Annotated in this window: 344 protein-coding genes, 5 tRNA genes, 3 pseudogenes and 2 riboswitches (1 of these 354 only partly in view); of the genes and pseudogenes, 225 read left to right on the top strand and 127 right to left on the bottom strand. The window is 72.5% G+C overall.

Annotated elements, in window-relative coordinates:
* The 5 genes from atpA to CG747_RS01810 all read left to right on the top strand — a co-directional run.
* Positions 1-1,083, top strand: the 3' portion of a protein-coding gene (atpA, locus tag CG747_RS01830) for a F0F1 ATP synthase subunit alpha (protein WP_100599790.1). 510 nt of this gene lie to the left of the window's left edge; the window shows 1,083 of its 1,593 coding nt (coding positions 511-1,593); its start codon lies beyond the left edge, outside the window; it ends in the stop codon at positions 1,081-1,083.
* Between the two features lie 20 nt (positions 1,084-1,103).
* Entirely contained in the window at positions 1,104-2,021 is a 918-nt protein-coding gene (locus tag CG747_RS01825) for a F0F1 ATP synthase subunit gamma (protein ID WP_100599789.1), read from the top strand.
* A 5-nt stretch (positions 2,022-2,026) separates the two neighbouring features.
* Positions 2,027-3,469 (top strand): F0F1 ATP synthase subunit beta, encoded by a 1,443-nt coding sequence (atpD, locus tag CG747_RS01820; RefSeq protein WP_100599788.1) that lies wholly within the window; start codon positions 2,027-2,029, stop codon positions 3,467-3,469.
* A gap of 106 nt (positions 3,470-3,575) precedes the next feature.
* Entirely contained in the window at positions 3,576-3,959 is a 384-nt protein-coding gene (locus CG747_RS01815) for a F0F1 ATP synthase subunit epsilon (RefSeq protein WP_100599787.1), read from the top strand.
* Between the two features lie 143 nt (positions 3,960-4,102).
* Entirely contained in the window at positions 4,103-4,546 is a 444-nt protein-coding gene (locus CG747_RS01810; RefSeq protein WP_100599786.1) for a DUF2550 domain-containing protein, read from the top strand.
* A gap of 105 nt (positions 4,547-4,651) precedes the next feature.
* On the opposite strand, the gene CG747_RS01805 is transcribed toward CG747_RS01810, so the two are convergent.
* From CG747_RS01805 to CG747_RS01780, 6 genes are read right to left on the bottom strand one after another with little or no spacing between them, the layout of a single operon-like run.
* The gene (locus CG747_RS01805) at positions 4,652-5,791 is read right to left on the bottom strand and encodes an HAD family hydrolase (RefSeq protein ID WP_100599785.1); all 1,140 of its coding nucleotides are present in this window, start codon (positions 5,789-5,791) and stop codon (positions 4,652-4,654) included.
* Entirely contained in the window at positions 5,788-6,753 is a 966-nt protein-coding gene (locus CG747_RS01800) for a 3-oxoacyl-[acyl-carrier-protein] synthase III C-terminal domain-containing protein (RefSeq protein ID WP_100599784.1), read from the bottom strand. Before CG747_RS01800 ends, CG747_RS01805 begins: the two co-directional genes overlap by 4 nt.
* Complete coding sequence (locus CG747_RS01795; RefSeq protein ID WP_100599783.1) at positions 6,750-7,850, bottom strand: acyl-CoA dehydrogenase family protein; 1,101 nt, start codon at positions 7,848-7,850, stop codon at positions 6,750-6,752. Before CG747_RS01795 ends, CG747_RS01800 begins: the two co-directional genes overlap by 4 nt.
* The gene (locus tag CG747_RS01790) at positions 7,843-8,124 is read right to left on the bottom strand and encodes an acyl carrier protein (RefSeq protein WP_100599782.1); all 282 of its coding nucleotides are present in this window, start codon (positions 8,122-8,124) and stop codon (positions 7,843-7,845) included. Before CG747_RS01790 ends, CG747_RS01795 begins: the two co-directional genes overlap by 8 nt.
* The gene (locus CG747_RS01785; RefSeq protein ID WP_100599781.1) at positions 8,121-8,801 is read right to left on the bottom strand and encodes an O-methyltransferase; all 681 of its coding nucleotides are present in this window, start codon (positions 8,799-8,801) and stop codon (positions 8,121-8,123) included. Before CG747_RS01785 ends, CG747_RS01790 begins: the two co-directional genes overlap by 4 nt.
* On the bottom strand, positions 8,801-9,658 hold the full coding sequence (locus tag CG747_RS01780; RefSeq protein ID WP_100599780.1) for a 3-hydroxyacyl-CoA dehydrogenase family protein: 858 nt from the start codon (positions 9,656-9,658) through the stop codon (positions 8,801-8,803). Before CG747_RS01780 ends, CG747_RS01785 begins: the two co-directional genes overlap by 1 nt.
* An 874-nt stretch (positions 9,659-10,532) precedes the next feature.
* On the opposite strand from CG747_RS01780, the gene CG747_RS01775 reads away from it, so the two are divergent.
* The 9 genes from CG747_RS01775 (at position 10,533) to CG747_RS01670 (ending at position 78,171) form a co-directional block, all read left to right on the top strand.
* Positions 10,533-33,848 carry a non-ribosomal peptide synthetase gene (locus tag CG747_RS01775; protein WP_100599779.1) on the top strand — a complete coding sequence of 7,772 codons (23,316 nt, stop codon included), beginning with the start codon at positions 10,533-10,535 and terminating at the stop codon, positions 33,846-33,848.
* Positions 33,845-42,670, top strand: coding sequence for an SDR family NAD(P)-dependent oxidoreductase (locus tag CG747_RS01770; protein WP_100599778.1), 8,826 nt, complete (start codon positions 33,845-33,847; stop codon positions 42,668-42,670). Before CG747_RS01775 ends, CG747_RS01770 begins: the two co-directional genes overlap by 4 nt.
* 16 nt (positions 42,671-42,686) lie before the next feature.
* Entirely contained in the window at positions 42,687-46,298 is a 3,612-nt protein-coding gene (locus tag CG747_RS01765) for a beta-ketoacyl synthase N-terminal-like domain-containing protein (RefSeq protein ID WP_100599777.1), read from the top strand.
* Between the two features lie 52 nt (positions 46,299-46,350).
* On the top strand, positions 46,351-52,290 hold the full coding sequence (locus tag CG747_RS01760; RefSeq protein ID WP_100599776.1) for a non-ribosomal peptide synthetase: 5,940 nt from the start codon (positions 46,351-46,353) through the stop codon (positions 52,288-52,290).
* Positions 52,287-55,562 (top strand): ACP S-malonyltransferase, encoded by a 3,276-nt coding sequence (gene fabD / locus CG747_RS01755; RefSeq protein WP_100599775.1) that lies wholly within the window; start codon positions 52,287-52,289, stop codon positions 55,560-55,562. The genes CG747_RS01760 and fabD overlap by 4 nt, the downstream gene beginning before the upstream one ends.
* Before the next feature lie 86 nt (positions 55,563-55,648).
* Entirely contained in the window at positions 55,649-70,804 is a 15,156-nt protein-coding gene (locus CG747_RS47755) for an SDR family NAD(P)-dependent oxidoreductase (RefSeq protein ID WP_180985343.1), read from the top strand.
* Positions 70,801-74,397, top strand: a complete 3,597-nt coding sequence (locus tag CG747_RS50640) for an amino acid adenylation domain-containing protein (RefSeq protein WP_100599774.1) — start codon at positions 70,801-70,803, stop codon at positions 74,395-74,397. Before CG747_RS47755 ends, CG747_RS50640 begins: the two co-directional genes overlap by 4 nt.
* A 49-nt stretch (positions 74,398-74,446) precedes the next feature.
* The gene (locus CG747_RS01675) at positions 74,447-75,595 is read left to right on the top strand and encodes an OzmP (protein ID WP_100599773.1); all 1,149 of its coding nucleotides are present in this window, start codon (positions 74,447-74,449) and stop codon (positions 75,593-75,595) included.
* A gap of 14 nt (positions 75,596-75,609) precedes the next feature.
* Complete coding sequence (locus tag CG747_RS01670) at positions 75,610-78,171, top strand: beta-ketoacyl synthase N-terminal-like domain-containing protein (RefSeq protein ID WP_100599772.1); 2,562 nt, start codon at positions 75,610-75,612, stop codon at positions 78,169-78,171.
* Between the two features lie 88 nt (positions 78,172-78,259).
* Here CG747_RS01670 and CG747_RS01665 read toward each other — a convergent pair whose 3' ends face one another.
* Entirely contained in the window at positions 78,260-78,949 is a 690-nt protein-coding gene (locus CG747_RS01665) for a response regulator transcription factor (protein ID WP_100599771.1), read from the bottom strand.
* The gene (locus CG747_RS01660) at positions 78,946-80,190 is read right to left on the bottom strand and encodes a sensor histidine kinase (protein WP_100599770.1); all 1,245 of its coding nucleotides are present in this window, start codon (positions 80,188-80,190) and stop codon (positions 78,946-78,948) included. The genes CG747_RS01665 and CG747_RS01660 overlap by 4 nt, the downstream gene beginning before the upstream one ends.
* A gap of 198 nt (positions 80,191-80,388) precedes the next feature.
* On the opposite strand from CG747_RS01660, the gene CG747_RS01655 reads away from it, so the two are divergent.
* Entirely contained in the window at positions 80,389-80,973 is a 585-nt protein-coding gene (locus CG747_RS01655; protein ID WP_100599769.1) for a hypothetical protein, read from the top strand.
* Between the two features lie 24 nt (positions 80,974-80,997).
* On the opposite strand, the gene CG747_RS01650 is transcribed toward CG747_RS01655, so the two are convergent.
* The 3 genes from CG747_RS01650 to CG747_RS01640 are packed head-to-tail and all read right to left on the bottom strand — an operon-like array spanning position 80,998 to position 83,181.
* Positions 80,998-81,570, bottom strand: coding sequence for a cob(I)yrinic acid a,c-diamide adenosyltransferase (locus CG747_RS01650; RefSeq protein WP_100599768.1), 573 nt, complete (start codon positions 81,568-81,570; stop codon positions 80,998-81,000).
* 10 nt (positions 81,571-81,580) lie between these two features.
* Positions 81,581-82,372, bottom strand: a complete 792-nt coding sequence (locus CG747_RS01645; protein ID WP_257980169.1) for an ABC transporter permease — start codon at positions 82,370-82,372, stop codon at positions 81,581-81,583.
* 26 nt (positions 82,373-82,398) lie between these two features.
* Positions 82,399-83,181 carry an ABC transporter ATP-binding protein gene (locus CG747_RS01640; protein WP_100599766.1) on the bottom strand — a complete coding sequence of 261 codons (783 nt, stop codon included), beginning with the start codon at positions 83,179-83,181 and terminating at the stop codon, positions 82,399-82,401.
* Between the two features lie 80 nt (positions 83,182-83,261).
* On the opposite strand from CG747_RS01640, the gene CG747_RS01635 reads away from it, so the two are divergent.
* The 4 genes from CG747_RS01635 (at position 83,262) to CG747_RS01620 (ending at position 88,344) form a co-directional block, all read left to right on the top strand.
* Entirely contained in the window at positions 83,262-83,903 is a 642-nt protein-coding gene (locus CG747_RS01635; RefSeq protein WP_100599765.1) for a TetR/AcrR family transcriptional regulator, read from the top strand.
* 200 nt (positions 83,904-84,103) lie between these two features.
* On the top strand, positions 84,104-84,952 hold the full coding sequence (locus CG747_RS01630) for a 3-hydroxyacyl-CoA dehydrogenase family protein (RefSeq protein WP_100599764.1): 849 nt from the start codon (positions 84,104-84,106) through the stop codon (positions 84,950-84,952).
* A 145-nt stretch (positions 84,953-85,097) separates the two neighbouring features.
* A complete protein-coding gene (locus CG747_RS01625; RefSeq protein ID WP_018536077.1) occupies positions 85,098-85,421 on the top strand; it encodes an STAS domain-containing protein in 324 nt (107 codons plus the stop codon).
* A 277-nt stretch (positions 85,422-85,698) separates the two neighbouring features.
* Complete coding sequence (locus tag CG747_RS01620; protein ID WP_100600055.1) at positions 85,699-88,344, top strand: AAA family ATPase; 2,646 nt, start codon at positions 85,699-85,701, stop codon at positions 88,342-88,344.
* 137 nt (positions 88,345-88,481) lie between these two features.
* Here CG747_RS01620 and nucS read toward each other — a convergent pair whose 3' ends face one another.
* The gene (nucS, locus tag CG747_RS01615; protein ID WP_100599763.1) at positions 88,482-89,144 is read right to left on the bottom strand and encodes an endonuclease NucS; all 663 of its coding nucleotides are present in this window, start codon (positions 89,142-89,144) and stop codon (positions 88,482-88,484) included.
* Between the two features lie 252 nt (positions 89,145-89,396).
* On the opposite strand from nucS, the gene CG747_RS01610 reads away from it, so the two are divergent.
* A complete protein-coding gene (locus CG747_RS01610; RefSeq protein ID WP_100599762.1) occupies positions 89,397-89,789 on the top strand; it encodes an SCO5389 family protein in 393 nt (130 codons plus the stop codon).
* 122 nt (positions 89,790-89,911) lie between these two features.
* Here CG747_RS01610 and CG747_RS01605 read toward each other — a convergent pair whose 3' ends face one another.
* A complete protein-coding gene (locus CG747_RS01605; protein WP_100599761.1) occupies positions 89,912-90,961 on the bottom strand; it encodes an LLM class flavin-dependent oxidoreductase in 1,050 nt (349 codons plus the stop codon).
* A gap of 219 nt (positions 90,962-91,180) precedes the next feature.
* Here CG747_RS01605 and CG747_RS01600 point away from each other — a divergent pair, with 219 nt between their 5' ends.
* Positions 91,181-91,504, top strand: coding sequence for an ATP/GTP-binding protein (locus CG747_RS01600; RefSeq protein WP_100599760.1), 324 nt, complete (start codon positions 91,181-91,183; stop codon positions 91,502-91,504).
* A gap of 4 nt (positions 91,505-91,508) precedes the next feature.
* Here CG747_RS01600 and CG747_RS01595 read toward each other — a convergent pair whose 3' ends face one another.
* From CG747_RS01595 to mce, 7 genes are all read right to left on the bottom strand, one after another.
* Positions 91,509-92,792, bottom strand: a complete 1,284-nt coding sequence (locus CG747_RS01595; RefSeq protein WP_180985342.1) for an ABC transporter permease subunit — start codon at positions 92,790-92,792, stop codon at positions 91,509-91,511.
* The gene (locus tag CG747_RS01590; RefSeq protein WP_100599758.1) at positions 92,789-94,111 is read right to left on the bottom strand and encodes an ABC transporter ATP-binding protein; all 1,323 of its coding nucleotides are present in this window, start codon (positions 94,109-94,111) and stop codon (positions 92,789-92,791) included. The genes CG747_RS01595 and CG747_RS01590 overlap by 4 nt, the downstream gene beginning before the upstream one ends.
* A gap of 125 nt (positions 94,112-94,236) precedes the next feature.
* Entirely contained in the window at positions 94,237-95,010 is a 774-nt protein-coding gene (locus tag CG747_RS01585; RefSeq protein WP_100599757.1) for an ABC transporter permease, read from the bottom strand.
* A 3-nt stretch (positions 95,011-95,013) separates the two neighbouring features.
* Positions 95,014-96,036 (bottom strand): ABC transporter ATP-binding protein, encoded by a 1,023-nt coding sequence (locus CG747_RS01580; protein WP_100600054.1) that lies wholly within the window; start codon positions 96,034-96,036, stop codon positions 95,014-95,016.
* A 154-nt stretch (positions 96,037-96,190) separates the two neighbouring features.
* Positions 96,191-97,129: a cellulose-binding protein gene (locus tag CG747_RS01575; RefSeq protein WP_100599756.1), complete on the bottom strand. Its 939-nt coding sequence runs from the start codon at positions 97,127-97,129 to the stop codon at positions 96,191-96,193.
* Between the two features lie 114 nt (positions 97,130-97,243).
* The gene (gene scy / locus CG747_RS01570) at positions 97,244-101,692 is read right to left on the bottom strand and encodes a polarized growth protein Scy (RefSeq protein WP_100599755.1); all 4,449 of its coding nucleotides are present in this window, start codon (positions 101,690-101,692) and stop codon (positions 97,244-97,246) included.
* 209 nt (positions 101,693-101,901) lie between these two features.
* Positions 101,902-102,342 (bottom strand): methylmalonyl-CoA epimerase, encoded by a 441-nt coding sequence (gene mce, locus CG747_RS01565; RefSeq protein ID WP_100599754.1) that lies wholly within the window; start codon positions 102,340-102,342, stop codon positions 101,902-101,904.
* A gap of 137 nt (positions 102,343-102,479) precedes the next feature.
* On the opposite strand from mce, the gene CG747_RS01560 reads away from it, so the two are divergent.
* Together CG747_RS01560 and meaB are read left to right on the top strand one after the other, a co-directional pair.
* The gene (locus CG747_RS01560; protein ID WP_100599753.1) at positions 102,480-103,682 is read left to right on the top strand and encodes an acetyl-CoA C-acetyltransferase; all 1,203 of its coding nucleotides are present in this window, start codon (positions 102,480-102,482) and stop codon (positions 103,680-103,682) included.
* 114 nt (positions 103,683-103,796) lie between these two features.
* The gene (meaB, locus tag CG747_RS01555; RefSeq protein ID WP_100599752.1) at positions 103,797-104,756 is read left to right on the top strand and encodes a methylmalonyl Co-A mutase-associated GTPase MeaB; all 960 of its coding nucleotides are present in this window, start codon (positions 103,797-103,799) and stop codon (positions 104,754-104,756) included.
* A gap of 176 nt (positions 104,757-104,932) precedes the next feature.
* Here the strand turns inward: meaB and CG747_RS01550 are convergent, their stop codons facing one another.
* From CG747_RS01550 to CG747_RS01535, 4 genes are all read right to left on the bottom strand, one after another.
* Positions 104,933-105,409: a MarR family winged helix-turn-helix transcriptional regulator gene (locus tag CG747_RS01550; protein ID WP_100599751.1), complete on the bottom strand. Its 477-nt coding sequence runs from the start codon at positions 105,407-105,409 to the stop codon at positions 104,933-104,935.
* A 123-nt stretch (positions 105,410-105,532) separates the two neighbouring features.
* Entirely contained in the window at positions 105,533-106,306 is a 774-nt protein-coding gene (locus tag CG747_RS01545; RefSeq protein ID WP_100599750.1) for an AIM24 family protein, read from the bottom strand.
* Positions 106,303-106,986 carry an AIM24 family protein gene (locus tag CG747_RS01540; protein WP_100599749.1) on the bottom strand — a complete coding sequence of 228 codons (684 nt, stop codon included), beginning with the start codon at positions 106,984-106,986 and terminating at the stop codon, positions 106,303-106,305. The genes CG747_RS01545 and CG747_RS01540 overlap by 4 nt, the downstream gene beginning before the upstream one ends.
* Positions 106,986-107,624, bottom strand: a complete 639-nt coding sequence (locus CG747_RS01535; protein WP_100599748.1) for an AIM24 family protein — start codon at positions 107,622-107,624, stop codon at positions 106,986-106,988. Before CG747_RS01535 ends, CG747_RS01540 begins: the two co-directional genes overlap by 1 nt.
* Before the next feature lie 247 nt (positions 107,625-107,871).
* Between CG747_RS01535 and CG747_RS01530 the strand changes: the two genes are divergently transcribed.
* Both CG747_RS01530 and CG747_RS01525 read left to right on the top strand, forming a co-directional pair.
* A complete protein-coding gene (locus CG747_RS01530) occupies positions 107,872-108,222 on the top strand; it encodes a DUF3817 domain-containing protein (protein ID WP_100599747.1) in 351 nt (116 codons plus the stop codon).
* A complete protein-coding gene (locus tag CG747_RS01525) occupies positions 108,219-108,527 on the top strand; it encodes an MTH1187 family thiamine-binding protein (RefSeq protein ID WP_100599746.1) in 309 nt (102 codons plus the stop codon). Before CG747_RS01530 ends, CG747_RS01525 begins: the two co-directional genes overlap by 4 nt.
* Before the next feature lie 19 nt (positions 108,528-108,546).
* Here CG747_RS01525 and CG747_RS01520 read toward each other — a convergent pair whose 3' ends face one another.
* Positions 108,547-109,536: a DUF5937 family protein gene (locus CG747_RS01520; protein ID WP_100599745.1), complete on the bottom strand. Its 990-nt coding sequence runs from the start codon at positions 109,534-109,536 to the stop codon at positions 108,547-108,549.
* 79 nt (positions 109,537-109,615) lie between these two features.
* Here CG747_RS01520 and CG747_RS01515 point away from each other — a divergent pair, with 79 nt between their 5' ends.
* The 4 genes from CG747_RS01515 (at position 109,616) to CG747_RS01500 (ending at position 114,067) form a co-directional block, all read left to right on the top strand.
* Complete coding sequence (locus CG747_RS01515) at positions 109,616-110,962, top strand: MFS transporter (RefSeq protein WP_100599744.1); 1,347 nt, start codon at positions 109,616-109,618, stop codon at positions 110,960-110,962.
* A 43-nt stretch (positions 110,963-111,005) separates the two neighbouring features.
* The gene (locus CG747_RS01510) at positions 111,006-111,515 is read left to right on the top strand and encodes a MarR family winged helix-turn-helix transcriptional regulator (RefSeq protein WP_100599743.1); all 510 of its coding nucleotides are present in this window, start codon (positions 111,006-111,008) and stop codon (positions 111,513-111,515) included.
* Between the two features lie 131 nt (positions 111,516-111,646).
* The gene (locus CG747_RS01505; RefSeq protein ID WP_100599742.1) at positions 111,647-111,979 is read left to right on the top strand and encodes a DUF3817 domain-containing protein; all 333 of its coding nucleotides are present in this window, start codon (positions 111,647-111,649) and stop codon (positions 111,977-111,979) included.
* A gap of 387 nt (positions 111,980-112,366) precedes the next feature.
* Positions 112,367-114,067, top strand: a complete 1,701-nt coding sequence (locus CG747_RS01500; RefSeq protein ID WP_100599741.1) for a methylmalonyl-CoA mutase — start codon at positions 112,367-112,369, stop codon at positions 114,065-114,067.
* A gap of 37 nt (positions 114,068-114,104) precedes the next feature.
* Here the strand turns inward: CG747_RS01500 and CG747_RS01495 are convergent, their stop codons facing one another.
* Together CG747_RS01495 and CG747_RS01490 are read right to left on the bottom strand one after the other, a co-directional pair.
* Entirely contained in the window at positions 114,105-115,526 is a 1,422-nt protein-coding gene (locus tag CG747_RS01495) for a cell wall metabolism sensor histidine kinase WalK (RefSeq protein WP_100599740.1), read from the bottom strand.
* 100 nt (positions 115,527-115,626) lie between these two features.
* A complete protein-coding gene (locus CG747_RS01490) occupies positions 115,627-116,385 on the bottom strand; it encodes a response regulator transcription factor (RefSeq protein ID WP_100599739.1) in 759 nt (252 codons plus the stop codon).
* A 62-nt stretch (positions 116,386-116,447) separates the two neighbouring features.
* On the opposite strand from CG747_RS01490, the gene CG747_RS01485 reads away from it, so the two are divergent.
* Both CG747_RS01485 and CG747_RS01480 read left to right on the top strand, forming a co-directional pair.
* Positions 116,448-117,614, top strand: a complete 1,167-nt coding sequence (locus CG747_RS01485) for a glycosyltransferase (RefSeq protein ID WP_100599738.1) — start codon at positions 116,448-116,450, stop codon at positions 117,612-117,614.
* Positions 117,611-118,624, top strand: coding sequence for a GDP-mannose 4,6-dehydratase (locus CG747_RS01480; protein ID WP_100599737.1), 1,014 nt, complete (start codon positions 117,611-117,613; stop codon positions 118,622-118,624). Before CG747_RS01485 ends, CG747_RS01480 begins: the two co-directional genes overlap by 4 nt.
* Before the next feature lie 30 nt (positions 118,625-118,654).
* Here CG747_RS01480 and CG747_RS01475 read toward each other — a convergent pair whose 3' ends face one another.
* Positions 118,655-119,293, bottom strand: a complete 639-nt coding sequence (locus CG747_RS01475) for a TetR/AcrR family transcriptional regulator (protein ID WP_100600053.1) — start codon at positions 119,291-119,293, stop codon at positions 118,655-118,657.
* 316 nt (positions 119,294-119,609) lie between these two features.
* Between CG747_RS01475 and CG747_RS01470 the strand changes: the two genes are divergently transcribed.
* From CG747_RS01470 to CG747_RS01450, 4 genes are all read left to right on the top strand, one after another.
* On the top strand, positions 119,610-120,578 hold the full coding sequence (locus tag CG747_RS01470; protein ID WP_100599736.1) for a tetratricopeptide repeat protein: 969 nt from the start codon (positions 119,610-119,612) through the stop codon (positions 120,576-120,578).
* Between the two features lie 701 nt (positions 120,579-121,279).
* On the top strand, positions 121,280-121,897 hold the full coding sequence (locus CG747_RS01460) for a DUF6230 family protein (protein WP_100599735.1): 618 nt from the start codon (positions 121,280-121,282) through the stop codon (positions 121,895-121,897).
* Positions 121,898-122,130: 233 nt separating this feature from the next.
* The gene (locus CG747_RS01455; protein WP_100599734.1) at positions 122,131-122,691 is read left to right on the top strand and encodes a DUF6114 domain-containing protein; all 561 of its coding nucleotides are present in this window, start codon (positions 122,131-122,133) and stop codon (positions 122,689-122,691) included.
* The gene (locus tag CG747_RS01450; protein ID WP_180985341.1) at positions 122,681-123,961 is read left to right on the top strand and encodes a hypothetical protein; all 1,281 of its coding nucleotides are present in this window, start codon (positions 122,681-122,683) and stop codon (positions 123,959-123,961) included. Before CG747_RS01455 ends, CG747_RS01450 begins: the two co-directional genes overlap by 11 nt.
* Before the next feature lie 92 nt (positions 123,962-124,053).
* On the opposite strand, the gene pyk is transcribed toward CG747_RS01450, so the two are convergent.
* The 3 genes from pyk to pta form a co-directional block, all read right to left on the bottom strand.
* Positions 124,054-125,481: a pyruvate kinase gene (gene pyk / locus CG747_RS01445; RefSeq protein ID WP_100599733.1), complete on the bottom strand. Its 1,428-nt coding sequence runs from the start codon at positions 125,479-125,481 to the stop codon at positions 124,054-124,056.
* A 151-nt stretch (positions 125,482-125,632) separates the two neighbouring features.
* Positions 125,633-126,868, bottom strand: coding sequence for an acetate kinase (locus tag CG747_RS01440; RefSeq protein ID WP_100599732.1), 1,236 nt, complete (start codon positions 126,866-126,868; stop codon positions 125,633-125,635).
* Between the two features lie 26 nt (positions 126,869-126,894).
* Positions 126,895-128,988, bottom strand: a complete 2,094-nt coding sequence (pta, locus tag CG747_RS01435; RefSeq protein ID WP_100599731.1) for a phosphate acetyltransferase — start codon at positions 128,986-128,988, stop codon at positions 126,895-126,897.
* A 275-nt stretch (positions 128,989-129,263) separates the two neighbouring features.
* Between pta and CG747_RS01430 the strand changes: the two genes are divergently transcribed.
* Entirely contained in the window at positions 129,264-130,289 is a 1,026-nt protein-coding gene (locus CG747_RS01430; protein ID WP_100599730.1) for an ATP-dependent 6-phosphofructokinase, read from the top strand.
* A gap of 110 nt (positions 130,290-130,399) precedes the next feature.
* Here the strand turns inward: CG747_RS01430 and CG747_RS01425 are convergent, their stop codons facing one another.
* The 8 genes from CG747_RS01425 to CG747_RS01390 all read right to left on the bottom strand — a co-directional run bounded on the left by CG747_RS01425 (position 130,400) and on the right by CG747_RS01390 (position 140,543).
* A complete protein-coding gene (locus CG747_RS01425) occupies positions 130,400-132,973 on the bottom strand; it encodes an ABC transporter permease (RefSeq protein WP_100599729.1) in 2,574 nt (857 codons plus the stop codon).
* 122 nt (positions 132,974-133,095) lie between these two features.
* A complete protein-coding gene (locus tag CG747_RS01420; protein ID WP_100599728.1) occupies positions 133,096-133,884 on the bottom strand; it encodes an ABC transporter ATP-binding protein in 789 nt (262 codons plus the stop codon).
* Positions 133,885-134,149: 265 nt separating this feature from the next.
* Complete coding sequence (locus CG747_RS01415; protein ID WP_100599727.1) at positions 134,150-134,860, bottom strand: helix-turn-helix transcriptional regulator; 711 nt, start codon at positions 134,858-134,860, stop codon at positions 134,150-134,152.
* Between the two features lie 159 nt (positions 134,861-135,019).
* Positions 135,020-135,874 (bottom strand): carbohydrate ABC transporter permease, encoded by an 855-nt coding sequence (locus CG747_RS01410; RefSeq protein WP_100599726.1) that lies wholly within the window; start codon positions 135,872-135,874, stop codon positions 135,020-135,022.
* Positions 135,874-136,725 carry a carbohydrate ABC transporter permease gene (locus tag CG747_RS01405; RefSeq protein ID WP_100599725.1) on the bottom strand — a complete coding sequence of 284 codons (852 nt, stop codon included), beginning with the start codon at positions 136,723-136,725 and terminating at the stop codon, positions 135,874-135,876. Before CG747_RS01405 ends, CG747_RS01410 begins: the two co-directional genes overlap by 1 nt.
* On the bottom strand, positions 136,725-138,101 hold the full coding sequence (locus CG747_RS01400) for an extracellular solute-binding protein (RefSeq protein ID WP_100599724.1): 1,377 nt from the start codon (positions 138,099-138,101) through the stop codon (positions 136,725-136,727). The genes CG747_RS01405 and CG747_RS01400 overlap by 1 nt, the downstream gene beginning before the upstream one ends.
* A 106-nt stretch (positions 138,102-138,207) precedes the next feature.
* Entirely contained in the window at positions 138,208-138,891 is a 684-nt protein-coding gene (locus CG747_RS01395) for a response regulator (RefSeq protein WP_100599723.1), read from the bottom strand.
* Positions 138,888-140,543, bottom strand: coding sequence for an ATP-binding protein (locus CG747_RS01390; RefSeq protein ID WP_100599722.1), 1,656 nt, complete (start codon positions 140,541-140,543; stop codon positions 138,888-138,890). The genes CG747_RS01395 and CG747_RS01390 overlap by 4 nt, the downstream gene beginning before the upstream one ends.
* A 156-nt stretch (positions 140,544-140,699) precedes the next feature.
* Here CG747_RS01390 and CG747_RS01385 point away from each other — a divergent pair, with 156 nt between their 5' ends.
* Positions 140,700-142,133 (top strand): cation:dicarboxylate symporter family transporter, encoded by a 1,434-nt coding sequence (locus CG747_RS01385; protein ID WP_257980168.1) that lies wholly within the window; start codon positions 140,700-140,702, stop codon positions 142,131-142,133.
* Between the two features lie 165 nt (positions 142,134-142,298).
* On the opposite strand, the gene glgB is transcribed toward CG747_RS01385, so the two are convergent.
* The 10 genes and pseudogenes from glgB to CG747_RS01335 all read right to left on the bottom strand — a co-directional run.
* A complete protein-coding gene (gene glgB, locus CG747_RS01380) occupies positions 142,299-144,518 on the bottom strand; it encodes a 1,4-alpha-glucan branching enzyme (protein WP_100600050.1) in 2,220 nt (739 codons plus the stop codon).
* Between the two features lie 192 nt (positions 144,519-144,710).
* A complete protein-coding gene (locus tag CG747_RS01375; protein ID WP_180985340.1) occupies positions 144,711-146,168 on the bottom strand; it encodes a maltokinase in 1,458 nt (485 codons plus the stop codon).
* A gap of 382 nt (positions 146,169-146,550) precedes the next feature.
* Positions 146,551-148,278: a maltose alpha-D-glucosyltransferase gene (gene treS / locus CG747_RS01370; protein ID WP_100599721.1), complete on the bottom strand. Its 1,728-nt coding sequence runs from the start codon at positions 148,276-148,278 to the stop codon at positions 146,551-146,553.
* Positions 148,275-150,278 (bottom strand): alpha-1,4-glucan--maltose-1-phosphate maltosyltransferase, encoded by a 2,004-nt coding sequence (locus tag CG747_RS01365; RefSeq protein ID WP_100599720.1) that lies wholly within the window; start codon positions 150,276-150,278, stop codon positions 148,275-148,277. Before CG747_RS01365 ends, treS begins: the two co-directional genes overlap by 4 nt.
* Before the next feature lie 753 nt (positions 150,279-151,031).
* Positions 151,032-152,663 carry a M4 family metallopeptidase gene (locus tag CG747_RS01360; RefSeq protein WP_100599719.1) on the bottom strand — a complete coding sequence of 544 codons (1,632 nt, stop codon included), beginning with the start codon at positions 152,661-152,663 and terminating at the stop codon, positions 151,032-151,034.
* 296 nt (positions 152,664-152,959) lie between these two features.
* Positions 152,960-155,266, bottom strand: coding sequence for a M4 family metallopeptidase (locus CG747_RS01355; protein ID WP_100599718.1), 2,307 nt, complete (start codon positions 155,264-155,266; stop codon positions 152,960-152,962).
* A 323-nt stretch (positions 155,267-155,589) separates the two neighbouring features.
* Entirely contained in the window at positions 155,590-157,488 is a 1,899-nt protein-coding gene (locus CG747_RS01350; RefSeq protein WP_100599717.1) for an ABC transporter ATP-binding protein, read from the bottom strand.
* Positions 157,485-159,272, bottom strand: coding sequence for an ABC transporter ATP-binding protein (locus CG747_RS01345; RefSeq protein ID WP_100599716.1), 1,788 nt, complete (start codon positions 159,270-159,272; stop codon positions 157,485-157,487). Before CG747_RS01345 ends, CG747_RS01350 begins: the two co-directional genes overlap by 4 nt.
* The gene (locus CG747_RS01340; protein WP_100599715.1) at positions 159,269-161,176 is read right to left on the bottom strand and encodes an ABC transporter ATP-binding protein; all 1,908 of its coding nucleotides are present in this window, start codon (positions 161,174-161,176) and stop codon (positions 159,269-159,271) included. Before CG747_RS01340 ends, CG747_RS01345 begins: the two co-directional genes overlap by 4 nt.
* A pseudogene (locus CG747_RS01335) lies at positions 161,173-162,051 on the bottom strand (ABC transporter ATP-binding protein); the annotation flags it as partial. The pseudogene CG747_RS01335 and the gene CG747_RS01340, both read right to left, overlap by 4 nt.
* A gap of 35 nt (positions 162,052-162,086) precedes the next feature.
* On the opposite strand from CG747_RS01335, the gene CG747_RS47750 reads away from it, so the two are divergent.
* A complete protein-coding gene (locus CG747_RS47750; protein ID WP_180985339.1) occupies positions 162,087-162,281 on the top strand; it encodes a hypothetical protein in 195 nt (64 codons plus the stop codon).
* Positions 162,282-162,400: 119 nt separating this feature from the next.
* On the opposite strand, the gene glgX is transcribed toward CG747_RS47750, so the two are convergent.
* Positions 162,401-164,692 carry a glycogen debranching protein GlgX gene (gene glgX / locus CG747_RS01330; RefSeq protein WP_100599714.1) on the bottom strand — a complete coding sequence of 764 codons (2,292 nt, stop codon included), beginning with the start codon at positions 164,690-164,692 and terminating at the stop codon, positions 162,401-162,403.
* Between the two features lie 324 nt (positions 164,693-165,016).
* Between glgX and CG747_RS01325 the strand changes: the two genes are divergently transcribed.
* The 7 genes from CG747_RS01325 to CG747_RS01290 all read left to right on the top strand — a co-directional run bounded on the left by CG747_RS01325 (position 165,017) and on the right by CG747_RS01290 (position 171,828).
* On the top strand, positions 165,017-166,339 hold the full coding sequence (locus tag CG747_RS01325) for an Ig-like domain-containing protein (protein WP_100599713.1): 1,323 nt from the start codon (positions 165,017-165,019) through the stop codon (positions 166,337-166,339).
* 199 nt (positions 166,340-166,538) lie between these two features.
* Positions 166,539-167,768 (top strand): Ig-like domain-containing protein, encoded by a 1,230-nt coding sequence (locus CG747_RS01315; RefSeq protein WP_100599711.1) that lies wholly within the window; start codon positions 166,539-166,541, stop codon positions 167,766-167,768.
* A 72-nt stretch (positions 167,769-167,840) separates the two neighbouring features.
* Positions 167,841-168,608 (top strand): enoyl-CoA hydratase/isomerase family protein, encoded by a 768-nt coding sequence (locus tag CG747_RS01310; protein WP_100599710.1) that lies wholly within the window; start codon positions 167,841-167,843, stop codon positions 168,606-168,608.
* Between the two features lie 266 nt (positions 168,609-168,874).
* A complete protein-coding gene (locus CG747_RS01305; RefSeq protein ID WP_374701727.1) occupies positions 168,875-169,411 on the top strand; it encodes an ATP-binding protein in 537 nt (178 codons plus the stop codon).
* A 269-nt stretch (positions 169,412-169,680) separates the two neighbouring features.
* Positions 169,681-170,103 carry a hypothetical protein gene (locus CG747_RS01300; RefSeq protein ID WP_100599709.1) on the top strand — a complete coding sequence of 141 codons (423 nt, stop codon included), beginning with the start codon at positions 169,681-169,683 and terminating at the stop codon, positions 170,101-170,103.
* Between the two features lie 67 nt (positions 170,104-170,170).
* The gene (locus tag CG747_RS01295) at positions 170,171-170,947 is read left to right on the top strand and encodes a DsbA family protein (RefSeq protein ID WP_100599708.1); all 777 of its coding nucleotides are present in this window, start codon (positions 170,171-170,173) and stop codon (positions 170,945-170,947) included.
* Positions 170,944-171,828 (top strand): cytochrome c biogenesis CcdA family protein, encoded by an 885-nt coding sequence (locus CG747_RS01290; protein WP_100599707.1) that lies wholly within the window; start codon positions 170,944-170,946, stop codon positions 171,826-171,828. The genes CG747_RS01295 and CG747_RS01290 overlap by 4 nt, the downstream gene beginning before the upstream one ends.
* A 6-nt stretch (positions 171,829-171,834) precedes the next feature.
* Here CG747_RS01290 and CG747_RS01285 read toward each other — a convergent pair whose 3' ends face one another.
* From CG747_RS01285 to CG747_RS01270, 4 genes are all read right to left on the bottom strand, one after another.
* Complete coding sequence (locus CG747_RS01285; RefSeq protein WP_100599706.1) at positions 171,835-172,203, bottom strand: hypothetical protein; 369 nt, start codon at positions 172,201-172,203, stop codon at positions 171,835-171,837.
* A gap of 182 nt (positions 172,204-172,385) precedes the next feature.
* Positions 172,386-173,216, bottom strand: a complete 831-nt coding sequence (gene nadE / locus CG747_RS01280) for an ammonia-dependent NAD(+) synthetase (RefSeq protein ID WP_100599705.1) — start codon at positions 173,214-173,216, stop codon at positions 172,386-172,388.
* Between the two features lie 98 nt (positions 173,217-173,314).
* Positions 173,315-173,869, bottom strand: a complete 555-nt coding sequence (locus CG747_RS01275) for a GH25 family lysozyme (protein WP_100599704.1) — start codon at positions 173,867-173,869, stop codon at positions 173,315-173,317.
* Positions 173,870-174,106: 237 nt separating this feature from the next.
* The gene (locus CG747_RS01270) at positions 174,107-175,411 is read right to left on the bottom strand and encodes a glycosyltransferase (protein ID WP_100599703.1); all 1,305 of its coding nucleotides are present in this window, start codon (positions 175,409-175,411) and stop codon (positions 174,107-174,109) included.
* A 236-nt stretch (positions 175,412-175,647) separates the two neighbouring features.
* On the opposite strand from CG747_RS01270, the gene CG747_RS01265 reads away from it, so the two are divergent.
* Together CG747_RS01265 and CG747_RS01260 are read left to right on the top strand one after the other, a co-directional pair.
* Positions 175,648-176,382, top strand: a complete 735-nt coding sequence (locus CG747_RS01265; protein ID WP_100599702.1) for a response regulator transcription factor — start codon at positions 175,648-175,650, stop codon at positions 176,380-176,382.
* Positions 176,383-177,882, top strand: coding sequence for a HAMP domain-containing sensor histidine kinase (locus CG747_RS01260; protein WP_100599701.1), 1,500 nt, complete (start codon positions 176,383-176,385; stop codon positions 177,880-177,882). It begins immediately after the preceding gene.
* Between the two features lie 145 nt (positions 177,883-178,027).
* Here the strand turns inward: CG747_RS01260 and CG747_RS50635 are convergent, their stop codons facing one another.
* Both CG747_RS50635 and CG747_RS01250 read right to left on the bottom strand, forming a co-directional pair.
* Positions 178,028-178,999, bottom strand: a complete 972-nt coding sequence (locus CG747_RS50635) for a M56 family metallopeptidase (RefSeq protein WP_100599700.1) — start codon at positions 178,997-178,999, stop codon at positions 178,028-178,030.
* A complete protein-coding gene (locus tag CG747_RS01250) occupies positions 178,996-179,424 on the bottom strand; it encodes a BlaI/MecI/CopY family transcriptional regulator (RefSeq protein ID WP_100599699.1) in 429 nt (142 codons plus the stop codon). The genes CG747_RS50635 and CG747_RS01250 overlap by 4 nt, the downstream gene beginning before the upstream one ends.
* Positions 179,425-179,538: 114 nt before the next feature.
* On the opposite strand from CG747_RS01250, the gene CG747_RS01245 reads away from it, so the two are divergent.
* From CG747_RS01245 to CG747_RS01230, 4 genes are all read left to right on the top strand, one after another.
* Positions 179,539-180,264 carry a DedA family protein gene (locus tag CG747_RS01245; RefSeq protein ID WP_257980167.1) on the top strand — a complete coding sequence of 242 codons (726 nt, stop codon included), beginning with the start codon at positions 179,539-179,541 and terminating at the stop codon, positions 180,262-180,264.
* 105 nt (positions 180,265-180,369) lie between these two features.
* Complete coding sequence (locus tag CG747_RS01240) at positions 180,370-181,026, top strand: phosphatase PAP2 family protein (RefSeq protein WP_100599697.1); 657 nt, start codon at positions 180,370-180,372, stop codon at positions 181,024-181,026.
* Positions 181,023-181,775: a phosphatase PAP2 family protein gene (locus CG747_RS01235; RefSeq protein ID WP_100599696.1), complete on the top strand. Its 753-nt coding sequence runs from the start codon at positions 181,023-181,025 to the stop codon at positions 181,773-181,775. Before CG747_RS01240 ends, CG747_RS01235 begins: the two co-directional genes overlap by 4 nt.
* Positions 181,776-181,913: 138 nt before the next feature.
* Positions 181,914-182,210 (top strand): hypothetical protein, encoded by a 297-nt coding sequence (locus CG747_RS01230; protein WP_100599695.1) that lies wholly within the window; start codon positions 181,914-181,916, stop codon positions 182,208-182,210.
* A gap of 76 nt (positions 182,211-182,286) precedes the next feature.
* On the opposite strand, the gene CG747_RS01225 is transcribed toward CG747_RS01230, so the two are convergent.
* The 4 genes from CG747_RS01225 to gcvT form a co-directional block, all read right to left on the bottom strand.
* A complete protein-coding gene (locus CG747_RS01225) occupies positions 182,287-183,669 on the bottom strand; it encodes an L-serine ammonia-lyase (protein WP_100599694.1) in 1,383 nt (460 codons plus the stop codon).
* Between the two features lie 304 nt (positions 183,670-183,973).
* Positions 183,974-185,233: a serine hydroxymethyltransferase gene (glyA, locus tag CG747_RS01220; RefSeq protein WP_100599693.1), complete on the bottom strand. Its 1,260-nt coding sequence runs from the start codon at positions 185,231-185,233 to the stop codon at positions 183,974-183,976.
* Positions 185,234-185,331: 98 nt separating this feature from the next.
* The gene (gene gcvH, locus CG747_RS01215; RefSeq protein WP_100599692.1) at positions 185,332-185,709 is read right to left on the bottom strand and encodes a glycine cleavage system protein GcvH; all 378 of its coding nucleotides are present in this window, start codon (positions 185,707-185,709) and stop codon (positions 185,332-185,334) included.
* A gap of 154 nt (positions 185,710-185,863) precedes the next feature.
* Entirely contained in the window at positions 185,864-186,982 is a 1,119-nt protein-coding gene (gene gcvT, locus CG747_RS01210) for a glycine cleavage system aminomethyltransferase GcvT (RefSeq protein ID WP_100599691.1), read from the bottom strand.
* 152 nt (positions 186,983-187,134) lie between these two features.
* A riboswitch (glycine riboswitch) is annotated at positions 187,135-187,230 on the bottom strand.
* A 296-nt stretch (positions 187,231-187,526) separates the two neighbouring features.
* On the opposite strand from gcvT, the gene CG747_RS01205 reads away from it, so the two are divergent.
* The 9 genes from CG747_RS01205 to CG747_RS01165 all read left to right on the top strand — a co-directional run bounded on the left by CG747_RS01205 (position 187,527) and on the right by CG747_RS01165 (position 198,349).
* A complete protein-coding gene (locus CG747_RS01205; protein WP_374701726.1) occupies positions 187,527-188,243 on the top strand; it encodes an AAA family ATPase in 717 nt (238 codons plus the stop codon).
* A gap of 157 nt (positions 188,244-188,400) precedes the next feature.
* Entirely contained in the window at positions 188,401-189,246 is an 846-nt protein-coding gene (locus CG747_RS01200; protein WP_100599689.1) for an enhanced serine sensitivity protein SseB, read from the top strand.
* A 53-nt stretch (positions 189,247-189,299) separates the two neighbouring features.
* On the top strand, positions 189,300-190,091 hold the full coding sequence (locus CG747_RS01195; RefSeq protein ID WP_100599688.1) for an enhanced serine sensitivity protein SseB C-terminal domain-containing protein: 792 nt from the start codon (positions 189,300-189,302) through the stop codon (positions 190,089-190,091).
* Positions 190,092-190,499: 408 nt separating this feature from the next.
* The gene (locus tag CG747_RS01190; protein WP_100599687.1) at positions 190,500-191,498 is read left to right on the top strand and encodes an ABC transporter permease; all 999 of its coding nucleotides are present in this window, start codon (positions 190,500-190,502) and stop codon (positions 191,496-191,498) included.
* A gap of 91 nt (positions 191,499-191,589) precedes the next feature.
* Positions 191,590-193,341: an ABC transporter substrate-binding protein gene (locus CG747_RS01185; protein WP_100599686.1), complete on the top strand. Its 1,752-nt coding sequence runs from the start codon at positions 191,590-191,592 to the stop codon at positions 193,339-193,341.
* Positions 193,342-193,419: 78 nt separating this feature from the next.
* The gene (locus CG747_RS01180) at positions 193,420-194,430 is read left to right on the top strand and encodes an ABC transporter permease (RefSeq protein WP_100599685.1); all 1,011 of its coding nucleotides are present in this window, start codon (positions 193,420-193,422) and stop codon (positions 194,428-194,430) included.
* A 164-nt stretch (positions 194,431-194,594) separates the two neighbouring features.
* Positions 194,595-195,686, top strand: a complete 1,092-nt coding sequence (locus CG747_RS01175; protein WP_100600048.1) for an ABC transporter ATP-binding protein — start codon at positions 194,595-194,597, stop codon at positions 195,684-195,686.
* Positions 195,683-196,840 (top strand): ABC transporter ATP-binding protein, encoded by a 1,158-nt coding sequence (locus CG747_RS01170; RefSeq protein ID WP_100599684.1) that lies wholly within the window; start codon positions 195,683-195,685, stop codon positions 196,838-196,840. Before CG747_RS01175 ends, CG747_RS01170 begins: the two co-directional genes overlap by 4 nt.
* 99 nt (positions 196,841-196,939) lie before the next feature.
* The gene (locus tag CG747_RS01165; protein WP_100599683.1) at positions 196,940-198,349 is read left to right on the top strand and encodes a M1 family metallopeptidase; all 1,410 of its coding nucleotides are present in this window, start codon (positions 196,940-196,942) and stop codon (positions 198,347-198,349) included.
* A gap of 4 nt (positions 198,350-198,353) precedes the next feature.
* Here CG747_RS01165 and CG747_RS01160 read toward each other — a convergent pair whose 3' ends face one another.
* Complete coding sequence (locus CG747_RS01160) at positions 198,354-198,992, bottom strand: trimeric intracellular cation channel family protein (RefSeq protein ID WP_100599682.1); 639 nt, start codon at positions 198,990-198,992, stop codon at positions 198,354-198,356.
* Between the two features lie 116 nt (positions 198,993-199,108).
* Between CG747_RS01160 and CG747_RS01155 the strand changes: the two genes are divergently transcribed.
* The gene (locus CG747_RS01155; protein ID WP_100599681.1) at positions 199,109-199,957 is read left to right on the top strand and encodes a thioesterase family protein; all 849 of its coding nucleotides are present in this window, start codon (positions 199,109-199,111) and stop codon (positions 199,955-199,957) included.
* Here the strand turns inward: CG747_RS01155 and CG747_RS50630 are convergent.
* Both CG747_RS50630 and CG747_RS01145 read right to left on the bottom strand, forming a co-directional pair.
* Entirely contained in the window at positions 199,842-200,240 is a 399-nt protein-coding gene (locus CG747_RS50630) for a type II toxin-antitoxin system RelE/ParE family toxin (protein ID WP_100599680.1), read from the bottom strand. The two genes, CG747_RS01155 and CG747_RS50630, sit on opposite strands and share 116 nt — an antisense overlap.
* Positions 200,237-200,491: a type II toxin-antitoxin system Phd/YefM family antitoxin gene (locus CG747_RS01145; protein ID WP_100599679.1), complete on the bottom strand. Its 255-nt coding sequence runs from the start codon at positions 200,489-200,491 to the stop codon at positions 200,237-200,239. Before CG747_RS01145 ends, CG747_RS50630 begins: the two co-directional genes overlap by 4 nt.
* A 108-nt stretch (positions 200,492-200,599) precedes the next feature.
* Between CG747_RS01145 and CG747_RS01140 the strand changes: the two genes are divergently transcribed.
* Positions 200,600-201,769, top strand: a complete 1,170-nt coding sequence (locus tag CG747_RS01140) for a cysteine desulfurase family protein (protein ID WP_100599678.1) — start codon at positions 200,600-200,602, stop codon at positions 201,767-201,769.
* Between the two features lie 15 nt (positions 201,770-201,784).
* Here CG747_RS01140 and CG747_RS01135 read toward each other — a convergent pair whose 3' ends face one another.
* Entirely contained in the window at positions 201,785-202,543 is a 759-nt protein-coding gene (locus CG747_RS01135; protein WP_257980166.1) for an N-acetylmuramoyl-L-alanine amidase, read from the bottom strand.
* 54 nt (positions 202,544-202,597) lie between these two features.
* Here CG747_RS01135 and mnmA point away from each other — a divergent pair, with 54 nt between their 5' ends.
* The 14 genes from mnmA to gatB all read left to right on the top strand — a co-directional run bounded on the left by mnmA (position 202,598) and on the right by gatB (position 219,540).
* Positions 202,598-203,740 carry a tRNA 2-thiouridine(34) synthase MnmA gene (gene mnmA / locus CG747_RS01130; protein ID WP_100599677.1) on the top strand — a complete coding sequence of 381 codons (1,143 nt, stop codon included), beginning with the start codon at positions 202,598-202,600 and terminating at the stop codon, positions 203,738-203,740.
* A gap of 200 nt (positions 203,741-203,940) precedes the next feature.
* Positions 203,941-204,663, top strand: coding sequence for a VC0807 family protein (locus CG747_RS01125; RefSeq protein ID WP_100599676.1), 723 nt, complete (start codon positions 203,941-203,943; stop codon positions 204,661-204,663).
* A gap of 191 nt (positions 204,664-204,854) precedes the next feature.
* Positions 204,855-206,231 carry an NADP-specific glutamate dehydrogenase gene (gdhA, locus tag CG747_RS01120; protein WP_100599675.1) on the top strand — a complete coding sequence of 459 codons (1,377 nt, stop codon included), beginning with the start codon at positions 204,855-204,857 and terminating at the stop codon, positions 206,229-206,231.
* 104 nt (positions 206,232-206,335) lie between these two features.
* Complete coding sequence (locus CG747_RS01115) at positions 206,336-206,878, top strand: TIGR00730 family Rossman fold protein (RefSeq protein WP_100599674.1); 543 nt, start codon at positions 206,336-206,338, stop codon at positions 206,876-206,878.
* Positions 206,879-206,913: 35 nt separating this feature from the next.
* Entirely contained in the window at positions 206,914-207,603 is a 690-nt protein-coding gene (locus CG747_RS01110; protein WP_100599673.1) for an SDR family oxidoreductase, read from the top strand.
* Positions 207,604-207,694: 91 nt separating this feature from the next.
* The gene (locus CG747_RS01105; protein WP_257980165.1) at positions 207,695-208,153 is read left to right on the top strand and encodes a MarR family winged helix-turn-helix transcriptional regulator; all 459 of its coding nucleotides are present in this window, start codon (positions 207,695-207,697) and stop codon (positions 208,151-208,153) included.
* Positions 208,154-208,268: 115 nt separating this feature from the next.
* Positions 208,269-209,669 carry an MFS transporter gene (locus tag CG747_RS01100; RefSeq protein ID WP_100599672.1) on the top strand — a complete coding sequence of 467 codons (1,401 nt, stop codon included), beginning with the start codon at positions 208,269-208,271 and terminating at the stop codon, positions 209,667-209,669.
* A gap of 148 nt (positions 209,670-209,817) precedes the next feature.
* On the top strand, positions 209,818-210,831 hold the full coding sequence (locus CG747_RS01095; RefSeq protein WP_100600045.1) for a methionine synthase: 1,014 nt from the start codon (positions 209,818-209,820) through the stop codon (positions 210,829-210,831).
* A 31-nt stretch (positions 210,832-210,862) separates the two neighbouring features.
* Complete coding sequence (ligA, locus tag CG747_RS01090) at positions 210,863-213,079, top strand: NAD-dependent DNA ligase LigA (protein WP_100599671.1); 2,217 nt, start codon at positions 210,863-210,865, stop codon at positions 213,077-213,079.
* Positions 213,080-213,235: 156 nt separating this feature from the next.
* Positions 213,236-215,344: a bifunctional diguanylate cyclase/phosphodiesterase gene (locus tag CG747_RS01085; protein ID WP_100599670.1), complete on the top strand. Its 2,109-nt coding sequence runs from the start codon at positions 213,236-213,238 to the stop codon at positions 215,342-215,344.
* A 580-nt stretch (positions 215,345-215,924) separates the two neighbouring features.
* Complete coding sequence (gene gatC / locus CG747_RS01080; RefSeq protein ID WP_016573597.1) at positions 215,925-216,221, top strand: Asp-tRNA(Asn)/Glu-tRNA(Gln) amidotransferase subunit GatC; 297 nt, start codon at positions 215,925-215,927, stop codon at positions 216,219-216,221.
* A gap of 5 nt (positions 216,222-216,226) precedes the next feature.
* Positions 216,227-217,720: an Asp-tRNA(Asn)/Glu-tRNA(Gln) amidotransferase subunit GatA gene (gene gatA, locus CG747_RS01075; protein WP_100599669.1), complete on the top strand. Its 1,494-nt coding sequence runs from the start codon at positions 216,227-216,229 to the stop codon at positions 217,718-217,720.
* 37 nt (positions 217,721-217,757) lie between these two features.
* On the top strand, positions 217,758-218,000 hold the full coding sequence (locus tag CG747_RS01070; RefSeq protein ID WP_100599668.1) for a hypothetical protein: 243 nt from the start codon (positions 217,758-217,760) through the stop codon (positions 217,998-218,000).
* A 31-nt stretch (positions 218,001-218,031) separates the two neighbouring features.
* On the top strand, positions 218,032-219,540 hold the full coding sequence (gatB, locus tag CG747_RS01065) for an Asp-tRNA(Asn)/Glu-tRNA(Gln) amidotransferase subunit GatB (protein ID WP_100599667.1): 1,509 nt from the start codon (positions 218,032-218,034) through the stop codon (positions 219,538-219,540).
* A gap of 126 nt (positions 219,541-219,666) precedes the next feature.
* Here gatB and CG747_RS01060 read toward each other — a convergent pair whose 3' ends face one another.
* From CG747_RS01060 to CG747_RS01050, 3 genes are read right to left on the bottom strand one after another with little or no spacing between them, the layout of a single operon-like run.
* The gene (locus tag CG747_RS01060; RefSeq protein WP_100599666.1) at positions 219,667-220,671 is read right to left on the bottom strand and encodes an aldo/keto reductase; all 1,005 of its coding nucleotides are present in this window, start codon (positions 220,669-220,671) and stop codon (positions 219,667-219,669) included.
* Positions 220,668-220,934, bottom strand: coding sequence for a DUF397 domain-containing protein (locus CG747_RS01055; RefSeq protein WP_100599665.1), 267 nt, complete (start codon positions 220,932-220,934; stop codon positions 220,668-220,670). Before CG747_RS01055 ends, CG747_RS01060 begins: the two co-directional genes overlap by 4 nt.
* On the bottom strand, positions 220,931-221,755 hold the full coding sequence (locus CG747_RS01050) for a helix-turn-helix transcriptional regulator (protein WP_100599664.1): 825 nt from the start codon (positions 221,753-221,755) through the stop codon (positions 220,931-220,933). Before CG747_RS01050 ends, CG747_RS01055 begins: the two co-directional genes overlap by 4 nt.
* A 112-nt stretch (positions 221,756-221,867) precedes the next feature.
* Between CG747_RS01050 and CG747_RS01045 the strand changes: the two genes are divergently transcribed.
* The 3 genes from CG747_RS01045 to CG747_RS01035 all read left to right on the top strand — a co-directional run bounded on the left by CG747_RS01045 (position 221,868) and on the right by CG747_RS01035 (position 227,098).
* Complete coding sequence (locus CG747_RS01045; RefSeq protein ID WP_100599663.1) at positions 221,868-222,299, top strand: ATP-binding protein; 432 nt, start codon at positions 221,868-221,870, stop codon at positions 222,297-222,299.
* Between the two features lie 137 nt (positions 222,300-222,436).
* Positions 222,437-224,554, top strand: a complete 2,118-nt coding sequence (locus tag CG747_RS01040) for a phosphocholine-specific phospholipase C (RefSeq protein WP_100599662.1) — start codon at positions 222,437-222,439, stop codon at positions 224,552-224,554.
* Between the two features lie 318 nt (positions 224,555-224,872).
* Positions 224,873-227,098, top strand: coding sequence for an MMPL family transporter (locus CG747_RS01035; protein ID WP_257980164.1), 2,226 nt, complete (start codon positions 224,873-224,875; stop codon positions 227,096-227,098).
* A gap of 73 nt (positions 227,099-227,171) precedes the next feature.
* Here the strand turns inward: CG747_RS01035 and CG747_RS01030 are convergent, their stop codons facing one another.
* Complete coding sequence (locus CG747_RS01030) at positions 227,172-227,435, bottom strand: hypothetical protein (RefSeq protein WP_100600044.1); 264 nt, start codon at positions 227,433-227,435, stop codon at positions 227,172-227,174.
* A gap of 170 nt (positions 227,436-227,605) precedes the next feature.
* Complete coding sequence (locus CG747_RS01025) at positions 227,606-227,839, bottom strand: hypothetical protein (RefSeq protein WP_100599661.1); 234 nt, start codon at positions 227,837-227,839, stop codon at positions 227,606-227,608.
* Positions 227,840-228,074: 235 nt separating this feature from the next.
* Between CG747_RS01025 and CG747_RS01020 the strand changes: the two genes are divergently transcribed.
* The 4 genes from CG747_RS01020 (at position 228,075) to CG747_RS01005 (ending at position 233,071) form a co-directional block, all read left to right on the top strand.
* Positions 228,075-228,602, top strand: a complete 528-nt coding sequence (locus tag CG747_RS01020; protein WP_100599660.1) for a DUF5994 family protein — start codon at positions 228,075-228,077, stop codon at positions 228,600-228,602.
* Between the two features lie 125 nt (positions 228,603-228,727).
* Positions 228,728-229,441 carry a hypothetical protein gene (locus CG747_RS01015; protein ID WP_100599659.1) on the top strand — a complete coding sequence of 238 codons (714 nt, stop codon included), beginning with the start codon at positions 228,728-228,730 and terminating at the stop codon, positions 229,439-229,441.
* 254 nt (positions 229,442-229,695) lie between these two features.
* On the top strand, positions 229,696-229,884 hold the full coding sequence (locus CG747_RS01010; protein ID WP_100599658.1) for a hypothetical protein: 189 nt from the start codon (positions 229,696-229,698) through the stop codon (positions 229,882-229,884).
* An 88-nt stretch (positions 229,885-229,972) separates the two neighbouring features.
* Entirely contained in the window at positions 229,973-233,071 is a 3,099-nt protein-coding gene (locus tag CG747_RS01005) for a helix-turn-helix transcriptional regulator (RefSeq protein ID WP_100599657.1), read from the top strand.
* Between the two features lie 13 nt (positions 233,072-233,084).
* Here CG747_RS01005 and CG747_RS01000 read toward each other — a convergent pair whose 3' ends face one another.
* The 3 genes from CG747_RS01000 to CG747_RS00990 form a co-directional block, all read right to left on the bottom strand.
* Entirely contained in the window at positions 233,085-233,282 is a 198-nt protein-coding gene (locus CG747_RS01000; protein ID WP_100599656.1) for a DUF6191 domain-containing protein, read from the bottom strand.
* 99 nt (positions 233,283-233,381) lie between these two features.
* A complete protein-coding gene (locus tag CG747_RS00995) occupies positions 233,382-234,539 on the bottom strand; it encodes a sorbosone dehydrogenase family protein (protein WP_180985363.1) in 1,158 nt (385 codons plus the stop codon).
* Between the two features lie 219 nt (positions 234,540-234,758).
* On the bottom strand, positions 234,759-235,799 hold the full coding sequence (locus CG747_RS00990; RefSeq protein ID WP_100599654.1) for an aldo/keto reductase: 1,041 nt from the start codon (positions 235,797-235,799) through the stop codon (positions 234,759-234,761).
* 88 nt (positions 235,800-235,887) lie between these two features.
* Between CG747_RS00990 and CG747_RS00985 the strand changes: the two genes are divergently transcribed.
* From CG747_RS00985 to CG747_RS00950, 8 genes are all read left to right on the top strand, one after another.
* Positions 235,888-236,880, top strand: a complete 993-nt coding sequence (locus CG747_RS00985; RefSeq protein ID WP_100599653.1) for a 2-hydroxyacid dehydrogenase — start codon at positions 235,888-235,890, stop codon at positions 236,878-236,880.
* A gap of 273 nt (positions 236,881-237,153) precedes the next feature.
* The gene (locus CG747_RS00980; RefSeq protein WP_374701725.1) at positions 237,154-240,072 is read left to right on the top strand and encodes a putative bifunctional diguanylate cyclase/phosphodiesterase; all 2,919 of its coding nucleotides are present in this window, start codon (positions 237,154-237,156) and stop codon (positions 240,070-240,072) included.
* Positions 240,073-240,279: 207 nt separating this feature from the next.
* On the top strand, positions 240,280-242,139 hold the full coding sequence (locus CG747_RS00975; protein ID WP_100599651.1) for an acetolactate synthase large subunit: 1,860 nt from the start codon (positions 240,280-240,282) through the stop codon (positions 242,137-242,139).
* Positions 242,140-242,180: 41 nt separating this feature from the next.
* Entirely contained in the window at positions 242,181-242,705 is a 525-nt protein-coding gene (gene ilvN, locus CG747_RS00970; protein WP_016575311.1) for an acetolactate synthase small subunit, read from the top strand.
* Positions 242,706-242,807: 102 nt separating this feature from the next.
* Complete coding sequence (ilvC, locus tag CG747_RS00965; RefSeq protein WP_100599650.1) at positions 242,808-243,806, top strand: ketol-acid reductoisomerase; 999 nt, start codon at positions 242,808-242,810, stop codon at positions 243,804-243,806.
* 295 nt (positions 243,807-244,101) lie between these two features.
* The gene (gene serA / locus CG747_RS00960) at positions 244,102-245,724 is read left to right on the top strand and encodes a phosphoglycerate dehydrogenase (protein ID WP_100599649.1); all 1,623 of its coding nucleotides are present in this window, start codon (positions 244,102-244,104) and stop codon (positions 245,722-245,724) included.
* Between the two features lie 295 nt (positions 245,725-246,019).
* Entirely contained in the window at positions 246,020-246,802 is a 783-nt protein-coding gene (locus tag CG747_RS49070) for a PRC-barrel domain-containing protein (protein ID WP_257980162.1), read from the top strand.
* 88 nt (positions 246,803-246,890) lie between these two features.
* On the top strand, positions 246,891-247,520 hold the full coding sequence (locus CG747_RS00950; protein WP_100599648.1) for a TetR/AcrR family transcriptional regulator: 630 nt from the start codon (positions 246,891-246,893) through the stop codon (positions 247,518-247,520).
* 55 nt (positions 247,521-247,575) lie between these two features.
* On the opposite strand, the gene CG747_RS00945 is transcribed toward CG747_RS00950, so the two are convergent.
* Complete coding sequence (locus CG747_RS00945) at positions 247,576-249,303, bottom strand: TIGR03767 family metallophosphoesterase (RefSeq protein ID WP_100599647.1); 1,728 nt, start codon at positions 249,301-249,303, stop codon at positions 247,576-247,578.
* A 311-nt stretch (positions 249,304-249,614) separates the two neighbouring features.
* Here CG747_RS00945 and CG747_RS00940 point away from each other — a divergent pair.
* Positions 249,615-249,860: pseudogene (locus CG747_RS00940) on the top strand (peptidase); the annotation flags it as partial.
* A 13-nt stretch (positions 249,861-249,873) separates the two neighbouring features.
* Here the strand turns inward: CG747_RS00940 and CG747_RS00935 are convergent.
* The gene (locus tag CG747_RS00935) at positions 249,874-251,151 is read right to left on the bottom strand and encodes a CdaR family transcriptional regulator (RefSeq protein WP_100599646.1); all 1,278 of its coding nucleotides are present in this window, start codon (positions 251,149-251,151) and stop codon (positions 249,874-249,876) included.
* A gap of 205 nt (positions 251,152-251,356) precedes the next feature.
* Between CG747_RS00935 and CG747_RS00930 the strand changes: the two genes are divergently transcribed.
* The 3 genes from CG747_RS00930 to CG747_RS49065 all read left to right on the top strand — a co-directional run bounded on the left by CG747_RS00930 (position 251,357) and on the right by CG747_RS49065 (position 254,676).
* Positions 251,357-252,283 carry a proline dehydrogenase family protein gene (locus tag CG747_RS00930; RefSeq protein WP_100599645.1) on the top strand — a complete coding sequence of 309 codons (927 nt, stop codon included), beginning with the start codon at positions 251,357-251,359 and terminating at the stop codon, positions 252,281-252,283.
* 263 nt (positions 252,284-252,546) lie between these two features.
* Positions 252,547-254,187: an L-glutamate gamma-semialdehyde dehydrogenase gene (gene pruA / locus CG747_RS00925; protein WP_100599644.1), complete on the top strand. Its 1,641-nt coding sequence runs from the start codon at positions 252,547-252,549 to the stop codon at positions 254,185-254,187.
* Positions 254,188-254,544: 357 nt separating this feature from the next.
* Positions 254,545-254,676 carry a hypothetical protein gene (locus tag CG747_RS49065; protein WP_257980161.1) on the top strand — a complete coding sequence of 44 codons (132 nt, stop codon included), beginning with the start codon at positions 254,545-254,547 and terminating at the stop codon, positions 254,674-254,676.
* 76 nt (positions 254,677-254,752) lie between these two features.
* Here CG747_RS49065 and CG747_RS00920 read toward each other — a convergent pair whose 3' ends face one another.
* Entirely contained in the window at positions 254,753-256,375 is a 1,623-nt protein-coding gene (locus CG747_RS00920) for a metallophosphoesterase family protein (protein WP_180985335.1), read from the bottom strand.
* 141 nt (positions 256,376-256,516) lie between these two features.
* Between CG747_RS00920 and CG747_RS00915 the strand changes: the two genes are divergently transcribed.
* On the top strand, positions 256,517-257,557 hold the full coding sequence (locus CG747_RS00915; protein WP_100599642.1) for a 3-isopropylmalate dehydrogenase: 1,041 nt from the start codon (positions 256,517-256,519) through the stop codon (positions 257,555-257,557).
* 383 nt (positions 257,558-257,940) lie between these two features.
* Positions 257,941-259,029 carry a branched-chain amino acid aminotransferase gene (locus CG747_RS00910; protein ID WP_100599641.1) on the top strand — a complete coding sequence of 363 codons (1,089 nt, stop codon included), beginning with the start codon at positions 257,941-257,943 and terminating at the stop codon, positions 259,027-259,029.
* 89 nt (positions 259,030-259,118) lie between these two features.
* On the opposite strand, the gene CG747_RS00905 is transcribed toward CG747_RS00910, so the two are convergent.
* Positions 259,119-260,570, bottom strand: coding sequence for a cytosine permease (locus CG747_RS00905; RefSeq protein WP_100599640.1), 1,452 nt, complete (start codon positions 260,568-260,570; stop codon positions 259,119-259,121).
* A gap of 268 nt (positions 260,571-260,838) precedes the next feature.
* Between CG747_RS00905 and ureA the strand changes: the two genes are divergently transcribed.
* The 6 genes from ureA (at position 260,839) to cimA (ending at position 268,477) form a co-directional block, all read left to right on the top strand.
* A complete protein-coding gene (gene ureA, locus CG747_RS00900; RefSeq protein ID WP_100599639.1) occupies positions 260,839-261,543 on the top strand; it encodes an urease subunit gamma in 705 nt (234 codons plus the stop codon).
* Complete coding sequence (locus CG747_RS00895) at positions 261,540-263,234, top strand: urease subunit alpha (protein ID WP_100599638.1); 1,695 nt, start codon at positions 261,540-261,542, stop codon at positions 263,232-263,234. The genes ureA and CG747_RS00895 overlap by 4 nt, the downstream gene beginning before the upstream one ends.
* A gap of 178 nt (positions 263,235-263,412) precedes the next feature.
* Entirely contained in the window at positions 263,413-264,453 is a 1,041-nt protein-coding gene (locus CG747_RS00890) for an agmatine/peptidylarginine deiminase (protein WP_100599637.1), read from the top strand.
* Positions 264,454-264,495: 42 nt separating this feature from the next.
* Positions 264,496-265,113: a TetR/AcrR family transcriptional regulator gene (locus CG747_RS00885; protein WP_100599636.1), complete on the top strand. Its 618-nt coding sequence runs from the start codon at positions 264,496-264,498 to the stop codon at positions 265,111-265,113.
* Positions 265,114-265,268: 155 nt separating this feature from the next.
* Positions 265,269-266,585: an MFS transporter gene (locus tag CG747_RS00880; protein ID WP_100599635.1), complete on the top strand. Its 1,317-nt coding sequence runs from the start codon at positions 265,269-265,271 to the stop codon at positions 266,583-266,585.
* 281 nt (positions 266,586-266,866) lie between these two features.
* Positions 266,867-268,477 carry a citramalate synthase gene (gene cimA, locus CG747_RS00875; protein ID WP_100599634.1) on the top strand — a complete coding sequence of 537 codons (1,611 nt, stop codon included), beginning with the start codon at positions 266,867-266,869 and terminating at the stop codon, positions 268,475-268,477.
* Between the two features lie 82 nt (positions 268,478-268,559).
* On the opposite strand, the gene CG747_RS00870 is transcribed toward cimA, so the two are convergent.
* Positions 268,560-269,168, bottom strand: coding sequence for a YceI family protein (locus CG747_RS00870; protein WP_100599633.1), 609 nt, complete (start codon positions 269,166-269,168; stop codon positions 268,560-268,562).
* A gap of 288 nt (positions 269,169-269,456) precedes the next feature.
* Between CG747_RS00870 and CG747_RS00865 the strand changes: the two genes are divergently transcribed.
* The 3 genes from CG747_RS00865 to CG747_RS00855 all read left to right on the top strand — a co-directional run bounded on the left by CG747_RS00865 (position 269,457) and on the right by CG747_RS00855 (position 273,985).
* Complete coding sequence (locus CG747_RS00865) at positions 269,457-271,922, top strand: polysaccharide lyase 8 family protein (RefSeq protein ID WP_100599632.1); 2,466 nt, start codon at positions 269,457-269,459, stop codon at positions 271,920-271,922.
* Between the two features lie 216 nt (positions 271,923-272,138).
* Entirely contained in the window at positions 272,139-273,722 is a 1,584-nt protein-coding gene (locus CG747_RS00860) for an acyl-CoA carboxylase subunit beta (RefSeq protein WP_100599631.1), read from the top strand.
* Positions 273,723-273,775: 53 nt separating this feature from the next.
* A complete protein-coding gene (locus tag CG747_RS00855) occupies positions 273,776-273,985 on the top strand; it encodes an acyl-CoA carboxylase epsilon subunit (RefSeq protein ID WP_100599630.1) in 210 nt (69 codons plus the stop codon).
* A gap of 153 nt (positions 273,986-274,138) precedes the next feature.
* On the opposite strand, the gene CG747_RS00850 is transcribed toward CG747_RS00855, so the two are convergent.
* From CG747_RS00850 to CG747_RS00830, 5 genes are all read right to left on the bottom strand, one after another.
* Positions 274,139-274,855: a hypothetical protein gene (locus tag CG747_RS00850; RefSeq protein WP_100599629.1), complete on the bottom strand. Its 717-nt coding sequence runs from the start codon at positions 274,853-274,855 to the stop codon at positions 274,139-274,141.
* Positions 274,856-274,925: 70 nt separating this feature from the next.
* Positions 274,926-275,303: a hypothetical protein gene (locus tag CG747_RS00845; protein WP_257980160.1), complete on the bottom strand. Its 378-nt coding sequence runs from the start codon at positions 275,301-275,303 to the stop codon at positions 274,926-274,928.
* Positions 275,300-276,277 (bottom strand): hypothetical protein, encoded by a 978-nt coding sequence (locus CG747_RS47050; protein ID WP_146022032.1) that lies wholly within the window; start codon positions 276,275-276,277, stop codon positions 275,300-275,302. The genes CG747_RS00845 and CG747_RS47050 overlap by 4 nt, the downstream gene beginning before the upstream one ends.
* A 29-nt stretch (positions 276,278-276,306) precedes the next feature.
* Positions 276,307-276,900, bottom strand: a complete 594-nt coding sequence (locus tag CG747_RS00835) for a hypothetical protein (protein ID WP_100599627.1) — start codon at positions 276,898-276,900, stop codon at positions 276,307-276,309.
* Positions 276,901-277,605: 705 nt separating this feature from the next.
* Positions 277,606-278,004 (bottom strand): hypothetical protein, encoded by a 399-nt coding sequence (locus CG747_RS00830; RefSeq protein ID WP_100599626.1) that lies wholly within the window; start codon positions 278,002-278,004, stop codon positions 277,606-277,608.
* Between the two features lie 99 nt (positions 278,005-278,103).
* On the opposite strand from CG747_RS00830, the gene CG747_RS00825 reads away from it, so the two are divergent.
* Entirely contained in the window at positions 278,104-279,969 is a 1,866-nt protein-coding gene (locus tag CG747_RS00825) for a dihydroxyacetone kinase family protein (protein WP_100599625.1), read from the top strand.
* Between the two features lie 35 nt (positions 279,970-280,004).
* Here the strand turns inward: CG747_RS00825 and CG747_RS00820 are convergent, their stop codons facing one another.
* Positions 280,005-280,352, bottom strand: a complete 348-nt coding sequence (locus CG747_RS00820) for a hypothetical protein (protein WP_100599624.1) — start codon at positions 280,350-280,352, stop codon at positions 280,005-280,007.
* Between the two features lie 144 nt (positions 280,353-280,496).
* Here CG747_RS00820 and CG747_RS00815 point away from each other — a divergent pair, with 144 nt between their 5' ends.
* A complete protein-coding gene (locus CG747_RS00815; protein WP_100599623.1) occupies positions 280,497-281,348 on the top strand; it encodes a helix-turn-helix transcriptional regulator in 852 nt (283 codons plus the stop codon).
* Between the two features lie 11 nt (positions 281,349-281,359).
* The gene (locus tag CG747_RS00810; protein WP_100599622.1) at positions 281,360-281,560 is read left to right on the top strand and encodes a DUF397 domain-containing protein; all 201 of its coding nucleotides are present in this window, start codon (positions 281,360-281,362) and stop codon (positions 281,558-281,560) included.
* Between the two features lie 95 nt (positions 281,561-281,655).
* Here CG747_RS00810 and CG747_RS00805 read toward each other — a convergent pair whose 3' ends face one another.
* The 8 genes from CG747_RS00805 to CG747_RS00770 all read right to left on the bottom strand — a co-directional run bounded on the left by CG747_RS00805 (position 281,656) and on the right by CG747_RS00770 (position 292,121).
* Entirely contained in the window at positions 281,656-282,234 is a 579-nt protein-coding gene (locus tag CG747_RS00805) for an ATP/GTP-binding protein (RefSeq protein WP_073760799.1), read from the bottom strand.
* On the bottom strand, positions 282,215-282,850 hold the full coding sequence (locus tag CG747_RS00800; protein WP_100599621.1) for a DUF742 domain-containing protein: 636 nt from the start codon (positions 282,848-282,850) through the stop codon (positions 282,215-282,217). Before CG747_RS00800 ends, CG747_RS00805 begins: the two co-directional genes overlap by 20 nt.
* Before the next feature lie 84 nt (positions 282,851-282,934).
* Positions 282,935-283,348 (bottom strand): roadblock/LC7 domain-containing protein, encoded by a 414-nt coding sequence (locus CG747_RS00795; RefSeq protein WP_018542541.1) that lies wholly within the window; start codon positions 283,346-283,348, stop codon positions 282,935-282,937.
* A 10-nt stretch (positions 283,349-283,358) separates the two neighbouring features.
* Positions 283,359-286,553, bottom strand: coding sequence for a nitrate- and nitrite sensing domain-containing protein (locus tag CG747_RS00790; protein ID WP_180985334.1), 3,195 nt, complete (start codon positions 286,551-286,553; stop codon positions 283,359-283,361).
* A gap of 402 nt (positions 286,554-286,955) precedes the next feature.
* Complete coding sequence (locus CG747_RS00785; protein WP_100599619.1) at positions 286,956-287,549, bottom strand: ATP/GTP-binding protein; 594 nt, start codon at positions 287,547-287,549, stop codon at positions 286,956-286,958.
* Entirely contained in the window at positions 287,530-287,940 is a 411-nt protein-coding gene (locus CG747_RS00780; RefSeq protein WP_018542538.1) for a DUF742 domain-containing protein, read from the bottom strand. Before CG747_RS00780 ends, CG747_RS00785 begins: the two co-directional genes overlap by 20 nt.
* Positions 287,941-288,053: 113 nt before the next feature.
* Positions 288,054-288,467: a roadblock/LC7 domain-containing protein gene (locus CG747_RS00775; RefSeq protein ID WP_100599618.1), complete on the bottom strand. Its 414-nt coding sequence runs from the start codon at positions 288,465-288,467 to the stop codon at positions 288,054-288,056.
* 9 nt (positions 288,468-288,476) lie between these two features.
* Positions 288,477-292,121, bottom strand: a complete 3,645-nt coding sequence (locus tag CG747_RS00770; RefSeq protein ID WP_100599617.1) for a nitrate- and nitrite sensing domain-containing protein — start codon at positions 292,119-292,121, stop codon at positions 288,477-288,479.
* A gap of 596 nt (positions 292,122-292,717) precedes the next feature.
* On the opposite strand from CG747_RS00770, the gene CG747_RS00765 reads away from it, so the two are divergent.
* The 9 genes from CG747_RS00765 to CG747_RS00725 all read left to right on the top strand — a co-directional run bounded on the left by CG747_RS00765 (position 292,718) and on the right by CG747_RS00725 (position 296,612).
* Positions 292,718-292,903: a hypothetical protein gene (locus tag CG747_RS00765; RefSeq protein ID WP_100599616.1), complete on the top strand. Its 186-nt coding sequence runs from the start codon at positions 292,718-292,720 to the stop codon at positions 292,901-292,903.
* An 81-nt stretch (positions 292,904-292,984) separates the two neighbouring features.
* Positions 292,985-293,746: a fumarylacetoacetate hydrolase family protein gene (locus CG747_RS00760; RefSeq protein ID WP_100599615.1), complete on the top strand. Its 762-nt coding sequence runs from the start codon at positions 292,985-292,987 to the stop codon at positions 293,744-293,746.
* Positions 293,739-295,220: a glutamate--tRNA ligase gene (gene gltX, locus CG747_RS00755; RefSeq protein ID WP_100599614.1), complete on the top strand. Its 1,482-nt coding sequence runs from the start codon at positions 293,739-293,741 to the stop codon at positions 295,218-295,220. The genes CG747_RS00760 and gltX overlap by 8 nt, the downstream gene beginning before the upstream one ends.
* A gap of 93 nt (positions 295,221-295,313) precedes the next feature.
* Positions 295,314-296,039 carry an HAD family hydrolase gene (locus tag CG747_RS00750; RefSeq protein ID WP_100599613.1) on the top strand — a complete coding sequence of 242 codons (726 nt, stop codon included), beginning with the start codon at positions 295,314-295,316 and terminating at the stop codon, positions 296,037-296,039.
* 90 nt (positions 296,040-296,129) lie between these two features.
* Positions 296,130-296,201 (top strand) — tRNA-Gln (locus CG747_RS00745).
* Positions 296,202-296,222: 21 nt separating this feature from the next.
* Positions 296,223-296,295 (top strand) — tRNA-Glu (locus CG747_RS00740).
* A 62-nt stretch (positions 296,296-296,357) separates the two neighbouring features.
* Positions 296,358-296,430 (top strand) — tRNA-Glu (locus tag CG747_RS00735).
* A 16-nt stretch (positions 296,431-296,446) separates the two neighbouring features.
* Positions 296,447-296,518: transfer RNA gene (locus CG747_RS00730), tRNA-Gln, on the top strand.
* A 21-nt stretch (positions 296,519-296,539) separates the two neighbouring features.
* A tRNA-Glu gene (locus tag CG747_RS00725) sits at positions 296,540-296,612 on the top strand.
* 212 nt (positions 296,613-296,824) lie between these two features.
* On the opposite strand, the gene ndgR is transcribed toward CG747_RS00725, so the two are convergent.
* Positions 296,825-297,544, bottom strand: a complete 720-nt coding sequence (gene ndgR / locus CG747_RS00720; RefSeq protein WP_100599612.1) for an IclR family transcriptional regulator NdgR — start codon at positions 297,542-297,544, stop codon at positions 296,825-296,827.
* A 174-nt stretch (positions 297,545-297,718) separates the two neighbouring features.
* On the opposite strand from ndgR, the gene leuC reads away from it, so the two are divergent.
* From leuC to CG747_RS00695, 5 genes are all read left to right on the top strand, one after another.
* Positions 297,719-299,149, top strand: coding sequence for a 3-isopropylmalate dehydratase large subunit (leuC, locus tag CG747_RS00715; protein WP_100599611.1), 1,431 nt, complete (start codon positions 297,719-297,721; stop codon positions 299,147-299,149).
* 5 nt (positions 299,150-299,154) lie between these two features.
* Positions 299,155-299,748 (top strand): 3-isopropylmalate dehydratase small subunit, encoded by a 594-nt coding sequence (gene leuD / locus CG747_RS00710; RefSeq protein WP_100599610.1) that lies wholly within the window; start codon positions 299,155-299,157, stop codon positions 299,746-299,748.
* A 136-nt stretch (positions 299,749-299,884) separates the two neighbouring features.
* Positions 299,885-300,130, top strand: coding sequence for a hypothetical protein (locus CG747_RS00705; RefSeq protein WP_100599609.1), 246 nt, complete (start codon positions 299,885-299,887; stop codon positions 300,128-300,130).
* A 125-nt stretch (positions 300,131-300,255) separates the two neighbouring features.
* Positions 300,256-300,915 carry an HU family DNA-binding protein gene (locus CG747_RS00700; protein WP_100599608.1) on the top strand — a complete coding sequence of 220 codons (660 nt, stop codon included), beginning with the start codon at positions 300,256-300,258 and terminating at the stop codon, positions 300,913-300,915.
* A gap of 100 nt (positions 300,916-301,015) precedes the next feature.
* On the top strand, positions 301,016-301,219 hold the full coding sequence (locus CG747_RS00695) for a hypothetical protein (RefSeq protein WP_100599607.1): 204 nt from the start codon (positions 301,016-301,018) through the stop codon (positions 301,217-301,219).
* Here the strand turns inward: CG747_RS00695 and cofC are convergent.
* The gene (cofC, locus tag CG747_RS00690) at positions 301,200-301,967 is read right to left on the bottom strand and encodes a 2-phospho-L-lactate guanylyltransferase (protein ID WP_257980159.1); all 768 of its coding nucleotides are present in this window, start codon (positions 301,965-301,967) and stop codon (positions 301,200-301,202) included. The genes CG747_RS00695 and cofC overlap by 20 nt on opposite strands.
* A 141-nt stretch (positions 301,968-302,108) precedes the next feature.
* Between cofC and CG747_RS00685 the strand changes: the two genes are divergently transcribed.
* The 3 genes from CG747_RS00685 (at position 302,109) to CG747_RS00675 (ending at position 305,238) form a co-directional block, all read left to right on the top strand.
* Positions 302,109-302,975, top strand: coding sequence for a 1-acyl-sn-glycerol-3-phosphate acyltransferase (locus CG747_RS00685; protein ID WP_100599605.1), 867 nt, complete (start codon positions 302,109-302,111; stop codon positions 302,973-302,975).
* Positions 302,972-303,973, top strand: coding sequence for an NAD(P)H-dependent glycerol-3-phosphate dehydrogenase (locus CG747_RS00680; protein ID WP_100599604.1), 1,002 nt, complete (start codon positions 302,972-302,974; stop codon positions 303,971-303,973). Before CG747_RS00685 ends, CG747_RS00680 begins: the two co-directional genes overlap by 4 nt.
* A 128-nt stretch (positions 303,974-304,101) precedes the next feature.
* Entirely contained in the window at positions 304,102-305,238 is a 1,137-nt protein-coding gene (locus CG747_RS00675) for a D-alanine--D-alanine ligase family protein (protein WP_100599603.1), read from the top strand.
* Positions 305,239-305,481: 243 nt separating this feature from the next.
* Here CG747_RS00675 and CG747_RS00670 read toward each other — a convergent pair whose 3' ends face one another.
* A complete protein-coding gene (locus CG747_RS00670) occupies positions 305,482-305,976 on the bottom strand; it encodes a DUF3515 domain-containing protein (protein ID WP_100599602.1) in 495 nt (164 codons plus the stop codon).
* 9 nt (positions 305,977-305,985) lie between these two features.
* Positions 305,986-306,219, bottom strand: a complete 234-nt coding sequence (locus CG747_RS00665; protein WP_100599601.1) for an Lrp/AsnC family transcriptional regulator — start codon at positions 306,217-306,219, stop codon at positions 305,986-305,988.
* 157 nt (positions 306,220-306,376) lie between these two features.
* On the opposite strand from CG747_RS00665, the gene CG747_RS00660 reads away from it, so the two are divergent.
* On the top strand, positions 306,377-307,345 hold the full coding sequence (locus CG747_RS00660) for a thiamine-phosphate kinase (RefSeq protein WP_100599600.1): 969 nt from the start codon (positions 306,377-306,379) through the stop codon (positions 307,343-307,345).
* Between the two features lie 9 nt (positions 307,346-307,354).
* Positions 307,355-308,173: a bifunctional hydroxymethylpyrimidine kinase/phosphomethylpyrimidine kinase gene (thiD, locus tag CG747_RS00655; protein ID WP_100599599.1), complete on the top strand. Its 819-nt coding sequence runs from the start codon at positions 307,355-307,357 to the stop codon at positions 308,171-308,173.
* 122 nt (positions 308,174-308,295) lie between these two features.
* Here thiD and rpmB read toward each other — a convergent pair whose 3' ends face one another.
* Positions 308,296-308,481 (bottom strand): 50S ribosomal protein L28, encoded by a 186-nt coding sequence (rpmB, locus tag CG747_RS00650; protein ID WP_043266286.1) that lies wholly within the window; start codon positions 308,479-308,481, stop codon positions 308,296-308,298.
* Between the two features lie 231 nt (positions 308,482-308,712).
* Between rpmB and CG747_RS00645 the strand changes: the two genes are divergently transcribed.
* From CG747_RS00645 to mutM, 9 genes are all read left to right on the top strand, one after another.
* Positions 308,713-310,365: a DAK2 domain-containing protein gene (locus CG747_RS00645; RefSeq protein ID WP_100599598.1), complete on the top strand. Its 1,653-nt coding sequence runs from the start codon at positions 308,713-308,715 to the stop codon at positions 310,363-310,365.
* A gap of 107 nt (positions 310,366-310,472) precedes the next feature.
* A complete protein-coding gene (locus CG747_RS00640; protein ID WP_100599597.1) occupies positions 310,473-313,451 on the top strand; it encodes a helicase-related protein in 2,979 nt (992 codons plus the stop codon).
* Between the two features lie 160 nt (positions 313,452-313,611).
* Positions 313,612-314,211 (top strand): 16S rRNA (guanine(966)-N(2))-methyltransferase RsmD, encoded by a 600-nt coding sequence (gene rsmD, locus CG747_RS00635; protein WP_100599596.1) that lies wholly within the window; start codon positions 313,612-313,614, stop codon positions 314,209-314,211.
* Between the two features lie 26 nt (positions 314,212-314,237).
* Positions 314,238-314,720 (top strand): pantetheine-phosphate adenylyltransferase, encoded by a 483-nt coding sequence (gene coaD, locus CG747_RS00630; protein WP_308303758.1) that lies wholly within the window; start codon positions 314,238-314,240, stop codon positions 314,718-314,720.
* Between the two features lie 128 nt (positions 314,721-314,848).
* On the top strand, positions 314,849-315,952 hold the full coding sequence (locus tag CG747_RS00625; RefSeq protein ID WP_100599594.1) for a cell division initiation protein: 1,104 nt from the start codon (positions 314,849-314,851) through the stop codon (positions 315,950-315,952).
* A 200-nt stretch (positions 315,953-316,152) separates the two neighbouring features.
* The gene (locus tag CG747_RS00620) at positions 316,153-316,740 is read left to right on the top strand and encodes a DUF177 domain-containing protein (protein WP_257980158.1); all 588 of its coding nucleotides are present in this window, start codon (positions 316,153-316,155) and stop codon (positions 316,738-316,740) included.
* 2 nt (positions 316,741-316,742) lie between these two features.
* Positions 316,743-316,916, top strand: coding sequence for a 50S ribosomal protein L32 (gene rpmF, locus CG747_RS00615; RefSeq protein ID WP_039632438.1), 174 nt, complete (start codon positions 316,743-316,745; stop codon positions 316,914-316,916).
* 7 nt (positions 316,917-316,923) lie between these two features.
* The gene (gene rnc / locus CG747_RS00610) at positions 316,924-317,772 is read left to right on the top strand and encodes a ribonuclease III (protein ID WP_180985333.1); all 849 of its coding nucleotides are present in this window, start codon (positions 316,924-316,926) and stop codon (positions 317,770-317,772) included.
* A 106-nt stretch (positions 317,773-317,878) separates the two neighbouring features.
* Positions 317,879-318,832, top strand: coding sequence for a bifunctional DNA-formamidopyrimidine glycosylase/DNA-(apurinic or apyrimidinic site) lyase (gene mutM / locus CG747_RS00605; protein WP_100599591.1), 954 nt, complete (start codon positions 317,879-317,881; stop codon positions 318,830-318,832).
* A gap of 30 nt (positions 318,833-318,862) precedes the next feature.
* On the opposite strand, the gene CG747_RS00600 is transcribed toward mutM, so the two are convergent.
* Positions 318,863-319,840: a CAP domain-containing protein gene (locus CG747_RS00600; protein WP_100599590.1), complete on the bottom strand. Its 978-nt coding sequence runs from the start codon at positions 319,838-319,840 to the stop codon at positions 318,863-318,865.
* Between the two features lie 133 nt (positions 319,841-319,973).
* Here CG747_RS00600 and CG747_RS00595 point away from each other — a divergent pair, with 133 nt between their 5' ends.
* The 4 genes from CG747_RS00595 (at position 319,974) to CG747_RS00580 (ending at position 326,585) form a co-directional block, all read left to right on the top strand.
* Entirely contained in the window at positions 319,974-320,255 is a 282-nt protein-coding gene (locus tag CG747_RS00595; RefSeq protein ID WP_100599589.1) for an acylphosphatase, read from the top strand.
* Between the two features lie 382 nt (positions 320,256-320,637).
* Positions 320,638-320,841, top strand: a complete 204-nt coding sequence (locus tag CG747_RS00590) for a hypothetical protein (RefSeq protein ID WP_100599588.1) — start codon at positions 320,638-320,640, stop codon at positions 320,839-320,841.
* Positions 320,842-321,236: 395 nt separating this feature from the next.
* Entirely contained in the window at positions 321,237-324,908 is a 3,672-nt protein-coding gene (locus tag CG747_RS00585) for a chromosome segregation SMC family protein (RefSeq protein WP_100599587.1), read from the top strand.
* A gap of 258 nt (positions 324,909-325,166) precedes the next feature.
* Positions 325,167-326,585, top strand: a complete 1,419-nt coding sequence (locus CG747_RS00580) for a sugar porter family MFS transporter (RefSeq protein ID WP_100599586.1) — start codon at positions 325,167-325,169, stop codon at positions 326,583-326,585.
* 96 nt (positions 326,586-326,681) lie between these two features.
* Here the strand turns inward: CG747_RS00580 and CG747_RS00575 are convergent, their stop codons facing one another.
* The 3 genes from CG747_RS00575 to CG747_RS00565 form a co-directional block, all read right to left on the bottom strand.
* On the bottom strand, positions 326,682-328,460 hold the full coding sequence (locus tag CG747_RS00575) for an ankyrin repeat domain-containing protein (RefSeq protein ID WP_100599585.1): 1,779 nt from the start codon (positions 328,458-328,460) through the stop codon (positions 326,682-326,684).
* Positions 328,461-328,520: 60 nt separating this feature from the next.
* Entirely contained in the window at positions 328,521-329,525 is a 1,005-nt protein-coding gene (locus CG747_RS00570) for an LLM class flavin-dependent oxidoreductase (protein ID WP_100599584.1), read from the bottom strand.
* Between the two features lie 92 nt (positions 329,526-329,617).
* Positions 329,618-331,117 (bottom strand): cytosine permease, encoded by a 1,500-nt coding sequence (locus CG747_RS00565; protein WP_100599583.1) that lies wholly within the window; start codon positions 331,115-331,117, stop codon positions 329,618-329,620.
* A gap of 424 nt (positions 331,118-331,541) precedes the next feature.
* Here CG747_RS00565 and CG747_RS00560 point away from each other — a divergent pair, with 424 nt between their 5' ends.
* Together CG747_RS00560 and ftsY are read left to right on the top strand one after the other, a co-directional pair.
* Positions 331,542-331,796 carry a hypothetical protein gene (locus CG747_RS00560; protein ID WP_100599582.1) on the top strand — a complete coding sequence of 85 codons (255 nt, stop codon included), beginning with the start codon at positions 331,542-331,544 and terminating at the stop codon, positions 331,794-331,796.
* Between the two features lie 111 nt (positions 331,797-331,907).
* Entirely contained in the window at positions 331,908-333,140 is a 1,233-nt protein-coding gene (gene ftsY, locus CG747_RS00555) for a signal recognition particle-docking protein FtsY (RefSeq protein ID WP_100599581.1), read from the top strand.
* Positions 333,141-333,443: 303 nt separating this feature from the next.
* On the opposite strand, the gene CG747_RS00550 is transcribed toward ftsY, so the two are convergent.
* Entirely contained in the window at positions 333,444-334,154 is a 711-nt protein-coding gene (locus CG747_RS00550) for a bifunctional DNA primase/polymerase (protein ID WP_100599580.1), read from the bottom strand.
* Between the two features lie 477 nt (positions 334,155-334,631).
* On the opposite strand from CG747_RS00550, the gene CG747_RS00545 reads away from it, so the two are divergent.
* The 5 genes from CG747_RS00545 to ffh all read left to right on the top strand — a co-directional run bounded on the left by CG747_RS00545 (position 334,632) and on the right by ffh (position 342,257).
* On the top strand, positions 334,632-336,134 hold the full coding sequence (locus CG747_RS00545; RefSeq protein WP_374701724.1) for a hypothetical protein: 1,503 nt from the start codon (positions 334,632-334,634) through the stop codon (positions 336,132-336,134).
* Positions 336,135-336,306: 172 nt separating this feature from the next.
* Entirely contained in the window at positions 336,307-337,653 is a 1,347-nt protein-coding gene (locus CG747_RS00540; RefSeq protein ID WP_100599579.1) for an ammonium transporter, read from the top strand.
* Positions 337,650-337,988 carry a P-II family nitrogen regulator gene (locus CG747_RS00535; RefSeq protein ID WP_039632407.1) on the top strand — a complete coding sequence of 113 codons (339 nt, stop codon included), beginning with the start codon at positions 337,650-337,652 and terminating at the stop codon, positions 337,986-337,988. Before CG747_RS00540 ends, CG747_RS00535 begins: the two co-directional genes overlap by 4 nt.
* Before the next feature lie 69 nt (positions 337,989-338,057).
* Positions 338,058-340,562 (top strand): [protein-PII] uridylyltransferase, encoded by a 2,505-nt coding sequence (locus CG747_RS00530; RefSeq protein WP_100599578.1) that lies wholly within the window; start codon positions 338,058-338,060, stop codon positions 340,560-340,562.
* A 144-nt stretch (positions 340,563-340,706) separates the two neighbouring features.
* Positions 340,707-342,257, top strand: a complete 1,551-nt coding sequence (ffh, locus tag CG747_RS00525; RefSeq protein WP_100599577.1) for a signal recognition particle protein — start codon at positions 340,707-340,709, stop codon at positions 342,255-342,257.
* Positions 342,258-342,339: 82 nt separating this feature from the next.
* Here ffh and CG747_RS00520 read toward each other — a convergent pair whose 3' ends face one another.
* Entirely contained in the window at positions 342,340-343,188 is an 849-nt protein-coding gene (locus CG747_RS00520; RefSeq protein WP_100599576.1) for a methyltransferase domain-containing protein, read from the bottom strand.
* Positions 343,189-343,744: 556 nt separating this feature from the next.
* Here CG747_RS00520 and CG747_RS00515 point away from each other — a divergent pair.
* The 17 genes and pseudogenes from CG747_RS00515 (at position 343,745) to CG747_RS00430 (ending at position 358,244) form a co-directional block, all read left to right on the top strand.
* On the top strand, positions 343,745-344,335 hold the full coding sequence (locus CG747_RS00515) for a hypothetical protein (RefSeq protein WP_039632402.1): 591 nt from the start codon (positions 343,745-343,747) through the stop codon (positions 344,333-344,335).
* A gap of 155 nt (positions 344,336-344,490) precedes the next feature.
* A complete protein-coding gene (gene rpsP, locus CG747_RS00510) occupies positions 344,491-344,931 on the top strand; it encodes a 30S ribosomal protein S16 (protein ID WP_100599575.1) in 441 nt (146 codons plus the stop codon).
* 2 nt (positions 344,932-344,933) lie between these two features.
* On the top strand, positions 344,934-345,173 hold the full coding sequence (locus CG747_RS00505) for an RNA-binding protein (protein ID WP_003980229.1): 240 nt from the start codon (positions 344,934-344,936) through the stop codon (positions 345,171-345,173).
* A gap of 193 nt (positions 345,174-345,366) precedes the next feature.
* Positions 345,367-345,912 carry a ribosome maturation factor RimM gene (rimM, locus tag CG747_RS00500; protein ID WP_100599574.1) on the top strand — a complete coding sequence of 182 codons (546 nt, stop codon included), beginning with the start codon at positions 345,367-345,369 and terminating at the stop codon, positions 345,910-345,912.
* Positions 345,912-346,721, top strand: coding sequence for a tRNA (guanosine(37)-N1)-methyltransferase TrmD (trmD, locus tag CG747_RS00495; protein ID WP_100599573.1), 810 nt, complete (start codon positions 345,912-345,914; stop codon positions 346,719-346,721). Before rimM ends, trmD begins: the two co-directional genes overlap by 1 nt.
* Before the next feature lie 134 nt (positions 346,722-346,855).
* The gene (gene rplS, locus CG747_RS00490) at positions 346,856-347,203 is read left to right on the top strand and encodes a 50S ribosomal protein L19 (protein WP_100599572.1); all 348 of its coding nucleotides are present in this window, start codon (positions 346,856-346,858) and stop codon (positions 347,201-347,203) included.
* Positions 347,204-347,299: 96 nt separating this feature from the next.
* On the top strand, positions 347,300-348,064 hold the full coding sequence (gene lepB / locus CG747_RS00485) for a signal peptidase I (RefSeq protein WP_100599571.1): 765 nt from the start codon (positions 347,300-347,302) through the stop codon (positions 348,062-348,064).
* Positions 348,057-349,112: a signal peptidase I gene (gene lepB, locus CG747_RS00480; protein ID WP_100599570.1), complete on the top strand. Its 1,056-nt coding sequence runs from the start codon at positions 348,057-348,059 to the stop codon at positions 349,110-349,112. The genes lepB (CG747_RS00485) and lepB (CG747_RS00480) overlap by 8 nt, the downstream gene beginning before the upstream one ends.
* 130 nt (positions 349,113-349,242) lie before the next feature.
* Complete coding sequence (gene lepB, locus CG747_RS00475) at positions 349,243-350,016, top strand: signal peptidase I (protein ID WP_374701723.1); 774 nt, start codon at positions 349,243-349,245, stop codon at positions 350,014-350,016.
* A gap of 54 nt (positions 350,017-350,070) precedes the next feature.
* Positions 350,071-350,799 (top strand): signal peptidase I, encoded by a 729-nt coding sequence (gene lepB, locus CG747_RS00470; protein ID WP_100599569.1) that lies wholly within the window; start codon positions 350,071-350,073, stop codon positions 350,797-350,799.
* Between the two features lie 118 nt (positions 350,800-350,917).
* The gene (locus tag CG747_RS00465) at positions 350,918-351,433 is read left to right on the top strand and encodes an NUDIX hydrolase (RefSeq protein ID WP_100600040.1); all 516 of its coding nucleotides are present in this window, start codon (positions 350,918-350,920) and stop codon (positions 351,431-351,433) included.
* A 38-nt stretch (positions 351,434-351,471) separates the two neighbouring features.
* Positions 351,472-351,780: a DUF2469 domain-containing protein gene (locus CG747_RS00460; protein ID WP_003980220.1), complete on the top strand. Its 309-nt coding sequence runs from the start codon at positions 351,472-351,474 to the stop codon at positions 351,778-351,780.
* 674 nt (positions 351,781-352,454) lie between these two features.
* Positions 352,455-352,775 carry a YraN family protein gene (locus CG747_RS00450; RefSeq protein ID WP_100600039.1) on the top strand — a complete coding sequence of 107 codons (321 nt, stop codon included), beginning with the start codon at positions 352,455-352,457 and terminating at the stop codon, positions 352,773-352,775.
* Positions 352,775-354,373, top strand: a pseudogene (locus tag CG747_RS00445) (YifB family Mg chelatase-like AAA ATPase); the annotation flags it as partial. The gene CG747_RS00450 and the pseudogene CG747_RS00445, both read left to right, overlap by 1 nt.
* Before the next feature lie 284 nt (positions 354,374-354,657).
* Entirely contained in the window at positions 354,658-356,100 is a 1,443-nt protein-coding gene (gene dprA, locus CG747_RS00440; protein WP_374701722.1) for a DNA-processing protein DprA, read from the top strand.
* A gap of 374 nt (positions 356,101-356,474) precedes the next feature.
* Positions 356,475-357,311, top strand: a complete 837-nt coding sequence (gene whiG, locus CG747_RS00435; protein ID WP_100599565.1) for an RNA polymerase sigma factor WhiG — start codon at positions 356,475-356,477, stop codon at positions 357,309-357,311.
* A gap of 393 nt (positions 357,312-357,704) precedes the next feature.
* Positions 357,705-358,244 (top strand): TetR/AcrR family transcriptional regulator, encoded by a 540-nt coding sequence (locus CG747_RS00430; protein WP_180985360.1) that lies wholly within the window; start codon positions 357,705-357,707, stop codon positions 358,242-358,244.
* Positions 358,245-358,279: 35 nt separating this feature from the next.
* Here the strand turns inward: CG747_RS00430 and CG747_RS00425 are convergent, their stop codons facing one another.
* Positions 358,280-359,374, bottom strand: coding sequence for a murein hydrolase activator EnvC (locus CG747_RS00425; RefSeq protein ID WP_100599563.1), 1,095 nt, complete (start codon positions 359,372-359,374; stop codon positions 358,280-358,282).
* 457 nt (positions 359,375-359,831) lie between these two features.
* Here CG747_RS00425 and rpsB point away from each other — a divergent pair, with 457 nt between their 5' ends.
* The 9 genes from rpsB (at position 359,832) to CG747_RS00380 (ending at position 369,871) form a co-directional block, all read left to right on the top strand.
* A complete protein-coding gene (gene rpsB / locus CG747_RS00420; RefSeq protein ID WP_100599562.1) occupies positions 359,832-360,722 on the top strand; it encodes a 30S ribosomal protein S2 in 891 nt (296 codons plus the stop codon).
* 109 nt (positions 360,723-360,831) lie between these two features.
* Complete coding sequence (gene tsf, locus CG747_RS00415) at positions 360,832-361,668, top strand: translation elongation factor Ts (RefSeq protein WP_100599561.1); 837 nt, start codon at positions 360,832-360,834, stop codon at positions 361,666-361,668.
* A 162-nt stretch (positions 361,669-361,830) separates the two neighbouring features.
* A complete protein-coding gene (gene pyrH, locus CG747_RS00410) occupies positions 361,831-362,601 on the top strand; it encodes a UMP kinase (RefSeq protein ID WP_180985332.1) in 771 nt (256 codons plus the stop codon).
* A gap of 175 nt (positions 362,602-362,776) precedes the next feature.
* A complete protein-coding gene (gene frr, locus CG747_RS00405) occupies positions 362,777-363,334 on the top strand; it encodes a ribosome recycling factor (RefSeq protein WP_100599559.1) in 558 nt (185 codons plus the stop codon).
* The gene (locus CG747_RS00400) at positions 363,334-364,476 is read left to right on the top strand and encodes a phosphatidate cytidylyltransferase (protein WP_100599558.1); all 1,143 of its coding nucleotides are present in this window, start codon (positions 363,334-363,336) and stop codon (positions 364,474-364,476) included. The genes frr and CG747_RS00400 overlap by 1 nt, the downstream gene beginning before the upstream one ends.
* A gap of 168 nt (positions 364,477-364,644) precedes the next feature.
* Positions 364,645-365,757, top strand: coding sequence for a 23S rRNA (adenine(2503)-C(2))-methyltransferase RlmN (gene rlmN / locus CG747_RS00395; protein ID WP_100599557.1), 1,113 nt, complete (start codon positions 364,645-364,647; stop codon positions 365,755-365,757).
* A 34-nt stretch (positions 365,758-365,791) separates the two neighbouring features.
* Positions 365,792-365,912, top strand: a riboswitch (TPP riboswitch).
* 102 nt (positions 365,913-366,014) lie between these two features.
* Positions 366,015-367,097, top strand: a complete 1,083-nt coding sequence (locus CG747_RS00390; protein ID WP_100600038.1) for a thiamine ABC transporter substrate binding subunit — start codon at positions 366,015-366,017, stop codon at positions 367,095-367,097.
* Entirely contained in the window at positions 367,073-368,800 is a 1,728-nt protein-coding gene (locus CG747_RS00385) for an iron ABC transporter permease (protein ID WP_180985359.1), read from the top strand. Before CG747_RS00390 ends, CG747_RS00385 begins: the two co-directional genes overlap by 25 nt.
* Positions 368,801-369,871, top strand: coding sequence for an ABC transporter ATP-binding protein (locus CG747_RS00380; protein WP_100599555.1), 1,071 nt, complete (start codon positions 368,801-368,803; stop codon positions 369,869-369,871). It begins immediately after the preceding gene.
* Between the two features lie 188 nt (positions 369,872-370,059).
* Here the strand turns inward: CG747_RS00380 and CG747_RS00375 are convergent, their stop codons facing one another.
* On the bottom strand, positions 370,060-370,875 hold the full coding sequence (locus CG747_RS00375; protein WP_257980156.1) for a hypothetical protein: 816 nt from the start codon (positions 370,873-370,875) through the stop codon (positions 370,060-370,062).
* Between CG747_RS00375 and CG747_RS49060 the strand changes: the two genes are divergently transcribed.
* Positions 370,859-370,984, top strand: a complete 126-nt coding sequence (locus CG747_RS49060; RefSeq protein WP_257980155.1) for a hypothetical protein — start codon at positions 370,859-370,861, stop codon at positions 370,982-370,984. The genes CG747_RS00375 and CG747_RS49060 overlap by 17 nt on opposite strands.
* 461 nt (positions 370,985-371,445) lie before the next feature.
* Here the strand turns inward: CG747_RS49060 and CG747_RS00370 are convergent, their stop codons facing one another.
* Entirely contained in the window at positions 371,446-371,853 is a 408-nt protein-coding gene (locus tag CG747_RS00370; RefSeq protein ID WP_100599553.1) for a MarR family winged helix-turn-helix transcriptional regulator, read from the bottom strand.
* A 164-nt stretch (positions 371,854-372,017) separates the two neighbouring features.
* Here CG747_RS00370 and CG747_RS00365 point away from each other — a divergent pair, with 164 nt between their 5' ends.
* Entirely contained in the window at positions 372,018-372,440 is a 423-nt protein-coding gene (locus CG747_RS00365) for a RidA family protein (protein WP_100599552.1), read from the top strand.
* 245 nt (positions 372,441-372,685) lie between these two features.
* On the opposite strand, the gene CG747_RS00360 is transcribed toward CG747_RS00365, so the two are convergent.
* The 4 genes from CG747_RS00360 to CG747_RS00345 form a co-directional block, all read right to left on the bottom strand.
* A complete protein-coding gene (locus CG747_RS00360) occupies positions 372,686-373,864 on the bottom strand; it encodes a hypothetical protein (RefSeq protein ID WP_100599551.1) in 1,179 nt (392 codons plus the stop codon).
* Positions 373,846-374,586, bottom strand: a complete 741-nt coding sequence (locus CG747_RS00355) for an ABC transporter ATP-binding protein (protein WP_100599550.1) — start codon at positions 374,584-374,586, stop codon at positions 373,846-373,848. Before CG747_RS00355 ends, CG747_RS00360 begins: the two co-directional genes overlap by 19 nt.
* Before the next feature lie 213 nt (positions 374,587-374,799).
* Positions 374,800-376,161: an aspartate aminotransferase family protein gene (locus tag CG747_RS00350; protein WP_100599549.1), complete on the bottom strand. Its 1,362-nt coding sequence runs from the start codon at positions 376,159-376,161 to the stop codon at positions 374,800-374,802.
* Between the two features lie 2 nt (positions 376,162-376,163).
* On the bottom strand, positions 376,164-376,643 hold the full coding sequence (locus CG747_RS00345) for an Lrp/AsnC family transcriptional regulator (RefSeq protein WP_100599548.1): 480 nt from the start codon (positions 376,641-376,643) through the stop codon (positions 376,164-376,166).
* Between the two features lie 174 nt (positions 376,644-376,817).
* On the opposite strand from CG747_RS00345, the gene CG747_RS00340 reads away from it, so the two are divergent.
* From CG747_RS00340 to CG747_RS00330, 3 genes are all read left to right on the top strand, one after another.
* Positions 376,818-378,272: a gamma-aminobutyraldehyde dehydrogenase gene (locus tag CG747_RS00340; RefSeq protein WP_100599547.1), complete on the top strand. Its 1,455-nt coding sequence runs from the start codon at positions 376,818-376,820 to the stop codon at positions 378,270-378,272.
* A gap of 134 nt (positions 378,273-378,406) precedes the next feature.
* Positions 378,407-379,588, top strand: coding sequence for a spermidine/putrescine ABC transporter substrate-binding protein (locus CG747_RS00335; RefSeq protein ID WP_100599546.1), 1,182 nt, complete (start codon positions 378,407-378,409; stop codon positions 379,586-379,588).
* Between the two features lie 72 nt (positions 379,589-379,660).
* Positions 379,661-380,233 carry an HXXEE domain-containing protein gene (locus tag CG747_RS00330; RefSeq protein WP_100599545.1) on the top strand — a complete coding sequence of 191 codons (573 nt, stop codon included), beginning with the start codon at positions 379,661-379,663 and terminating at the stop codon, positions 380,231-380,233.
* Positions 380,234-380,362: 129 nt separating this feature from the next.
* On the opposite strand, the gene CG747_RS00325 is transcribed toward CG747_RS00330, so the two are convergent.
* The gene (locus tag CG747_RS00325; RefSeq protein ID WP_100599544.1) at positions 380,363-381,385 is read right to left on the bottom strand and encodes an adenosine deaminase; all 1,023 of its coding nucleotides are present in this window, start codon (positions 381,383-381,385) and stop codon (positions 380,363-380,365) included.
* Positions 381,386-381,667: 282 nt separating this feature from the next.
* Positions 381,668-382,288 carry an NADAR family protein gene (locus CG747_RS00320; protein WP_100599543.1) on the bottom strand — a complete coding sequence of 207 codons (621 nt, stop codon included), beginning with the start codon at positions 382,286-382,288 and terminating at the stop codon, positions 381,668-381,670.
* Between the two features lie 202 nt (positions 382,289-382,490).
* Between CG747_RS00320 and CG747_RS00315 the strand changes: the two genes are divergently transcribed.
* The 8 genes from CG747_RS00315 (at position 382,491) to CG747_RS00280 (ending at position 391,219) form a co-directional block, all read left to right on the top strand.
* The gene (locus CG747_RS00315; protein ID WP_100599542.1) at positions 382,491-384,008 is read left to right on the top strand and encodes a gamma-aminobutyraldehyde dehydrogenase; all 1,518 of its coding nucleotides are present in this window, start codon (positions 382,491-382,493) and stop codon (positions 384,006-384,008) included.
* A gap of 123 nt (positions 384,009-384,131) precedes the next feature.
* On the top strand, positions 384,132-385,397 hold the full coding sequence (locus CG747_RS00310) for a spermidine/putrescine ABC transporter substrate-binding protein (RefSeq protein WP_100599541.1): 1,266 nt from the start codon (positions 384,132-384,134) through the stop codon (positions 385,395-385,397).
* Between the two features lie 79 nt (positions 385,398-385,476).
* On the top strand, positions 385,477-386,640 hold the full coding sequence (locus CG747_RS00305; protein ID WP_100599540.1) for an ABC transporter ATP-binding protein: 1,164 nt from the start codon (positions 385,477-385,479) through the stop codon (positions 386,638-386,640).
* The gene (locus CG747_RS00300) at positions 386,637-387,575 is read left to right on the top strand and encodes an ABC transporter permease (RefSeq protein ID WP_100599539.1); all 939 of its coding nucleotides are present in this window, start codon (positions 386,637-386,639) and stop codon (positions 387,573-387,575) included. The genes CG747_RS00305 and CG747_RS00300 overlap by 4 nt, the downstream gene beginning before the upstream one ends.
* A complete protein-coding gene (locus CG747_RS00295; protein WP_100599538.1) occupies positions 387,575-388,459 on the top strand; it encodes an ABC transporter permease in 885 nt (294 codons plus the stop codon). Before CG747_RS00300 ends, CG747_RS00295 begins: the two co-directional genes overlap by 1 nt.
* A gap of 14 nt (positions 388,460-388,473) precedes the next feature.
* Entirely contained in the window at positions 388,474-389,904 is a 1,431-nt protein-coding gene (locus CG747_RS00290; RefSeq protein WP_257980154.1) for an FAD-binding oxidoreductase, read from the top strand.
* A gap of 184 nt (positions 389,905-390,088) precedes the next feature.
* Positions 390,089-390,361: a hypothetical protein gene (locus CG747_RS00285; protein ID WP_100599536.1), complete on the top strand. Its 273-nt coding sequence runs from the start codon at positions 390,089-390,091 to the stop codon at positions 390,359-390,361.
* Between the two features lie 132 nt (positions 390,362-390,493).
* Positions 390,494-391,219 (top strand): DUF4232 domain-containing protein, encoded by a 726-nt coding sequence (locus CG747_RS00280; RefSeq protein ID WP_100599535.1) that lies wholly within the window; start codon positions 390,494-390,496, stop codon positions 391,217-391,219.
* A gap of 160 nt (positions 391,220-391,379) precedes the next feature.
* Here CG747_RS00280 and CG747_RS00275 read toward each other — a convergent pair whose 3' ends face one another.
* Together CG747_RS00275 and gabT are read right to left on the bottom strand one after the other, a co-directional pair.
* Positions 391,380-392,081: a phosphatase PAP2 family protein gene (locus tag CG747_RS00275; RefSeq protein WP_308303757.1), complete on the bottom strand. Its 702-nt coding sequence runs from the start codon at positions 392,079-392,081 to the stop codon at positions 391,380-391,382.
* Between the two features lie 768 nt (positions 392,082-392,849).
* Positions 392,850-394,199: a 4-aminobutyrate--2-oxoglutarate transaminase gene (gene gabT, locus CG747_RS00265; RefSeq protein ID WP_100599534.1), complete on the bottom strand. Its 1,350-nt coding sequence runs from the start codon at positions 394,197-394,199 to the stop codon at positions 392,850-392,852.
* 267 nt (positions 394,200-394,466) lie between these two features.
* On the opposite strand from gabT, the gene CG747_RS00260 reads away from it, so the two are divergent.
* From CG747_RS00260 to CG747_RS00215, 10 genes are all read left to right on the top strand, one after another.
* Positions 394,467-396,956, top strand: a complete 2,490-nt coding sequence (locus tag CG747_RS00260; RefSeq protein WP_100599533.1) for an ATP/GTP-binding protein — start codon at positions 394,467-394,469, stop codon at positions 396,954-396,956.
* A gap of 408 nt (positions 396,957-397,364) precedes the next feature.
* Complete coding sequence (locus tag CG747_RS00255) at positions 397,365-399,053, top strand: PucR family transcriptional regulator (protein ID WP_100599532.1); 1,689 nt, start codon at positions 397,365-397,367, stop codon at positions 399,051-399,053.
* A 286-nt stretch (positions 399,054-399,339) separates the two neighbouring features.
* Positions 399,340-400,797: an aldehyde dehydrogenase family protein gene (locus CG747_RS00250; RefSeq protein ID WP_100599531.1), complete on the top strand. Its 1,458-nt coding sequence runs from the start codon at positions 399,340-399,342 to the stop codon at positions 400,795-400,797.
* Positions 400,798-401,368: 571 nt separating this feature from the next.
* Positions 401,369-403,288, top strand: a complete 1,920-nt coding sequence (locus CG747_RS00245; protein ID WP_100599530.1) for an acyl-CoA dehydrogenase family protein — start codon at positions 401,369-401,371, stop codon at positions 403,286-403,288.
* Positions 403,289-403,387: 99 nt separating this feature from the next.
* The gene (gene dxr / locus CG747_RS00240) at positions 403,388-404,704 is read left to right on the top strand and encodes a 1-deoxy-D-xylulose-5-phosphate reductoisomerase (protein WP_100600036.1); all 1,317 of its coding nucleotides are present in this window, start codon (positions 403,388-403,390) and stop codon (positions 404,702-404,704) included.
* Positions 404,701-406,002, top strand: coding sequence for an RIP metalloprotease (locus tag CG747_RS00235; protein WP_100599529.1), 1,302 nt, complete (start codon positions 404,701-404,703; stop codon positions 406,000-406,002). Before dxr ends, CG747_RS00235 begins: the two co-directional genes overlap by 4 nt.
* A gap of 172 nt (positions 406,003-406,174) precedes the next feature.
* Positions 406,175-407,332, top strand: a complete 1,158-nt coding sequence (ispG, locus tag CG747_RS00230) for a flavodoxin-dependent (E)-4-hydroxy-3-methylbut-2-enyl-diphosphate synthase (protein WP_100599528.1) — start codon at positions 406,175-406,177, stop codon at positions 407,330-407,332.
* A gap of 161 nt (positions 407,333-407,493) precedes the next feature.
* Positions 407,494-408,339, top strand: coding sequence for a GNAT family N-acetyltransferase (locus CG747_RS00225; RefSeq protein ID WP_100599527.1), 846 nt, complete (start codon positions 407,494-407,496; stop codon positions 408,337-408,339).
* A gap of 24 nt (positions 408,340-408,363) precedes the next feature.
* Positions 408,364-408,900, top strand: a complete 537-nt coding sequence (locus tag CG747_RS00220) for a GNAT family N-acetyltransferase (protein ID WP_100599526.1) — start codon at positions 408,364-408,366, stop codon at positions 408,898-408,900.
* A 237-nt stretch (positions 408,901-409,137) separates the two neighbouring features.
* Entirely contained in the window at positions 409,138-410,841 is a 1,704-nt protein-coding gene (locus CG747_RS00215; protein ID WP_100599525.1) for a proline--tRNA ligase, read from the top strand.
* Between the two features lie 62 nt (positions 410,842-410,903).
* On the opposite strand, the gene CG747_RS00210 is transcribed toward CG747_RS00215, so the two are convergent.
* From CG747_RS00210 to CG747_RS00200, 3 genes are all read right to left on the bottom strand, one after another.
* Positions 410,904-411,812 carry an aminoglycoside phosphotransferase family protein gene (locus CG747_RS00210; protein WP_100599524.1) on the bottom strand — a complete coding sequence of 303 codons (909 nt, stop codon included), beginning with the start codon at positions 411,810-411,812 and terminating at the stop codon, positions 410,904-410,906.
* Between the two features lie 50 nt (positions 411,813-411,862).
* On the bottom strand, positions 411,863-412,366 hold the full coding sequence (locus CG747_RS00205; RefSeq protein ID WP_100599523.1) for a ferritin-like domain-containing protein: 504 nt from the start codon (positions 412,364-412,366) through the stop codon (positions 411,863-411,865).
* Positions 412,367-412,466: 100 nt separating this feature from the next.
* Positions 412,467-412,994, bottom strand: a complete 528-nt coding sequence (locus CG747_RS00200; protein ID WP_100600035.1) for a hypothetical protein — start codon at positions 412,992-412,994, stop codon at positions 412,467-412,469.
* A 160-nt stretch (positions 412,995-413,154) separates the two neighbouring features.
* On the opposite strand from CG747_RS00200, the gene rimP reads away from it, so the two are divergent.
* From rimP to CG747_RS00155, 9 genes are all read left to right on the top strand, one after another.
* Positions 413,155-413,715 carry a ribosome maturation factor RimP gene (gene rimP, locus CG747_RS00195; protein WP_100599522.1) on the top strand — a complete coding sequence of 187 codons (561 nt, stop codon included), beginning with the start codon at positions 413,155-413,157 and terminating at the stop codon, positions 413,713-413,715.
* 2 nt (positions 413,716-413,717) lie between these two features.
* Positions 413,718-414,710: a transcription termination factor NusA gene (nusA, locus tag CG747_RS00190; protein ID WP_100599521.1), complete on the top strand. Its 993-nt coding sequence runs from the start codon at positions 413,718-413,720 to the stop codon at positions 414,708-414,710.
* Positions 414,711-414,838: 128 nt separating this feature from the next.
* A complete protein-coding gene (locus CG747_RS00185) occupies positions 414,839-415,117 on the top strand; it encodes a YlxR family protein (RefSeq protein WP_100599520.1) in 279 nt (92 codons plus the stop codon).
* 178 nt (positions 415,118-415,295) lie between these two features.
* Complete coding sequence (gene infB / locus CG747_RS00180; protein ID WP_100599519.1) at positions 415,296-418,391, top strand: translation initiation factor IF-2; 3,096 nt, start codon at positions 415,296-415,298, stop codon at positions 418,389-418,391.
* Positions 418,392-418,585: 194 nt separating this feature from the next.
* Complete coding sequence (locus CG747_RS00175) at positions 418,586-418,879, top strand: DUF503 domain-containing protein (RefSeq protein ID WP_100599518.1); 294 nt, start codon at positions 418,586-418,588, stop codon at positions 418,877-418,879.
* Positions 418,880-418,946: 67 nt separating this feature from the next.
* Entirely contained in the window at positions 418,947-419,402 is a 456-nt protein-coding gene (gene rbfA / locus CG747_RS00170; RefSeq protein WP_067346533.1) for a 30S ribosome-binding factor RbfA, read from the top strand.
* The gene (gene truB / locus CG747_RS00165) at positions 419,399-420,325 is read left to right on the top strand and encodes a tRNA pseudouridine(55) synthase TruB (RefSeq protein ID WP_100599517.1); all 927 of its coding nucleotides are present in this window, start codon (positions 419,399-419,401) and stop codon (positions 420,323-420,325) included. The genes rbfA and truB overlap by 4 nt, the downstream gene beginning before the upstream one ends.
* A 261-nt stretch (positions 420,326-420,586) precedes the next feature.
* Entirely contained in the window at positions 420,587-421,711 is a 1,125-nt protein-coding gene (locus tag CG747_RS50880; RefSeq protein WP_146022031.1) for a hypothetical protein, read from the top strand.
* A 61-nt stretch (positions 421,712-421,772) separates the two neighbouring features.
* Positions 421,773-422,726 (top strand): bifunctional riboflavin kinase/FAD synthetase, encoded by a 954-nt coding sequence (locus CG747_RS00155; RefSeq protein WP_100599515.1) that lies wholly within the window; start codon positions 421,773-421,775, stop codon positions 422,724-422,726.
* An 84-nt stretch (positions 422,727-422,810) separates the two neighbouring features.
* On the opposite strand, the gene CG747_RS00150 is transcribed toward CG747_RS00155, so the two are convergent.
* From CG747_RS00150 to eccE, 3 genes are all read right to left on the bottom strand, one after another.
* Positions 422,811-425,480: an SCO5717 family growth-regulating ATPase gene (locus CG747_RS00150; RefSeq protein ID WP_100599514.1), complete on the bottom strand. Its 2,670-nt coding sequence runs from the start codon at positions 425,478-425,480 to the stop codon at positions 422,811-422,813.
* Between the two features lie 347 nt (positions 425,481-425,827).
* Positions 425,828-426,670 carry a hypothetical protein gene (locus CG747_RS00145; protein ID WP_100599513.1) on the bottom strand — a complete coding sequence of 281 codons (843 nt, stop codon included), beginning with the start codon at positions 426,668-426,670 and terminating at the stop codon, positions 425,828-425,830.
* Positions 426,670-427,896, bottom strand: coding sequence for a type VII secretion protein EccE (gene eccE / locus CG747_RS00140; protein WP_100599512.1), 1,227 nt, complete (start codon positions 427,894-427,896; stop codon positions 426,670-426,672). The genes CG747_RS00145 and eccE overlap by 1 nt, the downstream gene beginning before the upstream one ends.
* A 332-nt stretch (positions 427,897-428,228) precedes the next feature.
* Between eccE and CG747_RS00135 the strand changes: the two genes are divergently transcribed.
* From CG747_RS00135 to CG747_RS00105, 7 genes are all read left to right on the top strand, one after another.
* Positions 428,229-429,896: a type VII secretion protein EccB gene (locus tag CG747_RS00135; RefSeq protein ID WP_100599511.1), complete on the top strand. Its 1,668-nt coding sequence runs from the start codon at positions 428,229-428,231 to the stop codon at positions 429,894-429,896.
* A 408-nt stretch (positions 429,897-430,304) separates the two neighbouring features.
* Positions 430,305-430,625, top strand: a complete 321-nt coding sequence (locus CG747_RS00130) for a WXG100 family type VII secretion target (RefSeq protein WP_100599510.1) — start codon at positions 430,305-430,307, stop codon at positions 430,623-430,625.
* Between the two features lie 122 nt (positions 430,626-430,747).
* The gene (locus CG747_RS00125; protein ID WP_016572249.1) at positions 430,748-431,038 is read left to right on the top strand and encodes a WXG100 family type VII secretion target; all 291 of its coding nucleotides are present in this window, start codon (positions 430,748-430,750) and stop codon (positions 431,036-431,038) included.
* A 296-nt stretch (positions 431,039-431,334) separates the two neighbouring features.
* Complete coding sequence (gene mycP / locus CG747_RS00120; protein WP_100599509.1) at positions 431,335-432,612, top strand: type VII secretion-associated serine protease mycosin; 1,278 nt, start codon at positions 431,335-431,337, stop codon at positions 432,610-432,612.
* A complete protein-coding gene (locus CG747_RS00115; RefSeq protein ID WP_100599508.1) occupies positions 432,605-432,916 on the top strand; it encodes a hypothetical protein in 312 nt (103 codons plus the stop codon). Before mycP ends, CG747_RS00115 begins: the two co-directional genes overlap by 8 nt.
* A gap of 62 nt (positions 432,917-432,978) precedes the next feature.
* Complete coding sequence (locus CG747_RS47045) at positions 432,979-434,622, top strand: WXG100 family type VII secretion target (RefSeq protein WP_146022030.1); 1,644 nt, start codon at positions 432,979-432,981, stop codon at positions 434,620-434,622.
* 99 nt (positions 434,623-434,721) lie between these two features.
* Positions 434,722-436,056: a S8 family serine peptidase gene (locus CG747_RS00105; RefSeq protein WP_100599506.1), complete on the top strand. Its 1,335-nt coding sequence runs from the start codon at positions 434,722-434,724 to the stop codon at positions 436,054-436,056.
* Positions 436,057-436,334: 278 nt separating this feature from the next.
* Here CG747_RS00105 and CG747_RS00100 read toward each other — a convergent pair whose 3' ends face one another.
* On the bottom strand, positions 436,335-437,342 hold the full coding sequence (locus tag CG747_RS00100; RefSeq protein WP_100599505.1) for a PE-PGRS family protein: 1,008 nt from the start codon (positions 437,340-437,342) through the stop codon (positions 436,335-436,337).
* Positions 437,343-437,524: 182 nt separating this feature from the next.
* Complete coding sequence (locus tag CG747_RS00095; protein ID WP_100599504.1) at positions 437,525-437,857, bottom strand: WXG100 family type VII secretion target; 333 nt, start codon at positions 437,855-437,857, stop codon at positions 437,525-437,527.
* A gap of 384 nt (positions 437,858-438,241) precedes the next feature.
* On the opposite strand from CG747_RS00095, the gene CG747_RS00090 reads away from it, so the two are divergent.
* Complete coding sequence (locus CG747_RS00090; RefSeq protein WP_100599503.1) at positions 438,242-438,604, top strand: hypothetical protein; 363 nt, start codon at positions 438,242-438,244, stop codon at positions 438,602-438,604.
* Positions 438,605-438,786: 182 nt separating this feature from the next.
* Here CG747_RS00090 and CG747_RS00085 read toward each other — a convergent pair whose 3' ends face one another.
* The 3 genes from CG747_RS00085 to CG747_RS00075 form a co-directional block, all read right to left on the bottom strand.
* Positions 438,787-439,836 carry an SUKH-4 family immunity protein gene (locus CG747_RS00085; RefSeq protein ID WP_100599502.1) on the bottom strand — a complete coding sequence of 350 codons (1,050 nt, stop codon included), beginning with the start codon at positions 439,834-439,836 and terminating at the stop codon, positions 438,787-438,789.
* Positions 439,833-442,115, bottom strand: a complete 2,283-nt coding sequence (locus CG747_RS00080; RefSeq protein WP_257980153.1) for an ATP-binding protein — start codon at positions 442,113-442,115, stop codon at positions 439,833-439,835. Before CG747_RS00080 ends, CG747_RS00085 begins: the two co-directional genes overlap by 4 nt.
* 659 nt (positions 442,116-442,774) lie before the next feature.
* Complete coding sequence (locus tag CG747_RS00075) at positions 442,775-443,179, bottom strand: hypothetical protein (RefSeq protein ID WP_100599500.1); 405 nt, start codon at positions 443,177-443,179, stop codon at positions 442,775-442,777.
* Between the two features lie 238 nt (positions 443,180-443,417).
* On the opposite strand from CG747_RS00075, the gene CG747_RS00070 reads away from it, so the two are divergent.
* Together CG747_RS00070 and CG747_RS00065 are read left to right on the top strand one after the other, a co-directional pair.
* Positions 443,418-443,726 (top strand): hypothetical protein, encoded by a 309-nt coding sequence (locus tag CG747_RS00070; protein ID WP_100599499.1) that lies wholly within the window; start codon positions 443,418-443,420, stop codon positions 443,724-443,726.
* Positions 443,723-444,553 carry a WXG100 family type VII secretion target gene (locus tag CG747_RS00065; protein WP_100599498.1) on the top strand — a complete coding sequence of 277 codons (831 nt, stop codon included), beginning with the start codon at positions 443,723-443,725 and terminating at the stop codon, positions 444,551-444,553. Before CG747_RS00070 ends, CG747_RS00065 begins: the two co-directional genes overlap by 4 nt.
* A gap of 109 nt (positions 444,554-444,662) precedes the next feature.
* Here the strand turns inward: CG747_RS00065 and eccCa are convergent, their stop codons facing one another.
* A complete protein-coding gene (eccCa, locus tag CG747_RS00060) occupies positions 444,663-448,622 on the bottom strand; it encodes a type VII secretion protein EccCa (RefSeq protein ID WP_100599497.1) in 3,960 nt (1,319 codons plus the stop codon).
* A 253-nt stretch (positions 448,623-448,875) separates the two neighbouring features.
* On the opposite strand from eccCa, the gene eccD reads away from it, so the two are divergent.
* The 6 genes from eccD to CG747_RS00030 all read left to right on the top strand — a co-directional run bounded on the left by eccD (position 448,876) and on the right by CG747_RS00030 (position 455,947).
* Positions 448,876-450,339, top strand: a complete 1,464-nt coding sequence (eccD, locus tag CG747_RS00055; RefSeq protein ID WP_100599496.1) for a type VII secretion integral membrane protein EccD — start codon at positions 448,876-448,878, stop codon at positions 450,337-450,339.
* 154 nt (positions 450,340-450,493) lie between these two features.
* Entirely contained in the window at positions 450,494-450,781 is a 288-nt protein-coding gene (gene rpsO / locus CG747_RS00050; protein ID WP_100599495.1) for a 30S ribosomal protein S15, read from the top strand.
* 294 nt (positions 450,782-451,075) lie between these two features.
* Positions 451,076-453,295, top strand: a complete 2,220-nt coding sequence (locus CG747_RS00045) for a polyribonucleotide nucleotidyltransferase (RefSeq protein WP_100599494.1) — start codon at positions 451,076-451,078, stop codon at positions 453,293-453,295.
* Complete coding sequence (locus tag CG747_RS00040; protein ID WP_100599493.1) at positions 453,292-454,671, top strand: pitrilysin family protein; 1,380 nt, start codon at positions 453,292-453,294, stop codon at positions 454,669-454,671. Before CG747_RS00045 ends, CG747_RS00040 begins: the two co-directional genes overlap by 4 nt.
* Positions 454,672-454,718: 47 nt before the next feature.
* Positions 454,719-455,471 carry a 4-hydroxy-tetrahydrodipicolinate reductase gene (dapB, locus tag CG747_RS00035; protein WP_100599492.1) on the top strand — a complete coding sequence of 251 codons (753 nt, stop codon included), beginning with the start codon at positions 454,719-454,721 and terminating at the stop codon, positions 455,469-455,471.
* A gap of 5 nt (positions 455,472-455,476) precedes the next feature.
* The gene (locus CG747_RS00030) at positions 455,477-455,947 is read left to right on the top strand and encodes a tetratricopeptide repeat protein (RefSeq protein WP_100599491.1); all 471 of its coding nucleotides are present in this window, start codon (positions 455,477-455,479) and stop codon (positions 455,945-455,947) included.
* A 67-nt stretch (positions 455,948-456,014) separates the two neighbouring features.
* Here CG747_RS00030 and CG747_RS00025 read toward each other — a convergent pair whose 3' ends face one another.
* Positions 456,015-456,572: a PH domain-containing protein gene (locus CG747_RS00025; protein WP_100599490.1), complete on the bottom strand. Its 558-nt coding sequence runs from the start codon at positions 456,570-456,572 to the stop codon at positions 456,015-456,017.
* Positions 456,573-456,689: 117 nt separating this feature from the next.
* Entirely contained in the window at positions 456,690-456,929 is a 240-nt protein-coding gene (locus tag CG747_RS00020; RefSeq protein WP_100599489.1) for a hypothetical protein, read from the bottom strand.
* 242 nt (positions 456,930-457,171) lie between these two features.
* On the opposite strand from CG747_RS00020, the gene thyX reads away from it, so the two are divergent.
* From thyX to CG747_RS00005, 3 genes are all read left to right on the top strand, one after another.
* On the top strand, positions 457,172-457,918 hold the full coding sequence (gene thyX, locus CG747_RS00015) for an FAD-dependent thymidylate synthase (RefSeq protein WP_100599488.1): 747 nt from the start codon (positions 457,172-457,174) through the stop codon (positions 457,916-457,918).
* 219 nt (positions 457,919-458,137) lie between these two features.
* Positions 458,138-459,037, top strand: coding sequence for a 4-hydroxy-tetrahydrodipicolinate synthase (gene dapA / locus CG747_RS00010; RefSeq protein ID WP_100599487.1), 900 nt, complete (start codon positions 458,138-458,140; stop codon positions 459,035-459,037).
* A gap of 116 nt (positions 459,038-459,153) precedes the next feature.
* Positions 459,154-460,839 (top strand): ribonuclease J, encoded by a 1,686-nt coding sequence (locus tag CG747_RS00005; protein WP_100599486.1) that lies wholly within the window; start codon positions 459,154-459,156, stop codon positions 460,837-460,839.
* Positions 460,840-461,373: the final 534 nt, after the last annotated feature.

Below are 461,373 nucleotides of genomic sequence, written 5' to 3'. Positions count from 1 at the left end.
ATCATCGGCGACCGCCAGACCGGCAAGACCGCCCTGGCCGTCGACACGATCATCAACCAGCGCGACAACTGGCGTTCCGGCGACCCGAAGAAGCAGGTCCGCTGCATCTACGTCGCCATCGGCCAGAAGGGCTCCACCATCGCGTCGGTCCGCCGCGCGCTGGAGGAGAACGGTGCGCTGGAATACACGACCATCGTCGCCGCCCCGGCGTCCGACCCGGCGGGCTTCAAGTACCTGGCGCCCTACACCGGCTCGGCCATCGGCCAGCACTGGATGTACCAGGGCAAGCACGTCCTGATCGTCTTCGACGACCTCTCGAAGCAGGCCGACGCCTACCGCGCCGTGTCCCTGCTGCTGCGCCGCCCGCCGGGCCGTGAGGCCTACCCGGGTGACGTCTTCTACCTGCACTCGCGTCTGCTGGAGCGCTGCGCCAAGCTCTCCGACGAGATGGGCGCCGGCTCGATGACCGGTCTCCCGATCGTCGAGACCAAGGCGAACGACGTGTCGGCGTTCATCCCGACCAACGTCATCTCCATCACCGACGGCCAGTGCTTCCTGGAGTCGGACCTGTTCAACGCGAACCAGCGTCCGGCGCTCAACGTCGGCATCTCGGTCTCCCGCGTCGGTGGCTCCGCGCAGCACAAGGCCATGAAGCAGGTTTCCGGCCGGCTCCGCGTGGACCTCGCCCAGTACCGCGAGCTGGAGGCGTTCGCCGCCTTCGGTTCCGACCTGGACGCGGCCTCCAAGGCGCAGCTGGAGCGCGGTAAGCGCATGACCGAGCTGCTCAAGCAGGGCCAGTACGCCCCGTACCCGGTCGAGGACCAGGTCGTCTCCATCTGGGCCGGCACCAACGGCAAGATGGACGACGTCCCGGTCGAGGACATCCGCCGCTTCGAGCGGGAGCTCCTCGACTACCTCCACCGGGAGAAGAAGGACCTCCTGACCAGCATCCGCGAGGGCGGCAAGATGTCGGACGACACCATCGGTGCGATCTCCGAGGTCATCGACGGCTTCAAGCGGCAGTTCGAGACCTCGGACGGCAAGCTGCTCGGCGAGGACGCCCCGGCCGGCACCGGCAAGTGACGACGGAAGGGACCTGATCCATGGGAGCCAAGCTCCGGGTCTACAAGCGTCGCATCCGTTCCGTCACCGCGACCAAGAAGATCACCAAGGCGATGGAGATGATCGCCGCCTCGCGCGTCGTCAAGGCGCAGCGCCAGGTGGCGGCATCGACGCCGTACGCGAGTGAACTGACCCGCGCGGTGACGGCGGTTGCCACGGGCTCGAACACCCAGCACCCGCTGACGACCGAGGCGGCCAAGCCGGTCCGGGCCGCGCTGCTGCTCATCACGAGCGACCGCGGTCTGGCCGGTGGCTACTCCTCCAACGTCATCAAGGCCGCGGACCTGCTCACCGAGCGGCTCAAGGCCGAGGGCAAGGAGGTCGACGTCTACATCGTCGGCCGCAAGGGTGTGTCGTACTACAACTTCCGCGAGCGCAAGGTCGTGGAAGCGTGGACCGGCTTCACCGACAGCCCGACGTACGCGGATGCGAAGAAGATCGCCGAACCGCTCATCGCGGCCGTCCAGCAGGACACCGCCGAGGGCGGCGTGGACGAACTCCACATCGTCTTCACCGAGTTCATCTCGATGATGACGCAGACGGCGCTCGACGACCGTCTGCTGCCGCTCAGCCTCGACAAGACGGCGGAGTCGGAGGAGACGCCCACGGGCGAGATCCTCCCGCTGTTCGACTTCGAGCCGTCGGCCGAGGACGTCCTGGACGCCCTGCTGCCGCGGTACGTCGAGTCGCGGATCTACAACGCACTGCTGCAGGCCGCCGCCTCCAAGCACGCCGCCACCCGGCGCGCGATGAAGTCGGCGACCGACAACGCAGAAGAGATCATCAAGTCGCTCTCGCGGCTTGCCAACGCGGCCCGCCAGGCCGAAATCACCCAGGAAATCAGCGAGATCGTCGGCGGCAGTGCCGCACTGGCCGACGCGACCGCGGGGAGTGACTGACAACTATGACCACCACTGTTGAGACGGCCGCTGCCACGGGCCGCGTCGCCCGGGTCATCGGCCCGGTCGTCGACGTGGAGTTCCCCGTCGACGCGATGCCGGAGATCTACAACGCGCTGCACGTCCAGGTCGACGACCCGGCCAACCCGGGCGAGAAGCGGACGCTGACCCTTGAGGTCGCGCAGCACCTGGGCGAAGGCCAGGTCCGTGCGATCTCGATGCAGCCCACCGACGGCCTGGTCCGCCAGGCCCCGGTGGTCGACACCGGCGCGGGCATCACCGTCCCGGTCGGCGACATCACCCAGGGCAAGGTGTTCAACACCCTCGGCGAGATCCTGAACGAGCCGGAGGCGGCGTCGCAGGTCACCGAGCGTTGGGCGATCCACCGCAAGGCCCCCGCGTTCGACCAGCTCGAGTCGAAGACCGAGATGTTCGAGACCGGCCTGAAGGTCGTCGACCTGCTGACCCCGTACGTCAAGGGCGGCAAGATCGGTCTGTTCGGTGGCGCCGGTGTCGGCAAGACCGTTCTGATCCAGGAAATGATCATGCGTGTGGCCAAGCTGCACGAGGGCGTTTCCGTCTTCGCCGGCGTCGGTGAGCGCACCCGTGAGGGCAACGACCTCATGGACGAGATGGAGGAGGCCGGCGTTCTGGACAAGACCGCGCTGGTCTTCGGCCAGATGGACGAGCCCCCGGGCACCCGTCTGCGCGTGGCCCTGGCCGGTCTGACCATGGCGGAGTACTTCCGCGATGTGAAGAAGCAGGACGTGTTGTTCTTCATCGACAACATCTTCCGCTTCACCCAGGCCGGTTCCGAGGTCTCGACCCTGCTGGGTCGTATGCCCTCGGCCGTGGGTTACCAGCCGAACCTGGCCGACGAGATGGGCATCCTGCAGGAGCGCATCACGTCGACCCGTGGTCACTCGATCACCTCGATGCAGGCGATCTACGTCCCCGCGGACGACCTGACCGACCCCGCGCCGGCCACCACGTTCGCGCACCTCGACGCCACGACCGTGCTGTCGCGTCCGATCTCGGAGAAGGGCATCTACCCGGCGGTGGACCCGCTGGACTCGACGTCCCGCATCCTGGACCCGCGGTACATCGCGCAGGAGCACTACGACACCGCCTCGCGCGTGAAGTCGATCCTGCAGAAGTACAAGGATCTGCAGGACATCATCGCGATCCTGGGTATCGACGAGCTCGGCGAGGAGGACAAGCTCATCGTCCACCGCGCCCGTCGTATCGAGCGCTTCCTGTCGCAGAACACCCACGCTGCCAAGCAGTTCACCGGTGTCGACGGCTCGGACGTCTCGCTGGACGAGTCGATCACCGCGTTCAACGCGATCGCCGACGGTGAGTACGACCACTTCCCCGAGCAGGCCTTCTTCATGTGCGGCGGCATCGACGACCTGAAGAAGAACGCCAAGGAGCTGGGCGTCTCCTGACCCCCGCCGGTCCCGGGGGCGGCCCTGGCCGCCTCCGGGCCGGACGACCACTAGTATTTGACCCAACATCTGCCACACCAGGCAGGTGGAGACCCGAGGAGCCATCGTGGCTGAGCTGCACGTCGAGTTGGTCGCCGCGGACCGTCAGGTCTGGTCCGGCGAGGCCAGCCTGGTCGTCGCGCGCACCTCGTCGGGCGACATCGGCGTCATGCCTGGACACCAGCCGCTGCTCGGCGTGCTGCAGTCGGGCCCGGTGACGATTCGTACGACCGGTGAGAGCGGGGACGGCACCGTCGTCGCCGCGGTGCACGGCGGCTTCATCTCGTTCGCCGACAACAAGCTGTCTCTGCTCGCGGAGATCGCCGAGCTGTCGGACGAGATCGATGTCCAGCGCGCGGAGCGGGCCCTGGAGCGAGCGAAGTCGGCGGCCGACGCGGCCGCCGAGCGTCGCGCCGATGTCCGGCTGCGTGCGGTGGCGGGCGTTCACTGAGCCCCGTCACCGACGAGATCGATCCTCAGCCGCGGGCTGCCCGGAGTTCCGGAGCGGTCCGCGGCTGAGGCAATGCAGGTGCGTTTCCCTATCCCCGGACTCCACCCGGGGGTAACCCCAACGTAGCGAGGAGGTCGGTCGGGATGGTCCTCGCTCTGCTTGTGAGCGGCATCGTCGTGGTACTGGTGCTGCTGGGCCTGTTCGTCTTCGGGCTGCGGCGCAGGCTCATCCAGCGTTCCGGGGGGACGTTCGACTGCAGTCTCCGGTGGAACGTGCCGGAGGACGAGCCCAGCGGCAAGGGCTGGATCTACGGCGTGGCGCGGTACAACGGTGACCGGATCGAGTGGTTCCGGGTGTTCTCGTACGCGCCGCGGCCGCGCCGGCTGCTGGAGCGGTCCGCCATCGAGGTGCTGGAGCGCCGCACCCCGCAGGGGGAGGAGGAGCTCGCGCTGCTCTCCGACTCCATCGTGCTGGCCTGTGCGCTGGGCGGGACCCGCGTCGAGCTGGCGATGAGCGAGGACGCCCTCACCGGATTCCTGGCCTGGCTGGAGGCGGCGCCCCCCGGCCAGCGGGTCAACGTGGCCTGAGCCGACGGCCACCGCACCGGTCCCGGAGGGCGCGGCGCGGTGGCCGACGGCCGTTCGCGCCGCCGCCCGGCGGGCAGCGGCGCGAACGCGGTCCGTTCCGTGCGGTCAGTCCGTGCCGGGAACCCAGCGGGTCAGGTCGCGCGAGGGGCTGAACAGCCGCGGTGCGACGACCTTGAGGTGGGACGGCGGGTCCTGCCGGGTCGGCTCCAGGCACAGGACCTGGGTGCCCTCCTCGCCCGGCGCCGGCCCGGCGGCCGCGCCCTCGGCCTCCTGGAACCCGGCGAAGCGGTAGGCGACCTCCATCATCCGGTTGCGCTCGGTGCGCCGGAACGCGGCCGTCAGGGACTGGCCGGCCCGTGCGGCCTCGTCGGTGATCCAGCGCAGCAGCGCCGCCCCCACCCCGAAGGACACCACCCGGCACGAGGTGGCGAGCAGCTTGATGTGCCAGGTGTCCGGACGCCGGTCGAGCAGGATCACGCCGATCGCGCCGTGCGGTCCGAAGCGGTCGGTGAGCGAGGCGACCAGCACCTCGTGCTGCTCGTCCGCCAGCAGGGAGCGCAGGGTCTCCTCGGAGTAGTGCACCCCGGTGGCGTTCATCTGGCTGGTGCGCAGGGTCAGTTCGCCGACCCGGGAGATGTCCTCGGCGCCGGCCCGGCCGATGGTCAGCTCCAGGGCGAGCGAGCGCAGGAACTCCTCGTCGGTGCCGACGTGTTCGGCGCGCTCGGTCTCCCGGCGGAGGCCCGCCTGGTACATCTGCCGGCGGCGGCGGGCGTCGCTGGTGACCACGGCCGGGGTGAACTCCGGGCGGTCCGGCAGCGACGCCGCGTCCTCGGCCGGGTAGCAGCGGACCTCGGGGTGGTGGAACGCCACCTCCGCGCGCTCGGCGGGCTGGTCGTCGATGAAGGCGATGGTCGCCAGCGCGAAGTTCAGTTCGTCGGCGAGGGCCCGGACCGAGGCGGACTTCGCGCCCCAGCCGATCTGCGGCAGGACGAAGTACTCGGCCAGCCCGAGCTTCTCCAGGCGTTCCCATGCCTGGTCGTGGTCGTTGCGGCTGGCGATCGACTGGAGGATGCCGCGTGCGTCGAGCGTGGCGATCACCTCGCGCAGGGCGTCCGGGACCTCGACGGCGTCGTCCTCCAGCAGCGTGCCGCGCCACAGGGTGTTGTCCAGGTCCCAGACCAGGCACTTGACGGTGACAGGCGGTTCCGTCACTTGCTCGTTCTCCTTTGCCGGGGCGGGGTTCATACTTCCCACAGCGTCACGGTCCAGGCCGCGACGGGGCTGTTGCTGAGCACCAGGACGTGCCGGCCGGGGTCGACCTCGCCGGTGGCCAGCAGGCGGTCCAGGTTGAGGACGACGTCCATCGGGCCGAGGTGGCCGTACGCCGCCAGGTGCGTGGCGCACACGGGGTGGATCGGCAGGCCCAGGGAGATCCGGTAGAAGTCGTAGGCGCTGGCGGTGACGTTCTGCATCAGCGCGGCGGCCACGTCGTCCTTGCCCAGGCCCGCGTCGGCGAGGACCCGGTCGACCAGGTCGCCGAGCCGGTTGCGGCTGTGCATGGCGAGTTCGAAGGAGTAGCGGTCGTTGTCGGTGCACTCCTCGCGCCACTGCGACCACGGCCGGTGCTTGTAGTCCACCTTGAACAGGTCGTGGAAGGAGCTGTCGACCTCCATCCGGTGCGCCTTCAGCACCGGTCGGCCGCCCCGGACCAGGGTCATGGCGAAGGCGCCGTCCCCGATCACGGTGACCGGTCGGCGGACCCGGTCGGCGGCGGTCGGGCGGCTGCCGTAGGTGATCAGGACGCTCTTGCGGCCGGGGTCGCCCAGCAGCAGGTCCCGGCCCAGGCCCCAGGCGGCCGAGGAGCCGGCGCAGCCCAGGCCGTCGACGGTGAACGGGAACGTGCCGTCCAGCCCGGCGAGATGGGCGATCTTCCCGGCGTCCGAGCCGATCAGCACGTCCGGTGCCCGTGACCCGATGTGCAGCATGAGGTCGGGGACCTCCGACTGCGTGGCCATGAGCTCCCGGCAGGCCCGGGCGGCGAGTTCGGTCGGCTCGGTGTCCGGGAAGATCCCGACCGTGCCGACCCCCGCCTGTTCGGCGAACTTCAGCTCCTCGTCGCTCAGCCGGGCCAGCTCGGGCAGGTCCGCGACGGGTACCTGTTCGTCCGGCAGCAGACAGTGCACCGCCCCGATTCCGATGGCGTTCATACGGCCCCTTCCAGCGCTCGCTCGGCGAGGATGAGCTGGCAGATCTCCTCGCTGCCCTCGATGATCTGCATCAACTTGGCGTCCCGGTACGCCCGGGCCACCGGTTCGCCGTCCACCGAACCCGCGGAGGCCAGGACCTGCACCGCGGTGGCGGCGGAGCGGGCGGCATGGCCCGCGGAGACGTGCTTGGCGAGCACCGCGGCGGTGCTCAGCTCGGGGGACCGGTCGTCCCAGCAGCCGGCGGCGTGCTCGCACACCCTGGTCGCGGTTTGCTCCGCGACCAGCAGCTCGGCCAGGTGCCGGGCGACCAGCTGGTGCTCGGCCAGGGGCTTGCCGAACTGCTCCCGGTCGCGGGCGTGGGTGGCGGCGGCGCGCAGACAGCTGCGGATGATGCCGACACAGCCCCAGGCGACCGACATCCGCCCGTAGGTGAGCGCGAGGGTGGTGAGCAGCGGGAGGGACTGGCTGGTGCCGGAGAGCACCTGGGTGGCCGGCAGGCGTACGTCCTGGAGGAGTACGTCGGCGTGGCCGGCCGCGCGGCAGCCCAGCGGCTGGGGGACCGGGCGCACGGTGACGCCGGGGGTCGTGGTCGGTACCAGTACCGCGGCCGCGCCGTCCTGGTAGCGGCCGAACACCACTAACAGGTCGGCGTATCCGGCCGCGGTGGACCAGACCTTGTGCCCGTTCAGGATTACCGTGTCGCCGTCGTCCTTGACCGTGGTGGCGATGGCCGAGAGGTCGCTGCCGGCCTGCGGTTCGCTGAACGCCACGGCGGCGAGGTCGCCGCGGGTGAGGCGGGTCAGCGCCTCGGCGCGCTGCGGGCGGGTGCCGAACCGCTGGATGGTCCAGGCCGCCATGCCCTGGGAGGTCATCACGCTCCGCAGCGAACTGCACAGCGCCCCGGTGTGGGCGGTGAGTTCGCCGTTGCGGCGGCTCGACAGGCCGGGGCCGCCGTACTCGGCGGGGACCTCGGCGCACAGCGCGCCCGCCGCGCCGAGCCTGCGGAGCACCTCCACCGGTATGGTGCCGGCCAGGTCCCAGGCCGCGGCCCGGTCGCCGACCTCCGCGCTGATCAGGCCCGGGAGGTCGTCACTCACCGGCGTCGGACCCGGTGAGGCGGAGCACGAGAGCGGTCATGTCGTTCACCGTGCGGAAGTTGTCGATCCTGAGGTCCGGTCCTTCGATGGCGAGGCCGAAGGTCCGCTCGATGTGCACGACCAGTTCCATCGCGAACATCGAGGAGACGCCGCCGTCGGCGAACAGGTCGGTGTCCGACGCCCAGCTGGTCTTGGTGCTCTTCTCCAGGAACTGCTTCAGCTCGGTCTCGACGTCTTCCGCCACGAACCGGCGCTCTGTGGTCGACTCGCTCATCTCGGCTTCCTCTCGGGCTTCTTGTGGATGAGGGTGAGGCCGTCCGCCACGGCGAGCAGGGAGATGTCCACGCGTTCGTCGTCGCGCAGCCGGCTGTTGAGTTCGCGGATGGCCAGGGTGTCCGGGTCCTGCACGGTCGGGTCGACGACCCGGCCGAAGAACAGCGTGTTGTCCAGCACCAGCAGTCCGCCCGGCCGCACCAGCGCCAGGGACTGCTCGTAGTACCGGGAGTAGTTGGCCTTGTCGGCGTCGATGAAGGCCAGGTCGAAGCTGTCGGGGCCGCTCTGCGCGAGCAGGGCGTCGAGGGTTTCGGCCGCGTCGCCGAGCCGCAGGTCGATCCGGTCGGCGACCTCGGCGCGCTGCCAGTAGCGGGCCGCGATGCGGGTCCAGCGCTCGCTGTTGTCGCACGTGACCACCGTGCCGTGGGGCGGCAGGGCGCGCGCCATGCACAGGCTGCTGTAGCCGGTGAAGGTGCCCACCTCCAGCACCTTCGCGGCGCCGGTCAGCCGGACCAGGAGGGCGAGGAACTGCGCCTCCTCGGGCAGTACCAGCATCGCCTGGAGCATCGGCATGCCCGCCGTCTCGGCGCGCAGGTCGCGCAGGACGTCGTCGTCGCGCAGCGAGACCTGCCGGACGTAGTCCCGGAGCCGGTCGTCGAGGGTGAGTTGATCGGCCATCAGACCACCGCGCCCGGGTAGGTGTAGAAGCCGCGGCCGTTCTTGCGGCCGTGCTCGCCGTCGCGCACCTTCTGCAGCAGCAGGTCGCAGGGGCGGCACCCCTCGTCGCCGGTGCGCTGGTGCAGGACCCACAGGGAGTCCACGAGGTTGTCCAGGCCGATCAGGTCGGCGGTGCGCAGCGGCCCGGTGCGGTGCCCCAGGCAGTCCTGCATCAGGGTGTCCACGTCCTCGGCGGTGGCCCGGCCCTCCTGTACGACCCGCGCCGCGTCGTTGATCATGCGGTGCAGCACCCGGCTGGTGACGAAGCCGGGGCCGTCGCCGACGAAGACGCCGCGCCGGTCGAGCGCCGCGAGCACCCGCCGGACGGCCTCCACGGCCGGCTCGCCGGTGCGGGCGCCGCGGATGACCTCGACCGTCCGGATCAGGTACGAGGGGTTCATGAAGTGGACGCCGACCAGCCGCTCGGGATACGGCAGTTGGGTCGCCAGCTCGTCCACCGGGATGGAGGAGGTGTTGGTCACCAGCACGGTGCCGGGGCCGGTCATCGCACCGGCCTCGGTCAGTGCCTTGACCTTGAGCCCGGCGTCCTCGGTGACCGCTTCGATCACCGCGTCGGCGTCGCGGCAGTCGCCGAGCGAGTCGGTGATCTCCAACTGCCCCTGCGGAACGTCCGGACGGGCCCCCAGGAGGTGTGCCGTCCGCAGCTCGCGCTCGATCCTGGCGCGGGCCCCCGCCCGCTTCTGCGGGTCGGTCTCGACCAGGAGCACCGGGACGCCCTGGCCGAGGGCGAGCGTCGTGATGCTGACGCCCATGACACCGGCTCCCAGCACGGCCAGTCGCGCGGCCGGGTCTTCCATTGTCACCGCATACCTCCGTTACCTAGCGGTTGACAGCACAATTAATTGCATTGCTCAGGCAGTAGGTCGAGGTTTGTGATTTGTTGAAAGTTTGAAAGTGGCGGTCCGGGTGCGGACCGAATTCCTCAAGGGGCCGACAGGGGTGTGACCCGCGGCGGGCGCGGGTGAACGGGCCGGGGCGGGGGGCGCTGCCCCTTGCCCGGCCCGGGTGTCGAATCCGGTGTGCGGACGCGCCGGTCGAGGAATCCGGAGTGCTTCGTTCCGTGAATTACACCGGTGTAATGCGTGGGGGTCTGCGATGCGAAGTCATAACCCTCCACTTGGGTCCGCCGGAGTCTGGACCGTAGCATGATTGTTCTGAGTTGGTCTCGGAATCGTTCGTTCCGGAAAGCCCGCTCCGGTTCCGCTGGTGAACTTTCGGACTATGCCCGGGGGAGTTGCCGACGTACTGGCCGTGACCTGCGGCGTCCGGGTAATACTCCAGGTGAGACCCGGAGTCGGTCGAGATGTCCCTTGATCGAATCACTTGCCACCCCTTGAGAATCGATGTTACGTTCCCGTCTCAGAGGAGCAGGCGGGCGCCTTCCGCCTGAGCTGCTGACGACAGTGTGTCAACGGGGGTTGAGGATGCTGGGTTGCTGCAGTCCGCCTGTCTGGGCTCTGCCGGCCATGAAGCCCGAAGGTAGTTCTCCCCATACCAATGCAAGGGCCTTTTAGCAGGCCCGTACGTCGCCTTCCGCGACGCAAGTCCTGAAGTTTTCGTTGGTGTTCATTTGAATGTCTACCGAGCGCTGCCCTGCCTGACGGCACGGCGCGGTGCGGTGGCCGGTCGAGATATCCGTTCAGCTATGTCACCCGGGCGAGACGAAGGTCTATGGACGACAAGCGTGCTCTTCTCCTGAAATTGCTGGCTGCCGTACAGCAGCAGGGCTCTCCCACCGCTCCGGATACCGCGGCCGACGTGGATATCGCGGTCATCGGGCTGGCCGGGCGCTACCCTTCGGCCCGCACGCCGGACGAACTGTGGCGCAATATCGCCGACGGCCGGAACTGCATCAGCGAGGTGCCCGCCGACCGTTGGGACGTGGATTCGCACTTCCACCCCGAGGCGAAAGACGGCCGCAGTTACAGCAAGTGGGGCGGCTGGCTCTCCGACGTCGACAAGTTCGACCCGCTGCTCTTCCAGATCTCGCCCTCCGACGCCGAAGAGATGGACCCGCAGGAACGGCTGTTCCTGGAGACGGCATGGGCGACGGTCGAGGACGCGGGATACCGGCCGCGCGGATTGAGCGACGGAAATCCGGTGGGTGTCTTCGCGGGCGTGATGAACAACGACTACGAGCTGCTGGCCGGGGAGAGCAGCGCCTATGGCGTGCACACCCACGCGCGCTCCGCCCACTGGTCCCTCGCCAACCGCGTCTCCTACGTCCTGGACCTGCGCGGACCGAGCCTCACCGTGGACAGCGCCTGCTCGGCCTCGCTCACCGCCATCCACCTGGCCTGCGAGAGCCTGCGGCGCGGGGAGTGCCGGGTGGCGATCGCCGGCGGGGTCAACCTCATCCTGCACCCGCTCCACCTGGGCATGCTCGCCGACCGCCAGATGATCTCCCGCGGTGACCGGTGCCGCAGCTTCGGCGCCGGTGCCGACGGCTTCGTCGACGGCGAAGGCGTGGGCGCCGTCCTCCTCAAGCCGCTGCCCGAGGCGGAGGCCGACGGCGACCGCATCTACGCCGTGCTGAAGGGCTCCGCGCTCAACGCCGGCGGCCGGACCAGCGGTTACACGGTGCCGAACCCGGCGGCGCAGGCCGAGGTGATCGGCGCCGCGCTGCGCCGGGCCCGGATCGACCCCCGCACCGTCACCTACGTCGAGGCGCACGGCACCGGCACCCCGCTCGGCGACCCGATCGAGATCGCCGGGCTGCGCGAGGCGTTCCGCGCCGGCACCGGGGACGCCGCCGAACCGGGCAGCTGCGCCATCGGCTCGCTGAAGTCCAACATCGGCCACCTGGAGTCGGCCGCCGGCATCGCGGGCCTGACCAAGGTGCTGATGCAGCTCCGGCACGGCGTCCTGCCGCCCTCCCTGCACTCGGCCGAACTGAACCCGGACATCGACCTGTCCGGCACCCCGTTCCGGGTGCAGCAGGAAGCCGCGCCCTGGACCCGTCCGGTGGTGCGCGACGCCGACGGCCGGGAGCGGGAGCTGCCGCGCCGGGCCGGTATCAGCTCCTTCGGCGGCGGCGGGGCCAACGCGCACCTCGTCGTCGAGGAGTACCGCGGGAGCCGGGCGGCCACCCCGGACGGCACCGGCCCCGAGCTGATCGTGCTGTCCGCCCTCAGCGAGGAGCGGCTGCGCGCCCACGCGGGCGAGCTCGCCGACTTCCTGGACCGGCAGCCCGCCGACGCCGGTTCGCTCGACACCTGCCTCCGGGTGGCCGCCGAGGTCCTGCGGGTCCGGCCGGAGGACCTGGACCCGGACGGGGAACTCGCCGACCACGGCTGCTCGGCGGCCGAACTGACCGCGCTGAGCGAGCGGCTGGGCCGGGACACGACCGTGCCCGGCACGGCCTCGCTGCGCCAACTGGCCGGCGGCGGACCGGCGATCTCCCTCGCCGACCTCGCGCACACCCTGCGCGTCGGCCGGGAGCAGCTGGACGTCCGGCTCGCGTTCCCGGCGACCGGCCCGGACCGGGTGCGCGACGTGCTGCGGGCGGTGGCCTCGGGCACCGAGACCGGCATCGAGCTCAACGACAGCAGCCGCACCCGCCGCGGGCTCGGCGGCGACGCGCGGGACCGCCTCGCACGGGCCCTGGCCGACGGCGATCTGCACACCGCCGCCCGGCTGTGGACCGAGGGCGCCCAGGCGCACTGGCCCGACACCGGCGCCCGCCGGATCGGCCTGCCGACCTACCCGTTCGCCCGCAAGCGCTACTGGATCCCGCTGCCCGCACAGGCGGCGCTGCCCGCGCCGGGCGCTGCCCGAGCCGCCGGGCCCGAGGCGGCCGCCCGGCCGTCCGCCACCGCCCCGGCGCTGCCGGACGGCCGGGAACTCGGCTACTACCAGCCGGTCTGGTGCCCCGAGGAACTCACCGCCCCGCACCCCGCCCCACCGGAGACCGGCCGGGTGGCGGTGCTCACCGCCGGCGAACCCGACGCCCTGGCCCAGGCGCTGCTGCGCCACCACCCCGGGGCCGCACTGGTCCGCCTCGACCGGGACGACCCGGCGGCGGTGCTCACCGCCCCGGTGCGGCACCTCTACCACCTCGGCGGGCTGCGGCGGCCGGACGACGTGGCCGCCGGGCTGCGCGACGGCGTGCTGGCACTGTTCCGCACCCACGGCCTCGGCACCCGGCTCACCGTGGTGACCAGCGGCGCGTACGACGACAACCCGCACGCGGCGGGGATCCTGGGCTTAGCCCAGATCGTCGCCGCCGAGCGCCCCGACCTCGACGTCACCTGCGTCGACGTGGCCGACACCGAGCCGTCGGCGGCACTGGCCGCGGTGCTCGTGGAGCCCCCGGACCCGGGCGGGCGGGCGGTCCTGCTGAGGGCCGGCCGACGCCACGTCAGGCGCCTGGTCGAGACCCCGCTCCCGGCACCGGACCACTCGCCCTACCGCAGCGGCGGCACCTACCTCCTGGTCGGCGGGACCGGAGGCATCGGCCGCGCCCTCTCGGAGGAGCTGGCCCAGCGGTACCAGGCCAATCTGGTCTGGGTCAGCCGCGGCCCCCTCGGCCCCGAACAGCGCGCCACCGAAGAGCGGGTGCACGCGGCGGGCGGCCGACTGGTGCACCTGCGCGCCGACGCCGCGGACCCGGCCGCGCTGCGCGCGGCGCTGGCCGAGGCCCGGCAGCACTTCGGCGCGCTGCACGGCGTCTTCCACGCGGCCATGGCGTTCAACGCCAGCACCCTCGCCGAACTCACCGAGGCGGAACTGCGCACGGCGCTCGCCGCCAAGATCGACGGCTCGGTCGCGCTGACCGACGCGCTGGGGGACGAGCCCCTGGACTTCCTGGCCTTCTTCAGCTCGGTGGGCTCCTTCGTGAGCGCCGCGGGCAACGCCGCCTACGTGGCCGCCAGTTCCTTCCAGGACGCCTACGGCCGGGTGCTGGCCACCCGCCTCCCGTACCCGGTGCGGGTGGTCAACTGGGGCTACTGGGGCCAGGTCGGCTCCGGAGCGCAGCCTGGCCTTGCGCAGATCTTCCGGCGCAACGGCGTCGAGGCGTTCTCGGTGCGCGAAGGACTGGACGCCCTGGAGCGGGTGCTGGTCCACGGCCCCGTCCAGGTCATGCCGATCCGAGCCGACCGGCAGGCCCTGGAGGTGCTGGGCCACCGCGCCTCGGCACTGGCCGGCCGGATCGCCCGGCCGGCGCCCGCGGGCCCCGGCGCCGAAGCCGTCCTCGCCGGGTACGACCGGCTCTCCGCGCTCTGCGAATCCGCGCTGCTCGACGTCTACCGGCAGATGGGGGCCTTCACCCGGCCCGGCGAGCGGGAGAGCGTGACCGGCCTCGCGGACCGGCTCGGCATCGTGCCGAAGTACCACCGGCTGCACGCGGCCCTGCTGAACATCCTCGCCGGCGCCGGGCACCTGGCCGTGCGCGGGGACGCCGTCGAGGTCCTCGCGGCCGGGGACCGCACCCCCGCGGACACGCGGGAACGCGCACTGGACCGGATAGCCGCCGACCACCCGGACATCCGGGCCACGGTGGAGCTGACCCGGCTGTTCCTGCGCAGCTACCCGCAGGTGCTGCGCGGCGAGGTCGGCGCCACCGAGATCATGTTCCCGAACGCGTCGATGGAACTGGTCGAGGACTTCTACCGCGGCAACCCGCTGACCGACGCCTTCAACGCGCTGGTCGCCGAGACGGTGGCCGAGTACGCACGGCGGCGGGTGCCCGCACTCGGCGCCGGTGAGCGGCTGCGCGTCGTGGAGTTCGGGGCCGGCACCGGCGCCACCACGGACCGGGTGCTGCCCGCACTGGCCCCCTGGGCCGACCGCGCCGAGTACGTCTTCACCGACATCTCGCCGCAGTTCCTGGAGTCCGCGGAGGAGCGGTTCGGCGCCCGCCACCCGTTCACCCGGTTCCGCATGCTCAACCTCGAACGGCCCCTCGCCGACCAGGGCTTCACCCCCGGCGGCACGGACGTCGTGGTGGCCACCAACGTCGTGCACGCCACCGGCGACCTGCGCCGCACGCTGCGCACGGCCCGCGAACTGCTGCGCCCCGGCGGCTGGCTGGTGCTCAACGAACTGACCTCGATCCGCAGCAGCATCACCGTCACCGGCGGTGTGCTGGAGGGCTGGTGGGCCTTCACCGACCCGGAGCTGCGCATCAAGGACGCCCCGCTGGCCACCCCGCAGACCTGGCAGCGGCTCCTGATCGAGGAGGGCTTCACCGACGCCCTGGTCCTGGACCGCGGTCCGACCCTCGGCCAGCACGTGATCATCGGGGCGCACACCGCCCCCGCCGCGCAGGCCCCGGCGACCGCGCCGGCCGCCGCGGCGCCGCCGCCGGCCGACCGCGCCGCCGCGGCGGGCCAGGGGCTGCTGTCCCGGCTCGGCGACATCGTCGCGGCCACCCTGAAGCTCGACGAACCGGCCGACCCCGAGCGGCTGCTGTCCGACTACGGCTTCGACTCGCTCAGCGGCATGAAGATCGCGGCGGCGATCGAGGAGGAGCTGGGCCTCCGGGTCCGGTTGGGCGACCTGCTCCAGCACCCCACCCTGCGCGACGTCGCCGACCACCTCGCCGGACTGATCGGCGACGGGCCCGACGGTGGGCTCGACGACGTGCCCGGCGCCGGGCAGGCCCCGGCGCCGCAGCCCCGCGCCGAAGCCGTCGCCTTCCCGCTCTCGGCGGGCCAGCGGGCGCTGAGCGTGATCGAGCGGACCGCCCCCGGCAACTACGCCTACAACCTGCCGCTGGCCTTCTGGCTCGCACCCGACACCGACGAAGCCGCCCTGCGCGCGGCGCTCCGGTCGATGGTCGACCGGCACCCCCAGCTGCGCGCCCGGGTGACCGGCGACCAGCAGATCATCGAACCCGCCCGGGAAATCGTCCTCGACCGGCGGGAGCTGGCCACCGGCGACCCGGACGAGGTCCGCGAGGCGGCCCGGGCGGCCGTCCGGGAACCCTTCGACCTGGCGGGCGGGCCGCTGCTGCGGGCCACCCTGTTCGCCCTGGCGGACGGCCGGCGGGTCCTGCTGCTCACCTTCCACCACATCGTCTTCGACGGCCTGTCCATCGCCGTGTTCCTGCGCGAGCTGTCCGCGTTCTACCGGCAGCGCCCGCCGGCCACCGAGCCGTCCGCGACCTTCGCCGACTTCGTCGACTGGCAGACGGAGATGCTGGGTTCGGAGCACGGCGACCGGCTGCGTGCCTACTGGCTGCGGCAGCTCTCCGGCGACCTGCCCGCGCTCCAGCTCCCGCTGGACCGCCCCCGCCCGGCCGTGCCGAGCTACCGCGGCGCCTCGGTCGAAGGCCGGCTGACCGCACGGCAGATCCAGGCCGCCCGCCGGCTGGCCGCCGAGGAGCGGACCTCGCTCTTCGCCGTCCTGCTCGCGGTCTACGCCACCCTGCTGCACCGCTACTCCCAGCAGGACCGCGTCCTGATCGGCACCCCCGTCGCCGGGCGCCCGTCCCCGCAGTACGCCGAGGTGCTCGGCTACTTCATGAACATGGTCGTCCTCAAGCACGACATCGACCCGGAGCAGGACTTCCGGACCCTGCTGCGCGACGTGCGGGACACCGTCCTCGCGGCCCTGGAGCACAGCGACTACCCGCTCCTGACCCTCGCCCAGGAACTGCGCGCGTCCCGCCTCTTCGACACCGCCTTCTACTTCCAGAACTGGGTGGAGGACGACAACGACACCGCACCGGTGTCCGGGGTGTTCCCCGGCGTCCACCAGGAAGGCGAGTTCGACGTCACGCTGGAGGTCGTCGAGGAGCCCGAGGGCGCCCGGTACTGCCTCAAGTACAACCCGGACCTCTTCGACGAGGACACCGTGCGGCGGCTCGGCGCGCACTTCGGCGTGCTGCTCGACGCGGCCCTGACCGGACCGGACCGCGCCGTCGACCGGCTGCCCGTGCAGAGCGCCGACGAACTGGGCGCCGCCCAGGAGCGGCACCGGCGGGTCCGGCGCGACTACCCCGAGGACCGCGTCCTGCCCGCCCTGCTCGCCGAGCAGGCCCGCCGCACGCCCGAGGCGATCGCGGTGTCCGACCCGGACACCACGCTGACCTACCGGGAGCTGGTGGCCCGGACCGACGCGCTCGCCGACCGCCTCCGGCGCCGCGGAGTCGCGCCGGGACGCCGGGTCGGCGTGCTGGTCGACCGGTCCGCGGACATGCTCGTCGCGCTGCTCGGCGTGCTCGCGGCCGGTGGCGCCTACGTGCCGCTGGACCCCGGCTACCCGGCCGAGCGGCTGCGGTACATGGCCGAGGACGCCGGACTGCACCTGCTGCTGGTGCGCTCCTCCGCAACGCACCCCGACCTCGGCACCCCCGTCCTGCAGGTCGACGCGACCGACGACGGCATCGACGGCATCGAGGGCACCGCCGGCATCGAGGGCACCGCCGGCACCGGCGGGCCCGGGGCGACCGCCGGGCCGACCGCGCACGACGCCGCGTACGTGATCTACACCTCGGGATCGACCGGCCGCCCCAAGGGCGTCCAGGTGCCGCACCGGGCGCTGGCCAACCTCCTGCTGTCGATGGCCGAGGAACCCGGTCTGACGGCCGGCGACCACCTGCTGGCGCTCACCACCGTCTGCTTCGACATCGCCGCCCTGGAACTGTTCCTGCCGCTGATCACCGGCGGCCGGGTGGAGATCGTGCCCACCGAGGTCGCCCGGGACGGCGTCCTGCTGCGCCGCCTGCTCGACGCGAGCCCGGCCACGGTCGTCCAGGCCACCCCCGCCACCTGGAAGATGCTGCTCGCCGCCGGCTGGTCGGGCGACCCCGACCTGAAGGTGCTGTGCGGGGGAGAGGCCCTCGACCAGGACACCGCCGAGCAGCTGCTGGCCCGCGCCGGCCAGGTGTGGAACATGTTCGGGCCGACCGAGACCACCATCTGGTCGGCCGTGTGCCGCCTCGCGCCCGGTGAGCCGGTCACCATCGGCCACCCGATCGCCAACACCGAACTGCACGTGCTCGACACCCGGGGCCGACCGGTCCCGGCAGGCGTGCCCGGCGAGCTGTACATCGGGGGCGCGGGCCTGGCCACCGGCTATCTGGGCCGCCCGGAGCTGACCGCCGAACGGTTCGTCACCACCGACGGCGTCCGCCGCTACCGCACCGGCGACCTGGTGCGCGCCCTGCCCGACGGCCGGATCGCGTACCTGGGCCGGCTCGACGCCCAGGTGAAGGTCCGCGGCTTCCGGATCGAACCGGGCGAGATCGAGGCGGTGCTGCGCGCGCAGGCCGGGGTCCGCGAGGCCGCCGTGGTCGCGCGCCGCACCGGCGGTGAGAACGTCCTGCACGCCTTCCTGGAGCTCGACGGCGGCGCGCCGCCGCCCCGCGAGGCGCTGGCCCGGTGGCTGCCCGCGCACATGGTCCCCGAGGTCCTGGTCCCGGTGGCGTCGCTGCCGCAGACCCTCAACGGGAAGGTGGACCGCGGCCGGCTGACCGACGCGCCCCTGGCGGAGTTGACCGGGTCGGCAGGGCCGGGCGCACCGGCCGCCGCGGCCGCCCCGGAGATCCCGGCGCGCGCCGCGGGCTCCTCCGCGACCTCCGCGGTCCGTACCGCCGAGCTGACCGCGCTGATCGCGGACCTCCTGGGCACGGACCCCGCGCAGGTCCCCCCGGACGTCCCGCTCGGCCAACTCGGCATGAACTCGGTCAGCTTCACCGCGCTCAGCACCCGGATCAGCGAGCGGTACGGCACCGAGGTGCTGCCGACGCTGTTCTACCGCTACCCGACCGTCTCCGCGGTGGCCGCCCACCTCGCCGGGGCCGGCCGCGGCGACGGACCGCACGAGGAGGCACCGCCGGCCGGGACCGGTGGCCCGGTGCCCGTTGCGGACGCCGTGAACGCCGAGGGCACCGTGAACGCCGTCAACGCCGTCAACGCCGAGGGCACCGCGCCCACCGGCGCGGCGTTCGGCAGCGGCCCGGCCGTCGCCGACCGCACCGGGACCGGTGACGTCGCGATCGTCGGCATGGCCGGCCGGCTGCCCGGTTCCGCCGATCTCACGGAGTTCTGGGAGAACCTGGCACAGGGCCGGGACCTGGTCACCGAGATCCCCGCCGACCGCTGGGACTGGCGGGCGCACACCGAGAGCTCCCGCTCCCGCTGGGGCGGTTTCCTCTCCGGCGTGGACCGCTTCGACGCCGCCTTCTTCGCGATCTCGCCCCGCGAGGCCGAGCTGATGGACCCCCAGCAGCGCCTGCTCCTCGAAGTGGTGTGGTCGGCGATCGAGGACGCCGGTTACCGGGCCTCGGACCTCGCGGGCCGACGGGTCGGGGTCTTCATCGGCACCACCAACTCCGACTACACCGAGGTGCAGCGGGCCGCTGGACGGACGGCCGAGCCGCACACCCTCACGGGCGCCGCCCAGTCGATCATCCCGAACCGGATCTCGTACCTCCTCGACCTGCGCGGCCCCAGCGTCGCGGTGGACACCGCCTGCTCCAGCTCGCTGACGGCCGTGCAGCAGGCGGTCACCGCCCTGCGCGACGGCACCTGCGACCTGGCCATCGCGGGCGGGGTCAGCCTGATCCTCGACCCGGGGCTCTACACCGCCCTCAGCCGCAACGAGATGCTCAGCGAGGACGGCCGCTGCAAGGCGTTCGACGCCTCCGCCAACGGCTACGTTCGCGGCGAGGGCGTGGGCGTGGTCGTGCTCCGGGACCACGCGGCCGCCCGCCGGGACGGCGACCGGGTGGCCGCGGTGATCAAGGCGGCCGCGGTCAACCACGGCGGCCGCACCACCTCGCTCACCTCGCCCAACCCCGGCGCGCAGGCCGACCTGCTCGTCGACGCCTACCGGGCGGCGGGCATCGACCCCCGCACGGTCGGCTACATCGAGGCGCACGGCACCGGCACCGCGCTCGGCGACCCGATCGAGATCGCCGGTCTGACCGAGGCGTTCGGGCGGCTGCGCGGGGACGCCGAGGCGACCGGACCCGGCTGCGGCATCGGCTCGGTGAAGACCAACATCGGCCATCTGGAAGCCGCCGCCGGGATCGCCGGACTGCTCAAGGTCGTGCTCGCGCTCCAGCACCGCACCCTCCCGGCCAGCCTGCACTTCCGCGAGCGCAACCCCTACCTCGAACTGGACGGGAGCCCCTTCGAGATCGTCGACACCACCCGGCCGTGGTCCGCACCCGTGGCCGAGGACGGCTCCGCGCTGCCCCGCCGCGCGGGCGTCAGCTCCTTCGGCTTCGGCGGCGCCAACGCGCATGTGGTGATCGAGGAGGCGCCGGCCGTACCGCACGGTCCGGACCGCGCCGCGGAGGACCTGTTCGTGCTGTCCGCCCGGACCGAGCGCGGCCTGCGGGAACAGGCCCGGCGGCTGGCCGCCTTCGTCCGGCGGACCGAGCCCGCGCCCGCCGATGTCGCCTTCACCCTGCGCACCGGCCGGGACGCCATGGAGGAGCGGCTCGCCTTCGTCGCCCGCGACCGCGCCGAACTCCTGGCGCAGCTGGACGCGGGTGCCGAGGGCCGGGCCGGGGCGGGGGCGCTGCGCGCCCGGGTGAGCGGTGACCGGCGCCGTACCGCGGCCTCGCGCGGCGCGGCCTGGCAGGACTTCGTCCGCGCGCTGTCGGCCGAGCGGGACCTCGCGTCCCTGGCCCAGCTGTGGACCGACGGCGCGGACGTGGACTGGTCCGCACTGCCGCCGGCCCGCCGGATCGCGCTGCCCACCTACCCGTTCGAGCCGACCCGGCACTGGGTCGACGCCGCGGCCCCGGCCGACGGCGGGGCGCCGAGCGCCGCCCCGGCCCCGGCCGACCCGGCCGCGCTGCTGGACGAGAACGTCTCGACGTTCGTCGAGGCCGCCTTCGCCAAGCGGCTCACCGGGGCGGAGTTCTACCTCGCCGACCACCAGGTCGGCCAGGAGCTGGTGCTGCCCGGCGTGGTGTACCTGGAGATGGCGCGGCTCGCCGGGGAGCGGGCGCACGGCGCGGCCGCGGTCCGGCGGATCGACGACGTCGTGTGGGCCGCGCCCGTCGCCCTCCGGCCCGGCCACCCCAAGGACCTGCGGGTGGTGGTGGCGCCCTCCGGCGCGTTCGAGGTCGTCGGCGAACGCCCGCACGCCCGCGGTCGCGTGGTGCTCGACGCGCCCGGCGCGGACGCCGCGCCGGCCCCCGGCCGGATCGACCCGGCCGCGGTGCGCGCCCGGTGCCAACGGCACCGGACCCGGCAGGAGGCCTACGCCTACTTCCACACCCTGGGCTTCCGCTACGGCCCGGCCTTCCAGGTCATCGAGGAGCTGGCGCTCGGTGACGGCGAGGCCCTGGCGCGGCTGCGCCGCCCCGAGAACGGCGCGTACCGGTTCCACCCCTCGCTCCTGGACGGCGCGCTCCAGACGGCCGGCTGGCTGGTGGAGGGCTCGACACCGCACCTGCCCTACTCGATCGGGTCGGTGCAGCTCTTCGCCGAACTCCCCGCCGAGTGCCTGGTGCACGCCGAGGCGGTGGAGACCGGCGCGGACGCCCAGGTCTTCCGTATCGTCCTGGCCGCCCCCGACGGCACGGTGGTGGCGCGCATCGAGCGCTTCACCCTGCGCGCCGTACCGCAGGCCGAGCCCGCGGTGCACGCCTTCGAACCGGTGTGGCAGGAGGCGGACACCGCACCGGAGCCCGCCCCGCGGGCCGCGGCCGGTCCGCTCGCCGTCCTCGACACCGGGGACGGCCGCGCCCAGGCACTCCGCGACGAACTGGCGCTGCTGGCACCGGAGTTGACGGTGCGCGTCGGCGGCGTGGAGACGGCCTCGCAGGTCGTCCACCTCGCCACCGGGGACGGGCTCGACGCCGCGCTGCGCGACGGGTTCCACACGGCCCTCGACGTCTGCCGGAACCGGATCGCCGCAAGCGGCGGGCCGCTGCGCTACCTGTACGTCCACGACGACCGGGCCGGGGCCGCCGGGGCGGCGCACCGTGCGCTCGACGGCCTCGCCCGGTCGATCGGCCAGGAGTACCCCGCGATCCGGATGAGCGTGCTGGCCCGCACCGGCTCCGCCACCGCCTCCGTCCGGGAACTCGCCGAGCTGGTGCTCGCCGAACTCCCCGGCCGCGAGCCGGAGGTGCGGACCGGCACCGGCCGGCGCGCGGCCCGCGGCTGGCGTGAACTCGCCCTCCCCAGGACCGGCGCCTCGCCGCTGGCCCGGGACGGCGCGCACCTCATCACCGGCGGCTCCGGCAAGCTGGCGCGGCTGGTCGCCGAGCGGATCGCCGCGCACCCCGGCGCCCGCATCGTGCTGATCAGCCGGACCGCACCGGCCGAACCGCTGCCGGACGGCTGGCTGCACCTGGCGGCCGACGTCGCCGTGCGGGCCGATGTCGAGCGGGTGGTGGACGAGGCCCGGCGCCGCTTCGGGCGGATCGCCGGTGTGGTGCACGCGGCGGGCACGCTGCGGGACTCGCTGGCGCTGCACAAGAGCCGCGCGGACGCCGACGCGGTGCTCGCGCCCAAGGTGCGGGGCCTGGTCCACCTGGACGAGGCGACCCGGGCGGACGACCCCGACTACGTCGTCGCGTTCGGCTCGACCGCCGCGGTGTTCGGCAACGTCGGGCAGACCGACTACGCCGTCGCCAACAGCTTCCTGGACCACTATCTGGAGCGGCGCCCCGGCCGCAGCCTGACGGTCGACTGGTCGCTCTGGCGCGACGGCGGTATGACCCTCACCGCCGAGGCCCGGCAGGGCATGCGGCGCGAGTTCGGCATGGAGCCGCTGCCGACCGGGGCCGCACTCGACGCCCTGGAGGGCGCGCTGGCCACCGGCGCCTCCCGGGTCCTGCTCACCGCGGGCGACCGCGGGCGGATCGCCGAGGCCCTGCGCCGGCGCCCCGCCGAGCCGGAGCCGGTTCCCGCGGCGGCCGCCCCGGCCGGGCCGGCCCCGGACGACGGTGCGCTCCGCCCCGCCGCCGTCGCGTTCCTGCGCGAACTGCTGGCCGCCGAGCTGAAGATGCCGCTCGACGACGTCGCGGAGGACGAGCCGTTCGACCACTACGGAGTCGACTCGCTGCTGGTGCTGAGCCTCACCCGGGCACTGGAGGAGCGGTTCGGCCCGCTGTCCAAGACCCTGTTCTTCGAGTACCTGACGATCGGCGAGCTGGCGGCGTACCTGGCCGAGGGGCACCCCGCCGCGATGCGCGAACTGGCCGCCCCCCGGCGGGCGTCCGCACCGGGCGCCGAGGACGCGGCCGCCGAGGCGGCGGTGGGCACGCTCCCCGCCGCGGCCGAGGCGGCGGTGGTCCCCGCCGCGGCCGTCCCCGGCCCGGCCGTGCACGCCACCGTGCCCGACCCCGCGGCCGAACCCGACCCCGAGGACGAGATCGTGATCGTCGGGGTGGCCGGCCGCTACCCGCAGGCCGACGACCTGCGGGAGTTCTGGCGCAACCTGCGGGCCGGCAAGGACAGCATCGAGGAGGTGCCGGAGGACCGCTGGGACCACGGCCGGTTCTACGACCCGGACCGCGACGCCCCCGGCAAGACGTACGCCAAGTGGGGCGGCTGGCTCTCCGACGTGGCGTCGTTCGATCCGATGTTCTTCCGCATGTCCCAGGTGGAGGCGGAGCACATCGACCCGCAGGAGCGGATCTTCCTGCAGACGGTGTGGCACCTCCTGGAGGACGCGGGCACCTCGCGGGCGGCGCTGTCCACGGTCCGCACCGGCGTCTTCGTCGGCCTGATGTACGGCCACTACCAGCTGTACGGCGTCGACGAGGCCCTGCGCGGCGACGGCGCGGCCACCTCGTCGTCGTACGCCTCGGTGGCCAACCGGGTGTCCTACTTCTTCGACTTCGACGGCCCGAGCATCGCCCTCGACACCATGTGCTCGTCCTCGCTCACCGCCCTGCACCTGGCCTGCCGGGCGATCCGGGACGGGGACTGCGAGGTGGCGGTGGCCGGCGGCGTCAACGTCTCCAGCCACCCGCTGAAGTACCTGCAGCTCGCCAAGGGCGGCTTCCTGTCCACCGACGGCAGGTGCCGCAGCTTCGGCGAGGGCGGCGACGGCTACGTGCCCGCCGAGGGCGCCGGGGCGGTGCTGCTCAAGCGGCGCTCCGCGGCCGAGGCGGCCGGTGACCGCATCCTCGCCGTGGTCCGGTCCACGGCGGTCAACCACGGCGGGGCCGGAAAGGGCTTCAGCGTGCCCAACCCCCGGTCCCAGGGCGTGATGATCGGCGAGGCGCTGTCCCGGGCCGGTCTGACCCCCGCGGAACTGGACTACCTGGAGGCGCACGGCACCGGCACCTCGCTCGGCGACCCGGTGGAGATCAGCGGCCTGGCCCGCGCCTTCCAGGGACACGACCTGGACGGGGTGCGCATCCCGATCGGCTCGGTGAAGTCCAACATCGGCCACGCCGAGTCGGCCGCGGGCATGGCCGCACTGACCAAGGTCCTGCTCCAGCTGCGGCACCGGGAGCTGGTGCCCTCGCTGCACGCCGAACGCCTCAACCCCCACCTCGACCTGGACGCCACCCCCTTCCGGCTGCAGCGCGAACTCGCCCCCTGGGTGCCGCGCGTCGACGCCGCGGGCCGTCCGCTGCCCCGCACCGCCGGCATCAGCGCGTTCGGCGCGGGCGGCAGCAACGCCCATGTGATCCTGGAGGAGTTCGTGTCACCCACGCAGCCCCCCGTGCCGGAGCCGCCGTACGTCTGCGTGCTCTCCGCACGCGACGCGGAGCGGCTCACCGAACACACCGCGCGGATGGCGGAGTTCCTCCGCGGCGACGGACGGGACACCCACCCCGCCGCGCTCGCCGCGACGCTGCGCACCCGTGAGCCGATGGCCCACCGCCTCGCCGTGGTCTTCGACGGCGTGACCGACCTGGTGGCCGCGCTCGACCGGCACCTGGCGGGCGCGCCCGCACCGCAGGTCCTCACCGGCACCGCGGTCCGCTCCGCCGCCCCGGCCGCGGACCGCACCCCGCGCGAGCTGGCGGCCGCCTGGGTCCGCGGCGCGCAGGTCGACTGGCCCGGCGACGGCCCGCTGGTGCCGCTGCCCGGCTACCCGTTCGCCCGCGAACGCTGCTGGCTGCCCGCCGCCGACGCGGTGCGCACCCGCCCGGCCCCGCCCCCGGCACCCCAGGACGCCCCGCCGCGCGGCGAGGTGCCGCTCTCCACCGCGACCCCGGTCATCGCCGGGCACCAGGTGCAGGGCCGGTTCCTGCTGCCCGCACTGGCCTACCCCGACCTCATCGCCGGGGTGTTCCGCGACCACGGGCACCCGGTCGAGCAGTTGACGGTCCGCAACCTCACCGCGCTGCGGCCGCTGGACGTCACCGACCGGCCGGTGACCGCCGAGGTCCGCTGCGCCCCGGACGGGCCCGGCCGGTGGCAGGTCACGGTGACCGACGGCGAGCCCTACGCCACGGCCGAGGTCGAGGTGACCGGCCCGCCGGCCTTCCGGGAGCACCTGGTGAGCCACCCGCACGGCACTCCCAGGCCGCTGGCCGAGACCTACGACCGGGACGCCGGGAACGGCCAGCGGTACCGCGGCGCGGCGCGCGCCGACGGCCTGGTCCGCACCGACCAGGAGCAGCTGACCGCCGAACTCACCGCCGCACCAGGCGACTTCCTGGTGCACCCGGCCCTGCTGCTCGGCGGGACGGTCGCGGCCGGCGCGCTGCTCGACACCGACGGCCGGGCGTTCCTGCCGCTGCACCTGTCCTCGTTCCGCACGACCGGACCGCTGACCGAGCGCTGCACGGCCCGGGTACGCCGCTCCTCGGTGAGCCGCCGCGGCGAGATCGTCCGGCTCTCCGTGGACTTCTTCGACCAGGAGGGCCGGCAGGTGGCCGAGTTGTCCGAGCTGTCCAGCAAGGCCGTGGCGCCCGCCGCCGGCGCGGCGGGGCCGGAAGCCCCGGCCGCCGCCGGGGGAGCGCTGCCCGGCGCGACCGCCACCGCCCGCGCGCAGGAGTTCCTGCGGCGGCTGCTGGCCGAACACCTGGGCCGCGCGCCGCAGTCGATACCGGTGACCTCCGGCTACTACGAGCTGGGCATCGACTCGGTGCAGGTGCTGGGCCTGGTCGAGGCGGTGCAGGACGCCGTGGGCCAGGAACTGGCCCCCACGCTGCTCTTCGAGTACACCACCGTCCGCGACCTGGCGGCCCATCTGGCCGAGCGGTTCCCCGGCGCCTTCGACGACGCAGCCCCCGCCCCCGCCGCCGACGGCGACCCGGCGCGGCACCGCCCGCCGACCGCGCCCGCGGGCGGCCTGGCCCGGCTCAAGGAGGACACCCGCATCCCCGCCGCCCCGGCCCCGGCGGCCCTGTCCGCGGACGAACTCGACCGGCTGATCGCCGGCCGGCTGCTGGAACGGCTCCGTACCGCCGGCGCGTTCGCGCACGGGCGCACCGAGCCGGTGGCCGAGCTGGCCCGGCGGATGTCCGTCGTGGACAAGTACCGCCGCTGGCTGGACGAGGCCGCACGGCTGCTCACCGCCGCGGGCCTGACCCGGCTGGACGGCGGCGTCCTGGAGCTGGCGGCCGGGCCGTCCCCGGCGCCGGGCGCGCAATGGCCGGCGGTCCGGGCGCGCTTCGCCGCCGACCCGTACTGGAACGCGCAGCTCTCCCTGGTCGAGGAGTGCATCGACCAGTTGCCCGGGATCCTGTCCGGCACGGTGCCCGCGACCGACGTGCTGTTCCCCGGCGGCTCCATGGCCAAGCTCACCGCGGTGTACCAGGGCAACGCGGTCGCCGACCGGCTCAACGACGTGGTCGCCGAGGTGACCGCGGCGGCCGTGCGCGAGCGCCTCGCCGACGGCACCGGGGCCACCGTCCGCCTCGCCGAGGTCGGCGCCGGCACCGGCGGCACCACCGCCGTCGTCCTGCCCCGCCTCGACGCCCACGCGGACCGCGTCGAGTACTGGTACACCGACCTGTCCCCGGCCTTCCTGGACCAGGCCGAGCGCCGCTTCGGGCCCGGCCGCGGATACCTGCGCTACGGCCGGTGGAACGTCGAACAGCCCGGCGCGGGCGAGCAGCTCACCGGCGGCGACTGCGACGTGATCGTGGCGACCAACGTGCTGCACGCCACCCGGGACATCCGCCTCGTCCTGCGCAACCTGGCGGCCGCGCTGCGCCCCGGCGGCGTCCTCGTCATCAACGAGGTCACCCGCAAGTCCGCGGTGCTCACCCTGACCTTCGGCCTCCTGGACGGCTGGTGGCGCTACGACGACGAGGACGTCCGCATCCCCGGCGCGCCGATCCTCACCGCGGCCGGCTGGCGGCAGGTGCTCCAGGACTCCGGCTACGACGAGGTGTGGCGCCCGGTCGCCGAACCGGACGCGTTCGGCGAGGTGTTCGCCGCGCACCGGCGGCCGGCCGGCGTCCCGGCACCCGACGGGACCCGGCTGCTGACCCGCGCGTGGGAGCCCGCCGAGGCCACCCCCGGCCGCCCGCCGGCCGCGGTGGCCGTCCTCGGCGCCGGGCCGGCCGCCCGCCGCCTCGCCGACGCCCTGCCGGGCGCCGTACCCGTCGGATCCGCGGCGGAGCTCGACGACCGGTTCGAGGCGCTGGTCGACCTCGGCGGCGTCGAGCTCGCGGACTGGCTGCCGGTGCTCCAGCGGATGGCCGGACGCCCGGCGCTGCTGCTCGGCGTGGGCACGGGGGACGCTCGGGCCGGGCTCTACCGGATGCTGCAGAGCGAGTACGGCCGGGTGCGCTCCCGCTACCTGGAGGCGGACCCCGCCGACCCCGCCCTGCCCGGACTCCTCGCCCGGGAACTGGCCGACGGCGGCGACGACTGCGAGGTCGCCTACCGCGACGGGACGCGCCACCGCGCCGTGCTCACCGAGCTGCCGGCCGCCACCGGCGCCCCGGTCCGCTTCCCGGCCGACCAGCCCCTGCTGATCACCGGCGGCACCCGGGGGATCGGCCTGGCCCTCGCCCGGCACGCCGTCGACGCGTGGGGCGCCCGCACCCTGGTCCTGACCGGGCGCGAGCAGCTGCCGCCGCGCGAGACCTGGGACCGGTACGGCCCGGACACCGCACTCGGGCGGAAGCTCGGCGGACTGCGGGCGCTGGAGCGCGACGGGGTCCGGCTGCGGGTCCTCGCGCTGCCCCTGGGCGAGGACGCCGCGGCGGTCCGGGAGGCACTGGCCGGGATCCGGCGGGAGTACGGGCCGATCGGCGGTGTGCTGCACGCCGCGGGGCTCGTCGACCGGGACAACCTCGCCTTCGTCGGCAAACCGGCGGCGGCGGTGCGGGCGGTGCTCGCGCCGAAGGTGGCCGGACTCGACGCCCTGGTGGACGCGCTCGCCGGCGACCCGCTGCGGTTCTGCGTGCTGTTCTCCTCGGTCGCCTCGATGGTCCCCGCGGCCGCGGTCGGGCAGAGCGACTACGCGATGGCCAACGCGCACCTGGACGCCGTCGCCCGCCGCGCGCCGCACGGCCTGCCCCTGGTGAGCGTGGCCTGGCCCAGCTGGCGGGGCGTCGGCATGGGCAGCGAGCGGCCCGGCCCCGGCTACCAGGCCACCGGCCTCGGCGAACTCTCGGAGGCCGACGGCCTGGCCCTGCTCGACCACATCCTGTCCACCGGCGCCGGACCGGTGGTCCTGCCGGCGATCGTCGCTCCGGACTGGACGCCGCGCGCCCTGCGCCACCGCCGGCCCAAGGCCCCGGCGCCGGCCCGCCCCGCCGTCGCGGCGGCGGCCGGTGCGCGGGACGCCGGGGCACCGGCGGCCGGCACCGGGGAGGCGGCGAAGGAGGCGCAGGAGGTGGGGGACTGGCTGCTCGGCCTGCTCGCCGAGCAACTGGGCTTCGGCCGCGAGCGCCTCGCGGCCGACGTGCCGATCGCCGACTACGGCACCGACTCGATCATGATGGTGCAGATCCTGCGCAAGGTCGGCGGGGAACTGGGCGTCGAGCTCGACCCGTCGGTGCTCGTGGAGCACCCCACCGTGGAGTCCTTCACCGCCTATCTGGCCGACCACCACGGCCCGGCCCTGGCCCGGACCTTCGGCGCGGCACCGGCACCGGCCGCCTCAACTGCCGTCGTTCATACCGCGGTTGCCGCCGCCACTCCGGCTCCCGCCACCGTCACGGTGCCCGCCCCCGAGCCGGCCCCGCGGCCGGAGGCGTCCGACGGCGGACCGTTCGACGTCGCCGTCATCGGGATGTCCGGCCGCTTCCCCGGCGCCCCCGACCTGGACGCCTACTGGCAGCTGCTCAGTTCGGGACGCTCGGCGATCGCCCCGGTGCCCGCCCACCGCTGGGGCGGCGAGACCGGATACACCGCCGGCCTGATCGACCTGGACGGGTTCGACCCCGCCCACTTCCACCTCTCCGACGGCGACGCCGCCGCGATGGACCCGCAGGCGCTGCTGCTCCTGGAGGAGGCCCTGTTCGCGTTCTGCGACGCCGGCTACGCCCCCGCCGAGCTGAAGGGCCGGGAGATCGGCGTCTACGTGGGCGGCCGCACCCGGCACGCCCCCGACGACGTGACGCTGGGCCGCAGCCGCAACCCGATGGTCGCGATCGGCCAGAACTACCTGGCCGCCAACCTCTCCCACTACTTCGACCTGCAGGGCCCCAGCACGGTCGTGGACACCGCCTGCTCCTCGGCGCTCGTCGCCCTGCACCACGCCGTCCAGGCGATGCGCTCCGGCGACGTCGAGGCGGCCGTGGTCGCCGGGATCACCCTGCTCCCCAACGCCGACGGGCACCGGCTGTTCGACCGGCGCGGGCTGCTCAACACCGGCCCGGAGTTCCACGCGTTCGACCGGCGGGCCCAGGGCTTCACACCCGCCGAGGGCGTCGGCGTCCTCCTGCTCAAGCCGCTCGCCGCGGCCGAGGCCGACGGCGACCGGGTGCACGCGGTGATCAAGGGGGTGGCGGTCAACAACGACGGCCGCACCGCCGGACCCGCCACGCCCAACCCGGCCGCGCAGCAGCGGGTGATGGCCCGCGCGCTGGCCCGGGCCGGGGTCGCCCCGGACGACGTCGCCCACATCGAGACCCACGCGGCCGGATCCCAGGTCCCGGACCTGCTGGAGCTGAAGGCGATCGCGGCCGTCTACCGCGCCGGCTCCGCCACCCCCTGCTCGCTCGGCTCGGTCAAGCCCAACATCGGCCACCCGCAGTGCGCGGAAGGCATCGCCGGCGTCCTCAAGACCGTCCTGATGCTGCGCAACCGCCAGATCGTGCCGTTCCTCAGCGGCCAGGAGCCGCTCGCCCACTTCGACTTCGACGCGGTGCCGCTGCGGTTCGCCCGCACCCTCACGCCCTGGCCGGACGCGCCGCTGGTCGCCGCCGTCTCCAGCTTCGCCGACGGCGGCACCAACGCCCACGCGATCCTGGCCGGCCGGACCGGTGACGCGGGCGCGCGGCGGCAGCCGCTGGCCCGTCCGCGGTTGCAGCGGCGCCGGCTGCCGTCCGCGGGCACCGAGCGGTTCGCGATCGTCGGCATGGCCGGGCACTACCCCGGCGCCGCGGACCTCGCGGACTTCTGGGAGAACCTCAAGGCGGGCCGGGACAGCGTGTCCGAGGTCCCGGCCGGGCGCTGGACGCCCGGCGGGGGCAGCGAGTCCCGCTGGGGCGGATTCCTCGACGACGTCGACCGGTTCGACGCCGACTTCTTCCGGATCTCCCGCCCCGAGGCGGAGATCACCGACCCGCAGGAGCGCTGGTTCCTGCGCACCTGCTGGGAGGCGATCGAGGACGCCGGGTACACCCCGGCCACCCTCGCCGAGGCCAAGGGGCCGGACCGGCGCCGCGCGGTCGGCGTGTTCGCCGGGACCATGCACAAGGACTACACCCTGGTGGCGGCGGAGGCGGCCACGCCGGTTCCGCTGAGCCTCAACCAGGGCCAGATCGCCAACCGGGTCTCCTTCTTCGGCGACTTCCACGGCCCGAGCATGACGGTGGACACCCTCTGCTCCTCCTCGCTCACCGCGCTGCACCTGGCGGTGGAGAGCCTGCGCCGCGGGGAGTGCGAGGTGGCCCTCGCGGGCGGCGTCAACCTCTCGCTGCACCCCGGCAAGTACCGCACCTACGGCGCGGTCGGCATGCACTCCTCGGACGGCCGCTGCCGCTCCTTCGGGGAGGGCGGGGACGGCTACGTGTCCGCGGAAGGCGTCGGCGCGGTGGTCCTCAAGCCGCTCGCCGCCGCGGAGGCCGACGGCGACCACATCTACGCCGTCGTCGCCGGGTCCGCGGTCAACCACGCCGGCGCGGTCAGCGGGTTCAGCGTGCCCAGCCCGGTCGGCCAGGCCGCCGTGATCTCCGCGGCGCTCGCCGCGGCGGACGTCGACGCGCGGTCCATCGGCTACCTGGAGGCGCACGGCACCGGCACCTCGCTGGGCGACCCGATCGAGATCCGGGGCCTGGCCACCGCCTTCGGCCGGGACACCGGCGACACCGGGTTCTGCGCCCTGGGGTCGGTGAAGTCCAACATCGGGCACGCCGAGGCCGCCGCCGGGATCGCCGGCCTGACCAAGGTCGCCCTGCAACTGCACCACCGCACGCTGGTGCCCTCGCTGCACGCCCAGACCGTGAACCCGCTGCTGGGCCTTGCCGGCACACCGTTCCGGCTGCAGCGCGCGGCCGAGGCGTGGCCCGCGCCGGCCGACGGCCCGCGGCGCGCCGGACTGAGCTCCTTCGGCGCCACCGGGGCCAACGCCCACCTGGTCCTGGAGGAGTACCGGCCGGCCGCCCCGGCGCCCGCCGGGGCCGCCGGCCGCCCGGCGGAACCCGTCGTGGTGCCGCTCTCCGCCCGCAGCGAGGACCGGCTCCGGGCGATGGCCGCCCGCCTCCGCGACGCGCTCGGCGCCGACGGCGACCGGCCGCTGCGCGACGTCGCGCACACCCTCCAGAGCGGCCGCGCCGAGTTCGCCGTCCGGGTCGCCTTCGTGGCCCGCAGCACCGCCGAACTCCTCGGCCAGCTCGCGGAGTTCGCCCGGAACGGGGTGCGCCCGGCGCTGTCCGGGGCCGAGCCGGACGCCACGGCCCGGCGCTGGGCCGATGGCGCCCCGGTCGACTGGGCCGCCCGGTGGGGAGCGGACCGTCCGCGCCGGGTCAGCCTGCCGGCCTACCCGTTCACCGGCGACCGGCACTGGGTGCCCACCGACCGGGCGGACCGCCCGGCGGACGCGGCGACCACCCCGCCGACCACCGTGCCGGACCCGCTGCCCGCGGACCGGCTGCCCGCCACCCGGGCGGACCGCCCGGCGGAGGCGCCCGGCACCGCGCCGGCAGGCCCGCCGGTCGTCCCACCGGAGGGCCTGCTCACCGCCGTGCGCTGGGTGGCGTCGGAGGCGGTGCCCGCCGCCGGACCGGCGCCGCGCCGGGTGCTGATCGTCGCCGACGCGCCGGGCGCCGCGCTCGCCGCGGCACTGGCCGACCACTACCGGCGCGCCGGCGGCACCACCGAGGTGACCGAGCGCCCGCTCGACGACACCTTCGCCCGCACCGGACCGGCACCCGACCGGGTCCACCTCGTCGCGGGCCCGGGCCCCCTCGGCCCGGACACCGGAGCCGCGCCCGAACTCGCCCTGCTCCGGCTGGTCAAGGCCCTCCGGCACGGTGACCCCGCCGCGCGGACGGACCTGTCCGTCGTCACGCAGGACACCCAGTCGGTCGACGGGGAGCACAGTGCGGCGCGCGGTGCGGGACTGGCCGGACTGGCCTACTTCCTGGCCCGCGAATCCGGGCGGTTCGCGGTGCGGAACCTCGATGTGTCGGGCGCCGATCTGGCGACGCCCGACGGCCGCGCCGCGGTGGCCGCCGCGGTCGCCACCGAGCCCCCGGCCCCGGCCGGCGACCTCGTCGCGCTGCGCGCGGGGCGCCGGTACCGGCAGGAGGTCGTCCCGGTGGCACCGGCCGAGGCGGCGCAGCCGGGCCTGCCGGGCATCCGGCCGGGCGGCAACTACGTCCTGGTCGGCGGCAGCGGATTCGTGGGACGCATCGTCAGCCGCCATCTGATCGACCGGTACGACGCCAAGGTGGTCTGTGTCGGACGCCGGCCGCAGAGCGACCCCGCGGTGCGCGCGGCCCTGTACGACGACCGCATCGGCTACGTCCAGGGCGACGTCACCGACCCGCACCAGGCCCGGCAGGCGATCGCCGGGGCGAAGGCCCTGCTCGGGGAGGTCCACGGGGTGCTGTTCGCCGGCGCCACCCGGATCACCGGGGCGCCGGGCGCCCTCGCCGACCTCGGCGAGGACGAGTTCCGCGCGCACTACGAAGTGAAGGCGGCGGGCGCCCGGCACCTCTACGAGGCGGTGGCGGACGAGCCGCTGGACTTCCTCTGCTACTTCTCCTCGGCCCAGGCCTTCTCCTTCGGCGGCGCCGGCACCCACGCCGCCTACGCGGCCGGGATCACCTCCGCCGACGCGTTCGCCCGCTCGGTCGGCCGGACCGCGGCGTTCCCGGTCGGGATCGTCAACTGGGGCGCCTGGCGGGCCTCGTTCGGCGAGGCGGCACGCGACTACCCGACGCTGGGCTTCCTCGACGACGCCGAAGGGGCCGCCTGCTTCGACACCGCGGTGCGGCTGCTGCGCGCGGACCGGTACCGCCAGGTCGTCGGGATGCGCGCGCCGGCCGCCCGCCCCGCGGAACCGGCCCGCCCCGCGGAACCGGTCCACTCCGCGGCACCGGCCGCCGGGCGGCTCCCGGAGATCCGCCGGCTGCTGGTGGAACGGCTCGCCAGGACGCTGCGGGTGCCGAAGGAGGACCTGTCGCCCTCGACGGCCTTCGCCGATCTGGGCGTCGACTCGATCACCGGCTCGACGTTCGTCACGCAGATCGCCGAGGAACTGGGCGTCGAACTCAACGCCGCCGCCCTGTACGAGTTCTCCTCCGTCGACCGGCTGGCCGACCACCTGACCGGCCTGCTCGGCACGGCCGGCGCACCACCGGAGCCCACGGCGCCACCGGCACCGCAGGAGCCCGCAGCACCGCCGGAGCCATCGGCACCGGACGACTTGATCGTGACGTTGGAGGCACGTTTCGCGGCCGGAGAGCTCTCCGCCGCGGAGGTGCTCGACCTGCTCGACGCCGAACTGGCCACGAGGGAGCAACGATGAGCAGCGCGAACTTCCGGGACATCCTGGACGGCTACGCGCGGGGCGCGGTCGGCGCCGAGCAGGCACGCGGTCTGCTCGACGCGCACCGCCCGGCCCCGGAACCGACCCCCGCACCCCCGGCGGCCGGCGACCCGGACCGTCCGCAGATGCTGGACATCGCCGTGATCGGCATGTCCGGGCAGGTCCCGGGGGCGGCGGACGTCGGCGAGTTCTGGCACCGCCTCACCGAGGGCCGGGTCACCTACGGCGAACTGCCCGACGACTACCTCGCCCCGGACGACCCCGGCGGCTACCGCTGGGGCGGGGCACTGGCCGAACGGGACTGCTTCGACGCGGAGTTCTTCGGCATCCGTCCGCACGAGGCGGACCTGATGAGCCACCACCAGCGGCTGCTGCTCCAGGAGAGCTGGCACGCGCTGGAGGACGCCGCCCTCGACCCGAAGCGGCTGGCCGGTTCCCGCACCGGGCTGTTCATCGGCGCCGAACCCACCGGCTACCCGCACGAGTCGTTCACCGGCGCCTCCGACGCGCTGGTGGCCTCCCGCCTCTCGTACTTCCTCGACCTGCGCGGCGCCGCACTGGTGGTCAACACCGCCTGCTCGTCCGCGCTGGCCGCGGTCCACCTGGCCTGCCAGAGCCTGCAGTCGGGGGAGTCGTCCCTCGCGCTGGTCGGCGGCGTCAACGCGGGCCTGGACGCACGCGGCCTGGACCTGCTGGTCGAGAGCGGCGCGATGTCGCCCAGCGGGCAGTGCCGCACCTTCGACGCCGAGGCGAACGGCACCGTCTACTCCGAAGCGGTGGCCGTCGTCGTCCTCAAGCGGCTGTCCGACGCGCTCGCCGACGGCGACCACGTCCACGGCGTGATCCGGGCGACCGGCATGAACCAGGACGGCGCCAGCAACGGCATCACCGCCCCGAACGGTGCCGCCCAGGAGGAACTGGTCGTCGACGTCTACCGGCGCTTCGGGATCCCCGCCGAGCGCGTCGGCTACGTCGAGGCCCACGGCACCGGGACCGCGCTCGGCGACCCGGTGGAGGCCAACGCGCTGGTGCGGGCGTTCCGGCGGCTGACCGACGAGCGGGCGTTCTGCACCATCGGCAGTGCCAAGGCGCACATCGGCCACACCGGCGCCCCCGCGGGAGTCGTCGGACTGATCAAGGTCCTGCTGTCCATGCGGCACGGCCGGCTGGTCGGCATGCCGACCCTGCGCACCCTCAACCCGCTGATCGGCTTCGAGGGCTCCGCCTTCGTCCCGGACGAGGCGGCCCGGCCGTGGCGGAGCACCTCCGGCGCCCCGCTGATGGGCGCGGTGAACTCCTTCGGGCACAGCGGGACCAACGTCCACGTGGTGGTCGAGCAGTACGTGCCCGCCGACGCGGCGGACCGTACCGGCGGCGACGGCGGCCCGCAGATCGTCCCGCTGTCGGCGCGCACCACCGAGCGGCTCCGCGCCACCGCCAAGGCCCTCGCCGCGCATCTGGCGGCGCCCGCCGACGGCGCGCCGCCGCGGCCCGCCCCGCGGCCCGTGGCGCCCGCGCAGGTGTGCGCGGTGCTGGCGGACGTCCTGGGCGTCGCCGCCGACGAGATCGACCCGGACGAGCGGCTGGACGCCTACGGGGTGCGTCCGGAGCAGTTCGCCCGGTTCGGCGAGGCCCTGGAGGCCGCGTTCGGCCCGCGGCTGGACGCCGACGCGCTCCACGAGGGCCGGACCGCCGGCGACGTGGCGCGCCTGCTGGCCGCGGCGGACGCCGCCGGGGACGCCGACGGCGAGCGGCCCGGTGCCGTGGACGCGGGGCCGTCCGTCGCCGACGTGGCACGCACCCTCCAGCTCGGCCGGGCCGAGCTCGCGGCGCGCGCCGCGCTGGTCGTCCGCGACCGGGACGAACTCCTCGCCGGACTGCGGGCGCTGGCCGCCGGACAGGAGCTGCCGGAGAACTGCTGGCTGGGCGAGGCCGACGGACGGGGCGAGGTCGTCCGGCTCTTCGGCGACGACGACGAGCTGCGCGACGCCGTGGGCAAGTGGCTGAAGCGCGGTAAGTTCGCGCAGGTCGCGGAGTTGTGGGTGCGCGGCGGCCCCATCGAGTGGAGCCGGCTGCACCGGGGCGGAACGGGGCGCCGGGTGCCGCTGCCCGGCTACCCGTTCGCCAAGGACCGCCACGGCATCACGACCGCCGTCCCCGCCGCTTCCGCCGCCCCCACCGCACCGCAGCCGCTCCGGCCGGTGGCCGAGCGCCGCCCCGAGCCGCCGGCCGCGGCCCAGGCCGGGCCCTCGGCCGCGCCGCGGGGCGACCAGCGCCCCGAGCGGCTGGCCCCGGCGCTGGAGGAGCGGATCGCGCGGCTGGCCACCGAGCTGATCGGTGCCGCCGACGGCGATGTCGACCCCGCGGAGCAGCTGGACCGCTACGGCATCGACTCGATCACCCGGACCCGGCTGAACCAGCTGCTGAGCGAGGCGTTCCCGGCGGCCTCGCGGACGCTCTTCTTCGAGTTCGCGAAGGTCGAGGGCGTGGCCGGCCACCTGGTCGAGCGGTTCCCGGACGCCTGCCGGGCCTTCCTCGGCTGGGGCGACGCGGCCGCCGTCGCCTCCGACGGGCCCGCACCGGCCGCCGAGCCCGTGCCCGACACCGCTCCCGTCCCGGTCGCCGCGCCCACCCCGACTCCCGTTCACCCGGCGCCGGTCGACGAGGCCCCCGCGGACGCGGACGCCACCGGTACCGCGGACACCACGGACGACACCACGGACGACATCGCGGACGACGCCGGGGAGGACGTCGAGGACGGGATCGCGATCATCGGGATGAGCGGTTCCTTCCCGGACGCGCCCGACCAGCAGCGCTACTGGCAGCTGCTCATGGACGGACGCTCGGCCGTCACCGAGATCCCGCACCGCCGCTGGGACTGGCGGGAGCACTACGACCCGCGTCCCGAGGGCGCGGACGTGGTCCGCAAGAGCCCCTCCAAGTGGGGCGCCTTCCTGGACGGCTTCGACGAGTTCGACCCCGCGCTGTTCCAGTTCACCGACCAGGAGGCCCGCAACACCGACCCGCAGGTGCGGCTGTTCCTCCAGGAGTGCTGGAAGGCGCTGGAGGACGCCGGCTACGCCCCGTCCAAGCTCCCCGCCGACGTCCGCGGACGCATCGGGGTCTTCGCGGGCGGCGCGAAGCACGGCTTCACCCGGTTCGGCTCCGAAGGCCGGCTGGAGATGCCCCGCACCTCCTTCGGCGACATGGTCAACCGGGTCTCCTTCCAGTTCGACCTCGGCGGACCGAGCAAGGCCGTGGACACCGCCTGCTCCTCCGCGCACGTGGCGCTGCACGAGGCCGTCGAGAGCCTCCGCTCGGGCCGCTGCGACCTGGCCCTGGCCGGTGCCGTGAACCTCTACCTGCACCCGTCCACCTACGTCGAACTGTCCACCGTGGGGCTGCTCTCCGACCGCTCCGACTGCGCCTCGTTCGGCGCCGAGGCCAGCGGCATCGTCCCCGGCGAGGGCGTCGGCGCGGTGCTGCTCAAGCCGCTGCGGCAGGCGCTGCGCGACGGCGACCCGGTGCGCGCGGTGATCCGCGGCACCGCCGTGAACCACAACGGGCGGACCATCGGCTTCACCAGCCCCAGCGCCCAGCGGCAGGCCGAGGTGATCCGGGCCGCGCTGCGCGACGCGCGGATCGACCCGCGCACGGTCGGCTACGTGGAGGCCACCGCCAACGGCTCGGAGATCGGCGACGCCGTCGAGATGACCGCGCTCACCCAGGTCTTCGCGGACCGGCCGGACGCCGACGGGCAGTTCCGCGTCGGCTCGGTCAAGCCCAACATCGGCCACGGCGAGGCGTCCGCGGGCATGGCGCAGCTCTTCAAGGTCGTCCTGGCCATGAAGCACCGCACCCTGCCCCCGACCAGGCTCCCGGCGGAGTACAACCCGGCCATCGACCTCGACCGGCTGCCCTTCGCCCTGTCCGGCACCCCCGTGCCGTGGGACCGGGTCGTGGTGGACGGCGCACCGGTGCCGCGCCGGGCCGGGATCACCGGCATCGGCGGCGGCGGGACCAACGCGCACCTCGTGGTGGAGGAGGCGCCCGAGTCCCCGGCCCGCGCCCGCGCGGCCACCCGCGGACCGGTCCTCTTCACCCTGTCCGCGCACACCCAGGAGCGGCTCGGGGCCTACGTCGACAGCTGGCTGGACTTCCTCCTGGAGCAGCCCGCGGCCGACCTCGCCGACCTCGCGTACACCCTCCAGGTCGGCCGGGTGGACCTGACGCACCGTCTGGCGGTCGTGGTCTCCGGCGTCGAGGAGCTCCGCGGACACCTCACCCGCTGGCGCCGCGGCCGGCCGTCCGACGCGGTGTTCGCGGCCACCGCGGCACGGATCGACACCACCGGCCTGGACGCCGCCGTGCGCGAGCGCGACCTCGGCCGGGTGGCCGACCTGTGGGTGCGCGGCGCGGCGGTCGACTGGGCCGGACTGCACGGCGCCCGGACTCCCGCGCGGACGTCCGGACTGCCGACCTACCCGTTCGAGCGCCGGGCCTGCTGGGTCGACGACACCGCCCCGGCGGCCCGCGCCGCCGAGCCGGCGGGCCCGGCCACCGGCCGGGAGACGACCGGCCACCCGCTGCTGACCTCCGTGGTCCCGCTCGCCGACGGCGGGACGGTGTTCGGCGGCGAGGTCTCGCTCGCCACGCACCCCTGGATCGCCGACCACGCGGTCTCCGGCACGGTGCTGTTCCCCGGCACCGGCTTCGTGGAGATGGCGCTGCACGCCGGAGCGGGCCTGGGCTGCGGGAGGCTGGAGGAACTCACCCTCGAAGCACCGCTCACCCTGGCGGAGCAGGGCGGCGCGCGGCTCCAGCTCGTCGTCCAGGCACCCGACGCGACCGGGGCCCGGCCGGTCGAGGTCCACTCGCGGCCCGCGGACGGGCCCGACGGGACGGACCAGGCCCTGCCGTGGACCCGGCACGCCGCCGGACTGCTCGCCCCCGGCGAGCCCGACGCCGGCTTCGACCTCGCGGTCTGGCCGCCGACCGGCGCCGAACCCGTGCCGGTGGACGACTACTACCAGGTGATGGCCGACGCCGGTTACGCCTACGGCCCGGCGTTCCGCGGGCTGCGCGCGGTCTGGCGGCGCGGCGACGAGGTGTTCGCCGAGGCCGTGCTCGACGACGCGCCGGACGCGGCCCGCTACGGCCTGCACCCCGCGCTGCTCGACTCGGCCCTGCACGCCATGGGCTTCGGCGGATTCGTCCGCGACGGCGGCGGACTGCTCCCGTTCTCCTGGTCCGGTATGCAGCTGTTCGGCGGGGGAGCCGCCACCGTGCGGGTGCGGTTGACCGGCGCCGGCACCGACGCGGTCTCGGCCGCGGTCGCCGACGCCGCCGGCCGCCCCGTGGCCGTCCTCGACTCCCTGGTGCTGCGCCCGGTCTCCGGCCGCCGCCCGGGCCCGGTCCGCCAGGACCTGCCCGAGGACCTGCTCCACCTGGACTGGACCCCGCTGCCGGTGACCGCCACCGGCCCCGGGACGTGGAGCCCGGCCGGACCCGACGAACTGGGCCTGGTCGCGGAACTGCGCCGCGCCGGCCACGACGTGTCCGACGCCGGCGGGACGGCGCTGCTGTCCCTGTCCACCGGGCGGCCCGACGACCTGGCCGCCGGCATCCGGGCCGCCACCGCACGCGCCCTCGACCTGGTGCGGGACTGGCTGGCCGACGAGGGCCAGGCCGCGGCGCGCCTGGTGGTGGTGACCCGGCGGGCGGTGTCCACCCGCGTCGGCGAGGACGTCGACGACCTGGTGCACGCCCCGGTGTGGGGCCTGCTGCGGGCCGCGCAGGCGGAGAACCCCGAGCGGCTGCTGCTGGTCGACGTGGACGGTACGGAGGCGTCGACCGCCGCGCTGCCCGCGGCGGTCGCGGCCGCCCTCGCCGCCGGTGAGGCGCAGCTCGCCCTGCGCGAGGGAACGGCGACGGTGCCCCGGCTGGCCCGGCTCGGGGCGGACGGCGCGCTGGTCCCGCCGGGCGACGGCACCGCCTGGCGCCTGGACACCGCCGGCGCCGGCACCCTGGAGAACCTGGCGCTGCTGCCCTGGCCCGCGGCCGAGGCACCGCTGACGCCCGGTCAGGTGCGGGTCGAGGTGCGCGCCGCGGGGCTCAACTTCCGCGACGTGCTCGGCGCGCTCGGCATGTACCCCGGGGAGCTGACGCTCGGCGCCGAGGGGGCCGGAGTGGTCACCGAGGTCGGCGCCGAGGTGTCCCACCTCGCCGTCGGGGACCGGGTGATGGGCCTGTTCCCCAGCGGCCTCGGCCCGATCTGCGTGGCCGACGCGCACACCGTGGTCCGGATGCCGCGCGACTGGTCCTTCGAACGGGCCGCCGCGGTCCCGGTCGCCTTCGCCACCGCCTACTACGGCCTGGTGGACATGGGCGGCCTCACGTCCGGCGAGGCGGTCCTGGTGCACGCCGCGGCGGGCGGCGTGGGCATGGCCGCGGTACAGCTCGCCCGGCACCTGGGCGCGGAGGTCTTCGCCACCGCGAGCGAGGGCAAGTGGGACGCGGTGCGGGACCTCGGGGTGCCCGACGACCACCTGGCCTCCTCCCGCGACCTGGACTTCGAGGAGAAGTTCCGGACCGTCACCGGCGGCCGCGGCGTGGACGTGGTCCTCGACTCGCTGGCCCGCGAGTTCGTCGACGCGTCGCTGCGGCTGCTGCCGCGCGGCGGCCGGTTCGTGGAGATGGGCAAGACCGACATCCGCGACGCCGCACAGGTCGCGACCGCGCACTTCGCGGTCCGCTACCGGGCGTTCGACATCGTGGACGCCGGGCCCCGGCGGATCGGCGAGATCCTCGCCGAGATCGTGGACCTCTTCGAGCGGGGCGTCCTCGACCACCTGCCCCGGCGCACCTGGGACCTGCGGCGCGCCCCGGACGCCTTCCGGTTCATGAGCCAGGCCCGCCACGTCGGGAAGATCGTCCTGACGGTGCCGCGGCGGCCGGACCCGGCACACACCGTGCTGATCACCGGCGGCACCGGCACCCTCGGCGGCATGCTCGCCCGGCACCTGGTGACCGAACGCGGTGCCCGGCACCTGCTGCTGCTCAGCCGCCGCGGCCCGGAAGCCCCCGGAGCGGCCGAACTGACCGCCGAACTCACCGCGGCGGGCGCCCGGGTGACCGTGCTGGCCTGCGACGTCGCCGACCGCGACCGGCTCGCCGAGGTCCTCGGCTCGCTGCCCGCCGAGCACCCGCTCGGCACCGTCGTGCACACCGCCGGCGACCTCGACGACGGGGTGTTCGACGCGCTGACCCCGGACCGGCTCGCCCGGGTCCTGCGGCCCAAGGCCGAGGGCGCCTGGAACCTCCACGAGCTGACCCGCGGGACGGACCTCGCCGAGTTCGTGCTGTTCTCCGGCGCGGCCGGTGTGCTCGGCAACCCCGGCCAGTCCAACTACGCCGCGGCCAGCTCCTTCCTCGACGCCCTCGCCCAGCACCGCCGGGCGCAGGGGCTGCCGGGCACCTCCCTGGCATGGGGCTACTGGGAGCAGGCCACCGGCCTGACCAAGCACCTCAGCGACGGCGACACCGGGCGGATGGCCCGCGGCGGCCTGCTGCCGCTGCCGTCCGCGGACGGCCTCGCGCTGTTCGACCTGGCGCGCGGCGCCGACGCACCGCTCCAGGTGCCGATGCGCCTGGACCTGGCCGCGCTGCGCACCCAGGCCGACGCGGGCGCCGGCCACCCGCTGCACCGCGCACTGCTGGAGACGGTGCCCCGGGCGGCGTCCGCCGCCGCGCCGGACAGCGGCGCCGGTCCGGACGGTCTCGACGGCCTGGCCGACCTCCCGGAGGACGAGCAGTACGCCGTGCTCCTGGAGTTGGTCTGCGGGCAGGTCGGCTCGGTCCTGGTCATCGACCCGGCGACGGTCGGCGCCGACGCCGGCTTCGTCGAGCTGGGCCTGGACTCCCTGACGGCGGTGGAGCTCCGCAACCGCCTCAACCGGGCCACCGGCCTGCGCCTGCCGGTCACCCTGGTCTTCGACCAGCCCGCGCCCGGTGCGCTCGCCGCCTACCTGCGGCAGCGGCTCACCACGGGCCGCGGGGCCCGCAAGCCCGCCGCCCCGGCCGCCCCCGCCCCGGCCCCGGCCGCCGGATCCCCCGCCCCGGCCGCCGACCGGGCGGCGGCCCCGGCCCCGCACCGGCTGCTGCTCGCCGGTACGGACGCCGAACAGCTCGGTGCCGTACTGGAATTCGGCTGCCGCGACACGGACGCGCTGCTCGCCCTCGCCGCCGACCACCCGCACCTCGTCGTGCACGGCGTGACCGGCGACAAGGAACTGGTCGGCACCGCCGAGCGGGAGATCGACGCCCGCGGCCTGGCGGACCGGGCCGAGGTGTGCCACTCCGGCGGCCCGCTCGACCCCTTCCCGGGCACCTACGACCTGGCGTACGCGGTCGGCGGCTGCTACCGCGTCGAGGACAAGCAGGCGCTCTTCGCGAACCTGGACGCGGCGGTCGTGGACGGCGGCCAGGTGCTCCTCGCGGACGTCCTGTGCACGCTCAGCGGCGATCTGGTCGACGCCGCCGCCGGGATCAGCGTCCCGACGGCGCGCACCTGGGCCGAGGTGTTCGCCCGGAACCGGTTCGTCATCGAGCGGCTGCTCCCGCACGACCCCGCGGACCCCGACACCGACCCCGACCTCGCCGGGCCGCTGCGGCACGGCTGGATCGGACACCACCTGTTCCACCTGCGCAAGCAGACCTCCTCGACCGAGGAGGAGCGCCTGCGGACCAACCGGGCACACCTGGCCGAGACCACCGCGCAACCGCGCGCCGCGCGGAGCTGAAGGAGAAACAGAGTCAATGTCGCCCCACGTCAAGCAGGCGCTGGCGGACCTCGTGGCCCGCGTCCTCGATGCCGCCCCCGAGGCGGTCAACCGGACCTCCTTCCAGGACCTCGGGCTGGACCGGGCCGTCGCGCTGACCGAAGCGGTCAACGCGCACTTCGGCACGGACCTGCCGACCAGCGCGGTGACCGAGGCCGGTGACCTCGACCGGCTCGCCGAACACGTCCGGACCCGGCTCGACCGGCAGGCCCCGCCGGAGGCCGTCGCCGTCATCGGCATGCACTGCCGCACCGCCGGCGCGCAGAACCCCGACGAACTGTGGGAGGTGATCAGCCAGGGCGCCGACCGCACCACCGAGGTCGACGACCCGGTCGCTCTCGGCCTGCTGCGCGAGCACTTCCCGGACGCCGCCCCGCCGCGCTACGGCGCCATCTCCGGCAGCGAGCTCTTCGACCCGGCGTTCTTCCGGATCGCCCCGCGCGAGGCCGCGGCGATGGACGCGGCCCAGCGCATCCTGCTCGAATCCTGCTACCACGCCCTGGAGGACGCGGCGCTGGACGCCTCGGCGCTGCGCGGCCGCTCCGTCGCCACCCTCGTCGGCAGCACCGGACTCGCGCCCCAGGCCGAGTACTCCGCGCACGCCCTGATGGGCTCCGACACCAGCATCATGGCCGCCCGCCTCGCCTACCAACTGGACCTCAGCGGCCCGGCGATGACGGTGGACACCGCCTGCTCGTCCTCGCTGGTCGCGGTCGACCTGGCCCGCCGCCTGCTGCTGTCCGGCGAGTCGGACCTGGCGCTGGCCGCCGGGGTGTACGTGGCCAACCACCCCGGGACCTTCGTCACCATGGAGGCCCTCGGCACCGTCTCGCCCGGCCGGGCCTGCCGGCCCTTCGACGCCGACGCCGACGGGATGCTCGTCGGCGAGGGCGTCGGCGTCCTCGTCCTCAAGCGGCTCTCCGACGCGGTCCGGGACAACGACCGGATCCTCGGCGTCATCCGGGGCAGCGGGACCAACCAGGACGGCCGGACCTCCGGCATCACCTCGCCCAGCGCCCCCGCGCAGAGCGCCCTGCTGCGTGACGTCTACCGGCGCAACGGCATCGACATGGACCGGCTGCGCTACATCGAGGCGCACGGCACCGGCACCAGCCTCGGCGACCCGATCGAGGTGCACGGACTGACCGAGGCGTTCGCGGACTTCACCGACCGCAGGCAGTTCTGCGCGATCGGCTCGATCAAGGCCAACATCGGCCACACCATGGGCGCCGCCGGCGTCCTGGGCGCCATCAAGGTGCTGCTGTGCCTGCGGCACGGCCAACTCCCCCCGGCCACCAACTTCCGCGACGAGAACAAGCACGCCGACTTCGAGGACAGCCCGGTCTACGTCAGCCGCGAGCTGGCCGAGTGGCCCCCCGACGGCACGGCCTCCCGCCTGGCCGGGGTGAGCTCCTTCGGCTACAGCGGCACCAACGCCCACGTGATCATCGAGGAGTACACCGCCCCGGAGCGCCCCGCCCGGGCCGTGCCCCGGCGCCGGCAGCTCGTCCCGCTCTCCGCGAAGACCGAGGACCAGCTGCGCGAGAAGGCCGGTGCGCTCGCCGCCCACCTGCGGGCCGCCGGGCCAGGCGACGCGGCGCTCCTGGACGTGGCGTACACCCTCCAGGTGGGCCGCGAGGCGTTCCCCGAACGGTTCGCGGTGGCCGCCGGCACGGTGGACGAACTGACCACCGCCCTCGACGCGTTCGCGGGCGGCGCCACCGAGGTGCCCGGCGCGCACCGCGGGCAGGTCACCGACCGCCGCCCGGGAGCGCCGGCCCCGGCCGCCGCCGGCCGGGACGCCGACGCCCTCGCCGCCGCCTGGGTCACCGGCGCCACGGTGGACTGGCCGCGGCTGCACACCGGCAGCGCGCCCCGGCGCCTCGCACTGCCGGGACACCCCTTCGTCCGCGACGTCTTCCCGCACGTCTGGGCGGACGGCAACGCGCCCGGAGCGGCCGGCCAGGACCCCGCCCCGGCGCACCCGGAGGCCGGTGCCGTGCCGTCCGTCCTCGGCGCGCTCGACGCGGCGGCCGAGGAGCACCTGCGGTCCGACCCGACGGCCGGGGACCTCGAAGCCGCGCTGCGCTCCGACGTGATGGTGCGCGAGCTGACCCAGGTCTGCCGGCGGATGCTGTTCGCCTCGCTGCGCCGGATGGACGTCTTCGAGGCCGCCGGCGAGCGCCACAGCGAGGCGGAACTGGCCCGCCGGCTGGGCGTGGTGGACGAGCACGCGGCGCTGTTCCGCGGGCTGCTGGGCGTCCTCACCGACGGCGGCTACCTGCGCGCCGACGGCGCGGAACTGGTCACCACCGACCAGGTCGCCGACCCGTCGGCGCTGACCTGGGACGAGGACGAGCTGGCGGCCCTCAAGCGCGAGGTGACCGCCGACTACCCGGAGATGGACGGCTACTTCCACCTCCTGACGATCTGCCTGGAGGAGTTCCCCGAGGTCCTCACCGGCCGCCGGAAGGCGCACGAAGTGCTCTTCCCCGGCGGCTCGTTCGACGCCGTGGAGGCCGTGTACCACAGCGACGGCGACACCAACGGCCTGGTGGCCGGGCTCGTCGCGCGGTACGTCCGGGCGCGCCGCGAGCGCGACCCGGAGGCCACCGTCTCCGTCCTGGAGATCGGCGCGGGCACCGGCGGCACCACCGCCAAGGTGCTGCCCGCGCTGGACGGCACGGACGGGCGGCTGCGCTACGTGTACACCGACATCTCGCGCGGCTTCACGCAGTACGGGCGCAACCAGTACGGCAAGGACCACCCGTTCGTGACCTTCGCGCCGCTGGACATCGAGTCCGCGCCCACCGGGCAGGGCTTCGAGGCCGGCAGCCAGGACGTCGTCCTCGCCTGCAACGTGCTGCACGCGACCCGCAACATCGACGACACCCTGGCCCACGCCCGGCAGCTGCTCCGCCCCGGCGGCGTGCTGATCCTCCTGGAGACCACCCGCGCGCAGGACTTCTTCACCCTCACCTTCGGCCTGATGGGCGGCTGGTGGTCCTTCGAGGACGACTGCCGGCTGCCGGGCTCCCCGCTGCTCAGCGTCGCCCTGTGGCGGCAGGCCCTGGAGCGCGGCGGGTTCCGGGCGGTGCGCAGCCTGTCGCCGGCGCCGGTGCGCGAGGACCAGGCGTACCAGGCGGTCGTCCTGGCCGAGAAGGAAGGCGCGCTGGAGGGCCCCGCGCAGGCGGCGCGGACCGCCTCGGACCGGGTCGTCGGAGAGGCCCCGGAGACGTCCCCGGCCGCCGTCGCCCCCGTGGCGGAGCCGGTCGCCGAGCCCGCCCCCGACGCCGAACCCCGGGAGCCGGCCGGCGGCTCACTCCAGGAAGTGGTCGTCGACGCCTGGCGCGAGGTGCTGGGCGTCACCACCGCACGCCCGGAGGACGACTTCCAGGAGGTGGGCGGCGACTCGATCCTGGCCACTCAGATCATCTCCCGGCTGAAGAGCCGCTTCCCGTTCGAGCTCGACCTCGGTGAGCTGTTCCAGGCCCGCACCCTGGCCGACATGGTGCAGCTGCTGGAAGCCGAACTGATCGAGCGCATCGACGAGTTGCCCGAAGAGACCATCAGCACCCTGCTTGCGTGAACCGGCGAGAGAAGCCAGGACGCCGTCGATGACACAGAGGAGTTTGCCCGCCATGTCCAGCGAAGATCTCGACACCTCGCGCAAGGCGCAGCTGTCCCCGCAGAAGCGGGCGCTGCTGGAGAAGCTGAGCGGGGCCGCCCGCGCGTCGGGGAGCACCGGCATCCCGCGCCGCCCGGCCGGCGACCGCCCGCCGCTCTCCTTCGCCCAGCGGCGCCTGTGGTTCCTCGACCAGATGGTCCCCGGCAGCGCGGCGTACAACGTCCCGATGAGCTTCCGGCTCCGCGGGCCGCTGCGGCGTGAGGTGCTGCAGCGCGCCGTGGACGAGATCGTCCGCCGGCACGAGTCGCTGCGCACCCTCCTGCCCAGTGCGGACGGGGAACCCTGGCAGCGCGTCCTTCCGCAGCTGAGCGTGCCGGTCGAGCTGGTGGACCTCGCCGCGGACCCGGGGGCGCTGGACGGCCTGGTCGGCGAGGCGGCCCGACGGCCCTTCGACCTGGCGACCGGGCCCCTGGTGCGGGTGACCCTCTACCGGTTGGCGCCCGAACTGCACGTGGTGCTGCTCAACGTCCACCACATCGTCGTCGACGGATGGTCCCTCGGCCTGTTCTGGCAGGAACTGCTGACCCTGTACCGCGCCTTCGCGGCCGGCCGGCCCTCCCCGCTGCCGGAACTCCCCATCCAGTACGCGGACTTCGCCACCTGGCAGCGCGAGCACCTCAGCGGCGACCGGCTGGAGCAGCAGCTGGCGTACTGGCGCGAGCAGCTGGGCGAGGGCACCGAGCCGCTGGAGCTGCCCTTCGACCGGCCCCGCCCGCCCGTGCAGAGCTTCGAGGGCCGGGACCTCCGGATGGTCTTCCCGCCGGAGCTGCGCACCAGGCTGACCCGGATGGGCAAGGAGGAGGGCGTCAACCTCTTCACCGTGCTGCTCGGCGCGCTGAACGTGCTGCTGCACCGGTACACCGGGCAGGAGGACATCGCGGTCGGCTCGCCCGTCACCAACCGCACCCGGCTGGACATCGAGCAGCTCATCGGGCTGTTCGTCAACACGCTCGTCTACAAGACCCGGCTGTCCGGTCAGCCGGACTTCCGCGAGGTGCTGCGCCGGGTACAGGACGTGGTCAACGGGGCGCACCAGTACCAGGAGGTCCCCTTCGAGGCGGTGGTCGAGGCGCTCCAGCCGGAGCGCTACCTGAGCCAGAACCCGCTGTTCCAGGTGTCCTTCAGCTTCCTTCCGGCCCGCGAGCTCAGTTCCGGCGAGGAGCTGACGGTCGAGGAGATCGAGGGCATCCGCAACGACACCGCCAAGTTCGACCTGTGGATCAGCGTCGTCGACCGCGACCGGGACTTCCTGGTGGAGGTGGAGTACAACTCCGCCGTCTTCGACGAGGCGACCGTCCAGCGGCTGCTGGACGGCTACCGGGTGGTGCTGGAGGCGGTCGCCGCCGATCCGGCCCTCGGTGTCGGCGACGTGCCGATCATGCCGGCCGCCGACCGGGCGCGGCTGGAGGGGGACTGGAGCGGCTCGACGGCGCCCGTCCCGGCGGCGCCGCAGGACACGCTGCTGCACGAACTGGTCCGGGCCCGCGCCACCGAGGCACCGGGCTCGATCGCGGTCAGCCACGAGGGCGAGCACGTCACCTACCGGGAGCTGGACGGCCGGGCCAACGCCCTGGCGCACCGGCTGCGCCGGCTGGGCGCGGGTCCCGGCACCGTCATCGGGCTGTGCGCCGAGCGCTCCGTGGACCTGATCACCGGGGTCCTGGGCATCCTGAAGTCCGGCGCCGCCTATCTGCCCATCGACGCCGCCTATCCTCCCGAGCGCGTCTCCTACCTCCTGGCCGACAGCTCCGCGCCGATCCTGGTGACCCAGCGGCACCTGGTCGAGGGCCTGCCCGAGCACACCGCCGAAGTGGTGGTGCTGGACGGCACGACCGACGAGCGGGTCCCCGAGCGGGCGCCGGGTGCCGGCCCCGACGACCCGGCCTACGTCATCTACACCTCCGGCTCCACCGGAACGCCCAAGGGCGTGCTGGTCAGCCACGCCAACGTGCTGCGCCTCTTCTCCGCCACCCAGGACTGGTTCGGCTTCGGCCGGTCGGACACCTGGACCCTCTTCCACGCCTTCACCTTCGACTTCTCGGTGTGGGAGATCTGGGGCGCGCTCACCCACGGCGGGCGCCTGGTCGTGGTGCCGCACTGGGTGAGCCGTTCCCCCGAGAGCTTCTACGAACTGCTCCGGGACGAGCGGGTCACCGTGCTCAACCAGACGCCGCTGGCCTTCCGCCACCTGTCGGAGGTCGAGCGCGGCGCACTGTGCCTGCGGGTGGTCGTCTTCGGCGGCGAGGAACTGGACGTGCGCAGCCTGGGGCCCTGGTTCGACCGCCACGGGGACACCATGCCCCGGCTGGTGAACATGTACGGGATCACCGAGACGACCGTGCACGTCACCTACCGCCCGGTGACCCGCGCCGACGTGGACGCCGCCGTGGTGCACAGCCCGATCGGCCGGCCCATCCCCGACCTGCGGGTGCGGGTGCTGGACGGCCACGGCCAGCCGACCCCGGTCGGGGTGCGCGGCGAGCTGTACGTCGGCGGGGCCGGGGTGACCCTGGGCTACCTGAACCGCCCGGAGCTGACCGAGCAGCGCTTCCTGCGCGACCCGGACGGCTCCCGCTGGTACCGCAGCGGCGACCTGGTCCGCTGGACGGCCGACGGGGAGCTGGAGTACCTCGGGCGCGCCGACGACCAGGTGAAGATCCGCGGCCACCGGATCGAACTGGGCGAGATCGAGGCGGCACTGGCCGCCCATCCCCGGATCGGCGAGGCCGTCGTGCTCGCCCGGCGGGACGACGGGGACACCGGCCCCAAGCGGCTGGTCGCCTACGTCGTACCGGGTACGCGGCAGGACACCGAGGACGGTGCCGCCGACGCGGCCGACGCGGCCGAGGACGCGACCGACCCGGCGTCGGGCGAGGCGACGGAGTGGGAGTCCGTCTTCGACCGCGTATACGGGGAAGGCGACGAGGGCCCCGCCGATTTCAAGATCACCGGCTGGGACAGCAGCTACGACAGCGGTCAGCTGCCGGAGCAGGAGATGCGCGAGTGGGTGGACACCACGGTCGCCCGCATCCTGGAGCTGCGCCCCCGGCGGGTGCTGGAGATCGGCTGCGGCACCGGCCTGCTGCTCTCCCGGATCGCCCCGCACTGCGAGGTCTACCACGCCACCGACATCTCCCGGACCGCGCTGGACCACGTACGCAACCAGCTCGTGGACCGCCGATCCGAACTGTCCCACGTACAGCTGCACCACGGTGGCGCCGACGACCTCACCGCCTTCCAGGACCGGCAGTTCGACGTGGTGGTCGTCAACTCCGTGGTCCAGTACTTCCCCGACGCCGGGTACCTGCGCGACGTCCTGGGCGCGGTGCTGCCCCGGGTGGACGACGACGGCACCGTGTTCGTGGGCGACGTGCGCCACCTCGGCCTGCTGGAGGCGTTCCACACCGACGTCGAACTCCACCAGGCGGGGCCCGCGCCGAGCGAGGAGCAGCTGCGCGCCCGCGTGCGCCGGCGGGTGTCCCAGGACCAGGAGCTGGTGCTGCACCCGGACTTCTTCCGCGCCGTGCAGCAGGAGGAACCGCGCCTGGCGGACGTGCGGACGCAGTTGCGGCGGGGCACCCACGAGAACGAGATGACCCGCTACCGGTACGACGCCTACCTGCGCGTCGGCAGCCGCACGGCGGCCCCCGCCACCCCCGGCACCACGATCGAATGGGCCCCGGACGCGGACGTGCTCGCCGCGGCCGAGGAGCGGCTGCGCGCCGAACCGGACCGGGCCCTGGCCGTCCTGGGCGTGCCCAACGCCCGACTGGCCGCCGGCCGCGACGGGGGGATCCAGCCGGAGCGGTGGTGGCAGCTGGCCGAGCGCCTCGACTGCACCGCGACGGTGGACTGGATGCCGGACCGCAACGACGGAAGCTATGCGGTGCTGCTGCGCCCCGCGGGCGACCCGGACGACCGGGTGGCCGTCGAAACGCCGGCACCGACGGGCCGTTGGCCGGAATACGCCACCGACCCGGTGTTCAACCAGTGGGCGCGGGCGGTGGTGCCCGATCTCCGCGGGTACCTCAAGGACCGGCTGCCCGACTACATGCTCCCGACCGCGTACGTCCCCCTGAAGAAGTATCCGGTCAACGTCAACGGGAAGCTCGACCGGGCCGCGCTGCCGGAGCCGGTCGTCGAGACGCTCGACGAGTCCGCCGACACCACCGAGGCCCGGACCCCGGCCGAGCGGATCATCGCCGAGGTCTGGTCCGAGGTGCTCGGGGTGTCGCCGGTCGGCGCCGGCAGCAACTTCTTCCGGCTGGGCGGGGACTCCATCCACAGCATCCACGTGGTGTCCAAGGCCCGCGACCGGGGCCTGGAACTGACCCCGCAGATGATCTTCCAGCACGACACGCTCGCCGAACTCGCCGCGGCGGCCGAGGCGAACACACCGGTGGGAAGCCGCGCGGGGGCCGACGCGGAACCCGGCGACGGGGACGAAGCCGCCCGCCTGGCGGAGCTCCGTGCGGACCCCGACGTCGAGGACGTCTACCCGGTCGCCCCGTTCCAGGAGTGGGCCCTGCGCCAGCTCCGCACCCCGGAGCCCGGCATGTTCCAGGTCCACCGGCTCACCGCGGTACCGCTCGGGATGGCCGACAAGGACGACTTCCGCCGCTTCCTGGAGGAGCAGGCGCGGACCTACCCGGCGATGCGGACCTCCTTCCGCTGGATCGGGCCGGACCAGGCCGTCCAGGTGGTCCACCGCGAGCCCCGGGTCGAGCTGGACTTCACGGACTGGCGGGAACTCTCGCCCGTGGAGCAGGACCAGGCGCTCGAAGCGCACCTGAAGGCGGACCGGGAACGCGGCATCGCACCCGAGGAACCGGGCGCCATCCGCTACTTCGTGGCCGACGTCGACGACCACACCTGCATCATCGTGGTCAGCCTCAGCTACCTGTGCCTGGACGGCTGGAGCTTCGACATCATCGCCAACCAGCTCGACCGGGGCCTGCCCGAGCTCGCCGCGGGCAAGCCCCCGGTCCTCGAAGCGGGTCTGCCGTTCAAGGAGTTCGTGGCGGCGGTGCGCGGCGGCGACCAACGGGCGGCCGAGCGCTACTGGCAGCGGGCACTCGGCGACCTTCCGGGTCCCACACCGCTCTCCGCGCGGGTACCCGGCAACGACCGCGGCATCGAGAGCGGATTCGGACGGCAGTGGATCGCCCTGCCCGACCGGCTCACGGCCCGCTTGCGCGCGGTGGCGCGCGAGCACCGGATGACGCTGAACGTGCTGTTCCAGGCCGGCTGGGCGGCCACCGTCGCGGCGTTCGTCGGCGGGGCCGAGGAGCGCACCGACGTGACCCACGGTGTGCTGTTCACCGGCCGTTCCGGCGGCCCCCAGGGCGTCGGCGACATGGTCGCCCCCACCCTGAACATCCTGCCGCTGCGTACCCGGGCGGCCGGCACCGAGCCGGTGCCGGACTACCTCGTCCGGGTCCGGGACGCGCTGGTGGCGATGAGCGCGCACGAGAACACGCCGCTGCACCGGGCGATGGCCTGGGCCGGGCAACCGGACGACGTGCTGCCCACCGAGAGCTACCTGGTGTTCCAGAACGTGGGGCTGGACAACTCGGAGCGCTTCAGCGCCGCCTACTACATCTCCCGGATGGGCTTCCCGCTGCGCCTGGACGTCTTCCCCACCGAGACGATCAAGCTGCACATGTCGTACTACCGGCACCGCTTCACCGACGCCACCATCACCCGCCTGATCGGCGCCTTCACCTCCGTGCTGGAGGCGCTCGCGGCCGACCGGCCGCAGCGCGTCCAGGACCTGACGGCCGCGGCCCTGCGGGAGCGGCCCGCGCCGGAGGGGCTGCTGTCCTTCCGCGAGGGCGAGTTCGTGGTCCGGGACATCTGCGCGTTGCTGGGGGAGGTGAACGAACTCCGGTGACCGTTCCCACCGTCTTCATGTTCTCCGGGCAGGGCTCGCAGTACCACGGGATGGGCCAGGGCCTGTACCGGGCCGAGCCGGTCTTCCGGGAGGCGCTCGACCGCCTCGACGCGGTCGCCGGAGCGGAGATCGGCACCTCCGTCCTGGGACGGATGTACACCCCGGGCCGCAGCCGCGGCGAACCGTTCGACGACATCGAGTTCACCCACCCGGCGATCGTGATGGTCGAACTCGCCCTGGCCGAGACCCTCGTCGCGTACGGCATCGAGCCCGACCTGCTGCTCGGCGCGAGCCTCGGCGAGTTCACCGCGGCCGTCCTCGCGGGCGTGCTCGACGCCGACGCCTGCCTGCGGCTCCTGGTCCGCCAGGCCAGGGCGCTGCGCGACGCGCCGCGCGGCGGCATGCTCGCGGTCCTGGAGGACGTGGCACTCCACCAGGACCTCCCGGTGCTGCGCGAGCGGACCGAGATCGCCGCCCGGAACTACCCCGGCCACTTCGTGGTCTCGGGCGCCGAGGCGGACCTGGTCGCGGCCGAGGAGGCGCTGCGGGCCCGCCAGGTGGTGTGCCAGCGGGTCCCGGTCGGCTACGCCTTCCACTCGCGGCTGATGGACGCCGGTGAGCCGCTGTTCCGGTCCGTCATGGCGGGGACCGCGCTGCGGCCGCCGCGGATCCCCGTGGTGTCCTGCGCGAGCACGGGCGAGGTGCCCCGGGTGACGGTCGACCACCTGTGGCGGGCGACCCGGCAGCCCATCGAGTACGCCGAGACGCTGGCGGCGCTGGAGCGGCGCGGGCCGTTCCAGTACCTGGACCTCGGACCGGCCGGCACCCTGCACAACTTCGCCCGCAAGGGCCTGTCCGCCACCTCGCGCTCCCGGTCGCTGCCGCTGCTCGGCCCGCTGGGCGAGGACACCCGGTCGCTGGCCGCCGTGCGCGCCGCGGTGGCCCCGCGCGACCGCTCCCACCCCGTATCCCACCCCGTATCCAAGGACGGCGTCATGAAGGTGTACGGATTCCCGGGCCAGGGCAGCCAGGCCAAGGGGATGGGCAAGGACCTCTTCGAGGAGTTCCCCGAGGAGACCGCGCTCGCGGACGCGGTGCTCGGGTACTCGATCCGCGAACTGTGCGTCGAGGACCCCCGGCGGGAGCTGGCCCGGACGCAGTTCACCCAGCCCGCGCTCTTCGTGGTCAGCGCGCTGACCTGGCTCCGCGCCCGGCGCGAGGACCCCGAGCCGCCGGACTACCTCGTCGGCCACAGCCTCGGCGAGTACACCGCGCTGTTCGCCGCCGGCTCCTTCGACTTCGAGACCGGACTGCGGCTGGTCACCCGCCGCGGCGAGCTGATGAGCCGGGCCGGCGGCGGCCGGATGGCGGCCGTCATCGGCCGCGATCTGGACACGGTGGAACGGGCGTTGGCCGACCACGGGCTGACCGGCCTGGACATCGCCAACCACAACGCGCCCACCCAGTTCGTGGTGGCCGGGCCCGCCGACCAGATCGACCTGGCCAAGCCGGTGTTCCAGGAGCTCGGCGCGCACTACGTGCCGCTGAACGTCAGCGCCCCCTTCCACTCGCGCTATCTGCGCGACACCGCCGACGAGTTCGCCGCCTACCTCGACGGGTTCACGCTGCGCGACCCGGCGATCCCCGTCGTCGCCAACGTGCACGCCCGGCCGTACGGCCCCGGCGAGGCGAAGCGGCTCCTGGCCCGCCAGATCGCCTCGCCGGTGCGGTGGACCGACACGGTGCGGTACCTCATGGGCAAGGGCGACTTCGCGTTCGAGGAGCTCGGCCCCGGCGCGGTGCTGCGCAAGCTCGTCGCCAAGATCCGGACCGAGGCCGAGCCGCTGACCGTGGAAGAGCCCGTGGTCCAGGCGCCCGTGGTCCGGGCGCCCGCCGTCCACGAGGCGACGGTCCCCGCGGTGCCCGCCCCCGTGGTGCCCGCCCCCGAGGTCCAGGCGCCCGCCGTCGAGCCCGCACCGCAGGTCGCCGTCGCGGCGGCCGTCGCCGCGCCTGGGCCCGCCGCGCTCGGCGCCGACACCTTCCGCGAGCGCTACGGCCTGCGCCACGCCTACCTCGCCGGCTCGATGTACGGCGGGGTGTCCGGCGCGGACCTCCTGGTGCGCCTCGCGAAGGCGGGCGGCATGGGCTTCTTCGGCACCGGCGGACTGTCCCTGGACGAGGTCGCGGCGGGCCTGGACACGGTCCGCGCCGCCCTCGGCGGCGACGGGGCCTACGGCGCCAACCTGCTCCACCAGCACGCCGACCCGGCCCGGGAGATGGCGCTGGTCGACCTCTTCCTGCGCACCGGCGTGCGCACCGTCGAGGCGTCCGGCTTCCTGCGCATCACCCCCGCCCTCGTCAAGTACCGGCTCAGCGGCGGCCGGGTGCTCGCCAAGGTGTCCAGCACCGACATGGCGGCCGCGTTCCTCGCGCCCGCCCCCCGCGCCCTCGTCGCGGACCTCGTCGACGCGGGCGCCCTCAGCGGGCAGGACGCCGCGCGCTACGCGGACCTCCCGCTCGCCGACGACCTGTGCGTGGAGACCGGATCCGGCTGGTACGACGCCGCGGGCAGCCTCACCACCCTGCTGCCCACCGTGCTGCGGCTGCGCGACGCGGCGTCCGGCACCGGACCCCGGGTGCACGTGGGCGCGGCCGGCGGCATCGGCAGCCCGGAGGCCGCGGCCGCCGCGTTCCTGCTCGGCGCGGACTTCGTGCTCACCGGCTCGATCAACCAGTGCACCCCGGAGGCGGCCACCAGCCCGGCCGTCAAGGACCTGCTCCAGGAACTCGACGTCCACGACGTGGCCCTCGCGCCCGCCCCGGAGATGTTCGAACTGGGCGTGCGGGCACAGGTGGTCAAGCGCGGCGTGTTCCTGCCCGCCCGCGCCGGGAAACTGCACGAACTGTGGCGCCGCCACGACTCGCTGGCCGACCTCGACGCCCCGACCAGGGCCCAGATCGAGGAGAAGTTCCTGCGCGGACCGCTCCCCGCGGCCGCCACGGCGCCCGGCGGCGACCCCAAGCGGACGATGGCCGACGCCTTCCGGACCTACCTCGACCGCGGCTTCCACCTGGCGCGCAGCGGCGAACCGGGCCGGACCGTCGACTACTTGATCTACTGCGGGCCGGCCATGGGCGCCTTCAACTCCTGGGTGCGCGGCACCGTCCTCGCGCCCTGGCAGGCCCGTCACGCCGACACCGTCGCCGAGCACCTGATGGCCGAGACCGCCGCGCTGCTGCGGGAACGGGCAGCCCGGTTCACCGCCGTGTGAACCGCGCCCGACCGACAAGCTCCTCGTCTGCCGAATGACCCCGGCCTCCGTGCGGAGGCCGGGCAGCAAGGGAAGAGGGAACGACCGTGAGTTCGCAGGACGGCACTGAAGTGTCCGGGACCGACATCGCCATCGTGGGCATGGCCGGGCGCTTCCCGGGCGCCGACAGCGTGGGGGAATTCTGGGAGCTGCTGCGGGCCGGTCGCGAGGGCATCGCGCGGTTCAGCGACGACGAGCTCGCCGGGGCCGGCATACCGGCGGCGCTGCGCGCCGACCCGTCGTACGTGCCGGCGCACGGCATCCTGCCGGACGTCGACCTCTTCGACACCGGGTTCTTCGAGCTGACCCCCGCCGAGGCGGAGGTCATCGACCCGCAGCAGCGGCTCTTCCTCCAGAGCTGCCACACGGCACTGGAGGACGCCGGGTACGACCCGCGCCGCTACGACGGCCTGATCAGCGTCTACGGCGGCGCGGCGATCAACACCTACCTCCAGCAGAACGTGCTGCCGCGCATCGACCAGACCGCGACCTCCGACCACTTCAAGGTCATGGTCGGCAACGACAAGGACTTCCTGGCCACGCGGGTCAGCTACAAGCTGGACCTGCGCGGCCCCAGCTACAGCGTCCAGACCGCCTGCTCGACCTCCCTGGTGGCGATCCACCTGGCCTGCCAGGGGCTGGTCAACGGCGAGTGCGACATGGCGCTGGCCGGCGGTGTGACGGTCAAACTGCCGCAGACCCGCGGCTACCTGTACGAGGAAGGCGCGATCCTCTCCGCCGACGGCCGGGTGCGCACCTTCGACGCGGACGCCGGCGGCACCGTGCTCGGCAACGGCGTCGGCATCGTGGTCCTCAAGCTCCTGGAGGACGCCCTCGCCGACGGCGACACCGTGCACGCCGTGATCAAGGGCACCGCGACCAACAACGACGGTTCCCTGAAGGTCAGTTACGCCGCCCCGGGCAAGGAGGGCCAGGCCGCCGTCATCGCCGAGGCGCACGCCGTGTCCGGTACCGACCCGCGGAGCGTGACGTACGTCGAGGCGCACGGCACCGCCACCCGGCTCGGCGACCCGGTGGAGGTCTCCGCGCTCACCGACGCGTTCCGCCGCGGCACGCCGGACACCGGCTTCTGCGCGATCGGCTCGCTCAAGTCCAACGTCGGCCACCTCGACGCCGCCGCCGGCGTGGCCGGTGTGATCAAGACCGCGCTGATGCTGCGCCACCGGGTCCTGGTGCCGACGCTCAACTACGAGCGGCCCAACCCGGCCATCGACTTCCCCGCGACACCGTTCTACGTCAGCACGCAGACCGCGCCCTGGACCGCGGACGGCCCACTGCGGGCCGGTGTGAGCTCGTTCGGCATCGGCGGCACCAACGCGCACGCCGTCCTCCAGGAGCCCCCGCGGCAGGAGCCGTCCGGCCCCTCCGGGCACGGCGCGCACCTGCTGGTGCTGTCCGCCAAGACCGCCACGGCGCTGGAAACCCTCACCGACGCCCTCGCCGACCACCTCGACCGGCACCCCGACACCGACCTCGCCGACGCCGCCCACACCCTCGCCGTGGGCCGGCAGGCCCACCGGTACCGGCGGGCGGTCCTGTGCGCCGACCGCGCCGAGGCCGTACGGCTCCTGCGCGAGCGCTCCGGGCCCGGCTGTGTCACCGGCGACGGCGACGTCCGCGCCGGCCGCCCGGCGTTCACCCCCGGCGACGACGCGTCCGGACGGGAGCTCCTCGAAGCCGTGCGCACCGCCTGGCTCGACGGGGCGGAGGTGGACTGGGTCGCGCTCTACGCCGACGAGCGCCGCCGCCGCATCCCCCTGCCCACCTACCCGTTCGAGGGCCGGCGGGTCTGGCTCGACCCCGAGGACCCGGACGCCGCCGACGCCGCGGACCGCGCGCCCGCCCGCCTGCACCCGCTGATCGGCGCCAACGTCTCCACCCTCGCCGAGCACCGCTACGCCACCGCCCTGACCGGCCGCGAGTTCTACCTCGACGGGCACCGGGTCGGCGGCGAGGCCATCATGCCCGCCGTCGGCTACCTGGAGATGGCCCGCGCCGCCGGGGCGCTCGCCCTGCCCGCGGCCACGCCGGGCGGACTGTCCCTGCACCGCGTCGCCTTCGAGCGGCCGCTGTCCTTCGCCGGCGGACCGCGGACGGTGCACGTCCGGCTCACCCCGCACGGCGACGGTGCGCGGTTCACGATCACCGACGGCTCCGGCGGGACCGACGGCGACCCCGAGGTCTTCGCCCGCGGGGAACTCACCGTCCGGCCCCCGGCGGCCCCGCCCGCCCCCGTCGACCCGGCCGCCCTCACCGCGCACTGCCCGGACCGGCTCGCCGCGCCCGAGCTCTACACCCTGCTGCGGGACCGCGGGCTCGACTACGGCCCGGCCATGCGCTCCCTGCACGCACTGCACCGCGGCGACGGGCAGGCCCTGGGCGTCCTCGAACTCCCCGAACTGCCCGAACTGGCGGAAACGGCCGAAGAGTTCGGGGCGACCGGGGACGCGGCCGGGACCGCGCCCGGCGTCGCCGGCTTCGTACTGCACCCCTCGCTGCTGGACGGCGCCCTGCACGCCGTGGTCGGCCTGCTCGCCGCCGGTGAGGACGAGGGCACCAGCTACCTGCCGTTGGCCCTGGGCGGGCTGGAGGTGTTCGCGCCGCTGCCCCGGCACTGCCTCGCGCACGTCACCCTGCACGCGGCCGGCTCGGGGGAGAAGCAGACCAAGGCGCACGTCGACCTCCTCGACCCCGAGGGGCGGCTGCTGGCCCGGCTCCACGACCTGTCCGTGCGCACCGTGCGGGACGACCGGCGGCAGCCCGAGAGCGCCCTGTTCGGCAGCGCCTGGGAGCCCGCCGGGCAGCGCACGGCGGACCCGGCCGCGCCGGTCCCGACCGGTCCGCGGCTGCTGCTCGCCCACGACCCGGCCCGGCGCGCCGCGCTGGCCGACGCGCTGCGGGCGGCCGGCGACCCGGAACCCGACGTGGTCCTGGTGACCCCCGGCTCGGAGTTCGCCGCCGTGGACGCCGACCACTGCACCGTGGACCCGGGCAGCCAGGCCGACTTCGCCGCGCTCCTCGACCACCTGGCGGAGCACGGCCGGACCCCCACCGCCGTACTGCACACCTGGTGCGACGCCGACGACCCCGCGCAGCCGCTCACCCCCACCCTGCTCGACCACGGCCTGCCCAGCGTCTTCGCGCTCACCAAGGCGCTGCTGGAGCGCCGCGGCGGCGACCGCACCGCCGTGCTGGTCGCCCACCGCACCGACGCGGACGGCGCGAGCCCCGCGGCCGCCGCCCTCACCGGCCTGGCCCGGAGCGTCACGTTGGAGAACCCGCGCCTGCTCCACCGCCTGGTCGGCCTGGACGCCGACGCCCCCGTACTGCGCACACTCGTCGAGGAGTCGGCGCTCCTGGACGACGGCGAGGCCGAGACCCGGTACGCCGACGGCGTCCGGCAGGTACGCCGTCACCGGCGGCTCGACGCCGCTCCCGACGCCCCCGCGACCGCCGACGGCCCGGCGCTCAGGGACGGCGGGGTATACCTGCTCACCGGCGGCGCGGGCCGGCTCGGCCTGACCGTGGCCGAGCACCTCGCACGCGGGGTCGCCGCCACCCTGGTGCTGACCGGCCGGACCGCGCCGGGCCCGGAGGCCGAGCGGCGGATCGCGGACCTCCGGGCGACCGGCTGCGAGGTCGTCTTCCGGCGCGCCGACGTGGCCGACGAGGAGAGCCTGGGCGCGCTGCTCGCGGCCGTCCGCGCCGACCACGGCCCGCTGCGCGGCGTGGTGCACGCGGCCGGCACGCTGCACGACGGGTTCCTGCTCCGCAAGAGCTGGGAGGAGTTCACCGAGGTCGTGCGCCCCAAGGTGCACGGCACGGTGCACCTCGACCGGCTCACCGCCGAGGACCCGCTGGACTTCTTCGTCTGCTTCTCCTCCATCGCCGGCGTCTTCGGCAACCCGGGGCAGAGCGACTACGCCTACGCCAACGCGTTCCTCGACGCGTTCGCCGAGCGCCGCCGCGCCCAGGCGGCGGACGGCCGCCGCCCCGGCCGCACCGTCTCCCTGGCCTGGCCGCTCTGGCAGGACGGCGGTATGCGCCAGGACGAGGACGCCGCCCGGGCACTGCGCCACCGCCTCGGCCTGGTCCCGATGCCGACGGCCGACGGCCTGGCGGCCTTCGACGCGGCGCTGGGCCAGGACGGCGGTGCGGTCCTCGTCGGATACGGGGACCCGGTCCGGGTCGCGGCTGCGCTCGCGCCGACCCCCGTGCGGGCCGCGGCACGCCCGGCCGCGGTCCCGGGGACGGCCCGGACGGAGCTGTCCGAGGCGGACCTCACCGCGTGGGTGGGGACCTTCCTGCGCGGGCTGCTCGCCGAGCGGACCAAACTCGACCCGGCCGAGCTCGACCTGCGGGTCCCCTTCGACCGCTACGGCATCGACTCGCTCATCATCACCACGCTCAACACCGAACTCGACCGGCACTTCGACGACCTGCCCAAGACCCTGTTCTTCGAGTACGCCACCCTGGAGGAAATGGCGGGGTACTTCGTCGCCGAACACGCCGCCCGGCTGCGCGAACTGGCCGGTGCGGACGGGGCGTCGGAGAAGAGCGAGGCGGATGGGGCGGACTCCGCGGCGGCCACCGCAGGTGCCGTCGCCGCCCGGGAGGAGGCCGCGCCCGTCGCCGCCCGCACCGCTCCCGCGGCCCCGGCCCCGGCCCCGGACGCGCCGTACGACGACGACGCCGTCGCCGTCATCGGACTCACCGGCCGCTACCCCATGGCCGACGACCTGGACGCGTTCTGGCAGAACCTCTCCGACGGCCGCGACTGCATCACCGAGATCCCCGCCGACCGTTGGGACCACGCGCGCTACTTCGACCCGGACCCGTCCGCCCGCGGCCGCGCCTCCTCCAAGTGGGGCGGCTTCCTGCGCGACGTCGACCGCTTCGACCCGCTGTTCTTCGGCATCTCCCCCCGCGAGGCGGAGCTGATGGACCCGCAGGAGCGGCTGTTCCTGCAGACGTCGTGGCACGTCCTGGAGGACGCCGGATACCGCCGGGACGCCCTGTCCGGGCACAGCGTGGGCGTCTTCGTCGGCGTGATGTACGGCGAGTACCAGCTCTACGGGGCGGCCGACGCGGAGCGCGGCGGCATCAGGGTCACCGGCTCCTCGTTCGCCTCGATCGCCAACCGCGTCTCCTACACCCTGGGCCTGACCGGGCCCAGCATCGCCCTCGACACCATGTGCTCGTCGTCGCTGACCGCGATCCACCTGGCCTGCGAGAGCCTGCGCAGGGCGGAGAGCGAGGTGGCCATCGCGGGCGGGGTCAACCTCTCCCTGCACCCGTACAAGTACGTCTTCCTCAGCCAGGGCAGGTTCGTCTCCGCCGACGGCCGGTGCCGGGCCTTCGGCGCCGGCGGCAGCGGCTACGTCCCCGGCGAGGGCGTCGGCGCGGTGCTGCTCAAGCCGCTGGCCGCGGCCGTCCGGGACGGCGACCACATCTACGGGGTGATCCGCGGCCACGCCGTCAACCACGGCGGCCGCACCAACGGCTACACCGTGCCCAACCCGCACGCGCAGGCCGACGCGGTGCGCCGGGCGCTGCACGGGGCGGGACTCCGGCCGTCGGACCTCGGCTACGTCGAGGCGCACGGCACCGGCACCTCCCTGGGCGACCCGATCGAGATCGCCGGGCTCGCCAAGGTCTTCGGCACCGCGACCCCGGACGGGCCGCGGTGGCCCATCGGCTCGGTGAAGTCGAACATCGGCCACCTGGAGTCGGCGGCCGGTATCGCCGGGCTGACCAAGGTGCTGCTGCAGTTCCGGCACCGGCAGCTCGTCCCCTCGCTGCACTCCGAGGAGCTCAACCCGAACATCGACTTCGGGCGCGCGCCGTTCCGGGTGCAGCGGGAGGCCGCCGACTGGCCCGAGCCGGCCGCGGAATCCGGCCCGGCGCCCCGCCGGGCCGGGCTCAGCTCCTTCGGCGCGGGCGGCTCCAACGCCCACCTGGTCCTGGAGGAGTACCGGGACGGCCCCGCGCGCACCGACACCCCCGTGGCCGGGCAGAACTTCCCCCGACCGCTGGTCTTCCCGCTCTCCGCACGCGACCCCGAGCGGCTGGGCGCCTACGCCGACCGCCTCGCCGACTTCGCCGAGCGCGCCCACGTCCGCGCCGAGGACCTCGCCCACACCCTCCAGCACGGCCGCGAGGTGTGGGAGGAGCGCCTGGCGGTGGTCGCCGAGGACGGCGCCACCCTCGTCCGCGCGCTGCGCGCCCACCGCGACGGCACCCCGGACCCGGCACTGCTGCGGAGCGGCGCCACCGACCCCGCACCGGGGCACCAGGACGGCCCGGCCGCCGCGCTCGCCGCCCGCTGGACGCGGGACGGCACGGCCGACTGGGACGCGGAGCGCCCCGGCGACGAGGCGGCGCCGCGCCGCATCCCCGCCCCGCACTACCCGTTCGCCCGCGAACGCCACTGGGTCCCCGCCGCGGACCGGAGCCGGCCCGAGCCCGCCGCGGCGCCCGCCCGACCGCACCCGCTCCTCGACGCCAACGAGTCCACCCTCGACGAGGTCCGCTTCCGCCGGACCTTCCGCGCCGACGAACCCCTGGTGCGCGACCACCTCATCGACGGCCGGCCGCTGCTGGCCGGCGCCGCCTGCCTGGAGATGGCGCGGGCCGCGGCCGAACTGGCCGGACTCGCCGGCGCGCACTCCCTGCGGGACGTGCTGTGGGGGCGGCCGGTGGTCATCGAGGACGCGACGCGCGACGTCTTCGTCACCCTCGCCCGCCCGGCCGGCCGGAGCGCCGCCGACCGCGAACTGGCCTTCACCGTCTGGACCCCGGACGGCGACGCGGAGCGCACCGTCCACGTGCGCGGCACGGTTTGCGCACCGTCCCCCGCCGAGCGGCCCGCGCCCGCCGCGCCCGCCGACCTCGACGCGCTGCGCGCGGCCTGCCCGCAGCACCGGGACGCCGCCGCCGTGCAACGCACCTACCGGGCCGCACGGTTCGACTACGGAACCTCCTTCGACGTCATCGAGGACGTCCGCTTCGGGCCCGGCGGCGCGCTGGTCCGCCTCGCCCTGCCCGAGACGGACACCGCCCCGGCGGAGCCCCTGCCGCCGGCGCTGCTCGACGGCGCGCTCCGCGCCTGCCACTGGGCGGACCAGCCGCGACCGGAGGAGGACCGGCCGCTCGCCGTGCCGTTCAGCCTCGGCGCGCTGGAGGTCCGGGCGCCGCTGCCCCGCACCTGCTACGCGCACGCCGTCCCCGTCGGCGACGCGGACGCGGCCTCCGGCCTGCGCCAGTTCGACGTCCGCATCCTCGACGCCGACGGGACCGAACTGGTCCGCATCGGGAACTTCGGCGGCCGCCACCTCGGGGCCGGCGCGGACCGGCTCCCCGCGGACCCGGCCGGCACCCCCCGGCCTGCCGTGGCCGACGACCCGTTCTTCTACCAGCAGGTGTGGCAGGGCCAGGACCTCGCGCCGGCCACGCGCCCCGACGCCGACGCCGTTCTCGTCCTCGCGGACGGCGACGCCACCGCCCGGGAGCTGGCCGCGCTGGGCGGCGGACGGCGCGTCGTCGACGTCCGCGCGGCGACGGGCTTCGCCCGTACCGGCCCCGACCGGTACACCGTCGACCCCGCCAGTTCCGCCGACTTCGCCCGGCTGCTGACGGACCTGACGCGGGAGGGCGTCCGTTCGCTGGACGTCGTCCACCTGTGGGGCCTGACCACCGAACCGGTCGGCTACGGGACCGGCGGCGCCTCCGAGGAGGCGGGCGCGGCTCTCGACGCGGCCTTCGCCCGCGGACTGCACGCCCTGCGCGCCCTCGTCCGGGCGGTGGACACCGTCCGCCCGGCCGGGCGCGTGCGCTGCGCCTACGTGCTGGCCGAGGACGCGTCGGGGCCGCGCCCCGACCAGGAGGCCGCGGCCGGGTTCGCGCGGTCCGTCACCGCGGTGCTGCCGGGGTGCGAGATGTTCACCGTGACCTGCGCGGACGGCCTGGCCGACGGGCCCGCACTGGCGGGCCTGCTGGCCGCCGAACTCGCGCAGGGCGGCCGGCCGGCCGGTGCGGAGGTGCGGCACGGCGCGCAAGGGCGCCAGGTCCGCGTCCTGCGCAGGGTGCCGGAGGCCGTCCCGCCGACCGGGGACGGGCTGCCGCTCAAGCGGCACGGCCGCTACCTCGTCACCGGCGGCACCGGCGGCATCGGCCTGGAGCTGGTACGCCACCTGGCGTCGGCCCACCAGGCCCGGCTGGTCCTGGTCAGCCGCTCGGCCGACGGCCCCGCGGCGCGGGCCGCCGCCGACGAACTCGTCGAGCTGGGCGCCGAGGTGCTGCTCGTGGCCGCCGACACCGCCGACCCCGAGGGCATGCGGTCCGCGGTGGCGCGCGCCACCGAGCGCTTCGGGCACCTCGACGGGGTCTTCCACCTCGCCGGAGCCGCCGACACGGCCACCGTGCTCGAAGCCGACCGCGCCCGCTTCACCGAACTCCTGGCGACCAAGGCGCACGGCGTCCGGCTGCTGGACGCGCTCACCGCCGACCAGCCGCTCGACCTGTTCGTGGTGTTCTCCTCCATCGCCTCCGTCGTCGGCGACTTCGGCACCTGCGCGTACGCCGCGGCCAACCGCTTCCTGGACTCCTACGCGGCCCGGCGCGACGCGCGGGTCCGCGCCGGGCGGGCCGCGGGCCGCACCCTGGCGCCCGCCTGGCCCCTGTGGCGGATCGGCGGGGTGGACGCCCTGATGGGCGACGCGGAGCGCGCCGGATACCGGCTGCGCACCGGCATGCGGGAGTTCGGCGCCGAGGAGGGGCTGCGGGCCCTGGAGCTCGCCGCGCGCACCGGACTCGTCCGGCTGGTCCCGGCGCTCGGCGACCCCGGGGCCGTCGACGCGGCCCTGGCACCGCCCACCGGCGGCGCGGGCACCGGCACCCCGGCCGGCGGGCAGCCGCCCGCCACCGGCCCGGCCCCCGCCACCGGCCCGGCCGCGGCCGACCCCGCCCCGGCCCTGCGCGCACAGGTCGGCGACCACCTGCGGGCACTGCTGTCCGAGGTGCTCGGCCTGGCCGCGGAGCGGATCGATCCGCACACCCCGCTGGACGCCTACGGCCTCGACTCCGTCCTGGTCATGGAGACCAACGCGCAGCTCGACCGGGACTTCCCCGGCGCCCGCGCGACCCTGCTGTTCGAGTACCGGACGGTGCACGACCTCGCGGAGTACCTGCTGCGCGAACACGCCGACGCCGTCGGGAAGCTGTTCCCCGCCGCGCCGCAGGAGGCGGCGGCCCCGGCCGACCGCGCGGCAGCCGAGCAGCGACCGGCCCCGTCCCGGCCCGCGCCCGCGCCCGTGCCCACGCGCGAACCGGCCCCGGCCGGCGCCGCCGACGACGACATCGCCATCATCGGCATCAGCGGGCGCTACCCGCAGGCCCGCGACCTGGCGGAGTTCTGGGAGAACCTGCGCCAGGGCCGGGACGCGGTCACCGAGGTGCCCCGCGACCGCTGGGACGCCGACGCCCACTTCGACGCCGACCCCGCGACCCCGGGCACCAGCTACGGCAAGTGGGGCGGCTTCCTGTCCGACGTGGACGCCTTCGACTCGCTGTTCTTCCGCATCCCGCCGTCCCAGGCCAAGCTGATGGACCCGCAGGAACGCCTGTTCCTGGAGGCCGCCTGGTCGGCACTGGAGAACGCCGGCTACCCGCCGTCCCGCCTGCCGCGCCCCCGCTACGGGGGCCAGGGCCGCGACGTCGGCGTGTTCGCCGGCGTGATGTGGGGCGACTACGCCCAGCTCGCCGCCGACGAGTCCGCCCGCGGCAACCACCACACGGTGCTCGCCAACCGCTCCGCGATCGCCAACCAGGTGTCCTACGCCGGTGACTTCCGCGGCCCGAGCGTGGTGGTGGACACCGCGTGCTCGGCCTCGCTGGTCGCCCTGCACCAGGCGTGCGAGAGCGTGCGCCGGGGCGAGTGCCGCTACGCGCTCGCCGGCGGCGTCAACGTCTCCGCGCACCCGCTGAAGTACGCCCACCTCAGCCGGATGCGGATGCTCGCCACCGACGGGCGCTGCCGGTCCTTCGGCGCCGGCGGCGACGGCTACGTACCGGGCGAGGGCGTGGGCGCGGTGCTGCTCAAGCGGCTCTCGGAGGCGGTCGCCGACGGCGACCACATCCACGCCGTGATCAAGGCGACCGCGGTGAACCACGGCGGCCGCACCGGCGGCTACACCGTGCCCAACCCGCAGGCGCAGCAGGCACTCGTCGAAGAGGCCCTGGACCGGGCCGGCATCGACCCGCGCACCATCGGCTACGTCGAGGCGCACGGCACCGGGACCGCCCTGGGCGACCCGATCGAGCACACCGCGCTGGCGCTGGCCTTCGGCCGGTCCCCGCAGTCCGCGGGCGGCCAGGTGCTCGGCTCGGTGAAGTCGAACATCGGCCACCTGGAGGGCGCCGCCGGCATCGCCGGGGTGACCAAGGCCGTACTCCAGCTCGCGCACGGCGAGTTGGTCCCCTCGCTGCACTCCGAGGAGCTCAACCCGAACATCGACTTCGCCGGCTCCCCGTTCCGGGTGCAGCGCACCCTCGCCCCCTGGCCCCGGCCGGTCGTCGAGACGGACGGGGGACCGGAGGAGCAGCCGCGACGGGCGAGCGTCAGCTCCTTCGGCGCGGGCGGCACCAACGCGCACGTGATCCTGGAGGAGTACCGGGCCCCGGCGGACCGGCCCGCCGCCGCGTCCGACGGCCCCGAGCTGATGGTGCTCTCCGCGCGCAGCCCCGAACGGCTGCGGGCGTACGCCGCGGAGCTGGCCGCCTTCCTCCGCCGCGAACAGCCCGCCCTCGCCGACGCCGCGCACACCCTGCGGACCGGCCGGGAAGCCCTGCCCGAACGGCTGGCCTTCCTGGCGTCCGACCCCGCCGACGCCGCCGAGAAGTTCGCGGCGTGCGCCGACGGGACCCCGGGCGCCTGGGCGGTCCTCGGCAACGCCGAACAGCACGCCGCGCTCGCGGACGTGTTCACCGGCGGAGCGGGCCCCGACTTCCTCCAGACGCTGGCCGCCGGCGGCGACCGCACCCGGCTCGCCCGGCTCTGGGTTTCCGGAGCCTTCTCCGACTGGGCGGCGGTCGACGCGGCGGCACCGCACCCGCACCGCACCGTGCCGCTGCCCACGTACCCGTTCGAACGCGCCCGGCACTGGCTGCCGGCCACCCGCGGCGGGCGGCCCGCCGCCCCGGCCGGCCCCCGGCCGGACGCCCCGCACGAGGTGTCCCGCACCCTCGCACCGACCGATCCGGTCGTCCGCGACCACGTCGTCCACGGCACCCTGGTGCTGCCCGGCGTCGGCCATCTCGGCCTGGTCGCCGGAGCCCTGGGCGACGGTGCGGCGCGGGTCTTCCAGGACGTCCGCTGGCTCTCCCCGGTCCTGGTGCCGGAGTCCGGCACCGCGCTCACCCTGGCGTTCGGGCCCGGCCGGCCCACCGCGGAAGGCGACGGGACCGCGTACGACTACCGGATCTCCGCCGCCCCGGGCGGCGACCCCGTCCACTCGGTCGGCCAGGTCCTCGGCACCGCCCCGGACCGGCCCGAACCGCTGGCGATCGACCTGATCCAGGCGGACTGCCCGCACCGGGTGGGCGGCGAGGAGCTCTACGCCGGGCTGCGGCGGCGCGGTCTGCACTACGGGCCGTACTTCCGGCGGGTGGAGCAGGTCTGGACCGGTGAGCGGACCGTCCTCGCCCGGCTGCGCGCCCCCGAGCGGCAGCACGGCACCGGCACCCGCCCCGACCCGCTCGACCCGGGCGCCCTCGACGCGGCGCTGCACCCGCTGGCCCTGCTGCTCGGCGACGCGGCGGACGACGGCGGCCGGGCGCTGCTGCCGTTCGCCGCCGACCGGATCGAGCGGTACGCCCCGGTGCCCCGCGACGGCTGGTCCCGCATCCGCGCCCTGGGCGCGCACCGGTTCGACGTGACCGTCGCCGACGCCGCGGGCCGGGTCTGCGTGCGGATCCTGGGCCTCGTACTGCGCCCGTCGAAGGCGACGGCCGGGATCGACTACCGGCCCCGCTGGGCGGTCGCGCCCCGCACCGGCACCGGCGAGGACGCCCCCGCTCCCCGGACGGTCCTCACCGTCGCCGCGGCGCAGGACGCGCCCCTCGTCGACGCCCTGGAGCGCGCCCACCCGACCGCGGAGCACATACGGCTGACGCTCGGCGCCGACGGCCTCGGCGAGCGGGAGGTGGCCGACGCCCTGGCCCGCGCCCCGCGGACCGACCTGGTGTACTTCCTCGGCACCGACGCGGCGGACCGACTGCCCGACAGCGCCGCGGAGTCGCGGCGGGCACAGGACCGCGGTGTGGTCTCGCTCCACCGCCTGGTGCGGGGCCTGGACCGGGCCGGGCTGCTCGACCGCCCGCTCCGGCTCAAGGTGCTCACCGCCGACGCCCTCCCGCTCGGCGAGGCGGACCGGGTGCACCCGGCGGCCGCCGGACTCCTCGGCTACGGCGAGGTCGCGACCAAGGAGTTCCCGCAGCTGAGCACCGCGCTGCTGGACGTGCGCGGCACCGAACTCGCCGACGGAGTGCGCGCGTTGGTCGAGGAACCGGCCCTGGCCAAGGCCCGGCCGGTGTCCCTGCGCGGCCGGGTGCGCCGGGTGCGCCGGCTCGAAAGGGTGGAACTGCCCGCCGCGCCGCCGCGCTTCCGCGACCGCGGGGTGTACCTCGTCCTCGGCGGGCTCGGAGTGCTCGGCCGGGACACCGCCCGGTACCTGGCCCGCACCTACCGGGCCCGGCTCGTCCTGGTCGGGCGCGGCCCGCTGGACGCGGAGCGCGGCGCCTTCCTGGCGGAGCTGGAGCAGTTGGGCGCCGAGGTGCGCTACACGCCGTGCGACGCCACCGACGAGGCGGCGCTGCGGCAGGTGGTCGACGAGGCCAAGGCCCGGTTCGGCGCGCTGCACGGCGTGATCCACTCCGCGATGGTGCTGGTGGACCGGCCGGTCCGGGACCTCGACGAGGCGGAGCTGCGCAGCGCCCTGTCGGCCAAGGCGGACACCGTCCGGAGCATGTTCCACGCGCTTCGCGGCGAACCGCTGGACTTCACGCTGCTCTACTCCTCCGCGGTCACCCTGGAGGGCAACCACGGCCAGGCCGGATACGCGGCGGGCTGCCACATCGCCGACGCCTGGGCACTGGCCGCGGCGCAGACCGTGCCGTACCCGGTCCGCATCGTCAACTGGGGCTACTGGCACGCCGCGGGCGACGCCCACCGGGAGCGGGTGCTGCGCCGCTTCGCCGCCGCGGGCATCCGCCCGATCGGCGCCGACGAGGGCCTGGCCGCCGTCGAACGGGTGCTGTCCGGCGCCCTGCCGCAACTGCTGGTGGTCAACGCGGAGCCCGGCATCCTCGCCGGTCTCGGCGTCGACCCGGACACCGTGCTGCGGCCGCAGCCGGGCCCGGCACCGGCCCCCGACGCCGGCCCGGCCGCCGTCCTCGACGGCCCGGAGACCGCCACGGACGCCTCCGCCTCCGCCTCCGCCTCCGCCTCCGCGGAAGCCTCCGCGGAGACCGAGCGGCTCGCCCGGAACCTGCTGGTCGGCGCCCTGCGCACCATGGGGGTGCTGCACCGGCCCGGCGAGCGCCACACCCGCGCCGGTCTGTGCGCCGGCCTCGGCGTCGCCGCCGGCCAGGAGCGGCTGCTCGACCTGCTCGTCGACGTCCTGCTGCGCGGCGGCCACCTCCGCGCCGAGGACGACCGACTGGTCACCACCGAACGGCTCGACGACGCGGACCTGCGCGGCTGCCTGGACCGGCCCGACGCGGCGGCCGCCCACCTCACCGGGCGCCACCCCTCGACCGGCCCGGTGGTCACCCTGCTGCGGCGCTGCCTCGACGCGCTGCCCGCCGTCCTGACCGGAGCCCGCAGCCACCTGGAGGTGCTCTTCCCCGGCGGCTCGTTCGACCTGGTCGAGGCGGTCTACGCCGGGGACCCGGCCGCCGGCCGGTGCAACGACCAGGTCGCCGGCACCGTGCTGCGGTACGTGGCGGAGCGCCTGCGCAGGCAGCCCGGGGACCGCATCCGAGTGCTGGAGGTGGGCGCGGGCACCGGTGGCACCAGCGACCTGGTGCTGCGCCGCCTCGCCGAAGCGGGCCACGGCGCGCACGTCGAGTACGTCTACACCGACGTCTCCGACGGGTTCGTCCGGCACGGCCGCCGCCGCTTCGGCGCCGACCACCCCTTCGCCGCGTTCCGCGTCCTGGACATCGAACGGGACCCGGCCGCGCAGGGTTTCGAGGCCGGCGGCTACGACCTGGTGCTGGGCACCAACGTGTTCCACGCGACCGGCAGGATCGACCGCACCCTGGCGCACACCAAGCAGCTGCTGCGGACCGGCGGCCTGCTGGTCGTCAACGAGGGCGTCGAACTCCGCGACCAGATGTCGCTGATCTTCGGCCTGGCAACCGGCTGGTGGCTCTTCGAGGACGCGGAGTACCGGCTGCCGCGGTCCCCGCTGCTCGGACTGGCCGCCTGGCGCGACGTCCTCGCCCAGAACGGCTTCCGCGGCGTCACCGCCCGCCCCCGGCCGGGCGGTGACGGGGGCGCCACCTACCAGCGGGTGCTGGTCGCCGAGAGCGACGGCCTGGTGCCCGTGCCGGCCGCCGGGGCGCGCCCCGCGGCCGGGCCCGCCCCCGCCGCCGGACCGGAGCCCGCGGCCCGGCCCGAGCGGCACCCGGCGGCCGCCCCCGCGGCGGCCTCCGGGGAGCCGTCCGGCCCGGACCCGGTCCGCGCCGCGGAACTCCGGGTGCGGGCGGTCTTCGCCCGCGTCCTGGAGATGTCCGAGGACCTCCTCGACCCCACGTCCACCTTCGAGAACTACGGCGTCGACTCGCTCGTCGCCCTGACCCTCACCAAGGAGCTGGAACCGGACTTCGGGCCGCTCCCGACGACCCTGCTGTTCGAGCACATCACCATCGAGCGGCTGGCCCGCCACCTCGCCACCCTGGGGACCGGCCCGACCGGCCCGACCGGCCCCGCCATCGAGGCCGGGGCACCTGCCGGCGCCGATGCCGGTGCCGCCGAGCCGTCGCCCGGGGCCGGGGCAACGGCCCCCGCGGCGCCCGGAAAGGACCTCGCACAGATCGTCGGCGGCCTCTCCGACGCGGAGGTGGACCGCCTGCTCCACCAACTGAGCACCGTTCTCCAGGAACAGGAGGAGCAGCGATGACCGCACCCTTCACCGCCGTCCTGATCGGGGAGGAACCGCTCCTCGCCGAATGCGGCGAACACCTGCTGACCCGCGGCCACCAGGTGGTCGCCGTGGTCGCCGCCGACCCGGGGCTGCGCCGCTGGGCGGCCGAGCACGGCCTGACCGTCGTCGCCCCCGGCCGGGGCCTGCTGGAACGGCTGCGCCCGCTGCGCTTCGCGTACCTCTTCAGCATCACCAACCTGCGGATGCTGCCCGACGAGGTCCTGGCGCTGCCCGAGCGCATGCCCGTCAACTTCCACGACGCGCTGCTGCCCCGGCACGCCGGTCTCCACGCCACCAGCTGGGCCCTCCTGGAGGGCGCGACCGAACACGGCGTGACCTGGCACGTGATGGAGCGGGAGGCGGACACCGGCGACCTGCTCAAGCAGCGGACCGTCCCGGTCCGGCCGGACGACACCGCCCACACGCTCAACCTCGCCTGCTACGAGGCCGCCGCCGCCTCCTTCGGCGAACTGGTCGACGAACTGGCCGCCGGCACCGAGGTGCGCACCGCCCAGGACCTGAGCCGGCGCACCTACCACGGCCGCCACGACGGCCCGCCCCGCGAGGGCCTGTTCTCCTGGCAGCGGCCGGCCCGGGAACTCGACGCACTGGTCCGGGCCACCGCCTTCGGGCCGCACCACAACGCGTTCGGCCTGGCCCTCCTCGCCCTGGGCGAGCGGCTGTTCGCCGTCCGGGGCGCGGAGGTCACCGCACGCCCCTCGACGAGCCCGCCGGGCACCGTGCTGGCCGTCGAGGCCGCCGAGGCCGTCGAGGGGGCTGCCGTCGTCGTCGCGACCGCCGACCTCGACGTGCGGTTGACCGAACTGGTCGACCTGGCGGGGCCGATGGCCGGGGGAGCGGTCCCGCTCCGCCCCGGCGACCGGTTCAGCCGGCTCGACGGCGCCGCGCTGGAGCGCTGGACGGCCACCGCCGGCGCGGCTCGCCGCCACGAGAGCCACTGGCTGCGGCGGCTGGCCGAACCGGCGCCCCTCGACGTGCCCTGGGCGGACGGCGAACCGGGCGGGGAGACCACCGGCGGCACGGCGCCCGGGACCGGGACGGCGGCGCCGACCGCGGCGCTCGACGGCGTCCTCGGCCCCGCCGCGGACCAGTACGGCGCGGATGACCGGGACGGCACGGACGACGGGGACACGGCCCGGCTGCTCGCCGCGCTGCTGCTGTTCCTCGGCCGGATGTCCGGCGGCGCCGCCGGCGGCTTCGACGTCGGACTGCGGCTGCCCGCCGACGCCTCCGCCGCCGACGCGGGACCGAGCCCGCTGCGGGCCGACGTGCCGTTCCGCACCCCCGAGATACCCGTCGGGCAGAGCGTGGCCGCGTTCACCGGGGCGGTCGCCGCGCAGCTCGCCGAGGTGCGGCGGCGCCGGGCACCGCTGCGCGGGGTGGAACTGCGCGACCCCCGCCTCCGCGGCCCCGCGGCCCCGTCCGGCGCCGCGCTGCCCGTCACCGTGGACCTGACCGGCCGCCCCGCCCCCGCGGCCGACCCGGCCGGCCCCGCCCTCACCGTCCGCCTCGGACCGCCCGGCGCGGGCCCCCGGTACCTCGCCTTCGAACCGGCCGACCCCGCCCGCTCCGGCACCGCGCGCCGCCTCGCCGCCCGCTTCGGGCACTTCCTCCGCCTGGCCGCCGAGCAGCCCGACGAGGACGCCGGGCTGCTCCCGCTGCTGACCGAGGACGAGAGCCGCCGGGTGCTCGACACCTGGAACGACACGGTGGCCGACTACCCCGGCGACCGCTGCGTGCACCAGCTCTTCGCGGAGTGGAGCCGGCGCCAACCGGACGCGCCCGCCGTCCGGTTCGGCGACACCGTCGTCACCTACGGCGAGCTCGACCGCCGCTCGGACCGGCTCGCCCACCGCCTCGCCCGCCTCGGCGCCGGCCCCGGCACCCTGGCCGGAGTGTTCCTGCACCGCTCCGCCGACCTGCTCACCGGCCTGCTGGCGGTGCTCAAGACCGGGGCGGCGTACGTGCCGCTGGACCCGGTCTATCCGGCCGAGCGGATCCGGAACATGCTCACGGACTCCGGCGCCCTGCTGGTGCTCACCGAGTCCGCACTGTCCGCCGCGCTGCCGGCGGACTGCCCCTCCCGGGTCGTCGAGCTCGACGCGGCCGACGAACCGCCCGCGGACCCCACCGAGGACTTCCAGGACCGGGCGTCCGCGAAGGACCCGGCGTACGTCATCTACACCTCCGGATCCACCGGCCGCCCGAAGGGGGTGCGGGTCGGCCACCGCGCCCTGACCAACTTCCTGACCTCGATGGCCCGCGAGCCCGGCTTCGGCCGCACCGACACCCTGCTCGCCGTCACCACCGCCTGCTTCGACATCGCGGGCCTGGAGCTCTTCCTGCCGCTGGTGACGGGCGGCCAGGTCCAGGTGGCGCCGGCCGCGACGGCCGCCGACGGCTTCGCGCTGCGCGCACTGGTCGAGGAGTGCCGGCCGACCGTCATGCAGGCCACCCCGGTCACCTGGCGGATGCTGATCGGAGCGGGCTGGCAGGGCGACGACCGGCTGACCGTCCTGTGCGGGGGCGAGGCGCTCCCCGGCGACCTCGCCGACGACCTCGTCCGGCGCGCCCGCCGGGTCTGGAACATGTACGGGCCGACCGAGACCACCATCTGGTCCTCCCTGGACCGGGTGGTGGCCGGCGCACCGGTCACGATCGGCCGCCCCCTGGCCAACACGCGGATGTACGTGCTCGACGAGCGGCTCCGGCCGGTCCCCCCGGGCACCCCCGGAGAGCTGTACATCGGCGGGGACGGGGTGGCCGACGGCTACCACGGGCGGCCCGACCTCACCGCGCAGAAGTTCCTCGACGACCCCTTCGCCCCCGGCCGCGTCTACCGCACCGGCGACCTGGTGCGGCAACTCCCCGACGGCCGCCTGGCCTACCTGCGCCGGGTGGACAGCCAGGTGAAGGTGCACGGCTTCCGGATCGAGCTCGGCGAGGTGGAGACCGTACTGCGGGACCACCCCGCGGTCGCCCAGGCGGCGGTCGTCGTGCACGACGCCGGCCACGGCGAGGGCCGCCTGGTGGCCTACCTCGTCGCCGCGGGCGCGGCCGTCCCCACCCTCGCCGCCCTGCGCGACCACGTACAGGCGCGCCTGCCCGCTTACATGGCGCCCGCCGTCGTCGTCCCCCTGCCGGAGCTCCCGCTCACCCCGAACGGCAAGCTCGACCGCCGGGCGCTGCCCGCGCCCGGGGCCGCGGTCCTCGCCGCCCAGAGCGGCGGGACGAAGCCGGAAGGCCCGCTGGAACAGCGGATCGCCGGGATCTGGCAGGAGGCGCTCGGCGCCCCGGCGGTCGGCGTCGACGTCAACTTCTTCGACGCCGGCGGCGATTCGCTGCGGCTGACCCGCGTGGTGGCGCGGCTCCGGGCGGAGCTGGACCCGGCCGTGAGCCGCCTGGACATGTTCCGCCATCCGACGATCCGGGCGATGGCCCGGCACCTCGCCGGCGACCGGGCGGCGGCGCCCCCGCCGGGGCCCGTCCGCCCGGCGGGCCGGGACCGCGCCCTGCTCGGGGCACGCCGCCGCCGGACCGGCACCTGACACCGGCCCCGCACGGGACGGACAGCCGAACCCCTTCCAAGGAGAGCTCATGCAAACCACCGACGTGCGCTGCCGGATCTGCGCGCTCAAGGCCGGTCACCCCGGAGTGGTCCTCGACGACGACCAGGTGTGCAACCTGTGCAACCTCGACGTCGCGGGCGACCTGCTGGAGAACTACAAGTACACCAACGAGGTGTTCGCCGAGTTCCAGCAGGCGCCGCCCAACCCGCGCGGCGACTTCGACTGCCTCTTCATGTACAGCGGCGGCAAGGACAGCACCTACATGCTGGACAAGTTCGTCAACGAGTACGGCAAGCGGACCCTCGCCTACACCTTCGACGTGCCCTTCGAGAGCACGCACACGGCCCAGAACATCCGGCTCGCGCAGGAGAAGCTGCCGGCCACGTTCGTCCTCGACTCGGACGACGACAACATCAAGAAGATGATGCGGGACGTCTTCAACCGGCCGCGCCCCCAGGAGCCGGGCAAGTACCTCGACGAGAAGCTGCCGTGCGTCTCCTGCCGCACGTTCTTCGTCATCCGGGCGATCCTGCACGCCTTCCGGGAGCGCATCCCGTACATCGCGTTGTGCGCCGACCCGCAGCAGATCCTCACGATGGAGTCGAACGTCCGCGAGGTCGTGCGGGACTTCTACCGCACCTTCGGACCCGAACTCGTCGGCGAGCTGTTCAACGGCGAGATCGAGGACATCCTCTTCGCCGAGGACGACGAACTCCCCAAGATCGTCTTCCCGTTCATCGCCATGCGGCACGACTACGACCCGGACCGGATGGTGGCCGAACTCAAGGAGAAGGGCCTGTACCAGTCCTCTCCCCTGGAGACCCACTGCACCCTGTTCCCGCTGCTGAACTACTACTCGTTCAGCAACTGGGGCTGCATGTTCTACAAGCTCAACGCGTCGAGCTACGTCCGCTCGGTGCGCCGCAGCAAGGACTACGACCGGTCCACCTTCAGCATCAAGTTCCCCCGCTCCCTGGACCTGCCCGAGGTCGAGGACCGGCTGGGGCGGGTCGTCATGGAGATCGCCGCGGGCACCGGCGACCGGGAGGAGCACCGGGAGACCCTGGTGGAGCTCTTCCAGCAGATGGACGCCACCGAGGACGGTGCGCGGTTCGTCGCGGAGACCTTCCTGGACATGCGGAAGGTCGCCGCGGACCTCGGGATCAAGGTCGGTTGAGGGAGAGAGAACGAATGAACGAGCAGGCGACACAGGCCGAGCAGGACCACCGGCAGACCGAGGCCCGGGAATCGGACATCGCGATCATCGGCCTCGCGTGCCGGTTCCCCGGCGCGGACGGCCCGGACGCGTTCTGGGACGTGCTGAAGGAGGGCCGGGAGACCCTGACCCACTTCACCGAGGAGCAACTGCGCGCGGCCGGGGTGAGCGAGCGGACGCTCGACGATCCCCGCTACGTGCGCGCCGGCCAGGTCCTGCCGCACGCCGACCGGTTCGACGCCGGACTGTTCGGCGTCACCCGGGACGAGGCGGAACTGATCGACCCGCAGCAGCGGCAGTTCCTGGAATGCGCGCTCCAGGCCCTGGAGCAGTCGGGCTACGACCCCGAGCGCACCGACCAGCCGATCGGCGTCTACGCCGGCGTCGGGATGAACACCTACCTGCTGCACAACCTCGCCGAGCGCTACCGGACCGCGACGTCCGTGGACCGCTACCGGATGATGATCACCAACGACAAGGACTTCGCCGCCACCCGGACCTCCTACAAGCTGAACCTGCGCGGCCCGAGCGTCAGCGTCAACACCGCCTGCTCCACCTCGCTGGTCGCCGTCCACCAGGCATGCCTGGCCCTGCTGTCCGGCGACTGCACCATGGCCCTGGCCGGCGCGGCCCACGTCCAGGCCGAGCAGCAGGAGGGCTACCTCCATCAGGACGGCATGATCTTCTCGCCCGACGGCCACTGCCGGGCCTTCGACGCCAAGGCCCAGGGCACGGTGATCGGCAACGGCGTCGGCGTCGTCGTCCTCAAGCGGCTCACCGACGCGCTGGCCGACGGCGACACCGTGCACGCCGTGATCAAGGGCACCGCGGTGAACAACGACGGCGCGGCCAAGACCGGCTACACCGCCCCCAGCGTCGACGGCCAGGCCGCCGTCGTCGCGGAGGCCCAGCAGATCGCCGACTGCCCGCCGCGGACCATCTCCTACGTGGAGGCGCACGGCACCGCCACCCCGCTCGGCGACCCGATCGAAATCGCCGCGCTGAACCAGGCGTTCGGCCGCGACGGCGACCGGCTCGACCGCGAGTCCTGCGTGATCGGCTCGGTCAAGACCAACGTCGGCCACCTCGACACCGCTGCCGGCATGGCCGGTCTGATCAAGACGGTGCTGATGCTGCGCCACCGCACCCTGGTGCCCAGCCTCAACTTCGAGTCGCCCAACCCGGAGATCGACTTCGCGGCGGGGCCGTTCCACGTCGGTGCCGAGACCCGGGAGTGGCCCGCCGGGCCGACCCCGCGCCGGGCCGGGATCAGCTCGTTCGGCATCGGCGGCACCAACGCCCACGTGATCGTCGAGGAGGCCCCCGAACCCCTCGCGGCCGGCACCCCGGCGCCCGCCGCCGCCGGGCCCCGGCTCCTGGTCCTCTCGGCCCGCACCACCACGGCGCTGAACACCGCGACCGCCAACCTCGCCCGGTACCTGCGGCAGCACCGCGACCTCGACCTGGCCGCGGTGGCCCACACCCTGGCGACCGGACGCCGCCGGCACGTCCACCGGCGCGCCCTGGTCGCCACCGACGTCCGGGACGCCGCGCTGACCCTGGCGCTCGGCGACGGGGCCCGGGTGCTGACCGGGGCCCCGGGAGCCGACCGGCCGGTCCTGGTCCTCGGCGCCCCCGCGGGCGCCCCGGCCGGGCACGCCGCCGCACTGTACGAGCAGGTCCCCGCCTTCCGCGCGCACCTCGACCGGTGCGCCGGGGAACTCGGCGCCCCGGACGGCGCCGCCGGACTCCTGGACGGGGACGACCCGTTGTCCGCCTTCGCCGTCCAGTACGCGACCTGGCGGACCCTGGCCGGCTGGGGCGTCGGCGCGGAGGCCGTCGCCGCGGACCGCACGGCCCTGCCCGAAGCCGCCCGCCGGCTCCTGGACGCCGACGGCGCCGCCTCCGCCGTACCGGACGGGCGGCCCGCGCTCGCGCTGCTGCCCGACGGGACGACGGCGGGCGGCGGCACCACCGGCCGGGCGTTCCTGCTGGACCTGCTCGCGCGGCTGTGGACCGCCGGCGAGGACGTCGACTGGCCGGAGGTGCACGGAGACGACCCCGTCCGCCGGGTGCCGCTGCCCACGTACCCCTTCGACCACGAGCGGTACTGGATCGAGCCGCACGGCCGGGAGACCGGCCCGGCCCCGGCCGCGGGCACCCGGCTGCTGGACCGCTTCGAGGGCGCCACGGACGCCGAACGGACGGCCCTGATCACCGAGTTCATCCAGGGGGCGATCGCCGCGGTGGTCGGCAACCCGGATCCGCAGGCGGTGGACCTGGACACCAACCTCTTCGACATGGGTCTGGACTCGCTGATCCTGATCGAGGTCATCGCCAAGCTCAGCGACGAACTCGACCACCCGGTACGGACCTCGGCCTTCGTCGAGTTCCCCACGGTGCGCGCGTTCGTGGCCGATCTCGCCGGGGAGCTGGGCATCCACCCGGAGGACGCCGCACCCGGCGCGGCGGCCGGCGGCCAGGGCCGCGTCTCGCGGCGCGCCCAGCGGGCCGCCGCCCGCCGGTCCACGTCGTGAGGCGGCCCGTCCGGCCACCGGCCGGCGGCTGACCGGACCGCGGCCGCGGACCGCCCGGACCTCCGGAGCGGCCCGCGGCCGCGGCGGCCTACGGCCCCGCCACCCCCAACTCCTGCGCCAGCACCGCCGCCTGGAGCCGGCTGCGCAGCTCCAGCTTGGCCAGCAGCCGGCTGACGTGCGTCTTCACGGTGGCCTCCGCCATCGCCAGCCGCAGCGCGACGTCCGCGTTCGACAGCCCCTCGCCCAGGCACCCCAGCACCTCCCGCTCCCGCGGGGTCAGCACCTCCAGCACCGCCGGGTCCGGGGCCGGGCGGTCCCGCGGCGGCCGCGCGGCCGCCCCCGGCCGGGCGAACTCCGCGATCAGCCGCCGGGTCACCGCCGGTGCGATCAGCCCCTCACCGGCCGCCACCGTGCGCACCGCGGTCAGCAGCGTCGCCGCGTCGCTGTCCTTGAGCAGGAAGCCCGCGGCGCCCGCCCGCAGCGCGCCGAAGACGTAGGCGTCCAGGTCGAAGGTGGTCAGCACCAGGACGTCGGCCAGCCCTTCGGCGGTGATCCGGCGGGTGGCCGAGACCCCGTCCAGCCGGGGCATCTGGATGTCCATCAGCACCAGGTCGGGGCGGAGCGCGCCGGCCAGGCGGACCGCCTCCACGCCGTCCACCGCTTCCCCGACGACCTCGATGTCGGGCGCGGAGCCCAGGATGAGGACCAGCCCGGCCCGTACGGCGGACTGGTCCTCGGCGACCAGGACCCGGATCGGCTGTGCGGCGGCGCCCGTCATCGTCGTCCTTCCTCTCCGGCGGCGGGCAGCGCTGCCCGCACCAGCCAGACCGTGCCGTCCGACCCGTCCGTCGGTCCGGCGTCGAACTCCCCGCCCAGCAGGGCGATCCGCTCCCGCATGCCGACCAGCCCGGCCCCGGAACCGGGCGCGCGGGGGCCCGGCCCGTCGGCGTACGGACTGCGGACGGCGACGCTGAGCGTCCCGGCGGGGTCGTGGGCGATCCGCACCCGGACCTCGCCGGGCGCGGCGTGCTTGAGCGCGTTGGTCAGCGACTCCTGGACGATCCGGTACGCGGCCAGCTCGACCGGTGCCGGCGGCCGCCCGCCGTCCGGACCACCCGAACTGCCCGGACCCGCCGTCCGCCGCGCGTCGTCCAGGACGAACGCCAGGCCGCTGGCGGCGCCGTTCGTCCGGGCCTGTTCGACCAGGGCCTCCAGCCCGTCGAGGGTGGGGGTGGCGGCCGGCTCGTCCCCGGTGGCCTGCGCATCCCGCAACAGCCCGATGAGCCGGCGCATTTCGGCCAGCCCCTGGACGCTGTTCTCACGGATCACACCGAGCGCCGCACGGGTCGCGGCCGGGTCGTCGATGGTCTGTGCGGCGGTGGCGTGGATGGCGATCGCGGACAGGTGGTTGGCGACCAGGTCGTGCAGCTCCCGGGCCATCCGGGCGCGCTCCCCGGCCACCGCCTGGGTCCGGTCCATCTCGGCCAGCAGCGCGGTCTGTTCGGCCCGCAGCCGGGCGGACTGCGCGGCGTCCCGGTGGTTGCGGATCACCAGGCCGGTCCCGGCCGGCGCCACGGTGAGCAACGCGATCCCGATGCCGACCAGCACCACCTGCGGAACGTGCCACACCGCCGCCGTGGCGACCGTGGCCAGCACCGTCAGCACCTCCGAGCACAGCGGGATCCGGCGGACGGCGCCCGGCGGCCCGTACAGCACCGCGGCATAGACCACGTCGGTGAACATCAGGACGGTGGCGACCAGGGTGCCGGTGCAGAAGTCCAGCGCCAGCGCCGGCACCGCCAGGGCCAGCGCGGTCATCGGGGCGGTCCGGCGCAGGAGTTCGGCCGCCGCCATCACGGCCAGCGCGAGCAGCGTCGACGACGCGGGCAGGCCGATCAGCGGCGGGCCGCCCTGCAGGCCCAGCGCCCACAGCAGTACCCCGGTGGCCAGCCCGCCGCCCGCGAGCAGCACGTCGTGCGGATGCGGCCGTCCGAGCGCGGCGAGGGGTCTGGCAGTCACCCCTCCATCCAACACGGCGCCGGCGCCCGGTGCCGTCCCCCGGCGGACCGGGGCGACTACATCGAAAGATGCAGTGCCGGATCGTCACCGGCGACGACGTTCCGGACGCCGCCCGCTGCGAGCCTGAACAGGACCGTTCCGCCCGGTGGGAGCCCCGGAACCGCCCGGGGCGCGGAACGGCGGAAAAGGAGAACTGCTGTGGTCGTCACCCTGATCATCGTCTGCGAGGTCGGCTTCTGGGTGCTGCTCGCCGCCGGTCTGGCACTGCGCTACATGGCGCGGATGCCGAAGACCGGGGCGGCGGTGCTCCTGTTGGAGCCGATGCTGGAACTGGCGCTGCTGATCGTCACGGCGATCGACCTGAAGAACGGCGCCGCCGCGGACTGGAAGCACGGCCTGGCCGCCCTCTACATCGGCTACACCGTCGCCTACGGGCACTACACCCTCACCTGGGCCGACCGGCTCGTCGCGCACCGCTTCGCCGGCGGTCCGCCGCCGGTCAAGCGGTACGGCCTGGACCGCTTCCGGCACGAGGCGAAACTCTGGCTGCGCACGGTCCTGATGGCCGCGGTGGCCGCCGCCCTGCTGCAGGCCGCGATCTGGTACGTCGGCGGTGACGGGGACATCACGTCGCTGCGCAGCTGGCAGGCGATGACCCTGCGGATCGTGGCGATCCACGGCGTGATCGCGCTGACGTACCTCGTCTGGCAGAAGAAGGCCCCCGAGGCCGGGCCCGCGCCGGACGCGGCGCGGACCCGGCACCCGGAGAAGTCCCCGAGGTGAGGCCGTGGTGCGGGGCGGGCCGGCTCAGCGCTCCCCGCCCGGCACCCACAGCACGTCCCCGACCTCCTTGTTCGCCGTCCGGGCGAGGATGAACAGGAGGTCGGAGAGGCGGTTGAGGTAGGTGGCGGTCAGCGGGTTCATGGTGTCGCCGTGCTCCTCCATGGCCGCCCAGGTGGCGCGCTCGGCCCGCCGGACGACGGTGCACGCCTGGTGGAGCAGGGCGGCGCCGGGGGTGCCGCCCGGGAGGATGAAGCTGCGCAGCTTCTCCAGTTCCGCCAGGAAGCGGTCGCAGTCCGCCTCCAGCTTGTCGACGTAGGACTGCTCGACGCGCAGCGGCGGGAACTCCGGGTTCTCGACCACGGGCGTCGACAGGTCGGCACCGACGTCGAAGAGGTCGTTCTGCACCCGCAGCAGCACCGCGGCGACCTCTTCCGGCAGCGAGCCGAGCGCCAGCGCCACGCCGATCGCCGCATTGGCCTCGTTGGCGTCCGCGTACGCGGCGATCCGGGCGTCGGTCTTGGCGGTCCGGCTCATGTCGCCGAGCGCGGTGGTGCCCTTGTCTCCGGTACGGGTGTAGATGCGGGTCAGATTCACCATACGGGTGAGACTACGCCGCGGCCCGGCGGAAGGCCCGGGTGCACAGGGCCATCGCCAGCGCCGCGAACCCGGCCGCGACCAGCGCCCCGCGGAGCACCACCGGCGAGGCGTAGGCGCCGGTGTACGCCGCCCGCACCGCGTCCACGAGGTAGCGCAGCGGCATCAGGTGCGACAGCGCGTCGAGCCAGCCGGGGGCCAGCGCCATCGGCAGCATCAGCCCGGACAGCAGCATCGCCGGCATCGTGACGGCGTTGACCACCGGGCCGAACTCCTGCGGCATCCGCACCTTCATGGCCAGCGCGTACGACAGCGAGGCCAGCGAGACGGCCAGCACGGCGACGAACGCGAACCCCACGAGGATCCCGGCCAGCGGCGCGCGCAACCCCATGACCAGCGCGGCGAGCACCAGCAGCACGGACTGGAACAGCAGCAGCGCGGCGTCCCGGAGCACCCGACCCAGCAGCAGCGCGGCCCGGCTCACGGGCGTCACCCGCATCCGCTCCAGGATCCCGGCCTGCTTCTCCAGGATCAGTCCGAAGCCGCCGAACGAGCCGCCGAACAGGGCGAGTTGAAGCAGCAGTCCGGGCACCAGCACCTGCCAGGAGCTGCCCGCCGATGACAGGGGGAGCCCGGTCAGCAGCGGGCCGAAGAACAGCAGGTAGAGCAGCGGCATCAGTACGCCGAAGAGCATCTGCAGCCGCGAGCGCAGGGTCTGCCGGGCGTACCGCCCGAAGATCAGCGCGGTGTCGGCGAGGAACGCGGACCGGTCGGCGGCGCGGGGCACGGGGGAGGGGCTGGACAAGGGGGTTCTCCTCTACGGCGGTGGGGCTATACGGCGAGGGGGGCGGTGTCCTGGCGCGCGGCGCCCCGCCCGGTGACGGCGAGGAAGGCGTCCTGGAGGGAGGCGTCGGCGGAGCCGGCGTGGGCGCGCTTGAGGGCGTCGGGGGTGTCGTCGGCGACCACCCGCCCCTCGTCGACGATGACCAGCCGGTCGGCGAGCGCGTCGGCCTCGTCGAGGTAGTGGGTGGTCAGGAAGACGGTGGTGCCGTACGCGTCGCGCAGGTGCCGGACCAGGTCCCACAGGTCGGCGCGGCTGCCGGGGTCGAGGCCGGTGGTCGGCTCGTCGAGGAAGAGGACCTCGGGGCGGTGGGTGAGCCCCATCGCGATGTCCAGCCGGCGCCGCTGGCCGCCGGAGAGCGCGGCCGTCCGCCGGTCCAGGAGCCCGCTCAGGCCCAACGCGTCGGCCAACTCCTCGACCCGGTCCACGGCCTGGCGTTTCGTCAGGCGGTAGAGGCGGGCCTGGGTGACCAGTTCCTCGCGGACCGAGAGGTGGGGGTCGACGCCGCCGGACTGGGCGACGTAGCCGGTCGCCCGGCGCACCCCGGCCGGGTCGCGGACCAGGTCGCAGCCGGCGACGGTCGCGGTGCCGCCGGTGGGCGGGAGCAGCGTGGTGAGCATCCGCAGGGTGGTGGTCTTGCCGGCGCCGTTGGGGCCGAGGAAGCCGAGGATCTCGCCGCGTTCGACGGTGAGGTCGATGCCGCGGACGGCGTCGACGGGACCGTTCTTCGTCATGAAGGTCCGGGCCAGGCCGGATGTGCTGAGGACGGGCATGGCCCCAGAAAAACAGAGGCACTGAAAAATTGCAACGCCTCCAAAATTTAATGAAGCCCAGCAAAGGGTAGGGTGGGGCCATGGCAGAGGGACTCAGGGAGCGGAAGAAGCGGCAGACCCGCCAGTACATCTCGGACGTGGCCACCGGGCTGTTCCTGGAGCGCGGCTTCGACGCGGTGACCGTCGCGGAGATCGCCGCCGCGGCCGACGTCTCGGTCAACACGGTCTACAACTACTTCCCGGCGAAGGAAGACCTCTTCATGGACCGGAGCCAGGAGCTGGTCGACCGGCTCTCCCGGTACGTCCGGGGGCGCCCGGCGGGGGAGTCGGCCGCCGCCGCCGTACTGCGCGAGCTGCGCGTGGAGGTGGTGAGCATCTCGCCCAAGGTCGGCCTGATGGAGGGCTACCAGCACTTCATGCGGGTCATCTACGAGTCCGCCGCCCTCCAGGCCCGCATGTGGCACCTCCAACGCCGGCAGTACGAGCACCTGGAGGCCACCCTCCGCGAGGAGACCGACGCCGACGCCGACGACCCGATGCCCCGCCTGATGGCCGGCCAGATCAACTGGGTCCACCAGACCCTGATCGTCACCATCGCCCAGGAGATGATGGCCGGCCGCAACCCCGCGGAGGTCTCCCGCGAGGCGCTCGTCGTCCTGGACGAGATGGAAGAGGTGCTGAGCGAGAAGGTCCTCAACTACGCCGTGCGCGCGGCCCGCTGACGACCTCCCGGGCGCCCGCGGGGCCCGAGGGTGTGATGTCCGTCATGGAAACGGGGCGCCGCGGCCCGAAGGGCCTCGTTGCGGGGCGGCGGTCGGGTGACGGGTGGGAGTGACTCGCATCTCTTCGCCGCCAATCGATCGCCGGTGACCGCTAACGTCACTCACGACCGTCAAATGCACAGGGTGTGAGGGGACAAGCAGTGGCAAAGAAGCTTGCCGTCATCGGCGCCGGACTGATGGGTTCCGGTATCGCGCAGGTCTCGGCCCAGGCGGGCTGGGACGTCGTCCTCCGCGACGTGACGGACGAGGCGCTGGCCCGCGGCAAGGGCGGCATCGCGTCCTCCTTCGAGAAGTTCGTCGCGAAGGGCAAGCTGGAGGCGGCCGCCGCCGAGCAGGCGCTGGCCCGCATCACCACCACCACCGACCTGGAAGCCGTCGCCGACGCGGACGTCGTCGTCGAGGCGGTCTTCGAGAAGATCGAGGTCAAGCGGGAGATCTTCCAGGCGCTGGACAAGCTCGCCAAGGACGACGCGGTGCTGGCCTCCAACACCTCGGCGATCCCGATCACCAAGATCGCCGCGGCCACCTCCCGGCCCGAGCGGGTGGTCGGCACGCACTTCTTCTCGCCGGTGCCGATGATGCAGCTCTGCGAACTGGTGCGCGGCTACAAGACCAGCGACGAAACCCTCGCCACCGCGCGGGAGTTCGCCGAGTCGATCGGCAAGACCTGCGTCGTGGTCAACCGCGACGTCGCCGGCTTCGTCACCACCCGGCTGATCTCGGCGCTGGTCGTCGAGGCCGCCAAGCTCTACGAGTCCGGGGTCGCCAGCGCCGAGGACATCGACATCGCCTGCAAGCTGGGCTTCGGCCACGCCATGGGGCCGCTGGCCACCGCCGACCTGACCGGCGTCGACATCCTGCTGCACGCCACCGAGAACATCTACACCGAGTCCCAGGACGAGAAGTTCGCCCCGCCGGAGGTCATGCGCCGCATGGTGGACGCCGGCGACATCGGCCGCAAGAGCGGACAGGGCTTCTACTCGCACTGACACCGCGTCAGGCTGTACTCCGGCGGGGTCACCCCGCAGGGTGATTTCGGTATCGGTTCGCTTACAAACGGCAACTTCGCCGTACGAGAGGCAGTCAGATCGGTAGACGACAATGCACCACAACCCATGACATCGGGGAGCGCATATGCACATCAGGGGCGACCACGCCGAGCTGGTCGTCGGGGGCCGCCTCGACGTCCGCAGCGCGGCGGACGCCCGTACGGCCCTGCACGCCGCCGTGGACTCCGGCCGAGGTGATCTGGTGCTGGACCTGACCGAGCTGGACTCGTGGGACGCCACCGGCCTCGGCGTGATCATGGGCGTGCACCGCCGGGCCGGCCGCAACAACCGCCGCCTGGTGCTGCGCGGGGTGCCGCCGCAGATGCAGCGGCTCCTGGTCGCCACCCGGCTCCACCGCATCCTCGCGATCGAGGGCGGCATCGAAGCGGAATCGCTTCCCCGGGTGTGAGACGGGGCGCGGCGGGACGTGGCCGCCGCGCCCCGCCGCCGGGTCGGCAAAAACGCCGCAAACCGCACATACCACCTGATCTGCCGGCGTTTCCGTCAAGGTGCCACCCCGCCCGTGCCCCGTGCCGGGGATCGGTCTATGGTTCGGTTGCCCGCCGTGTGCCATCATCCGCGGCGGGGCACCGGACCAGACGCGACGGCTGAGGAGATCCGCCGGAGCCGGGGGAGTGCGGACGGCCGGAAGCACCGACGGCACGCACATCCTGGGAGCTTGCAGCATGGACCCGAACACCCACCCGGGGTCGGAGGAGTACGACCGGCAGGGCGGCCCGGCCGGCCCGCCGGCCCCCGATGCCACCGGCCGACAGAGCGGATCCGGCGGCCTCGCCCGCGTCGTCCGGCTCGTCTCCGGCAACTACCTCGTCACCGTCAACCCGGTCGACGGCTGCGAAATACAGCCCTGCCCGCCCGGTGAGCGCCCCGACCCGCCGACCAGGCTCGACCCGGAGGAACGGGCCGCCGCGGCCCGCGCCGCCCAGCCGCCGGCCCCGGCCGGACCGCTCTCCTTCGCCGGCCACGAGATCCTCCTCGAAGAGCGCTCCGAGGACATCGCCCGACTGATCCGGCTGCTCACCCGCGGCCGCTCGGTCCGCGTCACCGGGCCCGCCGGATCGGGCCGCACCCGGCTCCTGGACGCGGTCGCCGGCGGCGTCGCCGACCTCGCCCCGGACGGCGTGGTCCGGCTCTCCGGCTACCACCGCAGCGTCACCGACGTCCTCTACGCCCTGTTCGCGGCGGTCTACCGGGCCCCGCAGCACCGCCCGGAGCGCCCCGAGCTGCTGCGCCTCCTCGGCGGCATCGGCGCGGTCGTCGTCCTCGACGACCTGGAGTTCGGCGGCGCCGCGCTCGACGAGCTGCTGGAGGCCACCCCCGAGTGCGCCTTCCTCCTGGCCGCCACCCCCGACGTGCCCGCCCCCAGCGCCGACGCCCACGTCGAAGAGGTCTTCGTCGGCGGCATCAGCAAGGACGCCGGCCTGCGGCTGCTGGAGCGCGCCGTGGACCGCCCGCTCACCAAGGACGAGAAGACCTGGGCCGCCGACCTCTGGTTCGAGTCCGAGGGGCTGCCGCTGCGGTTCGTCCAGGCCGCCGCCCTGCTCCGGCAGCGCGACAAGGCCCGGACCGCACCGGGCGCCCTCGACGACGGCTACGGGCTCTTCCCCGAGGACGGCACGGCCGACCGGACGGACCCGGAGCAGCGCCCCGAGAGCCCGCTGCCGGCCCTCGGCGAGACGGCCGCGCCCGCCCCGCTGCTCGCCGAACGCCTCGGCCTCGCCGCCCAGGAGGCCCTCCGCTTCGCGGTCGCCCTGGGCGGCGAACTGCCGCACCAGGCACACCTGCCGGCCCTCACCCAGGACACCCACGCCGACGCCGCCCTCGGTGAACTGCTCGGCTGCGGCCTGATCAGCCCGGTCGGCGGCCACTACCGCCTCGCCGCCACCGTCCAGGACCAGCTGACCGCCGCCGGCTACGCCGAGGACGCCGCAGCCCGGGCGCACACCGCCGCCCAGCACTACGCCTGGTGGGCCGGACACCCCTCGGTCGCCCCCGAGCGGGCCGCCGCCGAGTCCGACGCGGTACTGGCCGCCATGGGCGTGCTGACCGGCAGCCGGGAGAGCGGCCACCCGGCCGCCGCGGTGCTGCTGGCCCGTACCGCCGCCCCCGCGTTCGCCGCGGCGCTGCACTGGAGCGCCTGGGAGCGCAGCCTGCGGCACGGCCAGGAGGCCGCCCGACTGGCCGGCGAGGTCGCCGAGGAGGCGTACTTCCACCACGACCTGGGCGTGCTGGCCCTGTGCAGCGGCAACGTCGACCGGGCGCGCGCCGAACTGGAGGCGTCCATCGGGTTGCGCGGGGTGCTCTCCGACCGCGACGGCGCGATCGCCGGACGGCGGGCCCTCGCCCTGGTCATCGACCGGTCGCGGGCCGCCGCGGCGGACGCGCCGACCACCCTGCTGGCATCCGTCGACCCGGCGGCCGCGGCCGGTGCCGCCGGGGACCCGGCCCACGGCCCGGCCGGCGAGGCGTCGCCCGACGCCGTGTCCACCGCCAAGCTCCAGGCCGTCGCCCGCCCGGAAGGCCCCGCCACCACGGTCACCGCCCGGCCCGCCGCGACCACCGCCGCCATCCCGGTGGCGAAGGCCGCGACGACCGCGAAGCACAGCGCCGGCCGGGCCGCGAAGGCCCCTGGTGGCCCCGCCGGGGGCCTGGGACGCGGCATCCGCCGCACCGGCCGCCGCAACCTCGTCGCCGCCGGCACCGGGGTGCTGCTGGCCGCCGTCCTCGGCACCGTCATCACCCTCGGCATGACCTCCGACAACTCCGACCCGCACGACAACAAGGTCACCACCGAGCAGTCCCCGGCCACCGGGGACGACACCCAGCAGCCGGCGCAGGAGCCCGGTACCGGCTCCGGCCTGCCGCCCACCGGCTCCGGCACCACCCGGCCCGGCACCCCCAGCCACCGGCCCACCACCGCGCCGTCCGCCCCCGGCACCACCGGCGCCCCCACCACCCCGACCGGCGGCCCGACCTCCGGCACCACCACCCCGACCGGCCGGCCCACCTCGCCCACCGGCCGCCCGACCCACCCCACCCACAGCCCGACCAGCAGCCCCACGGACTCCACGCCGCCCGGAAAGCCCACCGACACGCCGCCGAGCCCCACCCCGCCCCAGAAACCCACCGACACCCCGACCGGCCAGCCGCCGACGACGTCCGGAGGCTCCTCCTCCGGCAGCTCCTCGGGCGGCAGCCCGTCCGGCAGCAACTCCGCGGTGGCACCGTCCACCAGCAACGGAACCGCCTCGGACTCCGCACCCGCCTCGTCCGCGCAGTCGGCATCCGGCCAGGGCACCCCCACGGGCTGACGCCCCCGGCGTCCCGTGCGCCCCGCCCGGCACACCCGGCGCGCGCCGGAACACCACGACGGCCCGGTACGGACCACCCGCCGTAAAGGCGGGCGGATCGCGTACCGGGCCGTCGTCGTCCGGCCGGCGCGGCCGGGTCAGAACAGTCGCAGCTTGTCGTCCTCGATGCCGCGCAGCGCGTCGTAGTCCAGCACCACACAGCCGATCCCGCGGTCGGTGGCCAGCACCCGGGCCTGCGGCTTGATCTCCTGAGCTGCGAAGACGCCCTTCACCGGGGCCAGGTGGGGGTCGCGGTTGAGGAGTTCGAGGTAGCGGGTGAGCTGCTCGACGCCGTCGATCTCACCGCGCCGCTTGATCTCGACGGCGACGGTCTGGCCGTCGGCGTCCCGGCACAAGATATCCACCGGGCCAATGGCGGTGGGGTATTCACGCCGAATAAGCGAGTAGCCCTCGCCCAGTGTCTCGATCCGGTCGGCGAGCAGCTCCTGGAGGTGGGCCTCCACGCCGTCCTTGATGAGCCCGGGATCCACTCCGAGCTCGTGGGAGGAGTCGTGCATGATCTCCTCCAGGGTGATGATGAGCTTCTCGCCGCCCTTGTTCTCCACCGTCCAGACGTTGCCGTCGCCCTCCTTGAGGGAGCAGGGCGGGGACATCCAGTTGAGGGGTTTGTAGGCCCGGTCGTCCGCGTGAATGGAGACGGAGCCGTCCGCCTTCACCAGGATGAGGCGGGGGGCGGAGGGCAGATGGGCGGTGAGCCGACCCGCGTAGTCCACGGAGCAGCGGGCGATGACGAGACGCATGGTGCGTCACGCTACTCGAACCGGGGCCGCCGACGCGATTCGCCCCCGCCCCGAGGTCCCTTTACGGCGGAAACCCCCGCACCCCCGGCGCCCGCGCATGGCCGGTTGTATGTGCAATCTCCTGGTGCGGGCCCCTTGCGCGGCATACCGTTGAAGCGGGGGGTCGCGGGGCGAACACGCTCTGTCGCGAATTCCCCTTGTCCCACCCATGAGGCCCCGTCCGTCCCGGCGGGGCCGCGAGAGGAGAACCTCATGTCGCTCGACGTCTCACCGGCCCTCCTCGAACAGGCCGAGCGAGGCGAGGTCGACGAAGCCGCGTTTGTCGACTGCGTCCGGACTTCCCTGCCCTACGCGTGGGGGATGATCAGCTCTCTGGTGGACCGGCTGGTGGCGGACGGCGGAGAGTTCGCCGACAACCAGACCCCGCCGCCGGACGAGCAGGCGCGTGGCCAGCTGCTCCGCGCACTGGCGAGTAACGCCATCCGCGGCTCGCTGGAGCGTCACTTCGGAGTGCGCCTCGCCTTCCAGAACTGCCACCGGGTCGCGGTCTTCCCGCTCGACCCGGCCGTCGACCAGCGGCTGGCCCGCTTCACCTCCATCCGGGGCCAGTTGCTGAACCAGTCGCCCGAACTCCGCGACTGCTGATCGGAGTTGCTGCCGCTGAGCCGGCCGGAGCACCCTCCCCAGCCGCGCACCGGCGGCAGCACCACCGACCAGCCGTGCCCCAGGCCGGTGGGAGGTGACACCGCCGCCCACCCCGGGCGGGGTCACCCCAGCTGCGGCAGCACCTCCGCGCCCAGCCGCCGGACGTTCTCCTCGGTGACGGCGAGATCCCCGGAGCCCTCCACCAGCAACGCGAACCGCCGGATGCCGGTGCGCTCCGAGGTCGCCGCCAGCCGGTCCACGCACAACTCCGGCGGGCCGACCGGATGCAGTGCACACAGCAACTCCGTGTACGCCAGCGGATCGCGCATCGCGCGGTACCGGCCGTCGACCGTCACATGCGCGCCCAGCCCCTGCCGCATCCAGCCCGGCATCGCCTTGGTCAGCGTCTCCACCGCCGTCGGCCGGTCGTCCGCGATCTGCACCACCCCCGCCGAGACGTGCTCCGCCGCGGCCACCTCGCCCGGCTCCCGGCCGGCCGCCAGCGCCGCCGACCGCCACAGCGCGACCATCTCCGCCTTCTCCTCGTCGCCGCAGTGCATCCCCAGCAGCATCGGCAGCCCGCGGGCGGCGGCCAGCCGGACCGAGGCCGGGGAGGTGCAGGCCACCACCACCGGCGGACCACTCGTCAGCCCGCCCGGGTCGTCCGGATCGGCCACCGCCTCGGCCGCCCGCGGCACCACCGCCACCTCCCGGAACGCATAGCGCTCGCCCCGCGCGCCCACCCGCGGCTCGCGCAGCCAGCGCAGCAGCAGATCGAGCGACTCCGGGAACCCGTGGTCGTACGCGGCCAGGCCGGAGCCGAAGACCTCCAGATCCACCCAGGGGCCGCCCCGGCCGACGCCGAGCGTGAACCGGCCCTCCGACGTCAGGTGCAGCAGCGCCGCCTGCTCACCGAGGGCCACCGGATGCTGGGTCGGCAGCACGCTGACCGCCGTCCCGACCCCGATCCGCCGGGTCCGCCCCAGCAGCAGCGCGGCCAGCGTCGCGGCCTGCGGGCAGACCCCGTACGGGACGAAGTGGTGTTCGGCCAGCCAGACTTCATGGAGTCCGGCCTGCTCCGCGATCTCCACGGAACGCACCGCGCGGTGCAGTGCTTCCCCCTGCCCCTGACCGGGGAACTGGGCGGCCAGGATGAAAGCCCCTACGCGCATCGCTCTCTGCCTCCTTGCAGCCGACGCGACCCCCCTCGCCCGGCAACAACGTGCGACGCGTGCCCAGGGCACGGCCTGACGCGAAATTTCCAGATCATCGCAGAAACGTGACGGCGGACTTTTGGCCCTGACCGCGCCGCGTACGCTGGTGACAGCCCTCCCCCAAGCTCTCAGCTCCGTTCAGGGGGATCCCTCCCCGTCGACCTGCCGAGGTGTGCCGTGTCCCCGCGTCGAAACCGCCAATGCGGTGCGAATCCCCCCGACCGCGCGGACCACGCCGGCGTCGGCCGCTACGGCTTCGAGACGACCGAGGAGTGGCGCGGCGAGGACTGGGTGGTCCGCCCGGTCGGTGGCGGCGGCGCGACCAAGCACTACCGCTGCCCCGGCTGCGACCAGGAGATCCCGCCCGGCGTCCCGCACGTCGTCACCTGGCCCCGGGAGGGCGACGTCGACGACCGCCGGCACTGGCACAAAGCCTGCTGGAACGCACGGAACCGCCGGAGCGCGCGGCTCCAGCGGTCCCGTAACGCACCGCGGTACTGAAGCGCTACACGTCGCGCTGCCGCAGTGCCGCGTAGGCCCCGCCGAGGGCGAGGGCGGCGAGCCCCATGACGATCCACAGCGGCTGCCAGCCGGACGGACCGCCGTCCACGAACGGGAACTTGTTGCCGTACATCACCGTGAGCTGGTTGGGGATCGAGTAGCCCATCAGGAAGTTCCGCAGCCCCTCCAGGCTCTGGGCGAACATGAACATCGACAGGACGAACGGCAGCAGCACCACGCCGATCATGAGCGTGATCGCACCCGCGGAATGCCGGATCAGCGAACCGACGGCCAGCGCCAGCAGCCCCAGGAACGAGACGTACAGACCGATCCCCACGGTCGACCGGAGCCAGTCGGCGGCGCCGATCTCCGCCTTGCTGATGCCGCCGATCATGGCGTTGTCGGCGAGCGCCACGAGCCCGGTGACGACGGTGGTCACCACGAAGGTCAGCCCGAAGAAGACGATCGCCTTGGCCGCCAGCACCCGGCCCCGGGCCGGGCAGGCCGCCAGCGTCGTACGGATCATGCCGGTGCCGTACTCCGAGGAGGTCACCAGCACACCGAGCGGCAGCACGCACAGCACGCCCAGCAGCATCCCGAAGAGCCCGAAGAACAGCGGCGACGTCGTGCCGACGCTGTCCATCGACCCCACGGACGTGGCGACCAGCACACCGATGCCGAGGACGAGCACGGTCATCACGCCCAGCGTCCACACCGTCGAACGCACCGAACGGATCTTGGTCCACTCGGCGGCCAGCGCATGGCCGAGGTGGGTCGGGCGGACGGGGATGGGCGAGACGTAACCCGGCGCCGCCGCCTGCCAGTTGGCGCCGAAGGGCTGCGGATGCTGCTGCGGGAGCGGCGCCTGCGGCTGCTGCGGCTGCAGCGGCGGCTGCTGAGGATGCGGCTGCGGGTGCTGCTGCGGGGCCTGCGGCGGCGCGGAGGCGGTGAGCATCATCGTGCCGCCCTCCTTGCCCGGTCCGTGCGCCGCCAGCGGCTTCGGCTCGGGGTGGCCGCCGGCCGGCGGCTGCGCCTGCAGCATCATCGTGCCGGGCTCCTTGGCGGGGGCCGGCTGCGGCTGCGCCTGCAGCATCATCGTCCCCGGTTCCTGCGCGGGGGCCGGGGGAGCGGCGGGCGGCATCGGCCCGGGGGCCGGGACGGGCGACGGGGGTCCCCCCTGCTCGAACGGAGTCGAGAGCTCGGGGGAGGGCGGCATCGGCTGCGCACCGGTCTGCGGCGCACCGGTCTCCGGCTGCGGCTGGGGCTGCGGCTGCTGAGGGCTGGTCATCGGGCGTCCTGGGTGTGCGGCGTGGGCTGGGCGGCGGGGGCGGCGGCCGGCGGAACCGGCGGCTGGGCGGGCGGCACCGGCGCGGCGTGCGACGGCTGCTGCCCGTACGGGTGGGGCGCACCGTACACACCGGGTGCCCCGTACGGGTGACCCTGCTGCGGCGGGGGCACCGGTCCACCCGGCACCGGGGCGGCCCCGGCGTTGTGGACGGCGTAGGGACCCGCCGGCGCGTACGGACCCGGCTGGGCGTACGGGTGCGGCGGCGCGGGCACCCCCGGCGGCACCTGGCCCGGCACCACCGGCTGCCCCGGCACGCCCGGCTGCCCCGGCGCGTACCCCGGCACGGCGCCGCCCTGCGGCGGATACCCGGCGGGCGCCTGCTGGAGACCGGCCCGCGGGTCGGCCGTCGAGCGGTAGTCGACGACCCCCTGCGTCATCCGCATGTACGCCTCCTCCAGCGACGCCTGGTGCGGCGACAACTCCCACAGCCGGATGTCGGCCGCATGCGCCAGATCGCTGATCCGGGGCAGCGGCAGCCCGGTCACCCGCAGCGCGCCGTCCGCCTCGGGCACCGCCTGACCGCCGGCCTCGGCCAGCGCCGCGGTCAGCTTCTCCCGCTGCGCCGGCTCACCGTCCGGCGTCCGCACCCGGGCGAAGTCCGCCGAGTTGGCCGAAATGAAGTCCTGCACGGCCATGTCCGCGAGCAACTGGCCGCGGCCGATCACGATCAGATGCTCCGCGGTCAACGCCATCTCGCTCATCAGGTGCGAGGAGACGAAGACCGTACGGCCCTCGGCCGCCAACTGCTTCATCAGGTTCCGCACCCACAGGATGCCCTCCGGGTCCAACCCGTTGACCGGCTCGTCGAACAGCAGCACCTGCGGATCGCCGAGCAGCGCCGCCGCGATCCCCAACCGCTGCCCCATACCGAGCGAGAAGCCCTTCGACCGCCGGTGGGCCACGTCCTGGAGACCGACCACCCCCAGCACCTCGTCGACCCGCCGGGCCGGGATCCCGGACAGCTGCGCCAGCGACAGCAGATGCGCCCGCGCACTGCGGCCGCCGTGCACCGCCTTGGCGTCCAGCAGCGCACCCACCTGGCGCGCGGCATTGGGGGTCTGACGGAACGGGCGGCCACCGATCGTGGCGTGGCCGGACGTCGGGGCGTCGAGGCCCAGGATCATCCGCATGGTCGTCGACTTGCCGGAGCCGTTGGGCCCCAGGAAGCCGGTGACGGTGCCCGGACGCACCTGGAACGACAGGTTGTGCACGGCCGTCTTCGGCCCGTAGCGCTTGGTCAGGCCGACTGCCTCGATCATTCTCCGCCCCTCGCGAGATGGTCGGGGCAGAGGCGCCCTCGTGCCCCCGTGAGGGTTATGAGGCTATCGGCACGTTGACGGTTCCCGCCAAAACGGCGAAAGGGGACCGGCGGACCCGCCCGGCCTCAGGCGTCCCGCCGGTTCAACAGCAGATAGCCGGCGAGCAACGCGGCCATCGTCCACACCGCCATGATCGCGAAACCGCCCCACGGCCCGTACGGCGTCTCGTCGTTGACCGGCGCGACCACCTGCATGATCTTCGAACCGGCCTGATCCGGAAGATAACGGCCGATCTTCCGGGTCGCCGAGACGTTCCCCAGGATGCTGGAGATCAGGAAGAAGAACGGCATCAGGATGCCCAGCGACAACATCGGACTGCGCAGCATCGTGGCCACCGCCATCGAGAACAGCGCGATCATCGTCATGTAGAGCGCACCGCCGAGCACCGCCCGCAGCACCCCCGGATCACCCAGGTACGCCCGGTGCTCACCGAGCGCCGCCTGACCCGCGAAGAACGTCGTGAAACTGGTGACCAGCCCCACCACGAAGACCAACGCGGCGGCCACCAGCAGCTTGCAGAAGAGGAACACCCCGCGCTGCGGCACCGCCGCGAGCGACGTACGGATCATCCCGGTGCTGTACTCGTTCGACACCACCAGCACCCCGAACACGATCATCGCCAGCTGCCCCAGCCCCATCCCCGCGAAGCTGATGTTGGTGGGATCGAAGGCGAGCCGCTGCCGATCCGGCATCCCCTCGAAGTCCTTCCGCGCCAACGTGCAGATCAGCACGCCCAGCGCGACGGTGACCACCACCGCCGTACCCAGCGTCCACACCGTCGACCGCACCGACCGGATCTTGGTCCACTCCGACCGCAGGGCCTGCCCGACGACAGCCATCCGTCAGCTCCTCTTCCTCTGCCAGCCCGTACCCCAACTCCCCGGCGGCGGCCCGACCGACAACGCCCTCTCCGGAACCGCCGGCCGCGACGGCCCCCGGCGCCCCGCCGCCGGCCCGCCGCCGTTGCGCGCGTGGTACTCCACCACCCCCGCCGTCAACTGCATGAACGCCTCCTCCAAGGAAGCCTGCTGAGGGCTCAACTCATGCAGCACCACCCGCTGCGCGGCGGCCAGTTCACCCAGCCGCTCCGCCGGCACCCCGTCGACCTCCAGCGCACCGTCCGGCCCCGCCACCGCCCGCACACCCGCCCGGTGCAGCACGTCCAGCAGCCGCTCCCGCTCCGGCGACCGCAGCCGCACATACGACCGCGAATTCTCCTGGATGAACTCCGCCATCGACGTGTCCGCCAACAGCCGCCCCTTCCCGATCACCACCAGATGCTCCGCGGTCAACGCCATCTCACTCATCAGGTGCGAGGACACGAAGACCGTCCGCCCCTGGGCCGCGAGACGCTTCATCACATGCCGGATCCAGTGGATGCCCTCCGGATCCAGCCCGTTGACCGGCTCGTCGAACATCAGGATCCGCGGATTGCCGAGCAGCGCCGCCGCGATCCCCAACCGCTGCCCCATCCCGAGCGAAAAGCCCCTCGACCGCTTCTTCGCGACCGACGTCAACCCGACGAGATCCAGCACCTCGTCGACCCGGGCCCGCGGAATGCCGTTGCTCTGCGCCAGACACAGCAGGTGGTTGGCGGCACTACGGCCACCGTGCATCGCCTTGGCGTCCAGCAGCGCCCCGACATACGTCAGCGGGTCCTTCAACTGCCGGTAGTGCTTGCCGTCGATCCGGACCGAGCCGGCCGTCGGATTGTCCAGACCGAGCACCATCCGCATGGTGGTGGACTTCCCCGCACCATTGGGACCGAGGAAGCCGGTGACGATCCCAGGCCGTACGGTGAACGTCAACTGGTCCACCGCGACCTTGTCACCGTAATGCTTGGTCAGCCCCTTGAGCTCGATCATGTACAGCACGCTAGGTGCGCCCGGAGACCCCCGCCACCTGGGCGACGCCGCCCGGACGACCGCCCCGCCCCCCCACACGGCCGTGCCCCCGCACTGCCACACAGGCGGTACGAGGGCACGGAGAAGAACGACGCGAAACCTGCCGGCGTCAGCCTCAGCGGCTCTGCTGGGCGGGCACCCCGCGGGAGACGGACTCGTCGTCACCGGGCGCACCGGCGGCGGCCACCGCCGCACCCGTCAGCGTCGCCAGCATCTCGCGGACGTTGGTCAGCTGCGCGTTGATCGAGTCGCGGCGGTTGGTGAGCGCCGCCAGCTCGCGCTCCGATTCGCTGCGGATCCGGTCGGCCTTGGCATTGGCGTCCGCCACGATGTCCTCGGCCTGACGCTGCGCCGTCTCCACCGTCTGCCGGGCCCGACGCTCCGCGTCCGTCCGCAGCTTCTCCGCCTCCAGACGCAGCTGCTCCGCCCGGTGCTCGATCTCCGCCAGCCGCTTCTCGGCCTTCGCCTGCCGCGACGCCAGGTCACGCTCGGACTGCTCACGACGCTTGGCGAGGTTGGTCTCGAAGTCCGCGGCGGCCTGCGCGGCCTTGGCACGGGTCTCCTCGAAGAGGGCGTCCGCCTCCTCACGCTTGGACTGCGCGTCCTTCTGCGCCTCGGCGCGCATCGTGGCCGCCTCGCCCTTCGCCTTCTCGACGATCCGGGCGCCCTCGTCCTCGGCCTTGGACTTGCGCTCGACGGCGAACGACTCCGCGTCGTTGCGGACCTGCTGGGCGGCCGACTCGGCCAGCTCACGGTGCTGCTCGGCGGCCCGACGGGCCTCCTCACGCAGCTCCTTGGCCTCCTCCTCCGCGAGGCGGAGGATCTTCTCCACACGCGCGCCGAGGCCCGCGTAGGAGGGTTCGGCGTCGGTGACCTGAGCCTGGGCGTTCTGCGTCTCGAGGTGCAGCTCCTCGATGCGCTTCTCCAGCGAGGTGATACGGGCCAGCGCACTGTCGCGGTCCGCGACCAGTTTCGTAATGCGGTCATCCACCTGACCGCGGTCGTACCCACGCCGCACGAGCTCGAAGCCGAAGGGGGAGGAAGTGTCGCTCATGGGGTTCCTGTCGAAAGAGACCGGTGAGGTGATAAGGAGAATCCTAGGGGTCTTAACGGCGTGTCATCGAGTCATTGCGCGTTTGAAGTGGAGAATGACCCCTCATTTGAGTGGCTACCCTTCAGACTGCTTGCCACTCGAACGAGTTGTACCGGCCCCCGCGGCGGCCTTCGCCGACCCACCCTTGCCGTCCCCGCCCTGCGCAGGCACCTCGAACGACTCCAGCGCCTCCAGCACGTCCTGAACGCGGGAGATCTCGGTGTTGATGTCCTTCCGGCGGCGCGTCAGCACCTCCAGCTCGTGCTTGCCCTCCGCCACGACCCGCGCGGCCTCCTCCTTCGCCTCCGCGCGCATCTTGTCCGCGTCCCGCACCGCCGTGGCCTTCTTGTTCTCGGCCTCCTTGATCAGGCCCTCGGCCTTCTTCACCGCGGCGATCCGCACCTTGCTCGCCTCGCTGTTGGCATCCGCCAGCAACTTGTCGGCCTTCTCCTCGGCCTCCACCTGCTGCGCGGTGGCCTGCGCGATCAGCTTGTCCACCCGCTCACCGGCGTTCTTCATCGCCTCCGACGACTCCCGCCGGGCCCGCTCGTGCAGCTCCTCGACCTCGGACTCGATCCGGACCCGCAACTCCTCCGACCGGTCCCTTATGGCCGTCGCGTCCCGCCGCGCCTCACCGAGCAACGTGTCGGCGTCCGTACGCGCCTTCTCCACCCGCGCATTGCCCTCGGTGGTGGCCTCGCGCAGGATCCGCTCGGCCTCCTTGCGCGCCGCCCCGACCATCGTGTCGGCCTGCTCCTCCGCGCCGGTCGCCGTCTTCAGCGCCTCCTCCTGCGCCTTGGCCATCAACTGATCGGCCTGCTCGGCCGCATCGCCACGACGCTTCGCGGCACTCTTGCGCGCCTCGTCGACCAACCGGTCGGACTCCTCCTGCGCCGCCGCACGGGTCCGCTCGGCGGCCGCCTCGGCCTCCTCCCGGACCTTCGCGGCCTCCGCACGGGTCCGATTCGCATGCTCCTGCGCGGCAGTGACGGTCTCCGCCGCCTCCGCACGCAACCGGTCCGCCTCCGCGGTGGCCGTCGCGACCATCCGGTCCGCCTGCTCCCGCGCATCGGCCCGAGCCCGGTCGGCGTCACGCTCCGCCTCCGCGGACCGCTCCGCCGCCTCGGCCCGCAGCCGCTCCGCCTCGCCGGCCGCCTCCGCCACCAACTCGTCGGCCTGCGCCGCGGCATCCGCCCGGGACTTGTTGGCCGCCGTACGCGCCTCGTCGGCGGTCCGCCCGGCGTCCGTGCGGGCACCCTCCAGCACCTCGGCCGCCTCGGCCCGCAGCCGCTCGGCCGCCTCCGTGGCCTCCGCCACCAGCCGCCGCGCCTGCTGCTCGCCCTCGGCCCGCAGCCCCTCGGCGGCCTCCTGGCCCTCCCGGACCGTACGGTCCGCGTCGTCCTGCGCCGACGACGTCAGCTCGGTCGCCTCGGTGACGATCCGCTCCGCCTCCGCACGGGCCTCACCCAGCAGCCGATCGGTCTGCTCGGCCGCCTCCGACCGCATCCGGTTCGCATCGCCCCGCGCCTCGGCCCGCGCCCGCGCCGCATCCTGCTCCGCCGACGCCAGCGCATCCGACGCGTCGGTACGCAGCTGCTGCGCCTTCGCCGTGGCGTCCGCAACCGACTTCCCGGCCTTCGCCGTCGCCTCGGCGACCACCTTCTCCGCCTCGGCGGTGGCCTCGGAAACCAGCCGGTCGGCCTGCTCCGCCGCCTCCGACCGCGCGGCATCGGCGTCCCGACGCGCCGCGTCCAGGACCTCCGCCGCCTCGGCCCGCAACCCCTCGGCCTCCGCGGACGCCTCCGCGACCGCCTCCTCGGCCTCGGCGGTCGCCTCGGAAACCAGCCGGTCGGCCTGCTCCGCCGCCTCCGACCGCGCCGCATCGGCGTCCCGACGCGCCGCGTCGAGCACCCCGGCCGCCTCCGACCGCAGCCGCTCGCCCTCGTCGATCGCCTCCGCAACCGTCCGCTCGGCAAGCGACTTGGCGGCGTCCGTCGCCTCCTGGGCCTCCCGCCGCACCCGCGCCGCGTCCTCCGACGCGCGCTCACGCTCCGCGTAGGCATCCGAGCGGACCCGGTCCGCCTCCTCCTGCGCCTCCGACTTCGCCCGCTCCGCAGCGTGCTCCGCCGCCGAACGCAGCCCGGCGATCTCCTCGCCTGCCTGCTCGTGCAGCCCCGCCACCGCGTCCCGCACCTGCTGCGCGGTCTGCTCGGCCGTCGCCACCAACTCGGCCGCCCGCCGGTCCGCCTCCTCGACCAGCCGCTCGGCCTCCGCCTGCGCCTCACCGACCCGCGTACGGGCCGACGCCAGCAACTCCTCGCTCTGCTCCCGGGCCGCGGTCCGCTCCTGATGAGCCTCCTCGCGCGCCTCACCCAGCAGCTGCTCGGCCTCCCGGCGCCGCCGCCCGGCCTCCTCCTGCGCCTCGGCGAGCGCCTCCGCGGCCTCCGTGCCCGTACGCTCCGCGGCCGCCGCCGCCTCCGCACGCACCCGGTCCGCGGTCTCCTGCGCCTCCGACTTCAGCCGCTCGGCCTCCGCCGCCGCCTCACTGCGCAGCCGCGCCGCCGCCGCCTCGGCCTCCGACCGCGCCGCCGACGCGTCGTCGGACGCCTCCGACCGCAGCCGCTCGGCCTCCTCCTCGGCCTGCTGCTGCAGCGACCGCCGCCGCTCCGCGGCCTCCGCCTTGAGCCGGGCCGCCTCCTCCTGCGTCTCCCGCCGCAGCCGCTCGGCCTCGGAACGCGCCTCCCGCAACGACTCCTCGGCCGCCGCCAGCTTCTCCTCGGCCTCACCGCGCAGCCGGTCCAACTCCGCCTGCGCCTCGGCCCGCCGCTCCTGCGCGGCCTCCTCGGCCTCCGCACGCAGCTTCGCGGCGCTCTTCTCCGCCTCGCCCGTCAGCTCCTCGGCGGCCTGCGTGCCCTCCAACAGCAGCTGCTCGGCCTCGTCACGGGACCGCTCCAGCGCCTCCTCGGCCTGCCGCCGCAGCGCCGCCGCCCGCTCGATCGCCTCCGTCCGGACCCGCTCGCTCTCCGCGACCGCGCCCGAACGGGTCTCCTCCGCATCCGACTTGGCCTTCGACAGCAGCTCCTCGGCGGTCCCGGCCGCCTCCTCGATCTGCTGGACGGCCTCCCGGCGCGCCTCACCACGGATCCGCTCGCCCTCCGCGACCGCATCCGCCCGCAGCTGCTCCGCCTCACCGCGCAGCCGCCGCGCCTCCTCCTGGAGTTCGGCGGTCTTGGCGCGGTACTCCTTGGTGTCGTTCTTCGCCGCACCCTTCAGCTGCTCGGCGGTGTCGTGCGCCTCCTCGCGCAGCCGATCCGCCTCCGCCTCGGCCTCCCGGCGCAGCCGTTCGGCCTCCTCCGCGGCAGCCTTCGTGGTGGCCTTGGCATCCTCCGACGCCTTGGTCACCATCTCCTCGGCGGCCCGCGCCGCCTTCGCCAACTGCGCCGCGGAGTCCTCCGCCGCCTTCGACCGCGCCGCCTCCTGCGCCTCGGCCAGCAACCGGTCCGCCTCCGCCCGGGCGTCCGCCCGCAGCTGCTCGGCCTCCGCCGTCAGCGCCTCGGCCTCCTTGGTCGCCTCGGCGACCAGCCGCGCGATCTCCGCCTTGGCCGTACGGGTGCGCTGCTCGTTCTCCGACTCCGCCGCCGACAACCGCTTCCCGGCGGACTGCTGAGCCTCCTCGACCAGCTTCTCCGCCTCGGCCCGTGCCTCCCGCAGCGCCGCATCCGCCTCCTGCACCCGGGCCTCGGCGGTACGCGTCAACTCGGCCGCCTGACGGCGCGCCTCCTCCGACTCCGCACCCGCCGCCGACCGCAGCTGCTCGGCCTGGTCCGTGGCCTCCTGGGCCTGCCCGGACGCCGCGTTGAGCAACCGCTCGGCATCCGTACGCGCCCGCCGCAGGATGGATTCCGCCTCGGCCCGCGCCTCCTCGGCAGCCGTACCCAGACGCTCCCGCGCCCGATCGGCCAACCGCTGCGCCTCGGCCCGCGCCGCCGACAACGCCTGGTCGGACTCCGCCCGGGTCTCCTCCATCAGACGACGGGCCTGGGCCTCCGTACGGGCCCTCAGCTGCTCGGCCCACGCCACGTTCTCGTTGACGTGCGACTCGACCGTCTGACGACGCTCGTTCAGCTCCTCGTCCAACCGCTGCCGGCGACCCACCGCCTCGGCATGCAGCTCGGCCTCCATACGGGCCTGCCGCTCCGCGGCCTCCTGCAGCAACCGCTGGGTCTGCGCCCGCGCCTCACGCACCTCGCGCTCGGCGTCCGAACGCAGCTGATCCGCCTGGATCTGCGCGTTGCGCAACAGCTGTTCGGCCTGATGGCTGAGGTTGTCGTAGGCAGGCCGGGACGCGAGGTTGCGTCGCGCCTCGTGGAGCTTGGCACGCAACACCTCGACCTGGTAGCCGAGGTCGTCGGCGTGCTGGACGGCCTTGTCCCGCTCGCTCTTCAGCCGCTCCATCTCGGCTTCGAACTGCGAGAGGTGGTCGGCCTCAGCCCACTGACGCTCCTGGCGCTCGTTGCCCCGCACTGCGCGGTCCCATCCGTCCCCTGGTCATGGCGGCGGCCGGCTCCGGCCCTGCGACACGCATCCCGTACCCGTCACGGCGTACCGGAACCCGCGTCCCTCGGAGCTGACCCTTCCGAAGAAATGGTGTCAGATCATCGGCAGAGTATGGACCGAGCCCCATTCCCGCACCCCGGCCGAAGCTGCACTCTACCGGCCGGGGAAGGGGAAGGTCAGTGGTCAGTCGCGTCCGGAGGCGCGGTGGTGACGAGTTCGGTCAGCACACCGTGGCAATCCTTGGGGTGCAGGAAGGTGATCCGCGACCCCATCGAACCCCGCCGCGGCTCGTCGTACAGCACCCGGACACCCTTGCCCCGAACGGCCTCGGCGTCCCCGTCGACGTCCGCCGTACCGAACGCGATGTGGTGCACCCCCTCGCCGTTCTTGGCCAGCCACTTGCCCACCGCGGAGTCCTCCCGGATCGACTCCAGCAACTGCAGGTACGAGGCACCGCCGTCCGAGGTCTCGTTGATTTTCAACATGGCCTCGCGGACCCCCTGCTCCTCGTTGACCTCGGTGTGGAACACCTCGAAGCCATACGTGGCACGGTAGAAGTCGACGGTCTTGTCGAGGTCGAAACAGGCGATCCCGATGTGGTCGATTCGCGTCAGCATGGCTCCAGTGCACCGCTCGCACGGCTGGTTACGCAACGTGCGCGCGATCACACCCGCTTGCCGGTGACCCGGCGACTACCCCTCAGTACATTGACGGGAACCCTCGTTAACTTCCCGGCAAAGGAAGGCCGCATCGTATGTCTGCAACGAACGGCACCACCTCCGTCATCGTCGCCGGAGCGCGCACCCCCATGGGTCGCCTCCTCGGCTCGCTGCGCAGCTTCTCCGGCGCCGACCTGGGCGGAGTGGCCATCAAGGCGGCGCTGGACCGCGCGGGTATCGGCGGCGACCAGGTGCAGTACGTGATCATGGGCCAGGTGCTCCAGGCCGGGGCAGGGCAGCTCCCGGCGCGCCAGGCCGCGGTCAAGGCCGGCATCCCGATGAACGTCCCCGCGCTCACCGTCAACAAGGTCTGCCTCTCCGGCCTGGACGCCATCGCGCTGGCCGACCAGCTCATCCGCGCCGGCGAGTTCGACGTCATCGTGGCCGGCGGCCAGGAGTCCATGACCAACGCCCCGCACCTGCTGCCGAAGTCCCGGGAAGGCTTCAAGTACGGCGCGGTGGAGATGCTCGACGCGATGGCCCACGACGGCCTCACCGACGCCTTCGAGAACATCGCGATGGGCGAGTCGACCGAGAAGCACAACACCCGCCTGGGCCTCCGTCGGGCCGAACAGGACGAGGTCGCCGCGCTCTCCCACCAGCGGGCCGCCGCCGCCCAGAAGAACGGCCTGTTCGAGGCCGAGATCACCCCGGTGGAGATCCCGCAGCGCAAGGGTGAGCCGGTGATCTTCAGCAAGGACGAGGGCATCCGCGGCGAGACCACCACGGAGACCCTCGGCAAGCTCCGCCCGGCCTTCGCCAAGGACGGCACCATCACCGCCGGCAGCGCCTCCCAGATCTCCGACGGCGCCGCCGCCGTGGTCGTCATGAGCAAGGCCAAGGCCGAGGAACTGGGCCTGGAGTGGATCGCCGAGATCGGCGCGCACGGCAACGTCGCCGGCCCCGACAACTCCCTCCAGTCGCAGCCGTCCAACGCCATCAACCACGCGCTCGCCAAGGACGGCCTCAGCGTCGAGGATCTTGACCTGATCGAGATCAACGAGGCGTTCGCGGCGGTCGCCGTGCAGTCCATGAAGGACCTCGGGGTTTCCCCGGAAAAGGTGAATGTCAACGGCGGCGCCATCGCCCTGGGCCACCCGATCGGCATGTCCGGCGCCCGTATCGTGCTGCACCTCGCGCTGGAGCTGCGGCGGCGCGGCGGCGGCACCGGCGCGGCCGCGCTGTGCGGCGGCGGCGGTCAGGGCGATGCGCTGATCATCCGGGTACCGGGCAAGTAACGGGCCCGCGCGGCACCGCGCGCGTGCCGGGACCGCGCACCGAACCGGTGCCGGCACGCGGCGCGGGAGCAGCGCGTACCAGCCAGTGAGTCGAGGCCGAAGGAGCCGAGCGCGATGGTGGACGTCCCCCAACTGGTGGAACAGGCCCGGCAGGGCCGCCCGAGGGCGGTGGCCCGGCTGATCTCCCTCGTCGAGGGAGCGGCGCCGGAGCTGCGCGAGGTGATGGCGACGCTGGCGCCGCTCACCGGCGGCGCGTATGTGGTCGGGCTGACCGGGTCGCCCGGCGTCGGCAAGTCCACCACGACGTCCGCGCTGGTCACCGCGTACCGCAAGGCCGGCAAACGGGTCGGCGTGCTCGCCGTCGACCCGTCCTCGCCGTTCTCCGGCGGCGCGCTGCTCGGCGACCGGGTCCGGATGAGCGACCACGCCTCCGACCCCGGCGTCTACATCCGCTCGATGGCCACCCGCGGCCATCTGGGCGGCCTCGCCTGGGCCGCCCCGCAGGCGATCCGGGTGCTGGACGCCGCGGGCTGCGACGTGATCCTCGTCGAGACCGTCGGCGTCGGCCAGTCCGAGGTCGAGATCGCCTCCCAGGCCGACACCAGCGTGGTGCTGCTGGCCCCCGGGATGGGCGACGGCATCCAGGCCGCCAAGGCCGGAATCCTGGAGATCGGCGACGTCTACGTCGTCAACAAGGCCGACCGGGACGGCGCCGACGCCACCGCCCGCGAGCTGAACCACATGCTGGGCCTGGGGGAGGCCCGGGCGCCCGGCGACTGGCGCCCCCCGATCGTCAAGACCGTCGCGGCGCGCGGCGAGGGCGTCGACGAGGTCGTCGAGGCGCTGGAGAAGCACCGGGCCTGGATGGAGGAGCACGGCGTGCTGGCGCGGCGCCGGCTGGCCCGGGCCGCCCGCGAGGTCGAGACCATCGCCGTCACGGCCCTGCGCTCGCGGATCGGCGACCTGTCCGGCGACCGCCACCTGGACGCGCTGGCCGAGCGCATCGTCGCCGGCGAGACGGACCCCTACCGCGCCGCGGACGAACTGGTGGAGGGGCTGACGAACGGGGGATAGGCGTCGAGCGGGCGGTAGGCGTCGGACGGGGGACAGTCGTCGAGCGGGGGGCGGGCGTCGAGCGGGGGGTGCGCCCTGCGTGCCGCCCGCCTCCTCTTACTCCGGCAACGATTACGGAGCGTGAGGAGTTCCCGCTTCGTCACGGAGTGTGATCGCGGGGTGTGCCAGGAGTCGCGTCAGGGGTTGCCGCGGTGTTCGCGCAGGTGTTCCGCGACCGGGGCGAGGGAGGCGTGGAGGGATTCCAGGGACTCGGGGGCGAAGAGGTCGATGAAGTGCCGGCGCACCGAGGCGACGTGGTGCGGGGCGACCCGGCGCATCGTTTCCCAGCCCTCTTCGGTGAGGACGGCGTAGAGGCCGCGGCGGTCCGACTCGCAGCTTTCGCGGCGGACCAGGCCCGCGTTCTCCATGCGCGTGATCTGGTGCGAGAGGCGGCTCTTCGACTGCAGCGTGCTGGCGGCCAGGTCGCTCATCCGCAGCCGGTGGTCGTCGGCCTCGGAGAGGTTGACCAGGATCTCGTAGTCGTTGTTGGTCAGGCCGAACGGCTGGAGATCGCGCTCCAGTTGGTGCATCAGCAGTCTGCTGACGTCCAGGTGGGTGCGCCAGGCACGCTGCTCCTGGTTGGTCAGCCAGGGAGTGTCACTGTCGGTCGTCATGGATGAATTCTACCCGTGAAAGTTGAATAATGAATTAGTCATGGCGTGTGACATTTGCGGAGTTCGGTCGGCCGGGATCCGCGGTTGATCAGACGTTCGATGTCACCGTCCGCAGACTACCGTTCACAGCCCGAAGCGGCGCTGGAGCCCCCCTAGGCCGCCGGGCAGCTGCGGCACTTGTGAGCCACTTTCCTGCGCCGGGACACCGCCGCCCGGGACACCCTCCTCCGCAGGCAGCGCGCCCGTCGGCTGCTGCGGCATCAACTGCTCCGAGGACTGCAACAGGACCGTGCCGGCGCCGGTGAACTCGAACTGGTGCTCCTCGCCGGAGGCCCCGCCGATACCGGTGTGGGCGCGCAGACCGCCCAGGAATCCCCGCAGGTACTGGTGGTCGTAGTGGTGGCAGGGGGAGGGGCAGTCGGCCCAGCCGACGAGGGCCTGCGGGTCCACCCGGATCGGGGGTTCGACGAAGACCACGGGGCCGTTGGAGGCGGCCACGAACTTGCCCGTGCCGATGAGGGTGAGGAAGCCCGGGATGATCGACTGCTTCAGCGAGAGAGATGGCTGAAAGGCGAGCACGTTGCCGGAGCGAATAGTGAGGTTGCCCTCATCCAGATCGTAGGAATTGATGTCGAAGGACCGGTCGGCCAGCAGCATCTTCCCGCGGCCCTCGGCGACCACCCAGTCCGCGGCGTGCAGTGGCGAATGGAAACTGCCGGCGATGAGGCGGTCGAGGCGGCCGTGCCCGATGCCGTGGAAGTCGATCTGCCCGTAGTAGGCGATCATCTTCCCCTTCTGCAGGAACCACTGGCCGTCGAGGTCGACGCTGAAGGCGTAGGGGTTGACGTTGTCGTCGACGGGGAGGGTGTGGACGTCGTGGACTACGGGACCGTTCACAGCTTCTCCTCCGACGCCTGTACGTAGACGGTGCCCTGGCCGGACAGCTCCAGCTGGAACGCCTCTCCCGAGCCGCGGCCGATCATCTCGCGCCAGCCGATGGCGGTCGACAGGCGGTTGCGGACGTCGCCGCGGTGGGCGACGTAGGCCTGCGGGTCGACGTGGACCGGGCGCTGCGGGGTGATCGGCAGTGCGAAGACGCCGCCGTGGGCCATCACCGCGGCCGAACCGTGGCCCTGGAGGGTGGTGGTGAACAGGCCCTGGCCGGTGACCTGGCCGCGCACCATGCCCATCACGCCGCCCTGCGAGCCCATGAACATCGTGCCCTGGGCGAGCGAGCCGTCGAAGGCCAGCAGGCGGTCGGCCTCCACGTAGAGCGTGTCGTCGGTCAGATCGACGACCTGGACGTGATGGCCGCCGTGACCGAACATGACCGTGGCGGTGGGGGCACCTCCCTGGCCGTCAGGGCCTTGGGGGACCTCGATGGTCATCAACGGGGTCGCCTCGCCGGCGATCCGGCGGCCGATCATGGAGCCGAGGCCGCCCTGACCGCCCTGGATGTTCGGGGTGAAGGCGACCTCGCCGCGGTAGGCGAGCATCGCGCCGCGCTGGCTGAACATCCGCTGCCCGGGGGCGATGGTGGCTTCCACCATGCGGGAGTTGAGGGCGGTGAACGGCATCAGACCTCACCGCCCACGGTGTTGCGCTCGCTGGGCTGCACGTAGACCAGTCCCTCGCCCTCGAAACGGATCTGGAACGCCTCGCCGGAGCCCTCGCCGATGAACGTGCGGAAGTTCACTCCGGACTGGAAGTGCTGCTTCAACTGGCCGGTGTGCGCGATGTACGCGCCCGGGTCGACCTGGAGGGGGTACTGCTTGGTGACCCGCAGCACCACGGCCGGGCCGTCGGAGGTGAGCGCGGCCTGCCCGTGGCCCTCGACGGTGGTGGTGAACAGGCCGTTGCCCTGCGAGGCGCCGCGCAGCCCGGTGAACGTCGTGCCGGTGTGCAGCGCCGCCTCGGTGCACAGCAGGTTGCTGGCCTCCACGAACAGCTTCTCGCCCTGCAGCCGGACCAGGTTGATCTCGCTGGCGCGGTCGGCGAAGTAGCAGGTGCCCCGGCCCTTCACCTCCATCACGGTCATCTGCTCACCCGTCAGCCGCCGGGTGACCATGCCGCGCAGTCCCTCCCCGCCGCCGGTCATCTTCTTGAAGGACACCTCGCCGTCGTACGCGACCATCGCGCCGTTCTTCGCCTTGACGGCGTCACCCGACAGGTCGACGGCGAGCACTTTGCTTCCCTGGAGTCGAAACTGAGCCACGCGTCAGACGGTAGTCGGCGGCGACCGGCCGGGGCAGGGCTTTCGACCCGGATCCGTCCCCGACCTTTCCCCGAGTCCGCCCCGGTCCGCCGGGCCGTCCGCCTCCCCGGCCGTCCGATCGCCCGGTCCGTGCCGGGGCGGCGGCCCCCGGCGCAGTGATCGCCGGGGCGGCTGTAACAATGGGGCGGATGCTTGTGAACTCTTGCACAAGCATCGTGACGCCCCTCTCCGCCCGAACGAGGTTCCCGTGGACATCAAGACCGCCGCTGCCCTGCACCGACTGCGCCTGGCATCCATCCCGGAGGCGCTCTCCTTCCCGGCGCTGCTGATATTCGGCACGGGTTTCCGGATCTTCCTGGACTACGACAAGCTCGTCATGCCGCTCGGCCTGCTGCACGGCATCCTGTTCACGATCTTCGTGGTGCTGCTGCTGGACGCCTGGAACCGCACCAAGTGGCCCTTCAAGCGGGTCGCGTTCTTCTTCCTCCTCGCGGTCCTGCCGTTCGGCGGTCTGTACGCGGACAAGGTGCTCAAGCGCGAGGAGGAGGCCGGTGTGATGGCCGCCCGCGCCCGCCGCGAAGGCACGGTGAACGCATGATCGTCGCCTTCTCCGTGAGCCCGCTGGGCGTCGGCGAGGACGTCGGCGAGTACGTCGCCGACGCCGTCCGGGTCGTCCGCGAGTCCGGCCTGCCCAACCGCACCGACGCCATGTTCACCTCCATCGAGGGCGAATGGGACGAGGTCATGGACGTCGTCAAGCGCGCGGTGGCCGCCGTCGAGGCGCGCGCCGGGCGGGTCTCGCTGGTCCTGAAGGCCGACATCCGGCCGGGCGTCACCGACGGCCTCACCTCGAAGGTGGCGACCGTCGAGCGTCATCTGGCCGGGGGCGAGCCCGCTTCCTGACCGGTCCGGCCGTCGGCCGTCAGCCGCCGGCCTGCAGGGCGATGCCCAGCGGCGTCCGCTCGTAGAGCACTTGGTGTCCGTGCCGGCGCGACGTCAGCAGCCCGGCGTCGCGCAGCACGGACAGGTGCGCCGAGACCGACGAGGCGGCCAGCCCCAGCCGGTGGGCCAGCGCCGAGGTCGTCGCCGGCGTGTCCAGGGCCGTCAGCACCGCGGCCCGGTTGGCGCCCAGCAGCCGCGCCAGCGCCGGGCCGCCCGCCGGCTCCTGCCACAGTCCGCCGATCCCGCGCGCCGGGTAGATCACCGTCGGCTGCCACGGCGGATCGAAGCCGCTGATCACGTCCGGCCAGACGAACACGCTCGGCAGCAGCAGCACGCCCCGCCCGTCGAGGTCCTGGAGCTGCGTGAAGTCCGTACGGGTGCGGACGGTCAGCGTGCCGTCGTCCGACCAGGACAGCCGCGGATGCAGATCGGTGAACAGGCGGCGCAGTCCGCCGTCGGCCAACTGGTGCGACCGGTAGGCGATTTCCGCCTCCAGCAGGGCCCGCAGCCGGGGCCAGTCGGGCGCCAGCAGCGCCTCCCAAGCCCGTTCGGTGACGTCTGCCAGCTCCTGCACCGCCCGTGCCGGGTCCGCCAGCGCCGCCCGGCCGCGCGGCGACCGGGCCGCCCCCGGCGTACACGCCAGCGACTTGGCCATCTCGGCCCGGGCCAGCGCCGGATCGGTGGCCCGCAGGTACGCCAGTTCCGCCGCGAAGTCGGCCAGTGGTACGGCCGGCGGCCGGCCCAGGAAATCGGGGGTGTAGCCGGGCCGCGACGACGGCATGAACAGCCACAGCGCCGACAGGTCCAGCTCCGCCACCCGCTCCCGCATCCGCCGCAGCCACGGCAGGTGGTAGCCGTGCCGGTCGGTGCGCCGCAGGGTCCGCAGCGCCTCGTGGGTCTCGCACAGCGGCGAGATCGCGAACCGGATCCGCAGCAGGTCGTCCGCCCCGAAATGCAGCTCCAGCGGCACCGTCGGGCCTCCCCTCCCCAGGATTCGGCTGCTGCCGAAACACTACGGCCCACCAGGCGCGCCCCGTCAGCCTGACGCCATGCCGACGCCTTCCGGGCCCGCACAGCCGGGCCCCGCTCCCACCTGCCCCGCCGCCCCCGGTCCGGACGACCGGGACGGCCCGGACGACCGGGGCGACGCCGCCGGGCGGTCCGGTGCGGGCTACCGCGCCGTCTTCGCGGTCCCCGAATTCCGCTTCGTCTTCGCCGCCCACCTGCTCTCCTCCCTGGGCGTGGTGGTCTGCGAGATCGCGCTCTCCGTCCTGGTCTACCGGCTCACCGACTCACCGCTGCTCAGCGCGCTGACCTTCGCGCTCGGCCTGCTGCCGTACGTCATCGGCGGCACCCTGCTGTCGGCCGTCGCCGACCGCTACCCGGCCCGCCGGGTCCTGGTGCTGTGCGACGCGGTGTGCGCGGGGGCGGCCGCGGCGATGGTGCTGCCCGGGACGCCGGTGGCGGTCCTGCTCGGGCTGCGCTGCCTGATCGCGGCGGTCGCGCCGGTCTTCGCCGGCACCCGGGCCGGGACGCTCGGCGAGATCCTCGGCGAGGGCGAGCTGTTCGTCCTGGGGCGCTCGCTGGTCCGGATCGTCAACCAGGGGGCGCAGTTGGCCGGGTTCGCCGCCGGAGGGCTGCTGCTGGCCGCGGTCACGCCGGGCGCGGTGCTCGGCATCACCGCCGGGACGTTCACCGCCTCGGCGCTGCTGCTGCGGCTGGGGACCGCGGCCCGTCCGGCACGGGGGCGGGCGGCCGGCGCGCTGCTGGGCGCCTCGCTGGCCGGCGTCCGGCGGCTGCTGGCCGACCGGCGGATCCGGGCGCTGCTGCTGCTCAGCTGGGTACCGCCGGCGGTGGTGGTCGTCCCCGAGGCGCTGCTCGTCCCGTACGGGGGGCTGCTGGGGGTCGGGCCGACCGGGCAGGGGTTGCTGATGTGCGGGATGCCGGTCGGGGCGGTGGTCGCCGAAACCCTGGTGGGGACGTTCCTCGGGGCGCGGGCCCGGACCCGGCTGACGTTCCCCCTCGGGTTGTTCGCGGTGCTGCCCTCCCTGGGGTTCGCCGCCCGGCCGTCGTGGGGGTGGGCCCTGGTGCTGCTGGTCCTGACCGGCACCGGCATCGCGTACAACTTCGGGGTGGACCGGTGGTTCGTCGCCGCGGTACCCGAGGAGCTGCTGGGGCAGGCGATGACGGTGATGCAGGCGGGCCGGATGACGATCATGGGGTTGGCGATGGGGGCGGCCGGGGTGGCCGCCGAGTACGCGCCGCTGCCGGTGGTGATGCCGGCCGCGGGGGTGGTGGGCGCGGTCGCCGTCCTGGCGGTGATCGCCGCGGTCCGGCGCTCGGGGGCGCGGGGCGCGGCGGGCGGGCGCGGACCACTCCATGAGACCGAAAGTTGAGACAGGGCTGACCAGCATGTGACCGCCGGGTAGGGTCGGAAGCGTGCCGAAGCCGCTCAGCCTTGCCTTTGACCCGATCGCACGCGCCGACGAACTGTGGGAGCAGCGATGGGGCTCCGTGCCCTCCATGGCCGCGATCACCTCGATCATGCGGGCCCAGCAGATCCTGCTGTCCGAGGTGGACGCGGTGGTCAAGCCGTACGGACTGACCTTCGCGCGCTACGAGGCGCTGGTGCTGCTGACCTTCTCCAAGGCGGGCGAGCTGCCGATGTCGAAGATCGGCGAGCGTCTGATGGTGCACCCCACCTCGGTGACCAACACCGTCGACCGGCTGGTGAAGTCGGGGCTGGTCGCCAAGCGGCCCAACCCGAACGACGGCCGGGGCACCCTGGCGTCCATCACGGAGAAGGGGCGCGAGGTGTGCGACGCGGCCACCCGCGACCTGATGGCGATGGACTTCGGGCTCGGGGCGTACGACGCGGAGGAGTGCGCGGAGATCTTCGCGCTGCTGCGCCCGCTGCGGGTGGCGGCGGCGGACTTCAAGGACGAATGAGCGTGTCCATGACCGTGAGTTGACCGCGTTTTCGCAGGTCCGCGGGGTGGGCCACGGGGGTCTTCCGGCGGCGCGCCGTGGAACGGGGGGCGGCGAAGATCGCCCCGGAAGCGGCGGTTACGCTCGGGGGCATGAAGCGAAGCGTCCTGACCCGATACCGGGCGATGGCCTACATCACCGCTGTGATGCTGCTCGTGCTCTGCGCCTGCATGGTTTTGAAGTACGGCTTCGGGATGGGGAAGGACCTGACGCTCGTCGTCGCCCAGGTCCACGGCGTTCTCTACATCATCTACCTGGTCTTCGCCTTCGACCTGGGCTCCAAGGCGCGCTGGCCGTTCGGCAAGCTGCTGTGGGTGCTGGTCTCCGGGACGATCCCGACCGCCGCGTTCTTCGTGGAGCGCAAGGTGGTCCGCGAGGTCGAGCCGCTGCTGGCGGACGCCGCGCCGGAGCCGGTCAAGGTCTGACGGCGGTCCGGGCGCCGGCGTCGCCCGCCGCGGTGCCGCTCGGTGCCGGTCCCTGCCCCACGCGCCTCTCCCGTTGCGGACGTCCGTTGCGGGAGGGGCGCGTTTGTGTTGGGCGCCTGTGACCGTGCTCGTGCTTGCGCCCGTGCCGGCGCTTGCAGGTGCTGTCCGGGGAGCTGCGGTGGGGCCGGGTGGGGGCGGGATTTCGCCGGGCGGTTGCCGGGGGTTTCGCCGCGCGGGTACCGGGCAGCCCCCCCCGGTACGCGCGGGTATCGGGCAGCCGCCGGTGGGGAAAGCGCGACCCCTGGGGGAGGCCCCCACCGTGAATCCGGGACGTTTTCCGCCGATTCCCATCGACAGGTAGTAGGACGTCCTAGTAAATTCGAATGCATGGACGCTGACGCGATCGAAGAGGGCCGCCGCCGCTGGCAGGCCCGGTACGACTCCGCCCGTAAGCGCGATGCCGACTTCAGCACGCTCTCCGGCGACCCCGTCGAGCCGGTGTACGGACCGCGCCCCGGCGATGCGGTCGAGGGCTTCGAGCGGATCGGATGGCCGGGGGAGTACCCCTTCACGCGCGGCCTGTACCCGACCGGCTACCGCGGCCGGACCTGGACGATCCGCCAGTTCGCCGGCTTCGGCAACGCCGAGCAGACCAACGAGCGCTACAAGATGATCCTCAAGGCCGGCGGCGGCGGCCTGTCGGTGGCGTTCGACATGCCGACGCTGATGGGGCGGGACTCCGACGACCCGCGCTCCCTCGGCGAGGTCGGGCACTGCGGTGTCGCCATCGATTCGGCGGCCGACATGGAGGTCCTGTTCAAGGACATCCCGCTGGGCGACGTCACGACATCCATGACGATCAGCGGGCCCGCCGTGCCGGTCTTCTGCATGTACCTGGTCGCCGCCGAGCGCCAGGGCGTCGACCCCGGGGTGCTCAACGGCACCCTCCAGACCGACATCTTCAAGGAGTACATCGCGCAGAAGGAGTGGCTCTTCCAGCCCGAGCCGCACCTGCGGCTGATCGGCGACCTGATGGAGCACTGCGCGCACGGCATCCCCGCCTACAAGCCGCTGTCGGTCTCCGGCTACCACATCCGGGAGGCGGGCGCGACCGCCGCCCAGGAGCTGGCGTACACGCTCGCCGACGGCTTCGGCTACGTCGAGCTGGGGCTCTCCCGCGGGCTGGACGTCGACACCTTCGCGCCCGGCCTGTCGTTCTTCTTCGACGCCCACCTGGACTTCTTCGAGGAGATCGCCAAGTTCCGCGCCGCGCGCCGGATCTGGGCCCGCTGGATGCGCGACGTCTACGGTGCCCGCAGCGAGAAGGCGCAGTGGCTGCGGTTCCACACCCAGACCGCCGGCGTCTCGCTGACCGCCCAGCAGCCGTACAACAACGTCGTCCGCACCGCGGTGGAGGCGCTGGCGGCGGTGCTCGGCGGCACCAACTCGCTGCACACCAACGCCCTGGACGAGACCCTGGCGCTGCCCAGTGAGCAGGCGGCGGAGATCGCGCTCCGTACGCAGCAGGTGCTGATGGAGGAGACCGGGGTCGCCAACGTCGCCGACCCGCTGGGCGGTTCGTGGTTCGTCGAGGCGCTGACCGACCGCATCGAGGCGGACGCCGAGAAGATCTTCACGCAGATCAAGGAGCGCGGGGCGCGCGCCGTACCGGACGGGCAGCACCCGGTCGGCCCGATCACCTCCGGCATCCTGCGGGGGATCGAGGACGGCTGGTTCACCGGCGAGATCGCGGAGTCGGCGTTCCGCTACCAGCAGGCGCTGGAGAAGGGTGACAAGAGGGTCGTCGGCGTCAACTGCCACGACGGCTCGGTCACCGGCGACCTGGAGATCCTCCGGGTCAGCCACGAGGTCGAGCGGGAGCAGGTGCGGGTCCTCGCGGACCGCAAGGCGGCCCGCGACGACGCCCGGGTGCAGGCCGCGCTGAAGGACATGCTGACCGCCGCCCGCAGCGACCAGAACATGATCGAGCCGATGCTGGCCGCCGTCCGCGCGGAGGCGACCCTCGGCGAGATCTGCGGCGTGCTCCGCGACGAATGGGGGACGTACACCGAGCCGGCCGGCTTCTGACGCGGCCCGCCGCCCGCGGCCGGCCGTCCGCCGCCCGTCACTCCGCCCCCTCGGGACGCCGCGGAGTGACGGGCATCCGCAGTCGGAAGAGCGCGCCGCCGCCCGGGGCCCGTTCCGCGGTGAGTTCGGCGCCGTGCGCGCGGGCGATCTGCCGGGCCATCGCCAGGCCGAGGCCCGAGCCGGGGAGGGCGCGGGCGGCCTGGGCGCGGTAGAAGCGGTCGAAGACGTGCGGCAGGTCGTCGGGGGCGATGCCCGGACCGTGGTCGCGGACGGTGAGGTGCAACGTGCCCGCCACGGAGTCGAGTTCGGTCTCGACGGGGCCGCCGGGCGGGGAGAACTTCGCGGCGTTGTCCAGGAGGTTGGACAGCAGCCGGGTCAGCCGGGCCGGGACGCCGGGGAGCGTGACGTCCGTCGCCTCGGGGGCGATCCGGGCGGTGAAGGCGACCTCCGGCCAGTGCTCGCGGGCCGCGGCCACCGCGTGCTCCAGCAGGGCGGCCGGGCGGACCTGTTCCAGCAGGGGCCGGGGCTCCTCGTCGCGGGCGAGCTCGATGAGGTCGTTGACGAGTGTGGTGACCTCGCGGAGCTGGCGGGCCAGCGCCCCCGCCGCTCGGTCGCGCTGACTGTCCGTCAGGCGATCGGCGCGGGCGAGGAGTTCGGCGTTGGTGCGGAGCGCGGTCAGCGGGGTGCGCAGCTCGTGGGAGGCGTCGGCGACCAGGCGGCGCTGGGCGGTGACGGACTGCTCCAGCTCGCCGAGCATGGTGTTGAAGCTGGCGGCGAGCCGGGTGATCTCGTCCTCGTGGGCCGCGGGCCCGGCCGGCAGGTCGATGCGGTGCCGGGGGTCGCGGGTGGTGGCGATCCGCTCCGCGGTGGCGGTGAGCCGGGCGACCGGGGCCAGGCCCGTGCGGGAGACCCAGTAGCCGAGGCCGGCGGCGAGCAGGACGCCGGTGCCGCCGACCGCGGCCAGCGCCCAGGCGGCCTGCCGCACCCCGCGTTCGACGGTGTCGGACCGCAGGGCGACCTGGAGTGCCTCGTCCCTGGCGTGCAGGCGGGAGGTGTACATCCGCACCGGGTACCCGGCGACGGTGAGGTTGGTGTAGTAGGGCGCGTGGCGGCCGGCGGCCACCTCGCGGGTGGCCGGGGAGAGGGGCAGGGCGGTGCTGCCGCGGGCGTCCCGGGCCGGGTCGGCGGGGATGATCTGGACGCAGGGCACGGCCTGGTAGCGGCAGGAGGTGTCGCCCGCGGTCGGGCCCCAGTTCCGCATCCGCTGGGCGAGTTGGGTGGCGGTCTGCGCCAGGTTGAGGTCGAGCTGACGGGTCATCTGCACCCGCAGGACGAGGAACGCGGCCGCGCAGACGCCCACCGCGACCAGCGCCACCGCGGCGGACGCGGCCAGCGCCAGCCGGGTGCGCAGCGGGCGGCGGCGGACCCAGCGGCCGCCCAGGCGGCGCCGGCCGGTCATGTCGCGCACCCGCTTCGCCCGCCCGCGCCGGGCCGGATGCCGCGCACGAGGCGCCCGCGACATCCGCTGCGCGCGTGCCGTGCGTGCCGTGCGATCCCGCTCATGCGCCCTCCGGCCGGTCCAGGCGGTAGCCGACGCCGTGCACGGTGTGGACGAGCCGGGGCTCGCCGCCGGCCTCCAACTTGCGGCGCAGATAGCCGATGTAGACGGCCAGGGAGTTGGAGTCGGGGCCGAAGTCGCGGCCCCAGACCCGCTCCAGGATCGTCTCCCGCGGCAGCACCTGGCCGGGGTGCTGGAGGAGCAGTTCCAGCAGCGCGTACTCGGTGCGGCTGAACTCCAGCGGGCGCCCGCCGCGGTGGCCGCTGCGGGTGGCCGGGTCGACGATCAGGTCGGCGAAGGCCAGCCGGGAATCGGCGGTGGCGGCGGCCGCGGCCCGCCGGAGCAGGGCCCGGACCCGGGCGATCAACTCGTCCAGGGCGAACGGCTTGACGAGGTAGTCGTCGGCGCCGGCGTCCAGGCCGTCGACCCGGTCGCTGACCGAGTCCAGGGCGGTCAGCACCAGGATCGGGGTGCGGTCGTCGAGGGCGCGCAGCCGCCGGCAGACCGCCAGGCCGTCCAGTACCGGCATCATCACGTCGAGGACCAGCGCGTCCGGCTGCCAGGTGGCGACCTCGGAGAGCGCGGCCAGGCCGTCGGCGGCGCCGCGGACCGCGTAGCCCTCGACGGCGAGCCCGTCCGACACGGCGGCGCGGACCTCCGGTTCGTCGTCGACGACCAGGATCCGGGCTGCGACGGGCGGCGGGGTACCGGGAACGGGTGCGGGTGCGGGTGCGGGTGCGGGTGCGGGGCGTGCGGTCATGGACCAAGGCTCCCAAACGGCGTCTTAGAACGTTCTTAAGGCGGCGGACGAGCGTGGCGGCCATGCGCACACCACTCTCGGTCGTGATCGGTGCGGGCGGCACCGGCGGCCACATCTATCCCGGACTCGCCCTCGCCGACGCGCTGCGTCGGGCCGTACCGGACGCGGTGATCTCCTTCGTGGGGACCGACCGCGGACTGGAGACGCGGCTGATCCCGCAGGCCGGCTACCGGCTGCACACCGTCGACATGATCCCCTTCGACCCGGCGCTGGGCGCCCGGCGCTACCTGCTGCCGGCCGCGCTGCTGCGCTCGGGCGCCCAGTGCCGGGCGATCCTGCGGGACCAGGGCGCCCAGGTCGCCGTCGGAATGGGCGGCTACCCCAGCGCCCCGGTGATCGTCGGGGCCCGGATGGCCGGGCTGCCCAGCCTGATCCACGAATCCAACGCGGTGCCCGGCCGGGCCAACAAGTTCGCCGCCCGGCTCACCCCGCACATCGCCCTGGCCTTCGACCGCAGCCGCCCCCACCTGGCGGGCGGCGAGCGGGCCGAGACGGTGGGGATGCCGCTGTCCGGGCCGCTGGCCGCGCTGGACCGGGCGGCCCTGCGGACAGCCGCCCGCCGGGCCCTGGGGATCCCGGAGGAGGCGCGGCTGCTGCTGGTCAACGGAGGCAGCCTGGGCGCCGCCCGGCTCACCGAGGCCACCGTCGGCCTCGCGGGCCGCTACCTGACCCGGACCGGTCTGCGGCTGCTGATCAAAACCGGGCCGGCGGCACTGGACGCCACCCGGGCCGCCCTGGAGGCCAACGGCGGGGCCGCGGTCGCCACGGCGGTGCCGTACCTGGACCGGATGGACCTGGCGTACGCGGCGGCCGACCTGGTGCTGTGCCGGGCCGGCTCGGCGACCGTCGCCGAACTGGCCACCATCGGCATGCCGGCCGTCCTGGTCCCGTACCCGCACGCGCCCGGCGACCACCAGACGCACAACGCCCGGGTGCTCTCCGACGCCGGGGCGGCGCTGCTGCTGCCCGACGGGGAGGTCACCGCCGAACGGCTGGACGCGCTTCTCACCCCGCTGCTGGCCGATCCGGCCCGGCTGGCCGCGATGGGCGCGGCGGCCGACCCCGGGACGCACGACCGGGCCGCCGACCTGCTGGCCGCCCGGACCCTGGCGCTGGCCGGCCACCCTCACTCCCACCACCTCGTCACCACCCAGAAGGAGTCAGCATGAGCACGAGCAGCACCGCGTCCCGGTCGTGGGCCGGACGGAAGGTCCTGGTCACCGGGGCCGAGGGGTTCATCGGGTCGACCCTGGTGGACCTGCTGGTCGAGGCGGGCGCCGAGGTGCGCGCCTTCGTCCACTACAAGCCGTACGCGGAGAAGGGGAACCTGGCCCGCTACCTGGTGCCGGGCGGCCCGGTCGAGATGCTCGCCGGCGACGTCCGGGACGCCGGCCGGGTGATGGACGCCGTCGCCGGCTGCGACACCGTCTTCCACCTGGCCGCGCTGATCGGCATCCCGTACAGCTACGACTCGCCGGGCGCCTACGTGCAGACCAATGTGGTGGGCACCGAGAACGTGGCGGAGGCGTGCCGCCGGCACGGGGTGCGGCGGATGGTGCACACCTCCACCAGCGAGGTCTACGGGACCGCGCGGACCGCGCCGATCGGCGAGGACCACCCGCTCCAGCCGCAGTCGCCGTACTCCGCCTCGAAGATCGGCGCGGACATGATGGCGCTGTCGCACTGGCACGCCTTCGAACTGCCGGTGACGGTGGTGCGGCCCTTCAACACCTACGGTCCCCGGCAGTCGGCCCGCGCGGTGATCCCGACGATCCTGGCCCAACTGCACGCCGGCGCCCGGCAGATCAAGCTCGGTTCGCTCACCCCGACCCGGGACTTCACCTTCGTCACCGACACCGCGGCCGGGTTCCTGGCGCTGGCCGACTGCGACCGGGCGGTGGGGCAGGTCGTCAACCTCGGCAGCGGCCGGGAGATCACCATCGGGGCGCTGGCCGAGGCGCTGATCGCGGCCTCCGGGCGGGATGCGGAGGTGGTGGTGGACACCGAGCGGCTGCGGCCCTCCGGCAGCGAGGTGGAGCGGCTGCTGTCGGACAACTCCCGGGCCCGGGAGTGGGCTTCGTGGCAGCCGGAGGTCACCCTCAAGGAGGGGCTGGCGCGGACCTCCCAGTGGGTGGCCGACCACCTGCACCTGTTCCGGGCGGAGCGGTACCAGGTGTGAGGCGCGGGCCGGGGCCGGGCCGGTGCGGGGCTACTGCTCCAGCCCGGCCAGGCCCGCCAGCAGCAGGGTGGTGAACTGCCGGGCCCAGCCGGTGTCCACCGGCTCCGCGCTCACCAGCAGCCGGTGCACCACGGCCCCGGCGATCACGTCGAAGATCAGTCCCACGGTGCGCTCGGCGGCCCGTTCGCCCTCGGGTCCGCCGGCGTCCGGCGGGAGTTCGCCGCGCTCCTGCGCCCGCGACCGGCCCAGCAGCACCAGCCGCTTCTGCCGCTCGACGATCGCCGAGCGGATCCGCTCGCGCAGCGCGTCGTCGGTGGTGGACTCGGCGACCACCGCCATCAGCGCGGTCTTGGTCTCGGGCCGGGCCAGCAGCGCGCCGAACTGGAGCACCACGCCCTCGATGTCGGACTTCAGGCAGCCCCGGTCGGGGAGTTCCAACTCGTCGAAGAGGACCGCGACGGCGTCCACGACCAGTTCGCTCTTGCCGGCCCAGCGGCGGTAGAGGGTGGTCTTGGCGACCCCGGCGCGGGTGGCGACCTCGCCCATGGTGAGCCCGCCCCAGCCCACGTCGACCAGCGCGGCGCGGGTGGCGTCGAGGATCGCGTGATCGGTCTCGGCGCTGCGGGGGCGGCCCGGGCGGCCTTTCGGGGGGCGGGCGGAGTCGTGCATGCCGGCGACCATACCGGCCGGTAGGGGATCGAGCGCCGGTCGTGCGGCGCGGGCCGTGAGGGAGATCACCCGGCGACCGGCGGGAAGCGGTTGCCGGGCGGGGGCGGCCCCGAGTTACGCTACGACCCGTAGCGAAAGAGTGACAGCCACTGGCCGTGGGTGGGGACCCACGGCCGCGCACAAGGCCCTTCGGGGCCGCAGATCGGGCACCGGATCCCCGGGGCGCACCGCATTCCGGCGGGGTGTACCGGCGAGGAGCGGGCCCGCTTTCCGGATCGCTTTCCGGAACCGGCCGCTCAGGGGGGAGGATGGACCCATGCAGCCACGCAACATGTCCATGAGTGGAGTCGTCGACCTCGCCGCGGTGAAGGCGGCCGGGGAAGCGAAGCAGAAGGCCGAGCAGGCACGCGCCGAGGCCGCCCGCACGGGCGCGGCGCCGGCCGGCGCCACCCGCCTGGTGTTCGACGTCGACGAGGCGGGGTTCCAGGAGGACGTCCTCCAGCGGTCCACCGAGGTCCCGGTCGTCATCGACTTCTGGGCCGAGTGGTGCGAGCCGTGCAAGCAGCTCGGGCCGCTGCTGGAGAACCTCGCGGCGGAGTACGCCGGCAAGTTCGTCCTCGCCAAGATCGACGTCGACGGCAACCAGATGCTGTTCCAGCAGTTCGGGGTGCAGGGCATCCCGGCGGTGTTCGCGGTGGTCGCGGGCCAGCCGATCCCGCTCTTCCAGGGGGCCGTCCCCGAGGCGCAGCTCCGCCAGGTGCTCGACCAGCTGGTGCAGGTCGCCGAGCAGCAGTTCGGCATCGTGGGCGCGCCGGTCGACCCGGCGGCGGCCGAGTCGACCGAGGCCGCGGCGCCGGCGCCGGTCGGACCGTACGACGCGGCGCTGACCGCGGCGGCCGACGCGCTGGACGCCGGTGACCTCGGCGGCGCCATCCAGGCCTACCGGAACGTCCTCGCCGACGACCCGACCAACCCGGAGGCCAAGCTCGGGCTGGCCCAGGCCGAACTCCTCCAGCGGGTACAGGACCTGGACCCGCAGGTGGTGCGGCAGGAGGCCGCGGAGCGTCCGGCCGACGTCCCGGCGCAGATCAGGGCCGCGGACCTGGACCTGGTGGGCGGCCACGTCGAGGACGCCTTCGGCCGGCTGGTCGACGCCGTGCAGCGGACGGCCGGTGAGGACCGGGAGGCCGCGCGGGTGCGGCTGCTGGAGCTGTTCGACGTCATCGGCACGGACGACCCCCGGGTGACGAAGGCGCGCACCGCGCTGGCGCGCGTCCTGTTCTGAGGCGGCCGGCCCGCCGGTCACCCGACCTCCACGCGCCCCGCAGAAGGCGGCGCTACGCGCCGACTTGCCCTTCGCTCCGGCGCTTTCCCGGCAGATATCCCTCCTGCCCGGTTCTGCCCCGCGGCGACTCCCGCGGGCACGTCCGGCAAACGGAACAGCGGCCACGCTTTACCGAAACTTGGTAAAGGTGGCCGCTGTTACTTGGAGTAAGTCCGGACGGCCAACTTGCCGGATTCTGCACCGGATTGCCCGTTGTTTGGTCATCGTCAGTGACGACGCTGTGTGCCTAGTCGATCTCTGTGCGTCGCGGCGTGGTTATCGGCCCGTTACCCGCAAGTAACGAGGGCCTTGTGCGGCGGCCGGGAATGCACGACGATCGGCCACGCTCGGTCCATTCCCGCAGCCCGGCATCCGGTCGGCGCCGCGGGGTACTTGGGTCCCCACCGAGTGGGTCGGCGGCAGTGGCGCCGGCCCTGGACAGGGGGGTCTTTGCCGTTCGGCAGAGCCTGTCCGGTGAGGTTGCGCGGGAGCGTGGCCAGTGGTTGTCGCTCGGGGGTGAACGCCGGTATTCGGAAACGCACTGCGCCTCCGAGACGGGCGCTCTCCTTCCCGAGGACGTAGCACTTCTCCCATCCCAGGTACGACTGCCACCAACCGAGGCGGCGCGTACCGGAGATGTACGTCCGAGAAGGAGGAAAGTCATGGAGTCCCTGACTCGTGGCGGGACCAGATGGAAGCGGTTCGCCGTCGTCATGGTGCCGAGCGTCGCGGCCACCGCCGCGATCGGTGTCGCCCTTTCGCAGGGTGCCCTTGCGGCGTCGTTCAGCGTGTCCGGCCAGCAGTTCAAGGTCAGCACGGACCGGCTGGACGGCGAGGGCTTCGTCCAGTACGGCGCGGTCGACGCCCAGAAGAACGGCAAGAACGTCCCGGTGGCGGTCTCGGCGTTCTCCAACGCCAAGATCCGCAACCTGTGCCAGTCCGTCGTCGTGCCGGTCCCGGTCTTCGGCGACGTGTCGATGAAGCTCCAGGCCGGCGGTGGCGCCACGCCGGTGGAGGCCAAGAACCTCTACATCGACCTGGACCAGCTGAGCGCGGACGCGACCTTCAGCAACATCAACATCGGTGTTGCCGCGGGATCGACGTCCAAGGGCCCCGGCATCAAGAAGGGCGACAAGGCCGACCCCGGCTCCTTCGCCCAGGAGGCCGACACGGCCGTGCTGACCGGCGTCAAGCAGCGTGCCTGGGCCACCACGGCCGGCACCTTCAAGCTCAGTGGCCTCAAGATGAGCGTCACCAAGGGCAAGAGCGAGTGCTACTGACGCACTGAGCGTGCGGGTGCGGGGCTGGAGCTGTACGGCGTGAGCCGTTCCCCGTGCCCGTACGCCGGCTAGCGCTGGAAGTACCCGCAGAACCACCGATCTGCCAGTCCCGAGGAGCCGGACGACATGAGTGACTGGAGCACGGGGGACTCCCCGGCCGGAGGCTGGGGGAACGTCATCGACAGGTACGCGCGGCACGGATGCGGGCCCGGCGACCGTAGGGAGGCTGGCGCATGAGCGCAGAACGACCACAGCTGAACGAGACCCTCGGCCGGAAGCGGCACGCGTTCCGGGAATGGCGCGGGCAACGCCCCTTCTGGGGCGGCCTGCTGACCCTCCTGGCGGGCGTCCCGATCATGTACATCCCCTACGCGAACCTCACCATCGGTTCCCTCACCGTCCGCATGGCGACCACGGCCGGCGCCGGATCGCTGATCATCGGCGTCCTGCTGGTGGTGCTCGGCCTGACCATGTGGTTCCAACCGGTCTCGCGGGTCTTCGCCGGAGTCGCGGCGATCCTGCTCGCGCTGGTCTCCCTGGTCGTCTCGAACTTCGGCGCCTTCCTGGTCGGCTTCCTGCTGGGGCTGATCGGCGGTGCGCTGGGCGTCTCCTGGGCGCCGGGCAAGGCCGTGCGGAGCGAGGACGGGCCCGGCGAGCCGGACCGCATCGTCGGACCGGTGGTCGCCACCAACCCCGCTCCGGCGGCCGGTGGGCCCGGGTTGGGCAACGGACTGGACAACTTGTCAGGAACGAGCCCGACCAACGGAAGGAACGGGAGGCACCGTGCCGGGTGACGAGCTGCCGGACGAGACCGCAGCCGCCGGGGCGAGAAACGGGCCGAGGCACGCAGCACCCAGAAAGCCGCTGCTGACCCGCCTGCACGTGCCCGCGGGCAAGGCGATCGCCATCGCGGCGATGCCGTCCGCCGTCCTGATGGGCATGGGGCTGACGCCCCAGATGGCGATCGCCAAGCCGGCGCCGCCCGAGAGCCCCTTCAGGAACGGCCCCTGTGTCACCGTCCCGGACACGTCCGGCCAGGACGCCAAGGCCAAGGACCCCAAGGCCAAGGACACCAAGGACACCGGCGGCAAGGACACCGCCAAAGACGCCAAGGACACCGCCAAGGACGGCAAGCCGTCCGCGGATCCGTCCGCCTCGCCCTCGCCGTCGCCCTCGGCGGGTAAGGACGCGAGCGCCGCGAAGCCGTCCGCGGATCCGTCCGCCTCGGCGACCCCGTCGCCCTCCGCCTCGCCGGAGAAGAAGGACGACGGCGGTCTGCTCGGCGGGATCGGCGACGCGCTCGGCGGCCTCTTCGGCGTGCACAAGAAGTCCCCGGAGCCGACGGCCTCGCCGAGCCCCTCGCCGTCCGCGTCCGCGACGAAGACCCCGTCGCCGTCGCCGGACCCGTCGAGCTCGTCGTCGAAGGGCTCCGGGCCCGGTCTGGACGAGGTCACCAAGCCGGTCGGCGACGCGCTCAAGGACCCGTCGAAGGCGGTCAACGACACCGTGCACGGCGCCGTCGGCACGGTCGACAACGCCCTGCCGGGCGGCGGCCTGGACGGCAAGGACGCCGGCGGCAAGCCGGGGTACCCCTGCGTCGTCGAGAACAAGCAGGCGGGCAAGAACGAGCAGACGCCCGTCACCCTGCCGGACCTCCCGTGGCACCTGGAGTCCAGCGGGCTGACCCTGCGCGGCCTGAACTACGAGGGCGTCGTCAACGTCACGACGCAGAGCGGCCACACCAAGCAGGCCCTGAAGTTCACCGCGGACAGCATCGACATCGGCGACCTGCACCAGATCGTCGACGATGCGGCGACCGGCAAGCACTACCACGTGCGGTCGACGCCGGGCTCCACGTCCACCATCCGCGGCGGCAAGGTGACGCTGTACACCGAGCGGCTCCAGGGCAACCTCTTCGGGCTGATCCCGATCGTCTTCGACCCGGAGCACCCGCCGCCGCTCAACGTCCCGTACGCCTACTTCAGCAAGGTGAAGCTGGACCAGGCGGGTCAGTTCGGCGGAAACCTGCACGTCCCGGGCATGAACGTGTCCATCGAGGACTGAGCCCGGGTCCGCCGGGAGCCGTACAGAACGGCGGTGGGCCGCCCCCTTCAAGGGGGCGGCCCACCGCCGTTTCGTGCGTCCGGGGCGGCGCGTCAGGCGCGCTGGCCGCCGAGGTGGTGCACCCGGACCATGTTGGTGGTGCCGGGCACGCCGGGGGGCGAACCGGCGGTGATGATCATGGTGTCGGCCGGGTTGTACCGCTGGAGCTTGAGCAGCTCGGCGTCGACCAGGTCCACCATCGCGTCGGTGTTGTCGACGTGCGGGACGACGAAGGCGTCCACGCCCCAGCTCAGGGTGAGCTGGTTGCGGGTGGCGACGTCGGTGGTGAAGGCCAGGATCGGCTGGGCGGCGCGATAACGGGAGAGCCGGCGGGCGGTGTCACCGGACTTGGTGAACGCCACCAGCGCCTTGCCGTTGAGGAAGTCGGCCATCTCGCAGGCCGCGCGGGCCACCGCGCCGCCCTGCGTCCGCGGCTTCTTGCCGGGGACCAGCGGCTGGAGGCCCTTGGAGAGCAGCTCCTCCTCGGCCGCTTCGACGATCTTCGACATGGTCTTGACGGTCTCGATCGGGTACTGGCCGACCGAGGACTCGGCGGAGAGCATCACCGCGTCGGCACCGTCGAGGATGGCGTTGGCGACGTCGGACGCCTCGGCGCGGGTGGGCCGGGAGTTGGTGATCATCGACTCCATCATCTGGGTCGCGACGATCACCGGCTTGGCGTTCCGGCGGCACAGCTCGACCAGCCGCTTCTGCACCATCGGGACCTTCTCCAGCGGGTACTCCACCGCCAGGTCGCCACGGGCCACCATCACCGCGTCGAAGGCCATCACGACCTCCCGCATGTTGGCGACCGCCTGCGGCTTCTCGACCTTGGCGATGACCGGGACCCGGCGGCCCACCTCGTCCATGACGCGGTGCACGTCGTTGACGTCCTTGGCGTCCCGCACGAAGGACAGCGCGACCATGTCGCAGCCCATGTGCAGGGCGAACTTCAGGTCCTCGATGTCCTTCTCGGACAGCGCCGGGACGTTGACCGCGGCGCCGGGCAGGTTGATGCCCTTGTGGTCGGAGATGACCCCGCCCTCGATGACGATGGTGCGCACCCGCGGGCCGTCGATCTCGACGACCTGGAGGGCGACGTTGCCGTCGTTGATCAGGACCGGGTCGCCCTTGGAGACGTCGCCGGGCAGGCCCTTGTAGGTGGTGCCGCAGATGTGCTTGTCACCGGGGACGTCCTCGGTGGTGATGACGAACTCGTCACCGCGCACCAGCTCGACCGGGCCCTCGGCGAAGGTCTCCAGGCGGATCTTGGGGCCCTGGAGGTCGGCCAGCACGCCGACGGCGCGGCCGGTCTCCTCGGCGGCCTTGCGGAGACGGTGGTACCGCTCCTCGTGCTCCGAGTGGGTCCCGTGGCTCATGTTGAAACGGGCCACGTTCATACCGGCCTCGATCAGCGTCTTCAGCTTCTCGTAGGAGTCGACGGCGGGGCCCAGGGTGCAGACGATTTTGGAACGGCGCATGTCTCGATCCTATCGGTTTGTTTCGGAGCGGAATATTTCGCTCTGCTTCAAAGGCCCTTTAGCCGAGGAGAGGCGACGCGAGCGGAGCGAGCGGATCCCCGGACGGCCCCGCGGGCCGGGGCCTGTCCGGTGGATCAGGGTCGGCCAGGCCCTAGGCGGTGACCAGGGCGTATGTCTGCTGGGCGATCTCCAGTTCCTCGTCGGTGGGGACCACGGCGACCGCGACCCGGGCGTACTCGGGCGAGATCAGCCGCGGTTCGTCGGACCGTACGGCGTTGAGCGAGGCGTCCACCGCCATGCCCAGCTCCTCCAGGCCGGCGACGGCGGCGGCGCGGACCGGGGCGGCGTTCTCGCCGACGCCCGCGGTGAAGGCCACCGCGTCGACCTTGCCGAGGACGGCGGTGTAGGCGCCGATGTACTTCTTCAGCCGGTGGACGTAGATGTCGAAGGCGAGCGCGGCGCGCTCGTCGCCCTCGTCGATCCGGCGGCGGATCTCCCGCATGTCGTTGTCGCCGCACAGCCCGAGCAGGCCGCTCTTCTTGTTGAGCAGCTCGTCGATGTCGTCCGCGGACATCCCGGCCACCCGCTTGAGGTGGAAGGTCACCGCGGCGTCGATGTCGCCGGAGCGGGTGCCCATGACCAGGCCCTCCAGCGGCGTCAGGCCCATGGAGGTGTCCACGCACCGGCCGCCCCGGACGGCGGACGCGGAGGCGCCGTTGCCCAGGTGCAGCACGATCACGTTGACGTCCTCCGGCGCCTTGCCGAGCAGTTCGGCGGTCCTGCGGGAGACGTAGGCGTGCGAGGTGCCGTGGAAGCCGTAGCGGCGGATGCGGTGCGCGTCGGCGGTCGCCACGTCGATGGCGTAGCGGGCCGCGGACTCCGGCATCGTGGTGTGGAAGGCGGTGTCGAAGACAGCGACCTGCGGGAGGTCGGGGCGGAGCGCCCGCGCGGTGCGGATCCCGATGATGTTGGCCGGGTTGTGCAGCGGCGCCACCGGCACCAGCCGCTCGATCTCCTTGAGCACCGCCTCGTCGATGACGGTCGGCACGGTGAACTTCAGACCGCCGTGCACCACCCGGTGCCCGATCGCGGCCAGCTCCGGGGAGTCCAGCCCGAGCCCGTCGGCGGCCAGTTCGTCGGCCACCGCCTTCAGGGCGGCCTGGTGGTCGGCTATCGGGCCGGTGGTCTCGCGGGTGGCGCCGCCGGTGGCCAGCGGGGTGTGGGCCAGGCGCGAGGTCGCCTCACCGATCCGCTCGACCAGGCCGACGGCGAGCCGGGCCGCGCCGGAGCCGCTGTCCGACCGGGCGTCGCCCATGTCGAGGAGCTGGTACTTCAGCGACGAGGAGCCGGAGTTGAGGACGAGGACGCGGGTGGCGTTGGCAGTCATGAAGGGCTTTCCGGTGGGGGGCGGGGTCAGGCGGTGTGGCCGGCGCCGGGCTGGGCGCCCTGGGCCTGGATCGCGGTGATGGCGACGGTGTTGACGATGTCCTGGACGAGGGCGCCGCGGGAGAGGTCGTTGACCGGCTTGCGCAGACCCTGCAGGACCGGGCCGACCGCCACCGCGCCGGCGGAGCGCTGGACGGCCTTGTAGGTGTTGTTGCCGGTGTTGAGGTCCGGGAAGATCAGCACGGTGGCCTTGCCGGCGACCTCGGACTCCGGCAGCTTGGTCGCGGCGACCGCCGCGTCCACCGCCGCGTCGTACTGGATCGGGCCCTCGACCAGCAGGTCCGGGCGCCGCTCGCGGACCAGCTCGGTGGCCTTGCGGACCTTGTCGACGTCGGCGCCGGAGCCGGAGGTGCCGGTGGAGTACGACAGCATCGCGATCCGCGGCTCCACGCCGAAGCGGGCGGCGGTGGTGGCGGACTGGATGGCGATGTCGGCCAACTGCTCGGCGTTCGGGTCCGGGTTGACCGCGCAGTCGCCGTAGACCAGCACCCGGTCGGCCAGGCACATGAAGAACACCGACGAGACGATCTGGGCGCCCGGCCTGGTCTTGATGATCTCGAAGGCCGGCCGGATGGTGGCGGCGGTGGAGTGCACCGCGCCGGAGACCATGCCGTCGGCCAGGCCCTCCTGCACCATCAGCGTGCCGAAGTAGGAGACGTCGGCGACCACGTCGTAGGCCAGCTCGTAGCTGACGCCCTTGTGGGAGCGGAGCGTGGCGTACAGCTCGGCGAACCGCTCGCGCAGCGCGGAGGTCTGCGGGTCGATGATCTGGGCGTCCGCCAGGTCGATCGCCAGGTCGGCGGCGCGCTTGCGGATCGCCTCCTCCTCGCCCAGCAGCGTCAGGTCGCAGACGTCGCGGCGCAGCAGTACGTCGGCGGCGCGCAGCACCCGCTCCTCGGTGCCCTCGGGGAGGACGACCCGGCGGCGGCCGCTGCGGGACCGCTCGATCAGCTCGTGCTCGAACATCATCGGGGTGACCCGGCCGGAGCGGGCGACCGAGATCCGGTCGGTCAGCTCGGAGGTGTTCACATGCCGCTCGAAGAGGCCGAGCGCGGTCTCCGCCTTGCGCGGCGAGGCGGCGTTCAGCTTGCCCTCGACGGCGAACAGCTCGGCGGCGGTCGGGAAGGAGCCGCCGGGGACCGAGACGACCGGAGTGCCGGGCGCCAGGCGGGCGGCCAGCGCCATGATGTCGGGGCCGGGCCGCTCGTCGAGGGTGAGCACCACACCGGCGATCGGCGGGGCGCCGGCGCTGTGCGCGGCGAGCGAGCCGATCACCAGGTCGGCGCGGTCCCCGGGGGTGATCACCATGCAGCCGGGGGTGAGCGCCTTGAGGAAGGTCGGCAGCATCGCGCCGCCGAAGACGAAGTCCCGGGCGTCCCGGGCGAGCCCGGAGTCGTCGCCGAGCAGGATCTCGGCGCCCAGCGTCTGCACGATCTGGCCGACGGTCGGCGCGGAGAGCGCGCCGTCCTCGGGGAGCGCGTAGCAGGGCACCGGCAGCCGGGCGGCGAGCCGCTCCACGACGGCCGTGCGCTGCCCGGGCGCGACGCGGTTGACGACCAGCGCGACGACGTCGCAGCCCAGCGAGGTGTAGGCGCGGTGGGCGTTGCGGGCCTCGGCGCGGACCGACTCGGCGTCCTGGCCCTGGCCGCCGACGACGGGTATCACCGCGGCGCCGAACTCGTTGGCCAGCCGGGCGTTGAGCGCCAGCTCGTCCGGCAGGCTGGTGTCGGCGTAGTCCGAGCCGAGGACGAGGACGTACTCGTACTGCCGGGCGACCTCGTGGAAGCGGTCGACGAGCCGGGAGACCAGTTCGTCGGTGCCGCGCTCGGCCTGGAGGGCGGCGGCCTCCGCGTAGCCGATGCCGTAGACGGAGTCGGCGGGCTGGGTGAGGCGGTAGCGGGCCCGCAGCAACTCGAACAGCCGGTCGGGTCCGTCGTGGACCAGCGGGCGGAAGACCCCCACCCGGTCGACGTGGCGGGTCAGGAGCTCCATGACTCCCAGCTCGATGACCTGGCGTCCGTCGCCGCGGTCGATACCGGTCACGTACACGCTGCGCGTCACGCGTGCTCTCCGTCCATGTCGATGGCCGCGAGGGTCCGTGCTCGCGGGTTTTCCCTGCTCACAAGGTCAAAATTACCCGTTATTGTGGGCTTGCCCCTCTTGACAATACCTGCGTGGATCGATAGGTCGCTCTCCCAGTTTCCCTGTGGCGTCGGGCGCGGGGACAGTGGGGGTCGCCCCCTGCGCGCGGCCGGACCCGGGGGTGGACCGCGGAACACGTGAAACAATCGGACCGGCTCACACGAACCAACAGCGAGCACAGGAGACACAGCACGATGCGTATCGGAGTCCTCACCGCAGGCGGCGACTGTCCCGGCCTGAACGCTGTGATCCGGTCCGTCGTCCACCGTGCCCTCACCGGCCACGGTGACGAGGTCATCGGCTTCGAGGACGGCTTCAAGGGCCTGCTCGACGGCCGCTTCCGCAAACTCGACCTGGACGCGGTCAGCGGCATCCTCGCCCGCGGCGGCACCATCCTCGGCTCCGCCCGCCTGGAGCGCGCCCGGCTGCGCGAGGCGTGCGAGAGCGCCCAGGACTTCTCCCGCGAGTACGGGATAGACGTCCTGATCCCGATCGGCGGCGAGGGCACGCTGACCGCGGCGCGGATGCTCTCCGACGCGGGCATGCCGGTCGTCGGCGTCCCCAAGACCATCGACAACGACATCTCCTCCACCGACCGCACCTTCGGCTTCGACACCGCCGTCGGCGTGGCCACCGAGGCCATCGACCGCCTCAAGACCACCGCCGAATCGCACCAGCGAGTGATGGTCGTCGAGGTCATGGGCCGGCACGCGGGCTGGATCGCGCTGGAGTCCGGGATGGCCGGCGGCGCCCACGGCATCTGCCTGCCGGAGCGCGAGTTCGACGTCAACGACCTGGTGAAGATGGTCGAGGAGCGGTTCGCCCGGGGCAAGAAGTTCGCCGTGGTCTGCGTCGCCGAGGGAGCCCATCCGCTCGCCGGCACCATGGACTACAAGAAGGGCGCCATCGACCAGTTCGGCCACGAGCGGTTCTCCGGCATCGGCACCGCGCTCGCCCGCGAACTGGAGCGGCGCCTGGGCAAGGAGGCCCGCCCGGTCATCCTCGGCCACGTCCAGCGCGGCGGCACCCCCACCGCCTACGACCGGGTGCTGGCCACCCGCTTCGGCTGGCACGCCGTCGAGGCCGCCCACCGCGGCGACTTCGGCCGGATGACCGCCCTGCGCGGCACGGACATCGTCATGACCCCGCTGGCCGACGCGATCACCGAGCTCAAGCGGGTCCCGGAGGACCGCATGGACGAGGCCGAGTCGGTCTTCTGACGCCGATCGGCGTCGATCGACGCCGTCGACGCCGACAGACGCCGACAGAAGAAGCCGCCGGCGGCGCACCCGAGGTGCGCCGCCGGCGGCTTCTTCGTGGTCGTGGTGCCTCACTGGGCGCCGATGGCCTCCAGTACGTTCAGCCGGGCGGCCCGCCGGGCCGGCCACACCGCGGCCAGCACGCCGACGACCAGGGCGATCAGCAGGAACAGGCCGAGCCGGCCCCAGGGCAGCAGCAGCGTGTAGGTCGGGAAGGACGAGCCGACCAGGCTGCCGCCGGCCCAGGCCAGGAAGATGCCCAGGGCCATACCGAGGACCGCGCCGAAGAGCGAGATGACCACCGACTCCAGCCGGACCATCTGCTTGATGCCGCTGCGGGCCAGCCCGATGGCGCGCAGCATCCCGATCTCGCGGGTGCGCTCGAAGACGGACATGGCCAGGGTGTTGACCACGCCGACCACCGCGATGATCACGGCCATGCCGAGCAGCCCGTAGACCATGTTCACGATGGTGTCGATCTGCCCGGCGGTCTCCTTGCGCAGGTCGTCGCGGTTCTGGATCTTCACCAGCGGGCTGTCGCCGAGCGCCCGCCGGATCTCCGCGGCCAGGGCCGGAGACGGGCCGTTTGCCGTCTTGACCAGGAGTTCGTCGTTGCGGAACCGGTCCAGGTGCGGATCGACCAGGGCGGTGGACGCGAAGGAGGAACCGAGGGCCTCGTTGTCCGCGTAGACCGCGGCGACCTTCAGCGCGGTCTTCTTCTTGTCGTAGAACTCGACCCGCACGGTGTCGCCGGCGTGCCAGCCGTGCTCCTTGGCGCCGCTCTCCGAGACGGCGATACCGCCGGCCTTGACCGCGGCCAACGACCCCTGGGTGACGGTGAGCCGGGTGACCTTGCCGATCTGGTCGAGGTCGGTGCCGCGGAGGAAGCCGAAGCCGCTGTCCCGTCCGGGGCCGGCGTCGGTGGAGAAGCCCGTGCCGCGGAGCGGGGCCATCGCCTCGACGCCGGGGACCTCGGCCACCTTCGCCGACAGCTTCGGGTCCAGACCGACGTAGGTGGACGTCTTGACCTGGTAGTCGGCGGTCAGCGCGCTGCCCGCCATCTCGTCCATGGCCACCTGGGCGGAGTGCCCCACGACGGTCATCCCGGTGATCAGGGTCAGGCCGATCATCAGCGCCGAGCCGGTCGCCGCCGTCCGCCGCGGGTTGCGCAGCGCGTTCTCCTTGGCGAGCTTGCCGCTGACACCGAAGAGGCGGGTGGTGGCCGCGCCGGCCAGCGAGACCAGCGGCCGGGACAGCAGCGGAGCCAGGATGATCACGCCGGTCAGGGTCAGCATCGACCCCGCCATGGCGATCGGGAGATCGTCGCCGGAGTTCAGGGTGGAGACCCAGAGCATCACGGCGACACCGGCGCCGGCGACGAGCCCGCCGAGGATGTTGCGGACGACCAGGCTGCGCGCGGCCGGCGCCGCCTCGACGCTGCTCAGCGCCTCCACCGGAGCGATCCGCGCCGCCTTGCGGGACGGCAGCCAGGCGGCCAGGACGGTCACCAGCACACCGACGCCCAGCGAGGAGAGCACCGCGGCCGGGCTGACGACCACCGGGCCGTCCGGGAAGCCCGCGCCGTTGGCGTCCAGTACGGCCCGCAGGCCCACCGCGATCCCGGCGCCCAGCGCGAAGCCGACGACCGACGAGACCAGGCCCAGCAGCGCGGCCTCGACGAGCACCGAGCGCACGACCTGCCGGCGGGACGCGCCCACCGCGCGCAGCAGCGCGATCTCGCGGCTGCGCTGGGAGATCAGCATGGTGAAGGTGTTGGCGATGATGAAGACGCCGACGAACAGGGCGATCCCGGCGAAGGTCAGCAGGGTCTTGCTGAGCGCGCTGTTCTGCTGGGCGATCATCCGGGCCTGCTCGGCGGCCAGTTCACTTCCACTGGTCGCCACGGCGCGGTTCGCGGGCAGCAGGGCGCGGACCTTGGCGGTCAGCGCCTGCTGGTCGGTGCCGGGGGCGGCCGCCACCACCAGCTCGTCGAACTGGCCGGGGTGCAGATACAGCTTCTGCGCGGTGCCGGTGTCGAACAGCGCCAGACTGCCGCCCGCGGTCACCGCCGGGTCGTCGGTCGCCACGATGCCGACCAGCTTCTTCGTCAGCACCGGGCCGTCGGTGGCGAAGCGCACGGTGTCGCCGACCTTCGCACCCGCGGCCTTCGCGGTGGTCTCGGCCAGCGCCAGCTCACCGGCGGAGGCCGGGCCGCGGCCCTGGACCAGCCGGTAGCGGCCGTCCTTGCCGTCCTTGCCCGGCTGGTAGTTGACGGCGCGGTTCTGCCAGCCGTTGCCGATCGGCTCCCCGTCCCGGTCGGCCAGCGTCGCCTCGCCGGTGACGTCGGAACGCACGGACGCCACACCCGGCAGGGCGCGGATCCGGTCGGCCAGCCGCTCGTCGAGGGCGGTGGTCCGCTTGCCGTCCTTCCCGGGACCGGCACCGGTGTCGGGGTCCGAGACGGCCTGGACGGAGACGGCCACGTCCTTGAGGTTCTTGGCGGAGGCGTTCTTGACGGCCTCGCCGACGGTGTCGCTGAAGATCAGGGTGCCGGCGACGAAGGCGACGCCGAGCAGGACCGCGAGCGCGGTCATCAGCAGACGGGCTTTGTGCGCGAGGACGTTGCGCAGGGCGGTTTTGAGCATGGTGGTGTGTCAGTCCTGGGTACGGGGCCGGGGCTCGGGTGTGGGGCGGACGGCTCGGCGACGGGCTCGCTCGGCCTGCGGCCGCGCTGGTGCGGCCTGCGGTTGGCTGGTCCGGCCTGCGGCTAGTTGGTCCGGCCTGCGGCCTCGAAGCGCCGCATCCGGTCCAGTACGGCGTCCGCGGTCGGCTCGGGCAGTTCGTCGACGATCCGGCCGTCCGCGAGGAAGACCACCCGATCCGCGAAGGCCGCGGCGACCGGGTCGTGGGTGACCATCACCACGGTCTGGTCCATCGCCCGCACCGACTCCCGCAGGAAACCCAGCACTTCGGCGCCGGACCGGGAGTCGAGGTTGCCGGTCGGCTCGTCCGCGAAGATGATCTCCGGCTGGGCGGCCAGCGCCCGCGCCACCGCGACCCGCTGCTGCTGGCCGCCGGAGAGCTGGGCCGGCCGGTGCTTCAGCCGACCGGACAGCCCCACCGTCTCCACGACCCGGTCGACCCACTCCCGGTCCGGGCGGCGGCCGGCGATGTCCATCGGCAGCGTGATGTTCTCCAGCGCGGTCAGCGTCGGCAGCAGGTTGAACGCCTGGAAGATGAAGCCGATCTTGTCGCGGCGCAGCCGGGTCAGCTGCTTGTCGTTCAGCGCGGCCAGCTCCACGTCGCCGATCCGGGCCGAGCCGGAGGTGACCGAGTCCAGCCCGGCCATGCAGTGCATCAGGGTGGACTTGCCGGACCCGGACGGCCCCATGATCGCGGTGAACCGGGCCCGGCCGAACTCCACGTCGACGGAGTCCAGCGCGACCACCCGGGTCTCCCCCTGGCCGTAGACCTTGCTCAGATCGGTGGCCCGGGCGGCGACGGCCGTGGTGGTGCGGGTGGGGACGGCGGGACGAGGGACGGCGGTGTGCGGCACCACAACTCCTGGGAGGCGTACGAGGACGAGAAGGACGGCGGACGGCGTGAAAACGCCCTCCCCATCCTCGGCGCCGCAGGTCGGCTCGGGCTTCGGCCGGAAGGACCGAAAGCCGGACCGGCCGGAAGTGCCACACCCGGCGGCCGCGTCATCCTCTGGACGGACGGCCGTCCGCCCGCAGACCGACGCGGACACATCAGGGTCCGCGTCGGGGTCCGTCTCGGCACCGGGTCCGGGCGGGAGGCGGCTCCGGGTCCGGGCGGGGTCAGGGCGACGGCTCGCCGACCCGCCGCCAGAACTCCGCCACGATGCCGTCGAGGAAGACCCGGCCCGCCTTGCCGGCCTCGTCCGGCGCGTCCCCGCCGGTCCAGCTCAGCGAGGCGGTCATCGTCGCGTGGTACTCCTCGTGCAGCGCCTGCAGGGCCTCCTGCAGCCGCTCCTTGGGCACCGGCGCGAGCTTGCCGATCGGGCGGACGTACCCCTGCCAGCGGATGGTGGCGGCACTGGTCAGCAACTCGACCAGGCGCTCCTCCTGGCCGGTGAAGCGGATCAGCGAGGGCAGCGGCAGCCGCAGCACCTGCGCCAGCTCCGCGGCCTGCCGGTCGGTGCCGGTCCACCGCCCGCCGGCCTCCAGCCGCTCGTACGCCGCCTGGTCCATGCCGATCCGCAGCGCCAGGTCGGCCGGGGCGAGACCGAGCGCCAGCCGGAATTCGCGGAGCGTGCCGGGGGCGCCGATGAGTTCGGCGGGGGCGCACCACAAGGCGCCCGCCAGCGCGGTCAGTTCGGCCTCGGTGGGAGTGTTTTCCCCCAATTCCCAGGACGCCACCGCGGCGGGTTCCAGCCGAATTCCGTAGGCGGCCCAGATTCCGTAGGCGACATGCGCGTGGGTCATGCCCAGGGCCTCGCGCAGCCGACGGGCGGCGGCGGCGTTGAAGGGGGGCCTGCGTGCATCCCCGTCGTGCGTGTTCACCGGCACACGGTAAGTGACGGGATGGCTTCGCACCTATCGTGTGGATATCCAAGTTTGCAGGTTGGAGGAAGCTACGGGGCGCCCGGCGGACCCCGGCCAGCTTTCGGCGGTTTCCCGCCATTCTCGGCTGATCATGCCGCTGGCCAGGCACTTTGCTGCGGCGGCTCAGCCCTTCACGGCACCTCCGAGGGTGAAGCCGCCGCCGAGGCGCCTGGAGATAAGGATGTACAGCAGGACGACCGGTGTCGAGTACAGGATCGAGAATGCGGCGAGTTCCCCGAAGGCGACCGCACCGTAATTCCCGAAGAAAGCGAAAATACTGACCGACGCCGGAAGTTGCTCGGGCGAGAGCAGCAACATGAACGGGACGAAGAAATTCCCCCACATCATGATGAAGGTGTAGACCGCGACGACCGAGAGGCCGGGGCCCATCAGCGGCAGGATGACCCGCAGCAGGGTCTGCCACCAGGAGGCGCCGTCGGTCCACGCCGCCTCCTCCAGGACCGTCGGCACCCCGTCCATGAAGTTCTTCGTCAGCCAGATCGCGAACGGCAGCTGGGCCGCGGCCAGGAACAACGCGGTGCCGTAGCGGGTGTCGATCAGATCCACCCGGACGAACAGCGCGTAGACCGGGACCATCACCGCGGTCACCGGCAGACAGGCCGAGAACAGCACGGTCAGCAGGAACGGCCGGGCGAAGCGGGACCGGAAGCGGGACAGCGGATAGGCGGCCAGTGCCGCGCAGCCCACCGTCAGCAGCGTCGCCCCGCCGCAGATCAGCAGGCTGTTGAGCATCGGCGTGAAGGTGATCTCGTCGGTCAGTACCGCCGAGAAGTTGTGCAGCGTCGGGGCGGCGGGGAGCCGCACCCGCAGCGTCGCCCGGTCGTCCAGCGACGCCAGCACCAGCCACACCAGCGGCACCGCGAACGCCACCGCGACCACCGCCAGCGCGGCATCGGCGGCCAGCCGGCGCCGGACCGCCCGGCGCGGCAGCGGCCACCCCCGCCGTCCGGACCGCATCAGACCTCCTCCCGCAGCAGCCGCAGGTACACCGCGGAGAACAGCGCACCGACCACGAGCAGCAGCAGCGCCACCGCCGTGCCGTACCCGATCAGCGACTTCACGAACGCCTGGTCGTACATGAACACCGGCAGCGTCTCGCTGCGGTTGCCGGGGCCGCCCCGGGTGATCGACCAGATCAGCCCGAAGACCGACAGCGTCTGGAGGGTGTTGAGCATCAGGTTGGTGCCGATCGAACGCCGGATCATCGGCAGCGTGATGTGCCACAGCCGGCGCAGCCCGCCCGCGCCGTCCACCTCCGCCGACTCGGTGACCTCCTGCGGGATGCCGGCCAGCGCCGCCGAGTAGACCAGCATCGAGAACGCCGTGCCGCGCCACACGTTGGCGAACGACACCGCCAGGATCGGCAGGGTGAACAGCCAGTCCTGGGCGGGGAGATGGAGCCAGGCCAGCAGGGCGTTGAGGGTGCCGCGCCGCTCGAAGAAGGTGTAGAGCAGGAAGCCGGCGACGATCTCCGGGAGCACCCAGGCGGTGATCACCACCGCACCGGTCACCGCCCGCACCGGCCGCGAGGCCCGCCGCAGCAGCCCGGCCAGCGCCAGCCCCAGGGTGTTCTGCCCCAGCACCGCCGAGACCAGTGTGAACACCAGGGTCAGCAGTGCCGCGGTGCGGAACTCCGGATCGGCCAGCGCATGGCGGAAGTTGGCCAGCCCGACGAAGGACGCCGACGCCTGGCCGGTGAGCTGGGTGTCGGTGAACGCGAGGTAGCCGCAGTAGCCGATCGGACCGGCCAGGAAGAGCAGCAGCACGGTGGCCGGCGCCATCGGCGACCAGCGCAGCAGGCGGCGCATCACGGCTTGTCGACGACCGCGCCGCCCACCAGGGAGCGCACCGTGTCGTCGTAGCGGGCGGCGGCCTGCTCCGGGGTGGCGTCACCGGCGGTGACGGACTCCGTCGCCTCCCCGATCGCGGCCGCGACCCTGGGGTACTCCGGCAGGGCGGGGCGGTACCGGCTCACCTCGACCAGCCCGGTGAAGAAGCCGACCCCCGGCACCGCCTTCAGGTACCGCGGATCGGCCGCGACGTCCTTGCGGACGGCGATCTGGGCGCCCCGCAGGCACCAGTCCAGCGCATGCGCCCGGGTCTGGAAGGTCTTGATCAGCTGCCAGGCCAGCTCCGGCCGGGGCGCCCGGGCCGGGATCGACCAGGTCCAGCCGCCGGCCAGGCTGACCCGGCCCGGCGGGGCACCGGTCTGCGTGGGGAACGGCGCCTGGCCCAGCGTCCCCGCCCACTGCGGCCACGGGTTGCCGCCGCCGGTCGGCTGCCACTGCTGGCCGAGCCAGGAGCCGTCGAGGTCGATGGCGAGCTTCTGCTCGGGCAGCAGCTCGGCGGCCACATTGGTCTGGATGTTGGGGCTGAGCGCGTCGGAGACCTCCGGGCCCAGCTTCTCCTTGTAGACGGTGTCGAGGAAGCGGAGGCTGTCCTTGAAGCCCCGGGTGCCGATGACCCACTTCTTCGCCGCCGGGTCGTAGAGCTGGTCCGGCCCGGTGCCGTAGAGCAGCATCTCGAAGCCCTGCATCACCGCGGCCTCACCCGCGCCCTTGCCGGTGAAGACGTTCAGCGGGATCACCCCGGGCACCTTCCGCTTGATCGTGCGGGCCGCGTCCAGGACCTCGTCCCAGGTGCGCGGGTGCCAGTCGGCGGGCAGCCCGGCCTTGGCGAAGACCTTCCGGTTGAACCACAGTCCGCGGGTGTCCGTGCCGTCCGGGACGCCGTACGTCTTCCCGTCCTGCCCCCGGGCCGCGGCCTTCGCGGCCGGCTCGAACTGCCGCCAGTCGGCCCAGGACGCGAGCTGCGGATCCAGTGGCCGCAGCAGCCCCGCCGTGATGTCGGAGCTGATCAGGAAGGTGTCCTCGTAGACCACGTCGGGCGCGGTCTTCGGGGACCGCATCATCTGCTGGATCTTGGTGTAGTAGTCGTTCTCCGACGCCTGGACCGGGATCAGCTTGACCTTCTTGCCCGGGTACGCCTGCTCGAACTGCCGTGCCACCAGGGCGACATAGTCGTCCCGGACCGTCACCCGGCTGTTGGTGTCCTTGATGAAGGCGACCTTGACGGTGTTCGGATCGCCCCCGGACCCGCCGCCGCAGGCGGTGAGCACGCCGGCGGCCACCACGGCGGCGGTCAACAGGGCGAGGGGCTTTCCCGGCGGGCTGGTGGAGCGCACGGCACGACCTCCCACGAACCGCGGCCGGCCCGTCACGGACCGGCCGGTCACGGTCAACTAGCCACGGCCTACTGCCTGCTGAACGTAATTCACCGCTCACACCGGGTCAATGCCCCGACCAGCGGTAGCGCAACTCCGGGCGGCCCACCTGCCCGTACTGCGGGGCGCGGGCGGCCCGGCCGCCGGTCACCAGGTGCTCCAGATAGCGGCGGGCGGTGATCCGGGAGATCCCCACGTCCGCGGCGGCCTCGGTCGCCGTCAGGCCGTCGGCGGCGGCCCGCAGCACATCGGTCACCGCCCGCAGGGTGGCCGGGGTCAGCCCCTTGGGCAGCGCGGCCGGCTGGGGCGCGCGCAGCGCCGCCAGCGCCCGGTCCACCTCGTCCTGCCCGCTGGCCTCCCCGGTGGTGGCGCGGAACTCGGCGTAGCGCAGCAGCCGGTCCCGCAGGGTGGCGAAGGTGAACGGCTTCAGCACGTACTGGACGACGCCCAGCGAGACGCCCTCGCGGACCATCGCCAGATCGCGGGCCGAGGTCACCGCGATGATGTCCGCGGTGTGCCCGGCCGCGCGCAGCGTCCGCACCAACTGGAGCCCGTGGCCGTCCGGCAGGAACAGGTCCAGCAGCAGCAGATCGACCGGGTGCTGGTCGAGGTGGCGGCGGGCGCCGGTGCCCGAGTGCACGGTGCCGGACACCGCGAAGCCCGGCACCCGCCCCACGTACAGGGCGTGCGCGGCCGCGGCGACCGGATCGTCCTCGACGACCAGCACCCGGATGGCCTCGGCGGCGCTCATCGGACCGCCCCTTCCGACGTCCGCAGCGGCAGCCGCACGGTGAACCGCGCGCCGCCCTCCGGCTCCCGGTCGAGCAGCACCGTGCCGCCGTGGCGGTGCACCGCCTGCCGGACGAGCGCCAGGCCCAGCCCCCGGGCGCCGCCGCCGGTGCGCTCCTTGGTGGTCCAGCCGCGCCGGAAGACCTCCTCGGTGGTGCCGGCGGCGACCCCCGGACCGTTGTCCGTGACGCTCAGCAGCAGTTCGCCGCCGTCCGCCCGCGCGGTGACCCGCACCCGGGGCGGTGCGTCGTGCTCCTGCGGCGGGGCGGCGGCGTCCAGGGCGTTGTCGATGAGGTTGCCCAGCACCGTGACCAGGTCGCGGGCGGGCAGGTCCGGCGGGATCACCCCGTCGTCGATCCGGCTGTCCTCGGTCAGGACCAGCTCCACGCCGTGCTCGTTGGCCTGCGCGGCCTTGCCCAGCAGCAGCGCGGCCAGCACCGGTTCGGCGACCGCGGCCACCACCTGGTCGGTCAGCGCCTGCGCCAGCTCCAGCTCGGCGGTGGCGAACGTGACGGCCTCCTCGGCCCGGCCCAGTTCGATCAGCGAGACCACGGCGTGCAGCCGGTTGGCCGCCTCGTGGGCCTGCGAGCGCAGCGCCTCGGCGAAGCCCCGTACGGAGTCCAACTCGCCCGACAGCGCCTGGAGTTCGGTGTGGTCGCGGAGGGTGACGACGCTGCCGCGGTGCTGGCCGCCGGAGACCGGCGAGGAGTTGACGACCAGCACCCGGTCGCCGGTCAGGTGCAGCTCGTCGACCCGCGGGCCGGCCGCCAGCAGCGCCTCGGTCAGCGGCTCCGGCAGCCCCAGCCCGTCGACCGGCCGGCCCACCGCGTCCCCGGTCAGGCCCAGCAGCTCCCGCCCGCCGTCGTTGATCAGCGCGACCCGGCCCGTCCCGTCGAGCATCAGCAGCCCCTCGCGGACGGCGTGCAGCGCGGCCTCGTGGTAGTCGTGCATCCGGGCCAGCTCGGCGGCGTTCATCCCGTGGGTGTGCCGGCGCAGCCGGGCGTTGACCACGTACGTCCCCAGGCCGCCCAGCGCCAGCGCCGCCGCGGCCACCCCCACCAGCGCCAGGACCTGGTCCCGCAGCTGCTGGCTGATGGTGGCGATGGTGATCCCGGAGCTGACCAGCGCGGTGATCCTGCCGCCCCGCTCGGGGTCGCGGACCGGGGCGACGACCCGCACGGACGGGCCGAGCACCCCCAGGTGGGTCTCCGGGAAGATCTCGCCGCGGAGCGCGGGCCCGATGTGGCCGAGGTACTTCCCGCCGATCGCGGACGGCTCCGGGTGCGTCCAGCGCGTCCCGTCCGTCGCCATCACCACCACGAAGTCGACCCCGGCGTCCCGCCGCAGCCGCTCGCTGTACGGCTGGAGCGCGGCGGTCGGGTCCTTCGTACGGGCCGCGGCCACCACGGCCGGGGAGTCGGCGACGGCGGTGGCCGCCGCGGTCGCCTGCCGCCGCGCGGTCTCCTCCGCCTGGCGTCCGGCGTTCACGTACGCGAAAACCACGCAGCCCAGCACCACCACCGCCACCAGGACGACCTGCATGGCGAAGAGCTGTCCGGCGAGGCTGCGGGGGCCGCGCAGCCGCCGTGACGGGCGCGAACGGGGGAGGCGCATACAGAACAGTCTGCACGGTCACTTTTACGTGAACGAAATGTACGCAAGGGTGACGGGCGCCACAGCGACGTGCATAGTCGCCGGGACTTGTTGTGCGCCGCGAGTCGCTTCACCGGCGCAGAACCGAGGCCCCCTGTCAGAAAGGTAGGGCAGCACGTGGCTGCACAGACCCCGTCGTCCCGGGGCACCGCCGAGGACGCTCCGCCGGCCAAGCGGGACCGGACCCACTTCCTCTACCTCGCCGTGATCGGCGCCGTCCTGCTCGGCATCGCCGTGGGATTCGCCGCGCCCGGCGTCGCCGTCGAGCTCAAACCGCTCGGCACCGGGTTCGTCAACCTCATCAAGATGATGATCTCGCCGGTGATCTTCTGCACCATCGTGCTGGGCGTCGGCTCGGTCCGTAAGGCCGCCAAGGTCGGCGCGGTCGGCGGGCTGGCCCTCGGCTACTTCATGCTGATGTCCACCGTGGCACTGGCCATCGGCCTCCTCGTCGGCAACCTCCTGGACCCCGGCTCCGGCCTGCACCTGACCGACGCGCTCCGGCACGCCGGCCAGGCCCAGACCGCCGGCGGCCACGAGTCCACCACCGACTTCCTCCTCGGGATCATCCCGACCACCCTGGTCTCCGCCTTCACCCAGGGCGAGGTGCTCCAGACCCTGCTGGTGGCGCTGCTGGTGGGCTTCGGGCTGCAGGCGCTCGGCAAGGCCGGCGAGCCGGTGCTGCGCGGCATCGGCCACATCCAGAAGCTGGTCTTCCGGGTGCTCTCGATGATCATGTGGGCGGCGCCGGTGGGGGCCTTCGGCGCGATGGCCGCGGTCGTCGGCGCCACCGGGATCAGCGCCCTGAAGTCGCTGGCCGTCATCATGGTCGGCTTCTACCTGACCTGTCTGCTCTTCGTCGTCGTGGTGCTCGGCACGCTGCTCCGGCTGGTCGCCGGGGTGAACGTGCTGGCGCTGCTGAAGTACCTCGGCCGGGAGTTCCTGCTGATCCTGTCGACCTCCTCCTCGGAGTCGGCGCTGCCCCGGCTGATCGCGAAGATGGAGCACCTGGGCGTCAGCCGCCCGGTCGTCGGCATCACCGTCCCGACCGGCTACAGCTTCAACCTCGACGGCACCGCCATCTACCTGACCATGGCCTCGCTGTTCGTCGCCGAGGCGATGGACAAGCCGCTCTCCCTCGGCCAGCAGGTCTCGCTCCTGGTCTTCATGATCATCGCTTCGAAGGGTGCGGCCGGGGTCACCGGCGCGGGCCTGGCGACGCTGGCCGGCGGCCTCCAGTCGCACCGGCCCGAACTCGTCGACGGCGTCGGCCTGATCGTCGGCATCGACCGCTTCATGAGCGAGGCGCGGGCGATGACCAACTTCGCCGGCAACGCGGTGGCCACCGTCCTGATCGGCACCTGGACCAAGGAGATCGACAAGGCCCGGGTCGCCGAAGTGCTGGCCGGCCGGCTGCCGTTCGACGAACGGACGCTGACCGCGGACGGCCACGGCACACTGCCCGACGCCGACGCGGAAGTCGGCACCGACACCGGCACCGGCACCGACACCGTGCCGACCGGCGGCGGCAAGGCGTCCGCCACGGTCTGACGCTCGCCCGGGGCCGGCCCGGTGGGATCGGACCGGCCGCCGCACCGGGCGGTGCCTTGGGCGCGCAGGAGGGGAGAAGGGGCGGGTGCCGCGGGCGCCCGCCCCTTCCGCGCGCCGCCGGACCGGGCCGCCGCCGGGTCTGTGGCCGGCGGCGGCCCGGCGTCCTCAGGCGGGCGCCAGCCAGACCGTGGCCAGCGGGGGCAGCACCACGGCGACCGAGGTGCGGCGGCCGTTCCAGGGGACCGGCTCGGTCTTCAGCGGATCGGCGTTGGCGATCCCGCTGCCGCCGAAGCACGGGTCGTCGGTGTTGAGGACCTCGCGCCAGACGGGGACGTCGCCGGGGACGCCCAGCCGGTAGTCGTGCCGGACGACGGGGGAGAAGTTGCTGACCGCGATCAGCGGGCTGCCGTCGGCGGCGTGGCGGAGGAAGGAGAAGACGTTGTCCTCACCGGCGTCGCCGTCGATCCAGGAGAAGCCGGCCGGGTCGGTGTCGCGCTCCCACAGCGCGGGGGTGGCCGTGTAGCGGCGGTTCAGCTCCCGGACCAGGTCGCGCACGCCCCGGTGGTCCGACTCCGCCTCGTAGGACGGATCCAGCAGCCACCAGTCCGGGCCGTGCCGCTCGGCCCACTCCGCGCCCTGGGCGAACTCCTGCCCCATGAAGAGCAGTTGCTTGCCCGGGTGGGCCCACATGAAGCCCAGGTACGCCCGGTGGTTGGCGCGCTGCTGCCACCAGTCGCCGGGCATCTTCGACACCAGCGCGCGCTTGCCGTGCACCACCTCGTCGTGCGAGATCGGCAGCACGTAGTTCTCCGAGTAGGCGTAGACCATGGAGAACGTCATCTCGCCGTGGTGGTACTTGCGGTGCACCGGCTCCTTCTCGACGTAGCCGAGGGAGTCGTGCATCCAGCCCATGTTCCACTTCAGCCCGAAGCCCAGCCCGCCGAAGCCGCCCGGCCCCACATGGTGCGTGGCGCGGGTGACGCCGTCCCAGGCCGTGGACTCCTCGGCGACGGTGACGACACCGGGGCAGCGGCGGTAGACCGTCGCGTTCATCTCCTGGAGGAAGGCGACCGCGTCGAGGTTCTCCCGGCCGCCGTGGACGTTCGGCGTCCAGCCGCCCTCCTCCCGCGAGTAGTCGAGGTAGAGCATCGAGGCGACCGCGTCCACCCGCAGCCCGTCGATGTGGAACTCCTCGCACCAGTACACCGCGTTGGCGACCAGGAAGTTCCGCACCTCGGTGCGGCCGTAGTCGAACTCCAGCGTGCCCCAGTCGGGGTGGGCGGCCCGCGCCGGGTCCCCGGGCTCGTACAGCGGCCGCCCGTCGAACTCCGCCAGCGCCCAGTCGTCCCGCGGGAAGTGCGCCGGCACCCAGTCCATCAGCACCCCGATCCCGGCCCGGTGCAGGGCGTCGACGAGGAACTTGAAGTCGTCCGGGGTGCCCATCCGGGCGGTGGGCGCGTAGAAACCGGTCACCTGGTAGCCCCAGGAGCCGCCGAAGGGGTGCTCCGCCACCGGCATGAACTCGACGTGGGTGAAGCCCAGGTCCTTGACGTACGGGGGCAGCTGCGCGGCGAGTTGGCGGTACGTCAGGCCGGGTCGCCAGGAGGGGAGGTGCAGCTCGTAGACGGAGAAGGGGGAGGCGTGCACGGGGCGCTCGCCGCGCCGGGCCATCCAGTCGGCGTCCCGCCACCCGTAGTGCGAGGCGTGCACCACCGAGGCGGTGGCCGGCGGGCACTCGGTGCGGCGGGCCATCGGGTCGGCCCGGACCGTCTTCGACCCGTCCGGCCGGGTGATCTCGAACTTGTACAGCTCGCCCTCGCCGAGGCCCGGCAGGAACAGCTCCCACACCCCGGACGAGCCCAGCGACCGCATCGGGGCGCCGGTGCCGTCCCAGCGGTTGAAGTTCCCCACCACCCGGACCCCCCGGGCGTTGGGCGCCCACACGGTGAAGCGGGTGCCGGCCACCCCCTGGTGCGTCATGACGTGCGCCCCGAGCGCCTGCCACAGCTGCTCGTGCCGGCCCTCGGCGAACAGGTGCAGGTCCAGTTCGCCGAGGGCCGGCAGGAAGCGGTACGGGTCCGGCGCGGTCGAGGCGGTGTCGCCGTAGTCGACCAGCAGCGCGTAGTCGGGGATGTCCCGGAGCGGCAGCAGCCCCGAGAACAGGCCGTCCCCCTCGGAGTGCAGCGTCGCCCGCAGCCCCGGCGCCACCACCGTGACGGCCTCGGCGAACGGCCGCAGGGCCCGGACGGCCAGCCCGCCGGGCACCGGGTGCGCACCGAGCAGGGCGTGCGGGTCGTGGTGCGCCCCGGCGAGCAGCCGCCCGCGGTCCTCGGCGGAGAGCGGCGCGGCCCGGCGCACGCCGGAACCGCCGGCGGCCGGGCGCACCGAGGCCGGGCCGGTCGGGGCCGCACCGGCCGGGGCCGGGCGGGGTGCGGGATCGGGGGTGGCGGGGGGAGAGGGGCGGGCGGTCACGGGTGGGGCCTCCTCGGCGGGATCGGTCGGTCGGTTCCGGGCGGACGGCGGACGGCGGACGGCGTACGGGGCGGGGCCGGCACCGGCCGCCCCACGGGCGCGGACTCAGCCGGCCCCCGGGTCCCCGCAGGCCGCCAGCCGCCGGATCGCCGCCATCGGCACCGCCAGCCAGTCGGGCCGGTGCCGGGCCTCGTACAGCACCTCGTAGACGGCCTTGTCGGTCTCGTAGGCCCGCATCAGCTCCGGGGCGGAGCGCGGGTCCAGGCCGCCGGCCTCGGCATAGCCCAGGCAGTACGCGGCACGGGTGCGGTGGGCCCAGTCCAGCGCCCACGGGTCGCCGCCGGCCGGGCCGCTGCGGGCGGCGTAGTCGAACGAGCGGAGCATCGCGGCGACATCGCGGACGGCCGGCTGCGGGCGGCGCCGCTCGGTCAGCGGCCGGGCCGGTTCGCCCTCGAAGTCGATCAGCGCCCAGCGGCCCCCCTCGACGGAGCGCAGCGTCTGCCCCAGGTGCAGATCGCCGTGGATGCGCTGGGCGGCCCAACTGCGGCCGTCGTGCCCCATCGCGGCGAGCGCGTCGAACGCGGTCCGCAGCCGCGCCCGGTAGGGCTGGAGCACCGGCACCGCGCGGGCGGTGGCCTCCAGCCGCTCGTTCATCTGGGCGGCGATCGCGTCCAGCTGCGGGCGGCGAAGCTCGGTGGTGGGCAGCGCCTGGGCGAGCGCGGTGTGCACCTCGGCGGTGGCGTGGCCGAGGGCCCGCGCCGAGCGGGTGAAGTCGGCGCGGACCGCGAGTGCGTCGAGGGCCAGTTGCCAGCCGTCGGCGGAGCCGGCGAGGAAGGGCTGGAGGACGCCCAGGGTCGTCGCCTCACCGCCGTCCTCGGGGGTCGCCGACTCGAACCACGCGGCGGGCGCCGGCACCCGGGCGCACTGGGCGCCGGCCAGTGCCCGCGGCAGCTCCAGATCCGGGTTGATCCCCGGCTCGATCCGCCGGAAGACCTTCAGGATGAACGTATCGCCATAGACGATCGAGGAGTTGGACTGCTCCACCGCGATCGGCCGGGCGGTCAGCCCGGAGGGGATGTCGACGTCCGGTTCGCGGCAGAAGCGCAGCGCCCCGATCCGGCCCGGCACCCGCAGCCGCTCCAGCAGCAGCCCGCACAGCCGGTTGTCCAGCAGCGCGTCGTAGACGGTGCGGCCGCGCAGCGGGCCGCCGGTCGGGCGGCCGACCACCGCGGGCGCCAGGTGCGGCGGCGGCGCGGGGTGGGTGCCCAGCAGCAGCTGGTAGCAGTCGCCGACGGTCGGGGCGCGGCCGGGCGGGGCGCTCTGCTGGGCGCGGACCAGCAGCTGGAGCAGGCCCGGCGCGCCGCCTTCGCCGGTGCCCGGCAGCAGTTCGGTCGCGGCGACCAGCGTGAAGCCGGTGAGCAGCCGTCCCTTGCCGGCGAACCAGCGCTGTCGCGGCACCCACTCGGCCAGCAGCGGCACCAGTGAGGACAGCAGATCGGGTGCGGCGACCGGTGAGCGGTCAGGGGTGTGGCGGGTGGCGCGGGTCGAGGCGGTGTCCGACATGGCGTCGCGTCCTTTCCCCGGGCACACGACAGACAGGGCAAAGTGTCCCGGAATGCGGCCTTTACGATGCGGCCGTGCGGGACGTGTCGGGCTAGATCGTCCGTACGGCGTGGCGTTTTCGGCGTTTTCGACGTTCGCTTCGCTGCGCGGCGGTGCCCTCCCCGAGCTCTCACGAGCAGGGGCGCCCACCCGGGCCCGGGGACCGTCCATGGCCCACCCGGCCCGTGCGGTAGTAGGGAGGTTGCCCGAGCGAAAGGTCGAAAAACGCCCGTACGCGCCGGACGGTCGCGTACGGGCGAGGACTTCCCGGGGGCCGGATCCGGTGACGGCACGGTTCCGCCGGGCCCTGGGGCCGGTCCGACCCTGGTCCATCGGACGCGACCTAGCCCGCCTGGTGCGCGTTCCTGCGGAGTCGGAACCAGTAGAAGCCGTGGCCCGCCAGGGTCAGCAGGTACGGCAGCTTGCCGATCGCGGGGAAGCGGACGCCGCCGATGAGTTCCACCGGATGGCGGCCGCTGAACGCCTGGAGGTCCAGCTCGGTGGGTTGCGCGAAGCGGGAGAAGTTGTTCACGCACAGCACCAGGTCGTCGTCGGTGCCGTCCTTGCCCGGGGATTCCCGGAGGTAGGCCAGCACCGCGGGGTTGGACGACGGCAGCTCGGTGTAGCTGCCGAGCCCGAAGGCCGGGTTCTGCTTGCGGATCTCGATCATCCGGCGGGTCCAGTGCAGCAGCGACGAGGGCGAGCTCATCGCGGCCTCGACGTTGGTGACCTGGTAGCCGTAGACCGGGTCCATGATGGTCGGCAGGAACAGCCGGCCGGGGTCGCAGGAGGAGAACCCGGCGTTGCGGTCCGGGGTCCACTGCATCGGGGTGCGCACCGCGTCCCGGTCGCCGAGCCAGATGTTGTCGCCCATCCCGATCTCGTCGCCGTAGTAGAGGATCGGCGAGCCGGGCAGGGACAGCAGCAGCGCGGTGAACAGCTCGATCTGGTTGCGGTCGTTGTCCAGGAGGGAGGCCAGGCGGCGGCGGATGCCGATGTTGGCGCGCATCCGCGGGTCCTTGGCGTACTCCGCGTACATGTAGTCGCGTTCTTCGTCCGTGACCATTTCGAGGGTCAGCTCGTCGTGGTTGCGGAGGAAGATGCCCCACTGGCAGCCGGAGGGGATCTGCGGGGTCTTGGCGAGGATCTCCGAGACCGGGTAGCGGGATTCCCGGCGGACCGCCATGAAGATGCGTGGCATGACCGGGAAGTGGAAGGCCATGTGGCACTCGTCGCCGCCGACCGCGTAGTCGCCGAAGTAGTCGACCACGTCCTCCGGCCACTGGTTGGCCTCGGCGAGCAGCACGGTGTCCGGGTACTGCGCGTCGATCTCGGCGCGGACCCGCTTGAGGAAGGCGTGCGAGGCCGGCAGGTTCTCGCAGTTGGTGCCCTCCTCGGCGTAGAGGTAGGGCACCGCGTCCAGCCGGAAGCCGTCGATGCCCAGGTCGAGCCAGAAGCGCAGGGCCGAGATCATCTCCTCCTGGACCGCCGGGTTCTCGTAGTTGAGGTCCGGCTGGTGGGAGAAGAAGCGGTGCCAGTAGTACTGCTTGCGGACCGGGTCGAAGGTCCAGTTGGAGACCTCGGTGTCGACGAAGATGATCCGAGCGTCGGCGTACTGCTTGTCGTCGTCCGCCCAGACGTAGTAGTCGCCGTACGGGCCGTCCGGATCGGTGCGGGACTCCTGGAACCACGGGTGCTGGTCGCTGGTGTGGTTCATCACCATGTCGATGATGACCCGCATGCCGCGCTGGTGGGCGGCGTCCACGAACTCCACGAAGTCGGCCAGGTCGCCGAATTCGGGGAGCACCGCGGTGTAGTCCGCGACGTCGTAGCCGCCGTCCCGCAGCGGGGATTTGAAGAACGGCGGCAGCCAGAGGCAGTCCACCCCCAGCCACTGCAGGTAGTCGAGCTTGGCCGTGATGCCTTTGAGGTCCCCGACTCCGTCGCCGTTGCTGTCCTGGAAGGAGCGGACCAGCACCTCGTAGAAGACCGCCCGTTTGAACCAGTCGGGGTCGCGGTCCTTCGCCGGGGTGTCTTCGAACGTGTCGGGAACAGGCTCATTGACGATCAATTGGGTGACCCTCCGATCGGTGAGGACGGTCGCAGCGACAGCACGTGAGCCGGCGCGAGTGAGCTGCCCGGCTCCAGGCGCACATAGTTGTCCCTGCCCCAGTGGTAGGTGTCGCCGGTGAGCTCGTCGCGCACCGGGAAGGACTCGTGCCGGCCGAGGCCGAGTTCCGGCATGTCCAACGACACCGTCGCCTCGTGGGTGTGGTGCGGGTCGAGGTTGACCACCGTGAGCACCGTGTCGGCTTCCGCGCCGTTTCCCGCGCGCTTGGAGTACGCGAGGACGGCGTCGTTGTCGACCTGGTGGAAGTGCAGGTTGCGCAGCTGTTGCAGGGCGGGATGGCGGCGACGGATGCGGTTGAGGGCGGTGATCAGCGGGGCGATGGTCCGCCCCGTGCGGGCCGCGGTGTCCCAGTCGCGGGGCCTGAGCTGGTACTTCTCGGAGTCCAGGTACTCCTCGCTGCCGGGCCGCAGTGCGGTCGCCTCGCACAGTTCGTAGCCCGCGTAGACGCCCCAGGTGGGGGAGAGGGTGGCGGCCAGGACGGCGCGGGCCTCGAAGGCCGGGCGGCCGCCCTCCTGGAGGTGCGCGTGCAGGATGTCGGGGGTGTTCACGAAGAAGTTGGGCCGCAGGTAGCCGGCGCTCTCGCCGCTCAGCTCGGTGAGGTAGTCGGTCAGCTCCTGCTTGGTGTTGCGCCAGGTGAAGTAGGTGTACGACTGCTGGAAGCCGACCTGGGCGAGGGTGTGCAGCATCGCCGGGCGGGTGAACGCCTCGGCCAGGAAGAGCACGTCGGGGTCGGTGCGGTTGATGTCGCTGAGGACCTTCTCCCAGAAGGCCACCGGCTTGGTGTGCGGGTTGTCCACCCGGAAGATCCGGACGCCCTTGGCCATCCAGAAGCGCAGCAGCCGCTCGGTCTCCCGGACCAGCCCGCGGAAGTCGGCGTCGAAGGCGATCGGATAGATGTCCTGGTACTTCTTCGGCGGGTTCTCCGCGTAGGCGACGGAGCCGTCGGCGCGGTGGTGGAACCACTGCGGGTGCAGGGTGACCCAGGGGTGGTCCGGGGAGCACTGGAGGGCGAAGTCCAGTGCCACCTCCATCCGCAGGTCGCGGGCGGTCCGTACGAAGTGGTCGAAGTCCTCGAAGGTGCCCAGGTCCGGGTGGAGCGCGTCGTGGCCGCCGGCCGGCGACCCGATGGCCCAGGGGGAGCCGACGTCGTGCGGCCCCGCGGACAGCGCGTTGTTGGGGCCCTTGCGGTGGGTGGTGCCGATCGGGTGGACGGGCGGGAGGTAGACCACGTCGAAGCCCATCGCGGCGACCGCGGGCAGCCGCTCGGCGGCGGTGCGCAGGGTGCCGCCGACGGCCGTGCCGTCCGGGGCGGTCACGGCGCCCTCGGAGCGCGGGAAGAGCTCGTACCAGGAGCCGTACAGGGCTCTTCGGCGCTCGACGACCAGCGGCATCGGGCGGGAGACGGTGAGCAGTTCGCGCAGCGGGTGGCGGTCCAGCGCCTCGGTGACCTGCGGGGCGAGCGCGGCGGCCAGGCGGGTGGCGGCCGGCAGGGTGGCGTCGCGCAGCGCGTCGACGGCGGTCAGCACCGACTCCCGGCCGTCGCTCTTGGGGACCTCGCCGGCGGCCCGCTCGTGCAGTGCGGCGCCCTCGGCCAGGACCAGTTCGGTGTCGATACCGGCCGGGATCTTGACTGCGGCGTGCTTGCGCCAGGTGGAGACCGGGTCGGACCACGCCTCCACGGTGAACGTCCAGCGCCCCTCGACGTCGGGGGTGACCTCGCAGGTCCACCGGTCGGTGCCCGGTGCCTGCTCCCGCATCGGGGTCCACGGGCCGCAGCGGCCCGCCGGGTTGCGCAGCACCACGTTCGCGGCGACCGCGTCGTGGCCTTCTCGGAAGACCGTGGCGGAGACCTCGAAGGTTTCGTCCACCACGGCCTTGGCCGGGCGGCGGCCGCAATCGATCTGCGGGCGGATGTCCAGTACAGGGATGCGACCGATCATGGGCTCACCTGGGTTTGTGATGCTTTGAGGGGTTTTGTCCTTTCTATCCGCTCCACGGCAGGGGGGCGGGGTGCGGGCATGGGCGCTCCTGTCCGCTTTCACTCTGCTGGCGGATGGCACGGCGGGCCGGATCGGGCCCCGCCGGCCGGGGGTGCGGAGCGGTGTACCCGGTGAGCCTTCCCGTGTGCGGCGCGGGGGAAAGCCGCGGGAATGTGAACTACCGATACGTAACCGCTCACGCCGTGTGCTCCGGTGGGCGCGGGCCGCCGCCCTGGTGGGCGACTGCGGCTCGGTGCTGACACGGTCGGCGTTCGCCTCCTCAACTCGGTCTGATCACAGCGGAGTTGCGGTGTGCGGAAGTCCGTTGCCGCGCCGGGGCCCGTCGGCGCCACCCCCGCAGCCTCTCGCCGTGCGGGAGTCCGTACAAGACCGCCTGAGGGGGTGGAATTGGCCATATCGGCGGACCCGGCAGTACGGGGCGCCGGGGGGTCGCCCCTGGGCTGGGGCGGGCGGGGCGGAATGCCTGTCCGGGGGAGGGGCGTGCGTGGCCGATCGGCGAACGGGTGACCGTACGGGGCGGGGTCGGCGGGCCGGGGGCGCCGGTGGGCGCCGCCGCCCGGCGGGGATCGGCGGCGGAGAGCTGGCCGAAAAAAGCCGGCGTGGCCGGGGGATCGCTCCCCCGGCCACGCCGGTGCGGTGCGGTCAACCGGCCGCGGTGCGCGGCCGGTTGACGCTATGCGTTGTTGCCGGGTGTCACTTGACGTTGACGCCGGCCCAGGCCGACTCGACGCCCTTGACCTCGGCGCCACCCGCGCCGTAGAGGTCGGTGGCCGCCTTGACGGTCGCCTCGCGGGCCGCCTTGTAGTCGGTGGTCGACGTCATGTACGTGGTCAGCGCCTTGAACCAGATCTTCTCGGCCTTGTCCCGGCCGATGCCGGTGACCTTGGAGCCGTCCGCGGTCGGGCTGTCGTAGTGGTCGCCGTTGGCGTCCTTCGGGCCGCTGCCCTCGGACAGCAGGTAGAAGAAGTGGTTGGCGATGCCGGAGGAGTAGTGGACGTCGACGTTGCCGGCGTCGGCGCTCCAGTTGTCCAGGGACTGGCCGTCCTTGGAGGGCTTGTCCATGTAGCGCAGCGGCTTGCCGTCGCCGTTGATGTCGATCTTCTTGCCGATGAAGTAGCTGCCCGGCTCCTCGGGGTTCTTCGCGTAGAACGCGACGGAGGCGCCGAAGATGTCCGACGTCGCCTCGTTCAGGCCGCCGGACTCGCCGCTGTACTCCAGCTTCGCGGTGGCCGCGGTGACGCCGTGCGACATCTCGTGGCCCGCGACGTCGAGGGCGGTCAGCGGCTTGTTGTTGCCCTGGCCGTCGCCGTACGTCATGCAGAAGCAGCTGTCGTCCCAGAACGCGTTGACGTAGTTCTGGCCGTAGTGGACGCGGGAGGTGGCACCCTTGCCGTCGCCCTTGATGCCGCTGCGGCCGTGCACGTTCTTGTAGTAGTCCCAGGTCTCCTGGGCGCCGTAGGCGGCGTCGACGGCGGCGGTCTGCGGGTTGCTGGGCTTGCCGTCGCCCCACGTGTCGGTGGAGTTGGTGAACAGCTTGCCGTCGCCGCTCTCGCTGCCGCTCAGGTCGAACGTCGAGTGGCCGCCGCGGGTGTCGTCGGTCAGCTCGTAGCCGTTGGCGCCCTTCTTGGTCGTGAGGTCGACCTTGCCGGCGTACTCGCTGTTGCCGACGCCGTTCTCGATGCCCTGGTACTGGAAGAGCTTCTTGCCGGTGTTGGCGTCGGTGATGACGTGCAGCTGGTTGGGCGTGCCGTCCTTCTGGACGCCGCCGACCACGGTCTCGTAGGCCAGCACCGGGGTGCCCTTGGCGGCCCAGATCACCTTGCGGGGCGCCGGCGCGTCGACCTTCTTGGCGCCGATGGTCTTGGTCGCGGTCGACTCGGCGGCCAGCGCGGCGGCCTTCGGGGCGATCTTCGCGGTGGTCGAGGCGACGGTGACGTTCGCCTTGGTGGCCTTGCTGACGCCCTTGACGGCGCCGCCCTTGGCGGTGTGCACGACCAGGTCGCCGCCGAGCACCGGCAGGCCGGCGTAGGTGCGGTCGTAGCGGGTGTGCACGGTGCCGTCGGTGTCCTTGATGACGTCCCTGACGACCAGCTTCTCCTGCGCGCCCAGGCCCAGGGTCTTGGCGGTCTGCGCCGTGGCGGCCTGCGCGTCCTGCACCAGCTCCGCGCGGTGCGAGGTGCTGAGCGCGAGGGGCGCACCGCCGTGGGGGGCGGTGGCGGGGGCGGCGCCGGCGGTACCGGCGGCCGTGATGCCGGCGACGAGCAGGGCCGCGGCGGCGGCGACCGAACCGGTCACACGGGTCTTACGAGATATGTGGGGGGTCACGCGTGCTCCTTCAACTTTGCCAAGTGGTGGGGGTGCAAAGCGATGCGGGTGTGACATGCGTCGGGAACACTGCCATTTGAGCGCGTGCATGTCAGCGGGGTGATCGGAGGTTGGCCGAAAATCGTCCGTAGAGAGGTGATCGATGTCCGGATAACGGAGGAGGGCGCCGCCCCCGGGGATCCGGGAACGACGCCCAACTCGGCTGTGCAGTGGATCAGTTGTCGCGATCGGCGGGATTTGTCCGACGGACTGCCCGCTCTGTCACATCAGAGTGACGGGAGTATTACCGGTTGCTGTCAGAACGTCAGCTTCCAGCCGTTGAGGGTGCCCGAGTCGCCCGCGTAGACGTCCTGGACGCGCAGCTTCCAGGTGCCGCTCGCGGCCTTCGCCGAGGCGTTGACGGTGTACGTGGCCTTCACGTCGGCGGCCGAGTCCGAGAGGCTGGAGTTCTTCAGCCGGTACGCGGTGCCGTCGGGGGCCAGCAGGTCGATGACCAGGTCACCGCGCCAGCTGTGGGTGATGTCCACCGTCACCTTGAGGCCGCTGGGGGCGTTGCCGCTGCGGCTGACCGGAATCGGCGAGGTGACTGCCGCGCCGGCGTCCGGGATGGCCACCTTGGTGTTGTTCTCGAAGACGTTGCCGCCGCCGACCGGGTTGACGGTCCAGGTGAAGGACGCGGTCCCGGTCTTCTTCGCCGCGTCGGTGACCGTCACGGTGACCGTGGCGCTGCCGGCGGTGGTCGGCGTACCGGAGATCAGACCGGTGGAGGCGTCGAGGGACAGCCCGGCGGGCAGTCCGGTCGCCGCGTACGACAGCGCGCCGGCGGTGCCGCTGCTGGCCTTGATCTGGAGGCTGGCCGCCTGGCCGACGGTGCTGGTCTGGTTGCCCGGGTTGGTGACGGTGACGCCGCCGTCCGGGACGCGGGCGCCGACGTTCACCGCCGCCCAGGTGTTGGCGACCGTGTTGTACGAGGCGCTGCCCTGGCCGAAGAGGTCGGCCGCGGCCTGGAGGGTGGCGGTACGGGCGCCCGCGTAGTTGGTGTTGGCGCTCATGTACTGGCTGAGCGCCTTGAACCACACCTTCTCGGCGTTGGCCCGGCCTATGCCCGGCACCGGGAGGTTGTCGTAGGTCGGGCTGTCGTAGTGGACGCCGTTGATGTCCTTGGCGCCACTGCCCTCGGACAGCAGGTAGAAGAAGTGGTTGGCGACGCCGGAGGAGTAGTGCACGTCCTTGTTGCCGACGGTGCTCGACCAGTAGTCGGCCGAGGCGCCGTCCTTGGACGGCTTGTCCATGTAGCGCAGCGGGGTGCCGTCGCCGTTGATGTTGATCTTCTCGCCGATGAGGTAGTCACCGGGGTCGGCCGGGTTGTTGGCGTAGAACTCCACGGCGGTGCCGAAGATGTCCGAGGTGGCCTCGTTGAGGCCGCCGGACTCGCCGCTGTAGGTGAGGTTGGCGGTGGCGGCGGTGACGCCGTGCGACATCTCGTGGCCGGCCACGTCCAGCGCGGTCAGCGGGTCGGCGTTGTTGGCGCCGTCGCCGTACGTCATGCAGAAGCAGCTGTCGTCCCAGAAGGCGTTGACGTAGCTGTTGCCGTAGTGCACGCGGGAGTACGCGCCGACGCCGTCGCCGCGGATGCCCGTGCGGCCGTGCACGTTCTTGTAGTAGTCCCAGGTCTCCTGGGCGCCGTAGGCGGCGTCCACGGCGGCGGTCTGCGGGTTGGCGGCGGTGCCGTCGCCCCAGGTGTCGTCGGCGTCGGTGAACAGCGAACCGGTGCCGGACGAGCCGTGGTTGAGGTTGTAGGTCTTGTGGCCGCCGCGGGTGCCGTCGGTCATCGTGAAGTTCGGCGCCGAACCGGAGGTCCCGATGGTGACCTTGCCGCTGTACTCGCTGTTGCCGACGCCGTTCTCGATGCCCTGGTACTGGAAGATCTTCGCGCCGGTGGTGGCGTCGGTGATGACGTGCAGCTGGTTGGGCGTGCCGTCGTCCTGGAGCCCGCCGACCACCGTCTCCCAGGCCAGCCGCGGGGTGCCGTCGGCGGCCCAGACCACCTTGCGCGGGGCCTGGTCGGCCGCGGTCTTCGTCGAGCCGAGGGACTTGGCGGCGGAGACCGCCTTGGTCGCGGCGGCGGACGGGGCGACGGTGGCGGTGGTGGAGGCCACCGTGAGGGCCTTCTTGAGGGCCTTGGTGGTGCCCTTGACCGCACCGGTCTTCGCGGTGTGCACGACGAGGTCGCCGCCGAGCACCGGCAGCCCCTCGTAGGTGCGCTCGTACCGGGTGTGCACGGTGCCGTCGACGTCCTTCTCGACGTCCTTGACGACCAGCTTCTCCTTGGCGCCGAGCTGGAGCTGCCGGGCGGTGGCGGCGGTGGTGCCGTTCGCCGTGCGGATCAGTTCGGCCCGCTGGGACGGGGAGAGCTTGGCGGGCAGCGCACCGGCGGCGGGTGCCGCGTGCGGGCCCGGGCGGGCGGCGGGACCGCCCTGCGGGCTGGCGGCCGCGCCGGTACCGGCCTGGACGCCGACGGCCAGGAGAGCGGTGACCGCGACCAGCGCGCCGGTCGCCACGGCACGGCGCTGCGGGGTGGGTCTATGGGGGGTGCGTCTCACACTGACTCCTTCTGCGGGGCCGCGACATGCAGGGGCGGCCGAGGGGGACCGGGCGGCGGAGCGGCCGTCCGGGCAGAGCGAGGCAGAACCATGGAGCGTGTGGGGGGTTGCGGTGCTGGTGGAGCTGGTGTCGCGGCCGCCCGGGTGGTGCTGTGGGGATCCGGGTGGCGGCTGCCGGGAAGAGTGCCACCACTGGCGAGTGGTTGTCAGGTGCCCATCAACTAATTGGCCGGAAAACGTCCGTTGGGCGAAATCCGCGTCCGGAAACCGGACGGCCGGCCGGAAAACCCGGCCGGCCCGGTGGACCCGCGGACACCGCCGGATCAGGAGCGCCAGGAACGCCACAGCGCCGCGTAGACACCGTCGGCCGCCACCAACTCCTCGTGCGTGCCCAGCTCGGTCAGGCGGCCGGCCTCCAGCACCGCCACCCGGTCCGCGTCATGCGCGGTGTGCAGCCGGTGCGCGATGGCGATGACCGTACGGCCTTCGAGGACGGCGGCCAGCGCACGCTCCGCGCGGCGGGCGGTCCGCGGGTCCAGCAGCGCCGTCGCCTCGTCGAGGACGACCGTGTGGGGATCGGCCAGCACTACGCGGGCCAGCGCGAGTTGCTGGGCCTGCGAGCCGTCCGGGCGGTACCCGCCGGCGCCCAGCGCGGTGTCCAGGCCGTCCGGGAGTTCCCCCACCCAGTCGGCCCCCACCGCGGCCAGCGCGGCCCCCAGCGCGGCGTCCCCGGCGTCCGGCGCGGCGATCCGCAGGTTGTCCCGGACGGTGCCCAGGAACACATGGTGCTCCTGGGTGACCAGCACGACCTGCCGGCGCAGCACCGCGGGATCCAAACCGGCCACCGGCACCCCGCCGACCGTCACCGCACCCCGGCGCGGCGCGTCCACCCCCGCCAACAGCCGCCCCAGCGTGGACTTCCCGGCCCCCGACGGGCCGACCAGGGCCAGCCGCTCGCCGGGGCGGACGGTGAGCGTCACCCCGCGCAGCACATCGGCCGCGCCGGGCCCGGCGTCGTCCGCACCGTCCGCACCGGCGCCGTTCGCGCGGGCGGCCGTCCCGCCGCCCGTACTGCCGTCCGCACTGCCGCCCGGGTCCGCCGTCCCGTAGGCGAAATGCACATCGGTGACGTCGATGCGGTCGCCGTCGGGCGCGGCGAAGCGGCCCGGCTCGCGCGGCCCCGCGGGCGCCGCCGCCAGCCCCTCCACACGGGCGAACGCCGCCCCGCTGCTCTGGAGTTGCTCCACCCGCAGCAGGATCGAGTCCAACGGCCCCGACACCTGCCACAGGTACATCGCCGCGGAGACCACCGACCCCAGACCGACCGCGCCCCGCGCCTGCAGCGCCCCGCCCACCAGCAGCACCGCCACCACCGGCAGGATGTACGAGGCGTCCACCGCCGGGAAGAACACCGTGCGCAGCGCCAGGGTGCGGAGCCGGCTGCGGCGGAAGTCCGCGACCGCCGCCTCCGCCGCGGCGTGCCGGACCTCCTGGAGCCCCAGCGCCTCGACCGTCCGGGCACCCCCCGCGGTGGCCGCCAACTGCTCGGCCAGCGCCGAACTCGCCGCCCCCTCCGCCAGATACGCGTCCCGCGCCCGGCGCAGATACCAGCGCGTCGCCGCCAGCAGACCCAGCAGCCCCAACCCGCACAGCCCGAGCCGGACGTCCAGCACCAGCGCCGCGCCCAGCGAGAACGCCACCCGCACCGAGGCGATCAGCACCTCCGGCGCCACGTCCCGCAGCGTCCGCCCGACCGCGGCGGTGTCGGTCGTCCCGCGCGTCGTCAGATCGCCCGCCCCGGCCCGCTCCACCGCCGCCGGGGGCAGCGCCAGCACCCGCGCGACGAAGCCCCCGCGCACCCGCTCCACGGTCCGCTCACCGAACCGGTGCCCGGCGTACCGGGCGAACCGCGCCAGCAGCAGCTCCGCCAGCGCGCACACCAGGATCACCGGGGCCAGCCGGTCCACCGCGGCCACCCCGCCGCCCCCGCGCACCGCGTCCACGATCCGGCCGAGCAGCCACGGGGCGAACAGGCCGACACCGGCGGCCAGCGCGTTCAGCGCCAGCACCCGGGCGAAGGCCGGGCCGTCCCGGCGGATCAGCGCGAACGCGGCACGGCGGGTGCCGGCCCGGTCGGCCACCGGCAGCGCACCGGACGGGAGCGGGCCGCCACCGGACCGCCCGCTCCGGTCCGCCGCCGCCCGCTCCTCGGTCACCGTCATCCCGCCGCCTCCGCTTCCTCACCCGCACCGCGCGTCACCAGCCGCCGGTAACCCGGCTCCGCTGCGAGGAGCTCCCGATGGCTGCCGACCGCCGCCACCCGCCCCCCGGCCAGGTAGTACACCGTGTCCGCACGGTCCAACAGCAGCGGTGAGGTGGTGGTCAGCACCGTCGTCCGCCGGCCGGCGCGGGCCGCGTGCAGCCGCGCCGCCATCGCCGCCTCGGTGTGCGCGTCCACCGCCGAGGTCGGCTCGGCCGCCAGCAGGACCTCCGGATCGGCCAGCAGCGCCCGGACCAGCCGCAGCCGCTGCCGCTGGCCACCGGAGAGGTCCCGGCCCTGCGCCGCCACCGGGCTGTCCAGCCCCGCCGGCAGCCCGCGGACGATGTCCTCGGCCGCCGCGGTGTGCAGGGCCCCGTCGATCGCCTCCCGGCTCCGGTCCCGCCGCCCGCAGACCACCTCGCGCAGGGTGCCGGCGAACAGGTCCGCCTCGTTGTCCGCCACCAGCAGCCGGGCCCGGAGCCGCACCGGATCGATCGCGTCGAGGCGCACCGCGCCCCAGGTCGCCGCCGACTCCGCGAAGCCGCCGAGCCGGTCCAGCACCGCCGCCGACTCCTCCGGGCGCTCACCGGCCAGCGCGGTCAGCGACCCGGGCACCACCTCGACCCCGGACGCCGGATCGCGGAGCACCGCCGGCACCGGCGGCGGCTCCCGGAACACCGGACCGTCCGGCTGCTCGCCCCGGCCGTCCGACTGCCTGTCCTGGCCGTCCGGCTGCCCGCCCCGGCCGTCCGGCTGCTTGCCCCGGCCTGCCGGCCTCAGATTCAGGAACCGCACCACCCGTCGCGCCGCCACCCGGCCCCGGGTGAAGTCGTAGCCGGCCTCGATGAAGAACGAGACCGGTACCACCAGCGCCGCCGCATAGCCGTACACCGCCACCAACTGGCCCACGGTGAGCGTGCCCTGGGCCGCCATCCGGGCCGCGAGCCAGGTCACCGCGGCCACGAACAGCGTCGGCAGCCCGACCCCCAGCGCCTGCACCCAACTGGTCACCGCGCCGACCCGATAGCCCTCGTCGCGCAGCCCCCGCGCCTCCTGCCCGTACCGCTGCGCGAACACCTCCTTGCCGCCGAGCCCGTTGAGCACCCGCAGCCCGCCGGCGAGGTCCGTCAGCCGGGCCGCCAGGCCGCCCTCCCGCTCGCGGTACCGCGCCTCGACCCCCTCCAGCCGCCCCAGCAGCGGCCCGACCAGCACCGCCAGCACCGGCACCCCCAGCAGCAACACCGCCGCCAGCAGCGGGGAGACGTCCAGCAGCAACACCGCCACCACCCCGTAGGCCAGCACCGAGCCGACGCCCGGCCCGATCATCGTCAGCGTCTGGCTGATCACCGCGACGTCGCCGATCCCGATCGTGACGACCTCGCCGGCGCTCACCTGCCGGGGCAGCGCGGCGCCCAGCCGCAGGGTGTGCGCCACCAGGGCCCGCACCGTCCGGATGGTCGCGTCCATTCGGATCTTGGTCATCGTCCGGTGCCGCCACGTCCCCAGGACGGAGTTGGTCATGCCCAGACCGAACAGCACCGCCGACCACGCCACCAGCGCGGACCAGTGCCCGGGCGCCAGCCCGTCGTCGATCGCCCGGGACAGCACGTACGGCGGCAGCATCTGCCCCACCGTCGACAGGGTGCCCAGCACCGAGCCGGCCGCCGCCCGCCGCCGCTGGCTGACCACCAGCCACCACAGGTAGCGCACCGGACCGCGGTGCTCCGCAACGGTGTCGGCGGTCATGCCACACTCTCCCGCCAGGCCCGGTGCAGCGCCGCGTACCGGCCGCGGCCGGCGGTCAGTGCGGCCGGGGCGCCGTCCTCCACGATCCGGCCGTCGGCCATCACCAGCACCCGGTCGGCGGACTCCACCGTGGACAGCCGGTGCGCTATCACCAGCGCCGTACGGCCGCGCAGCACCGCTCCCATGGCCCGCTGCACCGCCCGCTCGCCGGGGATGTCCAGCGAGCTGGTCGCCTCGTCCAGGATGAGCACCGCCGGGTCGGCCAGCAACGCCCGGGCGAAGCCGACCAGTTGCCGCTGGCCCGCGGAGAGCCGGCCGCCGCGCTTGCGGACGTCGGTGTCGTAGCCGTCCGGGAGGGCGGTGATGAAGTCATGGGCGCCGATCGCCCGCGCGGCCTGCTCGATCTCCGCGCGGTCGGCGTCCGGGCGGCCCAGCGCGATGTTGTCGGCGACCGAGCCGGAGAACAGGAACGCCTCCTGGGTGACCATCACCACCGCGCGGCGCAGCTCGGCGCCGGACAGCTCGCGCAGCTCGACCCCGTCCAGCAGCACCCGGCCCTCCGTGGGGTCGTGGAACCGGGCCAGCAGCCGGGCCAGGGTGGACTTGCCGGCCCCGGTGGCGCCGACCACCGCGACGGTGGTGCCGGCAGACAGCGTGAGGTCGAAGCGCGGCAGCACCTCGCCGCCCGTGCGGTACCCGAAGCGGACGCCGCGGAACGCCACTTCGCGGCCCGGCCGGCCGGGGGCGGCGGGCGGCAGCGCCCGTGGCGCGGCGGGCTCGGCCACCGTCGGCCGCTGGGCCAGCAGCCCGGCGATCTTCTCCAGCGAGGCGGCCGCGGACTCGTAGGAGTTCAGGAACACGCCCAGCCGGTCGATGGGGTCGTACAGCCGGCGGAGGTAGAGGGTCGCGGCGGCCAGCACGCCCAGGGCGAGCGAGCCGGCGGCGACGCGGTAGGCGCCCCACAGGACGATGGCGGCCATCGCGACGTTGGCCGTCATACGGGAGCCGACGACATAGCGTGCCATCTCCAGGATCGCGTCGCCGTTGGCCTGCCGGTGCCGGGAGTTGAGCCCGGCGAAGGCCGCGTCGTTGGCCGGCTCGCGGCGGAACGCCTGCACCGGGCGGATGCCGCCCAGGGTCTCGGCGAACCGCACGATGACCGACGCGATGGCGGTGGACTTGGCGCGGTACGCCCGCTGCGAGCGGCGCCGGAAGGCCCGCACGAGCAGGGCCAGCGGCACCGCGGAGAGCAGCGCCGCGGCGCCCATGCCCGGGTCCAGCCAGAGCAGGGTCACCGTGATGTACAGCGTCGAGAGGACGACCGAGACCAGCTCCTGAAGGCCCTCGTCGAGGAGTTCGCGCAGCGCCTCCACGTCCGTGGTGGCCCGGGAGATCAACCGGCCGGAGGTGTAGCGCTCGTGGAAGTCCAGGCCGAGCGCCTGGGCGTGCCGGAAGATCCGGCCGCGCAGGTCCAGCAGCACGTCCTGGCCGGCCCGGGTGGACAGCCGGACGAAGACCCACTGGAGACCGCCGGCGGCCACCGCGCACAGCACGGCCGCCACCGCCAGGAGGAGCAGCGGCCCGCGGTCGCCCGCCCGCAGGGCCGGCACCACCCGGTCGAGGGCGTAGGCGACCAGCAGCGGGCTGGCCTGCGCGGCGGCCTGCTGGAGCAGCAGGGTGGCGGTGGCGGCCGCCACCCGGCCGCGGTGCGGGGCGAGCAGCGAGCCCAGCAGGGCGCGCGAGGCGCCCTTCGGGGTGGGCAGCAGATCCGCCTCGAAGGCGTCCGGGGCGGCGTCCGGCGGGGCCTGCCGCGCGTCCGCGGCGGGCGGCCCGGTGCGCGGTCCCGCGCCGGGGCCGTCACCCCCCGGGCGGTCGGCCGGCCGGCCGGTCTCCGTCGTCGTCATCGCGCGCCCTCCCCCTCGTGTCGCCCGGTGCCGCCGCGCTCCGGGCCGCCCGACATCAGCGCCGCGTACTCGGCGTTCTCCCGCAGGAGTTGGTGGTGGGTGCCGACGGCGGTGATCCGGCCGCCGGACAGCAGCGCCACCCGGTCGGCGAGCAGCACCGTGGACGGGCGGTGGGCGACCACCAGCGCGGTGGTGGTCGCCAGTACGTCCCGCAGCGCCGCCTCCACCCGGGCCTCGGTGTGCACGTCGAGCGCGGAGAGCGGGTCGTCGAGGATCAGGAAGGGGGGCCGGCCGACCACCGCGCGGGCCAGCGCCAGCCGCTGCCGCTGCCCGCCCGACAGGCTCATCCCCTGCTCACCGACCCCGGTGGCGGTGCCCTGCGGGAGGGCCTGCACGAACTCCTCGGCCTGCGCCACGCGCAGCGCCCGCCGCAGATCCGCCGCCCGGTCCGGTTCCGGCCCGTCCGCCGCGCCCATCAGGACGTTCTCCGCCACCGTCGTGGAGAACAGGGTCGGCTCCTCGAAGGCCACCGCGACCTGCGTCCGCGCCTGCGCGCGGGTGAGCGTGGCCAGATCCCGCCCGTCCAGGGTGATCCGGCCCGCGGTCGGGTCGTACAGCCGCGGCACCAGCGCCGTCAGGGTGGTCTTGCCGCTGCCGGTCGCGCCGACCAGCGCCATCGTCTCCCCGGGCCGTATGTGCAGATCGACGCCCCGGAGGGTCGGCGGGGAGCCGGGGGCCGCGTCGGGGTACCGGAACTCCACGCCCTCGAAGGCCAGTCCGCCGCCGGCCCCTGCACCGGCTCCTGTACCGTCCGCGGCGCTCGTGCGCGGTCCGGCGCCGTCCTCCGCCACCGGCGGCTCGTCCAGCACCTCGAACCGGCCCGTCCATCAGCCACTTGAGCACCAGCGGGATGACCACCGAGAGACAGGACGCCACCACCGCCACGGCGGCGGCGGTGAACAGCCGGGCCCGCACCGGCCGCACGAACGGCCACAGGCGGAGCAGCGAGCGGACCGCGGAGCGCCGTACCGCTCCGGTCCGCTCGTCGGGGGACGTCGAACGCTTGGTCGTGACCATCACCCGCGAGCGTACGGTGCGCCACTGACAATGCTCATGCGGTTTTCGTCCGGGCGTCCGGAACGGTGCCGGGCCGGGGCCGGTAACCACCCCTGCGCCCAAGTGACCGTGACACCGGGCCGGTTCACGGCACCGGCCCGGCGGCGGTCAGCCCGGCACGGCCCGGAAGAGCAGCACCGTCCGCCCCGGCACGGTGAGTTCGCCGCCCGCCGCGAACGGCCCGCGCTCCGGCGCCTGTTCGCCGTGCCCGCCGTGCCCGCCCGGCCCGTCAGGTCCGTCCGGTGGCGGCTCATCGGAGGTGTCCACCAGGAGCTCGTACGCACCGGCCCAGGGGAGGCCGGGCAGGACCACCGTCCGGGGCGCGGCGCCGGCGTGCAGGACGGCGAGGAAGCTGTCGTCGGTGACGCGGACGCCGCGGGCGTCGCGCTGCGGGATGTCGTTGCCCGAGAGGTACATGGCCAGGGTGGCGCCGGGCGCGTACCAGTCCTGTTCGGTCATCTCCGTGCCGTCCGCGCCGAACCACGCCAGGTCGCGCAGGCCGCCGCGGCGCTGCGGGCGGCCGGAGAAGAACGCCCGGCGGCGCAGCACGGGATGGGCGCGGCGCAGCGCGATCAGGCGGGCGGTGAGCGCGGCCAGGGCCCGCCAGTGGGGGTCGGCCAGCAGCGACCAGTCGAGCCAGCCGGTGGCGTTGTCCTGGCAGTAGGCGTTGTTGTTGCCGCCCTGGGTGCGGCCCATCTCGTCGCCGGCCACCAGCATCGGCACGCCGGTGGACAGCAGCAGGGTGGTCAGCAGGTTGCGGAGCTGGCGGCGGCGCAGCGCGGCGATGTCCGCGTCGTCGGTCTCGCCCTCGGCGCCGCAGTTCCAGGACCGGTTGTCGTGGGTGCCGTCCGCGTTGTCCTCGCCGTTGGCCTCGTTGTGCTTGTGCTCGTAGCTGACCAGGTCGCGCAGGGTGAAACCGTCGTGCGCGGTGACGAAGTTGACCGAGGCGTACGGGCGGCGGCCGCCCCAGGCGTAGAGGTCGCTCGACCCGGAGAGCCGGTAGCCCAGGTCGCGGACGTCCCCGGTGGCGCCGCGCCAGAAGTCCCGGACGGTGTCGCGGTAGCGGTCGTTCCACTCCGTCCACAGGGGCGGGAAGGCGCCGACCTGGTAGCCGCCGGAGCCGATGTCCCACGGCTCGGCGATGAGCTTGACCCGGCGCAGGACGGGGTCCTGGGCGATCACCGCGAGGAACGGGGAGAGCATGTCCACGTCGTGCATGGAGCGGGCCAGCGCGGCCGCCAGGTCGAAGCGGAAGCCGTCCACGCCCATTTCGGTGACCCAGTAGCGCAGCGAATCGGTGATCAGCCGCAGCACGTGGGGCTGGACGACGTGCAGGGTGTTGCCGCACCCGGTGTAGTCGGCGTAGCGGCGCGGGTCCCCTTGGAGGCGGTAGTAGCCGCGGTTGTCGATGCCGCGGAGGGAGAGCGTCGGGCCCCGCTCGCCGGCCTCCGCGGTGTGGTTGTAGACGACGTCCAGGATCACCTCGATGCCGGCGTCGTGCAGCGCCCGGACCATCCGTTTGAACTCGCCGACCTGCTGGCCGCGGGACCCGGTGGCGGCGTAGCCGGCGTGCGGCGCGAAGTAGCCGATGGAGTTGTAGCCCCAGTAGTTGCGCAGCCCCCGGCGCACCAGGTGGTCCTCGTGAGCGAACTGGTGGACCGGCAGCAGTTCGACGGCGGTCACCCCCAGCCGGGTCAGGTGCGCCAGCGCGGCCGGGTGGGCCAGCCCGGCGTAGGTGCCGCGCAGCCGCTCCGGGATGCCCGGATGGCGCATGGTGAACCCCCGGACGTGCAGCTCGTAGAGGACGGAATCCGGCCAGGGCGTCTTGGGCCGCCGGTCGTCCTGCCACTCGTCCTGCCCGTCGTCCTCCTCGCCGACCACGACCCCCTTGGGGACGTACGGCGCGGAGTCGCGGTCGTCCCGCACGGTGTCGGCGACGTGCTGTTCGGGCCAGTCCCGGACGTGGCCGTACAGCGGGGCGGGCAGCGCCGGACCGGCGGGCCCGGTCTCGGTACGGGTGCCGAAGTCGCCGTCCACGGCCCGGGCGTAGGGGTCCAGCAGCAGCTTCGCCGGGTTCCAGCGGGCGCCGGTCCAGGGGTCCCAGCGGCCGTACACCCGGTAGCCGTAGCGCTGCCCGGGGCGGACGCCGGGCAGGAAGCCGTGCCGGATCTCATGGGTCAGCTCGGTGAGGAGGTGGCGGGTCTCCTGCCCCTCGTCGTCGAAGAGGCACAGTTCGACGGCCTCGGCGCCGCCCGCCCACAGGGCGAAGTTGGTGCCTGCGTCACCGTCCGGCCCGGTGCGGTAGCGGGCTCCCAGGGGCGTCGGGCTGCCGGGGCGGACGTCCGCGGGCGGGGCGAGCGGTTCGTCCGCCACCGCCTCCTGCTCGGGTGCGCTGGACACGTGCCGGCCTCCTGCGGCTGAAGGGCGCGGTCGGGCGGCGGAGCCCCGGGGCCCGGGGGACTCCCAGCGTGGGCTGGGGGAGCGTCCCGGCCGGGTGCGGGGCCGTCGCCCGCGGTGCGGTGCACGAGGGTGCACCGTTGTTCTGCCCGCAACCGGGCGTTGCCTCACGCTTTCCGCCCCCGCGCACTCCCGTTGCCGGGCTCCGCGCGGCACGGCCCCGCCGGACGCCCCGCGCGCCCGCCCCGCCCACGGGTGGACGCGTCCATGACATCCCCTTTCGCGGCATACCGCCCAACTTGCGAATCATCCGTCACAATCCGGCATATGAGCGGCCATCACTCTCACCGACCAGGGGACGGCACCCGCGGCCGTGCCGCGGACCGCGCACCGGCGGACGGCCCGGCGCCCCGCCGCGCACCCCGCGCGCCCCGCGGGACGGCGACGCCCCGGCCGCCCCGCCTCCGCCGCGCCGCCCGCGTACTGCTGGTCGCGCTCACCGGCGCGGCGGCGCTGGCCGGCTGCGGCGACCGGGACGTCTTCCTCGGCGGCGCGCCGCCCGCCCCGGAGGAGGCGATCCGGATCCTCCCGGGCGACGGCGCCCGCGGCGTACGGTCCAACGGGCGGCTGGAGGTCCGCGTCCCGGAGGGCCGGCTGGAGCGGGTCGAGGTCAGCCGCACCGGCAGCGGCGGCAAGCAGCCGGTCGCCGGCCGGATCTCCCGGGACGGCACGATCTGGCGGCCGGTGACCGACTCCCTCGAACTCGCCGCCCGGTACACCGTCGACGCGACCGCGCTCGACGACTCCGGCCACCGCACCACCCGGCACACCACCTTCAGCACCTTCGCGCCCCCGCACCGCGTCATCGGCTCCTACTCGCCGGAGAGCGGCACCACGGTCGGCACCGGCCTGATCTTCTCGCTGGTCTTCAACCGGCCGATCCTGGACCGCGCCGCCGTGGAGCGCGCGGTCACCGTCAGCGCCCGGCCCGCCGTCGAGATCGCACCCCACTGGTTCGGCGGCCGCAGGCTGGACTTCCGGCCCCGCAACCGCTGGCGGTCGGGCACCCGCCTCACCGTCCAACTGCGGCTGCGCGAGGTGCGGACCGGCCCGGGCGCCTACGGGATCCAGCTCAAGACCCTCCACTACCAGGTGGGCCGCGACCAGATCAGCACCGTCGACGCCGCCGGGCACACGCTGACCGTCCGCCGCGACGGCCGGGTGTTGGCCACCCTCCCGGTCACCGCGGGCAACGCCGAGAACCCCACCTACAACGGCACGATGGTGATCCTGGAGCGGCACGCGGTGACCCGGATGGACGGCGACACCGTCGGCTTCGGCACCGAGTACGACATCCCGGACGTGCCGCACGCCATGCGGCTGACCCGGTCCGGGACCTTCCTGCACGGCAACTACTGGGCGCGGCCCGAGGTCTTCGGCGGCCTCAACACCAGCCACGGCTGCGTCGGGTTGAAGGACGTCCGGGGCGGCGGCCCGGACACCCCGGCCGGCTGGCTCTACCGGAACTCGATCGTCGGCGACACCGTGGAGGTCCGCAACTCCCCGGACCGCACCGTCGCCCCCGACAACGGCCTGGGCGGCTGGAACCTGCCGTGGGCGGCCTGGCGGGCGGGCGGCGCGCCGAGCTGACCGGCGCCCGCCCGCGCGCCCGCGGGGTGCCCCCGGGCGCTCGTACGCATGCCCGCGCCGCCACCCGCCGCTCGCGACTAAACGGTGACCTTCAGGGGGAGTTCACTGTCGGTGCGGTGTGGTTGTCTAGCGGCACGCACACGGCCGACGACGTCCGGGTGCGGGGACCGCGGGCCGTGCGAGGGGGAAGGGGCCAGTTGTGAACGTCCAGCCGATGGCAGGGGAGCCGGTGCACCGGAGGCGGGCGCGCCGCCCGGGCGCGCCACTCGCCCTGCTGCTCGCTCCGCTGCTGCTGTTGGTCTCCGCCTGCGGGGGCGACGAGGGCGGCAAGCCGTCCGGGCGGACGGGGGCGGACACCGCCGCCTCGCAGGCCGCCGTGGTGATAGCGCCCCAGGACGGCGCCCGGTCCGTGGCCACCAGCGGCGCGCTGAAGGTGACCGCCCGGAAGGGGAAGCTGCGGTCCGTCAAGGTCACCGACGCCAAGGGCAACGCGATCGACGGGAAGATATCCGGCGACGGCGCCCGGTGGCAGCCCAGCGGCCACCTCGGCGCCTCGACGCGGTACACCGTCGACGCGGTGGCGGTGGACGCCCGGGGCCGACAGGCCGCCGAGCACACCACGTTCACCACGCTCGTCCCGAAGAACACCTTCATCGGCCAGTACACCCCGGAGAGCGGCGAACGGGTCGGCGTCGGGATGCCGGTCTCGATCCGCTTCACCCGCGGCATCACCGACCCCCGGGCCGTCGAGAAGGCCATCAGCGTCACGGCGCGGCCCGCCGTCCCGATCGCCGGCCACTGGTTCGGCAACGACCGCCTCGACTTCCGCCCCGAGAAGTACTGGGCACCGGGCACCAAGGTCACCCTCCGGCTCGCCCTCGACGGCGTCGAGGGCCGCCCGGGCGTCTACGGCACCCAGGCCAAGGAGGTCTCGTTCACCGTCGGCCGCAGCCAGGTCAGCACCGTCGACGCCCGGTCGAAGCAGATGACGGTGGTCCGCGACGGAAAGACCCTGCGGACCGTGCCGATCACCGCGGGCGCCCCGGGCACCGAGACCTACAACGGCCAGATGGTGATCAGCGAGAAGCACCCGGTGACGCGGATGAACGGCCAGACCGTCGGCTACGGCGGCGAGTACGACATCAAGGACGTCCCGCACGCCATGCGGTTGAGCACCTCCGGCACCTTCATCCACGGCAACTACTGGTCGGGCCGGTCGACGTTCGGCACCCGCAACGCCAGCCACGGCTGCGTCGGCCTCTACGACCAGCGCGGCGGCGGCGACCCCGACACCCCGGCGGCCTGGTTCTACCGGAACTCGCTCATCGGCGACGTGGTCGTCGTCAAGAACTCCCACGACCACACCATCCAGTCCGACAACGGCTTCGGCGACTGGAACCTCTCCTGGGAGAAGTGGCGGGCCAGGTAGGGCCGCGGTCCGGGCGGAAGGGCGGCCGGGGGCGGGGCGGCGCGCGGCGTTAACGCGTACTAACCTGCCCGCATGACTGTGCATCTCGAGGTCGCCGACGGCGTCGGCACCATCCGCCTGGACCGCCCGCCGATGAACGCCCTGGACGTCGCCACCCAGGACCGGCTCCGCGAACTGGCCGAGGAGGCCGGCCGTCGGGACGATGTCCGCGCCGTCGTGCTCTGGGGCGGCGAGAAGGTGTTCGCGGCCGGTGCGGACATCAAGGAAATGCAGGCCATGGACCACGCCGCCATGGTCGTGCGGTCCAAGGCCCTCCAGGACTCGTTCACCGCGGTGGCCCGGATCCCCAAGCCGGTGGTCGCCGCGCTCACCGGCTACGCCCTCGGCGGCGGCTGCGAACTGGCGCTCTGCGCCGACTTCCGGATCGCCGCCGAGAACGCCAAGCTGGGCCAGCCCGAGATCCTGCTCGGCCTGATCCCGGGCGCCGGCGGCACCCAGCGGCTGGCCCGCCTGGTGGGCCCGTCCAAGGCCAAGGACCTGATCTTCACCGGCCGTCATGTGAAGGCCGAGGAGGCGCTGGCCATCGGTCTGGTGGACCGGGTGGTGCCTGCCGACGAGGTCTACGCGCAGGCGCACGCCTGGGCGGCGCGACTGGCGGCCGGGCCGGCACTGGCGCTGCGGGCCGCCAAGGAATCCGTCGACGCGGGCCTGGAGGCCGACATCGACACCGGGCTGACGATCGAACGCAACTGGTTCGCCGGGCTGTTCGCCACCGAGGACCGGGAGATCGGCATGCGCAGCTTCGTCGAGGACGGACCGGGCAAGGCCAAGTTCCTCTGAGGTCACTGGTGTTGAAGAGGCGTACGAGGTTTGGCCGGTACGTCATGCCTCGTGTGGGCGAATTGCGGAAAACTTAATTGCGCCTTAAAAAGGCCGGGTTGGCGACTCCCGGCGGTCCGCCGCCCGCACGAGGTCTTCCCAGGTCAACGCCGTACGGCCAACCCCCGACTGCCCTTGGCATATGTCGTGGAGGCGGCACGGAGCCGCCGATTCCGGACAACGGATTCCACAGGTTCCGCCCCCCGGGGCCGCGCCGAGCGGCCATTATGGGGGGCATGGCGGGCCTCGAAGGAATGGAGCAGCCGCGGCCGCGGGCCGGTACGGCTGCCACGGGCTGGGAGACCCCCGACGCGGACGGGGCGGCGCCCCCGGCTCCGGTCGGCCCGGTGCCCGTCGGGCTCGACCTGGTCGGCGACCCGCACCTGGGCGAGGTCAGACTCCCCTCGCGCCCCCAGTCCGCGCGGACCGCGCGCCGGCTGACCGCCGCCATCCTCCTCAAGCAGTGGTCCCTCTCGCCCCAACTCGCCGAGCACTCCGTGCTGCTGGTCTCCGAATTGGTCGGCAACGCCGTACGGCACACCGGGGCCCGCACGTTCGGGCTGCGGATACTGCGCCGCCGCGGCTGGATCCGGGTGGAGGTGCGCGACCCCTCGCGCGGACTGCCGTGCCTGATGCCGGTCCAGGCGATGGACGTCAGCGGCCGCGGGCTCTTCCTGGTCGACAAGCTCTCGGACCGCTGGGGCGTCGATCTGCTCCCGCGCGGCAAGACGACCTGGTTCGAGGTCCGGGTCAACGACCGCTGACCCCGCCGGCCCACCCCTTCCGCCCGCGGGCGGAAGGGGTGGGGCCCGCGCGGCCGGAAGCGACCGGCCCGCGCCGCGGGGGTCGCCGCGGACGACTATGGCAGGCCCGGCGCCGTCGGCCAAAGCCGACAAACAGGAAACATCAGGATGTCCCGCCATCAAAGGAGAGGTGCGCCGGGGTGAGCTGTGCCACCACGGGCGCCCGGTGCGGACGGTCCGTAGGATGGGAGGTTCCCGACGACACGGACCGCGAACGAGGGGGAGGGACCATGCACCGGCTGCGCCGCTCGGCGACGCTGACCCTGCTGCTCCTTCTCGCGGTCGCCTTCGGGCCGCTGCTGTGCCGGATCGGCGGCGACCAGGCATGGCTCGCCGGCCGTGCGGCCGCCGCCGCCGAGATCTGGCGGACCGGCCCCGCGGGCCCGGCCGCGGCGGACGCCGCGCACCCCGCCGCCACCGCCCCCACAGCGGTGGCCGACACCGTCAGGAACTGCTCCGGCCGCCATGCGCCGAGCCCGGGCGAGGCCGCACCGCTGCCCGCCCCGCACCGCGCCGAGCTGCTCGCCCCGGACGCCTCCGCGCCCGGGCCGCTCGCCGCCGACCTGCCCCACCGGTTCGGCCTGGCCCGCCCGCCCACCGGTGCCGCCCCCGCCACGGACCACACCGCGCTCCTGCCCGTACTGCGGATATAGGCCGCCCGGCCACCACCCCGGCTGTCCTCCCTTCCGCACACCTCTCCCGTACGACAGGAGCTTTCGCATGCCCACGTCCGCCTCACCCACCCGTAAGATCGCCGCCGTCGGCGCGGTCCTCGCGCTCGTCGTGGCGGTGATCGCCATCGCCGTCGCGGTCGGCAAGTCCGTCGAGAACGGCCGGGACACCTCGGCCTCGCCCGCCTCCCCCGGAACCGCCTCCGTCGAGCCCCAGGAGGACGCCGGACAGCAGAAGCTGTACGACGACCTCGCGGCGCGCACCAGCCGGCGCACCGCCGGCGACCCGCTCGCCGTCGGCAAGCCGGACGCCCCGGTCGTCCTCGTCGAGTACGCCGACTACCAGTGCTCGTTCTGCGGCCGCTTCACCCGCGAGACCCAGCCCGCGCTGGTCAAGAAGTTCGTCGACGCCGGCACCCTGCGCATCGAGTTCCGCAACTTCCCGGTCTTCGGCGCCGACTCCGAGCGGGCCGCCCGCGCCTCCTGGGCCGCCGGCCGGCAGGGGAAGTTCTGGCAGCTGCACGACGAGCTCTACGCCGAGACCCGCAAGGGCGACGCGCTCGCCGAGGACAAGCTGGTCGAGCTGGCCCGCGCCGCCGGTGTCCCGGACCTGGCGAAGTTCCGGACCGACCTGAACGGCCCGGCGGCCGCGGCCGCCCTGAAGAAGGACCAGGACGAGGGCTACCAGCTCGGCGTGCAGTCCACCCCGTCCTTCCTGGTCAACGGCCGGCCGATCGCCGGGGCGCAGGAGACCGCGGTCTTCGAGCAGGCGATCGAGCAGGCCGCGAAGGCCGGGAAGCACGGTGGTGCGGGGGCCGGGAAGTGACCACCGACATCGGCTACCTCGCCGCGTTCCTGGGCGGCACGCTGGCACTGGTCAGCCCGTGCAGCGCGCTGCTCCTGCCGGCGTTCTTCGCGTACTCGCTGGCCAGTCCCGGCCGGCTGCTGGCCCGCACCGGGGTGTTCTACCTGGGGCTCGCCACGACGCTGGTGCCGCTCGGCGCGGCCAGCACGGCCGCCAGCCGGCTCTTCAACGGCCACCGCGACCTGCTGATCGCCCTCGGCGGCTGGGTCGTCATCGCGCTCGGCGTGGCCCAGATCCTCGGCCTGGGCTTCGCCTCCCGGCGGGCCCAGGCCGCGGCCGCCCGGATCACCCCGCGCACCGCCCTGTCGACCTTCCTGCTCGGCTGCGTCTACGGCCTGGCCGGCTTCTGCGCCGGGCCGATCCTCGGCGCGGTGCTGACCGTGACGGCGGTCAGCGGCTCCCCGGTCTACGGCGCCTCGATGCTCGCGGTCTACGCGCTGGGCATGGCACTGCCGCTGTTCCTGCTGGCCCTGCTGTGGGACCGCTTCCGGCTCGGCACCCGGGGCTGGCTGCGCGGCCGCGAGCTCGCCCTCGGCCGGCTGCGGCTGCACACCACGTCGCTGGTCTCCGGGCTGTTCTTCATCGGCATCGGGGTGCTGTTCCTGAGCTTCAACGGGACCAGCGCGCTGCCCGGCATCCTGGACGCGGACACCGAGGCCGGCCTGGAGGGCCGGGCCGCCCGGCTGGGGAACGGCGTACCGGACGCGGTGCTGCTCGCGCTGGCCGCGCTGGCCGTCGCCGCGGTGCTGGGCCGGATCGCCCTGCGGCCGGAACGGAAGCGGGGCACCGCCGAGGACCGCGGCGCCGCCGAGCCCGAAGGCTCTGACCGGCCCTCGCGCTAGGCGCCCCTAAGCGGTCAGCCGCCGGTGCCAGCCCGGGTGCGGCCGGGGGCGCGGGCGGGTGTGCGGGCGGACGTGCGGATGCTGCGCGTCCGCCCGGCGGCGGCGGTCGTTGCACAGCAGGCATTTGCCGTAGCCCGCCGGAAGGGGGTCTTCCGGGTCGCCGTGGAGCGGGTCCACCGCGCCGTTGGGGTGCAGTGCGCAGCCCGTCGGGCCGGTGGTCGGGGCCCCCAGCGAGCTCGCGGCGGTCAGCGCCTGGCGGAGGACGTCGACGAGCTGGTCGGCGTCCCGCCGGGTCGGTGCCGAGCGGAGCGCGGAGGCGAGGTCGGCGGCAGTGGTCAGCGCGGTCTGGAGGTCGTGCAGGCGTGCGTCACCCATGCCCTGGAGAGTAAGCGGCCCCACTGACAGTTGATCTTCCGATCGCACTTCGTGGCTTCCCATGGCCGCATGCATGCCCGCTGCGGCCCACGGTTTAGCACCGGGCCGGTGACGGCTCCCTTGCCGGAGTATGACCGGACGGTGCGGCCGTCCGCGCCCGCGGACCGCCGCACCCACCCGGCTCAGGGCGCGATCGGCAGCGCCCGCTTGTGGGCGGTGAGGCGGTAGCGCCGGTCGATCGCCAGGAAGGCGGCGTCGTCGACCGGCCGGCCCTCCAGGAAGTCGTCGATCTGGTCGTAGGTGACGCCGAGCGCGTCCTCGTCGGGCTTGCCCGGGTCGAGGGTCTCCAGGTCGGCGGTCGGGACCTTGTGGACGAGTTCGTCAGGGGCGCCCAGCGCCTCGGCGACCGCCCGCACCCGGCGCTTGGTCAGCCCGGTCAGCGGGACCACGTCGGCCGCGCCGTCGCCGAACTTGGTGAAGAAGCCGGAGACCGCCTCGGCGGCGTGGTCGGTGCCCACGACCAGGCCGTTCTCCGCGCCGGCCACCGCGTACTGGGCGATCATGCGCTGCCGGGCCTTGATGTTGCCGTGCACGAAGTCCTGGTGGTGCGCGTCGCGGAAGACGACGCCGCCGGCCACGGCCGCGGCCAGCGCCGCGTCACTGGCCGGGCGGACGTCGACGGTCAGCAGCCGGTCGGCGCGGAGGAACTCCACCGCCCGCTGCGCGTCCTTCTCGTCCGCCTGCTCGCCGTAGGGCAGCCGCATCGCGTAGAACGTCGCGTCGTGGCCCTCGGCGCGGGCCCGCTCCACCGCGAGCTGGCAGAGCCGGCCCGCGGTGGTGGAGTCGACCCCGCCGCTGATGCCCAGCACCAGGGAGCGCAGGCCCGTGGAGGTCAGCCGCGCTGTGAGGAAGGACACCCGGCGCTCGATCTCCTGCGCGGCGTCGAACTCCGCGGGCACCTGGAGTTCGCGGGCTATCTCCTGCTGCCGGGCCTTGGCCGCCGGGTCCGTCACGGGTGCTCCTTACGCTTTTCGTCACGCACTGTTCGCCGGCCGCGCGGTCGTGTCACGCGGAGTGTCCGCCAGGCGTATCCGGATACTGCCGGAGAAGTTTATGCGGGGTGCGCCCACTTCTTGAGCTCGGCCTTGCTGGCGAAAGTCGCGACGTCCTTGTCCAGCGGCGAATCGGTGTACTGGTGGATACGCCACTTGGCCTTGATGCGGGGGTGTCCGGCGGCGACGTAGTCGGCGATCCACAGTCCGTCCGCGGCATACGACGTGCTGTCCCGGTTCAACCAGAAATCACGGTTGCAGTAGAGCAGCACGCGGTGGGTGGGACGGAGTTTCTTGACCTCCAGGAGGAACTGGTCCTTCTGGGCGTTGCTGGCGTGGCTGCCGTCGCCGGTGGTCTCCCAGTCGGCGGCCAGGAGATCGCCCTGGACCGATGCGCATTTCTCCACGAAATAGCGTGCCTGGGCGGCGATATTCCCCGGCCACAGGAAGTGGTAGAAACCGACCACGGCACCCGCTTCCCGGGCCCGGGCCGCCTGGGCCGACTGGTGCGGATTGACGTAGGAGCGGCCTTCGGTTGCCTTGATGAACACGAAGTCCAGCCCGTTGGCCGAATATCCGGTGTTGTAGGAGCTGACATCGACACCGTGCAGCATGAGCGGCCTCCTGCCCATCGGACCTGCGGAATGCGAAGCGTCATCTGCTCGAAGTGGCAGCCGCCCCCTGAGCAGTTCAGCATGTTCACGACCGGAGACGCCAGATTGCCGCGCCGAAGTTCCCTACAGGACAGGCGAGTTGGGTGACGCACGGCGCGGATGGGGCGGGTGGTGCAGGAGGGGTGCGCGTCCGGTGCGTCGGCATGGGTCCGGTGCGGCGCCGGGCGCCCGGCCGGTTCAGGCGCGCACGTTCCCCCGGGTCAGCGCCCGCGCCCGGAGCCGGGCTCCGCCGAGCGCGCGGCGTACGGCTCGGGACCGGCGAGTGGCCCGCAGTTCCTCGAAGAGCAGCCGATAGCGCTCGGCGACCGGCCCCGGGCCGTGCCGGCGGGCGCTCTCCAGCGCGGCCGCCCCCAGTGCCCGCCGGTGCGCCGGGTCCTCGACCAGGTCCAGCAGCGCCCCGGCCAGCGCCCGCCCGTCGTCGCACGGCCGCAGCATCCCGCCCCCGCCGGCGTGGATCAGCTCCGTGGGGCCCGGTGGGCGGCCGGTGCCGACGACCGGGACACCGCGCCGCATCGCCTCGACCAGGGCCGGGCCGGATGCCTCGGTGTCCGAGGCCGAGACGGCGATCGACGCCCCGGCGAACTCCGCCCCGTCCGGCGAGCGCGGCCCGGCCAGTTCGGCCCGGCCGGTCAGCCCCAGCCCGTCGATCAGGCTCCGCAGCCGGGCGCGTTCGGGGCCCTCGCCGTGGATCCGCAGCCGCCAGTCGGGGTGCTTGGCGCAGACCGCGGAGAACGCCTCGATCAGCAGGTCGAAGCGCTCGCCGGGGACCAGCCGGCCGGCCGCCACGATGACCGGCGGGTCGGCGTCGGCATTCGGGGCGTCGGCCGGGTCCGCGTCGACCCCCGGGTCCGCGGCGGTCGACGCGGCGGGGCCGGTGCCCGGTGCGGCGGCGGGAGCGCCGGGGGCGGGAACGGGGACGACGGCCGGCAGGGCCAGCACCCGCACCCCGGGCAGCGGCAGCCGCGCCCGCCAGCGGGCCGCCGTTCCCTCGGTGGTCGTGACCAGCGCGTCCAACGCCCGGTAGGGGTGGGCGAGTTCGGCGTGCAGGAGGGCGCCGTGCGTGTCGTACGGCAGTGGCTCCTGGGCGATCCGCAGGGTCCGGCGGGGGCCGAAGCGGGCCAGGTAGACGTTGACCCCGGACCGGGTCCCGATGAGGACGTCGGCGTCGGTGCCGCGCAGGAACTCCGCGGCCCGCAGGTCGACCAGCCGGCTGTACTGGTGGTGGTGCCGGTCGGCGGCCGGGAAGTCCCGCGCGGGCTCGCCGAACAGCGGGTGCGCCATGTCGTGGCTGCCCACCCGGGTGTCGACCAGCGGCACCAGGCGCAGCCGCGGGTCGACCGCGCACCGCGGGACCTCGCGGTGCCGCAGCATCGAGACCAGCTCGACGTCGTGGTGGTCGGCGAGCGCGGCGGCGAGTGCGAGCGTGCCGCGCAGGGCGGCACCGACGGCGTAGGCGTTGTGCAGCAGCAGCGTGATCTTCATGCGGTGTCTTCCGGGTGTCGCGCCCGACGGGCCCGTACCGTCCCCGGGCGCCGGGCCGTCCGTACAGCCGGCCGGGCCGGGCCCGCGGCCGGTCCCCGCGGGCGGCCCGTCCGGCTCCGGCCACCGTTGCGGGACCGGGTAAGCCGCGGACGTGGCCCGGGTGAGAGACCGGTAAGAAAGCACCGGCCGCCCGGCCGCCCGTCGGCTCGCCGAAGGGGCCTTGGCACACTGGCCGGGTGACCCACTCCGTGCTGCTCGCCGAGGACGACCGCCCCATCCGCACCGCGCTGGAACGCGCCCTGACCCTGGAGGGGTACCAGGTCACCGCCGTCGCCGACGGCATCCAGGCACTGGCCGCCGCCCACCGGGAGCGGCCGGACGTGATCCTGCTGGACGTGATGATGCCGGGGATCGACGGGCTCCAGGTCTGCCAGGTGCTGCGCGCCGAACGGGACCGCACCCCGATCCTGATGCTCACCGCCCGGGTCGAGACCGCGGACCGGATCGCCGGCCTGGATGCCGGGGCCGACGACTACGTGGTCAAGCCGTTCGAGGTCGAGGAGGTCTTCGCGCGGCTGCGGGCGCTGCTGCGGCGCACCGCACCGGCGGCCGCCGACGGCACCGGGCCCGGCGAGCCCGGTGCGGAGTACGACGCCCGGGCCGCGGAGAGCGGCATCGTCGAGGCGGCCGACCTGCGGATCGACGGTCCCTCGCGGCGCGCCTGGCGCGGGGCGCGCGAACTGGAGCTGACCCGCACCGAGTTCGAACTGCTGGAGCTGCTGGCCCGCAATGCCGGGATCGTCCTGGACCACTCCACGATCTACGACCGGATATGGGGCTACGACTTCGGGCCCGGCTCGAAGAACCTCGCCGTCTACGTCGGCTACCTCCGGCGGAAGGTCGACGTGCCGGGCAGCCGCCCGCTGATCCACACGGTGCGCGGCGTCGGCTACGTCCTCCGGGAGGACTGAGTGGCCGGGCGCCGCGGCCGGCTCGCCCGACTGCCGGCGGTCCGGTGGGCCGCGCGGTGGCTGCCGGTCCGGCTGCGCGCCCGCACACCGGCCAGCCTGCGCACCTCCTTCGCGCTGGCCTTCGCCGTCGGCGCCGCCGGGGTGACCGTCCTGGTCGGCTTCCTCAGCTACGACTCGGCCGCCCGGCTGGTGCGGCTGGACGAGAAGTCGGTCTTCACCGAGGTCGTCCGGGACCTGCGGGCCCAGGTACGGGAGCGGCCGCACGCCCCCGCCGACTACATCGCCGACCCCGGCGCGTACCCCGGCGGGCCGCGCGACGAACTGGCCGGCGCCACCCGCACCGACGTGCAGGTACTGGCCCCCGGCGGGCGGATCGCCGAGGCCGGGCACCCCGCGCTGCCGGCCGGGGACCGCGAACGGCAGGTCGCCGCCCAAGGGGAGGCCGGGCGCTACGAGGAACGGGTGGCCTTCCTCGGCGAGGACGAGTACCACGTCGCCACCGTGGCGCTCGGCGGCGGGCGCGGCGCCGTCCAGGTCGCCCAGAAGTTCAGCGGCACCGAGGACCTGATCTCCGCGCTCCAGCAGCGCACCGTGCTGCTGGCCGCCGGGGTGATCGCGCTGGCCGGGGCGGTCGGCTGGTGGCTGGCCCGCCGGATCACCGGGCGGCTGGTCCGGCTGACCGCGGTCGCCGAGAGCGTCGCCGCGCACAGCCGGATGGACGTGGCGGTGCCGGTCGCGGGCCGGGACGAGGTCGCACGGCTCGGGCGGGCCTTCGACGACATGCTCGGCCGGTTGACCAGCGCGGTCCGCGACCAGCAGCGGCTGGTCCAGGACGCCGGGCACGAACTGCGCACCCCGTTGACCTCGCTGCGGACCAACATCTCGCTGCTCAAGCGCTTCGACGAGCTGCCGCCGGACGCCCGCGAGGAGCTGCTCGCCGACCTGGCCGGCGAGGCCAGGGAACTGACCGACCTGGTCAACGAACTGGTCGACCTGGCGGCCGGGCAGCGCGACGACGACCCGCCGTCCGACGTCCACCTGGCCGAGGTCGCCGACCGCGCGGCCGCCGCGGCCCGCCGCCGCACCGGCCGCGAGATCACCCTCCGCGCCGACCGCCCGGCGGTCGTCGTGGGCCGCCCGGCCGCCCTGCACCGGGCGCTCGGCAACCTCCTGGAGAACGCCGCCAAGTTCGACGCCGACGGCACCGCCCCCATCGACATTGTGGTCACCGGGGCCCGCGTCGAGGTCCTGGACCGCGGCCCGGGCATCGCCGACTGCGACCTGCCCTACGTCTTCGACCGCTTCTACCGCGCCCCGGCCGCCCGCGGCCTGCCCGGCTCCGGGCTCGGCCTGGCCATCGTCCGGGAGATCGCGACGGCCCACGGCGGCCGGGCCTTCGCCGCCGCCCGCCCCGGCGGCGGTGCCCGACTGGGCTTCACGGTGGGCGACGACGCCCCGGACCCGCGGCCCGGACGGGCGGCCCCGGAGACCGGCGGGTGACGTGCGGGCTGCGGGAGGGGGCCGGGTGCCGCCTGCGGTGTGCCGTGCCGCCTGCGGCGACGAGTGCGGTCCGCCTGGTCCGGGAGCGGCGCGCCCTGCCGTCGGGAGCCGCCGCGCCCCCGATGCCGGGCCGGCGCGGCGCCCGCTAACGGCCCGGCTGCTCCCCCTGGGCCGATTCCACGGTCTGGTGGAGGTCGGCCGCCGCGTCCACCGCGCCCGCCGCGGAGAAGGCCACACAGGCCAGCAGGGCGGCCGCTATCAGCCGTCGGCCACCCGGCACCGCCCGGCCGCGGGGGCGGTCCGCCGGCCGGTCGGGGGTGAGCAGGGCGGCGACCCGGCGGGGAACCGGGCCGCTCGTCGCGGCCAGTGCGGTGCTCGGGCGGGGGACCGCCGCGGTGTGCGTCCGGGCGGCCAGCGCGGCGCGGCCGATGGCCCGCGCGGTGACCTGCCGGTCGCCCACCCGGGACGCGGCGGACTCGTCGGCCCAGCGCTCCAGCGCGTACGCCAGCGGGGCCTTGAGCCCGCGGAGCAGCGGGTGGCAGGCCGCGGCCAGCGCGACGGTCAGCAGGAAGAGGTGGTGGCGGCCCACGAGGTGGGCGCGCTCGTGGGCGAACAGGGCCTCCCGCTCGGCCGGCGGCAGCGCCCGCAGCATCCCGGCGGTGACCACCACCCGGCCCGGCCGGCCCGGTCGGCCCGGGAGGGCGTACGCGTCGGGCTCCGCGTCCGGCAGGACGCACAGGTCGCCGGCGAGGCCGTGGGCGTCGGCGGTGCGCCGGGCGGCGCGCAGCTCGGCGCGGTGCCGCAGCGCACGGCGGGCGACCGCGAGCGCGCAGCAGGCCAGCAGCGCCCCGGCGACCGGGGCGGCCGGGACGGTCACCGCCGCGTCGGCGCCCGGCAGCCCCCGCTCCAGATGGCCGAAGGCCGCCACCGGCGGCAGCCGCAGCGCCCCGGCGACCGTGAGCAGCCCCAGTGCGGCGGCCGTGCAGGCGGCCAGGGCGGCGGCGCAGCCGGCCAGCAGCCAGGCCGCGGCGCGCGGCGGCAGCGACTCGGCGAGCCGGCGGGCGGTCGGCACCGCCAGCAGCGGCATCAGCAGCGGGACCCAGACGGCGAAGATCATGGCGCGGTCCCGGACCCGGGCAGCCGGCCGCCGGCAGCGCCGTCGGGGGTCCCTGCTTCCGCCTCGTCCAGCAGGGTGCGGAGCAGCTGCTCGTCCTCGATGGTCAGCTCGGAGACGAAGCGGGCGAGCGCGGTGGTGCGGTCGTCCTGCTTGTCCAGCTCGCTGCGCATCCGCCGGGCGGTCAGGCCGGCGGAGTCGTGTATCGGCGAATAGGCGAAGCCGCGGCCGGCCCGGGAGCGGGACACCGCGCCCTTGTCGTGCAGCCGGCTGAGGATCGTGGTGACGGTCGTGCGGGCGAGCCGGCCGTCCAGTTCGCCCTGCACCTCGGCGGGCGTCAGCGGCCCGCCGGCCGCCCACAGGGCCGCCAACACGCTCGCCTCCAGCTCGCCGGCGGGGCGACGAGCCGAGGGTGATGTCTCCGACATGGAACGCCCTCCACCATCCCGTCGTCTACAGTTCCGTAGACCGTCTACTGGTCTGTAGACGGTGGGGTCGGCCGGTCGGCGGACCCGCAACCCATTATGGGAGGGGCCACCGACATGGCCGTAGCGGCCGCGGCACTGCATGCCGGCACCGTCACCCAGGCGGTCAACATCCTCGACGCCGGATCACTGCTCGCCGCCTTCGGCGCGCTCGGCGTCGCCGTCGTCCTGTTCGCCGAGACCGGCCTCCTGGTCGGCTTCTTCCTGCCCGGCGACTCCCTGCTCTTCACCGCCGGGCTGCTGTGCGCGCCCGGCGTCGGCGGAGCCGTCCACCTCTCCCTGCCGCAGGTGCTGGTCGCCGCGGCCGTCGGCACGCTCCTCGGCTCGCAGACCGGCTACTGGATCGGCCGGCGCGGCGGCCGCGCGCTGCTCGCCCGCGGCCGGTCCCGCAAGCTCCAGGAGGGCGCCGCCCGCGCCGAGGAGTACCTGACCCGCTACGGCCACGCCAAGGCGATCGTCCTGGCCCGCTTCGTGCCGATCGTCCGCACCGTGCTCAACCCGCTGGCCGGCGCCCTGAACGTGCCCGTCCGCACCTACACCCTGTGGCAGGTCACCGGTGGCCTGATCTGGACGCTCGGCCTCACCCTCGCCGGGTACGCCCTGGGCGCCTCGGTGCCCAACGTCGACCGGTACCTCCTCCCGGTCGTCGCCCTCGTGGTCCTGGTGTCGCTGGCCCCGATCGGCCTGGAACTCCTCCGCTCCCGCAAGCAGCGCCGGGCCGGCGGGCCGGCCGCCGGGCCCACCGATGAGCCGGATCACGCCACCGTGCCACCGGCATCCTGAACGACCCGGCACACTTGCTGGAGCACACCGGCGGCCGGCGCACCACCAGAGCCGCCCGGCACCCAGCCCACGCACCACGCACCGATCCGCCAAGGAGAAAGCCCAGTGACCGACCTCGCCTTCGGCGGAGCCTCGATCGACGGCGGCCTGTACACCTCTGTGACGGGCTTCGCCCAGCAGATGCCGCACTTCCTCAACTCCCTGGTCGCCTACTGGACCGACCTCGGGCTGGGGGTCTTCGCGCTGCTGATGCTGGCCGCCTGGTGGCGCGCCCGGCAGCGGCTCGGCGGCAGCTCCCGCCGCCGGCTCGGCCGCGGGGAGGGGCGGCACACGCCCGCCGTGACGATGGCGATGGCGCTGGCCGTCCCCGTCGTCGTGGTCCTCGCCTACGTGGCCAACGACGTGGTCAAGAGTTTCTTCCACGAGCAGCGCCCCTGCCAGACCCTGCACGTCATCACCGTCGAACCGTGCCCGGGACTCGGTGACTGGTCCTTCCCCAGCAACCACTCGGCGATCGCCGCCTCCGCGGCCATCGCCCTGCTCCTGCTGGACCGCCGGCTCGGCGCCATCGCCGTCCCGGCCGCGCTCCTGATGGGCGCCTCCCGCGTCTGGGTCGGCGCCCACTACCCGCACGACGTCCTGGTCGGCCTGGTCGTCGGCTCCTTGGTCGCCGCGGTCCTCATGCCGTTCGCCCGGCGCGCCGCGCCGCTGGTCGAACGGGTCCGGGACACCCCGCTGCGCCCGTTGGTCGCCGCCCGGTGACGGCCTCGGGGGCGCCGCCGGAACCACCCGCCGGCCCACCGCGTGCGGACACCCGCCGCGGCCCGCGCCTGGGCGCGCCCCCGAGCCGCCTCCTGATCGCCGCGGCCCTGGGCGCCGCCCTCTTCACCGCCGCGGCCGTCACCGTGGCCACCCGGCACGGCGCCCCGCTCGCCCCCGAGCGGGCCGCCCTCCACTGGTCCACCGCCCACCGCGGGGAGCCGCTGCGCTCCCTGGCCGGCGCCCTGACCGCCACCGGCACCGGCGTCGTCCCCTACCTGATGGCGCTCCTCGCCGGCCTCCTGGCCGGCCGCGACACCCGCGGCCGGATCCGCGCGGCGCTCTGCGCGGTGCTCGTCCTCGCCGCCTGCCAGGCCGTCCGCTACGGCCTGATGGAACTGTTCGCCCGGCCCCGCCCACCGGCCGCCGACTGGGCCGCCCGGGCCTCCGGCTTCTCCTTCCCCTCCGGCCACGCCACCACCTCCGCGCTGGCCGCCGGCCTCCTGGCCTGGGGCGTACTGCACCACACCCGCCCCGGCACCGGCCGCCCGTGGTGCGCCCTGCTCGCCCTCTGGGCCGTCGGCGTCGGCCTCACCCGCGTCTACCTGGGCGTCCACTGGGCCGGCGACGTACTGGCCGGCTGGCTCCTGGCCACCGCCCTGCTCGCCCTCGCCCTGCTCCTGGACCCGCTGGCCGTGCCGCCCACCGGCCGCTCCGGAACCTCCCCCCAGCGCTTGGCCATGAATCCCTGACGATCGCCCCAGGTCTTCGCCAAGGCCGCATGGACCCCCACCCCGCCGAGCACCACTGTCGTGGGCACCGGTGACCGCGCCCGACTGCCACCGGGCCCGCGCCCGCACCCGTACCTGCGCCGCACCAGGGGGACTGCCATGAACCAGTCGACGAGCGCCCCGCCCGCCGCCCGCCCGGCCGCTCCGGCCGCCGCCCGCAACCGCTGCCCCGCCGCCGCGGCCGCCGACCCCACCCCGTGCGACGGCCCGCCCGACACCGCCACCCTCGTCGACCGCGAAGGCCGCGAAGTGACCGGCTGCGTCCGGCACTGCGCCCGCCTCCTCCCCGGCCTCGACGGCGCCCGCGTCCACCCCTTCGCCCCCGCCCCGCTGGCCCTGGACATCTACTTCCGCGCCAGCGAACTCCCGCCGTTCGCGTGGGAGGTCGGGCGGTAGGGGACGCCGACGCGAACACCCCGGGCCCCGGCGAGGCATGTCCTCACCGGGGCCCGGGGTGTTCGTGTGCCGGGGCTCAGCACTCGATGATGTTCACCGCGAGGCCGCCGCGGGCGGTCTCCTTGTACTTGACGCTCATGTCGGCGCCGGTCTCCTTCATGGTCTTGATGACCTTGTCGAGGGAGACGTGGTGGCGGCCGTCGCCGCGCAGCGACATCCGGGCGGCGGTGACGGCCTTCACGGCGGCCATGCCGTTGCGCTCGATGCACGGGATCTGGACGAGGCCGCCGACCGGGTCGCAGGTCAGGCCGAGGTTGTGCTCCATGCCGATCTCGGCGGCGTTCTCGACCTGTTCGGGGCTGCCGCCGAGCACCTCGGCCAGGCCGCCGGCCGCCATCGAGCAGGCGGAGCCGACCTCGCCCTGGCAGCCGACCTCGGCGCCGGAGATCGAGGCGTTCTCCTTGAAGAGCATGCCGATGGCGCCGGCCGCGAGCAGGAAGCGGACCACCCCGTCCTCGTCGGCGCCGGGGACGAAGTTGACGTAGTAGTGCAGGACGGCGGGGATGATGCCGGCCGCGCCGTTGGTGGGGGCGGTCACCACCCGGCCGCCGGCGGCGTTCTCCTCGTTGACGGCCATGGCGTAGAGGGTGACCCATTCCATGGCGCGGGCGGCGGCGTCGCCCTCGGAGCGCAGCGCGCGGGCGGCGTTGGCGGCGCGGCGGCGGACCTTCAGGCCGCCGGGGAGGATGCCCTCGCGGTTCATGCCGCGGGTGACGCAGCCCTGCATGACCCGCCAGATCTCCAGCAGGCCGGCGCGGATCTCCTCCTCGGTGCGCCAGGCCTTCTCGTTCTCCAGCATCAGGGCGGAGATCGACAGGCCGGTCTCCCGGGAGAGCCGCAGCAGCTCGTCGCCGGTGCGGAAGGGGTGCGTCAGGACGGTGTCGTCGAGCTTGATCCGGTCCTCGCCGACCGCGTCCTCGTCGACGACGAAGCCGCCGCCGACCGAGTAGTAGGTCTTCTCCAGGAGGGGCGCGCCGGCCGCGTCGTAGGCGAAGAGCGTCATGCCGTTGGCGTGGTACGGCAGCGAGCGGCGGCGGTGCAGGATCAGCTGGGTGGACTCGTCGAAGTCGATCTCGTGCGCGGTGCCTATCTCGGCGCCCAGGAGGCGCAGCCGGCCGGCGGTGCGGATACGCGCCACCTCGTCGTCGGCGGACTCGACGTCGACGGTGCGCGGGGAGTGGCCCTCCAGGCCGAGGAGTACGGCCTTGGGGGTGCCGTGGCCGTGGCCGGTGGCGCCCAGCGAGCCGAACAGCTCGGCGCGCACGGAGACCGTCTGAGCGAGCAGACCGTCCTTCTTGAGCCGGCGGGCGAACATCCGGGCGGCCCGCATGGGGCCGACCGTGTGGGAGCTGGACGGGCCGATGCCGATGGAGAAGAGGTCGAAGACGGAGATGGCCACGGGGGCGGACTCCCTTGTCTGCTCGTGGTGGACGGTGGAGCACATCGGGGCAGGACGGGGTGTTTCCGGCCCGACTGTCGAGCGTAACCCGCTCGTGGGGTATTCCCGCCGGACGGGGAGCGGCGGGCGGGAGAAAGGGAGGTGAAGCCGGACGGCGGCGGCGCCGAGGGGCGCGAAGGGGGCGTCCGGGAAGGGGAGGGCGGGCCCGGGCCGGAGGTCCGGCCGGGGCCCGGTGCGGCGGCGGGCCCCGGGTGCGGCCCGCCGCCTGGTCACCGGGGGTGGTGGCGCCCCGGTGACCGGCCCGTCACAGCGACGGGTACAGCGGGAACTTCTCCGCCAGGGCGGTGACCCGGGCCTTGAGCGCCTCGCGCTCGTAGGTGGGCTTGAGCGCCTCGGCGATGATGTCGGCGACCTCGCGGAAGTCCTCGGCCTGGAAGCCGCGGGTGGCCAGGGCCGGGGTGCCGATCCGCAGGCCGGAGGTGACCATCGGGGGCCGCGGGTCGTTCGGGATGGCGTTGCGGTTGACGGTGATGCCGACCTCGTGGAGGCGGTCCTCGGCCTGCTGGCCGTCGAGGGCCGAGTCGCGCAGGTCGACCAGGACGAGGTGGACGTCGGTGCCGCCGGAGAGCACCGAGACGCCGTGCTCCTTGACGTCGTCCTGGATCAGGCGCTCGGCCAGGATCCTGGCGCCGTCGAGGGTGCGCTGCTGGCGCTCCTTGAACTCCTCGGACGCGGCGACCTTGAAGGACACGGCCTTGGCGGCGATCACGTGCTCCAGCGGGCCGCCCTGCTGGCCCGGGAAGACCGCGGAGTTGATCTTCTTGGCCAGCTCGGCGGTGGACAGGATCACACCGCCGCGGGGGCCGCCCAGCGTCTTGTGCGTGGTGGTGGTCACGACGTGGGCGTGCGGCACGGGGGAGGGGTGCAGGCCCGCGGCCACCAGGCCGGCGAAGTGGGCCATGTCGACCATCAGGTACGCGCCGACCTCGTCCGCGATCCGGCGGAAGGCGGCGAAGTCGAGCTGGCGCGGGTAGGCGGACCAGCCGGCGACGATCAGCTTGGGACGGTGCTCCTTGGCGAGGCGCTCGACCTCCTCCATGTCGACCAGGTTGGTCTTCTCGTCGACGTGGTAGGGCACCACGTTGTAGAGCTTGCCGGAGAAGTTGATCTTCATGCCGTGGGTGAGGTGCCCGCCGTGGGCGAGGTTCAGGCCCAGGATGGTGTCGCCCGGCTTGATCAGCGCGAACATCGCGGCGGCGTTGGCCTGCGCGCCGGAGTGCGGCTGGACGTTGGCGGCCTCGGCACCGAAGAGCGCCTTGATCCGGTCGATGGCGATCTGCTCGACGACGTCGACGTGCTCACAGCCGCCGTAGTAGCGGCGGCCCGGGTAGCCCTCGGCGTACTTGTTGGTGAGGACCGAGCCCTGGGCCTCCATGACGGCGACCGGGGCGAAGTTCTCCGACGCGATCATTTCGAGGGTGGACTGCTGACGGTGCAGCTCGGCGTCGACGGCGGCGGCGACGTCGGGGTCGAGCTCATGGAGGGAGCTGTTCAGAAGCGACATGGGACTTCCTGGGGAGAGGGGGCGGGCGGGGCGCCGCGGCCCCGCCCGTGCGGCGGCGGGGCCGGGGCCGAGGGCACTCCCAGCGTGGGCTGGGTGCGTCAGCCGGCGGTGAAGGCGGTGTACTCGTCGGCCGTGAGCAGGTCCTCCGGTTCACCGGTGATCTTCACCTTGAACAGCCAACCGCCCTCGAACGGGGCGGAGTTCGCCAGCGAGGGGTCGGCGACGACGTCCTCGTTGACCTCGGTGATCTCGCCGTCCACGGGCGAGTAGAGGTCGCTGACGGACTTGGTCGACTCCAGCTCACCGCAGGACTCGCCCGCGGTGACGGTGGCCCCGACCTCGGGGAGCTGCACGAAGACGACGTCGCCGAGGGCGTTGGCCGCGTGCTCGGTGATGCCGACCGTCGAGACGCCGTCCTCGGCGTCCGACAGCCACTCGTGCTCCTTGCTGTAGCGCAGCTGCTGGGGGTTGTCCATGGCTCGATTCTCCTGTACGCGGGGCTGTGATCGTGAATGGGGGCACCTCCCGGACCAAGTCCGGGGGGAGCGTCTTGCCCAGTGAGACAGCTGGCGCCGGAACGCAACAGCGCAGGTCCGCGGCAGGCACCCGCGGACTCGCCGGCGCCGCCTGCTACTTCTGCCGCTTGTAGAAGGGCAGCGCGACGACCTCGTAGGGCTCGTGCGTCCCGCGGATGTCCACCCGGACACCGGCCGTGCCCGGCGCGGCGTACGCGGCGTCGACGTAGGCGATGGCGATCGGCTTGCCGAGGGTCGGGGACGGCGCCCCCGAGGTGACCTCGCCGATCACCGTGCCGTCGGCGGCCACCACCGGGTAGCCGGCGCGCGGCACCCGGCGCCCCTCGGCGACCAGGCCGACCAGCTTGCGCGGCGGGTCCTGCTCGGCGCGCTCGGCGGCCGCCTGCAGTGCCGCGCGGCCGACGAAGTCGCCCTCCTTCTCGAACTTCACGACCCGGCCCAGGCCCGCGTCGAAGGGGGTGAGCGCGGTCGTCAGCTCGTGCCCGTACAGCGGCATCCCCGCCTCCAGGCGCAGGGTGTCGCGGCAGGACAGGCCGCACGGGACCAGGCCGGCGTCCCGGCCCGCCTCGGTCAGCGCCTCCCACAGGGCGACCGCGTCCGCCGGGCGGACGAACAGCTCGAAGCCGTCCTCGCCGGTGTAGCCGGTCCGGGCGATCAGCGCCTCGACGCCGGCGACCGTGCCGGGCAGCCCCGCGTAGTACTTCAGGCCGTCCAGGTCGGCGTCGGTGAGCTTCTTGAGGATGCCGGGGGACTCCGGGCCCTGCACCGCGATCAGCGCGTAGGCGTCCCGGTCGTCGCGGAGCGCGGCGTCGAAGCCCGCCTGCCGGGCGGTCAGCGCGTCCAGCACCACCTGGGCGTTGGAGGCGTTGGCGACCACCATGAACTCGCGCTCCGCGAGGCGGTAGACGATCAGGTCGTCGAGGATGCCGCCGTCGGGGCCGCAGATCATGGTGTAGCGGGCCCGGCCGACCTTGAGGGCGCCGATGTTGCCGACCAGTGCGTGGTCGAGGAGGGCTCCGGCCTCCGGACCGGTGACGGTGATCTCGCCCATGTGGGAGAGGTCGAACAGGCCGGCGCGGGTGCGGACCGCGACATGCTCCTCGCGTTCGCTGCTGTAGCGCAGCGGCATGTCCCAGCCGGCGAAGTCGGTCATGGTCGCGCCGAGCGCGCGGTGCGTGGCATCCAGCGCGGTACGGCGAGGGGCATCAGTCATCGTTCGGGACTCCCAGGCATGGGTGACAAGACGGTCTCCCCATCTGTCATCGGAACCTGAGAGGTTCACCGGAAGCCCGCGGACGGACCCGGTTTGCACCTTGGGTGGAGCCGCCCCCTTCAGCCGGGCCGCGACTCGCTTTTCAGATCTGCCTCGCCCGCGCGGTATAGGGGCCTGAGAGATTCAAGGGAGGACTTGCTCCTTCGGCGCCCCGCCGTGGCGGCCGGGGACTCTCCCGCGCGGATTCAAGCGGCCGGTATGGAGTTGGCTGGCTGTGCACGAGTGACCAGTGGTGTGCCCGTGGCGGCCACATCATTACACGGGATCGCCGGATAAAGGAGCCCCGGCCGCCGCTCCGTGGCCGGTCGCCCGTACCGGCTCCGGCCGCCCCGACCCGGCGCCGCGCCGCCCGGCGCCCGCGCCGGCCCGTCGGATCCGCCGGCGGTGAAGCCCCTTTGCCTTGCTGGACATTACCTTTTCTTGACACTCTGCGGGCAGGCCGGGTCCCGAACCCGGCCTGAGCCGACGGGGAGGGGCGATCACGGTGCACAGCGAAGCGGCATACGCGACGACGGCGGAGGCGGCACCGCCGGAGCCCGCACCGGGACCGGCGCCGGCCGCGCCCCGGACGGAGTGCCGCCCCCGCCCCGCCGCCCGGTCCGACCGGCCCCGGATCATCGATCTGCGGGACGGCACCCGCGCCCCCCGCACCGCGCTCCGCTTCCCGCCCGGCGACCTGATCGTGGTCTCCGGGCTGCCCGGCAGCGGCAAGAGCACCCTGATGGGCCGGGTGGTGCCGCACCGCGACGGCCGCGGCACCCCGGTGCTCCGCATCGACTCCCAGGACGCCCGGGACCGCTGGGCGCGCGGCCGGCTGCGCCGCCTCCCGTACGCGCTCTACCGCCCGCTTGTCCGGGTGGCGCACTATCTGGCGCTGCGCCGGGCGGTGCGCTCCGGCGGCAGTGTGGTGGTGCACGACTGCGGGACGCTGGCGTGGGTGCGCCGCTGGCTCTCCCGGACGGCCCGGCGCGGCGGCCGGGGGCTGCACCTGGTGCTGCTCGACGTACCGCCCGAGGCGGCGCTGACCGGCCAACAGGCGCGCGGCCGGGGGGTGTCGAGGTACGCCTTCGCCCGGCACCGGCGGGCGGTCCGCCGGCTGGTCGCCCGGGCCGAGGAGGCCCGGCTGCCGCCGGGCTTCGGCTCCGCGGTGCTGCTGGACCGGACCGCCGCCGGGGCCCTGGAGCGCGTCACGTTCGACTGACCGGGCGGGGGCGGCCCGCGCCCGGCCCCGCCCGCCCGGCCGCCACCGGCTTCGGCGACCGGCGCTCCGCCCGTTAGGGTCTGACCCACCGGGTGGGCCCACGGGTCCGCCCCCAGGGTCAGGGGCCGGGCAGCGCGGCCAGTAATGGGTGGGTGAGATGAACTATCCGGACGATTACCCGCAGCACGGCGGTCCGGTGGCGGGGGACCTCTCGGGCGCGGGCATACCGCAGCTGGCCTGGCCGGCCAACGAGCTGGAGGAGGTGCTGGCCGCGTCGGTCGGGCACCCCGGGGCCGGCGGCCGGATCGTCGAGGTGCTGGGCCGCAGCCGGGTGTGGGTGCCGCTGCCCGAGGGCGGCGGCCCGGAGAGCGCCGGTTTCGGCGCGGCCGGTCTGGACCTGCCGACCGTCGAGATCGACGGCGCCGCGTACGTCCCGGTCTTCAGCTCCGAGCAGGAGTTCCTGAAGGTCGTCGGCGCGCACCTGTCGTACACCGTCGCGCCTGCGCAGGAGTTCGCCCGCGGACTGCCCCCGCTGCTGGGCGTCGCGGTCAATCCGGGCGGTACCGTCGGCGTCCCGCTGCCGCCGCCCGCAGTGGCCGAACTGTGCCGGTCCGGTTGGCAGGATCCGGCCGGTCAGCAGGCCGGCGGCGCCCGGGTGCGGCTCTTCGAACCGGACTGGCAGGAGGAGCCGGTGGACTTCCTGGCCGCCGCCGGTCTGGCGTTCTCCGGCGCCGGGTTGGTGCTGAGCGCCCGGCGTGCGCTGGCCAGTGTCGAGGGCGACACGCCGGCGCTCTTCGTCGGTGTGCAGATCGAGGCCGCCCCCGAGCGGCTGCACGACGGCAGCGCCCGCGACGAGGTGCTCGCGGCGCTGGGCCGGGCGCTGGGCCAGGTGCCGGTGCCCTGGCCGGTCCAGCTGGTCCTGCTCGACATCGCCCAGGGCGACCCGGTCGCCGACTGGATGCTGGAGCGCGTGCGGCCCTTCTACACGCGGGACCACTCGTAAGCTGGTGGAACGACGGGCGGGCGCAGGCCCTGCCGGGAGAAGGGACGGACCACGTGAGCGCGGGTGCGCATCAGGGGGCGGCGGCGGCCGACCAGGTCGAGCAGATGCTGCGGCAGGTCTCGCCCGGGCGCTATGACGCCTACGAGGCGCTGCTGGGTGCCCTCGCACACGGCCAGGTCTGGATGCTCCTGTGGCACGGCCGGGCCGGACAACCCGACGCGCAGTACGGCAACATGGAGGTCGACGGGCTGGGCTACGCCCCCTGTGTGACCTCCGCGGCCGAACTCGCCGCCTCCGGCTGGACCCGCGACCACGAACTCGTCAGCGGTCCCGAGATCGCCGCCTCCCTCTTCCCCGACCGCTGGGGGCTGTGGCTGAACCCGCACGCTCCCGGCGGCGGGGTCGGCATCCCCTGGCTCGACCTGCGCCGGATCGCCGCCGGTCTCGACCGGCTGCCCGCCGGGCCGCTGCGGATCTCCGAACCGGTCATCGACATTCCGCAGTTCTACGCCCTGCTCGCGCAGAACGCCCACCGGACACCCCCGGTGCGGTCGTTGCGCCGCGCCTGGGTGCAACCCGCCCTCGGCGCCCCCTATCTGGCCATCGGGCTGGACCTGTACGACACCGGGCAGCCGTCGGTGGACGCCGCACGGCTGATGATCCAGCAGTCGATGGGCGCCGTGCCGGACGGGCTGCCGGTCTCCACGGTCGCCATGAACGACGAGTACGACCCGGTCGGCATGTGGATGCGGGCCTGCACCCGCCCGTTCTTCGACCGCGACGGCTACGCCCAGCCGCCCGTGCCCGGTCCCACCTACGGTTACGGCTACCCCCGCCCGTACTGACGCCGGCGGGTGCCCGCGCGGCCCCGCACGCTGTCGATCTTGGGGTGGAATCCCCCCATCCGCCCGGCGGTTGACGGCCCTTCCGGCCGCCCGGCGCACCGCTCAGTCCGCCTTTCTGTTCGTATAACGGAAGGCCGTGGACCACATCACAGTTGCGCATCCATTCACCGCCAGGGCTGGTGAGTGATCGCGACTCGGATGAAGACTCCCGGCATCGAGGACCTCGGTCCTTTGTACGAGCGTCATCCCCGCCGGCGTCCTGCGCACCTTTGATTCGTCCGCAGTGCCAACTCCCGTGAGACCCGGAGGAGATGGCGGCAGGGGAACACCAGTGACGCAGATACCAGGCCGCTACCGCGGCGGGCACAGGCCGGCCACCCCGTCGGCCGGGAGGGGTTCTGAAGCACCGTGACCGCACCGATCGAGACCACAGGGGCGGCTGCGCAGGCGCAGCCGGAAGCGGTGCTGGAGGGCGTGGAGAGCAAGCGGATCGAGGGGCGTTCGCTCGGCCAGATCGCGTGGTTGCGCTTCCGCCGCGACAAGGTCGCCATGGCGGGTGCCATCGTTGTCATCCTGCTCATCCTGATCGCCGCGTTCTCCCGACCGCTCCAGGCGCTGTTCGGGTTGGACCCGAACCAGCCGTACCAAGACCTGATCGACCCCAACACCACCCTTCCCAAGGGCGACTTCGGCGGGATGAGCGTCGACCACCCCCTGGGCGTGGACCCCAAGTTCGGCCGCGACCTGCTCGCCCGGATCCTGGAGGGCTCCTGGGTGTCGCTGCTGGTGGCGTTCGGCGCGACGCTGCTGTCGGTGGCCATCGGCACCGTCCTCGGCGTGATCGCCGGCTTCTACCGCGGGCGGGTGGACGCCTTCATCAGCCGGCTGATGGACGTCTTCCTGGCCTTCCCGCTGCTGCTGTTCGCCATCGCGATCTCCGCATCGCTCCAGGGCGGCGCGTTCGGCCTGGACGGCCTGCCGCTGCACATCTCGGTCCTGATCTTCGTGATCGGCTTCTTCAACTGGCCCTACATGGGCCGGATCGTGCGGGCCCAGACCCTGTCGCTGCGGGAGCGGGAGTTCGTGTCCGCCGCCCGCGGCCTGGGCGCCCGCGGGCCGTTCATCCTCTTCCGGGAACTCCTGCCCAACCTCGTGGGACCGATCATCGTCTACTCGACGCTGCTGATCCCCTCCAACATCCTCTTCGAGGCGGCGCTGAGCTTCCTGGGCGTCGGAATCCAGCCACCCCAGTCGTCCTGGGGCGGCACGCTCACCCAGGCGGTCAAGTACTACGAGGTCGATCCCCAATACATGATCGTCCCCGGCCTCGCGATCTTCGTCACCGTGCTCGCGTTCAACCTGCTCGGTGACGGTCTGAGGGACGCGTTGGACCCGCGCAGCCGGTAAGCGGCTGCCGGGCCCCCGACCGGGCGCGCACCTTTTGTCACTGCCGTTTCGAATTGACGTTTCACGACGAACGAAGGGGACACCGAGCATCATGCGAAGGTCACTTCCGGTCGCGACTGTCGCGGCCATCACCAGTGCGGGCCTTTTGCTGGCCGGCTGCAGCGGAAAGGGGTCCTCCGACGACAGCTCGGCGGGGGCCAACGCCGCCACCAAGGGCGTCGTCAACGCCTCGGACGAGAAGGGGGGCACCGTCACCTACGCGATGAGCGACGCCCCCGAGTCCTTCGACCCGGGCAACACCTACTACGCCTTCGTGTACAACTTCAGCCGCCTGTACGCGCGCCCGCTCACGACCTTCAAGCCGGGTCCCGGCACCAAGGGCGAGCAACTGGTCCCGGACCTCGCCGAGTCGATGGGCAAGCCCAGCGACGGCGGCAAGACCTGGACGTACAAGCTGCGCTCGGGCGTGAAGTTCGAAGACGGGACCCCGGTCACGTCCCAGGACGTCAAGTACGCGGTGGAGCGCAGCAACTTCGCCCGCGACACCCTCTCCCTGGGCCCGAACTACTTCCAGCAGTTCCTCCAGGACAACGACGGCGGCTACAAGGGCCCCTACAAGGACAAGAGCAAGGACGGGCTCAAGTCCATAGAGACGCCCGACCCGCAGACGATCGTCTTCCACCTGAACAAGCCGTTCGCGGAGTTCGACTACCTGGTCAGCGCCCCGCAGACCGCCCCGGTCCCGCAGGCCAAGGACAAGGGCGCGGACTACACCAAGCAGGTCGTCTCCACGGGCTCGTACAAGTTCGAGAGCTACCAGGAGGGCAAGAAGCTCACCCTGGTCCGCAACCCGCAGTGGTCCGCCAAGACCGACCCGCTGCGCAAGCAGCTGCCGGACAAGATCGTCCTCAACCTGAAGGTCGCGCAGTCGACCATCGACAAGGACCTCCAGTCCGGCAACACCATGGTCGACATGGCCGGCCGCGGCGTCGACGGCCAGACCCAGGCCCAGCTGCTGACCGACCCCACGCAGAAGGGCCACACCGACAACGCGCTCGGCCAGCGCCTGGTCTACACGGCGCTCAACACCAAGGTCGCGCCGTTCGACAACGTCGAGTGCCGCAAGGCCGTCGAGTACGCCATCGACAAGAAGGCCGTGCAGACCGCGCTCGGCGGCCCGATCCGCGGTGACATCGCCTCCACGGTCCTGCCGACGGACATCGCCGGCTACCAGAAGTTCGACCTGTACCCGCAGAAGTACACCGGCGACAACCTGGACCTGACCGAGGCCAAGGCGCACTGGAAGAAGTGCGGCGCCGGCAACGTCAACACCACGATCCTGGCGCGCAACGACCGCCAGGACGAGGTCGACGCGGCCACCTCGATCATCGGCTCGCTGAAGAAGATCGGCGTCAACGCCAAGATCCAGTCGTACCCGACCAGCAAGTACTTCTCGGACTACGCCGGTGTGCCGGCGTTCAACAAGTCCAACAACGTCGGTCTGATCATGATGCAGTGGGGAGCCGACTTCCCGACCGGCTACGGCTACCTGCAGCAGATCCTCAACGGCAAGGCGATCAGCCAGTCCGGCAACACCAACCTGTCCCAGCTGGACGACCCGGACATCAACAACCTGCTCAACAGTGCCATCGCCAACACCGACCAGGCCGCCCGCGAGAAGGCGTACGGGGACATCGACCGGAAGGCGATGGAGCAGGCGGCGATCGTCCCGCTGACCTACTTCAAGGTCCTGATGTACCGCTCGCCCAAGGCCACCAACATGGTGTCCACCTCGGCCTTCAGCGGTGAGTACGACTACCTCAACATCGGCGTCAAGAAGTAGCAGCCCTGGAAGGCAGGTGAAGGCATTGGTGTCCGCGGGCCGGTCGCTCCCGGCCCGCGGCACCGGCGCCGCATTCCCGTGTTCTCGTACATCATCCGCAGGTTGATCAGCGCAGTGATCCTGCTGCTGATCGTCAGCGCGGTCACTTTCGGCATCTTCTTCCTGCTGCCGAAACTGGCCGGGCAGACCACCGACCAGCTTGCCCAGCAGTACATCGGAAAGGCCCCCACAGCCGCGGACATCGCCGCGGTCAAGCAGAACCTCGGCCTGGACAAGCCCGTGTACGAGCAGTACTGGGACTTCATCAAGGGCATCTTCGTCGGCGTCGACTACAAGTTCGGACCGGACGCGGCCACCTGCCACGTGCCGTGCTTCGGCTACTCCTTCAAGACCCACATCGAGGTCTGGCCGGAGATCCAGTCCCGGCTCCCGGTGACGCTGTCGCTGGCCGCCGGCGCCGCGGTGCTGTGGGTCGTCTCCGGTGTCGCCACCGGTGTGCTCTCCGCGCTCCGCCCCGGTTCGCTCTTCGACCGGCTGGCGATGGGTGTGGCGCTGGCCGGCGTCTCGCTCCCGATGTTCTTCACCGGCGCGCTGGCCCTGGCCCTGTTCACCTACCAGTGGCCGCTCTTCCAACGCAGTGACTACATACCGCTGCTGGACGACCCGCTGGGCTGGGCCCGGACCCTGGTCCTGCCCTGGGTCACGCTGGCCTTCCTCTACTCGGCGCTCTACGCCCGGCTCACCCGGGCCGGCATGCTGGAGACGCTGAGCGAGGACTACATCCGCACCGCCCGCGCCAAGGGCCTGCGGGAGCGCCGGGTGGTGGTGCGGCACGGTCTGCGGGCCGCGCTCACCCCGATCATGACCGTCTTCGGCATGGACCTGGGCCTGCTGCTCGGTGGTGCGCTCATCACCGAACAGGTCTTCTCGCTCAAGGGAGTCGGCGCCTTCGCGGTGGACTCCATCAACGCCAACGACCTGCCGAACGTGCTCGGCGTCACGCTGCTCGCCGCGTTCTTCGTCGTCCTTTGCAACCTGGTGGTGGACCTCCTGTACGCCGCCGTCGACCCGCGGGTGAGGCTCTCGTGACCGACTCTTCCGAGGACAAGACCACGGCGGCCGGGAAGCCCGCCGCCGAGGAGCCTGCGAAGGCTGCGGAGTCGGCGAAGGCTGAGGAGCCTGCGAAGGCCGAAGAGCCGGTTAAGGCCGAGGAGCCCGCGAAGGCTGCGGAGCTCACGAAGGCCGAAGAGCCGGTGAAGGCCGAGGCGACCGGGGTCGAGGTGACCGAGCCCGGCGCGGCCGGGAGCCCCTCCGCCTTCCTCGAAGTGCGGGACCTGAAGGTGCACTTCCCCACCGACGACGGCCTGGTGAAGTCCGTCGACGGGCTGACCTTCAGCCTGGAGAAGGGCCGGACGCTCGGCATCGTCGGCGAGTCCGGCTCCGGCAAGTCGGTGACCTCGCTGGCGATCATGGGCCTGCACCGGGCCTCCCGCCAGCAGCGCAGCAAGGTCCGGATGTCCGGCGAGATCTGGCTGGACGGCAAGGAGCTGGTCGCCGCCGAACCCGACGAGGTGCGTCGGCTGCGCGGCCGCGAGATGGCGATGATCTTCCAGGACCCGCTGTCCGCGCTGCACCCCTTCTACACGGTCGGCCAGCAGATCGTGGAGGCGTACCGCGTCCACCACGACGTCGACAAGAAGACCGCGCGCAAGCGGGCGGTCGAGATGCTCGACCGGGTCGGCATCCCGCAGCCCGACAAGCGGGTGGACGACCATCCGCACCAGTTCTCCGGCGGTATGCGCCAGCGCGCCATGATCGCGATGGCGCTGGTCAACAACCCCGAGCTGCTGATCGCGGACGAGCCCACCACCGCCCTGGACGTCACCGTCCAGGCGCAGATCCTGGACCTGATCCGCGATCTGCAGAAGGAGTTCGGCTCGGCGGTCATCATCATCACCCACGACCTGGGCGTGGTCGCCGAGATCGCCGACGACCTGCTGGTGATGTACGGCGGCCGGTGCGTGGAACGGGGCCCCTCGGACGAGGTGTTCGGCGCCCCGCAGCACCCCTACACCTGGGGTCTGCTCGGCTCCATGCCGCGGATCGACCGCGACCAGACCGAACGGCTGATCCCGGTCAAGGGCTCGCCGCCGAGCCTGATCAACGTGCCGTCCGGCTGTGCCTTCAACCCCCGTTGCCCGTACGCGGACGTCCCCAAGGACAACGTCACCCGCACGGTGCGCCCCGAACTGCAGCAGGTCGACGGCCGGCACTTCTCGGCCTGCCACCTGCCGCAGGAGGAGCGGCAGCGTATCTGGACCGAAGAGATTGCGCCGAAGCTGTGACCGAGACCAACGAGACGACCGAGACGACCGAGACGACCGAGTCCAACAAGACGACCGGGACGACCGGGACCCCCGAGACCACTGAGGCGACCCCGGCCACCGGGAGCCCGGAGCAGGACCGGACACCGCTGCTCACGGTCCGCGGCCTGGTCCGGCACTTCCCGATCACCAAGGGCCTGCTCAAGCGGAAGGTCGGCGCGGTCCAGGCGGTCGACGGGATCGACTTCGACGTCTTCCCCGGGGAGACCCTGGGCGTCGTCGGCGAGTCCGGCTGCGGCAAGTCGACGATGGGCCGGCTGATCACCCGGCTCGACGAGCCGACCGGCGGCTCCATCGAGTTCGAGGGCCAGGACATCACCCATCTGTCCCCGGGCAAGCTGCGCCCGCTGCGCCGCGACGTCCAGATGATCTTCCAGGACCCGTACGGTTCGCTGAACCCGCGGCACACCATCGGCGGGATCGTCTCCACCCCCTTCCGGCTCCAGGGCGTCGAGCCCGAGGGCGGGGTCAAGAAGGAGGTGCAGCGGCTGCTGGAGCTGGTGGGTCTGAGCCCGGAGCACTACAACCGCTATCCGCACGAGTTCTCCGGCGGCCAGCGCCAGCGCATCGGGATCGCCCGGGCGCTGGCCCTCAAGCCCAAGCTGGTGGTCGCCGACGAGCCGGTCTCCGCCCTCGACGTCTCCATTCAGGCCCAGGTCGTCAACCTCATGGACGACCTGCAGGAGGAGCTGGGGCTGACCTACGTCATCATCGCCCACGACCTCTCGGTCATCCGGCACGTCTCGGACCGGATCGCGGTGATGTACCTCGGCAAGATCGTCGAACTGGCCGACCGCGACGCGCTGTACGCGTCGCCGCGGCACCCGTACACCAAGGCGCTGCTCTCGGCGGTGCCGGTGCCGGACCCCAAGCGCCGCACCAAGCGCGACCGGATCCTGCTCAAGGGCGACGTCCCCTCGCCGATCAACCCGCCGTCCGGCTGCCGGTTCCGCACCCGCTGCTGGAAGGTGACGGAGGAGTGCGCCACCACCGAACCGCCGCTGGTCCGGCTGCGGACCGGGCACCAGGTGGCCTGCCACCACCCCGAGGGCGAGACCGACAACTCCGGTGCGGCGACCGAAAGTTCGGGCGGTAAGGCATCAAGTGGACAGTAACACCTGACGACTTGGCAAAGTCGCTGGTGAAGCAGGGCGGGAGAGTGCAGAGTCGGCGCGGTTGTTCTTCTCACATCCGCGTAACCGAAGGGACGGCTCATGGCACTCTCCCGTTCTGCGCGTCGCTCCTCCCGCTGGCTCGCCCTGGCCACCGCGGTGGCCTCGGCCGCCACCATCGCCGCGGCCCCGGCGGCCACACCGGGCGCCCCCGGCATCGGTGACCCCTACTTCCCCAACCTCGGCAACGGCGGCTACACGCCCCTCCACTACGACCTGGGCGTCAGCTACCACCCGGACTCCGGCCGGCTCGACGGCCGGACCACGCTGTCCGCCCGGGCCACCCAGAGCCTCTCCTCGTTCGACCTGGACCTCCAGAAGCTGACCGTCGACCAGGTCCGGGTCGACGGCCGACCCGCCCGCTTCTCCAGAACCGGCGACGAACTCGTCGTCCGCCCCGGCCGCCCGCTCTCCCGCGGCGAGCGCTTCACCGTCACGGTCGTCTACCACGGCGTCCCGCAGCCGCTCAGCGGCCCGATCGTCTTCGGTTCCCAGTACGGCTGGATGAAGACCAAGGACGGGGTGTTCGTGGCCTGCGAGCCCAACGCCGCCTCGACGTGGTTCCCCTCCAGCGACCATCCGGACGAGAAGGCCACCTACGACATCCGGATCGACGCCCCGAAGGGGCTGACCGGGGTCTCCAACGGGCGGCTGGTCGGCTCCGGCGAACACGGCGACCGGGCCTGGTTCCACTGGCGCGAGAGCCGCCCGATGGCGCCGTACCTGGCCACCGCCACCATCGGGAAGTTCGACGTCCGCACCGGCACCACCCCGGGCGGCACCCCGATCTACGTCTCCACCGACCCGACCCTCCCGACCGGCAAGGTCGACGTCTACGGCGTCACCGCGGAGGCCACCGACTACTGGTCGAAGCTCTTCGGGCCGTACCCCTTCGAGGAGACCGGCGCGATCGTGGACGACATGCCGCAGGCCGGCTTCTCCCTGGAGGTGCAGTCCAAGCCGGCCTACTCCGCGGTCCGCAGCGAGAGCACCATCGTCCACGAGCTGGCCCACCAGTGGTTCGGCGACTCGGTCTCGGTCCGGCAGTGGAAGGACATCTGGCTCAACGAGGGCTTCGCCACCTATGCCCAGTGGCTGTGGGCCGAGCACCGCGGCACCGCCTCCGCCCACGACGCCTTCCGCAAGGCGTACGCGGCCGCCCCGGCCGACGACGCCTTCTGGAAGATCAAGGTCTCCGACCCGCAGCGGGACACCATGTTCTCCGACGCGGTCTACGAGCGCGGCGCGATGACCCTCCAAGCGCTGCGCGAACGCATCGGCGACCGGGCCTTCTTCCGGCTGCTGCCGGCCTGGACCGCCCGGCACCGCTACGGCAACGCGGACACCGGCGACTTCATCGCGCTGGCCGAGAAGATCTCCGGGCAGCGGCTCGGGGACCTCTTCCACACCTGGCTGGACACCCAGAGCCGCCCCGCGCTGCCGGGGGCGTGACCGGCTAGCCGGCGTCGGCGCCCTTCTTGCCCCGGTCGCGCAGCTGCTGCGGCCGGGGCAGGTGCAGCCCCAGATAGAGCGCGCCCATCCGGAGTGCGAACACCAACCCCGCCGAGACCACCGCGGCGGGGTTGGCCCCGGCCCCGAGGCGGTCCAGCAGCAGGTAGCAGCAGGCGCCGGCCAGCGCCGCGATGGCGTAGACGTCCTCCCGCAGCAGCAGCGGCGGGAACTCCCCGCACAGCACGTCGCGGATGACCTCGCCGGCGACGCCGGTCAGCACCGCCAGGATGACGACCGCGAGCGGGGTGGCCCCCGCCGCGATGGCCGCCCGGGCCCCGATCACCGTGACCACGGAGAGCCCGATCGCGTCGACCACCAGCAGCGACTTCCGCGGCAGCGACCAGAAGCGCAGATAGACGATGGTGCCCACGCCGACGCAGATGATGACCGTCAGCAGTACCCAGTCGTGCGTCCAGTACAGCGGCCGGCGGTCCAGGATCACATCGCGCAGCGTGCCGCCGGAGATCGAGGCGGCGAACGCGAGGACCAGGCCGCCGAACGGATCCATGTTGGCGCGGTAGGCCGCCAGTACGCCGCTCGCGGCGAAGGCCGAGACCCCGATCAGGTAGAGCACGTGAAGCATGCGGTCATGATGACAGCAGCGGAGTGGATCGCTCCGGGCGCGTTCCCCACTCGACTCCGGACCGTTCCTCGAATTTGACACTACCGGTCGGTAATCAATCGGTGTAGCGTGCCGCCATGGCAACGGTGACCGCAGGAAATAGCGAGTTCGACCGCGACACCGCGGTCACCCGGCGCGCCCCGGGCGTCTACGACACCCACCTCTCCGCGGGCTGGACGATCATCAACGCCGTCAACGGCGGCTACCTCCTCGCCCTGATGGGCCGCGCCCTGGGCGAAGCGCTCCCGCACCCGGACCCGCTCACCATCACCGCGCACTACCTCACCGCCTCCGTGCCCGGCCCCGCCGTCGTCCGCACGGACGTGGTCCGCACCGGCCGCACCCTCTCCACCGGCACCGCCACCCTCGTCCAGTTCGCCGACGACGGCACCGAGGTCGAGCGGATGCGGGTGCTCGCCACCTACGGAGACCTCGCCGCCCTCCCCGACGACGTGCGCACCACCGCCAAGCCCCCGGCCCTCCCGCCCTACGAGCACTGCCTGGGCACGGACAGCGCGCCGGGCGACCGGCCGGCCATCCCCGGCAGCACCGCGATCGCCGAGCGCCTGGACATCCGGCTCGATCCGGAGACCGTGGGCTGGGCGGTGGGCGCCCCGTCCGGCAAGGGCGAGATGCGCGGCTGGTTCGGCCTGGCCGACGGCCGCGAGCCCGACCCGCTCTCCCTCCTGCTGACCGTCGACGCGCTGCCGCCCACCGCCTTCGAGATGGGCCTGCGCGGCTGGGTCCCCACCGTCGAGCTGACCTGCCACGTCCGGCAGCGCCCGGCGCCCGGCCCGCTCCGGGTGTCCATCACCACCCGCAATCTGGCCGGCGGCTTCCTGGAGGAGGACGCCGAGGTCTGGGACTCCGAGGACCGGCTGGTCGCCCAGTCCCGCCAGCTGGCCCGCACGATCCTGGCGAGGTAGCCGGGCCCGCCGCCGGGCCCCGGGTGCCGGGTCGGGCCGCCCGTCCCACGTGGATGACGACGACCGTCACCGTGGTGTCGCTGATCTCGTACAGGGCGCGATATCTGCCGCTGTGGATACGGCGCAGGTCCGGTGAGCCGTAGGGGATCGACCCTTCGGGGCGCGGGCATTCCGCCAGCAGGTCGATGGAGGCGAAGAGTTGGCGTAAGCCCTCGGGGTCGTCCTTGAGGAACAGGGCGGCCGCGTCCGGCGCGGGCTCGTCCCAGATGACGTCATAGCTCACTCGTGCTCCACGCCGAGGCGTGCGCGTGCTTCGTCGTGCGGCACGCCGCGGACGGCGCCGGCCGCCTGCCGGGCGCGGTATTCGGCGAGGGCGAGGGCGTCCTCGATGTCGGCCAGTTCCTGGGGGTTTATCAGCACCGCGGCGGGCTGCCCGTGATCGGTGATGGTGATGCGCTCGCGGGCGAGCGCGGTCCGGCGGACGAGCGAACCGAAGCAGGCCCGGGCCTCGGTCATCGCATAGGTGTCAGTCATGTACAGAACTGCACACTTCTGTCGCGGCCCTGGCTGGAGCGTGCGCCTTGGGGAATGCGCCCCCGCGCGGGTCGTGCGCCCCGGGGTGGCTCGTAGAATCAGCGGACCATGGTTTACCTCGACCACGCCGCCACCACCCCGATGCTCCCGGAGGCGGTGCAGGCGATGACCGCCCAGCTGACCGTCACCGGCAACGCGTCCTCCCTGCATGCCGCCGGCCGGCGGGCCCGGCGCACCGTCGAGGAGGCGCGGGAATCGCTCGCCGCCTCCCTGGGTGCGCGCCCCAGTGAAGTCGTCTTCACGGCGGGCGGCACCGAGGCCGACAACCTCGCGGTGAAGGGCCTGTACTGGTCCCGCCGGGCGGCCGATCCGGCGCGTACCCGGATCCTCGCCAGCCCCGTCGAGCACCACGCCGTCCTGGACACCGTCGAATGGCTCGCCGAGCACGAGGGCGCCACCGTCGACTGGCTGCCGGTCGACCGCTACGGCCGGGTGCATGCCGAGGCGCTGCGCGCGGCGATCGGCCGCAACCCCGCGGACGTCGCGCTGGCCACCGTGATGTGGGCCAACAACGAGATCGGCACCGTCCAGCCGGTCCGTGAACTCGCCGAGGTGGCAAGGGAGTTCGAGGTCCCGCTGCATGCCGACGCGGTGCAGGCGGTCGGCCAGCTGGACGTCGACTTCGCCGCTTCCGGGCTGGCCGCGATGACCGTCTCCGGTCACAAGATCGGCGGCCCGTACGGGATCGGCGCGCTGCTGCTGCGCCGCGAGTACGCCCCGGTGCCCGTGCTGCACGGCGGCGGCCAGGAGCGCCATGTCCGCTCCGGCACCCTCGACACCCCCGCCATCGCCGCGTTCGCCGCGGCCGGCCGGTACGCCGTCGCGCACCGGGAGGAGTTCGCCCGCGAGATCGGCGCGCTCCGCGACGACCTGATCAAGGCGGTGCGGGCCGCCGCCCCCGACGCCCTCCTCGGTGGCGACCCGGACCCGGCCGGCCGCCTCCCGGCCAACGCCCACTTCACCTTCCCCGGCTGCGAGGGCGACTCCCTGCTGCTCCTGCTGGACGCCCAGGGCATCGCCTGCTCCACCGGCTCCGCCTGCACCGCCGGTGTCGCCCAGCCCAGCCACGTCCTGCTGGCCACCGGGATGTCCCAGGACCTCGCCCGCGGCACCCTCCGCTTCTCGCTGGGCCACACCTCCACCGCCCAGGACGTGGCGGCACTGGCGGACGTCATCGGTCCGGTGGTGGAGCGGGCCCGGGGCGCGGGGCTGAGCTAGGGCGGGTCCGGTGCCTCACGCCCGGGGCGCGGGGCGGCGCAGTTCCGCCCGGACCAGCGTGAGGTAGCGGTCCCAGTCCCAGTGCGGCCCGGGGTCGGTGTGGTCGGTGCCCGGGACCTCGATGTGGCCGACGATGTGCTCCCGGTCGGCCGGGAAGCCGTACCGCCGGCAGATCCCGGCCGTCAGCCGGGCCGACGCGGCGTACATGTCCGGGGTGAAGGACTCCGGCCGGTCCACGAACCCCGCGTGCTCGATGCCCACGCTGCGCTCGTTGTAGCCGCGGTTCCCGGCGTGGAACGCCACGTCCAGCTCGCGGACGGCCTGCGCGACGTGCCCGTCACCGCGGACGACGTAGTGCGCCGACGCCTCGTGGAACGGGTCCCGGAACACCTTCAGCGCGGTGGCGAAGCTGCCCTGGACGACGTGGACCACCACCCGGTCGACGGTGTAGTCGTCCGGGCGGCCGGCCTGCCGGTAGTTCGCCGGGGACGCGGCCGACCACTGCGCGCCGGCGAAGTCGACCTCGCCCTCCTTGCGGGGCCGGCTGTTCCCCGGCAGCCGCCACCACCAGTACGCCAGCTCCTCGCGGGCCGCGACGGCCGTCGCCCCCGCGGCCACCACGGCCCCGCCGCCGAGCAGCAGCGCCCGGCGCCGGGTGAGCCGCTTCCCGGCGCGCTCCCCGGTCGCCGGCCGGTCCGTCGCGTGCCGTTCCCCGTCCCGCCCCCCGGCCGAGGGCAGCCGTTCCTCGTCCCGCGTCTCTTCCGTCGCCGCCATGCCCTCCACAACGCTTTCCGGGCGCGTTCCGGTTCCGTCTACTCTTGAGGGGCTATGACTGATGCCGCCGCCCCCCGCCTCCGCGTTCTCGCCGCCATGTCCGGTGGCGTGGACTCCGCCGTCGCCGCCGCCCGCGCCGCCGAGGCCGGCCACGACGTCACCGGGGTCCACCTCGCGCTGTCCGAGAACCCCAAGTCGTTCCGCACCGGCGCCCGCGGCTGTTGCACCATCGAGGACTCCCACGACGCCCGCCGCGCCGCCGACGTGATCGGCATCCCGTTCTACGTCTGGGACCTCGCCGAGCGCTTCCGCGAGGACGTCGTCGAGGACTTCATCGCGGAGTACGAGGCCGGGCGCACCCCGAACCCCTGCCTCCGCTGCAACGAGAAGATCAAGTTCGCCGCCCTCCTGGACAAGGCGCTCGCCCTGGGCTTCGACGCGGTGTGCACCGGCCACTACGCCAAGGTGATCCTCCGCGAGGACGGCGCCCGCGAGCTGCACCGCGCCGCCGACATGGCCAAGGACCAGTCCTACGTCCTCGGCGTGCTCGACGACCGGCAGCTGGCGCACGCCATGTTCCCGCTCGGCGACACCCCCACCACCAAGGCCGAGATCCGCGAAGAGGCTGCCCGCCGCGGCCTGTTCGTCGCCAAGAAGCCCGACAGCCACGACATCTGCTTCATCGCCGACGGCGACACCCAGGGCTTCCTCGCCAAGCGGCTGGGCACCGCCGAGGGCGCCATCGTCGACGAGTCCGGGGAGGTCCTGGGCAGCCACGACGGCGCCTACGGCTTCACCATCGGGCAGCGCAAGGGCCTGCGGCTGGGCCGCCCGGCCGCGGACGGCAAGCCCCGCTACGTCCTCGACATCTCCCCGGTGAACAACACCGTCACGGTCGGCCCGGCCGACTCCCTCGACGTGACGGCGCTCACCGCGATCCGCCCCCGCTGGTGCGGCCGCCCGCCGGCCTCCGGTCCGGCCGTCTACACCGCCCAGCTCCGTGCCCACGGCGGTGAGACCGAGGTCAGCGCGGAGGTCGTCGACGACTCCCTCCACGTGGCCTTCGCCGAGCCGGTCCGCGGGGTCGCCCCCGGCCAGGCGATCGTCCTCTACGACGGCACCCGGGTGGTCGGTTCGGCGACGATCGCCACCACGGTCCGCCGGCCGGCCGCCGCGCCGGCGCCGCAGGCCGGCTGACCCCACCCTCACCACGGGCCGCTCCACCTCGCTCCCGACCCGACCCGCCCGCACCACGGGCCCCGGCGTCACATCTGACAAATGTCACGGCCAAGTCGGGACAGGTGGAACTGCCGGCCGGCTCCCCCCGTACCCGAAGCTTGGGATGTCCGTCACGGCGCACCAGCCGCCGTGCACCGCCCAACTCGGGGGAGTCCGCAGTGAGTCAGCAGCAGTCCGCCGGCAGTCAGCTCGTCAAGGCCCTCGCCCCGCTGGTCGTCGACGCCGGCATTCCGATGGCCGCGTACTACGTCCTCAGCAGCGGCTTCGGGCTGACCGACGTGGCAGCCCTGGCCTGGAGCAGCGTCGTCCCGGCGCTGCGCACCGTCTGGGGCCTGGTCCGGGAGCGGACCGTCAACGGCCTCGCCCTGCTGATCCTCGTCGTCAACGCGGTGGGGCTGGCGACGAGCGCCCTGACCGGCGACGCCCGGCTGATGATGGCCAAGGACGGCGGCGTCAGCAGCGTCGTCGGGATCGCGGTGCTGCTGTCGGTGTGCGCCGGACGGCCCTTGATGACCGCCGCCCTCAAGCCCTGGGTGACGAAGGGCAGCCCGGAGGCGGACGCCGCATGGGACCGGCTGCGGGCGGACAGCGCGCGGTTCGGGCGGCTGGAGCGGCGGTTCTCGACGATCTGGGGGAGCGTGCTGCTGACCGAGTGCGTGGTCAAGGTCGCCGGTGCCTACCTCCTGCCGGTGCACACCATGGTCTGGCTGGGCACGGTGCTGACGGTGGTGGCGATCCTGCTGGCCATGGTGGCCGCCGGTGGCGCGGCCGCCGAGCCGATGGAGCGGATGGTCGAGGCCGAGGTCCGGGGGGCGGCCGGGACCTCGGGCGGCGCGGCCGACGGCGCCGAGCCGGCCCCGGCGGTGGCGGCCGGGGTGTGACGTACCCGCCGGGCGTGGGAGTTGGGGAAATCGCGTACAGGAACGGCTCGCCGGGCACCCCCGCTCTCGATCGGCCGGGCCTCGGCGCATAAGGTCTGCGATGCGACGGGACATCCAAGGCCCCGCGTCGACGGTTCAACGGCGATCCGGACGGCACGCGGCTTTCGTCGGCCACGAAGGGAACGGAAGTCATGTCGACTGTTCAATCTGAGGCCAAGCACGGCGGTCTGACCACCGAGCTGGCTTCCCTGCACGCCGAGCTGATCCGTCGGAATCCCGGTGAGGCGGAGTTCCACCAGGCGGCTCTGGAGGTCCTGGAGACGCTGGCCCCGGTGCTCACCGACCGGCCGGAGTTCGCGGACGCCAAGATCCTTGAGCGGCTCGTCGAGCCGGAGCGCCAGATCATGTTCCGCGTGCCCTGGCAGGACGACTCCGGGCAGATCCGCGTCAACCGCGGCTTCCGGGTGGAGTTCAACAGCGCGCTCGGCCCGTACAAGGGCGGCCTGCGGTTCCACTCGTCCGTCAACCTCGGCATCGTGAAGTTCCTCGGCTTCGAGCAGATCTTCAAGAACGCCCTGACCGGGCTGAACATCGGCGGCGGCAAGGGCGGCAGCAACTTCGACCCGCACGGCAAGTCGGACGCCGAAGTGATGCGCTTCTGCCAGTCCTTCATGACCGAGCTGCACCGCCACCTCGGCGAGCACACCGACGTGCCGGCCGGCGACATCGGCGTCGGCGGCCGGGAGATCGGCTACCTCTTCGGCCAGTACCGGCGGATCACCAACCGCTGGGAGGCCGGCGTCCTCACCGGCAAGGGCCTGGAATGGGGCGGTTCCAAGGCCCGCACGGAGGCCACCGGCTACGGCAACGTGCTCTTCACCGCGGAGATGCTCAAGCAGCGCGGTGAGGAGCTGGACGGCCAGCAGGTGGCGGTCTCCGGATCCGGCAACGTCGCGATCTACACCATCGAGAAGGCCCAGGCGCTCGGCGCGAACGTCCTGACCGTCTCGGACTCCGGCGGCTACGTCGTCGACGAGAAGGGCATCGACCTGGCGCTGCTCAAGCAGATCAAGGAGGTCGAGCGCGGCAGGGTCAGCGACTACGCGCAGCGGCGCGGCGGGTCGGCGAAGTACGTCGCCGGCGGGAACGTGTGGGACGTCGCCTGCGATGTGGCGCTGCCGTCGGCCACGCAGAACGAGCTCGACGCGGACGCCGCCCGGATCCTGGTCCGCAACGGCGTCAAGGCGGTCTCCGAGGGCGCCAACATGCCCACCACCCCGGAGGCGGTGGCGCTCCTGAAGGAGGCCGGTGTGGCCTTCGGCCCGGGCAAGGCGGCCAACGCCGGCGGCGTGGCGACCAGCGCGCTGGAGATGCGGCAGAACTCCGCCCGCGAGGCGTGGTCCTTCGAGCGCGCGGAGGGTGAACTCGCCTCGATCATGCGGGGGATCCACGACACCTGCTTCCAGACCGCCGAACGCTTCGGGCTGCCCGGCGACTACGTGGCGGGCGCCAACATCGCCGGCTTCGAGCGGGTCGCCGACGCGATGCTGGACCAGGGCCTGATCTGACGCCCGGCACCTGACGCCCGGCGTCCGACGCCCGGCCGGGCCCGCCCGCGGAACGCTCCGCGGCCGGGCCCGGCCTGCTTTACGCGACCCGTAGGGTGAACGGCATGAATATCTGCGTCTTCTGCTCCGCCGCCGACCTCGATGACCGTTATGTCCGGCCCGCCCGGAAGTTCGCGGAATCGATCGGCAAGGGCGGCCATGCTCTGGTGTGGGGCGGTTCGGACACCGGCCTGATGAAGGTCATGGCCGACGGCGTCCAGGAGGCGGGCGGCAAACTCCTCGGGGTCTCCGTGGAGTTCCTGGCGCACAAGGCGCGCGCCGACGCGGACGAGATGGTCGTCACCAAGGACCTCGCCGAGCGCAAGGCGCAGCTGCTGGCCCGCGCCGACGCCGTCGTCGTGATGGTGGGCGGTACCGGCACGCTGGACGAGGCGACCGAGATCCTGGAGCTGCGCAAGCACGGGATGCACGGCAAGCCGGTGGTGCTGCTGAACACCGCCGGTTTCTACGACGGGCTCAAGACCCAGTTCGAGCGGATGGACGCGGAGGGCTTCCTGCCGATCCCCCTGTCCGAGCTGGTGTTCTTCGCCGAGGACGGCGCGGCCGCGCTGGCCTACCTGGAGGAGCAGGTGCGCGCCCGGGGCTGACCCTCCGTCCGGGGGCACGCCGTAGGATCGTCCGCATGGGTACGCATTTGATCACGGGCGCCGGGTCGGGCATCGGCGCGGCGGTCGCGCGGCGGCTCGCCGAGCGCGGCGAGGAAGTCTGGCTGCTGGCGCGGGACCTCCGCCGGGCCAAGGACCTGACCGAGCAGTTCCCCGGGGCGCACGTCCTGGTCGGTGACCTCGCCACCCCCGAGAAGCTCGACTGGGCGCTCGGCCACCAGAAGCTGCCGACCCGGCTCGACTCGCTCCAGCACATCGCGGGCGTCATCGAGCTGGGCGCGGTCGGCGACCTGCCCGCCAAGGCGTGGCAGCGGCAGCTCGCCGTCAACCTCGTCGCGCCGGCCGAGCTGACCCGCCTGCTGCTGCCGCTGATCCGGATCGCCCGGGGCGACGTGGTCTTCGTCAACTCCGGCGCCGGGCTCGACGCGCACGCCAACTGGGGCGGGTACGCCGCGAGCAAGCACGGCCTGAAGGCGCTGGCCGACTCGCTGCGCGCGGAGGAGCACGCCAACGGCGTCCGGGTCACCTCGGTCTACCCGGGGCGCACCGCCACGCCCATGCAGGAGAGCACCCACCGCCAGGAGGGCAAGGAGTACGACCCGGCCCGGTGGATCGACCCGGAGTCGGTGGCCACCGCCATCCTCACCGCGGTCGACCTGCCGCGGGACGCGGAGATCAAGGACCTGGTGGTCCGGCCGGGCCGGTGACCGCTTCCGGCCCCGGGGCTCCCGGGGCCGCACCGGCGGCCCGGCCGCCCTCGCCCCCGTGCGCCGCGCGGGGGCGACGTACGCTTTCGGGGTGACCACGTCTAGGGCGACCACCGAAGCGAAGACCACCGCCGCGGCGGGGTGCGGGTTCCGGGAGATCCGGGGGCTCGTCACCGAGCTGAGCCGCCGCCTGGACGCCCACCAGCGCAGCCGGATCGCGGAGCTGGACCTGACGCCGACCCAGGCGAAGGCGCTGGAGGAGCTGGGCGAGCCCAGGACCGCGCGGGAGTTGGCCGCGGTGCTGTGCTGCGAGCCGCCGAACGTCACCTACGTCATCTCCAAGCTGGAGAAGCAGGGCATGGTGGTCCGCCGCCCGCATCCGGCGGACGGGCGGGCCAAGCAGCTGGTGCTGACCGAGGCCGGCCGGGAGCTGCGGCTGGACCTGCTGCGGCGGATGGGCACCGAGTCGCCGCTGGACCACCTCTCGCACGCCGAGCGCAGTGCGCTCCGCGACGAGCTGCTCAGGGCGCTGGGCCGGACCGCCGGCTAGCCCGCCCTCCTCGCAGGCCCCCGGGGCGTACCCCGGGGGCCTTTCGGTATGGCTTCGGCAAAGTTATAGCTGTAACTGTCACTGCTGACGGATGGATACAGCTATAACTAAATCTATGATCACTGAGACCGCGGCGCCGCGCAGTACGGCGAGTGCCCCGACCCGCCCCGCGCCCGCCCGCGGCGGCGCCCAACTCCTCGTCCTGGCCCTCGGGTTCGTGATGGCGAGCCTGGACACCGGCATCATGAACGTCGCCGCGCACGACCTGCGGGCCCGGCTCGGACTGACCATGTCCGGCCTCACCTGGGTCGTCGACGGCTACGTCCTCTCCTTCGCCGCGCTGCTGCTGCTCGCCGGCTCGCTCGCCAGGCGGTACGGCGCCCGCCGGATCTACCTCGTCGGACTGGCCGCCTTCACCGCCGCCTCCCTGCTGGGAGCCGCCGCGCCGGACGGCGCCGCCCTGGTGGCGGCCCGCCTCGCCCAGGGCGCGGGCGCCGCGCTCTTCATGCCCAGCTCGCTGTCGCTGCTGATGAAAGCCTTCCCGGAGCCGGCCCGCCGAGCGAAGGTGCTCGGCATCTGGTCCGCGATCGTCTCCACCTCCGTCGCCCTGGCGCCGACCCTCGGCGGCCTGCTCGTCGGCACCCTCGGCTGGCGCAGCATCTTCCTGGTCAACCTCCCCATCGGGATCGTCGGACTGCTGCTCACCCGCCGGGTGATCGCGGCGGTCCCGGGCAGCGGCGCACCGCTCGGCGGCAGCGGCCACGTCCTGGGCCTGCTCGCCCTCGGCGGCCTCAGCTACGCCCTCATCGAGGGGCCCGCCGCCGGCTGGTCCGCGCCCGGCGTGCTGGCGGCGTTCGCGGTGACGGTGCTCGCCGCCGCCGGGTTCGTGATCCGGGAACGGACCGCCCGCACCCCGGTCCTGCCCGTCGCGCTCTTTGCCGACAGCCGCTTCAGCGCCGCCAACGCGGTCGGCTTCCTCTTCAACTTCGCCTTCTACGGCGCCCTGTTCGTCCTCGGACTCTTCCTCCAGACCGGGCGCGGCGCCGGCGCGGTGACGGCGGGCCTGCAGATGCTCCCGGCCGTCCTGGTCCTCCCGCTCGGCAACGTGCTCTACACCAAGATCGCCCCGCGCACCGGCAACCGGGCCGCGCTCACCGCCTCCCTGGCGGTCTCCGCCGCCGGCTACCTCCTGCTCTTCCTCCTCCTGACGCCGTCCCTGCCCTACGGGGTGATCGCGGTGGTGCTGGCCGTCGCCAACCTCACCAGCGGCATCAGCTCCCCGGCGCTGACCGGCGTCCTGATGGAGGCCGCCGGCCGCGAGCACGCCGACATCGGCAGCGCGACCCTCAACGCCAACCGGCAGGTCGGCTCGCTGGTCGGCATCGCCGGCATGGGCGCCGTGCTGACCGGCGCGAGCGGCGCCTACCAGGGGACCGGGTACGCCTTCGCGCTGACCGCACTGGCCCTGGCGGCCGCGGCGGCAACGGGTTGGCTGGGCCTGCGCGGGAGGAACTGACCGGCCGGCAGACCGACTCACGGACCGGCCGGCTGACCGACCGGGGACGGGAGGCGCGGCGGGCGTGGGCGGCCGTGCCGGGCGCACGGCGGTGGGCCGGGCGGGGCTGGGGCAGCCCGCCGGGCCCACCGCCGCATACCCTTCCTGGGTGAGTGAGAACACCAGGCACAAGTGGGCCGCAGGCGCGGCGACCGGCATCGGATCGATGCCGGGCGGTGACGCACGCGAAGCGGCGAAGACCGTCACCGGGTCGCTGGAGGACTTCCCCCATCTGCCCGAGCTCCCCGCCCGGGGACCCGGCGCCGACATGATCGGGCGGACCCTGGGCCTGCTCGTCGAGGTCTACGCCCATGTGGAGCCCAGCGGCTGGCGGATCAGCGACCGGCCCGGCCGCGACACCCGGCGGTCCCGCTCCTGGCTCGGCGAGGACCTGGACGCCCTGGAGGAGTTCACCCAGGGGTACACCGGGCCGCTGAAGGTCTCCGCGGTCGGCCCGTGGACGCTGGCCGCCGCCCTGGAACTGCGCAACGGCGAGGCGGCGCTCGGCGACCCCGGGGCCTGCCGGGACCTCACCGCGTCCCTCGTCGAGGGGCTGCGCGGCCATCTCGCGGAGGTCCGGCGCCGGGTGCCGGGCGCCGAGGTGGTCCTCCAACTCGACGAGCCGTCGCTGACCGCGGTGCTCCAGGGACGGGTGCGGACCGCGAGCGGCTACCGCACCCACCGGGCCGTGGACCGCGCGGTCGTCGAGGACGCGCTGCGCGACCTCGTCGGGGCGGCGGACGGCGCACCGGTCGTGGTCCACTCCTGCGCGCCCGAGGTGCCGTTCGGACTGCTCCGGCGGGCCGGCGCCACGGGCATCTCGTTCGACGCCGCACTGCTCACCGAGCGTGAGGACGAGGCGCTCGGCGAGGCGGTCGAGGGCGGTACCGCGCTGTTCGCGGGCGTGGTGCCGGGCGTGGACGGCCGATTGTCAGACCCTGCCGGTAGCGTCATGGGTGTCCGGACGCTGTGGCGCAGGCTGGGGCTGGCGCCGGGGCTCCTCGCGGAGTCCGTGGTGGTCACCCCGTCGTGCGGTCTGGCGGGCGCCTCGCCCGCCTACGCCCGCGCGGCCCTCGCCCACTGCGTCCGGGCGGCGAGGTCGCTCGTGGACAACCCTGAGTGATCGCCCTGACAGGACACGGGAGGACAAGACGGTGGCTGGCGAACAGCACGCAGCGGCATCCGAGGTGCCCGCCGCGGCACGGGAGGAGCACGCGCAGCTCGCTGAGCAGATCGAGGAGCACCGCTTCCGGTACTACGTGAAGGACGCCCCGGTCGTCAGCGACGCGGAGTTCGACAGGCTGCTGCGCTCCCTTGCGGCCCTGGAGGAGACCCACCCCGAGTTGCGCACCCCGGACTCCCCGACGCAGAAGGTCGCCGGCTCCTACGCCACGGAGTTCACCGAGGTCGCGCACCGCGAGCGGATGCTCTCGCTGGACAACGCCTTCGACGACGAGGAACTGTCGGCCTGGGCCGAGCGGATCGCCACGGAACTGGGCGGCGACCCCAAGAGCGCCGGCTACCACTTCCTGTGCGAGCTGAAGGTCGACGGCCTCGCGGTCAACCTCACCTACGAGCACGGCCGGCTCACCCGCGCCGCGACCCGCGGCGACGGCCGCACCGGCGAGGACATCACGCCCAACGTCCGCACCATCGCCGAGATCCCGCACCGCCTCACCGGCGACCGGGTCCCGGCGCTGGTCGAGATCCGCGGCGAGGTCTACTTCCCGATGGAGAAGTTCCTGGAGCTCAACGAGCGCCTGGTGGCCGACGGCAAGCCCCCGTTCGCCAACCCCCGCAACGCCGCGGCCGGTTCGCTGCGCCAGAAGGACCCCAAGGTCACCGCCACCCGCCCGCTGCACATGGTGGTGCACGGCCTCGGTGCCCGCGACGGCCTGGAGATCGACCGCCTCTCCGGGGCGTACGACCTCCTCAAGGAGTGGGGCCTGCCCACCGCGTCGCACAACCGCGCCGTCGACTGCCTCGCCGCCGTACGGGAGTTCATCGCCCACTACGGCGACCCCGAGACCCGCCGCACGGCCGTCGAGCACGAGATCGACGGTGTCGTGGTCAAGCTCGACGAGATCCGGCTCCAGGGCCGGCTGGGCGCCACCTCGCGGGCACCGCGCTGGGCGATCGCCTGGAAGTACCCGCCGGAGGAGGTCAACACCAAGCTGGTGGACATCCGCGTCGGCGTCGGCCGCACCGGACGGGTCACGCCGTACGCGGTCGTCGAGCCGGTCACCGTCGCCGGGTCCGAGGTGGAGTTCGCCACCCTGCACAACCAGGACGTGGTCAAGGCCAAGGGCGTCCTGATCGGCGACACCATCGTCATCCGCAAGGCGGGCGACGTCATCCCGGAGATCCTGGGCCCGGTCGTCGACCTGCGGGACGGCACCGAGCGGGAGTTCGTGATGCCGGCCGAGTGCCCCGAGTGCGGCTCCCCGCTCCAGCCCGCCAAGGAAGGCGACATCGACCTGCGGTGTCCCAACGCCCGGTCCTGCCCCGCCCAGATCCGCGAGCGGCTGTTCTACCTCGCCGGCCGCAAGTGCCTGGACATCGAGAACTTCGGCTACGTCGCCGCCACCGCGCTCAGCCAGCCGCTGGAGCCCACCGAGCCGCCGCTCATGGACGAGGGCGGCCTCTTCGACCTCTCCGTCGAGCAGTTGCTGCCCATCAAGTCCCATGTCCTCGACCCGGACACCGGCCTGCCCAAGCGCGACCCGAAGACCGGCCAGGAGAAGGTCGTCACCTTCTTCGCCAACCAGAAGGGCGAGCCGAAGAAGAACACCCTCGCCATGCTGGAGAACATCCAGGCCGCCAAGGAGCGGCCGCTGGCCCGGATCCTCACCGGTCTGTCGATCCGCCACGTGGGCCCGGTCGCGGCGCAGGCGCTGGCGCGCGAGTTCCGCTCCATCGACCGGATCCGGGAGGCCGACGAGGAGGAACTCGCCGCCGTGGACGGCGTCGGCGGCACCATCGCGGCCTCGCTCAAGCAGTGGTTCGCGGTGGACTGGCACCAGGAAATCATCGAGCGCTGGCGGGCCGCCGGCGTCCGGATGGAGGAGGAGCAGGCGGGCGAGGCGGGCCCGCGTCCATTGGAAGGCGTCACCGTCGTGGTAACGGGCACACTTCAGTCACACACGAGAGATGGCGCGAAAGAAGCGCTGCAGGCTCTTGGAGCGAAGGTGACCGGATCCGTTTCCAAGAAGACCGGATTCGTAGTGGTGGGCGACAACCCCGGTTCGAAGTACGACAAAGCCATGCAGTTGAAGGTCCCCGTGTTGGACGATGATGGCTTCGCTGTGCTGCTGGAGCAGGGTCCCGAGGCAGCACGAGCGGTAGCTGTCACTCCGCCTGAGGAGGAGTGAGGTGTCACCCCATCGGCGCATACCAGATTGATCCGGGAGGCCGGGTCGCATTCGGGCAACCGCTGCGGATCGCTGCCCGCAACAGCCTTCCGCGGCCTACTGTTGACGTGTGCGCCTGCCGTGGCGCGGGCACAGCCGGCTGTGAGAGGGATCGGAATGAAACCGACCGACAGCGCCGCTCCGGCGTCGCGGCTCCGCCGGCTTGTGGTGCCTGCGTTGCCCGCGGCCATCGTCACCGCGGCGGGCGTGACGCTCGCCGCGGGAGTGCTGCACACCCTCGGCGGCGGTGCGCCGCTGTTCCCCGCAGGAGCCGTCGGCTGGTCGCTGGCGGTCCTGACCGGTGTCATCGTCGGCCACCTGGTCGCCCTCGGCCGGGACCGGTGGTGGGGCGGCACCGGCTCCGGGGCCGCGCTCGCCCTCGCCGTACTCCTCCTCTACGGCTGGGTGCCGGCCACCCTGGTCAGCCTCTCCGTGGTGGTCCTGGTCGGCGCCGCCAGACGGCAGCGCTGGCGACAGGCCCTGGTCCACGGGGCTGTTGACGTCCTCGGCATCGGCGCCGCGGCGCTCGGCCTGGCGGTCTGCGGGGTGCACCCCGCCGTCCGCCGGCCCTGGACGCCCGATGCCTGGGACATCTCGGTGCTGCCCGAAGTCCTTGTGATGGCGGGGAGTTACCTCCTCGTCAGCCGGGGACTGCTCTGGTTCAGCCGGCTGCCGGTCGGCGGCGGCCTGCCCGCCATCGCCCGCACCGCGGTGGTGCGGCAGGCACTGGTCGGCATCGCCCTGCTCGGCATCTCCCCGCTGATCGCGGTCTGCGCGGTGGGCGCCCCGCTGCTGCTCCCGCTGTTCGCGGTCCCGCTGATCGCGTTGGACTCCACCCTCTGGATAGCCCGGGCCCGCGCCGAGGAGCAACTGCGCGACCCGCTCACCGGTCTGCCCAACCGCCAGTGGCTGCTGGAGCGCACCTGGACGGCCCTGGACGAGGCCGAGCGGGCCGGCACCCGGGCCGCCCTCGTCCTCATCGACCTCGACCGCTTCCGCTCCGTCAACGACACCCTCGGACACCTCGCCGGCGACCGCCTGCTGCTCCAGATCGCCGACCGGTTGCGGCACGCCCTCCCGCGCGGCGCCGAGGCCGCCCGGCTCGGCGGCGACGAGTTCGCCGTCCTGCTGCCGGCCACCGACTCCCTCACCAGCTCCCAGCGGGTGGCCCGCAACCTCGTCGCGGCCCTCAGCTCCCCGCTGGACCTCGACGGACTGACCCTCGTGCTCGAAGCCAGCGCGGGGGTCGCGGTCTTTCCCGAGCACGCGCTGGACGCCGAAGGGCTGCTGCGCCGCGCCGACGTGGCGATGTACCAGGCCAAGCGGGACCGCAGCGGCGTCGAGCTCTACGAGGCCAAGCGGGACGGCAACACCCCCGACCGGCTCGGCCTGCTGGGCGATCTGCGGCGCGCCCTGGACGCCGGCGACGTGGAGTTGCACTACCAGCCCAAGGTCCGCTTCGACGGCCATGTCTCCGGACTGGAGGCGCTGGTCCGCTGGGTCCATCCGGACCGCGGCCGGGTCCCCCCGGACGAGTTCATCGCCATCGCCGAGTCCTCCGGCCTGATGCCCCGGCTCACCGAGTACGTCCTGGAGACCGCCCTCGCCCAGGTGGCGCGCTGGCGCGCGATGGGCCTGGAGGTGCCGGTCGCGGTGAACGTCTCACCGCGCGATGTGCACTCCCCGGGCTTCGCCGGCGCGGTCGCCGCCCGGCTCGCCCGACATCGCGTCCCACCAGGGGCACTCCAGCTGGAGATAACCGAACACGTCCTGTTGGAGGACCCGCAGCGGGCCGCCGACACCCTGGCCGGGCTCACCGCCCACGGCGTGAAGATGTCCCTGGACGACTTCGGCACCGGCTACAGCTCCCTGGTCCACCTGCGGCGCCTCCCGGTCAGCGAGCTGAAGATCGACCGGTCCTTCGTGGCCCGGCTGGCCGTCGACAACGAGGACGCCGAGATCGTCCGCTGCACCCTCGACCTCGCCCATTCGCTGGGCCTCCTGGTCGTGGCCGAGGGCGTCGAGGACGACGAGACCTGGGAGCGGCTGCGCGACCTGGGCTGCGACGCCGTCCAGGGCTGGCTGGTGGCCGCCGCGATGCCCCCGGACGAGACCACGGCCTGGCTGCGGGCCCGCGGTGAGCACGGGTGGCGCCGTGCGTCGGAGACGACCGCCCTGGCGGCGGAGAAGGCAGCCGAGCGCCCTTCGGGACAGGTCCTGAACTGACCCGGCCACCGGCCGTCCCAAGTCCCCGCTCCGACACCACCGCGCAACCCCCCGCACCTGACCGGCCGGCCCTCAGCCAAGGGGCACCGAACCGGCCCGCCACCGCCCGACCCGAAGCGAACGAACCGGAAGCCGACGAGCCGCAAGCCGACGACCCGGAAGACAACGAGCCCGAAGCCGACGAGCCGCAAGCCGACGACCCCGAAGCCGACGCCCCCGAAGCCGACGAGCCGGCAGTGCACGACCCGGCAGCGCACGACCCGGCACCGCGGGCGCCGGACGGCCCCGGCGCGCCGGACGACCCCAGGGCAAACGATCCGCCACCGGGCCCCCCGGCGGCGGACGGCGGCTGACCCCGGCCGCCGCCGGGACCCGTGGGGCGGCCCCCGGCGGACCGCCCGCGCCCCGCCGGGCGGCCCGCCGGACCGGCCCGCGAGGCGCTCCGGCGAAAGCGTTTCGCGGCAGCGTTCCCGTACGCCATAGGATTGGGCCGGAATACTCCGCCGGAGAATTCGCTCAGAAATCTCCTTCCGGACACTCCGCCCAGAACACTCCGCCGAAAACACCAGAGGATCTCTGCATGCCTGGCATCACGCGCGAGGAGGTCGCCCACCTCGCCCGGCTGGCACGTCTGGAGCTGAAGGACGAAGAGCTCGACCACTTCGCCGGACAGCTCGACGACATCATTGGCGCGGTCGCCCGCGTCTCCGAGGTCGCCGGCCAAGACGTCCCGCCGACGTCCCACCCGCTGCCCCTGACCAACGTGATGCGGCCGGACGAGGTCCGTCCGTCGCTCACCCCCGAGCAGGCGCTCTCCGGCGCCCCGGCCCAGGAGCAGCAGCGTTTCAAGGTGCCGCAGATCCTGGGGGAGGAGTGACCGACATGGCTGACCTGATCAAGCTCACCGCCGCCGAGATCGCGGCGAAGATCGCCGCCGGCGAGCTCACCGCCGTCGAGGTGACCGAGGCGCACCTGGCCCGCATCGAGGCCGTCGACGAGAAGGTGCACGCCTTCCTGCACGTGGACCGCGAGGGCGCGCTGGCCCAGGCCCGCGCCATCGACGAGAAGCGGGCCCGTGGCGAGAAGCTGGGCCCGCTGGCCGGTGTCCCGCTCGCCCTGAAGGACATCTTCACCACCCAGGACATGCCGACCACCGTCGGCTCGAAGATCCTCGAAGGGTGGATGGCGCCCTACGACGCCACGCTGACCAAGAGGCTCAAGGAAGCCGACGTCGTCATCCTCGGCAAGACCAACATGGACGAGTTCGCCATGGGGTCGTCGACGGAGAACAGCGCCTACGGGCCGACCGGCAACCCCTGGGACCTCACCAAGATCCCCGGCGGCTCCGGCGGCGGCTCCTCCGCCGCCCTGGCCTCCTTCCAGGCCCCGCTGGCCATCGGCACGGACACCGGCGGTTCGATCCGCCAGCCCGCCGCCGTCACCGGCACCGTCGGCGTCAAGCCCACCTACGGCGGGGTCTCCCGCTACGGCATGGTGGCCTTCTCCAGCTCCCTGGACCAGGGCGGCCCGTGCGCCCGCACGGTGCTGGACGCGGCGCTGCTGCACGAGGCCATCGCCGGCCACGACCCGCTGGACTCCACCTCCATCGACGCCCCGGTCCCGGCGGTCGTCGAGGCGGCCCGCAACGGCAGCGTGGACGGGATGCGGGTCGGCGTCGTCAAGCAGTTCCGCGGCGAGGGCTACCAGCCCGGCGTCCTGCAGCGCTTCGACGAGTCGGTCGCGCTGCTCAAGGAGCTCGGCGCCGAGATCGTCGAGCTGGACTGCCCGTCCTTCGACCTGGCGCTGGCCGCGTACTACCTGATCGCGCCCTCCGAGTGCTCCTCGAACCTCGCCCGCTTCGACGCCATGCGCTACGGCCTGCGGGTCGGCGACGACGGCACGAAGTCCGCCGAGGACGTCACCGCACTGACCCGCGAGGCCGGCTTCGGCCCCGAGGTCAAGCGCCGCATCATGCTCGGCACGTACGCGCTCAGCTCCGGCTACTACGACGCGTACTACGGCAGCGCCCAGAAGGTCCGCACGCTGATCACCCGCGACTTCGAGCGGTCCTTCGAGCAGGTCGACGTGATCATCTCGCCGACCACGCCGACCACCGCGTTCCCGATCGGCGAGCGCAGCGACGACCCGATGGCGATGTACCTCGCCGACGTGTGCACCATCCCCGCCAACCTGGCGGGCAACGCCGCCATGTCGCTGCCCTGCGGTCTGGCCCCCGAGGACGGGCTGCCGGTGGGGCTGCAGATCATCGCCCCGGCCATGGCCGACGACCGGCTCTACAAGGTCGGCGCCGCGGTCGAGTCCGCGCTCACCGAGAAGTGGGGCCACCCGCTCCTTGAGGAGGCACCGGCCCTGTGAGCGGAGCTGTCAACGAGGTCCTGCTGGAGGAGACGCTGTGAGTGGAAAGCTGGCCAAGGCCAAGAGCTTCAAGAAGTCCAAGCCCGGCACCTACCTGTCCATCGGCACCACGCTGTTCGGCGCGGTGAGCGTCGTCAAGCAGGCGAAGAAGGCCAAGGGGGAGCACGACACGCTCCAACTGATCGACGCCGTTGTCTCCGCCGCCGCCATCGTCACCGGTGTCGCCCTGCTCGTCCGCGAACTGCGCCGTCTCAACGACGACGACGTCCTCGCGGGCTGACCGGCGCCGGACCTGAGAGGTTAGTTTCACCGTGACTGTCACCGACCTGGTGCCGTACGAGGACGCGCTGGCCACCTACGACCCTGTGATGGGTCTTGAGGTGCACGTCGAGCTCGGTACCAAGACCAAGATGTTCTGCGGGTGCGCCACCACGCTGGGCGCCGAGCCCAACTCGCAGACCTGCCCCACCTGCCTGGGCCTGCCCGGCTCCCTCCCGGTCGTCAACGCGACCGGCGTGGAGTCCGCCATCAAGATCGGCCTGGCCCTGAACTGCACCATCGCCGAATGGTGCCGCTTCGCCCGGAAGAACTACTTCTATCCGGACATGCCGAAGAACTTCCAGACCTCCCAGTACGACGAGCCGATCGCCTTCGACGGCTACCTCGACGTGCAGCTGGAGGACGGCGAGATCTTCCGCGTCCACATCGAGCGCGCCCACATGGAGGAGGACACCGGCAAGTCCACCCACATCGGTGGGGCGACCGGCCGGATCCACGGCGCCCGGCACTCGCTGCTGGACTACAACCGCGCCGGCATCCCGCTCATCGAGATCGTCACCAAGCCGATCGAGGGCGCCGGCGAGCGGGCCCCCGAGGTCGCCAAGGCGTACGTCGCCGAGCTCCGCGAGCTGATCAAGGCGCTGGGCGTCTCCGAGGCCCGTATGGAGATGGGCCAGATGCGCTGCGATGTGAACCTCTCGCTGCGGCCCCACGGCACCGAGAAGTTCGGCACCCGCTCGGAGACCAAGAACGTCAACTCGCTGCGCTCCGTCGAGCGGGCCGCCCGTTTCGAGATCCAGCGTCACGCCGCGGTGCTCTCCTCCGGCGGCACGATCGTCCAGGAGACCCGGCACTTCCACGAGGAAGACGGTTCCACCACCGCGGGCCGGATCAAGGAGGAGGCGGAGGACTACCGCTACTTCCCCGAGCCGGACCTGGTGCCGGTGGCCCCGGCCCGCGACTGGGTCGAGGAGCTGCGGGCGACCCTGCCCGAGCTGCCGCGGGTCCGCCGCAACCGGCTCCGCGAGGAGTGGGGCGTCTCCGAGCTCGACATGCAGTCGATCCTCAACGCCGGTGCGGTCGACCTGATCGTCGCCACCACCGAGGCCGGTGCGGACGCCGCCGCGGCCCGCAAGTGGTGGATGGGCGAGCTGGCCCGCCGCGCCAACGAGGACGGGGTGGAGCTCGGCGCACTGCCGATCACCCCGGAGCAGGTCGCCCGGGTCGCCGCGCTGGTCTCCGAGGGCTCGCTCAACGACAAGCTGGCCCGCCAGGCCATCGAGGGCGTGCTGGCCGGCGAGGGCGACCCCGACGCGGTCGTCGAGAAGCGCGGCCTGAAGGTCGTCTCCGACGAGGGTGCGCTCGGCACCGCCGTGGACGAGGCGATCGCCGCCAACGCCGCGATCGCCGACAAGATCCGCGGCGGCAAGGTCGCCGCCGCCGGTGCCCTGGTCGGCGCGGTCATGAAGGCCACCCGCGGTCAGGCGGACGCCGCCCGCGTCCGCGAGCTGATCCTGGAGAAGCTGGGCGTCGAGGGCTGATCCCCCGCTGGTACGCGAAGCGGCCGTCCTTCTGCGGAAGGGCGGCCGTTTCGCGTGCGGGCGCGACGCGTGAACCGGGCCGGGGGCGAGGAATGCCGCGGCCGCTGCTGCTCGCCGCCAGCCCGGTCAGTGACCGAGGCGGGCCAGGGCGGCGAGCGGGTAGCGCTCCCCGGCCACCGCGCCGTCGGGCACGGCGGCGCGGAGCCGGTCCGCCTGCTCCGGGCTGAGCACGAGGTCGGCCGCGGCCGCGTTCTCCTCCAGATACGTCCGGCGCTTGGTGCCGGGGATCGGCACGAGGTCCTCGCCCTGGGCGAGCAGCCAGGCCAGGACGGCCTGCGCCGGGGTGCAGCCGAGGGACTCGGCGGTGGTGCGCAGGGCCCGTACGAGTGCGAGATTGTGCTCGATGTTCTCGTCCGCGAACCGCGGCCACCGGCGCCGGGCGTCGTCGGCGGTGAGGTCGCCGCGGGAGGAGAGGGCGCCCGTCAGCATGCCGCGCCCGAGCGGTGAGTACGCGACGACGCCGATGCCCAACTCCCGGCAGGTCGCCTGCATCTCGCCCTCCAGCACCTCGCGGGTGAAGAGGGAGTGCTCCAGCTGTACGGCGCTGATGGGGTGGATGGCGTGGGCCCGGCGCAGCGTCCGCGGGTTCACCTCGCTGAGGCCGAGGTGGCGTACGGAGCCCTCGGCGACCAGCTCCGCCATGGCGCCGACCGTCTCCTCGATGGGGACGGCCGGGTCGCGCCGGTGCATGTAGTACAGGTCGATCCGGTCCGTGCCGAGGCGGCGCAGGGAGGCGTGGCACGCGGTGCGCACCCAGGCGGCGGAGGTGTCGACCTCGTTCACCCGCCCGGTGGCCGCGTCGTGCCGCAACCCGAACTTGGTCGCGACGACCAGTCCGTCCCGCACGGCGGTCGGCCGACTGCTCAACCAACGCCCGAGGAACTCCTCGTTGGCGCCCCGCCCGTACGCGTCCGCGGTGTCGAGCAGGGTCACCCCGAGCTCGACCGCCCGGTCCAGGGTGCGGAGGGACTCGGCATCGTCCGGTACGCCGTACGACGTCGACATCCCCATGCAGCCCAGGCCGAGCGCGGAGACGGCCGGTCCGTGGGAGCCGAGCCGCCGCTGCCTCACAGCCGCACGACGTCCGCGACGAACGCGCCCCAGGCACCGGCCGGCAGGGTGAGCACCGGCCCGTCGGGGTTCTTGGAGTCGCGGATGTGGATGGTGGTGTGGGAGGCGGACACTTCGAGGCAGGCGCCGCCTTGGTCGCTGCTGTGGCTCGACTTGCGCCAGTCGGCGGCTACTTCGAGGCAGTTGCCACCCGCGCTGGCGCTGTAGCTGGACTTGAACCAGGCAAGACCGTCGGAGGACGTCTGGGCTGCTGTGCTGGTCATGACTCTCCTAGCAAGTCGTCCAGCAGACCCTTGGACTCCTCAGGGGTGAGGGCCTGCGACCGCAGCATCCCATACACCTGTTGGTACACGCTGACCTCACCGGGGTCGTCGACCAGGAAGCTGATGCGTTGCGCCTCGATGTATGCCAGGTGATCGTGGTCGGGCGTCTCCAGAAGGACGAGGGGGCCGTCGAGCGAGGCATGTGCGCCTCGGGAGGTAGGCATGATCTGGAGTCCCAGGAAGGGAAGTTCGGCGCATTGCCGAAGATGGCGGAGCTGTCCGCGTAGAGTGTCCGGCCCTCCTACGGGTCGATGGAGCAGCACCTCTTCCAGGATGAAGTTGAGCATCGGCCGAGGCTTCTTGCGTTCCAGGAGCCTTTGGCGATCGAGTCGCGCGGAGACCCATTCGTCCGCCTGGTCCTCATCAAGTGGCGGGTAGAGGCAGTCGAACACGGCTCGTGCGTAAGGCGCGGTCTGTAGAAGGCCCGGAACCACCTGGTTCTCGTACGAGAGCAATGTCAGTGCCTCCTCCTCGTGCTCCACGAGTGACTGGACGAAGGCGGGGAGTTTCTCGCGCTCCGGCACTTTTTTGACCGCAACCGCCAACGCCCCCTTCGTTCCCAGGATTTCGTCGAACGCCTCGGCCAGGTCGATCTTCAGGGCTCTGCGGCCCTGTTCGATCGAGCCGATGGTGTCCTCGTGTACGCCGACGGCCTCGGCCAGTGCCGGTTGCGTCAACCGGGCCGCCCTGCGGAAGTGGCTCAACTGGGCGCCGATCACATGCCATGACGTGATCCGCTTCGGTTTGTTCGCCTGGTGCATGCCGCTTGCCTTCCCCCCGCCGTGACCGTCTGATGCGGCGTGAAGTCGTACATCGCATCTGTACGACTTCACGCTGTGGTCCAGCGTAGTCACGGGCAGTGACATTGGTGGCATGCAAGAGGAGATTCAGGCCGTCCGGGTCCGTACGGCGTTCTACCGGCGCGAGCGCCGTTCCGTGCCGCTGGCCAGGGAGTTCGCGCGAAGTGCGCTCGCCGGGTGGGACCGGAAGGACAGGGCGGACGAGGTCGTGCTCTGTGTCAGCGAACTGGCCACCAACGCGGTGCTGCACGGTGTGCCGCCGGGGCGCGGCTACCGGCTGTGGCTGGCTCTGGGGGCGGAGGACGGCGTGTTGCGGGTCGAGGTGCACGACAGCGGGGGAGGGGAGCCGAGGGTGCCGGAGCGGGGTGGCGCGGCGGACGCGGAGTGGGGGCGCGGGCTGCTGCTGGTGTCGGCGCTGGCGGACGCGTGGGGCGTCGAGGGGCGGGTGCCGGGAAAAATCGTGTGGTGCGAGTGGCGGCCGGAGGGGGCCGGAGGGCTCTCGTGACGAGCGGCTGGTGGTCATCTGTTTCCAAAGTCGTCACTCGGATACCTATCGCCGGCCATGGGGGGGCACTACCGTCCCGCTCGCAACACCTCAATGGGCTGACCGAAGACCATTGACTGTCGACTGGGAGGTTGGGCGTGGCACCGGAGGTATCTCGTAGACGGGTACTGGGAGTTGGCGCGGCGGCGGCGGGCGCGGCGGTGGCCGGGTCGCTGCTGCCGCCGTCGCTCCAGCAGGCGCTGGCACAGGACGCGGCCCGGCCCGTGCCGCGCGGTGGGGGTGGACTCCGGGAGATCAAGCACGTCGTCGTCCTGATGCAGGAGAACCGTTCCTTCGACCACTACTTCGGGATGCTGCGCGGCGTCCGCGGTTTCGCCGACCGCAACGCCGTCGAACTGCCCGGCGGCGGCAGCGTCTTCGAGCAGCCGGGCCCGCCGGGCGCCCAGCACGTCCTGCCCTTCCCGGTGCGCGAGGCGGCCGCCGCCCAGAAGAAGGACCTCCAGTACATCGGCGCTCTGGACCACAGCTGGGAGGGCGGCCACCGGGCCTGGAACAACGGCTGGATGGACAACTGGACAGCCGCCAAGTCCTCCGCGACCATGGCGCACTACGACCGCCAGGACGTCCCGCTGCACTACGAACTCGCCGACACCTTCACGGTCTGCGACGCGTACCACTCCTCGATCCACTCCTCCACCAGCCCCAACCGGAACCACCTGGTCAGCGGCTGGACCGGCTTCGAACCGGGCAGCGGCAAGCGGGCGGTCGGCAACGACGCGTACGACGAGGACACGCACACCGGCTACACCTGGACCACCTACCCCGAGCGCCTGGAGAAGGCGGGCCGCACCTGGCGGGTCTACCAGGAGTGGGACAACTTCACCGACAACAACCTGGAGTTCTACGCCTCCTTCAAGGCGGTCGCGCACAAGGCCCTGGCCAAGGTGGACGGGGTGCACAACATGACCGCCTACTACGGGAAGCTGGCCGGTGCGAGCGACGCCGAGCGCACCCGGCTGGCGGGCCTCCTGGAGGACGGCGTCAAGGCGCTGAGCAAGGCCGAGCGGAGCCTGTTCGAGCGGGCGCTGCGGCGTGGCGATCCGCACTCCACGGTCGCCGCGTTCGCCGCCGACGTGGCGAGCGGGAAGCTGCCCGAGGTGTCGTACATCGTCCCGTCCGCGGCCGACTCCGAGCATCCCGGCGACTCCTCGCCCATCGAGAGCGCCACCCTCGTCTACAAGGTCCTGGACGCGCTGGGCAGCCACCCGGACGTCTGGCGGCACACCGCGCTGTTCCTGACGTACGACGAGAACGACGGGTTCTTCGACCATGTGCCGCCGCCGGTGCCGCCGGCCGGGACCGCGGGCGAGTTCTGGGAGGGGAAGCCGGTCGGGCTCGGGATGCGGGTCCCGATGCTGGTGATCTCGCCCTGGACGGTGGGCGGGTACGCCTGCTCGCAGGTCTTCGACCACACCTCGATCACCCGGTTCCTGGAGCGCTGGACCGGGATCGAGGAGCCCAACATCAGCGCCTGGCGGCGGACCGTCTGCGGAGACCTGACCACCGCCTTCGACTTCTCGCGCGGCCGCAGGCAGCCGACCGTCCACCAGCCCGGCCCGATCCCGCCGTTCAGCGGCCGCTGGAAGCCGCTGCCGCCGGTCCACCAGGCGCTGCCCCAGCAGGAGCACGGCACCCGCCCGGCCCGCGCGCTGCCCTACCAGCCGGACGCCGACGGCGGCTTCGACCCGGGCGCCGGCACCTTCCGCCTGGCGGTGCGGAACGGCGGCACCGCGTCGGCGCACCTGGCGCTCCATCCGTACGCCAAGGAGTTCGACACCCCGCAGCACCGGGACGTCCGCAAGCCGACGGAGTGGGCGGTGCCGGTCAAGGGCGGCGGCTACCGCTTCACGGTGACCGGGCCCAACGGCTTCCGGCGGGAGTTCGCCGGCACCGCGCAGGGGGCCGCCGCGGGCGTCCGGATCGGCTCCCGGATCGACGCCGCGCGCCGGGAACTGCACCTGACCCTGATCAACCCGGGCGGCACCGATCTCACCGTCACCCTGACCCCGCTGGCCTACGCGGACACCGCGCCGCGCACGCTGGTCGTACGGGCCGGCGGCACCCGCACCGTCGCGCACGCCGCCGGCGACGCGCACGGCTGGTACGACCTGGAGCTGAAGACCGCCGAGGACGGTTCCTTCCACCGCCGGCTGATGGGGCACGTGGAGAACGGCAAGGAGTCGGTCACCGGGTGATCACTGGGTGAGCGGGGCGGGGGTCGGATCCGGGGAGCGGGATAAAGGAGGGAAAGTCCGTTAAGGGGCTTTTGCGGGGAATAACCGCCCGATAAACAGGCCGGGTTGCCTCCGCTGTCGTCTCTGTGGGGAAGTCCACAAAGGGGACAAAGGATCTTTTCGGGCTGACACTCTGCACTCGGAAGCGGGGCCGCCGTACCGGCAACGGCCGCGGCAGCCCCCGCACCGGCCCCCGTCCCCCCACCCCCCCCGCCCCGTCCGTCCGCGTTCGGCACCACCCGCTCCCGGGAGATATCGGCGCACGACCGGAAGCAGCCCGTGACCGCTCTGGCCCGCTGGTGCCTCAGGCGCCGCCTCGTGGTGATCCTCCTCTGGCTCGCCGCCCTCACCGGGACGACCGTTGCCGCGGGCGTGATCGGAAGCGCCTACTCCACCGACTACGCGGTCCCCGGCACCGAATCCGGGCAGGCCGGCGCCCTGCTGGCCAAGGCGTTCCCGGACCGCGCCGGCGACAGCGACACCATCGTCTGGCACACCGCGGCCGGCACCGTCCGCTCCACCGCGGTCCGCACGACCATGACGCACACCCTCGCCGAGGTCGGCCGGCTGCCCGGCGTCGCCGACGTCCAGAGCCCCTACGGACCGGGCGGCGCCGGGCAGATCAGCCACGACGGACGCACCGCCTACGCCTCGGTGACCTTCCGCAGCTCGTCCGACGACCTGCCCGCGGCCCAGGCCCGCGCGGTCGTCAGCACCGCCCGCGCGGCGGCCGGCAACGGCCTCCAGGTCGAGCTGGGCGGCAGCGGTGTCGCCCTCACCCAGGCGCCGCACGAACGACTCCCGGAGATCATCGGGCTGGCCGCGGCGGCCGTGGTGCTCTTCCTCGCCTTCGGGTCGCTCGCCGCGACCCTGCTGCCGATCGTCACCGCGCTGGCCGCCGTCGGCACCGCCTCCGCCGGGATCAGCCTGCTCGGCCACGCCATGACGGTCGCCGACTTCGCCCCGATGCTGGGCATGCTGATCGGCCTCGGCGTGGGCATCGACTACGCGCTCTTCATCGTCACCCGGCACCGCAAGGGGCTGCGCGCCGGACTCACCGTGCAGGAGTCCGCCGAACGCGCGCTGGCGGTGTCCGGGCGCGCGGTGGTCTTCGCCGGTGCCACCGTCTGCATCGCCCTGCTCGGCATGCTCACCCTGCGGCTGGGCTTCCTCAACGGCGTCGCGCTGGCCGCCTCGCTCACCGTCGTCCTCACCGTCGCCGCCGCCGTCACCCTGCTGCCCGCCCTGCTCGGCGTGATCGGGACCCGTGCCCTGAGCCGCCGCGAGCGCCGCCGGCTGGCCGCAGAGGGGCCGCGGCCCGACCCGGGCACCGGCCCGGCCGCCCGCTGGGCCGGCTTCGTCGAACGCCACCCCAAGCTGCTCGGCGCCGCCGCGGCCGCCGTGATGCTCACCCTCGCGGTGCCCACCCTCGGACTCCACCTGGGCACCTCGGACCAGGGCAACGACCCGGCCACCGCCACCACCCGCAAGGCGTACGACCTGCTGGCGGACGGCTTCGGGCCCGGCTTCAACGGGCCGCTGACGCTGGTCGGTTCGCTCGACGGCGCCACCGACCGGCTCGCCTTCGACAAGCTCCCGCACACCCTCCGGGACACCCCCGGCGTCGCCGAGGTCAGCGGCCCGGAGTTCGACGGCGGCCACGCCACCGGCGTGATCACCGTCGTACCGGACAGCTCACCGCAGTCCCAGCGGACCTCCGACCTCGTCGACCGGCTGCGCACCGACGTACTGCCGGACGCGGCGGACGGCACCACGCTGAAGGTGCGGGTCGGCGGGGTCACCGCCGGCTACGACGACTTCGCCGACGTCATCATCGGCAAACTGCCGCTCTTCATGGGCGCCGTCATCGGCCTCGGCTCCGTCCTGCTGCTGCTCGCCTTCCGCAGCATCGGCATCCCCCTCAAGGCCGCGCTGATGAACCTCGCCGCGGTCGCCGCGTCCTTCGGGATCGTCGTCGCGGTCTTCCAGTGGGGGTGGGGGAGCGAGGCGCTGGGCCTGGGCAGCGCCGGCCCCATCGAGCCGTTCCTCCCGGTCATCATGGTCTCGGTGCTCTTCGGGCTCTCCATGGACTACCAGGTCTTCCTGGTCAGCCGGATGTACGAGGAGTGGCAGCGGACGGGCGACAACCGGCGGTCCGTACGGGTCGGGCTCGCCGAGACCAGCCGGGTGATCAACTCGGCCGCGGTGATCATGATCGCGGTCTTCGGGGCGTTCGTCCTCAGCGGCGACCGGATCATCGCGATGTTCGGCATCGGCCTCGCCGCGGCCGTCGCCCTGGACGCCTTCGTCCTCCGCACACTGCTGGTCCCGGCCCTGATGCACCTGCTGGGCGGCGCCAACTGGTGGCTGCCGGCCTGGCTGGAACGCCGGCTGCCGCGACTGAGCATCGAACCCCCGGCGGAACCCGGCACCCCGGCGGAGCGGACGGACGAGCGCGACGACGCGCGGGCACCGGCGGAGGTCCAGGGCACTGCCCGGCGCTGATCCGCCGGCCGAGCCCTTGCCCGGTGCTGATCCGCCGGACAGCCTGTGCCGGGCGGGAGCGGGCCCGGGCCGCTCAGAGTTCGTCCGTGTGCGGCCGGTCCTTCCCGGCCGACCGCCCGGACACCAGCCAGGACCGGGCGGGCTGGGCCGCGCGGGTGGTGTCCACGGTGAGATGGAGGCGGGTGCCGCCGTCGCTGCCCGCGGGGTAGCTGCGCTGTTCGGTGGTCGCGTAGCTGCGGCGCAGCTTCTCGGCGACCCGGCGCGCGGCCTCCGGGGTCGCGGCGACGATCCGCACCTCGGCCCGGCCGCTCAGGGGCGGGGCTTCGGCGGGCTCCATGGCGGCTTCCTGGCTGGGGAACGGTGAGTCGGCGCGGTCGGCCGGGGGCGCCGGCGCCCTGCCGCCGCGGAGCACCACGGTCCGGGCTTCGTGCCCGGCGTTGAGCAGCTGGATCAGGAAGCCGGCAGCGATGATCATGGTGATGATCGCGGCCACGGCGAGGGAGTTCGTCATGTCCTCACGCCCTTCGGGCGGCGTGCCGGCCCCCGGACCGGCGGCCCGTGCACGACCGGGGCCTCGGGAGCCGCCGCACCGCCCTCCGCGTCCCACGTCTCCTCCTCGCATCGCGTCTCCCGCGCGTCGCGGGCCGCCGCTTCCGCGTCGGCGCGGCGGCGGGCGGTGCGGAGGTTCTCGGCGTCGGCCGCGGGGGCCGGAGGTGTCGCACGTTCGGTGCTCGGAGTCATGATGCGATCCTGTCCCCAGGCCCGCCCCCGACCGCGGCCCGGTGTCGTCGCTCGCCGGAAACGACACCCGCTACGGAACTGGTGTGCGACGTGCCTCCGGTGCCTCCACGGTACTCCGGGGCGTCGTTACGGCCCCGGAGTACCGTGGAGGCACCGAGGCTTCCGTACGCCGGCGGCCGCGCCGGCGTCGGCACGGTAAACCGCGGGCACACGCACCGCAGGCGGGCGGAACACCATGGCCGGCACCGACACCCCGGACACTCCGAAACTCCTACCGGACGCGGTCCACGAGACCGTCCAGCCCGGCACGGCCCTCCTGAGGCTGGCGACGACCCAGTCCCGCGAAGGGATCCTCGACGGCGCCTGGTGGCCGCGCTCCCGCGACATCGGCGCCGAGCTGCCCGGACTGGTCACCGCACTCACCCGGCACCTCGGCCCCGTGCTGCGCGTCGGACTGGACGCGAGCGCCTGGGAGGCCCTGCCCACCCGGCTGACCATCGGCGACCGGATCGTCCACATCGACTCCTTCCCGATCGGCGACGACACCGTCCTCATCACCCGCGGCGACCGCGACTACTTCTCGCTGCTGGTGGTCCCACCGGAGACCTCGCCCGCCGCGGCCCGCGCGGCGATGGGCCGGGCCGTCCGGGCGGACAACGTCGCCAGGGCCCGGCAGATCCTGATCGACACCGCCACCGGAGGGGCCCGGCAGAGCCCCGTGCAGAGCCCGCGCACCGGCCGGGACCGCGGCCAGCCGGCCTGACGACCGGCCGGCCGCGCCGGGCGCGGTTCCCGTCGGTTCCCCGTGTCGCTCCGCCCTCCGTCGGTGTCCCCCCGGGCGGAGCGACTCTCATACGACTCTCAGACGCGGCACCTACGGTCGCGCCCATGGGAACGACGACCGACAAGCGAACCGACGACGAGACGACCGGCGCCGAGGACACGGGGACCGCGGCGGCGGGGAAGGCCACGGAGACGACGAAGGCCACGGAGACGACGAAGGCCACGGAGACGACGAAGGCCGGGGAGCCGACCAAGGCCGGGGAGAAGGCCGTAACGGAGGAGAAGTCGGAGACCGGCGGGGAGCCCGAAACCGCCGGGGCGACCGGGACCGGTGATGCGGCCGACGCGGCCGAGTCCGGGAGCGGCACCGACGAGGACGACCAGGAGGAGACCGGCGACGAGACCGCGGCCGACCCCGCCGGAGCCCCCGCCGCCGGTGCGGCCGCCGGCGCCGGAGCCGTGGTGGCCGCCGGCCTCGGCTTCGCCTCCGTCACCGGCACCTGGCTCGGCACCCTGCTCGCCGAACGGCAGACGCTGCTGGGCCAGATCAAGCTCCAGTCCGGCAAGGCCACCGACCAGATCGCCGCCGTCTACGGCGCCCCCTGGCACACCACCGCCCTGGTCAACGGGGTGTTCGCGGTGCTCGCCATGCTCGTCGCCGCGGTGGTGCTGACCGGCCGGCGCCCCACCTGGGTGCGGGCCGTCGCCTGGGGCGGACTGGTGCTCGGCCTGCTCGGGCTGATCATCTCGGCGGGGATGTACCTCGACCTGTTCGCCGCCATGCCCAGCATCCCTAAGGCACCCGGCGGCGGCGCCTGAGCCCTCCTGAGGACGGCGGCGGGCGCACCTAAGGCCCCTTGCGTGCGGTGGACCATTCCTAAGGCCCTCAGGTCCCGGGACGACTGTTTCTAAGCCCCCGGCCGCCCGCCGCCCCGGTTTCCGGGCCCCGAACCGGGCCCGGAGATCGGGAACTCTCCCGATGTGGCGGACCCCCCTGGGCGACGAGAGTGGTGGCCGAAGGCGCCCGGCAACCGACCGGGCGTCACCACCGCCTCACCCCAAGGGGAGACCTCATGTACGCCACCGAACTGGAGCTCCGGGTCCGCTACGAGGAGCTGCGCCGCCAGTCCGACCGCCGCCGCCTGGTGCGCGAGGCCGCCGAAGCGACGCGGGACGCCGCCCACTTTGCGAGCGACGATCCCGAAGGGCAGGTGAGGACGGCCAGGGCCCGGCGGGGGCGCGTACGGCGCGCCGCCGCCTGACCCACCGGAGAGGCCCACGGCCGTGCGGACCAGCGAAGACGCCCCCGGTGTGCCGGAAACCACTGCCGCATTGTCGGACCCCTGTGCGATGCTCGGCACTGTGGAAAGCAGACCCGTCAGTCCCGTTTTCGTCGGCCGCGCGGCCGAACTCACCGCGCTGGGCGACGCGCTGGCGCGGGTCGCCGCGTCCCGCGAGCCCCAGGCCCTGCTGATCGGGGGCGAGGCCGGGGTCGGCAAGACCCGCCTCATCGAGGAGTTCTGCGAGACGGCCCGCGGCAGCGGCGCGCAGGTCGCGCTCGGCGGCTGCATCGAAATCGGCTCCGAGGGCCTGCCGTTCGCCCCGTTCTCCTCGATCCTGCACACCCTCAACGCCCACCTACGGGACGAGCTGGCCGCCGCCGTCTCCGGCCAGGAAGGCGAATTGGCCCGCATCCTCCCGGAATTGGGCGAGCCCGCCGGGGAGACCCGGGGCGAGGAGGTCGGCCGGGCCCGCCTCTTCGAGCTGACCGCCCGCCTCCTGGAGCGGCTCGCCGCCCACCGCACCCTCGTCATCCTCGTAGAGGACCTGCACTGGGCCGACCGCTCCACCCGCGAGCTTTTCGCCTACCTCCTGCGCACCCTCCACGACGCCGGCATCCTCCTGGTCGCCACCTACCGCTCCGACGACATCCACCGCCGCCACCCGCTGCGCCCGTTCCTCGCCGAGATCGACCGGATGCGCACCGTCCGCCGCATCGAGCTGAACCGCTTCAACCGCGACGAGGTCCGCTCCCAGATCGCCGGCATCCGGGGCAGCGAGCCCGCGGAGGACACCGTCGACCGGGTCTTCAAGCGCTCCGAGGGCAATGCCTTCTTCGTCGAGGAGCTGGCCCGCGGCCTCGCCGACGGCTGCCTCCACGGCCTCAGCGACCCCCTGCGCGACCTGCTCCTGGTGCGCGTCGAAGCGCTCCCCGAGGACGCCCAGCGGGTGGTGCGGATCGCCGCCGAGGGCGGCTCCACCGTCGAGCACGAACTCCTCGCCGCCGTCTGCCAGATGCCCGAGGACGACCTCATCGAGGCGCTCCGGGCCGCCGTCGGCAGCAACGCCCTCGTCCCCACCCAGGACGGCACCGGCTACCGCTTCCGGCACGCCCTGGTCCGCGAGGCCGTCGTCGACGACCTGCTGCCCGGCGAACGCACCCGCCTCAACCGCCGCTACGCACAGGCCCTGGAGACCGACCCCGCGCTGGTCCGCTCCGAGGTCTGCGCCACCCGCCTCGCCAGCTACTGGTACAAGGCCCACGACGCCGCCAAGGCGCTGCCCGCCGTCCTCGCCGCCTCCGTACAGGCCCGCCGCCGCCACGCCTACGCCGAGCAACTGCGGCTGCTGGACCGCGCCCTGGAGCTGTGGGACGACGCCCCGCCGGAGGTCCGCCAGGGCGTGCGCCCGGTCGACTACGCCGAGGGGTACCCGGCCTGCGGCTGCGACGACGACGCCCTCCGCTTCCTCGACCTGCTCGCCGAGATCGCGGTCGCCGCCCGGCTGTCCGGCGACAGCGAGCGCGCCTTCATGATCACCAAGCGGGCGCTGCGCTATCTGCGCACCGAGAACGACCCCCTCCGCACCGCCTGGTTCCTGGCGCAGCGCTCCCGGCTCTGCCAGGGCACCGGCCGCGGCGACGGCTGGGAGGACCTGGGCAAGGCCCAGGAGCTGATGCGCGGACTGCCGCCGTCCTCCGTGCACGCCACCGTGACGGCCGCCGTCGCCAGCTGGCAGATGCTCCACGAACCGGGCCCCGGCACCTTCACCACCGCCGAACGGGCCGTGGAGCTCGCCAGGTTGGTGGGCGACGAGGAGGCCGAGCTCAACTCCCGGGTGACGCTGGCCGGGCTGCGGGTGGACGCCGGTGACGTCGAAGGGGGGCTCGACGAATTCCGCACCGTCCTCGACCGGGTCGTGGAGCGCGGCTACTTCGCCGTCATCGGCCGCGGCCACATCAACCTCCCGGGCACCCTCGAAGGCGTCGGCCGCTCCCGCGAAGCCGTGGCCGTCACCGACCAGGGCATCGAGCTCACCACCCGCTACGGCCTCAAGAACGCCGCCAGTTGGGTGCTGAGCAACCGCGCCGAATCCCTGCAGTCGCTCGGCCGCTGGGCGGAGGCCGGCCGGGCCGCCGCCGACGCCCGCCGCCTCGCCCAGAACTCCCTCGCCCTGGCCCTGGCCGCCAGCCGCCACACCGCCCTCGCCCTGGACGAGGGCGACCTCGCCGCCGCCGAGCGCGAACTGGCCGTCGCCCAGGAGTACTACGGCACCCACGACCCGCAGCAGCAGCACGCCCTCCCGATGGCCCGGCACGCCCTGCGGCTGGCCGCCCGCCAGGGCCGGATCCTGGACGTCCGCGCCATCCTCGTCCAGGTCGCCCTGGACACCGGCTTCGCCCCCGGCCTGCACCGCTACGCCTGGCCGCTCCTGTGGTCGGCGACCACCGCCGAGGCCGACGCCCGCGGGCTGCCCACCGCCGGTCCCGGCCGGCCCGAGATCCTCGCCCGCATCCGCCACGCCGCCAAGGGGCTGGCCCGGCTCTCCCCGGTGTGGGACGCCCACGGCGCGGCGGTCGAGGCCGAACTCCGCCGCGCCGAGGGCCGGGAGTCCCCCGACGCCTGGGCCGAGGCGGTCGCCGCCTTCGAGCCGCTGGAGCGGCCGCACGAGCTGGCCTGGTGCTGCCGCCGCTGGGCCGAGTCGCTGCTGCACGGCACCGAGCGCGCCACCCTCGGCCTCGACGGCCGCACCCCGCGCGAGGTCGCCGTGCTGCTGCTCGGCCAGGCGCACACCGCCGCGGTGGACATGGGCGCCCAGCCGCTGATCGGCGAACTCGAACTCCTCGCCCAGCGCGCCCGGATACCCCTCGCCGGCCGGCCGGCACCCGCGGCCGGCCCCGCGGCCGGCTCACCGCCGCCCGCCGCCCCCGCCGAGTCCCTGGGGCTGACGCCCCGCGAACGGGACGTGCTCCGCCTCGTCGCCGACGGCCGCAGCAACCGCCAGATCGCCGACACGCTGTTCATCTCGCCGAAGACCGCCAGCGTCCACGTCTCCAACATCCTCGCCAAGCTGGGCGTCTCCGGGCGCGGCGAGGCGGGCGCGGTCGCCCACCGGCTGCGGTTGTTCGCCGAGCCGGCACCGGACAAGGAGCCGGCGCCGGCCACGTAGCGCCGCCGGACGGTCAGCTGCCCGCGGCGGAGCCCTCCGGCGCGGGCGGCTCCGGCCGCGGCCGGACGACCACGACCCCGGACGCCAGGTCGATCGGCCCCTTCCCGCGGTCCCCGTCACCGACGTCGTCCAGCACCAGCGTCATCCGCCGGCGCTCCTCCTCGGTGTGCTTGCCACCGGGCGCGAACAGTTCCTCCACGACGTTGAACACGGTGCCCCCTTCGGCGCGATCACTCACAGATCCACCCGTCCCCGACGCCGAGTCTAGGCAGACCGGCCGCACCGGGGGACCGAACGGGGAGCGGCGGGATCAGCTCACCACCAGGCGGAGGATCCGGTCGTCCCCCTTGCGGGGCTCGCCCCGGCCGTCCGTGTTGCTGGTGACCAGCCACAACGCCCCGTCGTCGGCCGCCACCACGGTCCGCAGCCGCCCGTACTCACCGGTGAGGAACGCCTGCGGTGCGGCCACCGGCCTCGTTCCGTCCAGCGCGATCCGCCACAGCCGCTCGCCCCGCAGCGACGCCATCCACAACGAGCCCTTGGCGTACGCCAGCCCGCTGGGCGAGGCGTCCGCGGGCTTCCACACCAGCACCGGGTCGGCGTACCCCGGCGGCACCGCACCGCCCTTCCGCTTCCCCTCGACCTGCGGCCAGCCGTAGTTCCGGCCCGGCTCGATCAGATTGAGCTCGTCCCAGGCGTCCTGCCCGAACTCCGAGGCCCACAGCCGCTTGTCGGAGTCCCAGGCGAGCCCCTCGACGTTGCGGTGCCCGTAGTCGTACACCACCGAGTCCGGGTCCGGGTTGCCGTGCGCCGGCTCGCCGTCGGGGGTCATCCGCAGGATCTTCCCGGCCGGGGACTTCTTGTCCTGGGCCAGCGCCTTGTCACCGGTCTCCCCGGTGCTCGCGTAGAGCATCCGGTCCGGCCCGAAGGCGAGCCGCCCGCCGTTGTGGAACCGGCCCTTGGGGATGCCCTTGAAGATGGTGTTGGGAGCGCCCAACTGGTTGCCCGCGTCCCGCCGCTCGTCGTAGACCATGCGCGCGATGCGGTTGTCGGACGCGGTGGTGAAGTACGCGTACACCTGGTGGTCGGTGCCGAACGACGAGGAGACCGCCAGCCCCAGCAGCCCGCCCTCGCCCCCGGGCGCCACCCCCGGGACCGACCCCACGTCGGTGACCTTCCCGCCGTGTGCGGCGACCCGCACGATCCGCCCGGTGTCCCGCTCACCCACCAGCAGGTCCCCGCCCGGCAGCACCGCCACGCCCCACGGCGACTTCAGCCCCGTGGCGAGCGTCCCGGTCACCCGCACCGTCCCCTTGGCGGGCGGCACCGCAGCGGACGCCGACGGCCGCGGCGAGGGCGTCCCGGTCCGCTTCCCCGGCCCGGCGGCCCCCGCACCCCCCGCCGCCGTCCCCCCACCGGACGAACACCCCGCCACCAGGAGCAGCGATGCGGCAGCCAACACGGCCATCCGGGAACGACGTTGCACGGCAGGAGTCCTCTCGTCGACGGGCGGGACCAGAACACCACACCCACCTCCGCCAACCCACTCACCCAACCCCCACCCACCGGATTTCCACCCACTCACGGGAGGGGACGGGGCCGACCGCCCCCTCCGCGCCGCAGGCGCGGAAGGCGAACCCCGACGGCGGGAAGCCGACGACGTGGGAAACCGGCCCGGCGCGACGCCTCAGTACCAGGACTCCCGCGCCGGTGGCAGCGCGGCGATCTCCCGCAGGTCCTCGGGGCCGAGCACCAGTTCCGCCGCCTTGGCGTTCTGCGCCGCCCAGCGCTCCTTCTTCGTACCGGGGACGGGGACCACATGGCGCCCCTGGGCCAGCACCCAGGCCAGCGCCACCTGCCCGGGAGCGGCCCCGTGGCGGGCGCCGACCCGGCGCAGTCCGGCCACCACCGGCTGGTTGGCGGCCATCATCTCGGCGGTGAAACGCGGGTGCCGGGCCCGTATGTCCTCCGGCTCGAAGCCCTGCCCCGGGGTGAGGGTGCCGGTCAGGAAGCCGTTGCCCAGCGGCATCGCCGCCAGAAACCCCACCCCGCGCGACTCGCACCACGGCAGCAGCTCCGCCAGCGCCTCCGGCGACCACACCGACAGCTCCGCCTGCACACTGCTCACCGGGAACACCTGCTGGACGCGCTCCAGTTGGCGCAGCGTGCCGGTGTGCAGCCCCGCGCCGCGCAGCCCCCGGCCGCCGGGTACCAACCGCCCGTCCCGGAGGGCCCGCGGCGTCCGCGCGGCGCGCGCCCCCACCGCGGACAGCCCCAGCGCCCGCACCTTCCCGGCCGCCACCAGCTCCGCCATCGCCCCCCAGGTCTCCTCGATGGGCACCTCGGGGTCCGCCCGGTGCAGTTGGTAGAGGTCGATGTGGTCGGTCTGGAGCCGCCGCAGCGAGGCGTCGCAGGCACGCTTGATGTAGCCGGGCCGCCCGTTGGCGACGATGTGCTGGTCGCCGGCGAGCAGCCCGCACTTGGTCGCGACGAAGGCGTCCCGCCGCCGCTCCTTGAGCACCCGCCCCACCAGCAGCTCGTTGGTGAACGGGCCGTACATGTCGGCGGTGTCCAGCAGACTGCACCCCCGGTCGAGCGCGGCGTGCAGCGCCCGTTCCGACCCCTCCCTGCTGCGCTGCGAAGCGCTGTACCCCCAGCTCATCGGCATGCAGCCGAGGCCGATCGCGCCCACCTCCAGGGCCGCCGCGCCGATTGTCCTGCGCTCCACCTGGTCGTGCCTCCGTCCCCTCGCCCCCGATCAAGGGCCAGACCAAACTAACGTCTGAACCAAACGTCTCTTCGCATAGCCTCGGCCCATGGCAACAGCAGACCCGCACGCGACCCCCGGCGACGTATGGCTCCCGATCCCGCCAGACGAGATCGACGGTCTCCCCGACGGCCTCAACTACGTCCACTGGGACGCCGGTCCCGACTATCCGGCCGACCCCGCGCGGTGCGTCTTCTACGCCGTCCCGTACATGAAGTCCGCCGACGTCTGCCTGCGCGCGCTGTCGCTGATGACCCGGGTGCGCGTGGTGCAGGCCCTCACGGCCGGCATCGACCACATGCTCCCCGGGCTGGCCCACCTGCCGCCCGGTGCCCGGTTGTGCAACGCCCGCGGCCTGCACGACGCCAGCACCGCCGAGCTGGCGCTCACCCTGACGCTGGCGGCGCTGCGCGGCGTCCCGGGCTTCGTCCGAGCGCAGGACGCGGGCGAGTGGCGACCGGAGTTCCGCCCGGCGCTCGCCGACAAGTCGGTCCTCATTGTGGGCTATGGTTCGATCGGCAGTGCCATCGAGGACCGGCTCATGCCCTTCGAATGCGCGCGGGTGATGCGCATCGCGCGCACCGCACGTGACACCGTGCGCGGTCCGGTGCATCCACTGTCCGAGCTGACCGCCCTCGTGCCCGCCGCGGACGTCGTCATCCTCGCCACACCTCTCACCGAGCAGACACATGGCCTGGTCGGACGTGATTTCCTGGCCCGGATGAAGGACGGCGCACTCCTGGTGAACGTCGCCCGCGGGCCGATCGTCGACACCGCCGCGCTCCTCGCCGAACTGGAGTCGGGGCGACTCCGCGCCGCCCTCGACGTCACCGATCCGGAACCCCTGCCAACCGGCCATCCGCTGTGGCACGCTCCCGGCGTGCTCATCACTCCACACGTCGGCGGCCCCAGCTCTGCCTTCCTGCCCCGTGCGAAGCGGCTGCTGCGCGGTCAGTTGGCGCTTTTCGCGGCCGGCGAGCCCGTCCGGCACGTCGTCGCCACCGCACCGGAATCCGCAGTGGATCGCTCTACGAGGCCGTAGGGCTGCTCTCCGTATCCACAAATCCCTAGGTCGTTACGCTCCGTAGAGGCACTATGTCCCTGAGTGACGGATCTGGTGTATCGTCCCGAGCGGGGATGCGTCGGATCGTCACGGCGCGATACGAAAGATCCGGAACCGAGGGGGGCGACGGGCGATGTACTGCCGATGGATGATCCGCGAGACACGCGATCCACGACCGCCCGCAGCAAAGCCACCAGGGCCCCGCGCCCGCTGTTCCCGAAGCGGCCCGGCCCGGAAGAACGGGAGAGTACGGTGAGCGCCCCGGGGGCCATGCTCTCCAGGTCGCCCGCGCAGGCCGGCGGTGCCCCGAGTCCGGTGCCGCAGGTCGCACTGGCCGTCGTCTGCGGCGGCTACGCCGTCGGCTCCGTGGTGGGTTGGGGCTCACCGCGGATGGCCGTGATCATGGGGGACTTCGGGCTCAGCCTGGCCGCCCTCGTCGCCGCCGTCTCCTGCGGTCTCTACGCCCGCAGGTACGCCACCCCCTTCCGCCCGGCCTGGGTGCTGTTCGCCCTCTCCTCCGGGATGGCCGGACTCGGCAACGGCGTCTGGGGCTGGTACGAGGTCGTCCAGGGCGCCGCCGTACCCAGCCCGTCCCTGGCCGACTTCTGCTTCCTGATGTTCGCGCCGCCGGCCATCGTCGGCCTGCTGGTGCTCGCCAAGCGGCCGGTGACCAGGGCCGGTTGGGTCTGCCTCGGCCTCGACGCCTGGCTGATCGCCGGCTCCCTGCTGACCATCTCCTGGAGCCTGGCGCTCGCGCACACCGCGCACTTCCAGGGCCGCTCAGTCGCCCAGAGCGCCCTCTCGCTGGCCTACCCGCTGCTGGACATCGTGCTGGTCAGCATGGTCCTGGCGCTGCACTTCCGGCGCTCCTCCGTGCACCGCTCGGCGATCAACACCGCGATCGCCGCACTGGCGCTGACGGTGCTGTGCGACGCGCTGTTCAGCTCCCCGCTGCTGCACGACCACTACCGCTCCGGCCAGATCCTGGACGCCGGCTGGTTCGCCGGCTCGATGCTCTTCGCGTACGCCCCGTGGGTGGGCCGCCGGTCCGGCGCGGAGACCGCCGCCGAGGACCCCCGGCAGACGGTGCGCCGCCCGCAGCTGCCCGGCAGCCGCCCCATCGCGGGCTCGCTGGCCGCCCTGACCCCGTATCTGGCCGCGGCCGTCTGCACCCTGGGCATCCTCACCAACGTCCTGGACGGGCGCCGCATCGACCGCGTGGTGCTCTTCACCGGCTGCGCGGTCGTCCTGGCCCTGGTCGTCCGGCAGGGCATCATGCTCCTCGACAACATCACCCTCACCCAGGAACTCGCGCAGAAGGAGAACCACTTCCGCTCCCTGGTGCAGGGCTCCAGCGACGTCATCATGATCGCCGCACCGACCGGGGTGCTGCGGTACGTGAGCCCCGCCGCCGCCGGGGTCTACGGCCGCGACGCGGAGGAGCTGGTCGGCTCCGAGCTGGCCTCGCTGATCCACCCCGAGGACCTGGGCCGGGTGGTCCACGAGGTCCGCCGGTTCCTCGCCGCCTCGCCCGAGGCCGAGCCGACCACCCGGATCGAGTGCCGCTTCCGGGCCGGCGGGCAGCGCGTCGGCGGTGACGGCTGGCTCAACGTCGAGTCCACGGTCAACCGCCACCACGGCGGCCTGATCTTCAACTCCCGCGACGTCACCGAGCGCGTCCGGCTCCAGGCCCAGCTCCAGCACAACGCCTCGCACGACGCGCTCACCGACCTGCCCAACCGCGCGCTGTTCACCGAGCGCGTCACCAAGGCCGTCACCGGCCGCCGGTCCACCGACCACGACACCGCCGTGCTCTACATCGACCTCGACGGCTTCAAGCAGGTCAACGACACCATCGGCCACCAGGCGGGCGACGAGCTGCTGATCCAGGCGGCCCGCCGGCTCGCGGAATCGGTGCGGGCCGGCGACATAGCGGCCCGGCTCGGTGGCGACGAGTTCGCCGCCCTCATCACCGGCGACGGCACCCGCGACCGCGCGGCCCGGGAGTTCCGCATCCTGGAGATCGCCGACCGGCTGCGGGTGCGGCTCTCCGACCCGTACCGCATCGACGGCCGGGACGTCCGGGTCGCGGCCAGCATCGGCGTCGCCTTCGCCGAACCAGGCGTCAGCCCGGCGGGCCTGCTGCGCAACGCCGACCTGGCGATGTACCGCGCCAAGCAGGCTGGCAAGGGCCGGGTCGAGCTCTACGCCCCGCAGATGCAGGACGAGGTCGCGCACCGCGCCGAACTCGCCAGCAAGCTCCGCACCGCCCTCCAGGACGGCGAGTTCGCGCTGCTGCACCAGCCGGTGGTCGAGCTGGCCAGCGGCCGGATCACCGCGGTCGCCGCACACGCCCGCTGGCGGTCCGCCGAGGGCATCCTGTTCACCCCGGCCGAGTTCCTCCGGGTCGGCGACCGCGGGCGGCTCACCGACGAGGGCGGCGAGCGCGCCGCCGAGCTGGGCCGCTGGCAGCTGGAGGAGGCCGTGGAGCAGGCCGCCGCGCGACACCGCGCCGGCCACCAGGTGCCGGTCGCGGTCCGGCTCTCCGCCCGACGCCTGCTGGACCGCGCACTGACCCCCAAGGCCATCGAGGCGCTGCTCGCCCGGCACGGCCTCCCCTCCGGCGCACTCGTCCTGGAACTGTCCGAAAGTGACCCCCGGATCCCGCTCGACGACCTGGAGCGCCGACTGGTCGCACTGCGCCGACTGGGCGTACGGACCGCCCTGGACGGCTTCGGCAGCGGTTACGCCGCGATGAGCGCGCTGCGCCGGCTCCCCATCGACGTCCTGCGGCTGGACCGCGGGCTGATCGACGGCGTGGTGGAGTCCGCCCGGCTGAACAAGATCACTGCCGGGCTGCTGCGGATCACCTCCGACCTCGGCATGCAGTCGGTCGCGGAGGGTGTCGACCTGCCCGAACAGGTGCTGGCACTGCGCTCCATGGGGTGCACGCACGGCATGGGGCTGGCCTTCTCCGGGCCGCTGGACGAGGCCCGGCTGCGCCGGGCGCTGACCCGCGGCAGCTACCCGGTGCCGGACCTGACCGGCCAGGGTCGGGCGGTGGTGCTCAGCGGCAGCCGACCGGTCCGGCACGGTGCGGTGCCCGGCCCGGAGGCGTTGGCGCATCCCCCGTTGCGCCCAAATAGTGAGACCTCTGTCCCACCCACTTGACACTCGGTGCGCAGGAGGGGGAGGGTCAGTGCCATGCGCACCCGAATTCTCGTACTTGGAAAGCGCGTCGGCTGAAGCTGGGCCCTGACGAACCCAGCTGACCACACCGACGCGCTCCCCTCGCTTGCCTCACGGCACGAGGGGTTTTTTGTTGCATCGCAACCTCACAAATCCCGTCAAAACCCTCAGCTTCGAGAAGAGACGCAGATGACCGAGCAGGCCAACGGGGCCCACCATCCGCAGCCGCGGGCCCGTAACTCCGGCGGATCGCAGCAGCCCGCGATCGTCGAGCACGTCACGGGCGCGCAGTCCCTCATCCGTTCGCTGGAGGAGGTCGGGGCCGACACCGTGTTCGGCATTCCCGGCGGTGCGATCCTGCCGGCGTACGACCCGATGATGGACTCCTCGAAGGTCCGGCACGTGCTGGTGCGGCACGAGCAGGGCGCGGGACACGCCGCCACCGGATACGCCCAGGCCACCGGCAAGGTCGGGGTCTGCATGGCGACGTCCGGGCCGGGCGCCACCAACCTGGTCACCCCGATCGCCGACGCGCACATGGACTCCGTCCCGCTGGTCGCGATCACCGGCCAGGTGGCCTCCAAGGCGATCGGTACGGACGCCTTCCAGGAGGCGGACATCTGCGGCATCACGATGCCGATCACCAAGCACAACTGGCTGGTCACCGACCCGGCCGACATCCCCAAGACGATCGCCGAGGCGTTCCACGTCGCCTCCACCGGCCGCCCCGGCCCGGTCCTGGTCGACATCGCCAAGGACGCCCTCCAGGCGCAGACCACCTTCGTCTGGCCGCCGCACACCGACCTGCCCGGCTACCGCCCGGTCACCAAGCCGCACGCCAAGCAGATCCGCGAGGCGGCTCGGCTGATCGCCGAGTCCAAGCGTCCGGTGCTCTACGTCGGCGGCGGTGTCCTGAAGGCCGGCGCCACCGCCGAGCTCAAGGTGCTCGCCGAGCTGACCGGTGCCCCGGTCACCACCACCCTGATGGCGCTGGGCGCCTTCCCTGACAGCCACCCGCAGCACCTGGGCATGCCCGGCATGCACGGCGCGGTCACCGCCGTCGCCGCGCTCCAGAAGGCGGACCTGCTGATCACCCTCGGCGCCCGCTTCGACGACCGGGTCACCGGCAAGCTGGACTCCTTCGCCCCGTACGCCAAGGTCGTGCACGCCGACATCGACCCGGCGGAGATCGGCAAGAACCGCGCCGCGGACGTGCCGATCGTCGGGGACGCCCGCGAGGTCATCGCCGACCTGATCGTGGCGGTCCAGGCCGAGCACGCGGCCGGCCACAAGGGTGACTACAGCGCCTGGTGGAAGGACCTCAACCGCTGGCGCGAGACCTACCCGCTGGGCTACGACCTGCCGGACGACGGCAGCCTCTCCCCGCAGCAGGTCATCGAGCGGATCGGCAAGCTCGCCCCGGCGGACACGATCTTCGCCGCGGGCGTCGGCCAGCACCAGATGTGGGCCGCCCACTTCATCAACTACGAGCAGCCCGCGACCTGGCTGAACTCCGGCGGCGCCGGCACCATGGGCTACGCCGTGCCCGCCGCGATGGGCGCCAAGGCCGGCCAGCCGGACCGCACGGTCTGGGCGATCGACGGTGACGGCTGCTTCCAGATGACCAATCAGGAACTGGTCACCTGCGCGCTCAACAACATCCCGATCAAGGTCGCGATCATCAACAACGGCGCGCTGGGCATGGTCCGCCAGTGGCAGACCCTCTTCTACAACCAGCGCTACTCCAACACCGTGCTGCACAGCGGCCCCGAGGCGGACGGCAAGCAGCCGAGCAAGGGCACCCGGATCCCGGACTTCGTCAAGCTGTCCGAGGCCATGGGCTGCGTCGCGCTGCGCTGTGAGGACCCGGCGGAGCTGGACGCGGTCATCGCCAAGGCCAACGCGATCAACGACCGCCCGGTCGTGGTCGACTTCATCGTCCACGAGGACGCCCAGGTGTGGCCGATGGTCGCCGCCGGCACCTCCAACGACGAGGTCATGGCCGCCCGGGGCGTCCGTCCCGACTTCGGCGACAACGAAGACGACTGAGCCAGGACGACACGGACGCACGGAAGAAGAGAGAAGACGACATGTCCAAGCACACGCTCTCCGTCCTGGTGGAGAACACCCCCGGCATCCTCGCCCGGATCGCCGCGCTGTTCTCCCGCCGCGGCTTCAACATCGACTCGCTGGCGGTCGGGGTCACGGAGCACCCCGACATCTCCCGCATCACCATCGTGGTCAGCGTCGAGTCGCTGCCGCTGGAGCAGGTCACCAAGCAGCTCAACAAGCTCGTCAACGTGCTGAAGATCGTCGAGCTGGAGCCCGGCTCGGCCATCCAGCGCGAACTGGTCCTGGTGAAGGTCCGCGCCGACAACGAGACCCGCTCGCAGATCGTCGAGATCGTCCAGCTCTTCCGCGCCAAGACGGTGGACGTCTCGCCGGACGCCGTGACGATCGAGGCCACCGGGTCCAGCGACAAGCTGGAGGCGATGCTCCGGATGCTGGAGCCGTTCGGCATCAAGGAGCTGGTGCAGTCCGGCACCATCGCCATAGGCCGTGGCGCCCGGTCCATCACCGACCGCTCGCTGCGCGCACTGGACCGTACGGCCTGATTCCTGCGGTCCGTTCGGACCGTATGGCGAGACCCCCCGACTTTCCCTTCCCCGCCCGACATAGTGTGTGGGCACCCAGCTAGATCCAAGGAGATACCCGAAGTGGCCGAGCTGTTCTACGACGACGATGCCGACCTGTCCATCATCCAGAACCGCAAGGTGGCGGTCATCGGCTACGGGAGCCAGGGTCACGCCCACGCGCTGTCCCTGCGCGACTCGGGCGTCGACGTGCGCGTCGGTCTGCACGAGGGCTCCAAGTCCAAGGCCAAGGCCGAGGAGCAGGGCCTGCGCGTGGTGACCCCCGCCGAGGCGTCCGCCGAGGCCGACGTCATCATGATCCTGGTGCCGGACCCGATCCAGGCCAAGGTCTACGAGGAGTCCATCAAGGACAACCTCAAGGACGGCGACGCGCTGTTCTTCGGGCACGGCCTGAACATCCGTTTCGGCTTCATCAAGGCCCCGGCCGGCGTCGACGTCTGCATGGTCGCCCCCAAGGGCCCGGGCCACCTGGTCCGTCGTCAGTACGAAGAGGGCCGCGGCGTGCCGTGCATCGCGGCCGTCGAGCAGGACGCCTCCGGCAAGGCGTTCGACCTGGCGCTCTCCTACGCCAAGGGCATCGGCGGCACCCGCGCCGGCGTCATCAAGACCACCTTCACCGAGGAGACCGAGACCGACCTGTTCGGTGAGCAGGCGGTGCTCTGCGGTGGCGCCTCGGCGCTGGTCAAGGCCGGCTTCGAGACCCTGGTCGAGGCGGGCTACCAGCCCGAGATCGCCTACTTCGAGTGCCTCCACGAGCTGAAGCTGATCGTGGACCTCATGTACGAGGGCGGCCTGGAGAAGATGCGCTGGTCGGTCTCCGAGACCGCCGAGTGGGGCGACTACGTCACCGGCCCGCGGATCATCACCGACGCCACCAAGGCCGAGATGAAGAAGGTCCTCGCCGAGATCCAGGACGGCACCTTCGCCAACAACTGGATGGCGGAGTACAACGCCGGTCTGCCGAAGTACAACGAGTACAAGAAGGCCGACGAGGACCACCTGCTGGAGACCACCGGCAAGAAGCTGCGCAAGCTGATGAGCTGGGTGGACGACGAGGCGTAAGCCCCGGGACAGGGGGCCGCGAAACTGCTCGCGGCCCCCTGTCCGTATGTGGCGGCGCCGTGCAGGCGCGTACCGCCGCACCACCTTGTCCACCGCGTAGAACCACGCATGGGTGATCCTTCCGCTTCGGCACAGACGGTGCCGGGCGCCGCCACTACACTGCTCGTCACAAGCGCGTCAGGCTCACAGCGTCGTGCGTCTTCCACGCGGCTTTCCCCTACACCGCCTTCGGCCGTCGGGACGGCCGTCCTCCCCCACTGCCTCCAGGGCGTGGGAGGCACCCGCAGCGGACCAGATGAGGATTGAAGACCACGTGAGCACTGCCAACCCGGGTAAACCCGTTGTACTGATCGCCGAGGAACTGTCGCCGGCCACCGTCGACGCCCTCGGCCCGGACTTCGAGATCCGGCACTGCAACGGCGCCGACCGCGCCGAGCTGCTGCCCGCCATCGCCGATGTCGACGCCGTTCTCGTGCGCAGCGCGACGAAGATCGACGCCGAGGCGATCGCCGCCGCCAAGAAGCTGAAGGTCGTCGCCCGGGCCGGCGTGGGCCTGGACAACGTCGACGTCTCCGCCGCCACCAAGGCCGGCGTGATGGTCGTCAACGCCCCGACCTCCAACATCGTCACCGCCGCCGAGCTGGCCTGCGGTCTGCTGGTCGCCACCGCCCGCAACATCCCGCAGGCGAACACCGCGCTGAAGAACGGCGAGTGGAAGCGCAGCAAGTACACCGGTGTCGAGCTCAGCGAGAAGACCCTCGGTGTGGTGGGCCTGGGCCGGATCGGTGTCCTGGTCGCCCAGCGGATGTCCGCCTTCGGCATGAAGGTCGTGGCGTACGACCCCTACGTGCAGCCGGCCCGCGCCGCGCAGATGGGCGTCAAGCTGCTGACCCTGGACGAGCTGCTGGAGGTCGCGGACTTCATCACCGTCCACCTCCCCAAGACCCCCGAGACCCTCGGCCTGATCGGCGACGAGGCGCTGCACAAGGTCAAGCCGAGCGTCCGGATCGTCAACGCCGCCCGCGGTGGGATCGTCGACGAGGAGGCGCTGGCCAGCGCGCTCAAGGAGGGCCGGGTGGCCGGCGCGGGCCTCGACGTGTATGCCGTCGAGCCCTGCACCGACTCGCCGCTCTTCGCCTTCGACCAGGTCGTGTGCACGCCGCACCTGGGCGCCTCGACGGGTGAGGCGCAGGAGAAGGCCGGTATCGCGGTCGCCAAGTCGGTGCGGCTGGCGCTCGCCGGCGAGCTGGTGCCGGACGCGGTCAACGTCCAGGGCGGTGTGATCGCCGAGGACGTCAAGCCCGGGCTTCCGCTGGCCGAGCGGCTGGGCCGGATCTTCACCGCGCTGGCCGGCGAGGTCGCCCTGCGCCTCGACGTCGAGGTGTACGGCGAGATCACCCAGCACGACGTCAAGGTGCTCGAACTCTCCGCGCTCAAGGGCGTGTTCGAGGACGTCGTGGACGAGACGGTGTCCTACGTCAACGCCCCGCTGTTCGCGCAGGAGCGCGGCGTCGAGGTGCGGCTGACCACCAGCAGCGAGTCGCCCGAGCACCGCAACGTGGTCACCGTGCGCGGCACCCTCGCGGGCGGCGAGGAGGTGTCGATCTCCGGCACCCTCGCCGGGCACAAGAACGTCCAGAAGGTCGTGGCGGTCGGTGACCACTCCATCGACCTGGCGATCGCCGACCACATGGCCTTCCTGCGCTACACCGACCGCCCCGGCGTCGTCGGCACCGTCGGCCGGATCCTGGGCGAGGCGGGCATCAACATCGGCGGGATGCAGGTCTCCCGGGCCGACGTCGGCGGTGAGGCGCTGGTCGCGCTCACGGTCGACGACAGCATCCCGGCGAACGTGCTGGCGGAGATCTCCGAGGAGATCGGCGCGACCTCGGTGCGCGCGGTGAACCTCACCCACTGAGCCACCGGTTCTCGCAGGTCAACGGGCCCGGTCCCCGCTTCGGCGGGGGCCGGGCCCGCGGCCGTTCGGGCCGGGCGGGGAGGGGGCGGTCCCGGCGCCCGGGGTGGCTGACGCGTCAACGATTCACTCGGATGGCGTAGGGGGGTGCCGCTGGCGGGCGCGCCCGCAGTGCCGTCGAGGGGCCGCCGGGGTCCGGTGCCGCCGCGGCCGCCGAGTCGCTGGGGCGGCGTTCGCGACGCGCAATGGGAACTGCGCGTGCCGTGGAGCGGGTGCGCGCGGAAGGAGGCAGGACGCCATGAACGCACCCCTGGGTGGCACGCCGCAGAGCCTGACCGGACTGCACGTGGTGGACGCGGAGGGCGCGAAGGTGGGCCTCGTCCAGCAGGTGTACCGGGACGACGCCACCAACGAGCCCGAGTGGATCACCGTGCGGACCGGGCTGTTCGGGATGAAGGAGTCCTTCGTGCCGCTGGCCGGAGCCCGGCGGACCGGCGACGAGCTGCACGTCCCGCACACCAAGGCGACGATCAAGGAGGCGCCGAGGATCGACGCCGAAGGCCATCTCGACCCGTCCGAGGAGGAGCGGCTCTACCGCCACTACGGGATGGTCCGGCCGGGGACTACCGAGCCGCCCGGGACGAGCGGGACCACAGGCACTGCCGGGACGAGTGGGACGACCGGCACGGCTGGGCCGACGGGGCCGACGGGGCCGACGGGGAACGCCGGGCCGACGGAGCGGACGGCCGGCGGGGGTGCGGCGGGGAGCCGGGACCGGACGCCCGCGGAGCCCGCCGTGCGGCACCGCACCCGGGCCGGCGCCGAGCGCAACAAGCTGACCGACGCCCGGACCCGGGACGAGAGCCGCCCGATGGAGATGTCCCGCGGCGGCCCGGAGCAGGAGACCGCCCGCGGCCCCGAGGACACCCGCAAGACCGCGCAGCCCGAAGAGCGTGCGGAGGGCGGCGGCGAGCGGCGCGGGGGCGACGCAGAGGCCCCTGGGAAGAGGACGGAGTCCGACGACGGCCGGGCCAGCGGCCGGGACGAGCGCGGCGGGCCGGGAACGGGCCGGCCGCGCTGAGCGGGCCCGGCCGCGCGCCGGAGCCTCGGGTACGCCCGTGTAAGACGCTTGTCTGGTACGGGCGTATGGCCGGGGGTAGGGTGCCCGCATGGGACACCGCGAAGATCTGCTGGAGGGCGCCAAGCGGTGCCTCGTGGAGAAGGGGTACGCGCGCACCACCGCCCGCGACATCGTGGCCGCCTCCGGCGCCAACCTCGCCTCCATCGGCTACCACTACGGCTCCAAGGACGCCCTGATGCGCCAGGCGGTCGTCGCGTCCAGCGAGGAGTGGGGCTCGGGGATCGCAGCGCCGCCCCCGGCCGGCGAGGAGGCGGCCGAGGGCGCCGGGCCGCTGGAGCGCTTCGCCGCCACCTGGGACACCGTGCTGCACCGCATCGCCACCGAGCGGGAGTTCATCGCCGCCCAGGTCGAGGTGCTCGGGCTGCTGCCGCGCGACGAGGGGCTGCGGGAGGCGATCGGCGAGGTGCTGCCGGAGGGCGGCGAGGGACTGGTCGCGGTCTTCGAGGGGGTGCCGGACACCGAGGTGGACCCGGACGCCGCCCGCATCGTCGGCACCTTCTACCAGGCCCTGCTCACCGGCCTGATGGTGCAGTCGCTGGTCCGGCCGGACGGGATGCCGTCCGGCGCCGACCTGGCGGAGGCGCTGCGCCGGGTGACGGCGGGCGAGGTGCTGGGCCCGGACCGGACGCAGCCGGACCCGGCCGGGGCGGACGCGTAGCCGGGGCGGACGTGCGGCAGAGGCGGACACGGGCCGGGGCCCGCGTCCGCCTCGCTCACTTCCCGGGGCGGGTGAGCAGGAGCTCGGTGTTGTGGTCGGCGGGCGTGCCGAGCTTGGCGTCCGGGGTGGCGTACGGGTCGTTGTAGGACAGCTCGCGGTAGAGCGCGGCGAGCCCGGCGTCGGAGGTGTCGGTGACGTCGGTGGTGTACGGGGCGGCGGACTCTATGAGGGTGGTGAACAGGGACAGCGTGCCGTCGCCGTTGTCGGCCAGCTCGATGATCCGGGCGTGCTGCGGGAAGTCGACGTGCGAGGCGGTGTTGATCTCCCAGAAGGCGCGCTCGGGCACCGCGTGGCCGTGCGGGGTGATGCGGTTCTCGTGAGTGTGGCCGTTCACCCAGGCGACCACGTTCGGGTAGCGCTGGAGCAGGGCGACCAGGGCGTTGCCGTCGTGCCGCGCCTCGAAGGGGTGGTAGGGGTCGGGCAGCAGATTGCCCATGGTGGCGCTGGTGTGGTGGCTGAAGAGGACGATCAGGGAATCGCCGCCGCTGCCGCGCACCGGGCGGCCGTCGGCGTCGTACCAGCGGCTGCTGTGCGACTGGAGGACCGACTCCAGCCACCGCAGCTGGGCCGTGCCCAGCGAACCGTCCGCCCAGCCGGCCCGGTTGGTGGTGTCCAGGCTGATGCCCAGGACGCCTTCGGCGAGCGGGAAGGTGTAGTAGAGGCGACCGCTCGCCGCCGCGTCGGACGTGAAGCCGTGGCCCACCGGGCCCGCGCCGGTGTACGCCGGGTCCAGGTGGGCCTTGGCGAACTCGGCCGGGGTGAACGGGCGGCGCCGCTCGTCCGGGGTGATCTTGCGGATCGCGCCGCCGCCGGCCAGCAGCGAACCGAGCAGCGTCGCGGCGTGCGCCGGGTCGTTCTTGAGGGCGTCCGCGAGCCGGGCCGCGGCGGCGTCGTCGCAGCCCTCCAACTTCCGGTCGCCGGTGTACAGCTCGCCCAGCAGGCCGAGGTCGGGCAGGGTGCCCTCGATGCTGTCGTCGTGGTTGCCGACCGTGGTGTACCAGGGCATGGACAGGCCGGGTGCGGTGAACGGGCGGGTCGCGCCGGACAGGAAGCCCGGTATCTGCGGCAGCCCCTTGGCCTTGTAGGCGTCCTGGAGCGTGGACTCCGGGTTCCAGTACGCCGCGTTGCCGGAGTTCTGCACGCCTTCGTAGCGCCGGGGGTCGCCGCTGCTGGGGGTGATCCGGCCGCCGCTCATCACCGTGAGGTACCAGTCGAGTTCGATCTGCTCGTGGTTGTCGGTGTTGTCGCCGGTGGCCATCACCGAGCCGAACGGCAGGTCGGTGTACGGGCCCCGGCGCACCGCGTTGACCCGCTCGACCAGTGACGAGGCGCCGCGCACGGTCAGCGCCTCCTGGGGGCGGTACGCGCTGTCGTTGAACCGGGCGAGGTACTCGAACCGGACCGGCGACTCGACGTCCGCCAGGTGCAGGTCGGTGAACTGAACGAACGAGGCGAGCCCGGTCCGCCGGTCGTCCCGCCCCGCGCCGGCACCGGCCAGGTCGCCGCGCACCACCAGCGGCCAACCGGGCCCGGCCACCAGCCTCTTGTACGCCCCGGTGCCGACCGGGCGGGCGGCCTGCTCCAGCGTGGTGCCCCTGGTCCGCACGGCCCGCGCCGCGGTGACCGCCAGCGCCTGGTCGTAGGAGCCGGCCGACCACAGTGCGGCGCCCGCCGCCACGGCGGACATTCTCGTCATGAACTGTCGGCGGTTCATCCCGTGCATCAAATCCCCCTGGGGCGGCAGTACATGGCGGCAGGCAGCAGTGCCCGGAGGGCCGACCCGGCGGTCGGTTCCCTCGGTCGGCGGACACGCTACTTGCCGGTAGCGTCCGGCAACAGGCCCTGTGGACAACGGCTTCATGGACAACAGGTGCCGTCCCGGGGCACTCCGGGGCATCCGGTGGCGGCGACCCGTGCGGAACGAACGATCAACCCCCCGGCCCGCGTTCGGCGTCCTCCCCGCCGTACGGACGCACCCTGGACCGACGGCGACGGGAGTCCCCGCCCATGAAGCAGCACAGCACCCGCACGTCCGGGCTCGGGATCGACTCAGTCGACCTGTCCTGCGGGGTGACGGTGCTGGGCCACACCGGCCGGACCAACGGCTCCCTCTCCGCGATGTTCGGCACCCCGGACGGCAGACACCAGTTGACGCTCGACATCAACGGCGACTGGTTGCCGGATCCGGCGCTCTACGTCGACGTGGCCGAGGCGGATTTCTGCGGGGCTCCTCCGGCGCGGGCCGGGGGAGCCCGGTCCGTGGCGCTCCCCCTCGCCTGAGGGGGCGCTCCGTTCAGAGCCGCGCCGCCTTCAGCGCCATGTGGAGGAGGAGGCGGTCCGCGCCCTCGTCCAGGTCGAGGCCGGTGAGCTTCTCGACCCGGGCCAGGCGGTAGTAGAGCGTCTGGCGGTGGATGCCCAGCTGCTGGGCGGTGCGGCCGGCCTGGCCCGCGCAGTCCAGGAACGCCTCGGCGGTCCGGGCGAGTTCGGCGTGCGCGGGGGCCAGCAGCGGTTCGACCGCCGGGTCGGCCGGGGCGGCCGGGAGGGCGGTCAGCAGCCGGTAGGCGCCGAGCGCGTCCCATTCGGCGACGGGGCCGAGCCGCGGCTCGGCGCGGGCCGCGCGGGCCGCGTCCAGGGCCTGCCGCCAGGCGGTCGGCAGGTCGGTCAGCTCCCGGGTGGCGAGCCCGATCCCGGCGGCCCCCCGGGTGGGGAGGGTCCCTGCCCGTCCGGCCGCGGCCGGGGCACCTCCCGCCCGCGGGGAGCGCAGCAGGTGGTCGGCGGCCGTGTGGGCCGGGGCGGGCGAACCGGTCTGGCGCAGCCGGACGAGCGCGGCCAGCGCCGGCTCGGCGGCGCCGGGCCCGGGTCGGTCCGGATGGTCCGGCCGGTCCGGGGTGCCGCCGCCCACCGTGGGCAGCGGGCAGGCCGCGAGCAGTCCCGGCAGGCTGGGCAGCGGGGCCGTGTCGGTGGCCGTGGTGTCCCAGGGCAGGACCGCCACCAAGGTGAGCGGCGTGCCGGAGGTGAAGCGCAGGGTGTCCCGGAGGGCATCCCGCAGCGCGCCCGCCGCGGCGGTCCGGTCGGCGGCCCGGGAGGTCAGCAACTCCCGCAGCACTTCGGCGAGTTCGGAGCCGGCCCGGGACTCGGCGGCCAGCAGGGCGCCGATCCGCGCGGCGGTCTCCATCGCCTGGGCCATCCGGGGGTCGGCCGGGGTACCGCGGCCGCCCAGTTCCAGGTCGGTCAGATGGCCGTCGTCGAGCAGCCACACGTAGCCGTGTACCACTCCGCGGTGCCGTACCGGGAGGCAGATCCGGCCTTTGAAGACCCCGGCCGCCGGGTCCGGGGGGATGCGCAGCGGGGAGGTGGCGCGGGCGATCCCGAACGCCTCGAACCACGCGCGCACCGCCGCGGAGGACCGCCGCTGGAGGATCGAGCGGGTCCGCACCGGGTCCATGACCTCGTCGTCCTCGCTCTCGTGCGCTCCGAACGCGATCAGTCCGAAATCCCGGTCCTCCAGCGTCGCCGGCGCACCGAGCGCCGCCGAGATCTCGTCCACCAACTGCTGGTAGTCGCCGCGCACCGCCGCCCGACCCCTCTCCTGTCGCTGCCGTCACCTGCCTCCCATTCTCATACATCTGTCTGAGATGCCGGCCACGAAGGCGTGACAGCTGTCGATGGCCGGAAAGTGGCGAGATCCTTAAATTTCAGGTGGCTCATCTTGCCGCCGCGACCGCCCGATCGGCGCCCGCCCCGGCATTTGTCATCCTGAAACGTGGAGGTGCCCCATGCTGGGTCCCGTGCTTCTCGCCGCCGCGCGCAGCGACAGCATCCGCCGCGTCGTCGCGGCCGCTCCGGTCACCCGACCCGTGGTCGAGCGGTTCGTCGCGGGCGAGCGCCTGGACGAGTCGATGGCGGCCGTACGGAACCTCGCCGCCCGCGGCATGGAGGTCACCCTCGACCACCTCGGCGAGGACATCACCGACCCGGCCGAGGCGCTGCGCAACCGCGACGCCTACCTCCAGCTGGCCGGAGCCCTCAAGGAACTCGGGCTCGGCGCCAGGGCCGAGATGTCGGTCAAGCTCTCCGCCTTCGGGCAGGCGCTGCCCGGCGGGCACGACCTCGCGCTGCGCAACGTCACTCCGGTGGTCGAGGCCGCCGCCGAGGCCGGCACCACCGTGACGCTGGACATGGAGGACCACACCACGGTCGACTCCACCCTCGCGATCCTCGGTGCGCTGCGCGAGCGCTTCCCCCAGACGGGCGCGGTGCTCCAGGCGTACCTCTTCCGCACCGAGGACGACTGCCGGGCACTGGCCGGGGAAGGCTCCCGGGTGCGGCTGGTCAAGGGCGCGTACAAGGAGCCCGCGACGGTCGCGTTCCAGGACAAGCGGGAGGTCGACCGGGCCTACGTGCGCTGCCTGAAGATCCTGATGGCCGGGCAGGGCTACCCGATGATCGGGTCCCACGACCCGAGGATGGTCGCCATCGCCCAGGAGCTGGCGCACCGCAACGGCCGCAAGCCCGCCGACTACGAGTTCCAGATGCTGTTCGGCATCCGCGAGGCGGAGCAGCAGCGGCTGGTGGAGGAGGGCCACCGGATGCGGGTCTACATCCCCTACGGGACGGACTGGTACGGCTACTTCATGCGCCGCCTCGCCGAGCGCCCCGCCAACCTGGCGTTCTTCCTGCGGTCCCTGGCCACGCGCGGCTGAGGGAACGAGGAGTGTCCGCGGCGGACGCCCGCCGCGGACACCCCGCTGACCGGCTCATTTGGGACGGGGTTTACCGTCTCTTTTGATGCCATATGGGTAGATCCTGGACAAGGGATCCTTCCCGGACGGCGCCACCCGTGGCCGGCCACCCGCCGTGGCAGCGGCCTCGGCACGACCGACGTACACCGACGTACGACAACGAAACGATCGCATACCGACGATCACGAGCGTGACGATCGCAAGCGTAAGGAGACACGGCCACCATGGACGCTGTGACCCAGGTCCCCGTGCCGGTGAACGAGCCGGTGCACAGCTACGCCCCGGGCAGCCCGGAGCGCTTCCGCCTGGAGGCCAAGCTCAAGGAGCTGGCGGGCAACCCCATCGAGCTGCCGATGACCATCGGCGGCGCACGACGGATGGGCGGCGGCGAACGCTTCGACGTCGTGCAGCCGCACCACCACTCCGCCCGCCTCGGCACCTACGCCAACGCCACCGTCCAGGACGCCCAGGACGCGGTGGACGCCGCGCTGGCCGCCGCCCCCGCCTGGCGCGCGATGTCCTTCGACGACCGCGCCGCGATCGTCCTCAAGGCCGCCGACCTGCTGGCCGGCCCCTGGCGCGAGACGATGGCCGCCGCCACCATGCTCGGCCAGTCCAAGACCGCCCAGCAGGCCGAGATCGACACCCCCTGCGAACTGGTCGACTTCTGGCGCTTCAACGTCCACTTCGCGCGCCAGATCCTGGCCGAGCAGCCGCCGGTGAACTCCCCGGGCGTCTGGAACCGCTCCGACCACCGCCCCCTCGAGGGCTTCGTCTACGCGATCACGCCCTTCAACTTCACCGCGATCGCCGGCAACCTCCCCACCGCCCCCGCCCTCATGGGCAACGTGGTGGTCTGGAAGCCGTCCCCGACGCAGACCTTCGCCGCGGTGCTGCTGATGCGCCTGCTGGAGGAGGCCGGCCTGCCGCCCGGCGTCATCAACCTCGTCACCGGCGACGGCAAGGACGTCTCCGAGGTGGCCCTGACCCACCCCGACCTGGCGGGCATCCACTTCACCGGCTCGACCAGGACCTTCCAGCACCTGTGGAAGACGGTCGGCACCCACATCGAGAAGTACAAGACGTACCCCCGCCTGGTCGGCGAGACCGGCGGCAAGGACTTCATCGTCGCCCACCCCTCGGCCGACCGCGCCGTCCTGAAGACCGCCATGACCCGCGGCGCCTTCGAGTTCCAGGGCCAGAAGTGCTCCGCGGCCTCCCGCGCCTACGTCCCGGCGTCGCTGTGGAACGCCGGCTTCAAGGAGGAGTTCGCCGCCGAGGTCGACGCCCTGTCCATGGGCGACGTCACCGAGCTGGCGAACTTCATGGGTGCCGTCATCGACGAGCGCTCCTTCGCCAAGAACAAGGCGGCGATCGACCGCGCCAAGGCCGACCCGACCGTCGAGGTCGTGGCCGGCGGCAGCTACGACGACAGCGTGGGCTACTTCGTCCGCCCGACGGTCCTGGTCTCCACCGACCCGGAGAACGAGATCTTCAAGGACGAGTACTTCGGCCCCATCCTCGGCGTCCACGTCTACGACGACTCCACCGAGGGCGGCTACGAGGCCATGCTGGACCAGATGGAGTCCGCCTCGGCCTACGGCCTGACCGGCGCCGTGATCGCCCAGGACCGCGCCGCGGCCGCCGCCACCTGCGAGAGGCTTCGCTTCGCGGCCGGCAACTTCTACATCAACGACAAGCCCACCGGTGCCGTGGTCGGCCAGCAGCCGTTCGGCGGCGGCCGCGCCTCGGGCACCAACGACAAGGCCGGCGCCAAGCAGAACCTGATGCGCTGGACCTCCACCCGCTCCATCAAGGAGACCCTGGTCCCGCCGACCGACTACCGCTACCCGCACATGGGCTGACGCCCACCCGCCCGGCCGCGGCCCGGTACCCCTTCGGGGGTGCCGGGCCGCGGCCGTTCGCGCGCCTTCGGGCCGGGTCCGGGACGGTCCGCGCGTGATCACCGTCTCAAATAGTAGGAAGCCCAAGTAATTGTGCAGACATCACGGCTCGGCTGTCCTAGCTTTGTAGGAGCCGAACGTATCGCTGCATCCAGCGAATGCGGATGCGGCCCGGCGCGCCCACGCAGGTGACCCCTGCGGCGCCGTGGCCCCCGCCCTCCGGCCGCTCCCGAACCACCCCACCCCTCTTCACCCCTCTTCACCCCTCTTCGACGTATCCCTTCAGTACTCGGGGCTTTGGCATTGGAGACGCGCATCATGGCCGAGACCACCGTCCGCAGGACCCGTCACTCCTCCCGTCAGACCAACGAAGCCGACCGCCGCAACGCCGCGGCCGCCCTCCAGCGCGCACTCGACCGCCGCGACAACGGCGGCGCCACCGGTCACTGAGCACGCCGACCCCGCTCATGCGTCAGGGGCGCCCGGGAGGTGATCCCGGGCGCCCCTGGCGTGGTGGTGCGGGCGGTCAGCTCCGGCGGCGGGAGCGGGTGACCTCGAAGTGGTCGACGCGCTCACCGGACTCGGCGAGGGCGGTGACCTTCATCGAGGGACGGGCACCCGGGGTGACCTCGACGGCGATGAAGGAGTAGCCGGTGTAGCGGACCCGGGACCACTCGACGGTCTCCTCGGCCTTCGCCTGGCCCTTGACCCAGTGGTAGGTGTCCACGTGGTCCAGGTCCTTGACGTGGCCTTCGTAGCTGTCGGGCACGGGGAAGTCGTAGAGGGACTTCCCGGCGCCGCCGGCCGTCACGTAGACGATGCCCTCGTGCGCGGCGTCCACGGTCTCCCCGATGGGCACCCGCTTCGAGACCCGGCCGCCCTTGATGGCGTCGGTGCGCTCGTAGACGTGGTTGTGGCCGTTGACCACCAGGTCCACCTTGTGCTTCTCGAAGAGCGGCAGCCAGGCGTCGCGGACCCCGCCCTCGGAGGCGTGCGAGTTGGTGGTGGAGAACGCGCAGTGGTGGAAGAAGACCACGAGGAAGTCGATGTCCGCGGCGGCCCGGAGCTCGCCGAGCCGGCGGTCCAGCCAGCGGGTCTGCCGGCCCTCGGTGTAGCCCGCGTTGGCCGGGATCTCGTAGGAGACGTCGTTGGCGTCCAGGGCGACGACGGCGACGTTGCCGTAGGTGAACGAGTAGATGCCGGGGGCCTGCCGCGGGTCCGGGCCGTTGGCCGGCAGCGACCAGCGGGCGGACTGGCCGCCGTAGCCGTTGGGGGAGTACCACGCCTCCATGTCGTGGTTGCCGGTGGTCACCATCCACGGCACCGACTTCGCCACCGTCTCGGTCTGGGCGAGGAACTGGTCCCAGGCGCGGGCGTCGTAGGTGTCGTGCTCGGAGCCCTGGCCGTCCGGGTCGGCGTAGCAGATGTCGCCCGCGTGCAGGTGGAAGGACGGGTTCTGGCCGAGGATCAACTGGTCGTTGGCGAGCGCGTGGTAGCTGACGCCCTGGTCGCCGAAGGCGGTGAAGACGAACTTCTCGGCGCGCGCCGGCGCGGTGCGGAAGGTGCCGACGGTGGAGAAGTGGCGCGGGTCGGCCGGGTCGAAGCCGTCGTGGCCGACGCCGTAGTAGTACGTGGTCCCCGGGCGCAGGCCGTCGAGGGCCGCGTGCAGGTAGTACTGGTCGACCGCCGGGAGCTTGGCGGTCAGCGCCGGGGTGTGCAGGTGGCGCACCTCGGCCTGGACCTTGCGGCCCAGGTCCCAGGGCTTCAGACCGACCCGGAGGTACGGCCGCCGGACCGCGAACGGCACCTGCCAGCCGACCCGCATCTGGGTCCGGGGGTCGGCGCCGAAGGCGAGGTGGCGGCCGAACGGGGCGACCAGGTGCCCGTCGACGGCGGTGGTCGCGGGCGCGGACAGCAGCACCGGCCCGGCGGTCTGCGCGGCCTGTGCGGCCGGGGCGGTCAGCAGGCCGGCCCCGGCGACCATGCCGGCGGTGACCGCGGAGCTGCGCAGCAGCCCCCGGCGGGTCAGCTTGGTGCGGAGGTACTCGTGCTGCTCGGGCATGGTCATGCGGGCCGCGAGCTGCTCCGGTATGCCGACGCGGGGGGTGTGCGAGGGCAGGGGGCGCTCCCCCCGGGGATGTGCACTCATGTGGCCGAATCTCGCAGTACCCGCCGACGTGCCCGGGACGCCGGGGTGAACGCCGGATGGCCGGTGGTGGTGCGCCGGGCGACCGTGTCCGCATGCCGGACGTTACGTGTCAATCATTGGGACGAAGAGTAGGGTCCAGGCATGTCTCGCAGCATTCGCCTCGCAGTGATCCCCGGTGACGGTATCGGCCAGGAAGTCGTGGCGCAGGGCCTGAAGGTCCTGACCGCGGTCCTCCCGCAGGACGTCAAGCTGGAAACCAAGGAGTACGACCTCGGGGCCAAGCGCTGGCACCGGACCGGCGAGACCCTGCCGGACGCGGAACTGGCCGCCCTCAAGGACCATGACGCGATCCTGCTCGGCGCGATCGGCGACCCGACGGTGCCGTCCGGCGTCCTGGAGCGCGGACTGCTGCTCAAACTCCGCTTCGCCTTCGACCACTTCGTCAACCTGCGCCCCTCGAAGCTGTTCCCGAACACCGCGACCCCGCTGGCCGGCCGCCCCGACATCGACTTCGTCGTCGTCCGCGAGGGCACCGAGGGCCCGTACACCGGCAACGGCGGCAGCCTGCGCACCGGCACCCCGGCCGAGGTCGCCACCGAGGTCAGCGTGAACACCGCCTACGGCGTGGAGCGCGTGGTCCGGGACGCCTACGAGCGGGCCGACGCCCGCCCGCGCAAGAAGCTGACGCTGGTCCACAAGAACAACGTCCTGGTCTACGCCGGCCACATGTGGAAGAACATCTTCGACAAGGTCGGCCAGGAGTACCCCGAGGTCACCACCGACTACCTGCACGTCGACGCGGCGACGATCTTCTTCGTCACCCAGCCCGAGCGGTTCGACGTGATCGTCACCGACAACCTCTTCGGCGACATCCTCACCGACCTCGCCGCGGCCGTCACCGGCGGCATCGGCCTGGCCGCCTCCGGGAACATCAACCCCACCGGCGCCTTCCCTTCGATGTTCGAGCCGGTGCACGGCTCCGCGCCGGACATCGCGGGCACCGGCAAGGCCGACCCGACCGCCACGATCCTCTCCGTCGCGCTGCTGCTGCGCCACCTCGGCTACGAGGAGCAGGCCGCCCGCATCGAGGCGGAGGTCGCCGCCGACCTGGAGGCCCGGGACGGCGCGGCCCGCACCACCGACGAGATCGGTGACGCGATCGCCGCACGCGTAGCGGGCTGACGCCCGACGCACGAGCAGCACCCCAGCGCCGGGCCGGTCAACGGTCCGGCGCTGTCCGCATTGACCCCGCCCCGGCCGCCGGCGGGCGGAATGCCACCATCTGACGCAGGACGCGCACGCCGGTTCCGGCGGCGGACGCCCGCGAGCGATAATCGGACGAGGGACCGCCGTCCGGCGGGAAACTCGGACGTCCCAGTAACGACCGGTACGACTGAGTCCCCGCAGTGCGCGCGGCCGCTCCCCACCGCACCGGTGCCGCGAACGGGGACCCTCCCCGACCCCCGGCCGGAGGGCTGGGCCGGTGACCCTCCCCAGCGCACGCTGGGTGGGGAGCAGCCCGGGACCACCCCGGTATCGGACCACGCAGTGAAGGACACGGACACATGACGACGCCGACGATCGAGCTCAAGCCCTCCTCGAACCCGCTGCCCGCGGCGGAGCGGGAGCAGATCCTGGCCGCCCCCGGCTTCGGCCGCCACTTCACCGACCACATGGTGACGATCAAGTGGACCGAGGGCCGCGGCTGGCACGACGGGCAGCTCGTGCCGTACGGGCCGCTCTCCCTCGACCCGGCGACCAACGTCCTGCACTACGCGCAGGAGATCTTCGAGGGGCTGAAGGCGTACCGCCAGCCCGACGGCAGCGTCGCCACCTTCCGCCCGGACGCCAACGCCCGGCGCTTCCAGGCGTCCGCCCGCCGGCTGGCCATGCCGGAGCTGCCGGTCGAGACCTTCATCGAGGCGTGCGACCTGCTGGTCCAGCAGGACAAGGACTGGGTGCCCGCGCACGGCGGCGAGGAGTCGCTGTACCTCCGCCCGTTCATGATCGCCACCGAGGTGGGGCTGGGCGTCAAGCCCGCCGCCGAGTACCTCTTCGTCGTCATCGCCTCGCCCGCCGGCGCGTACTTCCCCGGTGGCGTCAAGCCGGTCTCCATCTGGCTCTCCGAGGACCGGGTGCGGGCCGTCCCCGGCGGCATGGGCGACGCCAAGACCGGCGGCAACTACGCCGCGTCGCTGCTCGCCCAGGCCGAGGCCGCGGCCCGCGGCTGCGACCAGGTCGCCTACCTCGACGCGGTGGAGCACACCTGGGTCGAGGAGCTCGGCGGGATGAACCTCTACTTCGTCTACGGAGACCGGATCGTCACCCCGAAGCTGACCGGCTCGCTGCTGGCCGGCGTCACCCGTGACTCGCTGCTCTCCGTCGCCCGCGACCTGGGCTACGCGTCGGAGGAGGGCCGGGTCTCCATCGACCAGTGGCAGAACGACTCCGCCGACGGCACGCTCACCGAGGTCTTCGCCTGCGGCACCGCCGCGGTGATCACCCCGGTCGGCACGGTCAAGCGGGCGAGCGCCGAGTGGCACCAGTCCGGCGGCGAGCCGGGCAAGGTCACGCTGAAGCTGCGCGAGGCGCTGCTGGACATCCAGCGCGGGGTGACCGCCGACGACCACGGCTGGATGCACCGCATCGGCTGACGCGTGGCCCCTGGCCCGTAGGCACGCGCGAGGCCGCCCCGGCAGGATGCCGGGGCGGCCTCGCGCGGTTCACCGTGCGGTGCCGGTGGTCAGCCGACCTTGGTGGGGCTCTTCGGCGCGGCGGTGGGCGCGCCGGCGCCGGCCGCGCGCAGCGGCGGGACCGGGCGCGGCTGCCGGGCGACCAGGAGCAGGTAGACGAGCGCGGCGGTGGCGGCGGCCAGCAGGAAGCTCATGTCGATCCCGCCGGTGTACTTCAGCAGCGGCCCCTCGTAGGGGGAGCCCACGGCCAGCAGGCCGACCGCGGAGCCGAGCGCCCAGGCGATGGCGGCCTGGACGTTCCAGCCGGCCTTGAACCAGTACACGCCGCCGACCGTGCCGCGGTTGTAGACCTGGAGCGAGTCCGGGTCGTAGACGCCGCGGCAGCGGACGAAGCCGATCACGGTGATGACCGCCCACGGGGTTCCGATGGCGGTCATGAGGAGGACGAAGGCGGTCATCGCGTTCTGCGCGTCCCACAGGAAGTGGCCGATGTAGACCAGCGCGGTGGAGAGCCCGGCGACGACGTAGGTGGCCTGGGTGCGGGTGGCGCGCGGCAGGATCGCGTCCAGGTCCAGGCCCATGCTGTAGAGCATCAGACCGGAGTTGCCCGCGGACCCGGCCGAGGCGTTGAGCAGCAGGAAGACCAGGTACCACAGGGGCGCGCCGGCGACCAGCGGCCCGGCGTAGTCGGAGCCGGCGCCGACCGCGAGCGCGCTGAACGTCCCGAACAGCTGCGGCACCAGCAGACCGAGGACCAGGCCCAGGTAGGTGGCGCCGAAGACCGCCTTGGAGCTGTGCCGGCGGGGGGAGATGTAGCGGCTGTAGTCGCCGAGCAGGGTGATGAAGGCGATCGGGCCGCTGAGGCCGGCCGAGACCGCGGAGAGCAGCCAGGTCTGCCAGTAGCCGCCCAGGGCGTAGTGGACGCCGGGGATCGGGCCGGTGGTGAAGTGGTGCGCGAAGGCGAAGACGCCGATCGCCAGCAGGATCGTCAGGCCGATCGAGAGCACCTTGCTGAGCCGCAGCAGCACCTTGTAGCCGTAGACCGCGCCGACGGCGGTGGCGGCGGCCAGCACCGCGTAGACGATCGTGTACGCCGCCCCGTCGGCCGGCAGGCCGATGAGGCGGTGGAGACAGTCGACCATGGCGTCCCCGCCGACCCAGAGGGTCAGCGCGGTGTAGCCGAGCGAGAGCAGCAGGCCGATCACCGAGCCGATGAGCCGCCCGCGGACGCCGAAGAAGGCGCCGCTGCTGGTGGAGAGGTTGGTCGCGCTGCGCAGCGAGACCAGGGCGAGCGGCGCGGTCAGCAGCGCGCCGACCAGGGTGCCGGCCGCGAGGGAGGTGACCGAGCCCCAGAAGCCGAGGCCGAAGGAGACGGGTAGCCAGCCGAAGATCACAACGCCGAGTGCGAGGTTCGAGCCGAGCAGGATGGAGACGAGGTCGCGAGGGCTGCTTGTGCGCTCCTCGTCCGGGATCGTGTCGACTCCGCGTTGTTCTATCGGCATGAGGGCTCCCCTGAGAGGCCGGAACAGGTGTGAGAAGCGGTGCTGGGCGCGGTGCTCCGTCGTGGACAAGGGCTTCGTTCGTCGGTGCGTACGAAGCGCGTGCTCGCTGCTGCGAGATCATTTGAGTGATGCTCTAAAAATGATCAGATCAAGCCATCTTCTAGAGCGACGCTCAATATGAAGCACAGTTGCTGCCTAGGTCAATGGTTTCGGAATGATGAATTCCGAGTTAGAGTGATGCTCAATTCAAGCGGGAGGAAGTGACAGGATGCGGCTCACCCCGACAGAACGCGACCGGCTGCTGCTGTTCGGTGCGGCCGAACTGGCGCGGGCGCGCCGGGCCCGCGGCCTGAAGCTGAACGTGCCCGAGGCGACCGCGTTGATCGCGGACACAGTCTGCGAGGCGGCGCGGGACGGGCGCCGCCTCGCTCAGGCCATCGAGGCGGCCCGCAGCGTGCTGGGCCCGGAGGATGTCCTGCCGGGGGTGGCCGACGTCGTCACCGAGGTGCACGTGGAGGCCGTCTTCGACGACGGCTCCCGGCTCGCGGTGGTCACCGACCCGATCGGCGCCGAACCCCTCGCGGAGCCCGGCGGGGCGACGCGGGCGCCCGGCGCCGTGCTGCCCGGCCCGGCCGACCCCGAGCCCGAGCCCGCCGTGGTGATCGCGGTGCGCAACACCGCGACCGTGCCGATCAGCGTCACCTCGCACTTCCACTTCTTCGAGGCCAACCCCCGGTTGGAGTTCGACCGCGCCGCCGCCTACGGCATGCGGCTGTGCGTCCCGGCCGGCTCGTCGGTGCGGTTCGACGTCGGCGGGTCCTCGGAGGTCGGCCTGGTGCCGATCGGCGGCGACCGGATCGCGATCGGCTTCGCCGGGCTGGTCGACGGCCCGCTCGACGCGCCGGGCGCCAAGAACGAAGCGCTGCGGCGGGCCGCCGCCTGTGGCTACCTGGGAGCGGAGGAGCAGGCATGAGCCCGAGCATCGATCCTTACGAGTACGCCTCGGTCCACGGCCCGCGGGCCGGTGACCGGGTGGTCCTCGGCGACTCCGGCCTGGTGGTCCGGGTGGAGTCCGACTCGCAGAAGTCGGGCGAGGAGTTCCTGGCCGGCTTCGGCAAGACCGCCCGCGACGGGATGCACCTCAAGGCCGCGTCGCTGCGCGAGACCTGCGACGTGGTGATCAGCAACGTCCTGGTCATCGACGCGGTCCAGGGCATCCGCAAGACCTCCATCGGCATCCGCGAGGGGCGCATCCACGCCATCGGGCGGGCCGGCAACCCCGACACCCTCGACGGCGTCGACGTCGTCGTCGGCACCGGCACCTCGATCGTCTCCGGTGAGGGCATGATCGCCACCGCCGGCGCCGTGGACACCCACGTCCACCTGCTCTCCCCGCGGGTGATGGAAGCCTCGCTGGCCTCCGGCGTGACCACGATCATCGGGCAGGAGTTCGGTCCGGTCTGGGGCGTCGGCGTCAACTCCCCCTGGGCGCTGCGCCACGCGTTCAACGCCTTCGACGCCTGGCCGGTCAACATCGGCTTCCTGGGCCGCGGTTCGTCCTCCGGCGAGGCGCCGCTGGTCGAGGCGCTGGCCGAGGGCGGCGCCCTGGGCTTCAAGGTGCACGAGGACATGGGTGCGCACGCCCGCGCGCTGGACACCGCCCTGCGGGTCGCCGAGGAGTACGACGTCCAGGTCGCGCTGCACAGCGACGGCCTCAACGAGTGCCTCACCGTCGAGGACACCCTGCGGGTCCTGGACGGCCGGACGATCCACGCCTTCCACATCGAGGGCTGCGGCGGCGGGCACGTCCCCAACGTGCTGAAGATGGCCGGTGTCCCCAACGTCATCGGCTCCTCGACCAACCCCACCCTGCCGTTCGGGCGGGACGCGGTCGCCGAGCACTACGGCATGATCGTCTCGGTCCACGACCTCAAGACGGACCTGCCCGGCGACGCCGCGATGGCCCGCGACCGCATCCGGGCCGGCACGATGGGCGCCGAGGACGTACTGCACGACCTCGGGGCGATCGGCATCACCTCCTCCGACGCCCAGGGCATGGGCCGGGCCGGCGAGACCGTCCGCCGCACCTTCGCCATGGCCGGCAAGATGAAGGCCGAACTCGGCCCGATGGACGGCGACGGCGCCCACGACGACAACGCCCGCGTACTGCGCTACATCGCCAAACTCACCATCAACCCCGCCATCGCCCACGGCCTCTCGCACGAGATCGGATCGATCGAGGTCGGCAAGATGGCGGACATCGTGCTGTGGAAGCCGCAGTTCTTCGGCGCCAAACCCCAACTGGTGCTCAAGTCCGGCTTCCCCGCCTACGGCGTCACCGGCGACCCCAACGCCGCCACCGACACCTGCGAACCCCTCGTGCTCGGCCCGCAGTTCGGCGCGCACGGCGCGACCCCGGCCGAGATCTCGGTGGCCTTCGTCGCCGGCGCCGCGGTCGAGCAGGGCGGCGACGGGATGCCCACCCGCCGGCGCCGGGTCGCGGTCCGCGGCACCCGCGGCATCGGCCCCCGCAACCTGATCCACAACGCCCGGGTCGGCGACGTCCAGGTCGACGAACGCAGCGGACTGGTCACCCTCGACGGCGACCCGATGCGCTCCGAACCGGCCGACACGGTCTCGCTGTCCAGGCTCTACTTCCTCTGACGAGACGTCCGCGGCCGCGCACTGCGCCGACCGGACACCTCCGACGACGCCCGGGGCCGCCGGGCCATCCGCTCCGTAACACCGTTACAGGGACACCCGGCAGGCGGCCCCGCCCCGTCCCGCCCCGCTCTCTTCCGCTCCGCGACCCCGCGCGCACCTCCGAGGACCGAGGACCCGTATGAACACGCCCGCCGCCGACGGCTTCCGCATGCCCCCCGAGTGGGCCCCGCACGAGCGCACCTGGATGGCCTGGCCCGGCCCCAACTTCACCTTCGGCACCGAGGGCGGCGAGACGCTCGCCGAGGCCCGCACCGCCTGGGCCGCGGTCGCCCGCGCGGTCCGGCAGTACGAGCCGGTCACCGTGGTGGCCGGCCCCGGCCAGCTGGAGGGCGCCCGCGCCCTGCTCGGCGACGGCATCGACCTGGTCGAGCGCCCCCTCGACGACGCCTGGATGCGCGACATCGGCCCCACCTTCCTCACCGACGACCAGGGCGAACTGGCCGCCGTGGACTGGGTGTTCAACGGCTGGGGCGCCCAGGAATGGGCCGCCTGGGACCGCGACGCGAAGATCGCCGAGCAGGTCGCCGGGCTCGCCGGGGCCCGCCGCTACGCCACCCCGCTGGTCAACGAGGGCGGCGGCATCCACGTCGACGGCGAGGGCACCGTGCTGCTCACCGAGACCGTGCAGCTCGACCCGGGCCGCAACCCCGGCCGCACCAAGGAGGAGGTCGAGGCCGAGATCCACGCCCACCTCGGCACCACCAAGGCGATCTGGCTGCCCCGCGGCCTGTACGCCGACTACGGCCAGTTCGGCACCCGCGGCCACGTGGACATCGTCGCCGCCTTCGCCCGCCCCGGCGTGGTGATGGTCCACACCCAGCCGAACCCCGACCACCCCGACCACGCGATCTGCAACGAGATCGTCAAGGTGCTGGGCGATGCCACCGACGCCCGGGGCCGCCGGCTGGAGGTCGTTCAGATCCCGGCGCCGACCGTCATCGAGGAGGACGGCGAGCTGGTCGACTACTCCTACATCAACCATCTTCAGTGCAACGACGGCATCGTGCTGTGCGCCTTCGACGACCCGCGGGACGAGGAGGCGGCCGCGATCTTCCGCCGGCTGTTCCCCGGGCGGACCGTCACCCTGGTGGACGCCCGTACGATCTTCGCAGCGGGTGGCGGTGTCCACTGCATCACCCAGCAGCAGCCGAAGGTCTGAGGCATCTCTGACCGACAGCCCGTCCCGACCCCGGAGGTCCCCGTGCCCGGTCCCGTACGCCGTCCCCGGCGGCGGCTCAGCCAGCCGCGCGAGCAGGTGCTGGCCGCGGCGATGGCCACCATCGCCGCCGAGGGGCTGGACCGGCTGACCATGGCGGGACTGGGCCGCGAGGTCGGCATGAGCAGCGGCCACATCCTCTACTACTTCGGTACCAAGGACGAGCTGCTGCTCCAGACCCTCCAGTGGAGCGAGGAGCAGCTCGGCGCCGAGCGCCGGGCCGCCCTCGCCGGCCGGGGCCCCGTCCGGGAGCGCCTGGACGCCCTGGTCGACCTCTACCTCCCCGAAGGCCACCGCGATCCGCGCTGGACCCTGTGGCTGGAGGTCTGGGTGCGCTCCCAGAACGCCGACGAGGAGACCCGGGAGCGCCAGCTCGACCTGGAGCTGGCCTGGCACCGCGACCTGGTCGCCCTCCTCGTCGAGGGCGCCTCCAAGGGCGAGTTCCGGGCCGTCGACGCGGAGCGCTTCGCCACCCGCACCCGGGCCCTCCTCGACGGCTTCGGCACCCACCTCGTCGTCGGCCTCCCCGGCACCGACCGGGAACAGGTGGGCCGCGAGGTCCGGCAGTTCCTCGACGAAGCGCTCACCCCGCCGGCGGACTGACCGCCGACGGGCCGACCGTCTCCGGACCGATCGCTTCCGCTCCGCCCCGCCGCCGCCCGCACCCCGCGCCCGTGACCACAACGCACGCAAGTACGCGTGATCGTTGCCGCCCGGGCCCTTGCCGACCGCCCGTCGGTCCGCGACCGTGATCGGCTATGGGACGAGAGCAATGGAAGAAGATCTGGGTCGGCTCGGCCGGCAACATGGTCGAGTGGTTCGACTGGTTCGTCTACGCCAGTTTCGCGGTGTACTTCGCCGACGCGTTCTTCCCCAAGGGGAACGACACCGCCAACCTCATGAACACCATGGGGATCTTCGCCGTCGGCTTCTTCATGCGCCCGGTCGGCGGCTGGCTGCTCGGCCGGGTCGGTGACCGCCGGGGCCGCAAGGCCGCGCTCACCCTGACCGTCACCCTGATGTCCGCCTCGGCCGTCCTGATCGCCGTCGCCCCCACCTACGCGGTCGCCGGCTACGGCGGTATCGCGGTGCTGCTGGTGGCCCGGATGCTCCAGGGGCTGTCGGTCGGCGGCGAGTACGCGGCCAGCGCCACCTACCTCACCGAGGCGTCCGCGCCGGACCGCCGCGGCTTCGCCTCCAGCTTCCAGTACGTGTCGATGACTGCCGGCCAGCTGGTGGGCCTGGGCCTCCAGATCGTCCTCCAGCGCAGCATGTCCGAGCAGGCGCTGCACAGCTGGGCCTGGCGGATCCCGTTCATCGTCGGCGCGCTCGGCGCGGGCATCGTCTTCTACCTGCGCCGCAGCATGCTGGAGACCGAGGTCTACGCCGAGGACGACGGGGCCCGGACCGACCCCGACCGCGGCACCATGAAGGCGCTGTGGGCCCACAAGCGCGAGGCGTTCCTGGTCATGGCGCTCACCATGGGCGGCACGGTGGCGTACTACACGTACACCACCTACCTCACCAAGTACCTCTCGGGCAGCGCCGGACTGTCCAAGCCGACCGCCTCCCTGGTGAGCTTCTGCGCGCTGTTCCTCTTCATGTGCCTGCAGCCGCTGGCCGGCAGGCTGTCGGACCGGATCGGCCGCCGTCCGCTGCTGATCACCTTCGCCGTCGGCTCGACCTTCCTGACCGTGCCGATCATGACGCTGCTCAAGCACGCCGGCTCCTTCTGGCCGGCCCTGGGCCTGTCGCTGCTGGCCCTGGTCGTGGTCACCGGCTACACCTCGATCAACGCCTGTGTGAAGGCCGAGCTGTTCCCGACCGGCATCCGCGCGCTGGGCGTCGCCCTGCCGTACGCCATCGCCAACGCCCTCTTCGGCGGCACCGCCGAGTACGTCGCCCTGTGGTTCAAGAACGGCGGCATCGAGTCCGGCTTCTACTGGTACGTCTCCGGCTGCGCGGCGGTCTCGCTGGTCGTCTACCTGACGATGCGGGAGACCCGCACCATCGATCTGCACCGGGTCGGCAAGGGGGCCGGCGACGGCACCGCCGAGCGCGTGCTCGCATCCTGAGACGGACGGGGTGGCGGGGGTGGTCGTGTGCCAGACTGCCCCCGTGCTCTCGTTCGCCATGATTATTGGCAGCAGGCGCGCCGGTCCGCAGTGACCGCCCGTACGACCCGAGTACGGTGCGGCCATCGTCGTCCCAGACCCGCGCGCAGACCTCTCGCACCCGCGAGGGGTTTTTTCGTTTCCGGGGCCACCCGCCTCCGGAGGCGCAGCGCGAGGGATCATGGAGGGACGGTGGAACCGGGCATTCCGGTAGACCGAGACCCGACAGGAGCCAGACCAGCATGACGGACGTACCAGAAGCCGCCGTCTCCGACGACTTCCACGTATTCGACACCACGCTGCGCGACGGCGCACAGCGCGAGGGCATCAACCTGACCGTCGCCGACAAGCTGACCATCGCCCGGCATCTGGACGACTACGGCGTCGGCTTCATCGAGGGCGGCTGGCCGGGCGCCAACCCACGGGACACCGAGTTCTTCCAACGCGCCCGCGAGGAGATCGACTTCCGGCACGCCCAGCTGGTCGCCTTCGGCGCCACCCGCAAGGCCGGCGTCCGGGTCGAGGACGACCCGCAGGTCGCCGCACTGCTGGCCTCGCAGGCCCCGGTCATCACACTGGTCGCCAAGTCCCACGTCCGCCATGTCGAACTGGCGCTGCGCACCACGCCCGAGGAGAACCTCGCGATGGTCCGCGACACCGTCGCGTACCTGCGCTCCCAGGGCCGCCGGGTCTTCCTCGACTGCGAGCACTTCTTCGACGGCTACGTGCTGGACCCGGTCTACGCCAAGGAGGTCGTGCGCACCGCCGGCGAGGCCGGCGCCGACGTCGTGGTGCTCTGCGACACCAACGGCGGGATGCTCCCGGCGCAGGTGACCGCGGTGGTCCGGACCGTCCTCGCGGACACCGGCGCCCGACTCGGCATCCACGCCCAGGACGACACCGGCTGCGCGGTCGCCAACACCCTGGCCGCGGTCGACGCCGGCGCCACGCACGTCCAGTGCACGGCCAACGGCTACGGCGAACGGGTCGGCAACTCCAACCTCTTCCCGGTCGTCGCCGCCCTGGAGCTGAAGTACGGGCGCCAGGCCCTGCCGCCCGGCAAGCTCGCCGAGACCACCCGGGTCTCGCACGCCATCGCCGAGGTCGTCAACCTCACCCCGTCCACCCACCAGCCCTACGTCGGGGTCTCCGCGTTCGCCCACAAGGCCGGGCTGCACGCCTCCGCGATCAAGGTGGACCCGGACCTCTACCAGCACATCGACCCCGCCCTGGTCGGCAACACCATGCGGATGCTGGTCTCCGACATGGCCGGCCGCGCCTCGATCGAGCTCAAGGGCAAGGAGCTCGGCATCGACCTCGGCGGCGACCGGGAGCTGGTCGGCCGGGTCGTCGAGCGGGTCAAGGAGCGGGAGCTGGCCGGCTACACCTACGAGGCCGCGGACGCGTCGTTCGAGCTGCTGCTCCGTCAGGAGGTGAGCGGCCGGCCGCTGCGCTACTTCACCGTCGAGTCCTGGCGCGCCATCGTCGAGGACCGGCCCGACGGCACCCACGCCAACGAGGCGACCGTGAAGCTCTGGGCCAAGGGCGAGCGGATCGTGGTCACCGCCGAGGGCAACGGCCCGGTCAACGCGCTGGACCGGGCGCTGCGGGTGGCCCTGGAGCGGATCTACCCCCAGCTGGCCACGATGGAGTTGGTGGACTACAAGGTCCGCATCCTGGAGGGCGCCCTGGGCACCGGCTCGATCACCCGGGTCCTGGTCTCCACCAGCGACGGCCGCGGCGAGTGGTCCACGGTCGGCGTCGCCGAGAACGTCATCGCGGCGTCCTGGCAGGCGCTGGACGACGCCTACGCCTACGGGCTGCTGCGCGCCGGGGTCGAGCCCCAGGAGTAGCCGCCGCGCGCCACGTGCGCGAGGGCCCCGGCAGCGTGTGCTGTCGGGGCCCTTCGCGTCGGTCGGTCGGTGCTGCCGCGGGTCAGGCGGCCTTCACCGCGGAGATGTCGAAGACCAGCTTGACCTTGTCGCTGACCATCACGCCGCCGGTCTCCAGCGCCGCGTTCCAGGTCAGGCCCCACTCGGAGCGCAGGATCTCGGCGCTGCCCTCGAAGCCGACGCGCTGGGCGCCGTAGACGTCGGTGGCCGCGCCGTTGAACTCCAGGTCGATGGCGAGGGGGCGGGTGACGTCCTTGATCGTCAGGTCGCCGGTGATGCGGTACGTCTCGCTGTCCAGCTGCTCGACGGCGTTGGAGCGGAAGGTCATCAGCGGGAACTGCTCGGCGTCGAAGAAGTCGGGGCTCTTGAGGTGGCCGTCGCGGTCGGTGATGCCGGTGTCGATGCTGCCGATCTTGACGTCGATGGTCGCGGAGGACGCGGCCGGGTTGCCGCCGTCCAGCTTCAGCACGCCCTCGTGTTCGGCGAAGGAACCGCGGACGTTGGTGACCATGGCGTGCCGGACGGTGAAACCGATGCTGCTGTGGGCCGGGTCGATGGTGTAGTCGCCGGTCAGGGCGGCCAGTGCGGGGTCCACGTCCAGGACGGCGGCGGGGGCGGTGGGGGCGGCGGGGCGCTTGCGGAACAGCGACATGACTTCTCCTCGGGGACGGAGTGGGGGGAGGGAGCGGGGTGCGGACGGGGGGCGTCCACGGGGCGTCGAGCGCGTCGGCGAAGCAATATCGTTTAACGTTCAACGAGTTTTACCGTACCCCCATCTCGTTCAACTTTCAACCTTTGGGTTCCGGGGTTCCGCCGAACGGGTGCCGCACCCCGCCCGCCGGCACGGTCATTGCCGCCCCGCGCACCCCCGTGCTAGACCATCGGGAACTCCCAAGTGCGCAGCGCCACACCCCAGTTGACGCAACGGAGAGGAGCGACCATGTCGCCCGCCGCCGCCCCGCCCGCCTGGTCGCGCCGGGGCTTCCTCACCGCCTCCGGCGCGAGCGCACTGGCCCTCGCGCTGAACGCCGAAGCCGGCCGGACACCCGCCGCGGCCGCACCCACTGGCGCCGCCCCCGCCGCCCCCGCCGACCCCTTCGCCGCCCTCCGCCGCCGCTGGTCCGACCTCACCCTCGGCACCGCCTACGACCCCGGCGCCGCCCCCTACGCCACCGCCCTGAAGGAGACCGGCGACCTGGCCGACACCTACCGCCGCACCCTGCGCCCCGCCGCCGGCTCCCTCTGGCCCGACAGCCCCTACGACCCGCCCTCCGGCATCACCCGCAGCTACGGCCGGCTCGCCACCATGGCCCTCGCCCACGCCCAACCCGGCACCGGCCGCACCGGCGACCCCGACCTCGCCACCGCCGTCCGCACCGGCCTCGACCACCTCGACCGCACCGTCTACCACCCCGCCACCACCCCCTACGGCAACTGGTGGGAATGGCAGATCGGCAGCCCCAAACTCCTCCTCGACACCCTCGCCGTCCTCGACGAGCACCTCCCCGGCGGCACCGGCGACGACCTCCGCGCCCGCTGCCTGGCCGCCGTCGACCACTTCGTCCCCGACGGCGCCCTCGGCCCGTACACCGGCACCAGCACCGGCGCCAACCGCGTCGACCTCTGCCGCGTCGTCGCCCTCCGCGGCGTCCTCGGCCGCGCCCCCGCCAAGATCGCACTGGCCCGCGACGCGCTCTCCCCGGTCTTCCCCTACGTCACCCGCGGCGACGGCCTCTACGCCGACGGCTCCTTCGTCCAGCACACCTGGGTCGCCTACTCCGGCACCTACGGAGCCGTCCTGCTCGACGGCCTCGGCCGCCTCTTCGCCCTGCTGCGCGGCTCCGCCTGGGACATCACCGACCCCAACCGGCAGATCGTCCTCGACAGCGTCGAGCACGCCTACGCCCCCCTGCTCCACGACGGCCTGATGATGGACAGCGTCAACGGCCGCGCCATCAGCCGCGGCCACCTCCGCGGCGACGAACGCCGGATCCTGCGCAGCGACCACCACCACGGCCACGCCCTGATCGCCGCGATCGCCCTGCTCGCCGAGGCCGCGAGCACCGCCGAACGGAACCGCTGGCACGCCATGGTCAAGGGCTGGATCGCCCGCGACCGCACCCTTCCCGTGCTCACCGACCGCCAGTACGCCGTCGCCGACCTCGCCCGCCTCGCCGCCATCGACGCCGGCCCCGCACCCGCCGCCCCCGAACCCGTCGGCCACCGCCTCTTCCCCGCCATGGACCGCGCCGTCCACCGCCGCCCCGGCTTCACCGCCGGACTCGCCATGGCCTCCGACCGCATCACCTACTACGAGAACGGCAACGGCGAGAACCGGCACGGCTGGCACACCGGCGCCGGCATGCTCTACTGGTGGCCCGCCGGCCGCGCCGGCGACCAGTACACCGACGCCTTCTGGCCCACCGTCGACCCCTACCGCCTCCCCGGCACCACCGTCTCCACCCGACGGCTCGCCGACAACGAAGGCGGCGGCTGGGGCGAACCCAAGCCCGCCGCCCGCTGGGTCGGCGGCACCACCGACGGCACCTACGCCGCCCTCGGCCAGGACCTGCGCGGACTCGCCTCCACCCTCACCGCCCGCAAGTCCTGGTTCGCCCTCGCCGACTGCGTGGTCTGCCTCGGCGCCGGCATCACCGCCCGCGACGGCGTCCCCGTCGAAACCGTCGTCGACAACCGCAACCTGGGGGAGAACGGCACCGCCGCCCTCACCGTCGACGGCACACCCCGGCCCCCCGCCCTCGGCCGCACCACCGTCCACCGCCGCGCCCACTGGGCCCACCTCGCCGGCCACGGCGGCTACGTCTTCCCCGGCGGCGCCGCCCTCCACGTGCGCCGCGAGGACCGCACCGGCCGCTGGTCCGACATCAACACCACCTCCACCGGCGACCCGTACACCCGCCGCTACCTCACCCTCTGGCACGACCACGGCACCGACCCCACCGACGCCGCCTACGCCTACCTCCTGATGCCGGGCGCCACCCGCAGCGCCCTCGCCGCCCGCGCCGCCGACCGGCACTGGCTGACCGTCCTCGCCAACGACACCGACCGGCAGGCGATCGCCGTGGACCCGCTCGGCGTAACCGCCGCCAACTTCTGGCGGGCCGGCACCGCGGGCCCGCTGACCGCCGACGGACCGGCCGCCGTACTGCTCCGCGAACGGCGCGCCCGCGGCCCGCACGGCCGGACCCGCCGGACCGCGACGGTGTGCGCCGCGGCCCCCGCCCGCACCGGCGACCCCCTGGAGCTGACCTGGTCCCGGCCGGTCCGCGCGGTCCTCCGCCACGACCCGGACATCGAGGTCCTGGCCGCCGAGGACACCCTCCGGCTCCGCCTGGCCCCCGGCACCGCCTGCGCCACCCACACCTGCACGGTGCTGCTGCGCTGACCGCCGCGCCCCGCCGCCAACCGTGGGACCGGCACAACATCACCCGGCTGGCGTTTGTCGGCACCGCACAGACGCTGGACACCGCGTCCACCCCGCCACAGCCCAGTAGGCGGGCCGCGGGCAGCACGGTTCTGTACCGCCTGCCCACGAAATCGCGCCCGACGTTGTACGAAACCGACATCGGTGTGGGGGCCCTCGCCCACGTACCGTCGATACATGACCACTGTCGAAGATGTGCCCGCCGGCGCCAACGATGCCCGCGGGCGCGTCGCCGAACTGCACGCGATCCGTGAGCAGGTGCGGCGAGGCCCCAGCGAGCGAGCCACCGAAGCGCAGCGTGCCAAGGGCAAGCTGACGGCCCGCGAGCGGATCGACCTGCTGCTGGACGAGGGTTCCTTCAACGAGGTCGAGCCACTGCGCCGGCACCGCGCCACCGGCTTCGGCCTGGAGGCCAAGAAGCCGTACACGGACGGTGTGATCACGGGCTGGGGCACGGTCCACGGCCGGACCGTCTTCGTCTACGCGCACGACTTCCGGATCTTCGGCGGCGCGCTGGGCGAGGCCCACGCCACCAAGATCCACAAGATCATGGACATGGCCATCCAGGCCGGTGCGCCCCTGGTGTCGCTCAACGACGGCGCCGGCGCCCGCATCCAGGAAGGCGTCTCCGCGCTCGCCGGCTACGGCGGCATCTTCCAGCGCAACACCAAGGCGTCGGGCGTCATCCCGCAGATAAGCGTCATGCTCGGCCCGTGCGCCGGCGGCGCCGCCTACTCGCCGGCCCTCACGGACTTCGTCTTCATGGTCCGTGAGACCTCGCAGATGTTCATCACCGGCCCCGACGTGGTCCGCGCCGTCACCGGCGAGGAGATCACCCAGAACGGCCTGGGCGGCGCCGACGTGCACGCCGAGACCTCCGGCGTGGCGCACTTCGCCTACGACGACGAGGTCACCTGCCTCGAAGAGGTCCGCTACCTCCTGTCGCTCCTCCCGGCCAACAACCGGGAGAACCCGCCGACGGTGGCCTGCGAGGACCCCGCCGACCGCAGCTGCGAGACGCTGCTCGACCTGGTCCCGGCGGACGGCAACCGCCCGTACGACATGCGCAAGGTCATCGAGGAGATCGTCGACGACGGCGAGTACCTGGAGGTCCACGAGCGCTGGGCCACCAACATCATCTGCGCGCTGACCCGCTTCGACGGCCGGGTGGTCGGCATCATCGCCAACCAGCCGCAGTCGCTGGCCGGCGTCCTGGACATCGAGGCGTCCGAGAAGGCCGCCCGCTTCGTCCAGATGTGCGACGCGTTCAACATCCCGATCGTCACGCTTCTGGACGTCCCCGGCTTCCTGCCCGGCGTCGACCAGGAACACGGCGGCATCATCCGGCACGGCGCCAAGCTGCTCTACGCGTACTGCAACGCCACCGTCCCGCGGATCTCCATCGTCCTGCGCAAGGCGTACGGCGGCGCCTACATCGTCATGGACTCCCAGTCCATCGGCGCCGACCTCACCTACGCCTGGCCCACCAACGAGATCGCCGTGATGGGCGCCGAGGGCGCCGCCAACGTCATCTTCCGCAAGCAGATCGCCGAGGCGGACGACTCCGAAGCCATGCGCACCCGCATGGTCAAGGAGTACAAGTCCGAGCTCATGCACCCGTACTACGCGGCCGAGCGCGGCCTGGTCGACGACGTCATCGACCCGACCGACACCCGTCACACGCTCGTCCGCGCCCTGGAGATGCTGCGCACCAAGCACGCGGACCTGCCGGCCCGCAAGCACGGCAACCCGCCGCAGTAGCCCCCGCCGCGCACGTACTTCCCCACACCCCGCCACGGAGAATCGAGACCGCCGTGAACCCTGCCCCTGCCGTCACCGCCGCTCCCATCCGCGTCGAGAAGGGCCAGGCCAGCGAGGAGGAGCTGGCCGCCCTGACCGCGGTCCTGCTCGCCCGCGCCGCGCACCGGCCGTCGGCCTCGACCGGCCCGCGCTCCACGGCCGCCCGCTGGCGCCGCCTGGAGCGCCAGGTGGGTTTCCACGGCGCGACCAGCTGGCAGCGGTGACGCCGCGCCGGCTCTGACGTCCGCACGACGGCCCCCACACGGAAGTGTGGGGGCCGTCGTGCGTCGTGGCCGGACCGACGGTGCCGTACCGATCAGGAGCAAGCCCATCAAAACGTAACTGCCTGTCGCCGGTGGCGATTACGCATATGGGACTCACCGCGGCGCGACCGGCATGGCGTCGAAGTTGTCAAAGAGGTATGCGTAGACCTGCGCAAGGTAGGCCGTCAGCTCCCGCTGGTCGGAGAACCGCACGTAGGTCAGCCCGTACCACTGCCCTACGGTTATCGGCTGGTTCGTCACGAGATGGAGGAGACCTGCACGGATCACGCCCTGATAGTCGGGCCAGGAAAGGTCGAACGTCTTGCGCAGGATGCCGAGGTCGTCGACCGCCTCGACGCCGAGAACGGCGGCACAGAAGTTGACGAAACGGCGGTCCACGCCGGGTACGTCCAAGCCGAGATCGGCCAGCGGGACGGCAACTGGATCGATTTCCTCATAGCCGCCTGGGTAGGGAAAAAGCGTCGTGTTCCATAGGTCGGCGTCGTTCTCCGGACCGTCCTCGGCTTCCATCTCCTCGGCCGGGCGGTACACCCCGTAGAGCAGACCACGCGTCGAGAAGTCCGCGTAGACATAATTCACCTCGCCGGAGGAGTCGTACGGGCGACGCGGGTCGATGGTGATCGCAGTGGCCTTCCCGATGCAATCCTCCGCCTCGCCGTAGACTTCCTCGAACGGCAGGATCGGTGAGAGGTCGTGATTCTTCAGCGCAGCCTCGCGCAGAGCGTCTTCCGCTTGGATCATTGCCTCCTCGGAGTCGAAACGGGTCGCCCATGGGCCCGTGCGAGGCGGGAGCTCGTCGCGAATCGGCATGGGGAGGGGGCTCCGTCCTTATTACGGCTGACAGGATGGGGGATTGGTGAAGTAACCGTCCGGGTCTTCATCACCAGAACTTCTCCGGCGGTGGCGCTTCGGGGTCCGGTGCCACCGGCGGCTCTTTCCGGTCGGCATAGAAGTAGTCGTAAAGATCCTGTAGGTAAGCGTACAGACGGTCTTCTTCGTAGAAGAACACATGGGTGAGCTGCCCCCATTGCTCTGCGGTGACTGGACGCTCCCGCAGGAGGTACTCCAATGCCTCGCGCACGTGCCGAGCGAGCGGGGTGTCACGGACCACGTCCCCCTTCCGCTTGTCCCTTCTCACTATATTGGGTCGAAATTTATCGATATCGTCGACAAACTCGACGCCGAGAAAGCACTCAAAGAAATTGCGAACGGATTCATCGGAGGAAAGGTGCGGGATGTCCGAGCCGTCGTACCTCACCTGTTCCTCACCTTCAGAGGCTCCGGGAACATCGTCACAAGCTTGTGACCACCGTTCCCATCGGGATCGTAGATTGCCTTTATTTTCGCTCCGATGAAGTCTACTTGTTTGTAGTTGACGGCGCCGGATGCTTTTTCTACGGGATTGTCTGGATCGATGTAGAAGCCGCGGAATCGCTCGTGATGATTACTTCCGGGCCCCCAGGCTTCCTCCGGGGAGAACGTCACTGCCTGTCTGCCCGCTTCGCCGTGGTTCAAGCGTCCTCTACCGTACAGGTCAGCGTGTACGAAGGCATCGTCCTGCCCTTCGCCGAACGATGTGGAGAAGGAATCACACTTGTGCTTCCGGCTCATATCCTCCGCATCCATGTGCGCGTTCTCGCCCAACCTTTCTCTGGCATTGGGACCATGTGCCGGGTCGATCTTGTCAGTGGTCTGTACGTAGCCGCCCTGCTGGTGGTACCGCGGCTTGCCGTCGGTGTCCTTGAGGTGATTGCCGTTTCCGTCCAGGACCGGGCTCGGCTTGCCCAGCCTCTCCTTCAACATGTCGTCCGTGGGGTCAAGGTGCCTCTGAGGGCCGTGGCCCTGTTTACGGAGACCGCCGACCCGCTGTCCAACGCGTTCGCGGTGCTTGTCGCGCAGGTCATCTTCGCCGAGTACCCGCTGTCCGAGTTTTAGTTGGACAGCATCCCGGTCATCCTGATGGCGCCGCAGGTTCCTGCGTATCGCTTCCTCGGCGTCGTCGACGTTCTTCCGTGTGATCTCAAGACCGTGCCCGATCGACCGGTGCCCTCTGGCCATGGCCTTGGACATGTCTGTGATCATGGAGTCGATGATTGGTCGGACCGCTTTTTCCACGATCCGTCCATACTTCCCCTTTCCGAGCAGTCGCCCACGCGTCTTCGCATTCAGCTTGCTGCTGTGGTGCTCCACCCGCTCCGCATGGCCGTGGGCCTCTTTGGCTGCCTTTGCCAAACGGTCGGTGTGCACCCGGAACCCATGGCTCACTTCGCGCCCCCCGCGACCAGAGCGGCATCAACACCTTTGAAGACAAGACCGGACACGGCTTTCTCGATCTCGGCCTGGAAGGGCTCGATCGCGGTGCTGACCAACTCGGCGATGAGGACGTCCTCGATCTCCTGGAGAACTGCCCTGATGAGGCGTTTGCCGATTTCGACCGCCGCCGCCTCTGTTGCTGCCGCGATACCTGCCGTCGCTACGGTGGCGGCTGCTGCCGCGGCCATCTCAACTGCGGTGATGACCAGCTGAGCGATCACCACTCCCTTGGCTACGACCACACCGATGGCGGCGGCCTCCAGCCCCGTGGCCAGCACTTCGCAGCCGTTCGTCAGCGCCGTCAAATGCTGACTGGACACCTGGCGCCAGCGACCGCGCAGAGCCTCGTACGATGCCCCCTCGTAGGCATCGGCAAGTCCGCTCAAGATCGCGTCCATGCCGTTGTGGGAATCTGAGAGGTCATGTCCGAATTCGCGGACATGACCGGCCCAGGCGCGTAGCTCGTCCTCGTCGATATCGGGCCACTCAAGGCCCATCAGGTCCATGATCCAGACGACTTCGGCAGGCAGCTCGATAGACAACGCCGGTTCCCCCCTAGAAGTGTCATGTGCCGAACGCTGAGGATATAGACCCTGGCTGACGGCTATTCGGTTCCGTGCTCTGGTGGGGGAGAGGCGAGAATCTCAGCAGAGGTTTTCGCGTACGAGGTGGACGTCGCGTAGGTCAGAGAGGTTCGGCTCGTCGCCCGGTCCGGCCGGACGGAAGCGGGCGCCGAGCGTGTCCCGGGCAGCGCAACTGAGACCGGCTACACCTCCTTCAGTGAGAACCCGCTTGCATCACCGTGCGTGGACCGGTCGACTGCCTTCCGACTGGCCCGCCCGCGGCCGCCTCGTCTTCTTCGGGGATGCGCCCACGTAGTCGATGAGACCGCCACCGGGACGGAGAGAGAGTCGCTCGTGGCGGCCGGGTGGATGACCCGGATCCCGCTCGCAGGATCTGGACCGAACGACGGGGTGTTCCTCATCTGACTGACCAGAAGGGCCCGCACTGGGGACGGGGCCCAGGGCAGCCCCTCCGCCCCCACCCGCCGGATAGCGGGCGAGGCCCCCTGCCCCGACGGCGCGGAAGTCGACAATGTGGGGCGGCTGCAAACAAGCCACCCGCTGCCATGGCGCGCAGCGCACAACCGCCATGCCCGGCGGAATCCTCAACTCTGCGCCGCCACGGCGGGGGAGAAGGCTTCCTCAAGCCGCCCCGCGGCGCTTCCGGCAGCTTCAGATACAGCGTCAGCACCGCCGCGGCGACGTACGGCCCGGCGAAGGCGAGGACGACCCCGGCGGGGCCCAGCGGGTCGGGGAAGACGCTGACGATGCGGTGCCGACGAACGCTGCGCCGCCCGCGTCGGACGGTGAGCAGGGTCGGCCGACGGCCCTCGCCGAAGCCCGGTTCCTTGCCGAAGAAGGTCGGCGGAAGCAGCCGACCGCGGTTCCCATCCCGGCCGCGGGCGCGGTGGCGGTGATGACGTAGGAGGCGCGGACCTCGGTGCCGGCGCTGTGGGCGGCCGTGAACGCCGCGACGAAGCCGCACCCCACCCCGCCGCCGACCTCGAACGGCAACACGCCGGGACGGCCGAAAGCCAGTGCCTCGGGAGTGCCGATCCGGTCGAGGGCGGTGGGTGGTGCCATGGCGCGCCTCCGGTGTTCTCGACCACCGGGGCGACTCGTCCGTGTTTTCTGTGATCTGGGTGTTAAATCCACCATGGGCGAAACGAAGGAGTGTGCCTGATGACCACCGAACCCGCCGGCCTCGGACACCGCCCCGAGACCTTCCGCGAGGACTGGCTGGAAGGGCTGGCCGCCGCCTACGCGCGCACGGTCCGCCGGGTCCCGGGCGCCTACGGAGTGGTCGGCCGGCACGTGCCCCGCCCCGGCAAGGTCGCACTCGTCATCGGCGGCGGCTCCGGTCACTACCCCGCCTTCGCCGGACTGGTCGGCACCGGCCTGGCCGACGCCGCCGCGGTCGGCGACGTGTTCGCCAGCCCCAGCGCCGAGCAGGTCTACCGCACCGCCCGGGCCGCGGACGGCGGCGCCGGCGTCCTGCTCTGCTACGGCAACTACGCGGGCGACGCCATGCACTTCGGGCTGGCCGCCCGCCGCCTCGCCGCCGAGGGCGTCGCGACCCGCACCGTGCTGGTCACCGACGACGTGGCCAGCGGGCCGCCGCCCGTCGAGGGACGGCCGGTCGACCCGTCCCGGGACCGCCGCGGCGTGGCCGGCGACTTCTTCGTCTTCAAGGTCGCGGGCGCGGCCGCCGAACGCGGCGACGACCTGGACACCGTCACCCGCATCGCGACCCGCGCCAACGCCCTGACCCGCACCTTCGGCGCCGCCTTCGCCGGCTGCACGCTCCCCGGCGCGGCCGAGCCGCTGTTCACCGTCCACGCCGGCACCACCGAACTCGGCATGGGCATCCACGGCGAACCGGGCCTGCGCACCACCCGCCACCTCACCGCCGCCGAACTGGCCGACGAACTCGTCGGCAACCTCCTGCCGGAGCTCCCCGCGCCCCCGGCCGGCGGCCGCGGCCGGGTCGCGGTCCTCCTCAACGGCCTGGGCCGCACCAAGTACGAGGAGATGTTCGTGGTCTACCGGCAGGTCGACCGCCGACTGCGGGAGGCCGGTCTGCGCCCGTTCCGGCCCGAGGTCGGCGAGTTCGTGACCTCCTTCGACATGGCGGGCGTCTCGCTGTCGCTGATGCTCCTCGACGACGAACTGGCCGCGCTCTACGACGCCCCGTGCGACACCCCGGCGTTCCGCAGGGTGCCGGGCAGGTACGCGGAAGGCGCCGACGACCGGACGGACCGGGGCGGCGAGCGGACGGCGGCGGGGGAGACCCGGACGGCCTGGGCGCCGAGCGCCTCGGCGGGGGCCGCCACGCGACCGTCGGCGGGCGGCGACGGGCCCCTACGGGACGGCGCCGCGCGGCCCCTACGGGACGGCATTCCCCCCGGCGGGGGTCTGCCCGTCACGGTCGCGCTGCATGCCGCGCTGGAGCTGGTCGCGGCCAACGAGGCCGAGTTGGGGCGGCTGGACGCGGTCGCCGGGGACGGGGACCACGGCATCGGCATCGTGCGGGGGCTGCGGGCGGCCGCCGCGGCGGCCCACGCGGCCGAGCCGGGACCGGCCGGGGATCCGCGGTCGGCCGGCACCGCCCTGCTGGCCGCCGGACTGGCCCTGGCCGACGCCTCCGGCGGCGCGTCCGGCGCGCTGTACGGCGCCCTGCTCGCCGAGATCGGCACCGTCCTCACCCGGGCCGCGGAGGGCGTCCGCGGCGCCGAACTGCTCGCGGACGCGGTCGACGCCGCCCAGCGGGCCGTCGGCGAACTCGGCGGCGCCCGGGTGGGGGAGAAGACCATGCTGGACGCCCTGGACCCGTTCCGCCGGGAACTGCGCGCCCGCGCCGCGGAGGGCCTGCCCAAGGCGTGGCAGGCCGCCGCGGAGGCCGCCACCCGGGCCGCCGCGGACACCGCCCGCCTCACCCCGGCCCGCGGCCGCGCCGCCCGCATGGGCATGCTCGGCCACGGCCACCCGGACGCCGGCGCAGTCTCGCTCGCGCTGCTCCTCACCGCGGTCGGCACCACGCTGAACTGACCGCTGACCGCCTGACGCTCGATGTACGCCGAGCGTCAGGCGGAGCGCTTTCCGGAGCTGCCCCCCGCGCCCGGCCAGATGAGCCACGCCTGCGTATCCGCCGGCCCCCCGAACCAACGCACCGCACTCTCCGGCGAACTGAGGCTGTAATACGCCCGGCCGCCGGCACTGATCACCTGCGCCCGCCCGTCCTCGTACGCCAGCCCCCAGGCGGCGATATGCCCGTCCATCTCCCCGCCCCCGACGGGGTACTGCTGCGCAACCGCGAACAGCCGCGGGGCCAACTCGTTCGCCATGTCGACAAGTTCGGGGTGAAGGCTGCCGACCGGGTGCGGGTTGCCGGTGTGCTCGGGGGCGTTGGCCTGTGACGCTACCGTTTGCATCTAGTCCTCCTGCTCAGGGAGTTGGGGGAGCCAGTGGAGTGGCCCCCGTCACACCGTAGCGAAGTCGATGTAAAATTTGTCATCGATCACGCGAGAAATTGTCAGACCCCTCGTGTGAGTGACGACGGGGGAAGAGAGGGTCAGATGTCGTCCAGCAAGGCATCCACCATGCGCCAGCAGCGACTCGGTGTTGAACTACGCAGACTTCGGGAGCGGGCTGGCCTCTCCTCGACGGAAGCGGCGAAGCGCCTTGGCGGCACCCCGGCTCAGATCAGTAACATCGAGGCGGGTCGATATGCGGTGAGTGCCGAGCGGGTGCGCACACTGGCGGCCAACTACAGCTGCGCCGATCGGGCTTACATCGATGCCCTGGCCGGCATGACCGGGGCGCGACCTCGGGGCTGGTGGGAGGAATACCGCGAAATCCTGCCCGCCGACCTGATCGATGTGGCGGAACTGGAGCATTCGGCAACGGCATTGCGCGCTTCAGTGATGATCCACATGCCCGGCCTGTTGCAGACCGCAGAGTACGTTCGAGCCACCGCCCGCGAGGATGTTCCGCGCCCGCCGGCGCACCTGGTGGAACACCGTGTGTCGTTCCGAATCAAGCGGCAGGCAGTTTTGTTCGGTGATCGGCCGACGCCGTTCACCGCAATCGTTCATGAGGCCGCGCTGCGGATGGGCTTCGGAGGACCGGAGACGGCGCGGGCACAACTCAACTACCTGGTCGAGATGAGCGAACATGACCATGTCTCGGTGCTGGTGATCCCGTTCGGCGAAGCATCGTTTCCCGCATCAGGCCAACCCATCAACTATGCGTCTGGGCCCGCACCGCAGCTCGACACGGTAGAACTCGACACTGAGTACGGGTGTGATTTCATGCACGCTGAGGCCCAGTTGGAGAAGTACCGGCAGGTGCTGGACCGCTTGGAATCTCGTGCACTCAAACCGGGCGAGTCGCGCGATCTGATCCGCCGGATCGCGCGGGACATTTGAGAGGAAGCACCGTGTACCCGTACGACTGGCAGAAGTCTTCATCCAGCAACAACGCGGCCCAGTGCCTCTACGTAGCCGCCCCCGACCGCGACACGATCAAAATCCGCGAGAGCGACGCCCCCGACGTCATCCTCACCACCACCCCCGCCAACTTGAAGGCGTTCATCCTGGGCGTCAAGGCCGGCGAGTTCGACCATTTCGTCGAGGACTGAGACGGCCGCCGCGTACGACGAAGGCCCCCGCACCGGAAGGTGTGCGGGGGCCTTTCGTCGTACCGCCGGGCGTCGGAGAACCGCGCCGCCAGGCGCTACCGCAGCCGGGCCATCAGCGCGTGCTCCACGAGCGTGATGAGCGCGCTCTTGGCCTCGCTGCGGTGCCGTGCGTCGGTGATGATGATCGGCGCGTCCGGGCCGATCTGCAGCGCCTCACGCACCTCGTCGGGCGTGTAGGGCTGGTGCCCGTCGAAGCCGTTGAGGGCGATGACGAAGGGCAGGCCGCTGTTTTCGAAGTAGTCGACGGCCGGGAAGCAGTCGGCGAGGCGGCGGGTGTCGACCAGGACGACGGCGCCGATGGCGCCGCGGACCAGGTCGTCCCACATGAACCAGAAGCGGTCCTGGCCCGGCGTACCGAACAGGTACAGGATCAGGTCCTGGTCCAGGGTGATCCGGCCGAAGTCCATCGCCACGGTCGTGGTCGTCTTGTCCGGTGCGTGCGTGAGGTCGTCGATGCCCGCCGACGCGGAGGTCATCACGGCTTCGGTGCGCAGCGGGTTGATCTCTGAGACGGCCCCGACGAACGTGGTCTTGCCCACGCCGAAGCCGCCCGCCACCACGATCTTCGCCGAGGTGGTGGAGCGGGCTGCACCGCTAGAGCTTGCGAAGTCCACTGAGCACCCTTTCGAGCAGTGTCACATCTGGCTGTCCGCCGGCGGTCTCGTCTCCGCCGGGCTGATGGATGGCGACGAGTCCGGCCTCCGCCAGGTCGGCGACGAGGATCCGGGCGACGCCGAGGGGGATGGAGAGGAGGGCCGAGATCTCGGCCACTGATTTGATCTCGCGGCAGAGGTGGCAGATGCGCTGGTGCTCCGGCAGCTGGCCCTGCAGCTTCGCGGGATCCGCGGTCGTGCTGACCAGTGCCTCGATGGCGAGCTGGTAGCGCGGCCGGGTCCGGCCTCCGGTCATCGCGTACGGCCGCACGAGCGGGTTGTTCATTCCGCCGGTGGGGGCGGGCTCGGGCGCCGGCCGCGGCGGCTGCACCGGCTGGATGCGCGGCGGCTGCGGCTGGTCGTACGGCGAGGGCTCGGACGGTCGGGGCCCGTAAGGCTGGGAGCGGTACGGGCCCTGCTGCTGAGCGGGGCGCTGCGGTGGCTGCGGCGGCTGCTGGGGCCGCTGCGGCCTGCGGCTGGGCGCAGACGGGAAGTTGAAGCGGTTGTTATGGGTGTCGCCCTGGGGGCCGGACTGCTGTCCGGATCCATACGGGTAGCCGCTCGGGGGCGTTGCCACGTCTCCTCCTCCAACTTGCCTGTCTGACGCCGGTCGCGCCACCGAACCCTATGGTGCGGTGGCGGGAAACGCACTGCCTGTCTGCTAGTTGAGAAGGCTCCCCTGCAGTTCTGCGCGCAGATCGGGCGTCAGGACGGTGCCCGCGCGGTCGACCAGCAGGGCCATCTCGTAACCGACGAGGCCGATGTCGCACTCCGGGTGCGCCAGCACGGCCAGCGACGATCCGTCGGAGACGGACATGATGAAGAGGAAGCCGCGCTCCATCTCCACCACGGTCTGGTTGACGCTCCCGCCCTCGAAGATGCGGGACGCGCCGGAAGTCAGCGACGTCAGACCGGAGGCCACCGCCGCCAGCTGATCGGCTCTGTCACGGGGGAAACCCTCGGACATCGCGAGGAGGAGACCGTCCGCGGAGACCACGACCGTGTGGGACACCCCGGGGGTGTTCTCCACGAAGTTGGTGATCAACCAGTTCAGATTCTGCGCCGCCTGGCTCATCGGGCTCACACTAACGCTCCTGATCGTAGGTGCTGCCGGGGCCGAAGCCCTGTTGGTCATTCTGGGGGACCCCCGAGGAGGGATCCGTGCCGGTGCCGGCGTTGCGCCCCTGCTGGACACCGCGGCGCAGATTGCTCAGCCTGCCGCGGACATCCTCCGGGGCGCGGGAGACCTGGGGGCCGCCCTGCGCGCTCTGCTCCGCGGTGCCTTCGACCAGGTTGGCCTTGGGCACCCGCCGGGGGAGGCCGGAAGCGGTGACCCCGCCCGCCGACGGCTGGCGCAGTCGCCCCGCCCGCTGCCAGCGCTCGTCGTTCTCGCTGCGCCAGGTGGAGTCGCTGTCCTGACCGGTCTCCGGTGCGGGTTCCTGCTGGCCGTGCGGCGAGCCGGCTCCGCGGCGCGGAAGACCGGCCTCGGTCAGCGAGTGGATCACGCTCGCGGCGGGGCCGGGACGCTCGAATGTTACGCGCTCAGACGCATCAGCGGGAGCGGCAGTTGCATTCCGGTCAGATTCCGCTTCGGTTCCGAAGTAGCCCTTGTGCGCGGGGGATTCGGCCCAGCCGTTCAGCTGGCCCGAATCCTCCGGGGCGTAGGCGTACTGACCGGTCTCCTCCGGGGCATAGGCGTACTGACCGGTGTCTTCCGGGGCGTAGGCGTACTGGCCGGTGTCCTCGGGGGCGTAGGGGTACTGGCCGGTGGTCTCGGCGGTGGTCGGCTCGCCGAACGCCTCGCCGCCGTAGGAGCGGTCGTCGTAGAGCGGCTGACCGGGCTCCGCATAGGCCGCGGAGTGCTCCTGATGCGGAGCGGGGCGCTCCTGGCTGCCGTCGAGCGGCAGCTCGTCGCGGAACAGCGGCCGGTTGTCCACCGGTTCGGGCGCTCCGGCGGTCGCCTGGGCCTCCAGGGCCGCACGGCGCTCCTCGCGCAGCCGCGAGCGGCCCACCGGGTCCAGCTCGGCCGGGGCCTCGGGCTGCCCGTGGAACCCGTCGTCGAAGCCCAGCTCGGCGGCGGTGCGGTGGTGGCCCTCGTAGGCCGACTGCTGGTGCTCGGGGACGATCCGGGAGACGGTGAAGGTGTCGTCGAACTGCTCGTCCTCGCCACCGCCGCCGTGGGTGATCGCCTCCGGCAGCATGACCAGCGACGTGGTGCCGGCCTGCTCGCCCGAGGGGCGCAGCTGGACCCGGATCCCGTGCCGGTCGGCCAGCCGACCGACCACGAACAGGCCCATCCGCTGGGAGATCGCGGCGTCCACGCTCGGCGGGTTGGCCAGCTTGTGGTTGATGTCCGCGAAGTCCTCGGGGGTCAGCCCGATGCCCTTGTCGTGGATCTCGATCATGACCCGGCCGTCCGGCAGTCGGGTCGCGGCCACCTTCACCTTGGTCTGCGGGGAGGAGAACGTGGTGGCGTTCTCCAGCAGCTCGGACAGCAGGTGGACGAGGTCGGTCACGGTGGTGCCGTGGATCTCGCTCTCGGGGACGCCGCTGAGCTCTATTCGCTCGTACGACTCCACCTCGGAGGTGGCCGCCCGCAGCACGTCGATCAGCGGCACCGGCTGGTTCCAGCGGCGGCCCGGCTCCTCGCCGGCGAGGATCAGGAGGTTCTCGCCGTTGCGGCGCATGCGCGTGGCGAGGTGGTCGAGCCGGAAGAGGTTCTCCAGCTGGTCCGGGTCGGCCTCGTTGTTCTCCAGGTGGGTGATCAGCTCCAACTGGCGCTCGATCAGGCCCTGGTTGCGGCTGGAGAGGTTGGTGAAGATCGCGTTGACGTTGCCCCGCAGCAGCGCCTGCTCGGCGGCCAGCCGGACCGCCTCGCGGTGCACCTGGTCGAAGGCGCGGGCGACCTCGCCGATCTCGTCGGTGGTGGAGATCGGGATCGGCGTCACGCGGGTGTCGACCCGGCCCGGGTCGGTGCGGGAGAGCTGGTCGACCAGCATCGGCAGCCGCTGCTCGGCGACGCCGAAGGCCGCGTTGCGCAGCTCCCGCATGTTGCGGCTCATCCGGCGGGCCATCAGCCCGGCCACCACGAAGGCGATGATCAGCGCGGCCAGCACGATGCCGGAGTCGACGAAGGTGGACTGCTTGGCGTCCGAGGAGATCTGCGCGGCCTCGTTCACCGCCTTGTCGGCCAGGTCCTTCTCGATGCCCCGGTACATGTCGAACTTGCCGGTGGCGGCCTGGAAGTACGAGTCCGGAGTGACGCCCTTGAGGGCCAGCTCGTCCGGTGCCGCGCCGGAGGCGATCAGGGTGGACATCTGGTCCATCGACGGCGGGGTGTGGAACGGCCGGCCGGCCGCCTCCGCCTGCGATTTCGCCCGGGCGATCTGCTGCTGCGCCGCCTGCTGGAGCTTGGCGCCGTCCGACTTCAGCCGCGCCACGTCCTCGGGCGTACCGCCGGAGGTGAACTCGCCGATGGCGATGCCCTCCAGGTAGCGGTACGACGCGAACGCGGTCAGCTGGAGCTTGTGCTCCTTGCCGCCCTGCGGGGACGCCGGGTCGACCAGGAGGTGGGTGCCGATCGAGCGCTCCAGCGACGCGGCGGCCTTCGCCAGTGCGACGGCGTAGACGGTGCGCCCGTAGGAGGTGATGTTGCCGGTGCCCAGACCGAGTTCGTTGGCGAACTCCATCAGCGGGTGCTGGATCGCGACGTAGCCCTCTTCGGTCTGCACACCGTGGAGCTTGGAGGTGAAGGCGGCCTGCCGCAGCTTCGCCAGATTGGGCTCGGTCTTCTGGAACAGCGCGAGCCGGCGGTTGAGGCCCGGCTTGTCCGGCATGTTCTTGGCGGCGTCGTGGAACGCCTGGGCGGCCGTGTCGGTGGCGTCCCGCGCCTCCTGGACGGCCGGGTCGCTCTTCCGGCCCTGCAGCAGCGGGGCGGCGGTGCGGTCCCGCTCGTCGATCAGGGCGTTGCTGTAGGAAAGCGCGGCGCGAACGAGTTTGGCGGTGTTCTCCGCGTCCTGCGCCTCCTGCCAGGTGGCGAAGGAGTTGTCGACCCGCAGCCCGCCGAAGACCAGGGCGACGAGCACCGGGATCAGCAGGATGGCGTTCAGGCGCGTGGCCACCCGCCAGTTGCGCGGGGAGTACTTGCTGCCGCTCGCCGGAGGCTTCGCGGCCGGGTTCTCGGGCGCGTCGGAAGCCGGAGCGCCACCATCGCGGGGTGGCGGCGTGAAGTTGCCCCGCCGCGGTTCCTGCGGCTCGGGGCTCGTCGTGCTTCGCCTCACTCGACCAACAACCTCTCGGCGACGGCACGGTCTTGCAGTGCCGTTTCTTCTGGGCGTTACTACTCCGGAGTTCAGCGAATTTCAGCACGTCAGGGCAGTGCGTTCCAAACACTGCGCAGAGCCGGAGCAGCTGATCAAGAGCGCCAGATAAAAGGGGCGTTAAGGGCGAGGCGCGGCAAAAGGCGGGAGAAATGTGAGCGCAGCGAAGCCGGGCATGCGCGTGCGGTGTCGAAGGCGGGCCGATTCACTGTCGAAACGTTATGAAGGCCCGCGCGGGCGTGTCGAAGGACACAGATCACCGTCCCCGGCAGGCGGAACCGGTCCAGGGCAGGCGTCAGGAACCCCCCGTGACGACTGCCGTACGGCCCGCACCGAACAGTGGGCGGGCCGCCCCGGCCGCCGCTACTGCAAACGAGCCATCAGCGCGTGCTCCACGAGCGTGATGAGCGCGCTCTTGGCCTCCCCGCGGTGCCGCGCGTCGGTGGTGATGATCGGGGTCGCCGGGCCGATCTGCAGCGCCTCCCGGACCTCGTCCGGGGTGTGCGCCTGCTGGCCGTCGAAGCCGTTGAGGGCGATGACGAAGGGCAGGCCGCTGTTCTCGAAGTAGTCGACGGCCGGGAAGCAGTCGGCCAGCCGGCGGGTGTCGACCAGGACGACGGCGCCGATGGCGCCGCGGACCAGGTCGTCCCACATGAACCAGAAGCGGTCCTGGCCCGGCGTACCGAACAGGTACAGGATCAGGTCCTCGTCCAGGGTGATCCGGCCGAAGTCCATCGCCACGGTCGTGGTCGTCTTGTCCTGGACGTGGCTGAGGTCGTCGATGCCCGCCGACGCGGAGGTCATCACGGCCTCCGTGCGCAGCGGGTTGATCTCCGAGACCGCGCCGACGAACGTGGTCTTGCCCACGCCGAAGCCGCCCGCCACCACGATCTTCGCGGACGTGGTGGAACGGGCCGGGCTCTGGCCGTGGCCGCCGTCAGAGCTTGCGAAGTCCACTGAGCACCCTCTCCAGCAGGGTCACGTCCGGCGTGCCGCCGGCCTCGCCGCTGCCGCCCGGCTGGTGGATGGCCACCATCCCGGCTTCCGCCAGGTCCGCCACCAGGATCCGCGCCACGCCGAGCGGGATGTGCAGCAGCGCGGAGACCTCCGCCACCGACTTCACCTCGCGGCACAGGTGGCAGATGCGCTGGTGCTCGGGCAGCAGGCCGGGCAGCTGGGAGGGGTCGGCCGTGGTGCTGACCAGCGCCTCTATGGCGAGCTGGTAGCGCGGCCGGGTCCGGCCTCCGGTCATGGCGTAGGGGCGCACCAGCGGTTGGTCACCTTCGCTCCCGTACGGCGCTGGGCTGTAGGCGCCGTACGGGCCGGAAGTGGCGGGTGGCGGGGTCATGGATCCTCCGGACGGGGACAACTGACTGTCGTCGGGTGGGGCCGGTGGGGAGTACGGCTCGGATGGATGAGGGGTTGCCGGGTGCGGTGCGGCGCTGCGGGCGCCGCGGGCACTCAGCTCAGCAGACTGCCCTGGAGTTCTGCGCGCAGATCGGGCGTCAGGACGGTGCCCGTGCGGTCGACGAGGAGGGCCATCTCGTATCCGACGAGGCCGATGTCGCACTCCGGGTGCGCCAGCACGGCCAGCGACGATCCGTCGGAGACGGACATGATGAAGAGGAAGCCGCGCTCCATCTCCACCACGGTCTGGTTGACCGTCCCGCCCTCGAAGATGCGGGACGCGCCGGAAGTCAGCGACGTCAGACCGGAGGCCACCGCCGCCAGCTGATCGGCGCGGTCGCGAGGGAAGCCCTCGGACATCGCGAGGAGCAGTCCGTCCGCGGAGACCACCACCGTGTGGGACACCCCGGGGGTGTTGTCCACGAAGTTGGTGATCAACCAGTTCAGATTCTGCGCCGCCTGGCTCATCGGACTCAACTAACGCTCCTGCTGGTGAGAGGGGTCGACAATGCCGTGGGTGCCGGTGGACGACGTCCCGGCCTGCCGGCCCTGCTGGATGCCCCGGCGGAGATTGGTCAGCCGGCCGCGCACGTCGCTCGGCGCGCGGGAGACCTGCGGACCGCCCTGCGGGGCCTGCTGCTGCGCGGTGCCGGCGACCAGGTTGGCGCGCGGCACCCGGCGGGGCAGCCCGGACGTGGTGATTCCACCCGAGGCCGGCTGGCGGATCTGCTCCGCCTGTCGCCACGTGTCGTCGTTGGGCGAGGTGCGCCACTGCGCGGCGGCGTCGGCCGGGGCGCCCTCGCGGGACCCGCCCGCCGGCGCCCGGCCGGTCGGCACGCCGCCGGCGGGCGTGTCACCGGGCGCGGCACCGTCCTGGCCGGCGTCGCGGCGCGGCAGCGGCGGCACACCGGCGGCCGCCGAGGCCGGGGTGTTGAACCAGTTGGACTCGATGGTGTCGAAGATCGGGGTACGGCCGTCACCGGCGCCGGAGTCCGCGGCACCGAGCGGACCGTTGCCGAGCGGGTCGGCGCCCAGCGGGTCCTGGCCCGCCGCGCCCCGACCGGCGGCCGACCGCCGCCCCTGCCCGGCCGGCTCCGCCCGCTCGCCCTCGGGCCGCGGGAACTGCCCGGTGGTCTCGAACGTGCCGGTGTCGAACTGCCCGGTGTCGCTGTCCGGCCGCGGGAACTGCCCGGTGTCGGCGCTCGGCCGCGGGAACTGCCCCGTGGTCTCCCGCTGTCCGGTCCCGAACGCCCCGGACTCGAACTGCCCGGTGTCGAACTGCCCGGCCTCGAACTGCCCGGTATCGGCGTCCGGCCGCGGGAACTGCCCGGTGGTCTCGAACCGCCCGCTGTCGAACTGCCCGGTGTCCGCGGGCCCGCCGACCGCCCGGGCCGGCCCGCGGCCGGCGGCGGGGGCATCGTTCCGTCCCGCGCCGGGCCGCGGCCCGCCGAAGTCGGGCCGGGGGAAGGCGGCGGTGTCGCCGGGGCCGGCGGCCGGCGCGGGCCGCTCGAAGGTGCCGGTGGTCTCCGGCTCCTCGTGGCCCCGCGGCCGGTCCTGCGCCTCGCGGGGCGCCAGCGGCCAGTCGTCCTGGGTACCGCGGTCCCGGCGCACGCCCAGGGGCGCGCCGCCCGACTGCCCGGTGTCCGCGGGAGCCGGTCCGGTTCCGCCGCCCGGCAGTTCGGCCGCCGGGCCGGAGTTGCGCGCCGGCAGCTGCGGGCGCTCCTCGCGCGGGGGCAGGCCGTTCGGCGGCGCCACGGTCGGGGTGCGGCCGTCGTCGGCGCCGCGGCCCGCCTCCGCGCCGCGGACCGGCAGCGCGGGCCGGGCACCGCCGGCGTTCGGGCCGGCGTCGCCGCGGGTCGGTGCCGCCGGTGCGGCCGGTGCGGTACGGCCGCCGGGAGCCGGCGAGCCGAAGGCGTTGGGGGCGCCGCCCTGGCCACCGCGGCCGGGCAGCGCGGGCCGCCCGCCGGGGCCGGAGCCGACCTGGCCGCGCGGCTGGAGCCCGGCGAGTCGGCTGGTGGGCGCGCCACTGCCCTCACCGGGGTTCTTGGCGGTGTTCGGCGCGGGCTTCTTGCCGCCCTGGGCGAGGTCGACCGGCAGCATGACCAGGGCGGTGGTGCCGCCGGAGTCGGACGGCCGCAGCTGGATGCGGATGCCGTGCCGCAGCGACAGCCGGCCGACCACGAACAGGCCCATCCGCCGGGACACCGAGACGTCCACGGTCGGCGGGCTGGCCAGCCGCTCGTTGATCGCCGAGAGGTCCTCGGGGGAGAGGCCGATGCCGGTGTCGTGGATCTCGACCAGGACGCGGCCGTCGGGCAGCGCGTGACCGGTCACCTTGACCTTGGTCTGCGGCGAGGAGAACGAGGTCGCATTCTCCAGCAGCTCGGCGAGGAGGTGCACGAGGTCGTTGACGACCCGGCCGGCGACCTCGGTCTGCGGGACCGCGTTCAGCTCGATCCGCTCGTACTGCTCCACCTCGGACGCGGCGGCCCGGAGCACGTCGACCAGCGGGACCGGACGGGTCCACCGGCGGCCCGGCTCCTCACCCGCGAGGACCAGGAGGTTCTCGCCGTTACGGCGCATACGGGTGGCGAGGTGGTCGAGCTTGAAGAGCGAGGAGAGCTGGTCCGGGTCGGCCTCACGGGACTCCAGTTCGGAGATCAGCGAGAGCTGACGCTGGATCAGGCCCTGGGAGCGGCGCGAGAGGTTGGTGAACATCGCGTTGACGTTGCCTCGCAGCAGCGCCTGCTCGGACGCCAGCCGGACCGCCTCGCGGTGGACCTCGTCGAACGCCGCGGCCACCCGGCCGATCTCGTCCCGGCTGTGCACACCGACCGACTCGACGGAGGTGTCGACGTCCTGCGGGTCCGACTCGGACAGCTGCTTGACCAGCTCGGGCAGCCGGTCCTGGGAGACCCGCTGCGCGGTGTCCTGGAGCCGGCGCAGCGAGCGCACCATGGACCGGGCCACGACGAACGCGCCGATCAGCGAGACGCCGAGGACGAGCAGGATCACCGCGCCGTTGATGATCGCGTCCTGGGTCGCGGCGTTGCGCAGCTCGCGGGACTTCTGGTCCATCTCGGAGAGCAACGAGGTCTCGATCCGCGACATCTCGTCGATCTTGACGGTGTCGGAGTCGTACCAGTCGAGGTACTTGTACTCCTGGCTGCGGATGCCGCCCGTGCTGGCGAAGGCGCGGTGCGCGAACGCGTACGCGGCCTTGATCTCGTCGTTGTTGCCGTCCAGGCCGCGGGTGAGCGACCCGGCGTTGCCGTTGTAGATCTGCGAGAAGCGGTCGCGGGCCGCCTTCTCGTTGTCCTCGGCGGTGCGGCCGGCCAGCCGGTCGTTGGCGGAGAGCTGCGGGCCGCCCGAGTGCGCCAGGCCGGCGCTGACCAGGGCGCGCTGCATCGACGCGTACTCCTTGGCGGACGAGAACGCCGCCAGGGCACGGGTGCTGCGGATCATCTCCGGGTTGCTGGTGGCCTGCGCCATGTCCTGCGAGAGGTCCAGCAGGGAGGTGATGAGCTGGTTGTAGGCGGTGACGGTCCGCGCGACGTTGTTGTCGTCCTGGTAGGCGCTGCCGCGGATCTCGTTGAGGGTGTTGAGCTGGCGGCCGATCTCCAGGATGGTCGCCCGGACGCCGGCCATGGTGGCGTCGTCCGGCTTGATGTCGCCGGTGGCCTGGTTGAAGGAGACCTTGGCCCGGTCGGTGGCCTCGCGCGGGGCGACCACGCTGGCGTCGTCCTTGACGTTGCCGGTGCCGGCCAGCGGACCGGCCGACTTGTCGCGCTCGACCTGGAGGGCGTCGGCCAGCTCGGTGGCCTGCCGGGTCATCTCCGTGAGCAGCTGCATCTTGTCGAGCTGGTCGATGTTGTCCAGCTCGGTGTTGACGCGCAGGGCGCCCAGGGTCGTCGCCGCGACCACGGGCAGCGCGAGCAGGGAGACCAGCCGGGTGCTGATGCGCCAGTTGCGCAGCGCTATTCGGTTGCCGGGCCCACTGGGGCCGTTCTTGGGCTTGCCGCCGTCCGCGGCGTCCTCGCCCGGCGTCTGGCCGCGGTCTGTACCGCCGCGCAGCTCCGGGTCCGCCGCAGCGTTGCCATCCCTCTTGAAACGTCCCTGCACTAGCGTCGCAACCTCTGGACCAGGCGTCCCACCGCGCCAACGGCGGAGACGGTGTCGAGTCGAAAGGGGACCGCGAAGCCCCCGGGGCGGTCGTGAGTGACCGGCGGGCCGTCCCCTCTGGCCGAGAGAGCGGCACCACCGCGCGGCGCTCCTTCGCACCCTGCGCGCCGGTGGAAACTTATGGCGGTCCGTGGAATTCCAGCACAGTGCAGGATCTCCAACAAGAGCGGAGCCGACCGCTGTGACATGGGTGACGCAATGTACGGAATACGTCACGACCGGTAGAAGACGCTGCCCCTGATTTCGGACTTTTGCCCGCGAGTCGACCACCCGCACCCGCTGTCCCAGGTGCGGTGATCAGGAGCGGAACGTGCGGTTCGATCCGTCAATGTCCGTTTCTGCCACGGATGTTGATCATGGAAAATGCGGCATATGTCACATCCGTCGTGAGGAAACTCACAAGGAGATCGCCGACTTTCCCGCTGATCCGCAGGGAATAGCGCGCTTAGCCTGACGCTTTACACAGTTGCGTAAAACGACAACGGCACAATGCAACGTTCGGCAACTCTTCCCGACCAGACGCGAGGCATACCGCAGTGAAGACGACGATGATGTTCCGCAACATAGCCAACCCGCGGCGCACCACCCTGGCCCACCTCCAGGACGCCGACGACCTCGGCACCCCCGAGGTCCAGGAACACACCGTCGACCTGCCCCGCCACACCGCCAACCCCCGCCGCACCGTCCTGAACGAGGTGCCGAAGCAGGACGTCACGGCGTAAATGGACGGCGGTGCGCCCGGTCCCCCGCGATAGCCTGGAGTGTCAACTCCGGCCAATGATCATGAGGGGCAGCGGCAACCCGTGCGCATCGCCAGATTCTCCATCGACGGCAACGTCGGCTTCGGCGTCCTCGAAGGAGACGAACTCGACGTCATCAAAGGGCATCCGTTCGCGGAATTCGAGCGCTCGGGCCAGAAGGTCCCCCTCGAAAAGGTGCGGCTGCTGCCACCGGTCCTGCCCAACAAGGTCGTGGCGATCGGCCGCAACTACGCCGAACACGCAGCCGAACTGGGCAACGAGGTCCCGGAGGCGCCGGTCACCTTCTTCAAGCCGTCCACGTCGGTGATCGGCCACGGCGACCCCATCGCCTACCCCTCCTTCTCCCAGGAGGTGCACCACGAAGCGGAGCTGGCCGTCGTCATCGGCCGGATGTGCCGCGAGGTGCCCCGCGAGCGGGTCAAGGACGTCATCCTCGGCTACACCTGCGCCAACGACATCACCGCGCGGGACGTCCAGCGCCGCGAGAAGCAGTGGGCCCGGGCCAAGGGCTTCGACAGCTCCTGCCCGCTGGGCCCCTGGATCGAAACGGACCTGGACCCCAGCGACCTCACCATCCAGTGCACGGTCAACGGCGTGCAGCGCCAGCTCGGCCGTACCAGCGACATGGTCCGCCCGATCGAGGACCTGATCGTCCACATCACCGAGGCGATGACGCTGCTCCCCGGCGACGTCGTCCTCACGGGCACCCCGGCCGGGGTCGGCCCGCTCAACGTCGGCGACACGGTCGCCGTCACCATCGAAGGCATCGGCACTCTCACCAACAAGGTGATCAAGCGTGGCTAACGCGACCCCCGTCCGCGTCCGTTTCTGTCCCTCCCCGACCGGCAACCCGCACGTCGGGCTGGTCCGCACCGCCCTGTTCAACTGGGCCTACGCGCGGCACACCGGCGGCCAGCTGGTCTTCCGCATCGAGGACACCGACGCGGCCCGCGACTCCGAGGAGTCCTACAACCAGCTGCTGGACTCGTTCCACTGGCTCGGCTTCGACTGGGACGAGGGCCCCGAGGTCGGCGGCCCGCACGAGCCCTACCGCCAGTCGCAGCGGATGGACCTCTACAAGGACGTCGCGGAGAAGCTGCTCGCCGCCGGCCACGCCTACCCCTGCTACTGCACCACCGAAGAGCTCGACGCCCGCCGCGAAGCCGCCCGCAAGGCCGGCAGGCCCTCCGGCTACGACGGCGCCTGCCGCGACCTGACCGCCGAGCAGAAGGCCGCCTACGAGGCCGAGGGCCGCTCCTCGATCGTCCGCTTCCGGATGCCCGACGAGCCGATCACCTTCACCGACCTGGTCCGCGGCGAACTGACCTTCACCCCGGAGAACGTCCCGGACTACGGCATCGTCCGCGCCAACGGGGCCCCGCTCTACACCCTCGTCAACCCGATCGACGACGCCCTGATGGGCATCACCCACGTCCTGCGCGGCGAGGACCTGCTCTCCTCCACCCCCCGCCAGATCGCCCTCTACCGGGCCCTGATCGAGCTGGGCCTGGCCTCTGCCGTCCCCGCCTTCGGCCACCTGCCCTACGTCATGGGCGAGGGCAACAAGAAGCTCTCCAAGCGCGACCCCCAGGCCAACCTCAACCTCTACCGGGAGCGCGGCTTCCTCCCCGAGGGCCTGCTGAACTACCTGTCCCTGCTGGGCTGGTCGTTCTCCGCGGACGAGGACATCTTCACCATCCCCGAGATGATCGAGAAGTTCGACATCGCGGACGTCAACGCCAACCCGGCCCGCTTCGACCTCAAGAAGGCCGAGGCGATCAACGCCGAGCACATCCGCCGCCTGGACCTCAAGGACTTCATCGCGGCCTGCGAGCCCTGGCTGACCGCCCCGTTCGCCAACTGGGAGCCCGAGGACTTCGACCGGGCCGCGTGGCAGGCCATCGCCCCGCACGCCCAGACCCGCCTCACCGTCCTCTCCGACATCACCGCCAACGTCGACTTCCTCTTCCGCAAGGAGCCGGTCGACGACGAGGCGTCCTGGACGAAGGCGATGAAGGGCGACCCGGCGGCCCTGCTCACCACCGCCCGCGCCAACCTCGCGGCCGCCGACTGGACCGCCGGCCCCGAGCCCCTCAAGCAGGCCGTCCTGGCCGCCGGCGAGGAGCACGGCCTCAAGCTCGGCAAGGCCCAGGCCCCGGTCCGGGTCGCCGTCACCGGCCGCACCGTCGGCCTCCCGCTCTTCGAGTCCCTGGAGATCCTCGGCAAGGACCGCACCCTCCAGCGCATCGACGCGGCCCTGGCCAAGCTCACCGCCTGACCCGACCGCACCCCACGGGACCCCGGGCCCGGAAGCCGCGAGCTTCCGGGCCCACTCCTTTTTCCGGCCGCTCCCTGCCGCTAGATTCCCGATATGCCCCTCCACGCCGTCCTCTGGGACATCGACGACACCCTCTTCGACTACACCGGCGCCGACCGCACCGGCGTACTGCGCCACCTGCGGACCGAGGGGCTGCTGGCCGCGTACGGCGGCGAGACGGCGGCACTCTCCCGCTGGCAGCACGCGATGGAGACCGAGTTCGCCCGTTTCCTCGCGGGCGAGCTGGGGTTCCTGGAACAGCGCAGGGCCCGTGCCCGGACGTTCCTGGGCACCCCGCTGACCGACGCCGAGGCGGACGCCTGGTTCGGCCGCTACATCGCCCACTACGAGGCGTCCTGGGTGCTTTTCCCGGACTCCGCGCCGGCCCTGGAGGCGCTGGCCCCCCTGGTGCGCCAGGCGGTGCTCTCCAACTCCTCCACCGCCAACCAGGAGCGCAAGCTGACCGCCCTGGGCATCCGCGAGCGCTTCGAGGCGGTGCTGTGCGCCGACGGCCTGGGACACGCCAAGCCCGCCCCGGAAGCCTTCCAAGGGGCCTGCGCGGCCCTCGGCCTGCCACCGTCCGAGGTGCTCTACGTCGGCGACCGGCTCGACATCGACGGCCTGGGCGCCAGGGACGCCGGCCTGGCGGCCGTGTGGCTGGATCGCACGGGCACCGACGAGCGGCCCCCACCCGGGATCCACCGCATCCGAGGGCTGGCCGAGCTTCCCGAGCTGGTGCGCGGGGTTATCGGTTTTGGAGCACCCTCCACGATCAGGTAATGTTCTTCCTGCGCCGCCCGAGAGGGCCGAAAGGCCCGGACCGGAAGGCGCAGATCAAGGCAAAGCCCCCGCCTGGGGGTTGCACTTTGATGGCCTATGGTGTAATTGGCAGCACGACTGATTCTGGTTCAGTTAGTCTTGGTTCGAGTCCAGGTAGGCCAGCTCGCAGAGCTCATCTGCAAAGCCCCCGTTGTGTAGCGGCCTAGCACGCCGCCCTCTCAAGGCGGTAGCGCCGGTTCGAATCCGGTCGGGGGTACAGATCCTTCCCGGGGAGGCAGTCTGGGTCGCACCCACTGCCACTCACGCAGGATCGCTAGGGCCCCCGTTGTGTAGCGGCCTAGCACGCCGCCCTCTCAAGGCGGTAGCGCCGGTTCGAATCCGGTCGGGGGTACTGGTCTACACCACCATGGCCTATGGTGTAATTGGCAGCACGACTGATTCTGGTTCAGTTAGTCTTGGTTCGAGTCCAGGTAGGCCAGCTCGCAGAGCTCATCTGCAAAGCCCCCGTTGTGTAGCGGCCTAGCACGCCGCCCTCTCAAGGCGGTAGCGCCGGTTCGAATCCGGTCGGGGGTACATCGAGGGAAGGCCCTCCGCATCATGCGGAGGGCCTTTTCGCGCTTCCGGGAAGCTCCGGTGGGCGTCCAACGGCTCTGTGCGGCCGGGGAGTTGGTCGTGGAGCGGCGGTAGTGGTCCGCGGTGGCGGGTAGTTGGGGCGGCAGGGGCCGGGGCGTCGGGAAATGGGCCGGCCGGCCGCCGCGGGGGAGCGGGGCCGGCCGGTGGGTTTCTCAGGAGCCGTTGCGGCGCAGGCCCTCGGAGAGGCGCGCGGCGGCGTCGATGACCGCCTGGGCGTGCATACGGCCCGGGTGGCGGGTCAGGCGCTCGATCGGGCCGGAGACCGACACGGCGGCCACCACGCGGTTGGAGGGGCCGCGTACGGGCGCGGAGACGGAGGCCACGCCGGGCTCCCGCTCGCCGATCGACTGGGCCCAGCCGCGGCGCCGTACGCCGGAGAGCGCGGTGGCGGTGAAGCGGGCGCCCTGGAGGCCGCGGTGCAGTCGCTCCGGCTCCTCCCAGGCCATCAGGATCTGGGCCGACGAGCCGGCCTTCATCGTCAGCGTGGAGCCGACCGGGACGGTGTCCCGCAGTCCGGACAGCCGTTCCGCCGCCGCCACGCAGATCCGCATGTCGCCCTGCCGGCGATAGAGCTGGGCGCTCTCGCCCGTCACGTCGCGCAAGTGTGTGAGCACCGGTCCTGCCGTGGCCAGGAGGCGGTCCTCGCCGGCCGCCGCGGCCAGCTCGGAGAGCCGGGGGCCGAGGATGAACCGGCCCTGCATGTCCCTCGCCACCATCCGGTGGTGTTCCAGAGCCACGGCCAGCCGGTGGGCCGTGGGTCGTGCAAGCCCGGTCGCCGCGACCAGCCCGGCGAGGGTGGCCGGACCGGACTCCAGAGCGCTCAAAACCAGAGCTGCCTTGTCGAGAACGCCGACGCCGCTAGAGTTGTCCATGAAACGATACTCGCGTCTCACAGTGTGAAACGCAAGTTCAATTTTCCATGGAAGTCGTCACTCTGTAGGTGCGGCCCTCGACCAGGGCCCGGCGTCACGCCCGCCAGGGGATATTCGCGGGTCACCGCGCACAGACGAGCAAGGCCGGCACAGCGGCCGGCCGGAGGGAACGCGATGGGACGGACACTTGCGGAGAAGGTCTGGGACGACCACGTCGTCCGGCGCGCGGAAGGCGAGCCCGACCTCCTCTTCATCGATCTCCACCTGCTGCACGAGGTCACCAGCCCGCAGGCGTTCGACGGCCTGCGCAAGGCCGGTCGCGGAGTGCGCCGCACGGACCTGACCATCGCCACCGAGGATCACAACACCCCGACCCTCGACATCGACAAGCCGATCGCCGACCCGGTCTCGCGTACCCAGCTGGAGACCCTGCGCAAGAACTGCGCGGAGTTCGGTGTCCGGCTGCACCCGCTGGGTGACGTCGAGCAGGGTGTCGTCCACGTCGTGGGCCCGCAGTTGGGACTGACCCAGCCCGGCACCACCGTGGTCTGCGGTGACAGCCACACCTCCACCCACGGCGCGTTCGGCGCGCTGGCGTTCGGCATCGGCACCAGCCAGGTCGAGCACGTCCTGGCGACCCAGACGCTGCCGATGGCGCCGTTCAAGACCATGGCGATCACCGTCGAGGGCGAACTGCCGCAGGGTGTCACCGCCAAGGACCTGATCCTGGCGATCATCGCCAAGATCGGCACCGGCGGCGGTCAGGGGTACGTGATCGAGTACCGCGGTTCGGCCATCGAGAAGCTGTCGATGGAAGCCCGGATGACCATCTGCAACATGTCGATCGAGGCGGGCGCCCGGGCCGGCATGATCGCCCCCGACCAGACCACCTTCGACTACCTCCAGGGCCGCGACCACGCCCCCGAGGACGAGGACTGGGACGCCGCCGTCGCGTACTGGAAGACGCTGCGCACCGACGACGACGCGGTCTTCGACGCCGAGGTCGTCATCGACGCCGCGACGCTGTCGCCGTTCGTCACCTGGGGCACCAACCCGGGCCAGGGTGCACCGCTTTCGGCGAACGTCCCCGACCCGGCTTCGTACGAGGACCCCTCGGAGCGGTTCGCCGCCGAAAAGGCCCTGGAATACATGGGGTTGACGGCGGGTCAGCCGCTGCGCGAGATCTCCGTGGACACCGTCTTCGTAGGTTCGTGCACCAACGGCCGGATCGAGGACCTGCGCTCCGCGGCGGCGGTCCTGGAAGGCCGTTCGGTCGCCGAGGGCGTGCGCATGCTGATCGTTCCCGGCTCCGTCCGGGTCTCCCTGGAGGCCGTCGCGGAGGGGCTGGACAAGGTCTTCACCGCGGCCGGCGCCGAATGGCGGCACGCGGGTTGCTCGATGTGCCTGGGCATGAACCCCGACCAGCTGGCGCCCGGTGAGCGCTCCGCGTCCACCTCCAACCGCAACTTCGAGGGCCGGCAGGGCAAGGGCGGTCGTACCCACCTCGTCTCGCCGCAGGTCGCCGCCGCAACGGCGGTTCTCGGCCACCTGGCCTCACCGGCCGACCTGTCCGACGCCGACGTCGCTACGCCCGCGGGAGTCTGAGAACCATGGAAGCTTTCACCACCCACACCGGCCGGGCCGTTCCGCTGCGCCGCAGCAACGTCGACACCGACCAGATCATCCCGGCCCACTGGCTGAAGAAGGTCACCCGGGACGGCTTCGAGGACGGGCTCTTCGAGGCGTGGCGCAAGGACCCGGAGTTCGTCCTCAACCAGGAGGCGTACAAGGGCGCCACCGTCCTGGTGGCCGGGCCCGACTTCGGCACCGGCTCCTCGCGCGAGCACGCCGTCTGGGCGCTGCAGAACTACGGTTTCAAGGCCGTCATCTCCTCGCGGTTCGCTGACATCTTCCGGGGCAACTCCCTCAAGAACGGCCTGCTGACGGTGGTCCTGCCGCAGGAGACCGTGGACCGGCTGCAGAAGCTGGTGGAGTCCGACCCCACCGCCGAGGTCACCGTCGACCTGGTGGACCGCGAGGTCCGCGCCGAGGGAATCACCGCCGGCTTCGAGCTGGACGAGAACGCTCGTTGGCGGCTCCTGGAGGGTCTGGACGACATCAGCCTCACCCTTCGGGAGGAGTCCGCCATCGCCGCCTACGAGGCGAACAGGCCCTCATTCAAGCCGCGTACCATCGAGGTCTGACCTCGGGTTTTATGGCTCAAAGGCTTATTGCGTACGATGCGCCCCCTGTGCAGTTGGCGGGGGGCGCTTCGGCTTGTCGGGGCCGGTGTTGAGGCCCCGTGAAGCGACAACTCGCCGCAGATGGCACAATTAGCGCATGGAACGCGACGACCAACTCAAGCTCTACGGTTTCGTCGCCGACCGACTCAAGGACGCACACGCAAGGGTGCGGACACTGCAAGTCCCGGAGGGCGTACGGATGGCGCTGACCCGGAAGCTGCTCGTCATCACGGCCGCGGCTAAACACGATCTTGCGGACGCGGCAAGGCGTCTGGAGTGGTTCATGCACGACCTTGACGAAGGTCGTTATCCCGAAGATGTGCATGCCGATGGAAGTCCGTGAAGGTCGAGTCCGTTGCGGCACAAGGGTGATTAGCCCGTTTCGTGTTTGATTTGCGGTATATATCTGCCTAACGTGCGAAAAAGCTTGGAATCTTTCGTTCCAGCAATGTCTCCGAAGGGGAAGACGTGAACAAGGCGCAGCTCGTAGAAGCCATTGCCGACAAGCTCGGCGGCCGTCAGAACGCCGCGGACGCGGTGGACGCCGTACTGGACGCAGTCGTCCGTGCAGTTGTCGCCGGCGACCGCGTTTCGGTCACCGGATTCGGCTCGTTCGAGAAGGTGGACCGCCCGGCCCGCTACGCGCGCAACCCGCAGACGGGTGAGCGGGTCCGGGTCAAGAAGACCTCGGTGCCCCGTTTCCGCGCCGGTCAGGGCTTCAAGGACCTGGTGAGCGGCTCGAAGAAGCTCCCCAAGGGTGGCGAGGTCGCCGTCAAGAAGGCGCCCAAGGGCAGCCTGACCGGCGGTGCCGCCATCAAGAAGGCCGCAGCGAAGAAGGCTGTCGCCAAGAAGGCCGCTGCCAAGAAGGCGGCCCCCGCGAAGAAGGCGGCGGCGAAGAAGGTCACCGCGAAGAAGGTCACCGCGAAGAAGGTCACGGCGAAGAAGGTCACCGCGAAGAAGGCGGCGCCCGCGAAGAAGGCGGCTGCGGCGAAGAAGGCCGCCCCCGCGAAGAAGACCACCGCGAAGAAGACCGCGCCCGCGAAGAAGACCACGGCGAAGAAGGCTCCCGCCAAGAAGGCCACGGCGCGCAAGACCACCGCCAAGAAGACCACCGCCCGCAAGCGGTAATTCCACGGCGGCGACACGACGCCAGGCGCCGGGCCGGTCTCCCTCCGGGGAGCCCGGCCCGCGGTGCGTACCGGCCCGGGGCGCCGTCTACGCTGGCCCCATGCAGGCCACGGCGTACACCTACGACGAGACGACCCGCTCCGGCAGCGTGCTGCTGGACGACGGGACCCCGCTGCCCTTCGACGCGGCGGCCTTCGACGCCGGCGGTCTGCTCCTGCTCCGGCCCGGTCAGCGGGTGCGGATCGAGGTCACCGGCGAGGACGACGCCCGCCGGATCGTCCTCGTCACGCTCCAGACGCTCTGACCTGCGGCGGCACCATACGGCCGGGAGCGCCCGGCCGGTCCGCGGTGCCGAAGCCCCCCGGGCGGCCGGCCGTGCTCAGCACGCCCGCCCACTCCGCCCAGCCCGGCACCCGCGGGGCCTGCCGCGCGGTGTGCGGCCCCACGCCCAGCGCCAGCGCGGCCCGCAGATCGTCCCCGGTGTCCACGTCCCGGCGCACCGACGGCACGTCCGGCGCGGTGATCTCGTGCGCCCCGGATGCCCGGTGCCGGGCCCGTGAGGCGCCCCCGAAAGCCGGTTCCAATTCCGTACCGGAAGTCGCGGTCAGAAGTGTTGTCCCGATATCCGCCGCATCCGCGAGAAATGCCCGGGGAAATAGCGTGGCGGAATGGAGCACCCGGGTCAGCTCGGCCGGGCGGAGCGCCGGCAGATCGGCGTTCAGCGCGGCGACCGGCGCACCGGGCCGCCGGGCCCGTACGACGGCCGCGCCATGGGCCAGTGCGGCATTCAGCCCGTTGGCCGGAGCGTCCGGCACGATGCGCGCCCCCAGCGCCGCCAAGTGCTCCCCGGCCACCGGATCGTCCGTGACAACCGCCACATCCCGCACGTCCGCGCAGGCCAGCGCCGCCGTCACGGTGTCCAGCGCGAATGCCAGCGCCAACTTCGGCCGGAACTCCTCACCTGCGGCCCCGGAGAGCCTGCTCTTGGCCCGCACCAGCGGTTTCAGGGGCACTATGAGGCTCCAGCCCACATCCGCTCCGTCTCTTCGCATCGGGATCATTCTCACCCGCCGCCGGAGCCTTTCCCGGAGTGGCGGGGTTACGGTGTTCTCGACATAGCGGGTACTCGGGGCGACACTTGTGCGGCTGCCGGCTCGCAGCAGCTTCGCAGGTCCCACAAGGAGGGTGTCCCAGTGTCCCGCCGCAGAATCGGCTTCTGGTACCGCTTGGCCGCGGTCATCTGCAAACCGCCGCTCTTGGTTCTGTTCAAGCGGGACTGGCGGGGAATGGAGCACATTCCGGTCGACGGCGGTTTTATTACCGCGGTCAACCACAACTCGTATCTTGATCCGCTCTCCTATGCGCACTATCAGTACAACACCGGGCGGGTCCCCCGATTCCTCGCCAAGGCCGGACTCTTCAAGAGCGGCTTTGTCGGCGTGATGATGCGCGGAACCGGACAGATCCCCGTCTACCGGGAAACCACCGACGCCGCCACCGCCTTCCGGGCCGCCGTGAACGCCATCGAGAAGGGCGAATGCGTCGCCTTCTACCCCGAGGGCACCCTCACCCGCGACCCGAAGATGTGGCCCATGCAGGGCAAGACCGGCGCCGCCCGGGTCGCGCTGCTGACGAAGGCGCCGGTCATTCCCGTCGCCCAGTGGGGCGCCAACGAGGCGATGCCGCCGTACGCCAAGGAGAAGAAGCTCCAGCTCTTCCCGCGCAAGACGCTGCGGGTCCAGGCCGGACCGCCGGTCGACCTCAGCGAGTTCTACGGCCAGGAGCCCACCGCCGAGGTGCTGCGCGCCGTCACCGAGAAGATCATGGCCGCCATCACCGCCGAGCTGGCCGGCATCCGCGGCGAGACCGCGCCGGCCGAACCGTTCGACTACCGCAAGCAGATCGCCCGCGAGCGGCGGGCCGCCCGCGAGGCCGCCCGGGCCGCCGCCGCGGCCGGCACCGGCGACGCCGTCCTGGAACCGGCCGAGTCGACCGCACCGGCCGCCCCCACGCAGCAGGCCCGAAGCAACCGACAGGCACAGGAGGATGAAGGCAAGTGACGCGCTGCGCCGTCTTCGGCACGGGGTCCTGGGGCACCGCATTCGCGATGGTGCTCGCCGACGCGGGCTGCGAGGTGACCCTGTGGGCGCGCAGAGCGGCCCTCGTCGACGCCATCAACACCGGCCGCACCAACCCGGACTACCTGCCGGGCGTCGAACTCCCCGAAGGCGTACGGGCCACCACCGACCCGGCCGAGGCCGCCCGCGGCGCGGACTTCACCGTCCTGACCGTGCCCTCCCAGACGCTGCGCGCCAACCTCGCCGAGTGGGCGCCCCTGCTGCCCTCCGACACGGTCCTGGTCTCCCTGATGAAGGGCGTCGAACTGGGCACCGCCAAGCGCATGAGCGAGGTCATCGAAGAGGTCGCCAAGGTCCCCGCGGAACGCGTCGCGGTGCTGACCGGCCCCAACCTCGCCAAGGAGGTCGCCGCCCGGCAGCCCGCCGCGGCCGTCGTGGCCTGCGTCGACGAGGACGTCGCCCGGCGCCTCCAGGCCGCCTGCCACACCGCGTACTTCCGCCCGTACACCAACACCGACGTGGTCGGCTGCGAACTGGGCGGCGCGGTCAAGAACGTCATCGCGCTCGCGGTCGGCATCGCCACCGGCATGGGCCTGGGCGACAACGCCAAGGCGTCCCTGATCACCCGCGGACTCGCCGAGACCACCCGGCTCGGCCTGGCCATGGGCGCCGACGCGCACACCTTCGCGGGCCTGGCCGGCATGGGCGACCTCGTCGCCACCTGCTCCTCGCCGCTCTCCCGCAACAACACCTTCGGCACCAACCTCGGCCGGGGCATGTCGCTGGCGGAGACCATCGCGGTCACCAAGCAGACCGCCGAGGGCGTCAAGTCCTGCGAGTCCGTACTCGATCTGGCCCGCCGGCACGGCGTCGACATGCCGCTCACCGAGACCGTGGTGGAGATCGTGCACGAGGGCAAGCCGCCCCTGGTGGCCCTCAAGCAGCTGATGTCCCGCAGCGCCAAGCCCGAGCGGCACTGACCGCCCGCCGCCCGGCCGCCGTCCCGCGACGGTGCCGCCGGGCGGCGGCACCTCTTCCGCGCCGCCACGCCACCGATGGCCGCCGAGGCACTGACGCACTCCCTACCAGCAGGTACCCTCAAGCCGATATGAGCAGCGAGACCTCCACCCACAAGCCCCGTGTCGCCGTCGTGTTCGGCGGCCGCAGCTCCGAGCACGCGATCTCCGTGGTCACTGCCGGAGCCGTGCTGGCCGCCATCGACCGCGACAAGTACGACGTGCTGCCCATCGGCATCACGACCGACGGCCGCTGGGCGCTGACCGCCGACGATCCCGGGCGGATGGCGATCACGGACCGGAAGCTGCCCAGCGTGGCCGAGCTCGCCGAGGGCGGTGACGGCGTCGTGGTGCTCTCCGCGGACCCGACCACCCGCGAGGTCGTCTACAGCGAGCCGGGTTCGGTCCCCAAGGCCCTCGGCGAGGTCGACGTCGTCTTCCCCGTGCTGCACGGCCCGTACGGCGAGGACGGCACGCTCCAGGGCCTGCTGGAGCTGTCCGGGGTGCCCTACGTCGGCTCCGGCGTGCTCGCCTCGGCCGTCGGCCAGGACAAGGACTACATGAAGCGGGTGTTCGCCTCCTTCGGGCTGCCGGTCGGCCCCTACGAGGTCATCCGCCCGCGCGAGTGGGAGGCGGACCCCGCGGCCGCCCGCAGGAAGATCGTGGACTTCGCCGGCGAGCACGGCTGGCCGCTGTTCGTGAAGCCCGCGCGGGCCGGCTCGTCCATGGGCATCAGCAAGGTCGACGACCTGGCCGGGCTGGACGAGGCCGTCGAGGAGGCGCGGCGCCACGACCCCAAGATCATCGTGGAGTCGCTGCTGCGCGGCCGCGAGATCGAGTGCGGGGTGCTGGAGTTCGAGGACGGCCCGCGGGCCAGCGTGCCGGCCGAGATCCCGCCGGTCACCGCCCACGACTTCTACGACTTCGAGGCCAAGTACATCGACTCGGCCGCCGGGATCGTGCCGGCACCGATGACCGAGGAGCAGACCGCCCGGGTCCAGGAGCTGGCGGTCGCGGCGTTCGAGGCGGCGTCCTGCGAGGGACTGGTCCGCGCGGACTTCTTCCTCCAGGACAACGGCGAGTTCGTGATCAACGAGATCAACACGCTGCCCGGTTTCACGCCCATCTCGATGTACCCGCGGATGTGGCAGGAGAGCGGCGTCAGCTACCCGGAACTCATCGACCGGCTCCTGGAGGCGGCCCTGAGCCGCTCCACGGGGCTGCGCTGAACGGACCGGACCTGCCCGGCGGGGGGTCGGCCTCGGGGGTGGGCGAACGGATCCCCTAGGGGGTGCGCACGCCCCCTGCGGGCCTCCAACGCGGCCGGGCCGGGCGGTATTCCGGTGGGGGCCGCCCACGGCCCGTCGTCGCACCCGGCTGCCGGTCGGTGTCCGGCCCGCCTTCCCGGCCGCACGACGGGAGCCCGACGGCCGTCCCCGGGGCCGGTGCGGTGGGCCAGGGGCGGACAGGCCCTAGACCCCGGCCGGAATGGCCTTCTGCACCGCGGCCGCGAGATCGGGCAGCACATCGACCTCCGGGGCGTACTTCCCCGGCACGGTCACCTCGACGTAGACCTTCCGCAGGACCGTCGTGAAGCGGTAGCCGTCGTCCTGCCGCTCGAAGAGCCACTGCACACCGTCGACTTCCGCCGAGTCGGGGTTGGGGTTGTAATGTTCACTCCCGTGCCTGAGCACCTCCGGCTTGGGTACCCCGCAGCGCAGCTCCACGGCAGGATCGCCCCATATGGCAGTGAAGTCCGAGACCGGCTCGGCGGTACCCCGTTGCAGCCCGTCCACGGTCTGCGGCAGGTCCCGGTGGAGCGCCCGGCAGTGGCGCGCGGCCTCGCCCGTGGGGGAGGGCGCCGCCACCTCGGGCGCCGACGAGCAGCTCGCGAACGCGGACACCGCGGCGAGCAGGGCAAAGGCGGCCAGGTACCGGCGTCTCGCGCGTATCACCCGGCCGAGCATACGGGGGAGCTAGAGATGGACCACCGGGCAGGTGAGCGTCCGCGTGATGCCTTCCACTTGCTGGACCTTCGCGACCACCATGCGGCCGAGCTCATCGACGGTTTCCGCCTGGGCGCGCACGATGACGTCATAGGGGCCGGTCACGTCCTCGGCCGTCAGCACGCCGGGGATCTTCGCGATCACCTCGGCCACCGCCGAGGCTCTGCCGACCTCGGTCTGGATCAGGATGTAAGCCTGTACCACGGAACCTCCAGGCGGCTACGAGGATCATGTGGGAAGAAGGGACGCCACGGTACCGCGTCACCGAGCGGAGCGGGGAGACCCGCGCGGTGAACACGGCCGGTGCGGCGCAGTCGTCAGCCACGTACGGACCGTCCGTACACATCGGAAGGGCAACAGCATGAAGGGCACCGTGGGCGAGCTGGGGGAATTCGGGCTTATCAGAGAGCTCACCTCCCGGCTCACCTCCACTCCCGCCGTACGGATCGGGCCGGGGGACGACGCCGCGGTGGTCACCGCGCCGGACCGCAGGGTCGTCGCCAGTACCGACATTCTCCTCGAAGGACGGCACTTCCGCCGCGACTGGTCCACCGCCTACGACGTCGGCCGCAAGGCCGCCGCGCAGAACCTCGCCGACATCGCGGCGATGGGCGCGGTGCCCACCGCGATCCTGCTCGGCCTGGTGGTCCCCGCGGAACTCCCCGCGACCTGGGCGACCGAGCTGATGGACGGGCTGCGCGACGAGTGCCAGGTGGCCGGTGCCGCGGTGGTCGGCGGGGACGTGGTCCGCGGCGACACCATCACCGTCGCCATCACCGCCCTCGGCGACCTGCGCAACCAGGAGCCGGTGACCCGGGCCGGCGCCCAGCCCGGCGACGTGGTCGCGGTGACCGGCTGGCTCGGCTGGTCCGCCGCCGGCCACGCGGTGCTCACCCGCGGCTTCCGCTCCCCGCGCGCCTTCGTGGAGGCGCACCGCCGCCCCGAACCGCCGTACCACGCGGGCCCGGCCGCCGCGGGGCTCGGTGCCACCGCCATGACCGACGTCAGCGACGGACTCGTCGCCGACCTCGGGCACATCGCCGAGGCCAGCAAGGTCCGCATCGACCTGCGCTCCGCCAACATCGACATCCCCTCGCAGATGTCCGACATCGGGACCGCGGTCGGCGTGGACCCGATGCAGTGGGTGCTCAACGGAGGCGAGGACCACGCCATCGTGGCCACCTTCCCGCCCGACGTGAAGCTGCCGGCCCGCTGGAAGGTGATCGGCGAGGTCCTCAACCCCTCGGCGCTGCCCCAGGTGACGGTGGACGGCGCCCCCTGGGCCAAGGCCGGCTGGGACCACTTCGGCGACAACGGGGACCCCGAGTAGATTCGCGGCATGCAGATACCTCCCCGCGTACTCACCGTCGCCGGCTCCGACTCCGGCGGCGGTGCCGGCATCCAGGCGGACCTGAAGACGATGCTGGCGCTGGGCACCCACGGCATGAGCGTGCTCACCGCCGTCACCGCGCAGAACTCCCTGGGCGTCCAGGGCGCCTGGGACCTTCCCGCCGAGGCGGTGCGCGCACAGTTCCGCAGCGTCGTCGACGACATCGGCGTCCAGGCCGTGAAGACCGGAATGCTCTCCTCGGCCGCACTCGTCGACACCGTCGCGGAGCTGCTCGCCGGCCTCACCGTGCCGGTCGTCGTCGACCCCGTGGGCGTCTCCAAGCACGGCGACGCGCTGCTGGCCGCCTCCGCGCTGGACGCGGTCCGCACCAAGCTGCTGCCGACCGCGACGGTCGCCACCCCCAACCTCGACGAGGTGGCGCAGCTCACCGGCGTACGGGTGCACACCGCGGGCGAGATGCGGCGGGCCGCCGACGCCGTCCTGGCCTTCGGGCCGCGCTGGGTGCTGATCAAGGGCGGCCACCTCCCGTCCGACGCTGCGGACGCGGCCGGCGACGCGGTCGACCTGGTCACCGACGGCGCGGCCGAGCACTGGCTGCGCGCCCCCCGGCACGACAACCGGCACACCCACGGCACCGGCTGCACCCTGGCCAGCGCCCTCGCCGCCCGGCTCGCGCAGGGCGACACCGTCCCGCAGGCGGCCGCGGCGGCGAAGGAGTACGTCACCGGCGCGATCGCGGCCGGCTTCCGACTGGGCGCGGGCATCGGACCGGTCGACCACGCCTGGCGGCTGCGCGCCGCGCACTGACCACGGGCGGCCGCGCACCGACCGCGGTGGGCGCGGCCCTGGAACAACGCCAAGAAGCCGGCCCACCTTCACGGTGGACCGGCTTCCCTGGCAACCGGCGGGGCTGCGCTGCTGCTAAGGCGTCAGCGCGAGACCTTGCCGGCCTTGATGCACGAGGTGCAGGCGTTCAGCTTCTTCGGCGTGCGCCCGACCACTGCACGAACCGTCTGGATGTTGGGGTTCCAACGACGGTTGGTACGGCGGTGCGAGTGCGAGACACTCTTGCCGAAGCCCGGCCCCTTGCCGCAGACGTCGCAGTTGGCAGCCACGGGTCACTCCAAAGACTTCAGATGCACTTACGGAAAGCCGGTCGGGTCGAGTGCATAGCCGTGCCGACGCCGACAGGAGAGGAATGGCCCGATTTTCATCGGGCAACCGGAGCAGCATACAACGGCCGCTCCTGCAGGACGAAACTACCACGGAGCCTTCGGCCCCGACCCGGCCGTCCCGGCGGAGCGCGACTACTGTGCGGGTGCATCCCGCGACCCCAGGAGGACGACGTGCCCCACCCGCTCGACGCCGCCGCCGTCCGTACCTGGTGCGGGCTGGCACTGGAGGCGCTCGGACGGGAACGCGAGCGGATCGACGCGATCAACGTCTATCCGGTCGCCGACGGCGACACCGGCACCAACTGCTACCTGACGCTGGAATCGGCGGCCCGCGCGGTCGAGGCCGCCTTCGACGGCCACGGTTCCGCCGGCACCGCACCCGACCTCGCCGACGCCGTCGGCGCCATGGCGCACGGCGCGCTCATCGGCGCCCGTGGCAACTCCGGCACCATCCTGGCGCAGCTGCTGCGCGGGATGGCCCAGGTGCTGGCGGCCGCCCCGGCCGGTGGGACGGGCGCCGCGGACGCCCTGCGCCAGGCCCTGCGGCGGGCCGCGACGGCCGCGTACGAGGCGGTCGCGCACCCCGTGGAGGGCACCGTGCTGACCGTGGCGACGGCCGCCGCCGGTGCTGCCGAGCAGACCGCCGGCGGGGCCGTCGAGGTCGCCCGGGCCGCCCACCGGGGCGCCGCGGAGGCGCTGCGGGCCACTCCCGGACAGCTCGCGGTGCTCGGGAAGGCCGGAGTGGTGGACGCCGGCGGTTGCGGGCTGGTGGCCCTGTTGGGCGCGCTCGCCGACGCCCTGTCCGGGGAGGTCACCGCTGCCCCCGTCGCCGTACGGGCCGGTGGACCGGTACCGGTGGCGGCCGGCTGCGCGGCGGTGGCACCGGGGGCGGAAGGCTGCGGCGATCCGCATGCCGGGGGCCCCGCCTTCGAGGTGATCTACCTGCTGGAGGCCGGCGACGCCGAGGTGGCCCGGTTGCGGACCCGGCTCGACCGGCTCGGCGACTCGCTGGTGGTGGTCGGCGGGGACGGCCTGTGGAACGTACACGTCCACGTCGACGACGCCGGGGCCGCGGTGGAGGCCGGCATCGAGGCCGGCCGGCCGTACCGGATCCGGATCACCCACTTCGGCGCGGGCCCGCGGGTCGAGGAGCCGGCGCTGGCGGCCCGGGCCGTGGTCGCGGTGGTGCCGGGCGCCGGGCTCGCCGCACTGTGCGCGCAGGCCGGCGCGACTCCGGTGACCGTCCGCCCCGGGGAGCCGCCGGCCAGCGGCGAACTGGTCCAGGCGATCCGGCAGGCCCACGCCCGCGAGGTGATGCTGCTGCCCAACGACCCGGAGCTGCGGCACACCGCGGCGGCCGCCGCCGAGCAGGCCCGGGCCGAGGGCGTACGGGTCGCGCTGATCCCCACCCGCTCCGCCGTCCAGGGCCTCGCCGCGCTGGCCGTGCACGAGCCGGACCGCAGCTTCGACCAGGACATGGTCGCGATGACCGCGGCGGCCGGCGCCACCCGCTACGCCGAACTGGCCGTCGCCGAGCACCGGTCCTGGACGATGGCCGGGATCTGCCAGGCCGGGGACGTGCTCGGCCTGATCGACGGCGATGTCGTGGTGATCGGGCCCGACCTCGCCCGGACCGCGACGACGGTGCTCGACCGGATGCTCTCCGCGGGCGGCGAACTGGTCACCCTGGTCCTCGGCGCGGACGTCCCCCCGTCCCTCGCCGAACGGCTGGAGCGGCACGTCCGGGAACGCCATCTCGCGGTGGACACGGTCGTCTACGAAGGCGGCGAATATGCGGCGCCGCTGCTGATCGGCGTGGAATAGCGCACCGTCCCCCGGGTATCCCGCCGGCCGCCGGAATAGCGCCGGTGCCGGAATTCCCGGCCGCGGAAAGCGGCGGTGGTGGCCCGTTGTCAGTGCCGTGGTGTGCAATGGAACGCGTGGCAGCGCTCGACGAACCCCTGAAGAAAACCCTCGGCGGCACCACCGCGAAGGTCCTGGCCGAGCATCTCGGCCTGGAGACGGTCGGCGATCTGCTGCACCACTATCCGCGGCGCTACGCCGAGCGCGGTGAGCTGACCCGGCTGGCCGACCTGCCGCTGGACGAACACGTCACGGTCGTCGCCCGGGTCGCCGACGCCCGCGTCCTCACGTTCAACCACGGCCGCGGACAGCGGCTGGAAGTGACCCTCACGGACGGCAGCGGCCGGCTCCAGCTGGTGTTCTTCGGCAAGGGCATCCACAAGCCGCACAAGGACCTGCTGCCCGGGAAGCGCGCGATGTTCGCGGGCAAGGTCTCGGTCTTCAACCGCAAACTCCAGCTGGCCCACCCGGAATACGAACTCCTCGACCAGGAAGCCGACAGCGGGGCCGTCGACGCCTTCGCCAACCAGCTCATGCCGATCTACCCGGCGTGCCAGCAGATGGCCTCCTGGAAGATCGCCAAGGCGGTCGACGCGGTCCTGCCCAGCGCCCAGGACGCCGTCGACCCCCTGCCCCCGGGGCTGCGCGAGGGCCGCGGGCTGGTCCCGCTCACCGAGGCGCTGCTGAAGGTCCACCGCCCCGGCAGCAAGGCCGACATCGCCGACGCACGGGCCCGGCTGAAGTGGGACGAGGCGTTCGTCCTCCAGGTCGCGCTCGCCCGCCGCCGCTTCGCCGACGCCCAACTCTCCGCCGTCCCGCGGAAGTCGACGCAAGGCGGCATCCTCGACGCGTTCGACGCCCGACTGCCCTTCACCCTCACCGAGGGCCAGACGAAGGTCAGCCGGGAGATCTTCGACGACCTCGCGACGGAACACCCGATGCACCGCCTCCTCCAGGGAGAGGTCGGCTCCGGCAAGGCCCAGCCGCTGGACGCCCTGGTGCTCACCCCGCGCGGCTTCCGCCCCATGGGAGAGCTGGCGGTGGGCACCGAAGTGGTGGTGCCCAGCGGAGAGATCGCCCCGGTGGACGGGGTGTTCCCGCAGGGCGAGCGGGAGGTGTGGCGGCTGGTGCTGTCCGACGGCAGCACCGTCGAGTGCGACGACGAGCACCTGTGGATCGTCTCCGCCCGCACCGAGGGGGAGCGGGTGCTCACCACCCGCGAGCTGCGGGCCGGGCTGCTGGACGCCGACGGCCGGCCCCGCTGGTCGATCGCCCCGGCCACCCCGGTGGACCTCGACGGCGGCGGGGAGCGCCCCCTCGACCCGTACGCACTGGGCCGGACGCTGGGCGCGGGCGGCACCGGCCCGGCCGGCCGCGGCGTCCCCGACGCCTACCGCAACGCCCCCGTCAAGGACCGCCGGGCGCTGCTGGCGGGCCTGCTGTCCGCCGGCGGTGAACACCGCGGCACCGGCGGCGTCTTCCGCACCGCCTGGGCCCCGCTGGCCGCCGACGCCGCCTGGCTGGCGCGCTCCCTCGGCGGCACGGCCCACACCGCCCCGGTGGGCGACGACGGTCACGACGTCACGGTGGCGCTCCCCGAAGAAGGCGGCGCGGGCGACGCGGCTTTCCGGCGCACCGTCCGCGCCGTCGAGCACGTCGGCCGCAAACCCGTCCAGTGCATCAGCGTCGGGCACCCCTCCCACGCCTACGTGACCGACCACTTCACGGTCACCCACAACACCATGGTCGCGCTGCGCGCCATGCTCGGCGTCGTCGACAGCGGCGGCCAGGCGGCGATGCTCGCGCCGACCGAGGTGCTGGCCCAGCAGCACCACCGCTCCGTCACGGAGATGATGGGCGACCTCGCCGAGGGAGGGATGCTGGGCGGCGCGGAGCGGGCCACGAAGGTGGTGCTGCTGACCGGTTCGATGGGCGCCGCGGCCCGCCGCCAGGCGCTGCTGCACCTGGTCACCGGCGAGGCCGGCATCGTCATCGGGACGCACGCGCTGATCGAGGACGTGGTGCAGTTCCACGACCTGGGCCTGGTCGTCGTCGACGAGCAGCACCGCTTCGGTGTCGAGCAGCGCGACGCCCTGCGCTCCAAGGGCAGACAACCCCCGCACCTGCTGGTGATGACCGCGACACCGATCCCGCGGACGGTCGCCATGACCGTCTTCGGCGACCTGGAGACCTCGGTCCTGGACCAGCTCCCCGCCGGCCGCTCGCCGATCGCCAGCCACGTGGTGCCCGCCAAGGACAAGCCGCACTTCCTCGCCCGCGCCTGGGAACGGGTCCGCGAGGAGGTGGCCGCCGGCCACCAGGCGTACGTGGTCTGCCCGCGGATCGGCGACGACGAGGAGGCCGCACCCAAGGGGAAGAAGGCCAAGGCCGCCCCGGCGGAGCCGAGTTCACCGGAGGACCTGGCCGAGAAGCGCCCCCCGCTGGCGGTCCTCGACATCGCCGAGCAGTTGCGGAAGGGCCCGCTCACCGGACTCCGGGTGGCGGTGCTGCACGGCCGGATGGCTCCGGACGACAAGGACGACGTGATGCGCCGGTTCGCCGCCGGCGAGCTGGACGTACTGGTCGCCACCACCGTCATCGAGGTCGGGGTCAACGTCCCCAACGCCACCGCCATGGTGATCATGGACGCGGACCGCTTCGGCGTCTCCCAGCTCCACCAGCTCCGCGGCCGGGTGGGCCGCGGCTCGGCGCCCGGCCTGTGCCTGCTGGTCAGCGAGATGCCCGAGGCCAGTCCGGCCCGCGCCCGGCTCACCGCGGTCGCCGCCACCCTCGACGGCTTCGAGCTCTCCCGCATCGACCTCGAACAGCGGCGCGAGGGCGACGTCCTCGGCCAGGCCCAGTCCGGCGCCCGCTCCTCGCTGCGGATGCTCGCGGTCATCGACGACGAGGAGGTGATCGCGGCGGCCCGCGAGGAGGCCACCGCCCTGGTCACCGCCGACCCCGAGCTGACCGGCTGCCCCGAACTGCGGACCGCGCTCTCGGCCCTGCTGGACGACGAACGGGAGCAGTATCTGGACAAGGGCTGAGCCGCGGACACGGACCGACCGCGACCCGTGGCCGTGAGAACGATCACGGCCGGGCGGTGCCGAGGGCGGGTCCGCCCCGCAGGGGACGGACATATCGTGGGAGAGCGGAGCCCGCCGGGCGCCCGCCCTCTTGGACCACGCGCAACGTAAGGACGGGCCCATGACCCGCGTGATCGCCGGTACGGCCGGCGGCCGCCGCCTCGCCGTACCACCGGGCAACGGCACCCGCCCCACCTCCGACCGGGCGCGCGAGGGCATGTTCTCCACCTGGGAGGCGCTCGACGGGCCGCTGACCGGCGCCCGGATGCTCGACCTCTACGGCGGTTCCGGCGCGGTCGGCCTGGAGGCGCTCTCCCGCGGCGCCGCGCACGTCCTGCTGGTCGAGGCCGACTCCCGCGCGGTCCGCACCATCCGGGAGAACGTCAAGGCGGTCGGCCTGCCCGGCGTCGAGGTCCGGGCCGGCAAGGCCGAGCAGATCGCCGCGACCCCGGCCCCCGGAGCGCCGTACGACATCGTCTTCCTGGACCCGCCGTACGCGGTCGACGACGACGAACTCCGGGAGATTCTGCTCACACTCCGTGGTCAGGGGTGGCTTGCCGCCGAGGCACTCGTCACCGTGGAGCGGAGCACCCGGGGTGGCACGTTCGGCTGGCCGGACGGATTCGAAGCGATCAAGGCCCGTCGCTACGGCGAGGGGACGCTTTGGTACGGTCGCGCCGCTTCGGCGTCCGCCGAACCGACGTCAGCAACCCTGTCATGAACGGACCGGAGAGCGAGGAGACGAAGTTGCGCCGCGCCGTCTGTCCGGGGTCCTTCGACCCCATCACCAACGGGCACCTGGACATCATCGCCCGGGCCTCCAGGCTGTACGACGTCGTCCACGTCGCCGTGATGATCAACCAGTCCAAGCAGGGCCTGTTCACGGTCGAGGAGCGGATCGACCTGATCCGGCGGGCCACCGCCGAGTACGGCAACGTCGAGGTCGAGTCCTTCCACGGCCTGCTCGTCGACTTCTGCAAGCAGCGCGACATCCCCGCCATCGTCAAGGGCCTGCGCGCGGTCAGCGACTTCGACTACGAACTCCAGATGGCCCAGATGAACAACGGCCTCTCCGGGGTGGAGACGCTCTTCGTGCCGACCAACCCCACCTACAGCTTCCTCTCCTCCAGCCTGGTCAAGGAGGTCGCGGCCTGGGGCGGCGACGTCTCCCACCTGGTCCCGCCGTTCGTCCTGGAGGCGCTGACCGAACGGCTCCGCAACAAGCCGTGACCCGGCACCCGGTGCGGTAGGAACGACGCCTGGCTGACGCATCGTCAGCAGGTGTCGGGGCGGGGGCTCCTGGCCGTACAGTCGTCCCGTTCCGTCCTTCCGATCCTGCAGAGAGTGGCGAGTCCAAGGTGGACGTCCAGAAGAAGCTCGACGACATCGTCGCAGCCGTCGGCAGCGCCCGGTCCGTGCCCATGTCGGCCTCGTGCGTGGTCAACCGCGCCGACCTGCTCGCCCTGCTGGAGGAAGTGCGCACCGCGCTGCCCGGCTCCCTCGCGCAGGCGCAGGAACTCCTCGGCGGGCGCGAGCAGGTGGTGGAGCAGGCGCGCGTCGAGGCCGAGCGGATCATCGAGTCCGCGCACAGCCAGCGCGGCTCGCTGATCTCGGACACCGAGGTGGTCCGGCAGGCCCAGGACGAGGCGGACCGCCTCCTGGCCGAGGCCCGCCAGGAGGCCGAGGAGATCCGCGTCCAGGCCGACGACTACGTCGACAGCAAACTCGCCAACTTCGAGGTCGTGCTCACCAAGACCATCGGCGCCGTCGACCGCGGCCGCGAGAAGCTGCTGGGCCGCGGCCCGGGCCTGGACGAGCAGGGCTACGAGGACACCGAGGCCCCTGAGCGCAGCGCCGACCCGGAGACTCTCAGGCAACGCGCCGACGCCTACGTGGACACCAAGTTCGGCGCCTTCCAGGCCGTCCTGACCAAGACCCTGGAGGCGGTCGGCCGCGGCCGCGACAAGCTCCAGGGCGCCCGCGCCATCGACGAGCTCGGCGCCCACCTCGCCGCCCAGAGCGACCCGCAGAACGCCGCCCCGCTGCAGGCCGACGCGGACTACCTCGCCGGCCTGGCGGGCGTCACCGGGATCCAGGGCACCGACCAGCCGGCACCCCAGGAGGCCCTCCAGGCCCCGCAGCCCGGCTACTACGACGGCCAGGCCGCCGCCTACCAGCAGCCGGACGGCTACTCGTACCAGCAGCCCGACCAGGTCGCGTACACCCCGCACCAGGACCCCTACGGCTACGACTGGCAGCAGACCCAGCAGCCGGTCGCCCAGGTCCCCCAGCAGGGCTACGACCAGGGCGTCAACTACCACGGGCAGCAGGTGCCCCCGCAGCCCCAGCACGCTCCCCAGGCCCACGCCGACCGCCCCGGCGCCCTGGACGAGACCAGCCTCTTCGACACCAGCCTGATCAACCTCGACCAGCTGCGGCAGTACGAAGAAGGCCGGCACTAGGCTCCGTCCGGCCCCGCGCCGGGTGGCCGACGGATGCGGATTGGGCCTATCGGGGACCGTCCAGTATCCTGGCTCTTCGGTCGTGTGTATGCCCGCGATCACTGCTGCCCGCACGCCGGACTCCGGCGGCGGAAGGCCGATACCGCAGTACAGAAAGCAGGAAAGCCATCAACGCCCGCCTCGACCACCGTTCCCCGCTCGTGTTCGACACACGCGAGCTGGGTCGTCGTCCCGGCACGCTCAAGCGGCTCTCCCGCTCCGTCGAGGCCCCCGCGGACCTCGGCAACGAGGTCATCGGAGTGCCCGAGGGCGGTCCGGTCGAGCTCGGACTCCGCCTGGAAGCGGTCATGGACGGGGTGCTTGTCACAGGCACCGCCCGTGCGACCGTGACGGGGGAGTGCGTAAGGTGTCTGGAGCCGCTGGAGCGAGTGCTCGAAGCGGACTTCCAGGAGTTGTTCTCCTACCCCGACGCCGACGTCCGGACCACCGAGTCCGGCGACGACGCCGAGGACGAGGAGGACAGCTTCCACATCGAGGACGACCTGTTCGACCTCGAACCCGTGCTGCGGGACGCGGTGGTGCTGGCACTGCCGCTGCAGCCGGTGTGCCGGGAGGACTGCCCGGGCCTGTGCCCCGACTGTGGGGCGCGGCTGGCGGACGACCCGGACCACCATCACGACGCCGTCGACATGCGCTGGGCGGCACTGCAGGAACTCGTCGAGTCCAACCAGGACCGAGAGACGGACATTGAACCCCGCGACGGCGGGGATGAACCTCAGGAGAAGTAGCCGTGGCTGTTCCGAAGCGGAAGATGTCGCGCAGCAACACGCGCCACCGCCGGTCGCAGTGGAAGGCTGCGGTCCCCACCCTGGTTGCGTGCGAGCGCTGCCAGGAGCCGAAGCTGCAGCACATCGCGTGCCCGAGCTGCGGCACCTACAACAAGCGCCAGGTCATCGCGGTCTGAGCGGCTGGTGACAGGCACTGTGTCTAGCCCGAAGAAGGCAGAAGACGGTCCTTCGGCGCCCCGCAAGCGTGGAGTCGAAACGGCACCGGCGGACACGGCCTCGTCCCTCTCGCTTCTGGAAGGGCGGCTCGGGTACACACTTGAGTCCGCCCTTCTGGTGCGTGCGCTGACGCATCGCTCGTACGCCTACGAGAACGGCGGTCTGCCCACCAACGAGCGGCTCGAATTCCTCGGGGATTCGGTGCTCGGCCTGGTGGTCACGGACACGCTGTACCGCATCCACCCCGACCTGCCGGAAGGCCAACTGGCCAAACTGCGGGCCGCGGTGGTCAACTCGCGGGCGCTCGCCGAGGTGGGCCGCGGCCTCGACCTCGGCGCTTTCATCCGCCTCGGACGGGGCGAAGAGGGCACGGGCGGCCGGGACAAAGCCTCCATCCTCGCCGACACCCTGGAAGCGGTGATCGGCGCGGTCTATCTCGACCAGGGCCTCGACGCGGCAGGCGAGCTGGTGCACCGGCTCTTCGACCCGCTCATCGAGAAGTCCTCCAGCCTGGGCGCCGGCCTGGACTGGAAGACGAGTCTCCAGGAGCTCACCGCGACCGAGGGCCTCGGTGTCCCGGAATACCTGGTCACCGAGACCGGACCGGACCACGAGAAGACCTTTACTGCTGCTGCCCGCGTCGGTGGTGTCTCGTACGGCACCGGCACCGGCCGCAGCAAGAAGGAAGCCGAGCAGCAGGCGGCCGAGTCCGCATGGCGCGCGATCCGCGCGGCGGCGGACGAGGCGGCCGGGAAGACGCCGGACGGCGACGACCCGGCTCAGGCTTCCGGCGACACCGCGTCGCCGGCACACTGAAACACCGCTTCTGACCCCTCCCGGGCGGCTCCATCGCCGCTCCGGGTGGGGTCAGAAGTCTTTTCCGGAGTCCTGTGACTCGCCCAGAGAAGCGTGAGGAGTGCCCGTGCCCGAGCTGCCCGAGGTCGAGGTCGTCCGCCGTGGCCTTGCGCGCTGGGTCAGCGGCCGCACCATCGACACCGTCGAGGTCCGCCATCCGCGCGCCATCCGCCGGCACACCGCGGGCGCGGACGACTTCGCCGCCCGGCTCAAGGGGCTGCGCGTCGGCCCGGCCCGCCGCCGCGGCAAGTACCTCTGGCTCCCGGTGACCGGCGGCGGCCCGGCCGCCCAGAGCGCCGCCGAGGGCATCGCCCCGGTCCTCACCCCGTCCGTCACCCACGGCCTGGCGATCCTCGCCCACCTCGGCATGAGCGGGCAGCTGCTGGTCCAGCCGCAGGACGCCCCCGACGAGAAGCACCTGCGGATCCGGATCCGCTTCACCGAAACCGGCGTCCCGGCCGGCGGCGAGGCCGCCGGCACCGAGCTGCGCTTCGTCGACCAGCGCACCTTCGGGGGCCTCTCGCTGCACGACACCGTGCCCGGCGACCCCGACCTGCTCCCCGACGTGATCGCGCACATCGCCCGGGACCCGCTCGACCCGGCCTTCGACGACGCCGCCTTCCACGACGCGCTGCGCCGCCGCCGGACCACGATCAAGCGCGCGCTCCTCGACCAGACCCTGATCAGCGGCGTCGGCAACATCTACGCCGACGAGGCGCTCTGGCGCTCCCGGCTCCACTACGACCGGCCGACCGCCACCTTCACCCGCCCCCGCACCGCCGAACTCCTCGGGCACGTCCGGGACGTGATGAACGCCGCGCTGGCCGTCGGCGGCACCAGCTTCGACAGCCTCTACGTCAACGTCAACGGCGAGTCCGGCTACTTCGAGCGCTCGCTGGACGCCTACGGCCGCGAGGACGAACCCTGCCGCCGCTGCGGCACGCCCATCCGCCGCCGCTCCTGGATGAACCGGTCGAGCTACTTCTGCCCGCGCTGCCAGCGCCCGCCGCGGCCGAGCTGACCGGGACCGGGCGGGCCGCCGGAGTCCGCCTCAGAAGCCGAAGTCCTGGGTCCACCACGGGCCGCCCGGACCGAAGTGGGCGCCGACACCGAGGGACTTGTACTCGCAGTTGAGGATGTTGGCGCGGTGCCCCGGGTCGTTCATCCATGAATCCATCACGGACCGGGCATCGGCCTGGCCCCGGGCGATGTTCTCCCCGCCGAGGTCCGCTATGCCCTGGGCGTGGGCCCGGTCCCAGGGCGTGTGGCCGTCCGGATCGGTGTGGCCGAAGAACCCGCGCCGCGCCATGTCGTCGCTGAACCGCTGGGCCAGACCGGCCAGGTCACGGCTGGTGGTGACCGGCGAGCAGCCCACCCGGGCGCGCTCCTGGTTGACCAGCGAGAGCACCTCGGCCTCGGCCGCGGACTCGGTGCTGCCGCCGGCGCCCGGGCCGGCGGTCGGGGAAGCCGACTGCGGGGGCGCCGTGGTGGTCGGCCGGGCGCTGGGCCGTGCGGTCGGCCGGTCGCCGGGCTCCTGGGACGGGGACGCGGAGGGCCGGGTCGCCGACGGGGAGGCGCTGGGCGAGACGGGCGGGACCACCGATCCCGAGGAGCCAGGGGAGTCCGGTGAGCCCGGGGACCCGGGGGACGCCGGGGTGGCGGCCCGTCCGGTACCCCGGGACGCGGTGTCCCCGCCGCCGCGGCCCGCCGCGTCCGTGCCCCCGGGCACCGGAGCCGCGGAGCTCTCCTGCGGCCGGGCGTCCGGCAGCGTGTCGGCGCGCACCCGGTCGGTGGGGCCGCCGCCCACCTCGAACCGCCCGCCACCGGGGATGAGGCCGGACGCCACCGCCACCGCTCCCATCGCCACCGCGGCGGAGGCGCCGAGCAGTCCCGTCCGCACCGGCGCGGTCCGGCGGGCCGCCCGGTGACCGCGGTGGCCGGCGGCCGCGCCGGTACCTGTCGGACCGTCAAGGGGCCCCGCATGCGGGCGTTCCGGGGCGTGGGGAGCAGAGCGTCGATGGCGGCCCATCCGCAGAACTTCCTTCCGTCCAGCGTCAAGAACGACTCACTCGAAAGGGTGAGTCCTCGCTGTCGGGGGACTGTACGCCATGACGCCAGGGACAGATGTGCTTGCTGAGCAATTGGCCGGTTAACGTGCACACATGGAAGACGAGGTGCGAATGACCGCGTGGGTACGCGGGTTGGTCCAGGAAGTCGGGTTCCGCTGGTTCACCCGAGCGAACGCTTTGCGCATCGGCGGGCTCGCCGGTTTCGCGGTCAATCTCGGCGACGGACGCGTCCAGGTCGTCGCGGAGGGGCCCAAGGAGCACTGCGAGCAGTTGCTGGAGTGGCTGCGGACCGGGGACACGCCCGGGGCCGTCGACGGCGTCACTGAGATTTGGGCCACGCCGCGGGGCGGTTACGACGGCTTCGAGATCCGCTGACCGGGCCGGGAGAAGCCCCCCGGACGGCCGCGCCAAGGGCGCCCGCGGGTGCACCATCGTGAGCTGCTTACGGGAGATAAGCCCTGGTGGTTGCCAACTCGGCCGACCCGTGCAAGGCTGCCGCTGTACGGATGATCTCTACGCCCCACGGGTCCTTTCTGGAGAGTCGGCGCCATGTCTTGGCGGCCGCGCACTCTCAGGTGCCCGAGGATACGGGGCGTGATCGTGTTGACCCCCCATCCGTTTGGTGAGACTCTGGAATCCCCGCGCACCTTAGCTGTTTGGCATTGAGTACACCTGGAGAATGACAAGCACCGCGGGTGCGAATCCCTCACGACCCACACCGCTTCGGTCGGTCACTCATTGTGGAGGACCATCCATCATGGCAAAGGCGCTTCTCGGTTACGTCGGCGGCTCCGACCCCCGAGTCCTCGCCGAGATGCGACGGCTTCAGCAGCGCGTCCAGGACCTCGAATCCGAACTCATTCGGATGCAGGCCGAAAATGACATGCTCTGCGCTGCCGCGCGTCGCGACGATTCGGTGCTCGACATCGACGTACCCCAGGCGGAGCCCGCGCTCACCTGACCCCGATCACCTCATTCCGATCAAGGTCGGACGGGCTGCACGCCAGCCGCTTGAGGCACCGCACTTCAAGATCTGCAAGGGACGCTTCGGCGTCCCTTCGTCGCTTCCCCGTTCCGTCTTCGGTAATTCCCCGGCCGTGCGCTGTGTCATTTCCGCGCCGTCCGGACACCTGGGTGCCCTCCGGTCACTTCCGTCCCGCGGTGTTTCCCCAGCCCCTCGGTGTCGTCCTTACCGCATGATGTGCCCCTCCCTTTACCCGGTGAAACCGTCCCCTTCTTTTCCTCGGTGAAACGGGGCGGGTAACGGCGGTGGACACCCGGGGGCGGTATGGGGTCGTGGCGGTCGACGGAATGTTGCGGAGGGGTGTCGCGGAGGGGCGGGTAGAGTTCAAAGGCGTGCATCTGAAGAGTCTGACCCTGCGAGGCTTCAAGTCCTTCGCCTCCGCCACGACACTGCGGTTCGAACCAGGTATCACCTGTGTCGTGGGCCCCAATGGTTCCGGCAAGTCCAACGTCGTGGACGCGTTGTCGTGGGTCATGGGGGAGCAGGGGGCCAAGTCGCTGCGCGGCGGCAAGATGGAGGACGTCATCTTCGCCGGGACGACCGGGCGGCCGCCGCTCGGCCGCGCCGAGGTCTCGTTGACGATCGACAATTCCGACGGTGCGCTGCCCATCGAATACGCCGAAGTCACGCTGACCCGGATCATGTTCCGGAACGGCGGCAGCGAGTACCAGATCAACGGTGACACCTGCCGGTTGTTGGATATCCAGGAACTCCTCTCCGATTCCGGTATCGGCCGCGAAATGCATGTGATCGTCGGCCAGGGCCAGCTCGATTCCGTCCTGCAGGCCGATCCGATGGGCCGTCGGGCGTTCATCGAGGAGGCGGCCGGCGTGCTCAAGCACCGCAAGCGCAAGGAGAAGGCGCTGCGGAAGCTGGAGGCGATGAAGGCCAATCTCGCCCGCGTCCAGGACCTGACCGACGAGCTGCGGCGGCAGCTCAAACCACTGGGGCGGCAGGCCGCGGTCGCCCGGCGGGCCGCCGTCATCCAGGCCGATCTGCGCGACGCCCGACTGCGGCTGCTCGCCGACGACCTCGTCGTGCTGCGCCGGGCGCTGGCCGCGGAGATCGCCGACGAGGCGGCGCTGAAGGAGCGCAAGGAAGCGGTGGAGGCCCGGCTGCGCACCGCCCAGCAGCGCGAGGCGGCCCTGGAGGCGGAGGTGCGGGCCCTCACGCCGCGGGTGCAGCGGGCCCAGCAGACCTGGTACGCGCTGTCCCAGCTCGCCGAGCGGGTGCGCGGCACGGTCTCGTTGGCCGAGGCCCGGATCCGGAGCGCCGCGGCGGCCCCGCCGGAGGAGCGGGGCGGCCGGGACCCCGAGGACCTGGAGCGGGAGGCCGGCCGGATCCGCGAGCAGGAGGCGGAGTTGACGGCGGCGCTGGAGGCGGCGAGCCGGGCGTTGGAGGACACCGCCGAGCACCGGGCCGCGCTGGAGCGGCAGTTGGCGGACGAGGAGCGGCGGCTGCGGGACGTCGCGCGGGCGCTGGCCGACCGGCGCGAGGGTCTGGCCCGGCTCGGCGGGCAGGTCACCGCCGCCCGCGGCCGGGCCGCCTCGGCGCAGGCGGAGATCGGCCGGCTGGTCGAGGCCCGGGAGGATGCCCGGAGTCGGGCGGTTGCGGCTCAGGAGGAGTACGAGCAGCTCAAGGCCGAGGTCGACGGGCTGGACGCGGACGACGCGGAGGCCGGTGGGCGGTACGAGGCGGCGCGGCGGGAGCTGGCGGCGGCCGAGTCCGCGCTGACCGCCGCGCGGGAGGCGCTGACCGCGGCCGAGCGGGAGCGGGCCGCGACCGCCGCCCGGCACGACGCGCTCGCCCTCGGGCTGCGTCGTAAGGACGGCACCGGCGCGCTGCTGGCCGCCGCGGACCGGATCGGCGGCCTGCTCGGACCGGCGGCCGAACTGCTCACCGTCGCGCCGGGCTTCGAGGTTCCGGTGGCGGCCGCGCTGGGCGCCGCGGCGGACGCGGTCGCGGTCACCGACCCGGCCGCCGCCGCGGAGGCACTGCGGCTGCTGCGCAAGGAGGACGCCGGGCGGGCGGCGATGGTGCTGGGCGGTACCCGTCCGGCCCGGGTGCCGGCGCCGGCCCGGGCGAGGGAGGCCGTGGCGGCGGTGGAGGTCGCCGAGCGGGCGGGCGGTGAGTCGTCCGGTCCGGCGGGCGGGAGCGGTGGGAGCGGCGCGGCCGGAGTGCCGGGGGCCGTCGGCGGTCCCGTGCCCGCCCATGAACTGGTCCACGGGCCAAGGGAGTTGACCGCCTCGGTGGCCCGGCTGCTGCGTGACGTGGTGGTGGTCGGGACGCTGGCGGAGGCCGAGGAGCTGGTGGTGGCGCGGCCGGAGCTGACCGCCGTCACCGCGGAGGGCGATCTGCTCGGGGCGCACTTCGCCCAGGGCGGTTCGGCGGGGGCGCCCAGCCTGCTGGAGGTCCAGGCGTCCGTCGATCAGGCGGCGGCGGAGCTCACGGAGCTGGCGGCCCGCTGCGACGCGCTGGCCGAGGCGCGGCGGGCCGCGGAGCTGCGGCGTACCGAGTGCGCCGCGCTGGTCGAGGAAGCGGACGCCCGGCGGCGGGCGGCCGATCGGGAGAAGTCGAAGGTCGCCGGGGACCTGGGGCGGCTCGCCGGGCAGGCGCGGGCCGCCGCGGGGGAGGCGGAGCGGTCCGCCGCGGCCGCCGCCCGGGCCGAGGAGGCGCTGGCGCGGGCCACCGAGGAGGCGGAGGAACTGGCCGGGCGGCTGGCCGCGGCAGAGGAGGCCCCGGGCGCGGACGACGAGGAGCCCGACACGTCGGTCCGTGACCGGCTGGCGGCCGACGGGGCCAACGCCCGGCAGACGGAGATGGAGGCCCGGCTCCAGGCGCGGACGCACGAGGAGCGGGTCAAGGCGCTCGCCGGGCGGGCGGACGGGCTGGACCGGGCGGCGCGGGCCGAGCGCGAGGCGCGGGCGCGGGCCGAGCGGCGGCGGGCCCGGCTGCGGCACGAGGCGGCGGTGGCCGGGGCGGTGGCCGCGGGCGCGCGGCAGTTGTTGGCGCACATCGAGGTGTCGGTCGTCCGGGCCGAGGAGGAGCGGGCCGCCGCGGAACGCGCCAAGGACGAGCGGGAGCGGGCGCTGGTCGCCGAGCGCGAGCAGGGCCGGGAGTTGGCGGCCGAGCTGGACAAGCTGACCGATTCGGTGCACCGCGGTGAGGTGCTGGGCGCGGAGAAGCGGTTGCGGATCGAGCAGTTGGAGGGTCGGGCGCTGGAGGAGCTGGGGGTGGAGCCGGCCGCGTTGGTGGCGGAGTACGGCCCCGACCAGCCGGTGCCGCCGTCCCCGCCGGCGCAGGGCGAGGAGCTGCCCGACGACCCGGAGCATCCGCGGAACCAGCCGGTGCGCTACGTCCGGGCCGAGCAGGAGAGGCGGTTGAAGGCAGCCGAGCGGGCGTATCAGCAGCTCGGGAAGGTGAACCCGCTCGCGCTGGAGGAATTCGCGGCGCTGGAGGAGCGGCACCGGTTCCTCAGCGAACAGCTTGAAGACTTGAAGAAGACCCGGGCGGACCTGCTGCGGGTGGTCAAGGAGGTCGACGAGCGGGTCGAGCAGGTCTTCACGGAGGCGTACCACGACACCGCGCGGGAGTTCGAGGGCGTCTTCGCGCGCCTCTTCCCGGGCGGTGAGGGGCGGCTGGTGCTGACGAACCCGGACGACATGCTGGCGACCGGGGTGGACGTGGAGGCGCGACCGCCGGGGAAGAAGGTCAAGCGACTGTCGCTGCTGTCGGGCGGCGAGCGGTCGCTGACCGCGGTGGCGCTGCTGGTGTCGATCTTCAAGGCGCGCCCCAGCCCGTTCTACGTGATGGACGAGGTCGAGGCGGCGCTGGACGACACCAATCTGCAGCGGCTGATCCGGATCATGGAGGAACTCCAGGAGAGTTCGCAGCTGATCGTGATCACGCACCAGAAGCGGACGATGGAGGTCGCCGACGCGCTCTACGGCGTGTCGATGCAAGGGGACGGCGTCTCGAAGGTGATCAGCCAGCGGCTGCGCTGAGCCGGGCGAGCGGGCCGGTCGCGCCGGAGGTTCGGGACCGCCCTTCTTCACTCCCTGAAGATCAATTCAGAACTTGAATGAAGGCTGTGTCAGTCGGGTGAGGAAGACGTCAGCTTGGGGGTATTGACTTCGAAACTTAAAGGAATAGTCTCTGCAACGTTGCTTTTACCTTCAAGTGGTGGGTACCCCCAACGTGTGCACCACTTGTAGGGCCAGCCCCCTACGCCCGGCAGCGCAGCCGGGCCACTGGAGTTCACGTTGACCAGCACCGCGCAGCCGACGGTCCCGGAAGGCCGTAAGGCCCAACCGGACCACCTCGGCCATGTCATCTTCATCACCGCGGCTGCCGCGATGGGCGGCTTCCTCTTCGGCTACGACAGCTCCGTGATCAACGGCGCGGTCGAGGCGATCCGCAGCCGCTACGACGTCGGGTCCGCCGTCCTTGCGCAGGTGATCGCCGTCGCGCTGATCGGCTGCGCCATCGGTGCCGCCACCGCCGGCCGGATCGCCGACCGGATCGGCCGGATCCGGGTCATGCAGATCGCCGCGGTGCTGTTCACCATCAGCGCCATCGGCTCCGCGCTGCCGTTCGCCCTGTGGGACCTGGCGATGTGGCGCATCCTGGGTGGCATCGCGATCGGTATGGCCTCGGTCATCGGCCCGGCCTACATCGCCGAGGTCTCGCCGCCCGCCTACCGCGGCCGGCTCGGCTCCTTCCAGCAGGCGGCCATCGTCGTCGGCATCGCCATCTCGCAGCTCGTCAACTGGGGCATCCTCAACCTCGCCGACGGCCAGCAGCGCGGCAAGATCGCCGGCCTGGAAGCCTGGCAGTGGATGCTCGGCGTGATGGTCGTCCCGGCCATCCTCTACGGTCTGCTCTCCTTCGCGATCCCCGAGTCGCCGCGCTTCCTGATCTCCGTCGGCAAGATCGGCCGCGCCAAGGAGGTGCTCTCCGAGGTCGAGGGCCGCACGGTCGACCTCGACGCCCGGGTCTCCGAGATCCAGGACGCGATGCGCAGCGAGCACAGGTCGACCTTCAAGGACCTGCTCGGCGGCAAGGGCGGCTTCCTGCCGATCGTCTGGGTCGGCATCGGACTCTCCGTCTTCCAGCAGCTGGTCGGCATCAACGTCGCCTTCTACTACTCCTCGACGCTGTGGCAGTCGGTCGGCATCAACCCGGAGGGCTCGTTCTTCTACAGCTTCACCACCTCGATCATCAACATCATCGGTACCGTGATCGCGATGATCTTCGTCGACCGGATCGGCCGCCGTCCGCTGGCGCTGATCGGCTCGGCCGGTATGGCCGTCGCGCTCGGCCTGGAGGCGTGGGCCTTCTCCGCCAAGACCGCGGCCGGCACCCTGCCGTCCACCGAAGGCACCGTGGCCCTGATCGCCGCGCACGGCTTCGTCCTCTTCTTCGCCCTCTCCTGGGGCGTCGTGGTCTGGGTCTTCCTCGGTGAGATGTTCCCCAACAAGATCCGGGCCGCCGCGCTGGGCGTCGCCGCCTCCGCGCAGTGGATCGCCAACTGGGCGATCACGGCCAGCTTCCCCAGCCTCTCCGACTGGAACCTGTCCGGCACCTACGTGATCTACATGGTCTTCGCTCTGCTCTCGATCCCCTTCGTGCTCAAGTTCGTGAAGGAGACCAAGGGCAAGGCGTTGGAGGAGATGGGCTAACCCCCCCGCCAGCCCTCTCCTCAGTTCTCGCTGCTGCCCCGGCTCACCCGAGCCGGGGCAGCGGTGGTTTCCGGGGCCGGGCGCGGCGGACCGGCCCTACCGGAGGAGCGGGCTGCCCTCGGGTATCTCCACCCAGCGGCGGGGCGGGCCGGACACCGGCCCCGGGTCCGTCAGCCGCATACCGGCCGCCGCGGACGCGTACCCCAACTCGCTCGCGCCGTACAGGTCCGCCGGCCGGGACCAGCTCCAGAAGCGGTAGTCCCAGTGCCCCTCGGGCTCGTCCCCGTGCGGCGGGAGGCCGATCTCCTCGGTCAGCTCGGTGCGGCCGTCGCGGGAGAGGGCGCCGAAGGTGCCGCCGCCGGGGTTGAAGTACAGGCCGTACGCGGCGGTGCCCACGGAGAGCGCGTCCAGCACCGGGTCGGTGCTCAGCAGATACGAGGCCGGCTGGAGCAGGACGCAGCCGCCGGGCACCCCCGTCACCCCCACCCGGCGGTGGGACTCCTCGGCGTCGTGCGCGGCGCGGTCGTACGCATCGGCGGCGTACCGCTCGGTGGCGTGCGCATCGGTGTCGTACGGCCCGGTGTCCCGCGGGCCGGTGCCGGAGCGGTCCGTACCGGCGTCCGGAGCGGGCACCGGGCAGTCGTCGGGGTCCCGGCCCAGGCGCCGGGCCGCCTCCGCCTCGTCGATCCCCGCCACGAACGCCACCGAGACGCCCTCGGTGTGCACTCCCCGGAACACCGCCGCCCGCTCGTCCGCGTCCTGCTGCGCGGCGCGCTCCTCGGGCGTCAGCGGCACCACTCCCGGCAGCCCGGCGAACAGCGGGGCCAGGGCGGTGGTCAGCGCCAGCCGGCCGGGGGAGCGGCCGCCGGCCTGCGGCCGCCAGGCATCGGCACCGGCCCGCAGCAGCAGCGCCGCGTTCTCCTCGGCGCCGTGGCAGACGGCGTGCCACAGGGGGGTGCAGCCCTGGTCGTCCGGCACGTCCACCGCCGAGCCCCGGTCCAGGAGTGCGGCGACGGCCGTGGGGGAACCGTGGGCGGCGGCCAGATGCAGCGGGGCTTCGCGGGCGCCGGGCGCGAGGGCACCGGGGTCGGCGCCGCCGGCCGGCCGGGCCAGCACCAAATCGGTGTCCCGCCAGTGGAACGGGGCTATCGGCTCCCAGTCGCCGCGCCCGGGATCCGGCGCGGGCGGGGACCACGGCTTTGGCTCGGGCGGCCGGGCCACGATCTCCGAAGGCCCCGGGCCGAGGCCGAGGAACCCCCGTGACTCCTCACCCGCCGTCCGAGGGGCCGGCGACGCGGCGTCCGGCCAGATCTCCCGGGCCTCGCCGGCCGCCGCCCGCAGCGGCCCGGCGTCGACGACGGTGACCGTCTCGGGCACCTGCTGGTCCGGCCACTCGACGACCAGCCGGGTGGCGCCGGCCGGCGGCAACTGCGAGAGGTGCAGCTCCAGTTCGTAGTGGAAGGCGCCGCCGCTGCCGCCGCTCAGCCGCAGCGTCGGCCGGGGCGGACCGGCCATCGGGCCGGGCGGGCCGTCGAGCGTGGTGACCTTCTGCCCGTCGGCCAGCAGCAGACCGCAGCGCAGCGCCCCGCCGCCGGGATGACCGTACGGCGACGTCCGGCCGCCGGGCCGGATCCGCCGCAGGAAGACCGACAGCCGCATCGTCACCGACCCCGGCCAGACCTGCCAGCCGGTGAGCACGATCCGCGCGTCCGGGCCCGCGCCGACCTCGGCGACCTGTGCGAGCTGCGCCGGGACGAACCAGTGGGAGGGCGCGAACTGCTCGTCCCCGCCGGGCACGTAGGCGCACAACTCCAGGGTCTCGTCGGGTGGTTCGGCCGGGGGAGCGGACGCGGGCAGACCGTCGAAGAAGCTCATGCCTCGATCGTGGCACCCGCCACTGACAACCGACCGTGCCGCAGGCGCCGCCCGCCCGCGTCAGCCCGTCAGCCGCGGCAGCACCCGCTCCGCGAACAGCCGCAGCGACCGCCAGCCCTCCTCGACCGGCATCCCGCCGCACAGCGGATGCAGGATCAACGCGCCCTGGGTGCCGTCCTCTTGGGCGAGCCGGACGGCGGCGTCCGGCGTGACGATCCGGTACACCCCCTCCGCGCGCAGCGCCGCGGTGTCCTGCGCGGCGGACCGTACCGCGGAGCGGGCCCCGGCCGACTGCCAGGCCGCGTACCGCTGCGCCTCGTACAGCAGGTGGCCGCCGTACTCGGCCCAACCCCGGTCCGGGTCCTCGGAGAGGTGCAGCAGGCAGGTGCGCCGCGGCGGCTGGAGCACCCAGCCGCCGGTCCCGGCCGCGGCGCACTGCTCGCGGTAGTAGCGCTCCAACTCCGGCAGGTGGGCGCTGGGGAAGAACGGCAGCCCCAGGCGGGCCGCGCGCCGGGCCGCCGGCCGCGAGCCGCCCCCGATGAGCAGCGGCGGATGCGGCCGGGAGTACGGGCGCGGGGTGACCCTGACCGTGCGCCCCTGGTAGCGGAACGGTTCACCGGTCCAGGCGTCCAGCAGAGTCCGGAGCACCTCGTCCTGGAGGGCGCCGCGGTTCCGCCACTCCTTGCCGTGGGCCGCGTACTCCTCGGGCCGGTAGCCGAGGCCGGCGACGGTGACCAGCCGGCCGGCGCCGAGCAGATCGAGCACGGCGATGTCCTCGGCCAGCCGCAGCGGGTCGTGCAGCGGGGTGATCAGGGCGGAGACGGTGACGCCGATCCGACGGGTGGCGCCGAGGACGGCGCCGGCGAAGGTGAGCGGTGAGGGCATCCAGCCGTTGTCGGTGGCGTGGTGCTCCTCGGTCTGGATCATGCCCACGCCGTGCGCGTCGGCGTACTCGGCCATCTCGACGGCGGCCCGGTAGCGGGCGGAGAGCTCGTCGGGCGCGGCCGGCGGGCCGGCGAGGTTGACGCGCACGACCGTGGTGGGTGCGGTGGTGCCGGCGGACATGACAGGTCCCCTTCGCCGGAGCAGGTGGCGAAGGGGACCGTAGCTGACGATACGTCAGTTCACCAGAGTGGTGGTCGAGAACCGGCCGACGGTCAGCCGACCTCGACGGCCGACCGCTGCTCCTCGCCCTCCGTCGCGGGAGCCGGCGCCGGGGCCTCGTTCTCCTTGGCGGCCGGCAGGACCGCGAAGACCACCGCGCCGATCAGGATGGTCGCCACCCAGCCCAGACCGTTCTGGCCGATCCAGGTGCCGGCCAGCGGACCGGTGAACCACTGCACCTTGGTGAAGCACAGGCCCGCGATCAGCGCGATTGCCCAGGCCGCCATGGCCTGCCAGCAGAAGCCGCCCTTGTACCAGTAGCGGCTGGTGCGGTCGATGGTCATCAGGCTCTCCGCGTGGTAGCGGACCGCCATCTTGCGGCGACGGGCCATGTCGATGCCGTAGACGCCGATCCAGGCGGAGAAGGAGACCGCGAGCAGCGTCAGGAAGGCGATGAACTGGCCCACGAAGTCCTTGGCCACCAGCATCATGAACAGCCCGCCGGCCAGGCTGATGACGGCGTTGATGCTGACCGCCAGGGCGCGCGGCAGCTTGACGCCCATGGTCTGCGCGGTGAAGCCCGCGGAGTACATCGACAGGCTGTTGATCAGCATCATGCCGATCAGCGCGGTGATCAGGTACGGGATCGCGATGGCCGACGGCAGCACCTGGCCCAGGAAGGACATCGGGTCGGTGTTCTGGTTGGCCAGCTCCGGGTTGGAGACGGCCATCACGCCGCCCATGACCACCATCGGGACCAGCACCAGGGCGGCACCCGAGACGGTGGTGCCGACGATCTTCTTGCCGGAGGCGGAGTGCGGGAGGTAGCGCGCGAAGTCCGGGCCGGTGGGCACCCAGCTGAGGCCGCCGGCCGCGATGGTGCCGATGCCCGCGATCATCATCGCGCCGCTGCCCGGGGACTTGGCGAAGATGGCGCCCCACGGCATCTCGACGATCAGGTACACGAGGACGACGAGGCTGATGAGGCTGAAGAGGTACGTGGAGTACTTGTTGCAGACGTTCAGTGCCTTGCGGCCCATCCCGCTCACCAGGAAGGTGCAGGCGACGAAGCCCAGCAGGGTCACCACGACCAGCACGTTGTTGGTCTGGATGCCGAACACCAGGCGGAGCACGGTCAGGATCGCGTAGGCGCCGCTGACCGCGTTGATCGTCTCCCAGCCGAAGCGGGCCACCCACAGGATCGCGCCCGGGAAGTAGTTGCCGCGCACGCCGAAGGCGGCCCGGGAGAGCATCGCGCCCGGCGCGCCGCCCCACTTCCCGGAGACCGACAGCAGGCCGACGATCCCGAAGGAGATCGCCGACGCGATCGCGGCGACCACCAGGACCTGCCAGAAGTTCAGACCGTTGTTGATCACCAGGGAGGCGCCCATGGTGAGCAGCAGCACGCTGATGTTGGCCGCCACCCAGGTCGGGAAGAGTTCGCGGACCCGACCCCGGCGTTCATGGTCCGGAACCGGCTCGATGCCGCGTGTCTCGACGGCGCCGTCGGCTTCGGAAAGGGACGTGGATGTGGACGCGGTGCTGGTGCCCATGGGTGCAGCTGTCTCCGTGCGGGGTCTGGGGGCACCCCCGGGGGGAAGGGGGTGCAGGCAGCGGCTGTGATGCCTGGCCAGAAAGTGGTTGCCAGGACTCTACGCGCGTTGCGCAGCCGCCCACCATCGTACTTTGATCCAACTTCTACCGGTCCGCCCCCTTGGACTCCCCGACGATGACACGGAACACGTCATCCTGTCGATGAATCCAGTCACACCCCCCTGATCAGGACATACAAGACGCAGTGGACCCCCAGAAGGTGAACCGGAGGGTCCGCTTCCGCGCTTTCGCCCCGCTCCGGAACCCCGCCGCGAGCCCGTCGGAGAGATGCATGTCTCGTTTGAGCACCGTCGGCGGACTGCCGACCGGCGAGATGGCGGCCTCCAGGGCATGACGCACCGGAATTGGTGCAAGGTGATCCCGATGAACGACAGCGAGCGCGCGCAGGAGGCCGATGTGTCCGGTGTGTCCGGCAAGACGACGTGTCAGTGGTGCCAGGGCACCGGCTATGTGTCCCAGGCCCTGGCCTACGCCCCCGGTGTCGACCCGTTCCGGGGCCCCTACGAGACCGTCCAGCGGGCCGGCGAGTGCCGGCACTGCCGGGGATCGGGAACGTACGACTCCCACCGCGACCCCACCCTGGAGCGCTGGCGCACCGAGGAGCACCGGGAGTCCTGACGCCCGGCGCCGAGCAGCCCCCGGGCCCCGTGCAGCCCCGCCGGGACCCGCGGCGGATCCCCGGGCGCGTGCGGCTGTCCGTGGCGGGGCGTGGCTGATACTGGAGGGGTTATGGAAACCGTCATCCTTGCTGTAGTCATCGCCGTGGTCGTGCTCGGCGCGATCAGCGGGCTCGTCGTCAGCGGCCGCAAGAAGAAGCAGCTGCCGCCCCCGCCGGCTGCCCCCAAGCCCTCCGTCACCGCGCCCCCCGCCGAACCGCAGGTCGGCGAGGAGGCCGAAACCCCCCGCGACGAAGAACGTCGCACCATCGAAGAAGTCGAGCTGCCCGCGGCCGAGGCCCCGGTGGCCGAGGCCGAGGCGCCGGTCGCCGAGCCGGAGGCGCCCGCGGCGCCCGCCGTCGAGGTCCCCGAGCCGACCGCCGGCCGCCTGGTGCGGCTGCGCGCCCGGCTCGCCCGCTCCCAGAACACCCTCGGCAAGGGCCTGCTGACCCTGCTGTCGCGGGAACACCTCGACGAGGACACCTGGGAGGAGATCGAGGACACCCTGCTGACCGCCGACGTCGGCGTCGCCCCCACCCAGGAACTGGTCGAGCGGCTCCGCGAGCGGGTCAAGGTGCTGGGCACCCGCACCCCCGAGGACCTGCGCCGGCTGCTCCGCGAGGAACTGCTCGCGCTCATCGGCACCGACGCCGACCGCACCGTGCACACCGCCAACGGCATCGGCAACGGCGGCGACGAGATCCCCGGCGTCGTGATGGTCGTCGGCGTCAACGGCACCGGCAAGACCACCACCACCGGCAAGCTGGCCCGGGTCCTGGTCGCCGACGGCAAGTCCGTGGTCCTCGGTGCGGCGGACACCTTCCGCGCCGCCGCCGCCGACCAGCTCCAGACCTGGGGCGAGCGGGTCGGCGCCCGCACGGTCCGCGGCCCGGAGGGCGGCGACCCGGCCTCCATCGCCTTCGACGCGGTCAAGGAGGGCATCGCCGAGTCCGCCGACGTCGTCCTGATCGACACCGCGGGCCGGCTGCACACCAAGACCGGCCTGATGGACGAGCTCGGCAAGGTCAAGCGGGTCGTCGAGAAGCACGGCCCGGTCGGCGAGGTGCTGCTCGTCCTCGACGCCACCACCGGCCAGAACGGCCTGGTGCAGGCGCGGGTCTTCGCCGAGGTCGTGGACATCACCGGTGTGGTGCTCACCAAGCTCGACGGCACCGCCAAGGGCGGCATCATCATCGCCGTCCAGCGCGAACTGGGTGTTCCGGTCAAGCTGGTCGGTCTGGGCGAGGGCCCGGACGACCTGGCGCCGTTCGAGCCCGAGGCGTTCGTGGACGCACTGATCGACTGATCTCGCGGCCCGGCATGACGGCGGCGGCCCCCGGTACCTGTGGATGACGGGTACGGGGGCCGCCGCCGTTTCTCCGTAGGGCGAGGGCGGCCCGTCGCCCTGGACGTCGGCTGCGGCGGGAGCGTTTGGATCAAGCCAAGACGCCGCACCGGTGCCGGGGGTGGACACATCGGACCCATGCGGACGGGTGGCGCGTAACGGCGGTGCGGCGGGCCGGGCGCGCGGCCGGTGCGGCAGGCGACGGCCGTGCGGGACCACCGCCCCGCACCCTCCCGGCCCGACGGCGAAACGATGTGCTTCGGCTCAGCACGCCGCCGGGCCGGACACCGCCGCGGCGGAGACCGCCCGGCCGCCCGCCGCCCTGTTGCACACGTACGCCAGCGTCCCCAGCAGTAACCGGGCCTGCGGCGGCCGGCCGGCGGTCTCCAGGGTCGGCGGGCGCAGCCAGCGCATCGGCCCGTGACCGCCGAGGTCGGACGGCGGCGCGGTGATGTGGTCGCCGCGCCCCAGCGGACGCAGGTCCAGATCCGCGTCGTCCCACCCCATGCGGTAGAGGAGGTCGGGGAGCGCGGCGGCCGCCCCCGGGGCGACGAGGAACAGCGCCCGCCCGGTCGGCGTGGCCGCCACCGGACCCAGTGGCAGGCCCATCCGCTCCAGCCGTGCCAGCGCGCCCCGGCCGGCGTCCTCCGGCACGTCGAGGACGTCGAAGGACCGGCCCACCGGGAGCAGCACCGCCGCGCCCGGCGTCTCCGCCCAGGCCGCCAGCGCCTTCTCCAGCGTCGCGCCGGCCGCCAGTTCCCGGCCGAAGGAGAGCGGATGGGCGCCCGGGGACGGGCAGTCCGCGGCCCCGCACGAGCAGTCCGTCCGGCCACCGGCCCGGACCGCACGGGCCCCCGGGACGACGTCCCAGCCCCACAGCCCCGTGTACTCGGCCACCGCGGTGCCCTCGGCCGAGCGGATGCGCCGGCGCGAACCGGAACGGAGGTCCCGGATGCCGCCGATCGTGAAACCCATGCCCCCTCCAACGGGTGGTGCGTACGAGTGGTTACGAGTCGGGGAGTTGACGAGGAGACGGTTCTTCACTCTGGTGCTCACGCTCCGTCGGCGGTCCGCGGTGCCGGTGGTGTGCCGTCGTACGCCGGGTGGTGCGAGGTGCCGCGCACGCCTCGGCGTGCTCCGCTCCGCCCGTCCCCGTACGACCTGTGTCAAGTCAATCGCGAGAGGCGGCCGGGGAGTTCATGCGAAGGGGTGGCGAATGGTGGCGTTTCCGCAATCGTCCTCCCGACGAGCGTGATCGTAGGATTACTTTCGGTGCGCGAACCTCGGAGAGGCGTTCTTCGCACGGGTATGCCGGTGGCAATGCGACCAGGCGGCGACCCGAGGTGTGGCCGGATTCCGCGGTCGGGTAGATGTAGCGCGGAACAGGCGCCGCAACAGGCGGCATCCTGTGGGGGATTCGCGGACAAGCGCTATCGGAACGGGGGCATTCCTGTGGGCGGCACTGGCGACACCGCCGGCTCCAACAGCACGGACGGCAGGGACGGCGCCGACGGTGCCAAACGCCCCAACGCGCAGTTGGGCTCGTGGTTCCTGCGCAGCGGCTGGTCGAAGGGCGAGCTGGCCCGGCAGGTCAACCGCCGGGCGCGCCAGATGGGCGCCCACCACATCAGCACCGACACCTCTCGGGTGCGCCGCTGGCTGGACGGCGAGCAGCCCCGGGAGCCCATCCCGCGGATCCTCTCCGAACTCTTCTCCGAACGCTTCGGCTGCGTGGTCGGCATCGAGGAGCTGGGACTGCGCTCGGCCCACCAGTCGCCGTCCGTCTCCGGCGTCGACCTCCCCTGGGCCGGCCCCCAAACGGTCGACCTCATCAGCGAGTTCACCCGCAGCGACCTGATGCTGGCCCGCCGCGGCTTCCTGGGCACCTCCCTCGCCCTCGCCGCCGGCCCCTCTCTCATCGAGCCGATGCAGCGCTGGCTGGTGCCGGTGTCCGCCGTCCGGGGCGAGGCCGCGACGCAGTCCGACCGGGCCCGGCGCCCGGCCCGCCTCTCCCGCCCCGAGCTGGAGCTGCTGGAGGCCACCACCGCGATGTTCCGGCAGTGGGACGCCCAGTGCGGCGGCGGCCTGCGGCGCAAGGCGGTGGTCGGCCAGCTCCACGAGGTCACCGACCTCCTCCAGGAACCCCAGTCGCCGGAGGTCGCCAGGCGGCTGTTCAAGGTCGCCGCCGAACTCGCCGAACTCGCCGGCTGGATGAGCTACGACGTCGGCCTCCAGCCGACCGCCCAGAAGTACTTCGTGCTCGCCCTGCACGCCTCCAAAGAGGCCGGCGACCGCCCCCTGGGCTCGTACATCCTCTCCAGCATGAGCCGGCAGATGATCCACCTCGGCCGGCCCGACGACGCGCTGGAGCTGATCCACCTCGCCCAGTACGGGAGCCGGGAGACCGCCACCCCGCGCACCCAGGCCATGTTGTATGCGATGGAGGCCCGCGCCTACGCCGGCATGGGCCAGCCCAGCAAGGTCAAGCGGGCGGTGCGGATGGCCGAGGACACCTTCTCCGACGTCACCCCCGGCGAACCCGAGCCGGACTGGATCCGCTTCTTCTCCGAGGCCGAGCTCAACGGCGAGAACGCCCACTCCTACCGCGACCTCGCCTATGTGGCCGGCCGCAGCCCCACCTACGCCTCGCTGGCGGAACCGGTCATGCAGCGCGCCGTCGAACTGTTCGGCAAGGACGCCGAGCACCAGCGCTCGTACGCGCTCAACCTGATCGGGATGGCCACCGTCCACCTGCTCCAGAAGGAGCCCGAGGCGTGCGCCGTGATGGCCCAGCAGGCGATACCGTACGCCCGGCAGGTCCGGTCCGAACGGGTCAACACCCGGTTGCGCAAAACGGTGGACACCGCGGTCCGGGAATTCGGCGGCGTCACCGAGGTGATCCAGCTCAGCGACGAGCTCTCCCGCCAGCTCCCGGAATCCGCCGTGGCGGGCTGACCGGACCGCCCGCGACGACGGCCCGAATTCACCGGCGCGTAACACGGAAGACGGCTTCGTCACCCCGGTGAAACACCGGCAAGGTTTGGCCGAAACGGCGCCGCGACACCCTCATCGCGAAGCCGGCCCACCCCACACCCGCACGGGCCGCATCGACGACGAGGAGACGCCGATGCCCCCAGGCATCCTTACGCTCGCAGACGGCCTCGCGGAAAAAGCCACGCTCAGTCCCGCCAACACCGGGTTCATGCTCATCTGCTCCGCGCTGGTGATGCTCATGACGCCCGGCCTGGCCTTCTTCTACGGCGGCATGGTCCGGGTCAAGAGTGTCCTGAACATGCTGATGATGAGCTTCATCAGCCTGGGCATCGTCACCCTCCTGTGGGTGCTCTACGGCTTCGGGCTCGCCTTCGGCACCGACACCGGCGGCGTCATCGGCTGGAACGGCGACTTCGCCGGCCTCGGCCACATCGGCCTGACCCAGCTGTGGGGCACCACCACCATCCCCGTCTACGTCTTCGCCGTGTTCCAGCTGATGTTCGCGGTGATCACCCCCGCGCTGATCAGCGGCGCCCTCGCCGACCGGGTGAAGTTCACCGCCTGGGCGCTGTTCACCGCGCTGTGGGTGACCGTCGTCTACTTCCCGGTCGCCCACTGGGTGTGGGCCGACGGCGGCTGGCTCTTCAAACTCGGCGTGATCGACTTCGCCGGCGGCACCGCCGTCCACATCAACGCCGGTGCCGCGGCGCTCGGAGTGATCCTCGTCGTCGGCAAGCGCATCGGCTTCAAGAAGGACCCGATGCGGCCGCACAGCCTGCCGCTGGTGATGCTCGGCGCCGGTCTGCTGTGGTTCGGCTGGTTCGGCTTCAACGCCGGCTCCTGGCTCAACAACGACGACGGCATCGCCGCGGTCGCCTTCGTCAACACCCAGGTCGCCACCGCCGCCGCGATGCTCGGCTGGCTCGCCTACGAGAAGCTCCGGCACGGCTCCTTCACCACCCTCGGCGCGGCCTCCGGCGCGGTCGCCGGACTGGTCGCCATCACCCCCGCCTGCGGCGCGGTCAGCCCGCTCGGCGCCATCGCGGTCGGCGTGATCGCCGGGGTGCTCTGCGCCATGGCCGTCGGCCTCAAGTACAAGTTCGGCTACGACGACTCCCTCGACGTCGTCGGCGTCCACCTCGTCGGCGGCATCGTCGGCTCGCTGCTGATCGGCCTGTTCGCCACCGGCGGCGTGCAGAGCGACGCCAAGGGCCTCTTCTACGGGGGCGGCTTCGCCCAGCTCGGCAAACAGGCCGTCGGAGTGGTCTGCGTCCTGCTGTACTCGCTGGTCGTCTCGTACGTCCTTGCCAAGGCCATCGACCTGGTGATGGGCTTCCGGGTCGGCGAGGACGAGGAGATCACCGGCGTCGACCAGGCCGCGCACGCCGAGACCGCGTACGACTTCGCCGGCGCGGGCGGCGGCACGGCCCGCAGGACCACGGCACTCGGCGATTCCCTGACCAAGAAGGTGGACGCGTGAAGCTCATCACGGCAGTAATCAAGCCGCACCGGCTCGACGAGGTGAAGGACGCCCTCCAGGCGTTCGGCGTGCACGGCCTCACCGTCACCGAGGCCAGCGGCTACGGGCGGCAACGCGGGCACACCGAGGTGTACCGGGGTGCCGAGTACACCGTCGACCTGGTGCCCAAGATCCGGATCGAGGTGCTCGTCGAGGACGCGGACGCCGAGGAGCTGGTGGAGGTCGTGGTCAAGGCCGCCCGCACCGGCAAGATCGGCGACGGGAAGGTGTGGAGCGTCCCCGTCGAGGAGGCGGTGCGCGTGCGGACCGGGGAGCGCGGACCCGACGCACTCTGAGCCGCCGGCCGAGGGCGGCGGGGACGGCAGGAGCGCGGTGGGGGACAACACGACCGAGGAGAGCTTGAGTTGACCGAGAGCCCCGAGCACACCGCAGACCCCGCCGCCGTCCCGGGAGACGCCCCGGGCGGCGGCTACCCCGCCGCCCGGCTGCGGCTCCTCCAGGCCCCCGGCGCCGAAGCCCCCACCGGCCCCGACCGCCGCGCCGCCCTCGCCGGGCTCACCGACGACTGGCTCGCCGCCCTGCTGGCCGGGGCGACCGCGGCCCGCGGCCGTGCCGCCCCCGGCACCGCACTGGTCGCCGTCGGCGGCTACGGCCGCGGCGAACTCTCCCCCCGCAGCGACCTCGACCTCGTCCTGCTGCACGACGGCCGCGCCGCCACCGCCGACCTCGCCGCCTTCGCCGACCGCCTCTGGTACCCCGTCTGGGACCTCGGCCTGGACCTCGACCACTCCGTCCGCACCCCCGCCGAAGCCCGCCGCGCCGCCCGCGACGACCTCAAGGTGCAGCTGGGCCTGCTGGACGCCCGCCACGTCGCCGGGGACCCCGAGCTGACCGCCGCGGTCCGCACCGCCGCCTACGCCGACTGGCGGGAGGGCGCCCCCAGGCGGCTGCCCGAACTCCGCGAACTCTGCCAGGAGCGCGCCGCCCGCCAGGGCGAACTCCAGTACCTCCTCGAACCCGACCTCAAGGAAGCGCACGGCGGCCTGCGGGACGCCACCGCACTCCGCGCCATCGCCGCCTCCTGGCTCGCCGACGCCCCCCGCGGCGGACTGGAGGCCGCCCGCACCCGGCTCCTCGACACCCGTGACGCCCTCCACCTCACCACCGGGCGCGCCACCGACCGGCTCTCCCTCCAGGAACAGGACCAGGTCGCCGACGCCCTCGGCCTGCTCGACGCGGACGCCCTGCTGCGCCGCACCTACGAATCCGCCCGCACCATCGCCTACGCCGCCGACGTCACCTGGCGCGAGGTCGGCCGGGTGCTGCGCGCCCGGTCCGTCAAACCGGTGCTGCGCGGACTGCTGCCCGGCCGCACCGCCGGCCGCGGCGAACGCTCACCGCTCGCCGACGGCGTCGTCGAACTCGACGGCGAGGCGGTACTGGCCCGCACCGCCCGCCCCGAACGGGATCCCGTCCTGCTGCTGCGCGCCGCGGCCGCCGCCGCCCAGGCCGGACTGCCGCTGGCCACCCACGCGATCCGCCGCTGCGCCGACGCACCGCTGCCGGTGCCCTGGCCGGCCGAGGCCCGCGAGGAACTGGTCACCCTCCTGGGCGCGGGCGCGCCCACCGTGCCCGTATGGGAGGCCCTGGAGGCCGAGGGCGTCATCGCCCGCCTCCTGCCCGACTGGGAACGCGTCCGCTGCCGCCCCCAGCGCAACCCCGTGCACACCTGGACCGTGGACCGCCACCTGGTCGAGACCGCGGTCCGCGCCGCCGCGCTGACCCGCCGCGTCCACCGGCCCGACCTGCTGCTGGTCGCCGCTCTGCTGCACGACATCGGCAAGGGCTGGCCCGGCGACCACGCGGTGGCCGGCGAGACCATCGCCCGCGACACGGCCGCCCGGCTCGGCTTCGGCCCCGGCGACACCGCGGTGATCGCCACCCTCGTCCGGCACCACCTCCTGCTCATCGAGACCGCCACCCGGCGCGACCTGGACGACCCGGAGACCGTCGGCGCGGTCGCCGACGCCGTCGGCAGCCCCGGCACCCTGGAACTGCTGCACGCCCTCACCGAGGCCGACGCGCTCGCCACCGGGCCCGCCGCCTGGAGCTCCTGGCGCGCCGGCCTCGTCGCCGCCCTCGTCCAGCGCGTCGCCGACCGGCTCGCCGGGCAGCCCGCGCCGGACCCCCGCGGCACCGACGCCCCCACCGCCGAACAGGAGCGCCTCGCCGTCGAGGCCGGCCGCACCGGCGGCCCGGTGCTGACGCTCCGCACCCGCCCCGAGGCCGGCCCGCCCGGCACTGCGGACGGCACCGCCGACGCCACCGGGGCCACCACCCTGGAACCGGTCGGCGTGGAGCTCCTCATCGCCGTCCCCGACCAGCCCGGCGTGCTGCCCGCCGCCGCCGGCGTACTGGCCCTGCACCGCCTCACCGTCCGCGCCGCCGACCTGCGCACCCTCGACCCCGTAGGCCAGGGCCCGGTGCTGCTGCTGAGCTGGCGGGTCGCCGCCGCATACGGCTCGCTGCCCGAGGCCGGCCGGCTCCGCGCCGACCTGATCCGCGCCCTGGACGGTTCCCTGGACGTCCCCGGTCGGCTCGCCGAACGCGAACGCGCCTACGCCCGCCGCTCCCGCACCGTCCCGGCCCCGCCGCCCCGCGTCACCGTCGCCGCCGGCAGCTCCCGCACCGCCACCGTCATCGAGGTCCGCGCCCAGGACGCGCACGGACTGCTGCACCGGATCGGGCGGGCCCTGGACGCGGCCGGGGTCCGCGTGCGCAGCGCCCACATCAGTACGCTGGGCGCAAATGCCGTGGACGCCTTCTACGTCACGGGACCGGACGGGGCACCGCTGCCCGACCCGGTGGCCCACAAGGTGGCCGAGACGGTCGAGACCGCGCTCCGGTAGTGCCGGGCGCGCCGCGCTCCGGGGCGCCCCCGGCGGCGCCCGTCGCACCCGGCGGGAGCGGGCCACGGCAGAGACGCTTGCGTGGCCGGATACCCTAGAAGCCGACTGGACCATAGCCCCCGACCCCGAGGATCGACGACCGCCGTGTTCGATACGCTTTCCGACCGCTTGGCGAGTACTTTCAAAAACCTCCGGGGCAAGGGCCGCCTGAGCGAGGCGGACATCGACGCCACCGCCCGCGAGATCCGGATCGCCCTGCTGGAAGCCGACGTCGCCCTGCCGGTCGTCCGTGCCTTCATCAAGCAGGTCAAGGAGCGCGGGCTCGGCTCCGAGGTCAGCCAGGCGCTGAACCCGGCCCAGCAGATCATCAAGATCGTCAACGAGGAGCTCATCGGCATCCTCGGCGGCGAGACCCGGCGCCTCCGCTTCGCCAAGCAGCCCCCGACGGTGATCATGCTCGCCGGCCTCCAGGGTGCCGGTAAGACCACCCTCGCCGGCAAGCTCGGCCGCTGGCTCAAGAGCCAGGGCCACGCCCCGCTGCTGGTCGCCTGCGACCTCCAGCGCCCCAACGCCGTCAACCAGCTCCAGGTCGTCTCCGAGCGCGCCGGCGTCGCGTTCTACGGCCCCGAGCCGGGCAACGGCGTCGGCGACCCGGTCCAGGTCGCCAAGGACTCGATCGAGTACGCCCGTGCCAAGCAGTTCGACGTCGTCGTCGTCGACACCGCCGGCCGCCTCGGCATCGACACCGAGATGATGCAGCAGGCCGCGGACATCCGGGACGCGGTCAGCCCGGACGAGGTCCTCTTCGTCGTCGACGCCATGATCGGCCAGGACGCGGTCAACACCGCCGAGGCGTTCCGCGACGGCGTGGGCTTCGACGGCGTGGTCCTCTCCAAGCTGGACGGCGACGCCCGCGGTGGTGCCGCGCTCTCCATCGCGCACGTCACCGGCAAGCAGATCATGTTCGCCTCCAACGGCGAGAAGCTGGACGACTTCGACGCGTTCCACCCGGACCGCATGGCGTCCCGCATCCTCGGCATGGGCGACATGCTCTCGCTCATCGAGAAGGCCGAGCAGACCTTCAGCCAGCAAGAGGCCGAGAAGATGGCGGCCAAGCTGGCGAAGGGCCCCAAGGAGTTCACGCTCGACGACTTCCTGGCCCAGATGGAGCAGGTCCGCAAGATGGGCTCCATCTCCAAGCTGCTCGGCATGCTGCCCGGCATGGCGCAGATGAAGGACCAGATCAACAACCTCGACGAGCGCGAGGTCGACCGCACGGCCGCCATCATCAAGTCGATGACGCCGGCCGAGCGCCAGGACCCGACGATCATCAACGGGTCGCGCCGGGCCCGTATCGCCCGGGGTTCCGGTGTCGACGTCAGCACCGTCAAGAACCTCGTCGAGCGGTTCTTCGACGCGCGCAAGATGATGTCGCGGATGGCGCAGGGCGGCGGCATGCCCGGTATGCCCGGCATCCCCGGCATGGGGGGCGGCGCCGGCCGGAAGAAGAAGCAGATCAAGCAGGCCAAGGGCAAGCGCAAGAGCGGCAACCCGATGAAGCGCAAGGCCGACGAGGAGGCCGCGGTGGCGCGCCGTGAGGCGGCCGCGGCCGGCAACCCGCTCGGCCTGCCGCAGGGCGGCCAGGAACCGCAGAACTTCGAACTCCCCGAGGAGTTCAAGAAGTTCATGAACTGAACGGCGCCCTCGCGGCACCGACGACCGAGCCCCCGACCGCCTCTGGGCGGTCGGGGGCTCGGCCGTTGCGCACCGGCTCCGGCTAGCGGGTCCGCGCGATCAGATAACGGAAGACGTTCGCCATCCAGACCGTTCCGTCCGCCCGCTGATACGGATGGAGCGCCTCGGCCAGCTCCTTCTCCACCTGCCGCGGCCCGGCCACCTCCAGCGCCGCGTCGAACAGCCCGGTCGACAGCATCCCGCGCACCGCGCTCGCCATGTCCGCGTACCCGAACGGGCAGGCCACCCGCCCCGACCCGTCGGGCCGCAGCCCCGCCCGGTCCGCCAACTCCTCCAGGTCGTCCCGCCCGGCCGGCCGCCAGCCCGCGCCGAAGCCCGCCGTCCGGGCGGCCAGCCGCTCCGCCACCCGCAGCACCCCGGCCGCCGCACACCGCTCCACCGGGCCCCAGCCGCCCAGCACCACCGCACTGCCGCGCTCGGCCAGCGCCGCCGCCGAGGCCAGCGCCCCGGTCACCTCCTCGGCGCCGCCGCAGCCCACCGGATGGAACGCCGTGATCACGGTGAACGCCGCGTCCTTGGGCGCCGCATCGGCCAGTCCGCCGCTGACCAGCCGGGTGACCTCCGGCATCCCGTCCGGCGTGAGCCGCTCGCGCGCCAGCTCCAGCCGGCACTCGTCCGCGTCCACACCGCTGACCTGCGCCCCGCGCGCCGCCGCGAGCAGCAGCGCCAGCCCGGACCCGCAGCCCAGACCCAGCAGCCGGGTGCCGGGGCCGACCCCCAGCCGGTCGTACGCGGCTTCGTAGAGGGGCACCAGCATCCGTTCCTGGATCTCCGCCCAGTCGCGGGCGCGGGTGCCGACCGGTGCGGCCGAGCCGTCGGCGTGCCCGGTCCCGGTGTTCGGAAGCTGGTGCCGCACGAGCGTGGGAGACATCGATAGCGCCCCTATTCGCCGAGAACCCGAAGCTAATCAGTACTGTCCGCCCCCGTGTTTCCGAGCGTTGTGCGCCCCCGCGATCCAGACAACTGCGCTTCCGACCGGCCGTCCAGAGGGTGCGCCGGGTTTGGCTCCCGCGCGCCCCTGTGTGCGCCGGCCCCTGTGCTCCCGGAGCGCCGTTCCAGGGTGCCTTGGGGAGTGCGGTCCCGCCACGGCAGTGCCCGCCGCCCGGCGCGCCGGCTGCGGGATCCCCGCCGACGGCCGCGTGTCGCCGCTGCCCTACGGTGGAGGGGCGGGGCCGACGTCCGCAGCATTTCGTACCGCCGGTAACATCGCGGCACGCCACGCACCCCGGTGTGCGGCGGTTTACGCCATGCGGTGTACGCGGGGGTATGCGCCCTACGTACCGGCTTGCCGCCCGCGGGCGTCTTCTCCGCAGATCGGCGCACCGCGTACGGGCCACGCCGCATGCCCAGAAACTGACCGGTACGTGCAAATTATTTGGGATGCCCCGGAATCGGAACACTGGGCGACTCCGGCTCGTTGTCACGACGTGAGCACGACACCGCCTGTTCTCGCCGCCGAGCTGGCGCTCGCGTGGGCCGACATTCAACGGCACCACCCCGAGCTGCCGGACCTGGCCGCGCCCGAGTCCCTGATCGGAGAGTCCTCGTCCGCCTGCGGCGCCGAACTCTCCTTCGAACGGCTGCTCCACGAGGCAGTCCACGGCATCGCCGCCGCCCGCGGCATCCGCGACACCTCCCGGGCAGGCCGCTACCACAACCGCCGGTTCCTGGCGATCGCCGAGGAGCTGGGCCTGGACCACACCGACGAGCCGCACCCCAGCAGCGGCTTCTCCCTGGTCACACTCAACCCCGAGGCGAGACGGCGCTACCGCCCCACCATCGAGCGGCTCACCAGAGCCCTCAAGGCCCACAGTGCCGCCACCGCCACCGACACCACCCGCAGCTTCCGCGGCCCGGCCGCCCGGCACGGCTCCTCCGGAGGCGGCGTCCGCGTCAAGGCCGTCTGCGACTGCGGGCGCAACGTCCGGGTGGTCCCGTCCGTACTGGCCCAGGCACCGATCGTCTGCGGCGGCTGCGGGAAGCCCTTCCGGATCCCCGAGGTGGCCGCGGTCGGCTGACCTCCGGGCGTGTGGCACAATTGCCAGCTGTACTCGACAGTCGCACAGGACCCCTCTCTCCTCCGGCTGACGCGTCCATCGGGGCCCCGAGTACCGCAACCCCACGTGGCATCTCGTTGTGCCCCACCACGTCAAGACCAGGAGACACCACTCCAGTGGCAGTCAAGATCAAGCTGAAGCGTCTGGGCAAGATCCGCTCGCCTCACTACCGCATCGTCGTCGCCGACTCCCGCACCCGCCGGGACGGTCGCGCCATCGAGGAGATCGGCCTGTACCACCCGGTGCAGAACCCCTCCCGCATCGAGGTCGACTCGGAGCGTGCGCAGTACTGGCTGAGCGTCGGCGCCCAGCCGACCGAGCCCGTTCTGGCCATCCTCAAGGTCACCGGCGACTGGCAGAAGTTCAAGGGTCTGCCGGCCCCGGCGCCGATGAAGGTCGCCGAGCCGAAGGCCGACAAGCGCGCCCTCTTCGAGGCCGCCGCCAAGGCTTCCGGTGACGAGCCGAAGGGTGAGGCCATCACCCCGAAGGCGAAGAAGGCCGACAAGAAGGCGGACGAGGCCGCGGCCGAGTCCACCTCTGAGTCCTCCGAGGACTGAGCGTGCTTGAGGAGGCCCTTGAGCACCTCGTCAAGGGCATCGTCGACAACCCCGATGACGTGCAGGTAGCCTCGCGCACCCTGCGTCGCGGGCGGGTGCTGGAGGTCCGGGTCCACCCCGACGACCTCGGCAAGGTGATCGGCCGCAACGGCCGGACCGCCCGCGCGCTGCGGACCGTCGTCGGCGCCATCGGCGGCCGGGGCATCCGCGTCGACCTCGTCGACGTCGACCAAGTTCGCTGATCAAGTTGAACACCGGCTCGGGCCGGGGAGGGCCTCACGGTCGTCCCCGGCCCGTGCTCGTATGCCACCGTGGAACCACGGCCCCGTCGGTTCCACACCCCATGGGACCCACCGCCGTCACCCTTGAGGAACCCCGGCGTTCCTCCACCCCGTCCGCGAAAGCGGCGGCGGTTTAGCCGCAAAGAGGAGCACAGTGCAGCTGGTAGTCGCCCGGATCGGCCGCGCCCACGGCATCAAGGGCGAGGTCACCGTAGAGGTGCGCACCGACGAACCGGAGCTCCGGCTCGCCCCGGGCGCCGTCCTCGCCACCGACCCGTCCTCCGTCGGGCCGCTGACCATCGCCACCGGCCGGGTGCACAGCGGCCGGCTGCTGCTGCGCTTCGAGGGCGTCGCCGACCGCACCGCCGCCGAGGCGCTCCGCAACACCCTGCTGATCGCCGAGGTCGACCCCGAGGAACTCCCCGAGGACCCCGAGGAGTTCTACGACCACCAGCTGATCGACCTCGACGTCGTCACCCGCGACGGCACCGCCGTCGGCCGGATCACCGAGGTCTCCCACCTGCCCTACCAGGACCTGCTGATCGTCGCCCGCCCCGAGGGCGGCGAGGTCATGATCCCGTTCGTCACGGAGATCGTGCCCGAGATCGACCTGGAAGAGCAGCGCGCGGTCATCGACCCGCCGCCCGGACTCCTTGACGAGGGCCAGGCCGAGATCGCCTCCAGCCGCGAGGACAACTGATGCGGCTCGACATCGTCACGATCTTCCCCGAATACCTCGAACCGCTGAACGTCTCGCTGGTCGGCAAGGCCCGCGCCCGCGGACAGCTCGACGTCCGCATCCACGATCTGCGGGAGTGGACCCACGACAAGCACAACACCGTCGACGACACCCCCTACGGCGGCGGCCCCGGCATGGTCATGAAGCCCGAGCCGTGGGGCGAGGCGCTCGACGAGGTCCTGGCGTCCGGCGAAGGCGCCCCCGTCCTCGTCGTCCCCACTCCCAGCGGCGTCCCCTTCACCCAGGAACTCGCCGTCGAACTCTCCGGCAAGCCCTGGCTGGTGTTCACCCCGGCCCGCTACGAAGGCATCGACCGCCGCGTCATCGAGGAGTACGGCGACCGCCTGGACGTCCGCGAGGTCTCCATCGGCGACTACGTGCTGGCCGGCGGCGAGGCCCCGGTCCTGGTCATGGTCGAGGCGGTGGCCCGGCTCCTGCCCGGCGTCCTCGGCAACGCCGCCTCCCACCAGGACGACTCCTTCGCCCCCGGGGCGATGGCCGACCTCCTGGAAGGCCCCGTCTACACCAAGCCCCCCGAGTGGCGCGACCGCACCATCCCCGACGTGCTGCTCAGCGGCCACCACGGCAAGATCGCCCGCTGGCGCCGCGACGAGGCGTTCCGCCGCACCGACCGCAACCGCCCCGATCTGATCGAGCGCGCGGACCCCGCCGCCTTCGACAAGAAGGACCGGGAAATCCTGGCCGCACTGGGCTGGGCGCGGCGCGAGGACGGCCGATTTGGGCGGACGAGTCAGTCCGTGGAAGAATGAGCCGCTGCTGACTGCGTCCGGCGTGCGCCCCTGCCACAGGGGGAACGACGTCCGCCCGGCGACTCCGACAGCGAACCAACTTTTCCGATGATTCCGCTGATGACCTGTGGCATCAGCGAAGAAAGCAGTGGGTCATGAACCTTCTCGACTCCGTCGACTCCGCAGCGCTGCGCAGCGACATCCCGGCCTTCCGCCCGGGTGACACCGTCAACGTCCACGTCCGCGTCATCGAGGGCAACCGCTCCCGTGTGCAGCAGTTCAAGGGCGTTGTCATCCGCCGCCAGGGCTCCGGCGTGCGCGAGACCTTCTCGGTCCGCAAGGTCAGCTTCTCGGTCGGCGTGGAGCGCACCTTCCCCGTGCACACCCCGATCGTCGAGAAGATCGAGGTCGTCACCCGCGGTGACGTCCGTCGCGCCAAGCTGTACTACCTCCGCGAGCTGCGCGGCAAGGCCGCCAAGATCAAGGAGAAGCGCGAGCGCTGAGCCGCGCCGCACCGGGCCGCGGGAAACCGCCCCGGTGCACCGCGAGGCCACGCTGGCGACCGGCGTCCGGGCCCGGCCGGATAGGCTCTGGGCCCCATGGACACCGACGCACAACTCACGGAGCGCGACCCCGCTTCCGACCCCGCACAGGGGTCGGAACGGCGGTCGCGCTCCGCGCGTTTCCGGGCTGTGGTGGCGCAGCTGCGGTACCGGCCGGTCACCCTCTTCGTGCTCTGTCTGGCCTTCCTGTTCCTGCTCAGCACCTTCGTGGCGCAGCCGTTCCTGATCCCCAGCACTTCCATGGAGAACACCCTGCGGGTCGGTGACCGGGTCCTGGTGAACAAGCTGGCGTACCGCTTCGGCGCCACCCCGCAGCGGGGCGACGTCGTCGTCTTCGACGGCACGGGATCTTTCGTTCACAGGGAGCAGGGGGAGAATCCCGTCACGGGACTGCTGCGCAAAGCCGGCGCGGCACTGGGCCTGGCCCGGTCCGACGACACCGACTACGTCAAGCGCGTCATCGGCGTCGGCGGGGACCATGTGACCTGCTGCGACAAACAGGGGCGGATCAACGTGAACGGAGTGCCGGTGACCGAGGGTTATCTCCATCCCGGGGACGCGCCCTCCGCCGTCCCCTTCGACATCGTGGTGCCGAAGGGCCGGCTCTGGGTCATGGGGGACCACCGCGCCCGGTCCAGCGACTCCCGCGACCACCTCGGTGAGCCCGGTGGTGGGACCGTCCCGGTCGACCGGGTCATCGGCCGCGCCGACCTGATCAGTTGGCCGTTCGACCGCTGGAGCACCATCAGCACCCCCGGAGCCCTCGCCCGTATACCGGCACCGGCAGGCCCCCGTGGGTAACCGTGGACGCCCCCGCCACGGGCGCGAGGACACTCCCGACGACGGGACGTACGCCGGCACCGGTGGGGCAGAAGAGGCAGAAGAGGCCGACGGTGCGCAGGGCTCCCGGCCGGCGACCGGTGGGCGGGCCGAGCGGCGCCGCCAGGCCCAGCGCATCAAGCGCCGCAGACGCCGCTCCTACCTCAAGGAAATCCCGATCCTCGTCGGGGTGGCGCTGGCCATCGCGCTGGTCCTGAAGACCTTCCTGGTCCAGGCGTTCGTGATCCCGTCCGGCTCCATGGAACAGACCATCAAGATCGGCGACCGGGTGCTGGTCGACAAGCTCACCCCGTGGTTCGGCGCCAAGCCGCACCGCGGTGACGTCGTCGTCTTCAAGGACCCCGGCGGCTGGCTCAAGGGCGAGCAGAACCAGTCCACCGGGGGCTCCGGCCCGATCAACGACGTCCTGACCTTCATCGGGCTGCTGCCGTCCGCCAACGAGCAGGACCTGATCAAGCGTGTGGTGGCGGTCGGCGGCGACACCGTCCGCTGCTGCGACACCAAGGGCCGGGTCACGGTCAACGGCACCCCGCTCACCGAGCCGTACGTGCACCCCGGAAACCCGCCCTCCGAGCTGAAGTTCACGGTGAACGTCCCCACCGGACGGATCTTCGTCATGGGCGACCACCGCTCCAACTCGGCGGACTCGCGCTACCACCTGGACGAGCCGTACCGCGGCACGGTCTCGGAGGACAACGTCGTGGGCCGGGCCGTGCTCATCGCCTGGCCGTTCAGCCACTGGCAGTTCCTCAAGGAGCCCGACACCTTCGCCACCGTGCGCGACGCGCCGGGCGCGAAGGCGTCGGCGGCGGGTGCAGCGCATAGGGTGTCATCCGAGAGTTTGACCGTACTCCCGACCCCTGCGGAACTCCCGCTCGTTATGGGAGTGGTGGGCCTGCACCGGTTGACGGGCGGGCGAGAGCGCGGAGTGAGGAGCAGATGTGGGGGACTTGGCGGTCGGCGCGCGGTCCGGAACCGAAGAGCCCGAAGAGCCCGCGGGGCGCGGTGAGTCCGCGCGGCAGGCGACGAGTTCCGTACACCAGCCACAGGCGCAGCCGGACGGGTCCGCACCCGGCCGGCCGCGCACCGATCTATCGAAGCCGTCGGACGCAGCAGCCGACGAGGAGGCGACCGGCAGCGTGACCAAAGGCAAGAAGCCGCGTGCCTTCTGGAAGGAACTGCCGATCCTCATCGGCATCGCCCTGCTCCTCGCCCTGCTGATCAAGACGTTCCTGGTGCAGGCGTTCTCCATCCCGTCCGACTCCATGCAGGACACCCTCCAGCGCGGGGACCGGGTGCTGGTCGACAAGCTGACGCCGTGGTTCGGCGCCAAGCCGCAGCGCGGCGAGGTCGTCGTCTTCCACGACCCGGGCGGCTGGCTCAACGAGACGCCCACCCCGCAGCCCAACCCCGTCCAGAAGGTCCTCAGCTTCATCGGCCTGATGCCCTCGGCCGAGGAGAAGGACCTGATCAAGCGGGTCATCGCGGTCGGCGGCGACACCGTCGAATGCCAGGGCACCGGCCCCGTCAAGGTCAACGGCAAGGCCCTCAAGGAAGATTCCTACGTCTTCCCCGGCGCCACCGCCTGCGGCGACCGCCCGTTCGGCCCGATCCACGTCCCCAAGGGGCGGATCTGGGTGATGGGCGACCACCGGGACGACTCCCTCGACTCCCGGTACCACCAGAACCTCCCGGGCAACGGCACGGTCTCCGAGGACGAGGTCGTCGGCCGCGCCTTCACCATCGCCTGGCCGATCAACCGCTGGTCGACCCTCCCCGTACCGGACACCTTCGACCAGCCCGGCATCAACAAGGCGATGGGGACGGCCCCGGCCGCACTGGGCCTGGTCGGCGCGGCCCCGCTCGTGATCTGGCGTCGCCGGAGGCTGACCGCAGCGCGTAACCCCAGGTAAGGTGCCGTCCCGGATCTTCGACGCGGGCCCGTCCCGCGGGGCGGGAGCGCTGGGATGAGCAGCAGTACGGAACGTATGACGGACGGCCGCGGCCGGACCACGGGCAGTGTTCTGTCCGGTCTGGCCGTGGCCGTCGGCTGTGTGCTGTTCCTCGGCGGATTCGTCTGGGGAGCGCTGCTCTACCGCCCGTACACGGTGCCGACCGACTCCATGTCGCCCACCATCGCCGCGGGCGCCCGGGTCATGGCGGAGAAGGTGAGCGGCTCCGAGATACGCCGCGGCGACATCGTCGTCTTCAAGGACGCCACCTGGGGCGACCTGCCGATGGTCAAGCGGGTCGTCGGCGTCGGCGGCGACACGGTCGCCTGCTGCACCAAGAAGGGCCTGCTGACGGTCAACGGAATCCCCATCGAGGAGCCGTACCTCCACAGCGAAGGCCCCGCCTCGCCCATCGGCTTCAAGGCCGCCGTCCCCACCGGCCAGCTCTTCCTCCTCGGCGATCACCGCAACGACTCCCTCGACTCCCGCGTCCACCTCACCGACGGCGACCACGGCTCCGTACCGCGCAACGCCGTCGCCGCCCGGGTCGACGCCCGCGCCTGGCCGCTCGACGGCGTCGGCATGCTCCAGCGCCCCGCGAGCTTCGCCGCGCTCCCCGGCGGTACCTCGCAGCCGGGACCGCTCCAGCCCCTCGTCCTCGCGGTCGTCGCCGGTGCTGTACTCATCCTGGGGGGCGCGGCCTACGGGCCGATCGCACGGCGGAAGGGGCGTGGACGTGGGTGAGCGGGAGCATCGGCAGGAGTCGTGGCAGGAAGGCGGGCGGGGACGGGGGCAGTCTGAGGGTGGCGGCGAGGTTGTGGGCCAGGGTGCCGGCGAGGCCGCTGCGGTCCAGGTGAGCGCTGTGACCGTGCCGGCCGCGGTGGCCGGGCAGACCACGGCGGTGCGCAAGGTGTCCCGGGTCGTGCTGCTCGACCCGGATGACCGGATCCTGCTGCTGCACGGCTTCGAACCGGACCGTCCGGCCGAAACCTGGTGGTTCACCCCCGGCGGCGGTTTGGAGGGCACCGAGACCCGAGAAGACGCCGCCCTGCGCGAACTCGCCGAGGAGACCGGCATCACCGGGGCCACCCTCGGTCCCCTCCTGTGGAAGCGCCGCTGCGCCTTCCCTTTCGACGGGCGACGCTGGGAGCAGGACGAGTGGTACTACCTGGCCCGGACGGACCGGACCGCCACCGACACCGCCGGTCACACGGACCTGGAACGACGCAGCGTCTCGGGACTGAAGTGGTGGACCTCGGAGGAACTGTCGGCGTCGCATGAGACGGTGTATCCGACCAGACTCGCCGAGCTGCTGCGCACACTGCTCGACGTAGGGCCCCCTAGTGCGCCGGTGCTCCTGGAGACCGAGAGGGTCTGACGCACAATAGGGGGACGCACGGCTGAAGGGGATCTGCCATGAGCGCCGAGGACCTCGAAAAGTACGAGACCGAGATGGAGCTGAAGCTCTACCGGGAGTACCGCGACGTCGTCGGGCTGTTCAAATACGTGATCGAGACCGAGCGTCGCTTCTACCTCACCAATGACTACGAGATGCAGGTGCACTCGGTCCAGGGTGAAGTGTTCTTCGAGGTCTCGATGGCCGACGCTTGGGTCTGGGACATGTACCGGCCAGCCCGGTTCGTCAAGCAGGTGAGAGTGCTCACGTTCAAGGACGTGAACATCGAAGAGCTGAACAAGAGCGATCTGGATCTTCCGGGTAGCTGAGGATCTTCTGCGGGCCGGTCGTCGGCGTCCGGGCCGCTGTCACTGGCGGCTGCCCGGACGGTGTTGTGCGTCGCCCTGACGGGTGACGGAGTTATCCACAACCAAGCGGTTATCCACCAAGATCCAATAGATCTGTGCGGGGGCGTCAGAGTCGGTGCCGGAGGTGGTACCGCATGAACGCCACACACACCAGCCGCCAGGCCGTGGACGCAGCACGCACCGGGAAGCACGCGCCGGACGACGGCGACCCCACCCGCACGAACCGCAAAGGCGGGGCAGGGGAGCGGAACCCCGGGTCAGGCAGGGGCGCCCGTGGGGCAGAGGCCCCGCACCGTGGACCGGAAGCCGAGAGCCGTGGCTCACGGGCCGAGAACCGTGAGCCGGGGGCGGAGAGCCTTGGGCCACGGGCCGAGAATCGTGAGCCGGGGACCGAGCGCCGTGGTCCACGGGCCGCGGGCGGTGATGTCGGGGCCATGAGCAGTGGGCCCGGGGCGGGGAACCGTAGGCGGGGAAGGCGGCCCGGGGACCGGCCCCCGACGGTGGCCGAGGGGCCTCCACGAGCCGCGCGCAGGGCGGGCGCGGCGCGGCCTACCCCAACAGCACAACCAGCGAAAACACGGCACCCCGCCCCACCCGCGACATCCCGCAACGCCCTCGGCCGCTACGGCGAGGACCTGGCCGTTCGACGGCTCACCGAAGCCGGGATGAGGATCCTCCACCGCAACTGGCGCTGCCGCGACGGAGAAATCGACATCGTCGCCGCCGACGGCGACACCCTGGTCGTCTGCGAGGTCAAGACCCGCCGAGCAGGCTGGTACGAACACCCCATGGCGGCAGTCCGAGCCGAGAAGACCGCCCGGCTGCGCCTCCTCGCCGAACGCTGGCTGGAACGGCACGGCGGGCCACCGCCCGGCGGCGTCCGCATCGACGTCATCGGCGTCCTGCTGCCCGCCCGCGGCGCCCCCGTGGTCGAACACGCAAAGGGGGTGGCGTGATGGGATTCGCCCGCACCTGCTCCGTCGCGCTCGTAGGCGTCGAAGGAGTCGTCGTCGAAGTCCAAGCCGACCTGGAACCCGGCGTGGCCGCGTTCACACTCGTCGGGCTCCCCGACAAGAGCCTGGTCGAGTCCAAGGACCGCGTCCGCGCGGCCCTGGTCAATTCCGGCGCCGAATGGCCGCAGAAGAAACTCACCGTCGGCCTCAGCCCCGCATCCGTCCCCAAGAGCGGCAGCGGCTTCGACCTCGCCGTGGCCTGCGCCGTCCTCGGCGCCGCCGAACGACTCGACCCCCGCGAGCTCACCGACCTGATGATGATCGGCGAACTCGGCCTCGACGGCCGCGTCCGCCCCGTCCGCGGCGTACTGCCCGCCGTACTCGCCGCCGCCGATGCCGGATACCGCCAGGTCGTCGTACCGGAACAGACCGTCGCCGAAGCCTCACTCGTCCCCAGCGTCTCCGTCCTCGGCGTCCGCAGCCTGCGGCAACTCATCGCCGTCCTCGCCGACGAACCGGTCCCCGAAGAGGAGAACCCCCTCGACGAAGGCCGCCCCGACCCGCTCCTGACCGGCCTCGCCATGCCCGGCACCGGCATCACCGCGGGCCTGCCACCGGGCGACCACACCCCCGACCTCGCCGACGTCGCGGGCCAGCACAACGCCCGGCGCGCCCTGGAAGTGGCCGCCGCCGGACGCCACCACATCTTTTTCAAGGGCCCACCCGGGGCCGGCAAGACCATGCTCGCCGAACGGCTCCCCGGACTGCTGCCGCCCTTGACGCCCAAGGAATCCCTGGAGGTCACCGCCGTCCACTCGGTCGCCGGTACCCTCCCACCAGGACAGCCCCTGGTCCACCGCCCGACCTACTGCTCCCCGCACCACTCGGCGACCATGGCCTCTCTGGTCGGCGGTGGAACCGGCCTGCCCCGCCCAGGAGCCGTCTCGCTCGCCCACCACGGCGTGCTCTTCCTCGACGAAGCCGCCGAATGCAGCCCACGCGTCCTGGATGCCCTACGCCAACCACTCGAATCCGGCCACGTCGTCGTGGCTCGCGCCGGCGGCATGATGCGGATGCCCGCCCGCTTTCTGCTCGCCCTCGCGGCCAACCCGTGCTCGTGCGGGCGGCACGGCACCACCGCAGGCGGCTGCGAATGCCGCCCCTCCTCGATCCGCCGCTATCGCGCCCGGCTCTCCGGGCCGTTGATGGACCGGGTGGACCTGCGGATCGCCGTGGAACCGGTCGCCCGCTCCGAACTCATCACACTCGGCCGCGGTGCCGAATCCACCGCCACCGTCGCCGAACGCGTCCGCGCCGCCCGCCAACGCGCCGCGGCCCGCCTCATCGACACGCCCTGGCAGACCAACAGCGAGGTACCGGGCCACGAACTGCGCACCCGCTGGCCTGTGCAACTCGGCGCCCTCGCCCAAGCCGAACGCGACCTGGAATGCGGGCTCCTGACAGCCCGCGGCCTCGACCGTGTCCTCCGCGTCGCCTGGACAGCCGCCGACCTCGCCGGTCGTGATCGCCCGACGAAGGAGGACGTCAACTGGGCCCTGGAACTCCGTACGGGGGTACGACGCGGCGCGGTGACGACCGGATCGACAGCGGGAGGAGGCCGAGGCACGGGGAGCGCAGCGGGCATCGTCGCGCCGATGGGGCCGAGCACACAAGCGAGAGCCGCCGCACGGGCGGGAGCAGGGCACGACGGGGCGCCGGAAGCGGGGACGGAAGAGGAATCCGAGGCAGGGACGGAGCGGACGGGGACGGCAGCGACCACGGCCGGAACACCGGCGGTGAGCGGACTGGGGGAGACGCTCCGGAAGACACCGGACCCCCGCCCACGCGTCGCGCTCGTCCACCCTGTGGAGAGCCGAGGCGAACGATGAACACCATCTACGAATGGGGCTTTGTCACGCACGGAGCGGGGCGCGAACCGGAGCCCTGGCCGGAGCACGGACCGGAGCCGGGATCCGAAGCGGAAGCCGGGACGGACCCGGGATCGGGAGAGGGGGTGAATCCGAGCACGGCATCGGGGGCGGAGCCCCGTGGCCACTGCCCTACCCACCGCGCCTTCACGGGGCCTCGCCGTCCCACCGGCACACCAACCACAACGTCCACCCCAGCCCGAAAACGCCCCGCCGCCCACCGGGCACACGCAGCGCACCCGGCACACGACACCTACGAACCGCAACGAGCAGCCCGCGCTGCACTCACCCGCATCCTCGAACCCGGCGACGAAACCGCCGGCCGTTGGCTACGTCAGATGGGCCCGGTGGCCCTCTGGCACGCACTGTCCCAAGACGATGCACCCCCGCCCGTCGGCGCCAGCCCGACCAAGATCGCGGGACTCCGGCTGCGCGCCGCGCGGGCCCGCCCCGCCGCCGACCTCGCCGCAGTGACCGCGCTCGGCGGCCGCTTCCTCTGCCCGGGCGACGACGAATGGCCCGGCCAACTGGACGACCTCGGCGACGCCCGCCCCATCGGCCTGTGGGTACGCGGCCGGGCCAACCTACGGATCTGGGCCCTGCGCTCAGTGGCTGTTGTCGGAGCACGCGCCTGCACCGACTACGGCGCCCACCTCGCCACCACCCTCGGCGCCGGACTCGCCGACCGCGGCTGGACCATCGTCTCCGGAGCCGCGTACGGCATCGACGGCGCAGCCCACCGCGGTGCACTCGCCGCGGACGGCCCCACCATCGCCGTACTCGCCTCCGGAGTCGACCACTCCTACCCGCGCGGACACACCGAGTTGATCGACCGCATCGCCGAACAGGGGCTGGTGGTGGCTGAGTTGCCGCCGGGTGATCATCCCACCCGCAGCCGGTTCGTCCAGCGCAACCGCGTCATCGCCGCCCTCACCCGCGGCACGGTGGTCGTGGAAGCCGAACTCCGCAGCGGTTCACTGGTCACCGCACGGCGCGCGCTGGCCCTCGGGCGCTACACGATGGGCATGCCAGGTCCGGTCACCAGCGGACTGTCCGCCGGAGTGCACCAACTCCTGCGCGGCGAGGCGACGGTGGTCACCGACGCCGACGAGGTCATCGAACTCGTCGGCAGCATCGGCGACCTCGCCCCCGAGCGTCGCGGCCCGACCCTCGCCCGCGACCTGCTGGACCCCGTCGCCCGCCGCGTACTCGAAGCGCTCCCCGCACGCGGCGGCGCGGATCCCGACCACCTGGCCCGGGAGTCGGGCACACCCCGCGATCTCACCCGCGGCAAGCTCTTTGAGCTCCAGGCCCTCGGATTCGTTCAAAGGTGCGGTGCGCGCTGGGAGTTGGTGCGACGGGTCAACTCGACCGGAGGTTCCCGGCGAGGCGGTACTTGACCTGGCGCGAACGGGTGAAAGGGTGAGGGGAATGACCGCAGAATCCAGATTTGCCGTGCTTCGGTGCGTGCGGCCGGCCTGTTGGGCGTCGACGACGCGGCCCAGCGCACGCGCGGGTTCCCGCCCGCCACGACACCACGACCGCCCGCGCCGCCCTCCAGGAATGCGGCGCCGGCGAACGCGTCTCCGGCACTCCTTCCGAGTGCCGTCGTGTCGCGCGAAGTAACCCTGGGGTGCGGGCAGCGGAACGTATCTGCGCACACCCAACCTGCCTTCCTCGCACACCGCGACGCCGCGGTCACGCTACGCTCACGACAGTTCAAGCCTCACACACCCACCCACCCCCGTCTCGGCAGAACGGCTCAAGGCGACGAATGCCCCAGCACACCTCCGGGTCTGACCGCGCGGCCGTACCACCCGCCGCGCGCGGCAGCGTGCGCCCCGCCCCGCCCACCTCGGTCGACGAGCTGTGGCGCTCCTACAAGGCGTCAGGTGACGGACGCCTGCGGGAACAGCTGATCCTGCACTACTCGCCGCTGGTCAAATACGTCGCCGGCCGTGTCAGCGTCGGACTGCCGCCCAACGTCGAGCAGGCCGACTTCGTCTCCTCCGGCGTCTTCGGACTCATCGACGCCATCGAGAAGTTCGAGCCCGAACGCTCCATCAAGTTCGAGACGTACGCCATCACCCGCATCCGCGGCGCAATGATCGACGAACTGCGCGCCCTGGACTGGATCCCCCGATCCGTACGGCAGAAGGCCCGGGCCGTGGAACGCGCCTACGCCACCCTCGAAGCGCAGCTGCGCCGCACGCCGACCGAGGCGGAGGTCGCCGGCGAGATGGGCATCCCACTGGAGGAGCTCCACGGCGTCTTCAGCCAGCTGTCCCTGGCGAACGTCGTGGCGCTGGAAGAACTCCTCCACGTCAGTGGCGAGGGCGGTGAACGCCTCAGCCTGATGGACACCCTGGAGGACACCGCCGCCGAGAACCCCGTCGAGATCGCCGAGGACCGCGAACTGCGGCGGCTGCTGGCACGCGCCATCAACACCCTGCCCGACCGCGAGAAGACCGTGGTCACCCTCTACTACTACGAGGGCCTCACCCTCGCCGAGATCGGCAATGTGCTCGGCGTGACCGAGAGCAGGGTCAGCCAGATCCACACCAAGTCCGTACTCCAGCTCCGCGCGAAACTGGCGGACGTGGGGCGCTGAGAGCCGGGGCCTGTGTGGCGCAGAGTTGGCCGGCGGTGGACGGGAGAGGTGCCGGGCCACGCGAGGGGTGATCGGGTTCCCGGGTCGCCGGGTTCCTGGATCGCCAGGTTCGCGGACGGTCGGGCCACCGGACCGGTGTGGGCCCTCAGGCTGATGGCGGCCGATTGGCCCGTGGCCCGTGGGCGGGAGAGATGGGGTGGTGGGGCGCAGGGGGGACCGCTGGTTGCCTGCCTATGCGGTCGGTTGCGGCCCGAGGCCGGCAGGTCAACCGGGCGCCGGCGGGCGCATCGGCGCCGATTCGTGTCGCGATGCGGCGTGCCACGGCGATGAGGCCATCCGTAGAGTGGTGGCGTGCCCAGGATTCGAGCGGCCTCGGTGGCCGAGCACCGGACGATGCAGCGCGGCGCCCTCTTGGACGCCGCCCGTACCTTGCTGTCCGAAGGCGGAACGGAGGCGCTGACCTTCCCTGCCCTCGCCGAACGGACGGGGCTTGCGCGTTCGTCCGTATACGAGTACTTCCGCTCCCGGGCGGCCGTCGTCGAAGAATTGTGCGTCGTCGACTTCCCCGTATGGGCCGCGGAGGTCGAGGCCGCCATGGACGGCGCCGAGTCGCCCGAGGCGAAGGTCGAAGCCTATGTGCGCCGGCAGCTGGCACTGGTCGGCGACCGCCGCCACCGCGCGGTCGTCGCGATCTCCGCCGGGGAACTGGACGCCGGCGCCCGGGAGAAGATCCGCGCCGCGCACGGCGGACTGATCGCCATGATCGTGGAGGCGTTGGCCGCCCTCGGCCACACCCAGCCCCGCCTCGCCGCGATGTTGCTCCAGGGGGTCGTGGACGCCGCGGTACGACGCATCGAACTCGGCGCCGCCGAAAACCCGGACGACATCACCGAGGCAGCAGTGGCGATGGCCCTCAACGGGGTGCGTGGCTGATCCGGTAGGGGGTCGGCCGAACCGGCCGTACTCGGTCACGTCGTTTGTGTAGGCATCGCCTCCCCCTCACACGTGTGCCGTTCTTCGTGGTTGCCGCCGCGCCATCTGCGGCCCAGCTGTCTCTTCCGGCTCGCAGCCCATGGGCCAGAGCTACGCCGCCTGGCTGTGCTCGGCTCCCCTGCCCCTTGGCGGAGGCGTCCGAATGCCCACAGTGCGGTGCTGGTGAGTGCTACCGCACCGAGCAGGGTTGTGGCCGTGGTGCCTGTCGATGCGTCCTTCGCTGTGTGAGTCGTTGGCACTGGTTGCTCGCGATGTGGACGGTCTGGTCCAAGTTCCGGGATTGGTGTCGTCTCGGGGATGCCGAATACCGGGAGCAGTCGTGAGTGGCCGATGCGGAGTGCGGTCGGCGGCAGCAGTGACAGGGGGTTCAGGTACGTCGTGCCGCGCCGCAGGCCCCAGTGGAGGCACGGGGCGCGGCAGTGATACGGCCCGTGCTCCAGTACGCCGACGGGTTGGCCGGCGGTGATGTGCTGGCCTTTGTGAGAGGTGGCGCGGACTGGTTCGTATGTCGTGCGTGAGGGCGGATGGCCCGAGTGGGCCACTTCGATAGTGAGGACGCCACGGCCGGCGACGGTGCCGGTGAACGTGACCTGTCCGGGGGTGGCGGCTTTGACGACGGAGCCGTCGGTCGCTGCGAGGTCTACGCCCCGGTGCCCCGCAGCCCAGGGTGCCGGCGGGGGTTCCCAACCGCGCAACACCGCGGGCCGTGTCCCGCCAGGGCCGTCGACGGGCCAGGTGCCCTCCGGTGCCGGAGTTGCTGCGCCGGTGGCCCGTGCCGCCCCGCCGTATGGGGATGAAGCCTCGGCGGGGCTTGCCGCGCCGATCACTCCCACTGTCGGCACGGTGGACAGGGCGCACACGGCGAGCAGGGCGAACGCGGGGAGTGGATGCCGCTTTCCTCGGCGGTCCCGCGCTACGGAAGGTGCCCGCTCCGGGACCGTCCGATTCGGTGTCGTTCGGTCCGTCGGGCTTGCCGGTGGTCCGTGGCGTCGGCCCAGGGGGTGTCGCGGACCTGCGCGCTGCACGTAGGGACGTCGGGTGACCGGTGCGGTCCGGTGGCCTTGCCGCATGTACTGCTGCCGCGTCGGGGCGGAACCTCGCGGGCCGATGGGGTGCTGTCGTGGGGACGGAGAGGGTGTGGGGAGGGGGTGCCGGGATCGCCGCTCGGTGCGGCCGGTGAGTCGTCGCATGTATTGACCATGGCGGATGCGGAACAGGGGCGGGGATCTTGGTCAAAAGCTGTGGATGACGGGCCGCTTGTGGATAACGGCGTCACCCGGCAGGGGCGCGAAATGGTGCGTGTCGCCCGGTGCATCGCCCGTCCCGTACACTTCTGATGGCGATCCGGGTCACCGGGTCGACTTCGCACGCCCCGCCACCAGTGCATCAGTCCCGTTCGGGCAGCACGTCGGCCGCGCTCTCGGTCCTCGGAAGGTTCCACCCGGTTCCTCCCCTGGCAGGCGCGTCGGGGCGTCAGGCACTGCGGCCGGCCGGTCGTAGTGGAACCGAGAAACAAGGAGTACGGCCATGGCCGTCGTTACGATGCGGGAGCTGCTTGAGAGCGGCGTCCACTTCGGGCACCAGACCCGCCGCTGGAACCCGAAGATGAAGCGCTTCATCTTCACCGAGCGCAACGGCATCTACATCATCGACCTGCTCCAGTCGCTGTCGTACATCGACCGCGCCTACGAGTTCGTCAAGGAGACCGTCGCCCACGGCGGCTCGGTGATGTTCGTCGGTACGAAGAAGCAGGCCCAGGAGGCCATTGCCGAGCAGGCGACCCGCGTGGGCATGCCCTACGTGAACCAGCGCTGGCTCGGCGGCATGCTGACCAACTTCTCGACCGTCTACAAGCGTCTGCAGCGCCTCAAGGAGCTCGAGCAGATCGACTTCGAGGACGTGGCCGCCTCCGGCCTCACCAAGAAGGAGCTCCTGGTCCTCTCCCGCGAGAAGGCCAAGCTGGAGAAGACCCTCGGTGGTATCCGCGAGATGCAGAAGGTGCCCAGCGCCGTCTGGATCGTGGACACCAAGAAGGAGCACATCGCCGTCGGTGAGGCGCGCAAGCTCAACATCCCGGTTGTCGCGATCCTCGACACCAACTGCGACCCGGACGAGGTCGACTACAAGATCCCGGGTAACGACGACGCGATCCGCTCCGTCACCCTGCTCACCCGCGTCATCGCCGACGCCGTCGCCGAGGGCCTGATCGCCCGTTCCGGTGCCGCCACCGGCGACCAGAAGCCGGGCGAGAAGGCCGGTGAGCCGCTGGCCGAGTGGGAGCGCGACCTGCTCGAGGGCGACAAGAAGTCCGACGACGAGGCCGCCAAGGCCGAGGCTCCGGCCGCCGAGGCCGAGAAGCCGGCTGCCGAGGCCGAGGCTCCGGCCGCTGAGGCCGAGAAGCCGGCCGAGCAGGGCTGACCTCTCAAGACCGGTTGATGACGGCGGGGGAGAGTGCCACAAGCGCCTCCCCCGCCGTCCACCCGTAGATCTTTCGACTTCCGCGATTCCGAGAAGAGATTCACAGACCATGGCGAACTACACCGCCGCTGACGTCAAGAAGCTCCGCGAGCTCACCGGCGCCGGCATGATGGACTGCAAGAAGGCCCTGGAAGAGGCCGAGGGCCACGTCGACAAGGCCGTCGAGGTCCTGCGCGTCAAGGGTCAGAAGGGCGTCGCCAAGCGCGAGGGCCGCTCCGCCGAGAACGGCGCTGTGGTCTCCCTGATCGCCGACGACAACACCTCCGGCATCATCCTCGAGCTGAAGTGCGAGACGGACTTCGTCGCCAAGGGCGAGAAGTTCCAGTCCGTCGCCAACGCCCTGGCCGCGCACGTCGCCAAGACCAGCCCCGCCGACATCGAGGCCCTGCTCGCCTCCGAGATCGAGGCCGGCAAGACCGTCCAGGCGTTCGTCGACGAGGCCAACGCGAACCTCGGCGAGAAGATCGTCCTGGACCGCTTCGCGCAGTTCTCCGGCGGTTACGTGACGGCGTACATGCACCGCACCATGCCTGACCTGCCGCCGCAGATCGGTGTCCTCGTCGAGCTCGACAAGGAGAACGCCGAGATCGCCAAGGGCATTGCGCAGCACATCGCCGCGTTCGCCCCGAAGTTCCTCTCCAAGGAGGACGTCCCGGCCGAGGTCGTCGAGGCCGAGCGTCGCGTCGCCGAGGAGACCACCCGCGCCGAGGGCAAGCCCGAGGCCGCACTGCCGAAGATCGTCGAGGGTCGCCTCAACGGCTTCTTCAAGGACGCGACGCTGCTCGGTCAGCCGTACGCGCTCGACAACAAGAAGTCCGTCGAGAAGGTCCTCCAGGAGGCCGGTGTCACCCTGAAGCGCTTCTCGCGCATCAAGGTCGGCATCTGAGCCTGCCGCGAAGGCAGCGAATGACTTACGGCCCCGCTAGGGTCGTACGCAGTCGGCCGCTCATCGGTCGGCCGCAGATGTGACGAGGAGGCCATTGCCGGACAGGGATCTGAACCAGACCCACGGCAATGGCCTTCTTCGTATGTGCACGAGGAGAGCTCAATGAATCACGGTGCCGACGGCGCGGACACACACAAAGCCGGGAACGGCGGTAGGCGGCGCTTCCTTCTGAAGCTGTCGGGCGAGGCGTTCGCCGGCGGCGGAGGACTGGGTGTCGACCCCGATGTCGTGCACGCCATCGCCCGCGAAATCGCCGCGGTGGTCCGTGACGGCTATGAGATCGCCATCGTGATCGGCGGCGGCAACTTCTTCCGCGGTGCCGAACTGCAGCAGCGCGGTATGGACCGGGCCCGCTCCGACTACATGGGCATGCTCGGTACGGTCATGAACTGCCTGGCCCTCCAGGACTTCCTGGAGAAGGAGGGCATCGACTCCCGCGTCCAGACGGCGATCACCATGGGCCAGGTCGCGGAGCCGTACATCCCGCTGCGCGCGGTGCGCCACCTGGAGAAGGGCCGGGTCGTCATCTTCGGCGCCGGCATGGGCATGCCGTACTTCTCCACCGACACCACCGCCGCCCAGCGCGCCCTGGAGATCGACGCCGAGGCCATGCTGATGGGCAAGAACGGTGTGGACGGGGTCTACGACTCCGACCCCAAGCAGAACCCTGACGCGGTCAAGTTCGACGCCCTCGAATACGGCGAGGTCATCACCCGCGACCTGAAGGTCGCCGATGCCACCGCCGTCACGCTGTGCCGGGACAACAAGCTCCCGATCCTCGTGTTCGAACTGCTCGCCGAGGGGAACATCGCGCGTGCGGTGAAGGGTGAGAAGATCGGCACGCTCGTCAGCGATCAGAACACCCGGGCCTGACGGCCTCAACTGCCGTGATTCCGTACGGGCGTCGGCCCGTGCGGGCGGCAACCCCCGGTCGTGGGAAGACCTCGGTACGGGGATGGACAACCGCCTGCCGGTCGGACACCGTGCAGGAGAAGACGCGCGGCAGGGGCGAGGCTCTGCTTCTTACCGAAAAGACCAGGAGCAAGTGGTGATCGAAGAGATCCTCCTCGAGGCCGAGGAGAAGATGGAGAAGGCCGTCGTGGTCGCCAAGGAGGACTTCGCCGCGATCCGCACCGGGCGTGCGCACCCGGCGATGTTCAACAAGATCGTGGCGGACTACTACGGTGCCATGACGCCCATCAACCAGCTGGCGTCGTTCTCGGTTCCGGAGCCGCGGATGGCCGTGGTCACGCCGTTCGACAAGAGCGCGCTGCGCAACATCGAGCAGGCGATCCGTGACTCGGACCTCGGCGTCAACCCGAGCAACGACGGCAACATCATCCGTGTGACGTTCCCCGAGCTCACCGAGGAGCGCCGTCGCGAGTTCATCAAGGTCGCCAAGAACAAGGCCGAGGACTCGAAGATCTCGATCCGCAGCGTGCGGCGCAAGGCCAAGGAAACGCTCGACAAGCTCGTCAAGGACAAGGAGTCGGGCGAGGACGAGGTGCGTCGCGCCGAGAAGGAGCTCGACGACATCACCGCGAAGTACGTCGCGCAGGTGGACGAGCTCCTCAAGCACAAGGAATCCGAGCTCCTAGAGGTCTGATGAACGAGTCATCCTGGGGGACCCCGCCCGGCGCCGGCCAGTGGGGACCGCCCGACCACGGACCGGCCGCCTCGCTGCGCGGGGCGGCGCCCCCCGTCCCGGCGGGTCCCCTGCACGACGTGGGCGGCGCGGCGCAGACTCGGCCCATGCCCATCGTGCCCGAGCCGGGCGGACACCAGGACGACCATCGGGACATCCGGGATAGCTCGGACAACCGGGGGGCTGCTCGCCTGAGCGGCCCCCTGTTCCGCGACGACAGGCCGCAGGAGCCCATGCCCACCTCGCCCCCCGGGTCCGACAGCGGCCCAGTGAAACCCCAGAAGAAGAGCGCGGGGCGCAATCTGCGCGCCGCCATAGGGGTCGGCGTCGGACTCGGCGCGGTCATCCTCGCTTCGCTCTTCGTCTACAAGCCGGTGTTCATCGGCGTCATAGCGATCGCCGTCGTCGTGGGCCTGTGGGAACTGACCTCGCGGCTGGCGGAGCGCAAGGACATCCGGGTGCCGCTGGTCCCGCTCGCGATCGGCGGCACCGCCATGGTGGTCGCCGGATACGTGCGCGGCGCCGAGGGCGCGTGGGTGGCGATGGCGCTCAGCACGCTCGCCGTCCTCGTCTGGCGGATGACCGAGGCGCCCCAGAACTACCTCCGGGACGTCACCGCAGCGGTCTTCGCGGCCTTCTACGTCCCGTTCCTGGCGACCTTCGTGGCCCTGATGCTGGCGGCCGCGGACGACGGGCCGGAGCGGGTGCTGACCTTCCTGCTGCTGACAGTCGTCAGCGACACCGGGGCCTACGCGGTCGGCTGGCGCTTCGGGAAGAAGAAGCTCGCGCCGCGGATCAGCCCCGGCAAGACCCGTGAGGGGCTCGTCGGCGCGGTGCTCTTCGCGATGGTGGCGGGTGCGCTGTGCATGCAGTTCCTGATCAAGGACGCCGCCTGGTGGCAGGGCCTGCTGCTCGGCCTCGCGGTCGCGGTCAGCGCCACCCTCGGCGACCTCGGCGAATCCATGATCAAGCGGGATCTGGGCATCAAGGACATGGGCACCCTGCTGCCCGGTCACGGCGGCATCATGGACCGGCTGGACTCCCTGCTGCCGACCGCCCCCGTGGTCTGGCTGCTGTTCGTGATCTTCGTGGGATCGGGCTGAGCGCCGCCGGTTACCCTTGGAGGGCGCGCCGCTCGTTCGCGGCGCGCCCTTTCCGCCTCCGCGACCGCGGGGGTGATCCGTGAGGTCTCCCGGTTCCGGCTCTGCCCGGTCCCCGGTTCCGCGTCGGCAGAAGCCGCCCGGCCTCGTCGCACAGAGGAGTTTCCGCCCATGGCACGCCCGGCCCCGGGAGAATTGACGTTTGTCGCCCCCCGAGGCGCCAAGAAGCCCCCTCGGCACCTCGCCGACCTCAGCCCGGCGGAGCGCCGCGAGGCGGTGGCCGCGATCGGCGAGAAGCCGTTCCGCGCCAAGCAGCTGTCGCAGCACTACTTCGCCCGCTACGCGCACGACCCCGCGGAGTGGACCGACATCCCCGCGGCGGCGCGCGAGAAGCTGGCGGCGGAGCTGCTCCCGGACCTGATGTCGGTGGTGCGGCACATCTCGTGCGACGACGACACCACCCGCAAGACCCTGTGGCGGTTGCACGACGGCACCCTCGTCGAGTCCGTCCTGATGCGCTACCCGGACCGGGTCACCATGTGCATCTCCTCACAGGCCGGCTGCGGTATGAACTGCCCGTTCTGCGCCACCGGCCAGGCCGGCCTCGACCGGAACCTCTCCACCGCCGAGATCGTGCACCAGATCGTCGACGGGATGCGCGCGCTGCGCGACGGCGACGTGCCCGGTGGGCCGGCGCGACTGTCCAACATCGTCTTCATGGGCATGGGCGAGCCGCTCGCCAACTACAAGCGGGTGGTCGGCGCCATCCGGCGGCTGACCGACCCCGAGCCGGACGGGCTGGGCCTCTCCCAGCGCGGCATCACCGTCTCCACGGTCGGGCTGGTCCCGGCGATGCTGCGGTTCGCCGACGAGGGCTTCAAGTGCCGGCTCGCGGTGTCGCTGCACGCGCCCGACGACGAGCTGCGGGACACCCTCGTGCCGGTCAACACCCGCTGGAAGGTCCGCGAGGTGCTGGACGCGGCGTGGGAGTACGCCGAGAAGTCCGGTCGCCGGGTCTCGATCGAGTACGCCTTGATCCGCGACATCAACGACCAGGGATGGCGCGGTGACCTGCTGGGACGGCTGCTCAAGGGCAAGCGGGTGCACGTCAACCTCATTCCGCTCAATCCGACGCCGGGCTCGAAGTGGACCGCCTCGCGGCCCGAGGACGAGCTGGCGTTCGTGCGGGCCATCGAGGCACACGGCGTGCCCGTGACCGTTCGGGACACCCGGGGCCAGGAGATCGACGGCGCCTGCGGTCAGCTCGCTGCCTCGGAGCGCTGAGCCACCCGCTGGTACGGTGTCGTCGAACAAATGCACATTCCGACAGGGGAGCGCCACAGCGCTGAGAGTGCGGACACGTCGTAGACCTACGGCGCCCGCAGACCCTTGAACCTCGCCCGGGTCATTCCGGGTAGGAAGTTCGGTCGTCACTCATGCTGTTGCGCCCCGCCCACCGTCCGTTGCCGAACGTCACCGACGTCGAACGCAACGGACACCGGGCGGGGCCGCGTCTCTTCCTGGCCAGCCAGGAGGAATCAGTGAGCACCACCAGCAGGATCACCGCGGCGGCGCTCGCCGCCGCGGCCGGGATGACCGCACTCGCCGGGTGCGGCAGCTCGGGCACCGGCAGCAGCAGCGCGGACGCCAAGACCGTCACGCTTGTCAGCCATGACTCGTTCAACGCCTCCAAGTCCGTGCTGGCCGCCTTCGAGAAGGAGAGCGGCTACAAGGTCAAGGTGCTCAGGGGCGGGGACGCCGGCAAGGCCGTCAACCAGGCGATCCTGTCCAAGGACAACCCGCAGGGCGACGTCTTCTTCGGCATCGACAACACCCTGCTCTCGCGCGGCCTGAACGCCGGCATCTTCACCCCCTACCAGGCCAAGGGCCTGGACAGCGTCCCGGCCGACCTGCAGCTCGACAAGGACGCCCACCGGGTCACGCCCCTCGACTACGGCGACATCTGCGTCAACTACGACCGCGCCTACTTCACCCAGCACAAGCTCGCGCCGCCGCAGACCTTCGACGACCTGCTCAAGCCGCAGTACAAGGGGCTGCTTGTCACGGAGAACTCCGCCACCTCCTCTCCGGGGCTCGCCTTCCAGCTCGGCACCATCGCCACCCACGGGGAAGCCGGCTGGCCGGACTACTGGAAGAAGCTCCAGGCCAACGGCGTCGAGGTCGTCGACGGCTGGGAGCAGGCGTACAACGAGCGCTTCTCGGGCTCGGCGGCCGGCAAGGGCAAGGGGGACAAGCCGCTGGTGGTCTCCTACGCCTCCAGCCCGCCCGCCGAGGTGATGGGCAAGAACCCCGCCCCCAAGGAGGCCCCGACCGGCGTCGCGACCGGTACCTGCTTCCGGCAGATCGAGTTCGGCGGTCTGCTCAAGGGCGCCAAGAACGAGAAGGGCGGCAAGGCGCTGCTCGACTTCCTCCTGTCGAAGAAGTTCCAGGAGGACATGCCGCTGCAGATGTTCGTCAACCCGGCCCGTACGGACGCCAAGGAGCCGGAGCTGTTCACCCGCTACGGCGCCAAGATCGACAAGCCGGCGGCGCTCGCACCGGAGACGATCGCCAAGAACCGTGACCAGTGGATCAAGCAGTGGTCCTCGCTCGTTCTGAAGTAGCCCGCGGCCGCCGCAGGGGGTCCGCGCGGGGAACGGCGGTGCGGCTCGGTCTGATGGCCGTGCCGCTCGCCTTCTTCGCGGTGTTCTTCGCCTACCCGGTCGCCGTGATCGTCGGCCGGGGGCTGAAGGACGGCGGGCAGTGGCAGCTCGGCCGGTTCGGTGCGGTCCTCGGCGATCCTGACGTGCTGCACGTGCTGTGGTTCACCCTGTGGCAAGCCGCCGCCTCGACCGCGTTGACGCTGCTGGTCGCCCTGCCCGGCGCCTACGTCTTCGCGCGTTTCGACTTCCCCGGCAAGCAACTGCTGCGGGCGGTGGTGGCGGTGCCGTTCGTCCTGCCCACCGTCGTCGTCGGCGCCGCCTTCCTCGCGCTGGTCGGGCGGGGCGGAGTGCTCGACGACCTGTGGGGCGTACGGCTGGACACCTCGGTGTGGGCGATCCTGCTGGCGCACGTCTTCTTCAACTACGCCGTCGTCGTCCGGACCGTCGGCGGACTCTGGTCCCAGCTCGACCCGCGCCAGGAAGAGGCGGCCCGGGTCCTGGGAGCCGGACGGTTCGCGGCCTGGCGGAAGGTGACGCTGCCCGCGCTCGGCCCGGCCGTGGCCGCCGCGGCGCTGATGGTCTTCCTCTTCACCTTCACCTCCTTCGGGGTCGTGCAGATCCTGGGCGGGCCCACCTTCTCCACGCTGGAGGTGGAGATCTACCGGCAGACCGCCGACTTCCTGGACCTGCCCACCGCCGCCGTCCTGACGTTGATCCAGTTCGCGGCCGTACTGGGCCTGTTGGCGCTGCACGCCTGGACCGTGCGGCGCCGCGAATCCACCCTGCGGCTCGTCGACGCCTCCCGGACCGCCCGCCGCCCGCACGGCCCCGGCCAGTGGGCGCTGCTGTGGAGCACGCTCGCCCTGATCGCCGTGCTGCTCGTCCTGCCCCTGGCCGTCCTCGTCGAGCGGTCCTTCGCCGGGCCGGACGGCTACGGACTGGTCTTCTACGAGACGCTGCGCGACGCGGCGTCCGCCGACAGCACCTTCGCCGTCGCCCCCCTCGACGCCCTCTGGAACTCCCTCGCCTACGGCGCGGCGGCCACCGCGATCGCCCTCGTGGTCGGCAGCCTGGCGGCGGCCGCACTCACCCGCACGCGGCCCGAGACCGGACCGTCCGGGCGGACACCGGTGATCACCCGGCTCCTGCGCGGCTTCGACGGACTGCTGATGCTGCCGCTGGGGGTCTCCGCCGTGACCGTCGGCTTCGGTTTCCTGATCACTCTCGACAAGCCGCCGCTGGACCTGCGCGCCTCCTGGTGGCTGGTGCCCCTCGCGCAGGCCCTGGTGGGTGTGCCGTTCGTCGTCCGCACGATGCTGCCCGTGCTGCGGGCGGTGGACAGCCGACTGCGGGAGGCGGCGGCCGTCCTCGGTGCCTCGCCCTGGCAGGTCTGGCGCGAAGTGGACCTGCCGATGGTCCGTCGGGCGCTGCTCATCGCGGCGGGCTTCGCGTTCGCCGTATCGCTCGGCGAGTTCGGCGCGACCGTCTTCATCGCACGGCCGGACCAGCCGACCCTGCCGGTGGCCGTCACGCGGCTGCTGAGCCGCGCGGGGGAGTTCAACTACGGCCAGGCGATGGCTCTGTCGACCATGTTGATGGTGGTGTGCGCGGGCGCCCTGCTGGCCCTGGAACGCCTCCGCACCGACCACTCCGGGGAGTTCTAGATGACGGCACAGGCCGGAACCACGGCACCGGAAATGCTGCGACTGGACGACGTCACCGTCCGCTTCGGCGCACCCGGCGCGCACCCCGCCCTCGACGGGGTGGACCTGGACGTCGCCGCGCACGAGATCGTCTGCGTCCTCGGCCCCAGCGGCAGCGGAAAGTCCACTCTGCTGCGGGTGGTGGCCGGACTGCAGCACCCCGACGAGGGCGCGGTGCTGCTGGAGGGGCGCGACCAGGTGGGCGTGCCCACGCACCGGCGCGGCGTCGGGCTGATGTTCCAGGACCACCAGCTGTTCCCCCAGCGCGACGTCGCCGGAAACATCGCGTTCGGGCTCCGGATGCGGCGGTCTCCGCGTGCCGAGCAGGAACGCGCGGTCACCGAACTGCTGGACCTCGTCGGGCTGCCGGGCGCCGGGCGGAGGGCCGTGGCGTCACTGTCCGGCGGCGAGCAGCAGCGCGTCGCGCTGGCCCGTGCGCTCGCCCCACGCCCGCGGCTGCTGATGCTGGACGAGCCCCTCGGGCAACTGGACCGGGGGCTGCGCGAGCGCCTCGTCGTCGAACTGCGGCGACTCTTCCGGGAGTTGGGGACGACGGTGCTCGCCGTCACCCACGACCAGGGGGAGGCGTTCGCGCTGGCCGACCGGGTCGTGGTGATGCGGGACGGCCGGATCGCGCAGAGCGGCACGCCGCTGGAGGTCTGGCAGCGGCCCGCCAACGCATTCGTCGCCCGCTTCCTCGGCTTCGACAACGTGGTCGAGGCGACCGTGCAGGGCGAGTCCGCCGCCACCCCGTGGGGCAAGGTGCCGGTGCCGGACGGCACTCCGGACGGTTCCTGCCGCCTGCTCGTCCGCCCGGCCGGTGTCCGGCTGACCTCCGCGAAGGAGGGCCTGCCCTGCACGGTCGCGGCCCGGACATTCCGCGGCACGCATGTCGCGTTGCTGCTCCAACCAGCCGGCGGGCCACAGGTGGAGGCGGCATGCCCACTCCGCGAGGCGCCGGAGACCGGGGACCGGGTGGGGATCTCCTTCGCCGCCGAGGACGTGGTGGTGCTGGACGACGCGGCGGGATAGCGGCGCGGCGTACCGGCGCCCGTCATGACCGCTCAGAACCGCTCATGACGGGGCGGGCCCACTAGGTGCGCGGGGGAGGGCCGGGACGATCAGTCCCGGCTCGTAGGCGAGGAGCACCGCGCGGTTGACCGATGCCACCGCGGGCGAGGCCGTGGCGCCGGCGCCACCCGCGGCATCAGCAGTGGCCCTCACACCACCGCGTTCCGTGGCCTCTCCGTAGGCGAGGCCCCAGTCTCACTGCCCTCATCCGGTCCAGCCGATCCGACCCCAGGCCCGGTGGCCGCCTCCCGATCCGCACCCGGTTCCGACTCCGGCTCGCCGAACCAGGCGACAGCGACGGCTCCGGCCACAGCGACCACGAAGCCGAGGATCGCCATCCAGGCGAAACCCGGACGAGAGGAGTCGCCCAGCCACAGCACTCCGAGGATGCCGGGCACCACGGTCTCGCCCACCACCAGCGCGGCCGTGGCGCCGTTCACCGAACCGATCTGCAGGGCGACGGTGTGCAGGTACATTCCGCCGATGCCCGCGACCAGGATCGCGTACAGCGCGGGATCGCCGAGAAGGGACGGCAGATGGAACGGGTCCACACCGTTCAGGACGCGTACGCCGACGCCGAGGGCGCCGAATCCCAGGCCGGACAGCAGGCCGGCGAGGATTGCGGCGCGTCCGCCGAGCAGCCGCACGATCAGGGTGCCGCCACCGATGAGCACAACCGAGGCGACCAGCAGCCACCAATGGGTGCCGATCGGCGTATGGCCGCTGCCCTCCGGACCGGCGGCGGTGGCCAGCAGTACCAGAGCCGAGCAGACGACACCGATGGATGCCCATTCCGGACGGGTGAGGCGAATGTTGAGGAGCTTGATACTCAGCACTGCCGTGATCACGAGGTTCGCGCTGATCACGGTCTGCGACAGGAACAGCGGCAGCATCCGCGCCGCGAGCGCGCCCAGTCCGAAGCCTATGAAGTCGAGCACCGTGCCGACCATGAACTGCCAGGTCACGGCGGCCTTGGCGGTCGACGAGAGGCTGGGGCCGCCGTGCTGGGTGACGCCGCTGCCGGATTCCTTCGCCGCCTCCTGGCGAGCGGACTTCCGCGATCCCACCGCCTGAAGGACCGAACCCGTGCCATAGCAGGCGGACGCCGCTATGGCCGTCAGAAGGCCGATGATCACCGAAAGCTCCGTTCGCGTGCCGCATTACCTGTTCATTACCTGGCATGGCAGACGCGCATTTCGGGATGTGAGTTGCCTCCGTGGGCAAAAAGATCTCTGGCGGTCAGGGCTCCGGGGGCCGCGTGTACTTGCGAGGTGGAGTCTCCTTCCTCCAGGCAGCCGCGGCAGACGAATTCCCCGGTGCCGTCCGTGTCGTCCGTAGCGGGGTGACGAGGTGGACGGGGCGGGTGGGGCGAGTCTGCGAACCGTCAGGTCAAGCTGCTGCTTGCGGTATCCGGCGGGGCCGCCGGTCGAGTCGACCCGGCCGAACTCCGTGAGCGATTCGATCGCGCGGTCGCCATTGTGGAGACGCCGGGGCGCCAGGGCTCTGGCTCTGTATTCGACTGCACGCCTGTCATGTCAGGGGCGCAGGGATTTCACGAGGGGCCCGAGCGTGCCGTCTTCGGCGGCGGAGTCGAGAGCGGTGCGCAATGCGCTGTCGTACGTCGGGCGCGCCTTGCTCTGCGCTTCGCGGCCCTCGTCGGTGATCACGCTGTAGACGCCGCGCCGGTCATCGGGGCACAGGTCGCGGCGGGTCAGGCCGGATGACTCCAGCCGTGAGGCCAGCCGACTGACGGAGCTCTGGTTGAGGCCGATCAGATCCGCGAGCTCCTGCATCCGCAGCTCGCCGTCCTCCGACTCCGCCAGTCGGGCCAGCGCACGGTACTCGGAGAGGCCGAGCCGGTGGTGCTGCTGCAGGGCCTTCCCCAACTCCTGCTCGACGCGTGTGTGCAGTGCTCCGAACCGGTCCCAGTGCTCCGCGTCCATCGATGCCGCTTTCTTCCCTCGTTCGCCGTCTCTGGCGCGTCCCGCCCCCGGGTGCCTTCCGAGGGGCTTTCCTCTGACGCTCTTGACATCAGCGTACATGCACCTGAAACTTATGTATGTGCATGCAAGATATGTGTGCGCATGGAGCTTTGAGGGGGAGCGTTATGTCGTCGACGGATGTCGCAGAGGTGGGAACTGCTCAGGAGATCCAGCAGATTGCGACCACACCGGACTGGTACGAGCCGTACAAGATTTCACAGGCCATCAAGGCCGGCGGGCTGATCCATGTATCCGGTCAGGCGGGGATCGATGAGCAGGGGCGGACCGTTTCGGGGGACTTCCTGGCCCAGGGGCGTCAGGCGTTCGCGAATGTCGAGCGGGTGCTCGCCGAGGCCGGTGCGTCGCTTGCCGACGTGGTGAAGGTCGGCATCTTCGTCACGGACATGGCCGCCGACCTCGACCATGTCATCACCTTGCGCGGGGAGTTCCTGTCCGAGCCCTATCCCGCGGACACCCTGCTCGAAGTCTCGTCGCTGGCCCAACCGGAGTGGCGAATAGAGGTCGAGGTCACCGCCCTCGCCCGCTGACGCCCACGCCCCCGACAGTCGCCGGACAATACCGCTCCACGGCACACCGCCGAAGACCTCGTGGCCCCAGAGCGCCCATGCGCCGGCGGCCGCCCAACCATGCTCAACGAGCCGGAGCCCACACAGGACCCCATCACACCGGCGCCCATCACACCGGACCCCCTGAGGCCGGAAATCCGACGCCCCGTTTCCAGGTGCCAGAGCGGTGCCAGAGCTCCCTGGCCTGGCTCTCCACGCGCCCCGACTCAGTGCACCAGCGGAAGTGTGGCCATCTCGGCGACGGTCCAGGTCAGGGGGCCGAGGACGAGCAACAGGGCCAGGGCGCGGAGGGCCGTGGCGCGGTGGAGGGCGGAGGCGGATGCGCCGAGTCGGCGCAGGGCGGCCGTGGTGCGGGCGCGGGCCGTCCGGGATTCCACGGCAGCGGAGAACGCGCTGACGGTGACACAGGCGAGGACGATCGCCGCGCCGATCGCAGTGAACGGACCGAGGGGACGGGAAGGAGCGGCTTGGTACACGGCGACGGCGGCGTACGTGCCGGAGGCAACCGCGCACATGACGCCGAGCGGGTGGCCCAGGCGAGAGGACTCCTCCTGGAGGACACGCCCGGACAGCAGCCGCAGGGCGCCGGGGCGGCCCGCGCACAGCAGCTGGCCGGACAGGTACACCAGGCCGGGGCCGGCCAGGACGAGGCCGAAGGCGGCCATGGCCCAACCGGCGAGGAGGCCCGGGGGGCTGCCGATCAGCCGGCCGGGGAGGGGCAGCAGGCCGCCGGGGGTGCCGGTGGCGGGGGTGGTGTAGGCCTCGATGGCCAGGCCGGCCGCGGTCAGGGCGACGCCCCAGGGGAGGCCGGAGGGCGCGGCCTCGACGGTCGAGCCGGGTTCGGTGTCGACGGCGCCCGCTTCGGCGCGGGGGCGGAGTGAGAAGGCGGTGGCCGCGGCGGCGGTGAGGGGGACGAGGGACAGCAGCATGAGGGCGCCGATCAGCGGCAGCGGGTGGCCGGCACCGAGCAGACCGGTGTCGATGGTGCGGGAGCCGGAGCTGCCGGCGGCGTTGCCGATGTCGCCGCGGAGGGCCAGGAAGACGACGAGGGAGAGGAGGACGCCGAGGGCGCAGGAGAGGGCGGTGGAGGCCGCGGCGAGCAGGGTGAGCCGGAACGGTCCCAGGCCGGCGGCGGTCATGCCGCGCTGGAGGCGGGCGGCCGGGTCCGTACGGGCCACGGATACGGCGAGCTGGGCGGTGGCCGCGAGCGGGGCGGCGCACCACAGGAGGCGGGCCAGGGAGTCGCCGGCCGCGGTGGGGTGGGCGGCGGCGTGGCCGAGGGCGGCCAGTACCAGGAAGCCCGTGCCGGCTGCGGCGGTGGCGACGAGGAGGCGGCGCAGCGCAACGAGGGGGTGGACTCGGAAGGCTAGACGGAGAGCGAGCACGCTGCCCTGCTTTCCTCGTCGGAGGCGTCGGCGTTCTCGGGGGCGGCGCCCGAGCGGCGGCCGTCGAGGAGGCTGATGGTCCGGTCGGCGAGGGCGGCGATCTGGGGGTCGTAGGTCGCCAGGACCACCGTGATGTGGTGGGAGCGGGCCGCGGTGGTCAGGGTGCGCAGGGCCTGGGTGCCGTCGGCGCTGTGCAGTGGGGCGGTCGGTTCGTCGGCGAAGAGCACCTGCGGGGTGGTGACCAGGGCGCGGGCGATGGCGACGCGCTGGCGCTGGGACTGGTCGAGCCGGGCGGGGCGGCGGCGGGCGCACATGCCCACGTCGAGGCGTTCCAGCCACTCGATGGCAGTGTGCTTGGCCGCGCGGTGGCCGGTGCCGCGCAGCAGGAGGGGGAGGGCGGCGTTCTCCCAGACGGTGAGTTCGGGGACGAGGTGGGGTTCGGTGTCGATCCAGCCGAACCGTTCGAGACGCAGCCGTTCGCGGCTGGGGGAGGAGAGGGTGTGTACGGGGGCGCGGTTGAAGAAGATCTCGCCCTCGGTCGGGACGAGCTGGCCGGACAGGCACTTGAGGAGTGTGGTCTTGCCGCTGCCGCGGGGGCCGGTGACGGCGAGGATCTCGCCCTCGCTCACACCGAGTGAGATCCCGGTGAGGGCGACGGTGGCGCCGTGCATGTGGTGCAGGCCGCGTGCCCAGAGAACGTCGTTGTCAGGCGGGGCCACCATCTGCACACCTCTCGCTTGTTCGCTGGTCGTTCCCCCGGTCGGGGGAACGACCACGGAGGGTATCGGTCACCAGCACGGTAAGGAATCGGGTCCCCGGTCATTTGTGGTTCGGTAGCCACAACGGCCCAGATTCACTCGTATGGATGGGAACGAGCGAATCCGGGCCGTTGGATGTTCAGTTGTGTACTAGCGCACCAGGAGGTGACGCGATGATCAGAGCTTGGTCCACGCCTCGGTGAGGACGGAGCGCAGGATCTGCTCGATCTCGTCGAAGACCGACTGGTCGGCGATCAGCGGCGGGGCCAGCTGGATGACCGGGTCGCCACGGTCGTCGGCGCGGCAGTAGAGACCGTTGTCGTACAGCGCCTTGGAGAGGAAGCCGTAGAGGACGCGCTCGGTCTCCTCGTCGTTGAAGGACTCCTTGGTGGCCTTGTCCTTCACGAGCTCGATGCCGTAGAAGAAGCCGTTGCCGCGGACGTCGCCGACGATCGGCAGGTCGTGCAGCTTCTGCAGCGTGCTGAGGAAGTTGCCCTCGTTGTCGAGCACGTGCTGGTTGAGGTTCTCGCGCTCGAAGATGTCGAAGTTCGACAGCGCCACGGCCGAGGAGACCGGGTGGCCACCGAAGGTGTAGCCGTGCAGGAAGGTGTTGTCACCCTTGTAGAACGGCTCGGCGAGGCGGTCGGAGATGATGCAGGCGCCGATCGGGGAGTAGCCCGAGGTCATGCCCTTGGCGCAGGTGATCATGTCCGGGACGTAGTCGAACTTGTCGCAGGCGAACATCGTGCCGAGACGGCCGAAGGCGCAGATGACCTCGTCGGAGACGAGCAGCACGTCGTACTGGTCGCAGATCTCGCGGACCCGCTGGAAGTAGCCGGGGGGCGGCGGGAAGCAGCCACCGGCGTTCTGCACCGGCTCCAGGAAGACCGCGGCGACGGTCTCCGGGCCCTCGAAGAGGATCTGCTGCTCGATCTGGTCGGCGGCCCAGCGGCCGAAGGCCTCGGGGTCGTCGCCGTGGATCGGGGCGCGGTAGATGTTGGTGTTCGGCACCTTGTGGGCGCCGGGGACCAGCGGCTCGAAGGGGGCCTTCAGGGCGGGCAGACCGGTGATCGACAGGGCGCCCTGCGGGGTGCCGTGGTAGGCGACCGCGCGGGATATCACCTTGTGCTTCATCGGCTTGCCGGTGAGCTTGAAGTACTGCTTGGCGAGCTTCCAGGCGGTCTCGACGGCCTCGCCGCCGCCGGTGGTGAAGAAGACCTTGTTGAGGTCGCCCGGGGCGTAGTTCGCCAGGCGCTCGGCCAGCTCCACGCCCTTGGGGTGCGCGTAGGACCACAGCGGGAAGAAGGACAGTTCCTGGGCCTGCTTGTAGGCGGCCTCGGCGAGCTCGACCCGGCCGTGGCCGGCGTTGACCACGAAGAGGCCGGCGAGGCCGTCGATGTAGCGCTTGCCCTTGTCGTCGTAGATGTTGGTGCCTTCGCCGCGCACGATGGTGGGCACGGGGGCGTTCTCGTACGACGACATGCGGGTGAAGTGCATCCACAGGTGGTCGTACGCCGTCTTGGAGAGGTCGGCGCTCATTGCTATCTCGTTCCCCAGGTGTAGGTCTGCTTCCGGAGCTTGAGGTACACGAAGCTCTCGGTGGATCGGACGCCGGGAAGCGTGCGGATCCGCTTGTTGATCATTTGCAGAAGGTGGTCGTCGTCCTCGCAGACGATCTCGATGATGAGATCGAAGGAACCTGCCGTCATGACGACGTACTCGACTTCTTCCATGGTCGTCAGGGCGTCGGCCACGGGATCGAGGTCACCCTCGACGTTGATGCCGACCATTGCCTGTCGACGGAAACCGACCGTGAGGGGGTCGGTGACCGCGACGATCTGCATCACGCCTTGGTCGAGCAGCTTCTGTACGCGCTGGCGTACCGCCGCCTCGGACAGGCCGACGGCCTTGCCGATCGCGGCGTACGGACGGCGCCCGTCTTCCTGGAGCTGCTCGATGATCGCCAGGGAGACGGAGTCGATCGACGGAGTGCCGTTTCTGTCACGAGTGGCCACGTCCATCACTGTGCACGAGGTCCGACGGTATGGCAACCCCAAACCGATGAAATCAGTTGTTGATCGAGGAGAATTTCACTGATTCCGTTGTTCGAAGCGTGTAGGTGTGTTGAAAACGTGGCTTGCGCGGCTAGTGTGGGATCCCAACCACCGGACATCTGACACTGAAGGGGGCGCACAGTGACCACCGCACTGCGTCGTCTGCGCAACTACATCGACGGGGAGTTCCGGGACGCCGCCGACGGCCGGACCACGGAGGTGGTCAACCCGGCCACGGGCGAGCCGTACGCCACTGCCCCTCTCTCCGGCTCCACGGACGTGGACGCGGCCATGGCGGCGGCCGAGGCCGCCTTCCCCGCCTGGCGCGACCTGATCCCGGCCGAGCGCCAGAAGGTCCTCCTGAAGATCGCCGACCGCTTCGAGGAGCGCGCCGAGGATCTGATCGCCGCCGAGTCCGAGAACTGCGGCAAGCCGATCGCCCTGGTCCGCTCCGAGGAGATCCCGCCGATGGTGGACCAGATCCGCTTCTTCGCGGGTGCCGCCCGGATGCTGGAAGGCCGCTCGGCCGGCGAGTACATGGACGGCTTCACGTCCATCATCCGCCGTGAGCCGGTGGGCGTCTGCGCCCAGGTCGCGCCGTGGAACTACCCGATGATGATGGCCGTATGGAAGTTCGCCCCGGCGCTCGCCGCGGGCAACACCGTGGTCATCAAGCCCTCCGACACCACCCCCGCCTCGACGGTGCTGATCGCCGACATCATCGGCAGCGTCCTGGACGAGCTGGGCCACCCCCGCGGCGTGTTCAACGTCGTCTGCGGCGACCGGGAGACCGGCCGCCTGATGGTCGAGCACAAGGTCCCGGCGATGGCGTCGATCACCGGCTCGGTGCGGGCCGGCATGCAGGTCGCCGAGTCCGCGTCCAAGGACCTCAAGCGGGTCCACCTGGAGCTCGGCGGCAAGGCGCCGGTCGTGGTCTTCGAGGACACCGACATCGCCAAGGCCGTCGAGGACATCGCCACCGCCGGCTACTTCAACGCCGGCCAGGACTGTACGGCCGCCACCCGCGTGCTCGTCCAGGAGTCCATCCACGACGAGTTCGTCGCCGCGCTGGCCAAGGCCGCCTCGGAGACCAAGACCGGTGCGGTCGACGACGAGGACGTGCTCTACGGCCCGCTGAACAACGCCAACCAGCTCAAGCAGGTCAAGGGCTTCATCGAGCGGCTGCCCGCGCACGCCAAGATCGAGGCCGGTGGCGAACAGGTCGGCGAGAAGGGCTACTTCTTCGCCCCGACCGTCGTCTCGGGCCTGAAGCAGGACGACGAGATCGTCCAGCACGAGGTCTTCGGCCCGGTCATCACCGTCCAGTCCTTCACCGACGAGAAGCAGGCGGTGGAGTGGGCCAACGGCGTCGAGTACGCCCTGGCCTCCTCGGTGTGGACCAAGGACCACGCCCGCGCCATGCGGATGTCCAAGGTCCTGGACTTCGGCTGTGTGTGGATCAACACCCACATCCCGCTGGTCGCCGAGATGCCGCACGGCGGCTTCAAGAAGTCCGGCTACGGCAAGGACCTGTCCGCCTACGGCTTCGAGGACTACACCCGGATCAAGCACGTGATGACCTCGCTGGACGGCTGAGCCGACCGGTCCTCACAGGGGGATCCCCACCGCCGAGCGACACGGAACGCTCGACACACCGTCGCGGGCGGAGGCCCGGCAATTGACGCTCTGTCTCTTGCCGCCTCCGCCCGCGGCACGTGAGAGTGCTCGCCATGGCTGATCTTTCGCGGCGTTCGCTGCTCAGGGGCATGGGCGGAATCGGTGTGACCGGGGCGCTGGCCGCCATGACGGGATGCGGGGTGCCGCCGGCGTACGTCGAGGCCGCCGACCGCGAGGCCCCGGACCGCTCCGCCCGGGACCGCAGGCTGGTCTTCGCCAACTGGCCGCTCTACATCGACGTCGACGACCACGACAAGCAGCGCCGCCCCACGCTGGACGCGTTCCAGAAGCGCACCGGGATCTCCGTGACGTACACCGAGGAGATCAACGACAACGACGAGTTCTTCGGCAAGATCAGCCCGGCGCTGATGAACCACCAGGCCACCGGGCGCGACCTGGTCGTCATCAGCGACTGGATGTGCGCCCGGTATGTCCGGCTCGGCTGGGTCGAGACGATGGACCGGAAGGCCCAGCCGAACGTCGCCAAGTACCTCGACCCGCTGCTGCGCACCCCGCACTTCGACCCCGGCCGCATGCACTCGGTGCCCTGGCAGTCCGGCATCACCGGCATCGCCTACAACCGCAAGAAGCTCGGTCGGGAGATCAAGCACACCTCCGACCTGTGGAAGGACGACCTGCGCGGCCGGGTCACCCTGCTGTCCGGACTCGACGAGGCGTTCGCGCTGCTGCTCCAGGGCAACGGCGTCGACATCACCCGCTGGACCGCCGACGACTTCCACCGGATGATCGACCAGGTGGGCGGCCTGGTCCGCAAGGGCCAGATCCGCCGGTTCACCGGCAACGACTACATCAAGGACCTGGACTCCGGCGATGTGCTCGCCGCGCAGGCGTACTCCGGCGACGTGATCCAGTTGCAGGCGGACAACCCGGACATCGAGTTCGTGGTCCCGGAGGAGGGCGCGGAGCTGTGGGCGGAGAGCATGATGATCCCCAACCTCGCGGCCCACAAGCGGAACGCCGAGCGGCTGATCGACTACTACTACCAGCCGGAGGTCGCGGCCGAACTGGCCGCGTGGGTCAACTACGTCTGCCCGGTGCCGGCCGCGCGTGAGGTGCTCGCCTCGTCCAAGGACAAGGAGCAGGCGCAGCTGGCCGAGGACCCGCTGATCTTCCCCGACGGGGCGATGCGCAAGCGGCTGTCCATCGCGCGGGACATCACGGCGAAGGAACGGACCGAATTCGCCAAGGCGTGGAACGGGATCGTGGGGCTGTAGGGGCTGTAGGGGGCCGTGTTGGGGGCGGGGCGGTGTCCGTGGTGGTCAACTGGACTGCCAGACTCGGCAGTTATGTCGATCTCTGTGGTGAAGCCGAAGGTTGCCGGGGCGTCCAGGTCGTCCGAGGACGGGATATCGCCGGCCGTCACCCTGGGGCTGTTCGCCGCCTGGGCGCTGCACGACGCCGAGGAGGTGGCGTTCGGGCCGCGCTGGGTGCGGGAGAACGTACCGGTGCTGCGGAAGCGGTTCCCCCAGGTGCCCGAGCGGGTCTGGCGGGCCCTGGAGGGCGTCACCGAGCGGGAGTTCGCGGCGGCGGTGGCGGTGATGGCGGCCATCGTGGCGACCGCGGCGGCCAGGGGGTACCGCACCGGCGGCCGGTCCGCGTTCTTCCAGGCCACGCTGGACGGCTTCGGGCTGCACGGTCTGCTGCACCTCGCCCAGGCGGCCACCGCCCGCGGCTACACGCCGGGCTCCGCCACCTCGCCCGTGCTCGTCATTCCGTTCACGCTCTGGGCCCGCGGGCGGCTGCGGCGGGCCGGACGGCTTCGGCCCACGACCCCGGGTAGCGCGGTACGGGGCATCGCCGCCGCGGCGGCCGCCACCGCCGTCTCGCACCTCGTGGCGCGGCGGCTGGTCAAGGGGTGAGACGCGGCCGGGCGGACCGGGCGGCCGGGCGGTGAACCGCCCGCGGGCCGCCCGGTGAATCCGCCCGGTGCCCGCCCGGACGCCGGTCGGCCAGGGCCTGTCCGGTGGACGCAGGAGCGGCGGGGCGTCTCAGCCGCGCCAGCCCGCCGCGTACGCGTCGATCTCGGCCGACAGCCGGGCCTTGGCCGTGTCGTCCATGAAGGAGGCGGTGACCGCGTTCTTGGCGAGGGCGGCCAGGCCGGTGGTGTCCAGCCCCAACAGGCGGGCGGCGATGGCGTATTCGGTGTTGAGGTCGGTGCCGAACATCGGCGGGTCGTCGCTGTTGATGGTGACCAGGACGCCGGCGTCGACCATCTCCTTCAACGGGTGCTCCTCCAGGGTCCGCACCGCCCGGGTGGCGATGTTGGAGGTCGGGCAGACCTCCAGCGGGATGCGGTGCTCGGCGAGGTGGGCCAGCAGCTCGGGGTCCTGGGTGGCGCTGGTGCCGTGGCCGATCCGCTCGGCGCGCAGGGAGGTCAGGGCGTCCCGGATGGTGCCGGGGCCGGTGGTCTCGCCGGCGTGCGGGACGGAGTGCAGCCCGGCGGCGATGGCCCGGTCGAAGTACGGCTTGAACTGGGGCCGCGGGACGCCGATCTCAGGGCCGCCCAGGCCGAACGAGACCAGGCCCTCGGGCTGGAGCTCGCAGGCGATCCGGGCGGTCTCCTCGGCGGCCGCCAGGCCCGCCTCGCCGGGGATGTCGAAGCACCAGCGCAGCACCACGCCCAGCTCGGACTCGGCGGCCTTCCGGGCGTCCTCGATGGCCTCGACGAAGGCGGCGTCCGGGATGCCGCGGCTGGTCGAGCTGAAGGGCGTGACGGTCAGCTCGGCGTAGCGGATCTGCTGCCGGGCCATGTCGCGGGCGACCTCGTACGTCAGCAGGCGCACGTCCTCGGCGTCGCGGATCAGGTCCACGACGGAGAGGTAGACCTCGATGAAGTGGGCGAAGTCGCGGAAGGTGAAGTAGTCGGCGAGCGCCTCGGGGTCGCTGGGCACAGCGGAGTCCCGGTGCCGGGCGGCCAGCTCGGAGACGATCCGCGGTGAGGCCGAGCCGACGTGGTGGACGTGCAGCTCCGCCTTGGGCAGGCCCGCGATGAAGGCGTCGAGGTCGGACAACGGTTCCTCCTGGGGGAGTGCGCCGGGGTGGGGTGCGCGCGGCGGACGGTGCGGTGCGGTCCGGTCATCGTATGGGGGAGGCGGGGCGGTCGCGGGGCCCGGTGGGGTATATCCCCCGGCGTCCCTGCCCGAAGGCGTCCCGGGGCGGGCAGCCGACTGTCGCCTCCCCCCGTTGGGGCGCGCCGCGTGTCACCTGATACTCACCACCGCCTACCCCCGTCGGACCCCGGCCGCGTCCGTGACGTGCCTCCGTCACTTCCGCCCGCCCGCCGCCGTCGTCCGTCACGCCCCGGCGGCCTCCGTGTGGTCCTCGTCGGACAGCTGCTGCCGGGCCGCCATGAGGGCGAAGCCCAGGAGGTTCAGCCCGCGCCAGCGGGCCGGGTCCGCGGTGCGGTCGTCGTCGGCGGTGAGGCCGATGCCCCATATCCGGTCCACGGGGCTGGCCTCCACCAGGACGCGGGAGCCGGTGCCCAGCAGGAACTCCCGCAGCTCCGGGTGCTGACCGAACTTGTGCCGACTGCCCTCGACGACCAGGTCGAAGCGGTGCCGCCGCCAGTGCTCCTCGGTGAAGCCGCGGACCGTCCGCCCGGCGTCCTTGGCCTGCTGGGGGTGCGCGGCGGCGGTCGCCCGCCGCTCGGCTTCCGGGTCCCCGAAGAGCCGGGCCTTGCCGGCCATCATCCAGTGCTCGGCGGTGGCGTACCGGACGCCGTCGACGGTGAAGGGGGCGGGCCACCACTGGCTGAAACAGCTCACCCCGACGCCGCCGCCGCGGGGTGGACGATGACCCCAGAAGTGGACGTACTTGACCCGCCGGCCGGTGGCGGTCAGCGCGAGCAGCTCCTCGACCGAGCGCGGTCCGTCCGCGGGGCGACCGGTGCCGGTCGCCGGGGTGTTGTGCATCATGCCGGGATTCTGTCAGCGGGCACTGACAACGTGTCGGGGTTATGGGCCACTGAATTCGCAGAATTCGTTGCGTAACCAAAAGGCAACAACGGAATCACTTGTTGGTCGCCTTCGGCTCTGTCAGGATCGGCCATCGATTCCGGAAATAGCTACGCCTGGCAGTGCCGCTGAGCGGCCCCGGCGCCCGGCGGAGGAGAGCACCATGGACCAGCGATTCGAAGTGACCGAGCGATTCGCCGAGGGCGCGCAATTCATCGCCGGGAGTCTGCGGGGCGGCACCTCCGGCCGCACTCAGGACCTCGTCGACCCGGCCACCGGTGAAACCTTCCTGCAGTACGAACTCGCAGGTACCGGTGACGTGGACGCGGCGGTGGCGGCGGCCGCGCAGGCCCTTCCGGGCTGGGCGCGGGCCACGCCCGGCGAGCGTTCCGACACGCTGCACCGCTTCGCCGCGGCGCTCGCCGAGGACGCCGACGACCTCGCCGCCGCGGAATCCCTGAACTGTGGAAAGCCCATCAAACTCAGCAAAGAGTTCGACGTTCCGGGGACGGTCGACAACGCCGCGTTCTTCGCCGGTGCCGCCCGCCACCTGGAGGGCAAGGCGGCCGGCGAATACAGCGGCGACCACACCTCCGTGATCCGCCGCGAACCGGTGGGCGTGGTCGGCTCCATCGCGCCCTGGAACTATCCGCTCCAGATGGCCGCCTGGAAGGTCCTGCCGGCCATCGCCGCGGGCAACACCATCGTCCTGAAGCCCGCCGAGATCACCCCGCTGACCTCGCTGCTGTTCGCGCAGGCCGCGCAGCGCGCCGGGCTCCCGGACGGCGTCCTCAACATCGTCTCCGGCGCCGGCCGGGACGCCGGTGAGCGCCTGGTCGGCCACCCGGACGTCGCCATGACCTCCTTCACCGGCTCCACCGCCGTCGGCAAGCGGGTCGCCGAGATCGCCACCGGGACCGTCAAGCGGCTCCACCTGGAGCTCGGCGGCAAGGCCCCGTTCGTGGTCTTCGACGACGCCGACCTGGCGGCCGCCGTGCACGGCGCGGTCGCCGGCGCCCTGATCAACACCGGCCAGGACTGCACCGCCGCCACCCGCGCCTACGTCCAGCGGCCGCTCTACGACGCGTTCGTCAGCGGCGTCGCGGACCTGATGGCGACCGTGCGGCTGGGCGACCCGTTCGACCCGTCCACCGACCTCGGACCGCTCATCTCGCACACCCAGCGGGACCGGGTGGCCGGGTTCGTCGACCGGGCCCGGGGCTACGCCACCGTCGTCACCGGCGGCGAGGCGCCCCAGGGGGCGCTGGCCAAGGGGGCGTACTACCGCCCGACCCTGATCACCGGGGCCGCACAGGACAGCGAGATCGTCCAGTCCGAGATCTTCGGCCCGGTGCTGGTCGTGCTGCCCTTCGACAGCGACGACGAGGGCCTCGCGCTCGCCAACGACACCCCCTACGGGCTGGCCGCGTCCGCCTGGAGCCGGGACGTCTACCGCACCGGCCGCGCCACCCGCGAGATCAACGCCGGCTGCGTCTGGATCAACGACCACATCCCGATCATCAGCGAGATGCCGCACGGCGGCGCCAAGGCGTCCGGTTTCGGCAAGGACATGTCGGCGTACTCCTTCGAGGAGTACACGCAGGTCAAGCACGTCATGTACGACATCACCGGGGTGGCCAGGAAAGACTGGCACCGGACGATCTTCGGCGACCGGGCCTGACCCCGTCCGACGGGACGCCCCGGCCGCTGGCTTCACCGCCCGCGGCCGGGACGGCGCAGGGCAGCGCCGCAGCATCGCCACACCGGCCGCACGCCGGGCACACCCCTTGAAAGGCCACCGCGCATGGAGCACCACGAGCAGCCCGTAACCCCGGCACCCCCGGACCCACCGGCCGCGGACGAGGTCGCCGCCATGCGCCGCAGCCTCGCCAACGGGCGGCTCGCCATGACCCGCCGCTCGCTGCTGCGCGCCGGCGGCGCCCTGGCGGCCGCGGTCGGCGGCACCGCGGCCCTGTCGGCCTGCGGGATCGCCCCCGCCGGCCGCACCGACGCCGCGCTCACCGTGGACCACTCCGCGGCGGAGAAGCGCCTGAACTTCTCCAACTGGACCGAGTACATGGACGTCAGCGACGACGGCCGGCGCCACCCCACGCTGGACGCCTTCCAGCGGCGCACCGGCATCGCCGTGACGTACACCGAGGACATCAACGACAACGACGAGTTCTTCGGCAAGATCCAGGCACAGCTCGCCAACGGGCAGGACACCGGGCGCGACCTGATCGTGCTCACCGACTGGATGTGCGCCCGGATGATCTCCCTGGGCTGGATCCAGCCGCTCGACGCGGACCGCCTGCCGCACGCCCGGGCCAACCTGTCGGCGCAGTTCCGCAACCCGACCTGGGACCCGGGCCGCAAGCACTCCTACGTCTGGCAGAGCATCCCCGCGCTCATCGCGTACAACATCAAGGCCACCGGCGGCCGGACCGTCGACTCCGTGGGCCAGCTGCTGGAGGACCCGCAGCTCAAGGGGCGGGTCGGCTTCCTGTCCGAGATGCGCGACACCGTCGGGCTGACCCTCCTCGACATGGGCAAGCGGCCCGAGGACGTCACCGCGGACGACTACGACGCCGCGCTGGCCCGGCTCCAGAGGGGCGTCGACACCAAGCAGATCCGCCGCTTCACCGGCAACGACTACACCAACGACCTGGACAAGGGCGACCTCGCCGCGTGCGTCGCCTGGGCCGGCGACGTCGTCCAACTGCAGAGCGACAACCCCGACATCCGCTACGTCGTCCCCAAGGCCGGCTACATGACGTCCACCGACAACCTGATGGTGCCCAGCAAAGCCCGCCACAAGGGCAACGCCGAACGGCTCATCGACTACTACTACGAGCCGAAGGTCGCGGCCCGGCTCGCCGCGTACATCAACTACGCCTGCCCCGTCGACGGGGTGCGCGAGGAACTCGCCAAGATCGACCGGAAGCTGGCGGAGAACCCGCTGATCCTGCCGGACGAGGAGATGACCGCCCGGTCCCACTCCTTCCGCGCCCTCACCCCCCAGGAGAACCGGGTGTTCAACCAGAAGTTCTCCGACCTCACCGGCGCCTGAGCCGGCCCCGACGGCGCCCGGCCGCACACCGGACCCGCACGAGCCGTTTGGCCCCCTTCCGACCCACGGGACGACCCATATGACCACTACCGCGACCCCCCAGAGCAGCGGCGGCGACGTCCGGCTGCACCGGATCAGCAAGACCTACGGCTCCTTCACCGCCGTCCACCCGCTCGACCTCACCATTCCCGCCGGGTCCTTCTTCGCGCTGCTGGGCGCCTCCGGCTGCGGCAAGACCACCACCCTGCGCATGATCGCCGGTCTGGAGGAGCCCACCACCGGGACGGTCGCCCTCTCCGGTCAGGACGTCACCGCCCTGCCGCCCTACAAGCGGCAGGTCAACACCGTCTTCCAGAACTACGCGCTCTTCCCCCACCTGGACATCTACGAGAACGTCGCCTTCGGCCTGCGCCGCCGCGGCATCAAGTCCGTCAAGAAGCAGGTCGAGGAGATGCTCGACCTGGTCCAGCTCGGCCCGATGGCGCGCCGCAAGCCGCAGCAGCTCTCCGGCGGCCAGCAGCAGCGGGTCGCGGTCGCCCGCGCCCTGATCAACCACCCCGAGGTACTGCTGCTGGACGAGCCGCTGGGCGCCCTCGACCTCAAGCTGCGCCGCCAGATGCAGCTGGAGCTCAAGCGCATCCAGACCGAGGTCGGCATCACCTTCGTGCACGTCACCCACGACCAGGAGGAGGCCATGACGATGGCCGACACCGTGGCCGTGATGAACGGCGGCCGGGTCGAACAGCTCGGCGCCCCCGCCGAGTTGTACGAGAACCCCGCCACCACCTTCGTCGCCAACTTCCTGGGCACCTCCAACCTCGTCACGGCCGAGGTCACCGAGGCGGGCGGCACGGAACTCGTCCTGGCGGTCGGCGACGCCGTGCTCCGGCTGCCCACCAGCCGATGTAGCACCCCGGCCCGCAAGGGCGACAAGGTGCTGGCCGGCTTCCGTCCCGAGAAGGTCGCCCTGGCGCACGCCGACGACGCCGGGTCGGTGCCCGAGGGCCACAACCGGATGGTCGGCCGCGTGAAGATCGCCAGCTTCATCGGCGTCTCCACCCAGTACGTCGTCGACGTCCCGGGCGTCGGTGAACTCTCCGTCTACGAGCAGAACATCGGCCGGGACGGCCGCCTGGTCCCCGGCGCCGAGATCGTCCTGCACTGGGAGCCGGAGCACACCTTCGGGCTCGACGCGGCGCAGGACATCCAAGCGGGCGCGGACCTCGACGAGGAGGCCGCATGACCGCCACCGCCGCCCCCGCGCCACCGGACGAGCAGACCGGCGACGAGGCGCTGCCGATACGGAAGACCCCGGCCCGCAAGCGCCTGGTCCCCTATTGGCTGCTGCTCCCCGGCATCCTCTGGCTGGTCGTCTTCTTCGCCGCCCCGCTCGTCTACCAGGCGTCGACCTCCCTCCAGACCGGCTCCCTCGAAGAGGGCTTCAAGGTCGCCTGGCACTTCGCCACCTACTGGGACGCGCTGGCCGAATACTGGCCGCAGTTCGTGCGCTCGGTCGGCTACGCGGCGGTCGCCACCGTGCTCTGCCTGGTACTCGGCTACCCCCTGGCGTACCTGATCGCCTTCAAGGCCGGCCGGTGGCGGAACATCGTGATGATCCTGGTCATCGCCCCGTTCTTCACCAGCTTCCTGATCCGCACCCTGGCCTGGAAGACGATCCTGGCCGACGGCGGCCCGGTGGTCGGCGCCCTCAACGCGCTGCACATCCTGGACGTCACCAGCGCCCTGGGCATCACCGAAGGGCACCGGGTGCTGGCCACCCCGCTGGCCGTGGTCTGCGGTCTGACCTACAACTTCCTGCCGTTCATGGTCCTGCCGCTGTACACCTCGCTGGAGCGGATCGACCCGCGGCTGCACGAGGCCGCCGGCGACCTCTACGCCCGCCCGGCCACCACCTTCCGCCGGGTCACCTTCCCGCTGTCCATGCCCGGCGTCGTCGCCGGCACCCTGCTGACCTTCATCCCGGCCGCCGGCGACTACATCAACGCCGAACTGCTGGGCTCCACCGACCAGAAGATGATCGGCAACGTCATCCAGTCGCAGTTCCTGCGGGTCCTGGACTACCCGACCGCCGCCGCGCTCTCCTTCATCCTCATGGCGGCCATCCTCGCCATGGTCACGTTCTACATCCGCAAGTCCGGGACGGAGGATCTGGTCTGATGGCGGCAACCGACACCCCCGTGCAGGACCCGACCGCGCGTACGGCTCCGGCAGCCGCCCCGGCGCCCCGGCGCAGCTCCGGCAAGGGCCTGCGCTGGCTGCGCCGCAACGTCATCACCCTGGCGGGACTGGCCACGCTGGCCTACCTGATCCTGCCGAACATCGTGGTGATGGTCTTCTCCTTCAACAAGCCCAACGGGCGCTTCAACTACCAGTGGACGCGGTTCTCCACCGACGCCTGGACCGATCCGTGCGGCGTCGCCGACATGTGCGGCTCGCTCGGGCTGAGCCTGGAGATCGCGGTCTGGGCCACCGTGGGCGCCACCGTCCTCGGCACCATGATCGCGTTCGCGCTGGCCCGCTACCGCTTTCGGGCCCGTGCGGCCGTCAACACCCTGATCTTCCTGCCGATGGCGATGCCCGAGGTCGTGATGGCCGCCTCGCTGGCCACCCTCTTCCTCAACATGGGCATCCAGTTCGGCTTCTGGACGATCCTCATCGCGCACATCATGTTCTGCCTGAGTTTCGTCGTCACCGCCGTCAAGGCCCGCGTGATGAGCATGGACCCGCGACTGGAACAGGCCGCCCAGGACCTCTACGCCTCCCCGGCGCAGACCTTCCTGCGGGTGACGCTGCCGATCGCCGCGCCCGGCATCGCGGCCGGCGCCCTGCTGTCCTTCGCGCTCTCCTTCGACGACTTCATCATCACCAACTTCAACGCCGGCTCCACCGTGACCTTCCCCATGTTCGTCTGGGGATCGGCACAGCGGGGCACACCCGTTCAAATCAATGTCATCGGTACGGCGATGTTCCTGGTCGCCGTCCTGTGCGTGCTTGCCGGCCAGGTGGCCGGGAAGCGACGCAATCGGAGCAAGCGCAGCTAGAGGAGCTGAGAACCATGGCACGAGCTGCCATGCCGAAGAGCTCGGGGGCCTCCCCCGTCCACGCGTTGGCCGACGCCGCCCTCACGCCGTACTGGCTGGAGGACCCGGCCCGGCCGGCCGCCGAACCGGCACTCGTCGGCGACGAGCACTGCGACCTGCTGGTCGTCGGCGGGGGGTACTCCGGACTGTGGACCGCGCTGCTCGCCAAGGAGCGCGACCCGCACCGCGATGTCGTCCTCATCGAGGGCCAGGAGATCGGCTGGGCCGCCTCCGGCCGCAACGGCGGCTTCTGCGCCGCCTCACTCACCCACGGCCTGGGCAACGGACTGTCCCGCTGGCCCGGCGAACTCGCCAAACTGGAGGAGCTGGGCGCCCGCAACCTCGACGCCATCGAGGACGCCGTAGCCCGCTACGCCATCGACTGCGACTTCGAGCGCACCGGCGAGATCGACGTCGCCACCGCCCCGCACCAGGTCGCCGAGCTCCGCGAGATGGCCGAGGAGGCCGAGCAACTCGGCGTGGCCGGGCAGGAGTTCCTCGACCGCGACGCGGTGCGCGCCGAGGTCGACTCGCCCACCTTCCTCGCCGGCCTCTGGGACCGCACCGGCGTCGCCATGGTGCACCCGGCCAAGCTCGCCTGGGGCCTGAAGCGGGCCTGCCGCTCCCTGGGCGTCCGCATCTACGAGCACACCCCCGGCACCGAGCTGTCCTCGCGCGGCGCGGGCATCGCGGTCCGCACCCCGTACGGCCGGGTCTTCGCCCAGCACGCGGCGCTGGCCACCAACGCCTTCCCGTCGCTGGTCAAGCGGATCCGCCCGTTCGTCGCGCCGGTCTACGACTACGCCCTGATGACGGAGCCGCTCAGCGCCGAGCAGCTCGCCGCCATCGGCTGGAAGAACCGGCCGGGCCTGAGCGACAGCGCCAACCACTTCCACTACTTCCGCATCACCGCCGACAACCGCATCCTGTGGGGCGGCTACGACATCATCTACCGCTACGGCGGCGGCGTCCGGGCCGAGTACGACCACCACCCGGACACCTACCGCAAGCTCGCCCAGCACTTCTTCACCTGCTTCCCGCAGTTGGAGGGCCTCCGCTTCACCCACACCTGGGGCGGCGCGATCGACACCTGCTCCCGTTTCTCGGCGTTCTTCGGCACCGCCCACGGCGGCCGGACGGCGTATGCGCTCGGCTACACCGGCCTCGGCGTCGGCGCCACCCGCTTCGGCGCGGAGGTGATGCTGGACCTGCTGTCGGGGGAGCGCACCGAGCGGACCGAACTGGAGATGGTGCGGAGCAAGCCGCTGCCGTTCCCGCCCGAGCCGGTGCGTTCGCTGGGCATCGGCATCACCCAGTGGTCGATGACCCGCGCCGACGAGAACGGCGGCCGGCGCAACCTGTGGCTCAAGGCCATGGACAAGGTCGGTCTGGGCTTCGACAGCTGACCGGCTGATCCTTCCGACGCCCGTCCGGGGCGGGCGGCCCGCGCGGCCGCCCGCCCCTCGCGCGTTCCCGGGCCTCGCGCCCGCGCGGGCAAATTCCTCCGCCGACCCGCGTAAGGATCACCGCGCGCCCCCTTCTCCCCTGAGTGACACGGCCCGCCCGGGCCGGGAAAGGGGAGCGGAAGAGATGACCACCACGGGGGCGAACGCCGCAGTGGACTGGCTGGTGTCGGCCGCACCGGACCCCGACGCCTGCCGCCGCGCATGGGAGCGCAATCCGCTCGGGGTGGCCCTGTTGGAGGCCGGCCGCTGCTGGGACGTCCTGGTGCCCCACCCCGGCCGGGCGACCGGCGGCGTCCGCTGGCTGGTCCCGCCGGACGGCTCCGGGACGCTCACCGACCCGGTCGCGCTGGAGCTGGCGCTGCACACGGCGGTCGCGGCCCCCGACCGGGGGCGGTGAGCGCGCGGGTCCGGACCCGATGATCCGGACCCGCACGGTGTTAGCCAGGTGTTAGCGGATCAACAGCGGCCACCGGCAGATTGACGGGTGCGAACGGACGACCGGACGCGCACCTGACCACGAGGGGACACCATGTCGCACCGCAGCACGCTCCGCCGGGGCCGCGCCGCCGTCGTCGCCGGCCTGATCGCCAGCGCCGGGCTCGGCCTCACCGCCTGCACCGGCGGCTCCGCCGGCGCCACCGGCGCCGGCCCGGCCAGCAGCGCCGCCGCCGACGCCCCGGACTCCGCCGCCCAGGGCGGCAGCGGCTCCCAGGGCTCCGGCGGCTCCACCGGCGGTACGGGCACCGCCGCCCGCGGCGCGCACACCGGCGGCGCGCACACCGGTGGCGCGCACACCGGCCAGAAGGACCAGGCCGGCGACCGCGTCGGCCGCTGCACCACCGACGGGCTGCAGGCGGGCTGGGGCTCGGAGGGCGGCGGCGTGCCGGACATGAAGAGCGACCAGCAGCAGATCGCCGCGGTGTGGCTGAAGAACATCGGCGGCGCCCCGTGCACCCTCTCCGGCTTCCCGGGCGTCCAGATCAAGGGCACCGACGGCTCCACCTGGGACCTGGCCCGCTCGTCGAAGAAGCCCGTGCCGACGGTGCTGAAGCCGAACGCGCACACCTCGTTCACGATCGCCCTGCTGCCCACCACCCGCGCGGACGACAAGAAGGTCGAGCCCGGCCAGCTGCTCATCACCCCGCCGAACGAGCAGAAGCACTTCCAGCTCCAGTGGCCCTACGGCGGCGCCATCCTGGACCAGTCCGGCGCCACCCACCCCGGCACCTTCGTCAACCCGATCAATGTGCAGTAACTGTCCTTGTGCGACAGTGAATTGACGAAGCGTCAGCCACCTGGGCCTGAGGCCGGGCCGCGCGACGGGGCAGTCGACCGCGACTGCGACCGCGGCCTCGGCATCAGCCCCGGCCTCGGCATCAGACCTGGCCCCGGCCCCGGCTTCGGCCCCGGTCGCGTCAGCCGGTTCCCGCCCCCGGGCCCCGGCCACCGGCCGACCCGCCCCACCGGTCGCACACCACGCACCACAGCGGCAGCAGCACCCCCGCCAGGCACCAGCCGCCCAGCACGTCCAACGGCCAGTGGTACCCCTGCCGCACCAGCCCCAGCCCGACCCCCGCATTGAGCAGTCCGGTCCCCGCCGCGACCGCCCACGCGCCGGGAGCCACGGCCGCCTTCCGGCCGCTCGACCGCCGCGCCGCCGTCCGGCCGCCCCTGCGCGCCGCGTACGCCTGGGTCAGCAGCAGCGCCACCAACCCGTACGCGACGGCCGCCGTCGCCCCGTGCCCCGACGGATAGAACCCCTCGTGCGACCCGGCCATCCGGGGCGGTCCCGGCCGGTCCAGCCAGACCTTGAACGGGACGACGAGCGCCGGCACGGCGGCCAGGGCCCCCAGCGCGGCGACCGACGGCAACCACGCCCGAACGGGCCTACCCGGCCCGCCCCGCCGCAGCCGCCACACCGCCCATCCCGCCGCCGCCATCAACACCGGCAGCGCCACCGCCGTATTGCCGAGATCGGCGAAGAACTGGGCGAGCGGCCCGGGAACGGCGCTCGCCGCCGCCCCGCGGCCCAGTCGCTCGTCGAGCCCGCGCACCGCGCCGCGGGCCGCCACCTGCCAGGTGACCAGCCCGAAGAGCACCGCACTGCACAGCGCCACGAGCCCGTACCGCCGAGCCGACCGCACACCATCGGAACGAGAGCCGCCAGAGCCGCCAGAGCCGCCAGTGGGGCCGGAGGAGCCACCGGCACCACCAGCACCACCGTCACCGTCGGCCCCACTGGCAGCCCCGTCACCAGACGACAGGCCGCCGCGCCACCACCCCATCAGATGAAACACCCCCGATACCCCCGATATCCCTGATACCCCCAGCGCCGCCGACAGCCCCAACGCCCCCGACATTCCCGACCCCCCGAACCCCGCAAAGAAAACCGGCGCAGCGAATGCGGCAAACGCCGCAAAACAAAAAAATGCGGCCGCTCCGGAACAGGGGGGGTGGTTCCGGAGCGGCCGCGAGGACCGGTGTCCCGCGCGCCCCGGGGGGTCTGGGGCGGGCGGACATCCGATCGGTGAGGATTCCCGGAGACCCTCGTGCCAGGGGTCCCGGTGGTGTGCGCGAGGGCACGGCCAGGTCGAAGCTGGGGGAGCGCCGACCGGGCATCGCCCGCAGTCCCCTGTGGGCGAGGTGTTTCTCTCATCTGCAGAAACCGTACGGCACCGGAAGCGCGCCCCGTAAGCCGCATCACGCGCCCGCCATTGCCCCCGCACATCTTCTTCACGCGCCCCCTTCACCGCCCCGGTCGGCGCCCCCGCCCCTCCACCGTGGCGGCGACGGCGAAACGGGGCGCGGCCCGGGACACGGTCCGCACCGTGCCCCGGGCCGCGCCCGGAAGGTTCCGCTCACCCGCGTCCGTGCGACGCGACCGCTCAGAGCGCGCCGAACGCCGCCTCGAGGATGTCCAGACCCTCGTTCAGCAGGTCCTCGCCGATGACCAGCGGCGGCAGGAAGCGCAGCACGTTGCCGAAGGTGCCGGTCGTCAGCACCAGCAGGCCCTCCTGGTGGCACGCCTTGGCGAGCGCGCCGGTGACCTCCGGGTTCGGGTCCTTGGAACCGGACTTGACCAGCTCGATCGCGATCATCGCGCCGCGGCCGCGGACCTCGCCGATGATGTCGAACTTCTCCTGCATCGCGGTGAGGCGGCCCTTCATGACCTCCTCGATGCGCTTGGCCTTGGCGTTCAGGTCCAGCTCGCGCATGGTCTCGATGGAGCCGAGCGCGGCGGCGCAGGCCACCGGGTTGCCGCCGTAGGTGCCGCCCAGGCCGCCCGCGTGCGCGGCGTCCATGATCTCGGCGCGGCCGGTGACGGCGGCCAGCGGCAGGCCGCCCGCGATGCCCTTGGCGGTCGTGATGAGGTCCGGGACGACGCCCTCGTCCTCACACGCGAACCACTGACCGGTACGGCAGAAGCCGGACTGGATCTCGTCCGCGACGAAGACGATGCCGTTTTCCTTCGCGAAGTTCGCGATGGCCGGGAGGAAGCCCTTGGCCGGCTCGATGAAGCCGCCCTCGCCGAGCACCGGCTCGATGATGATCGCCGCGACGTTCTCCGCGCCGATCTGCTTGGTGATCTGCGTGATGACCTGGTCGACGGCCTCCTGCGCGCAGTTCTCCGGGCCGGTCAGCCAGCGGTAGGGGTAGGCCAGCGGTACGCGGTAGACCTCGGGCGCGAACGGGCCGAAGCCGTGCTTGTACGGCATGTTCTTCGCGGTCAGCGCCATCGTCAGGTTCGTCCGGCCGTGGTAGCCGTGGTCGAACACGACGACCGCCTGGCGCTTGGTGTACGCACGCGCGATCTTGACGGCGTTCTCCACCGCCTCGGCACCCGAGTTGAACAGCGCCGACTTCTTCGCGTGGTCGCCCGGCGTCAGGTCGGCCAGCTGCTCACAGACCTCGACGTACGTCTCGTACGGCGTGACCATGGCACAGGTGTGGGTGAAGTCCGCGAGCTGCGCGGTGGCCCGGCGGACCACGGCCTCCGCGCTGTTGCCGACCGAGGTCACCGCGATACCGGAGCCGAAGTCGATCAGAGAGTTGCCGTCCACGTCCTCCAGGACACCGCCGCCCGCGCGCTTGACGAAGACGGGCAGCACCGCGCCGACGCCGGCGGCCACGGTCTCCTGCTTGCGGGCCCACAGCTCCTGGGACTTGGGGCCGGGGATCGCGGTGACGACGCGACGCTCCTGGGGGAGGGCGGGGCCTCCGGACAGTTCGGTCATGGCAGTCTCCTGGGGGTGGAACACGGACGTACAGAGGTACGTGCAGAGGTCTTGTTCTCGCAGGTTAGGGGCGTTGGGCCGGGTCTGGCATGTTCCGTTCGGGAGAAGTGCGCGTGTTGCGTTGTCCGCACCGGACATAGCCACGGGGCGGGGCCAGTAAATTGAGCGGCGGCACGCCCGGCGAGGGCGCGCCAGCGCGGGCATGACAACGACAGGCCGGCGAACCGACGCGGCAGGCCACGTCTCAAGGGGGACAAGGGGCACCGGATGGACACCGAGGGCACGCAGGACGCACGCAACATCCGCTCCGACCAGGTCCCCAGGCCGGCGCACCCCGCGGAGCCGCCGCCACGCCCGGCTGCGCCCCCGGCGTACGCCGCCCCGCCCGCAAGCGGCGGTACGGCCGGGCCCCGGGGTGGCTCGCGGACCGGCGAGGGGCCGCAATCCCCCCTCATGGCGTGGCTGGGCACACCGCGCGTGCCGGCCGGACCGGGCGTCTGGGCCTTCGGGCACCGGCCCAAACCGAAGGGCGAGCCGCACGAGATCGCGGTGCCGCAGCTGATCGCCGGGGCGGTCGTCTCGGCCCTGTGCGCCTGGCTGATCTGGTCGCTCCTGATGAACGACTACCTCGGCCCCTACTGGAAGTGGCCGCGAGAGGTGATGCTGCCCGACTCCTGGAAGACGGGGAACGCCAACGTCGTCTCTTCCTTCGTGTACATGGCGATCGTCCTCGGAGCGATCGCCATCGTCTTCGGCCGGATCGGACGGTGGCCGGAACTCCTCCGGCGGCTGGTCACCCCCGTGGTGGACCGGCTGTGGGCCAGGCTCCCCGAGTGGCTGGCCCCCAAGGATCCGAGTTCGCTGCCCAGCGGGCAGCTGATGGCCCGCACGGGCGCCACGCTGGTGATCGTCTGGCTTCTCTGGCAGTGGTGCACCGACAAGACCACCGACTCCTCCCTCCTGATGCTCCAACTGGAGAACCTGACGCCGGTGTCGGGGCAGCAGGCGTCGTTCTTCTACTACGCCACGAGCTTCGAACTCCTCGACCTCGGCGCGCTGTTGCTCCTCTTCAGCAGGTTCGCCTGCCTGGGCGAGTTGCGCCGCCGCTACCTCGCGTCGGGGAAGCGCGGCCCGCAGCAGGGCACCCGGAAGGCCGCCGCATCCGGCGTCCGCCCTCTGGAGGTCGATCAGGCCGAGTGGACGGATCTGCGTGCTGCCGGTGCGGCGACGGCGGCCGACCGGCTGGCGCAGGAAGCGCGTTCCGGACTCATGAACGACGTCGATCACGCCCGGATCGGCCGTGCCTGGCAAACCGTCCAGACGCAGCCGAGCCGCCTCCCCGCCTTCATCGACGGTGTGCACAAGTACGGGTCGGCTGCGTTCCCGCACCCGTCCGGTGCGCGCGATCTGCACCCCCGCACCGCGCGGCACGACCTCGTCACCGCACAGGTGCGCATCGGCACGGCATCCGAGGATGTACGCAACCCCTACAACCGACGGGGTGCGGGGGTCGCACTCGAACCCGACGTGCTCGGCACGTCGCTGCTCGCGGTCGGCCCGGCCGGGTCGGGGAAGACCACCCGGCTGGTGCGCCCGCTGGTGGAGGCGATGTGCCTGCAGGCGCTCTCCGGACGTGCCACCGTCGTCTCCGTCGGGCCTGCCAGCGCGGCGTCCGTGGCCGACGATGCCTTCGACGCCGTGGTGAGGGTCGGCCACCGGGACGCCGCCTGCAGCCTGGACCTGTACGGCGGAACCACCGATCCCGACGAGGCTGCCGCGATGCTGGCCGAGGCGTTGGTGGGAGACCTGGTGGCCACGGTGGCCGGTGACGGCCACCGGGCGGCGGCCGTGCTCGGCCAACTGCTCGGGCCGTTCCGCGCTGCGCACGGAAGGTTCCCCCGGATTCCGGAGCTTCGGGAACTGCTGGACGGCTCACCGCAGGCACTGACGGGACTGCGGGCGGCCCTCGAAGCGAACGGGGAGAACCACTCGCTGCGCGAACTGGACGTGCGGGCACGGCAGTCGGAGCGCCCGGGCGACCCCGGAGTGCTGCTCGCCGACCGGATCGCCCTGCTGGACAGGCCGGCCTTCGCGGGGCTGTTCGACCCCTCGGACGGCTCGCGTCAGGTGTCGCTGCGTTCCCTGGACCGCCCGATGCGGATCCGGATCGACCTCCCCGAGCGCGGACATGCCGATGCCTCGCGGATTCTGGCGCGCCTGGTCCTCGCGCAGTTCACCGAGTGCGCGGTGACGCGAGCGGACCGGTCCCTTTTTGCCTGCCTGGTAGTCGACGATGCATCACACGTCATCACGCAGGAGGCGCTGCGGGGGCTCCAGCGACTGCGGACGGCGAACGCGGGCGTAGCCCTGACGGTGCGGGCGCTGGACGATGTCCCGGAGTCGCTGCGCGGTGCGTTGCTGGGCGCGGTCGGCTGCCGGATGGCCTTCGCCGGTGTGACCACCTGGGACGGGGCGCGGTTCGCCGAGGTCTGGGGCAAGGCGTGGGTGGAGACCAGGGACGTCACGGACCGTCAGATCGTCTCGGACGAACCGTTCACCAAGGTCATGCACTCCATCCGGCGACTGGTCACCGGGAAGAACGTGACGGCCAAGGCGGTGACCGTGCGCACGGTGGAGCGGGAACGCTGGTCGGCGTCGGACCTCGCCAATTCGGTGCCACCGGGCCACGCGGTACTGTCCGTGACCTCCGTGACCGGGGAATCGGCCCCACCCGTCCTCATCGACCTCCGCCCCTGACACCCCACCCCCGACCTCCCGCACCCCCACCGCGACCGTGATCGTTCCAGGCGGGAGTGCGGGAGTGCGGGAGTGCGGGAGTGCGGGAGTGCGGGGGTGCGGGCGCGCGGAGGCGCGAGGGCGGGGTGTCCGGGGCGTCTTCCGGCAGACCATGCCGCGGCCTCGGCGCGGCGGTGGAGCGGTGGTGAAGCGGCCCGGATCCGGCTTCCGGTCCGAATGCCCGTGCCCGGGAGTGTTCGCGAAACCCTCCGCTGAGGCAGAATCGACACCAGCCGTTCATACAGGGCGGCGCACATGCCAGCCGTTCATACGGGCGGCGCAGGCGATCGGCGGGAGTCGGCAGGGGGCCGACAGGGGACTCGGCCGTCGGTCGTGGTCGTGCCGTCCGCCGGAGCCATCGAAGGTCTCATGCCGCACACCCTCGCCTCCCTGGTCAACCACACCGCGCTCAAGCTGACCGTGCTCGCGGGCGAGGACCGGCTGGACGTCCCGGTGCGGTGGGCGCACGCCAGTGAGCTGATCGACCCGGTGCCCTACATGGAGGGCGGCGAGCTGCTGCTGATCACCGCGCTCAAGCTGGACGCCGAGGACCCCGAGACCGCGGACCGGTACGTGCGGCGGGTCGCCGAGGCCGGTGTGGTCGGGCTGGGTTTCGCGGTCGGGGTGAACTACGAAGGGGTGCCCGAGGCGCTGGTCGACGCGGCCCGGCGGCAGCACCTGCCGCTGCTGGCGGTGCCGCGCCGGACGCCGTTCATCGCGATCAGCAAGGCGGTGTCGGCTGCCGTGGCGGCCGACCAGTACCGCGCGGTGACCGCCGGCTTCGAGGCGCAGCGCGAACTGACCCGGGCGGCGCTCGGCGCCGAGGGCCCGGCGGAGCTGCTGGCCCGGCTCGCGGCGCACCTGGACGGCTGGGCGGCGCTCTACGACGCCTCGGGCGCGGTGGTGGCGGCCGCCCCCGACTGGGCGGCGCGGCGGGCGGCCCGGCTCGCCGAGGACGTGGCGCGGCTGCGGGAGCGGCCGGCGCCGGCCAGTTCCGTCGTCAGCGACACCGACGGCGACGACCGGGTGGAGCTCCAGTCGCTGGGCACCGGCCGGCGGGCCCGCGGGGTGCTCGCCGTGGGGACCGCCGCGCCGCTCGGCACCGCGGAGCGGTACGCGGTGCACTCCGCGGTGGCGCTGCTGACCCTGACCACCGAGCGGTCCCGGGCGCTCCAGGACGCCGAGCAGCGACTGGGCGCCGCGGTCCTGAAGATGCTGCTGGCCGGCGAGCCGGACCACGCCCGGGCGGTGGCGGGGCGGCTCTACGGAGGGCTGCTGGACGCCCCGTTCCGGATGGTGGTGGCCGAGCCGGTGCCCGCCGACGACCAGTCGTCCGCCGCCAAGCACTCGGCGTCTTTCGAACAGGGCGGAGCCGCGTCGTCGACGGGCGCCGGCACCGCGGCCGTGCTGGACGCGCTCGCCGACGCCATGGAGTCCGCCGCCGCCCGCACCGGCGAGGCGGTGCTCGCCGTACCGGACGGCGGCCGGCTGATCGTGCTGGTCGCGGACGGCGGGGCGGCCGCGGACGCCGGCACCGCGTTCGCCGCCGCGACCGAGGCCCGCCTCGGCTCCCAGGCCCGTCCGCGCGGCCGGAACGGCCGGACCGGCGCCGGCCGGGAGAGCGAGGGGCTGGCCGCCGGCCTCTCCGCGCCCACCGGCCCGATGGGCGCCGCCAACGCCTACCGCCAGGCCGAGCAGGCGCTCTCCGTCGCCCGCCGCCGCGGCCGCGCCCTGGTGGAGCACGAGGACGTGGCGGCCGGCTCGGTCCTGCCGCTGCTCGCGGACGACGCGGTGCGGGCGTTCGCCGACGGGCTGCTGCGGGCGCTGCGCGAGCACGACGCGACCGGGCGCGGCGACCTGGTGGCGTCGCTGCGCGCCTGGCTGGCCCGGCACGGCCAGTGGGACGCGGCCGCCGCCGACCTGGGCGTCCACCGCCACACGCTGCGCTACCGGATGCGGCGGGTGGAGGAGATCCTGGGCCGCTCGCTGGACGATCCGGACGTCCGGATGGAGCTGTGGCTGGCGCTGAAGGCGACGGCGGCGCAGGTGGGGGAGTAGGGCGCGCGGAGCACCCGGGGCGGGCGGGTCCCGGGCGGAGACGTCCGGCCCGGCCGTGCCGCGCCCGGGGTGCCGGGGTGCGGATCCGGGTCCGTGGCGCGGGCGCCGCGCCGTCGGCGGCGGCCCCGTGGACTCCACCGCGGAGAGGCGACCTGGTGGATTACGCCGCTTCGGACAAGCGCCAGGAGGCCGTCGCACCCCTACGGTGGGCTTCAGAGTCCTACGCCAAGCCGCTCCCAGAGCTGCGCGTGCACCACCCACCATCACTGAAGGGCCGGGATCCACTGTGCCGAACACTGCTGCAGCCCCCACCGCCTTCTGGCTCGCCGGCCGTGAGGCCACCGGCGAGACCACCTTCGACGTCACCTCCCCCTGGGACGGACGTCTCGTCGGCACGGTGAGCGTTCCCACCGAGGCCCAGGTCGAGGAGGCCGTCGCCGCCTCCGTCGCGGTCCAGGACGAGCTGGCCGCGACCCCCGCCCACGTGCGGGCCGCCGCTCTGGACCACGTGGTGCGCGGGCTGGTGGAGCGCACCGAGGAGATCGCCCAGCTGATCTCCGCGGAGAACGGCAAGCCCATCAAGTGGGCCCGCGGCGAGGTCGGCCGCGCCATCTCGGTGTTCCGCTTCGCGGCCGAGGAGGCCCGCCGCTTCAACGGCGGCGAGGCGCAGCGCCTGGACACCGACGCGGGCGGCGCCGGCCGACTCGCGCTGACCCGCCGCTTCCCGCGCGGCACGGTCCTGGGCATCGCGCCGTTCAACTTCCCGCTGAACCTCTGCGCCCACAAGATCGCCCCGGCCATCGCCGCCGGCGTCCCGATCCTCCTCAAGCCGGCCCCGGCCACCCCGCTCTCCGGCCTGATCATCGGCGAGCTGCTGGCCGGCACCGACCTGCCCGCCGGCTCCTGGTCGATCCTCCCGGTCCCCAACGACCGCATGGAGGCGCTGGTCCAGGACGAGCGGCTGCCGGTCATCTCCTTCACCGGCTCCGACACGGTCGGCTACGCCATCCTCGACTCGGTGCCGCGCAAGCACTGCACCCTGGAGCTGGGCGGCAACGGCGCGGCCGTCGTCCTGTCCGACTGGTCCTCCGAGCAGGACCTGGACTGGGCGGCGCAGCGCATCGCCACCTTCTCCAACTACCAGGGCGGCCAGTCCTGCATCTCGGTGCAGCGGGTCATCGCCGACGCCTCGGTCTACGACCGGCTGGTCGCCAAGGTCGTGGAGCGCGTCGAGGCCCAGGTCACCGGCGACCCGACCGACCCGGAGACCGAGGTCGGCCCGCTGGTCAGCGAGGCCGCGGCCCAGCGCGTGGAGTCCTGGGTGAACGACGCCGTCGAGCGCGGCGCCAAGCTCCTCACCGGCGGCAAGCGCGACGGCGCCTCCTACGCGCCGACCGTGCTGGAGGACGTGCCGGCCGGCGCGACCCTCGCCACCGAGGAGGTCTTCGGCCCGGTGCTCACCCTCAAGAAGGTCGACGGCGTCGACGCGGCGTTCGCAGCCGTCAACGACTCCAAGTTCGGCCTCCAGGCCGGCGTGTTCACCCACGACGCCAGGACCGCCTTCCGCGCCCACCGCGCGCTGGAGGTCGGCGGCGTGGTGATCGGCGACGTGCCGTCCTACCGCGCCGACCAGATGCCCTACGGCGGCGTCAAGCAGTCCGGCGTCGGCCGCGAGGGCGTCCGCTACGCGATGGACGACTACACCTACGAGCGGGTCCTGGTCCTCACCGGACTGGACCTGTAAGCCCGGGAAATCCTGGAACCGGGCGGAGCGGGCCCGTCGGCCCGCCCCGCACCCCCTCCGGTCCGGCCTGGCTCGGTGGACAGCGACGGCCATCCCTGGGCCGTACCGCCCGCCAGGTCCGGCCGGCGCACCCCCCGGCGCCGGCCCCCTCCGCGCGGCGCGCTCCGGCACCCTGTTTCCGGAGCGCGCCGCGTCCCCCGTTTTCCGGCCCTGCCCCCCGACAGGCCGCACTTCCGACGCTACGGCCCCGTTCCGCCCCGGTTCCTCCTGACCGAGGCGGATACGGGGTCGTTCCGCAGGGGGGAAGACCGCCCCGCGCGTACAACCAGCGCGGTATGCCGCACCCCCCGAAGGGCCGGTCCGGCACCGTCCGCACCTCGCCGTACGGTGGCCGGATCCCGACGCGGCGGCGCCGTCGGGGCCGCTCGCCCGGCCGGTGCCGGGGACCCGCCCGCGGCCTCCGCTCCGCTGGTGCAATCCGCGCGGATCGGGTACTTGTCACAAGTAGCACTGCCCGGCGGCCGACCGGTCCGCCGGCAGAACTCCCGATCCGCGGCGAGGTGAGCTCCTGATGACCGCTCCGTCCATCCGCAACGTTTCCGAGCGCGAAGCCCGCCGGGTCGCCGAGGCGGCCCGTGAGCAGGACTGGCACAAGCCCAGCTTCGCCAAGGAGCTGTTCCTGGGGCGCTTCCGGCTCGACCTCATCCATCCGCACCCCACCCCCGCGGTGGACGACGTCCGGCGCGGTGAGAAGTTCCTCGCCACGCTGCGGGAGTTCTGCGAGACGCAGGTCGACGGCGCCCGGATCGAACGGGAGGGCCGGATCCCGGACGAGACCGTCCGCGGACTCAAGGAACTGGGCGCCCTGGGCATGAAGATCGACCCGAAGTACGGCGGTCTCGGACTCACCCAGGTCTACTACAACCGCGCCCTGGCCCTGGCCGGCTCGGCCAGCCCGGCGATCGGCGCGCTGCTCTCCGCGCATCAGTCGATCGGCGTACCGCAGCCGCTGAAGCTCTTCGGCACCCAGGAGCAGAAGGAGACGTTCCTGCCGCGGCTGGCCCGTACGGACATCTCGGCGTTCCTGCTCACCGAGCCCGACGTGGGCTCCGACCCGGCCCGGCTGGCGACCGCCGCGGTCCCCGACGGCGACGACTACGTCCTCGACGGCGTGAAGCTGTGGACCACCAACGGCGTCGTCGCCGACCTGCTGGTGGTGATGGCCCGGGTGCCCGCCTCCGAGGGCCACAAGGGCGGCATCACCGCCTTCGTCGTCGAGGCCGACTCGCCCGGCATCACCGTCGAGAACCGCAACGCCTTCATGGGCCTGCGCGGTCTGGAGAACGGCGTCACCCGCTTCCACGACGTGCGGGTCCCGGCCGCCAACCGCATCGGCCCCGAGGGCGCCGGCCTGAAGATCGCCCTGACCACGCTCAACACCGGCCGGCTCTCGCTGCCCGCGATGTGCGCCGGCACCGGCAAGTGGTGCCTGAAGATCGCCCGCGAGTGGTCCGGCGCCCGCGAGCAGTGGGGGCGCCCGATCGCCAAGCACGAGGCGGTCGGCGCCAAGGTCTCCTTCATCGCCGCGACCACCTTCGCCCTGGAGGCGGTCGTCGACCTCGCGTCCCAGATGGCCGACGAGAACCGCAACGACATCCGCATCGAGGCCGCCCTCGCCAAGCTCTACGGCTCCGAGATGGGCTGGCTTATGGCCGACGAACTGGTCCAGATCCGCGGCGGCCGCGGCTTCGAGACCGCCGACTCGCTCGCCGCCCGCGGCGAACGCGCGGTCCCCGCCGAGCAGATGCTGCGGGACATGCGGATCAACCGGATCTTCGAGGGCTCCACGGAGATCATGCACCTGCTGATCGCCCGCGAGGCGGTGGACGCCCACCTCTCCGTCGCCGGCGACCTGATCGACCCCGACAAGACCCTGGCCGACAAGGGCAGGGCGGCCGCCAAGGCCGGCGGCTTCTACGCCCGCTGGCTGCCCAAACTCGTCGCCGGCCCCGGCCAACTCCCGCGCACCTACCAGGAGTTCGGCGAACTCGCGGGCCATCTGCGGTACGTCGAGCGGACCTCGCGCAAGCTCGCCCGGTCCACGTTCTACGCGATGTCCCGCTGGCAGGGGAAGATGGAGACCAAGCAGGGCTTCCTCGGCCGGATCGTCGACATCGGCGCGGAGCTGTTCGCGATGAGCGCGGCCTGCGTCCGGGCCGAGCACCTGCGGCTCACCGGCGACCACGGCCAGGAGGCGCACCAGCTCGCCGACGCCTTCTGCCGGCAGGCCCGGATCCGCGTCGAGGAACTGTTCCACCGGCTGTGGACCAACACCGACGAACTGGACCGCAAGGTCGTCGCCGGGGTCCTCGGCGGCCGCTACACCTGGCTGGAGGAGGGCGTCGTCGACCCCAGCGGGGACGGCGCCTGGATCGCCGACGCCACCCCCGGCCGGAGCACCAAGGACAACGCCCGCCGCCCCTTCCGGTAGACCCCGGCCGCCTCGTACGGACGGCCCACGCGTCGCCCGTACGAGGCGCGGACGCCCTCGGTGGCCGGGGCACCGCACCGACCGGCCACAATGGACCACATGACGGACAGCCTCGCCCACCCGCACCTGCGCTTCGAGCCGGCCACCGGCGACCCGGGAAGCCCCCGGGAGATCGTGATCCTCGGCTCGACCGGTTCGATCGGCACCCAGGCCATCGACATCGTGCTGCGCAACCCCGGCCGGTTCAAGGTCACCGCGCTCGCCGCGTCCGGCGGCCGGGTCGAGCTGCTCGCCGAGCAGGCGCACCGGCTCCAGGTCGCCGCGGTGGCGGTGGCGCGCGAGGAGAAGGTGCCCGCGCTGCGCGAGGCGCTGGCCGCGCACTACGGCGCGGGGGAGCCGCTGCCGGAGATCCTGGCCGGCCCCGACGCGGCCACCGAGCTCGCCGCCTCGCCCTGCCACACCGTCCTCAACGGCATCACCGGCTCCATCGGCCTCGCCCCCACCCTCGCCGCCCTGAAGGCCGGCCGGGTGCTGGCCCTGGCCAACAAGGAGTCGCTGATCGTCGGCGGCCCCCTGGTCAAGGCCGTCGCCAAGCCCGGCCAGATCATCCCCGTCGACTCCGAGCACTCCGCGCTCTTCCAGGCGCTGACCGGCGGCACCCGCGCCGAGGTCCGCAAGCTGGTGGTCACCGCCTCCGGCGGCCCGTTCCGCGGCCGCACCCGGCGCGAACTGGCCGGCGTCACCCCCGAGCAGGCGCTGGCCCACCCCACCTGGTCCATGGGCCCGGTCGTCACCATCAACTCCGCGACCCTGGTCAACAAGGGCCTGGAGGTCATCGAGGCGCACCTGCTCTTCGACGTCCCCTTCGACCGCATCGAGGTCGTCGTCCACCCGCAGTCCTACGTCCACTCGATGGTGGAGTTCACCGACGGCTCCACCCTCGCCCAGGCCAGCCCGCCCGACATGCGGATGCCGATCGCGCTGGGCCTGGGCTGGCCCGACCGGGTCCCCGACGCGGCCCCCGGCGTCGACTGGAAGACCGCCACGACCTGGGAGTTCTTCCCGCTCGACCAGGACGCCTTCCCGTCCGTGCCGCTGGCCTGCCGGGTCGGCGAACTGGGCGGCACCGCCCCGGCCGTCTTCAACGCCGCGAACGAGGAGTGCGTGGCGGCGTTCCTCACCGGCGGGCTGCCGTTCACAGGGATTGTGGATACCGTCGCCGCAGTGGTCGACGAAGGGCTGGCATCCGGAGTGGTGAAGAAGCAGCACCGAAACGGAGCCCGCCCCGGCAGCACGCCCGGCGACGGAACCTCCCTGACCGTCGCGGACGTCCTGCAGGCCGAGACCTGGGCGCGCGCCCGCGCCCGCGAACTGGCCGCCGCGGCGGCACGCACACCCTCGGAGGCTCGCGCATGACGACCTGGATGACCATTCTCGGCATAGTCGTCTTCGTCGCCGGCCTGCTGTTCTCCATCGCCTGGCACGAGCTCGGCCACCTCAGCACGGCCAAGATGTTCGGCATCCGCGTGCCGCAGTACATGGTGGGCTTCGGGCCGACGATCTTCTCCCGCAAGAAGGGCGACACCGAGTACGGCATCAAGGCGATCCCGCTGGGCGGCTACATCCGGATGATCGGCATGTTCCCGCCCGGCGACGACGGGAAGCTCCAGGCCCGCTCCACCTCGCCGTTCCGCGGCATGATCGAGGACGCCCGCTCGGCGGCCTTCGAGGAGCTCCAGCCCGGCGACGAGCACCGGCTCTTCTACACGCGCAAGCCCTGGAAGCGCGTGATCGTGATGTTCGCCGGCCCGTTCATGAACCTGGTCCTGGCCGTGGTGATCTTCATGAGCGTGCTGATGGGCTTCGGCATCAACACCCAGACCACCCAGGTCAGCTCGGTCTCCGACTGCGTCATCGCGGCCTCCGCGCAGACCGACAAGTGCCCGTCCGGCGCCAAGGACTCCCCGGCCAAGGCCGCCGGCCTGCGCGCCGGCGACAAGATCGTCTCCTTCAACGGCCGCGCCGTCCCCGACTGGGGCACCCTCCAGGAGCAGATCCGCAGGACCACCGGACCGGCCACGCTCGTCGTCGAGCGGCACGGCGCCCGGCAGACGCTGCACGCCGACCTCATCGAGAACAAGGTCGCCAAGACCGACGGCCGCGGCGGCTACGTCCCCGGCCAGTACGTCACCGCCGGCTTCCTCGGCTTCACCCCGGCCAGCGGCATCGTCCAGCAGTCCTTCGGCCAGTCCGTCGACCGCATGGGCAACATGGTCCAGCAGGGCGCCGCGTCGCTGATAAGCCTCCCCGGCAAGATCCCGGACCTGTGGAACGCGGCCTTCAACGGCGCCGAGCGCAAGCAGGACTCCCCGATGGGCGTGGTCGGCGCGGCCCGCGTCGGCGGCGAGGTCTTCTCGCTCCACATCCCGCCGGAGCAGCGGGTGGCGACCATGCTCTTCCTGGTCGCCGGCTTCAACCTCTCGCTGTTCCTGTTCAACATGCTGCCGCTGCTGCCGCTGGACGGCGGCCACATCGCCGGCGCCCTGTGGGAGTCGCTGCGGCGCGCCTTCGCCAAGGTCGTCCGGCGCCCCGACCCCGGCCCCTTCGACGTGGCCAAGCTCATGCCGATCGCCTACGTCGTCGCCGGGATCTTCATCTGCTTCACCCTGCTGGTGCTGGTCGCCGACGTGGTGAACCCGGTGAAGCTGACATAGGCCGCGAAAACCCCCGGCCGGGCACGCTGCCACCGTATGGGCGTGCCCGGCCGCCCCCTTTCGTGGGGCCTCAGGGTTCGATGTGCCTCCGGCAACCCGGGTGCCGTAGGCTCGATGACCGGAAGCCCGCCGAATCCGGGCCTTGATCCAAAACCTTGGGGTTGCTCGCCAGATGACTGCCATCGCACTGGGAATGCCGGACGTCCCGACCAAGCTCGCCGACCGCCGGGTCAGCCGCAAGATCCAGGTCGGTACGGTCGCCGTGGGTGGGGACGCACCGGTCTCGGTGCAGTCGATGACGACCACCCGGACTTCCGACATCGGCGCCACGCTCCAGCAGATCGCCGAGCTCACCGCCTCCGGCTGCCAGATCGTCCGGGTCGCCTGCCCCACCCAGGACGACGCCGACGCGCTCTCGGTGATCGCGAGGAAGTCGCAGATCCCGGTGATCGCCGACATCCACTTCCAGCCGAAGTACGTCTTCGCCGCCATCGACGCCGGCTGCGCCGCGGTCCGGGTCAACCCCGGCAACATCAAGCAGTTCGACGACAAGGTCAAGGAGATCGCCAAGGCGGCCTCCGACGCCGGCACCCCGATCCGGATCGGCGTCAACGCCGGCTCCCTGGACCGGCGCCTGCTCCAGAAGTACGGCAAGGCCACCCCCGAGGCCCTGGTCGAGTCCGCCCTGTGGGAGGCGTCCCTCTTCGAGGAGCACGGCTTCCGCGACATCAAGATCTCGGTCAAGCACAACGACCCGGTCGTGATGGTCAACGCCTACCGCCAGCTCGCCGCCCAGAGCGACTACCCCCTCCACCTCGGCGTCACCGAGGCCGGCCCCGCCTTCCAGGGCACCATCAAGTCCGCGGTCGCCTTCGGCGCGCTGCTCAGCGAGGGCATCGGCGACACCATCCGGGTCTCGCTCTCCGCCCCGCCCGTGGAGGAGGTCAAGGTCGGCATCCAGATCCTGGAGTCCCTCAACCTCCGCCCCCGCCGCCTGGAGATCGTCTCCTGCCCGTCCTGCGGCCGCGCCCAGGTCGACGTCTACAAGCTCGCCGACGAGGTCACCGCGGGCCTGGAGGGCATGGAGGTCCCGCTCCGGGTCGCCGTCATGGGCTGCGTCGTCAACGGCCCCGGCGAGGCCCGCGAGGCCGACCTCGGCGTCGCCTCCGGCAACGGCAAGGGCCAGATCTTCGTCAAGGGCGAGGTCATCAAGACCGTCCCCGAGTCCAAGATCGTCGAGACCCTCATCGAAGAGGCCATGAAGATCGCCGCGCAGATGGAGGCCGACGGCATCGCCTCCGGCGAGCCGATCGTCACCGCCGCCGGCTGACCGCCGCCGCACCCCGTCCGAGCCCCGCCGCCCTCCCGGGCCGCGGGGCTCGCACCCGTCACCACCAGGAGCCCGGCGTGCTTCCGGGCCCGTGGAGGTACAGTGCCAGGACCTGCTCCGCCCGGCCTCCCAGGCCCCACAACGGTGAGGCTTCCCCACACGTGCTGACGACCACCACCATCAAGGTCCTCGAACCGGGAGAGCTCGACGCGGCCCTCGCGGTCCTGGACCGCGACCCGGTCGCCAACGCCTTCGTCGCCGCCCGGGTCCAGGTCGCCGGCCTCGACCCCTGGCGGCTGGGCGGCGAGATGTGGGGCTGGTACGTCGGCGGCCGACTGGAGTCCCTCTGCTACGCCGGGGCCAACCTCGTCCCCGTCTGCGCCACCCCCGAAGCCGTCCGCGGCTTCGCCGAACGCGCCCGCCGCCAGGGCCGCCGCTGCTCCTCCATCGTCGGCCCGGCCGGCCCCACCGCCGCCCTCTGGTCGCTGCTGGAGCCCCACTGGGGACCGGCCCGCGAGATCCGCGCCCACCAGCCGCTGATGGTCACCCGCACCTCGTCCACCGAGATCGCCCCCGACCCCTGCGTCCGGCGGATCCGCAAGGACGAACTCGACCTGATCATGCCGGCGTGCGTGGCCATGTTCACCGAAGAGGTCGGCATCTCCCCGCTCGCCGGCGACGGCGGACTGCTCTACCAGGCGCGGGTCGCCGAACTCGTCGGCGCCGGCCGCTCGTTCGCCCGCATCGAGGACGGCAAGGTCGTCTTCAAGGCCGAGATCGGCGCCGCCACCCCGCACGCCTGCCAGATCCAGGGCGTCTGGGTCGCCCCCGCACACCGCGGCAAGGGCCTGTCCGAGACCGGCATGGCCGCGGTCCTCCGCTACGCCCTCCACGACGTCGCCCCCGTAGTCAGCCTCTACGTCAACGACTTCAACACCGCCGCCCGCGCCGCCTACCGCCGCGTGGGCTTCGAGGAAGTCGGCGCGTTCATGAGCGTACTTTTCTGAGCCGCCGCCTTGTACGCTCCGACCATGGATGACGTCGCGGTCGGCCCCCTCGATCTCGCTGCCCGCGTGGACGACGCGCTCGCCGTACAAGCCCTCGCCTTCGGACTCGGCGACGACGAGATCGCCGTCCGCCGCCACATCGTGCTGCGCCACCTCGGCTGCCCCGGCGCCCGCGCCCTCGGCGCCACCACCCCCGCCGGCCGGCTCGTCGGCTTCGTCTACGGCATGCCCAACGACCGCGCCCACTGGTGGTCCACCGTCGTGGAGCCCTACCTGCGCAGCCAGGGCTTGGACCACTGGCTCGACGACTCCTTCGTCATCACCGAACTGCACGTCCACCCCGCCTATCAGAACCGCGGCATCGGCCGCGCCCTGATCACCCGCATCACCGACGGCGCCGCGGAACCCCGCAGCATCCTCTCCGCCATCGACACCGAAAGCCCGGCCCGCGGCCTGTACCGCTCCCTCGGCTACCAGGACATCGCCCGCCGCGTGCTCTTCCCGAGCGCACCCACGCCCTACGCGGTGATGGGCGCACCGCTGCCGCTGAAGCGCCCCTGACCAGCCTCCCTCGGACCACCGACGCGCACCCCCACGAACGTCTTCCACCCACCCACGGGAGGTGGGGAGCCTGCGGGGCGGGGTGCCCGGACGTAAAGCGCAGCAGTCCGGGCACCCCCTGCCCCAGAGCCCGGCCCCGCTGCCGACCAGCCCCGCGCAGCGGATACGCATTTCCGTGCGCCACACCCCTGCGGCTAACCTCCAGGGAGTCACCTTTCTTACGCAGGAGAAACTCCCATGGCCAACGCCGCACAGGTCCAGCGCATGTCCCGGTTGATGTTCAAGACACTGCGCGACGACCCGGCCGACGCCGAGGTGCTCAGCCACAAGCTCCTGGTGCGCGCCGGGTTCGTGCGCCGCACCGCCGCCGGTGTCTGGTCCTGGCTGCCGCTCGGCAAGAAGGTCCTCGCCAACATCGAGCGGATCGTGCGCGAGGAGATGGACGCCATCGGCGGCCAGGAGGTCCTGCTGCCCGCCCTTCTGCCGCGGGAGCCCTACGAGGCGACCGGCCGCTGGGAGGAGTACGGCGCCGAGCTGTTCCGCCTGAAGGACCGCAGGGGCGGCGACTACCTCCTCGGCCCCACCCACGAGGAGATCTTCACCCAGCTGGTGAAGGACCAGTGCACGTCCTACAAGGACCTGCCGGTGATCCTCTACCAGATCCAGACCAAGTACCGCGACGAGGCCCGCCCGCGCGCCGGCATCCTGCGCGGCCGCGAGTTCCAGATGAAGGACTCGTACTCCTTCGACACCGCCGACGAGGGCCTCGCCGAGTCCTACGCGCTGCACCGCGCCGCGTACCAGCGGATCTTCGAGCGCCTGGGCCTCGACTACCGCATCTGCGCCGCCACCGCCGGCGCCATGGGCGGCTCGAAGTCCGAGGAGTTCCTGGCCCCGGCCGCGGCCGGCGAGGACACCTTCGCCGACTGCCCGAACTGCGAGTACGCGGCCAACACCGAGGCGATCACCTACGCCCTGAAGCCGGTGGACGGCGCCGGCGTGCCCGCGCTGGAAGAGGTCCCGACGCCGGACACCCCGACCATCGAGACGCTCGCCGCGCACCTGGACGTGCCGGCCTCCGCCACCCTCAAGAACCTCCTGGTGAAGGTGGGCGGCGAGATCGTGGCCGTGGGCGTGCCCGGCGACCGCGAGGTCGACATGGACAAGGTCGAGGCGCACTTCGCCCCGGCCGCCGTCGAGCTGGTGACCGCCGAGGACTTCGTGGGCCGCGACGACCTCGTCCGCGGCTACGTCGGCCCGCAGGGCCTGGAGAAGGTGAAGTACCTCGCCGACCCCCGCATCGCCCCCGGCACCGCCTGGATCACCGGCGCCAACAAGGAAGGCGTGCACGCCAGGAACGTCGTCGCCGGCCGTGACTTCGAGGTCGACGAGTACGTCGACGCGGTCGTGGTGCAGGAGGGCGACCCCTGCCCGAACTGCGGCACCGGCCTGAAGCTGGACCGCGCCATCGAGATCGGCCACATCTTCCAGCTGGGCCGCAAGTACGCCGACGCCTTCCAGCTCGACGTGCTGGGCCAGAACGGCAAGCCGGTCCGCGTGACCATGGGCTCGTACGGCATCGGCGTCTCGCGGGCCGTCGCCGCGCTGGCCGAGCAGCACGCCGACGACAAGGGCCTGTGCTGGCCCCGCGAGGTGGCCCCCGCCGACATCCACGTCGTCGCGGCCGGCAAGGCCAAGCAGACCGAACTCGCCCTGGAGGTCGGCGACCAGCTCGCCGCCGCCGGCCTGCGGGTCCTGGTCGACGACCGGCCCGGCGTCTCGCCCGGCGTGAAGTTCACCGACGCGGAGCTGATCGGCGTGCCGACCATCGTCGTCGCCGGCCGCCGCGCCGCCGAGGGCGTCGTCGAGGTCAAGGACCGCCGCACCGGCGAGCGCGAGGAGCTGACGGTCGAGGAGGCCGTCGCCCGCCTCAGCGCCTGACCGCACACGGCAACGGGCCGGCCGGGGCACCCGCCCCGCCGGCCCGTTGCCGTACCCGCCCGCTACACGTACGCCGCGAACTCCAGCAGCGACTCGCCCCGCCGCCGGTCACCCGACACCGACTCCCGCACCCCTGCGCGCACCGCCCGGTACAGCGTCCAGCCGCGCAGCCGCTCCCGGTCCACGTCCAGCGAGTCGGCCAGCTTCGCCACCCGCCGCCGGGCCGCCGCGGCCGCACCCGACCCGGCCAGCAGATCCTCGAACCGGTCCAGCACCAGCCGCGCCAGGTCGTACGCCCGCTCGCCGACCAGCGGCGACGGCCCCACCGCCAGCCACGGCGCGCGCTCCCCGGCCAGCACCTTGCCCTGCCGGAACGCCCCGTGCAGCACGAACTCCTCCGCCGCCCCGGCCGGCAGCGACCGCCCCAGCTCCAGCACCTCGTCCAGCAGCGGCCCGGCACCCGCCGGCTCCCCGGCCGCCCGGAGCCGCTCCGCGTCCGCCGCGGTCCGCTCCGCCACCGTCGCGAACGGATGCCCCGCCGGCGGCGCCACCCACAGCCGGCGCACCGTGCCGGCCGCCTCCAGCAGCGCCTTGGCCTCCGGCAGCGAGCGCAGCGACACGGATCCCTGCAACCGCTCCAGCAGCAGCGCGCCGCTCGCCTCGTCGGCCCGCAGCAGCCGCACCGCACCCCAGCCGTCCCACACCCGCAGCGCCGCGGCCTCCTGCGCGGCGGCCCGACCCGGCACCGGGAACTTCAGCGCCGCCGGCGTCCCGTCCTGCTGCCGCACGAACGCCACGAGACTGCTGCGGCCACCCGGTGCGTGCACCCGATCCAGCATCAACTCCCAGGCTTCCAGCTGCTGTTGGACCAGCGCCGGCAGCTCCGCCAGCCAGGCCCGTACGGGACCCTCCTGATCGCCGCCGAGCGCGCTCAGCAATCGTTGCGGCGGTTCGATGGGTGCCGTTGCCATGCCTGAGCTGTCCTTTTCGTGGGGGAGTGGCCGCCGCGGCGGCCGGTCGATCACAGCGCGTCGGAGTCGGCGCCCGGGGTACCCGAAGGGGCGGGCGCCGCGGCCCGCTCCACGAGCCCAGGGAAGGCTACGCCGCTGCCCCGCCAGCGGACCGCCCGCACTGCCGCCTCGCGCAGCGCCGCCGCCGCCTCCTTGCGGTGCGCGCCGCCGGCGGCCCGGACGAGGTCCGCGTAGACGGCCGAAACCCGATCCTCCAACTCCGCGGCCAGCCGCACCGCGGCGCCCGCGTCCGGCACCGGGAACGGCAGCGCGTAGCCGGCGGCCGCGGCCTGCGGAGTGCCGCCGAGGTCCCGCACGGCGCGGCTCAGTGCGTCCCGCCGGGACCGATGCGCGTCGTACGCGGCCCGAGCCTCGGTGCGCCGACCGGCCCCGATCCGCCCGCCGACCACGCCGTACCCGTACACCGCGGCGTGCTCCGCCGCCAGCGCGGCCTGAGTCGCCGTCAACTCGTCGCGGTCCCGGCCCCCGTCACGCGGTGCGCCCGTCGTCGTCATACCCCGTTCCTTCTCCTTCTACTGAGGCGCCTCGCCGTTGGCTCCGCGCCGTACGTCATCACCCTGCGCGCCACGGAGCACGGGCTCGGCGGCGTCCGCCTCACCCGGTCTCCGTCAGGAGGTACGCATGGGCCGCTCCCGCCGCCGCGACCGAGGCGAGCAGCCGCGCCAGTTCGGGCGGTGCGGACACCAGGGCCGCCGTACGGGCGTCCGCGAGCGTGCGTTCCGCGTCGGCGAGCGCCGTACGGGCGCCCCGTTCGTCGGCCGGTACGCGGGGCGCACCGGCCCCCCGTGCCGCGCCGGCCGGCGGCGCGGAGGCGGAAGTGGAAGCGGAAGCGGAGGCGCCGGCGGACGGCCGGTCGGAGGCGAACGCCTCGGCGTGGCGGGCGACTTCGGCCCGGAGCGGCCGCAGCGGCGTCCCCAGTGCCGGATGCGCCGCGAGCGTCGCGTCGTACCGCGCGAGCAACGCCGTGCTGTCCCGGGCCGCCCGTGCCCGCAGCCGTTCCGCGGCCGCCGATTGCTCGGGCGCCTCCGCGGCGGGCCGGGCGTGGTCGGCGCACCCGGCGAGCAGCGCCGCACCCCCCAGGGCGGCGCCTGCCAGCAGGGTCGTTCTGCGTGTGAGCGCCACTTTCGGCACGTTGCACTTCCCGGGGTCTTCCGTCGTGATCACCGCAGGCGAGCGTATCCGTGACGACCCACCGAATCGTCAGTACCCCGCCGGAACCGATAGGCTTTGACCCGACACGCGACCTACCCACAACAGCACACGCGGCCGAGGAGTCACCCGGATGAGCACCACCCAGAGCGAGAGGCTGCGCGGACTGCTTGAACCGCTCGTCGCCGCGCGAGACCTGGATCTGGAAGAGATCGAGGTGACCCCGGCCGGCAAGAGTCGGGTGCTGAGGATCGTGGTCGATTCCGACGCGGGCGTCCAATTGGACGAATGCGCCGAGCTGAGCCGCGAGGCGTCCAAGATCCTGGACGACACCGACGCGATGGGCGGCGCCCCGTACACGCTTGAGGTGACCTCGCCCGGCGCCGACCGGCCGCTGACCGAGCCGCGGCACTACCGCCGCGCCGTCGGCCGCCTGATCAAGGCCCGCCTCCACGAGGGCGGCGACCTGGTGGCACGGATCATCGCCATCGACGACACCGGCCTGGACCTGGAGGTTCCGGGGGTCAAGGGGCGCAAGCCGACGGCCCGCCGGGTCGCGTTCGAGGAGATCGCGAAGGCGCGGGTCGAGCTGGAGTTCAACCCCAAGCCGGCCCAGGCCGCCAAGGGCGAAGCGTCGCAGGACGTAACCACAGACGAGCTCGACGAGCACGACGAGAACAAGGAGGAGGCGTAGCCGTGGACATCGACATGAGTGCCCTGCGGGGTCTGGTGCGGGAGAAGGAGATCTCGTTCGACCTGCTGGTCGAGGCGATCGAGTCGGCCCTCCTCATCGCGTACCACCGCACCGAGGGCAGCCGCCGCCGGGCGCGGGTGGAGCTGGACCGCAGCACCGGGCACGTGACGGTGTGGGCGAAGGAGGACCCGGAGGACCTGGAGGAGGGTGCCGAGCCGCGCGAGTTCGACGACACCCCGTCCGGGTTCGGGCGGATCGCGGCGACCACCGCCAAGCAGGTCATCCTGCAGCGGCTGCGGGACGCCGAGGAGGAGATCACGTTCGGCGAGTACGCCGGGCGGGAGGGCGATGTCGTCACCGGCGTCGTCCAGCAGGGCAAGGACCCCAAGAACGTCCTGGTCGACATCGGCAAGCTGGAGGCCATCCTGCCGGTGCAGGAGCAGGTCCCGGGCGAGGAGTACACGCACGGCACCCGCCTGCGGTCGTACGTCGTCCGTGTCGTCAAGGGCGTCCGCGGTCCCTCGGTCACCCTCTCGCGCACCCACCCCAATCTGGTGAAGAAGCTGTTCGCCATGGAGGTGCCGGAGATCGCCGACGGGTCGGTGGAGATCGCCGCCATCGCCCGCGAGGCCGGCCACCGGACGAAGATCGCGGTGCGGTCGACGCGGTCGGGACTGAACGCCAAGGGCGCGTGCATCGGCCCGATGGGCGGCCGGGTGCGGGCCGTGATGGCCGAGCTCAACGGCGAGAAGATCGACATCGTGGACTGGTCGGACGACCCGGCCGAGCTGGTGGCGAACGCGCTGTCCCCGGCCCGGGTCAGCAAGGTCGAGGTCGTGGACCTGTCGGCGCGCTCGGCCCGGGTGACCGTGCCCGACTACCAGCTGTCCCTGGCCATCGGCAAGGAAGGGCAGAACGCCCGGCTCGCGGCGCGGCTCACCGGCTGGCGGATCGACATCCGCCCGGACACCGAGCACGCGCCGGCGCAGGGCTGAGCCACCGGGACGCGGGGCCGCGGCGGACGAAAAAGAGTGGTGCCGCGGCGCCCCGCAGGGAATTCTGAGCAACGGATCGGGCTTTACCCCATCGGGGTGGAGCAGCTGTGGGGAGGTAGACTTAAGCAGTGTCTGGCCGGACGCATGCCCGCGCATGCCCTGAGCGCACTTGTCTGGGTTGCCGGGAGCGAGCGGCCAAGGGCGATTTGCTGCGCATCGTGGCGATCGAGGGCGAGTGCGTCCCCGATCCTCGCGGTACGCTGCCCGGCCGGGGTGCTTACGTGCACCGGACACTGGTCTGCCTCGACCTGGCGGTTCGCCGCCGGGCGTTCCCCCGGGCCTACCGGGGCCGCGGCCCGTTCGAGACGGCGGAGTTGCGCCGGTTCATCGAAGGGGGCGCGCGTTGAGCGGCAGCCATGGCGATAACGCACAGCAAGAAACGCACAGCGCACGGAAAACCGTGCGGTCAGGTACCTCGCGAGTCGGAAGTAGGTCGAGATTGCGATGAGCACTCGATGAGTACGCGATGAGTACGCCCATGAAGTAGCGACGGTCCGGTGGACACCCGGACCTAGAAGGAGCGAAGTGGCTAAGGTCCGGGTTTACGAACTCGCCAAGGAGTTCGGTGTTGAGAGCAAGGTCGTCATGGCCAAGCTCCAAGAACTTGGTGAATTCGTCCGTTCGGCGTCCTCGACGATCGAGGCGCCGGTTGTTCGCAAGCTGACCGACGCTTTCCAGGCGGGCAGCGGCGGTGGCCGTGCCGCCGGCAAGCCCGCGGCGCCGCGCAAGTCGGCCCCCGCGAAGCCGTCCGCGCCCACTCCGGCGCAGGCGGCGCGTCCGGCTGCCCCGAAGCCGGGCGCCCCCAAGCCGGGCCCCGCGGCCCCGGCCGCCCCGGAGGCACCCGTTGCCCCGGCGGCCCCCGCGGCTCCGGTGACCCCCGCGGCTCCGGCCGCCTCCAAGCCCGCCGCAGGCCCCACCCCGGGTCCGCGTCCGGCCCCGGCGCGCCCCGCGGCGCCCAAGCCCGCTCCGGCCGCGCCCGCGCAGCCGGAGTTCCAGGCCCCGCCGTCGCCGGCCGCCGCCGCACCGCAGGGCCCCCGCCCGGGTGCAGCCCCGGGCCCGCGTCCCGGTGGTCGTCCGTCGTCCGGCCAGGGCCAGCAGCGTGGGAACGCTCCGCGTCCCGGTGGGCAGGCCCCGCGTCCCGGCGGCGCCCGTCCGGCCGGTCCGCGTCCGGGCAACAACCCCTTCACCTCCGGTGGCTCCACGGGCATGGCCCGTCCGCAGACCCCGCGTCCCGGTGGTGCCCCGCGTCCCGGCCAGCCCGGTCCGCGCCCGCAGGGTGGCGGCCAGGGCGGTCCCCGGCCGCAGGGCCAGGGCGGTCCCCGTCCGACCCCCGGTGCGATGCCCCGTCCGCAGGGTGCCGCGCCCGGTGGCGCAGGTCCGCGTCCCGGCGGCGGTAACCGCCCGAACCCGGGCATGATGCCGCAGCGTCCGGCTGCCGGCCCGCGTCCGGGCCCCGGCGGCGGCGGCGGTCGTCCGGGCGGCGCCGGTCGCCCGGGTGGCGGCGGCGGTCGTCCCGGTGGCGGCGGCGGCTTCGCCGGTCGTCCCGGTGGCGGCGGCGGTGGCGGTCGTCCGGGTGGCGGCGGCGGTGGCTTCGCCGGTCGTCCCGGTGGCGGCGGTCCCGGTGGCGGTGGCGGTGGCTTCGCCGGTCGTCCCGGCTTCGGCGGTCGTCCCGGTGGTCCCGGTGGCCGTGGTGGCACGCAGGGTGCGTTCGGCCGTCCCGGCGGTCCGGCGCGTCGCGGTCGCAAGTCGAAGCGGCAGCGCCGTCAGGAGTACGAGGCCATGCAGGCCCCGTCGGTCGGCGGCATCATGCTGCCGCGCGGCAACGGTGCGACGGTTCGCCTGTCGCGCGGTGCCTCGCTGACGGACTTCGCGGAGAAGATCAACGCCAACCCGGCGTCGCTGGTCCAGGTCATGCTGAACCTGGGCGAGATGGTCACCGCGACGCAGTCCGTCTCCGACGAGACGCTGCAGCTCCTCGCCGACGAGATGAACTACGTCGTCGAGATCGTCAGCCCGGAGGAGGAGGACCGCGAGCTGCTCGAGTCCTTCGACATCGAGTTCGGCGAGAACGAGGGCGGCGAAGAGCTGCTGGTCTCCCGTCCGCCGGTGGTGACCGTCATGGGTCACGTCGACCACGGTAAGACCCGCCTGCTGGACGCGATCCGCAAGACCAACGTGGTCGCGGGCGAGGCCGGTGGCATCACCCAGCACATCGGTGCCTACCAGGTCGCGACCCAGGTCAACGAGGAAGATCGCCGCATCACCTTCATCGACACCCCGGGTCACGAGGCGTTCACCGCCATGCGTGCCCGTGGTGCCAAGTCGACCGACATCGCGATCCTCGTGGTGGCGGCCAACGACGGTGTCATGCCGCAGACGATCGAGGCCCTGAACCACGCCAAGGCGGCCGACGTGCCGATCGTGGTCGCGGTCAACAAGATCGACGTCGAGGGCGCCGACCCGACCAAGGTGCGCGGTCAGCTGACCGAGTACGGCCTGGTGGCCGAGGAGTACGGCGGCGACACCATGTTCGTCGACATCTCCGCCAAGCAGGGTCTGAACATCGACTCCCTGCTGGAGGCCGTGGTCCTCACCGCGGACGCCGCGCTGGACCTGCGGGCCAACGCCGAGCAGGACGCGCAGGGTATTGCGATCGAGGCCCACCTCGACCGCGGTCGCGGCGCCGTCGCCACCGTCCTCGTCCAGCGCGGTACCCTCCGCGTCGGCGACACGATGGTCGCCGGTGACGCGTACGGCCGTGTCCGTGCGATGTTCGACGACAGGGGCAACAACGTCGAGGAAGCGGGTCCGTCGACCCCCGTCCTGGTCCTGGGTCTCACCAACGTCCCGGGCGCCGGCGACAACTTCCTGGTCGTCGACGAGGACCGCACGGCGCGTCAGATCGCCGAGAAGCGTGCGGCGCGCGAGCGCAACGCCGCGTTCGCCAAGCGCACCCGCCGGGTGTCCCTCGAGGACCTCGACAAGGTGCTCAAGGCGGGCGAGGTCCAGCAGCTCAACCTCATCATCAAGGGCGACGCGTCCGGTTCGGTCGAGGCCCTGGAGTCCTCGCTGCTGCAGCTGGACGTCGGCGAAGAGGTCGACATCCGGGTGCTGCACCGCGGCGTCGGTGCGGTCACCGAGACCGACATCGACCTGGCGACCGGTTCCGACGCGATCGTCATCGGCTTCAACGTCCGCGCCGAAGGCCGTGCCACCCAGCGCGCCGAGCGCGAGGGCGTCGACGTCCGGTACTACTCGGTCATCTACCAGGCGATCGAGGAGATCGAGGCGGCCCTCAAGGGCATGCTCAAGCCGGAGTACGAGGAGGTCGAGCTCGGTACGGCCGAGATCCGCGAGATCTTCCGTTCGTCCAAGCTCGGCAACATCGCCGGTGTGCTCATCCGCTCCGGCGAGGTCAAGCGCAACACGAAGGCGCGCGTCATCCGCGACGGCAAGGTCATCGCGGAGGACCTCACCATCGTGGGCCTGCGTCGCTTCAAGGACGACGTCACCGAGATCCGCGAAGGCTTCGAGGGTGGTATCAACCTCGGGAACTTCAACGACATCAAGATCGACGACGTCATCGCGACGTACGAGATGCGGGAGAAGCCGCGCGGCTGACGCGCGTGTGAGAGCCCGCGCGTAGCGCGGTCCACCGATTGCGGTGGCCGGGCGACGGGTGTGAGGGGCCGGTCGGCGGAAATTTCCGTCGATCGGCCCCGGCCGTTCCGTGTACGGTTCGAATTGGCACGTACGCCCCCGGCCGACGCCGGGAGGTACCCCTAAGGCCCCACGGGTGGCTTGACCCGTCTTGCATGTACGTAGGGACGTTGTCCTTCGACCTGCTTCTCGGCGACGTACGGTCGCTGAAGGAGAAGCGCTCCGTCGTCCGCCCGATCGTCGCCGAGCTGCACCGCAAGTTCGCGGTGAGCGTCGCGGAGGTGGGGGACCAGGACCTGTACCGCAGGGCCCGTATCGGCCTGGCGGTGGTGTCCGGGGACGCCGGACACCTGGCGGATGTCATGGACCGTTGCGAGCGCCTGGTCGCCGCACGGCCCGAAGTAGAGCTGCTGTCCGTACGCCGGCGGCTGCACGGCGACGACGACTGACCCGAGCGACCGGGCAGGTCGTCGCCGGTGGAAGCACAATTGTGAAAGACAAGAAGGAGACGGACCAGTGGCCGACAATGCGCGGGCGAAGAAGCTGGCGGACCTCATCCGGGAGGTGGTCGCCCAGAAGTTGCAGCGCGGCGTCAAGGACCCGCGGCTCGGCACGCACGTGACCATCACCGACACCCGGGTCACCGGCGACCTGCGGGAGGCGACGGTCTTCTACACGGTCTACGGCGACGACGAGGACCGGGCCAGCGCCGCCGCCGGGCTGGAGAGCGCCAAGGGCGTGCTGCGGTCCGCGGTCGGTGCCGCGGCCGGCACCAAGTTCACACCGACGCTGACGTTCGTCGCGGACGCCCTGCCGGAGAACGCCCAGACGATCGAGGACCTGCTCGACCGGGCCCGGGCCTCGGACGCCAAGGTGCGCGAGGTCTCCTCGGGTGCCAAGTACGCCGGTGAAGCGGACCCGTACCGCAAGCCGGGTGCCGACGAGGACGACGAGGACGCAGCGGCAGAATGAAGCGGCAGAGCAACAAGCCGGGCGGCCTGGTCATCGTCGACAAGCCGTCCGGTTTCACTTCGCACGACGTCGTGGCGAAGATGCGCGGGATGGCCCGTACCCGCCGGGTCGGGCATGCCGGCACCCTCGACCCGATGGCGACCGGCGTCCTGGTCCTCGGCCTGGAGCGGGCCACGAAGCTGCTGGGCCACCTCGCGCTGACGGAGAAGGAGTACGTCGGCACGGTGCGGCTCGGGCAGACCACGCTCACCGATGACGCCGAGGGCGAGATCCTGGTGTCCAAGGCGGCGCACGGCATCGCCCGCGAGGACATCGATGCCGGGGTCGCCGAGCTCTCCGGCGCGATCATGCAGGTCCCGTCCAAGGTCAGCGCCATCAAGATCGACGGCAAGCGCTCCTACAAGCGGGTCCGGGACGGCGAGGACGTGGAGATCCCGGCCCGGCCGGTGACCGTCTCCTCGTTCGCGGTGCACTCCGCGCACGAGGCCGAGGCCGAGGACGGCACTCCGGTGACCGACCTGCTGGTCTCGGTGGTCTGCTCCTCCGGTACCTACATCCGCGCCCTCGCCCGTGACCTGGGCGCCGGGCTCGGTGTCGGCGGCCATCTGACGGCGCTGCGGCGCACCCGCGTCGGCCCGTACAAGCTCGACCAGGCGCGGACGCTGGAGCAGCTCCAGGCGGCGGTGGACGACCCCGAGGGCGGCGGCCTGCCGGTCATGCCGCTCGGGGACGCCGCGGCCGCCGCGTTCACCCGCTGGGACGTCACCGAGGCGCAGTCCCGGTTGCTGCTCAACGGCGCGCGGGTCCCGATGCCGCTCTTCGAGGGCGACGGCCCGGTGGCGGCCTTCGGGCCGGACGGGACGTTCCTGGCGCTGGTGGAGAACCAGGGCGGGCGGGCCAAGAGCCTGGCCGTCTTCGCCTAGGGCGTGTCGGACTCCCGGCCCCGCTGTCGACGGCGGGGCCGGAGTCGGCAGCCCGAGGGGGAGGTGGTGGAACGCGGGCCGTGCGGACGGGCGCGGAGCGTTCGGCCCGCGCTCCACCATCCCCCTCGCTGAGTCTCTGTCCCGTGCGCTGCGGTGATTCACCCCTCCGAGCAGGCGCTCGGAGTGAATCACGGCGTGGACGGGGGCGCGTTCGCCGTGCGCCCTGTCGCGAAGATCACTGTCTGTCTACCGTCGTCGCCGATGAGCACGGACGGTAACGGGCGGGGAGGTTCGCGGATGGTGGTGCTGGACGCCGACAGGGAGGCGTGCGGGGAGGTGTTCGGGACGGTCGACGGGGGCGTGTGCGGGGGCGCGCACCCGGGGCCGTACGGAAGTCCCGGTGAGGGTGTGGCCGGTGCGGTCGACGGGGGCGGTGGGGGCGATCAACTTCCGGTGGAATGGCGGGAGTTGGTGTGCGCCGCGACCGGTTCCGGAAGCGGCCTCGGCGGTGCGGCGGCCGGTCGGCTGAGCGGCGTCCTGCTGGGAGTGCCGGACGCCACGCCGTATCTGGGCGTGCTGCGGCTGCTCGCCGACCGGATCACCGAGCGGTCGGTGGCGGCCGGCGGCTTCGCGGACGCCGGGTTGGCGGCGTTCGGACCGGTGTTCTGGCGGTGCCTGGCGCTGGCGGCGGCGGACCGGCTGGAGCTGCTGCGCCGTCTGCTGCCGGCCGACGGGCCGCGGGCGACCGCACCGGGCGGGCCGCCGCCGCGGCCGTTCGCCCCGCCGCCGCGGGTCCGGGTGCACGCCGCCGACGGCGGTACGGGGGGCGCCGCGGCCGACAGGTGGGTGGACGCCCGGCCGTGGGCCGACGGTCCCGGAGGGGCGTGCGAAGGGGCCGCAGAAGCGTTCCGCCCGGGTGCCGCGGGCCTCCGCCCCGGGCGGTTCCTCGACCTCGTGGCGGAGCTGCTCAAGGCCGACCCCGAGCGGATCCAGCCGCTGCTGTGCGGCTGGTTCGACGACACCCGCCCGCTCCTGACGGCACCCGCCGCGCCCCGCGTGATCACCGTCGCGGACGCCGCGCAGGCCCTGCTCCACACCCACCGCGCCCGGGCGCTGGACGCCCTGGTCGAGACGCTGGCCGGCGTCCGGCACCCCCGGGCGGCGGAGCTGCTGGACGCGCTGGCCGAGGACGAGCCGGCGGCGCTGCGGCGGGCCGTGGCGCGCCGGGGGAGCGGTCGCCGGCGGTGGGGCCGGACGCCGGTGCCGGACCCGCAGGGCGCCGGGTCGGCGACCGGCCGGTGGCCGGACGGACCCGCGGGGTGGCCGATGCAACAGCGGCCAGGCGACCCTTCGCGCGAAGCCGAGCTCGCGGCATGGCAGTCTTAGACCTGCGTCATGCCGAAATGGCGCAGTGGACGGACAAGAGTTCGGGCGAGGAGCGGGCAGAGTGCAGCGCTGGCGTGGCTTGGAGGACATCCCCGAGGGTTGGGGACGCAGCGTCGTCACCATCGGCTCGTACGACGGAGTGCACCGCGGCCACCAATTGATCATCGGCCGGGCCGTGGCCCGCGCCCGTGAGCTGGGGATTCCGGCCGTGGTCGTCACCTTCGACCCGCACCCGAGCGAGGTGGTCCGCCCCGGCACCCATCCGCCGCTGCTGGCCCCGCACCACCGGCGGGCCGAGCTGATGGCCGAGCTGGGGGTGGACGCGGTGCTGATCCTCCCGTTCACCAAGGAGTTCTCCCAGCTGGCGCCCGCCGACTTCGTGGTGAAGGTGCTGGTCGACAAGTTGCACGCGCAGGTCGTCGTGGAGGGCCCCAACTTCCGCTTCGGCCACAAGGCCAAGGGCACCGTCGAGAGCCTCGCCGAGCTGGGCCGGACCTACGACTACACGGTGGAGGTCATCGACCTCTTCGAGCGGGGCACCGCGGGCGGCGGCGAGCCGTTCTCGTCCACGCTCGTCCGCCGGCTGGTCGCCGAGGGCGACGTGGCGGGCGCCCGGGAGGTCCTGGGACGCCCGCACCGGGTCGAGGGCGTGGTCGTCCGCGGCGCGCAGCGCGGCCGCGAAATGGGCTTCCCCACCGCCAACGTGGAGACCCTGCCGCACACCGCGATCCCGGCCGACGGGGTCTACGCGGGGCTGCTGCACGTCGAGGGCGAGGCGATGCCGGCGGCGATCTCGGTCGGCACCAACCCGCAGTTCGACGGCAAGCTGCGGACGGTGGAGGCGTACGCCATCGACCGGGTCGGGCTCGACCTGTACGGGCTGCACGTCGCGGTGGACTTCCTCGCGTACATCCGCGGCCAGGAGAAGTTCGCCACGCTCGACGCGCTGCTGGAGCGGATGGCGGTCGACGTGAAGCAGGCCCGCGGGCTGATCGCCGAAGCCGATCCGGCATAACGCGTTCCGCGCCCGCACGCGGCGCACGAAGGGGCGGGGCCCGGCAGCTGACTGCCGGGCCCCGCCCCTTTGCTCATGCCCCGCTCACTGCGGCGGCGGCTGCTGCGTCCAGCCGCCCTGCTCCGGCAACGGCGCGTCCGGAGCGGGCTGTTGCTGCCAGCCGGCGGGCGGCTGGGCGGCGGGCTGCTGCTGCCAGCCGCCCTGCTGCGGCGGATAGCCGGCCGGCGGCTGACCCTGCTGCTGCGGGGCCTGCTGCTGGGCCTGCTGGGCGTACTGCTGCTGCGCGTACGGGTCCTGCTGCTGCGCATACGGGTCCTGCTGCTGGGCGTACGGGTCGCCGCCCATCTGCTGCTGGCCCATCTGCGCCTGCGCGTACATCCCCTGGGCCTGCTGCTGCCGCGCGAAGTCCTCGGCGACCAGGGCGGAGAGGTTGAAGTACGCCTCGCGGGTCTTCGGCCGCATCATGTCGAGGTCGACCTCGGCGCCGGCGGCGAGGTGTTCGTCGAACGGCACCACGACGACGCCGCGGCAGCGGGTCTCGAAGTGCGACACGATGTCCTCGATCTTGATCATCTTGCCGGTCTCGCGGACCCCGGAGATGACCGTGATGCCGCGCTGCACCAGGTCGGCGTAACCGTGCGCGGAGAGCCAGTCCAAGGTGGTGCTGGCGCTGCTGGCACCGTCCACCGACGGGGTGGAGATGATGATCAACTGGTCGGCGAGGTCGAGCACACCGCGCATCGCGCTGTAGAGCAGACCGGTGCCCGAGTCGGTGAGGATGACCGGGTACTGCTTGCCGAGGATGTCGATCGCCCGCCGGTAGTCCTCGTCGTTGAAGGTCGTCGAGACGGCCGGGTCGACGTCGTTGGCGAGGATCTCCAGGCCCGAGGGGGCCTGCGAGGTGAACCGGCGGATGTCCATGTAGCTGTGCAGGTGCGGGATCGCCTGCACCAGGTCACGGATGGTCGCCCCGGTCTCGCGGCGGACCCGTCGACCGAGCGTGCCGGCGTCCGGGTTGGCGTCGATCGCCAGGATCTTGTCCTGCCGCTCGGAGGCCAGGGTGGCGCCCAGCGCGGTGGTCGTCGTGGTCTTGCCGACGCCGCCCTTGAGGCTGATCACCGCGATCCGGTAGCAGGACAGCACCGGGGTGCGGATCAGCTCCAGCTTGCGCTGGCGCTCCTCCAGCTCCTTCTTCGCGCCCAGCTTGAACTTGGACGGCTGGGCGTTGGCACCCGGCTTCCGCTTCTTGGGCTGGTTGCGCAGCAGGCGGTCGGAGGTCAGCTCGACCGCGGCGCTGTAGCCGAGCGGTGCGCCGGGGGTGGCGCGCTGCGGCTGCTGCTGGCCCGGCTGGGAGTACTGGGCGTAGTTGGCCGCCGCGTTGGGGTCGCCGAACTGCTGGCCGGGGAGCGGCTGCTGGCCCGGCTGGGCCTGCTGTTGTGCCTGCTGGGCTTGCTGCTGCGCCTGTTGCTGGGCCTGTTGGGCTTGCTGCGGCTGCTGCTGGGCCTGCTGCGGGTAACCGGGCTGGGCCTGCTGCTGCGGGTAGCCCTGCTGCGGATAGCCGTAAGCGGGCTGCTGCGGCTGGGCGTTGGGCTGCGGCTGGGCCGGCTGCTGCTGCGGCTGCTGACCCTGCTGCTGGACCTGCTGCGGGTAGCCGTAGGCGGGCTGGGGGTAGCCGTAGCCGCCCTGCTGCTGTGCCGGGGCGCCCTGCCGCGGGTAGCCCTGCTGGGGCTGCTGCGGTTGCTGGACCTGCTGCTGCGGGTAGCCCTGCTGAGGCGCCTGGGGTGCCTGCGGCTGGGGGTGCGCCTGAGGCTGCGGCTGGGCCTGCGGCTGCTGCGGCTGCTGAGGAGCGGCCGGCTGCTGCTGACCGGCCTGTGCCATGCGCGGGTCGGCGGGCTGGAACTCCGGCGGCAGCGGCGGGAGTCCGCCCTGTGCCGGGGCGCCCTGCGCGGGCATCCCCTGCTGCTGAACGTCCGCACCGGGCCACGGCGCGCCCGGCTGCGGCGCCCCCTGCTGCGGCGGCATGCCCTGCGGCGCGACGCCCTGCTGCGGCGGCATCCCCTGGACGGGTGCGCCCTGCGGCGGCTGCTGGGCCTGAGGCTGCCCCTGGGCGGGCTGTGCAACGGGCTGAGCGGCCGCTGCGGCGGCTGCCGCGGCCGCGGTGGAGGTCTCCGGCCCGGGAGCCGGCGCAGGCTGTCCCTGGGGCGCCACGGCGGCCTCCACCGGGGCGGGTGCGGCCGTCGGCTGCGGTGTCGCGGCGGCCTGCGGCTCGGGCGCCGCCTCCGCTACCGGCTCCGCGTCGTCCTCCTCGTCGTCCCAGAGGGAGGCCGAGGGGTCCGGACCGTCGCCGGCGCGGACGTTGGCGCCGCCGTCGGCCGCGCCGTCGCTGCCGACAGGAGCTGACGGACCGTCAGGTGCGGCGGCCGGGGCGTCGCCGCCCGCGTCGTGCGGCCGCAGCGTCGGGAATCCGGGAGCCGCGGCCGGACCGGGCTCGCCCTGCTGCGGAACGCCGGGGACGGGTGCGCCCTGGGTCGCCCCGGGCAGCGGCTGACCGGTAGGCGGCGGCGGACCCGTGGTCTGGGCACCGGCGGGCGGCGTCGCAGAGGAGGCCGCGGCGCCCGCGCCGCCACTGGTGTCGTTGCTGCCGTACCAGGCCGGAGCCGCGAAATCGATCTTGAACTCGCCGGTCAGGTCGAACTCGGACTGGTCGTCGTCAGGATCGTTCCCGTCCGGGCGGAAAGCCTCCTGGTCTTTCACTGTGCCTCCTGGTCTACTGCAACGCACCTGAACGGCAGGACCGGATACAGGCGGATCGATCGGATGTAACGGAAGTCGGAGCACGCCACCCGGGGTTGCGCCACCACTGCTATGTCTCCATCCCCGTAATCGACTGCCGTCGTGCACTGCCGACGTGAGGTGTGCTCCTGCGGCTCTCCCCACAGCCTAATCAACAGTCGGCCCATAACGGCAGTCGATGCCATGTCGTCTTCAAGCCCTCGGCACGCCTACGGGCGCACCCCGTGGATGCGCCCGTTGTCCGTGCCCGGCGGCCGGCCGTGCCGCGGGCGCACCCGCGCCCGCGGACAACCGGCCGGTGGGAACGGTCAGTCCATGCGGCGCGGCCCGCCCAGCAGGTTGGTCTCCGCCTCGGTGGGCTGGGTCATCACGAACTGGTGGTCGCCGTCCCGCCGGCACCACAGCATGGCGTTGTCGCTCAGCGTCGGCAGCACCGCACCGACGTTGTCCGGCAGGCGCATGATCCGCGTCACAACCTCCGCCTCCTCGGGCGACAGCCGCTGGAGGCCGACCAGGTCCGCCCGGCCGAGCATCTGCGGCGAGCGCGGCCCGAGGAACGGCAGCACCGTCAACACGGTCTGCCAGGGGCTCGGCGCGAGCTGGTTGCGCGGCGGGCGCGCACCCATGTCGCGGACGACCAGCACGGGGCTGGAAACCGACGGTCCCTGCGGCGCGATCTGGCGCACGTCGAAGACCGAGACGCACTGCTGACCGCCGCCGGCGGCCTGCGCCATCTGGCCCCAGGCCGGCGGCCGGGCGGTCTCCACCGCGACCCGGGCGCCGGTGGCGACCGTGCGCAGCGCCAGCACCTGCGCCATCCACATGCTGCCGACCAGCACGATCTCCATCGGCGCGGGGCGCAGCAGGCTCAGCACGGCCGGCTGGTTCTGCGGGTCGATGCCGATGATGACGCCGTCGTCGCCGACCGGCAGGGTCAGCGCGGCGAGCGCGTCGGCCGTCAGGACGTGCGGGTTGCGCCGCGGGCCGCGCAGTCCGAAACCGGGCCGCGGCTTCGGCCCCGTCGGCCCGGACTGCTCCTCGTCCGGACGCGGCTGGTGCGAGAGCCGGCCACCGGAGATGCCCTGGTTCGTCGGGGTGCGCCAGCCGTCGCTGCTGACGTTGACGCGGGGCTGATACGTGGGAGTGCCCATCAGCGGGTACCTCCGAGGGGAAGCGTGGCCAGCAGGCCGGGCAGCTGCTCGCGGTCGAGTCGGACCAGTCCGACCTTGGCGGAGCCGGAACGGCGCTCCAACTCGGTCTGCGCGGCGTCGAGTTCGTTGTCGCTACGGGTCGACAGTCGGATGTAGCCGGAAATGGCCGGCATGCGGCCGCCGCCGTGCGTCGCGGTCAGCGCGAAGGTGCTGGCCATCGCCCGGGTGCTGGTCAGCAGCTGGGTGATGGCGGCCAACGGGGCGCCACCGCGGCCGAGTTGGGGCCACCGGCCGATCCAGTACGTGGTGTGCCAGCGGTCGTCGCAGCGCATCGCCCGGGTGGTCTCCTGGATGCGGCGGGCAGCCCGGCCGTCCCGGCCCATCGCGCCGCTCGCGGCCCGCGGGCTGACGCACACCGCGGTGCCGACCGCGGCCACCACCTCGCGCTCGTCGAGGACCTTGGCGCGCACACCGTGCGAGGTGAGGCGGCTGACGAGCTGGTCGGCGGCGCGCAGCAGGGAGCGCTGGGCGCCGTCCATGCCGCCGCCGCGGGCCTCGATCGCCTCCGCGCACAGCTCCGGGTCGAGCTTCAGCGCGATCCAGGTCAGCTGCACCGCGGGGGTCTGCGACTGGGCCTGGAGCGGCGCGTAGGAGCGGGCCGCGACGGCCTGCTCGGGCAGGTGCGGCGCCGGGGCGGGCTGGGTGTACTGGACGAACTGCACGGACTCCAGGTGGATGTCCTCGATGTCCAGAGCGGTGTGCAGCAGCTCCAGCGGGACCATGTGGCTGCCGCGCTGCGGCCGCAGCGGTTCGTCGCGTGCGTCCACCTGGACGATCGCGGTCAGGAACGTGCCGTCGCCGACGAAGCCGATGGTGCGCTGCTCGGCGTCGGTGTACTCGTAGGTGCGCAGCGCCGGGTCGCACTCCACCACCGGGGCGAAGGCGGGGTCGACGCCCTGGGTGGCGGTGAGGTTGTCGTTGGCGGTCTTGCCGCGGCGGTTCATCGCGCGCACGGTGATGATCCACTCGGGGAGCGGGATCTTCCGGCGCCGGCCGAGCGCGAAGATGACCAGGACGACCGCCACCACCACGGCCACGGTCAGCGCCACCGGGTGATGCATCGACAGGCCCACCAGGACCAGCGCCGCGGCGAGTTCGATGATGGCCAGCTGTTGGACCCGGACGCCGCCGATGGTCCCGGCCTGTTGGCGCAGTCGGGGCGACACCGGTCCGGCCGCGCCCCGGCCGCCGTTTCCTCTGTCGCCCGCAGCTGTGCCGTTCTGCCCCCCATTTCCCGCGGATTGCGGTGCAGCGGAAGGCTGTTGCTGCTGTTGCCGCCCATTGCGGCGTCGAGCCCTGGTGGCGCTGGACATCCCCCGGCCTGCTCCTCTACTGGTGGTGGTGCCTGTAGGCGTATCGGCCGCCGTTACGACTGGTGCGTTGGAAGGTGGCACCCGTACCGTACGGCTCGATCGATACACGGCATAGTAGAGGGCGCTACGGCGTGAGTGCCGGGGGCGGTCGATGTGGATCCAACAGGCGGGGAGAGAAAGCAACAATGGCATCACGTCGGGACGAGCTGAATGCGTATTCGTTTGCTCGAAAGCGTACGAATGCGGCATTTCTGAAGCCGCTGCCGAACGGCTCCATCGAAAGCGCGCCCAAGCCGCTGAAGGCAGTGTTGCCCAGCGTGGTGATGGGGGTCGTGGTGCTCGTGGGTTTCGGGGCCTGCGGCATTCTCAAGCCGGTCGCCCCGGCGGGATGGGACACCGTGGGGGCAAATGTCCTCGTCGGCGATGAATCCACCACCCGCTATGTGGTTCTGGAAAGCAAGGACGCGAACGGGACAAAGCAGAAGCTGCTGCATCCCGTTCTGAATCTGGCCTCGGCCAAGCTTCTTCTCGACCCGAAGAAGTTCCAGGTCCTCAAGGTCAAGGAATCCGAGCTCGACAGCGGAAAGATCTCGCGCGGCGCGGCGATCGGCATTCCCTACGCCCCGGACCGGCTGCCCAACCCCTCGGACGTGGCCAAGCCCAAGACCTGGGCGGTGTGCGACCGCCCCGGCAGCGGTGTCAACAGCAAGACGCAGCAGGCGGTGTTCGTCCTCGCGGGCAAGGACCGGGACAAGATCGACGACACCAAGCAGGGCAAGCTCGACCTCCACCAGGCGCTGTACGTCGAGGACCCGGACGGCGTGAAGTGGCTGGTGGACCAGAACGGCTTCGCGTTCCAGATGATCGCCGACGAGGTGCAGGCCGCCACGGAGGCGCAGGCCAACACCAAGCACACCGACACCGAGGCCGACCGGGCCCTGCGCCGCATCATCTTCGGCTCCCAGGCCGAACCGCAGAAGGTCTCCGCGGACTTCATGGGCACGCTGATCAAGAGCCCCTACGCGATCAGCATGCCGAAGGTGACCGGTGCCGGCGCCCCGGTCTCCAACTCGGCGATTCCCGCCGAGGCGCGGAAGGTCGGCGCCATCCTCCAGGTCGGCGACGGCGTGAAGTACGTGGTCCGGCAGGACGGCGTAGAACAGGTGACGAACTTCGTGGCCAACCTCCTGGAGCAGGGTGACAACGCGGAGAAGGTGAACGGCGTCCCCGGCAAGGCGCTTGCGCCGGTGAACGTCGCCACCGGCAGCGTGAGCCCCAAGCTGGACGCCACCAACCACCCGGTCACGTTCTACGGCAAGGTCGGGAACACGGACGTGGACAACCCGTGGCCCAAGGAGATGGTCACCGCGGCCAACGACTTCGCGCACGGCTCGCAGACCGGCGGCCTGTCCACCCCCACCCCGAACGGCGTCTCCTGCAGCGTCTACAAGGGGACCGACAGCAAGTACCCGGGCACCGACAAGCTCGGCTACCCCAACGGCCTCCCGGACATGACCACCTGGGTCGGCAAGGACTACCCGGCCAAGATCGCCCCCGGTTCCAGCACCTACGTCACCCCCGGCAGCGGCCTGTTCTACCAGGAGGTCGCCACCCCCAAGGCGAACTCCGGCAGCCTCTTCCTGGTCACCGACACCGGCCTGCGCTACTCGATCCCGCGGAACAACGACTCCGCCACCAAGGCCGGCAACGACAAGCAGGAGCAGGACCAGGCGCAGATCCACCTCGGCTACGGCGACGCGCGCCCGCCGCTCATCCTGGCGTCGTGGTCCAAGCTGCTCTCCGCGGGCCCGCAGCTGGACGTGGCGAGCGCGTCCAAGCCGCAGGCTTCCTGACGCCCGGGGAGGCCGATCGCAGCGGCGCACGCACCGCATGAGGCCGCGCCGGTACCCGTCTCACGGGTCCCGGCGCGGCCTCCGTGCCGTCCGCCTCCGAACGCCCGCGCCGGACGCCGGGCTTCCCCTTCCGCCGCTCCTCCCGCGGGCTCCCGGAACCCTTTCCCCTCCCCGGAATCTTCACTACCGGTTGACCGAATCCGCCCCATCTGCCCGTTTCTGCTGAACGCCGGTTTCCCGAGGCCCAGTTGACATTGTTGTGATCCCGTCACAACCGCCGTCCCCCTGTTGGGAACAGGCGTGTGGAGTAGGTAATGTGGCAGGAGGCGTCAGCAGGAGATGCCATCCGCGCACCGCCCTTGCCGGCACCGCGCGGCCGACGTACGAGTCTCATGGGGGACGTTGACCATGGCTGGTCAGTTCACACTCACTCACGAGGAGATGGTCGCGTTCAGCGGCAAAATCGACTCGGTCAACCAGGCGATCCAGGGCGAACTCCAGCGTCTGAACACGGTCGTCGACACCATCACCTCGGGGTGGAAGGGCCAGGCGGCCTCCTCGTACCACCAGCTGCAGTCGCAGGTGAACGAGGACGGCAACCGGATCAACCAGCTGCTGGCTGAGATCAAGGAAGCGGTCGACCAGACCACGGGGAACTACCAGTCCTCCGAAGAAGAGCAGGCCCAGTCGATCTCGCACGTCACCGCCCAGGCTTCCCCGTTCGGATGATGGGGCCGCGCCACTGACCCGGCGCGCTCGCCCACCCGCCGCGGTCCGGTCAGCCGGACAGGTCCGGTCCGCCACCACGGCACGTGATTCGACTAGCCAGCATCAACTCCTGAGGAGACCCCATGTCCGGCCAGATCCTGGTCAATTTCCACACGATCAGCCAGGCGAGTTCCGACGTGCGTCAGACCGCCAACAACATCCGGCAGCAGCTGGACGACCTTGAGGCGGGCGTCAAGAAGGTCGCCGCGAGCTGGGAAGGCGCCGCGCAGGAGGGCTACCAGGCCCGCCAGCGCGAGTGGGACCAGCGTGCCGCGCACCTGCAGCAGACGCTTGAGGCCATCGCCAAGGCGCTGGACACCGCCGCCCAGAACTACCAGAGCACTGAGAGCAAGAACGCCAGCATCTGGCAGTAGGGCTGACCTCGCATCGCGCGAGTAGGCACGGCAAGGACGGCACACGGCTGAGCAGCCCCCGACGGCTCGCACAGTGGTCAATGAGGGCGAGCGCGCTGCATCAGTGCGCTCGCCCTTCTGCCGTCCGGTCACGCCCTCCCGGTGACGCCTTCACCATCTCTCCCCCCATCGTCACCACTTCCTCACCCGCGACGTTCCAAACCCGCCGCCACCGCCGTCTCGCGCCCAGCCTTCCTGCAACCCCTCGTCCCGCCCCAACCCGCCCCCTCCCAAACGCAATGGAGAGCAGAAAACCCGTGGGATCTCGCGCCATTGGTCTACGAACCGGGCACCGCCGCCGCGCGACGGGTGCTCTGGTCACGGCGGCCTGCATCGTCGGTCTGTCGAGTGCCGCCGCCGCGCCGGCGGTAGCGGACGAGAACACCCCGCTGCAGAGCGGTGAGTGCAAGTTCGGCACCGACGACATCAAAGAGACCCCCTGGTCCCTCCAGCGCCTGCTCACCAACCAGATGTGGGCGAGCGGAAAGGGACAGGGCATCCGGGTCGCCGTCATCGACACCGGCATAGACGCGGGCAACAAGCAGCTCCAGGGCGCCATCGAGGGCCCCGGCAAGACCTACGTCGGCGGCAAGCCCACCCAGGACAAGGTCGGTCACGGCACCAAGGTCGCCGGCATCATCGCGGCCCGCAGCAGCTCGACGTCCGGCTTCTACGGCATCGCCCCCGAGGCCAAGGTCATCCCGTTCCAGCAGACCAGCGACGAGAAGGCCGGCACCGCCGAAACCCTCGCCCAGGCGATCAACGACGCGGTCGCGGCCAACGTGGACATCATCAACATCTCGCAGGGCACGGCGGCCAACAAGCAACTGCTGCCGACACTCGAGCAGGCGGTCAAGAACGCCAAGGCCCACGACGTCCTGATCGTCGCCGCCGCCGGCAACAGCGGCGCCAGCGGCGAGGAGAAGAACATCTACCCCGCCGCGTTCAGCGAGAACTACGACAACGTCCTGGCCGTCGCCGCCTCGGACCGCAACGACGAGCGCGCGCCCTTCTCCCAGCCCGGATCCTTCGTCAACATCGCCGCACCCGGCGTCGACATGGTCTCGACCGTCCCGCTCGGCGGCAACTGCGTCGACCAGGGCACCAGCTTCGCCGCCCCGTACGCCGCCGGAGCCGCGGCCCTCCTGGTGGCCAAGCACAAGGACGGCAAGGACAAGTGGACGCCCCGCGAGGTCATCTGGCACCTGGAGCAGACCGCCGACCGCGTCCGCCGGGGCCGTGACGACAACATCGGTTGGGGTGTGATCGACCCGGTCGCCGCGCTCAAGGACGACACCCGTCCGACCGCCGAACCCACTCCGGATAAATTCTCCGGAGTGGCCGACGGCTCCAACATCCAGCCGGCCGTCCTCACCCTCGGCGAATCGTCCGAGGAACGACAGGCCCGCATCGCCATCTACATCGTCGGCGGCGGACTCCTCGCCGTCGGCACGGTCGTGGGCTCGTCGGTCGCTGTGCGCGACTGGCGCCGTAAGACCGGAATGACATCACACGGGGAGGCCAAGCATGGCTAGCAACGAATACGGCGTTGATCTCGACGCCCTCGATCAGGTCGTCAAGGAGCTGAACCAGGTCCTCAAGGACATGGGCGACTCCAAGAGCACCGCGAAGAACAGCACTTACCTGCCGAAGGGGTCCCTCGGGGACGGCTTCAAGGAAACAGGGGAGCTGTACGGGGCTCACGAGAAGATGAAGGCCGACATCGAGAAGCTGATGGACTTGGTCGAGGGCCTTGTCGACACGTTCGGGAAGAAGTCGGCGAAGGTCCGGGGTGCGTACCAGGACGCTGAAGCGGACAACAGCGTTGGCATGGCCTGAGCTAGGCCGGCAGATCGTGGCGATGAACAGAGATGTTCGATGGACGGAGTGGGGGACAGTAGATGGCATCACATGACAGCGAGTTCAAGCCGGCGAAGGTAAACGCTCCGCAGGCACCATCTGGGCCGGCCAGCGGGTCTGGAGAGGCACAGGAACAGGGTCCCGAGCTCATGGCGAGCCGCCCGCAGTTCACCGATCAGGGGCTTGAAGGCCTCAAGAAGATGGTGGCCAACGCCAATCCCGAGGAAGTCGGCAATGTCGCGGGAGGCTGGAAGAAGGTCCGCAACTCGCTCGTCGGCGAGGACTGGAACAGTGGGATCAAGAAGCACTTCGACGATGCGGTGACCAAGGTCCTGCAGACGTGGCACGGCTCCTCCGCGGACCAGTTCGCCAAGCAGGCCCAGAAGATCAGCGAGAACTTCGCGAAGCTGGCCCCGTATCCCCACAACACCGGCCACGTCCTGGAACAGATCGCTGAGCGGCTGGCGCAGGCCAAGGGATTCGTCGCGGGCGTGAAGGAGCCGAGTACGCTCGAGCGCGCGGCCGACCGCCTGCATGACTTCTCGGCATCCGGCACGGGGAAGCTGGCAATGATCCCTGGCGGAGCCGGGATCGCTGCGGCTGCCGACATGCTCGGGATGACGGGGGACGGCCGCGATGATTCGGGGCTGAACAAGGACCTGGCGAACCCCAAGATGAGCATCTGGGACGCCATGAACAAGAATCGCGACAACCTGTCGATCGACAGGGAGCGATCGCTTCAGGCTGCTCATTACATGGAGCAGTTGGCCACTACGTATCGGGCCGGGACGTCAGCTCTACAGGCCGGCCGTGTAGTTCAAGACGGCGACCGCATCAAGGATCCGGGCAGCGGGAACGACGGCACTCCCTATATTCCTCCCATCGGGGCATTTGGCCCAACGCCGACTGGCCCCAAGGGAGGCATGCCGGCAGCGAACATTCCCGACATGAAGGGGGGCGGTTACAAGACACCGCCCGTCTTGGATGCGCCGAAGCTGCATGGTGTCGATGGCGGCATTGGCAGCTTGCCGAAGCCACCTGCTACCCCCATCAAGACCGGACTTGAAGGTCTCTCAGGAGGAACAGGTCTTGGGACGGGCGGTGCCGGAGGTATCGGCGGTGGGCTCGGCGGCGGTATTGGTACCGGTGGTCTGGGCTCTGGTTCTGGTGTAGGAGCCGGTTCGGGGGCAGGCATCGGCGGTAGCGGAATGCCAGGCGCGATCGGCGGCATTGGTGGCGCTATGGGAGGCGCACGTGGCGGCGCTACGGGAGGCGCACGTGCCGGTGCTGGTGCTGGTGCTGGTGCTGGTGCCCGAGGCGGCCGCCCGGGTATGCCAGGCATGGGTGGTGCTGCTGCTGGGGGCAAGGGGGCTGGCGCTAAAGGCGGCGGTGCAGCCGGGAAGGGTTCTGCCCTTGCTCGCCAGAAGGGTGGTGTCGTTGGCGGTAAGGGGGGCAAAACCGGAGCCGGTGCACAAGGCGGCTCGGGGTTGCATCGAAGCCGTGGAGGTACCCAGAAGGGTGCGACTGGCGGTCGCCGTCCTGCGGGTATGGCGGGTGCCCATGGCGCCAACGGGGCCAAGGGCAAGGAGAAGGGTAACGAAAACGGACAGCGTCCAGATTACCTGGTGGAGGATGAGGAGACTTGGACGCCGGAGCGTAATGTGGCGCCTAAGGTCATCGAGTAGGGCCCAACCGGTCTAGTTCTGGCGCATGGCGGAAAACTGAACCGGGGCTCGCAGTCCTCCGGCTGCGGGCCCCAGCCTGTCAGGGAGAGGTGTAACAGCATGAGCTTCACGCGGACGCTGCGTGCGGTAGGCGGCGCGGTGGTGGCGGGAGCGCTGCTCTTCGGTGCCGCCCCTGCCGCTTCTGCAGATCAGATCAGGGGCTCTCAATGGCCACTTAGTAATTTTGAAGCGGAGAACGTCTGGAAAGAGGCCACCGGCAAGGGGGTCACTGTTGCAGTGATCGACCAGCCCGTGAACGGCAGTCACCCCGACCTGCAAGGCAATGTACTTCCGGGGAAAAGCTTCGTCGATGGTGGGCGCGCTGACCATGCGGATGCGTCGACAACCAACGATCACGGAACCGCGATGGCGGCATTGATCGCTGCGCACGGGCATGGTCCTGGAAACTCCGATGGAGTTAAGGGGCTAGCGCCGGATGCGAAAATCCTTCCGGTTGCGATGCCGGAGGTTGGCGATGGCGTGGAGCATGCCGGGCTCGGGGGGGCAATTAGGTACGCAGTCGATCACGGCGCCAATGTCATCAACATTTCAATGGTTGTTGATTTCCTCACCGACTCTGATAAGCGTGCACTGGCTTACGCAGCTCAGAAGAATGTCCTGGTTGTAGTCGGTTCGGGAAACGATGGCAAAAGTGAGCTGGGTTCCCTCGCTGCAGCGCCGGGAGTTGTGGCGGTAGGAGCTGTGGACAAGGCTGGGCAAGTCTGGGAAAAGTCCAACTCAGGCAGTCAGTTGATGCTCACGGCGCCAGGTGTATCGATCACATCGGCGACGTCGTCGAATGAGGAGCCGTACGAGCGTGGATCCGGCACTTCCGACTCGACAGCCTACGTCTCCGCAGCAGCAGCCCTCCTTCGTTCGAAGTTCCCCGACCTCACCGCCGGCCAAATCGTCAACCGCCTAGTCAAGACCGCTGGACTCCCGCCGTCCAAGGCTGGTTTGACGCTTCCGGATCCGCACTACGGCTACGGTTTCATCCGGCCGTTGCGTGCGTTGACCCAGGACATTCCGGCCGGTTCCAAGAACGGGCCGTTGAAGATGCCTCAGGCGGATCCGTCGGCGACCGCCAGTGGTGCGAGCAGCGCGGGTGCGTCGGGTGACCAGGCGAGTGGGCAGAAGAGCAGTGGAATCAAGCCCATGCTCCTTGTGGGTGTCGGCGTCGGTGTTCTCGTGGTCATCGGGATCATCGTGCTCGTCGTGGTCCGGCAGAAGAAGAACGGTCGTAACGGGCCGCCTCCGGGTGGGTTCGGTGGGCCCGGTGGTCCTGGCGGTCCCGCTGGACCCGGGTTCCCGCAGCAGCCGGCCAATCCGTATCAGCAGCAGCCGAACGGTCCGGGGGCGTTTCCGCCGCCGCCCAATCAGTACCCGGGTCAGTGAAGGTCGATAGGTCGGGCTGATGCCGTGATGTAGGCGAGCCGAGCCTGGCAGGAGTTGGGGCCCGCAGCATTGAGCTGCGGGCCCCTTCTTTGTGAGGGCAGTTGTAGTCGCGTGAGGTTCGTAGGGGGTGCTGCGGGTTCCCCCGGTCGGAGTTCGTTCGTCGGGGAGCGCCCTTGCCCCCGTTTCCGCGGAGTGGCGCGGAAACGGGGGCAAGGGCGGGGGCGAGGCGGTAGGCCGGTTCAGGTCGGAAGGGTGTTCCCCGGGGACGGCGACGCCTGTCAGCCGAAGACCGAGCGGACCTGTTCGCGGACGGTGTCCTTGGCGCCGTCGGTGACGCCCTGGTGGCGGGTGGCGGCGCCGCCGGTGCGTTGGTCGACGTGCTTCTGGGCCTGGTCCAGGCCGCGGTTGGTGAGGTCGTCGCGGGCGTGGTCGATGTACGTCTTGGGGTTGGTGAGGTCGCTGGCGCCCTCTTTGAGCCCGTCGACGTACTCGCCAGCCTTCTCCTTGGCGATGTCCGCGGTTTCGTCGAGTTTGATGCCGTCGCGTTCGCCGAAGTGGGTTTCGATGCTCTGTTCGGCGACGTTCTGGGCCATCTCCGTGGCGGCCTCGGTGGCCTTCTCCTTGGCCGCGTCGACGACCTTCTCCTTGACGGTGTCCTTGACCGTTTCCTTGATCTGCTGCTTGGCGTAGTCGGTCACCACCTTGCGGGCTTCCTTGGAGACCGCCTTCTTCGCCAGCTTCTTGATGGCGTCCATGGTGGCGTGCTCCATGGCCTTGGTGGCGGCCTGCATGACCTCCTGCCTGATCTTGGCGAGGATCTGGCGGACGATCACACGGGTCGCCTGGGTGGCTCCGGCCGCGCCGATCTCGGACAGGCCCAGGGTGAAGGGCGCGGCGGCCTGTGCCGCGATGATTTCGGCGGCCAGCATGACGAGTTGGACGATGACCGCGACCTTGCCGGCCAGTACGGCGATGGCGGCCGCGTCGAAGGCCACGGCGATGACCTCGGCCGCCGCGGCGGCGTCGCGGAGGTAGTTGTCGCCGCTGTCGCCGGAGCCGTTGAATCCGCCCCACTCGTGGGAGAAGCCCTCGACCGCCTCGCCGGAATTGGCGGAGAGGACCTGATTGGCCGCCGTCGAGCCCTGGGAATTCGTTTCGTTGACCGACTCGGCGAAGTTTCGCCAGGCCGAGGCGCATTCGTGGAGCTTGTCCTCGTCGGCATCGGGCCAGTCGTAGCCCAGGAGGTTCAGAATCCAGACGAGCTCGCCAGGCAGCTGCAAAGACACAGTGTTCGTCCCCCGTGCGGGTGTGGCTGAAATCGAAATGGTGGGAAGGCGAAGAAGTGGTGGGGTGGAAAGGAATGGAAGGGCGGCGGTGGAGGGGCTGGTGCAGGAATGGCGGACCGGGGTCGAGGGGTGGGCCCGGAATGGTGGTGCCCGGCCTCGACCGAGGGGTTGCCGGACCTGCGTCAGACCATCGGGCGGTTGACCGCGCTGATGACGTGGACGCCCTGCTCGTCGGAGTCGGCGTACGTACGGGCCATGCCCTGGAGCTTGTCGCCGATGCCCTCAAGGCGTTCGCCGAGGGAATCCATCGACTTGAACATGCCGTCCCTGATCGGGGTGTAGATCGTCTCGAAGGCGTCCCCGAAGTCGCAGTTCTCCCAGGGGCTGCCGAGCCCTTCAAGATCGTCCTGGAGTTTCTTCGACGCCTTGGAGAAATCGCCGCCGATGTGGACGAAAGCGTCGCCCTGCGACTTCAGTACATCAGGGTCGACGTCAAATGCCTTGCCAGCCACCATTGCCCCCGTATTGCCAGTGTGTTCCGCGCCTTGCTCGTCACGCCTAACGCTCCCACATTAGGTGATCTGAGTGCGGGCGTGTCAAGGCGAGTGGGGCGGGTGGATGTGGTACGGGGCGGTCAACGGCGTTGCGGTTTCCGGTAATTGGGGCGCCGTCTGTGATTGGTGAAATCTGGGGAATTGGGTGGGGTGTGGGGAGTTGGGGAAATTTGGGGGAGGCGGGGGGCGGAAGTGTGCGGGCCCCGGGGAAACGGTCCGGGGTGACGGCGGGATCGGCAACGGCGAATCGCGTCGCATTCCTGGTGGGGGGAGGGAGGAGGGGGGATGTGTGGGCGTGGGGGACGGGCGAGGGTGGTTGCTCGGACTCCCGTAGCATTTCCGCTCATGGACGCAGCGGGGAACGAGCAGGCCGAGGAGCCCTTTTCCGAAGGTGTGGGAGAGGAAGAGGGTGAGGGGAAGGGCGGCGGTGATGCTGCCGCTGAGGGGGACCGCGTCGGGTTGACGCCTCGTCAGGCGCGGCGGGTGCGGGTCGTGCTGGCCTCGGTGATGATGGCCGCGATGGCGGTGCTGCTCGTGGTCCGGCTGGCCGCCCGCACGTCGGTGCTGGTCGTCGGGGTGTACGGAGCCGCGCTCGTACTCTGCGGGATCGTCATCGAACTCGCCCGCAACGGGCGTACCCGGCTGGGTACTTGGCTGCTGGCGTTGGGGCTGGTGGCGGCGTTCGCCGCGGACTGGCTGCTGCCGTGAGGGGATGCCGCGGCGGAGATCCGTCGGGCTGAGAGAGCCCGGACGGAGGTCGCTCGGCGGGGTGCGGCCGGCTCGGGTGAGCCGGCCGCCGCGCCGTAGGGGAGACGTGGCGGCGGGCCGCCTCCTTGTCGCCTTCCTCTTCTTCCGCCTGGTGGCGGTCGGTTCCGTCTGGTGGCGGCCGGTCAGAACAGGCCGTGCCACATCTGCTCGGTCACCAGGGACCACCAGTTGTCGGCGTCGTCCAGAGACCACGGGTCGAGGGCCACGAGCTGTTCCTGGAAGCCGGCGACCGCGGCGCCCGAGGCGTAGGGGTCGAGACCGGCCAACTGCCGGCGCGTGGTGACCAGGAGGGCCAGGGAGCGCAGGTAGGCGCCGAGGGAGCGGTTGACGAAACGGGCGCCGCCGGTGCCGGGCTGGACGGCCCACAGGGTGCCGAGCTGGCTCGGGTCGTCCTCCGGGGCGGCGCACTGGACGGCGAGGGTGTACAGGCCGTCGGTGCCGACGCGGACGTATCCGGCGAGGATGTCGAGGACCTCCGGCCGGGCGTTCGTCCCCGATTCCCTGAGGTGGGTGGCGGCGTCGGTGAACAGGCCGCCGGCCGGCGGGGCGGCGGGGTCGTCGGCGGTGAAGAAGTACGGGACGAGGGCGGGGAGACCGGCCTCGGTCAGGGTGGCCCGGGTGTCCTCGGGGAGCTGGGTGGCGGCGAGCGCTCCGGCGTCGGGGCGGCGTACGCCGTCGGCGCCGAAGACCTCGGTGAGGTGGGCGCCGAGGTCCGCGTCGGGCAGCGGCGGCGCGGGGGCGACGGCCTGCGGAACGGGCGTGCGGTGCGGCTGGGGCGGCGCCTGGCGACCCGCGAGCCGGTGCATGGTCTCGATGTGCCGGAGCAGTCCGGCGATGGCCGCGGCGCGCTCCTCGGGGCGCACGCCGTACTCGGCGGTGCAGGAGAACGCGGCGTTCGGGAAGGCCCGCAGGACGAAGTCGCCGGTGTAGCCGCCGGGCAGCATCGCGGGCCCCAGGTCGGTGTGGACCGCGCGGACCGCGGCGCCGTCCACGCCCAGCCGTCGCAACTCGTCGAACAGCTGGTACTCGGCGGGCGGCAGGCCGGGGCGGGAGACCTGGGCGAGGTTGGTCTCCTCGCCGGTGGACGGGTCGAGGTAGGTCGCCACGGCGGTGTTGCCGGGGCCGGTGACCGGCGGCTGGGCGGTGGTGCCTGCCTGCGCCTGGGTGTTCACGAGTGGTCTCCTTCGGGGCCGTGGGGGCGGCCCTGGGCGGCGGCCGTGGTGGCGGCCTCGGTGGGCGCGGTGGCCTGGGCGGGGAGGGCGGGCGCGGCCTCGGCGGCCCCGGCGGCCTCGGCGGCCGGGGCCGGCGCGGGCGCCGGGGTGAGGATCCGACGTGCCGTCACGCCGCGTTCGGTGGCGACGACGAGGACGCCCTCCGGCGCGAGGTCGGCGTCGCGGAACGGGGAGTCGGAGATCAGTGCGGTCACCACCTCGCCGCTCTCCCGGGCCCACACCCGCAGGTAGTCGGCGCCGCGGCTGAACCCGTACGCGGCCGCGGCCCGCTCCTCCTCCGACGGGCGCAGCACCCGCGCGGGGTCGGCGTCGACGTACCCCGGGCGGAGCAGGTCGTGGAGGAGGAGGGCGGTGGAGGGCGGGGGCTCGGGAGCCGCCGGCGTCTCCGTGGGCGCCGAACCCGTGGGCGGCTCAGCGGGGTTGGGTGGCTCGGGGGAGGCCGGGGCCTCCGGGCGGTCCGCGGTCGGCAGGGGCTGGGCGCCGGGGGTTCCCGCGGGGACGACCAGCGCGGCGACGGGGCGGCGGGCGGTGCCGGGCGCCGCCGGGTCCGCCTCGGTGCCCGTCTCCGCTTCCGGAGCCGGGAGGACCCCGGTCGTCACCGAGACCACGCCCGGCAGCGGCAGGCTCCACAGGGTGCGCCACGGCAGCTCCAGGCCCAGCCCGTGCAGGGCCTCCGCGTACGGCTGGAGGCCGTCCTCGACGAACGCGGTCTCCAGGAGCGCGGCCCGCATGTCGGCTGGGGCCCCGGAGCGGGTGAGCAGCGGCGCGACGCGCAGGTACGTACGGGCCGGGGCGCCCAGCTGGTCGAGCGGGACGGCCTCGACGGCGGTGCGCAGCTTGATCGGGTCGGCGTGCGTGAACAGGCCCGGGTCGATGAGGAGTTGGGGGAGCAGACCGGCGTCGAGGGTGTGCCCGGCGAGGTGGTCGCGGACGTAGCGGTCGGCCCGGGACCAGTCCTGCTGGGGCACCGCCTCCAGCAGCGCCATGGCGATCCTGGTCTGGGCGCCGCGGGGGTCCGGCGTGCCGGAGCGGATCTCGGCGGCGAGGGCCGGGTGCGTCAGGCGGACCAGGGTGCGGACCGCCGATCCGGCGGCGTCCGCGTCGCCGGGGGCGTTCTCGGCACCGGCGGGGTCCGCGCTCCCGGGAGTCTCGTCGTCGTCGGCGTCCTCGTCCGCGGGGACTTCCACCGGCTCCACGAAGGGGGCGGCCAGCAGCATCCCGTCGGCGATGACCTGGCCCATGTCGCGCCCCGCGACGGCGTCCGCCAGCGGGCGCCACAGCTGGACCGGGAGCCCGTCGCCCTCGGCGAACGCCAGCGGCGCCAGCATCTGCCGGAGCGTCTGCGGATCGGCGCCCAGGCGGCGGGCGTGCAGATCGAGGGCCTCGCCCACGGAGGCGGGCAGCTGCGCCTCGTCGGCGGGATCGAACCCCTCGGAGTGCGTGAACAGCGACCGCACCGCCAGATGGACCGCCAGCCGGCTGCCGTTCGCGCGCCGGGCCAGCGCCTCGGCGAGCGCCCGCCGGGCGGCCGGGTCGGTGGTGAACGGGAGGTCGGGGGCGCCGGCCTCCGGGGCGAGCGCGGTCTCGGCCTGGAGGGCCAGGCCCTCGGGGTCGGCCCACTCGGGCTCGTCGAGGTCGACCACCTGCACCTGGCCGCGCGGCAGCGAACCGGCCAGCTCACCGGCGAGTTCACGGGGCACGTCGACCAGCAGGTGGACCGCCGGCGTCGCGGCGAGCGGCACCAGGACCTCGCGTACCAGGCGCGCCGGCTCGTCGACGGCGCGCACCGGACCGGCCAGGTCCACGTCCGGTACGACGACCGTCAGCGGCTCCTCGCGGGCGGCGAGTTCGGAGAAGACGTCCGCCGTCCGCCCGGCGGCCAGGTCGAGGTGATCGGCGAGGAGCCACGTCACCTGCGCGGAGGTCAGGCCCCGAGGGTTCGGCACGGCCGGGGCCGGCAGGTCCGGGGGGATCGTCGCCGGGTCCATGCCGTCCAGCGGGAGCTGCTTGCGGTAATCCGGGTCGCACAGCATCAGGAAGCCCGCCATCAGGCGGGAACGCCCGCTGCCGGGGCTGCCGGTGAGGATGACGACGCGTGGTGCGCCCGGCCAGCGCATGCGCCAGGCGGCGAGTGCGCGCAGAGCCGCGGTGCGGCCGCCGATGTACGGATGCGGCGCGTATCCGGCCGCCGCGCCGGCTGCTTCGCCTGAGGCGCTCATGACTTCCTCGTCCCCCATCGATCCTGCCCTCCACTTCCGTGGATCCGTGCCTGTACGGAAGAGATCCTATGATCCGGGCCGGATACGTGGGACGGCCGAGGGGGTGCTGTTCCGAAACCGGCACACAGGAGTGCCGCGCCTACGGGAGAAAAGGGAGCGGGAGGAGCGGAGTGAGGGGCGTACGGGGAGGCATGGTTCTCCCGGGACGACGGGGGCTCAAGGAGCGGAAAATCCGTTCCCTCTGATCCACCCGCGCTATCCGCCCTACCCTCCTCATCCTCTTCTTCCGGTTTTTGTAATTTCCGTGCGATGTCGGGTTCTTGTCCAGGGGGATCTTGTCCGGACTGTGCTTTTCCGGGTGTTCTCGCGCGGAGTGTTCTTCTCCGGTGCGCTGCCGTCCGGCGGATATTTCCCCGGATCTCCGTCGGCCGATGCCGAACGGAGATCAAAAACCGGATGATCCCGGACAGAGAACCCGGAAAAGCTTGTGGAGAGGGGCGCACGGCACCCCGGCGCGGAGCGGAGAGCGCGACGGTCCGCGCGGAGAACGCAGCGGTCCGCCCTCGCCGTGCCGCTCGCACCGGCCGTGAGGGCGGACCGTCCGCCGGCGTCCGACCCGGCCCGCGGGGGCGTGGCCGCCGCGGGCCCTGTCGGGAGGGTCAGGCGCGGCCGCGGCCGCTGCTGCCGCGGCGCGGGCCGGTGACGAGGTTGAGGCTCGGGCCGTCGCGCTCGGCGCGCTCCTGGTCCTCCTCCTCTTCCTGCTTCTTCTGCCACTCGGCGAACTTCGCGCGGGACTCCTCGCGCTCGGCCATCGTCTGATCCTCGGCCGCCCGCCGCATCTGGTTCAGCCGGTCGCCCAGCGCGTCCATGTAACCGGGCGTCTCGATGGCCTCCTTCATGCCCATCCGGCCGGAGAGCACCTCCTTGGCCATCTCCTGGAGCTTGCCGCCCACATTCGGGTTGTCGGCGAGCACCTTCAGCGCCTTCCGAAGGCGGTGTGCCTGCTCCTGGTCGTGGGCGACGTCCATCAGGTCCTCGTCCTGGATCTGCCGCTCATTGCTCATGTCTGCCCCCTCGTACGTGGTGGCACAGCAACCGCGCGTGCTGCACCGGCGTCCTGAGTGTAATGACGGGTATGAACGGGTCGTCAAGGCGGGGTTGTCGGTATTGCCGCATATTGCTCCGCATCCCTTCCCCGCTTCGTGCAGAAGCCACTCCGCGGGGGGCTTCGGGCCTATTGCGGGTGTGCTAGACCTGGAGCGATGTTCAGCAGGTTGCTGTCATTCAATTCGGGGAGAAATGATGTCCGATGAAGTCCGGCTCAGTACCGAGGCGTTGCACAAGCTCGGTACGACCTTCGAGATGCGTGCGGAAGAACTGAGCCGGCAGCTGAGCGCATTCAGGCGGCGGGCGGACGCCGATGCGCTCCGGGACGGTTTCGGCAGCGACGAGGCGGCCCGGCCCTACCGCGAGCTGTTCGACGAGGCCGAGCGCGCCCTGGCACAGCTCCAGCGGCGGCTCGCCGAGGTCGGCGGCGGCATCAAGGAGACCGTCGCGAACACCCAGGCGGCAGAGGACGAGCTGGTCGAGATCATGCGGAGCGTCAAGTGACCGAGCCACGACGCAATCCCCACGCGCTGCACGAGGCGGCGGCCGGCTGGCGGGACATGGGCAAGCACCTGGACGGGCTCGTCCGCGACCTGGACCGGCATGTCGGCACCGCCGCCTCGGCCGACTGGCACGGCCCGGCGGGCGAGGCGTTCGCCGCCGAGTGGCACCAGCTGAAGCGGTCCGTGGACGACTCCCTGCCGGCCTTCGAACTGGCCGCGGCCGACCTGGAGAGCGCCGCCGCCACGCACCAGACCGGCAGCACAGACGGGGACCACACCGCGGCCTCCGCGGGCGGCGGGCAGAACGCCACGCAGTCGTCCGGCAACGAGATGGCCTACGGCTTCATGGCGCTGGGCCAGCTCGCCAACGGCCTCGGCGGCGCCCTGGGCAAGCGCGGCCGGGGCGGCGGGGGCGGCCAGAGCCAGGTCCCGCAGCTGCGGCACCAGTGGGACTCCTCCACGGCCGCCCACGGGCCCGACCCGTTCGGGACGCCCCGGGACGGCGAGGCCGCGACGCGCGGCGGCGAGGGCATCGCCAAGGGCGTGCGGACGAACCCGGCCGAGGAGCAGCGCGCGGCGGAGGAGCGGGAGGCGAAGGCGGCCGCCCGGCAGCAGGCGGCCGAGCAGAAGGCGGCGGCCGGGAAGGGGCCGGAGCAGGGCTCCGAGAAGGCCGCGGCGAAAGCCGGGGAGAAGCCGGGGGCGAAGGCGGCCGGGACTGCCGACCGGAAGGCGGGGAAGGCCGCCGGCGGTGCCGCCGACGCCGCCCCGGCCGACGGCGCGTCCGCCCCGCCCGGCCCGGACGTCACCCAGCACGGCGCCTTCGGCTGACCCGAGGGGCACGGCGGGAACCGCGGGCCGGCCGGCCCGTACGAACGGAAAACGGCGGTGGGGCGCCCTCCTGGGAGGGGCGCCCCACCGCCGTTGTACGGACCGGTGGTTACTGGCTGCTGAGCGGCAGGAAGCCGGTCTGGACCAGCTGCGCACCGCGCTTGCGCGTGATGAACGTGCCACGTCCGGGCGTCAGCTGCTGACCCTTGACGTTGCCCATCAGCGGGCCCTCGGCCGGGTCGGCCGACAGGATCAGACCCTGCGCGCCGAGCTCCTTGGCACGCTGCATGACCGGCTCGAACGAGGACCGGCCGGCACCCGAGGAGCTGCGCGCCAGGATCAGGCGCAGACCCAGGTCACGGGCGAACGGCAGGTACTCCAGCAGCGGCTGCAGCGGGTTGCCGCTGCTGGTCGCCACCAGGTCGTAGTCGTCCACGATCACGAACGCGTCCGGCAGGTCGTACCAGCTGCGGTTGCGCAGCTGCTCCGGCGTGACGTCCGGACCCGGCATGCGCCGGCCCAGCGACCCGGCCAGACCGCCGATGACCTCCTGGAGCTGCGGCCCTGCGGCGCAGTACTTGTACAGGTGGCTGTCGGGGATCTCGCCGAGCAGCGCGCGCCGGTAGTCGGAGACCACCATCAGCGCCTTGTCGGTCGGGTACCGCTCGGCGATCTGCTTCGTCAGCAGGCGCAGCAGCGACGACTTGCCCGACTCGCTCTCGCCGTAGATGACCAGCAGCGGGTCGGTCTCGAAGTCGATGAACGCCGGGGACAGCGTGGTCTCGTCGACGCCGATCGCGATGCCGTGGTCCGGGTAGTCGCCACCCCGGGGCAGGTCGCTGGCGTGCAGCATCGTCGGCAGCATCCGCACCGCGGGGGCGGGCTCGCCCTGCCAGTGCTCGCTGACCGTCTGCACCAGGTTCGTGACGCCGTCGCTGAGCGTCTCCGGGTCGCTCATCCCGTCCAGCCGCGGCAGCGCCGCCAGGAAGTCGAGCTTGTCGGGGGACAGACCGCGACCGGGCTTGCCCATCGGGACGTTCTCCGCGCGCTTGCGGTCGAACTCCGACTCCATCGGGTCGCCCAGGCGCAGCTCCACGCGGTTGAGGAGCTGGTCGCGCAGTGCGGGCCGCACCTCGGTGTAGCGCGAGCCGGCGATGATGAGGTGGATGCCGAAACCGAGACCCCGGCCGGCGATGTCCAGGATCACCGGGTCCATCTGCTCGTAGTCGGTCTTGAACGTGCCCCAGCCATCGATGACCAGGAAGACGTCGCCCCACTTCTGGTCGGGGAAGGCGCCCGCGGCCCGCCGCTGGCGGTAGGTCGCGATCGAGTCGATGCTGTTCGCGCGGAAGAACTCCTCGCGCTCGTTGAGGATGCCGACGACCTCGGAGACCGTACGGCGCACCTTCTCGGCGTCCAGACGCGAGGCGACACCGCCGACGTGCGGCAGCCCCTCCAGGCTGAGCATGCCGCCACCGCCGAAGTCGAGGCAGTAGAACTGCACTTCGGCCGGCGTGTGGGTGAGCGCGAACGCGGCGATGGCGGACCGGATCAGCGTCGACTTACCGGACTGCGGACCACCCACGACCAGACCGTGACCGGCACCGGCGGAGAAGTCCAGGTACATCACGTCACGCCGCTGCTCGAACGGCTTGTCCACCAGCGCGACCGGCACCACGAGCTTGCCCAGCGCGGTGTACTCCGGCGCGTGCACACCCCGCTCGGGCGTGACCGCGAGGGCCGGCAGCAGCTGGTTGACCGTGGGCGCCTCCTCCAGCGGCGGCAGCCACACCTGGTGGGCCGGTGGGCCCTGGCCCTGCATCCGCTGGACCATGACGTCCAGGACGGTGTCGGCGAGCGCGTCGTCGATCTCCGGCTCCGTCGCCTCGACGGCGACCGGCTCCTCGATGATCTGCTCGATGACCGGGGCCGCCGTGAACGGCACCGGCATCCGCATCGACCGGCCACCGCCGGCGCTGCGACCGCCGCCGCCCGGGCCGCGGTAGGTACCGGAGACGTACGCGGCCTTGAACTGGACCATCGTCTCGGTGTCGTACTTCAGGATGCCGGAACCGGGAACGTTCGGCAGGTGGTAGGCGTCCGGCACACCGATCGCGGTCCGCGACTCGGCCGCGGAGAACGTCCGCAGGCCCAGCCGGTAGGACAGGAAGGTGTCCAGACCGCGCAGCTTGCCCTCTTCCAGCCGCTGCGAGGCGAGCAGCATGTGCACACCCATCGAACGGCCGATACGGCCGATCTGGATGAACATCTCGATGAAGTCGGGCTTGGCGGCGAGGAGTTCGGAGAACTCATCGATGATCATCACCAGCGAGGGCAGCGGGTCCAGCGGAGCGCCGGCGGCACGTGCCTTCTCGTAGTCGGTGATGTTGGCGTAGTTGCCCGCCGAGCGCAGCAGCTCCTGACGGCGCTGGAGCTCACCGGTGATCGAGTCGCGCATGCGGTCGATCAGGGTGACGTCCTCACCGAGGTTGGTGATGACCGCCGCGACGTGCGGCATCTCCGACATACCGGTGAAGGTGGCGCCACCCTTGAAGTCGGCGAGGATGAAGTTGAGGGTCTCCGAGGAGTGCGTGACCGCGAGCGCGAGCACCAGGGTGCGCAGCACCTCGGACTTACCGGAACCGGTTGCACCGACACACAGGCCGTGCGGGCCCATGCCCTGCTGCGACGCTTCCTTGATGTCCAGCATGACCGGCTGGCCGTCGCGGTCGACACCGATCGGCACCCGCAGGCGCTCGGCGAGCGTCCGGGGGCGCCAGGTGCGCGACACGTCCAGCGTGCCGGCGTCGCCGATGTTGAGCAGGTCGGTGAAGTCCATGGAGGACAGCAGCGGGTCCTCGCCGTCCGCACCCGAACCGGCCCGCAGCGGGGCCAGCTGGCGCGCCAGCGCCTCCGCCTCGGCGATCGACAGGGTGTCGCACGACCCGTGGTAGACCGCACCGCTGGCCGACTCCAGCACCAGCTTGCCCGGCGACACCTGGACGGCCAGACCGCCGCGGATCTCGTCCAGATCGCCCGGCACGACCTCCAGGATGGTGACGCCCTGGAGGCCCTCGGCCCCGGCGATCACCGAGTCCATCGGGACGTCGCCGCCGTCCAGCACGACGACGACGTGCGGGCTGTCGGTCACCGGCTGGCCCTGCGGGCTGAACCGCCCGCGGCCGTCCAGCTCGTCCGCCAGCAGCTCCTCGATCTCACCGAGGTCGCCGACGACCAGCCGGCGGGTACCGGCGCCGTCGGTGGTCACGTCCTGGACCTGCGGCAGCCACTTCGTCCACTCCCACTCGGCCTGCGCACCCGGCGCGGCGACGATGGCCACCACCAGGTCCTCGGGCGAGTGCAGCGTGCACAGCTGGGCGATGATGGCGCGCGAGGCGCCGTAGACGGTGTCCGGGTCACCGGAGACCGTCAGGTGGTAGAAGGCGCGCAGCGACACCGCCAGCGGGAGGCTGTCCAGATGGCCGTGCTTGTCGAGGAATTCCTTCATCGCGTGCGCGGTCAGCGGCTCCAGCTCGTCGACCGGAGCGGTCTCCGGCGCCCGCAGCGGAGTGGACAGCTGCTGGGGCCCCAGCCCCAGGCGCACCTGCGCGAAGTCCGGGTCGTTCGCCCGGCGTTCCCAGACCCGCTTGCCCTCGGCCACGACGGACCACAGCTGGCTCGGGTCGGGATGGGTGAACAGCTGCGCGTCGCGCTGCCTGCGCGCGGTGCGCCGCACCTCTTTCCGCTTCTGCGCAAGGTACTTGAGGTAGTCCTGGCGTTCCTGGACCATCTGTCCGGAAGGCCCCTGGCGGGCCTTGACGATCTGCATGATCGCCATCGCCAGTGTGGTGGCCACCATGAAACCGCCCATGATCTTCATGAACGGCTGGTTCCCCATGAACAAGAAGCCCGCCGAGGACGCCATGCCCATCATGGGCATGAAGGTCATCAGCAGGTTCTCCGGTTCTCCCTCGCGGGGAAGCTCCGGAGGCGCCTCAAGTACCACCTCCTCCGAGGGGACTTCAGGTGGAAGCGCGCGGGGCGGGCGCTTGACGATGACAACGCTCACCGAGGCATCAGTCCTTCATGCATCTCGCAGTCTCGGACCGCCCCCGTTGGTTCGACGGTCCCCCGAGCCAAGTCCTTGGCCCGACGCAGGCGTTGATCCTACTGTTAGGCGTCAAGTCAAGGGGTGGGTGGGGCAGGGCCCCGATCGGACGGTACGCTGACGCCCCGCGAGCGCGCCACAGCCCCGTACGGGTGGCCCTATATATAGGGCGCGCGACGCGACAAAACGCCCAACGGATAGGGGGAACCGCCAGGTGAGTACGAGCACTGGCACCGGCTTTTGCCGGGTCACGGTCGCCGCGCCGGACGCACGGATCGACGTGGCACTGCCGGAGGACGTGGCACTCGTCGATATCTATCCGGAGATCCTGCGGCTCTCCGGGCAGTCCCAGGCCGAGGGCGCCCCGACCGGATATCACCTCGTACGCCGCGACGGCACGGTGCTCGACGCCGGACAGTCGCTGGCCCAGCAGCAGATCCTCGACGGCGACCTGCTGCTGCTGAAGCCGTTCGCCGAGTCGTTGCCGCTGCCGGTCTTCGACGACGTCTCGGACGCCATCGCCTCCGCGGTCAAGCAGAACCGCAGCCGCTGGAGCGACGACCTGATGCGCGTCGTCGGCCTCAGCGCCGGTGTGCTGCTGCTGGTGATGATGGCGTTCGCGCTGTGGTTCTCGAACCCGGTCAACCGCGACATGCACCGGCTCCCCGGCATCATCGCCGGCGTGGTCGGCGTCGTCCTGGTGGCGCTGTCCGGCGTCCGCGCCCGGGTCTACGACGACCACGCCTCGTCGATCGCCCTGGGCCTGGCGTCGCTGCCGCACCTGCTCATCGCGGGCTCCGGCATCTTCCCCGTCGACCCCGGCGGCGGCCCCGGCCGGCTCCACCTGCTCGTCGGCTGCGTGACCGTCCTGATCGCCTCGGTCCTCCTGGTGGTCATGCTGCCGCGCGGTGACGCGCCCTTCGTCGCGGCCGCCTTCCTCTCCGCCATCGGCACCCTCGCGGTCTTCGCCGCGATCCTCACCGACGCCGCCCCGCGCGAGGTCGCCGCGGTCACCGCCGTGGTCTCCATCGCCATGGTCGCCTGGCTGCCGAGCCTCTCCGCCCGGTTCGCCCGGCTGCCGATCGGCTACCGCTCGCCCGACCAGATCGCCAAGGGCGCCCTGGAGACCGGTTCCGAGACCGAGACGGTCGACTTCGTGAAGATCGGCAACCAGGCCAAGCGCGGCCACGAGCTCCTGCTCGGCCTGGTCGCCGGCTGCTCCGCCCTGGTCGTCGGCTCCGCCGGTGTCGTCCTCGGCTTCTCCGACAACGTCTGGGCCCAGGTGCTGGCCATGGCCGCCGGCATCACGATCATGCTGCGCGCCCGGCTCTTCGACTACACCGCCCAGGTCGCCTGCCTGACCATCGCCGGCATCTTCACCATCGTGCTGCTCATCCTGGGCATCGCGCTGCACCCGCCGCTCGACATCTTCGTCACCCTGGAGCGCTTCCAGGACGCCGGGCCGCTGAACGTCCGCACCGTCTGGTTCTCCTGCAGCATCGCCGTGGGTGCCGCGCTCCTCGTCGGGGTCGGCCTGGTCGTCCCGAAGAAGGGCGTCACCCCCTTCTGGGGCCGGATCTTCGACATCTTCGACGGCCTGGTCCTGCTGTCCCTGGTGCCGCTGTGCCTGGCGGTGCTCGACGTGTACAACACCGTGCGCGGCCTCACCAGCAGTTAGCCGCACCGCACCACTGACGAGACGGCCCCCCGACCACCCGGTCGGGGGGCCGTCCCGCTGCTGGTACGCTGTCCGACGGTCCGATCGAGTCATCCAAGATTCCCTGTGCTGCATTTCCAGGGACGCTCGCGGACCGGAACCCCAAGGAGTACGCGTGTCGCTCGACGCCGCCACGAAGAAGCAGATCATGACCGAGTTCGGCACCAAGGAAGGTGACACCGGCTCCCCCGAGGTCCAGGTCGCGCTGCTTTCCCGCCGCATCTCGGACCTGACCGAGCACCTCAAGACGCACAAGCACGACCACCACTCCCGCCGTGGTCTGCTGCTGCTGGTCGGCCAGCGCCGCCGCCTGCTGCAGTACCTGGCGAAGAAGGACATCACGCGCTTCCGCGCGCTGGTCGAGCGCCTGGGCATCCGCCGCGGCGCGGCGGGCGCCAAGTAAGACGGCACAGAGGGAGCGGTTCCCACCGGGGGCCGCTCCCTTTGCCGTACGCACCGGACAGCCGTCCCGCCGCGCGGTGGGCGGAAGCTTTGTACTCTGGTGCCATATCGCAAAAGCGAACGCGGTAGGAGCGCCTCCTGGCCGCCGGTCCTCGGTAGTGGCCCCCGGGCCGTCCATGGCAGACCATGCGACACCACTCCGGGTGCTTCGATCGAAGACCGGCCCGCACCGGCGCTCCACCGAAGACGGTCCGCTGCCACACGGGCAGCGGACGCTGACGAGGAGACATTCCTGGTGGAGAACGAGACCCACTACGCCGAAGCCGTGATCGACAACGGTTCCTTCGGCACCCGCACCATCCGCTTTGAGACGGGCCGCCTGGCCAAGCAGGCCGCCGGCTCCGCCGTGGCGTACCTGGACGACGACACCATGGTGCTGTCGGCCACCACCGCTTCCAAGACCCCGAAGGACCAGCTGGACTTCTTCCCGCTGACCGTCGACGTCGAGGAGCGGATGTACGCAGCCGGGAAGATCCCCGGCTCCTTCTTCCGCCGCGAGGGCCGCCCCAGCGAGGACGCGATCCTCACCTGCCGCCTCATCGACCGGCCGCTGCGCCCCTCCTTCAAGAAGGGCCTGCGCAACGAGATCCAGATCGTCGAGACGGTCATGGCGCTCAACCCCGACCACCTCTACGACGTGGTCGCCATCAACGCCGCCTCCTGCTCCACGCAGCTGGCCGGCCTGCCCTTCTCCGGCCCGATCGGCGCGACCCGTGTCGCCCTGATCAACGGCCAGTGGGTGGCCTTCCCGACCCACACCGAGCTCGAGGACGCGGTCTTCGACATGGTCGTGGCCGGCCGGGTGCTGCCCGACGGCGACGTCGCGATCATGATGGTCGAGGCCGAGGCCACCGAGAAGACCATCGAGCTGGTCAAGGGTGGCGCCGAGGCCCCGACCGAGGAGGTCGTCGCCGCCGGTCTGGAGGCCGCCAAGCCCTTCATCAAGGTCCTGTGCAAGGCCCAGGCGGACCTCGCCTCGAAGGCCGCCAAGCCGACCGGCGAGTTCCCGGTCTTCCTCGACTACCAGGACGACGTCCTGGAGGCGCTGACCAAGGCCGTCAAGGACGAGCTCGGGCGGGCGCTCACCATCGCCGGCAAGCAGGACCGCGAGGCCGAGCTGGACCGCGTCAAGGGTCTGGCCGCCGAGAAGCTGCTCCCGGAGTTCGAGGGCCGCGAGAAGGAGATCTCCGCCGCGTACCGCTCGCTGACCAAGACCCTGGTCCGGGAGCGCGTCATCAAGGAGAAGAAGCGCATCGACGGCCGCGGGGTGACGGACATCCGTACGCTCGCCGCCGAGGTCGAGGCGATCCCGCGGGTGCACGGTTCCGCGCTGTTCGAGCGTGGCGAGACCCAGATCCTGGGCGTCACCACCCTCAACATGCTCCGCATGGAGCAGCAGCTGGACACCCTCTCCCCGGTGACCCGCAAGCGCTACATGCACAACTACAACTTCCCGCCGTTCTCCGTCGGCGAGACCGGCCGCGTGGGCTCCCCCAAGCGCCGCGAGATCGGCCACGGTGCGCTCGCCGAGCGCGCCATCGTGCCGGTGCTGCCCACGCGCGAGGAGTTCCCCTACGCGATCCGCCAGGTCTCCGAGGCGCTGGGCTCCAACGGCTCGACGTCCATGGGCTCGGTCTGCGCCTCGACCATGTCGCTGCTGAACGCCGGTGTGCCGCTCAAGGCCCCGGTCGCCGGCATCGCCATGGGCCTGATCTCCCAGGAGATCGACGGCCAGACCCACTACGTCGCCCTCACCGACATCCTCGGTGCGGAGGACGCCTTCGGCGACATGGACTTCAAGGTCGCCGGCACCAAGCAGTTCGTCACCGCGCTCCAGCTCGACACCAAGCTCGACGGCATCCCCGCCTCGGTCCTGGCCGCCGCGCTGAAGCAGGCCCGCGACGCCCGCCTCCACATCCTCGACGTGATGAACGAGGCCATCGACGTTCCGGACGAGATGTCCCCGAACGCGCCGCGGATCATCACCGTCAAGATCCCGGTGGACAAGATCGGTGAGGTCATCGGCCCCAAGGGCAAGATGATCAACCAGATCCAGGAGGACACCGGCGCCGACATCACGATCGAGGACGACGGCACCATCTACATCGGTGCCGCCGACGGCCCGGCCGCCGAGGCCGCCCGCGCCACGATCAACGGCATCGCCAACCCGACCATGCCGGAGGTCGGCGAGCGCTACCTGGGCACCGTCGTCAAGACGACCACCTTCGGTGCGTTCGTGTCCCTGCTCCCGGGCAAGGACGGCCTGCTGCACATCTCGCAGATCCGCAAGCTGGCCGGCGGCAAGCGCGTCGAGAACGTCGAGGACGTGCTCGGCGTGGGCGCCAAGGTCCAGGTCGAGATCGCCGAGATCGACCAGCGGGGCAAGCTCTCCCTGATCCCCGTGATCGAGGGCGAAGACACCGAGGCCGACACGAAGGACGACCAGGCCAAGTGACGTCCCGTACGTACACGACGACGGCCCGCACCTCCTCGGAGGGGCGGGCCGTCGCCCGTACCCAAACGCTTCTGAAGGGCGCCGCGGGCGCCGGCACGGTCCGCCGCACCACCCTCCCCGGCGGGCTGCGGGTGGTCACCGAGACGCTGCCCACCGTCCGCTCCGTCACCTTCGGGATCTGGGCGAACGTCGGCTCCCGCGACGAGACCCCGTCCCTGAACGGTGCCACCCACTACCTGGAGCACCTGCTCTTCAAGGGCACCGGGCGGCGCTCCGCCCTGGACATCTCCGCGGCCGTCGACGCGGTCGGCGGCGAGATGAACGCCTTCACGGCGAAGGAGTACACCTGCTACTACGCGCGGGTGCTCGACACCGATCTGCCGCTCGCCATAGACGTGGTCTGCGACATGCTCACCGGCTCGCTGATCGAGGCCGAGGACGTGGACGCCGAGCGCGGGGTGATCCTCGAAGAGATCGCGATGACCGAGGACGACCCGGGCGACTGCGTGCACGACCTGTTCGCGCACACCATGCTCGGCGACACCCCGCTGGGCCGCCCGGTCCTCGGCACCGTCGACACCGTCAACGCGCTGTCGGCCGATCGCATCCGGCGCTTCTACAAGAAGCACTACGACCCCACCCACCTGGTCGTCACCGCCGCCGGCAACGTCGACCACGCCAAGGTCGTCCGCCTGGTGCGGCGCGCCTTCGAGCAGGCCGGGGCACTGCACCGCGCGGACGCCACCCCGATCGCCCCGCGCACCGGCCACCGCACCCTGCGCACCGCCGGCCGGGTCGAACTGCTCGGCCGCAAGACCGAGCAGGCGCACGTGGTCCTCGGCATGCCCGGTATGGCCCGCAACGACGACCGGCGCTGGGCGATGGGCGTGCTGAACACCGCCCTGGGCGGCGGGATGAGCTCCCGCCTCTTCCAGGAGGTCCGCGAGAAGCGCGGCCTGGCGTACAGCGTGTACTCCTTCACCTCGGGCTTCGCCGACTGCGGCCTGTTCGGCGTCTACGCCGGCTGCCGGCCCAACCAGGTGCACGACGTCCTCAAGATCTGCCGCGACGAACTCGACACGGTGGCGACCGAGGGCCTCACCGACGACGAGATCCGCCGCGCGATCGGCCAGCTGCGCGGCTCCACGGTCCTCGGCCTGGAGGACACCGGCGCGCTGATGCACCGGCTCGGCAAGAGCGAACTGTGCTGGGGCGAGCACATGTCCGTCGACGAGGTGCTGGCCCGGATATCGGCAGTGACCCCGGACGAGGTCCGGGAGGTGGCCCGTGATGTCCTGGGCGCACGCCCCTCGCTGTCCGTCATCGGCCCCCTGAAGGACCGGCAGGCGGCCCGCCTGGAGGACGCCGTCGCCTAGGCGACGGCGTCAGTGTGCCGTCCCACCACGAGAGAGAGCGGAAAACGATGAGCAAGCTGCGCGTGGCCGTCCTGGGAGCCAAGGGGCGCATCGGCTCCGAGGCCGTCCGGGCCGTCGAGGCCGCCGACGACATGGAGCTGGTCGCCGCCCTCGGCCGCGGCGACAAGCTGGAGACGCTGGTGGAGACCGGCGCCCAGGTCGCGGTGGAACTCACCAACCCCGACGCCGTGATGGACAACCTCGGCTTCTGCCTGCGGCACGGCATCCACGGTGTGGTCGGCACGACCGGCTGGACCGACGAACGCCTCGCGCAGCTGCGCACCTGGCTCGCCGCCGCCCCCGGCACCGGTGTGCTGATCGCCCCGAACTTCTCCATCGGCGCGGTGCTCACCATGCGGTTCGCGCAGCAGGCGGCCCGTTTCTTCGAGTCCGCCGAGATCGTCGAGCTGCACCACCCCGACAAGGCGGACGCCCCGTCCGGCACGGCCGCCCGCACCGCGCAGCTGATCGCCCAGGCCCGCGCGGAGGCCGGCTGCCCGCCGCAGCCGGACGCCACCCAGACCGCGCTGGACGGCGCCCGCGGCGCGGACGTGGACGGCATCCCGGTGCACTCGGTGCGGCTGCGCGGTCTGCTGGCGCACCAGGAGGTACTGCTCGGCGGGGTGGGGGAGACCCTCACCATCCGCCACGACTCCCTGCACCACAGCAGCTTCATGCCGGGCATCCTGCTCGGCGCGCGGCGCGTGGTGGACGTTCCGGGCCTGACGGTGGGCCTGGAGAACTTCCTCGATCTGGGCTGACGACCATGGGTGGAAAGATCACGTACTTCTTCCTCGCCACCGTGCTGGTGCTGGTCTTCGGCGTGGTGGCGATGGAGGGCGTACTGCTCCTGCTGACCGGCGAACCGGCGGCGATGGGCATGGGCGCGGTGGCCTTCGTCCTGCCGTTCCTGGGCGGCTGGTTCCTGTGGGCCAACACCCGCTTCGCCCGCGACGCGAACCGGCTGGCCGGCGAGCTGGAGGCCGAAGGCGGCCTGCCGGTCGACGAGTTCGTGCGCACCCCCGGCGGCCGGATCGACCGGGACGCGGCCGACGCGGTCTTCGCCCGGCGGCAGGCCGAGACCGAGGAGGCGCCCGGCGACTGGCGCGCCTGGTTCCGGCTGGCCGTCGCGTACCGGGACGCCCGGGACACCCCGCGCGCCCGCAAGGCCATGCAGCGCGCGATCGCCCTGCACGACGGCAAACCGTTCCCCGGTGAGCCGGTCCGGACCGGCTGAGTCCCCGAAAACGACGACCGCCCGGGTCCGTACGGAACAGCCGTACGGACCCGGGCGGTCGTCGTTCTCAGGGGCGGTGGTACTGCGCCGCCCATGCCTCCAGTACGTCGGCGGCCTGCTCGAACCGCTCCGAGCGGCCCAGGAAGTCGCCGTTGCGGTCCGTCAGCAGGGCCCGCAGCGGTTCCCCCTGCACCCGCTCGACGCGCAGCGCCTGCCCCTGCACCGTCCGCGGCAGTCCCAGCCAGCGCACCGGCTGCTGGACCGTACGGACCGCGGCGACCGCGGACCACGGCAGCGTGCTGGTGCGCAGCAGGTTCACCTGCCGCAGTCCCTGGGCGCTCACCCAGACGCCCACCCGCACCAGCCGCAGTGCCAGTGCGATCACCAGCGCCGCCACCGCCGCGCAGACCGCCGCCCCGACCGGTGACCCGGCCAGCGCGATGATCAGCGCGGAGAGCAGGACGAACGAGGCGAGCAGCAGAAGCACCGCCGCCGCCCCCACCCGCCACGGTCCGGGGCGGTAGGGACGGCGCCAGTGGTCGGGGTCGTGGTCCGGCAGGGAGACGGGATCCGCGCGGCCGTCGGCCTGGAAGGCGCGATCGGCCGTCAGGAAGGGCAGGGGCACGGCTGGTCCTCACTCAGGGCTGGTCGGCACGGAACGGCATGCCGACGGAAGCTGTGAGCGGTGAGGCTATCGGGACTGGCGGAGCGGAACCACCCGGTGGTCCGCTCCGCCGCCGGCTCAGCGGTGCGCGGCCTCGGATTGGTGCACTCCGGTCGAACCGGAGGTGTCCTGCTGCAGGGCCGGCAGGCCGAACAGCAGGGCGCCCGTCAGGCCGCCCACCACGGTGAGTGTGATCAGGGACTGGCCGACGAGCTGCGCGCGCGAGGCGCGCGGGCGCGGCGGGGGAGTGATATTGCTGCGGAACCGGTCTGCCTCGGCAACGAAGGCGAACGGGACGGGCTCTCGCCGGCGGAACATGAGGGGGCTCTCCTAGGAACCTCGAAGTGGGCACTGTCACAGGGAAAGACGACGGTGGCGTCCGTTTGGTGCCCGTTTTCCGTTACTTCTGTGAAAAATATCAACCGCCGTCCACTGGCCTGCAGGCGGGGGGTACCTTTTTCCTCTTTGTCCGCTAACGCGGCATCAGACGGCATTTCCCGGGCTGTCAGTGGCGGGCCGTAGGCTGGACGCGCACGAGGATCGAACGGAAGGAACCGCCGGTGTCCCACACCCCCGACCGCGCCGAGAGCGCACCCGTCAGCTTCCGCAGTGAAGTGACGGTCGAGTTGGTCAAGCACAGCGCAGCGGACAGCGACGTGCTGTGGGCGGCCCGGGTCTCGACGGCCGGCGAGCAGTCCCTGGAGGAGCTGCAGAAGGACCCGGAGCGCTCCAAGGGCCTGATCAACTACCTGATGCGGGACCGGCACGGCAGCCCGTTCGAGCACAACTCCATGACGTTCTTCATCAGCGCGCCGATCTTCGTCTTCCGCGAGTTCATGCGGCACCGCGTCGGCTGGTCGTACAACGAGGAGTCCGGCCGCTACCGCCAGCTGGAGCCGGTCTTCTACGTCCCCGGTGAGTCCCGCAAGCTCGTCCAGCAGGGCCGCCCCGGCAAGTACGAGTTCGTCGAGGGCACCTCGGCGCAGTACGAGCTCACCGGCCGGGTCATGGAGGACAGCTACCGCCAGGCGTACGAGGCGTATCAGGAGATGCTCGCCGCCGGCGTCGCCCGCGAGGTCGCCCGCGCGGTGCTCCCCGTCGGCCTCTTCTCCTCGATGTACGCCACCTGCAACGCCCGCTCCCTGATGCACTTCCTCGGCCTGCGGACGCAGCACGAGCAGGCGAAGGTCCCCTCCTTCCCGCAGCGCGAGATCGAGATGGTCGGCGAGCAGATGGAGGCCCACTGGGCCAAGCTCATGCCCCTGACCTATGCCGCCTTCAATGCGAACGGCCGTATCGCCCCGTAGCGCTTCGACTGCGCACGGTGCCGCGACCCGATCGGCGGGCCGTGCGCGCATCCATCGGATACCCGTCCGAAGTGTCCGGATTGCGGCACTTTGAGAAGTTCATTTACGCTGAACAAACGGACCCGGCACTGCTTGAACCCCCGAGCAGGCAGTGCCGGAGTCCACATCCCTGCTCCCCAGAGGCACACCCTGCGGCGCCCTACGAGTAGCGTGGGACCCATGGCTCCGACTTCCACACCGCAGACCCCGTTCGGGCGGGTGCTGACCGCCATGGTCACGCCGTTCACGGCGGATGGCGCACTCGATCTCGACGGCGCGCAGCGGCTCGCCGCACACCTGGTGGACGCCGGCAACGACGGCCTTGTCGTCAACGGCACCACCGGAGAGTCCCCGACCACCAGTGATGCGGAGAAAGCCCAGCTGGTCCGCGCCGTGGTCGAAGCCGTCGGCGACCGCGCCTTCGTCGTCGCCGGAGCCGGCACCAACGACACCCGGCACAGCCTGGAGCTGGCCCGCGCCGCGCAGGACGCCGGCGCCCACGGCCTGCTCGCGGTGACGCCTTACTACAGCAAGCCCCCGCAGGAGGGCCTGCTGCGCCACTTCACCGCCATTGCGGATGCCACCGACCTGCCGGTGATGCTCTACGACATCCCCGGCCGCAGCGGCGTCCCGATCAACACCGAGACCATGGTCCGGCTCGCCGAGCACCCGCGGATCGTCGCCAACAAGGACGCCAAGGGCGACCTCGGGCGCGCCAGCTGGGCCATCGCCCGCTCCGGCCTGGCTTGGTACAGCGGCGACGACATGCTCAACCTTCCGCTGCTCTCGGTCGGCGCCGTCGGCTTCGTCTCCGTCGTGGGCCACGTCGTCACGCCCGAGCTGCGCGCCCTGCTGGACGCCCACCTCAACGGCGACGTCACCAAGGCCACGGAGATCCACCAGAAGCTGCTGCCCGTCTTCACCGGCATGTTCCGCACCCAGGGCGTGATCACGACCAAGGCCGCCCTCGACCTGCAGGGCCTGCCCGCCGGTCCGCTGCGGCTGCCGCTGGTCGACCTCTCGCCCGAGGAGACCGAACAGCTCAAGCGCGATCTCGCCGCCGGCGGGGTACAGCTCTGAACACAGACTTCACAACTGCATATGGACGAACGTCAACCGCCACATAGCAAGTGCACGAATGTCATGCGCGCCACGTGCCTCGACGGCAGCGTGGCGCGCATGGTGAGGAGAGTCTTTTGAGTCATCCGCATCCTGAGCTCGGCGCCCCGCCGAAGCTGCCCAAGGGCGGCCTGCGCATCACCCCCCTCGGTGGCCTGGGTGAGATCGGCCGCAACATGACGGTCTTCGAGTACGGCGGCCGGTTGCTGATCGTCGACTGCGGAGTGCTCTTCCCCGAGGAGGAGCAGCCCGGAATCGACCTGATCCTGCCGGACTTCACGTCCATCAGGGACCGCCTCGACGACATCGACGGCATCGTGCTCACGCACGGCCACGAGGACCACATCGGCGGTGTCCCCTACCTCCTGCGCGAGAAGCCGGACATCCCGCTGATCGGCTCCAAGCTGACCCTGGCCCTCATCGAGGCCAAGCTCCAGGAGCACCGGATCCGCCCCTACACGCTGGAGGTCGCCGAGGGCGACCGCGAGCGCCTGGGCCCCTTCGAGTGCCAGTTCGTCGCCGTCAACCACTCCATCCCCGACGCCCTCGCGGTCGCCATCCGCACCCCCGCGGGCATGGTCGTCCACACCGGCGACTTCAAGATGGACCAGCTCCCGCTGGACCGCCGGCTGACCGACCTCCCGGCCTTCGCCAAGCTCGGCGAGGAGGGCATCGACCTCCTCCTCTCCGACTCGACGAACGCCGAGGTCCCCGGCTTCGTCCCGCCGGAGCGCGACATCTCCAACGTGCTGCGCCAGGTGTTCGCCAACGCCGACAAGCGCATCATCGTCGCCAGCTTCGCCAGCCACGTGCACCGCATCCAGCAGATCCTCGACGCGGCCCACGAGTACGGCCGCCGGGTCGCCTTCGTCGGCCGCTCGATGGTCCGCAACATGGGCATCGCCCGTGAACTGGGCTATCTGAAGGTCCCCGCGGGCCTGGTCGTCGACGTCAAGACCCTCGACGACCTTCCGGACGACGAAGTGGTGCTGGTCTGCACGGGCTCCCAGGGCGAACCGATGGCCGCCCTCTCCCGGATGGCCAACCGCGACCACCAGATCCGCATCGTCCAGGGCGACACGGTCATCCTGGCCTCGTCGCTCATCCCCGGTAACGAGAACGCGGTCTACCGCGTGATCAACGGCCTCAGCCGCTGGGGCGCGAACGTGGTCCACAAGGGCAACGCCAAGGTCCACGTCTCGGGCCACGCCTCGGCCGGCGAGCTGCTGTACTTCTACAACATCTGCAAGCCGAAGAACCTCATGCCGGTGCACGGCGAATGGCGCCACCTCCGCGCCAACGCCGAACTGGGCGCACTGACGGGCATCCCCAAGGACCGCATCGTCATCGCCGAGGACGGCGTGGTCGTCGACATGGTCAACGGCAAGGCCAAGATCACCGGCAAGATCCAGGCCGGCTACGTCTACGTCGACGGCCTCTCGGTCGGCGATGTCACCGAGGCGCACCTCAAGGACCGCCGGATCCTGGGCGACGAGGGCATCATCTCGATCTACGTGGTCGTCGACAGCAGCACCGGAAAGACCGTCGGCGGCCCCAACGTCCACGGCCGCGGCTCGGGTATCGACGACGCAGCTTTCGAGGGCGTCATCCCCAAGATCGACGAGGCACTGTCCAAGGCGGCCCAGGACGGCATTGCCGAGCCCCACCAGCTCCAGCAGCTGATCCGCCGCGCGGTCGGCAAGTGGGTGTCGGACAACTACCGTCGCCGCCCGATGATCCTTCCCGTGGTCGTCGAGGTCTGACGGACGGACCGTCCGACGGTCCTCAAGTAGGAGCGGGGCGCCCCGATTTGCATCGGGCGCCCCGCTCCAGTACGTTTACGGCTCCGCCAGAACGGGAAGCACCGCGCGCTGCGCGTGCGGACTGCTCCCCGCAGACCGCGGAATTCCGACCCAGAGAAATCTGATAAAGTCGGATCAGCCGAAAGGCAAACCCCTCCGACAAGAATTCAGAACCGAATTCGAACCGGTAGCGCCTCATCGAGACGCAAACTGGAAGCGAAAAGGATCTGATAAAGTCGGAAAGGTCGAAAAGCGAAAGCGAAGCGGCCGGACCCCGCTCCAGCAGGGGGCCAGAGACGGAAACGGATCTGGTAAGGTTGGAACCGCGAGAAAGCCGAAAGGCCGGATCGCACCGGCGAAAATCAGGGCCGAAAGGATCTGATAGAGTCGGAGACGCAAGACCGAAGGGAAGCGCCCGGAGAGCCTGGTGAAACAGGCACAAAGGAAGCGTCCGTTCCTTGAGAACTCAACAGCGTGCCAAAAGTCAACGCCAGA

It is taken from the genome of Streptomyces sp. CB02959 (assembly GCF_002803155.1).
Lineage (GTDB): Bacteria > Actinomycetota > Actinomycetes > Streptomycetales > Streptomycetaceae > Streptomyces.
Note: the sequence above shows the minus strand (reverse complement) of the source record. Positions and strands in the feature narration are given on the sequence as shown.

Excerpts from the sequence above, each read along its gene's own strand:
- CG747_RS01825 (WP_100599789.1), top strand. The coding sequence starts at position 1,104 with ATGGGAGCCAAGCTCCGGGTCTACAAGCGTCGCATCCGTTCCGTCACC.
- atpD (WP_100599788.1), top strand. The coding sequence starts at position 2,027 with ATGACCACCACTGTTGAGACGGCCGCTGCCACGGGCCGCGTCGCCCGG.
- CG747_RS01810 (WP_100599786.1), top strand. The coding sequence starts at position 4,103 with ATGGTCCTCGCTCTGCTTGTGAGCGGCATCGTCGTGGTACTGGTGCTG.
- CG747_RS01805 (WP_100599785.1), bottom strand. The coding sequence starts at position 5,791 with ATGAACCCCGCCCCGGCAAAGGAGAACGAGCAAGTGACGGAACCGCCT.
- CG747_RS01800 (WP_100599784.1), bottom strand. The coding sequence starts at position 6,753 with ATGAACGCCATCGGAATCGGGGCGGTGCACTGTCTGCTGCCGGACGAA.
- CG747_RS01790 (WP_100599782.1), bottom strand. The coding sequence starts at position 8,124 with ATGAGCGAGTCGACCACAGAGCGCCGGTTCGTGGCGGAAGACGTCGAG.
- CG747_RS01785 (WP_100599781.1), bottom strand. The coding sequence starts at position 8,801 with ATGGCCGATCAACTCACCCTCGACGACCGGCTCCGGGACTACGTCCGG.
- CG747_RS01780 (WP_100599780.1), bottom strand. The coding sequence starts at position 9,658 with ATGGAAGACCCGGCCGCGCGACTGGCCGTGCTGGGAGCCGGTGTCATG.
- CG747_RS01775 (WP_100599779.1), top strand. The coding sequence starts at position 10,533 with ATGGACGACAAGCGTGCTCTTCTCCTGAAATTGCTGGCTGCCGTACAG.
- CG747_RS01770 (WP_100599778.1), top strand. The coding sequence starts at position 33,845 with ATGAGCAGCGCGAACTTCCGGGACATCCTGGACGGCTACGCGCGGGGC.
- CG747_RS01765 (WP_100599777.1), top strand. The coding sequence starts at position 42,687 with ATGTCGCCCCACGTCAAGCAGGCGCTGGCGGACCTCGTGGCCCGCGTC.
- CG747_RS01760 (WP_100599776.1), top strand. The coding sequence starts at position 46,351 with ATGTCCAGCGAAGATCTCGACACCTCGCGCAAGGCGCAGCTGTCCCCG.
- CG747_RS50640 (WP_100599774.1), top strand. The coding sequence starts at position 70,801 with ATGACCGCACCCTTCACCGCCGTCCTGATCGGGGAGGAACCGCTCCTC.
- CG747_RS01675 (WP_100599773.1), top strand. The coding sequence starts at position 74,447 with ATGCAAACCACCGACGTGCGCTGCCGGATCTGCGCGCTCAAGGCCGGT.
- CG747_RS01670 (WP_100599772.1), top strand. The coding sequence starts at position 75,610 with ATGAACGAGCAGGCGACACAGGCCGAGCAGGACCACCGGCAGACCGAG.
- CG747_RS01665 (WP_100599771.1), bottom strand. The coding sequence starts at position 78,949 with ATGACGGGCGCCGCCGCACAGCCGATCCGGGTCCTGGTCGCCGAGGAC.
- CG747_RS01650 (WP_100599768.1), bottom strand. The coding sequence starts at position 81,570 with ATGGTGAATCTGACCCGCATCTACACCCGTACCGGAGACAAGGGCACC.
- CG747_RS01640 (WP_100599766.1), bottom strand. The coding sequence starts at position 83,181 with ATGCCCGTCCTCAGCACATCCGGCCTGGCCCGGACCTTCATGACGAAG.
- CG747_RS01635 (WP_100599765.1), top strand. The coding sequence starts at position 83,262 with ATGGCAGAGGGACTCAGGGAGCGGAAGAAGCGGCAGACCCGCCAGTAC.
- CG747_RS01625 (WP_018536077.1), top strand. The coding sequence starts at position 85,098 with ATGCACATCAGGGGCGACCACGCCGAGCTGGTCGTCGGGGGCCGCCTC.
- CG747_RS01620 (WP_100600055.1), top strand. The coding sequence starts at position 85,699 with ATGGACCCGAACACCCACCCGGGGTCGGAGGAGTACGACCGGCAGGGC.
- nucS (WP_100599763.1), bottom strand. The coding sequence starts at position 89,144 with ATGCGTCTCGTCATCGCCCGCTGCTCCGTGGACTACGCGGGTCGGCTC.
- CG747_RS01610 (WP_100599762.1), top strand. The coding sequence starts at position 89,397 with ATGTCGCTCGACGTCTCACCGGCCCTCCTCGAACAGGCCGAGCGAGGC.
- CG747_RS01605 (WP_100599761.1), bottom strand. The coding sequence starts at position 90,961 with ATGCGCGTAGGGGCTTTCATCCTGGCCGCCCAGTTCCCCGGTCAGGGG.
- CG747_RS01595 (WP_180985342.1), bottom strand. The coding sequence starts at position 92,792 with ATGACCAGCCCTCAGCAGCCGCAGCCCCAGCCGCAGCCGGAGACCGGT.
- CG747_RS01590 (WP_100599758.1), bottom strand. The coding sequence starts at position 94,111 with ATGATCGAGGCAGTCGGCCTGACCAAGCGCTACGGGCCGAAGACGGCC.
- CG747_RS01585 (WP_100599757.1), bottom strand. The coding sequence starts at position 95,010 with ATGGCTGTCGTCGGGCAGGCCCTGCGGTCGGAGTGGACCAAGATCCGG.
- CG747_RS01580 (WP_100600054.1), bottom strand. The coding sequence starts at position 96,036 with ATGATCGAGCTCAAGGGGCTGACCAAGCATTACGGTGACAAGGTCGCG.
- CG747_RS01575 (WP_100599756.1), bottom strand. The coding sequence starts at position 97,129 with ATGAGCGACACTTCCTCCCCCTTCGGCTTCGAGCTCGTGCGGCGTGGG.
- mce (WP_100599754.1), bottom strand. The coding sequence starts at position 102,342 with ATGCTGACGCGAATCGACCACATCGGGATCGCCTGTTTCGACCTCGAC.
- CG747_RS01560 (WP_100599753.1), top strand. The coding sequence starts at position 102,480 with ATGTCTGCAACGAACGGCACCACCTCCGTCATCGTCGCCGGAGCGCGC.
- meaB (WP_100599752.1), top strand. The coding sequence starts at position 103,797 with ATGGTGGACGTCCCCCAACTGGTGGAACAGGCCCGGCAGGGCCGCCCG.
- CG747_RS01550 (WP_100599751.1), bottom strand. The coding sequence starts at position 105,409 with ATGACGACCGACAGTGACACTCCCTGGCTGACCAACCAGGAGCAGCGT.
- CG747_RS01540 (WP_100599749.1), bottom strand. The coding sequence starts at position 106,986 with ATGCCGTTCACCGCCCTCAACTCCCGCATGGTGGAAGCCACCATCGCC.
- CG747_RS01525 (WP_100599746.1), top strand. The coding sequence starts at position 108,219 with ATGATCGTCGCCTTCTCCGTGAGCCCGCTGGGCGTCGGCGAGGACGTC.
- CG747_RS01515 (WP_100599744.1), top strand. The coding sequence starts at position 109,616 with ATGCCGACGCCTTCCGGGCCCGCACAGCCGGGCCCCGCTCCCACCTGC.
- CG747_RS01505 (WP_100599742.1), top strand. The coding sequence starts at position 111,647 with ATGAAGCGAAGCGTCCTGACCCGATACCGGGCGATGGCCTACATCACC.
- CG747_RS01500 (WP_100599741.1), top strand. The coding sequence starts at position 112,367 with ATGGACGCTGACGCGATCGAAGAGGGCCGCCGCCGCTGGCAGGCCCGG.
- CG747_RS01495 (WP_100599740.1), bottom strand. The coding sequence starts at position 115,526 with ATGACCGGCCGGCGCCGCCTGGGCGGCCGCTGGGTCCGCCGCCGCCCG.
- CG747_RS01490 (WP_100599739.1), bottom strand. The coding sequence starts at position 116,385 with ATGACCGCACGCCCCGCACCCGCACCCGCACCCGCACCCGCACCCGTT.
- CG747_RS01485 (WP_100599738.1), top strand. The coding sequence starts at position 116,448 with ATGCGCACACCACTCTCGGTCGTGATCGGTGCGGGCGGCACCGGCGGC.
- CG747_RS01480 (WP_100599737.1), top strand. The coding sequence starts at position 117,611 with ATGAGCACGAGCAGCACCGCGTCCCGGTCGTGGGCCGGACGGAAGGTC.
- CG747_RS01475 (WP_100600053.1), bottom strand. The coding sequence starts at position 119,293 with ATGCACGACTCCGCCCGCCCCCCGAAAGGCCGCCCGGGCCGCCCCCGC.
- CG747_RS01470 (WP_100599736.1), top strand. The coding sequence starts at position 119,610 with ATGCAGCCACGCAACATGTCCATGAGTGGAGTCGTCGACCTCGCCGCG.
- CG747_RS01460 (WP_100599735.1), top strand. The coding sequence starts at position 121,280 with ATGGAGTCCCTGACTCGTGGCGGGACCAGATGGAAGCGGTTCGCCGTC.
- CG747_RS01455 (WP_100599734.1), top strand. The coding sequence starts at position 122,131 with ATGAGCGCAGAACGACCACAGCTGAACGAGACCCTCGGCCGGAAGCGG.
- pyk (WP_100599733.1), bottom strand. The coding sequence starts at position 125,481 with ATGCGCCGTTCCAAAATCGTCTGCACCCTGGGCCCCGCCGTCGACTCC.
- CG747_RS01440 (WP_100599732.1), bottom strand. The coding sequence starts at position 126,868 with ATGACTGCCAACGCCACCCGCGTCCTCGTCCTCAACTCCGGCTCCTCG.
- CG747_RS01430 (WP_100599730.1), top strand. The coding sequence starts at position 129,264 with ATGCGTATCGGAGTCCTCACCGCAGGCGGCGACTGTCCCGGCCTGAAC.
- CG747_RS01425 (WP_100599729.1), bottom strand. The coding sequence starts at position 132,973 with ATGCTCAAAACCGCCCTGCGCAACGTCCTCGCGCACAAAGCCCGTCTG.
- CG747_RS01410 (WP_100599726.1), bottom strand. The coding sequence starts at position 135,874 with ATGCGGTCCGGACGGCGGGGGTGGCCGCTGCCGCGCCGGGCGGTCCGG.
- CG747_RS01405 (WP_100599725.1), bottom strand. The coding sequence starts at position 136,725 with ATGCGCCGCCTGCTGCGCTGGTCGCCGATGGCGCCGGCCACCGTGCTG.
- CG747_RS01395 (WP_100599723.1), bottom strand. The coding sequence starts at position 138,891 with ATGAGCGCCGCCGAGGCCATCCGGGTGCTGGTCGTCGAGGACGATCCG.
- CG747_RS01390 (WP_100599722.1), bottom strand. The coding sequence starts at position 140,543 with ATGCGCCTCCCCCGTTCGCGCCCGTCACGGCGGCTGCGCGGCCCCCGC.
- CG747_RS01375 (WP_180985340.1), bottom strand. The coding sequence starts at position 146,168 with ATGTCGGACACCGCCTCGACCCGCGCCACCCGCCACACCCCTGACCGC.
- CG747_RS01365 (WP_100599720.1), bottom strand. The coding sequence starts at position 150,278 with ATGATCGGTCGCATCCCTGTACTGGACATCCGCCCGCAGATCGATTGC.
- CG747_RS01350 (WP_100599717.1), bottom strand. The coding sequence starts at position 157,488 with ATGACGGTGACCGAGGAGCGGGCGGCGGCGGACCGGAGCGGGCGGTCC.
- CG747_RS01345 (WP_100599716.1), bottom strand. The coding sequence starts at position 159,272 with ATGACCGCCGACACCGTTGCGGAGCACCGCGGTCCGGTGCGCTACCTG.
- CG747_RS01340 (WP_100599715.1), bottom strand. The coding sequence starts at position 161,176 with ATGACGACGACGGAGACCGGCCGGCCGGCCGACCGCCCGGGGGGTGAC.
- CG747_RS47750 (WP_180985339.1), top strand. The coding sequence starts at position 162,087 with ATGACCACCGAGAGACAGGACGCCACCACCGCCACGGCGGCGGCGGTG.
- CG747_RS01325 (WP_100599713.1), top strand. The coding sequence starts at position 165,017 with ATGAGCGGCCATCACTCTCACCGACCAGGGGACGGCACCCGCGGCCGT.
- CG747_RS01310 (WP_100599710.1), top strand. The coding sequence starts at position 167,841 with ATGACTGTGCATCTCGAGGTCGCCGACGGCGTCGGCACCATCCGCCTG.
- CG747_RS01305 (WP_374701727.1), top strand. The coding sequence starts at position 168,875 with ATGGGGGGCATGGCGGGCCTCGAAGGAATGGAGCAGCCGCGGCCGCGG.
- CG747_RS01300 (WP_100599709.1), top strand. The coding sequence starts at position 169,681 with ATGCACCGGCTGCGCCGCTCGGCGACGCTGACCCTGCTGCTCCTTCTC.
- CG747_RS01295 (WP_100599708.1), top strand. The coding sequence starts at position 170,171 with ATGCCCACGTCCGCCTCACCCACCCGTAAGATCGCCGCCGTCGGCGCG.
- CG747_RS01285 (WP_100599706.1), bottom strand. The coding sequence starts at position 172,203 with ATGGGTGACGCACGCCTGCACGACCTCCAGACCGCGCTGACCACTGCC.
- CG747_RS01275 (WP_100599704.1), bottom strand. The coding sequence starts at position 173,869 with ATGCTGCACGGTGTCGATGTCAGCTCCTACAACACCGGATATTCGGCC.
- CG747_RS01270 (WP_100599703.1), bottom strand. The coding sequence starts at position 175,411 with ATGAAGATCACGCTGCTGCTGCACAACGCCTACGCCGTCGGTGCCGCC.
- CG747_RS50635 (WP_100599700.1), bottom strand. The coding sequence starts at position 178,999 with ATGATCTTCGCCGTCTGGGTCCCGCTGCTGATGCCGCTGCTGGCGGTG.
- CG747_RS01250 (WP_100599699.1), bottom strand. The coding sequence starts at position 179,424 with ATGTCGGAGACATCACCCTCGGCTCGTCGCCCCGCCGGCGAGCTGGAG.
- CG747_RS01245 (WP_257980167.1), top strand. The coding sequence starts at position 179,539 with ATGGCCGTAGCGGCCGCGGCACTGCATGCCGGCACCGTCACCCAGGCG.
- CG747_RS01230 (WP_100599695.1), top strand. The coding sequence starts at position 181,914 with ATGAACCAGTCGACGAGCGCCCCGCCCGCCGCCCGCCCGGCCGCTCCG.
- glyA (WP_100599693.1), bottom strand. The coding sequence starts at position 185,233 with ATGTCGCTTCTGAACAGCTCCCTCCATGAGCTCGACCCCGACGTCGCC.
- gcvH (WP_100599692.1), bottom strand. The coding sequence starts at position 185,709 with ATGGACAACCCCCAGCAGCTGCGCTACAGCAAGGAGCACGAGTGGCTG.
- gcvT (WP_100599691.1), bottom strand. The coding sequence starts at position 186,982 with ATGACTGATGCCCCTCGCCGTACCGCGCTGGATGCCACGCACCGCGCG.
- CG747_RS01200 (WP_100599689.1), top strand. The coding sequence starts at position 188,401 with ATGAACTATCCGGACGATTACCCGCAGCACGGCGGTCCGGTGGCGGGG.
- CG747_RS01185 (WP_100599686.1), top strand. The coding sequence starts at position 191,590 with ATGCGAAGGTCACTTCCGGTCGCGACTGTCGCGGCCATCACCAGTGCG.
- CG747_RS01165 (WP_100599683.1), top strand. The coding sequence starts at position 196,940 with ATGGCACTCTCCCGTTCTGCGCGTCGCTCCTCCCGCTGGCTCGCCCTG.
- CG747_RS01160 (WP_100599682.1), bottom strand. The coding sequence starts at position 198,992 with ATGCTTCACGTGCTCTACCTGATCGGGGTCTCGGCCTTCGCCGCGAGC.
- CG747_RS01155 (WP_100599681.1), top strand. The coding sequence starts at position 199,109 with ATGGCAACGGTGACCGCAGGAAATAGCGAGTTCGACCGCGACACCGCG.
- CG747_RS01145 (WP_100599679.1), bottom strand. The coding sequence starts at position 200,491 with ATGACTGACACCTATGCGATGACCGAGGCCCGGGCCTGCTTCGGTTCG.
- CG747_RS01140 (WP_100599678.1), top strand. The coding sequence starts at position 200,600 with ATGGTTTACCTCGACCACGCCGCCACCACCCCGATGCTCCCGGAGGCG.
- CG747_RS01135 (WP_257980166.1), bottom strand. The coding sequence starts at position 202,543 with ATGGCGGCGACGGAAGAGACGCGGGACGAGGAACGGCTGCCCTCGGCC.
- mnmA (WP_100599677.1), top strand. The coding sequence starts at position 202,598 with ATGACTGATGCCGCCGCCCCCCGCCTCCGCGTTCTCGCCGCCATGTCC.
- gdhA (WP_100599675.1), top strand. The coding sequence starts at position 204,855 with ATGTCGACTGTTCAATCTGAGGCCAAGCACGGCGGTCTGACCACCGAG.
- CG747_RS01115 (WP_100599674.1), top strand. The coding sequence starts at position 206,336 with ATGAATATCTGCGTCTTCTGCTCCGCCGCCGACCTCGATGACCGTTAT.
- CG747_RS01110 (WP_100599673.1), top strand. The coding sequence starts at position 206,914 with ATGGGTACGCATTTGATCACGGGCGCCGGGTCGGGCATCGGCGCGGCG.
- CG747_RS01100 (WP_100599672.1), top strand. The coding sequence starts at position 208,269 with ATGATCACTGAGACCGCGGCGCCGCGCAGTACGGCGAGTGCCCCGACC.
- CG747_RS01085 (WP_100599670.1), top strand. The coding sequence starts at position 213,236 with ATGAAACCGACCGACAGCGCCGCTCCGGCGTCGCGGCTCCGCCGGCTT.
- gatC (WP_016573597.1), top strand. The coding sequence starts at position 215,925 with ATGCCTGGCATCACGCGCGAGGAGGTCGCCCACCTCGCCCGGCTGGCA.
- gatA (WP_100599669.1), top strand. The coding sequence starts at position 216,227 with ATGGCTGACCTGATCAAGCTCACCGCCGCCGAGATCGCGGCGAAGATC.
- CG747_RS01055 (WP_100599665.1), bottom strand. The coding sequence starts at position 220,934 with ATGACCAGCACAGCAGCCCAGACGTCCTCCGACGGTCTTGCCTGGTTC.
- CG747_RS01050 (WP_100599664.1), bottom strand. The coding sequence starts at position 221,755 with ATGCACCAGGCGAACAAACCGAAGCGGATCACGTCATGGCATGTGATC.
- CG747_RS01045 (WP_100599663.1), top strand. The coding sequence starts at position 221,868 with ATGCAAGAGGAGATTCAGGCCGTCCGGGTCCGTACGGCGTTCTACCGG.
- CG747_RS01030 (WP_100600044.1), bottom strand. The coding sequence starts at position 227,435 with ATGGAGCCCGCCGAAGCCCCGCCCCTGAGCGGCCGGGCCGAGGTGCGG.
- CG747_RS01025 (WP_100599661.1), bottom strand. The coding sequence starts at position 227,839 with ATGACTCCGAGCACCGAACGTGCGACACCTCCGGCCCCCGCGGCCGAC.
- CG747_RS01020 (WP_100599660.1), top strand. The coding sequence starts at position 228,075 with ATGGCCGGCACCGACACCCCGGACACTCCGAAACTCCTACCGGACGCG.
- CG747_RS01015 (WP_100599659.1), top strand. The coding sequence starts at position 228,728 with ATGGGAACGACGACCGACAAGCGAACCGACGACGAGACGACCGGCGCC.
- CG747_RS01010 (WP_100599658.1), top strand. The coding sequence starts at position 229,696 with ATGTACGCCACCGAACTGGAGCTCCGGGTCCGCTACGAGGAGCTGCGC.
- CG747_RS01005 (WP_100599657.1), top strand. The coding sequence starts at position 229,973 with ATGCTCGGCACTGTGGAAAGCAGACCCGTCAGTCCCGTTTTCGTCGGC.
- CG747_RS00995 (WP_180985363.1), bottom strand. The coding sequence starts at position 234,539 with ATGGCCGTGTTGGCTGCCGCATCGCTGCTCCTGGTGGCGGGGTGTTCG.
- CG747_RS00985 (WP_100599653.1), top strand. The coding sequence starts at position 235,888 with ATGGCAACAGCAGACCCGCACGCGACCCCCGGCGACGTATGGCTCCCG.
- CG747_RS00975 (WP_100599651.1), top strand. The coding sequence starts at position 240,280 with ATGACCGAGCAGGCCAACGGGGCCCACCATCCGCAGCCGCGGGCCCGT.
- ilvN (WP_016575311.1), top strand. The coding sequence starts at position 242,181 with ATGTCCAAGCACACGCTCTCCGTCCTGGTGGAGAACACCCCCGGCATC.
- serA (WP_100599649.1), top strand. The coding sequence starts at position 244,102 with ATGAGGATTGAAGACCACGTGAGCACTGCCAACCCGGGTAAACCCGTT.
- CG747_RS49070 (WP_257980162.1), top strand. The coding sequence starts at position 246,020 with ATGAACGCACCCCTGGGTGGCACGCCGCAGAGCCTGACCGGACTGCAC.
- CG747_RS00950 (WP_100599648.1), top strand. The coding sequence starts at position 246,891 with ATGGGACACCGCGAAGATCTGCTGGAGGGCGCCAAGCGGTGCCTCGTG.
- CG747_RS00945 (WP_100599647.1), bottom strand. The coding sequence starts at position 249,303 with ATGCACGGGATGAACCGCCGACAGTTCATGACGAGAATGTCCGCCGTG.
- CG747_RS00930 (WP_100599645.1), top strand. The coding sequence starts at position 251,357 with ATGCTGGGTCCCGTGCTTCTCGCCGCCGCGCGCAGCGACAGCATCCGC.
- pruA (WP_100599644.1), top strand. The coding sequence starts at position 252,547 with ATGGACGCTGTGACCCAGGTCCCCGTGCCGGTGAACGAGCCGGTGCAC.
- CG747_RS49065 (WP_257980161.1), top strand. The coding sequence starts at position 254,545 with ATGGCCGAGACCACCGTCCGCAGGACCCGTCACTCCTCCCGTCAGACC.
- CG747_RS00920 (WP_180985335.1), bottom strand. The coding sequence starts at position 256,375 with ATGAGTGCACATCCCCGGGGGGAGCGCCCCCTGCCCTCGCACACCCCC.
- CG747_RS00915 (WP_100599642.1), top strand. The coding sequence starts at position 256,517 with ATGTCTCGCAGCATTCGCCTCGCAGTGATCCCCGGTGACGGTATCGGC.
- CG747_RS00910 (WP_100599641.1), top strand. The coding sequence starts at position 257,941 with ATGACGACGCCGACGATCGAGCTCAAGCCCTCCTCGAACCCGCTGCCC.
- CG747_RS00905 (WP_100599640.1), bottom strand. The coding sequence starts at position 260,570 with ATGCCGATAGAACAACGCGGAGTCGACACGATCCCGGACGAGGAGCGC.
- ureA (WP_100599639.1), top strand. The coding sequence starts at position 260,839 with ATGCGGCTCACCCCGACAGAACGCGACCGGCTGCTGCTGTTCGGTGCG.
- CG747_RS00895 (WP_100599638.1), top strand. The coding sequence starts at position 261,540 with ATGAGCCCGAGCATCGATCCTTACGAGTACGCCTCGGTCCACGGCCCG.
- CG747_RS00890 (WP_100599637.1), top strand. The coding sequence starts at position 263,413 with ATGAACACGCCCGCCGCCGACGGCTTCCGCATGCCCCCCGAGTGGGCC.
- CG747_RS00880 (WP_100599635.1), top strand. The coding sequence starts at position 265,269 with ATGGGACGAGAGCAATGGAAGAAGATCTGGGTCGGCTCGGCCGGCAAC.
- cimA (WP_100599634.1), top strand. The coding sequence starts at position 266,867 with ATGACGGACGTACCAGAAGCCGCCGTCTCCGACGACTTCCACGTATTC.
- CG747_RS00870 (WP_100599633.1), bottom strand. The coding sequence starts at position 269,168 with ATGTCGCTGTTCCGCAAGCGCCCCGCCGCCCCCACCGCCCCCGCCGCC.
- CG747_RS00865 (WP_100599632.1), top strand. The coding sequence starts at position 269,457 with ATGTCGCCCGCCGCCGCCCCGCCCGCCTGGTCGCGCCGGGGCTTCCTC.
- CG747_RS00860 (WP_100599631.1), top strand. The coding sequence starts at position 272,139 with ATGACCACTGTCGAAGATGTGCCCGCCGGCGCCAACGATGCCCGCGGG.
- CG747_RS00850 (WP_100599629.1), bottom strand. The coding sequence starts at position 274,855 with ATGCCGATTCGCGACGAGCTCCCGCCTCGCACGGGCCCATGGGCGACC.
- CG747_RS00830 (WP_100599626.1), bottom strand. The coding sequence starts at position 278,004 with ATGGCACCACCCACCGCCCTCGACCGGATCGGCACTCCCGAGGCACTG.
- CG747_RS00825 (WP_100599625.1), top strand. The coding sequence starts at position 278,104 with ATGACCACCGAACCCGCCGGCCTCGGACACCGCCCCGAGACCTTCCGC.
- CG747_RS00820 (WP_100599624.1), bottom strand. The coding sequence starts at position 280,352 with ATGCAAACGGTAGCGTCACAGGCCAACGCCCCCGAGCACACCGGCAAC.
- CG747_RS00815 (WP_100599623.1), top strand. The coding sequence starts at position 280,497 with ATGTCGTCCAGCAAGGCATCCACCATGCGCCAGCAGCGACTCGGTGTT.
- CG747_RS00795 (WP_018542541.1), bottom strand. The coding sequence starts at position 283,348 with ATGAGCCAGGCGGCGCAGAATCTGAACTGGTTGATCACCAACTTCGTG.
- CG747_RS00780 (WP_018542538.1), bottom strand. The coding sequence starts at position 287,940 with ATGACCCCGCCACCCGCCACTTCCGGCCCGTACGGCGCCTACAGCCCA.
- CG747_RS00775 (WP_100599618.1), bottom strand. The coding sequence starts at position 288,467 with ATGAGCCAGGCGGCGCAGAATCTGAACTGGTTGATCACCAACTTCGTG.
- CG747_RS00750 (WP_100599613.1), top strand. The coding sequence starts at position 295,314 with ATGCCCCTCCACGCCGTCCTCTGGGACATCGACGACACCCTCTTCGAC.
- ndgR (WP_100599612.1), bottom strand. The coding sequence starts at position 297,544 with ATGGACAACTCTAGCGGCGTCGGCGTTCTCGACAAGGCAGCTCTGGTT.
- leuC (WP_100599611.1), top strand. The coding sequence starts at position 297,719 with ATGGGACGGACACTTGCGGAGAAGGTCTGGGACGACCACGTCGTCCGG.
- leuD (WP_100599610.1), top strand. The coding sequence starts at position 299,155 with ATGGAAGCTTTCACCACCCACACCGGCCGGGCCGTTCCGCTGCGCCGC.
- CG747_RS00705 (WP_100599609.1), top strand. The coding sequence starts at position 299,885 with ATGGAACGCGACGACCAACTCAAGCTCTACGGTTTCGTCGCCGACCGA.
- CG747_RS00695 (WP_100599607.1), top strand. The coding sequence starts at position 301,016 with ATGCAGGCCACGGCGTACACCTACGACGAGACGACCCGCTCCGGCAGC.
- cofC (WP_257980159.1), bottom strand. The coding sequence starts at position 301,967 with ATGCGAAGAGACGGAGCGGATGTGGGCTGGAGCCTCATAGTGCCCCTG.
- CG747_RS00675 (WP_100599603.1), top strand. The coding sequence starts at position 304,102 with ATGAGCAGCGAGACCTCCACCCACAAGCCCCGTGTCGCCGTCGTGTTC.
- CG747_RS00670 (WP_100599602.1), bottom strand. The coding sequence starts at position 305,976 with ATGCTCGGCCGGGTGATACGCGCGAGACGCCGGTACCTGGCCGCCTTT.
- CG747_RS00660 (WP_100599600.1), top strand. The coding sequence starts at position 306,377 with ATGAAGGGCACCGTGGGCGAGCTGGGGGAATTCGGGCTTATCAGAGAG.
- thiD (WP_100599599.1), top strand. The coding sequence starts at position 307,355 with ATGCAGATACCTCCCCGCGTACTCACCGTCGCCGGCTCCGACTCCGGC.
- CG747_RS00640 (WP_100599597.1), top strand. The coding sequence starts at position 310,473 with ATGGAACGCGTGGCAGCGCTCGACGAACCCCTGAAGAAAACCCTCGGC.
- rsmD (WP_100599596.1), top strand. The coding sequence starts at position 313,612 with ATGACCCGCGTGATCGCCGGTACGGCCGGCGGCCGCCGCCTCGCCGTA.
- CG747_RS00600 (WP_100599590.1), bottom strand. The coding sequence starts at position 319,840 with ATGGGCCGCCATCGACGCTCTGCTCCCCACGCCCCGGAACGCCCGCAT.
- CG747_RS00595 (WP_100599589.1), top strand. The coding sequence starts at position 319,974 with ATGGAAGACGAGGTGCGAATGACCGCGTGGGTACGCGGGTTGGTCCAG.
- CG747_RS00590 (WP_100599588.1), top strand. The coding sequence starts at position 320,638 with ATGGCAAAGGCGCTTCTCGGTTACGTCGGCGGCTCCGACCCCCGAGTC.
- CG747_RS00575 (WP_100599585.1), bottom strand. The coding sequence starts at position 328,460 with ATGAGCTTCTTCGACGGTCTGCCCGCGTCCGCTCCCCCGGCCGAACCA.
- CG747_RS00570 (WP_100599584.1), bottom strand. The coding sequence starts at position 329,525 with ATGTCCGCCGGCACCACCGCACCCACCACGGTCGTGCGCGTCAACCTC.
- CG747_RS00565 (WP_100599583.1), bottom strand. The coding sequence starts at position 331,117 with ATGGGCACCAGCACCGCGTCCACATCCACGTCCCTTTCCGAAGCCGAC.
- CG747_RS00560 (WP_100599582.1), top strand. The coding sequence starts at position 331,542 with ATGAACGACAGCGAGCGCGCGCAGGAGGCCGATGTGTCCGGTGTGTCC.
- ftsY (WP_100599581.1), top strand. The coding sequence starts at position 331,908 with ATGGAAACCGTCATCCTTGCTGTAGTCATCGCCGTGGTCGTGCTCGGC.
- CG747_RS00550 (WP_100599580.1), bottom strand. The coding sequence starts at position 334,154 with ATGGGTTTCACGATCGGCGGCATCCGGGACCTCCGTTCCGGTTCGCGC.
- CG747_RS00540 (WP_100599579.1), top strand. The coding sequence starts at position 336,307 with ATGCCCCCAGGCATCCTTACGCTCGCAGACGGCCTCGCGGAAAAAGCC.
- CG747_RS00520 (WP_100599576.1), bottom strand. The coding sequence starts at position 343,188 with ATGTCTCCCACGCTCGTGCGGCACCAGCTTCCGAACACCGGGACCGGG.
- trmD (WP_100599573.1), top strand. The coding sequence starts at position 345,912 with ATGCGGCTCGACATCGTCACGATCTTCCCCGAATACCTCGAACCGCTG.
- rplS (WP_100599572.1), top strand. The coding sequence starts at position 346,856 with ATGAACCTTCTCGACTCCGTCGACTCCGCAGCGCTGCGCAGCGACATC.
- lepB (WP_100599571.1), top strand. The coding sequence starts at position 347,300 with ATGGACACCGACGCACAACTCACGGAGCGCGACCCCGCTTCCGACCCC.
- lepB (WP_100599569.1), top strand. The coding sequence starts at position 350,071 with ATGAGCAGCAGTACGGAACGTATGACGGACGGCCGCGGCCGGACCACG.
- CG747_RS00460 (WP_003980220.1), top strand. The coding sequence starts at position 351,472 with ATGAGCGCCGAGGACCTCGAAAAGTACGAGACCGAGATGGAGCTGAAG.
- dprA (WP_374701722.1), top strand. The coding sequence starts at position 354,658 with ATGAACACCATCTACGAATGGGGCTTTGTCACGCACGGAGCGGGGCGC.
- whiG (WP_100599565.1), top strand. The coding sequence starts at position 356,475 with ATGCCCCAGCACACCTCCGGGTCTGACCGCGCGGCCGTACCACCCGCC.
- CG747_RS00430 (WP_180985360.1), top strand. The coding sequence starts at position 357,705 with ATGCAGCGCGGCGCCCTCTTGGACGCCGCCCGTACCTTGCTGTCCGAA.
- CG747_RS00425 (WP_100599563.1), bottom strand. The coding sequence starts at position 359,374 with ATGCGGCAAGGCCACCGGACCGCACCGGTCACCCGACGTCCCTACGTG.
- rpsB (WP_100599562.1), top strand. The coding sequence starts at position 359,832 with ATGGCCGTCGTTACGATGCGGGAGCTGCTTGAGAGCGGCGTCCACTTC.
- tsf (WP_100599561.1), top strand. The coding sequence starts at position 360,832 with ATGGCGAACTACACCGCCGCTGACGTCAAGAAGCTCCGCGAGCTCACC.
- pyrH (WP_180985332.1), top strand. The coding sequence starts at position 361,831 with ATGAATCACGGTGCCGACGGCGCGGACACACACAAAGCCGGGAACGGC.
- CG747_RS00400 (WP_100599558.1), top strand. The coding sequence starts at position 363,334 with ATGAACGAGTCATCCTGGGGGACCCCGCCCGGCGCCGGCCAGTGGGGA.
- rlmN (WP_100599557.1), top strand. The coding sequence starts at position 364,645 with ATGGCACGCCCGGCCCCGGGAGAATTGACGTTTGTCGCCCCCCGAGGC.
- CG747_RS00380 (WP_100599555.1), top strand. The coding sequence starts at position 368,801 with ATGACGGCACAGGCCGGAACCACGGCACCGGAAATGCTGCGACTGGAC.
- CG747_RS49060 (WP_257980155.1), top strand. The coding sequence starts at position 370,859 with ATGAACTGCCAGGTCACGGCGGCCTTGGCGGTCGACGAGAGGCTGGGG.
- CG747_RS00370 (WP_100599553.1), bottom strand. The coding sequence starts at position 371,853 with ATGGACGCGGAGCACTGGGACCGGTTCGGAGCACTGCACACACGCGTC.
- CG747_RS00365 (WP_100599552.1), top strand. The coding sequence starts at position 372,018 with ATGTCGTCGACGGATGTCGCAGAGGTGGGAACTGCTCAGGAGATCCAG.
- CG747_RS00355 (WP_100599550.1), bottom strand. The coding sequence starts at position 374,586 with ATGGTGGCCCCGCCTGACAACGACGTTCTCTGGGCACGCGGCCTGCAC.
- CG747_RS00350 (WP_100599549.1), bottom strand. The coding sequence starts at position 376,161 with ATGAGCGCCGACCTCTCCAAGACGGCGTACGACCACCTGTGGATGCAC.
- CG747_RS00345 (WP_100599548.1), bottom strand. The coding sequence starts at position 376,643 with ATGGACGTGGCCACTCGTGACAGAAACGGCACTCCGTCGATCGACTCC.
- CG747_RS00335 (WP_100599546.1), top strand. The coding sequence starts at position 378,407 with ATGGCTGATCTTTCGCGGCGTTCGCTGCTCAGGGGCATGGGCGGAATC.
- CG747_RS00330 (WP_100599545.1), top strand. The coding sequence starts at position 379,661 with ATGTCGATCTCTGTGGTGAAGCCGAAGGTTGCCGGGGCGTCCAGGTCG.
- CG747_RS00320 (WP_100599543.1), bottom strand. The coding sequence starts at position 382,288 with ATGATGCACAACACCCCGGCGACCGGCACCGGTCGCCCCGCGGACGGA.
- CG747_RS00315 (WP_100599542.1), top strand. The coding sequence starts at position 382,491 with ATGGACCAGCGATTCGAAGTGACCGAGCGATTCGCCGAGGGCGCGCAA.
- CG747_RS00310 (WP_100599541.1), top strand. The coding sequence starts at position 384,132 with ATGGAGCACCACGAGCAGCCCGTAACCCCGGCACCCCCGGACCCACCG.
- CG747_RS00305 (WP_100599540.1), top strand. The coding sequence starts at position 385,477 with ATGACCACTACCGCGACCCCCCAGAGCAGCGGCGGCGACGTCCGGCTG.
- CG747_RS00300 (WP_100599539.1), top strand. The coding sequence starts at position 386,637 with ATGACCGCCACCGCCGCCCCCGCGCCACCGGACGAGCAGACCGGCGAC.
- CG747_RS00295 (WP_100599538.1), top strand. The coding sequence starts at position 387,575 with ATGGCGGCAACCGACACCCCCGTGCAGGACCCGACCGCGCGTACGGCT.
- CG747_RS00290 (WP_257980154.1), top strand. The coding sequence starts at position 388,474 with ATGGCACGAGCTGCCATGCCGAAGAGCTCGGGGGCCTCCCCCGTCCAC.
- CG747_RS00285 (WP_100599536.1), top strand. The coding sequence starts at position 390,089 with ATGACCACCACGGGGGCGAACGCCGCAGTGGACTGGCTGGTGTCGGCC.
- CG747_RS00280 (WP_100599535.1), top strand. The coding sequence starts at position 390,494 with ATGTCGCACCGCAGCACGCTCCGCCGGGGCCGCGCCGCCGTCGTCGCC.
- gabT (WP_100599534.1), bottom strand. The coding sequence starts at position 394,199 with ATGACCGAACTGTCCGGAGGCCCCGCCCTCCCCCAGGAGCGTCGCGTC.
- CG747_RS00260 (WP_100599533.1), top strand. The coding sequence starts at position 394,467 with ATGGACACCGAGGGCACGCAGGACGCACGCAACATCCGCTCCGACCAG.
- CG747_RS00255 (WP_100599532.1), top strand. The coding sequence starts at position 397,365 with ATGCCGCACACCCTCGCCTCCCTGGTCAACCACACCGCGCTCAAGCTG.
- CG747_RS00245 (WP_100599530.1), top strand. The coding sequence starts at position 401,369 with ATGACCGCTCCGTCCATCCGCAACGTTTCCGAGCGCGAAGCCCGCCGG.
- dxr (WP_100600036.1), top strand. The coding sequence starts at position 403,388 with ATGACGGACAGCCTCGCCCACCCGCACCTGCGCTTCGAGCCGGCCACC.
- CG747_RS00235 (WP_100599529.1), top strand. The coding sequence starts at position 404,701 with ATGACGACCTGGATGACCATTCTCGGCATAGTCGTCTTCGTCGCCGGC.
- ispG (WP_100599528.1), top strand. The coding sequence starts at position 406,175 with ATGACTGCCATCGCACTGGGAATGCCGGACGTCCCGACCAAGCTCGCC.
- CG747_RS00220 (WP_100599526.1), top strand. The coding sequence starts at position 408,364 with ATGGATGACGTCGCGGTCGGCCCCCTCGATCTCGCTGCCCGCGTGGAC.
- CG747_RS00215 (WP_100599525.1), top strand. The coding sequence starts at position 409,138 with ATGGCCAACGCCGCACAGGTCCAGCGCATGTCCCGGTTGATGTTCAAG.
- CG747_RS00210 (WP_100599524.1), bottom strand. The coding sequence starts at position 411,812 with ATGGCAACGGCACCCATCGAACCGCCGCAACGATTGCTGAGCGCGCTC.
- CG747_RS00205 (WP_100599523.1), bottom strand. The coding sequence starts at position 412,366 with ATGACGACGACGGGCGCACCGCGTGACGGGGGCCGGGACCGCGACGAG.
- rimP (WP_100599522.1), top strand. The coding sequence starts at position 413,155 with ATGAGCACCACCCAGAGCGAGAGGCTGCGCGGACTGCTTGAACCGCTC.
- CG747_RS00175 (WP_100599518.1), top strand. The coding sequence starts at position 418,586 with ATGTACGTAGGGACGTTGTCCTTCGACCTGCTTCTCGGCGACGTACGG.
- truB (WP_100599517.1), top strand. The coding sequence starts at position 419,399 with ATGAAGCGGCAGAGCAACAAGCCGGGCGGCCTGGTCATCGTCGACAAG.
- CG747_RS50880 (WP_146022031.1), top strand. The coding sequence starts at position 420,587 with ATGAGCACGGACGGTAACGGGCGGGGAGGTTCGCGGATGGTGGTGCTG.
- CG747_RS00145 (WP_100599513.1), bottom strand. The coding sequence starts at position 426,670 with ATGGGCACTCCCACGTATCAGCCCCGCGTCAACGTCAGCAGCGACGGC.
- CG747_RS00135 (WP_100599511.1), top strand. The coding sequence starts at position 428,229 with ATGGCATCACGTCGGGACGAGCTGAATGCGTATTCGTTTGCTCGAAAG.
- CG747_RS00130 (WP_100599510.1), top strand. The coding sequence starts at position 430,305 with ATGGCTGGTCAGTTCACACTCACTCACGAGGAGATGGTCGCGTTCAGC.
- CG747_RS00125 (WP_016572249.1), top strand. The coding sequence starts at position 430,748 with ATGTCCGGCCAGATCCTGGTCAATTTCCACACGATCAGCCAGGCGAGT.
- CG747_RS00115 (WP_100599508.1), top strand. The coding sequence starts at position 432,605 with ATGGCTAGCAACGAATACGGCGTTGATCTCGACGCCCTCGATCAGGTC.
- CG747_RS47045 (WP_146022030.1), top strand. The coding sequence starts at position 432,979 with ATGGCATCACATGACAGCGAGTTCAAGCCGGCGAAGGTAAACGCTCCG.
- CG747_RS00105 (WP_100599506.1), top strand. The coding sequence starts at position 434,722 with ATGAGCTTCACGCGGACGCTGCGTGCGGTAGGCGGCGCGGTGGTGGCG.
- CG747_RS00095 (WP_100599504.1), bottom strand. The coding sequence starts at position 437,857 with ATGGTGGCTGGCAAGGCATTTGACGTCGACCCTGATGTACTGAAGTCG.
- CG747_RS00090 (WP_100599503.1), top strand. The coding sequence starts at position 438,242 with ATGGACGCAGCGGGGAACGAGCAGGCCGAGGAGCCCTTTTCCGAAGGT.
- CG747_RS00080 (WP_257980153.1), bottom strand. The coding sequence starts at position 442,115 with ATGAGCGCCTCAGGCGAAGCAGCCGGCGCGGCGGCCGGATACGCGCCG.
- CG747_RS00075 (WP_100599500.1), bottom strand. The coding sequence starts at position 443,179 with ATGAGCAATGAGCGGCAGATCCAGGACGAGGACCTGATGGACGTCGCC.
- CG747_RS00070 (WP_100599499.1), top strand. The coding sequence starts at position 443,418 with ATGTCCGATGAAGTCCGGCTCAGTACCGAGGCGTTGCACAAGCTCGGT.
- dapB (WP_100599492.1), top strand. The coding sequence starts at position 454,719 with ATGAGCAAGCTGCGCGTGGCCGTCCTGGGAGCCAAGGGGCGCATCGGC.
- CG747_RS00030 (WP_100599491.1), top strand. The coding sequence starts at position 455,477 with ATGGGTGGAAAGATCACGTACTTCTTCCTCGCCACCGTGCTGGTGCTG.
- CG747_RS00020 (WP_100599489.1), bottom strand. The coding sequence starts at position 456,929 with ATGTTCCGCCGGCGAGAGCCCGTCCCGTTCGCCTTCGTTGCCGAGGCA.
- dapA (WP_100599487.1), top strand. The coding sequence starts at position 458,138 with ATGGCTCCGACTTCCACACCGCAGACCCCGTTCGGGCGGGTGCTGACC.